Annotated in this window: 413 protein-coding genes, 1 tRNA gene, 1 other RNA gene, 2 pseudogenes and 1 riboswitch (2 of these 418 only partly in view); of the genes and pseudogenes, 209 read left to right on the forward strand and 208 right to left on the reverse strand. The window is 63.3% G+C overall.

Annotated features, from left to right (window positions below; translation table 11 throughout):
* Positions 1 to 1160, reverse strand: the 5' portion of a protein-coding gene (locus NUH88_RS16665; protein ID WP_257767525.1) for a TonB-dependent siderophore receptor. It extends 988 nt beyond the left edge of the window; the window shows 1160 of its 2148 coding nt (coding positions 1–1160); the start codon lies at positions 1158 to 1160; its stop codon lies beyond the left edge, outside the window.
* 153 nt (positions 1161 to 1313) lie between these two features.
* Between NUH88_RS16665 and NUH88_RS16670 the strand changes: the two genes are divergently transcribed.
* The 5 genes and pseudogenes from NUH88_RS16670 to NUH88_RS16695 all read left to right on the forward strand — a co-directional run bounded on the left by NUH88_RS16670 (position 1314) and on the right by NUH88_RS16695 (position 11056).
* The gene (locus NUH88_RS16670; RefSeq protein WP_257767526.1) at positions 1314 to 2306 is read left to right on the forward strand and encodes a helix-turn-helix domain-containing protein; all 993 of its coding nucleotides are present in this window, start codon (positions 1314 to 1316) and stop codon (positions 2304 to 2306) included.
* Between the two features lie 142 nt (positions 2307 to 2448).
* Positions 2449 to 5253, forward strand: a pseudogene (locus NUH88_RS22355) (cation-translocating P-type ATPase).
* A gap of 98 nt (positions 5254 to 5351) precedes the next feature.
* Positions 5352 to 8027, forward strand: a complete 2676-nt coding sequence (locus tag NUH88_RS16685) for a tetratricopeptide repeat protein (protein ID WP_257767529.1) — start codon at positions 5352 to 5354, stop codon at positions 8025 to 8027.
* Between the two features lie 204 nt (positions 8028 to 8231).
* A complete protein-coding gene (locus NUH88_RS16690) occupies positions 8232 to 10376 on the forward strand; it encodes a methyl-accepting chemotaxis protein (RefSeq protein WP_257767530.1) in 2145 nt (714 codons plus the stop codon).
* A 65-nt stretch (positions 10377 to 10441) separates the two neighbouring features.
* Entirely contained in the window at positions 10442 to 11056 is a 615-nt protein-coding gene (locus tag NUH88_RS16695) for a LysE family translocator (RefSeq protein WP_257767531.1), read from the forward strand.
* On the opposite strand, the gene NUH88_RS16700 is transcribed toward NUH88_RS16695, so the two are convergent.
* The 3 genes from NUH88_RS16700 to NUH88_RS16710 form a co-directional block, all read right to left on the reverse strand.
* Positions 11053 to 12330 carry an MFS transporter gene (locus NUH88_RS16700; protein ID WP_257767532.1) on the reverse strand — a complete coding sequence of 426 codons (1278 nt, stop codon included), beginning with the start codon at positions 12328 to 12330 and terminating at the stop codon, positions 11053 to 11055. The two genes, NUH88_RS16695 and NUH88_RS16700, sit on opposite strands and share 4 nt — an antisense overlap.
* A 67-nt stretch (positions 12331 to 12397) precedes the next feature.
* Positions 12398 to 13618, reverse strand: coding sequence for an aminopeptidase P family protein (locus tag NUH88_RS16705; protein ID WP_257767533.1), 1221 nt, complete (start codon positions 13616 to 13618; stop codon positions 12398 to 12400).
* A gap of 180 nt (positions 13619 to 13798) precedes the next feature.
* A complete protein-coding gene (locus NUH88_RS16710) occupies positions 13799 to 14791 on the reverse strand; it encodes a glycosyltransferase family 92 protein (protein ID WP_257767534.1) in 993 nt (330 codons plus the stop codon).
* 283 nt (positions 14792 to 15074) lie between these two features.
* Between NUH88_RS16710 and NUH88_RS16715 the strand changes: the two genes are divergently transcribed.
* The 14 genes from NUH88_RS16715 (at position 15075) to NUH88_RS16780 (ending at position 30378) form a co-directional block, all read left to right on the forward strand.
* Positions 15075 to 15896: a GntR family transcriptional regulator gene (locus NUH88_RS16715; RefSeq protein WP_257767535.1), complete on the forward strand. Its 822-nt coding sequence runs from the start codon at positions 15075 to 15077 to the stop codon at positions 15894 to 15896.
* A gap of 25 nt (positions 15897 to 15921) precedes the next feature.
* A complete protein-coding gene (locus NUH88_RS16720) occupies positions 15922 to 17163 on the forward strand; it encodes an ABC transporter substrate-binding protein (RefSeq protein WP_257767536.1) in 1242 nt (413 codons plus the stop codon).
* Between the two features lie 77 nt (positions 17164 to 17240).
* On the forward strand, positions 17241 to 18140 hold the full coding sequence (locus NUH88_RS16725) for a branched-chain amino acid ABC transporter permease (protein WP_257767537.1): 900 nt from the start codon (positions 17241 to 17243) through the stop codon (positions 18138 to 18140).
* Positions 18137 to 19165, forward strand: a complete 1029-nt coding sequence (locus NUH88_RS16730) for a branched-chain amino acid ABC transporter permease (RefSeq protein WP_257767538.1) — start codon at positions 18137 to 18139, stop codon at positions 19163 to 19165. Before NUH88_RS16725 ends, NUH88_RS16730 begins: the two co-directional genes overlap by 4 nt.
* On the forward strand, positions 19158 to 19904 hold the full coding sequence (locus NUH88_RS16735; RefSeq protein WP_257767539.1) for an ABC transporter ATP-binding protein: 747 nt from the start codon (positions 19158 to 19160) through the stop codon (positions 19902 to 19904). Before NUH88_RS16730 ends, NUH88_RS16735 begins: the two co-directional genes overlap by 8 nt.
* Positions 19897 to 20598, forward strand: a complete 702-nt coding sequence (locus NUH88_RS16740) for an ABC transporter ATP-binding protein (RefSeq protein ID WP_257767540.1) — start codon at positions 19897 to 19899, stop codon at positions 20596 to 20598. The genes NUH88_RS16735 and NUH88_RS16740 overlap by 8 nt, the downstream gene beginning before the upstream one ends.
* Before the next feature lie 3 nt (positions 20599 to 20601).
* Positions 20602 to 21891, forward strand: a complete 1290-nt coding sequence (locus NUH88_RS16745) for a 3-isopropylmalate dehydratase large subunit (RefSeq protein WP_257767541.1) — start codon at positions 20602 to 20604, stop codon at positions 21889 to 21891.
* Complete coding sequence (locus NUH88_RS16750; RefSeq protein WP_257767542.1) at positions 21888 to 22373, forward strand: LeuD/DmdB family oxidoreductase small subunit; 486 nt, start codon at positions 21888 to 21890, stop codon at positions 22371 to 22373. The genes NUH88_RS16745 and NUH88_RS16750 overlap by 4 nt, the downstream gene beginning before the upstream one ends.
* The gene (locus NUH88_RS16755; RefSeq protein WP_257767543.1) at positions 22370 to 23248 is read left to right on the forward strand and encodes an isocitrate lyase/PEP mutase family protein; all 879 of its coding nucleotides are present in this window, start codon (positions 22370 to 22372) and stop codon (positions 23246 to 23248) included. The genes NUH88_RS16750 and NUH88_RS16755 overlap by 4 nt, the downstream gene beginning before the upstream one ends.
* Positions 23248 to 24981, forward strand: coding sequence for a hydantoinase B/oxoprolinase family protein (locus NUH88_RS16760; RefSeq protein ID WP_257767544.1), 1734 nt, complete (start codon positions 23248 to 23250; stop codon positions 24979 to 24981). Before NUH88_RS16755 ends, NUH88_RS16760 begins: the two co-directional genes overlap by 1 nt.
* Positions 24978 to 27047 carry a hydantoinase/oxoprolinase family protein gene (locus NUH88_RS16765; protein WP_257767545.1) on the forward strand — a complete coding sequence of 690 codons (2070 nt, stop codon included), beginning with the start codon at positions 24978 to 24980 and terminating at the stop codon, positions 27045 to 27047. Before NUH88_RS16760 ends, NUH88_RS16765 begins: the two co-directional genes overlap by 4 nt.
* Positions 27047 to 27655 (forward strand): cysteine hydrolase family protein, encoded by a 609-nt coding sequence (locus NUH88_RS16770; RefSeq protein ID WP_257767546.1) that lies wholly within the window; start codon positions 27047 to 27049, stop codon positions 27653 to 27655. The genes NUH88_RS16765 and NUH88_RS16770 overlap by 1 nt, the downstream gene beginning before the upstream one ends.
* Complete coding sequence (locus tag NUH88_RS16775) at positions 27652 to 29034, forward strand: FAD-dependent oxidoreductase (RefSeq protein WP_257767547.1); 1383 nt, start codon at positions 27652 to 27654, stop codon at positions 29032 to 29034. Before NUH88_RS16770 ends, NUH88_RS16775 begins: the two co-directional genes overlap by 4 nt.
* A 162-nt stretch (positions 29035 to 29196) precedes the next feature.
* Positions 29197 to 30378 carry an MFS transporter gene (locus tag NUH88_RS16780; RefSeq protein ID WP_257767548.1) on the forward strand — a complete coding sequence of 394 codons (1182 nt, stop codon included), beginning with the start codon at positions 29197 to 29199 and terminating at the stop codon, positions 30376 to 30378.
* A gap of 18 nt (positions 30379 to 30396) precedes the next feature.
* On the opposite strand, the gene fabF (NUH88_RS16785) is transcribed toward NUH88_RS16780, so the two are convergent.
* Complete coding sequence (gene fabF, locus NUH88_RS16785; RefSeq protein ID WP_257767549.1) at positions 30397 to 31671, reverse strand: beta-ketoacyl-ACP synthase II; 1275 nt, start codon at positions 31669 to 31671, stop codon at positions 30397 to 30399.
* A 42-nt stretch (positions 31672 to 31713) separates the two neighbouring features.
* Complete coding sequence (locus NUH88_RS16790; protein WP_257767550.1) at positions 31714 to 32157, reverse strand: MarR family winged helix-turn-helix transcriptional regulator; 444 nt, start codon at positions 32155 to 32157, stop codon at positions 31714 to 31716.
* A gap of 148 nt (positions 32158 to 32305) precedes the next feature.
* Here NUH88_RS16790 and NUH88_RS16795 point away from each other — a divergent pair, with 148 nt between their 5' ends.
* The 4 genes from NUH88_RS16795 (at position 32306) to NUH88_RS16810 (ending at position 37487) form a co-directional block, all read left to right on the forward strand.
* Positions 32306 to 33466, forward strand: a complete 1161-nt coding sequence (locus NUH88_RS16795; RefSeq protein WP_257767551.1) for an ATP phosphoribosyltransferase regulatory subunit — start codon at positions 32306 to 32308, stop codon at positions 33464 to 33466.
* A gap of 49 nt (positions 33467 to 33515) precedes the next feature.
* Positions 33516 to 34808: an adenylosuccinate synthase gene (locus NUH88_RS16800; RefSeq protein WP_257767552.1), complete on the forward strand. Its 1293-nt coding sequence runs from the start codon at positions 33516 to 33518 to the stop codon at positions 34806 to 34808.
* A gap of 117 nt (positions 34809 to 34925) precedes the next feature.
* Positions 34926 to 36926, forward strand: a complete 2001-nt coding sequence (locus NUH88_RS16805) for a hypothetical protein (protein ID WP_257767553.1) — start codon at positions 34926 to 34928, stop codon at positions 36924 to 36926.
* Between the two features lie 60 nt (positions 36927 to 36986).
* A complete protein-coding gene (locus tag NUH88_RS16810) occupies positions 36987 to 37487 on the forward strand; it encodes a hypothetical protein (protein ID WP_257767554.1) in 501 nt (166 codons plus the stop codon).
* Positions 37488 to 37497: 10 nt separating this feature from the next.
* Here NUH88_RS16810 and rpoH read toward each other — a convergent pair whose 3' ends face one another.
* Positions 37498 to 38385 carry an RNA polymerase sigma factor RpoH gene (gene rpoH, locus NUH88_RS16815; RefSeq protein ID WP_257767555.1) on the reverse strand — a complete coding sequence of 296 codons (888 nt, stop codon included), beginning with the start codon at positions 38383 to 38385 and terminating at the stop codon, positions 37498 to 37500.
* A gap of 166 nt (positions 38386 to 38551) precedes the next feature.
* Positions 38552 to 39544 (reverse strand): RluA family pseudouridine synthase, encoded by a 993-nt coding sequence (locus tag NUH88_RS16820; RefSeq protein WP_257767556.1) that lies wholly within the window; start codon positions 39542 to 39544, stop codon positions 38552 to 38554.
* Between NUH88_RS16820 and NUH88_RS16825 the strand changes: the two genes are divergently transcribed.
* Genes NUH88_RS16825 through NUH88_RS16845 form a run of 5 tightly spaced genes read left to right on the forward strand, consistent with a single transcriptional unit; the run spans position 39543 to position 43374 of the window.
* Positions 39543 to 39953: a hypothetical protein gene (locus tag NUH88_RS16825; RefSeq protein WP_257767557.1), complete on the forward strand. Its 411-nt coding sequence runs from the start codon at positions 39543 to 39545 to the stop codon at positions 39951 to 39953. The two genes, NUH88_RS16820 and NUH88_RS16825, sit on opposite strands and share 2 nt — an antisense overlap.
* Positions 39954 to 39972: 19 nt before the next feature.
* Positions 39973 to 40167: a hypothetical protein gene (locus tag NUH88_RS16830; RefSeq protein ID WP_257767558.1), complete on the forward strand. Its 195-nt coding sequence runs from the start codon at positions 39973 to 39975 to the stop codon at positions 40165 to 40167.
* A complete protein-coding gene (locus NUH88_RS16835; protein WP_257767559.1) occupies positions 40164 to 41246 on the forward strand; it encodes a threonine aldolase family protein in 1083 nt (360 codons plus the stop codon). The genes NUH88_RS16830 and NUH88_RS16835 overlap by 4 nt, the downstream gene beginning before the upstream one ends.
* Positions 41243 to 42484 (forward strand): CaiB/BaiF CoA transferase family protein, encoded by a 1242-nt coding sequence (locus tag NUH88_RS16840; protein ID WP_257767560.1) that lies wholly within the window; start codon positions 41243 to 41245, stop codon positions 42482 to 42484. The genes NUH88_RS16835 and NUH88_RS16840 overlap by 4 nt, the downstream gene beginning before the upstream one ends.
* Positions 42485 to 42486: 2 nt before the next feature.
* The gene (locus NUH88_RS16845) at positions 42487 to 43374 is read left to right on the forward strand and encodes an HpcH/HpaI aldolase/citrate lyase family protein (RefSeq protein WP_257767561.1); all 888 of its coding nucleotides are present in this window, start codon (positions 42487 to 42489) and stop codon (positions 43372 to 43374) included.
* A gap of 7 nt (positions 43375 to 43381) precedes the next feature.
* On the opposite strand, the gene NUH88_RS16850 is transcribed toward NUH88_RS16845, so the two are convergent.
* The 4 genes from NUH88_RS16850 to NUH88_RS16865 form a co-directional block, all read right to left on the reverse strand.
* On the reverse strand, positions 43382 to 44194 hold the full coding sequence (locus NUH88_RS16850) for a class I SAM-dependent methyltransferase (RefSeq protein ID WP_257767562.1): 813 nt from the start codon (positions 44192 to 44194) through the stop codon (positions 43382 to 43384).
* Positions 44195 to 44243: 49 nt separating this feature from the next.
* Positions 44244 to 44606, reverse strand: a complete 363-nt coding sequence (locus NUH88_RS16855) for a YggT family protein (protein WP_257767563.1) — start codon at positions 44604 to 44606, stop codon at positions 44244 to 44246.
* Between the two features lie 133 nt (positions 44607 to 44739).
* A complete protein-coding gene (locus tag NUH88_RS16860) occupies positions 44740 to 46554 on the reverse strand; it encodes a sodium:solute symporter family protein (protein WP_257767564.1) in 1815 nt (604 codons plus the stop codon).
* A 12-nt stretch (positions 46555 to 46566) separates the two neighbouring features.
* Complete coding sequence (locus tag NUH88_RS16865; RefSeq protein ID WP_257767565.1) at positions 46567 to 46842, reverse strand: DUF4212 domain-containing protein; 276 nt, start codon at positions 46840 to 46842, stop codon at positions 46567 to 46569.
* Between the two features lie 208 nt (positions 46843 to 47050).
* On the opposite strand from NUH88_RS16865, the gene NUH88_RS16870 reads away from it, so the two are divergent.
* The 4 genes from NUH88_RS16870 (at position 47051) to ettA (ending at position 52256) form a co-directional block, all read left to right on the forward strand.
* On the forward strand, positions 47051 to 47662 hold the full coding sequence (locus tag NUH88_RS16870; protein WP_257767566.1) for a hypothetical protein: 612 nt from the start codon (positions 47051 to 47053) through the stop codon (positions 47660 to 47662).
* Between the two features lie 5 nt (positions 47663 to 47667).
* Positions 47668 to 49050: a 3'-5' exonuclease gene (locus NUH88_RS16875; protein WP_257767567.1), complete on the forward strand. Its 1383-nt coding sequence runs from the start codon at positions 47668 to 47670 to the stop codon at positions 49048 to 49050.
* A gap of 10 nt (positions 49051 to 49060) precedes the next feature.
* Complete coding sequence (locus NUH88_RS16880) at positions 49061 to 50506, forward strand: DUF294 nucleotidyltransferase-like domain-containing protein (RefSeq protein WP_257767568.1); 1446 nt, start codon at positions 49061 to 49063, stop codon at positions 50504 to 50506.
* A 67-nt stretch (positions 50507 to 50573) separates the two neighbouring features.
* Positions 50574 to 52256 (forward strand): energy-dependent translational throttle protein EttA, encoded by a 1683-nt coding sequence (ettA, locus tag NUH88_RS16885; protein ID WP_257767569.1) that lies wholly within the window; start codon positions 50574 to 50576, stop codon positions 52254 to 52256.
* Between the two features lie 75 nt (positions 52257 to 52331).
* Here the strand turns inward: ettA and NUH88_RS16890 are convergent, their stop codons facing one another.
* The 4 genes from NUH88_RS16890 to NUH88_RS16905 form a co-directional block, all read right to left on the reverse strand.
* Entirely contained in the window at positions 52332 to 52955 is a 624-nt protein-coding gene (locus tag NUH88_RS16890) for an MlaC/ttg2D family ABC transporter substrate-binding protein (protein ID WP_257767570.1), read from the reverse strand.
* A gap of 15 nt (positions 52956 to 52970) precedes the next feature.
* The gene (locus tag NUH88_RS16895) at positions 52971 to 53792 is read right to left on the reverse strand and encodes an MlaA family lipoprotein (protein WP_257767571.1); all 822 of its coding nucleotides are present in this window, start codon (positions 53790 to 53792) and stop codon (positions 52971 to 52973) included.
* Between the two features lie 226 nt (positions 53793 to 54018).
* Positions 54019 to 55770: a tetratricopeptide repeat protein gene (locus NUH88_RS16900; protein ID WP_257767572.1), complete on the reverse strand. Its 1752-nt coding sequence runs from the start codon at positions 55768 to 55770 to the stop codon at positions 54019 to 54021.
* A 100-nt stretch (positions 55771 to 55870) separates the two neighbouring features.
* Complete coding sequence (locus tag NUH88_RS16905; RefSeq protein ID WP_257767573.1) at positions 55871 to 56827, reverse strand: hypothetical protein; 957 nt, start codon at positions 56825 to 56827, stop codon at positions 55871 to 55873.
* 59 nt (positions 56828 to 56886) lie between these two features.
* Between NUH88_RS16905 and NUH88_RS16910 the strand changes: the two genes are divergently transcribed.
* The 4 genes from NUH88_RS16910 (at position 56887) to NUH88_RS16925 (ending at position 62712) form a co-directional block, all read left to right on the forward strand.
* Positions 56887 to 57378: a thioesterase family protein gene (locus NUH88_RS16910; RefSeq protein WP_257767574.1), complete on the forward strand. Its 492-nt coding sequence runs from the start codon at positions 56887 to 56889 to the stop codon at positions 57376 to 57378.
* A 23-nt stretch (positions 57379 to 57401) separates the two neighbouring features.
* Positions 57402 to 59177, forward strand: coding sequence for a chloride channel protein (locus NUH88_RS16915; protein WP_257767575.1), 1776 nt, complete (start codon positions 57402 to 57404; stop codon positions 59175 to 59177).
* A 338-nt stretch (positions 59178 to 59515) separates the two neighbouring features.
* Positions 59516 to 61825 (forward strand): ATP-dependent helicase, encoded by a 2310-nt coding sequence (locus NUH88_RS16920; protein WP_257767576.1) that lies wholly within the window; start codon positions 59516 to 59518, stop codon positions 61823 to 61825.
* On the forward strand, positions 61822 to 62712 hold the full coding sequence (locus NUH88_RS16925; protein ID WP_257767577.1) for a 50S ribosomal protein L11 methyltransferase: 891 nt from the start codon (positions 61822 to 61824) through the stop codon (positions 62710 to 62712). The genes NUH88_RS16920 and NUH88_RS16925 overlap by 4 nt, the downstream gene beginning before the upstream one ends.
* Before the next feature lie 111 nt (positions 62713 to 62823).
* Here the strand turns inward: NUH88_RS16925 and NUH88_RS16930 are convergent, their stop codons facing one another.
* The gene (locus NUH88_RS16930; RefSeq protein ID WP_257767578.1) at positions 62824 to 63267 is read right to left on the reverse strand and encodes a DUF1127 domain-containing protein; all 444 of its coding nucleotides are present in this window, start codon (positions 63265 to 63267) and stop codon (positions 62824 to 62826) included.
* Positions 63268 to 63515: 248 nt separating this feature from the next.
* Between NUH88_RS16930 and NUH88_RS16935 the strand changes: the two genes are divergently transcribed.
* The 3 genes from NUH88_RS16935 (at position 63516) to NUH88_RS16945 (ending at position 68060) form a co-directional block, all read left to right on the forward strand.
* Positions 63516 to 65333, forward strand: a complete 1818-nt coding sequence (locus NUH88_RS16935; protein WP_257767579.1) for an aminopeptidase P family protein — start codon at positions 63516 to 63518, stop codon at positions 65331 to 65333.
* 20 nt (positions 65334 to 65353) lie between these two features.
* On the forward strand, positions 65354 to 66142 hold the full coding sequence (locus NUH88_RS16940) for an enoyl-CoA hydratase/isomerase family protein (protein ID WP_257767580.1): 789 nt from the start codon (positions 65354 to 65356) through the stop codon (positions 66140 to 66142).
* A gap of 1054 nt (positions 66143 to 67196) precedes the next feature.
* Complete coding sequence (locus NUH88_RS16945; RefSeq protein WP_257767581.1) at positions 67197 to 68060, forward strand: hypothetical protein; 864 nt, start codon at positions 67197 to 67199, stop codon at positions 68058 to 68060.
* A gap of 30 nt (positions 68061 to 68090) precedes the next feature.
* Here NUH88_RS16945 and ligA read toward each other — a convergent pair whose 3' ends face one another.
* The 21 genes from ligA to rnpB form a co-directional block, all read right to left on the reverse strand.
* On the reverse strand, positions 68091 to 70178 hold the full coding sequence (gene ligA, locus NUH88_RS16950; protein ID WP_257767582.1) for an NAD-dependent DNA ligase LigA: 2088 nt from the start codon (positions 70176 to 70178) through the stop codon (positions 68091 to 68093).
* 11 nt (positions 70179 to 70189) lie between these two features.
* Entirely contained in the window at positions 70190 to 71854 is a 1665-nt protein-coding gene (recN, locus tag NUH88_RS16955; RefSeq protein WP_257767583.1) for a DNA repair protein RecN, read from the reverse strand.
* 6 nt (positions 71855 to 71860) lie between these two features.
* Entirely contained in the window at positions 71861 to 72694 is an 834-nt protein-coding gene (locus NUH88_RS16960) for an outer membrane protein assembly factor BamD (RefSeq protein ID WP_257767584.1), read from the reverse strand.
* Positions 72695 to 72815: 121 nt separating this feature from the next.
* The gene (gene lpxC / locus NUH88_RS16965; protein WP_257767585.1) at positions 72816 to 73730 is read right to left on the reverse strand and encodes a UDP-3-O-acyl-N-acetylglucosamine deacetylase; all 915 of its coding nucleotides are present in this window, start codon (positions 73728 to 73730) and stop codon (positions 72816 to 72818) included.
* A gap of 180 nt (positions 73731 to 73910) precedes the next feature.
* Positions 73911 to 75527: a cell division protein FtsZ gene (gene ftsZ / locus NUH88_RS16970; RefSeq protein WP_257767586.1), complete on the reverse strand. Its 1617-nt coding sequence runs from the start codon at positions 75525 to 75527 to the stop codon at positions 73911 to 73913.
* A gap of 188 nt (positions 75528 to 75715) precedes the next feature.
* Positions 75716 to 77014, reverse strand: a complete 1299-nt coding sequence (gene ftsA / locus NUH88_RS16975; RefSeq protein WP_257767587.1) for a cell division protein FtsA — start codon at positions 77012 to 77014, stop codon at positions 75716 to 75718.
* Positions 77014 to 77886: a cell division protein FtsQ/DivIB gene (locus NUH88_RS16980; RefSeq protein ID WP_257767588.1), complete on the reverse strand. Its 873-nt coding sequence runs from the start codon at positions 77884 to 77886 to the stop codon at positions 77014 to 77016. Before NUH88_RS16980 ends, ftsA begins: the two co-directional genes overlap by 1 nt.
* Positions 77874 to 78791, reverse strand: a complete 918-nt coding sequence (locus NUH88_RS16985; RefSeq protein ID WP_257767589.1) for a D-alanine--D-alanine ligase — start codon at positions 78789 to 78791, stop codon at positions 77874 to 77876. The genes NUH88_RS16980 and NUH88_RS16985 overlap by 13 nt, the downstream gene beginning before the upstream one ends.
* Positions 78788 to 79726, reverse strand: coding sequence for a UDP-N-acetylmuramate dehydrogenase (gene murB / locus NUH88_RS16990; RefSeq protein WP_372743571.1), 939 nt, complete (start codon positions 79724 to 79726; stop codon positions 78788 to 78790). Before murB ends, NUH88_RS16985 begins: the two co-directional genes overlap by 4 nt.
* Before the next feature lie 2 nt (positions 79727 to 79728).
* Entirely contained in the window at positions 79729 to 81174 is a 1446-nt protein-coding gene (gene murC / locus NUH88_RS16995; RefSeq protein ID WP_257767591.1) for a UDP-N-acetylmuramate--L-alanine ligase, read from the reverse strand.
* A complete protein-coding gene (gene murG, locus NUH88_RS17000) occupies positions 81171 to 82307 on the reverse strand; it encodes an undecaprenyldiphospho-muramoylpentapeptide beta-N-acetylglucosaminyltransferase (protein ID WP_257767592.1) in 1137 nt (378 codons plus the stop codon). The genes murC and murG overlap by 4 nt, the downstream gene beginning before the upstream one ends.
* Positions 82307 to 83431: an FtsW/RodA/SpoVE family cell cycle protein gene (locus NUH88_RS17005; protein ID WP_257767593.1), complete on the reverse strand. Its 1125-nt coding sequence runs from the start codon at positions 83429 to 83431 to the stop codon at positions 82307 to 82309. The genes murG and NUH88_RS17005 overlap by 1 nt, the downstream gene beginning before the upstream one ends.
* Entirely contained in the window at positions 83428 to 84816 is a 1389-nt protein-coding gene (murD, locus tag NUH88_RS17010) for a UDP-N-acetylmuramoyl-L-alanine--D-glutamate ligase (protein ID WP_257767594.1), read from the reverse strand. The genes NUH88_RS17005 and murD overlap by 4 nt, the downstream gene beginning before the upstream one ends.
* Positions 84817 to 84818: 2 nt before the next feature.
* Positions 84819 to 85907, reverse strand: a complete 1089-nt coding sequence (gene mraY / locus NUH88_RS17015) for a phospho-N-acetylmuramoyl-pentapeptide-transferase (RefSeq protein ID WP_257767595.1) — start codon at positions 85905 to 85907, stop codon at positions 84819 to 84821.
* Positions 85908 to 85915: 8 nt separating this feature from the next.
* Positions 85916 to 87349: a UDP-N-acetylmuramoyl-tripeptide--D-alanyl-D-alanine ligase gene (locus tag NUH88_RS17020; RefSeq protein WP_257767596.1), complete on the reverse strand. Its 1434-nt coding sequence runs from the start codon at positions 87347 to 87349 to the stop codon at positions 85916 to 85918.
* Positions 87346 to 88839 carry a UDP-N-acetylmuramoyl-L-alanyl-D-glutamate--2,6-diaminopimelate ligase gene (locus tag NUH88_RS17025; protein ID WP_308220070.1) on the reverse strand — a complete coding sequence of 498 codons (1494 nt, stop codon included), beginning with the start codon at positions 88837 to 88839 and terminating at the stop codon, positions 87346 to 87348. Before NUH88_RS17025 ends, NUH88_RS17020 begins: the two co-directional genes overlap by 4 nt.
* Complete coding sequence (locus tag NUH88_RS17030) at positions 88826 to 90562, reverse strand: peptidoglycan D,D-transpeptidase FtsI family protein (protein WP_257767597.1); 1737 nt, start codon at positions 90560 to 90562, stop codon at positions 88826 to 88828. Before NUH88_RS17030 ends, NUH88_RS17025 begins: the two co-directional genes overlap by 14 nt.
* Positions 90559 to 90930 (reverse strand): cell division protein FtsL, encoded by a 372-nt coding sequence (ftsL, locus tag NUH88_RS17035; protein ID WP_257767598.1) that lies wholly within the window; start codon positions 90928 to 90930, stop codon positions 90559 to 90561. The genes NUH88_RS17030 and ftsL overlap by 4 nt, the downstream gene beginning before the upstream one ends.
* Positions 90930 to 91898 (reverse strand): 16S rRNA (cytosine(1402)-N(4))-methyltransferase RsmH, encoded by a 969-nt coding sequence (gene rsmH, locus NUH88_RS17040; protein WP_257767599.1) that lies wholly within the window; start codon positions 91896 to 91898, stop codon positions 90930 to 90932. Before rsmH ends, ftsL begins: the two co-directional genes overlap by 1 nt.
* Positions 91895 to 92356: a division/cell wall cluster transcriptional repressor MraZ gene (gene mraZ / locus NUH88_RS17045; protein WP_257767600.1), complete on the reverse strand. Its 462-nt coding sequence runs from the start codon at positions 92354 to 92356 to the stop codon at positions 91895 to 91897. The genes rsmH and mraZ overlap by 4 nt, the downstream gene beginning before the upstream one ends.
* Positions 92357 to 92746: 390 nt before the next feature.
* Positions 92747 to 93137: RNase P RNA component class A (rnpB, locus tag NUH88_RS17050), an RNA gene on the reverse strand.
* Between the two features lie 162 nt (positions 93138 to 93299).
* Here rnpB and NUH88_RS17055 point away from each other — a divergent pair.
* The 5 genes from NUH88_RS17055 (at position 93300) to NUH88_RS17075 (ending at position 95780) form a co-directional block, all read left to right on the forward strand.
* Positions 93300 to 93731 carry a ketosteroid isomerase-related protein gene (locus NUH88_RS17055; RefSeq protein WP_257767601.1) on the forward strand — a complete coding sequence of 144 codons (432 nt, stop codon included), beginning with the start codon at positions 93300 to 93302 and terminating at the stop codon, positions 93729 to 93731.
* 84 nt (positions 93732 to 93815) lie between these two features.
* Positions 93816 to 94271: a nuclear transport factor 2 family protein gene (locus NUH88_RS17060; RefSeq protein ID WP_257767602.1), complete on the forward strand. Its 456-nt coding sequence runs from the start codon at positions 93816 to 93818 to the stop codon at positions 94269 to 94271.
* The gene (locus tag NUH88_RS17065; protein ID WP_257767603.1) at positions 94255 to 94854 is read left to right on the forward strand and encodes a GNAT family N-acetyltransferase; all 600 of its coding nucleotides are present in this window, start codon (positions 94255 to 94257) and stop codon (positions 94852 to 94854) included. The genes NUH88_RS17060 and NUH88_RS17065 overlap by 17 nt, the downstream gene beginning before the upstream one ends.
* Positions 94851 to 94997: a hypothetical protein gene (locus NUH88_RS17070; protein ID WP_257767604.1), complete on the forward strand. Its 147-nt coding sequence runs from the start codon at positions 94851 to 94853 to the stop codon at positions 94995 to 94997. The genes NUH88_RS17065 and NUH88_RS17070 overlap by 4 nt, the downstream gene beginning before the upstream one ends.
* A gap of 6 nt (positions 94998 to 95003) precedes the next feature.
* The gene (locus NUH88_RS17075) at positions 95004 to 95780 is read left to right on the forward strand and encodes a carbon-nitrogen hydrolase family protein (protein WP_257767605.1); all 777 of its coding nucleotides are present in this window, start codon (positions 95004 to 95006) and stop codon (positions 95778 to 95780) included.
* On the opposite strand, the gene NUH88_RS17080 is transcribed toward NUH88_RS17075, so the two are convergent.
* The 5 genes from NUH88_RS17080 to NUH88_RS17100 all read right to left on the reverse strand — a co-directional run bounded on the left by NUH88_RS17080 (position 95777) and on the right by NUH88_RS17100 (position 99552).
* The gene (locus NUH88_RS17080; RefSeq protein WP_257767606.1) at positions 95777 to 96778 is read right to left on the reverse strand and encodes a DMT family transporter; all 1002 of its coding nucleotides are present in this window, start codon (positions 96776 to 96778) and stop codon (positions 95777 to 95779) included. The two genes, NUH88_RS17075 and NUH88_RS17080, sit on opposite strands and share 4 nt — an antisense overlap.
* 86 nt (positions 96779 to 96864) lie before the next feature.
* A complete protein-coding gene (locus tag NUH88_RS17085; RefSeq protein ID WP_257767607.1) occupies positions 96865 to 97584 on the reverse strand; it encodes an LrgB family protein in 720 nt (239 codons plus the stop codon).
* On the reverse strand, positions 97584 to 97940 hold the full coding sequence (locus NUH88_RS17090) for a CidA/LrgA family protein (protein WP_257767608.1): 357 nt from the start codon (positions 97938 to 97940) through the stop codon (positions 97584 to 97586). The genes NUH88_RS17085 and NUH88_RS17090 overlap by 1 nt, the downstream gene beginning before the upstream one ends.
* Positions 97941 to 98018: 78 nt before the next feature.
* Positions 98019 to 98390, reverse strand: coding sequence for a hypothetical protein (locus NUH88_RS17095; protein ID WP_257767609.1), 372 nt, complete (start codon positions 98388 to 98390; stop codon positions 98019 to 98021).
* Positions 98391 to 98706: 316 nt separating this feature from the next.
* The gene (locus tag NUH88_RS17100; protein ID WP_257767610.1) at positions 98707 to 99552 is read right to left on the reverse strand and encodes an SDR family oxidoreductase; all 846 of its coding nucleotides are present in this window, start codon (positions 99550 to 99552) and stop codon (positions 98707 to 98709) included.
* Positions 99553 to 99741: 189 nt separating this feature from the next.
* On the opposite strand from NUH88_RS17100, the gene NUH88_RS17105 reads away from it, so the two are divergent.
* Positions 99742 to 100050: a winged helix-turn-helix transcriptional regulator gene (locus tag NUH88_RS17105; protein WP_257772245.1), complete on the forward strand. Its 309-nt coding sequence runs from the start codon at positions 99742 to 99744 to the stop codon at positions 100048 to 100050.
* Here the strand turns inward: NUH88_RS17105 and NUH88_RS17110 are convergent.
* The 6 genes from NUH88_RS17110 to uvrC all read right to left on the reverse strand — a co-directional run bounded on the left by NUH88_RS17110 (position 100047) and on the right by uvrC (position 105253).
* Positions 100047 to 100493 (reverse strand): molybdenum cofactor biosynthesis protein MoaE, encoded by a 447-nt coding sequence (locus tag NUH88_RS17110; RefSeq protein ID WP_257767611.1) that lies wholly within the window; start codon positions 100491 to 100493, stop codon positions 100047 to 100049. The genes NUH88_RS17105 and NUH88_RS17110 overlap by 4 nt on opposite strands.
* 4 nt (positions 100494 to 100497) lie before the next feature.
* Positions 100498 to 100749 carry a molybdopterin converting factor subunit 1 gene (gene moaD, locus NUH88_RS17115; protein ID WP_257767612.1) on the reverse strand — a complete coding sequence of 84 codons (252 nt, stop codon included), beginning with the start codon at positions 100747 to 100749 and terminating at the stop codon, positions 100498 to 100500.
* Positions 100746 to 102017, reverse strand: a complete 1272-nt coding sequence (locus tag NUH88_RS17120) for a molybdopterin molybdotransferase MoeA (RefSeq protein WP_257767613.1) — start codon at positions 102015 to 102017, stop codon at positions 100746 to 100748. The genes moaD and NUH88_RS17120 overlap by 4 nt, the downstream gene beginning before the upstream one ends.
* Positions 102018 to 102020: 3 nt before the next feature.
* Complete coding sequence (gene mobB / locus NUH88_RS17125; protein ID WP_257767614.1) at positions 102021 to 102527, reverse strand: molybdopterin-guanine dinucleotide biosynthesis protein B; 507 nt, start codon at positions 102525 to 102527, stop codon at positions 102021 to 102023.
* 38 nt (positions 102528 to 102565) lie between these two features.
* Positions 102566 to 103180 (reverse strand): CDP-diacylglycerol--glycerol-3-phosphate 3-phosphatidyltransferase, encoded by a 615-nt coding sequence (gene pgsA, locus NUH88_RS17130; protein WP_257767615.1) that lies wholly within the window; start codon positions 103178 to 103180, stop codon positions 102566 to 102568.
* Positions 103181 to 103255: 75 nt separating this feature from the next.
* Entirely contained in the window at positions 103256 to 105253 is a 1998-nt protein-coding gene (gene uvrC, locus NUH88_RS17135) for an excinuclease ABC subunit UvrC (protein ID WP_257767616.1), read from the reverse strand.
* A 435-nt stretch (positions 105254 to 105688) separates the two neighbouring features.
* On the opposite strand from uvrC, the gene NUH88_RS17140 reads away from it, so the two are divergent.
* Together NUH88_RS17140 and NUH88_RS17145 are read left to right on the forward strand one after the other, a co-directional pair.
* Positions 105689 to 106471 carry an SDR family oxidoreductase gene (locus NUH88_RS17140; protein ID WP_257767617.1) on the forward strand — a complete coding sequence of 261 codons (783 nt, stop codon included), beginning with the start codon at positions 105689 to 105691 and terminating at the stop codon, positions 106469 to 106471.
* Between the two features lie 6 nt (positions 106472 to 106477).
* Positions 106478 to 106840, forward strand: coding sequence for a dihydroneopterin aldolase (locus NUH88_RS17145; protein ID WP_257767618.1), 363 nt, complete (start codon positions 106478 to 106480; stop codon positions 106838 to 106840).
* A 15-nt stretch (positions 106841 to 106855) separates the two neighbouring features.
* Here the strand turns inward: NUH88_RS17145 and NUH88_RS17150 are convergent, their stop codons facing one another.
* Together NUH88_RS17150 and uvrB are read right to left on the reverse strand one after the other, a co-directional pair.
* The gene (locus tag NUH88_RS17150; protein WP_257767619.1) at positions 106856 to 107842 is read right to left on the reverse strand and encodes a calcium/sodium antiporter; all 987 of its coding nucleotides are present in this window, start codon (positions 107840 to 107842) and stop codon (positions 106856 to 106858) included.
* Between the two features lie 240 nt (positions 107843 to 108082).
* Positions 108083 to 110269, reverse strand: a complete 2187-nt coding sequence (uvrB, locus tag NUH88_RS17155; RefSeq protein WP_257767620.1) for an excinuclease ABC subunit UvrB — start codon at positions 110267 to 110269, stop codon at positions 108083 to 108085.
* 236 nt (positions 110270 to 110505) lie between these two features.
* Between uvrB and NUH88_RS17160 the strand changes: the two genes are divergently transcribed.
* The 4 genes from NUH88_RS17160 (at position 110506) to NUH88_RS17175 (ending at position 113306) form a co-directional block, all read left to right on the forward strand.
* Positions 110506 to 112158, forward strand: a complete 1653-nt coding sequence (locus NUH88_RS17160; RefSeq protein WP_257767621.1) for an anti-phage dCTP deaminase — start codon at positions 110506 to 110508, stop codon at positions 112156 to 112158.
* Position 112159: 1 nt separating this feature from the next.
* Positions 112160 to 112666: a hypothetical protein gene (locus tag NUH88_RS17165; protein ID WP_257767622.1), complete on the forward strand. Its 507-nt coding sequence runs from the start codon at positions 112160 to 112162 to the stop codon at positions 112664 to 112666.
* Positions 112667 to 112800: 134 nt separating this feature from the next.
* Entirely contained in the window at positions 112801 to 113055 is a 255-nt protein-coding gene (locus tag NUH88_RS17170; RefSeq protein ID WP_257767623.1) for a type II toxin-antitoxin system Phd/YefM family antitoxin, read from the forward strand.
* Positions 113052 to 113306, forward strand: a complete 255-nt coding sequence (locus NUH88_RS17175; RefSeq protein WP_257767624.1) for a Txe/YoeB family addiction module toxin — start codon at positions 113052 to 113054, stop codon at positions 113304 to 113306. Before NUH88_RS17170 ends, NUH88_RS17175 begins: the two co-directional genes overlap by 4 nt.
* Positions 113307 to 113477: 171 nt before the next feature.
* On the opposite strand, the gene NUH88_RS17180 is transcribed toward NUH88_RS17175, so the two are convergent.
* Positions 113478 to 114272, reverse strand: a complete 795-nt coding sequence (locus NUH88_RS17180) for an SDR family NAD(P)-dependent oxidoreductase (RefSeq protein ID WP_257767625.1) — start codon at positions 114270 to 114272, stop codon at positions 113478 to 113480.
* A gap of 183 nt (positions 114273 to 114455) precedes the next feature.
* Here NUH88_RS17180 and fliG point away from each other — a divergent pair, with 183 nt between their 5' ends.
* On the forward strand, positions 114456 to 115478 hold the full coding sequence (gene fliG / locus NUH88_RS17185; RefSeq protein WP_257767626.1) for a flagellar motor switch protein FliG: 1023 nt from the start codon (positions 114456 to 114458) through the stop codon (positions 115476 to 115478).
* Positions 115479 to 115570: 92 nt separating this feature from the next.
* Positions 115571 to 116545 carry a 2OG-Fe(II) oxygenase family protein gene (locus NUH88_RS17190; protein WP_257767627.1) on the forward strand — a complete coding sequence of 325 codons (975 nt, stop codon included), beginning with the start codon at positions 115571 to 115573 and terminating at the stop codon, positions 116543 to 116545.
* A 3-nt stretch (positions 116546 to 116548) separates the two neighbouring features.
* On the opposite strand, the gene NUH88_RS17195 is transcribed toward NUH88_RS17190, so the two are convergent.
* From NUH88_RS17195 to NUH88_RS17205, 3 genes are all read right to left on the reverse strand, one after another.
* Positions 116549 to 117049, reverse strand: a complete 501-nt coding sequence (locus tag NUH88_RS17195) for a DUF302 domain-containing protein (protein ID WP_257767628.1) — start codon at positions 117047 to 117049, stop codon at positions 116549 to 116551.
* Positions 117050 to 117146: 97 nt separating this feature from the next.
* Positions 117147 to 117686 (reverse strand): PAS domain-containing protein, encoded by a 540-nt coding sequence (locus tag NUH88_RS17200; RefSeq protein WP_257767629.1) that lies wholly within the window; start codon positions 117684 to 117686, stop codon positions 117147 to 117149.
* 47 nt (positions 117687 to 117733) lie between these two features.
* Positions 117734 to 118654: a dihydrodipicolinate synthase family protein gene (locus NUH88_RS17205; RefSeq protein ID WP_257767630.1), complete on the reverse strand. Its 921-nt coding sequence runs from the start codon at positions 118652 to 118654 to the stop codon at positions 117734 to 117736.
* Between the two features lie 86 nt (positions 118655 to 118740).
* Here NUH88_RS17205 and NUH88_RS17210 point away from each other — a divergent pair, with 86 nt between their 5' ends.
* Positions 118741 to 119403 carry a glutathione S-transferase family protein gene (locus tag NUH88_RS17210; protein WP_257767631.1) on the forward strand — a complete coding sequence of 221 codons (663 nt, stop codon included), beginning with the start codon at positions 118741 to 118743 and terminating at the stop codon, positions 119401 to 119403.
* 7 nt (positions 119404 to 119410) lie between these two features.
* Here the strand turns inward: NUH88_RS17210 and NUH88_RS17215 are convergent, their stop codons facing one another.
* On the reverse strand, positions 119411 to 119962 hold the full coding sequence (locus NUH88_RS17215; protein ID WP_257767632.1) for a hypothetical protein: 552 nt from the start codon (positions 119960 to 119962) through the stop codon (positions 119411 to 119413).
* 255 nt (positions 119963 to 120217) lie between these two features.
* On the opposite strand from NUH88_RS17215, the gene NUH88_RS17220 reads away from it, so the two are divergent.
* The 3 genes from NUH88_RS17220 to NUH88_RS17230 all read left to right on the forward strand — a co-directional run bounded on the left by NUH88_RS17220 (position 120218) and on the right by NUH88_RS17230 (position 123198).
* On the forward strand, positions 120218 to 120940 hold the full coding sequence (locus tag NUH88_RS17220; protein ID WP_257767633.1) for a transporter substrate-binding domain-containing protein: 723 nt from the start codon (positions 120218 to 120220) through the stop codon (positions 120938 to 120940).
* Positions 120941 to 121014: 74 nt separating this feature from the next.
* Positions 121015 to 122247: an aspartate aminotransferase type Ic gene (locus tag NUH88_RS17225; protein WP_257767634.1), complete on the forward strand. Its 1233-nt coding sequence runs from the start codon at positions 121015 to 121017 to the stop codon at positions 122245 to 122247.
* A 51-nt stretch (positions 122248 to 122298) separates the two neighbouring features.
* Entirely contained in the window at positions 122299 to 123198 is a 900-nt protein-coding gene (locus NUH88_RS17230) for an HNH endonuclease (RefSeq protein ID WP_257767635.1), read from the forward strand.
* Between the two features lie 10 nt (positions 123199 to 123208).
* Here the strand turns inward: NUH88_RS17230 and NUH88_RS17235 are convergent, their stop codons facing one another.
* Positions 123209 to 124195, reverse strand: coding sequence for an NAD-dependent epimerase/dehydratase family protein (locus NUH88_RS17235; RefSeq protein WP_257767636.1), 987 nt, complete (start codon positions 124193 to 124195; stop codon positions 123209 to 123211).
* Between the two features lie 133 nt (positions 124196 to 124328).
* Here NUH88_RS17235 and NUH88_RS17240 point away from each other — a divergent pair, with 133 nt between their 5' ends.
* Positions 124329 to 125234, forward strand: coding sequence for an allantoinase PuuE (locus NUH88_RS17240; protein WP_257767637.1), 906 nt, complete (start codon positions 124329 to 124331; stop codon positions 125232 to 125234).
* 111 nt (positions 125235 to 125345) lie between these two features.
* Positions 125346 to 126422: a hypothetical protein gene (locus tag NUH88_RS17245; RefSeq protein ID WP_257767638.1), complete on the forward strand. Its 1077-nt coding sequence runs from the start codon at positions 125346 to 125348 to the stop codon at positions 126420 to 126422.
* A 31-nt stretch (positions 126423 to 126453) separates the two neighbouring features.
* Here NUH88_RS17245 and NUH88_RS17250 read toward each other — a convergent pair whose 3' ends face one another.
* A complete protein-coding gene (locus NUH88_RS17250; protein ID WP_257767639.1) occupies positions 126454 to 127047 on the reverse strand; it encodes a TetR/AcrR family transcriptional regulator in 594 nt (197 codons plus the stop codon).
* Positions 127048 to 127222: 175 nt separating this feature from the next.
* Between NUH88_RS17250 and NUH88_RS17255 the strand changes: the two genes are divergently transcribed.
* Genes NUH88_RS17255 through NUH88_RS17265 form a run of 3 tightly spaced genes read left to right on the forward strand, consistent with a single transcriptional unit; the run spans position 127223 to position 131600 of the window.
* On the forward strand, positions 127223 to 129565 hold the full coding sequence (locus NUH88_RS17255; RefSeq protein WP_257767640.1) for an efflux RND transporter permease subunit: 2343 nt from the start codon (positions 127223 to 127225) through the stop codon (positions 129563 to 129565).
* A 5-nt stretch (positions 129566 to 129570) separates the two neighbouring features.
* The gene (locus tag NUH88_RS17260) at positions 129571 to 130383 is read left to right on the forward strand and encodes an outer membrane lipoprotein-sorting protein (protein ID WP_257767641.1); all 813 of its coding nucleotides are present in this window, start codon (positions 129571 to 129573) and stop codon (positions 130381 to 130383) included.
* Positions 130380 to 131600 carry a hypothetical protein gene (locus tag NUH88_RS17265; RefSeq protein ID WP_257767642.1) on the forward strand — a complete coding sequence of 407 codons (1221 nt, stop codon included), beginning with the start codon at positions 130380 to 130382 and terminating at the stop codon, positions 131598 to 131600. The genes NUH88_RS17260 and NUH88_RS17265 overlap by 4 nt, the downstream gene beginning before the upstream one ends.
* A gap of 71 nt (positions 131601 to 131671) precedes the next feature.
* Here the strand turns inward: NUH88_RS17265 and NUH88_RS17270 are convergent, their stop codons facing one another.
* On the reverse strand, positions 131672 to 131878 hold the full coding sequence (locus NUH88_RS17270) for a hypothetical protein (protein WP_257767643.1): 207 nt from the start codon (positions 131876 to 131878) through the stop codon (positions 131672 to 131674).
* 515 nt (positions 131879 to 132393) lie between these two features.
* Between NUH88_RS17270 and NUH88_RS17275 the strand changes: the two genes are divergently transcribed.
* Positions 132394 to 133362 (forward strand): division plane positioning ATPase MipZ, encoded by a 969-nt coding sequence (locus tag NUH88_RS17275; protein ID WP_257767644.1) that lies wholly within the window; start codon positions 132394 to 132396, stop codon positions 133360 to 133362.
* A gap of 16 nt (positions 133363 to 133378) precedes the next feature.
* Positions 133379 to 133783 carry a VOC family protein gene (locus tag NUH88_RS17280; protein ID WP_257767645.1) on the forward strand — a complete coding sequence of 135 codons (405 nt, stop codon included), beginning with the start codon at positions 133379 to 133381 and terminating at the stop codon, positions 133781 to 133783.
* Positions 133784 to 133796: 13 nt separating this feature from the next.
* Here NUH88_RS17280 and NUH88_RS17285 read toward each other — a convergent pair whose 3' ends face one another.
* Positions 133797 to 134282 (reverse strand): GNAT family N-acetyltransferase, encoded by a 486-nt coding sequence (locus tag NUH88_RS17285; RefSeq protein WP_257767646.1) that lies wholly within the window; start codon positions 134280 to 134282, stop codon positions 133797 to 133799.
* 104 nt (positions 134283 to 134386) lie between these two features.
* Between NUH88_RS17285 and NUH88_RS17290 the strand changes: the two genes are divergently transcribed.
* The 5 genes from NUH88_RS17290 (at position 134387) to pgmG (ending at position 139571) form a co-directional block, all read left to right on the forward strand.
* On the forward strand, positions 134387 to 135127 hold the full coding sequence (locus NUH88_RS17290) for a VWA domain-containing protein (RefSeq protein WP_257767647.1): 741 nt from the start codon (positions 134387 to 134389) through the stop codon (positions 135125 to 135127).
* A gap of 25 nt (positions 135128 to 135152) precedes the next feature.
* Complete coding sequence (locus NUH88_RS17295) at positions 135153 to 135872, forward strand: J domain-containing protein (RefSeq protein WP_257767648.1); 720 nt, start codon at positions 135153 to 135155, stop codon at positions 135870 to 135872.
* A 106-nt stretch (positions 135873 to 135978) separates the two neighbouring features.
* Entirely contained in the window at positions 135979 to 136848 is an 870-nt protein-coding gene (gene galU, locus NUH88_RS17300) for a UTP--glucose-1-phosphate uridylyltransferase GalU (protein ID WP_257767649.1), read from the forward strand.
* A 15-nt stretch (positions 136849 to 136863) separates the two neighbouring features.
* Positions 136864 to 138192: a UDP-glucose dehydrogenase family protein gene (locus NUH88_RS17305; RefSeq protein ID WP_257767650.1), complete on the forward strand. Its 1329-nt coding sequence runs from the start codon at positions 136864 to 136866 to the stop codon at positions 138190 to 138192.
* A complete protein-coding gene (pgmG, locus tag NUH88_RS17310; protein ID WP_257767651.1) occupies positions 138189 to 139571 on the forward strand; it encodes a phosphoglucomutase/phosphomannomutase PgmG in 1383 nt (460 codons plus the stop codon). Before NUH88_RS17305 ends, pgmG begins: the two co-directional genes overlap by 4 nt.
* Positions 139572 to 139626: 55 nt before the next feature.
* Here the strand turns inward: pgmG and NUH88_RS17315 are convergent, their stop codons facing one another.
* Complete coding sequence (locus NUH88_RS17315; RefSeq protein WP_257767652.1) at positions 139627 to 140832, reverse strand: D-alanyl-D-alanine carboxypeptidase family protein; 1206 nt, start codon at positions 140830 to 140832, stop codon at positions 139627 to 139629.
* Between the two features lie 450 nt (positions 140833 to 141282).
* Between NUH88_RS17315 and NUH88_RS17320 the strand changes: the two genes are divergently transcribed.
* From NUH88_RS17320 to clpA, 3 genes are all read left to right on the forward strand, one after another.
* Positions 141283 to 141813: a phasin family protein gene (locus tag NUH88_RS17320; RefSeq protein ID WP_257767653.1), complete on the forward strand. Its 531-nt coding sequence runs from the start codon at positions 141283 to 141285 to the stop codon at positions 141811 to 141813.
* Between the two features lie 271 nt (positions 141814 to 142084).
* Positions 142085 to 142411, forward strand: coding sequence for an ATP-dependent Clp protease adapter ClpS (gene clpS, locus NUH88_RS17325; protein WP_257767654.1), 327 nt, complete (start codon positions 142085 to 142087; stop codon positions 142409 to 142411).
* Positions 142412 to 142417: 6 nt separating this feature from the next.
* The gene (gene clpA, locus NUH88_RS17330; protein ID WP_257767655.1) at positions 142418 to 144745 is read left to right on the forward strand and encodes an ATP-dependent Clp protease ATP-binding subunit ClpA; all 2328 of its coding nucleotides are present in this window, start codon (positions 142418 to 142420) and stop codon (positions 144743 to 144745) included.
* 101 nt (positions 144746 to 144846) lie between these two features.
* Here the strand turns inward: clpA and NUH88_RS17335 are convergent, their stop codons facing one another.
* The 6 genes from NUH88_RS17335 to NUH88_RS17360 form a co-directional block, all read right to left on the reverse strand.
* Positions 144847 to 145035, reverse strand: coding sequence for a hypothetical protein (locus NUH88_RS17335; protein WP_257767656.1), 189 nt, complete (start codon positions 145033 to 145035; stop codon positions 144847 to 144849).
* A gap of 139 nt (positions 145036 to 145174) precedes the next feature.
* Positions 145175 to 146347, reverse strand: coding sequence for a GNAT family N-acetyltransferase (locus NUH88_RS17340; protein ID WP_257767657.1), 1173 nt, complete (start codon positions 146345 to 146347; stop codon positions 145175 to 145177).
* A gap of 74 nt (positions 146348 to 146421) precedes the next feature.
* Positions 146422 to 146889 carry a RidA family protein gene (locus NUH88_RS17345; protein WP_257767658.1) on the reverse strand — a complete coding sequence of 156 codons (468 nt, stop codon included), beginning with the start codon at positions 146887 to 146889 and terminating at the stop codon, positions 146422 to 146424.
* A 483-nt stretch (positions 146890 to 147372) separates the two neighbouring features.
* Complete coding sequence (locus NUH88_RS17350; RefSeq protein WP_257767659.1) at positions 147373 to 149064, reverse strand: methyl-accepting chemotaxis protein; 1692 nt, start codon at positions 149062 to 149064, stop codon at positions 147373 to 147375.
* A gap of 498 nt (positions 149065 to 149562) precedes the next feature.
* Positions 149563 to 150417, reverse strand: a complete 855-nt coding sequence (locus tag NUH88_RS17355; RefSeq protein WP_257767660.1) for a hypothetical protein — start codon at positions 150415 to 150417, stop codon at positions 149563 to 149565.
* A gap of 113 nt (positions 150418 to 150530) precedes the next feature.
* Complete coding sequence (locus NUH88_RS17360; protein WP_257767661.1) at positions 150531 to 152222, reverse strand: methyl-accepting chemotaxis protein; 1692 nt, start codon at positions 152220 to 152222, stop codon at positions 150531 to 150533.
* Between the two features lie 281 nt (positions 152223 to 152503).
* On the opposite strand from NUH88_RS17360, the gene NUH88_RS17365 reads away from it, so the two are divergent.
* A complete protein-coding gene (locus NUH88_RS17365; protein WP_257767662.1) occupies positions 152504 to 152944 on the forward strand; it encodes a host attachment family protein in 441 nt (146 codons plus the stop codon).
* A gap of 84 nt (positions 152945 to 153028) precedes the next feature.
* On the opposite strand, the gene NUH88_RS17370 is transcribed toward NUH88_RS17365, so the two are convergent.
* Positions 153029 to 156718: a vitamin B12-dependent ribonucleotide reductase gene (locus NUH88_RS17370; RefSeq protein ID WP_257767663.1), complete on the reverse strand. Its 3690-nt coding sequence runs from the start codon at positions 156716 to 156718 to the stop codon at positions 153029 to 153031.
* A gap of 571 nt (positions 156719 to 157289) precedes the next feature.
* Here NUH88_RS17370 and NUH88_RS17375 point away from each other — a divergent pair.
* The 5 genes from NUH88_RS17375 (at position 157290) to NUH88_RS17395 (ending at position 160043) form a co-directional block, all read left to right on the forward strand.
* Positions 157290 to 157919: a LysE family translocator gene (locus tag NUH88_RS17375; RefSeq protein WP_257767664.1), complete on the forward strand. Its 630-nt coding sequence runs from the start codon at positions 157290 to 157292 to the stop codon at positions 157917 to 157919.
* A gap of 34 nt (positions 157920 to 157953) precedes the next feature.
* The gene (locus tag NUH88_RS17380) at positions 157954 to 158619 is read left to right on the forward strand and encodes an RraA family protein (protein ID WP_257767665.1); all 666 of its coding nucleotides are present in this window, start codon (positions 157954 to 157956) and stop codon (positions 158617 to 158619) included.
* Between the two features lie 89 nt (positions 158620 to 158708).
* A complete protein-coding gene (locus NUH88_RS17385; protein WP_257767666.1) occupies positions 158709 to 159062 on the forward strand; it encodes an NADH:ubiquinone oxidoreductase subunit NDUFA12 in 354 nt (117 codons plus the stop codon).
* A 58-nt stretch (positions 159063 to 159120) separates the two neighbouring features.
* A complete protein-coding gene (gene mlaD, locus NUH88_RS17390; protein WP_257767667.1) occupies positions 159121 to 159576 on the forward strand; it encodes an outer membrane lipid asymmetry maintenance protein MlaD in 456 nt (151 codons plus the stop codon).
* A 29-nt stretch (positions 159577 to 159605) separates the two neighbouring features.
* Entirely contained in the window at positions 159606 to 160043 is a 438-nt protein-coding gene (locus tag NUH88_RS17395) for a DUF2155 domain-containing protein (RefSeq protein WP_257767668.1), read from the forward strand.
* On the opposite strand, the gene aat is transcribed toward NUH88_RS17395, so the two are convergent.
* The 6 genes from aat to NUH88_RS17425 form a co-directional block, all read right to left on the reverse strand.
* Positions 159977 to 160630 (reverse strand): leucyl/phenylalanyl-tRNA--protein transferase, encoded by a 654-nt coding sequence (gene aat, locus NUH88_RS17400; protein ID WP_257767670.1) that lies wholly within the window; start codon positions 160628 to 160630, stop codon positions 159977 to 159979. The two genes, NUH88_RS17395 and aat, sit on opposite strands and share 67 nt — an antisense overlap.
* Before the next feature lie 53 nt (positions 160631 to 160683).
* Positions 160684 to 162024, reverse strand: coding sequence for an acetyl-CoA carboxylase biotin carboxylase subunit (gene accC / locus NUH88_RS17405; protein ID WP_257767672.1), 1341 nt, complete (start codon positions 162022 to 162024; stop codon positions 160684 to 160686).
* Positions 162025 to 162039: 15 nt separating this feature from the next.
* Positions 162040 to 162489, reverse strand: a complete 450-nt coding sequence (gene accB, locus NUH88_RS17410; protein WP_257767674.1) for an acetyl-CoA carboxylase biotin carboxyl carrier protein — start codon at positions 162487 to 162489, stop codon at positions 162040 to 162042.
* 18 nt (positions 162490 to 162507) lie between these two features.
* Positions 162508 to 162957 (reverse strand): type II 3-dehydroquinate dehydratase, encoded by a 450-nt coding sequence (gene aroQ, locus NUH88_RS17415; RefSeq protein ID WP_257767676.1) that lies wholly within the window; start codon positions 162955 to 162957, stop codon positions 162508 to 162510.
* An 80-nt stretch (positions 162958 to 163037) separates the two neighbouring features.
* Positions 163038 to 163604 (reverse strand): PAS domain-containing protein, encoded by a 567-nt coding sequence (locus tag NUH88_RS17420; RefSeq protein WP_257767686.1) that lies wholly within the window; start codon positions 163602 to 163604, stop codon positions 163038 to 163040.
* A gap of 142 nt (positions 163605 to 163746) precedes the next feature.
* The gene (locus NUH88_RS17425) at positions 163747 to 164256 is read right to left on the reverse strand and encodes a MarR family winged helix-turn-helix transcriptional regulator (protein ID WP_257767688.1); all 510 of its coding nucleotides are present in this window, start codon (positions 164254 to 164256) and stop codon (positions 163747 to 163749) included.
* 113 nt (positions 164257 to 164369) lie between these two features.
* Here NUH88_RS17425 and hppD point away from each other — a divergent pair, with 113 nt between their 5' ends.
* Positions 164370 to 165461: a 4-hydroxyphenylpyruvate dioxygenase gene (hppD, locus tag NUH88_RS17430; protein ID WP_257767690.1), complete on the forward strand. Its 1092-nt coding sequence runs from the start codon at positions 164370 to 164372 to the stop codon at positions 165459 to 165461.
* Positions 165462 to 165607: 146 nt separating this feature from the next.
* Positions 165608 to 166861 (forward strand): MFS transporter, encoded by a 1254-nt coding sequence (locus NUH88_RS17435; protein WP_257767692.1) that lies wholly within the window; start codon positions 165608 to 165610, stop codon positions 166859 to 166861.
* A 1-nt stretch (position 166862) separates the two neighbouring features.
* Here the strand turns inward: NUH88_RS17435 and NUH88_RS17440 are convergent, their stop codons facing one another.
* Complete coding sequence (locus NUH88_RS17440) at positions 166863 to 167597, reverse strand: DsbA family protein (RefSeq protein WP_257767694.1); 735 nt, start codon at positions 167595 to 167597, stop codon at positions 166863 to 166865.
* Between the two features lie 121 nt (positions 167598 to 167718).
* Positions 167719 to 169086 carry a M48 family metalloprotease gene (locus tag NUH88_RS17445; RefSeq protein ID WP_257767701.1) on the reverse strand — a complete coding sequence of 456 codons (1368 nt, stop codon included), beginning with the start codon at positions 169084 to 169086 and terminating at the stop codon, positions 167719 to 167721.
* Positions 169087 to 169185: 99 nt separating this feature from the next.
* On the opposite strand from NUH88_RS17445, the gene NUH88_RS17450 reads away from it, so the two are divergent.
* Both NUH88_RS17450 and NUH88_RS17455 read left to right on the forward strand, forming a co-directional pair.
* On the forward strand, positions 169186 to 170748 hold the full coding sequence (locus NUH88_RS17450) for a gamma-glutamyltransferase (RefSeq protein WP_257767702.1): 1563 nt from the start codon (positions 169186 to 169188) through the stop codon (positions 170746 to 170748).
* 16 nt (positions 170749 to 170764) lie between these two features.
* Entirely contained in the window at positions 170765 to 171916 is a 1152-nt protein-coding gene (locus tag NUH88_RS17455) for a pyridoxal phosphate-dependent aminotransferase (protein ID WP_257767703.1), read from the forward strand.
* A 120-nt stretch (positions 171917 to 172036) separates the two neighbouring features.
* Here the strand turns inward: NUH88_RS17455 and NUH88_RS17460 are convergent, their stop codons facing one another.
* Positions 172037 to 172975 (reverse strand): LysR family transcriptional regulator, encoded by a 939-nt coding sequence (locus NUH88_RS17460; protein WP_257767704.1) that lies wholly within the window; start codon positions 172973 to 172975, stop codon positions 172037 to 172039.
* Positions 172976 to 173135: 160 nt separating this feature from the next.
* Between NUH88_RS17460 and gbd the strand changes: the two genes are divergently transcribed.
* Positions 173136 to 174272, forward strand: coding sequence for a 4-hydroxybutyrate dehydrogenase (gbd, locus tag NUH88_RS17465; RefSeq protein ID WP_257767705.1), 1137 nt, complete (start codon positions 173136 to 173138; stop codon positions 174270 to 174272).
* 174 nt (positions 174273 to 174446) lie between these two features.
* Here gbd and NUH88_RS17470 read toward each other — a convergent pair whose 3' ends face one another.
* From NUH88_RS17470 to NUH88_RS17495, 6 genes are all read right to left on the reverse strand, one after another.
* Entirely contained in the window at positions 174447 to 177641 is a 3195-nt protein-coding gene (locus tag NUH88_RS17470; protein ID WP_257767706.1) for an efflux RND transporter permease subunit, read from the reverse strand.
* A gap of 10 nt (positions 177642 to 177651) precedes the next feature.
* Positions 177652 to 178761 (reverse strand): efflux RND transporter periplasmic adaptor subunit, encoded by a 1110-nt coding sequence (locus tag NUH88_RS17475; RefSeq protein WP_257767707.1) that lies wholly within the window; start codon positions 178759 to 178761, stop codon positions 177652 to 177654.
* Positions 178762 to 178806: 45 nt separating this feature from the next.
* A complete protein-coding gene (locus NUH88_RS17480; RefSeq protein ID WP_257767708.1) occupies positions 178807 to 179352 on the reverse strand; it encodes a PadR family transcriptional regulator in 546 nt (181 codons plus the stop codon).
* A 156-nt stretch (positions 179353 to 179508) separates the two neighbouring features.
* Positions 179509 to 180198: an SDR family NAD(P)-dependent oxidoreductase gene (locus NUH88_RS17485; RefSeq protein ID WP_257767709.1), complete on the reverse strand. Its 690-nt coding sequence runs from the start codon at positions 180196 to 180198 to the stop codon at positions 179509 to 179511.
* A gap of 51 nt (positions 180199 to 180249) precedes the next feature.
* Positions 180250 to 181887, reverse strand: coding sequence for a thiamine pyrophosphate-dependent enzyme (locus NUH88_RS17490; protein ID WP_257767710.1), 1638 nt, complete (start codon positions 181885 to 181887; stop codon positions 180250 to 180252).
* Between the two features lie 44 nt (positions 181888 to 181931).
* Complete coding sequence (locus NUH88_RS17495; RefSeq protein ID WP_257767711.1) at positions 181932 to 184232, reverse strand: xanthine dehydrogenase family protein molybdopterin-binding subunit; 2301 nt, start codon at positions 184230 to 184232, stop codon at positions 181932 to 181934.
* 133 nt (positions 184233 to 184365) lie between these two features.
* Here NUH88_RS17495 and NUH88_RS17500 point away from each other — a divergent pair, with 133 nt between their 5' ends.
* Positions 184366 to 185121 carry a hypothetical protein gene (locus NUH88_RS17500; protein ID WP_257767712.1) on the forward strand — a complete coding sequence of 252 codons (756 nt, stop codon included), beginning with the start codon at positions 184366 to 184368 and terminating at the stop codon, positions 185119 to 185121.
* Here the strand turns inward: NUH88_RS17500 and NUH88_RS17505 are convergent.
* Positions 185118 to 185492 carry an AtuA-related protein gene (locus NUH88_RS17505; protein WP_257767713.1) on the reverse strand — a complete coding sequence of 125 codons (375 nt, stop codon included), beginning with the start codon at positions 185490 to 185492 and terminating at the stop codon, positions 185118 to 185120. The genes NUH88_RS17500 and NUH88_RS17505 overlap by 4 nt on opposite strands.
* Positions 185489 to 186862: an acyclic terpene utilization AtuA family protein gene (locus NUH88_RS17510; RefSeq protein ID WP_257767715.1), complete on the reverse strand. Its 1374-nt coding sequence runs from the start codon at positions 186860 to 186862 to the stop codon at positions 185489 to 185491. Before NUH88_RS17510 ends, NUH88_RS17505 begins: the two co-directional genes overlap by 4 nt.
* Before the next feature lie 92 nt (positions 186863 to 186954).
* Between NUH88_RS17510 and NUH88_RS17515 the strand changes: the two genes are divergently transcribed.
* Complete coding sequence (locus NUH88_RS17515; RefSeq protein ID WP_257767717.1) at positions 186955 to 187587, forward strand: 3'-5' exonuclease; 633 nt, start codon at positions 186955 to 186957, stop codon at positions 187585 to 187587.
* Positions 187588 to 187695: 108 nt separating this feature from the next.
* Positions 187696 to 188148 (forward strand): Crp/Fnr family transcriptional regulator, encoded by a 453-nt coding sequence (locus tag NUH88_RS17520; protein ID WP_257767718.1) that lies wholly within the window; start codon positions 187696 to 187698, stop codon positions 188146 to 188148.
* A gap of 12 nt (positions 188149 to 188160) precedes the next feature.
* Here NUH88_RS17520 and NUH88_RS17525 read toward each other — a convergent pair whose 3' ends face one another.
* Entirely contained in the window at positions 188161 to 188475 is a 315-nt protein-coding gene (locus NUH88_RS17525) for a hypothetical protein (RefSeq protein ID WP_257767720.1), read from the reverse strand.
* 210 nt (positions 188476 to 188685) lie between these two features.
* Here NUH88_RS17525 and NUH88_RS17530 point away from each other — a divergent pair, with 210 nt between their 5' ends.
* Positions 188686 to 189978, forward strand: a complete 1293-nt coding sequence (locus NUH88_RS17530) for a hypothetical protein (RefSeq protein ID WP_257767722.1) — start codon at positions 188686 to 188688, stop codon at positions 189976 to 189978.
* Between the two features lie 3 nt (positions 189979 to 189981).
* Here NUH88_RS17530 and NUH88_RS17535 read toward each other — a convergent pair whose 3' ends face one another.
* Positions 189982 to 190887, reverse strand: coding sequence for a DMT family transporter (locus tag NUH88_RS17535; RefSeq protein ID WP_257767724.1), 906 nt, complete (start codon positions 190885 to 190887; stop codon positions 189982 to 189984).
* 152 nt (positions 190888 to 191039) lie between these two features.
* On the opposite strand from NUH88_RS17535, the gene NUH88_RS17540 reads away from it, so the two are divergent.
* The 8 genes from NUH88_RS17540 to NUH88_RS17575 all read left to right on the forward strand — a co-directional run bounded on the left by NUH88_RS17540 (position 191040) and on the right by NUH88_RS17575 (position 199223).
* Positions 191040 to 193346: a xanthine dehydrogenase family protein molybdopterin-binding subunit gene (locus NUH88_RS17540; protein ID WP_257767725.1), complete on the forward strand. Its 2307-nt coding sequence runs from the start codon at positions 191040 to 191042 to the stop codon at positions 193344 to 193346.
* An 80-nt stretch (positions 193347 to 193426) separates the two neighbouring features.
* Positions 193427 to 194053: a glutathione S-transferase family protein gene (locus NUH88_RS17545; protein WP_257767727.1), complete on the forward strand. Its 627-nt coding sequence runs from the start codon at positions 193427 to 193429 to the stop codon at positions 194051 to 194053.
* A gap of 133 nt (positions 194054 to 194186) precedes the next feature.
* On the forward strand, positions 194187 to 194822 hold the full coding sequence (locus tag NUH88_RS17550; RefSeq protein WP_257767728.1) for a peroxiredoxin: 636 nt from the start codon (positions 194187 to 194189) through the stop codon (positions 194820 to 194822).
* A gap of 76 nt (positions 194823 to 194898) precedes the next feature.
* The gene (locus tag NUH88_RS17555) at positions 194899 to 195819 is read left to right on the forward strand and encodes an NAD(P)-dependent oxidoreductase (protein ID WP_257767730.1); all 921 of its coding nucleotides are present in this window, start codon (positions 194899 to 194901) and stop codon (positions 195817 to 195819) included.
* Between the two features lie 117 nt (positions 195820 to 195936).
* Positions 195937 to 196935 (forward strand): zinc-dependent alcohol dehydrogenase, encoded by a 999-nt coding sequence (locus NUH88_RS17560; RefSeq protein WP_257767731.1) that lies wholly within the window; start codon positions 195937 to 195939, stop codon positions 196933 to 196935.
* 13 nt (positions 196936 to 196948) lie between these two features.
* On the forward strand, positions 196949 to 197347 hold the full coding sequence (locus tag NUH88_RS17565; protein WP_257767733.1) for a 6-pyruvoyl trahydropterin synthase family protein: 399 nt from the start codon (positions 196949 to 196951) through the stop codon (positions 197345 to 197347).
* Complete coding sequence (locus tag NUH88_RS17570) at positions 197344 to 198426, forward strand: glycosyltransferase family 4 protein (protein WP_257767735.1); 1083 nt, start codon at positions 197344 to 197346, stop codon at positions 198424 to 198426. The genes NUH88_RS17565 and NUH88_RS17570 overlap by 4 nt, the downstream gene beginning before the upstream one ends.
* Entirely contained in the window at positions 198423 to 199223 is an 801-nt protein-coding gene (locus tag NUH88_RS17575; protein WP_257767736.1) for a class I SAM-dependent methyltransferase, read from the forward strand. Before NUH88_RS17570 ends, NUH88_RS17575 begins: the two co-directional genes overlap by 4 nt.
* Here NUH88_RS17575 and NUH88_RS17580 read toward each other — a convergent pair.
* The 4 genes from NUH88_RS17580 to NUH88_RS17595 all read right to left on the reverse strand — a co-directional run bounded on the left by NUH88_RS17580 (position 199216) and on the right by NUH88_RS17595 (position 202931).
* Entirely contained in the window at positions 199216 to 199962 is a 747-nt protein-coding gene (locus NUH88_RS17580) for a RibD family protein (protein ID WP_257767737.1), read from the reverse strand. The two genes, NUH88_RS17575 and NUH88_RS17580, sit on opposite strands and share 8 nt — an antisense overlap.
* Positions 199959 to 200765, reverse strand: coding sequence for a creatininase family protein (locus NUH88_RS17585; protein WP_257767738.1), 807 nt, complete (start codon positions 200763 to 200765; stop codon positions 199959 to 199961). Before NUH88_RS17585 ends, NUH88_RS17580 begins: the two co-directional genes overlap by 4 nt.
* 385 nt (positions 200766 to 201150) lie before the next feature.
* Positions 201151 to 201684 carry a hypothetical protein gene (locus NUH88_RS17590; protein WP_257767740.1) on the reverse strand — a complete coding sequence of 178 codons (534 nt, stop codon included), beginning with the start codon at positions 201682 to 201684 and terminating at the stop codon, positions 201151 to 201153.
* Positions 201685 to 201809: 125 nt separating this feature from the next.
* The gene (locus NUH88_RS17595) at positions 201810 to 202931 is read right to left on the reverse strand and encodes an FAD-dependent monooxygenase (RefSeq protein ID WP_257767742.1); all 1122 of its coding nucleotides are present in this window, start codon (positions 202929 to 202931) and stop codon (positions 201810 to 201812) included.
* Between the two features lie 471 nt (positions 202932 to 203402).
* Between NUH88_RS17595 and NUH88_RS17600 the strand changes: the two genes are divergently transcribed.
* Positions 203403 to 203942, forward strand: coding sequence for a helix-turn-helix domain-containing protein (locus tag NUH88_RS17600; protein WP_257767743.1), 540 nt, complete (start codon positions 203403 to 203405; stop codon positions 203940 to 203942).
* Positions 203943 to 204072: 130 nt separating this feature from the next.
* On the opposite strand, the gene NUH88_RS17605 is transcribed toward NUH88_RS17600, so the two are convergent.
* Genes NUH88_RS17605 through puuE form a run of 3 tightly spaced genes read right to left on the reverse strand, consistent with a single transcriptional unit; the run spans position 204073 to position 206824 of the window.
* On the reverse strand, positions 204073 to 204564 hold the full coding sequence (locus tag NUH88_RS17605; RefSeq protein WP_257767744.1) for an ureidoglycolate lyase: 492 nt from the start codon (positions 204562 to 204564) through the stop codon (positions 204073 to 204075).
* Positions 204561 to 205409 carry a bifunctional allantoicase/(S)-ureidoglycine aminohydrolase gene (locus NUH88_RS17610; protein WP_257767745.1) on the reverse strand — a complete coding sequence of 283 codons (849 nt, stop codon included), beginning with the start codon at positions 205407 to 205409 and terminating at the stop codon, positions 204561 to 204563. Before NUH88_RS17610 ends, NUH88_RS17605 begins: the two co-directional genes overlap by 4 nt.
* On the reverse strand, positions 205406 to 206824 hold the full coding sequence (gene puuE / locus NUH88_RS22345) for an allantoinase PuuE (RefSeq protein ID WP_444329682.1): 1419 nt from the start codon (positions 206822 to 206824) through the stop codon (positions 205406 to 205408). Before puuE ends, NUH88_RS17610 begins: the two co-directional genes overlap by 4 nt.
* Before the next feature lie 184 nt (positions 206825 to 207008).
* Here puuE and uraH point away from each other — a divergent pair, with 184 nt between their 5' ends.
* Genes uraH through NUH88_RS17655 form a run of 7 tightly spaced genes read left to right on the forward strand, consistent with a single transcriptional unit; the run spans position 207009 to position 215548 of the window.
* Positions 207009 to 207368, forward strand: coding sequence for a hydroxyisourate hydrolase (gene uraH, locus NUH88_RS17625; protein WP_257767746.1), 360 nt, complete (start codon positions 207009 to 207011; stop codon positions 207366 to 207368).
* Positions 207369 to 207371: 3 nt separating this feature from the next.
* A complete protein-coding gene (xdhA, locus tag NUH88_RS17630) occupies positions 207372 to 208829 on the forward strand; it encodes a xanthine dehydrogenase small subunit (RefSeq protein WP_257767747.1) in 1458 nt (485 codons plus the stop codon).
* Complete coding sequence (gene xdhB, locus NUH88_RS17635; RefSeq protein ID WP_257767748.1) at positions 208829 to 211168, forward strand: xanthine dehydrogenase molybdopterin binding subunit; 2340 nt, start codon at positions 208829 to 208831, stop codon at positions 211166 to 211168. The genes xdhA and xdhB overlap by 1 nt, the downstream gene beginning before the upstream one ends.
* Positions 211165 to 212010, forward strand: coding sequence for a xanthine dehydrogenase accessory protein XdhC (xdhC, locus tag NUH88_RS17640; protein WP_257767749.1), 846 nt, complete (start codon positions 211165 to 211167; stop codon positions 212008 to 212010). The genes xdhB and xdhC overlap by 4 nt, the downstream gene beginning before the upstream one ends.
* Positions 212003 to 213562: an ABC transporter ATP-binding protein gene (locus NUH88_RS17645; protein WP_257767750.1), complete on the forward strand. Its 1560-nt coding sequence runs from the start codon at positions 212003 to 212005 to the stop codon at positions 213560 to 213562. The genes xdhC and NUH88_RS17645 overlap by 8 nt, the downstream gene beginning before the upstream one ends.
* The gene (locus tag NUH88_RS17650; protein WP_257767751.1) at positions 213552 to 214628 is read left to right on the forward strand and encodes an ABC transporter permease; all 1077 of its coding nucleotides are present in this window, start codon (positions 213552 to 213554) and stop codon (positions 214626 to 214628) included. Before NUH88_RS17645 ends, NUH88_RS17650 begins: the two co-directional genes overlap by 11 nt.
* A complete protein-coding gene (locus tag NUH88_RS17655; RefSeq protein ID WP_257767753.1) occupies positions 214625 to 215548 on the forward strand; it encodes an ABC transporter permease in 924 nt (307 codons plus the stop codon). The genes NUH88_RS17650 and NUH88_RS17655 overlap by 4 nt, the downstream gene beginning before the upstream one ends.
* On the opposite strand, the gene NUH88_RS17660 is transcribed toward NUH88_RS17655, so the two are convergent.
* Complete coding sequence (locus NUH88_RS17660; RefSeq protein WP_257767755.1) at positions 215545 to 216477, reverse strand: LysR family transcriptional regulator; 933 nt, start codon at positions 216475 to 216477, stop codon at positions 215545 to 215547. The genes NUH88_RS17655 and NUH88_RS17660 overlap by 4 nt on opposite strands.
* Before the next feature lie 112 nt (positions 216478 to 216589).
* On the opposite strand from NUH88_RS17660, the gene NUH88_RS17665 reads away from it, so the two are divergent.
* Positions 216590 to 217843, forward strand: a complete 1254-nt coding sequence (locus NUH88_RS17665; protein ID WP_308220071.1) for a urate hydroxylase PuuD — start codon at positions 216590 to 216592, stop codon at positions 217841 to 217843.
* 1 nt (position 217844) lies between these two features.
* Positions 217845 to 219158 (forward strand): guanine deaminase, encoded by a 1314-nt coding sequence (gene guaD / locus NUH88_RS17670; protein ID WP_257767757.1) that lies wholly within the window; start codon positions 217845 to 217847, stop codon positions 219156 to 219158.
* Here the strand turns inward: guaD and NUH88_RS17675 are convergent.
* From NUH88_RS17675 to NUH88_RS17685, 3 genes are all read right to left on the reverse strand, one after another.
* Positions 219121 to 221160 carry a S8/S53 family peptidase gene (locus NUH88_RS17675; RefSeq protein ID WP_257767759.1) on the reverse strand — a complete coding sequence of 680 codons (2040 nt, stop codon included), beginning with the start codon at positions 221158 to 221160 and terminating at the stop codon, positions 219121 to 219123. The genes guaD and NUH88_RS17675 overlap by 38 nt on opposite strands.
* Positions 221161 to 221267: 107 nt before the next feature.
* The gene (locus NUH88_RS17680) at positions 221268 to 222437 is read right to left on the reverse strand and encodes a phosphatase PAP2 family protein (protein WP_257767761.1); all 1170 of its coding nucleotides are present in this window, start codon (positions 222435 to 222437) and stop codon (positions 221268 to 221270) included.
* A 48-nt stretch (positions 222438 to 222485) separates the two neighbouring features.
* Positions 222486 to 224279 (reverse strand): adenylate/guanylate cyclase domain-containing protein, encoded by a 1794-nt coding sequence (locus NUH88_RS17685; RefSeq protein ID WP_257767763.1) that lies wholly within the window; start codon positions 224277 to 224279, stop codon positions 222486 to 222488.
* A gap of 304 nt (positions 224280 to 224583) precedes the next feature.
* On the opposite strand from NUH88_RS17685, the gene NUH88_RS17690 reads away from it, so the two are divergent.
* The gene (locus tag NUH88_RS17690) at positions 224584 to 225282 is read left to right on the forward strand and encodes a Crp/Fnr family transcriptional regulator (RefSeq protein ID WP_257767765.1); all 699 of its coding nucleotides are present in this window, start codon (positions 224584 to 224586) and stop codon (positions 225280 to 225282) included.
* A gap of 65 nt (positions 225283 to 225347) precedes the next feature.
* Here NUH88_RS17690 and NUH88_RS17695 read toward each other — a convergent pair whose 3' ends face one another.
* The 3 genes from NUH88_RS17695 to NUH88_RS17705 form a co-directional block, all read right to left on the reverse strand.
* A complete protein-coding gene (locus NUH88_RS17695; protein WP_257767766.1) occupies positions 225348 to 225785 on the reverse strand; it encodes a hypothetical protein in 438 nt (145 codons plus the stop codon).
* An 83-nt stretch (positions 225786 to 225868) separates the two neighbouring features.
* The gene (locus tag NUH88_RS17700) at positions 225869 to 226777 is read right to left on the reverse strand and encodes a hypothetical protein (protein WP_257767767.1); all 909 of its coding nucleotides are present in this window, start codon (positions 226775 to 226777) and stop codon (positions 225869 to 225871) included.
* Between the two features lie 260 nt (positions 226778 to 227037).
* Positions 227038 to 228696 (reverse strand): thiamine pyrophosphate-binding protein, encoded by a 1659-nt coding sequence (locus tag NUH88_RS17705; RefSeq protein ID WP_257767768.1) that lies wholly within the window; start codon positions 228694 to 228696, stop codon positions 227038 to 227040.
* Between the two features lie 185 nt (positions 228697 to 228881).
* On the opposite strand from NUH88_RS17705, the gene tcuA reads away from it, so the two are divergent.
* From tcuA to NUH88_RS17735, 6 genes are all read left to right on the forward strand, one after another.
* Positions 228882 to 230303 (forward strand): FAD-dependent tricarballylate dehydrogenase TcuA, encoded by a 1422-nt coding sequence (tcuA, locus tag NUH88_RS17710; protein ID WP_257772250.1) that lies wholly within the window; start codon positions 228882 to 228884, stop codon positions 230301 to 230303.
* Positions 230293 to 231372 (forward strand): tricarballylate utilization 4Fe-4S protein TcuB, encoded by a 1080-nt coding sequence (gene tcuB, locus NUH88_RS17715; protein ID WP_257767769.1) that lies wholly within the window; start codon positions 230293 to 230295, stop codon positions 231370 to 231372. The genes tcuA and tcuB overlap by 11 nt, the downstream gene beginning before the upstream one ends.
* 103 nt (positions 231373 to 231475) lie before the next feature.
* Positions 231476 to 231898: a hypothetical protein gene (locus NUH88_RS17720; RefSeq protein ID WP_257767771.1), complete on the forward strand. Its 423-nt coding sequence runs from the start codon at positions 231476 to 231478 to the stop codon at positions 231896 to 231898.
* 63 nt (positions 231899 to 231961) lie between these two features.
* Positions 231962 to 233911, forward strand: coding sequence for a TonB-dependent receptor plug domain-containing protein (locus tag NUH88_RS17725; RefSeq protein ID WP_257767773.1), 1950 nt, complete (start codon positions 231962 to 231964; stop codon positions 233909 to 233911).
* The gene (locus tag NUH88_RS17730) at positions 233911 to 234807 is read left to right on the forward strand and encodes a ChuX/HutX family heme-like substrate-binding protein (protein WP_257767774.1); all 897 of its coding nucleotides are present in this window, start codon (positions 233911 to 233913) and stop codon (positions 234805 to 234807) included. Before NUH88_RS17725 ends, NUH88_RS17730 begins: the two co-directional genes overlap by 1 nt.
* Before the next feature lies 1 nt (position 234808).
* A complete protein-coding gene (locus NUH88_RS17735) occupies positions 234809 to 235663 on the forward strand; it encodes a heme/hemin ABC transporter substrate-binding protein (RefSeq protein ID WP_257767775.1) in 855 nt (284 codons plus the stop codon).
* 25 nt (positions 235664 to 235688) lie between these two features.
* Here the strand turns inward: NUH88_RS17735 and NUH88_RS17740 are convergent, their stop codons facing one another.
* Positions 235689 to 237398, reverse strand: a complete 1710-nt coding sequence (locus tag NUH88_RS17740) for a thiamine pyrophosphate-requiring protein (RefSeq protein ID WP_257767777.1) — start codon at positions 237396 to 237398, stop codon at positions 235689 to 235691.
* 25 nt (positions 237399 to 237423) lie between these two features.
* The gene (locus tag NUH88_RS17745) at positions 237424 to 239676 is read right to left on the reverse strand and encodes a xanthine dehydrogenase family protein molybdopterin-binding subunit (RefSeq protein WP_257767779.1); all 2253 of its coding nucleotides are present in this window, start codon (positions 239674 to 239676) and stop codon (positions 237424 to 237426) included.
* A gap of 195 nt (positions 239677 to 239871) precedes the next feature.
* On the opposite strand from NUH88_RS17745, the gene NUH88_RS17750 reads away from it, so the two are divergent.
* A complete protein-coding gene (locus NUH88_RS17750; RefSeq protein WP_257767780.1) occupies positions 239872 to 240294 on the forward strand; it encodes a bleomycin resistance protein in 423 nt (140 codons plus the stop codon).
* A gap of 29 nt (positions 240295 to 240323) precedes the next feature.
* Here the strand turns inward: NUH88_RS17750 and NUH88_RS17755 are convergent, their stop codons facing one another.
* The 14 genes from NUH88_RS17755 to NUH88_RS17820 all read right to left on the reverse strand — a co-directional run bounded on the left by NUH88_RS17755 (position 240324) and on the right by NUH88_RS17820 (position 253199).
* A complete protein-coding gene (locus NUH88_RS17755; RefSeq protein ID WP_308220072.1) occupies positions 240324 to 241400 on the reverse strand; it encodes an FAD-binding oxidoreductase in 1077 nt (358 codons plus the stop codon).
* Positions 241401 to 241404: 4 nt separating this feature from the next.
* The gene (locus NUH88_RS17760; protein ID WP_257767781.1) at positions 241405 to 242637 is read right to left on the reverse strand and encodes an aromatic ring-hydroxylating oxygenase subunit alpha; all 1233 of its coding nucleotides are present in this window, start codon (positions 242635 to 242637) and stop codon (positions 241405 to 241407) included.
* Between the two features lie 244 nt (positions 242638 to 242881).
* Positions 242882 to 243364, reverse strand: coding sequence for a (2Fe-2S)-binding protein (locus NUH88_RS17765; RefSeq protein WP_257767783.1), 483 nt, complete (start codon positions 243362 to 243364; stop codon positions 242882 to 242884).
* A gap of 5 nt (positions 243365 to 243369) precedes the next feature.
* Positions 243370 to 244239 (reverse strand): FAD binding domain-containing protein, encoded by an 870-nt coding sequence (locus tag NUH88_RS17770; protein ID WP_257767784.1) that lies wholly within the window; start codon positions 244237 to 244239, stop codon positions 243370 to 243372.
* Between the two features lie 201 nt (positions 244240 to 244440).
* Complete coding sequence (gene pcaG / locus NUH88_RS17775) at positions 244441 to 245055, reverse strand: protocatechuate 3,4-dioxygenase subunit alpha (RefSeq protein ID WP_257767785.1); 615 nt, start codon at positions 245053 to 245055, stop codon at positions 244441 to 244443.
* A gap of 1 nt (position 245056) precedes the next feature.
* Positions 245057 to 245800, reverse strand: coding sequence for a protocatechuate 3,4-dioxygenase subunit beta (pcaH, locus tag NUH88_RS17780; RefSeq protein WP_257767786.1), 744 nt, complete (start codon positions 245798 to 245800; stop codon positions 245057 to 245059).
* Positions 245797 to 246177, reverse strand: coding sequence for a 4-carboxymuconolactone decarboxylase (gene pcaC, locus NUH88_RS17785; protein ID WP_257767787.1), 381 nt, complete (start codon positions 246175 to 246177; stop codon positions 245797 to 245799). Before pcaC ends, pcaH begins: the two co-directional genes overlap by 4 nt.
* Positions 246178 to 246213: 36 nt before the next feature.
* Positions 246214 to 246954, reverse strand: a complete 741-nt coding sequence (locus NUH88_RS17790; RefSeq protein ID WP_257767788.1) for a GntR family transcriptional regulator — start codon at positions 246952 to 246954, stop codon at positions 246214 to 246216.
* Positions 246955 to 247108: 154 nt separating this feature from the next.
* A complete protein-coding gene (locus NUH88_RS17795) occupies positions 247109 to 247522 on the reverse strand; it encodes a potassium channel family protein (RefSeq protein ID WP_257767789.1) in 414 nt (137 codons plus the stop codon).
* Positions 247523 to 247588: 66 nt separating this feature from the next.
* Positions 247589 to 248077, reverse strand: a complete 489-nt coding sequence (locus NUH88_RS17800) for a hypothetical protein (RefSeq protein WP_257767791.1) — start codon at positions 248075 to 248077, stop codon at positions 247589 to 247591.
* 9 nt (positions 248078 to 248086) lie between these two features.
* On the reverse strand, positions 248087 to 251005 hold the full coding sequence (locus NUH88_RS17805) for a CHASE2 domain-containing protein (protein WP_257767793.1): 2919 nt from the start codon (positions 251003 to 251005) through the stop codon (positions 248087 to 248089).
* Positions 251006 to 251163: 158 nt separating this feature from the next.
* Positions 251164 to 252207 carry an OmpA family protein gene (locus NUH88_RS17810; protein ID WP_257767794.1) on the reverse strand — a complete coding sequence of 348 codons (1044 nt, stop codon included), beginning with the start codon at positions 252205 to 252207 and terminating at the stop codon, positions 251164 to 251166.
* Positions 252208 to 252210: 3 nt separating this feature from the next.
* Positions 252211 to 252669 carry a FecR family protein gene (locus NUH88_RS17815; RefSeq protein WP_257767795.1) on the reverse strand — a complete coding sequence of 153 codons (459 nt, stop codon included), beginning with the start codon at positions 252667 to 252669 and terminating at the stop codon, positions 252211 to 252213.
* Positions 252670 to 252785: 116 nt separating this feature from the next.
* Positions 252786 to 253199, reverse strand: coding sequence for a nuclear transport factor 2 family protein (locus NUH88_RS17820; protein ID WP_257767796.1), 414 nt, complete (start codon positions 253197 to 253199; stop codon positions 252786 to 252788).
* Positions 253200 to 253307: 108 nt separating this feature from the next.
* On the opposite strand from NUH88_RS17820, the gene NUH88_RS17825 reads away from it, so the two are divergent.
* The 3 genes from NUH88_RS17825 (at position 253308) to NUH88_RS17835 (ending at position 256480) form a co-directional block, all read left to right on the forward strand.
* A complete protein-coding gene (locus tag NUH88_RS17825; RefSeq protein ID WP_257767797.1) occupies positions 253308 to 254534 on the forward strand; it encodes an amidohydrolase family protein in 1227 nt (408 codons plus the stop codon).
* A gap of 54 nt (positions 254535 to 254588) precedes the next feature.
* Complete coding sequence (locus NUH88_RS17830; protein WP_257767798.1) at positions 254589 to 255494, forward strand: LysR substrate-binding domain-containing protein; 906 nt, start codon at positions 254589 to 254591, stop codon at positions 255492 to 255494.
* A gap of 122 nt (positions 255495 to 255616) precedes the next feature.
* On the forward strand, positions 255617 to 256480 hold the full coding sequence (locus NUH88_RS17835; RefSeq protein WP_257767799.1) for a CmcJ/NvfI family oxidoreductase: 864 nt from the start codon (positions 255617 to 255619) through the stop codon (positions 256478 to 256480).
* A gap of 22 nt (positions 256481 to 256502) precedes the next feature.
* On the opposite strand, the gene NUH88_RS17840 is transcribed toward NUH88_RS17835, so the two are convergent.
* The 3 genes from NUH88_RS17840 to NUH88_RS17850 form a co-directional block, all read right to left on the reverse strand.
* A complete protein-coding gene (locus tag NUH88_RS17840) occupies positions 256503 to 257351 on the reverse strand; it encodes a TauD/TfdA dioxygenase family protein (RefSeq protein WP_257767800.1) in 849 nt (282 codons plus the stop codon).
* Between the two features lie 96 nt (positions 257352 to 257447).
* Positions 257448 to 258119, reverse strand: a complete 672-nt coding sequence (locus tag NUH88_RS17845; protein WP_257767801.1) for a DUF1028 domain-containing protein — start codon at positions 258117 to 258119, stop codon at positions 257448 to 257450.
* Complete coding sequence (locus tag NUH88_RS17850) at positions 258116 to 259051, reverse strand: N-carbamoyl-D-amino-acid hydrolase (protein ID WP_257767802.1); 936 nt, start codon at positions 259049 to 259051, stop codon at positions 258116 to 258118. Before NUH88_RS17850 ends, NUH88_RS17845 begins: the two co-directional genes overlap by 4 nt.
* Before the next feature lie 102 nt (positions 259052 to 259153).
* Here NUH88_RS17850 and NUH88_RS17855 point away from each other — a divergent pair, with 102 nt between their 5' ends.
* The 10 genes from NUH88_RS17855 to NUH88_RS17900 all read left to right on the forward strand — a co-directional run bounded on the left by NUH88_RS17855 (position 259154) and on the right by NUH88_RS17900 (position 270456).
* Positions 259154 to 260062 (forward strand): LysR family transcriptional regulator, encoded by a 909-nt coding sequence (locus NUH88_RS17855; RefSeq protein ID WP_257767803.1) that lies wholly within the window; start codon positions 259154 to 259156, stop codon positions 260060 to 260062.
* A 129-nt stretch (positions 260063 to 260191) separates the two neighbouring features.
* Complete coding sequence (locus NUH88_RS17860) at positions 260192 to 261265, forward strand: ABC transporter ATP-binding protein (RefSeq protein WP_257767804.1); 1074 nt, start codon at positions 260192 to 260194, stop codon at positions 261263 to 261265.
* A 52-nt stretch (positions 261266 to 261317) separates the two neighbouring features.
* Positions 261318 to 262451, forward strand: a complete 1134-nt coding sequence (locus tag NUH88_RS17865) for an extracellular solute-binding protein (RefSeq protein ID WP_257767805.1) — start codon at positions 261318 to 261320, stop codon at positions 262449 to 262451.
* A 76-nt stretch (positions 262452 to 262527) separates the two neighbouring features.
* Positions 262528 to 263370, forward strand: coding sequence for an ABC transporter permease (locus NUH88_RS17870; RefSeq protein WP_257767806.1), 843 nt, complete (start codon positions 262528 to 262530; stop codon positions 263368 to 263370).
* Positions 263370 to 264149, forward strand: coding sequence for an ABC transporter permease (locus NUH88_RS17875; protein ID WP_257767807.1), 780 nt, complete (start codon positions 263370 to 263372; stop codon positions 264147 to 264149). The genes NUH88_RS17870 and NUH88_RS17875 overlap by 1 nt, the downstream gene beginning before the upstream one ends.
* Positions 264150 to 264278: 129 nt before the next feature.
* The gene (locus tag NUH88_RS17880; protein WP_257767808.1) at positions 264279 to 265040 is read left to right on the forward strand and encodes a DUF1028 domain-containing protein; all 762 of its coding nucleotides are present in this window, start codon (positions 264279 to 264281) and stop codon (positions 265038 to 265040) included.
* A gap of 1 nt (position 265041) precedes the next feature.
* Entirely contained in the window at positions 265042 to 266337 is a 1296-nt protein-coding gene (locus tag NUH88_RS17885) for an NAD(P)/FAD-dependent oxidoreductase (protein ID WP_257767809.1), read from the forward strand.
* Positions 266338 to 266446: 109 nt separating this feature from the next.
* Positions 266447 to 267214 (forward strand): GntR family transcriptional regulator, encoded by a 768-nt coding sequence (locus NUH88_RS17890; protein WP_257767810.1) that lies wholly within the window; start codon positions 266447 to 266449, stop codon positions 267212 to 267214.
* A complete protein-coding gene (locus NUH88_RS17895; protein ID WP_257767811.1) occupies positions 267132 to 268691 on the forward strand; it encodes a class I adenylate-forming enzyme family protein in 1560 nt (519 codons plus the stop codon). The genes NUH88_RS17890 and NUH88_RS17895 overlap by 83 nt, the downstream gene beginning before the upstream one ends.
* A gap of 28 nt (positions 268692 to 268719) precedes the next feature.
* Entirely contained in the window at positions 268720 to 270456 is a 1737-nt protein-coding gene (locus tag NUH88_RS17900) for a 2-hydroxyacyl-CoA lyase (RefSeq protein WP_257767812.1), read from the forward strand.
* A 130-nt stretch (positions 270457 to 270586) separates the two neighbouring features.
* On the opposite strand, the gene NUH88_RS17905 is transcribed toward NUH88_RS17900, so the two are convergent.
* From NUH88_RS17905 to NUH88_RS17920, 4 genes are all read right to left on the reverse strand, one after another.
* On the reverse strand, positions 270587 to 271912 hold the full coding sequence (locus NUH88_RS17905) for a ferredoxin reductase family protein (RefSeq protein ID WP_257767813.1): 1326 nt from the start codon (positions 271910 to 271912) through the stop codon (positions 270587 to 270589).
* Between the two features lie 82 nt (positions 271913 to 271994).
* Positions 271995 to 272699 (reverse strand): GntR family transcriptional regulator, encoded by a 705-nt coding sequence (locus tag NUH88_RS17910; RefSeq protein WP_257767814.1) that lies wholly within the window; start codon positions 272697 to 272699, stop codon positions 271995 to 271997.
* A 4-nt stretch (positions 272700 to 272703) separates the two neighbouring features.
* Positions 272704 to 274506, reverse strand: coding sequence for a thiamine pyrophosphate-binding protein (locus NUH88_RS17915; RefSeq protein WP_257767815.1), 1803 nt, complete (start codon positions 274504 to 274506; stop codon positions 272704 to 272706).
* Between the two features lie 53 nt (positions 274507 to 274559).
* Positions 274560 to 275162 (reverse strand): glutathione S-transferase family protein, encoded by a 603-nt coding sequence (locus NUH88_RS17920; protein WP_257767816.1) that lies wholly within the window; start codon positions 275160 to 275162, stop codon positions 274560 to 274562.
* Between the two features lie 268 nt (positions 275163 to 275430).
* On the opposite strand from NUH88_RS17920, the gene NUH88_RS17925 reads away from it, so the two are divergent.
* Complete coding sequence (locus NUH88_RS17925; RefSeq protein ID WP_257767817.1) at positions 275431 to 276924, forward strand: inorganic phosphate transporter; 1494 nt, start codon at positions 275431 to 275433, stop codon at positions 276922 to 276924.
* Here the strand turns inward: NUH88_RS17925 and NUH88_RS17930 are convergent.
* Positions 276863 to 277348 (reverse strand): NUDIX hydrolase, encoded by a 486-nt coding sequence (locus NUH88_RS17930; RefSeq protein WP_257767818.1) that lies wholly within the window; start codon positions 277346 to 277348, stop codon positions 276863 to 276865. The genes NUH88_RS17925 and NUH88_RS17930 overlap by 62 nt on opposite strands.
* Before the next feature lie 206 nt (positions 277349 to 277554).
* On the opposite strand from NUH88_RS17930, the gene NUH88_RS17935 reads away from it, so the two are divergent.
* The 3 genes from NUH88_RS17935 to NUH88_RS17945 all read left to right on the forward strand — a co-directional run bounded on the left by NUH88_RS17935 (position 277555) and on the right by NUH88_RS17945 (position 281639).
* Entirely contained in the window at positions 277555 to 279552 is a 1998-nt protein-coding gene (locus NUH88_RS17935; RefSeq protein WP_257767819.1) for a DEAD/DEAH box helicase, read from the forward strand.
* A gap of 187 nt (positions 279553 to 279739) precedes the next feature.
* A complete protein-coding gene (locus NUH88_RS17940; protein ID WP_257772254.1) occupies positions 279740 to 281122 on the forward strand; it encodes an aminotransferase family protein in 1383 nt (460 codons plus the stop codon).
* Between the two features lie 22 nt (positions 281123 to 281144).
* Positions 281145 to 281639: a cupin domain-containing protein gene (locus NUH88_RS17945; RefSeq protein ID WP_257767820.1), complete on the forward strand. Its 495-nt coding sequence runs from the start codon at positions 281145 to 281147 to the stop codon at positions 281637 to 281639.
* A 16-nt stretch (positions 281640 to 281655) separates the two neighbouring features.
* On the opposite strand, the gene NUH88_RS17950 is transcribed toward NUH88_RS17945, so the two are convergent.
* A complete protein-coding gene (locus NUH88_RS17950; protein WP_257767821.1) occupies positions 281656 to 282153 on the reverse strand; it encodes a RidA family protein in 498 nt (165 codons plus the stop codon).
* 111 nt (positions 282154 to 282264) lie between these two features.
* Between NUH88_RS17950 and NUH88_RS17955 the strand changes: the two genes are divergently transcribed.
* Positions 282265 to 283095, forward strand: a complete 831-nt coding sequence (locus tag NUH88_RS17955) for an amidohydrolase family protein (protein WP_257767822.1) — start codon at positions 282265 to 282267, stop codon at positions 283093 to 283095.
* Positions 283096 to 283107: 12 nt separating this feature from the next.
* Here NUH88_RS17955 and amt read toward each other — a convergent pair whose 3' ends face one another.
* Positions 283108 to 285171, reverse strand: coding sequence for an ammonium transporter (gene amt, locus NUH88_RS17960; protein WP_257767823.1), 2064 nt, complete (start codon positions 285169 to 285171; stop codon positions 283108 to 283110).
* Positions 285172 to 285509: 338 nt separating this feature from the next.
* On the opposite strand from amt, the gene NUH88_RS17965 reads away from it, so the two are divergent.
* Positions 285510 to 286220, forward strand: coding sequence for a class I SAM-dependent methyltransferase (locus NUH88_RS17965; RefSeq protein ID WP_257767825.1), 711 nt, complete (start codon positions 285510 to 285512; stop codon positions 286218 to 286220).
* A 22-nt stretch (positions 286221 to 286242) separates the two neighbouring features.
* On the opposite strand, the gene NUH88_RS17970 is transcribed toward NUH88_RS17965, so the two are convergent.
* Entirely contained in the window at positions 286243 to 287001 is a 759-nt protein-coding gene (locus NUH88_RS17970; protein WP_257767827.1) for an IclR family transcriptional regulator, read from the reverse strand.
* Between the two features lie 354 nt (positions 287002 to 287355).
* On the opposite strand from NUH88_RS17970, the gene NUH88_RS17975 reads away from it, so the two are divergent.
* Complete coding sequence (locus NUH88_RS17975; protein ID WP_257767829.1) at positions 287356 to 289437, forward strand: TonB-dependent receptor; 2082 nt, start codon at positions 287356 to 287358, stop codon at positions 289435 to 289437.
* A 74-nt stretch (positions 289438 to 289511) separates the two neighbouring features.
* Here the strand turns inward: NUH88_RS17975 and NUH88_RS17980 are convergent, their stop codons facing one another.
* Genes NUH88_RS17980 through NUH88_RS17995 form a run of 4 tightly spaced genes read right to left on the reverse strand, consistent with a single transcriptional unit; the run spans position 289512 to position 293342 of the window.
* Positions 289512 to 290471, reverse strand: a complete 960-nt coding sequence (locus tag NUH88_RS17980; RefSeq protein WP_257767831.1) for an ABC transporter substrate-binding protein — start codon at positions 290469 to 290471, stop codon at positions 289512 to 289514.
* Between the two features lie 11 nt (positions 290472 to 290482).
* Positions 290483 to 291547, reverse strand: a complete 1065-nt coding sequence (locus NUH88_RS17985) for a FecCD family ABC transporter permease (RefSeq protein ID WP_257767832.1) — start codon at positions 291545 to 291547, stop codon at positions 290483 to 290485.
* Positions 291544 to 292557 carry a FecCD family ABC transporter permease gene (locus NUH88_RS17990; RefSeq protein WP_257767834.1) on the reverse strand — a complete coding sequence of 338 codons (1014 nt, stop codon included), beginning with the start codon at positions 292555 to 292557 and terminating at the stop codon, positions 291544 to 291546. The genes NUH88_RS17985 and NUH88_RS17990 overlap by 4 nt, the downstream gene beginning before the upstream one ends.
* On the reverse strand, positions 292554 to 293342 hold the full coding sequence (locus tag NUH88_RS17995; RefSeq protein ID WP_257767836.1) for an ABC transporter ATP-binding protein: 789 nt from the start codon (positions 293340 to 293342) through the stop codon (positions 292554 to 292556). The genes NUH88_RS17990 and NUH88_RS17995 overlap by 4 nt, the downstream gene beginning before the upstream one ends.
* A gap of 194 nt (positions 293343 to 293536) precedes the next feature.
* Between NUH88_RS17995 and NUH88_RS18000 the strand changes: the two genes are divergently transcribed.
* Positions 293537 to 294841, forward strand: a complete 1305-nt coding sequence (locus tag NUH88_RS18000; RefSeq protein ID WP_257767838.1) for an NtaA/DmoA family FMN-dependent monooxygenase — start codon at positions 293537 to 293539, stop codon at positions 294839 to 294841.
* A 21-nt stretch (positions 294842 to 294862) separates the two neighbouring features.
* Here the strand turns inward: NUH88_RS18000 and fhuB are convergent, their stop codons facing one another.
* The 13 genes from fhuB to NUH88_RS18065 form a co-directional block, all read right to left on the reverse strand.
* Positions 294863 to 296848, reverse strand: coding sequence for a Fe(3+)-hydroxamate ABC transporter permease FhuB (fhuB, locus tag NUH88_RS18005; RefSeq protein WP_257767840.1), 1986 nt, complete (start codon positions 296846 to 296848; stop codon positions 294863 to 294865).
* Complete coding sequence (locus NUH88_RS18010) at positions 296841 to 297737, reverse strand: ABC transporter substrate-binding protein (RefSeq protein ID WP_257767842.1); 897 nt, start codon at positions 297735 to 297737, stop codon at positions 296841 to 296843. Before NUH88_RS18010 ends, fhuB begins: the two co-directional genes overlap by 8 nt.
* Positions 297727 to 298509 (reverse strand): ABC transporter ATP-binding protein, encoded by a 783-nt coding sequence (locus tag NUH88_RS18015; protein ID WP_257767843.1) that lies wholly within the window; start codon positions 298507 to 298509, stop codon positions 297727 to 297729. The genes NUH88_RS18010 and NUH88_RS18015 overlap by 11 nt, the downstream gene beginning before the upstream one ends.
* Positions 298506 to 299417 carry an alpha/beta hydrolase gene (locus tag NUH88_RS18020; protein ID WP_257767844.1) on the reverse strand — a complete coding sequence of 304 codons (912 nt, stop codon included), beginning with the start codon at positions 299415 to 299417 and terminating at the stop codon, positions 298506 to 298508. The genes NUH88_RS18015 and NUH88_RS18020 overlap by 4 nt, the downstream gene beginning before the upstream one ends.
* Before the next feature lie 10 nt (positions 299418 to 299427).
* Positions 299428 to 301902, reverse strand: a complete 2475-nt coding sequence (locus NUH88_RS18025; protein ID WP_257767846.1) for a TonB-dependent siderophore receptor — start codon at positions 301900 to 301902, stop codon at positions 299428 to 299430.
* A 133-nt stretch (positions 301903 to 302035) separates the two neighbouring features.
* Positions 302036 to 303067 carry a FecR family protein gene (locus NUH88_RS18030; RefSeq protein ID WP_257767848.1) on the reverse strand — a complete coding sequence of 344 codons (1032 nt, stop codon included), beginning with the start codon at positions 303065 to 303067 and terminating at the stop codon, positions 302036 to 302038.
* A 15-nt stretch (positions 303068 to 303082) separates the two neighbouring features.
* A complete protein-coding gene (locus tag NUH88_RS18035; protein WP_257767850.1) occupies positions 303083 to 303646 on the reverse strand; it encodes a sigma-70 family RNA polymerase sigma factor in 564 nt (187 codons plus the stop codon).
* A gap of 260 nt (positions 303647 to 303906) precedes the next feature.
* Positions 303907 to 305127 (reverse strand): NADH:ubiquinone reductase (Na(+)-transporting) subunit F, encoded by a 1221-nt coding sequence (gene nqrF, locus NUH88_RS18040; protein WP_257767852.1) that lies wholly within the window; start codon positions 305125 to 305127, stop codon positions 303907 to 303909.
* 14 nt (positions 305128 to 305141) lie between these two features.
* Entirely contained in the window at positions 305142 to 305750 is a 609-nt protein-coding gene (gene nqrE / locus NUH88_RS18045; protein ID WP_257767853.1) for an NADH:ubiquinone reductase (Na(+)-transporting) subunit E, read from the reverse strand.
* A complete protein-coding gene (locus NUH88_RS18050; RefSeq protein ID WP_257767855.1) occupies positions 305750 to 306403 on the reverse strand; it encodes an NADH:ubiquinone reductase (Na(+)-transporting) subunit D in 654 nt (217 codons plus the stop codon). The genes nqrE and NUH88_RS18050 overlap by 1 nt, the downstream gene beginning before the upstream one ends.
* Complete coding sequence (locus NUH88_RS18055) at positions 306403 to 307212, reverse strand: Na(+)-translocating NADH-quinone reductase subunit C (RefSeq protein WP_257767856.1); 810 nt, start codon at positions 307210 to 307212, stop codon at positions 306403 to 306405. Before NUH88_RS18055 ends, NUH88_RS18050 begins: the two co-directional genes overlap by 1 nt.
* Positions 307205 to 308404 carry an NADH:ubiquinone reductase (Na(+)-transporting) subunit B gene (locus NUH88_RS18060; protein WP_257767857.1) on the reverse strand — a complete coding sequence of 400 codons (1200 nt, stop codon included), beginning with the start codon at positions 308402 to 308404 and terminating at the stop codon, positions 307205 to 307207. The genes NUH88_RS18055 and NUH88_RS18060 overlap by 8 nt, the downstream gene beginning before the upstream one ends.
* Positions 308405 to 308408: 4 nt before the next feature.
* The gene (locus tag NUH88_RS18065; RefSeq protein ID WP_257767859.1) at positions 308409 to 309752 is read right to left on the reverse strand and encodes a Na(+)-translocating NADH-quinone reductase subunit A; all 1344 of its coding nucleotides are present in this window, start codon (positions 309750 to 309752) and stop codon (positions 308409 to 308411) included.
* A 181-nt stretch (positions 309753 to 309933) separates the two neighbouring features.
* Here NUH88_RS18065 and NUH88_RS18070 point away from each other — a divergent pair, with 181 nt between their 5' ends.
* Both NUH88_RS18070 and nqrM read left to right on the forward strand, forming a co-directional pair.
* Positions 309934 to 310959, forward strand: coding sequence for an FAD:protein FMN transferase (locus NUH88_RS18070; RefSeq protein ID WP_257767861.1), 1026 nt, complete (start codon positions 309934 to 309936; stop codon positions 310957 to 310959).
* Positions 310960 to 310971: 12 nt separating this feature from the next.
* On the forward strand, positions 310972 to 311217 hold the full coding sequence (gene nqrM, locus NUH88_RS18075) for a (Na+)-NQR maturation NqrM (protein ID WP_257767863.1): 246 nt from the start codon (positions 310972 to 310974) through the stop codon (positions 311215 to 311217).
* Between the two features lie 42 nt (positions 311218 to 311259).
* Here nqrM and NUH88_RS18080 read toward each other — a convergent pair whose 3' ends face one another.
* On the reverse strand, positions 311260 to 311442 hold the full coding sequence (locus NUH88_RS18080) for a hypothetical protein (RefSeq protein WP_257767864.1): 183 nt from the start codon (positions 311440 to 311442) through the stop codon (positions 311260 to 311262).
* Between the two features lie 85 nt (positions 311443 to 311527).
* On the opposite strand from NUH88_RS18080, the gene NUH88_RS18085 reads away from it, so the two are divergent.
* The 3 genes and pseudogenes from NUH88_RS18085 to NUH88_RS18100 all read left to right on the forward strand — a co-directional run bounded on the left by NUH88_RS18085 (position 311528) and on the right by NUH88_RS18100 (position 314139).
* Positions 311528 to 312049, forward strand: a complete 522-nt coding sequence (locus tag NUH88_RS18085) for a CBS domain-containing protein (protein WP_257767865.1) — start codon at positions 311528 to 311530, stop codon at positions 312047 to 312049.
* 101 nt (positions 312050 to 312150) lie between these two features.
* Positions 312151 to 313026: pseudogene (locus NUH88_RS22325) on the forward strand (NAD(P)-dependent oxidoreductase); the annotation flags it as partial.
* A 51-nt stretch (positions 313027 to 313077) separates the two neighbouring features.
* Positions 313078 to 314139 carry a 4-hydroxythreonine-4-phosphate dehydrogenase PdxA gene (locus NUH88_RS18100; RefSeq protein WP_257767866.1) on the forward strand — a complete coding sequence of 354 codons (1062 nt, stop codon included), beginning with the start codon at positions 313078 to 313080 and terminating at the stop codon, positions 314137 to 314139.
* Positions 314140 to 314278: 139 nt separating this feature from the next.
* Here the strand turns inward: NUH88_RS18100 and NUH88_RS18105 are convergent, their stop codons facing one another.
* From NUH88_RS18105 to NUH88_RS18130, 6 genes are all read right to left on the reverse strand, one after another.
* Positions 314279 to 315109, reverse strand: coding sequence for a ferredoxin--NADP reductase (locus NUH88_RS18105; protein ID WP_257767867.1), 831 nt, complete (start codon positions 315107 to 315109; stop codon positions 314279 to 314281).
* A gap of 79 nt (positions 315110 to 315188) precedes the next feature.
* Positions 315189 to 315770, reverse strand: coding sequence for an amino acid synthesis family protein (locus NUH88_RS18110; protein ID WP_257767868.1), 582 nt, complete (start codon positions 315768 to 315770; stop codon positions 315189 to 315191).
* Positions 315763 to 316608, reverse strand: coding sequence for a UPF0280 family protein (locus NUH88_RS18115; protein ID WP_257767869.1), 846 nt, complete (start codon positions 316606 to 316608; stop codon positions 315763 to 315765). The genes NUH88_RS18110 and NUH88_RS18115 overlap by 8 nt, the downstream gene beginning before the upstream one ends.
* Positions 316605 to 318038, reverse strand: coding sequence for a 6-hydroxynicotinate reductase (locus tag NUH88_RS18120; protein WP_257767870.1), 1434 nt, complete (start codon positions 318036 to 318038; stop codon positions 316605 to 316607). Before NUH88_RS18120 ends, NUH88_RS18115 begins: the two co-directional genes overlap by 4 nt.
* Positions 318035 to 320770: a molybdopterin-dependent oxidoreductase gene (locus tag NUH88_RS18125; protein ID WP_257767871.1), complete on the reverse strand. Its 2736-nt coding sequence runs from the start codon at positions 320768 to 320770 to the stop codon at positions 318035 to 318037. Before NUH88_RS18125 ends, NUH88_RS18120 begins: the two co-directional genes overlap by 4 nt.
* Positions 320767 to 321651 carry an FAD binding domain-containing protein gene (locus tag NUH88_RS18130; protein ID WP_257767872.1) on the reverse strand — a complete coding sequence of 295 codons (885 nt, stop codon included), beginning with the start codon at positions 321649 to 321651 and terminating at the stop codon, positions 320767 to 320769. Before NUH88_RS18130 ends, NUH88_RS18125 begins: the two co-directional genes overlap by 4 nt.
* A gap of 44 nt (positions 321652 to 321695) precedes the next feature.
* Here NUH88_RS18130 and NUH88_RS18135 point away from each other — a divergent pair, with 44 nt between their 5' ends.
* Positions 321696 to 322127 carry a MarR family winged helix-turn-helix transcriptional regulator gene (locus NUH88_RS18135; RefSeq protein WP_257767874.1) on the forward strand — a complete coding sequence of 144 codons (432 nt, stop codon included), beginning with the start codon at positions 321696 to 321698 and terminating at the stop codon, positions 322125 to 322127.
* A 14-nt stretch (positions 322128 to 322141) separates the two neighbouring features.
* Here the strand turns inward: NUH88_RS18135 and NUH88_RS18140 are convergent, their stop codons facing one another.
* The 6 genes from NUH88_RS18140 to NUH88_RS18165 form a co-directional block, all read right to left on the reverse strand.
* Positions 322142 to 322837, reverse strand: a complete 696-nt coding sequence (locus NUH88_RS18140) for an ABC transporter ATP-binding protein (RefSeq protein WP_257767875.1) — start codon at positions 322835 to 322837, stop codon at positions 322142 to 322144.
* Positions 322831 to 323529 (reverse strand): ABC transporter ATP-binding protein, encoded by a 699-nt coding sequence (locus tag NUH88_RS18145; protein ID WP_257767876.1) that lies wholly within the window; start codon positions 323527 to 323529, stop codon positions 322831 to 322833. The genes NUH88_RS18140 and NUH88_RS18145 overlap by 7 nt, the downstream gene beginning before the upstream one ends.
* Positions 323526 to 324470, reverse strand: coding sequence for a branched-chain amino acid ABC transporter permease (locus tag NUH88_RS18150; protein WP_257767877.1), 945 nt, complete (start codon positions 324468 to 324470; stop codon positions 323526 to 323528). The genes NUH88_RS18145 and NUH88_RS18150 overlap by 4 nt, the downstream gene beginning before the upstream one ends.
* Complete coding sequence (locus NUH88_RS18155; protein ID WP_257767879.1) at positions 324467 to 325396, reverse strand: branched-chain amino acid ABC transporter permease; 930 nt, start codon at positions 325394 to 325396, stop codon at positions 324467 to 324469. The genes NUH88_RS18150 and NUH88_RS18155 overlap by 4 nt, the downstream gene beginning before the upstream one ends.
* 58 nt (positions 325397 to 325454) lie before the next feature.
* Positions 325455 to 326732 carry an ABC transporter substrate-binding protein gene (locus NUH88_RS18160; protein ID WP_257767881.1) on the reverse strand — a complete coding sequence of 426 codons (1278 nt, stop codon included), beginning with the start codon at positions 326730 to 326732 and terminating at the stop codon, positions 325455 to 325457.
* Between the two features lie 132 nt (positions 326733 to 326864).
* Positions 326865 to 328256 (reverse strand): hypothetical protein, encoded by a 1392-nt coding sequence (locus tag NUH88_RS18165; protein ID WP_257767883.1) that lies wholly within the window; start codon positions 328254 to 328256, stop codon positions 326865 to 326867.
* A gap of 27 nt (positions 328257 to 328283) precedes the next feature.
* On the opposite strand from NUH88_RS18165, the gene NUH88_RS18170 reads away from it, so the two are divergent.
* From NUH88_RS18170 to NUH88_RS18180, 3 genes are all read left to right on the forward strand, one after another.
* On the forward strand, positions 328284 to 329057 hold the full coding sequence (locus NUH88_RS18170) for a copper chaperone PCu(A)C (protein ID WP_257767885.1): 774 nt from the start codon (positions 328284 to 328286) through the stop codon (positions 329055 to 329057).
* 81 nt (positions 329058 to 329138) lie between these two features.
* Entirely contained in the window at positions 329139 to 331178 is a 2040-nt protein-coding gene (locus NUH88_RS18175) for a hydantoinase/oxoprolinase family protein (RefSeq protein ID WP_257767887.1), read from the forward strand.
* Between the two features lie 2 nt (positions 331179 to 331180).
* Positions 331181 to 332827 carry a hydantoinase B/oxoprolinase family protein gene (locus NUH88_RS18180; protein ID WP_257767888.1) on the forward strand — a complete coding sequence of 549 codons (1647 nt, stop codon included), beginning with the start codon at positions 331181 to 331183 and terminating at the stop codon, positions 332825 to 332827.
* A gap of 317 nt (positions 332828 to 333144) precedes the next feature.
* Here NUH88_RS18180 and NUH88_RS18185 read toward each other — a convergent pair whose 3' ends face one another.
* The gene (locus tag NUH88_RS18185; protein WP_257767890.1) at positions 333145 to 335184 is read right to left on the reverse strand and encodes a methyl-accepting chemotaxis protein; all 2040 of its coding nucleotides are present in this window, start codon (positions 335182 to 335184) and stop codon (positions 333145 to 333147) included.
* A gap of 236 nt (positions 335185 to 335420) precedes the next feature.
* Here NUH88_RS18185 and NUH88_RS18190 point away from each other — a divergent pair, with 236 nt between their 5' ends.
* Both NUH88_RS18190 and NUH88_RS18195 read left to right on the forward strand, forming a co-directional pair.
* Positions 335421 to 335606, forward strand: a complete 186-nt coding sequence (locus NUH88_RS18190; protein ID WP_257767892.1) for a hypothetical protein — start codon at positions 335421 to 335423, stop codon at positions 335604 to 335606.
* A gap of 6 nt (positions 335607 to 335612) precedes the next feature.
* The gene (locus NUH88_RS18195) at positions 335613 to 335789 is read left to right on the forward strand and encodes a cupin domain-containing protein (RefSeq protein WP_257772258.1); all 177 of its coding nucleotides are present in this window, start codon (positions 335613 to 335615) and stop codon (positions 335787 to 335789) included.
* A 205-nt stretch (positions 335790 to 335994) separates the two neighbouring features.
* Here NUH88_RS18195 and NUH88_RS18200 read toward each other — a convergent pair.
* Positions 335995 to 336068: transfer RNA gene (locus NUH88_RS18200), tRNA-Gln, on the reverse strand.
* Positions 336069 to 336268: 200 nt separating this feature from the next.
* Between NUH88_RS18200 and NUH88_RS18205 the strand changes: the two genes are divergently transcribed.
* The 15 genes from NUH88_RS18205 (at position 336269) to NUH88_RS18275 (ending at position 351510) form a co-directional block, all read left to right on the forward strand.
* Positions 336269 to 337141 (forward strand): MBL fold metallo-hydrolase, encoded by an 873-nt coding sequence (locus NUH88_RS18205; RefSeq protein WP_257767894.1) that lies wholly within the window; start codon positions 336269 to 336271, stop codon positions 337139 to 337141.
* 146 nt (positions 337142 to 337287) lie between these two features.
* Entirely contained in the window at positions 337288 to 338265 is a 978-nt protein-coding gene (locus NUH88_RS18210; protein WP_257767896.1) for an NAD-dependent epimerase/dehydratase family protein, read from the forward strand.
* A gap of 206 nt (positions 338266 to 338471) precedes the next feature.
* A complete protein-coding gene (locus NUH88_RS18215) occupies positions 338472 to 339545 on the forward strand; it encodes a Ppx/GppA phosphatase family protein (RefSeq protein ID WP_257767897.1) in 1074 nt (357 codons plus the stop codon).
* Between the two features lie 48 nt (positions 339546 to 339593).
* Positions 339594 to 340361, forward strand: coding sequence for an RlmE family RNA methyltransferase (locus NUH88_RS18220; RefSeq protein ID WP_257767898.1), 768 nt, complete (start codon positions 339594 to 339596; stop codon positions 340359 to 340361).
* A complete protein-coding gene (locus NUH88_RS18225) occupies positions 340342 to 340755 on the forward strand; it encodes a GNAT family N-acetyltransferase (protein WP_257767899.1) in 414 nt (137 codons plus the stop codon). The genes NUH88_RS18220 and NUH88_RS18225 overlap by 20 nt, the downstream gene beginning before the upstream one ends.
* A gap of 79 nt (positions 340756 to 340834) precedes the next feature.
* The gene (locus NUH88_RS18230) at positions 340835 to 341401 is read left to right on the forward strand and encodes an NADPH-dependent FMN reductase (protein ID WP_257767900.1); all 567 of its coding nucleotides are present in this window, start codon (positions 340835 to 340837) and stop codon (positions 341399 to 341401) included.
* A gap of 122 nt (positions 341402 to 341523) precedes the next feature.
* Complete coding sequence (guaB, locus tag NUH88_RS18235) at positions 341524 to 342984, forward strand: IMP dehydrogenase (RefSeq protein WP_257767901.1); 1461 nt, start codon at positions 341524 to 341526, stop codon at positions 342982 to 342984.
* Positions 342985 to 343031: 47 nt separating this feature from the next.
* On the forward strand, positions 343032 to 344369 hold the full coding sequence (locus tag NUH88_RS18240) for an RsmB/NOP family class I SAM-dependent RNA methyltransferase (protein ID WP_257767902.1): 1338 nt from the start codon (positions 343032 to 343034) through the stop codon (positions 344367 to 344369).
* A 92-nt stretch (positions 344370 to 344461) separates the two neighbouring features.
* Positions 344462 to 345040: a GNAT family N-acetyltransferase gene (locus NUH88_RS18245; RefSeq protein ID WP_257767903.1), complete on the forward strand. Its 579-nt coding sequence runs from the start codon at positions 344462 to 344464 to the stop codon at positions 345038 to 345040.
* A 90-nt stretch (positions 345041 to 345130) separates the two neighbouring features.
* Positions 345131 to 346681 (forward strand): glutamine-hydrolyzing GMP synthase, encoded by a 1551-nt coding sequence (guaA, locus tag NUH88_RS18250; protein WP_257767904.1) that lies wholly within the window; start codon positions 345131 to 345133, stop codon positions 346679 to 346681.
* Positions 346682 to 346944: 263 nt separating this feature from the next.
* The gene (locus NUH88_RS18255) at positions 346945 to 347289 is read left to right on the forward strand and encodes a hypothetical protein (protein WP_257767905.1); all 345 of its coding nucleotides are present in this window, start codon (positions 346945 to 346947) and stop codon (positions 347287 to 347289) included.
* Positions 347290 to 347451: 162 nt separating this feature from the next.
* Positions 347452 to 348288: an FkbM family methyltransferase gene (locus tag NUH88_RS18260; protein WP_257767906.1), complete on the forward strand. Its 837-nt coding sequence runs from the start codon at positions 347452 to 347454 to the stop codon at positions 348286 to 348288.
* Between the two features lie 93 nt (positions 348289 to 348381).
* Positions 348382 to 349584, forward strand: coding sequence for a glycosyltransferase family 9 protein (locus NUH88_RS18265; RefSeq protein ID WP_257767907.1), 1203 nt, complete (start codon positions 348382 to 348384; stop codon positions 349582 to 349584).
* Positions 349585 to 349621: 37 nt separating this feature from the next.
* A riboswitch (SAM-I-IV-variant riboswitch) is annotated at positions 349622 to 349728 on the forward strand.
* A gap of 48 nt (positions 349729 to 349776) precedes the next feature.
* Positions 349777 to 350718 (forward strand): homoserine O-succinyltransferase, encoded by a 942-nt coding sequence (locus NUH88_RS18270; protein ID WP_257767909.1) that lies wholly within the window; start codon positions 349777 to 349779, stop codon positions 350716 to 350718.
* 6 nt (positions 350719 to 350724) lie between these two features.
* Positions 350725 to 351510, forward strand: a complete 786-nt coding sequence (locus NUH88_RS18275; protein ID WP_257767910.1) for an SDR family NAD(P)-dependent oxidoreductase — start codon at positions 350725 to 350727, stop codon at positions 351508 to 351510.
* On the opposite strand, the gene NUH88_RS18280 is transcribed toward NUH88_RS18275, so the two are convergent.
* The gene (locus NUH88_RS18280) at positions 351507 to 352307 is read right to left on the reverse strand and encodes an IclR family transcriptional regulator (protein ID WP_257767912.1); all 801 of its coding nucleotides are present in this window, start codon (positions 352305 to 352307) and stop codon (positions 351507 to 351509) included. The genes NUH88_RS18275 and NUH88_RS18280 overlap by 4 nt on opposite strands.
* A gap of 141 nt (positions 352308 to 352448) precedes the next feature.
* Between NUH88_RS18280 and NUH88_RS18285 the strand changes: the two genes are divergently transcribed.
* The 5 genes from NUH88_RS18285 to NUH88_RS18305 all read left to right on the forward strand — a co-directional run bounded on the left by NUH88_RS18285 (position 352449) and on the right by NUH88_RS18305 (position 358783).
* Positions 352449 to 352781 carry a 2Fe-2S iron-sulfur cluster-binding protein gene (locus NUH88_RS18285; protein WP_257767914.1) on the forward strand — a complete coding sequence of 111 codons (333 nt, stop codon included), beginning with the start codon at positions 352449 to 352451 and terminating at the stop codon, positions 352779 to 352781.
* A gap of 40 nt (positions 352782 to 352821) precedes the next feature.
* Complete coding sequence (locus tag NUH88_RS18290) at positions 352822 to 354144, forward strand: Rieske 2Fe-2S domain-containing protein (RefSeq protein ID WP_257767916.1); 1323 nt, start codon at positions 352822 to 352824, stop codon at positions 354142 to 354144.
* Positions 354141 to 355553, forward strand: coding sequence for a glutamine synthetase family protein (locus tag NUH88_RS18295; protein ID WP_257767917.1), 1413 nt, complete (start codon positions 354141 to 354143; stop codon positions 355551 to 355553). Before NUH88_RS18290 ends, NUH88_RS18295 begins: the two co-directional genes overlap by 4 nt.
* Before the next feature lie 171 nt (positions 355554 to 355724).
* The gene (locus NUH88_RS18300; RefSeq protein WP_257767919.1) at positions 355725 to 356573 is read left to right on the forward strand and encodes a helix-turn-helix domain-containing protein; all 849 of its coding nucleotides are present in this window, start codon (positions 355725 to 355727) and stop codon (positions 356571 to 356573) included.
* 68 nt (positions 356574 to 356641) lie between these two features.
* Positions 356642 to 358783, forward strand: coding sequence for a TonB-dependent siderophore receptor (locus tag NUH88_RS18305; RefSeq protein WP_257767921.1), 2142 nt, complete (start codon positions 356642 to 356644; stop codon positions 358781 to 358783).
* 81 nt (positions 358784 to 358864) lie between these two features.
* Here NUH88_RS18305 and NUH88_RS18310 read toward each other — a convergent pair whose 3' ends face one another.
* The 3 genes from NUH88_RS18310 to NUH88_RS18320 form a co-directional block, all read right to left on the reverse strand.
* Positions 358865 to 359971, reverse strand: coding sequence for a serine hydrolase (locus NUH88_RS18310; RefSeq protein WP_257767922.1), 1107 nt, complete (start codon positions 359969 to 359971; stop codon positions 358865 to 358867).
* A gap of 79 nt (positions 359972 to 360050) precedes the next feature.
* Positions 360051 to 360242, reverse strand: coding sequence for a hypothetical protein (locus NUH88_RS18315; protein ID WP_257767923.1), 192 nt, complete (start codon positions 360240 to 360242; stop codon positions 360051 to 360053).
* An 89-nt stretch (positions 360243 to 360331) separates the two neighbouring features.
* Positions 360332 to 360541 (reverse strand): DUF3126 family protein, encoded by a 210-nt coding sequence (locus tag NUH88_RS18320; protein WP_257767924.1) that lies wholly within the window; start codon positions 360539 to 360541, stop codon positions 360332 to 360334.
* A 115-nt stretch (positions 360542 to 360656) separates the two neighbouring features.
* Between NUH88_RS18320 and NUH88_RS18325 the strand changes: the two genes are divergently transcribed.
* The 7 genes from NUH88_RS18325 (at position 360657) to NUH88_RS18355 (ending at position 368024) form a co-directional block, all read left to right on the forward strand.
* Positions 360657 to 361568, forward strand: coding sequence for a nucleoside hydrolase (locus tag NUH88_RS18325; protein ID WP_257767925.1), 912 nt, complete (start codon positions 360657 to 360659; stop codon positions 361566 to 361568).
* Between the two features lie 6 nt (positions 361569 to 361574).
* On the forward strand, positions 361575 to 362249 hold the full coding sequence (locus NUH88_RS18330) for a helix-turn-helix domain-containing protein (RefSeq protein WP_257767926.1): 675 nt from the start codon (positions 361575 to 361577) through the stop codon (positions 362247 to 362249).
* Between the two features lie 100 nt (positions 362250 to 362349).
* Entirely contained in the window at positions 362350 to 363246 is an 897-nt protein-coding gene (locus NUH88_RS18335; RefSeq protein ID WP_257767927.1) for a class II glutamine amidotransferase, read from the forward strand.
* 3 nt (positions 363247 to 363249) lie between these two features.
* Positions 363250 to 363936, forward strand: coding sequence for a GXGXG domain-containing protein (locus tag NUH88_RS18340; protein ID WP_257767929.1), 687 nt, complete (start codon positions 363250 to 363252; stop codon positions 363934 to 363936).
* 10 nt (positions 363937 to 363946) lie between these two features.
* Entirely contained in the window at positions 363947 to 365275 is a 1329-nt protein-coding gene (locus tag NUH88_RS18345) for an FMN-binding glutamate synthase family protein (protein ID WP_257767931.1), read from the forward strand.
* Positions 365276 to 365344: 69 nt separating this feature from the next.
* Positions 365345 to 366652 (forward strand): type III glutamate--ammonia ligase, encoded by a 1308-nt coding sequence (gene glnT / locus NUH88_RS18350; RefSeq protein WP_257767932.1) that lies wholly within the window; start codon positions 365345 to 365347, stop codon positions 366650 to 366652.
* Positions 366653 to 366701: 49 nt separating this feature from the next.
* Positions 366702 to 368024, forward strand: a complete 1323-nt coding sequence (locus tag NUH88_RS18355) for an amidase (RefSeq protein ID WP_257767934.1) — start codon at positions 366702 to 366704, stop codon at positions 368022 to 368024.
* A gap of 9 nt (positions 368025 to 368033) precedes the next feature.
* Here the strand turns inward: NUH88_RS18355 and NUH88_RS18360 are convergent, their stop codons facing one another.
* From NUH88_RS18360 to NUH88_RS18400, 9 genes are all read right to left on the reverse strand, one after another.
* Entirely contained in the window at positions 368034 to 368939 is a 906-nt protein-coding gene (locus NUH88_RS18360; RefSeq protein ID WP_257767936.1) for a DMT family transporter, read from the reverse strand.
* Positions 368940 to 369716, reverse strand: coding sequence for an SDR family oxidoreductase (locus NUH88_RS18365; protein ID WP_257767938.1), 777 nt, complete (start codon positions 369714 to 369716; stop codon positions 368940 to 368942).
* Between the two features lie 133 nt (positions 369717 to 369849).
* Positions 369850 to 370449: a hypothetical protein gene (locus NUH88_RS18370; protein ID WP_257767939.1), complete on the reverse strand. Its 600-nt coding sequence runs from the start codon at positions 370447 to 370449 to the stop codon at positions 369850 to 369852.
* A gap of 40 nt (positions 370450 to 370489) precedes the next feature.
* Positions 370490 to 370858 (reverse strand): hypothetical protein, encoded by a 369-nt coding sequence (locus NUH88_RS18375; RefSeq protein ID WP_257767940.1) that lies wholly within the window; start codon positions 370856 to 370858, stop codon positions 370490 to 370492.
* Positions 370859 to 371114: 256 nt separating this feature from the next.
* Positions 371115 to 371396, reverse strand: a complete 282-nt coding sequence (locus NUH88_RS18380) for a hypothetical protein (protein ID WP_257767941.1) — start codon at positions 371394 to 371396, stop codon at positions 371115 to 371117.
* Positions 371397 to 371494: 98 nt separating this feature from the next.
* Positions 371495 to 372880: a CoA transferase gene (locus NUH88_RS18385; protein WP_257767942.1), complete on the reverse strand. Its 1386-nt coding sequence runs from the start codon at positions 372878 to 372880 to the stop codon at positions 371495 to 371497.
* Between the two features lie 57 nt (positions 372881 to 372937).
* Positions 372938 to 373873, reverse strand: coding sequence for a hypothetical protein (locus NUH88_RS18390; protein WP_257767943.1), 936 nt, complete (start codon positions 373871 to 373873; stop codon positions 372938 to 372940).
* Positions 373874 to 373885: 12 nt separating this feature from the next.
* The gene (locus NUH88_RS18395) at positions 373886 to 376390 is read right to left on the reverse strand and encodes a right-handed parallel beta-helix repeat-containing protein (protein WP_257767945.1); all 2505 of its coding nucleotides are present in this window, start codon (positions 376388 to 376390) and stop codon (positions 373886 to 373888) included.
* Positions 376391 to 376658: 268 nt separating this feature from the next.
* Positions 376659 to 376997, reverse strand: coding sequence for a DUF2794 domain-containing protein (locus NUH88_RS18400; RefSeq protein WP_257767947.1), 339 nt, complete (start codon positions 376995 to 376997; stop codon positions 376659 to 376661).
* Between the two features lie 224 nt (positions 376998 to 377221).
* Here NUH88_RS18400 and NUH88_RS18405 point away from each other — a divergent pair, with 224 nt between their 5' ends.
* The 3 genes from NUH88_RS18405 (at position 377222) to der (ending at position 380718) form a co-directional block, all read left to right on the forward strand.
* The gene (locus NUH88_RS18405; protein WP_257767949.1) at positions 377222 to 377866 is read left to right on the forward strand and encodes a tetratricopeptide repeat protein; all 645 of its coding nucleotides are present in this window, start codon (positions 377222 to 377224) and stop codon (positions 377864 to 377866) included.
* Positions 377867 to 377879: 13 nt separating this feature from the next.
* Entirely contained in the window at positions 377880 to 379223 is a 1344-nt protein-coding gene (locus tag NUH88_RS18410) for an outer membrane protein assembly factor BamB family protein (protein WP_257767951.1), read from the forward strand.
* Between the two features lie 79 nt (positions 379224 to 379302).
* Positions 379303 to 380718 (forward strand): ribosome biogenesis GTPase Der, encoded by a 1416-nt coding sequence (gene der, locus NUH88_RS18415; protein WP_257767952.1) that lies wholly within the window; start codon positions 379303 to 379305, stop codon positions 380716 to 380718.
* A 10-nt stretch (positions 380719 to 380728) separates the two neighbouring features.
* Here the strand turns inward: der and NUH88_RS18420 are convergent, their stop codons facing one another.
* Positions 380729 to 381769, reverse strand: coding sequence for a zinc-dependent alcohol dehydrogenase family protein (locus tag NUH88_RS18420; protein ID WP_257767953.1), 1041 nt, complete (start codon positions 381767 to 381769; stop codon positions 380729 to 380731).
* A gap of 145 nt (positions 381770 to 381914) precedes the next feature.
* Here NUH88_RS18420 and NUH88_RS18425 point away from each other — a divergent pair, with 145 nt between their 5' ends.
* The 4 genes from NUH88_RS18425 to NUH88_RS18440 all read left to right on the forward strand — a co-directional run bounded on the left by NUH88_RS18425 (position 381915) and on the right by NUH88_RS18440 (position 385819).
* A complete protein-coding gene (locus NUH88_RS18425; protein WP_257767958.1) occupies positions 381915 to 383354 on the forward strand; it encodes an amidase in 1440 nt (479 codons plus the stop codon).
* Positions 383355 to 383539: 185 nt separating this feature from the next.
* The gene (locus NUH88_RS18430; RefSeq protein ID WP_257767960.1) at positions 383540 to 384067 is read left to right on the forward strand and encodes a PAS domain-containing protein; all 528 of its coding nucleotides are present in this window, start codon (positions 383540 to 383542) and stop codon (positions 384065 to 384067) included.
* Positions 384068 to 384173: 106 nt separating this feature from the next.
* A complete protein-coding gene (locus tag NUH88_RS18435) occupies positions 384174 to 384491 on the forward strand; it encodes a hypothetical protein (protein WP_257767962.1) in 318 nt (105 codons plus the stop codon).
* An 80-nt stretch (positions 384492 to 384571) separates the two neighbouring features.
* Positions 384572 to 385819 carry an MFS transporter gene (locus NUH88_RS18440; RefSeq protein WP_257767963.1) on the forward strand — a complete coding sequence of 416 codons (1248 nt, stop codon included), beginning with the start codon at positions 384572 to 384574 and terminating at the stop codon, positions 385817 to 385819.
* On the opposite strand, the gene NUH88_RS18445 is transcribed toward NUH88_RS18440, so the two are convergent.
* The 16 genes from NUH88_RS18445 to rpsF all read right to left on the reverse strand — a co-directional run bounded on the left by NUH88_RS18445 (position 385816) and on the right by rpsF (position 402866).
* Positions 385816 to 386994: a BaiN/RdsA family NAD(P)/FAD-dependent oxidoreductase gene (locus tag NUH88_RS18445; RefSeq protein ID WP_257767965.1), complete on the reverse strand. Its 1179-nt coding sequence runs from the start codon at positions 386992 to 386994 to the stop codon at positions 385816 to 385818. The two genes, NUH88_RS18440 and NUH88_RS18445, sit on opposite strands and share 4 nt — an antisense overlap.
* A 17-nt stretch (positions 386995 to 387011) precedes the next feature.
* Positions 387012 to 389504 (reverse strand): mechanosensitive ion channel family protein, encoded by a 2493-nt coding sequence (locus tag NUH88_RS18450; RefSeq protein ID WP_257767967.1) that lies wholly within the window; start codon positions 389502 to 389504, stop codon positions 387012 to 387014.
* Positions 389505 to 389530: 26 nt separating this feature from the next.
* Positions 389531 to 390520: a zinc transporter ZntB gene (locus tag NUH88_RS18455; RefSeq protein ID WP_257767969.1), complete on the reverse strand. Its 990-nt coding sequence runs from the start codon at positions 390518 to 390520 to the stop codon at positions 389531 to 389533.
* Between the two features lie 73 nt (positions 390521 to 390593).
* On the reverse strand, positions 390594 to 391544 hold the full coding sequence (locus tag NUH88_RS18460) for a glycerophosphodiester phosphodiesterase (RefSeq protein WP_257767971.1): 951 nt from the start codon (positions 391542 to 391544) through the stop codon (positions 390594 to 390596).
* The gene (locus NUH88_RS18465) at positions 391537 to 392241 is read right to left on the reverse strand and encodes an SDR family NAD(P)-dependent oxidoreductase (RefSeq protein WP_257767973.1); all 705 of its coding nucleotides are present in this window, start codon (positions 392239 to 392241) and stop codon (positions 391537 to 391539) included. The genes NUH88_RS18460 and NUH88_RS18465 overlap by 8 nt, the downstream gene beginning before the upstream one ends.
* Before the next feature lie 26 nt (positions 392242 to 392267).
* Positions 392268 to 393761 (reverse strand): amidophosphoribosyltransferase, encoded by a 1494-nt coding sequence (gene purF / locus NUH88_RS18470; RefSeq protein ID WP_257767975.1) that lies wholly within the window; start codon positions 393759 to 393761, stop codon positions 392268 to 392270.
* 49 nt (positions 393762 to 393810) lie between these two features.
* On the reverse strand, positions 393811 to 394479 hold the full coding sequence (locus NUH88_RS18475) for a CvpA family protein (protein ID WP_257767977.1): 669 nt from the start codon (positions 394477 to 394479) through the stop codon (positions 393811 to 393813).
* A 3-nt stretch (positions 394480 to 394482) separates the two neighbouring features.
* A complete protein-coding gene (radA, locus tag NUH88_RS18480; RefSeq protein ID WP_257767979.1) occupies positions 394483 to 395886 on the reverse strand; it encodes a DNA repair protein RadA in 1404 nt (467 codons plus the stop codon).
* Between the two features lie 13 nt (positions 395887 to 395899).
* Complete coding sequence (locus tag NUH88_RS18485) at positions 395900 to 396688, reverse strand: ABC transporter ATP-binding protein (RefSeq protein ID WP_257767981.1); 789 nt, start codon at positions 396686 to 396688, stop codon at positions 395900 to 395902.
* A gap of 16 nt (positions 396689 to 396704) precedes the next feature.
* On the reverse strand, positions 396705 to 397478 hold the full coding sequence (locus NUH88_RS18490) for an MlaE family ABC transporter permease (protein WP_257767983.1): 774 nt from the start codon (positions 397476 to 397478) through the stop codon (positions 396705 to 396707).
* Between the two features lie 47 nt (positions 397479 to 397525).
* Entirely contained in the window at positions 397526 to 398680 is a 1155-nt protein-coding gene (alr, locus tag NUH88_RS18495; protein WP_257767985.1) for an alanine racemase, read from the reverse strand.
* Positions 398680 to 400191 carry a replicative DNA helicase gene (locus NUH88_RS18500; RefSeq protein WP_257767987.1) on the reverse strand — a complete coding sequence of 504 codons (1512 nt, stop codon included), beginning with the start codon at positions 400189 to 400191 and terminating at the stop codon, positions 398680 to 398682. The genes alr and NUH88_RS18500 overlap by 1 nt, the downstream gene beginning before the upstream one ends.
* A gap of 210 nt (positions 400192 to 400401) precedes the next feature.
* The gene (rplI, locus tag NUH88_RS18505; protein ID WP_257767989.1) at positions 400402 to 401022 is read right to left on the reverse strand and encodes a 50S ribosomal protein L9; all 621 of its coding nucleotides are present in this window, start codon (positions 401020 to 401022) and stop codon (positions 400402 to 400404) included.
* Positions 401023 to 401089: 67 nt separating this feature from the next.
* Entirely contained in the window at positions 401090 to 402079 is a 990-nt protein-coding gene (locus tag NUH88_RS18510; protein WP_257767991.1) for a DUF2232 domain-containing protein, read from the reverse strand.
* A gap of 43 nt (positions 402080 to 402122) precedes the next feature.
* Positions 402123 to 402377 carry a 30S ribosomal protein S18 gene (gene rpsR, locus NUH88_RS18515; protein ID WP_257767993.1) on the reverse strand — a complete coding sequence of 85 codons (255 nt, stop codon included), beginning with the start codon at positions 402375 to 402377 and terminating at the stop codon, positions 402123 to 402125.
* Between the two features lie 3 nt (positions 402378 to 402380).
* On the reverse strand, positions 402381 to 402866 hold the full coding sequence (rpsF, locus tag NUH88_RS18520; protein WP_257767995.1) for a 30S ribosomal protein S6: 486 nt from the start codon (positions 402864 to 402866) through the stop codon (positions 402381 to 402383).
* A gap of 299 nt (positions 402867 to 403165) precedes the next feature.
* Here rpsF and fabD point away from each other — a divergent pair, with 299 nt between their 5' ends.
* The 6 genes from fabD (at position 403166) to NUH88_RS18550 (ending at position 409198) form a co-directional block, all read left to right on the forward strand.
* Entirely contained in the window at positions 403166 to 404116 is a 951-nt protein-coding gene (gene fabD, locus NUH88_RS18525) for an ACP S-malonyltransferase (RefSeq protein ID WP_257767996.1), read from the forward strand.
* Positions 404117 to 404154: 38 nt separating this feature from the next.
* The gene (fabG, locus tag NUH88_RS18530) at positions 404155 to 404895 is read left to right on the forward strand and encodes a 3-oxoacyl-[acyl-carrier-protein] reductase (protein WP_257767997.1); all 741 of its coding nucleotides are present in this window, start codon (positions 404155 to 404157) and stop codon (positions 404893 to 404895) included.
* Between the two features lie 243 nt (positions 404896 to 405138).
* Complete coding sequence (locus NUH88_RS18535; RefSeq protein WP_028465581.1) at positions 405139 to 405375, forward strand: acyl carrier protein; 237 nt, start codon at positions 405139 to 405141, stop codon at positions 405373 to 405375.
* Positions 405376 to 405446: 71 nt separating this feature from the next.
* Positions 405447 to 406712 carry a beta-ketoacyl-ACP synthase II gene (gene fabF / locus NUH88_RS18540; protein WP_257768000.1) on the forward strand — a complete coding sequence of 422 codons (1266 nt, stop codon included), beginning with the start codon at positions 405447 to 405449 and terminating at the stop codon, positions 406710 to 406712.
* Between the two features lie 6 nt (positions 406713 to 406718).
* On the forward strand, positions 406719 to 407687 hold the full coding sequence (gene mltG / locus NUH88_RS18545) for an endolytic transglycosylase MltG (protein ID WP_257768002.1): 969 nt from the start codon (positions 406719 to 406721) through the stop codon (positions 407685 to 407687).
* 68 nt (positions 407688 to 407755) lie between these two features.
* Complete coding sequence (locus NUH88_RS18550; RefSeq protein WP_257768004.1) at positions 407756 to 409198, forward strand: TrkH family potassium uptake protein; 1443 nt, start codon at positions 407756 to 407758, stop codon at positions 409196 to 409198.
* Between the two features lie 6 nt (positions 409199 to 409204).
* On the opposite strand, the gene NUH88_RS18555 is transcribed toward NUH88_RS18550, so the two are convergent.
* A complete protein-coding gene (locus NUH88_RS18555) occupies positions 409205 to 409981 on the reverse strand; it encodes an SDR family NAD(P)-dependent oxidoreductase (protein WP_257768006.1) in 777 nt (258 codons plus the stop codon).
* Positions 409982 to 410062: 81 nt separating this feature from the next.
* On the opposite strand from NUH88_RS18555, the gene NUH88_RS18560 reads away from it, so the two are divergent.
* Positions 410063 to 410977 carry a YicC/YloC family endoribonuclease gene (locus NUH88_RS18560; RefSeq protein WP_257768008.1) on the forward strand — a complete coding sequence of 305 codons (915 nt, stop codon included), beginning with the start codon at positions 410063 to 410065 and terminating at the stop codon, positions 410975 to 410977.
* A complete protein-coding gene (gmk, locus tag NUH88_RS18565) occupies positions 410974 to 411633 on the forward strand; it encodes a guanylate kinase (protein WP_257768010.1) in 660 nt (219 codons plus the stop codon). Before NUH88_RS18560 ends, gmk begins: the two co-directional genes overlap by 4 nt.
* Before the next feature lie 4 nt (positions 411634 to 411637).
* On the opposite strand, the gene NUH88_RS18570 is transcribed toward gmk, so the two are convergent.
* Positions 411638 to 415111 carry a glycosyltransferase gene (locus tag NUH88_RS18570; RefSeq protein WP_257768012.1) on the reverse strand — a complete coding sequence of 1158 codons (3474 nt, stop codon included), beginning with the start codon at positions 415109 to 415111 and terminating at the stop codon, positions 411638 to 411640.
* Positions 415112 to 415212: 101 nt separating this feature from the next.
* Entirely contained in the window at positions 415213 to 416034 is an 822-nt protein-coding gene (locus tag NUH88_RS18575; RefSeq protein WP_257768014.1) for a sulfotransferase, read from the reverse strand.
* Between the two features lie 161 nt (positions 416035 to 416195).
* On the opposite strand from NUH88_RS18575, the gene NUH88_RS18580 reads away from it, so the two are divergent.
* The 5 genes from NUH88_RS18580 to pseB all read left to right on the forward strand — a co-directional run bounded on the left by NUH88_RS18580 (position 416196) and on the right by pseB (position 422655).
* Complete coding sequence (locus tag NUH88_RS18580; RefSeq protein WP_257768016.1) at positions 416196 to 416486, forward strand: hypothetical protein; 291 nt, start codon at positions 416196 to 416198, stop codon at positions 416484 to 416486.
* Positions 416487 to 416646: 160 nt separating this feature from the next.
* Entirely contained in the window at positions 416647 to 418953 is a 2307-nt protein-coding gene (locus tag NUH88_RS18585) for a type I secretion system permease/ATPase (protein ID WP_257768018.1), read from the forward strand.
* Between the two features lie 45 nt (positions 418954 to 418998).
* Complete coding sequence (locus NUH88_RS18590) at positions 418999 to 420336, forward strand: HlyD family type I secretion periplasmic adaptor subunit (protein ID WP_257768020.1); 1338 nt, start codon at positions 418999 to 419001, stop codon at positions 420334 to 420336.
* 4 nt (positions 420337 to 420340) lie between these two features.
* Positions 420341 to 421552, forward strand: coding sequence for a UDP-4-amino-4,6-dideoxy-N-acetyl-beta-L-altrosamine transaminase (pseC, locus tag NUH88_RS18595; protein ID WP_257768022.1), 1212 nt, complete (start codon positions 420341 to 420343; stop codon positions 421550 to 421552).
* Positions 421553 to 421626: 74 nt separating this feature from the next.
* A complete protein-coding gene (pseB, locus tag NUH88_RS18600) occupies positions 421627 to 422655 on the forward strand; it encodes a UDP-N-acetylglucosamine 4,6-dehydratase (inverting) (RefSeq protein ID WP_257768024.1) in 1029 nt (342 codons plus the stop codon).
* Between the two features lie 25 nt (positions 422656 to 422680).
* Here pseB and NUH88_RS18605 read toward each other — a convergent pair whose 3' ends face one another.
* The 3 genes from NUH88_RS18605 to NUH88_RS18615 all read right to left on the reverse strand — a co-directional run bounded on the left by NUH88_RS18605 (position 422681) and on the right by NUH88_RS18615 (position 425822).
* Entirely contained in the window at positions 422681 to 424057 is a 1377-nt protein-coding gene (locus tag NUH88_RS18605) for a TRAP transporter large permease (RefSeq protein ID WP_257768026.1), read from the reverse strand.
* Between the two features lie 3 nt (positions 424058 to 424060).
* Positions 424061 to 424735, reverse strand: coding sequence for a TRAP transporter small permease (locus tag NUH88_RS18610; RefSeq protein WP_257768028.1), 675 nt, complete (start codon positions 424733 to 424735; stop codon positions 424061 to 424063).
* An 82-nt stretch (positions 424736 to 424817) separates the two neighbouring features.
* Positions 424818 to 425822, reverse strand: a complete 1005-nt coding sequence (locus NUH88_RS18615) for a DctP family TRAP transporter solute-binding subunit (RefSeq protein ID WP_257768030.1) — start codon at positions 425820 to 425822, stop codon at positions 424818 to 424820.
* A gap of 231 nt (positions 425823 to 426053) precedes the next feature.
* On the opposite strand from NUH88_RS18615, the gene NUH88_RS18620 reads away from it, so the two are divergent.
* Both NUH88_RS18620 and NUH88_RS18625 read left to right on the forward strand, forming a co-directional pair.
* Entirely contained in the window at positions 426054 to 427757 is a 1704-nt protein-coding gene (locus NUH88_RS18620) for a sensor histidine kinase (protein ID WP_257768031.1), read from the forward strand.
* Complete coding sequence (locus NUH88_RS18625) at positions 427754 to 428974, forward strand: sigma-54-dependent transcriptional regulator (protein WP_257768032.1); 1221 nt, start codon at positions 427754 to 427756, stop codon at positions 428972 to 428974. The genes NUH88_RS18620 and NUH88_RS18625 overlap by 4 nt, the downstream gene beginning before the upstream one ends.
* Before the next feature lie 79 nt (positions 428975 to 429053).
* Here NUH88_RS18625 and NUH88_RS18630 read toward each other — a convergent pair whose 3' ends face one another.
* Together NUH88_RS18630 and NUH88_RS18635 are read right to left on the reverse strand one after the other, a co-directional pair.
* Positions 429054 to 431636 carry a DUF4347 domain-containing protein gene (locus tag NUH88_RS18630; RefSeq protein ID WP_257768034.1) on the reverse strand — a complete coding sequence of 861 codons (2583 nt, stop codon included), beginning with the start codon at positions 431634 to 431636 and terminating at the stop codon, positions 429054 to 429056.
* Positions 431637 to 431915: 279 nt separating this feature from the next.
* A complete protein-coding gene (locus tag NUH88_RS18635) occupies positions 431916 to 432125 on the reverse strand; it encodes a DUF2842 domain-containing protein (protein ID WP_257768036.1) in 210 nt (69 codons plus the stop codon).
* Positions 432126 to 432345: 220 nt separating this feature from the next.
* On the opposite strand from NUH88_RS18635, the gene NUH88_RS18640 reads away from it, so the two are divergent.
* The gene (locus tag NUH88_RS18640) at positions 432346 to 433695 is read left to right on the forward strand and encodes an MFS transporter (protein ID WP_257768038.1); all 1350 of its coding nucleotides are present in this window, start codon (positions 432346 to 432348) and stop codon (positions 433693 to 433695) included.
* Here NUH88_RS18640 and NUH88_RS18645 read toward each other — a convergent pair.
* The 7 genes from NUH88_RS18645 to NUH88_RS18675 form a co-directional block, all read right to left on the reverse strand.
* Positions 433674 to 434624 carry a dimethyl sulfoxide reductase anchor subunit family protein gene (locus NUH88_RS18645; RefSeq protein WP_257768040.1) on the reverse strand — a complete coding sequence of 317 codons (951 nt, stop codon included), beginning with the start codon at positions 434622 to 434624 and terminating at the stop codon, positions 433674 to 433676. The two genes, NUH88_RS18640 and NUH88_RS18645, sit on opposite strands and share 22 nt — an antisense overlap.
* Before the next feature lie 10 nt (positions 434625 to 434634).
* Entirely contained in the window at positions 434635 to 435429 is a 795-nt protein-coding gene (locus NUH88_RS18650; RefSeq protein ID WP_257768042.1) for a 4Fe-4S dicluster domain-containing protein, read from the reverse strand.
* A complete protein-coding gene (locus tag NUH88_RS18655) occupies positions 435426 to 438305 on the reverse strand; it encodes a molybdopterin oxidoreductase family protein (RefSeq protein WP_257768044.1) in 2880 nt (959 codons plus the stop codon). Before NUH88_RS18655 ends, NUH88_RS18650 begins: the two co-directional genes overlap by 4 nt.
* A gap of 148 nt (positions 438306 to 438453) precedes the next feature.
* Complete coding sequence (locus NUH88_RS18660; protein WP_257768046.1) at positions 438454 to 438939, reverse strand: universal stress protein; 486 nt, start codon at positions 438937 to 438939, stop codon at positions 438454 to 438456.
* Positions 438940 to 438970: 31 nt separating this feature from the next.
* The gene (locus NUH88_RS18665) at positions 438971 to 439735 is read right to left on the reverse strand and encodes a TIGR02186 family protein (protein WP_257768048.1); all 765 of its coding nucleotides are present in this window, start codon (positions 439733 to 439735) and stop codon (positions 438971 to 438973) included.
* A 4-nt stretch (positions 439736 to 439739) separates the two neighbouring features.
* Positions 439740 to 440660 (reverse strand): sulfite exporter TauE/SafE family protein, encoded by a 921-nt coding sequence (locus tag NUH88_RS18670; RefSeq protein WP_257768050.1) that lies wholly within the window; start codon positions 440658 to 440660, stop codon positions 439740 to 439742.
* Between the two features lie 152 nt (positions 440661 to 440812).
* On the reverse strand, positions 440813 to 441589 hold the full coding sequence (locus NUH88_RS18675) for an ABC transporter ATP-binding protein (protein ID WP_257768052.1): 777 nt from the start codon (positions 441587 to 441589) through the stop codon (positions 440813 to 440815).
* 181 nt (positions 441590 to 441770) lie between these two features.
* On the opposite strand from NUH88_RS18675, the gene NUH88_RS18680 reads away from it, so the two are divergent.
* Both NUH88_RS18680 and NUH88_RS18685 read left to right on the forward strand, forming a co-directional pair.
* Positions 441771 to 442127, forward strand: coding sequence for a PilZ domain-containing protein (locus NUH88_RS18680; protein WP_257768054.1), 357 nt, complete (start codon positions 441771 to 441773; stop codon positions 442125 to 442127).
* Between the two features lie 39 nt (positions 442128 to 442166).
* On the forward strand, positions 442167 to 443120 hold the full coding sequence (locus NUH88_RS18685) for a glycosyltransferase family 9 protein (RefSeq protein WP_257768055.1): 954 nt from the start codon (positions 442167 to 442169) through the stop codon (positions 443118 to 443120).
* Here the strand turns inward: NUH88_RS18685 and NUH88_RS18690 are convergent.
* A complete protein-coding gene (locus NUH88_RS18690; RefSeq protein WP_257768057.1) occupies positions 443100 to 444119 on the reverse strand; it encodes a glycosyltransferase family 9 protein in 1020 nt (339 codons plus the stop codon). The genes NUH88_RS18685 and NUH88_RS18690 overlap by 21 nt on opposite strands.
* 97 nt (positions 444120 to 444216) lie before the next feature.
* Here NUH88_RS18690 and NUH88_RS18695 point away from each other — a divergent pair, with 97 nt between their 5' ends.
* Positions 444217 to 445254, forward strand: coding sequence for a glycosyltransferase (locus tag NUH88_RS18695; protein ID WP_257768058.1), 1038 nt, complete (start codon positions 444217 to 444219; stop codon positions 445252 to 445254).
* Between the two features lie 22 nt (positions 445255 to 445276).
* On the opposite strand, the gene NUH88_RS18700 is transcribed toward NUH88_RS18695, so the two are convergent.
* Positions 445277 to 446143 (reverse strand): MurR/RpiR family transcriptional regulator, encoded by an 867-nt coding sequence (locus NUH88_RS18700; RefSeq protein WP_257768059.1) that lies wholly within the window; start codon positions 446141 to 446143, stop codon positions 445277 to 445279.
* Between the two features lie 152 nt (positions 446144 to 446295).
* On the opposite strand from NUH88_RS18700, the gene NUH88_RS18705 reads away from it, so the two are divergent.
* From NUH88_RS18705 to NUH88_RS18740, 8 genes are all read left to right on the forward strand, one after another.
* Positions 446296 to 447108: an N-formylglutamate amidohydrolase gene (locus tag NUH88_RS18705; RefSeq protein ID WP_257768061.1), complete on the forward strand. Its 813-nt coding sequence runs from the start codon at positions 446296 to 446298 to the stop codon at positions 447106 to 447108.
* Between the two features lie 10 nt (positions 447109 to 447118).
* On the forward strand, positions 447119 to 447625 hold the full coding sequence (locus tag NUH88_RS18710) for a TRAP transporter small permease subunit (protein ID WP_257768063.1): 507 nt from the start codon (positions 447119 to 447121) through the stop codon (positions 447623 to 447625).
* Positions 447625 to 448950, forward strand: coding sequence for a TRAP transporter large permease (locus NUH88_RS18715; RefSeq protein ID WP_257768065.1), 1326 nt, complete (start codon positions 447625 to 447627; stop codon positions 448948 to 448950). The genes NUH88_RS18710 and NUH88_RS18715 overlap by 1 nt, the downstream gene beginning before the upstream one ends.
* A 145-nt stretch (positions 448951 to 449095) precedes the next feature.
* Entirely contained in the window at positions 449096 to 450151 is a 1056-nt protein-coding gene (locus tag NUH88_RS18720) for a TRAP transporter substrate-binding protein (RefSeq protein WP_257768066.1), read from the forward strand.
* 120 nt (positions 450152 to 450271) lie between these two features.
* Complete coding sequence (locus NUH88_RS18725) at positions 450272 to 451639, forward strand: glutamine synthetase family protein (RefSeq protein ID WP_257768068.1); 1368 nt, start codon at positions 450272 to 450274, stop codon at positions 451637 to 451639.
* Between the two features lie 7 nt (positions 451640 to 451646).
* Positions 451647 to 453032, forward strand: a complete 1386-nt coding sequence (locus NUH88_RS18730) for an aldehyde dehydrogenase family protein (protein WP_257768070.1) — start codon at positions 451647 to 451649, stop codon at positions 453030 to 453032.
* Between the two features lie 5 nt (positions 453033 to 453037).
* A complete protein-coding gene (locus NUH88_RS18735) occupies positions 453038 to 454183 on the forward strand; it encodes an iron-containing alcohol dehydrogenase (protein ID WP_257768072.1) in 1146 nt (381 codons plus the stop codon).
* A gap of 387 nt (positions 454184 to 454570) precedes the next feature.
* The gene (locus NUH88_RS18740) at positions 454571 to 455182 is read left to right on the forward strand and encodes a DUF1062 domain-containing protein (protein WP_257768074.1); all 612 of its coding nucleotides are present in this window, start codon (positions 454571 to 454573) and stop codon (positions 455180 to 455182) included.
* Here NUH88_RS18740 and speB read toward each other — a convergent pair.
* Positions 455179 to 456135 (reverse strand): agmatinase, encoded by a 957-nt coding sequence (gene speB / locus NUH88_RS18745; protein WP_257768076.1) that lies wholly within the window; start codon positions 456133 to 456135, stop codon positions 455179 to 455181. The two genes, NUH88_RS18740 and speB, sit on opposite strands and share 4 nt — an antisense overlap.
* 28 nt (positions 456136 to 456163) lie before the next feature.
* Between speB and NUH88_RS18750 the strand changes: the two genes are divergently transcribed.
* From NUH88_RS18750 to NUH88_RS18760, 3 genes are all read left to right on the forward strand, one after another.
* Positions 456164 to 457042 (forward strand): dienelactone hydrolase family protein, encoded by an 879-nt coding sequence (locus NUH88_RS18750; protein ID WP_257768078.1) that lies wholly within the window; start codon positions 456164 to 456166, stop codon positions 457040 to 457042.
* 201 nt (positions 457043 to 457243) lie between these two features.
* Complete coding sequence (locus tag NUH88_RS18755) at positions 457244 to 457492, forward strand: hypothetical protein (protein ID WP_257768079.1); 249 nt, start codon at positions 457244 to 457246, stop codon at positions 457490 to 457492.
* A gap of 36 nt (positions 457493 to 457528) precedes the next feature.
* Positions 457529 to 458188: the 5' portion of a tetratricopeptide repeat protein gene (locus tag NUH88_RS18760; RefSeq protein WP_257768080.1), read on the forward strand. The gene runs 30 nt beyond the window's last position; 660 of the gene's 690 nt are visible here — the first part of the coding sequence; its start codon is at positions 457529 to 457531; its stop codon lies off the right edge, out of view.

Consider the following 458188-nt stretch of genomic DNA (forward strand, 5'->3'; position numbering starts at 1 on the left):
GTCCCGATTGCGAACTCGCTGCGCCGTTCGAAAAAGGTGAAGGGCTGGGCGTAGTTGAGGTCGAGATAGGACGTCTTCTCGTCGAACCGCCGCGCGAAGACAAACATCGTGAAATCGCCGGTCGAGGCATCGACAGAGGTCGAAGCGAGGGCGTTCTTGATGTTGGTGTCGCGGTCGTAGATCCGGCTGTTCAGCTTCAGGACGCCGCCGTTGTCGAAAGTGTATTCGGCGTCGGCGAAGCCTTCCGCTGTGTTGATCTCGCGCTGGTTCCAGGGTGCTCCGAAGAAGGTCTCCGTACCGACATTGAGGAAGGAGCCGTCCGAGAAGGTCGGCTGTCCGCTCATCGAGACCGTGTCCTCGCTCTCGTGAATGCCGCCGAAGGAAACTGTCAGATCCTCGGTGACGTCGTACTCAACCGTGCCGTATCCGCCGCCCTTGTCCTGCTGCGCGATGTCCAGATAGCTCTGCTTGGTGAAACCGTAGCCGATCAGGCGCCCGCGGACCTGTTTCCGGTCGCCGCCGGCAACCTGAAGGTCCGCCTCGCCGCGGTAATTGTCGTAGGTGCCGAGATGCCCTGTCGCGCTGCCGCCGTTCTCTCCGTTCGGCCGCTTACGTACCAGATTGATGGTGCCGACCGGCTCGCCGGACCCCTGGAAGACGCCGGACGGACCGGACAATACCTCGACGCGGTCGAAGAACACGAGATCGGGCGCGGTGCCGTAGAGGCTAAGGAAGGAGCGCGGGGCGCCGTCGACATTGTAGGTGAAGACCTCGTGGCCCCGGGAGTAGAGCGATCCGTCGAAGCCGTTACCGGTTGCCGTCGTGACGTTCGGCAGCAGATAGCCGGCCTCTTCCAGTGTCGTCGCGTTCGCGTCGTCGAGGCGCTGGCGGGTCAACACGTTCACCGTCTGCGGGATCTCACGGATGTCCGTTGGCTGCTTGTAGCCGACGGTGGAGCGGCTGCTCGCGTAGGAGCCGGTATCCTCGGTCACGACCTCCTCGTCGCCTTCGACGACGATGCGGTCCAGCGTGACCGCCTCGCCGGAACTCTGCGCGCGCGCAGGGCCTGCCTGAGCGAGCGCGCCGACGCAGACAGTGCCGAGCAGAAACGCCCGCAGCATCTTCCGGCCGTACCGGTTCATCTCATTCGCATCGGTCATCGATGTGTCCCCATCCCCAAAAGTCACACACTCTTCAGTCTTTCGGTATCTGAAATTGACAATCATTCGCAAATGATGGATCGTTTGACCGATCGTCAAACCCGTTTGATTTCAGGTCAGAGGCTTCCCGTTTCCGGAGGGCCCGCCGTCGCCATGGCGAGCATGGATCTCAGTTTTCAGGACTTGTCGCGGCAGGTGAGAGCCGATGCGAGTTTCTACCGGATGCTCGGCAGCACCGGCGAGGAAGCGCCGGTGGTGTTGCGCGGAGAGTTCTTCATCGCGGATTTCCGGTCCGGCCTGCATATCCATGCCACGGACGCGGTGGAGCAGAGCAACACGGCGACGGAGCTTGCGCTTGAGCCGCATATGTCGGTTTCGGTGGTACTGGATGGTGCGACCTCGGCGGCGATCGACGGCGTGCCGCTCAATCTGTCCGTTCCGAAGGGAGCGGAGGCCGGCGGTCTGATCTGGTCGGTCGCCCGTCCCGCGCGGCTGAAGCGGACAATCCGCCGCGGACAGCGGATCCAGAAAATCAACATTTCCGTCAGCGCGGCCTGGATCGAGGATTTCCTCGCGCATGGCGAGGCGCCGAACAGGATGTTGAGTCAATTCTCCTCGACCCATCTTGCCATCCGAAGCTGGCGGCCGGCGTTCGATACCGTTCTCGGTGCCCGCAAACTGCTCGACTGTCTCGGGAGCGAAGGCTCGCTCAACCGGTTGTCGCTCGAAATGCTTGCCTTGAGGATTTTGCGCGACGCATTCGAAAGCATCGAACGACCGGCAAATGGTCAACCTGGGAACGATAGGGCGCTCCTCCTGCGCGACTACATCGCTGAAAATCTGAGCGGAGAGCTAAGTCTGAACTCAATAGCCGCGGCGACGGGCATGAGCGTCAGTACGATGCAGCGGGTTTTCAAAGACGCCTTCGGCGTCACCGTGGTGGATCATCTGCGCCGGGCACGGCTGGAAATTGCGCACAGGGCGCTGGTCGAGGACGGCATGCCGATACAGCAGGCGGCCTTTCTCGCCGGGTACAGTTCGGCCGCTAATTTCGCGACCGCCTACCGGAGGATATTCGGACGGGCGCCGTCCGAGGCGCGGCTTACCGACGCTTTGGAAGACAATGCGCCGTTCGTGAACGGTTGAGCCGTCTCTGCGTGATGGCGGCGCAGCCGCTTGATCAAACCTCAATTTTCCCGGTGGCATTGTCACGCAGGAGACTTTGTGGCTCCATTCCGGTGAGGGAAATTCCATCCAACGTTGACGTCACATCGACCCGGAGGGTGAGATGCTGCAAGCCGCCGAAGCTGATTCAGAAACCGGCGTAGTCTTCAATACGGGACCGCTATCTCCGGGCGAGGTGCGCGGCTTGCCGCCCGAGGCCTTCTATACTCGTGACGCCGATGCGATCGCCGACAATCTTGCCGTGACGATCGGCGTGGGGCTTTCGAGCGAGGAAGCGGCGAAGCGTCTGTCCGCTTACGGCCCGAACAAGTTGAAAGAAGCGGAGAAAGATTCTCCGCTCGTCATGTTCGCGAAGCAACTTCTCAATCCGCTGCTGATCATTCTCCTGATCGGTGCGGTGATCTCCGGCTTCACCGGTCACCTCGTCGACGCAATCGCGATCGCCGTCATCGTGGTGCTGAATGCGACGATCAGCTTCCTTCAGGAATACAAGGCCGAGAAATCGCTGGCCGCGCTGAGCGAGATGGCAGCGCCCATGGCGAATGTGCGCCGGGACGGCGACTGGAAGGAGGTGCCGGCGCGCGACCTGGTACCCGGCGATGTTCTCCGGATCAAGGCGGGCGACATCCTGGCGGCCGACGTCCGGCTGATCGAGGCCAATCGCCTGCAGATCGACGAGGCGGCCCTGACCGGCGAGTCCGAGCCGGTCAACAAGCACGATCAGGTCATTTCCGGCGACGAGCAGGCGGTCCTCGCGGAACGTTTCAACATGGGCTATTCGAGCACGTTGGTCAGCAACGGAGCAGGGGTCGGGCTCGTCACCGGCACCGGAATGGATACCGAGGTTGGCCATATCGCCGGATTAATGGCCTCGGCGGAACAGCCGAAGACGCCGTTGCAGGAACGCATCGAGAGTCTTTCCAAGATCCTGATCGGGGCCGCCCTGATCGTTGTCGCCATCGTCGTGGGCATCGGGATCGCGAACGGCATGGATGCGTTCGAGATGCTGAACACGGCGATCTCGCTTTCGGTTGCCGCGATCCCGGAAGGAATGCCGACCATCGTCACCATCGTACTTACTCTTGGTTCCCAGGCGATGGCGCGGCAGAACGCGCTAGTGCGGCAACTCAGCTCGGTCGAGACGCTGGGGACGACGTCTGTCATATGCTCCGACAAGACGGGCACTCTTACGCAGAACCAGATGCAGGTGATGCGGCTCTGGGCGGGCGGCAAGGCCTGGAGCCTTTCCGGCGACGGTTTCGATCCGAACGGTCAATTGCTGAATGCGGAAGGCGTGGCAGCCGATATGGCGGCGGAGGACGACCTCCGGATCATGCTCATGGTCTCCGCATATTGTAACGAGGCCCGGTTGAGCGAGAAGGATGGGCGCCCGTCCGTTCAGGGCAATCCGACGGAAGGAGCGCTCGTCGTCGCTGCCGCAAAGGGCGGGATCTCGCGCAAACAGCTGAAGGAAGAGCAGAAGATCGAGCATCTGCGGTCTTTCCCGTTCGATTCTACCCGCAAGATGATGAGCGTTCTGGCCCGGTTGCCCTCGGGCGAGATCGTCCTCGGGGCGAAAGGCGCGCCCGACGTGATCCTGAAACGCGCCACCGGTATCCGCCTGAGTGGCGAGGAACTGGAACTCACCGACGAGCGGCGGGCCGAGATCTAGAAGGTCGTCGAGGGCTTCGGCGGGGATGCGCTCCGCACGCTGGCAGTCGCTTATCGCAGGCTGGAGAAGGAGCCGGCCGGCGACGATCTCGAACATCTGGAGGATATCGAGAAGGACGTGATCCTGGTGGGTATCCACGGGATTATGGATCCGCCGCGCCCGGAAGTGCCGGATGCCATCGCCGAGGCTCAGAGCGCGGGCGTCCGCGTCGTTATGATCACCGGCGACCATGCCGTGACCGCAAAGGCGATCGCGGAGCAGATCGGGATCCGCCGTTCGGAGGAGCAGACGGTTCATACCGGAGCCGAGCTCGACGAGCTGACCGAGGAACAGTTAACCGAAACCGTGAGGCATGCCGCCGTCTTCGCGCGGGTGACGCCGGAGCACAAGCTCAGGATCGTCAACGCGATGCAGGTCAACGGCGAGGTTGCGGCGATGACCGGCGACGGGGTGAACGACGCGCCGGCTCTCAGGAGCGCGGATATCGGTGTGGCGATGGGGATCACCGGAACCTCGGTCGCCAAGGACAGCGCGGCGTTGGTGCTGCTCGACGATAATTTCTCGACCATCGTGACGGCGGTCCGCGAAGGCCGGCGCATCTATGACAATCTGCTGAAATTCATCCGTCAGGCTCTGACAGCGAACGTCGCCGAGGTGTCGGCGATCCTCTTCGCCTTCCTGCTGATGGGGGCCGATCCGCTGCTGACCCTGACACCTCTGATGATCCTCTGGGTCAACCTGATCTCGGACGGTGTCCCGGCGCTTACCCTCGGGATGGAACCGGCGGAAGAGGATATCATGAAGCGCAAGCCCAGGAGCCGGGCGGAAAACATCTTCACCGGCGGATTGGGGCAACGGATCATCCTGCGCGGGCTCGGGCTCGGCTTCCTGACCTATTGGGTCTTCCAGCGCGCATTGGACGGGGGGCTTGCGATCGAGTACGCACAGACAGCCGCCTTTGCGACGCTGATTTTCGCCCAGCTCTGGCACGTCTTCGATGCTCGCGCGTCGACGACGATCTTCCGAAAGAACCCGCTCGGCAACCGGGCGCTGCTCGGTGCAGTCGCCTTCTCTGCCGGTATGTCGCTTCTTGCGATCTATACGCCGCCTGGCAATTTCGTGCTCGGAACGGAACCGTTGAGCCTCAGGCACTTGCTGGAAGTCGTCACGATCGCGGCTTTGCCGACACTTGGGCTATCGGCGGTGAAGGAGGTCTTTCACTTCCGCTTCCTCTGAGCCTGCTGGGATTTTCCGGAGATCCTTTAAAACCGGATCACAGGCGGTATGATGACAACCATTGGCGTCCTTAAAACGCCTTTTGGGTCAGAGCGTTCATGTCCGATCAATCTTCCAATCTTCAGGTACTCCTGCAACGTGCGGTGAGTGCGCATGGAGCTGGCAATCTCGCCGAGGCGGAAGGTCTTTACCGCCAGATACTGGCTAAGAGCCCGGGGCAGCCGACAGCGCTCTATCTTCTCGGGGTCGTCGCTCTTCAGGTCGGTCGGCCGGACGTCGCGGCAGAGCTGATCGAGCAAGCATTGAAAGGCCGGCCCGACAACGCAGAGGCGCACTACAATCTCGGCAATGCTTATCAAGCGCTTGGGCGCGATCAGGATGCGGAACATTGTTTTCGGGAAGCGATCCGCCTGCAGCCCGATTATGCGCAGGCGCATTACAATCTCGGTACCTTGCGGAAGGCCTCCGGATCTCTGGAGGCTGCAGAGAAGAGTTTCCGTGCCGCAGTAGGACATGCGCCGGGGCTCGGCCAAGCTTGGTGCAATCTCGGTGTCGTCCTTGACGAATTGGGGCGCACCCTGGAGGCCGTAGAGGCATACCGGACCGGTTTGAAAGCCACGCCGAATTTGGCCGAAGGCCACAACAATCTAGGCAATGCTCTAACGCGGCTCGAACGAGGGGAAGAGGCCCTTGGCTGCTATCGTGAGGCGCTTTCGGTCAATCCTCTGTTTGGTGCTGCGTATCGCAATCTTGGGACCACGCTGCAGACCGCAGGTGCCGGCGCGGACGCGAAAGCGCCATTCCGCAAGGCAATTCTCTTGGAACCCGGCGACGCGGAGAATTGCTACAATTTGGGAACCGCTATGGAGGGTTCGGGGGGTGAATCCGAATGGTTCCGCAGGGCGCTGGCGATACGGCCGGGCTACACGGCTGCCCGCTACAATCTCGGAACATCCTATCTTGCCGGGCTGTCCTTCGACCAGGCGCGGCGCGCGTTTCTGGAGGTAGTCGGCCAGGCGCCCTTGCATGTGCAGGCTTGGGGAAACCTTGGCACGGTAGCGCAGAAACTCGGCGAGCTGTTTCTGGCCAGGTCGCTTTACCGCAAATCCCTGTGCCTTGAGCCGAGCCAAACGGGTTTGCTGGTCAACGCGATCACTGTCCAGAAAGACACGCTGGATCTTGATGGCGCGATGAAATTGGCGCGTGGCGGCCTCGCCATCGATCCGCTTTCTCCGATGCTCCTGGGCGCTCTAGGTCTGGTTTGGCAGGCAAGGGGTGACAGCAGGGCCGAGCCCCTTCTCCGATGCGCGATCATCGCTGCGCCCGATGAGGTTCCGCAATATTTGAACCTCGCGCTGGCGCTAAAGGAAAATCATAAGATTCAAGACGCGGAGCTCCCTTTGCGGCGGGCACGGATCATTGGCCCGGACGAAGCTCTCGTTCTCGGATATCTCGGCCTGCATCTCGCCGACGCGACGCATTTCGACGAGGCGTTCGACTTGTCGACGCGGGCGGTGGAGCGGCAGCCGGGAAACCCCGATCTTCACAAGATGCTTTTGTTTTTTCTGCATTACATTCCGGAACTGGATTCAGAGCGCTTTATGGCCGCCTATCGACGCTTCGACGAGGAGATCGGAGGTCCGTTGCGGCGTCACTGGCGACCTCATCGAAACCGGCGGGACCAGGACAAGAGAATCAAACTCGGTTACGTCGGGGCCTCATATCAGCGCCATTCAAGCACGAGCTTTTTTCTGCCTTTGCTCCGGCATCACGATCACGACCGATTTGAGATCTACAATTATGCTTTCTATTCAGTGCGCGGCGACAAATTCACCGAGCAGATGCAAGCCCTCTCGGACCATTGGGTGCCCACTTTCGGGATCGGTGACCACGATCTGGCCGAGCGCATCCGTACCGATGAGATAGATATCCTTGTCGATCTTGCCGGTCATACGAAGGGTAACAGACTGGCGGTCTTTGCGGAGAAGCCCGCTCCGGTTTCCATGCACTGGCTCGATCACGGTGTAACCACCGGTCTCAGTGCGATCGATTACTTCCTTGGTGATCCGGTCTTCACGCCCGAGGGGTCGGGTGAGTGGTTCTCCGAAAACGTCTGGAACCTGCCCCGACTGGTATTTCCCTACGAGCCGTTGGACACGGACACCGAAGTCGCCGCGGCGCCTGCTTTGGCAAACGGTTATGTCACCTTCGGCATTGTTTCCCGTTCCATACGAATCAATGAGAACGTTATTCGCTTGTGGTCGACAATCCTCAAGCAAATGCCGGACACGCGGATCGCAGTTTTCAGTCAATCCTGCCGGGACCCGGCGGTTGCTGAAGAGTTTGAGAGCCGATTTGCGGCTTTCGGAGTCGCACGTGAGAGACTGAACATCGGATTTTGCCCGAAAGCTGCCGATGCCCACGCACAGATCGACATTTTGCTGGACTGCTTCCCGCACAATGCTGGCGTCACGTTCTATGAGTGCGTCTATATGGGGTTGCCGGCCGTCACATTACGCGGGAACCCTGCGATCGGAACGCTCGGCAGCTCGATGCTGACACAGCTTGGGCATCCGGAATGGATCGCGGAAACCGAGGAAGATTATGTACGCATCGCGTGCGATCTCGCTTCCAACATAGAACGTTTGGCGCTTCAGCGCCGTAACCTGCGGCAGGAGATGGAACGCTCGCCGCTCATGGATGGTCCCGCTTTCGCACGAGATTTCGAAAATGCGTGCCGCGCGATGTGGGCCAATTGGTGCGCCTCCAGCTAGCGCTCTCAGCTGAAATATGCGGACCTAAGAGTGAACTGAAGGCAAACCTTAAATCTTTTGCGCGCGCCAAAGGCCTTGCTTGGGCTTAATTGCTCCCCGGCTAAAAGTAACCGGTGAGATAAGCTTGAATTCAATCAGGTTTTAGTTGATACGGTCCGCAATACATTCTCGACCGGCAACAGTAAGTTTCTCGGATAGGCTGACGTGAAAAATATCAATCTGTCGACCAAGATCCCGGCGCTCGTCGGAATCGCGACGGCTCTGTCGATCCTCGTGGTGGCGTCCTTCAGTTATTTCCAGTCGGCGCGGCAAATGGAAGAGCGCGCGCTCGCGCAGCTCGAGGCCATGTCAGTGGCGCGGATGGCTGCGCTGAGGACGCTTTTCGGGTCGGTCCGGGACGACCTCCTGATCGTCGCTGCGAATACCGGATCCGAGAAGGCGCTGAACGGGTTCAAGTTCGGTTTCCGGCTCTTTGCGCGTAAGGGCGATCCGACCGAAACGCTTCAGAAGCTCTATATCGAGGACAACCCGAACCCCGTCGGCAGCAAGCAGCTGCTTGACAAGGCGGAGGACGATTCCGGTTACACCAAGTACCATCTGGAGAACCATCCCTGGTTCCGCAAGCTGCAGGAAGACCGCGGCTACGCCGACGTGATGCTGATCGATTCCGACGGCAACATCGTCTACAGTGTGCTGAAGGAACAGGATTATGCGACGAACCTGATCGAGGGGCCCTGGAAAGACACGGAATTGGCCCGGACCTTTGCCCGTCTGGCTGAGGCCCCGGAGGCGGGGCAGGTCGTGATGACGGATTTCGTCGCCTACGAGCCGCGTGGCGGGAAGCCGACTGCTTTCATTGCCACACCTCTTTTCGTTCGTGGAGAGTTCGCGGGCGGCCTTTTCTTCCAAATCCCGGATCAGCTTATCGACCGTCTCATGCGGGATACGACAGGCATGGGCGATACCGGCGAAACGATCCTCGTCGGCGCCGACCGTCTGCTCCGGAGTTCGTCGCGGGTATCGGGCGAGGAAGCGGTGTTGCATGCCAAGGCAGAGACCGAAGCTGCCGAACGCGCTCTCGCCGGAGAGGAAGGCACCGTGAAAGGTGTCAACTATCTGGGCGTGTCCGTCTATTCGGTGTTCAAGCCTTTCGAGTTTTCGGGCGTTCGCTGGGCTGTGCTCGGAGAGATGAGCGAAGCCGAAATTCTCGGTCCTGTTCGGCAGATGCGGAACATCCTCGCCATTGTCGGAGTGGTGATGTTCCTGTTGCTCGCCGGTATCGGCTACACCACCGCCCGGACCGCGCTGCGACCGGTGGTGCAGATGACAGGAGTCATGCGGGAGCTTTCAGAAGGCAATCTGCAGGTCGAGATCCCGGGAGCCGGCCGAGGAGACGAGATCGGCGAGATGGCGGGGGCTGTCGAAGTCTTCCGCGAGAACATGGTCCGCAATGAGGAAATGCAGGCGGAGCAGGAGCGCTCTCGCGAGCGGCGCGAGGCGCGTGCCAAGCGGATCGAGGACATCACCCAGAATTTCGACAATGCGGTCAGCGAGGCGCTGCGCAGTGTTGCCAGCGCAACCACGGAGCTCGACTCCACCGCCCAATCGATGGCGAACATCGCGGAGAACACGCAGAGCCAGGCCGGCTCCGTCGCCGCAGCCTCGACGGAAGCGTCTGCGAACGTGGAAACGGTTGCCGCTGCAGCCGAGCAGCTTGCCTCCTCGATCCGCGAGATCGGCCAGCAGGTGAGCGAATCCACCCGGATCAGTGCGGAGGCGTCCGAGCAGGCCGAACATACCCGCGAGTCCATGGTCGGGCTCGACCAGGCCGCGCAGAAAGTCGGTGAGATAGTCGGTCTGATCAACGATATCGCCGAGCAGACCAACCTGCTTGCCCTGAATGCCACCATCGAGGCGGCGCGGGCCGGCGAGGCGGGAAAGGGATTCGCCGTGGTGGCGAGCGAGGTGAAAAACCTCGCCAACCAGACCGCCAAGGCGACGGAAGAGATCACCGCCCAAATCTCCGCCATGCAGAACGAGACGAGCAGTGCGGTCAGTGCCATCGGTACCATCACGGAGACGGTGGCGCGGGTGAGCGAGATCGCGACGGGGATCGCTTCGGCTGTGGAGGAGCAAAATTCAGCAACCTCCGAGATCAGCCGCAACGTCCAGGAGGCGGCACAAGGGACGCAGATGGTTTCCTCCAACATCACCTCGATGACGGAAGGCGCGGAGGAAACCGGCACCGCAGCCAGCCAGGTGCTGCAGACCGCACGCGAGGTGGCGCAGCAATCCAACTCGCTGAACGAGACGGTACGCCGCTTCCTGGACGAGGTTCGGAACGCCTGAGATTGCTTGCTGTCGATGCGCCTCACGGGCAAATTGCACGGCGTTATATCCGAAGGAATCCATCCATGGACTTGGCCTCGCTGCTGGTATTCGCCATCGCTCTCGCGCTCGCCGCCGGATCTCCCGGGCCGAGCCTTGCCGCGCTCGTCGCGCAAGTTCTGGCGCGCGGCTGGCGGGCTGTCCTGCCGTTCGTGATGGCGATGTGGCTCGGCGAGTTGATCTGGCTGACAATGGCGATCGTCGGACTTGTGGCCGTGGCCGAGGCGTTTCATTCCGCCTTCGTCGTCATCAAATGGCTCGGCGTCGGGTATTTGTCCTGGCTTGCCTGGAGGATGTGGACGGTACCGGCGGAAACTTCGGGCAAGACGCTGCCGGAACCGCGCAGCGGCATCAAGATGTTCCTCTCGGGAATGGCGGTCACCCTCGGAAATCCGAAGATCATGGTTTTCTACCTTGCTCTGCTGCCGACCCTGATCGATCTGGGCAACGTCTCAATCTCCGATTGGGCGGCGATCTCGATCACGTTGGTTACAGTGCTCGCGGCTATTGACCTCAGCTATGTCGTGCTGGCGGCCGGGGCCCGAAACCTGATGCGCAGCCCCCGGGCGGTGCGGATCGCAAACAGGGCGAGTGCTACGGTGATGGGCGGCGCGGCGATCGCCATCGCGCTTCGCGATTAGACGGCGGGCTTTTCGTCCGGGGCGGTTTCCCCTGTTTCGCCATCTTCCGGGCTGAGCGGGTCGACCGCCGCCGTGGTCTGGGCGAGGACCACGGCATCGTTGAAGGCGATGTGGTCTTCGACCGGCGCCGGGGCCCGCACATTCATCCGGTAGGCGCAGAAGGCGGCGGCGAGAATGTGGACGGTGGCAGTGAAGGCGAAGAGATACTGGATGCCGACCAGGTCGATGACCGCCGAGGCCAGTGTCGGTCCGGCGATCGCACCGATCGCGAAGACCAGGAGCAGACCGCTGGCGGCTTCCACATAATCGGACGGCTCGGTGATGAAGTCGTTTAGATGCGCGACGCTGAGTGCGTATATGGGAAACGCGAACAGCCCGAACATGAATCCGAAGACGAACACCCCGAAAGGAATGTAGGCGGCGAGCAGGACCATGCCGATTCCGGCGGTCGCGGAGCCGAGGCAGGCGCCGATGATGACGAGGCGCCGGTCGATGCGGTCGGAGAGCCTGCCGAGCGGGTATTGCCCGATGGCGCCGGCGATCACCACGATGCTCATGAAGATGGCAACGCTGGAGACGGCGCTGTCCCCCATTGCGTTCAGGGCGTAGACCGGCGCCAGGGACCAGAAGGCGCCGTTCGCGACGCCGACCGCGATACAGCCGACGACGCCGACCGGCGAGATACGGAACAGCCGTAAGAGCCGGAGCTGAACGACCTCCAGCGGAGCCGGCTGGTCGATGCGGGTCAGCGCCACGGGTACGGCTGCGATAGAAACCAGGATCGAGGCGAAGGCGAAGAGCGGGAAGCTCTTCGGATCCGCGGTCATCAACAGCAGCTGGCCGACCGTGATGACGGTCAGGTTGATGATCGTATAGACGGAGAAGACGAGGCCTCGGTTCTGGTTGGTCGATTTCTCGTTCAGCCAGCTTTCGACCACCATGTAGAGCACCGCGAAGCAGAAACCGGTTATCGCCCGCAAGCTCCACCAGATGATCGGCTCCAGCACCAGCGCATGGATGAGCACCACGGTCGAGGCGACCGCCACCATGCCGGTAAAGGTGCGGATATGGCCCACAACCCGCACCACACGCGGTCCATAGAGGCAGCCGGCCATAAAGCCGAGAAAATAGGCCGAACCGAGAATGCCGATCTCGACCGAGCCGAAGGCTTCCATGCCCGCACGGACAGGCAGAAGCGTGCCCTGCAGGCCGTTGCCCATGAGCAGGATTGCAATGCTGAGAAGCAGCGGAACGAGGGGGATGATCGACGTCATTGGATCCCGACTATAGGCGGCGGCGAATGCGCGCTCAACCTCGGCCGGGACCCAGACGGCAAAGTGGTCAGACGGAGACTATGTTGTGGCCGGGTCCGTAGGGGAACCCGGTGATGTTCTCCGCGCCGTCGGCACCGATCACCAGGATATCGTGCTCCCGGTAGCCGCCGGCCCCGGGCGTGCCTTCGGGAACCCAGAGCATCGGCTCCATGGAGACGACCATTCCGGGCTCCAAGACCGTATCGATGTCCTCGCGCAGCTCCAGGCCCGCTTCCCGACCGTAGTAATGCGAGAGCACGCCGAAGGAATGGCCATAGCCGAAAGAACGGTAGTCGAGCAGGCGATGCTCCTGGAAGAACCGGTTGATCTCGTCACAGATCCGGTCGCAGCGCGCGCCCGGCTTGATCAGGGAAAGCCCGAGCTCGTGCGCCGCGACATTCGCCTCCCAGAGCCGGAGCGTGTCCTTGTCCGGCTCGCCGAGGGTGAGAGTGCGCTCCAGCGCGGTGTAATAGCCGGAGATCATCGGAAAGGTGTTGAGGCTGAGCAGGTCGCCCGCTTCCAGCTTGCGCATGGTGACCGGATTGTGTGCGCCGTCGGTATTGAGCCCGGACTGGAACCAGACCCAGGTATCGCGCATCTCGCTGTCGGGAAAGGCGTCGGCGATGGCGAGCTCCATCGCGTCTCGTCCCGCGATCGCGACATCGATTTCCCGGGCGCCGACCCGGATTGCGTCGCGGATGGCGGCCCCGCCGATATCGGCGACCCGGGCGCCTTCGCGGATCAAGGCGATTTCCTCCGGCGATTTCACCATGCGCTGGCGCATCGCTGCCGGGGCGATATCGACGATCTCCTTGATGCCGCCCACTTCCGCCAGCGTGTCGCGGGCCTGCAGGGTCAGGTGATCCCCTTCGATCCCGATTTTACCCGCAGCGCCGATCAGCTCTTTGACGGCACGCCAGAAATTGTTCCGCTGCCAGTCTGTGTAGATAACGTTTTCGTCGACGCTGCGCCGCCAGGGTTGGCCGCCGTCGATATTGGCGGAAACCGTGGTGCATTTGTCCCGGGTCACCACGCAGCCGAACGGTCGCCCGAAGCTGCAATAGAGGAAGCCCGAGTAGTAGGCGATGTTGTGCATCGAGGTGAACAGCACGGCCTCGACGCCGAGGCCATCCATGAGTGTCCGCAGCCCCTTGAGCCGGCGGTCGTATTCCGCTGTGGAGAAAGGCAGTGGCGCTTTCGCGCCATTGTGGCGGGTGAAGTGGGTTGGGCGTTCGCCGATCGGCGTCATCCTGGCCTCCATATCGAAATCGGACGCAAGAAGCGCCCGGAAAATCCATCCGGGCGTACAGGATGTTGGATCGCTTTCGCGCCGAGTGAGACGCGAAAGGGATGCATGCCCGACACAGGTCGGCGGCGACGCCATCGCCATGCATACGGCTGTAAGATTAAGGCGTGAATTTCGCGCCGGTCAACGGGTAGAGGAGCGATCGGCGGCTTTCAGTTCTTCGAAATGGACCTGCGCCTCGGCATTTAGATCCCGCGATTTCTGAAACGCCTCCCGCTCCCGCCACTCCGCTTCAGTTCCGGGCGAGAACTGAACGCCGATCTTTTCGGCGATGTTGCAGGCATCCGGCAGGATGGAGGGATCGTACTCCAGATTCATGCCGGCCTCGCGCAGGAAGGCGATATGCTCGCCGTAATACTCTTTGATGTCGGCGCGCCGGCGCCCGATCTTGGTCCGGAACTCGCGCTTGGACTTGGACCAATAGTGATTGATCCTGAGGGTCGCCGTTTCCACGGTCCGGCTGAAAGCGCGGAGTGTGGTGTCGACGATGGGCCTGCCACTTGGGCTCACCGCAAGGGCGTCGTTGCGGTAGAGAAAACTGTGCGGCGAAATCATCCGCTCGACGGCGTCGAGTCGAATGATGCTCTTGATGTGAGCGTTGTAAGGATAGAAGTCGTCGGCGCAGGTGCCGGCCCGCCCGTCTTTGAGGAAACTCGGTTCGCCCGTCCTGAACCCCATCATGCCGCGAAGTTGATAGCTGGTGGTGACCAGCGGCCCCGGGGGCGTTTCGAAGCCGGAGCTTCCATAGCAGACCCAGTTGATACCCAGCCCCGGAAACCCCTCATAGCGGGGCATCATTTCGGCCAGCGATTCCGGCCGGTTTCGGACGAACGCAAACTCGTCGATATCGAAGAAACCGACCCAGAACGCTTCATTGCGGTGTGTATTGATACAATGCGTATAGGCCCAGCGCTGACGCTGTTCCGTAGCGTCGACCTTGTGCAGCGTGACCACCCCGCGATCAAGCCAGGGGCGAAGCACCTCCTCCGGAGTATCGGAACTCTGGTCGTCGTAGAGGTAAAAATGTTCGACGCCCTGCAGCTCGTAATGCGTGAGCCATTCGGCGAGGTACCGTGCCTCGTCCCGGAAAATCGCGCAAATCGCCAAGTAGTGCACGTGTCGTCCTCGCAGCAAGACCAGCGGAACAAGGGTCTATGTCCCCAATCGTCTCTTAGCAGAACCGCCGGACAGCGTCACAGGCGGTATCGGTCTTTCCGACCGCATTCCATTTCCGGCCGTCGGAACAGGCGTGGCCAACCCGTTCCGGGAGTGGGGGCTGTCATGGATGGATACGGACAGATCCGTTCCCGAGCGCGAAGAGTGCGTTTCGGCGATCAGATTCCGCTTGCCGCAAATCTTAAACGCATATCAATATATCATTTAGTGTTTAGGGGTTTTCATGGCCGACCGGGTTGTCAGTGCTGGGATTCAGGGTGTGAGCGGGGCGCTTCGCATGCCGCTCTACCACCAGATTTTCCTGATTTTGCGCCAGCAGATCACCGATGGGCTGCATGAATATGACGCCCTGATCCCGGGTGAGCAGGAGCTGGCGGAGACCTACGATGTCTCCCGCATCACCGCGAAACGGGCGCTCGACGAGTTGGCGGCGGAAGGACTCGTGGTGCGCGAGCGCGGGCGCGGAACGCGGGTGCGCTACCGGCCGAAGGCGCGGGCCTTCAAGTCCTCCATGGACGGCCTGCTCGAGAACCTGATGGCCATGGGGCTGGAGACCGAGGTCAAGCTGCTCTCCTTCGGATACGTCCCGGCGGCCGAGGAGGTTGCGGCGGCGCTCTCCTGCCCTATCGGGCAGGAAGTTCAGCGTTCGGTTCGCGTGCGCAGCGTCGAACGGCAGCCGTTTTCCTTCCTCACGACCTATGTGCCGGCCGATATCGGCCGGCGCTACGATGCATCGGATCTCGCCAACAGGCCTCTGCTTTCGCTGCTGGAACGGAGCGGAGTTCAAGTCGATGCGGCGACACAGACGATTTCCGCCACCCTCGCCGATGCCGGTGTTGCCGGCCATCTCGGGATCGAGGCGGGATCGGCCCTGATGAAGATCAACCGCATCGTGAAGGACCGGGGCGGACGCCCGGTCGAGTACATCACCGCGCTCTATCGTCCGGACCAGTACCAGTACCGCATGGTGCTCTCCCGCGTGCGCGGAGAGACCCATAACACCTGGACTCCGAGCCAGGACGCGGCAACGAACCTAAAAGACTGAGCCAACCGAACAGGGGATTAAGGCAATGACAAAGACCAAGACTTTCGATCAGTTCTCCCGCCGCCAGGTGCTGGCTGGCGTGGCTGCCGGCGGCGCATTTGCCGCGGCCGGCACGCTCGGCGTGCCGCATATCGCGCGCGCCGCCGATCCGGTGAAGGTCGGCGTGGTCCATCCGGTGACCGGCTTCCTGCAATTCTCCGGCACCCAGTGCCGCTTCGGCGCGCTTGCCGCGATCGAGGAAATTAACGCGGCGGGCGGTATCAAGGCGCTCGGCGGTGCGAAGCTTGAGGCCGTTCTGGGCGACGCCCAGTCAAAGGCGGAGATCGGCGCAGCCGAGGTCGAGAAGTTCAACGAGGCGGGCGTCTCCGCAATCGTCGGCGCCTATGCCTCCGGCATCTGCCTCGCCACCACCCAGGCGGCAGCGAAGTACGGAATCCCGCATGTCGTCGATGTCGGAGTGAACGACAAGATCGTCGGCCGCGGCCTTGAGAACACCTTCCGTTTCGGCCCGGGCTTCGGCTCCATCACCAAGGCTGGCGTCGACCATCTGATCGCGATCAACGACGCGGCGGGCAAGCCGACCAAGTCGGTGGTGATCGTGCATGAGAACACCACGCCGTTCGGCAGTTTCATGGCCGGTCTTCTGGAGAAAAACCTGACCCCGGCCGGTTTCGAGGTGAAGGAAGTGCTGCCGCATCCGACCGGCAACAAGGACTTCAACAACATCGCGCTAAAGATCAAGGAAGCGAATCCGGATCTGGTTATCCCGTCGCACTATTATGGCGATGGCGTGCTGTTCCTGCGCACCCTGCAGCGCCAGCGCGTGAAGCCGAAGGCGATTTATTCCGTTCTTGGCGGCGCCTCCTCGCAGTACCGCTTCGTCAACGAGTTTCCGGATGCGGCCGAATACGTGATGGACTGCAATCACTGGTTCGATCCGCGCAAGGAGGCCGCTCAGGCCCTGCGCAAGAAGACCGAGGCAGCAGGCAAGTCCTTCTCTTACGAAGTCTTCCTCGCCTATGAGGCGATGATGTTCGCCGCCGACGCCATGGAGCGTGCCGGTTCCGCCGACCGCGCCAAGATCATCGAGGCGATGGCGTCCAGCAACTGGTCCGGGCATTTCATGCCTTACGGTCCGACCAAGATGGTCAATGGCCAGAACGAAGGTGCGCAGGCCATGGTCATGCAGGTGCTCGGCAAGGATATCGAAGTCGTTGCGCCGAAAGAGTTCGCGACCAAGGCCCCGGTGTTCCCGCGCCCGGCCTGAGACCGGCTCTGAACCTGTGGCGGGGACGGTTGGGGCCGTCTCCGCCACTCAATGCGGCCTGAACGCGACTGACATAAATGGATTTTCTCGGTATCAGCCTGCCGTCCTATTCTTTGGAGACGGTATTCGGCTCCGCCATCAGCGGCGTCTTTCTCGGTGCGATCTACGCTCTCGTTGCGCTCGGTTTGACGCTGATCTATGGGGTTCTGCACATCATCAATTTCGCCCATGGCAGTCTCCTGATGCTGGCCATGTACGCTGTGTTCTTTCTTTGGAGCGGGTTCGGGATCGATCCCTATCTCGCGATGCTGATCGTGGTGCCGGGCGGGTTCTGTTTCGGCTATCTCCTGCAGCGCAGCGTGATCGGGCGGGCGAGCCACGGGCGGGACGAGATCATCCTGCTGGCGACCCTCGGGGTCTCCATCGTGCTGGAGAATTTCGCCCTCTTCGCCTTCTCCGCGAACGAGCGCAACGTGCAGGTGCCTTATGATTTCGACGGGATCGATCTCGGCGTCGTCTATGTCGTCTGGCCACAGCTCGCGGCACTCGCGGGCTCGCTTCTGATCACTGCCGCGCTCTGGGCCTTCATGCATTACACGGATACCGGAAAGGCGATCCGCGCCGTTGCCAAGGAGCGGCAGGGCGCGCGCCTGATGGGCATCAATGTCGAGCATATCTTCGCCGTCAGCTTCGGTATCGGCACCGCCTGCGTCGCCGCCGCGGCGAGCCTGCTGGCGCCGACCTATGCGGTCTTCCCGCAAGTCGGCTATCTCTTCGTGCTGATCGCCTTCACCGTCGTCGTGCTCGGCGGCATGGGGAGCTTCGTCGGCGCGCTGGTCGGCGGCCTCATCATCGGGGTGACGGAGCAGATCGGCCGGCTCTATCTCGGCGAGAGCCTCGGACTCATTACCATCTCGGCGATCTTCATCCTGATCCTCCTCTTCCGGCCGACCGGCCTCTTCGGGCAACGCCTATGACCGGGGCAAACGCACAACGGGCCGGCTGGGCGATCCTTATCGCCGCGCTGCTGGTCGCACCCTTCGCGATCCATTCCGGACGCTGGATGGAGTTCATCGAGCTGACGCTCTTCGCCGCGTTGCTCGGGCAGGGCTGGAACATTCTCGGCGGTTATGGCGGGCAATATTCCTTCGGCCACGCGCTGTTCTTCGGAACCGCGGCCTATCTGCAGGCGCTGCTGCAATACAAGCTCGGCTGGAGCCCGTGGGTGACGATGTGGTTTGCCATCGGCGGCGCGGTTGCGGTCGGCGCCTTCGTCGGTTTCCTCAGCTTCCGTTACGGGTTGCGCGGCTCCTACTTCGCGCTGGTGACGCTGGCCTTCGCCGAGGCGTTCCACGTGCTCTCCCGCTCGCTCATTTCCGTCACCGAGGGCGGGCGTGGTGTGCAGCTCGCGTTGAATCAGGATCCGGAGAAGGCGATCGAAACCTTCCAGTTCACCTTCGCCGGTCCGTTCCTTTCCGAGGCCGGCTACTACTACACCATCCTCTTCTGCCTGCTGATCGGTTTCGCCGTTACCGGGTGGCTTAACCATTCCCGTTTCGGCGCGCAGCTCCAGGCCGTGCGCGAGGACGAGGATGCGGCCGAGGCGCTTGGCATCAACGCCTTCCGGGTCAAGATGGGAGCGATCTGCCTCTCCGCCGCGGTGACATCGCTCGCCGGGATCTATTACGTCCAGAAGTTCCTCTTCGTCGATCCGGGCATCGCCTACGGCCCGGGCAAGTCGGTCGAGGCTCTGTTCGCCGCAATCATCGGCGGCCTCGGCACGGTGATCGGCCCGTTGCTCGGTTCCGCTTTCATCCATCTCGTTGGCGAGTTCGCCAAGGAGACCATCGGCGCCATGCTGGGCGATCGGCCGGGCGTCGACCTGATCCTCTTCGGTATCATCCTGGTGTTGATCCTCGCCTACATGCCGCGCGGTCTTGTCGGTCTGGCCGAGGTGATCTGGAAGCGTCTGTCCGCGAAGAAGGAGGACGGTCATGCTTGAGGTCACCTCCCTTACAAAACGCTTCGGCGGGCTGGTCGCGGTGAACGGCGCGAGCCTGCTTGTCGATGAGGGCGAGATCGTCTCCCTGATCGGCCCGAACGGCGCCGGCAAGACCACGCTCTTCGCCTCCATCGCCGGTTTCCTGAAGCCGAACGGCGGCTCCGTCATGCTGGACGGACAGGACATCACCGGCCGCAAACCGCACGAGATCTGCCTTCGCGGCATGGTCCGGACGTTCCAGGTGGTGAAGCCCTTTGCCGGGCTCTCCGTGCGCGAGAACATCGCCGTCGGGGCTCATACACGGATCGCCAACCGGAGCGAGGCGCTGGAACTGGCCTCCGCCGTTGCCGCGCGGGTTGGCATGGGCGGGCGGCTCGACCAGCCTGCGGGCGACCTGACCGTGGCCGGACGCAAGCGGCTCGAGCTGGCGCGGGCGTTGGCGACACAGCCGAAGCTACTGCTGCTAGACGAGGTGATGGCCGGGCTGAACGCGACCGAGATTCTCGAAATCGTCGAGATTATCCAGGGTATCCGCGATAGCGGCGTCACTATCCTGCTCATCGAGCATGTCATGCAGGCGGTGATGAAGCTCTCCGACCGGGCCTATGTGCTGAACTACGGCGAGATCATCGCCGAAGGCAGCCCGACGGAAATCGCGCACGATCCTGATGTGATCGAGGCCTATCTCGGGCACGGCGCTGCGGAACGGATGAAGGCCGCGGGAGGCGCCAATGCTTGAGGTGACGGATCTCCGCGCCGGCTACGGCCAGGCCAAGGTGCTGCACGGCGTTTCGCTCAAGGTCGGCGAGGGCGAACTGGTCGCGCTGCTCGGCAGCAACGGCGCCGGCAAGTCGACGCTTAACAACAATATCTCCGGCATCTTCAAGCCGTTCGCCGGAAGCATCCGGTTCGACGGGATCGAGATCGCCGGAGCCGGATCGGAAGAGATCGTCGACCGGGGCCTGATCCAGGTGCCCGAAGGACGTAGGGTCTTCCCGAACATGACGGTGCGGGAGAATCTCGAACTCGGCTCCTACCGCCGGGCGAAGCCGAACCGGGCGCGCAATATCGAGCATGTGGTCGAGACCTTCCCGCGCCTGAAAGAGCGCTTCGGCCAATATGCCGGGACGCTTTCCGGCGGCGAGCAGCAAATGCTGGCGATCGGGCGGGGCCTGATGGCGGAGCCGCGTCTGCTGATCCTCGACGAGCCGTCGCTCGGCCTTTCGCCGCTGCTGGTGGAGGAGATGTTCGCACTGATCCAGAAGCTGCGCTCGCAAGGGCTCGCGGTCTTCCTGGTCGAGCAGAACGTCGTGCAGTCACTGGAAATCGCCGATCGTGCCTATGTCATGGAAAACGGTCTGATCACCGTTGAAGGCGCGGCGAAGGACCTGATGAACGACGAGGAGCTGCGCCGCTCCTATCTGGGGATGTAGTCCATGGGCCAGCCAACGGGTCAGACGCTCGCGGAAAAAATCATCGCCCGCGCCGCCGGGCAGGACAGCGTCCGGGCAGGCGAGATCGTCACCTGCAAGGTCGATCTCGCCATGATCCACGACAGCGGCGGTCCGCGCCGGGTGAAGCCGGTGCTGGAGCGGCTCGGGGTCAAGGTCTGGGACAACAGCAAGGTGGTCGTCATCTCCGACCATTACGTCCCGGCCGTGGACCAGCAGAGCGCGGCGATCCTGAAGCTCACCCGGGACTGGGTGAAGGAGCAGGAGATCGAGAGCTTCTACGACCAGCAGGGCATCTGCCATGTCGTCCTGCCGGAGCGCGGGCATCTGAAGCCGGGCATGTTCGTGGTCGGCGGCGACAGTCATTCGCCGACTGGAGGTGCCTTCGGTTGCTACATGTTCGGCGTCGGCGCGACGGATATGGCGGGCGTGCTGGTGACCGGCGAGACCTGGATCCGGGTGCCTGAAACCATCCGCATCGACTGGAGGGGGAGCCTGCCGCACGGCTCCTCCGCCAAGGACATGATGCTCAAGCTCTGCGCCACGCTTGGCATGGATGGCGGCGATTACCAGGCGGTGGAATATACCGGCAGCACCATCGCCGGCCTCTCGATGACCGAGCGCATGACCATGTCCAACATGGCGGCCGAACTAGGTGCCCAGGCGGGTCTGATCGCCGCCGACGGCACGACGGCCGATTATATCCGCGCCGCAGGAGCCAATCCGTCGGAGGGCACGCCTTTCCGCGGCGACGAGGATGCGGTCTATCGCGTGACCCACGAATTCGACGCTTCGGCGCTCGGCCCGCAGGTCGCGGCGCCGGACAGCCCGGCCAATTCGGGTCCGGTGGAGGAGGCGGACGATGTCGCCGTTGATCAGTGCTATATCGGCGCCTGTACGGGCGCGAAGCTGGAAGACCTCCGCATGGCAGCCGAAGTGCTCGGTGGGCGCAAGGTCGCGAGTTCGACACGCCTGCTGATCGCACCGGCATCCACGCGCGTTACGGCTGCTGCTGCGGCCGACGGAACCCTCGCCAAGTTGACTGAGGCGGGCGCGATCCTGATGCCGTCCGGTTGCGGCGCCTGCGCGGGCTACGGTGCGGGTGTGTTGGCCGAAGGCGAGACCTGCATGGCCTCCACCGCGCGCAACTTCAAAGGCCGCATGGGCGCGCGTTCCTCCAAGGTTTATCTCGGTTCACCCTACACGGTGGCGGCGACGGCGGTGCGCGGCCGGGTCGCCGATCCGCGGCCTTTCCTCGCGGAGAACGGCGCATGAGCAAGGTTTGGAAATACGGCGACAATGTCGATACCGACCTGCTTGCCCCCGGCGCCTACATGAAAGGCCCGATCGAGGAGTTGGCGGCGCATTGTCTAGAAGCCATCGACCTCGATTTCGCCAGGCAGGTTCAGCCGGGCGACGTCATCGTCGCGGGGCGCAATTTCGGCATCGGCTCCAGCCGCGAGCAGGCGGCCGAGGTGCTGGTCCGTCTCGGCGTGAAGGCGGTGATCGCCAAGAGCTTCGGCGGGATCTTCTACCGCAACGCCTTCAATCTCGGCTTGCTGGCGCTGGTTGCCGATGCGGAGGCCGATGTCGAGGTCGGACACGAGCTGGAGCTCGATCCGGCTTCCGGCACGATCACCAACAAGACCACCGGCGCGACCATTGCCGCCGAACCTGTTCCCGAGCATCTCCGCCGCATCGTCGCGGCCGGCGGGCTCGTTCCCTATCTCGAGCAACGACTGGAGAAACACTCATGACGCCCTCAAGCGTCCTGAAACAACGACTGAAGCAGTCCGGTATTCTCGTGGCGCCCGGCGTATTCGACGCCTTCAGCGCCATGGCGGCGGCCAAGGCCGGGTTCGAGGCGCTCTACGTCTCCGGCGCCTCCATCGCCTATACGCGTCTTGGCCGCCCCGATATCGGTCTCTTCGGCCTCGAGGAAGTCGCCGATGTGGTCTCGCATATCTCCGAGCGCGTTGACCTGCCGCTTGTCGTCGACGCCGATACGGGCTTCGGCAACGCGCTCAACGTGCAGCGCACCGTCCGTCTGCTGGAGCGCTCCGGCGCCGCCGGGATCCAGATCGAGGATCAGGCGATGCCGAAGCGCTGCGGCCATCTCGACGGCAAGGCGCTGGTCTCCAAGTCGGAAATGGCCGGCAAGATCCGCGCCGCCGTCGATGCGCGGCGGGACGAGGCGACCCAGATCGTCGCCCGCACCGACGCGATTGGCGTCGAGGGCTTCGAGGCGGCGCTGGAACGTGCGGCGGCCTACAAGGAAGCAGGCGCCGACGTGCTCTTCGTCGAGGCGCCGCGCGACGAGGCGGAAATTGCCGAGGTAGTGAAGCGCTTCGGTGCCGACATTCCTCTGCTTGCCAACCAGGTGGAGGGCGGCAAGACCCCGGCGATGACGGCGGAGGAATTGCAGGAAGCCGGCTTCGACATCGTGATCTTCCCGGGCGGGCTGATGCGTGCGCTCGCCGTCACCATTACCGAGTATTTCCAGAGCCTGCATGCCAACGGTTCGACCAAGCCGTTCCAGGACAGGATGCTCGATTTCCGCCAGTTGAACGAACTGCTCGGCACGCCGGGTATCCTCGAGGCGGGCCGTAAATACGATGGGGAGAGCGTCTGATGGCCGCGCTCGATCCGGTCACGCTCGCGGTTTTGAAGGGGCGGCTTGAGCAGATCGCGGACGAGATGGACGCGACCCTGTTCCGCAGTGCCTTTAACCCGATCATCGCCGAGGCGCATGACGCGTCCCACGGCCTCTATCACGCGACCACCGGCGAGACGCTGGTGCAGGGCAAGTCCGGCCTGCCGATCTTCGTCGGTGCCATGTCCTTCGCCGTGAAGGCCGTGATCGACAAGTTCGGCGGCGAGGGGATCGAAGAGGGCGACGTCTTCATCTTCAACGATCCCTACGAGGGCGGCACCCACCTTTCCGACTTCAAGCTGGTGCAGCCCTTCTACCGCGACGGGGAGCTCTTCTGCTTCCTCGCCTCGGTCGGCCACTGGCACGATGTCGGCGGCAACGTGCCGGGGAACTACAATCCGGTCGCGACCGAATGTTTCCAGGAAGGGATGATGATCCCGCCGGTGAAGCTCTTCTCGAAGGGTGAGATGCGCACTGACGTGATCGATATCCTGAAGGCCAATTCACGGCTGCCGGGCAGCCTCTACGGCGACCTGAACGGACAGATCAACGCACTCCGTCTCGGCAACGAGCGGCTGCACGCGCTGCTCGACGAATACGGTGCCGGAACCGTCGCCGGCGCTATGACAGAGCTCCGCGACCGCGCGGGCAAGCTCATGCGCAGCCTGATCCGCGACATGCCGGACGGGCGCTATTCGGCAGATGATTTTCTCGACAATGACGGCATCGTGGACGAGCCGCTCCGGATCGCGCTGGATATCGTTATCGCGGGCGAGAAAATGGTGCTGGACTTCTCCCGTACCTCGCCGGCCTGCGACGGGCCGGTGAACATTTCCCGCTCGACCGCCATTGCCTCCTGCTATGTGGCGCTGAAGCATGTCTTCAAGGACGTGCCGGCCAATGCGGGTGTGCTTTCGCCGATCGAGTTCGTGATCCCGGACGGAAGCCTCCTCAGCGTCTCCGCGCCGAAGCCGGTGGGCGGCTACACGGAAACCATCCTGCGCATCATCGACACGGTCTTCGTCGCGCTCAGCACGGCGGCGCCGGAGCGGGTGAACGGCTGCGCCTACGGCACGATCAACGCGCTCTCGCTCGCCGGACACCGCAAGGACGGGCGACGCTGGGTGATGTTCTCCTTCTTTGGCGGCGGCCACGGCGGAAATCCGGAGGGCGATGGCCTCAACCACGGCAACGCGCCGATCTCGACCGCGACGATCCCGCCGATGGAAATCCTCGAGGCCGCCTATCCGGTGCGCTTCACCCAGTGGGCGCTCCGCCCCGACAGCGGCGGCGCCGGACGGCATCGCGGCGGGCTCGGCGCGATTTATGAGATCGAGTTGCTGGAAGAGAAGGCGGACGTCTTCCTCTTCGGCGAGCGCGGCCGCTTTGCGCCGAAGGGCGTGGTCGGCGGCGGCGCGGCGGCGCTGAATAGATTCACCTACGAGCAGGCGGATGGTGACCACACCCCGCCGATGGCCTCCAAGATGGTCGGTATCAAGCTGGCGAAGGGTCAGAAGGTGCGGCTGGAGACGCCGGGCGGCGGCGGTTACGGCGACGTGCTGGAGCGCGATCCGGCCGTGGTCGCGGAAGACGTGCGCCTCGGCTATGTGAGCGCCGGGGCCGCCAAAGAGACCTATCGCACCATCATTGCGGCCGACGGTTCTGTCGATGCCGCTGCTACCGAAATCCTGCGCGCGGAGTCTGCGCAATGAATGACATGAGCCGGAAGACCGTCGTCGGAGTCGATGTCGGCGGGACTTTCACCGATCTCTTCTTCCTCGACGAGGCGGCCGGGACCTGCGGCGTTGCCAAGGTGCCCTCGACCAAGCCGGACCAGTCTCAAGGTATCCGCGGCGGGATCGCCGAGGGCGGTGTCGAACTCGGCGCCATCGGCACCATCGTGCACGGCACCACGGTCGGCACCAACGCGCTGTTGGAGCGTAACGGCGCCCGCACGGGGGTGATCACCACAACCGGGTTCCGCGACGTGCTGGAAATGCGCCGGCGCGACCGGCCGCAGACCTGGGGCCTCTGGGGCAGCTTCGATCCCGTGGTTCCGCGCGATCTCCGCCTCGAGGTGGACGAGCGGGTGCTGGCGGACGGTTCGGTCCACACGCCGGTCGATCCGGAAGCGGTCAAGGCGGCGGCGAAGACCCTGCTGGAGCGCGGAGCCGAGTCGGTTTGCGTCTTCTTCGTCAATGCCTATGCCAACGACGCGAACGAGAAGATCGCGCTGGACGCGGTGAAGCAGGTCTGGCCGAACCCGCATGTGACGGCATCCAGCGTGATCCTGCCGGAGATCCGCGAGTTCGAGCGCGGCTCGACCGCCTCGCTCAATGCCTATCTGCAGCCGCCGGTCGGGAACTATCTCGAACGGCTGGAAGACGGGCTGCGCGGCGGCGGTTTCGGCGGCCAGGTACTGATCGTGCAGTCGAACGGCGGCGTCATGTCGGCCGAGGTGGCGCGCGCCCTGCCGGTACGCACCGCTCTCTCCGGCCCGGCGGCCGGCGTCATCGCTGGGGCCTATATCGCCGAGGCGGCGGGCGAGCCGAATATCATCACCTGCGACATGGGCGGCACCAGTTTCGACGTCTCGCTCGTGGCAGACGGCGAAAGTGCGCTCAGCGCCCAGACCTCGATCGATTTCGGCATGGTCGTCCGCACCCCGATGATCGAGATCACCACCATCGGCGCCGGCGGCGGTTCCATCGCCTCGGTCGACCGGGGCGGGTTGCTGCAGGTCGGGCCGGAAAGCGCCGGTTCCGACCCGGGGCCGGTCTGCTACGGGCTCGGCAACAAACGGCCGACCGTGACCGACGCGAACGTGGTCATGGGTCGGATCAACGCCGAGCGTCCGATCGGCGGCAAGCTTGCCCGGCTCGACGTCGAGGCGGCGAAAGAAGCGATCCGCGTCCATGTCGCCGACCCGCTCGGGATCGAAGTGATGGAGGCGGCGGAAGCCATCGTCCGTGTCGCCAACGCCAAGATGGCGGGCGCGATCCGTCTCGTCTCCATCGAGCGCGGGCACGATCCGAAGAGCTTCACCGCCATGCCGTTCGGCGGCGGGGGCGCGCTCCATACCGGCGCGCTCATCAAGGAAGTCGGCCTCGCCCGGGCGCTGGTCCCGCGCTATCCCGGCGTCACCAGCGCGCTCGGCTGCGTCATCGCGGATATGCGGCACGACCGGGTGCAGACTCTGAACACGATGCTGGAAGATCTCGATACTGCGGAGCTGAACGGCATTGTCGCGGAGATCGTCGCCGAGGCCGAAGGCCTGCTCTCCGGCGCAGACGTCGTCTTCGAAGGCGTCGAGCGGCTGGTCGAGTTCGACATGCTCTATCTCGGCCAGACCCATACAGTCTCGGTTCCGGTGAGCGGAGCGGTCGAGGGTGGTAAGGCCGTGCTCGACACTACAAAGATCCGTGCCGCCTTCGAGGAGACCTACCGGGCAACCTTTGGCAGTTTGCTGGAAGGGATCGGTATCCGCGTTATGAACCTTCGCGTCGCCGTCATCGGCAAGCGGCCGAAATTCGATCTCGCCCTGTTGGCTCCTGCCGCGGGCGGTTCGGACGCGGCTTCGCGCACCGGCGAACGGAAGATCTGGTTCGACGGCCAATGGTGGGACAGCCCGATCTATGACCGGCTCTCGCTTCCGGTCGGGGCCGAGGTTCCGGGGCCGGCTGTACTGGAGCAGGCGGATACCACGATCATCGTCGATCCGGATCTCAAAGGCACGGTCGACAGCTACGGCAATTTCGTGATCGCGAGGAAAGGCTGATGGCGGGCAGATTCGACCCGGCGACCACGGCGCTGTTGCTGGTCGACATGCAGAACGATTTCCTTCATCCCGAGGGCGCCTATGCCCGTGGCGGCGCCAAGGCGGTCGAGATCGCGGCCCTGCCGGCCAAGCTGAAGCCGGTGGCGGATGCCATGCGGGCGGCCGGCGGCTGGATCGTCTCGACCCATTTTACCCTGGTGCCGGGCAAGGGCGGCGAGCCTTTCATCTCGCCGCACCTGAAGCAGCTCCGTCCGTTCCTCCGGAAAGGCGACTTCGCCCCCGGCGGTTTCGGGCAGGACCTGATCGACGAGCTGGCACCGGCCGACATCAAGGTCGAGAAGGTGGCTTTCTCCGCCTTCTACATGAGCCGCCTCGAATGGGTGCTGAACCGCGCCGGGATCGAGCATCTCGTGGTCGGCGGGATCGTCACCAACGGCGGCGTCGCCTCGACGGTGCGGGACGCCCATGTGCGGGATTTTCACGTCACCGTTCTCTCGGACGGCTGTGCTGCCTTCTCACCGGAAGTGCACGAGACCAACATCGCTGCGCTGAAGAGCGTCGCGGGGATCGAGACCTGCGCGGAAATGATCGGAAGGCTCACCGCATGATCGGGATCGCGTCCGCCGAAGAGGTTGAATTCGAGGCCCGAGTCCAGATCGTGATCGTCGGTGCCGGGGCTTGCGGGCTGACGGCCGCGCTGGCGGCGGCTGACGCGGGGGGAGAGGTGCTGGTGCTGGAGCGGGACGAGAGTCCGTTCGGCTCCACCTCCATGTCTTCGGGCTTCATTCCCGCGCCGGCGACGCGCTGGCAGCATGCAAAGGGGATCGACGACGATCCCGGGCTGTTCCTTGAGGATATCCAGCGCAAATCCCACGACCGTTCCGACCCGACGGTGGCGGCGGAAGTGGTCGAGGCCATCGGCCCCGCCCTCGAATGGCTCGAAGATGAGCATGGCATTCCCTTCGAGCTGCTGGACGGTTTTCTCTATCCGGGGCACAGCCGGCTCCGGATGCATGCGGTGCCGGAGCACACGGGCGAGGCGCTGCTGACGCGGCTGCTTCAGGCGGTGATGGAGGCGGGCGTTCCGGTCATGACCGGCGCCCGCGTGACGACGCTTTTCGCCGACGAGGACGGCATGATCGCCGGGGTCGAGGTGACGCGGCCGGACGGCAGCCAGGAGATGATCGGCTGCGGCAGCCTGATTCTCGCCTGCAACGGCTATGGCGGCAATCCGGACATGGTGGCGGAGCATATTCCCACGATGGCTGGCGCCGAATATCACGGGCATGCGGGGAATACGGGCGACGCGGTGATCTGGGGCGAGGCGCTCGGTGCGGAGATCCGCGATCTGACGGGCTGCCAGGGGCATGGCTCACTTGCCATGCCGCACCGGATCCTGATCACCTGGGCGTTGATGATGGAAGGCGGCATCCAGGTGAACCGCACCGGCGGGCGTTTCGCCAACGAGCATCAAGGCTATAGCGAGCAGGCGGTCGACGTGCTGAAGCAGCCGGGCGGCATCGCTTTCGACATTTATGACGCACGGCTGCATACGCTCGGGCTGGAGTTTCCGGATTACCGGGACGCGGTTCATGCGGGTGCCGTCCGCCAATGTAACGATTTGGAGACTTTGGCCGAGTTTACCGGCGCTCCGCAGCAGAATCTGGAGGCCGCAATGTCGGAAACCTACGAGGACGAGGTCGACCGGTTCGGCCGCGATCTCGGCAAGACGCCGCCGCTTCAGGCGCCCTTCTTTGCCGTCCGCGTCACCGGCGCCCTGTTCCACACCCAGGGCGGATTGGCCGTCGATGGCGAAGCGCGGGTGCTGCGCGAGGACGGCTCCAGCTTTCTCAACCTATTCGCCGCAGGCGGCGCCGCCGTCGGCGTCTCCGGGCCGGAAATCTCGGGCTATCTCTCCGGCAACGGTCTGCTCACGGCCGTGGCGCTCGGCCGCATCGCGGGCGAGGCCGCCGCCACAGTCTGGTGATGCCGGCGCCCCGGCATTGACACCGGGATGCCCGGCGGTAAGGTCCGTCCTCGTGGGGTAACGTCCTCATCCCATCATGGGTAGAACGTCCGGGAACGGCCCGGTCCATCCGGGCTGGAATCGCCGCCGCTTTCCCGACCTTGCCAAAGCACAGCGCTCGACATGACCGACCGTCCCGATGTTCAGGCCGACGATTCCGGCCCTCCGCTCGAGGGAACGCCGAGAAGCCGCTGGGCGCTGCTGCGCTGGTTCGTCTCCTCCGCGACCTTGAACGTACCCCAGGCGGCGAGCCCGGTCGCGTTCTCGCTGCTCACGCTCAGCCTCACCGGCGATGCCAGCGGGGGCGCGGCGCTGATCCTGGTCATGACGCTGGCCCAGGTGCTTGGCGCGGTCCCGATCACACGCCTTGGCCGGAACGTGCCCGCGGCGCGCTATCTGCAGCTCCTGATTCTGACCCGGACGGCGGCGCTGACGCTTTTGGCGCTTCTGGCCTTCTCCGGCGTCCCCTTTATCTGGCTGTTCGTCTGCGCGGCGGTCGCGGGCTCGGTGAACGGCGCCGCATTTGGGTATCTGCGCTCGATCCTAAACAACCTGACCACGATTTCAGGATTACCCAGGGCCCTCGGAATCGCGGCGACGCTCGGCGAGGTCACCTTCGTTCTGTCTCCGGTGATCGCGTCCGGCCTCGGGAGCATCTCGCCCATCTTCGCCATCCTGGCGCTGGCGGCGCTCGGCGCCGTCCCCTGCCTGATCGTTCCGCATATCGCATCGGTCCATGGCGAGAAGGTACAGACGGCCAAGACCTCGGTACTGACACCCGCGGTTGCCCTCTGGCTGCTGTGTGCGACCGTGGGCGGCGCTGTGGTCGCCTCGATCGAGATCGGCGCCGTCGCCCTCGCGCTCAAGTTCGGTTACGAGCCCGCGCTTGCCATTATGTTCACCGTGCCGCTTTGCGTCGCTTCGGTATTGGGCGGCATCTGGGTCAGTGTTTTCAATCGCAGTCTGTCCCGCATGACTGTGGTCCTTCTCTTGTTGCTGATGGCCGTCGGCGCCACGCTGGCCGCGTCGGGCCTGTCCCTCGCGACGACAATCGCCGGGGCGGTCATCATTGGCGCTGTTATCGCGCCCCTTGGAACTTACTATTCCCTGACCCTCGATACTCTCGTCCCGCCGGATAAGCGCCCGGAGGTTTTTGCTCTGTTGCGGACAGGGAACGCGGTCGGAGTCATCTTCGCGAGCGCGGTCATGACCGCCGTTTCCATCTCGGCGGCACTGGGAGCGGTTGCGGCGGCGATGTTTGCTGTAGCGCTTCTGGTCGCGGCCGCGTCGTTGCCAAAGCGGTGACACGGCCGCGACCGGTGGCTAGGCCCTGAGTGCCTTGAGGCAGAGCGCGGCGTTCACGCCGCCGAAGCCGAAACTGTTGCAGAGCGCTGCGCCGATATTGCTCGCGCGTGCCGTCAGGGGCACGAAATCGAGATCCTCCGAGCCGGCATCCGGGGCGTTGAAATTCAATGTCGGGGGCAGCATGCCGCGCAACACGGCAAGCGCGGTGAAGACGGCCTCGACGCCGCCGGCCGCGCCGAGCAGGTGACCGACAGCGGATTTCGTCGAGGAGATCGGCGTTGCCGCGAGGGCCTTGCCGAATACACGGCGCAGGGCCGCCAGTTCCGCCCGGTCGCCGACCGGGGTGGAAGTGGCATGACCGTTGACGTAACCGATCTCCTCCGGCGCGATCCCCGCGCGTTTCAGGCAGGCGGAGATGGCGAGCGCCGCGCCGCCGCCGTCTTCCGGCCCGGCGGTGAGGTGATAGGCGTCGGCGCTGGTGCCGTATCCCGCGACTTCCAGCAGCGGAACGGCGCCGCGCGACTCCGCGTGGCTCTTGCGTTCCAGAACCACCAGCCCGGCGCCCTCTCCGAGCACGAAACCGTCCCGGTCCCGGTCGTAGGGGCGGGAGGCGGCGCCCGGATCCTCGTTCCGGGTGGATAGCGCCCGCGCGGCGGCGAAGCCGCCGATGGTCAGCCGGTCGATGCAGGCCTCGGTCCCACCGGCGAGCACCACATCCGCTTCGCCCGAACGGATCAGGCGTACCCCGTCGCCGATCGCCTGAAGTCCTGCGGCGCAGGCCGTGACCGGAGTGTCGATCGGACCTCGGAAGCCGTAGCGGATCGATATGTTTCCCGCTGCGAGGTTGCCGAGGAAGGAGGGGATGACGAAAGGGGAGAGACGGCGGTAGCCGCGCTGATCGAGCGTGGCCTTGGCCTCGGTGATGGTCGGAAAACCCCCAATTCCGGTGGCGACCGCAGTCGCCGTACGGTCTCGGCTGTCCTGGTCCTGCGGCTTCCAACCCGCCTGGCTGAGTGCTTCTTCCGCTGCCGCGAGGGCGTAGATGGTGAAGAGATCGACCTTCTTCCGCTCCTTCGTCGAGACCACGGAATCGATATCGAGGCCGGCTTCCGCATCCTCATTCTTCGACGGCACCAATCCGGCGAAACGGGTCGGCAGGTCGGAGACATCGACGCGGTCGATGGCACGGATGCCAGACCGGCCCTCAAGGAGGCGCTTCCAGACCGCCTCGACGCCCGTGCCAAGCGGTGTGACAAGTCCCATTCCGGTAATCACGATCGGATCGTCAGACATGTTCTGCTCCAGTTATGTATATGCACAACTTTGGTTAAATAATCAGTTCAGATCGCTCAGGATTTGCAGGGCTTCCTGAACCTTGTTCCATTTCTCTTCTCCCAGATCCTCTTTGATCCGGTCGTGCGCTTCGAACCAGATCGGGATGAAATCGGCGACGCATTTCGCGCCCTCCGGGGTCAGCTCGACGCGCTGGGCGCGGCCGCGTCCCTCGGCTTCCGAGGAAATGAGCCCTTTCTTGCGCAATACCTTGAGGTTCCGGGTGAGCGCGCTCCGTTCGATGGCGGTGCGTTCCGCGAGCGCACTGACAGACTCGAAGCCGCCGCCGGAGATTGAAAAGAGGAGTAAGATCTGCGGCGCGCTGAGATCGAGCGGCAGATCCAGTCTGTTGTAGCGCCGGGTGATCGACCGGGCTGCCCGGCGCGTTTTCAGCACCAGGCAGTTGGCAGACATGTATCCAGCCAGCTTCGCGTCCATGTCCGCCATTTAATGTGCATATGCACATCTGTAAAGAGCGAATAAAGCTGTGCTGTGACGGAAACGGGAGCCTGCCCGGCGCCAGCATCCGGTTGCGGCAGCGGCACAAAACCGCTAGGACAAGGCGCTTTTTTGCCTTCAGAGCCGGAGAGACCGCGTGTCGCATCCAGACAGCGAGAGCGAACTGACAAGACGCGCCCTGCTGCCCGCGGGACTGCGCGACGTGCTTCCGCTGGACGCGGCGCATGAGGCGCGGGTCATCGAGGCGCTGCTGGCGCAGTGCGCCGCGCATGGCTACGACCGGGTGAAGCCGCCGCTGGTCGAGTTCGAGGCGTCGCTTTTCGCCGGTCCCGGCGCGGCGATGAGCGACAAGACCTTCCGTCTGATGGACCCGGTCTCGCAGAAGATGATGGGCGTACGTGCGGACATGACCGTGCAGATTGCGCGCATCGCGACCACGCGCCTGAAGAGCGAACCGAGACCGCTCCGTCTCTGCTATGCGGGCGAAGTGCTCCGGGTCTCCGCCAACCAGCTCAGCCCCGAACGAGAACTTGTCCAGGTCGGTGCGGAACTGCTCGGCGGCGACAGCGTCGCGGCGGATGTCGAGCCGATTTTGCTGGCTGTTGAGGCGCTTCGTTCGATTGGAGTCCAGAACCTTTCGGTCGATCTGACCGCGCCACGGGTGATCCCGGTGCTGCTCGGGGAAGCGGAACTCGATCCTGATACGCTTGCGGCACTCCGGGCCGCGATCGACCGCAAGCATGCCTCCGAGGTCAGCAAGCTGGCGGGTCCTATGGAGCCTGTCCTCACCGATCTGATGGCGGCTGCCGGGGCCTGGCAGGACTCTCTGAAGCAGCTCCAGTCTGTCTCCCTTCCGGAGGCGGCCCGCGCGGCGATTGATCGGATCGCATCCATTGCGGAAAGCGTGTCGGCGGTCGAGCCGGAGCTTGCGATGACCATCGATCCCGTGGAAAACCGGGGCTTCGAGTACTACACCGGATATGGTTTCAGCCTGTTTTCCCGCGGTGTGCGTGGCGAACTCGGACGCGGCGGCCGTTACCGGGTCGACGGCGGAGAAGGCCTGCGTTCAGCCGGATTCACGCTCTACATGGAAACCGTGATGCGGGCGCTGCCGGAGCCGGTGCGGCCGGACCGGCTCTATCTTCCGTTCGGGACGTCCGCCGAAACGGCCCGCGCGCTTCGCGCCGAGGGCTGGATCACCATCGCGGGATTGGACAAAGAAGGCGAACCGGCGCTAGAAGCATCGCGCCTCGGCTGCAGCCATCTGCTGAAGGACGGAGCGCCGGCGGCGCTCTGAACCCGGGCCGCTCACATGCGGTCGGATCTAGAGAAAGACGAGACAGACCATGAGAAACGTCACCGTGATCGGCGCCCAGTGGGGCGACGAAGGCAAGGGCAAGATCGTCGACTGGCTCTCGGAACGCGCCGATGTGATCGTGCGCTTCCAGGGCGGGCATAATGCCGGCCATACGCTGGTGATCGGCAACCAGACCTACAAGCTGAGCCTTCTGCCGTCCGGCGTCGTGCGCGAAGGCAAGCTCTCCGTGATCGGCAACGGCGTCGTGGTCGATCCGTGGGCGCTCGCGAGCGAGATCGAGACCCTCGGCAAGGCCGGCGTGAAGATCACCACCGACTGCCTCATCATCGCCGACAACGCCTCGCTCATCCTGCCGGTGCACCGGCGGATCGACCAGGCCCGCGAGGCGGTGAAAGGCGAGGGCAAGATCGGTACGACGGGTCGCGGCATCGGCCCCGCCTACGAGGACAAGGTCGCCCGCCGCGCGGTCAAAGTCTCCGATCTCGCCGATCCGGAGTGCCTTGCGACGCGCGTCCGCGAACTGGTCGCGCATCACAATATCTTCCTGAAGGGCGCGGGCGAGGACCAGGTCGATCCGGAAGAGACCCTCGCCGAGCTTAAGGAGATCTCCAAGACGGTTCTGCCGTTCGTGAAGCCGGTCTGGCGCGAGCTGGAAGCGGCCGTCGCTGCCGACAAGCGCATTCTCTTCGAGGGCGCACAGGGCGTGATGCTGGACGTCGATCACGGCACCTATCCGTTCGTCACCTCCTCCAACACGGTTGCAGGGCAGGCGGCGGCCGGTTCGGGCCTCGGCCCGCGCGATGTCGGATACGTACTTGGCCTGGTGAAGGCCTATACGACCCGTGTCGGCTCCGGTCCATTTCCGACCGAGCTTGACGATGACAATGGCCAGCGCCTCGGCGAACGGGGACGGGAATTCGGGACCGTGACCGGTCGCAAGCGCCGTTGCGGCTGGTTCGACGCCGTGATGGTTCGGCAGGCGCTGAAGGTCTCGGGCGTCGATGGTATCGCGCTCACCAAGCTGGACGTGCTGGACGGTTTCGACGAACTGAAGATCTGCGTCGGCTATGAATTGAACGGTGAGACCATCGACTATTTCCCGTCCGGTGTCGGCCCGCAGGCTGCCGTCAAGCCGATCTACGAGACGGTCGAGGGCTGGTCCGAAAGCACTTTCGGCGCGCGGTCCTGGGCGGATCTGCCGGCCAACGCGGTGAAATACATCCGCTATGTCGAGGAACTGATCGAGACCCCGGTCGCCCTGCTCTCCACCAGTCCGGAGCGCGAGGACACCATCCTGGTCCACGATCCGTTCCGCGGCTGAGGCCTGAGAGAGAGCTACAATCACGGCGGATAACCCCCTTCCGCCGCTGCTTTTTCTTGCAATCTTTGCGAAAGCTTGGGAAACCCGTTGGGTTCCTGATTGAGGGGGCCTGCCAGCATGGCGGACTTGGTCACGCTCAATGACCGGTACGATATCGATCCCGGTCAGCCTTTGCCAGATTATGATTCGCCTTCGGCGAAGGCATACGCCTGTCGTGATACCAGCAACAATTCGGAAATGCTGGCCCTCGTGTGTGACCCCAAGATTCCGATCCGGGTCGAGGCGATCAACGCGCTGAGGGGATTCCCGAACCACAATCTGATGCGCGTGCACGAACATGGCGTGGTGAATTGGGCCATGACCGGCCGGCGCATGCCCGTGCTTGTGATGGACCGGCCACGCGGCGGCCGTGTGTTCGCCGGAGACAGCCAAAGCATCGAGGCTTTCGCGGACGAGGAGCTGTCTCGGGGCTTTCTGACGCCGCTGGTCTCGACCATGCGCGAAATGTCCCAGCGCGGAATCACGCACAGAAATATCCGGCCGGACAATCTGTTCTATTCCGACACCAACCGCCGCTCGGTGATGCTGGGAGAGTGCGTCACCTGTCCGCCGGGGCTCAATCAGCCGAACAGTTTCGAAAGCCTGGAATGCGCGATGGCGGATCGCACGGCGCGCGGCGACGGCAGTGTGCTCGACGATCTGTTTTCAGTCGGCGCCACTCTGCTCTGCTTGCTGACCGGCCGGTTGCCGGCGGAGGAGGCCGATCCGCAGCGGATGATTTTCGACCGTATCAATTTCGGCTCCTATGCCTGTCTCGTCGGCGGCACGCGGCTGCAGATGAACATGGTCGAGGTGCTGCGAGGCCTGCTGACCGACGATCCGCGAGAGCGCTGGACGATCCGCGACGTCGAGCTCTGGCTCGGCGGGCGCCGCCTGACGCCGAAGCAGGTCAAGCTGCCTCAGAAAGCAGCTCGTCCTCTGATGGTCGGCGGCGGTACATACGAGAACGTGCGATCTGTCGCGCACGCAATCGGTCGAAATTGGAGCACCGCCGGAGAACTTGTCCGGGGGCAGGACTTTGACAATTGGCTGCGGCGCTCCCTCGGCAACGAGAATGTCGTTGAGGCGGTGAACAAGGTGACCGGCGGTCCGAACGGTATCCAGAGCGCGCCGGCCGAAGAGGACGCGCGCCTGGTGACCCGGGTTGCCATCGGTCTCGATCCCGCCGCTCCGATCCGCCACAAGGGCTTTTCCGCCCATATCAGCGGTGTCGGACCCACTCTCGCACTCGATTTCAACAACGACGCGACGCGGCAGAAGGTGGCGGCCTTCATTGGCAGCCGGTCTGTCGGCCCCTGGATGTCGGTGCAGACGCGTTCGAAGCAGGATCTCCTGGAGCTCTTCAGCAAGTTCGACAAGCTTCCGACGCTCCTGAACAGTTCCGGGCCCGGCTATGGGCTTGAGCGAGTGCTTTACGAACTGAATGAAGACATTCACTGCATGAGCTCGATGATCGAGCATCTCTACGTGACCGAGCCGGCCGAAGTGATCCCGGCTCTTGAGGCTGTAGCGCAGCAGGACCGCCGCCCGCCGATTCCGATGGACCGGCATTTGGCGGCGTTCCTCGGCGCGAGATCGACGGATATCGACGACCGTCTGCTCCGGCCGCTCGGCAACTCCTCTGACACCCGCCCGGCCATCGACGCGCTCAATGTCTTGCGCCTGCTTGCCCGCATCCAGACGCTCTCGCGTAACGGGCCGATGCCGGGCCTCAGTCACTGGTTCGTCGAGCTCATGAAGCCGGCGGTCAATGCCTTCCACAATCTGAAGGCCCGGGCCGTGGTCGAGAACAGCGTTATGAAGGCCTCGGAATCGGGTCAACTCGGCGAGATCCTGAAAATATTCGACGACCAGCGCTCGCAGCAGCGGGATCAGCAGGGCTATCAGCGGGCCCAGCAGGAGTTCACTCAATGTGCGATCCAGATCGCGCAGATGAATCTTGATCTCCAGAACAAGGACAGTCTGGCGGCGGAAGTCGGGGAGCAGGCCGCCGCCGTCGTGTCCGGGGTCCTCGGCAGTGTGGGAACGACCGCTATCGTAATCCTCTATCTGGTATAAACTCGGAAATCGGAGAGGCGCTGCGGGAACTGCCCGCTGCGGAGAATATCGGGACGGGCAATGGCATCAAGTTCGGCAAATGCCGCTTCGATGAAGGTGATCCTCATAACGATCGTCGGCGGCCTGATGTTGTTCACGCTGCCGACGGTGCTTGTGCTCGGGATCGGTATGATGCCGACCTTCGCCGCGATGGCGATCGACCGGCGGCGGGAGAAATACACCACGCTCTGCGTCGGCTGTATGAACTTCGTCGGGGTTCTGCCCTTTGTCGCCCAGCTCTGGTCCGAAGGACATTCCTACGAGCGCGCCTTCGCCATCATGGCCGACCCCTTCGCCTGGCTGACCATGCTGGGGGCCGCCGGGTTGGGCTGGTGTATTTACCTGATTGCTCCCGGCATCGTCTCGATGGGGATCGCCATGCGGATCGAGCAGCGGATCGGTCGCCTGCGGAAGCGTCAGCGAGAGCTGGTCGAGGAATGGGGCCCCGGCGTGGCCGGAGCCCTCGACGAAACTGCGCACGCCGCCGAGGCCGAGCCCGCGGCGAACCCGAAAGAGGGCTAGGCCCGACCGATCAGGACGCGGTCTCGAGGCGCTGCTCGATAGCGGCGTTGCGCATTGCTTTCTGCAGCTTCTCGAACGCGCGGACCTCAATCTGCCGGACCCGTTCCCGGCTGATATCGTATTCCTGGCTGAGATCCTCAAGCGTGGTCGGGTTTTCCTTCAGTCGGCGCTCGGTCAGGATGTGACGCTCGCGCTCGTTGAGGGCTTCCATGCCGACCGACAGGAGCTTGCGCCGCTGCTCGAGTTCCTCGCTTTCGGCATATTGCTCTTCCTGGCTTTCATGCTCGTCCACGAGCCAGTCCTGCCACTCGCCCTCGCCCTCGACCCGAAGCGGTGCGTTCAGGGAGTGGTCCGGAGCGGAGAGCCGCCGGTTCATGTTGATGACGTCCTGTTCCGGCACGTCGAGTTTTTCCGCGATGGCGGTCACCCGTTCCGGCGACAGGTCGCCTTCCTCGATCGCCTGCATCTGGCCCTTCAGCTTGCGCAGGTTGAAGAACAGCTTCTTCTGTGCCGCCGTGGTACCGATCTTCACCAGCGACCAGGAATGCAGGATGTATTCCTGGATCGCGGCGCGGATCCACCACATGGCATAGGTGGCGAGGCGGAAGCCGCGCTCCGGATCGAAGCGCTTGACCGCCTGCATCATGCCGACATTGCCTTCCGAGATCAGCTCCGCCAGCGGCAGGCCGTAGCCGCGATAGCCCATCGCGATCTTGGCGACGAGGCGGAGATGGCTCGTGACCAGCTTGTGGGCGGCCTCGGAATCCTCATGCTCGCGCCAGCTTTTGGCGAGCATGTATTCCTCTTCCGGCTTCAGCATCGGAAATTTGCGAATTTCCTGCAGATAGCGGGTAAGGTTGCCTTCAGCCGTAAGCGTCGGAAGTGTCGCCTGTGCCATATTGTCCCCTTCGTCACTCTGTCCGGCGGTCTGTCCGAAACCGGCCGGGTGAGGGGAAACGCGCAGCAACGCTCAATGTTCCCCCGTCCGGTACACTATGTAGTGTTCCTCTGTGGCGATTTTAAGGCCTTGTTTACGGCCGATTGGTCGCTGAGTGAAAACAATCTTATTCCCCGGTTTGCCGCAAACCCGCGATCAGGGTTTCCATGTCAGCCGGAAGCGGGCTTTCGAAACGCAGCCGCTCCTTCGTGACCGGATGCTCGAAGCCGATCACGGCGGCATGCAGAGCCTGGCGCTTGAAACCTCTCACCGCCTCCGGGTCTCCGGCCTTGGCGCCCCGTCCGTAGAGTGGATCGCCGATGAGCGAATGGCCGATATGGCTCATATGGACCCGGATCTGGTGGGTGCGGCCGGTCTCGAGCCTGCACTCCACGAGGGCGGCGCGGGTGCCGAAACGCTCGATCATCCTGTAATGGGTGACTGCCGGTTTGCCTTTCGCGGTAACCGCCATCTTCTTGCGGTTGCGCTGGCTGCGCCCGATTGCGCCCTCGATCCGGTCGGCCGGTTTTGGCGGCACGCCGCGGGTGACCGCACGATAAAGCCGCTCGATCGTATGGGCGGCGAATTGCACGACCAGCCCGTGATGGGCTTCGTCGCTCTTGGCGACCACCATGAGGCCGCTGGTATCCTTGTCGATCCGGTGCACGATTCCGGGCCGACGGACGCCGCCGATGCCGGACAGGCTGCCGCCGCAATGGGCGAGCAAGGCGTTGACCAGCGTGCCGTCGCTGCTGCCCGGGGCCGGATGCACCACCATGCCGGCCGGCTTGTCGACGACGATCAGGTCCGAGTCCTCATAGACGACGGTGAGCGAAATCGCTTCCGGTTCCGGGTCGGCCGGCTCCGGCGGCGGCACCGCGATACAATAGGTCCGGCCCGGTTTGACCGCTTCGGAGGGGTCGGTTATCGTCGCCTCTCCGGCGCTGACGCGGCCGTCCAGGATGAGATTTTTCAACCGACTCCGGGACAGTTTCGGCACATCGGGCATCTCCGCGAGGCGCCCGGCGAGCCAGCGGTCGATGCGGTCGGTCGTCTCGTCGCTCTGCCCGGCCTCGCCGGATGCGATTTCTATCTGAAGTGTCTCTGAAGCAGGATCCATGGCCGCGAAGCTACCCGATAGCGATGAAAATCAGAAGGCGGCAGAACCCGCCTGGCTGCTGCCCGTGAAAATCGCCGTCGTTGTGATGGGGATCATGATCTTCGTCGGGCTCGGCGTGATCGCCTACACCATCGCGACCCGCCTTGCCGGGAGCGGCGACCAGGAGGTCGCCGAAGCGCCGGTCGTGGCACCTGCGCCCGCAGCCGGGACGACGCAGCCGGTCGCGACCCCGTTCGGGACTGTGCACATCACCGTTCCGCGGGGCGGCCGCCTCGGCGCGGCGCAGTTCGACGACGGTCGCATGATCCTGCAGATGAACCTTCCGAACCGGAAGATCCGCCTGCTTGTCTTCGATCTGGCGACCGGGAAGGAACTCGGTGCCTTCGAGCTTGCCCCGGCGAATAACTGATCAATCGAGGAAAGAGACGATGAGTAAATGGACTTCGGAAACCCTGCGGGTTGTGGTTCCGGACGGCGCGGAGCTCGGCCCGGCACAATTCCATGACGGCAAGATGATCCTGCAGGTCAATGACAAGGGCGAGACCGTCCGGCTGATCGTGATCGATCTTGCGACCGGCGAGCCTCTCGGCAACGTGGCGATGATCCCGGAAAGCAAGGCATGAGTGCGCAATCCAACAGCTGGAGAGTCAATTTCGCCAGCGATAATGTCGGCGGCGCGGCACCGGAGATCGTCGCGGCTCTGGCAGAGGCGGCAGACGGTTTCGCCATGCCTTACGGCAATGACGATCTGACGGAGAAATTCCGCGCCTTGGCGGCGGAGACTTTCGAGACCGAACTCGCGGCCTATCCTGTCGCGACCGGGACCGCGGCCAACTCGATTGCCCTCGCCACGCTCGCGCCGCCCTACGGGGTGATTTACTGCCACGAGGGTGCGCATATCGAGGAAGATGAGTGCGCGGCGCCGGAATTTTATATCGGTGGCGGCAAGCTCACCTTGCTCGGCGGGGCCGATGGCAAGTTCTCGGCCGGGGATCTGAAGGCCAAGCTCGGCGATCCGAGCGCGGCCGCGGCTGTGCACCATGCCCAGCCGGCCGCGGTCAGCATCAGCCAGCTGACGGAGAAGGGGACAGCCTACACGCTCGAAGAGATACGGGCGATCGCCGACGTCGCCCACGCTCACGGGTTGAGGCTGCATATGGATGGCGCCCGTTTTGCCAACGCGGTGAATGCGCTCGGTTGCTCGCCGGCGGAAGCGAGCTGGAAGTCCGGGGTCGATGTGCTCTCCTTCGGCGCCACCAAGAACGGCGCCTTTGCGGCGGAGGCGGTGATCTTCTTCGACCCGGCACTGGCGAAGGATATCGAGTTCCGTCGCAAGCGCGGCGGTCATCTCTTTTCCAAGATGCGTTTCCTCTCGGCCCAGCTCTGCGCCTATCTTGAGAACGAAAACTGGCTGCGCTATGGGGCAAACGCCAATGGCGCGGCGAAAGCGTTGGCTGACGGACTCCGAAATGTCGACGGCGTTGAGCTGCTTCATCCGGTTGACGGCAACGAGATCTTCGCCCGCATTTCCGCTTCCGTGCATCAGGCGCTGCGCGCCGCGGGTTGCCAGTACTATGCCTTCGGCGAGGCGCCGGATGGCTCGGTCGGTATCCGCCTCGTCACTGCCTTTAATACGGGCGATGCGGAGACCGGCCATTTCCTCGAGGCCGCGCGTGCCGGAGCCAAGGGAGCGGCGGCATGAGCACGGCCCAGGCGGCGTCGGGCCGCTATCCGGCGAACGACTACAGGACCGGCGCGAAGCTGCCGCTCGACGGCGTGCGGGTGCTCGACCTCTCCCGTCTCGTCGCCGGCAATATGGTCACTCACGTGCTTGCCGATTACGGTGCCGAGGTGATCAAACTGGAGCGCCCGGGCTTCGGCGACGACCTCCGCAACTGGCGCACTGAGGGCGTGGCCACCCACTGGAAGGTATTTTGTCGCAACAAGAAGAGCGTCACCCTCGATCTCCGCAAGGACGAAGGCAAGACACTGTTCCTTAAGCTGGTGGAGACCGCCGACGCGGTGGTGGAGAACTTCAAGCCGGGGACCCTCGAGGAATGGGGTCTCGGGCCGGAGGTTCTGCAGGCGCGCAATCCGAAGCTGACCCTGGTCCGGGTCTCCGGCTGGGGGCAGACGGGACCCTGGAAGCACAAGCCGGGCTTTGGCTCTCTGGTTGAGGCGATGAGCGGTTTCGCGGCTCTGAATGGCTTCGGAGACCGCCCGCCGGTGCTGCCGCCGCTGGCGTTGGCCGACATGATCGCGGGGCTCTACGGCGCCTTTGCCGTCATGGTTGCGCTGAGGAATGTCGAGGTCTCGGGTGGAAAGGGGCAGAGCATCGATCTCTCGCTCTTCGAGCCGATTCACGCCATTCTCGGGCCCGAGGCTGCGAATTACGCGCTCTCCGGCAAGGTGCCGCCGCGTACCGGGAGCCGTTCCAACCTGACATCGCCGCGCAATACCTATCGCTGCAAGGACGGGAAGTATGTCGCGCTGTCCGGCTCGATCCAGGCAATGGCCGAAAGGCTCTTCCGCACCATCGGCCGGCCGGACCTGATCGACGATCCGCGCTTCAAGACCAACTCCGACCGGGTGAAGAACAACGACATCCTCGATCCGATCGTCGCTGACTACATGGCCGAGCGCACCCAGGCCGAATGCCTGGAGATCTTCGAGAAGGCGGGGGTCACGGTCGGCCCGGTGGCCGATGTCGCCCAGCTTTCCGACGACGACTACATGGAGGGCCGTGGTGTGGTCGAGGCCTTCCCGGATCCCGATATCGGGACTCTGCCCATGCATGCGGTGATCCCGCGGCTCTCCGACACTCCGGGCGCGGTGCGCAGCCCGGCGCCGGAGCTGGGCGAGCATAATGCCGAAATCTGGTCCGGCCTCGGGATCGGTGAAGCCGAACAGGCGCGTCTCGCGCAAGAGGGAGTGATCTGACCATGGCCGGAACCCTGCCGCTCTGGCGTTCTCTGCTCTATGTCCCGGTCACCAACGAGCGCTTCGTCGAGAAGGCGGCCGCGCGCGGCGCCGACGCCATCAAGCTTGATCTCGAGGACAGCATCCCGCCGTCGGAGAAGCCTGCCGCCCGCAAGGTATTGCGCGACGCGGCTCGGGTGATCTCGAATGCGGGCACCGAGGTTCTGGTTCGTATCAACCGGCCCTGGCGTCTGACCGTCGCGGACCTCGAGGCGGCGGTCTGGCCGGAGATCTCCGGCCTCTGCCTGCCGAAGCTTGAGAGCGCCGATCATCTCGCCTTCCTCGACGAGACGGTCGAGGAACTGGAGCGCGAGCGCGGAATGGAGATCGGGAGCGTCTGCTTCATGGGCCTGATCGAGACCCCTCGCGGCCTGAATAACGTGCGGGAGATCGCCAAGGCCAGCCCACGCCTGAAGGGGCTCTCTCTCGGTCAGGAGGATTATTCCGCCGCCCTCGGCATGCCCACCCTCGGACCGGGCGATCTTGTCGAGGACATGCGCCTCGTCCAGCGCGCCGCCCGTGAGGCCGGTATCCTGCCGCTCGGCTTTGCCGGTTCGATCGCCGAGATCACCGATATGGATGTCTTCCGGGCCAGTGCGGAACGTGCCCGCGCGCTTGGCATGGAGGGCGCCTCCTGCGTCCATCCGGCCCAGGTGCCGATCCTGAACGAGGTCTTCTCTCCGACCGAGGAGGAAATCGAGACGGCGGAGGCGATGGTCGCGGCCTACGATGCCGCTATGGCGGAAGGTCTCGGCGCGGTCAGTTTCCGGGGAAAGATGATCGACGTGCCCGTGGTCGAGCGGGCACGCCGGGCACTCCTCTTGCGCGATCAGATCGCGGGACGGGGATAGAGCGCACTTATCCGCCGACCTTCTTTGCCGTCAGCAACACCCAGGGTGTCGGACCGCGGCGCCATTCCCAGACGGCGAGCAGTTGGTCGAGGCTGTTAAGCGCGCGGAGCTCAGCAAAAGCTCCGGCGTTGCGAGGTGCGGGGGCGATCATCTCGATCTCGTGCGACTTCTCGAAGCGCTCGAGAAACTCCCTGTAGAGCGGAATCTCCGGCAGATTGTGCAGTTCGACCAGCAGGTCCAACTCCGCGAGCGCCGGCGCCTTCTTGGGATCGAGCAATTCCAGTTCCGCGCCTTCGATGTCGCAGAAAATGAAACTGTCGCCGGCGGGCAGGGTGGCGAAGTCCTCATGGGCAAAAGCCTCGCCGATAGCGATCCGCTCGCTGACATCGTTCAGCGCCGCCAGTTCTGCCGTCAGCCGCCGGGCATTGGGATCCAGATCGTAGGCGAGGATGCGTGCCGCCGGCATCAGCCGGGCGAGGCCGACCGCGTAATAACCCTCTGCGCTGCCGATATTCACCACGGTGCCATAGCCGCGCGCGACGACATGCTCGATCACCGGGTGCAGCTCGGCTTCGTAGGTGCCGAGCAGTTTTGGCGCTGTGCAACCCTCCGCGATCTCGCCCGGCAGGACGGTACCGGCGAAGGGGCCGGAGCGTACGACGTCTCCCTCATGCCGGCGCAAGGTGTTGGAGACAAGCTGCGAGCGATGCATGGCGATGAGTCGGAGCGCCCGCTCCAGCCGTGCGATTTCGCTTTCCTCTTCGTTGTCGAGAAGTTCCCGGACGCGTCCGAGAACGCGGCGATGGTAGTCGCCCGCCATATGTCTGCTCCGTTCTTGCCGTACAGCTCTGACGAAGGAGGATACTTCTCTATCGCCCGACGAGCTGTCCGATCAGGTCATAGACCATGTAGGAGATCTCGCTTTCCAGGGGAAGCGAGAGCATGCCCATAGCGCCGTAACCGAGCAGCCAAGGCAGCAGGTAGAAGCGGATCATGAAGAAGAACCAGGCGACATAGAGTGGGTGCAGCCAAGGCAGCAGGAAACCCGGGGTCACCGGGGCGAAGAAGCGGAGCAGCGGGTTGGTCACCCGGACGAAGAAGCGCATGAAGAAGAAGTGCGAATCCTCCGGCAGGAAAATCGACATCGCGAAGCGGCCAAAAAGAGTCCACATCACCACGCCGAGCAGGTAGTCGATGGCGAGAACCCAGATGGGGAATGCGCTGGCGTCCATTTAGGCGTTGCTCCCGGAGTTTATCTTTTTGATTGAGCATGAAAAATCCGGGAGGAATCTTGGCCCCTCCCGGATTTCTGTTCAAGCCTGTCCGGGACGGGTTCGACGCCGTCCCGGATGATTGGTGTTTCGCTCAGTGCGAGCTCGCGAGGACCGTTTCGCCGCGCGGCGTGCGTACCGCGTCGACCATGCGCTGGGTTTCCTCGTCCGGCTCTTCCGTCATCAGGCTGACCACGATCATGCAGACCAGGCTGACCGGCATGCCGATCATCCCGAACCGCAGATGGTCGATGCCCATCCACGGCTCCCCGCCGGCAAAGTGGACGTAGTAGAGATAGGCGGTTCCGGAGAGGAACCCGCCTATCATGCCGGCGATTGCGCCCTGACGGTTTGCCCGTTTCCACCAGATGCCGAGCACCAGCGGGAAGAACAGGCCGGAGCAGGCGAAGTCGAAGGCCCAGGCCACCGCCCCGAGGATCGAGGTCAGCTTCAGGCTGGCCACGAACGCCCCTGCCGCACCGACCGCGAGAAGCAGGATCCGGGCTGCTATGAGCCGGGTCTTGGTCTCCGCATTCGGGTCGATGATCTTGTAGTACAGATCGTGGCTGAGCGCGTTGGCGATGGCGAGCAGGAGCCCGTCCGCCGTCGACATGGCTGCGGCCATACCGCCTGCCGCGACGAGACCGGAGATCACGTAGGGCAGACCGGCGATCTCAGGCGTGGCCAGCACGACGATGCCGGTCCGCATGAAGAACTCGTTGATCTGCAGGATCCCGTCCCCGTTGGAGTCGGAGACCGCCAGGAAGTTCACCGCCGTCCACTTCTGGACCCATTCGAGCGCGTTCACGTCGGCAATGGATTTGCCGATGATCCCTGTTGCCAGGTTCGGGTCGAGCAGCGAAAGCTTGGTAAAGGTCGCAAGCGCCGGCGCCGTGAAGTAGAGCAGGAAGATGAAGAGGATCGACCAGCCTACCGAAATCCGCGCAGCACGCACGGACGGCGTCGTGAAGTAGCGCATGAGGACGTGTGGTAGGGAGGCCGTGCCGCACATCATGCAGAGCACCAGGGTGGCGAACTTCCATTTCTCGATGAAAGTCTCGCCCGGCGCATTGATCGGCACCGTCAGTGCCTTCAGCCCGGCAAAGGCCTCCGTCGGTTTCAGCACACCCACCTGATGCAGGGCTTCGAGTTCCTGCACCCGCTGGACCGCATCGCCGTAGGCCAGCTGCGGGATCAGGCCGAAGCCGCTCTTGTTCGACATCCAGACGACCGGGATGATGTAGGCGATGATCAGCACGATGTACTGCGCCACCTGGGTCCAGGTCACCGCTCGCATGCCACCGAGCATGGAGCAGACGAGGATGCCGGCAAGGCCGAACCAGACTCCGACCTCGAACGGAATCTGCAACGCCCGTGCCGCAACCGTACCGGTGGCGTTGATCTGCGCCGTCACGTAAGTGAAGGACGCAACCACCAGGACGATCACCGCGCAGAGGCGCGTGAAGTTTCCGCCGTAGCGGGTGCCGATGAAGTCGGGCACCGTGTAGCAGCCGAACTTGCGGAGATATGGCGCCATCAGCGAGGCGACGAGCACGTAGCCGCCGGTCCAGCCGACCAGGAAGGCCATGTAGCCGTAACCGCCGAAATAGATGCCGCCCGCCATGGCGACGAAGGATGCGCCGGACATCCAGTCCGCCGCGGTCGCCATGCCGTTGTAAAGCGCCGGTACCTGCCGGCCGGCGACATAGTACTGGTCCGTCGCCATGGTGCGCGACAGCACGCCGATCAGGGCGTAGATGCCGATGGTGAAGCCGACGAACAGATAGCCGATTGTGTCAGCGCTGACCCCGGCTTGTTCGAGAATGGCCATCAAGATGATGAAGAGGAGGAACCCGCCCGTATAGAGGCCGTAGATCTTCCCCAGATTCTGGATGAAATCACCCTTCATGTCGGATCTCCCCTACTCGTCCTCGTTCTCTTCTTCGGCGACGCCGAATTCCTCGTCGATCCTGTTCTGGGCGCGCGCGAACCAGAAAATTATTACGACGAAGGCGAAGAGCGATCCCTGTCCGGCCATGTAGAAGCCGAGCGGGAATCCGAGAATGGAGATCGAGTTGAGTTGCGGCGCGAACCAGTGCACGCCGAAGGCGAAAATGAACCAGATTATCAGTACGAGGATGGTGAGGCTCTTGGTGCGCTGCCAATGCGCCTCATGATTGGAGTCGGCTTGCGCCATTCTACTAACCCCCCTTTCTTACCATCGCCATTTGTTGACGTTTTTTATGTATCGCGTGTACCACGCAATATTCTTAGTCTATGCCGGTTTAGTCGAATCAGCTACAGAATTGTGAAATCCTTGAAATTCAAGGAACTCTTATGAAACTTGGAAAGTTGTTATGTTTCAGCGCGTTTTGACGGATTTTTGGCGTAGGGCACGACTGTTTATGCCGTTCTCGACGCGCTGGAAGGAAGAGCCTGTCGATAGTGTCGAATCGGCCGCGGAGTTCGTGAGTACTCAGGCTGCTTTTGTCGCCCAGACAACGCTTTACGGGTATATCCGAACCCGGGCCGGCACTCGCTATACCGCCCTGTATGACGACGAGGCCTTCGCGCAATCGATTAATATCGCGAAATGGCGTCTCTACCTTGCCTGCGCGACGGATCTTGCGGGCTATGTCGCGGCTCTCTGCTGCGGCGAAACGGATCCCGAGAACGAGCCGCGACTGGCTGTCCGTCTAGTCCGGCTCGCGCTCGCGGAATATGACGAACCGGCGGAGACGGTGCCCGGCTGGGCGGAGGCGGTTGAACATGCGGAATCGCATCTGCTCTTTACCAAGCCCGATCCCATGGATTGGCTGAAGGCGTTCGAGTTCAGCGAGGACGCGCTCGTCCACTGGGCGCCGATCGCCGACGAACTGAAGATCCTGGACGAAGAGATCGTCCGCAATTCCATCCGCTTCAAATGGAAGGACGTCCGCGTGAAACTGGCGGTTTTGCTGCGTGCCGGCGCGGTTGCGGAAGCTTTCGGCGACCCTGCTCAAGCGGGCAGGGAGTAGGGGCCTTGGCGGCGGGGTCCGACAGGGACGACTCGCCGCTCCGGCGCGCCATCGTGATGCGGTACCGGACGCGCCGGACCCATGCGGTTCTGCTGACGGCGATACCGGTTGTTCTGCTGCTGGCGCTCGGTATTTTCACCGTGCGGTTCGTGCTTCTCGCAGAGGCGGCGGACTGGTCGCTGCTCGTTCTGCCTGCGGTCGGGACAGGGGCCGCAGCGCTTCTGACCTATGCGGTCTATGGGATCATTGCCGCGCATATCGCCGACCTCGACCGGATGAAGGAGGATCTCGATCTGGCCGCCACTACGGGCCGGCTGCCGGCACGCTGGCGCCAGTTCACCGGCGGTCCGGGCGAGATCGCGGGCCTTTCCCAGGCGGTGGAGCGCGCCTTCATCCGGCGCCACAGGCACCGTTCGGAAGGCGCGTGGATTGCCGGTGTGCTCGCTGGCATTCCGGCGGCGGTGATCGTCTTTACGGGAACCGGGCTCGTCGCGCTGTCGAATGCGGCCGCGCGCAGGCGGCTCGGCGAGTTCGGCACCTCGCCGGGTCACAGTATCTTCACCATCGTAGATCACGGGCTGTTGGACGCTGCGCTGCGCCGCGCCAGGGAAAGCAAGCGGCCGGTGGAATTCGCGCTCTCTGATACGGACGGCAATGCTGTCGAGGCTCAGCTCGCCGGTCTGGCTGAAGGCGGGGTGATCTCGTTCCTGGCCCCGGCGGAAGACGTGCTGCCCGAGCAGACGGCGATGGATCTCAGCCTCGGAGCCGCCGCGCCCATGCCGATGCCGTTCCTTACCGGTACGCCGCTCACCGGCCTGCCGGTCGTCAGCCTCGACCTTGAGACCACCGGACTGGAGGCCAGCCGCGACCGGATCGTCTCTATCGGCGCGGTCCGCGTGCAGGGCGGCCACGTTTTCACCGGCGCGAGCCTCGATATCCTTGTCAATCCGGGGATTCCGATCCCCGAGCGATCCTTCCAGGTGCACGGTATCAGCGATGAGCTTGTCGCTGGCGCACCGCCTCTTCCCGAGCTGTGGGAGGAGCTGAATCGTTTTTGCGCCGGATGTGTGATCGTCGGCCATCAGATCGGATTCGATCTTGCCGTGCTGGCGGCGGAAGCCAAGCGGCACGGTCTCCCGGCCTTCGATGTGCCGGCACTCGATACGATGGCACTGTTCAAGCAAATCGCGCCGGACGAACGGATCGGACTGGATAGTGCGGCCGAAGCCATGGGGCTCAGCGTTTTCGGCCGGCACACGGCGCTTGGCGATGCAATCGTCACGGCGGAGCTGTTCAACGCCATGGTGCCGGAACTCGAAAGCCGGGGGATCGCCGACTATGGAAGGGCCACCGAGATTGCGGCGCCGCGCCCCTGGGGGCGGGATTAGGAGCATCGCGATGGACGAGAGGACCAGATTCGACAGTTACCCCTACCGCAACCGGTTGAGCGATGTTGTCGCCTGGGAGCCGCTGGATATCGGCCCCGAAGCAAGTCTTGCCGAAGCGGCGGCGGCAATGTCGGCGCGCGATGTCGGCTCGATCCTCGTCCGTGGCTCCGGCGGTTGCCATGAAGGTATCCTGACAGAGCGGGATATCATGCGCCTTGTCGCGGCCGGAAAGTCCCCGGGAATTCCGGTTTCAGAAGTGATGTCGTCGCCGGTCCAGGCTCTTCCGGCCGACACGCTGATCTACAAGGCCATGGGGCGGATGGAACGCCTCGGCATCCGTCATCTCGCCGTCACCGACGCGGAAGGCCGGATTATCGGCGTGGTGTCGCTCCGGACCATTCTGAAGACCCGGAACACCGCCGCCTTCGCGCTTGGGGACGCGATCGAGTCCGCGCCGGACGCAGCGGCGATCGCTGCCGCCCGGACGCGGTTGCCGGCATTGGTGCGTGCGTTGCTGCACGATGCCACACGGGCGACAACCGTCGCCGGCGCGATCAGTGCGGCCATGCGGGACTCGACAGAGCGGGCCGGTCTCTTGGCGGAAGCCTCGATGGAGCGGGACGGGCTAGGCAAGGCCCCCGCGCCATACGCCCTCCTGGTGCTCGGTAGCGGCGGACGAGGGGAGAGTCTGCTTTCGCCGGATCAGGATAATGCGGTGATTTTCGACGGCAGCGGCGAGGAGGATGCCTGGTTCGCCGAATGGGGAAAGCGGCTCGCCGATATTCTGAACGAGGCGGGCGTGCCTTATTGCAATGGCGGTGTGATGGCATCCAATTCGCTCTGGCGCGGAACGCCTGCCGACTGGCGCGAACGGGTGGCCGGATGGGTGCGCAGCGGGCGCGGCGAGAGCATCATGAATGTGGATATCTTCTTCGATTTCGCGCCTGTGCTCGGCGATGCGGCGCTTGCGGCGGCGCTCCGGCACGACGCGGTCGAGGCGGTTTCGCGACAGACGGTGTTCCTCGGCAATCTCGTGCAGCATATCGGCGGGTTCCGGCCGCCGCTCGCCTGGGACGCCTTCGGGCTGCTGAGCGGCTTCCAGCTGAAGGACGGACGGGTCGATCTGAAGATTGGCGGGACCCTCCCGCTCGTCGCCGCCGCGCGGGTGCTGGCTCTGCGGCACGGTGTCGAGGCGGTCTCCACAATCGGGCGCCTGAATCAGCTGCGGGAGAAGGGCGTTCTCTCTCCCGGCGACGCCGCCGCCGCCTCGGAGGCTCTCGAAGCGGTGATGGATGCTATATTGCGCCAGCAACTGGCCGATCTGGAGGACGGTATAGCGCCGTCCTCGAAGATCGATCCTTCCTTGCTGGACCGCCGGACCCGCCGCGCCCTGCGGAACCATCTGGCTGTCGTGGATCTGTTGCAGCCGATGGTCCAGGGCGCTGTCAGCGGCTAGTTGCCGCCGAGCCCGCACTTGTCTAAAACTCAGGCCGCAATTCTAAATTCTCGATGGGAGCGGCCCCTTGGCAGCGTATCAGTACATCTACGTGATGAAAGGTCTGAGCAAGACCTATCCCGGCGGGCGCGAGGTCCTGAAGAATATTCACCTCTCCTTTCTGCCGGGCGCCAAGATCGGCGTCCTCGGCGGCAACGGCGCCGGTAAGTCGACCCTGCTCCGGATCATGGCCGGGGTGGACGAGGAGTACCAGGGAGAGGCCTGGGCGGCGGACGGCGTCAAGGTCGGCTATCTCGCCCAGGAACCGCAGCTCAATGCCGACAAGGACGTGCATGGCAACGTCATGGAAGGCATGGGCGAGACGAAAGAGCTGCTGGACCGCTTCAACGAGGTCAGCGCCCGTTTCGCCGAGGAGATGACCGACGACGAGATGAACGATCTCCTCGCCGAGCAGGCCGAGCTGCAGGAAAAGATCGACGCTGCCGACGCGTGGGACCTGGACCGCAAGGTCGAGATCGCCATGGACGCGTTGCGGCTGCCGCCGGGAGATGCGGATGTTACCAAGCTGTCGGGTGGCGAGCGCCGCCGCGTGGCGCTCTGCAAACTGCTGCTCTCCGCGCCGGACATGCTGTTGCTCGATGAGCCGACCAACCACCTCGACGCCGAGTCCGTCGCCTGGCTGCAGCGCTTCCTGCACGATTTCCCGGGCACGGTGGTGACCGTGACCCACGATCGCTACTTCCTCGACGAGGTGGCGGGGTGGATCCTCGAACTCGACCGCGGCCGCGGCATTCCCTACGAAGGCAACTATACCGGCTGGCTCGAGCAGAAGCAGAAGCGTCTGGAACAAGAGGGCCGTGCCGAGGATTCGCGCCAGCGCACCCTCAAGCAGGAACTGGAATGGGTCCGGCAGTCGCCGCGCGCCCGCCAGGCCAAGAGCAAGGCGCGTCTCAACGCCTATGAGGAACTGCTCGCCCAGAGCCAGGAGAAGGCCAGCGATGCCGCGCAGATCGTCATTCCGGCCGGTCCGCGTCTTGGAGGTCAGGTGATCGAGGCCGAGCATCTGAACAAGGGCTTCGGCGACCGTCTGCTGATCGACGATCTCTCCTTCAAGCTGCCTCCGGGCGGCATCGTCGGCGTGATCGGCCCGAACGGCGCCGGTAAGACGACGCTGTTCCGTATGATCACGGGGCAGGAGCAGCCGGATAGCGGCAGTTTCGTCGTCGGCGATACGGTTGTGCTCGGTTATATCGACCAGTCCCGCGACTCGCTGGATGCGAAGAAGACCGTCTGGGAGGAAATCTCCGACGGGCTCGATGAGATCGATCTCGGGCGCCGCAAGATGCAGAGCCGGGCCTATTGCGGCCAGTTCAATTTCCGCGGCGCCGATCAGCAGAAGAAGGTCGGTCAGCTCTCCGGCGGTGAGCGCAACCGCGTGCACCTCGCCAAGATGCTGAAATCCGGCGCCAACCTGCTGCTGCTTGACGAGCCGACCAACGATCTCGATGTGGACACGCTCCGCGCACTGGAAGAGGCACTGCTCGAGTTCGCCGGCTGCGCCGTGGTGATTACCCACGATCGCTGGTTCCTGGATCGTATCGCGACCCACATTCTCGCCTTCGAAGGCGACAGTCATGTCGAATGGTTCGAAGGGAACTTCCAAGCTTATGAGGAAGACAAGAAGGCCCGGCTGGGCGCCGACGCGCTAGAGCCGCACCGGATCAAGTACAAGCCGATCGCCCGTACCTGATCGGATCATCGGACCCTGAAATGCAAAACGCCGGCTCTCGAGCCGGCGTTTCCGTTTTGGCGCTGTCCTGGACCGTCACGCGCGGCGGCGCAGGTTCTCCAGGATTTCTTCCATCTTGACCAGCAGCGAGTCGATCTTCCCGCCGCTGCCGTCGATGACCGCGGAATACTCGTTACGCTGGGTGATCCCCATGCTTATGCCTTCGATCACAACGTCGACAATCTTGAAGGTTCCGTCATCCTCGATCAGGCGCCAGTCAACCAGAACGTTGCTGGAGGAATTGGCGGGATCGACGATCCTGCTGCTGACGACGGTGTAGCGTCCTGTTTCCGAGTTTCCGGTGACCTCGAATGTCTGGCCGGAATAGGCATCGAACTGGTTCGTATAAGTGAACACGATGCTTTCTTCGAAGAGCTTCAGGTAGGTTTCCCGCTGTTCGGGGCTGGCGCGGCGCCAGTGCTTTCCGAGCACGAACTGGCCGATCCAGCGCATGTCGAAATTGGCGTTGAGCAGTTTGCGGAATTCCTCACGTCTGGCTTCGCCGACGAGAGACTTGTCGGTCACCATGGCGATCGCGGTGTCGCCGAGGGATTCGACGAATTGTTCCGCCGTCTCACCTTTGCTGCCGGCGAAAGCCGGCGCCGCCACCAGAGCGAAGCAGAGCAGGAAACCGAAGAACGCGCGATGCATTAGCGTCATCGTGATAGCCTCGGATCAGTTCGCGTTCGCCGGAAGTTCGCCGGTCACGGATTGCGGGCGATCCGACGGCTCGAAATTCTGGAATTCCTCGCTGCCGTCCGCGGACTGCACGCCTTTCGGCGGTTGACCGTTGCGGATCTCGGATTCGCGACGCTGCAGATAGATGGACCGCAGACGTGCGTAATAGTCGACCGACGAGGCCTTGAGATCGTTGATGCCTTCGTAATTCCGGGCCCGGAAATCGACCGCTTCTCCGGTGCCGCGCGCGATGGTGATCGCGTTCCGCGCGCCCGGTCCGCTGACGAGGTAGGTCAACGGATCGAAGAAGATGTCGACGACCGTGCCCACGATGTCCCGTCCGTTGGACGGACCAATCAAAGGCACGACCAGATACGGACCACCGGCGACACCGTAGGAGCCGAGCGTCTGTCCGAAGTCCTCGTCCCGGTAACCCCAGCCGAGACCGTCACCCCAATCGATCAGGCCCGCTGTCACCGCATTCACGAAAAACTGGCGCGTCGCGCTGCCTGCATTCTCCGTATCGCCCTGGAGCAAACTGTTCGCCACGACGACCGGCGACCGCAACCAGAGCAGGAAATTCCGCACCATGTCCTGAATCGGATCCGGCACGGCGTTCTTGTAAACGAAAGCGGTCGGCTGAAGAACGATCGTGTCGACCGCATCGTTCATTGCGAAAACCACACGGTTCACGGGCTCGATCGGGTCGTAGACCTGCGGTCCTTCCGTCGCATCCTCCGGAGAGGACGCGCAACCCGCGAGCAAAAACAGCACGAGAAAAACGCCGGCTGCGCGATGCATCCGAGACAAAAGTGTCATCTTACCAACCCGTTACCTGTGCGCCCCGAGAACGCCCGCTCCTGATTCTTTAAGCCGGCAACCGACTGTGCAGAACCCAAACAGCCAGCCCCTCTTCGGCTGACCGTGGATATTAGCTGGTACCACAGAGGTTTATGCAAAGCCAGTACCCCTCAAATTACGCGTGATTTGTTAACAACGTGTTGTTGCAAAAATATCGCGTTTCCCTTCAGCATGGCACCGCCCGCTACTTGATCCGCCGCGCCAGGGCGAAAGCGCGGCGATTCCATTCGATCGCGCCGACGGCCTTGTAAAGCCGTCCGGCCTGAATCGCGAAGGCGGCCGCGGCGGCATTGTCGATATTTATGGAGAGCAGGCCGATCATGAGCAGCGAATCGGCCTCGCTGATATGGTCCGCCGCCTGACGGAAGAGGCCGCGGGCTTCGGCATATGCCTGTTGCGCCTGCGAGAGGCGGCCAAGTTGCGATTCGAGATCTCCGATCGCCCTGAGGGCGGCGCCTTCGAGGGCCATTTCGTTCAGGCCGCGATACATCGTGCGCGCCTGGGCAAACGTGACCCGAGCGCGGTCCGGCATTTCCATCAGGACATCGATCTGGCCCATATCCATGAGCGTCTGCGCGGCGTCTCGCGTGCCGCCGGCATTGCGGTAATGATTCTGCGCCTCCTTCATCACTTCCCGGGCGCCGCGCGTGTTGCCCTTCTGCATTTCGACCCGGCCCTTGCCTTTCAGTGCGTCTGCCAGGATCGGCAGCTTGTCTCCGCCTTTGGAAAGCTGGATGGCCCGTTCGAAGTTCTGGCGCGAATCTTCCAGCCGACCTGCCATCCGTTCCATCTCGCCGAGGCCGATAACCAGCCGGGCCTCAAGGCTGTCGTCATTGGACTCGGCCAGCATGGTGCGGGCGACCATCCCTTGAGCGCGGGCGAATTCGAACCTGATCGGCGCGCGCCTGATATCCCCGCGACCCGCCGTCAGCGCGCTATTTCCGACCCGTCGGGCCGCGTCGCGGAACCGATCCGCGGCATCCAGCGCGGAGGCCTGCGCGTTGGGACCGCGCTCCAGGCGCCGGAGCACGTCGGTCATGGCCAGCCGGGTCATGCCTTCGCCGATAAAGTCGCCGGTCCGCCGGTAAAGAGTCAGCGCCCGTTCCAACCGGTTCTGGGCCTCTGCGGTCCGTCGGGTCTGCCGGTCGATCTCCGCCCGGCAATAAAGGGCGTGTGCCTCGCCGCTGCGGTCGCCGACCTGGCTGAACAGGAAATGGGCGTGGTCGAAAGCCCCGGCGGCCTCGTCCGATTTTGTGAGCTGCATTGCGGCCTCGGCGAGACCGAGAGCCGCGTTACCTTCGCCGAAACGGACATTGTCGTCTGAGTAGAGACGCGCGGCCTCCGAAAAGGCTTCTCTGGCGCCGTCGAAGCTCTTGCGTTCGATCAGCAGATAGCCTTGCTGCAGCAAGGCATTGGCCATACCCACGCCGCTCTTCGCGTCGCTCGCGGCATTATAGGCGGATTCGTAGCGTTTGGAGGCGTCATCGTGCTGACCGCGTGCGCGGTCCAGTTTGCCGAGGCTTATCAGGCACTCGACCACGCCGTCGCTGTCCTTTGCTTCCTTGAAGAGGCCGAGCGCCTCCTGGACGTTTTCCCGTGCCTCTGAAAACAGCCCGTTCAGCCGGAACCCTTCTCCCTGGGCCCAAAGCCGGCCCGCCATGGCAGCGGGGCCTGTGCTCAGCGTGCCGCCCGAGCGCATGGCCTGCACGCCGCCGCCGCGTGCGATATCCCGCGAGACCACCCAGTCGGCGATCAGACCGCAGAGCCCGAAGACCGCGATCGTCCCGGCGACCAGATGCTGGTAATTCGGAGCCTTGCCCAAGGTAAAGAAGTAGCTGGCCATCACCGCGATCGAGGTGAGTGCGATGATCGTCAGCCGCCTTTGCCAGAGTCCTAGCCGGCCGCGGCGCTTCGCTCTTGTGATCGCGGAACGCAAACGCGTTCTCCTTTTCGCAGTCGAGAGGCGGGTATCAAATCGTCAACGCGGACCCTAATTCAGAAAGTATGCCAATCCGTTAAAGCTCGGCGGCAATGAGTCATTTTTTTTCCTGATTTGTCTGTGGTGAGAGTCTCTTTTCGGAAAGGAATCGGTAAACCGGCTTCAGCAAGACCGGCAGGATATAAATAGGGAACTGGGCGACAGCGAAGAAAAGGAAAGCTTCGGAACCAAGTGCCGACCCGGCGGCCGCCATGAAGAGTGCCATATTGCGGTTCCCCGAGCAGAGCGCAATGGCGAGGCGGTTCTCTCTGTCGGTCCAGAAGAAGATCAGGCCTCCGGTGAGCTGCAGTGCGAGGCTGGCGGCGAACGCGGCGCCGGTATAAAGCAGCACGGTGATCGGATCCTTCTCCAGCCAGGCGCGCACTCCATCCATTACCGAAACCGCGAAGACCAGCATCAGCAAGACGGCGATACCGTCGATCAGGGCCGATTTTTCCCTCAGCAACGACGGTCCGAGCTTGCGTCTGAGCACGGTTGCGACCAGGGCGCAGCCGGCGATCATCAGCCCGAGACGCAGGGTAAGCGCGCCGGCCCCGAGTTCCACGTCTAAACCCGTCAGCCAGAACAGCAATCCGGGCAGGACAAATGGGAAAGTGAAGGTGGACACGATCATCAGGAAGAGGGCGCCCGCCGCGTCCAGCCCGATGATCAAGGCGATTACCGGCACGGTGACCAGAGGCGGGCTACCGCTCCAGATCAGAAGAGGAATGGCGAGCGCTTCCGGCACCTGCATCCACGTCAGGGCGAAGTGGAACAGGCAGGGCGTCACCACCAGCAGCCAGAGGAGCGCGATCAGGTTGGTTCCCACGCGCCGGCTTGTCCGGCCGAGGGAGGAGGCGTCCGTCCGTGTCATGGCCAGGGTGAGCATGAAGATCACGGTCGGGGCGAGAAGCGGCTTCGCTACCGTGGCAAGATCGGGAAGGGCCAGTCCGATAAAGACGCCGAGCGCCATGACGAGCGCAGCGCGCCGCCCGAGATATTGCAGGATCCTCACCGGGGACCGTCCCTTCTGTGCCGTGGCGGGGAAGCAGAATTGCCGCTATGGTCGCGGCTATGGAACCGGCTGATTCGAATAAGTGTTTCGCTTCGGGCGAACTGACCGTGCCACGTGGCTGGGCGGACTATAACGGGCATATGAATGTTGGCTACTACGTCGTCGCCTTCGACAAGGCCAGCGACATGGTGCTTGAGCATCTCGGGATCGGGGAGGCTTACCGGTTCGCGGCGGAGGCCTCGGTCTTCGTGCTTGAGGCCCATGTGACCTACGACAGAGAGATCCTTCCCGGCGACAGACTCCGGTTCACGACCCAGTTCCTCGACCATGACGAAAAGCGGCTCCATCTGTTTCATCGCATGTACCATGCCGATGACGGCTTTCTTGCCGCGACCAACGAATTGATGGTCATGCACATGAATTTGAAGACGCGTCGTCCTGCGCCTTTTCCCCCGGAAGTCGGGGCACGGATCGTTGAAATAATGGATCTCCAAGCAGGACTTCCAAGGCCCGAGGCGGCCGGACGTGTCATCGGTATCCGGCGCCGGTGAGCGGAATGTCTCCAGAAAAAGGCTTGGATCGGTTTTCGAAATTGCGGGCGCGGGCCGCTGGAGCGGTCGGCAATGAACAGGTGCTCCTATCGGGACTTGCGGTCGTCGTGGGGGTGGCCGCCGCCTTCGCAGCGGTTCTCTTCCGCGAGCTGATCGGCCTGGTCCAGGCTGCCTTCTTCGGCTTCGAACACGAGCACGTGGCCTCCGGCGTTGAGGGGCTCGCCTGGTGGCATATCCTGCTCGCTCCGGCTTTCGGGGGGCTGCTGGTCGGGCTTTATCTCCGTTTCCTGATGCCGGGAGGACGGCCGCAGGGCGTGGCCGACGTGATCGAGGCGAACGCGTTACGCGCGGGGCGCGTTTCCGGGCGTGCCGGCCTGGGTGCGGCGCTTGTCAGCGCGGCATCGATCGGCACCGGCGCATCGGTAGGGCGCGAAGGCCCGGCGGTCCACCTTGGCGCGACCATCGCGAGCTATATCGGCCGGCGCTTCCGCCTGACCCGGTCGCAATCGCGGACTTTGCTCGGCTGCGGCGTGGCGGCAGCGGTCGCCGCATCCTTCAACGCGCCCGTCGCGGGCGTGTTCTTCGCGCTTGAAGTGGTTATAGGGCATTACGCGCTGACGGCATTCGCCCCGATCGTGATTGCGTCCGTCGCCGGAACCATCGTGTCGCGGACCTATTTCGGCGATATTCCGGCCTTTGTCGTGCCGCCACACGAAATTGCCTCCTTCCTCGAGTTTGGTGCCTTCGCGCTGCTCGGGGTCACCTCGGCCATGGCTGCGATCGCTTTCATGCGGCTGGTCACCGTCGCGCAGACCGTCGCCGAGCGTACCCGCCTGCCACGCTGGCTGCGGCCGACGGCCGGTGGGTTGATCGTCGGCGCGATCGCCCTGCTTTATCCGGAAATCCTCGGCGTCGGCTACGAGGCGATGGACAATGCATTGAATGAGAATTACGCGCTGACCGCCTTGATCGCACTCGCTGTCCTGAAGATCGTCGCAACTGCGATCTCGCTCGGCTTCGGGTTTGGCGGCGGGATATTCAGCCCGAGCCTCTTTATCGGAGCGATGGTCGGTGGCGCGTTCGGGATCGTGGCGTCGATTCCAAATCCGGATCTCTCATCCGGCCACGGCGCCTATACCCTGGTCGGCATGGGGGCGGTCTCGGGCGCCGTGCTCGGGGCGCCGATCTCGACAATGCTGATCATTGTCGAGCTTACGGGCGACTACAGGTTGACCATTGCCGTGATGGTCGCCGTGGTGATCGCCTCTCTTCTTACGCGCACATTTCATGGACCATCACTGTTTCACGACCAATTGGCCGCCCGCGGCATTTCGGTGCGGGGCGGGCATGATGTCGCCGTCATGAGCGGGATCAGGGTGGACAGTCTTGTCCGCGACGACGTTGTAACGGTCCGGGCCGATGCGGATGTCGATGCTGTCCGGTCGGCGTTGCTCGCCGCCGCCGGAGGCGTGGTTTTCGCCGTAGACGAAGAGCGCAGGCTTGTCGGGACCGTTACGCTCGCGACGCTCGGCAAGGACGTTTTCTCATCGCCGGAGGGGCGGAGCTTTTCGTTGGAAGACGCTATCGACCGGTCGCGGCCGGTATTGGTGCTGAACGACGAACTCGGACCCGCGATCGATCAGTTCGGTGCGGTTCGGGATGGAATACTCCCGGTTGTGCGCAGCCGTGACCTGCCGGTCCTGGCCGGTCGCCTGGAAGAAACCGAGGTCATGCGCGCCTACAACCAGGCATTGGAGCGACTGCGTGACGAGGAGCATGGGGACAGCGGCAGGCAATAATGATTGTCGACCCCGAAAAGGACGACGGGGTGCCTCCATTCACCCGTTGGGGACAAGTGATGGATTGGCACCCCGTCTACCGTTTGTCGCGACCATTTGGGACCGGCTCTTGAAAGGTGCGACAACGGATCCGTATCTCTAATAACGCAATGCTCGGACCGTCTGTGATAAAGCTATTCCAAACCGCTCTTTTGACAATGTATCCGGGGCTGCTCCGACGGAAAAACTCCAAACCTCTGGGTCCGACCGCCTTCAGCCGAATGTAAATCTGAATTTACTAAAACTTTGTTAAAGGGCGAGAGGCTTGGCAAGCTCTTTCCGAATCTGCGTTGGATTGTATGACAGATCTGTTTTTTGAAAGTGAACCCGAAAAACCCGCCAACGGCGGTGGCGACAACCAGCCGTATTTCGACGGGTTGAACGAGCGCCAGGGGGAGGCCGTCCGAACCCTGGACGGGCCACTGTTGGTGCTGGCGGGGGCGGGGACCGGAAAGACTCGAGTCCTGACGACACGCCTCGCGCATCTGATCTCGACCGGGACGGCACGCCCCTGGAATGTGCTCGCGGTGACCTTCACCAACAAGGCGGCACGTGAGATGCGTGAGCGGGTCGCGGCCGTCATCGGGCCGATGGCGGAACAGGTCTGGCTCGGGACCTTTCACGCTCTCGGGGCAAGGATTCTCAGGCGTCACGCGGAACTGGTCGACCTCAGGCCGGACTTCACCATCCTCGATACCGACGACCAGCAAAGGTTGTTAAAGCAGATTCTCCAGGCCGAGAACATTGACGACAAGAAGTGGCCGGCGCGGGCCATGATGGGAGTGATCCAGCGTTGGAAAGACCGTGGGCTGACGCCCGACAAGGTCGGACGGGGCGACGCCGGAGATCTTGCCGGCGGACGCCTGGTTGAGATCTACCGGCAGTACCAGGAGCGGCTCAAGATCCTGAACGCGGTTGATTTCGGAGATCTTCTTCTGCTGACCGTGAACCTGTTTCAGAGCCATCCGGACGTACTCACGAAGTATCACGATCAGTTTACCCACATTCTGGTTGATGAATATCAGGACACCAACGTCGTCCAATATCTCTGGCTCAGGCTGCTCGCGCAGAAGAGCCGGAACATCTGCTGCGTCGGCGACGACGACCAGTCGATCTATGGCTGGCGCGGCGCCGAGGTCGGTAACATCCTGAAATTCGAGAAGGATTTCCCCGGGGCGCAGATCATCCGGCTGGAGCAGAACTATCGCTCCACTTCGCGAATCCTCGCTGCGGCGTCCGGCCTGATCGCCCATAATGAGGGACGGCTCGGAAAGACGCTCTGGACCGATGGTGCGGACGGCGAAAAGCTGGAGATTCGCGGGCTCTGGGATGGCGAATCGGAAGCGCGTCATGTCGGCGACGAGATCGAGTCTCTGCAGCGCAAGGGCGCGAAACTCTCGGAGATCGCGGTGCTTGTGCGCGCCGGTTTCCAGACACGCGAGTTCGAAGAGCGCTTCCTGACCATCGGGCTGCCTTACCGGGTGGTCGGTGGGGCGCGCTTCTACGAGCGCATGGAGACCCGCGACGCGTTGGCATATCTGCGGGTGGTGAACCAGCGGGACGACGATCTCGCTTTCGAGCGGATCGTCAACAAGCCGAAACGCGGGATCGGCGATGCCACGATGCAATCGGTGCATTATCTCGCGCGGAACGAGGGCATATCGCTCTATCGCGCCGCCGCGCGGATCGTCGAGACGGACGAACTGAAGCCGGCCGCCAAACGAAAGCTGGCCGAGGTAGTCGAGAATTTCGAGCGCTGGCGATCCCTGGTCGAGGTTGAGGATCACAGCGACCTCGCTCGGATCATCCTCGACGAATCCGGCTATACCGAGATGTGGCAGCGGGACAAATCGCCGGAAGCACCGGGCAGGCTTGAGAACCTGAAAGAGCTTTGCGGTGCGATGGAAGAGTTCGAGAATCTCGCCGGGTTCCTCGAGCATATCAGCCTCGTGATGGAAAACGCCGAGAGCGCGGACCAGGAGCAGGTCAGCATCATGACCCTGCATGCGGCCAAGGGGCTCGAATTCAACGATGTGTTCCTGCCCGGCTGGGAGGACGGCATGTTTCCGAACCAGCGGGCGCTCGACGAGAGCGGTGCGGCGGGGCTGGAGGAGGAGCGGCGGCTCGCCTATGTCGGCCTGACACGGGCGCGCAAGGCGGTCCATATCAGCTTCGCGGCCAATCGCCGGGTCCATGGCATGTGGCAGAGCGCGGTGCCGTCCCGCTTCATCGAGGAACTGCCGGACGAGCATATCGAGCTCTCCAGCGAAACCGGTTTCCAGGGTTCGCGCTATGGCGGTTTCGGAGCGCAGTCCGGGGATGCGGATCTCTGGGGCGACGGTGGCTTTGGCTACGGTTCGGCTCAGTCCGGCCGGGGGCCGGGTTACGGCAGGCGCCGGGGCGAAAGCCGGGCCGGGCCGCCTTTGCTGGAAGGCAAAGGCTATGTCGTTGATCGCTCCTCGCCCCCCGGATTCGAAGTCGGCGAGCGGGTGTTCCATCAGAAGTTCGGGATGGGAACCGTGTCGAGCGTCGACGGGGATAAACTGCAGATCGCCTTCGACAAGGCAGGCAGCAAGAAGCTCGTCGCAAGTTTTGTGAGTAAGCCATGAAGCCGATTTGGCAGGTCTCGCTGGAGACCACGGCGGAGGCGGCGCTGCCGCTTTCGGACGTTCTGGAGCCGTTTGTCGAGGCGATTTCGGTCTTCGAGGAAGAAGACAGGGGTATCTGGATACTTAAAGGCGTCTCGACGGTGGAGCCGGACCGGGCTGAAATCGTGGCGGCGCTCTCGGTGGCCGCCGCAATCGAGGGAATGGCCCTTCCCGAAATCGAGGTCGCATTGTTGCCGGATACGGACTGGGTGCGGCTCAATCGCGAGTCCTTTCCGGCCATGCAATTCGGCCGCTTCCTGGTGCATGGATCGCACCTGCGCGGCAAGACGCCGAGGGCAGTGCTCAATATCGAGGTAGATGCGGCGCAGGCGTTCGGCTCCGGTTCGCACGGCACGACGGAAGGCTGTCTCCGCGCGATCGGCCGGCTGGCGTGTGGCATGCGTCCGGCCAAGGTGCTGGATATGGGCTGCGGGTCGGGGATTCTCAGCATGGCGGCGGCCAGGATTTGGCCCGCCGCGGGAATCATGGCGGTCGATATCGACCCGGTCTCGGTTGCAACGACACGGGAGAACGCAATCGCCAACGGCGTTGCGGCCCGGGTTCGTGCGGAGGCCGGAAACGGTTATGCCGTCCTATCCAGGGTGTCGGCAGGGCATTACGATCTGATCCTGTCGAACATCCTGGCGCGGCCGCTCTGCCGGATGGCGCCTGACCTGACACGCTACCTGAAGCCCGGCGGCAGGGCGGTATTGTCGGGATTGCTCCATCACCAGACGGCTGCGGTCGTTTCCGCGCACCGCGCCCAGGGACTGCGGCTTGTGCGCAAATGGCGCTATGGCGACTGGATGACGCTGCTGTTGGAAAAGAAAACCGGCGCGGTCTGGTGACCGCACCGGCAGAAACGTACTTCACTTAAGGGGACGCGGCGGTTCCGAACGGGAGGAATATTCGGAACCGCCGGCATTCGAGCCTGGAAAGCCTCCTTGGGGGAGGGGGAGTTAGGCGGCTTCCCGGTGCTCGTCGGTGTTGGCGGCTTCGCCAGTGAAAACCGCCGGAATTTCTGCAACGGCCGCCATCGGAGCGATGATGGTCTTCGCGGCGACCGGCTCGGTCGTGCCTTCGGCCAGCTTGCGGGCGACATGGGCGATGTCGCTGCGATAGAGGCCGATATCGGCCAGCATGCGATCGTCGAGGGCGTTCAGCTCCGCCATGGTGCGGGAGGTGCGCAGGCGGTTGATCAGGGTCTTAAACATGGTCTTCGCTCCATTCACGAGAAGGGCGCCGATGTAGCGGTTCCACTCCTGACGGATCTGCATCTCAGCGGTGAAGAGGCTGTGTCGGCGGATCACTATCTCGTCGGGGTCGGCGACCCTGGCGACAAAGGGGCCCGCTTCCTGCACCTGCAGGCCGTCAAGGCGGTGGCTCAGCTTGTAGTAGTTCATCTTCGGCATCCCAGAGGGGGTGGTTCATTCTGATGACGCAGATATAGATCCGTCCTTGACATAAGAGGAGCGATGTGTTTGCAGCGCAGTTATGCGTTTTGTGCATGGTATGTGATATTTGCCATGCATCAGATTAATTGCTCATTAACATTTCTTACCTGTCGGTCAAACTTCGCTCCCTTGTTCCGGCTCCTCCCGCTGCCTAATCTGGCTGTTATGGTCAGCGCATGACGGATGGGGAGCTTTGGATGTCCGTAACGGACGGCGCCGCGGAGAGACTGGCGGCTTTTAGGTCTGCACTTGCGGAGGCCGGTGTCGACGGCATGATCGTGCCGCGGGCAGACGAGCATCAGAGCGAGTATCTACCCGCCTCGGCGGAACGCGTCGCCTGGCTAACCAGTTTTACGGGCTCCGCCGGGACCGCTGTCGTGCTGGCGGAGAAGGCAGCCGTCTTTACGGACGGTCGCTACAGCTTGCAGATCGAGACGCAGGTCGACGGCTCGCTCTATGAGCGTTTCAACACCGCGGACAAGGCGCCGTCGGACTGGGTAGGTGAGGAGCTGGAGTCCGGAGCCACTTTCGGCGTCGATCCCTGGCTTCATACCGACCGCCAGCTTGAGCGCATACGCAAAGCGGTCGAGAAGGCTGGCGCCAAACTGAAGCTTCTCGACGAAAATCCTCTTGATGTCGTTTGGAGTGATCGTCCCGAGCCGCCGGCCGAGCCGATGGTACCGCATCCGGCCGCCTATGCCGGAATGAGCTCGGAGGAGAAACGGGGGGAAATCGCCTCCAAGCTCGCGGACGCCAAGGTGGATGCACTGCTGGTCACCTCTGCGGAATCCATCGCCTGGCTGCTTAATGTCCGCGGCGAGGATGTGCAGAACACGCCGCTTTGCCTTTGCTTCGCCATTCTCGCGTCGGACGGCTCGGCCGAGCTTTTCGTCGATCCGCGCAAGATCGGCAATTCCGTGCGGGCTCATCTCGGCAACGCGGTTACGGTCCGGGCGCGCGAAGAGCTCGGCGAGGCGCTGGATGCTCTTGCGAGCGCCGGGAAAACCGTACGGATCGATCCGGAGAGCGCGCCCGCCTGGCCGATGGAGCGGATCCGGGCCGCCGGCGGGAACCTCGATACGGAAGCGGACCCGGTCATTCTGGCCAAGGCCGTGAAGAACGAGGTCGAGCTGGAAGGTGTGCGCGCCGCGCATTTCCGCGACGGTCTCGCCTATGCCCGCTTCCTCTGCTGGTTCGCGGCGCGCGCACATCAGGGTGGGCTCGACGAGATGACTCTGGTGGAGCGCCTGCACGGTTTCCGCGCCGAGCACGAGATGTTCCGCGGCCCGAGCTTCGACACCATTTCCGGTGCGGGTCCGAACGGAGCCATCGTGCATTACCGGGTCACCGAGGAGAGCAATCGCGACTTAAATCCGGGCGAGATCTATCTGGTCGATTCCGGAGCGCAATATCTCGACGGGACGACGGACATCACCCGGACATTGTCGACCGGGGTCGTCGGCGAGGAGGAGCAGCGCTGCTTCACGCTGGTGCTGAAAGGCATGATCGGGCTGTCGGAGGCGGTTTTCCCGGAGGGGACGACCGGCGGCCAGCTCGACGCGCTGGCGCGTCATCATCTTTGGGCGGCCGGCCTCGACTACGATCATGGCACCGGCCACGGCGTCGGCGCCTATCTCGGCGTGCATGAGGGGCCGCAGCGGATATCCAAGTCCGGCGGCGGGGCGGAGCTGAAGCCGGGCATGATCATTTCCAACGAGCCCGGCTATTACCGCGCCGGTGCCTTTGGGATTCGTATCGAAAATCTTGTCGTGGTCGAGGAACGCGAGATTGCCGGTGCCGACCGGCCGATGCTCGGCTTCGAGACCTTGACGCTTGCGCCGATCGACCGGGCACTGATCGATCTCAATTTGCTGGACGACGGCGAGATCGCTTGGCTCGACGCCTACCATGGGCGGGTGCGGGACACGCTCGGGCCGGATCTCGATCCGGAAACCGCCGCCTGGCTGATCGACGCGACGGCGCCGCTCGCGGGCAGGGAAAAAGAACTGGCTTAAGGGGCAGGAGGGGAGAAACGATGGCCTACGAGACAATTCTCTACGAGGCGGTGGACGGCATCGCCCGGATCACGCTGAACCGTCCGGAAGCCGGGCACGCGGTCAACCTGGCGCTCGCGCACGAGCTTCTGGAAGCCTCGATCAATGCAAGCGAGGACCCGGACGTGCGCGCCGTGATCCTCGATGCGAGCGGGACCGTGTTCGGTTTTGGGGGGGACCTCAAGTATTTCGAATCCCAGAGCGACCGGATCGGCGCCTGCCTGAAGGAAACCACGGCCTATTTCCATGCCGCGGTCTCCCGCCTGCACCGGTTGAACTCGCCGGTCGTGGTTGCCGTCCAGGGCATGGCCGCCGGGGCCGGGTTCAGCCTCTCGCTGATCGGGGATATCGTGCTGGCGGCGAAATCCGCCCAGTTCAAGATGGCCTATACCGCGGCAGGGCTCTCGCCGGACGGCAGTTCGAGTTATTTCCTGCCCCGGGTTATCGGCATGCGCCGTGCCCAGGAGCTGATGCTGACCAACCGGACGCTCAGCGCCGAGGAAGCGCAGGACTGGGGGATCGTCACCCGGGTGGTCGAGGATGACGACTTGGCCGAGGAGGTCACCAAGCTTGCCGCGAAATTCGCTGTCGGCCCGACCCGTGCCTATGGCGGTGTGAAGAGATTGCTCGCTTCCAGCTTCCAGCAATCGGTCGAAGCGCAAATGGAGGACGAGACCCGCACAATTGCGGAACTTGCTCAGACAGAAGACGGCCGGGAGGGCCTCGACGCCTTCCTCAACAAGCGCAAACCGGACTTCAAGGGACGCTGATACCGGAATCCGGAAATGAAAAACGGGCTCCGTTTCCGGAACCCGTTTTCAAGGGAGGGGGATTGTAAGGCTTTGGTGCGGGCTCGTCAGGCAACGATGGCGAGAACCAGCGTAAAGACGCCGATCGCGGCCATGTGGGACAAACCGACATAGTGGAAACTCGTCATCGCAACCTCCTCGGTGGTTAGAGGCATCGAGCCCTTTGCTCTTTCGCCATTGCTGAAAAGACAGATAAGCGATCTACCGACGGGCGAGTAATCGAGAAATCTCAGGGTTGGTATGCGCTTGAGGCATGGCGATTGGCATGGTGTGGCCGTCTCGCGGGTAACTGTTCTGGAGTCCTTAGCTGGGCGGCTGTCTCCTGCGAGAATCGAAACGGACATCATTGCGCGAGTGCCAAGACAAGAATTGACCGCATAACGGAGGGGGCTCCCAGAGCTTAACGGGCGAACAAGATCGGGAAGTTTACCCGAACCTGTTGGGGCCTCGAGCCGAGGAAGCCCAGCCTAAGTCATCCCCGAACTGCCAGGGCCGCATACAGAAGCGCCATGGGGCCATAAAGCTCCGGCTTGTCAGAAAGAAAGCAACTCGCACTGTGACAAACAAAAAGCCCGGAGTAGATAGCGCGGTGGCAGAAGGCCAGTACCATCAAACTCTGCAGCTTAATTCTAAGTCTCTTAAACCGCTCCAGCATCGTGGTTCCTCTCAAGATGTAGAGCCAGGGCCTGGCAAGTGTTGTGGTCAGTCGACTGGGTAGTGAACAGCGTCTAGATCTGATGCCATTCTCGTTCGTTGTGAGTGCTGCGGACAGGAAACGCGTCCTAAGCTTCGGAAACGCAGAAACGCCTGCGGAAACGAGAACCGGGCATGGGAAACGCGATGCGGCTTTTAGGACGGTCGGAATGGTCAGCGGAAGTAGGGGGCAGGTGTCGGCGTCAATCGGCCCGCACGGGTCTGTCGTTCACTCCTCTGCCCAACTGTTCTGATCAGTGATTGGCTGTGCTAGGGCGAGTGACTTACTCTACGGATGAAGCGTCTAAGCTGGGGGCCGAAGATGACGAATCCAAAATGCAGGATACCCGACGTATTCCGACGTTACGATCTCGCCGAAGTCGTAGAGCTTTGTAAGCGTCTCGGTTACGGCAATGATTTTGTAGCGTGGACTGAAAAGGACCTGGATGAGACCGGTCTAGGGGCTAAGAATGTACGAAACCTCATTGCGTATAAATCTTCGAAAATTGATTTGATAGATACTGTTGCCCGCGTCTTCGGGAGCAACTTCATTGATGAGAAAGAATGGGTATCTGTAGTAAAAAGTGCGCATGAAAAATATAAAAAGAAGTATGCTTACTTAAATCAGAGCGTAGGTAATTTGATTCCCGAGATTGCGCCCTTTGAGTTGCATTCTCCAAATCCCGTAACGCACTTAAGATCCGAAGGTGATTGGATTTATGCGTTGGCGCGAAAAAATGGTGAAGTTTTTGATGGTTCAAAACAGTGGGATTTATTAGTGGGGCATTTCACTATTAGCGACTTGAAAATTCAGCATGCAAAAAATTATTGGTATAATAATAAAGAAAATAAATTACTACACAATGCATCTTGGTTTTCTATCGATTTTGCGGAAGGTCATGATTGTTTGTTCATAATGTATTCATCTAATAATTACATCAGTAGTAGAGATAACAGCCGGGTTGGGATTATCAGAGCCCGGGATACAAAGCAGAAGCCATTTATGGGAATATCTTCTTTGTCTGGTGAGTTTTGGGACCTTAACACAGCAAGTAACACAGATTGCGGGGAGTTTTATGCTGAAAAAATCCCGGAAATCAAAGATGAGGAATTCTTAGATAGAGGTATTGAGTTCGCGGCTAGGGTGCCAAAGCGTATGGATGCGTTCAAGAGAAGCGGTCTGTAAAATAGGCGCACACCTTTTGGGATGTGTAGATTAGGCCGTATCGATGAGCTCCAGCCACTCCTCTTCGGTGAGGATAGCAACTCCGAGCTCCTCGGCCTTGCGCGCCTTGGAGCCAGCGTCGGCCCCGACGATCACATAGTCTGTCTTCTTGGACACGGAGCCCGCGACTTTGGCGCCGAGCGATTCCGCTTTTGCCTTCGCCTCGTTCCGGCTGACAGAGGTGAGGGTGCCGGTGAAGACCACGGTCTTGCCCGCGACCGGGCTGTCGTCGGCGACCTGCAGCTCGAAACTCTCGATCTCCAGTTCGCTTTCGAGGTCGCGCAGGACTTCGCGGTTGTGGTCCTCGTGGAAGAAGGCGGCGAGGTCCTCGGCGACGGAGGGGCCGATCTGGTCGATATTGATCAGGTTTGCATAGGCCTCTGATTCCGGATCGCTGGCTTCCAGCATCGCCGCGGTCAGCGCTTCGAGCGTGCCGAAATTGGCAGCGAGCAATTTTGCGGTTGCCTGCCCGACCTGGCGGATGCCCAAGGCGTAGATGAAGCGGTCGAGCCCGATCCGGCGGCGCTCCTCGATGGCGGCGAGCAGGTTGGTGACGGATTTCTCGCCCCAGCCCTCGCGCTCCATCAGGGCATCCGCGTGGACTTTGAGGCGGAAAATGTCCCCCGGCTGCCGGATCAGTTCGTCCTCGTAGAAGGCCTCGACCTGCTTGGCGCCGAGGCCCTCGATGTCGAAGGCGTCGCGCGAGACGAAATGCTTCAGCCGCTCGACCGCCTGGGCGGCGCAGATCAGGCCGCCGGTGCAGCGCCGGATGGCCTCGCCCTCGGGACGAACCGCCTCGCTGCCGCAGACCGGACAATGGTCCGGGAAGATATAGGGCTCGGTGCCGTCCGGGCGGCGTTCCTCGATCACCCGCACGACCTGCGGGATGACGTCGCCGGCGCGCTGGATGACGACCGTGTCGCCGGCGCGCACGTCCTTGCGGCGGATCTCGTCCTCGTTATGCAGGGTGGCGTTGGAGACCACGACGCCGCCGACCGTGATCGGGGTCAGCCGCGCGACCGGGGTGAGGGCGCCGGTCCGGCCGACCTGGATCTCGATCTTCTCGAGGACGGTCTCTGCCTGCTCGGCCGGGAATTTGTGTGCGATGGCCCATCGCGGCGCCCGGCTGACCATGCCGAGCCTCTCCTGCCAGTCCAGCCGGTCGACCTTGTAGACGACGCCGTCGATATCGTATTCGAGGGTCGGGCGGGCATGGCCGACCTCCTCATAGGCCGCGAGCGCGGTGTCGGCGCCGTCGCAATGCTTGGTCATCGGGTTGATGACAAAACCCCAGGACGAGAGCTTATCGAGAAACCCGGACTGGGTATCCGCCGGCATCTCGGAAACCTCGCCCCAGGAATAGGCGAAGAAATGCAGGGGCCGGCTGGCGGTGATCGTGGGGTCGAGCTGGCGTAGCGAGCCCGCCGCCGCGTTGCGCGGATTGGCGAAGATCTTCTTGCCCGCTTCCTCCTGCCGCGCATTGAGGGCGGCGAAATCTGCCTTGCTCATGAAGACCTCGCCGCGCACCTCGAAGACGGCCGGCACACCGTCCGGCAGCGTGTCCGGAATATCGCCGATGGTCTGCAGGTTACGGGTGATGTCCTCGCCCTCCGTCCCGTCGCCGCGGGTCGCACCCTGCACGAACCTACCGTTCTCGTAGCGCAGCGAAGCGGAGAGCCCGTCGATCTTCGGTTCGGCGACCAGTGCGACCGGTTCATTCTCCCCGAGGCTGAGAAAGCGCCGGATTCGGCCGACGAAGTCGCGCACATCCTCTTCCGAGAAGGCGTTGGAGAGCGAGAGCATCGGTTTGCTGTGACGGACCTTGGCAAAGCCCGCCGCCGGGGCGGCGCCGACCCGGTGGGTCGGGCTGTCGGCGCGGATCAGGTCCGGGAAAAGCGCCTCGATCTCGTCGTTCCGGCGGCGCATCGCGTCGTAATCCGCGTCGCTGATCTCCGGCGCGTCGTTCTGGTGGTAGAGCTTGTCGTGCTTGGCGATCTGGGCCGCCAGCCAGCGCAGCTCGAAATCCGCCTCGGCGCGGGTAAGGGTATCGACCGGTTTGACGTCTGCCGGCGCTGCCATGGGGCTCGTCCTCAGGCTGGGTTGAGAAGGCTGTCGGCCGCGGCGCGGGCCTCGTCGGTCACGGTGGCGCCGGACAGCATGCGGGCGAGTTCCTCGCGGCGCTCGCCCTGTTCGAGCTGCGAGACCGCGGTCTTGACCAGTTCGCCGTCCGCCTGCTTGGCGACATGCCAGTGCCGGAGCCCGCGTGCCGCGACCTGCGGCGAATGGGTGACGACCAGGACCTGCGTGTCCGAACCGAGTCTTGCGAGCCGTTCGCCCACTGCCGCCGCGACCGCCCCGCCGACCCCGCTGTCCACCTCGTCGAACACGAGGGTGGAGACCGGATTGGCTTCGGACAGGACAACCTTGAGGGCCAGCAGAAAGCGGGAGAGTTCGCCGCCCGACGCGATCCGCGCCAGCGGGCCGAACGGTGCGCCGGGATTGGTGGAGACCTGGAAGCTGACCCGCTCCATCCCGGCGGCGCCCCAATCATTCTCGTCCAGCGGCTCAAGCCGGGTCTTCACCTGGGCCTTGTCGAGTTTGAGGGGAACCAGCTCGTCCGTCAGGGCCTTGTCGAGCTTCGCCGCCGCGATGCAGCGCGCCTCGGTCAGCGCCTTGCCGGCCTCGATATAGTCGGCGCGGGAGCTTTCTTCCACGTGGGCGAGATCCGCAAGTCCGCCGCCGGCATCGTCCAGAGCGGCGAGCCGGGCGGAGAGCGCCCTGTGTAGTTCCGGCAGGCGGTCCGCCTCGATATCGTGCTTGCGGGCCAGCGCGCGAAGCAGGTGGAGCCGGTCGTCGACCTCTTCCAGCCGGCCGCTGTCCGCCTCGACGTCGGACGCGATCTGGCTCAATGCATGCTGGGCTTCCTGGATTTCGGCGGCGGCGCGATCGAGACCGTCGATCACGCTGTCCAGCCGATCGCCGGCTCGGTCCCGTACCCGTTCGAGGATGCGCTGCGCGGTAGCGACGGCCTGCTCCGCTCCGTCTTCGGCTTCAAGCGCACCGGCGGCGCCGTTCATCGCCTCCAGGATCTGGGCCGCATTGGCGAGCAGGGTGCGGTCCGAGGCGAGGCGGGTTTCCTCACCCTCTTCCGGGGCGGCGGCATCCAGTTCCTCGACATTGTGGCGCAGCAGCTCCTCGTCCGCGCGCGCCCGTTCCAGCTCTTCCCGAGCCTTGCGATGGGCGGCCCGGGCTGCGCTCCAGGAGGCGTGGGTTCGTCCGACCTTCTCCAGCAGCGCGCCATGGCCGCCGAACTGGTCCAGGGTCTCCCGGTGCGTTGCCGGATCCATCAGGCCACGCTGGTCGAACTGGCCCTGGATCTCAACGAGGGTCTCACCGAGCCGCTTCAGGGTGGCGACATTCACCGGCTCGTCGTTGGCGAAGGCGCGGCTGCGGCCGTCCGCCGTCAGAATCCGGCGGAGGATTACCGGACCGTCCGCGTCGATCCCCATCTCCTCAAGAATATCCTGCGATCCATGTCCGTCCGGAACCTCGAAGCTGGCGGTGACGACGGCCTGTTTCGCGCCGTTGCGCACCAGTCCGCTATCCGCGCGCGCGCCGAGCGCCAGTCCGAGCGCGTCGAGCAGGATCGACTTGCCGGCTCCGGTCTCGCCGGTCAGCACGGCGAGGCCCGGTCCGAAGGCGAGATCGAGCCTGTCGATCAGCACCACATCGCGGATCGTAAGGCCGGTCAGCATGTTATGTCAGAAAACCCAGAGCCCGAGGCCGAGAAGTCCTTCGCCGCTGCCGGTCCCGCGATTGGCGCCGGTGGTCATCAGGGCGTAGCTGTCCTGATACCACTCGCTGCCCGGATAGTTGTGTCCGAGCACGGCCGCGGTCCGTTCCGCCTGCTCGTGCAGCCCGAGCGCCGCGTAGGCCTCCGTCAGCCGGTGCAGGGCTTCTGGCACCTGATCGGTGGTGTCGTAATTCTCCACCACGCGCTTGAAGCGGTTTATCGCCGCGAGATACTGGCCCTGGCGCAGATAGAAACGGCCGATCTCCATTTCCTTGCCGGCAAGGTGGTTCCGGGTCAGGTCGATCTTGAGCAAAGCGTCGCGGGAATATTTGCTCCCCGGGAAACGCTGCACGAGTTCCTGCAGTGTTTCCATCGCGTTCCGGGTCAGCTTCTGGTCACGGCCGACATCGACGATCTGCTCGTAGTAGCAGAGGCCCTTCAGGTAATAGGCATAATCGACATTCGCGTTGCTCGGGTTGAGCTGGATGAATCGGTCGAGCGCGCCGATGGCCTCGTCATACTTATTGCTCTGGTATTGCGAGTAGGCCGCCATCAGCTGCGCCTGAGTGGCCCAGACTGAATAGGGGTGTTGCCGTTCGACTTCGTCGAACAGAGGGGCGGCCTTCTTGTAGTCGCCCTCAAGCGCGGTATCGACAGCCTCGTTATAAAGCTCTTCGACGGGCCGCTCGACATATTCGAGCTTCGGCTCGTCCGAGCTGCAGGCCGTAAGGGCGAGAGCGCCGGCCACCAATGCGAGGCTTTTCGCCCGCAGCGGGCCCAGACCTCCAAACGCGAACTTCATCGGATTTCCCCGGACATGTGCCCTTAGAAAATACGGTCCCGGAGCGTTCGAGCCAAGAGGCTTGCCTTCGGCGGACAACGGTCCGCGGAAACGCTCCGTCCAGACTGATCGGATAGAGGAATTAAGCCGTCGCGGCAAGCAGCGGATGGTCGTGGTCGGCCGCCGCCATCTCCGGCGTCATCTCAACCAGTTCCCAGGCGCTTTCGTCTGCGAACAGGGCCCGGAGCAGCTTGTTGTTGAACAGGTGCCCGGATTTCGAGGCATCGACGCGGCCGAGAATCGGCGCTCCGGCGAGATAGAGGTCGCCAACGCAATCAAGGATCTTGTGGCGTACGAACTCATCCTGAAAGCGCAGGCCGCCCTCGTTGAGGATCTTGTCGCCGTCGACGATCACGACATTGTCAAGATTGCCGCCGCGGCCGAGACCTGCCGCGCGCAGCCGGTCGATATCCTGCATGAAACCGAAGGTCCGCGCGCCGCTGATCTTCTCGTTGAAGGTGCCGTTGACCAGCTTCACGTCGAGTTGCTTCTCGGTGATCGCCGGGCTGTCGAACTCGATCTCGAAGTTAACCGAGAAGTGATCGTCCGGAGTCAGTTCGATCCGCCGCCGGTCGTCGGCGGCCGTGACAGGCTTCAGCACGCGGATCGCCTTGCGGGGAGCGTCGAGCTTCGCCACGCCGGCGCATTCGATTAGAAGCACGAAAGGCTCGGATGAGCCGTCCATGATCGGGACTTCCGGGCCGTCGATTTCGATCAGGGCGTTGTCGATGCGGCAGCCGGCGAGCGCCGCCATCAGGTGCTCGACCGTGGAAACAGAGACGCCGTCGCCGTTCTGCAGCCGGGTGCACATGGTCGCATCATGGACCATGTCCCAGCGCGCCGGGACGAGCGGGTTCTTGTCGGAAATGTCGGTACGCTTGAAGACGATGCCGTGATCGGACCCGGCCGGGTGCAGGGTCATCACGCAGTCCACACCGCCGTGCAACCCGACGCCCGTGCATGAAATGCTCGTCTTCAAGGTCTGTTGCGAAATCACGTACGATGCTCCTGCTTGCTACCCCGGAAATGCTCGTGTTTTGCGGGCAAATTCAAAACGGAGTTGCGCTAAATAATTAAGGCCCCAGAAGATGTATCAATATCCCCTGGGGCCCTCAAATCACTCTTTGTGTCTGAATGTTACGCCGTAAATGTCTGATTTAACGGCGTAAAATCCAGGTTAGTTAGCCTGCCGGCGAAGGAAGGCCGGGATGTCCAGAAGGTCGTCGTCCTGACGGGACGGCGCGACCCTTTCCGACTGGTCGAGAACGCCGAGCCGGGCCTGTTTCGGCTCGGAGGCATTGACGTCCACAAAGCGCTGCGGGCGGTCGTCCTGAGCCGGTTCCGGAGCCTTCTTGCTGCCGATGCCGGTCATCCGGGTGAACAGGCTCGGAGCCTTGTCGGCACTGTCTTCGCGGCCTCCGGCATTGGCCATCGCGGCGGCCTGGAACGGATCCGGCTCGCTGCTGGCCTTGGTTTCCGGAACCGCCGGCGGCGGTGCGATGAAGCTGTCGCCGGCTTTCGGTTCGGCCGCCGCCTGCTCCTCCGCCTCGATCGTGCTCTTTGCCGCGTCGGCCTTTGTCTGGGCTTCCAGAGCCGCCTCGTCGAGCTCCATCTCGCCGATCACGAGGGTGTTTCCGGCAACATGGACGGTCTCGGTCGTGGCGGAGATCGCCGGAATGTCGCCTGCCGGCGCGCTCGGAGCGGGAGTGGCGGAGGCGACCGCCGCGGCCGGAGCAGGGGCCGGGTCGGCAGACGGCTTCGGCATCGGAGCGGCCTTCGCCTTGGTCGGAACCACGGTCAGCGGCGGGCGCTTGGCAGCCATGCCCTCGGCGGCGATGCCGGTGGCGACCACGGAGACCCGCATGGTGCCTTCCATCTTCTCGTCGAAGGTCGAGCCGAAGATGATATTGGCTTCCGGATCGACTTCCTCGCGGATGCGGTTGGCGGCTTCGTCGACCTCGAACAGGGTCATGTCCATGCCGCCGGTGATGTTGATCAGCACGCCGCGGGCACCTTTCATCGTGGTGTCCTCGAGCAGCGGGTTGTTGATCGCGGCCTCGGCGGCGTCGACCGCGCGTTTTTCGCCGCTGGCCTCGCCGGTGCCCATCATGGCCTTGCCCATTTCGCTCATCACCGTCCGGATGTCGGCGAAGTCGAGATTGATGAGGCCCGGCATGATCATCAGGTCGGTCACGCCGCGGACACCGGAATGCAGCACGTCGTCGGCCATGTTGAAGGCGTCGGCGAAGGTCGTCTTCTCGTTCGCCACCCGGAACAGGTTCTGGTTCGGGATGATGATCAGCGTGTCGACATACTGGGTCAGTTCCTCGATCGCCTGGTCGGCGATCCGCATCCGATGCTGGCCTTCGAAGTGGAACGGCTTGGTCACCACGCCGACGGTCAGGATGCCCTGCTCGCGGGCGGCCTGCGCGATCACGGGAGCGGCGCCGGAACCGGTGCCGCCGCCCATGCCGGCGGTGATAAAGACCATGTTGCTTTCGCCGAGATTGTCCATGATCTCGGCGATGGTTTCTTCAGCGGCGGCGCGGCCGACATCCGGCCGGGAGCCGGCGCCGAGGCCCTGAGTGACGGTGCCGCCGAGCTGGATCGTGCGGTCTGCGAGCGACTGTTTCAGGGCCTGGCTGTCGGTGTTCGTGACGATGAACTCGACGCCTTCCAGGTTCGAGCGGATCATGTTGTTCACGGCGTTGCCGCCGGCGCCGCCGACGCCGACCACGCTGATCCGGGGCTTCAGTTCGTTGTCTTCGTTGGGGACGGAGATGTTGATGGTCATGGGGGTGGCCTCCTGTTCTCGCGTTTAGAGGGTGCTCTGGGGGATGCGTGCCTCAAGCACGCGGGTCTTTGGCCTTTCGGCCGGGGTCGGTGAACTTTCTGTCACTGGGTAGGCATGGCGCGGCTGTACGGCCGCTCCTGTCGGGTTCGGGCCGGCATGCGCGGTAGGGTGGAACCGGGTCTCGATCATCAGAAGTTCTCCCTCAGCCAGGAGCCGACGCGGCCGAACAGGCCGCCTCCGGTCTCCCTGTTGGCGACGTGGCCCAGACGGGACGCGTCGAGTGCCGGATCGGCGGCATAGGCCAGCAGACCGGCGCTCGTCGCGAAGGCCGGACCGCTGGCGACATCCGCCAGCCCGTTGACCCGGATCGGCCGGCCCAGTCGGACCTGCTTGTCCAGGATCTCCTGCGCCAGATCCCGGAGACCCGGCATCTGGCTGGCGCCGCCCGTGATCACCACGCGGCGGCCGGCGACCTTGTCGAAACCGCTCGCTTCCAGGCGGCCTCGGACAAGTTCGAAGGTTTCCTCCAGGCGCGGATGGATGATCCGGATCAGGAGGGATTTCGGGACATGGTTCGGATGGGTGTCGTCCTGCTCGCCGACCAGCGGCACGTCGATCACCTCGCGCTCGTCGAGGCTCGACGGGATGGCGCTGCCGTAGAGCGTCTTAAGGCGCTCGGCCTCGTGCACCGGGGTGGCGAGGCCGCGGGCGATGTCGCTGGTGATGTGGGCGCCGCCGACCGGCACGCAGTCGGTATAGATCACGCTGCCGTCGAAAAAGACCGCCATGGTCGTGGTTCCGCCGCCCATATCGATCACGGTGACGCCGAGATCGCGCTCGTCCTCGACCAGACAGGCGAGGCCCGAGGCATAGGGCGAGACCACGAAGGCCTCGACGCCGAGATGGCAGCGCTCGATCACGCTGGCGATATTGCGCACCGCGCTGGAGGCGGCCGTGACCATGTGCATGGAGGCGCCGAGACGGTCGCCGCACATGCCGCGCGGGTCGCGAATTCCGCGGCTGCCGTCGATGGAGTAGCCGACCGGGATGGAGTGGATGAGCTGGCGGTCGGCCTCGACCTCAAGTTTCTGCCACTGGCTGAGGATCCGGCGCATGTCGGTGTCGCCGACCTCCTGGCCGCCGATGGCAACCTCGACGCCGACGGTCTGGGAATGGGGGTAACCGCCGGAGAGATTGACGAAGACCCGTTGGATCGTCTCGTCCGCCATCTTCTCCGCCGCATGGACAGCGGCGCGGATACATTCCTCGGCCTCGGCCATGTCGATCACCGTGCCGCTGCGGATCCCGCGTGCGACCTGGTGCCCGATGCCGGTCACCCGGATACCCGGAAGCTGCTGCGCGCCTTCGCCCGGCGCGACCCGCACGCCACCCTCGCCGAGCCGCGCGATCAGGCAGCAGATCTTGGTCGACCCGATATCGAGGATCGCGACGGTGCCGGTGCGCGGCTTGGCCAGACCTTTGCGCATCAGGTGTCCTTCCCGGGGTTGCGGAGACGGCTGGAGATGTCGGGCGCGACGCGGACGACGAGCTGGTTCGGCAGCCGCAGGTCGATGGCGACGACGTCGCGGTCGAGCACGTGATGGTCGCGCTGCAGCTGAGCGAGATGGGACCAGGCCTTGCCCGGCGCGCGTTCCGGCAGCTCGATGTCGACGCCGGTATCGAGGCGGACAGTCCAGCGCCGCTCGCCGATCCAGGTGACCGCGCGCACACGGCGGTTCAGGTCCGGCTCGCGGGCGAGCAGAGTGAGGAAGGAGCGCGCCCGCTCCGGGGCATCCTCGCCGATGACGATCGGCAGGTCCGCGAAGCGCCGGGGGTTCTGGCCCGGAACCTCGACGCCGAGATCGTCGATCAGGGTCAGCTCACCGCTGCGCTGCCAGAGCGCGAGCGGAGTGCGCTCCTCGAGGCGGACGAAGAGGGTATCTGGCAGGCGGCGCTCGATAGTCGCCGTGCGCACCCACGGCAGGGCATCGACGCGGGCTTTCAGCGCATCGAGATCGACTGCGAGGATCGCTGTGCCGCGGTCGGTGGCGATGGCGCCGACCAGCTGGCTGCGTTCGGTACGGTAGCGGCCCTCGACCAGGATGTCGGAAACGACGAGGCCGAACTCGTTGGAGAGCGCCACGCCGGTCTCGTCGATCGCGGCCGCGAGCTGGCCGACGGCGCCGGTGCGGGCCGCGTGCCAACCAGTGCCGGCGACGATCGCGGTCAGCGCGGCGAAGCCGGTGCCGATCAGCACCTGCCGCATGCGGCGGGCGGAAAGCCTCGGGCGCCGGGTCTGGCGCCGCTTGGCGGCAGTCTTCTTGCCTTTGCTGCTCTTGGCCGTGCTCAGTAGTCGCATCGCGCGTCCTCCACCAGCTTGGCGCAAAGCGCCGGGAAATTCATGCCGCGCAGGGCGGCCTGCTCCGGAACGAGAGACGTCGGCGTCATGCCCGGTTGCGTGTTCACCTCAAGCAGGTAAAGGCCGTCCGGCCCGACATCGCCCGCCGTATCGTCGAACCGCAGATCGGCCCGGCTGACGCCACGGCAACCGAGCGCGGAATGGGCCTTCTCGGCCATTTCCAGTGCTTTTTCGGTGACAGCCTTCGGCAGTTCGGCCGGCAGGATGTGGATCGATCCGCCGTCTGCGTACTTGGCGTCGTAGTCGTAGAAGCCGTGCTCGGAGGTGATCTCGGTGACGGCGAGAGCGGCGCCGTCGAGCACCGCCACGGTCAGCTCGCGGCCAGCGATGAACTTCTCTTCCAGCACCATGTCGCCGAACGGCCAGTCCTGCTCGGTCGGCCGGTAATTGTCGCCCGGACGCACGATATGGACGCCGAGGCTGGAGCCCTGGTCGATGGGTTTCAGGACGTAAGGGCGTTTCAGCGCCTCGCGCTCCAGCGCTTCTTCTCGGGACCGCACGACCCCGACCGGGCACTTGATGCCGGCGCGGGCGAAGAGCTCCTTGGCGCGGGGCTTGTCCATCGCGATGGCGGAGGCTTCGACGCCGGAATGGGTGTAGGGGATCTCCATGATGTTAAGGAGACCCTGGATATTGCCGTCCTCGCCGATGCGGCCGTGCAGGGCGTTGAAGCAGACATCGGGCTTCAGCTCGGCGAGGCGGAACGGGATCTGACGGTCGACATCAACCTCGGTCACCCGGTAACCGGCGTCGCGCAGGGCCTTGGCGCATTCATGCCCGCTGGAGAGGGAGACCTCGCGCTCGGCGGACCAGCCGCCCATCAGAACCGCGACATGCTTGCTCATGCGCTCTCTCCCTGCCTGTTGAGCCCGATGCGCCGGATCTCCCAGCGGAGTTCGACTCCGCTCGCGTCTTTCACCCGGCGACGGACCGTCTCGCCCAAAGTCTCGATGTCGGACGCTGTCGCGGTGCCGGTATTGATCAGGAAGTTGCAGTGTTGCTCCGAGACCATCGCACCGCCGACGCGCAGACCGCGGCAGCCGGCCGCGTCGATCAGCTGCCAGGCCTTGCCGCCGTCCGGGTTGGCGAAGGTGCTGCCGCCGGTGCGCTCGCGGATCGGCTGGCTGCTCTCGCGGGCCTGCTTGATCTCTTCCATGGCGCGGGCGATCTCTTCCTTGTCTCCGGCCGGGGCGAGGAAGGTTGCGGCGGTGAAAATCCAGTCCGCGGGGGCGTCCGTGTGACGGTAGGACATGCCGAGCGTGCCAGCGGGCACGCGGCGAAGGATTCCGTCGCCGGTCACCAGTTCGGCGGAGAACAGGACGTCTTTGAATTCGTGACCGTAGGCGCCGGCGTTCATGCGCAGCCCGCCGCCGATGCTGCCCGGGATCCCGGACATGAAGGCGAGTCCGTCCCGGCCTTCGGCAAGCGCGGCCTTGGCAAGGTTGAGGTCGAGCACGGCGGCGCCGGCGGTCACCATGTCTGCACCGAAGCTGATCTGGTTGAAACCGCGGCCGAGCCGTACGACGACGCCCGGAATGCCGCCGTCGCGGATGAGCAGGTTCGAGGTGACGCCGATCACCGTCACCGGCACGTCGGCCGGTTTGCCGCGCAGGAAGGCGGCAAGGTCCTCGGCATCTTCAGGGCGGAACACCACTTCGGCCGGACCGCCGACCCGGAACCAGGTCTGCTGCGAGAGATCCACATTCTCCTGGTACCGCCCGCGCACCTCGGGCAGGCGCTGGATCAGGGGCATGTTGTCGTTGGAGCGGAGTGCGGCCATGGTCATTGCCCCTCCTTTCCGGCAACGCGCTTGGCGCCGCCCACCAGCGGTTTGAGCTGCGTCGGCAGGGCCTGCGCCCAATTGGTGATGCTGCCGGCGCCAAGGCAGACGACCATGTCGCCCGGTTCCGCGATTCCGGCGACGATCCCGGCCAGTTCGGCGGGATCGTTCAGCGCGTAGACGTGGCGGTGGCCGCGGGCCCGGAGGCCGGAGGCGAGGCTGTCACGGTCGGCACCTTCGATTGGCTCCTCGCCGGCGGAATAGACATCCGCGACGATCACGCCGTCGGCGTCGTTGAAACAGGCACAGAAATCCTCAAACAGGTCGTGCAGGCGGGAGTAGCGGTGCGGCTGCACGACGGCATAGACCCGTCCTTCCGGGCAGGCGGAGCGCGCGGCGGAGAGCACGGCGGAGATCTCGACCGGGTGATGGCCGTAATCGTCGATCACCGTGATGCCGCCGGTCTCGCCGGTCTTGGTGAAGCGCCGCTTCACGCCGCTGAAACCGGCGAGCGCCTTGGCGATCAGCTCATCGCTCAGATCCATCTCGAGGCCGATGGCGATCGCGGCGAGCGCGTTCGAAACATTGTGCTTGCCGTACATCGGCAGCTCGAGACCTTCGAGCGTGCGCTCGCTGTCATGCAGGCGGTCGGCGATCACCACGTCGAATTTCGCGCCGGAAGGGGTGATCTCCAGGTTCACGGCGCGGATGTCGGCCTGCGGCGAGAAGCCGTAGGTGATAATGCGACGGTCGGCGACGCGCGGGATCAGCTTCTGCACCGTCGGGTGGTCGATGCACATGGTCGCGAAACCGTAGAATGGGATGTTCGCGACGAACGCCCGGAAGGCTTCCTGAAGGCGGTCGAAATCGCCATGGAAGTCGAGATGCTCGGGATCGATATTGGTGACGACGGCGATGGTCGCGGGCAGGCGATTGAAGCTGCCGTCGCTCTCGTCCGCTTCGACCACCATCCAGTCGCCGGAGCCGAGCCGGGCATTGGTGCCGTAGGCATTGATGATGCCGCCATTGATCACCGTCGGATCGAGCCCGGCGGTGTCCAGCATGGCGGCGACAAGAGAGGTCGTCGTGGTCTTGCCGTGGGTGCCGGCACAGGCGATGGACCATTTCAGCCGCATCAGCTCGCCGAGCATTTCCGCGCGATGGACGACAGGCAGCATGCGCTCGCGCGCGGCCAGCAGTTCCGGGTTGTCCGGCTTGATCGCGGTCGAGATGACGACGATGGAGGCGTCCTCGATATTCGCGGCCTCCTGGCCGACGAAGACCTTGATGCCAAGCTCCTTCAGGCGGCGCACGTTCGGATTTTCCGCGATGTCGCTGCCCTGCACGGAATAGCCGAGATTGTGCAGTACCTCGGCAATGCCGGACATACCGATCCCGCCGATGCCGGTGAAGTGCATGGTTCCGATGCTGAGCGGCATCTCTCTCATGCGGCGCATCCTTGTTGCGGGTTCGAATTGGCGACGGCGAGGGCCGGCGCGGTGGCGATCACGAGGTCGGCGAGGCGGTCGGCGGCATCCGGCGTGCCGAGGTCGCGTGCCGCGGCGGCGGCGCGGTTTAGCCGGTCCGGCGCCTTCAGGAGGCCGAGCAGGGCGCCCGCCAGTTTCGGCGAGGTGAACTCATCCGGCTCCGGCATCATCCAGGCGGCATTGCCGGCCTCGACGGCGCGGGCATTGGCGGTTTGATGGTCGTCGGCCGCGCTCGGATACGGCACCAGGATCGCCGGGCGGCCGAGGGTGGTGAGCTCGGCGATAGTGGATGCGCCGGAGCGTGCGATGACGAGATCGGCCGAGGCCATGCGGTCCGGCAGGTCGTCGAAGAAGGCGCGGATATCGGCGGCGACGCCGAGGCGCTGGTATTCGCCTTTCACCCGCTCGATATCCTCGGCCCGGCTCTGCTGCGTGATGCGGAGGCGGGCGCGGAGATCTTCCGGCAACTCGGCGATGGCGGCCGGAACGACTGTGGAGAACACGGTCGCGCCCTGGCTGCCGCCGAAGACCAGCAGGTTGAGCGGACCGTTCGTATCGACACGGCGCTCGCCGCGCAGCGCAAGGACGTTCTCGCGCACGGGATTGCCGGTGAAATGACATTTCCCGGCCTCGTGTTCCGAGAGGTTGGTCATCTCGTGGAACGAGGTCGCGATTTTCGTCGCGTGCCCGGCGAGGAACCGGTTGGCGCGGCCGAGCACGGCGTTCTGTTCGTGCAATATGACGGGGAGGCCGAGGAAAGCCGCGGCGCGCACGGTCGGAACAGAGGGATAGCCGCCGAACCCGACGGCAATGCCGGCGCCGAGGCTTTTCATATGGACGGCGGCCTGCAGCGCGCCGATGCCGAGTTCGGCGATCGCCTTCACCTTGCCGACGGCGCCGCCCCTGCTCGGGCTGGCGGCACGGATGCGGCGCACCGCGATATCCGGGTTCTCGCCCTCGTAGCGGCCGCCGCGATCGTCGGTGACGAGCGCGACGCGGATACCGCGCGCGACCAGCGCCTGGCCGAGGGAGAGGGCCGGGAAGATGTGCCCGCCGGTACCGCCGGCGGCGAGAATGACGGTCTTGCCGGCCATCAGAGCGCCTCCATCCGGCCGGCGCGGCTGCGGGTCAGCGCCAGCATGAGGCCCATGCCGAGCGCGAGCGCGAGCAGCGACGAGCCGCCATAGCTGATGAAGGGAAGCGTCATGCCTTTCGCCGGCATGAGCTGCAGGGCCGACGCCATATGGATCAGCGCCTGGAGGCCGAATTGTGCGAGCAGGCCCGCGCCCGCAAGCAGGACGAAGAGGCTCTGTTCCGCAAAGAGGCGTGCGAAGCCGCGCAGCACGACGAAACCGAAGAGCGCGATCAGCAGCAGACAGACAATGGCACCGAACTCCTCCCCGGTGACCGAGAAGACGAAGTCCGCATGGGCGTCCGGCAGATAGGCCTTCACCTGACCCTCGCCGGGACCGGTGCCGAGCAGGCCGCCATTGCGGAAGGCCTCCAGCGAGCGCTCGACCTGATAGCTGTCACCGGCCGAGGGATCGAGGAAGCGGTTGATCCGGTCGTTCACGTGCGGCAGCAGGAAATAGGCCGCGACCAGACCGCCCGCGCCAAGCAGCAGGGCGCCGCCGACAAGCATCATCGGCAGGCCGGCGAGGAAGAACTGGCCGAACCAGACCAGCGAGACCACGACGGTCTGCCCGAGATCCGGCTGCATCAGCAGCAGGGAGACGACAAGGCCGTAGAGGCCCATCGCGACCCACTGGCCGGGGAATCCTGTTTCCTTGCGCCACTCGGCGAACATCCAGGCGGAGACCACTGCGAAGCAGGGTTTCAGGAACTCGGAGGCCTGCAGCGAGAAGCCGCCGATGCTGAGCCAGCGCTTGGCTCCCTTGATTTCCGGACCGAAGAGCAGGGTCAGGACCATCAGGCCGATGCAGCCGATGAAGCCGATCACCGCGGCGCGGCGAACCTGCAGCGGACTCAGCAGCGAGCAGGCTAAGAGCATGGTGGCCGCGACCGGCAGCAGCATCAGCTGGCGGCGCACGAAATGGTAGCTGTCGAGGCCGATCCGTTCGGCGACCGCCGGGCTGGCGGCGAATATCATCAGCGCGCCGAACAGGATGATGAGCAGCAGGGCGCCGGCGGTCCAGCGGTCCACGGTCCACCACCAGCGGCCGAGAATGCTCGTATCGGTGCGGGCGATCGTGCTCATGATCGCGCCTCCCCGCTGTCGTCAATCTCGGTCAGGCGCAGGACCTGATCGCGGAAACGGTCGCCGCGCTGTTCGAAACTGTCGAATTGGTCGAATGAGGCGGCGGCCGGGGACAGCAGCAACGTGGCGCCGGGCAGATGCTCTTTCTTCGCGAGCGAATGCGCCGCGTCGACCGCCTTGTCGAGCGTGCCGCATTCGGAATGCGGGACGGCTTTGCCCAAGGTCTCGCCGAAGCTCTTCGCACTCTCGCCGATCAGGAACGCGTGGCGGATCCGAGCGAAATAGGGCTTCAACGGCGTGATCCCGCCTTCCTTGGCCCGTCCGCCGGCAATCCAATAGATCGGCTCGTAGCAGCCGAGGGCACGCTCCGAGGCGTCGGCGTTGGTCGCTTTGCTGTCGTTTACGTAGCGGATTCCGTCGCGTTCGGTCACCAGCTCCTGACGGTGCGCGAGGCCAGGGAAGCTGAACATGGCTTCCGCGATCACGGCAGCGTCGACGCCGGCGGCGCGGCAGGCGGCAAAGGCAGCGGCGGCGTTCTGGTGGTTGTGGTCACCCGGAAGGGTCTTGGCCGGCACGAGGCTGAGGACGGGATTGCCGCAGGCGACGAGCGAGGAGCCGGAATAGCGGAGATCGGCTGCGGCGTTGTCCTTGCCGGAGATCCGGATCAGCTTCGGCGCCTGCGTCTCCAATTTGTCTGCAATCGCAGCCGCGTCGGCATCGTCGATTCCGACGATGGCGGTATCCTCAGCGCCCTGCTTCGCGAAGATCCGCGTTTTCGCTTCGATATAGCCCTTGAGGCCGCCGTGGCGATCGAGGTGATCCGGAGAGATATTCAGCAGGATCGCGATCTCGGGTGCGAGCGAGGGCGTCAGCTCAAGCTGATAGGAACTGAGTTCGAGGATATAGGTGCCGTCCGCGCCGAGCGGCTCGAAGGAGAGCACCGGCGTGCCGAGATTGCCACCGACCTGCGACCGTTTGCCCGCTGTCTCGAAGATGTGTCCGATCAGCGCCGTAGTTGTCGACTTGCCGTTGGTTCCGGTGATTGCGACGATATTTGCGTCCGGGCATTCCGCGAGCAGAAGTTCGACATCGCCGATGATGGGGACGCCCGCTTCCTCGGCTGCCGCGGCCGCCGGATGCGGTTCGGGATGGGTGTGTGGGATGCCGGGGCTCAGCACGAGATAGTCGAACTCGGCCCAGTCGACGCTTTCCGGGGCAGCGACGATGGCGTCGCGCCGGCCCGCGCTCGCGCGCCGTTCCGCGCGGTCGTCCCAGGCGGTGACATGGGCGCCGCCCTCGACCAGCGCCTCGACCGTGGCGAGGCCGCTGAGGCCGAGGCCCATCACGAAGATGCGTTTTCCGGATTTGCTGTGGCAGGGGATCATGTCTACCTCAGCTTCAGGGTGGAAAGGCCGATCAGCGCCAGAATGACGGCGATGATCCAGAACCGGATGACGACGGTCGGCTCCGCCCAGCCCTTCTTCTCGAAGTGATGGTGCAGCGGCGCCATGCGGAAGACGCGCTTGCCGGTCAATTTGAAGGAGGCGACCTGAACGATGACGGAGACGGTCTCCAGCACGAAGAGCCCGCCGATGATGGCGAGCACAAGCTCGTGCTTGGTGACGATGGAGATGGTGCCGAGCGCGCCGCCGAGGGACAGCGAGCCTGTATCGCCCATGAAGACCATGGCCGGCGGGGCGTTGAACCAGAGGAAGCCGAGACCGGCGCCGAGCAGGGCGCCGCAGAACACCGCGAGTTCACCGGTGCCGGGCACGTGGTTGATCTGCAGGTAGTTGGCGAACACCGCGTTGCCGGTGAGGTAGGCGATCAGGGCGAAGCAGAGGCCGGCGATCATCACCGGCACGATCGCGAGTCCGTCAAGCCCGTCGGTCAGGTTCACAGCGTTCGAGGCGCCGACCATGACGAAGATCGCGAAAGGCGCGAAGAACCAGCCGAGGTCGATCAGCACGTCCTTGAAGAACGGTACCGCGAGGCCGTTGGCGATGCCTGCCGGCATCGCATCCTGCACCATCAGCACGGCGAGCAGGGAGATCGCGATCTGCCCGAGCAGCTTCAACTTGCCGGGCAGGCCTTTCGTGTTGCGCTTGGTCAGCTTCAGGAAATCGTCGGCAAAGCCAAGCAGGCCAAAGCCGCCGGTGACAAGCAGCACCGCCCAGATGAAGCTGTTGCCGAGATCGGCCCAGAGCAGGGTGGAGATAGAGAGCGCGATCAGGATCAGCAGGCCGCCCATGGTCGGCGTGCCTTTCTTGGTCAGCAGATGGCTCTCCGGTCCGTCCTCGCGGATCGGCTGCCCCTCGCGCTGCTTGCTGCGCAGCCAGTCGATGAGCCACGGCCCCAGCACGAAGCCGATCAGGAGCGCGGTCATGATGGCGCCGCCGGTCCGGAAAGTGAGATAGCGGAACAGGTTGAAGATCTGGAATTCGTCGGCGAGCGGAACGAGGAGATGATACAGCATGGCGCGGCCTAGCCTCCGTAGGCCGCGTTGCGCGGCGCAGTCTTCTGGTTTTCCGGGAGCGCGCGGATCGCCGCCACGATCGGGGCCATGCCCATGCCGAGAGAGCCCTTGACCAGAACCACATCGCCGTCTTCGAGCTCGGCGGCCACCATCGGCGCGACCTCTTCGGCGGTTGCGCCATGGCCTCCGACCAGCATCGGCGGCAGGTTGCGGATCATCTGGTCCATCATCGGGCCGACGGTGAAAACCAGATCCGCGGAACCGCAGACCTTGGCCAGCAGGTCGAGATGGAGGAATTCGGCGCGGTCGCCGAGTTCCAGCATATCGCCAAGCACCGCGATGCGGCGTCCGGCGCCCTTCGGTTTGGTCATCGACAGCACGTCGAGTGCGGCGGTGACGGAAGCTGGGCTCGCATTGTAGCTTTCGTCGATCAGCAACAGGCTGGCGTCGTCGAACGCGATCTCTTCCTGCTTGCCGCGGCCCGCCTTCGCGCTCACCTCGCGGATGGCCCGCGCTGCTTTCTGAAGATCGAGCCCGAGCGCATGGATGCAGGCCAGCACGCCGACCGAGTTGAAGGCCCAGTGCATGCCTATGCCGTCGATCCGGTAGACCAGCTGCCGGCCCTCGACGCGGACCACGATGTTGGAACCCTCCGGGCCGCATTCGGCACCGATCAGGCGCACGTCGGCGTCCTCGCTGCGCCCAAAACTGACGATCCGTGCGCCGGTGGCCTCCGCGCGCTCCGCGCAGAAATAGAAATGCGCATTGTCGCGATTGAGTACCGCGAGGCCTTCGTCTTCCTTCAGGCCCTCGAAAATCTCGGACTTGGCTTCCGCGATCTGCTCGACATCGCGGAAATGCCCGATATGGGTTTCCTCGACATTGGTGATGATCGTGAGATCCGGGCGCACCAGCCGGGTCAGCTCCGAGATCTCGCCGAGATGGTTCATGCCGAGTTCGAGAACGGCGTAGTCGGCCGTCTGCGGCAGGCGCGCGAGGCTCAGCGGCGCACCGATGTGATTGTTCAGGTTGCCGGCGCTCGCATGCACCTCGCCGAAGACGGAGAGGGCGGCGGCGAGGGAATCCTTCGTGCCGGTCTTGCCGACGCTGCCGGTCACCGCGAGCACCGTCGCACCGGTCCGCGCCCGCGCGGCGGCCGCAATATCGCGAAGACCGCCGAGAACGTCCTCGACCTCAAGCAGCGGGGCGTTTGCTTCCAGTCCGGCCGGAATACGGCCGACCAGAGCGGCGGCTGCACCGGCCTCCAGCGCGGCGCCGACGAAGTCATGCCCATCGACGCGCTCGCCGGGGAGCGCGACGAACAGGCAGCCGGGCGTCACCTTGCGGCTGTCTATGACAAGGTCCGCAATCTCGAAGGCCGGGCCGTGAAGGGTGCCGCGCGTCGCCCGCTTCAGCTCGTCCGATGTCCAGAGAGCGGTCATCGGTCTTCCCCCAGAAGAGCTGTAGCGATAGCGCGCGCGGCGTCTCTGTCGTCGAAGTCCCGGGTCTCGGTTCCGACGATCTGGTAGGTTTCGTGGCCCTTTCCGGCGATGATCAGCGCGTCCTGCGGGCCGAGGGCGCGGATCGCGGTCTCGATCGCCGTCGCGCGGTCGCCGATTTCGGCGGCACCGGGGCAGGTAGCCATGATTTCAGAACGAATTCTGTCCGGGTTTTCGGTGCGCGGGTTGTCATCCGTCACATAGACGTGGTCGGCGAGTTCGGCGGCGGTCCGGCCCATGATCGGGCGCTTGCCCGTGTCCCGGTCGCCGCCGCAGCCGAAAACGACATGCAATTCGCCCTCGACATGCGGGCGGATCGCCTTGAGGACGGTTTCGAGTGCCTCAGCTTTGTGAGCGTAGTCGACGAAGATCGGCGCGCCGTTCGGGTGCTGCGCGGCGAGTTCCATTCGACCCCGGACACCTTCAAGCGTCGGTAGAATAGCGATCACTTCTCGCAGATCGGCGCCGGCTGCGACAGTTATGGCGGTCGCGGCGAGGACGTTCATCGCCTGGAACGCGCCGATCAGCGGCAGGTCGACAGAATGCTCAAGGCCCTGGTGGACGATCGTAAGCCGTTGCCCCGTCTGGGTCGGTGCCCAGTCGGTGATGCGGAAGTCGGAGCCGCATTTGCGACCGAAAGTGAGAACGCGAATGCCTCGCTCGGCCGCGATTTCGGCAAGTTCCGCCGATTGCGGTGCGTCGGCGCAGAGCACGGCGGTGCCGTCCGCCTGAAGGACCCGCTCGAACAGTCCGGCCTTGGCTTTCAGGTAGTCGGCCATGGTGCGGTGGTAGTCGAGATGCTCGTGGCTGAGGTTGAGGAATGCCGCGACATTCACTTTCACGCCGTCGAGGCGGAACTGGTCGAGCCCGTGGCTGGAGGCTTCCATCGCGAGATGATCGATGCCGCCGTCGGCGAGACCGGCGAGCGCAGCGTGGAGCGCCACCGGGTCCGGCGTTGTCAGACCGGGGCCTTCGGAGCCTGTCTCGGTGGTGATGCCGAGGGTGCCGAGGCTGGCGCTCTTCTCGCCGAGCGCGGCCCAGATGCGGCGGACGAACTCGACGGTTGACGTTTTGCCGCTTGTGCCGGTCACGGCAGCGACCGTTTCCGGCTGGCGGCCATAGAATCGTGCGGCCATCACGGCAAGCCGACGGCGCGGATTATCGTCCGAGATCAGGGTGATATCTGTTTCGACGGGATCGGTGTCGTTTTCCGCCAACACGGCGACCGCGCCGCGGCGAACCGCGTCAGTAATGAACTTGCGCCCGTCGAGATTGCTGCCGGCAAGTGCCGCAAACAGATAGCCCGGCTTCACGTCCCTGCTGTCGGCGGTGAGTCCCGCGATATCGCGCTCAAGCGCGCCGGAGGCCGCCAGGGCGGCGGTCCGGGGATCGCGGCGGGTCAGGTCGCCGTTTATCAGTTCAGAAAGACGCAAGTGCTTTTTTCCCTTTGGCTTGCGGGATCTTGACCATGAGAGCGCGGCGAATTTCGGGCGCGTCCTCGTCGACCGGCGCCACATTCAGCAGCGGAGCGGCGCGTTCGACGATCCGCTTGACCGCCGGCGCGGCGACCCAGCCGCCGGTGGCGTAGCCGAAGCTGCTCTTGTTGCCTTTCGGTTCGTCCACCATCGCCAGCACCACGTAGCGCGGCTGGTTGACCGGGAAGACGCCGACGAAGGAGGAGAGCAGGGCCTTGCGGCGATAGGCGCCGCCCTGGCCCGGTTTTTCCGCCGTGCCTGTCTTGCCGCCGACGAGATAGCCTTCGGCCGCGGCATTGCGGCCGGTGCCGTTTTCCACCACCAGGCGCAGCAGGCGCCGGACGGCGTGTGAGGTCTTTTCCTTGATGATCCGCTCGCCGACCAGAAGCTCGTCGCTTTCGCGGCGAAGCAGGGTCGCGGGGCGGTGAATGCCACCATTGACCATGGCCGCGACCCCGTTCGCCAGATGCACCGGACTGACCGCGATGCCGTGGCCGAAGGAAATCGTCATGGTGTTGATCGGACGCCAGGGGTTCGGCGCCATCGGATGGCCGCGTTCCGGCAGTTCAATGGCGGATGCCTTCATGAAGCCGAGCTTTTCCATGAAGGCGCGCTGGCGTTCGCCACCCACGTCCATGGCCATCTTCACCGACCCGACATTGGACGAGTACATGAAGATCTCCGGCACCGAGAGCCAGCGGTTCTTGGCGTGATAGTCGCTTATGGTGAAGCGCGCGATCCGGATCGGCTTGCTCGCGTCGTAACCGCCCGAAAGCGAAGTGGTGCCGTAATCGAGCGCCATCGCGGTGTTAAAGATCTTGAAGGTCGAACCCATCTCGTAAACGCCGAGAGAGGCGCGATTGAAGATCGCGTTGTCGGAGATCTTGTCCCGCCGGTTCGGATCGAAATCCGGTAGCGAGACCATGGCGACGATTTCCGAGGTATCGGTGTCGAGCACGATCCCGGCCGCGCCGATGCCGTCAAATGCGTCGATCTGGGTCTGCAATTCCTCGCGCAGGATATGCTGCACGCGAAGATCGACCGAGAGGCGGAGCGGCTCGGAGCCGTCGCGCAGCAAGGTATCGTGGGACCGCTCGATACCGGAGAGGCCAACATCGTCGAACCCGGCGCGGCCGACGATATGGGCAGTGAGCCGGCCTTGCGGGTAGATGCGCTTGCTCTCGCGCTGGAAATAGAGTCCCGGCACGCCGAGCTTGTTCACGTCATACTGCTGGCGCGGGGTCAGGTTGCGCTTCAGCCAGACGAACCGCTTGTCGGAAGCGAGTTTCGACAGAAGCTCTGTTTGGTCGAGATCCGGCAGGACGGTGCGGATCTTTTCCGCGGCCGAGGCCGGATCCATGATGAATTTCGGGTCTGCATAGAGCGATGGGACGCTGAGCGTCGTCGCCAGCAGCATGCCGTTACGGTCCACGATGTCGGCGCGACCGGTCTTGTGTGTGAGGCTGCCGCTCTCCTGAGCCAGGTTCGGTTCGGCGCCGCGGTCGAACACGGAGACGTCGACCACCCTAGCAGCGATCACGCTGAAGGCGAGCGCGAAGACCGAGCCGGCGATCAGCAGCCGGGTGCGGCCCTGTTCCAGAGCCTGCTTGCCGGAGCCTTCGATCCGCACGGTCTTTTCCGGCTTCGGTATGTCGTCCATGTCGATCCGGGTATGGGTCATTGGCGTGCTCCGAGCGAGACGGGCCGGGCCATTGGCAGAACCACGCCGCCGGCATGGGCGGCCTCCGTCACCGGGGTCTCGCCATCGCCGTTCAGCGGCTGCGGCAGCATGTCGAGAGTCGCGCGCTGCAGGCGGTCCGCCGGACGCTCCTCGCTGAGTTCACGCACAAGGCGCTCAAGCCGCTCCGGTCGGTTGAGGTAGCTCCATTCGGCTTTCAGGACCTGGATGGCTTCCTGATTCGCCAGGATTTCGGTATGCAGCGCGTTGAGCCGATCCTCGCGCTCCTGCACCTCGTGCTTGACGAGGAAGAGCGTGATCCCGGCGCAGGTTGCAAGGACGAGCCAAAGGGCGGTGGAGCGACGCACCATTATGCGGCCTCCCTGTCGTCCCAGGCCGGCGCGTCGGTGCGCTCGGCGACGCGCAGACGCGCGGAACGGGCCCGCGGATTGCGCTTCTCCTCTTCCGCGCCGGGGCCGATCGGCTTGCGCGTGATCTCGACGAAGCTTGGCGCCGGACCGGTCGCACCGGTGTCCGGAACATGGCGGGACGGTCGCGCGGTCTTGCCGGCACGCGTGCGGATGAAGGTCTTCACCCGGCGGTCTTCCAGGCTGTGGAAGGAAACGACGGCAAGACGGCCGCCCGGACGGAGGACCCGCTCGGCCGCGGCGAGCCCCCGGTCGAGTTCTCCGAGCTCGTCGTTCACATGGATGCGCAGGGCCTGGAAAGTCCGGGTCGCGGGATCGATCGTGTCCTTGCCCCGGGCGCGCGGCACCACTCCCCGGACGATCTCAGCAAGCTGGGACGTCCGGACAATGGCGCCGCTGGTCCGTGCCAGGACGATGGCTTTGGCGATGCGGCGGGAATGCCGCTCTTCGCCGAGCCGGTAGATCAGGTTGGCGAGATTCTGTTCGCTCTCGTTGTTCACGACATCCGCGGCGCTCGGCCCGGATTGTTCCATGCGCATGTCGAGCGGGCCGTCCTCCCGGAAGGAAAAGCCGCGTGCCGCCTCGTCGATCTGCGGCGAGGAGACGCCGATATCGAGCGCGACGCCGTCGACGTGGGCGATGCCGGCTTCCTGCAGCAACGTGTCCATGTCGCCGAAGCGGCCTTCGATCAGGGTCAGGCGATCGCCGAAACGCTCGATCAGTGGCTTGCCGCGCGCGATGGCATCGGGGTCGCGGTCGATCGCGACGACCTTGCAGTCGGCGGTCTCCAGGATCGCGGTCGTATAGCCGCCCGCGCCGAAGGTGCCGTCGAGAAAGATCTTGCCGTCTTCGATTTTCAGGGCGTCGACGACCTCGTCGCGGAGCACGGGAATATGGACCGTGCCGCTCATTTGTCGCTCCCGCGCCCGGCCATGGGCAGGGTGATGCCGCGATCGCGGGCGCGCTTGCGCTTCTCGTCCCGGTGCGCCGCGTAGGCGTTCGGCTCCCAGAGCTGAAAGGATTTGCCAAGGCCGACGAACATGATGGTGTCGGAGATGCCCGCATAATCGAGCAGGTCCTTCGGCATCATCACCCGGCCATCGCCGTCGATGGTGAGCTGACGGGCGTCGGCGAGAATGGTCTGCAGGTCCTCGGCCTCCTCGGAGAAGGCGTCGAGCCGGTCGATGGAGTCGACCATTTCCTGGATGCGTTCGTCGCCGCAGCCGTCGATGCAGGGATGTTTGAAGGACGGGTAGAGGATCAGGCCGGAGGAAGCCTGCCGTTCGAGGACGCTGCGAAAAGATGCCGGAACGGACACACGGCCCTTCCGGTCAACCTTGTTCGCAAATGTGGACAGAAAGACTGCCACGACATCCCCCGTTTCATATCCGGCCTCCCGCGTCCGGAAAGCCGTTCAACCCAAAACCCATTCGGTCCGGTGCCGGTGAAGCCCATGGGGTGGATATGGGTCTGGCACGGTCCCTTATGGGATACTATGGGATATCATGGGACAAAGTGGAGCGCAATGGGAATAAGCTGGGAAGCCGCGGTATTCGCAGCGTTTTTCTTGTGATTTTTGAAGGTCTTGAAATTAAGTGGCAGATCTCGCGGATCGGTTGCGTCTTCGTGGGAAAAAAGCGCGACGTGGAAGACTTGATTTTTTCCGTGACGAGTATTTGTTCTTGTTTTGTTCTTGCGTGAGCCGACTTGCGATCTGTGAGAAAACTCTCACCGCGGGAAGATCGGCTATCTCGAAATCGGGATCAGGCGGTCTGTAAGCCGGGTTCTGTCCAGTGCCCGAAAGCACCTGTATGGCCATTCCTCTGGGACGATCGTTGCCGACCGCCTCGCGCGACCTACCCGGATGGCGATGCGTAAACCCATCTGCCGCCGCCTCGCGGCGCGGCCGGCCATCCCTATTTGGTCTTGCTCCCGGTGGGGTTTACCATGCCGCGTCCGTTGCCGTCCGCGCGGTGCGCTCTTACCGCACCCTTTCACCCTTGCCAGCCGGCCGAAGCGGGCAGGCGGTTTGCTTTCTGTGGCACTTTCCCTGGGGTCGCCCCCGCCGGGCGTTACCCGGCACCGTGTTTCCGTGGAGCCCGGACTTTCCTCCAGCGGTCGAAACCGCCAGCGGCCATCCGACCACCTGATCCGCGCTAGAGATAGGGGCGGGGGCTGACAAAGGTCAAGCGGCTGCGTCATAGAGGTCAAATTATGTCGCCCGGAATGGAGATGGCACGGATAGTCTGGGCGACCGTGCGATCGCCCGATGGCTGCCGGGCGGAGCGTCAACGATTTCCAGGGAACCGAATATGTCGGGAAAAACCCAGAACGCAGAGAGCGCGGAGGCGCTCGTGAAGCAATATTTCGCCGCCTTCAATGTCGGCGACGTCGACGGCATGCTTGCCTGTCTCGCGGACGATGTCGCACATGACGTGAACCAGGGCGGACGGAGGACCGGGAAGACGCAGTTCGCGGAATTCTGTGCCCACATGTCCCGCTGCTATCGGGAGAACCTGACGGACATCGCGGTGATGACCTCCTTGGACGGCGCACGGGCCTCGGCGGAGTTCACCGTCAACGGCACCTATCTTGCCGACGACGAGGGCCTGCCGCCTGCGAGCGGTCAGACCTACTGCCTGCCTGCGGGAACGTTTTTCGAGATCGCGGACGGGAAGATCGCGCGGGTGACGACCTACTACAATCTGAACGACTGGATCGGACAGGTCGGCGGCGGGCAATAGGCAACAAATCTTTGCTTTGACCTGATCGATTGTTCCAATACGGTGCCATCCAGCCAAAACGTAAGAGCTCAAGAGGCCGACGTGATGGAAGGGGACCGGGGGGGCAGGGCCGTTCTGGCGCTGATAGAGGATTTTTTTGCCGCTCTCGGTCGAAACGATATTCCCGCAATGCTTGAATGTCTTTCCGACGGGGTCATCCATGATGTGAATCAGGGGGCGCGGCGGATCGGAAAACCGCTCTTCGAAGCGCATTGCCGGCGCGTTCTGACCTGCTACCGGCAAACGCTGTCCGACCTCGTGATCATGGTTCATCCGGACGGAAGCCGCGCAGCGGCTGAATATACGGTCTCCGGTTCTTATGTCGCGACCGACGAGGGGTTTCCACCCGCAGCCGGCCAGGACTATACGCTCGCTGTCGGCGCCTTTTTCGAGATCGGCCCGGGCGGCATCACCAGGATCACGAGCCATTACAATCTGCGCGACTGGATTGCCTTGATCCTGGTCGAGGGAAAGGATCAGAAGAATGGCAGCGAGTTTTGAAAATCTGACCCCGGGCGCGCCCGGATTCGACGCTGCCGTCGGGCAAGTGGCCGAGCTCAGGATCAGGATCTTCCGCGAGTGGCCCTACCTCTATGATGGCACCGAAGACTGGGAGCGCCGCTATATCTCCAAGCTGGCGGAGGCCGAAGGGGCGGTGGTCATCGCCGCCCGCGACGGCGCCCGGATCATCGGAGTATCCACCGGGATGCCGCTGCTCTCAGAGCATGACGAATTGATTGCGCCCTTCCGGGGGTCCGCCTTTCCGCCGGAGCAGGTGTTCTACGGTGCGGAAACCGTGATGCTTCCGGAATATCGCGGCCAGGGCCTCTATCGCGGCTTCCTCGACCGCCGCCGGGAGCATGCCATCCGGCTTGGCGGTTTCCGCTGGGAGACCTTCTGCGGTGTCGTCCGGCCTGCGGACCATCCGCTCCGCGATCCGGCCATCCCGCCGCTCGACCCGGTCTGGCAGCATTTCGGTTTTCGCAAGGTCGAGGGGCTGACCACCGGCTTCTCCTGGAAGGATATCGACGAGGAGAGCGAGAGCGAGAAGCCGATGCAGTTCTGGGTCCGGGATCTCGCATGACGCGGTGCCGCCGGTTCACCGTTGCCGCCGCGCAATATGCCATCGGACGGCCGGGAAGTTTCGAGGCCTACGAGGAGCGCATCTCCGGCATTGCCGCCGCGGCGGCGGATGGCGGGGCCTCCCTGCTGCTGTTTCCCGAATAGGGCGCGATGGAACTCGCCTCGATCTTCGGCGAGGCGGTGGAGGCGGATCTGCAGGGCCAGATCTCGGCGCTCGACGATCTCGCCGGAAAGGTCGATGCGCTGCACATGGAGCTGGCGGGCAGGCATGGCCTGCACATCCTCGCCGCCTCGCTGCCGCTGCATGTGGTCGGCCGGGATCTTCCGGTGAACCGTGCGCGCCTTTTCGCCCCGAACGGCCGTAGCGGGTCTCAGGACAAGATCATCATGACCCGCTTCGAGCGCGAGGAATGGGCGGTCGGCGGCGGTGACGGACTCTCGGTCTTCGAGACCGATATCGGCTGTATCGGTGTGGCGATCTGTTACGACTGCGAGTTTCCCCTGCTGGTGCGCACCATGGTCGAAGCCGGCGCGGAGCTGATCCTGATCCCGAGCTGCACCGATACGCTGCGCGGCCACGGACGTGTCCGGGTCGGCGCAATGGCGCGGGCATTGGAGAACCAGTGCTACACGGTGGTGAGCCCGACAGTGGGAAACGCACCCTGGTCGCCGTCGGTCGATGTCAACCGGGGCGTCGCCGGGGTCTACGGGCCGCCGGATATCGGTTTTCCCGAGACCGGGATCGTCGCGGAGGGCCGGTTCGACGAGGACATGCTGCTCTTTGCCGAGATCGACCTCGATCTCGTCTCCCAGGCGCGGACCGCCGGACAGGTCCTCAATCATCTGCACTGGGTCGAGCAGCCGGGCGCCGACCTCTGGCCGATCCCGCCGGTCAGGACGGTCGATCTTCTATCCGATTTGGACTAGCGCCGGGTGGCGCCCGTGCCGCGAGGCGGGTCGCTTGCGAGCGGGCGGTTGCGCTGACGCTCCCGCAGGAAGACGAAGAGCCCCGATCCCATGATCAGGACGATGCCGATCTTGACCTCGAGCCCCGGGATCTCGCCCCATATCGCCCAGCCCCAGAAAACCGCCAGCAGCAGTCCGGTATATTCGAACGGCGCGATGATCGCGGCGTCCGCCGAGCGGTAGGCGGCGGAGAGGCAATAGGCGACGGCGGCCGAGTTGAAGCCGAGGCCGATAAAGAGCCAGAGATCCACACCCTCGGGCCAAACCCAGGCGCGCAGCAGGAAGATCAGGCTCTCGTTGTCCGTGCCCTCGGCAAAGCGCCCGTCGCCGGCAAAGATCCAGAACAGGCCCGCCACCAGCAGGAACATGGTCTGGATATAGACCGCGAGCGCGGAGGGCTTGGAGCTCATGCCGAGCTTACGGGTCATGATCTGCATGCCGGCATAGGTGATCGCGGAGACTACCGGAAGCACCAGGACCAGCCGGCTGACGCCGAGATCCTCGGGGCTCGCCCAGGGGCGCTGCATGATCACCACGCCGATGAAGCCGACAAGGACGGCGCCGAGCCGGAACGGACCGACCTTTTCCTTCAGCACCGGGATCGACATCAGGGTGATGAAAAGCGGCGCGGCGAAGAAGAGCGCGGTGGCGTCGGCCAGCGGCAGGACCGCCAGCGCCGCGAAGTAGGACATGTTGGCGATCACGACCAGCAGCCCCCGGAACGCGTGCAGCCCCGGTCGCCGCGTTTTTAGGATCTGCCAGCCGCCCTCGAACTGTACGATGACGAGACCGAAGGCGATGCCGATGGCCGAACGGGTAAAGACCATCTGGTGCAGCGGATATCCGCCCGAGAGTTGCTTGATCAGCATGTCGTTGATGGAAATCGCCAGCATCCCGACCAGGATGAGGGCGATGCCGAAGCTTGGACGGTCGATGGGGGAGGCGGCAGAGTCGGTCATGGTGCCGGGACACTACGCCCCGAAATGCCTGTTGTCTTGTCCCGATGCGCCGCCCCGTCGCGGGCGTGGCGGCGCATCGGGGACAATCAGAAGATCAGGTTCCAGAGCAGCGGCAGCAGGATCGCGGTGGCGAGCGCGTTCAGTCCCATGGCGAGGCCCGAGAAGGCGCCGGCGACCTCGCTCACCTGCATGGCCCGCGCCGTGCCGATCCCGTGCGCGGCGACGCCGATGGCGAAACCGCGGGCCGACCAGTCCTTGATGCGCAGGATGTTGAGCACGAGCGGACCGATCATCGCCCCCATGATCCCGGTCAGGATGACGAAAACCGCCGTCAGGGAGGGCAGGCCGCCGAGTTTCTCGCTGATGCCCATTGCGACCGGCGTGGTCACGGATTTGGGCGCGATGGAGATCAGCGTCGCTTCCGATACGTCGAACAGCCAGGCGATCGCGAGCGCGCTTCCGGTCGCGACGATGGAGCCGAAGATCACGCTGACGAGAATCGGGAGCAGCGATTTGCGGACCCGGGCGACCTGCCGGTAGAGCGGCAGGGCGAGCGCGACGGTCGCGGGACCAAGCAGGAAATGGACGAACTGCGCGCCCTCGAAATAGACGAGATAGGGGGTGCGGGTAACGGTGAGGATGAGCACCAGCGCGATCACCGCGATCAGCACCGGATTGACCATCGGATGCATGCCGAGCCGCTCATACAGCTTCTGACCGCCGAGATAGGCGAGCAGGGTCAGAAAGAGATGCAGCAGCGGGCTCGCGGAGAGATAGACCCAGATATCGCTGAAACCACCGTCCATCAGTCGTTTGCTCCGAGATGGGAAAGCTTCTTGAGGCCCACCATGAGCAGGGCGGTGAATATGACGGTGATCGCACTGCTGCCGATCAGCGCGGCGGTGACGCCCAGCCATTCCTTCTCGATCAGCGAAAGGTGAAGCATCACGCCGACTCCGGCCGGAACGAAGAGGAGTGAGAGATTGCGGAGCAGGGTGTCGGAGACCTGCGCGACGCTGTCGGGAACGCCGCCCCTGGTCATCAGCCCGGTGAAGAGAATGACCATGCCGACCACAGGCCCCGGCAGGGGCAGGCCGGTTGCGGCGATGAACAGCTCGCCCAGGAGGTGGCATCCGAGCAGCAGGGTTATGGCACCGATCATGGTCACTCCGGCGAATGGGACTGACCGGAGTCTAGCGCTGCAATCGGCGCGCTCACAAGGTCATGGCGCCAGGGGGCGTCAGGCGGCTGCGGCGGCCTGCACTGTGTCGGTCTCCATGAAAACGCACCGGATGCGCTCGATGCCGGCATAGAGACAGGCGGCGAAACGGTGATTGCCGTCGCAGAGACGGCCGTTGCGGAACACCAGGTTCATCCGTCTGAAATCGCCGTGCCGCACCAGCCAGGCCACACGGGCGGCATGCTCTTCGGCACTCATCGGCGTGTTCGGATCGCGATTGTCGTCGGGGGCAATCAAGCGCTCTTCGGCGAGCGCGCGGTCGATATCGGCATCGGTGATGCGGCGCTCTGCACCGGCCCAGAACGGATAGTCCTTGAGGCCGTGTTCGACGGCCACGTCAAGCAAATCGCGCTCTTCCAAGCGAATGCCCATCGCCCGGTCTCCCTGCCACATCGTCGGTTCTCGTCCGGCGACGGGCGTGAGCTGCTCCGGGTAGAGCAAAGGCCGTCTGCGGGGTAACGCAGGCGGCCCGATGGCCCGTTCAATTGCCGCGTCCCGTATCGTTGAGATGACGCGATGCAACAATTGCGTTTTTTGCATGGACCGCATGCGATTCACGCATGGTAAATGCCGAAATTTAACTTGAATTTTCAGGCCGTTACAAAATTTCAAGCGCGCTCTGAATTAGTGGCCCGTGGCCGCCCCTTTTCAACCCGAAAGCGACAGATTTGGGGCGGCCCCGGAACGGTCAAGCGAGCCTGCTTTCGATCGTCTTTGAGATCGGCGTAGTCGGTCGACCGATCAGCGCGGACAATTGACGCGTGTCGTCGAAAAGCGACCCACCTGCCGCCGTCACGTCAGTGCGCGCGAGGAGTCTCGCGAACGGCTCCGGAAGGCCAGCGTCGAGGAGTGCCTCCGCGTAGTCCGCCTCAGGCAGATCGGTGTAGGGGATGGTCCGACCGCTCTGGCGTGATAGCTCTTCTGCAAAGTCGTACATCGAGAAGGATGTATCGCCAGCCAATTCATGGATCTTGTTCTCGCGTCCGCTCTGCGTCACTACGATTGCCGCAGCTTCAGCGTAATCGATACGCGCAGCGGCGGAAATTCTGCCGTCTCGCGCGCTGCCGATTACCGTTCCATGTTCCAGACTGGCGGCGACGGCCGACTCGTAATTCTCGCAGTACCAGCCGTTTCGAAGAATTGTGAATGGGATGCCAGAGGCTTGGATCGCAGCCTCGGTTGTCTTGTGTTCCTCGGCCAGCGGGTTGTCTGTCGTGTCGGCCCGTAGAATGCTTGTATAGACAATACGCGCCACACCAGCTTCGACAGCAGCGTCAATGACGTTCTGGTGCTGCATGGAGCGCTTGCCGACCTCGCTTGAGGATATGAGAAGCAGCGTTTCCACACCCGTCAGCGCCGCGGCAAGCCCGTCTGGCTTCGAATAGTCGAATTTGCGAACCTCGACGCGAAAGTCTGCAACCTTTTGCGGACTGCGGGCGAGGGCGACGATCGTTTCTCGTGGTGCTCGCGACATTAGCTGTTCGATAACCAGATGTCCGAGTTGGCCGCTGGCGCCGGTAACGGCGATGGTCATTTCTCTTCCTTTCACTGAGAAGCGTGATGTCCATCAGATTTAGGCGCTTGCTTCTTAAACGTAAGTACGTACATAAATGTAAGTATGAAAAATAGACCTCTGAGTCCTGCGGAGACCGCGCCGCAGTCCCTTACAGATCATCTTCGGCGCGGCGATTTGATGTCTGTGGCATGTCCTTCACGCGAGGTGATGCGCCACATTACGAGCCGATGGGGCGTATTGGTGCTGATCGCACTTCTGGGCGGGACCAAGCGCTTCAGTCAGCTACGGCGTGAGATCAACGGCGTCAGCGAACGGATGTTGGCACAGACGCTTTCCCAGCTTGAGAAGGACGGTCTGGTGAAGCGTGTCGCTTATCAAGTCGTTCCGCCTCATGTCGAATACAGCCTGACGCCACTCGGTCAGGAAGCTGCTGTAAAGGTGCGGGATTTGGCGGATTGGGTTGAGTTAAACATCCAAAAGATTCTTGGCCCGCCACCCGGTTCGGCGTCGAACTAGCGCCATTTCGCGGCGGCGGCGTCGTCACTGGCGCGCGCGTTGACCCATGAGGCGCCCCCATCTTTCTCTTCGAGTTTCCAGAAGGGTGCCTTGGTCTTAAGCCAGTCGATCAGGAAATGGCAGGCCTCGAAGGCGGCTTCCCGGTGCGGCGAGGCGCAGGCGACCAGCACGATCTGCTCTCCCGGTTCCATTCGTCCGTAGCGGTGGATGATCAGGCTGGCCTCGAGCGGCCAGCGCTCGTTCGCCTCGGCCTCGATCTTCTCCAGCATCTTCTCTGTCATGCCGGGATAATGCTCGAGCGTCATGGCGCCGACATGTTCGTCGCCGGCCATGTCGCGGACGAGGCCGACGAAATTGGTGATGCCGCCGATATTGTGGTTCCCGGCGCCGAGCGCGCGGAGTTCCTCGCCCAGATCGAAATCTTCCTTCTGGACCCGGATCATCGACTCAGCCTCCGGTGACCGGCGGGAAGAAGGCGACCTCGTCGCCGGCTTTCACCGGTGCGTCGAGTTCGACGAATTCCTGATTCACCGCCGCCCGCACGACGTCCATATTGGCGAAGGCGTCCTCGAAACCGGGACCGCGCGTTTTTAGCCAGCCGATCAGCCCGGCGACATCCGTCACCTCGGCCGGAGGCGCCACGTCTTCCTCTCCGATACCGGTCTTGCCGCGCATCCAGGCGAAATAGAGAATCTTCACAGGCCAACCTCGCTGAAGGGCAGGTAATCGACAATATCGCCGGCTTTGACTCTGGTGCAGCTCTCCGGCAGCTCCACCAGGCCGTCGGCGGCGACCATAGAGCTAAGCACGCCGGCGCCCTCGCGCTCGAACTTTTCCGCTTCAAGCGCACCGTCGCCATTCCGCCGCAGCATGACGCGGACATATTCCCGCCGGTCGATCTTCTTTTTGTAATCGAAGGCGGCACGCACCGGGAAGAGTTCCGGCGCGTGCGGGCGCGCCCCGGAGAGTTGCTCGATCAGCGGACGGGCGACGCGGAGAAAGGTCACCATGACGGCGACCGGATTGCCCGGCAGGCCGACGAAGGGGGTCTTTCCGACCTGACCCAGCGCGACCGGCCGTCCCGGCTTGATTGCGAGCCGCCAGGAATGCAAGGAACCCTGGGCCTCGACCGCCGCTTTCACATGGTCCTCGCCGCCGCTGGAGACCCCGCCGGATGTCAGGATCATGTCCGCCTCGGCTGCCGCTTTCGCGAGACCGTCGCGAATACCGTCGAGCCGGTCGGGCAGGATGCCCATATCCGCGATCTCGCAACCGAGCCCGCGCAGCAATGCCGCCAGCGTATGGCGGTTGGAATCGTAGACCGTCCCCGAGGGGGCGTCCGCTCCGGGATCGCGGATCTCGTCGCCGGTCGAGAAGATCGCCACCCTGAGTGGCTTGAAGACCGGGAGTTCCGTCAGGCCGGTTGCCGCGGCAAGTCCGATATCCTGCGGCCGTAGCCGGATCCCGGCTTCGAGAATGCGGGTTCCTTCGGAGATATCCTCTCCCGCGAAGCGCCGGTTGGCGCCGCGCTTGATGCCCGGAGGGATGACCACCCGGTCGCCTTCTGCCCGACAATCCTCCTGCATCATAACCGTATCGGGAGCATCCCCATCCTCGCCCAAAGGCATCGGGGCGCCGGTAAAGATGCGGATAGCGGTTCCCCGCCGCTGCGAGCTGTCAAGCGGATGACCCGCCGCGACGGTCGCGGCGACGGGAAGCACCGTATCGGCGTCCGTCGCGAGGTCGTCGAAATAGACGGCATAGCCGTCGACGGCGGAATTGTCGTGCGGCGGTACCGAGCGGGTGGCGACGATGTCCTGCGCGAGGATGCGTCCGAGGGCCGCGCCGAGCGGGACCCGTTCCTGCTCGACGATAGGATGCAGGATCTCCCGGAAGCGGGCGAGCGCGTCGGCGACGGGAATCAGCTTGCCGCCGAAGGCGAAGCAGTCATCGGTCAGTTGCGACATGGCTCACGCGGCTTTCGAAAGACCAGTAAAGTCGAGAATATAGTCCGCGAGCGCCGCGACGTCGTTCAAATCGAGCACGGGAACGGTCGCCTCCGCGACCGGGCCGTCGGACGCCACGGCCCGGATCTGCGGGTCGTTCGGCTGCAACAGCGCCTTGCCGGTCTCCCGCCGGAAGATTTCCATCTTGTCGTGCGGATGATCCTTGAAGCCCTCTACGATCAGCAGATCGACCGCACTCATATGCGGGATCAGCTCCTCGATGGCGGGTTCCGGCGACCCGCGGTTCTCGTGCATCAGGGCCCAGCGATTGGCCGAGGTCACCAGAACCTCGGTCGCCCCGGCCGCGCGATGTTCGTAGGAATCCTTGCCGGGAACATCGACGTCGAAGGCGTGATGGGCATGTTTCATGGTGGAGACCCGCACGCCGCGGGACACCAACTCCGGGATCAGCTTGACGAGCAGGGTCGTCTTGCCGCTGCCGCTCCATCCAACGAGACCGAATATCTTCATGGGGCGAAGTCTAGTAGTCCGGACATGCCCGGCTCAAGTCACGCATCCGCGGCGGCGCCCTTGCCGGATGAGGATCTCCTGCGCGCTCGTTCTGCCTGGGCTTCCGGGGTCACATGCAGCAGGCCGGAGCGGAGGTAATCGTAGCCGGTGACCAGGGTCAGGATCGCCGCGGCCCAGAGCAGGCCCTCGCCGATCAGAACAGTCGGCAGCCACGCGGGCCCCGCGGAGCCGACAATGAGAAAGCCGAGCGACCCGATCTGGAAGGCTGTCTTCCATTTCGCAAGTTTGCTGACCGGCATCCGGACCTGGATCTCGGCGAGGAACTCGCGCAGACCCGAAACCAGGATCTCGCGCAGCAGGATGATCAGCGCCGGCAGCAGGCTGTATCCGGAGATATGGTCCAGCGCGCAGAGGATCAGCAGGCAGGCACCGACCAGAAGCTTGTCCGCGATCGGGTCGAGCAGGCGGCCGAAATCGGACTGCTGGTTCATCGAACGGGCGAGATAACCGTCCAGATAATCCGTGATACCGGCAAAGGCGTAGAGGCCGAGCGCGATCCAGCGATACATCGGCTCGTTAAGCCAGATGAGCGCGATGATGAAGGGGATCACCAGGATACGCGAGAGGGTCAGCAGATTGGGAAGGCCGGTCATATCTCTGCTTCGATCTGAAGATTGGCATTGGCGGCTCTTGCAGCCGCTCTCTTCTTGAGGGCGAAGCTACACCAATCAGCCGTCATCGTGGAAGAAATCATATATCCGTTTTGCGACGGTTTTGCTGATCCCGTCTACCGCTTCCAGATCCTGCAAGCCCGCACGGGAGACCTCGCGCGCGGAGCCGAAATGATGGAGCAGCGCCTTCTTGCGCTTGGCGCCGATCCCCGGGATCTCGTCGACCTTCGACTGGCCGATCGCTTTCGCCCGTTTGGCCCGGTGGGTCTCGATCGCGAAGCGGTGCGCCTCGTCGCGCAGCCGCTGCAGGAAATAGAGCACCGGGTCGTTGATCGGCAATGAGAAGGGCGCGCGCTTGCCGGTGAAGAAGCGCTCGCGCCCGGCGTCCCGGTCAGGTCCTTTGGCGATGGAGACGATCGCCACGTCCTCGATTCCAAGCTCGTTGAAGACCTCGCGCGCGACCGCGTCCTGACCTTGTCCGCCGTCGATCAATACCAGGTCCGGCCAGTTGCCGGACGTACGGTCGGGGTCTTCCTTCATTGCCCGGCTGAAGCGGCGGGTCAGGACCTGCCGCATCATGGCGTAATCGTCGCCCGCCTGGACAGGCGCCTCGCCGTCCGCCTCGGCGTTATCCGCTTCGGGCATCGGGGCGTCAGCCGGCACGACGTTGCGGATGTTGAACTTGCGGTAAGCGCTCTTCATCAACCCCTCTGGTCCTGCGACGATCATCGCGCCGATCGAGTTGGTGCCCTGGATATGACTGTTGTCGTAGACCTCTATCCGCTCCGGCGGCTGATCGAGATCGAGCGCCTCGGCCAGGCCGTCGAGCAGCTTGCGCTGCGAGGCACTTTCCGCGAGCCGCCGGCCGTGTGCCTCGCGGGCGTTGGCGATCGCGTGTTCCATCAGCTTGCGCTTGGCGCCGCGTTGCGGGCGCAGCACCTCCACCTTGCGGTCGGCGCGCGTACCCAGCGCTTCGGCGATCAGCTCCTGCTCCGGCATGTCGTGGCTGACCATGACCAGCTTCGGGGGCGGCTTGTTGTCGTAGAACTGGCCGATGAAGGCGGCGAGAATCTCGCCGGCCTCGAGGCTTTTGTCGTGGCTCGGGAAATAGGCCCGGTTGCCGTAATTGCTGCCGCCGCGGAAGAAGAATACCTGGATGCAGGCGGTGCCGCCCTCGCCGTGCAGGGCCATGACGTCGGCATCCTCGACGCCCTCGACGTTGATGTCCTGGTGCGCCTGGATATGGGCGAGCGCGCGGATCCGGTCGCGGAACCGCGCTGCGGTCTCGAAATCGAGCGTGTCGCTCGCCTCCTGCATCCGTTCCGCAAGTTGCTGCGAGACCTTGCGGCTGGAGCCGGTGAGAAAGGCCTTGGCCTGGTCGATCAGCTCGCCGTATTCCGCGTCGCTTACATAGCCGACGCAGGGCGCCGCGCAGCGCTTGATCTGGTACTGCAGACAGGGCCGGGTGCGGCTGGCGAAGATCGCGTCGGAGCAGTTCCGGATCAGGAAGGCGCGCTGCAGGGCTGTGATTGTCCGGTTGACCGCGCCGGCCGAGGCGAAGGGGCCGAAATAGTTGCCTTTGCGGCTGCGCGCGCCGCGGTGCTTCACAAGCTGCGGCCAGTCATGGTCGCCGGTCAGCAGGATGTAGGGAAAGGACTTGTCGTCGCGCAGCAGCACGTTGAAGCGCGGGCGCAGCTTCTTGATGAGATTGCTCTCCAGCAGCAGCGCCTCGACTTCCGTGTGAGTGCGCACGAACTCCATGCGCTGGGTCTCGCTCACCATCCGGAAGATCCGGTGCGGCAGCTTCGCCGGGAAGGTGTAGTTCGCGACCCGCTTCTTCAGGTTGCGCGCCTTGCCGACATAGAGCACGTCGCCCGCGTGATCGATCATGCGATAGACCCCGGGCGCGTTTGGCAGCAATTTGACCTGGGCCTGGATCACCTTCACGCCGTGCTCGATATCCGGTTTCGGCGCGGGGGGCTTTCCGGCGCCGCGCTTGTTGCTCTCCTGAGCGGCGTCCGATGCATCGGGGCTGGCTGGTTTGGCTGTCGACATGATGTCTTTCTAGCGGATCGGGGCGGGGCCGGGAAAGGGTTCACGGAGAACGTTTCTGGAACGTCTTAACGCGCGGGCGAATGTGCTCGACTCTATCCCCGGTCTGTGTGGAAAAGGTTGTGCATAACTCTTGTGTGCGTGGTTCGAGGGCCCGCTTTCCCTCACATTGGCCGCATTGCCCAAAAAATATGCAAGACAATTAACTGCCTGAAATTAAATAATAAATACTCTAAGGCGCTGATTTGTATCACAATTTGTGACGGAGCTATGACCCAATCGTGACTGAGAATTCCGTTAACCAAAAATGTGTAAAAATAGCCGTAAATTTTTTGGTCTTGCTTTTTCCCTGTCCTGCATAAGGTTAGGCTCAGAGAAGTCAGAATCGAGTCCCTTTTTGATGCCGGTTTTCCGATGACGAGCATACCTGCCGGAGAAATGCGCACAGCCCTCGTGACCGGCGGTGCCAGACGGGTCGGCGCGGCACTGGCGCGCGGGCTCGCCGCGGACGGCTGGCACGTCGTCATCCATTATAACGGTTCCGGCGACGAGGCGGAGGCGCTGCTGGCCGAGATCCGGTCCGCGGGCGGGTCTGTCGGCAGTGTCCGGTGCGATCTGGAGGACGCCGGCGCCGTTGCCGCCCTGATCCCGGAGCTGGCCGGCGAGGTCCCGCCGTTCGGGCTGCTGGTGAACAATGCCTCGCTCTTCGAGGGCGACCGTCTGGAGGACCTGACGGCGGACCGCATGGACCGGCATCACGCGGTCAACCTGCGCGCGCCGGTGCTGCTGTCCCAGGCCTTCGCCCGTCAGGTGCGGGCGCAGGCGAAGGACGGCATCGCACCCGGCACGGATTGCTGCATCGTCAACCTGCTCGACAACAAGGTCTTCGCGCCCAACCCCGATTATCTCTCCTACTCGCTGACCAAGTTCGGTCTGGAGGGCCTGACTCGGATGTTGGCGATGGAGCTCGCCCCGGAGATCCGGGTCGCCGGGATCGCGCCGGGCGTCGCGCTGCCGAGCGGCCCGCAGACAGAGGAGGAGTTCGAGCGGTCCCAGGCCTCCCTGATGCTGGGGCGCGGCTGCACGCCGGAGCAGATCCTTGCCGCGTTGCGTTTCATTCTCTCGGCGCCGGCCTTCACCGGACAGACCGTCACCATCGACGGCGGGCAGGTGTTGCAGGCGCTTCCGAGGGACATCGCGTTCATGGACGGGGAGGGCTGACGCGCCATGCCGATCACCAGCGCCCGCATTCTGCTGGAGAATTTCGCCGTCACCGTCGATATCGGCATCCACGATTTCGAACGCGGTCAGCCGCAGCGCGTGCTGGTGAGCGTCGAGATGGAGGTCGATGTCGATCCGACCGGGGCCGGAGACGATATCGAGCGGGTGCTGGATTACGATTTCGTCCGCACCGAGATCCTGGATCTGGTCTCGGAACAGCGCTTCAACCTGCAGGAGACCTTCTGCCACGCGATCATCCAGATCATCGCCGAGCGGTCGGCGGTGCGCTGGGTGCGGGTCACGACGCGCAAGCCGGATGTCTACGAAGACTGCGAGGCGGTCGGCTTCAGCCTGCTTTACGAGCGCTGAGACCGGACCGGCGGTTCAGCCGCCGGCGAGCGAGACCGGGGTCAGGCTGGTGAACTGGCCGACGATGAAGAGCCCGTAGCCGATAAAGAACAGCACCGCCAGGGGACGGCCGAGGGTGCGCAGGCTGAGCGCGGCGGTGATGAAGACCACGGTGACCGCGACCATCACCCAGAGATCCTGCTCCATGATCTCCTGCGGAATGCCGATCGGCTTCACCAGGGCGACGGCGCCGAGGATGCCGAGGGTGTTGAAGATGTTGCTGCCGATAATGTTGCCGAGCGCCACGTCGTTGTGGCGGCGCACAGCGGCGACGATGGTGGTCGCGAGTTCCGGCATCGAGGTGCCGAGCGCGACCATGGTGATGCCGATGACCGTCTCCGAGACCCCGAGAAGGCGGGCCACGTCGACCGCGCCGTCGACCAGCAGCTTGGCGCCGAAGGCGACGCCGACAAGGCCGATGACCGTATAGAGCGCCGCCTTGGGCATGGAGTCCGGCAGGCTGTCGAATTCCTCGACCTCCTTGGCGTGGACGCTCTCCTCGCCGCAGGCGCCGACCTTCCGGTCTTCCCGGTAGCAGTAATAGAGATAGCCGAAGAGCACGGTCAGCATCACCGCGCCGTGCCAGCGCTCGATCATGCCGGCATTGCAGAGCAGGACGAAGACCACGGTGGAAAGCAACAGCATGAAGCCGTCGCGCCGCAACGCCGGGTCGCCGGAAGCGAAGGGATAGATCACCCCGACGGTGCCGATCATCAGCAGGATGTTGGCGATGTTGCTGCCGACCACGTTGCCGATGGCGATGCCATCATGCCCGTGCAGGGCCGCCTTCATGCTGACGAACAGCTCCGGCGCCGAGGTGCCGAAGGCGATGACCGTGAGGCCGATGACGTGGGGCGAGATCTTCAGGATGCGGGAGCCGCCGACGGCGCCGCGGATCATGATTTCCGCTGCGACCAGAAGGACGACGAGGCCGCCGATGGCGAGGGCGAGCGAAAGGATCACTCAGGAGCTCCCGTTTGCATACAATCGGCGGGGAGATGACAACGTTCTGCGGTCACGGAGTACAGCCTTCCAGCGCTCTGGTTCGGAACGGCCCGGAGGCCCCAAAACGAGCCGGGGGGACCAACGGGCCTGAATGACTGTTCCTTGATATTAGAGCTATGCCCCTGCTTTCAATGACATTCATGGGCGATATGTGAGAAATGCTGCGCACCCGGTGGCGACAGGCTTGCCGCCATTGCCTTATTTCCGGCGTTTGCCGCTGGTTCGTTTCGGCGGTTTGCCCTTTGGCGGCTGCACCGGCCCCTTGATCCGCACGACCGCGCCCTTCGGCAGCGGCTTGCCTTCCAGCGTCATGCCGAGATCGGCCGCCTCCAGCCGCTTGATCTCGTCGCGCAGCCGTGCCGCCTCCTCGAATTCGAGATCGGCGGCGGCGGTCCGCATCGCGGCTTCCAGCTCGGAGATCACCTGCTTAATGTCCTTGCCGACCAGTTCGCCCTCGTCGGAGCCGGTCTCGACCGTGACATGGTCGCCGCGCTCGTAGACGCTTTCGAGAATATCGCCGATCGACTTCTTGACGCTCTCCGGCGTGATGCCGTGCGCCTTGTTGTATTCCTCCTGCCGCGCCCGCCGCCGGTTGGTCTCGTCGATCGCGTATTTGAGGCTGTCGGTCATCTTGTCGGCATAGAGCAGGACCCGCCCCTCGACGTTCCGCGCCGCGCGGCCGATGGTCTGCACCAGCGAGGTCCGGGAGCGCAGATAGCCCTCCTTGTCGGCATCCAGGATCGCGACCAGCGCGCATTCCGGGATGTCGAGCCCCTCGCGCAGCAGGTTGATGCCGATCAGGACGTCGAACACGCCGAGCCGGAGGTCGCGGATGATCTCGATCCGCTCCAGCGTGTCCACGTCCGAGTGGATGTAGCGCACCTTGATGCCGGCCTCGTGCATGTATTCGGTCAGCGCCTCGGCCATCTTCTTGGTGAGCGTGGTGATCAGCACCCGCTGGCCGAGCGCCGCGCACTCCTTGCACTCCGCGATCACGTCGTCGACCTGGGTCTCGGTCGGGCGGATGATGCATTCGGGGTCGGTCAGGCCGGTCGGGCGCACCACCTGCTCGATGAAGACGCCGCCGGTGCGATCGAGCTCCCAGGGGCCGGGGGTGGCCGAGACGAAGACCGTCTGCGGGCGCATGTCCTCCCATTCCTCGAACTTGAGCGGCCGGTTGTCCATGCAGGAGGGCAGGCGGAAGCCGAATTCCGAGAGCGTCGATTTCCGCGCAAAGTCGCCTTTGTACATGGCGCCGATCTGCGGCACCGTGACGTGGCTTTCGTCGACGATCAGCAGCGCGTTCTCCGGCAGGTACTCGAACAGAGTCGGCGGCGGCTCGCCCGGATTGCGCCCGGAGAGATAGCGCGAATAGTTCTCGATCCCGGCGCAGGAGCCGGTCGCCTCCATCATCTCCATGTCGAGCACGGTGCGCTGTTCGAGGCGCTGCGCCTCCAGCAGCTTGCCCGCCTTGTTCATCTCGTCGAGCCGGAGCTTCAGCTCCTGCTTGATCGCCTTCACCGCCTGGGTCAGCGTCGGCTTCGGCGTCACATAGTGGCTGTTGGCGAAGATCCGGATCTGCTCGAGGCTCGTCGTCTTCTGCCCGGTCAGCGGGTCGAATTCGTGGATCTGGTCGACCTCGTCGCCGAACAGCGAGAGCCGCCAGGCGCGGTCCTCGAGGTGGGCCGGGAAGATCTCGATCGAATCTCCGCGCACCCGGAAGGTGCCGCGGTGGAAGCTCGCGTCGTTGCGCCGGTACTGCAGCTCGACCAGCTGGCGCATCAGCCTGGTCTGGTCGATGGTCGCGCCGGCCTTTACGTTGACCGTCATCTTGCCGTAGGTCTCGACCGCGCCGATACCGTAGATGCAGGAGACCGAGGCGACGATGATGACGTCGTCGCGCTCCAGCAGCGCGCGCGTCGCCGAGTGCCGCATCCGGTCGATCTGCTCGTTGATCGAGGCTTCCTTCTCGACATAGGTATCGGTGCGCGGGACGTAGGCCTCCGGCTGGTAATAGTCGTAATAGGAGACGAAATACTCGACCGCGTTGTTTGGGAAGAAGCTCTTCATCTCGCCGTAGAGCTGCGCCGCCAGCGTCTTGTTCGGCGCCAGCACGAGGGCGGGGCGCCGGACCTGCTGGATCACGTGCGCCATGGTGAAGGTCTTGCCCGAGCCGGTGACCCCGAGCAGCACCTGGTCCATCTCCTCGGCCTCGATCCCGCCGACCAGATCCTTGATCGCCGCCGGCTGGTCGCCCGCCGGCGCGAAGTCGGACGAAATCTCGAACGGCCGCCCGCGATCCTGCGGCGCCGCGTCGGATTTCAGGTCGGGCTTCAGCGCGCCGACGAGCGGAGCGGCGGGGGCGTCTTCGAGTTGCGTGCTCATGAGGGGAATGTAGGCGGTGAGGGGAGGTGAGGGAAGCTCCGGAGATTTTAGCCGTCGGATTGAATGCAATTTCAGGCCCGCGTGTTAACCAGGAACTGCTGGCAATCAACCATTTTCTGATATTAAAGCGGGTGTAGACTGGGTTCGTTTCGCCAATTTCGGTTCGACCTTAAATCGATATTTACGTAAATATTACACGCTATAAAAAATGCTGATGCATTGAGGGAGTGAGAACAGTGGGCGCTAGGGCAGAGCTTAAAGCTGCGAACGAAGATAAAGAAAAATCGGCGGAGCCAATTGCACCAATTTCGAAAGAGTTGGTAGTCGGTCTAGTTGGGTATGTTGGAGCGGGTTGCTCAACTGCTGCGAGGCGACTTGGTGTGTTGCTGGAGGCGGAGGAATATGAAGTCCAGCGGATAAAGCTAAGTGATCTAATTGCGGAAATGGCACCAGCAGGTTCTGTCCCAGACGTTAAGGAGGGAATTGAGGAGGGGCGCTCCAAGTTTGATAGAGCTGAAGCACTTCAAGGTATGGGAGACAAGTTGCGCGAAAGCCATGGTGATTTCGCTGTCGCATCTCTTGCGGCAAAGAAAATTCAAGAGCTTCGCGGTAGCAGGAGGGCTGGAGAACATAAAATTGCTTTCATTCTTGATTCTATAAAGCATTCCGCCGAGGTGAATTTATTAAGGCAGGTTTATGATCGTTCATTTCGATTAATTGCTGTCCACTGTGAACGTTCTGTACGCGAAAAACGGCTGATCGGGGCTAAGACGGAAACAAAAAAATACAGCGGTGTCGAGGTCGACGGTGTTTTCTCGCTTATGGATAGAGACGAGAAGGACTCTGAGAACTCACATGGTCAGCAAGTTCGAGATGCATTTTATCTGGCTGATTTTTTTATTGATAACAATGGAGCAGCAAGCGATGGAGCTCTGCTCACAGGTGATCTAGATCGCTTTATCAAACTCGTTCTGGGGGGAGGTATTATTCGTCCGACGCAGTCGGAAAGGGGAATGTACTGTGCGCATGTTGCGGCACTGCAATCGTCGTGTTTGTCTCGACAGGTTGGCGCCGCGTTGATTGATCGGGCTGGAACGCTGGTGTCCACTGGCACAAATGAGGTGCCGTCTTTTGGCGGTGGTGTTTATGAAGAGGGAATGCGCGGAGATAATAGATGTCACGCATGGGGGTGGGTGACTCATAATGGTAAGGAGGAAATAAAATTTACTGGTTGTCATAACCAAAGAAAGAAAAAACAACTTAGAAGTCAGATTGGTGAATGGCTTTCCAATAATTTATCTGAGATAATTTCGGAGCTGTCGCATCCAAAGCCTAAAGATGGGGCTGCGGATACTGCAGCTAAAGCAAGGGAGAAAACGAAGGAGAGGGTAAAAGATTTTTTTGAATCTGATGATGATCTTTTTTTAAAGATACCGGGAATTAAGGATATTGTTGAGTATTCGCGCTCTATTCATGCTGAGATGAATGCTTTATTTAACGCTGCTCGATCTGGGGCAAAAACGACGGGAGCAACATTATATTGTACTACATACCCTTGTCACAATTGTGCAAGGCATATGGTTACCGCGGGAATATACGAAGTTCAGTACATCGAGCCGTACGTAAAAAGCCTGGCGACAGAGCTGCACTATGATTCGATCTCGTCCGAGCGGATCGAAAAGGGTAAGACGCCGGACAGAATGGTTGTAGTGCCTTTCACCGGTGTTGGTCCGCGAATGTACGAAGATTTTTTCACAAAACGTGCGGAGCTGAAGGACGAATCAGGTACCCTAGTGTCGCCGTCGGCCGATGTGCCGCAGGCTGCGGTGCGCGTCCTTAATTTGGAAGATGTTGAGAAGAAGGCCGTCGAACTTGTTTCGCGAGGCTGAAATGGCGAAAAACATCGTTAATTTTCCAATCAAGCACAGTCGGGCTATCGGCGGAGAAGAAGCTGTATCTATTGACGAAGCTGACCTCTTCGGAGTTTGGGGGCGGAAGGATAGAAGGTTTGTATTTTTTAATATAGAAGAATTAGATCAAGAGAGGCTTTCAAATCTCTTGATGAAAAACAGCGTTTCCTGTGTATTTGATTTCCGAGCGAAGCCTGTTTTTGAGAATCCAAAATTTCATCACAGAGAAGTAATCGAGTATTTTACAAAATACCACGTTTCTTATTTTGATTCGGCATTATTGACGCATGTTTCTGGGGCGGACGAGAATGATTTTTCTGTCGAAAAACTAAAAATATTCTTATCGTCTCGTATTATTTCTGGTTTGGTGGTATTCATTGTTGATGAGCGGTTAGTTAAGGGGATTAATAAAAATTCGATTAGAGGATTTATAAAGCATAATAATCCAGATTTTCTTGAGGTTTCGCCATCCTCGGTGATTGTTTAATTTTTGGCGTAGTTTTTATTATTTTTTATTTATTTTCCTTAGTGAATTAAGGGGGCTCAAATCCATTCACCTTCCTCGTCGATGCAACTCCAAACACCCATTGCAATTTGTACGCAATTACGTACATTTCTTCCATGCGCACCAAATCCTACAGCGACCTCCGGCGAAACCTCGCGGCCACGCTCGACAGCGTGACGGCGGATCATGAGCCGGTGATCATCACGCGGGACCGGGGCAAGCCGGCGGCCGTGCTGATGTCGCTTGAGGATTTCGCCTCCTACGAGGAAACCCGCTACCTGCTGCGCAGCCCGGAGAATGCGGACCGGCTGATCGAGGCGGTGAGCGCGCTCGAAGCCGGGGCCGGACGGGAAGAACAGCTCGAGGAATGAAGCTCGTCTTCCACGAGCGGGCCTGGGAGGACTACCTCCATTGGCAGAAGACGGACCGGAAGCTGCATCAGCGTCTGAATGCCCTGATCCGCGAATGCACGCGGACGCCCTTCGAGGGGACCGGCAAGCCGGAACCTTTGCGGGGGCCGCTCTCCGGCTGGTGGTCGCGGCGGCTGACGCTGGAGCACCGGCTGGTCTACCGCGTCCACGAGGACCAGCTGCAGATCGCGCAGTGCCGGTATCATTACTGAGGGTGTGTGGAGGCAAGGTGCTCCGCTTCCTCACCTTAAACCGGTCATCCCTTAACCCGTCATCCCGACTTCCGTCGGGATCACGGATGGAGATGGGGGGCGAGGTTGCATAAGGTCCCGGCTCTGCGGCCGGGATGACGGTGAGAGGGATCCCGGCGGAGAGTTTAAGGGCTACCCCACATTTGCCGTCAGCCCTCCATCCACCGGCAAACACACCCCCGTCACATACCCCGCCTCGTTCGACGCGAGATAGAGCGCCGCGTTCGCCACGTCCCAGGCGGTCCCCGCCCGCCCCGCGAGCGGCACGTCCGCCTTGCGTTCGGCGCGGATCGCCTCGCGGTCCTTGCCGGTCTCCTTGGCCCGCCGCTCGATCGCCATCGGCGTGTCGACGAGGCCCGGCAGGATGACGTTGGCGCGGATGCCGTAAGGCGCGTTCTCCATCGCGAGATGCTGGGTCAGCGTGTTCACCGCGCCCTTGGAGGTCTTGTAGGTCACGGTGCCGCGGGCGGCGAGGGAGGAGGTGGAGGAGATGTTGAGGATCACGCCGCTCCGTTGTTCCCGCATCACCGGCAGCACGTGCTTGGCGGTCAGGAACATGCCTTTCAGGTTCATCGCCATCAGCTCGTCCCACATGGCGGCGTCCATCTCCGGCGTCGGCCGGTCGCCGCGGGAGCGGCCGACATTGTTATGCAGGATGTCGATGCGCCCGAAGCGGGCCTTGCAGGTCTCCGCGATCCGGCGGCAATCCTCTTCGTTCGTGATGTCCGCTTTCAGGACCTCCGTCTCGGCGCCGCTCTCGCGGCAGAGCGCCTCGGTCTCCCGCGCCCAGTCCTCGTTGGCGTCGACCAGCAGCAGTTTCGCGCCCTCCTCGGCGAAACGGAGCGCCACCGCGCGCCCGTTGCCGATTGTCTCGCCCGGCTGCTGGCCGGCGCCGACCACGATCGCCACCTTGTCCTTCAAACGCATTCCCCGGTCCCCCTGATGATCTTCTCGTCTTTTGCGGCCAAGTCTCCGTCAGTCCGGCGCGCTTGGCAAATCCGGCGCGGCCGAGCGCGCCCTCAACCTGATATTTTTAGTAAGGCTATGATTTTTCATGGCGTTTTGTTAGGATTCCCGCCGAATCTTGAACATCCTCTGAGAGGCTGACCCATGGGCATGCGCATTCGCGAAGACTATCGCGGCATTACCGGTCCGGAGAAGGCAGGCATCCTGCTGATGTCGCTCGGCGAGGATCAGGCGGGCAAGCTCTTCTCCCTGCTGGACGACGAGGAAATCAAGGAAGTCTCGCAGGTGATGGCCGGGCTCGGCACGGTCAGCTCGAACATCGTCGAGCGGCTCTTTGTCGAGTTCGCGGAGCAGGTTTCCTCCACCGGTTCTCTCGTCGGCTCGATGGATTCGACCGAGCGCCTGCTGACCAAGGTGCTCGGCGGCGACCGCGTCAACGAGATCATGGAGGAGATCCGGGGTCCGGCCGGCCGGACCATGTGGGACAAGCTCGCCAATGTGAACGAGCAGGTCCTCGCGAACTTCCTCAAGAACGAATACCCGCAGACCGTGGCCGTGATCCTCGGCAAGATCGGCCAGGCCCATGCCGGCAAGGTGCTCTCGATCCTGCCGGAAAACTTCGCCATGGAAGTGGTGATGCGCATGCTGCGCATGGAGGCGGTGAACAAGGAGATCGAGAAGGACGTGGAGCGGGTGCTGCGCACCGAGTTCATGTCGAACCTCGCCCGCACCAACCGGCGCGACGCGCACGAGATGATGGCGGAGATCTTCAACAATCTGGACCGCGCGACGGAGAGCCGCTTCCTCTCGGCCCTCGAAGAGCGGAACAAGGACAGCGCGGAGAAGATCCGCAGCCTGATGTTCACCTTCGAGGATCTGGCGCGGATCGACCCTGCCGGCGTGCAGACGCTGCTGCGCGCGGTGGACAAGGACAAGCTGACGATCGCGCTGAAGGGCGCCTCGGAGGAGCTGAAGGACCTCTTCTTCTCCAACATGTCGGAGCGCGCGGCGAAGCTGCTGCGCGAGGACATGCAGTCGCTCGGCCCGATGCGGCTGAAGGAGGTCGAGGAGGCGCAGACCGCCATGGTCACCGCGGCGAAAGACCTTGCCGACCGCGGCGAGCTTGTCATCGGCGGCTCCGGCGGGGACGACGAACTGGTCTACTAAAGCGCCGCACCCTCTGGGCCGGGGCACCGGGATATGCGAGGATGGCCGGCAACGGTCGACCCTCGGCTTTCCCAACGAAAGGTTCCCCGCCCATGGACACTGTTGCCACCATCGATATCGGCGCCCTGTTCGGTCCCGCGGGTCCGGATCGCGATGCCGCCGACGCGGCGCTCTGGGACGGGCTCCGGAGCACCGGCAGCGTCATCATCCGGAACTATCCCGAGGCGGAGAAGGTCGACGAACGGGCGCGCGCGGGGCTCGGGGTCTTCGACCTGCCGGAGGCGCAGCGCCGGGCGCTGACCACGCGGCTCGAGGTTTCCGGAAACCCCAATCTCTATCGCGGCTACTGGCCGGTCACGCCCGGCCGCAAGCTGCAGAACGACTATTTCGATGTCGGCCCGGCCGACCCCGAACCGGGACCGGACCTGCCGGGCGCGGAGATGCTGGCAGAGCCGACGCCGTGGCCCGATCCGGAACCGGAGCCGGGCTGGTGCGCGACGGTCCGCGCCCATTACGACCATCTGAACCGGGTGGCGCAGGCGATGATCCGCTCGCTCGGGCGTTCCGCCGGCTTCGACGAGGCGGCGATCGGCGCGCGCTTCGACGGCGCCCACTCGACCCTGCGCTTTCTTTCCTACGCGAAAGGCGCGGCCAATCCCGAGACCGGGCCCGACGGGGTGAAGGTCTCCGCCGCCCGGCATCTGGACGAGTCCGGCCTCTCGCTGCTCTGGCAGGAGGCTCCGGGGCTGGAGGCCGAGGGACAGGACGGCGTCTGGCGGGCGATCCCGATGGTGGAGAACGCGATCTCCGTCCATGTCGGCTCGGTCATGACCGGGCTGACGCGCGGCGTCGTTCCGGCGACCCCGCACCGGGTCCGGGCGAGCGACGGCCCGCGCCGTTCGGTCGGTTTCTTCCTCGAACCCGCGCTCTCCGCCCCGCTGACCCCGGCGGACCATGCGGGCGAGACCTCGGTCCGCGAGAGCTATGCCTGGCAGTTGCTGAAGACCTTCTCCGCGCGCCCGCACTGGAAAGGCACGATACCGGATCCGGAAACGGGGGCGGCCTAGCGTCTACTGCTTGGGCAGGCCGCCCTTCGTCACCGCCATGTCGGTGAACTTTTTCAGCGCTCCGGCCATCTTCTGGAACACCGAGTCCCGGTCCGCGATGCCGTGGCGCTTCGCCAGCCAGGCCGGATCGGTATAGCCGAGTTTTACGCTGCCGTCGGCCTCCTGCCAGGCCAGTGCCTTCAGGGGCAGGTCGAGGCCGATCTTTTGGTTCGATTGCATCAGGGGCGTGCCGAGTTTCGGATTGCCGAAGATAATCAGGGCTGTCGGCGGCAGATCGAGGCCGACTTTTCCGGCACCCTTGGCATGGTCGATCCGGGCGAACACGGTTATGCCCGCCCGCTCCAGAACGATGCCGAGACGGTCGAGCGTCTTGGTGACGCCGAAGGCGCTGGTCTTCACGATCAGGCCGTCGCCGTGACTGTCGGCACGGGCGGTGAAAGGCTGGATGGACAGGGCGGCGAGAAGGACGGCCGCAATCAGGCCGGTCCGGAGTTGCTGGCGCACGTGACGGTCTCCCTTGCTGGGAAAGAGACCGGAACGGTAGGCGCTGCGTCCGCATCCAGACAGTCACATCCGCGTCACTGAATATTTATCGCGCCGCTCAGATATCGCGGCAGAGAATATGGAAGGTGCGCTGCAATAGTGCCGGCGGCGAATAGTTTATCTCGCCGCCGAGCGCGTAGAGACTGATCCCCAGGATGAAGGCTGGGGTATCGCCTGCGTCCGCGAGCGGCGCAACCATCCGCTCGGCGCGATAGAGCATGGTGCCGGAGAGCCTTTCGTCGCTACCGTAATGAACCAGTGGGGTGCCGAGCACCGCCCGCCAGATTTCGGTGACGACGTCATTGTCCGGACCGCCGAGAATTTCCAGCGAGCTCTTGCCCATGATCGAGCCGCCCCAAGCGTCGTGGATCTTCTCTCCCGCAAGACGGCAGCGATAGAGATCCGTTTCGGGATCGTGCTGATAGATCCAGATATAGGGGAGGAGCTGCGGTACCAGCAGCGGGTCGAAATCCCGTTTCTGCGGGACGGTATTTCCCCGGCGTGCGGCTTTCCAGGCCTCAAGGAAAGAGAGGGCCGGTTCGCTCGGCGCCGGGAGCTGGTCGACGGCCGACAGGAGTGTCGGTTCAAAGGCCTGCATGTCCGGGAAATACCTCTCCTATCGCGAACAAATTCTAACTCATCATCTCACCGCCCCCAGCGGAGCGCCAGCGGATCCGCTTCGCGCGCGAGCTCCAGAAGCTGCGCGCGCGTTTCCGGATGCAGCGGGCGGACCGGGTGGCGGACATGTTCAGAGGCGATCACGCCGCCTTCCTTCATCACCGCCTTGCTCGCCCGCCAGCCGCATTGCCGGTTCTCGAAATTGATCAGCGGCAGCAGCTCGCAGTAGATCCGCTTGGCTCCCGTGCGGTCGCCCGCGAGATGGGCGGCGATGGCCGGGCGGATCAGGTCGGGGATCATGGCTGAGGTCATGGAGCCGGTGGCGCCGGCATCGAGATCGGCGAGCAATGTGATCGCCTCCTCTCCGTCGAACGGTCCCTCGATGGCGTCGCCGCCTTCCGCCAGCAGGGCGCGGAGCTTGGCTGCCGCCTGAGGCACCTCGATCTTGAACAGCTTCACCTGTTCGATCTCCCGTGCCATCCGCACGAGGAACGGCACGGAAAGGGCGACCCCGGAAAGCGGCGCGTCCTGCACCATGATCGGGATTCCGCCGGCAGCGTCGGCGCCCGCGAAATGCTCGAACATGGCCTCTTCATCGGCCTTGAGGGCGGCGCCGTGATAGGGCGGCATCATCATCACCATCGCCGCGCCCATCGCCGCCGCTTCGCGCGCCCGTCCTTCGACGATGCCGGTAGAGAAATGGGAGATCGTGACGATGACAGGCACGCGCCCGGCCGTATGCTCGAGACAGAGCCGGGTCAGGGCCGCGCGCTCCTCGTCGCTCAGCAGGAACTGCTCGGAGAAATTGGCGAGGATGCAGATCCCGTCGACGCCCTGGTCGACCATGCAGTCGATGACCCGCTTCATGCCTTCGAAATCGACGGCGCCGGCGTCGGTGAAGGGGGTCGGTGCAACCGGCCAGATGCCGGAATAGGGTTTCGCGGTCATGTTTGTTTTCCTCCTGCGTTTCTTGCCTGAAGGATACCGGGTCCGGATATAAAGTCATGCACCGTGCGACCCGGGGGAAAGGATCAATGTCAGATCGAACGGCCTGTTACCGGCTCTACTGGACGGACCGGACCGCGGCCCTGCTGCCGCAATATGTGCTGGAGGAGGCGGGGATCGCGCACGAGATCGTGCCGGTGGACCTCACTGCGGGCGAGCAGAGGTCCGACGCCTTCCTCGCGCGCAATCCGGCCGGCAAGGTGCCGGCGCTGGAACTGCCGGAGGGCGGCTTTGTCAATGAGACGGCGGCGATCTGCCAGTTCCTGATCGAGCGGCACGGTCTCGACGAACTGGCGCCGCCGCCGGGCGACCCGTATCGCGGCGCCTTCCTGCAATGGCTTTCTTATCTTTCGAACAGCGTCCAGCCCTCCTACAAGCTCTTCTACTATCCGCACCGCTACGCTCCGGCGCCTGGGCTGGAAGACGAGATGCGGGCGAAGGCGCTGGAGTTGATCCGCGATGCCTGGCGTCCTGTCGAACGGCATCTGGCGGCAAACGGGCCCTGTCATCTGGGCGGCCGCTTCAGTCTGCTCGAGGCCTATCTGGCGATGCTTGTGATGTGGTTCCCGGAACCGGCGGCGCTGCTGGCGGAGTCTCCCGCGGTGCGGGTCTGCTTCGCGAAGGCGGCGGAGCGCCCGGCCGCGATGCGCTGTCTCGGGCTGCCGCCGGGTCTTGCCGGCGGCAGTAGCTGAGAGGATTTTACGGGCAGACCGGCGGCGGCGGCGGGGCGTTCCCATTGTCGCACTGGTTCAGATAGGTCTGGGCATCCCCCGGAGTCATCCGGCCGCTGCCGATCATGGCGATGAACGGCGCGCGGCACAGGGTGTGAGCTCCGGCCGGCATTTGCGCCACGGCGTTCAGACGATTGAGCCAGTTCTGTGTGTTCACGCCGCAGATCTGAGCGGGGGCTCCGGGCATCGTCATGGCACCGGGGAAGGCGCCGCCGATCGGCGTGTTGCCTTGGCAGGTCGGATTGCCCGGATTGACGCGCACGGTCAGGTGCAGCGGGGTGTTGCGATTGAAGGTGATATGCACATCGGTTGCACCGGTGGTGAGGCCGCAAACCCACAGATTCTGCGTCGTCGGGCTTAATGTCCGGCACAGCCTCTGGTTCATCGCGTTGCCATAGAGCGTCAATGCCTCGCAGTCGGTCACTGCCAGTGCCGGGAGCGGGCTCGCGCTCAGTAATGCCGTAGCCAGCAGGCACCGCCCGGCGAGGCGTCTCCATAAGGGTTTTGGGGAAATACTCATTTGGCCCTCCGAAAATGCTTCCAACTGACTTGAAGAGCGCTGGGCGGACCATTTTGTGAACGGAAAGCTGAGGGCGCCGAGGAGTCGCTGAGCTTCGCTCGTAACATCAGTCAATTAGCTCGAATTTTATCTATTTGTCCGAAATTCTCTCGATTCTACAAAGACTTCCCCCCGAAATCGTTGAGCCGTATAGTATGACGCAACAGGCCGTTTCGCCGGCCTCCGGAATTGCGTTGCGTGGGGAGTGAAACCGGTATGATCGAGATCGACGATTTCGGGCTGACGGAGCCTGGGAAGCTCAGGGCGGCGATCAATCTGGGCAATATATTGCTCGTGACCGGGAAGAACGACATCGGCAATCCGACCGGAGTCTCGCCCTCGATGGCTGGCGCGATCGCGCGGAGTCTCGGGTTTTCCATCAGTTATCAAACCTATCCCTCGCCGGGAGCGGCGGCGGACGCGGTGGATGCCGACGAATGGGATATCTGCCTCATCGCAGAAGACCCGAAGAGGGCCGAGACCATCGAGTTCTGCGGTGCCTATGCCGAGATTGAGGCGACCTATCTCGTCCCGGCCGGCTCGAAAATCCAGAGTATCGAGGAGGTCGACCAGCCCGGTATCAGGATCGCGGTCTCCGAGCGGTCCGCCTACGACCTTTACCTGTCCCGTGCCCTCAAGCACGCTGAACTGAAGCGGGCGCCGGGCCTCGCGGCAGCTTTCGAGCTGTTCCAGAACCAGAAGCTCGACGCGCTCGCGGGCCTGCGTCCGGCGCTGCTGGAGAATGCCGAGGCCATGCCCGGCGCGCGGGTGCTCGACGGCGCCTATACTGCGGTCCGCCAGGCGGTCGGCGTGAAGCCGGGCAACCCGGCTTTCGCGAAGGCGGTCAAACGCTTCGTTTCCGATGCCAGATCGTCGGGGATGGTGCAGGGGCTGATCAACGAGTTCGGCCAGCGCGGGCGGCTTTCCGTCGCCTCCTGAAGTGGCTCTGGCTTCCCCGGTCCGGCTTTGTTAGGTTTTGCGGCATCGCAACATCGCATTCCGGATCGGGACCCATGTCCGAGCTCGAAAGCCTCACGGCTGCCTACCAGAATCTGAAAGCCCGCAACCAGAATATCGACATGACACGAGGCAAACCCTCGGCCGCGCAGCTCGACCTCGCGGCGGGCATGTTCGATCTCGTCCATAGCGACGATTGCAAGGGCGAGGACGGTACCGATTACCGCAATTACGGTATCCTCGCGGGCATCCCCGAGGCGCGAAAGCTGTTCGCAAGACTGATGGAGACGGCGCCCGACCGGGTGATTGTCGGCGGCAACGGCAGTCTCGCGATGATGTACGACGCGCTGGCGGGGGCGGTCACCTTCGGGGTTCCGGGTGGCGACGGCCCCTGGAACGGCGCGAAGTTCCTTTGCCCGGTGCCCGGCTATGACCGGCATTTCGCGATCTGCGAGCGGCTCGGGATCGAGATGCTGCCGGTCGAGATGCTGGATGACGGGCCGGACATGGACGCGGTCGAGGCGATGGTCGCCGAGGATGCCTCGATCAAAGGCATCTGGTGCGTGCCGAAATATTCCAACCCGACCGGCGCGATCTATTCCGATCTGACGGTGGACCGGCTGGCGGCGATGAAATGCGCGGCGCCCGATTTCCGCATCATCTGGGACAATGCCTATGTGGTGCATCACCTGACCGGTGAGATCGCGACGGTAAAGAATATCCAGAAGGCGGCCGAGGCGGCGGGCAACGCGGACCGCATCCTGACCTTCGTCTCCACCTCCAAGATCAGTCTCGCCGGTGCCGGCGTCGCGGCGATGTCGGCCTCGGAGGCCAACGTGAAGGACGCGCTGGAGCGCATGTTCTTCGCCACCATCGGACCGGACAAGATCAACCAGCTCCGCCATGTCCGTTTCTTCAAGGATCAGGCCGGGATCGAGGCGCATATGAAGAAGCATGCCGAGATCATCGCGCCGAAATTCGCGGTCGTGGAGGAGGCGCTCTCGAAGGCTTTCGCGGGCACGGATCTCGCGACCTGGACCAAGCCCGAGGGCGGCTATTTCGTCAGCGTGGACCTCACCGACGGTTGTGCTGCGGAGACCGTGAAGCTCTGCGCAGAGGCCGGGGTGAAGCTGACCGCCTCGGGCGCCTGCTTCCCCTACGGCAAGGACCCCCGCGACCGCAACATCCGCCTCGCCCCGACCATGCCGACCCCGGACGAGCTGGAGCGCGCAATGGAAGTGTTCTGCACGACGGCGAAGATGGTGTGCCTGAAGAACAAGGCGGGGTGAGAAACTCGAATCAGCCTAGACTAACTTTGGGTTGCAAGATAAGAAAACCCAATGGGGCTTGGGGTCTTCATCCATAAGGCTGACTCGATCTACGATGATAGTCCGGCTAAGCACTACCAATTTCCGAGCCAGTATCTGGGTCGGGCATCGGGGTGCTTGGGCGACTGGATCATTTATTACGAGCCGACAAAAGTACCCAATACGCGTGGGTACTATGCGGTTGCCAAAGTATCTGAGATCGTTCCAGATCCATCTAAACAAGATCACTTTCTAGTTCTGATTGAGCCGGGGAGCTATCTGCCATTTCCTCGGCCAGTGTCGCTGACGGTGGAGGGTGAATACGTTGAGCATGGTTTGCTGAGCCCGGATGGAAAACTGACCGGTCGGGCTCAATCTGCAGTCCGTCCGCTGTCGGACGAAGATTTTTACCGTATTCTGGACATCGGATTGGGTGAGGAGACATCGGTTCTTCCGAGAGAAGCGAACGAGCCGCGAGCCTTCGAGTTTGATGAGCCCCAAACACCATTTACTCATGAGTTCGAGCGAGGTCGCATTTCCATCCTATCAACGCGCGCTGTTCGCGACCGTGTTTTTAGAGAGGTCGTGCTGCGTGCTTATGATGCGCGTTGTGCTATCAGCGGAATAAAATTGATTAACGGGGGTGGCCGAGCTGAGGTCGAGGCTGCTCATATCCAGCCAGTTGCGAACGACGGTCCAGATATTGTGAACAATGGTCTCGCGCTCTCCGGCACTGTGCACTGGATGTTCGACCGGGGCCTCATAAGTCTGGGAGATGATTTGGAGGTACTTGTTTCGCGGCAAGCGAACGACCAAGGAGCGGTACGAGCACTCATAAACAGCACGGGGCATGCGCTTCCAACAATCCGTCCATCGGATCGGCCTCATCCAAGTTTTCTCAGATGGCATCGTGATTATTGCTTCAAGCAGTAGGCCTTGCTTCCTATCCCATCCAGTAATCGCCGTAAGCATCCGCCCATCTTTTGAAATCTTTGAAGTTCCGCTCCGGCTTCAGGTCCGGCGACCAGCCGAGCGCTTCCTTCAGGCGCGCGCTGACGAGTAGCTGCCGGTCCGTATCTCCGTGCAGGTTCACCGTCGGCTCTTCGTTCTCTTCCGCCAGCCGCCAGGAGAAGTCCGGATAGGCACCGGCGAGCATTTCGCACCAGTCGGCCGTGCTCCAGGCGGCGGAGCAACTGATGTTGAAGACGTCGTAGGGCCGTTCCTTGGTGTTGATCAGGCGGACCAGCGCGTCGGCAATGTCGCGGCTGTAGGTCCAGTCGCGCATGTCGCGGTAGCGCAGCGTCGCCTCGCCGCCCTTGAGCGCGATCAGTGAAGCCTGCATCTGCGGGCTGAGCGTGTCGCGCAGCCCGCTGTCGACCTCCCAGGGACCGAAGACGCCGGAGAGCCGGACGCTGAAGAGATCCATCTCCCAGAGGTCCGCCAGCCTGCGGGTGATGCATTCCGAAGCGAACTTGGTCGTCGAATAGAGATTGTGCGGCCAGGCAGGCAGATCTTCCGACAGCGGTTTGTCGCCGAAGGCGGTCGAGCCGTAGGCAGCGGTGGAGCCGACATTGATCACGCGGGTGAGGCCGGCGTCCCGCGCCGCTTCCAGGGCGGCGGTGAAGGCCATCAGATTGACCTCGAGGATCGAGCGCGGCGCGTTCGCGTCCCGCTCCGGACCGGCGGTGACCGCGGCGGCGCAGAACATGCGATCGACCTGGTGCTCCTTCAGGACGGAGAGCAGCACGCCGTCTTCCAGGGCATCGCCGACCACCTCGACGCATTCGCCCGGTTGGTCCGCAAAGGCACGTTTGGCGGCGGGCGGCAGCTGCCGCCGGTCGAAGATGACGGCGGTTTCTCCGGTCCTGAGCAGGGTTTCCGCGATATTGAGGCCGACAAATCCGGCGCCGCCCAGAATCAGAACCGCCATTTCTCTCTCCCATTGGTATGAACGTGGTCAGGCGAGACTAGTACGAGATCGGAAATTGCCAAATGGCACGCAAGGCATCGCAGCGCTCTCCACACCGCGCTAATCTCTACTCGCACGAAGAGGGGAGTGGCAGATGAGGGCATATCCGCGCGATCTCGTGGGCTACGGGGCCAACCCGCCGGATCCGCGCTGGCCGAACGGCGCGCGGCTGGCGGTCAATTTCGTGATGAATATCGAGGAGGGCTCCGAATATTCGATCCCGGACGGGGACGGCTTCTCGGAGACCGGGCTCACGGAATCGCCGGGCTCGCCGAACGATCCGGGCAGCCGGGACCTCGCGGCGGAGTCAATGTTCGAATATGGCAGCCGGGTCGGTTTCTGGCGCCTGCTCCGGCTTTTCGAGGAGCGGGAGATGCCGGTCACCTTCTTCACCTGCGCGCTGGCAGTGGAGCGCAATCCGGAGATGGCGGCGGCGATTCGGGAAAGCGGCAACGATATCTGCTGCCACGGCTGGCGCTGGATCGAGCATTTCAAACTCTCCCGCGAGGAAGAGCGCGACCATATTCGCAAAGCGGTCGCATCCCTGCAGAAGACGATCGGGGAGCGTCCGCTCGGCTGGTACTGCCGGCACGGTCCCGGCGAGGCGACGCGTGAGCTGCTGGTGGAGGAGGGCGGCTTTCTCTATGACAGCGATGCCTATAACGACGAGCTGCCTTACTGGACCGAAGCCGGTGGGAAGCCTCATCTCGTGGTGCCCTATTCCCTGGTCCATAACGACTCGAAGTTTTCCCGCGGCTGGCTCAATACCGGGCGGCAGTTCTTCGAGTTCATCCAGGACGGCTTCGACATGCTTTACGAGGAAGGCGCGACCCAGCCGAAACTGATGTCCATCGGCCTGCATACGCGGCTCATCGGGCATCCGGCGCGGGCCGCCGGCCTCGCGCGCCTGCTCGACTACATCCAGCGTTTCGAGGACGTCTGGGTGACCGGGCGGCTCGACATCGCGCGGCACTGGCGCGAGACCCATCCGGCGCCCTAGCGGCCCGGGGAGTATCCGACAGCACGACCTGGCGCGTCGCCGGCCAACTTCCTCGTCACGAAATGCGGATTTGCTGCGTCAAAAAGCAAACCCGTATTTCCGGAGGTTGCGATGCCGAGCCCCACCAATCCGATTTCTGCTGTCCGTCGTCTTTGCCTGTTTCTCGCCGTGCCGACGATCCTTTGTTGGCCCGCTGCCGCGTTCGGAGATGACGTCGTGGTCACGGTGACGCGGGTGGGCGCGGCGGAACTGCCGAATGTGGTCACCGGCATGCGGCAGATTTTCCAGGCGGCGGCGACCTGTGACGGCAATCCGGCGGAGATCGACGCGGTGGCTTGGAGCACGAACGGGGGCAGTCCCGTCGCCGGGTATAACGTCTCTCTCAATTCGGGCGCCGTGCAGCAACTGGGCGATATGACGGCCAACCCTCAGTCGCTCTATTTTTCCGCTCGGGCGGACGCGGTGACGGTGACCGCGGCGGCGACCGTGACCTGCGGCCAGGTGCAGCAGGTAAATGGCAGCCTGGACGTTCAGATCTATGGGGCCATTCTTGACACACAAACCACGGAAGACCTGACAATTGGCAATGTCGTGGCAAGCAATAAGCCTGATTTTCCAGGGGGCGCCGCCATCGTGATCGAGCTTACCGGAGCCGATGACGGTCCTGGAATATACGGCGACGCGGCCATCGAGCTTGACGAGGAGATCGAGGATCTGGGCGGGACCTTCTCTATTTTTCAGGTGATCGCGTCAGACAACAGCTCGCTGACCTACGGCGACCCAGACACCAAGGCGTGTCTGGTCTACACGGACGCGCTCGACCACGAGCCCGGCGGCGTGCCCTATGAATCAGAGGCTTTGGATGATGGTCTGGCGTCCATCGAATATCAGGATTCGCCGAACAATCACTTCTTCCTCCACACATATCCGGACATCACCGAGACGGTGATCGATCTCTCATTCGTCACCACTCTGATGTATCTCCCGCCCGGCGTGACGTCGATTTACGTTCCGGTCGCCAAAGCGAGCTGGAGCTTCAGCGGCACCGGTACGCCGCAAGCGGGGAATTATGCCATCTGGAACACTGCGAATGTCGCACGGAATGCGAACGACTTCGCCGCTTCGAACGATTTCCCGACATGGGATGCTGACGGCACCGTCGCGCAAATGAACTGGCAACCCTGCTAACGACGGCGTCTCTGCGCGCCGGAGGAGTTTGCTATTCCGGCGCGTGCGCCTTCATGAAGCCGTCGACCGCGTCCTCGATCGTCGCGAAGGCCTCTTCCCGGCTCCAGTCGCAGGAGCCGGAGAACAGGGTCTGGATCATAAATGGGCCGGCGACTATGCCCTGGAACTGGGCCGCCGCGATGACCGGGTCGCTTTTCTTCATCAGGCCCTTGGTCTGCATGGCCTGGAAATAGTCCGCCAACTCGTCCCGCATCTTGCCGGGGCCTTCGTTCCAGAAGGTCTGGCCGATCAGCGGGAACTGCTCGACCTCGCCGATCACCGTGCGCATCAGGCGCATTTTTTCCACGTCGGTGACCTTTGAGAGAATGAGCTGAGCGCTCAGCACCAGAACCGTCCGGTAATCCGCCGAAAAATCGATGTCGTCCGGCGTCGGTTCTCCGAAACCCTGGCAGAGGCCGCTCATAACCGAGCAGAACAGGTCCTCCTTGCTCTCGAAGTAACTGTAGACCGTCCGCTTCGAGACATTGGCCTCGGCCGCCACCTTGTCCATCGAGGTGACTTCGTACCCCTGTTCCGTGAACAGCTTGCAGGCCGCGTCAACGATTTGCCGCTGTTTCTCGGTCAACGGCCCTTTTTCCGAAAAAATCTGCTCAGCCTGCGCCATTGCTTCTTGAAGTGGTCCAGTACACTACCTAGTTTACGGAAACTACACTGTGCAGTGTAGATGGTTTGTATCGCTTCCAATACAATAGCACGTTTCGTGCGCGTAGGAGGGGCCTATGTCGGAAGAGCGTTCCGCTATGCGAAAGTCCAATTGGGTGACGGATTACGCCCAATGGCTTATCCGGTGGCGCTGGGCGGTGATTGCCGCGTCCATTCTCATTGCGTTCGCCGCTGCGGCGGGTGGGCAGTTTCTCACTTTCTCGACGGACTACCGGGTCTTTTTCAGTAAAGAGAACCCGCAGCTCCAGGCCTTCGAAAGCCTGCAGCGCATCTATTTGAAGGAAGACAATATTTCCCTCGTCCTGCAGCCGGACGAGGGGGAAGTGTTCCAACCGGAAGTGCTTTCGGCGATCCGGACTCTGACGGAACAGGCGTGGAAGACGCCTTATGCTACGCGGGTCGACAGTCTGACCAACTTCCAGAACAGCACGGCGGAGCAGGACGACCTGATCGTCGACGATCTGGTTCCCGGCGACAGTCCGCTCGACGGTGCGGATATTAACCGGATCCGGGCAGCCGCTCTGGCTGAGCCGTTGCTCATCGACCGTATCATCTCTCCCGATGCGCGGACGACGATGGTCAACATCACCATCACGCTGCCGCAGAAAAAGTTGACCGAAACACCGGAAGCGATGGCCTATGTGGATGAGGTCGTCGGCGCGTTCCGGGCGGCGCATCCGGACATCACCCTCGCGGTGACCGGGTCGGTGGCGCTGAATAATTCTTTCTCCGTGTCGGCTCAGCAGGACATGCAGACCCTGATTCCGATCATGTACGGGGTGCTGCTGCTAGTCATGGCGATCCTGCTGCGCTCGGTTTCAGGGACGATCGCGACCTTGGCCGTAATCGCGTTCTCCGCCATGAGTGCGATGGGGCTTGCCGGCTGGGTCGGCATTCAGCTGACACCACCGTCGGTAACCGCGCCGACCATCATCCTCACACTGGCGATCGCGGACTCCGTGCACATCCTCATCAGCATGTTTCACGGCATGCGGCGCGGCCTGGAAAAGCGCACCGCGCTGGTGGAGAGCCTCCGGATCAACTTCCAGCCGGTCTTCCTCACCAGCCTCACCACGGTGATCGGCTTCGCCAGCCTGAATTTCTCGGACGCACCGCCGTTCCGCGATCTCGGCAACATCACGGCGATGGGTGTCGTCGCCGCCTGGTTCTTCTCGATCGCCTTTCTGCCGGCTCTGATGGCCGTGCTGCCGGTGCGCGTGAAGGTCCGGGCCGAAGAAGGCGGCGCGGCGATGGAGCGGCTTGCCGAATTCGTCATCGCCCGGCGCGGCCAGGTGATGTTCGGAACGCTGGCGCTCGTCGCGCTTTTTGCCGTCTTCATTCCGCGGATCGAGCTGAACGACCAGTTCGTTAAGTATTTCGACGAGAGCATCCCGTTCCGCAACGACACGGACTGGGCGATGGAGCACCTCTCGGGGATCTACCAGGCCCAATGGTCCGTACCGGCAGCCGGCAGCGGCGGCGTTTCCGATCCGGATTATCTGGAGCGGCTTCAGGCTTTCACCGAGTTCCTGCGTGCGCGGGACGAGGTGGTGCATGTCCAGACCCTGACGGACATCTTCAAGCGCCTGAACAAGAACATGCACGGCGACAATCCGGATTGGTACAGCCTGCCGGAGGAACGCGATCTCGCGGCGCAGTATTTGCTGCTCTTCGAGATGTCGCTGCCGTTCGGTCTCGATCTCAACAACCAAGTCAATGTCGACAAGTCCGCCGTCCGGGTGATCGCCACTCTGGAGAACATCACGACCAACGAGCTCCGCGCCCTCGACGAGGAGTCGTCGGCCTGGCTCTCCGAGAACTTCCCTAGCGCGGCCGAGACACGGGCTTCGGGGCCGTTCGTCATGTTCGCCTATATTGCAGAGCGCAATATCGAGGGCATGTTGACCGGAACCTTTCTCGCCTTCGTGCTGATTTCCCTCACGCTGACCATCGCACTTCGAAGCGTGAAACTCGGCGCGATCTCGCTCGCCCCGAATCTCCTGCCGGCGGCAATGGCCTTCGGCCTCTGGGGGCTCACGGTCGGCGAGGTCGGCATGGCGTCCTCGGTGGTCACGGCGACCAGTCTCGGCATTATCGTCGATGCGACCGTGCACTTCCTCTCGAAATACCGGCGGGCCAGGGTCGAGAAGGGGAACGATGCGGAAGATGCGGTCCGTTACGCCTTCTCGACTGTCGGGACGGCGCTCTGGGTGACGACCGCGATCCTGGTGGCCGGTTTCGCAGTGCTCTCGCTCTCGACTTTCAAGATCAACGGGTCGATGGGGCTGCTGACCGCAATCACCCTGGTCATGGCCATCGTCATCGACTTCCTCCTTTTGCCGGCCCTGCTTCTTCTGCTGGACGGCCGGCGCAACAAACGGGAAGCCGGGAAGGCTCCCCTTGCTCAAGCTGCGGAGTAGGAACAATGGGAAAACTGAAGCGCATTCTTGCCCTGACCGTCCTCGCCATCAGTCCGGTACTGCAATCGGCTTACGCGGAAACGCCGGAAGAAAAAGGCCTCGCTATAGCCGAGGAAACCGACCGGCGGGATCTCGGATGGGGGGACAGCGACGTCGTCATGCAGATGACCCTGCGCAATGCCGAAGGGGAGAGCAGTGTACGGGATCTTCGCCTGCGCTCCCTTGAGGTGCCGGAAAGAAAGGCCGGCGACAAGAGCATCACCGTCTTTTACAAGCCCAGGGATATCGAAGGCACCGCCTTCCTCTCCCACACCAAGATTCTCGATCCCGACGACCAGTGGCTCTACTTGCCCGCGCTAAAGCGTGTGAAGCGGATCTCCTCGAAGAACAAGTCCGGCCCATTCGTCGGCTCGGAGTTCGCCTACGAGGACCTGGTGAGCCAGGAAGTCGATCGCTATGCCTACAAATGGCTTCGTGATGAGGCCTGCGGCGAGGCGGCGCCGGATAGAGAGTGTTTCGTGGTCGAGCGCACCCCGCTTTACGAGCATTCCGGCTACACAAAACAGATCAGCTGGATCGACAAGCAGGATTACCAGCCGCGCAAGCTGGAGTTCTATGACCGCAAGGACGCGCTGCTGAAGACCCTGCTGATGCTCGACTACAAGCAGTATCGCGGACAGTATTGGCGGACGCACCGGATGGATATGGTCAATCACCAGACTGGCAAGTCGACCACGCTGACCTTCGAGGATTACAGCTTCCAGGTCGGACTTTCCGAAGACGATTTCGTGAAGAACCGGCTGAAGCGCGTGCAATGACTGCCGGGTCCTTCTCCAAATGGGCGGCGGGGCTTTGCCTCGCCGCCGCTTCTTTGCCTGCCGTGGCCGAGGAGCCCCGTTTCGACGCAACGCTTGAGGTCGGTGCGGAGCTCAGGCTGTTCCCGAACAGCCCGGCTTTTCCCGTCCAGCGCGATAGGGCGGTCAGCCCTTCGATCTATTTTGAGCCCGAGTTCACCGCCGACTGGAACGGCGGAGACGACCGGTTGACCCTGGTCCCCTTCGCCCGGCTCGACCGGGATGACGACCGGCGCACGCATGCCGATCTTCGAGAGGCCAACTGGCTGCACATCGGCGAGGGCTACGATCTCGTGGTTGGTGCCGACAAGGTGTTCTGGGGGGTGACCGAATCCCGTCACCTGGTCGACATCATCAACCAGAGCGATGCGCTTGAAGATATCGATCAGGAGGACAAGCTGGGCCAGCCCATGGTTCAGATCGCGGTGCCGCGCGACTGGGGCACCACCAGCCTCTTCGTCATGCCGTATTTCCGCGAGCGGACTTTCCCCGACCGGCGCGCGCGTCTCAGCGGCGGTGTGCGCGTCGACAGCAGCGCGAGCTACGATTCAGACGCAGAGGAATTTAATCCGGACATTGCGCTCAGATGGGCCCATGTGATCGGCGATTTCGATATCGGGCTATCCCATTTCCACGGCACCAGCCGGGAACCGCGTTTGCTGCAGAACGATCCCTCGGACGCGGTGAACCTGACGCCGCATTACGACCTGATCGACCAAACCGGCCTCGACCTGCAATACACCACCGATGCCTGGCTCTGGAAACTTGAGGCGATCGGAAGGGCCGGCCACGGCGACTATTTCGGTGCCGCCGTCGCGGGCTTCGAATACACCCTCTTCGGCATCGCCGAGACCGACATGGATCTCGGTTTTCTTGCTGAGTACCAGTATGACGGCCGGGACGAGGGTGGCGACGCGCCCGGCGTGCTTGCCAATAACGACACCTTCCTTGGTGCGCGTTTGACTCTGAACGATGTGGACGACAGCTCGCTCCTCGCAGGCGCGGTCGTCGACAACGAGGACGGTTCGACTCTGCTTTCGCTAGAGGCCGAGCGTCGGATCGGAGATGCCTGGAAGGTAGAAGCCGTGGCGCGGTTCTTCGTCAACACGGATGAGAGAAATCCGCTTCACGGATACGACCGGGACGATTTCGTCAGTCTGACGCTGATTCGCTATTTTTAAGATTTCCGAACAAAAAATTTGACCGGCAACGTGATATTGCCGGTCAAATCGACAGCCCTTTCCGTAAGGGATTAGTGAAGCGCCTCTTCCCAGTCCCGGCGCCTGACCAGTACCGGATCCATGTCCTGCTCCGACGGCAGGAAGACCCAGAGGCCGACTTCCGGCGAGTTCGGGTCGTCATGACCGATCGCTTTGCTGATCTTGCCGACGCGATTGTAAAGCAATGTATGAATGTCGCCGGTATACCGGGCGATCTGGCCGTCCGTTCCTAGATTCATCACCACCTCCCACACCAAATGGTGCCGATAGTTGACGGAAATCCGGGGCTTCCGTGAAGGCCGCCGCGTGGAAAAATGTTCGAAAAATAGAAAACCGGCGATCTGGATTTTGGCGTATGCGCTGTCAGGCGCGGGAAAGAAGCAAAAAGCGTCGAATCGTGTCATAGACCCCTATTTTTTTGCCAATTTGGGTGCGAATGCATGATTATGGTTAATTTTCATATTTATTGGTGACGGCTTGCGAGCCTCATACTCGCACTTGTCAGATGACAGATCCCACGACCGTGCCGCAGTCGAAATCGGGCCGCTGGACGTGCCTACTCCCAGGGCCGGGATCTGTTGATTGCCATGGGCTTGTAAGAGAATTCGAAACCTCGTTCGTCTCGAATGCATCCGGCCTGCGGGCAAACAATACGAGCGCTCGGTGCTTCCGGCGAAGACGGGAGCGCGACTATAGACTTGCCCGATAGCACGGCTTCGCCCTTTACGCGCTCCGGCGCCGAGGATAAGAACCGATGACGGTCTATTCGCGAGGTGAAGAAGTGAGCGACCAGTCCCAAGGGACGTCTCCAGCGGCGCCGGCGCCGCTCGGCCCGGCCGATCCGGCCACGGTGATCGTCTTTGGCAACGAGAAGGGCGGATCCGGAAAATCGACCGGCTCCATGCATGTGATCGTGGCGCTTCTCAGGCTCGGCTTCAAGGTCGGTTCGCTTGATCTCGACATGCGGCAATGGACATTGACCCGCTACCTTTCCAACCGCGCTGCCTCGATGAAGAATGAGGGCATCGACCTGCCGATGCCGATTCATGTCTTTCTCAGCCGCAGCAGCAAGCCTAACCGTTCCGAGGCGGAAGCCGAGGACCGGCAGCGTTGCGAAGCGGTGCTGAAGAAACTTCGCGCCGAATGCGATTTCGTTGTGGTCGACTGCCCGGGAACGGACACTTACGTCGGCCGTGTCGCCCACGGGCACGCCGACAAGCTGGTGACGCCGATCAATGACAGTTTCATCGATCTCGACATGCTCGCGAACGTGGACGGCAAGACCGGAGAGATCATCAAGCCCAGCGTTTATGCCGAGATGGTCTGGGAAGCGCGCAAGCAGCGCGCGGTGCGTGACGGGGGCAGCCTCGACTGGATTGTGATGCGCAACCGGCTTTCCAGCTTGGCCGCGCGCAACAAGCAGGAAATGGAGCGGGTCGTGGGTGTGCTCGCCAAGCGGATCGGTTTCCGCGTCGCGCCCGGTTTCAGCGAACGCGTGATTTTCCGCGAACTCTTCCTGCGCGGGCTCACCATGCTGGACGTGTTCGAGATCGGTGACAGCGGCAAGCCCCAGCTCTCCCATGTCGCCGCCCGGCAGGAGGTGCGCGGTCTGTTAAATGCGTTGCAGCTTCCGAACCGGACACCCACCCCGCATGACCGGTCTGCCGAATACGAGGCGATCGAGTCGCCGCCCCTAATGGGCGAAGATGCTTCCGAAGACTGATCCGAGAGTGGATTTCATGAGTGAGACCGTCGGACTGAACCATCTCGGGCTTTCGGTCCGGGATCTGGATGAGACAACGCGCTTCTTTGTTGAGGTGCTTGGCTGGGAGGAGCTGGCGCGGGACGAGAGTTATCCGCGTAATGCGGTGACGGACGGGAACCTGCGGCTCACCCTCTGGCAGGTCGATCACAGCAATGAGGTGGTGGATTTCGACCGCCGTGCCAATATCGGCCTGCATCACCTCGCCATGGAAATGCCGAGCGAGGAGGCCCTCGATACTATCGCCGGGCGGGTGAGGGGGTGGCCGGGCGTCGTCGTCGAATTCATGCCGGAGCCTCTTGGCGGAGGACCGCGCAAGCATATGATGTTCCGCGAACCCGGCGGCATCCGGCTTGAGCTGATCTGGCCCGGGAGCGCCTGAGCCGGACCCGGCGTCAGCGCCAGCTCGATGCGGCGGCGAGGTCTGTCAGTCGCTCGCTGCTGAGTTCGAAATCGGCGGCCTGATACTGTCGGCTGCCGATATGGTGGTAGAAATTGATTGCGGTCTTGTTGGCCGGCAGGCACTGCCAGACCAGCCAGGCCCCTTCGCGGGCGATGGTCTCCGCTGCCACCGCTGCGATCAGCGCACGACCCGCACCGCTTCCGCGCGCCCTGTTCTCGACGAAAAGGTCCAGCATATGAATGCCGGGCGTACCGAGGCCGACATTGAAACTGTCGATAAAGAGCGTGTAGCCGATCAGGTCGGATCCCGACTCGGCAACAATTCCGTCGAACCTCTTGGAGAGGCCGAAACCGTACTTCAGCACGTCGTCCGGACCGAAGGGCGGTGGTGGCATCCCTTCGTGTGCCGAGAGTTCGGCCGCCATCTCGGCAACGCGTTCGGCATCGCTCTCTTGAAGTGCCCGGATTGCGAAGTCCATGCCCATCTCCCTGCGACAGACGGAAATTCGAACGGCCGCAGGCTGGAATCCGGCGGCGGCAATGCAACATAATGCTAAAGCGAAGAGGATGTGAAACGGCCAGCATGAGCACGCGCAATAAGGACAAAGGCACTCTGGAGCGACAGGAGCGGCAGGGCGGAGCGGTTTCGAGCCAGTCCGATATCGACGCCTTCTTGCGCCAGGTTCGCGCGCGGCCAGCTCAAGCGCCGTCGGAGAAGCCGGGCAGACTGGTCTTCGCGATGGATGCGACCGCGAGCCGCGAGCCGAGCTGGGACCGGGCCTGCCAGATCCAGGGCGAGATGTTTTCGGAAACCTCGGCGCTGGGCGGACTGTCCGTACAACTCGCCTACTACCGCGGGTTCGGAGAATTTAAGGCTAGCCCGTGGCTGACCGAGACGGCGAAATTGCTCCGGGAAATGACCGGGGTGTTCTGTCTTGGCGGGCAGACTCAGATCGGCCGCCTTTTGAAGCATGTCATCGCCGAGACGAAGAAGGAGCGCGTACAGGCCGTTGTCTTCGTCGGGGATGCCTTCGAGGAGGATATTGACGCCGTGTGTTATCAAGCGGGCGAGCTCGGTGTTCTGGGCGTGCCGGTTTTCGTCTTTCACGAAGGCGGCGACCCTCTGGCGCGGCGGGCGTTCGAGCAGATAGCGCGTTTGACCAAGGGCGCGTGCTGTCCGTTCGACGGCAGCAGCGCGCAGCAATTGCGCGATCTGCTCGGTGCGGTAGCGGTTTATGCAGCCGGCGGCCGAAAGGCCCTGCAGAATTTTTCCGAACGGCGCGGCGGCGCCGCCTTACAGTTGACCCACCGTTTCGGGCGCTGATGCCGGAGCACGGGAGGAGAACCACGTGCAATTCCTGATCTTGGGTGCCAGCGTTGCCGTCGGACTCGGACTGATCGGCTACTGGTTCCTCAACGCCGACCCTGCGAAGATCCGCTCGACCGCGAAATGGGTTGCGATCGTGCTCGGTGCGCTCGCGCTGGTCGCGCTCATCATTTTCCGGCGCTTCGACTGGTTGATGTACGCGGGGCTTGTCGGCGTGCCCTTTCTGTTGCGGGCGAGCGCTTTGTTCGGCCGCTTCCGCAATGCGGTCAAGGCGGCGCGTGGCCCTTCGTCTGGGCAGAGCAGCTCAGTGCGCACCGCGACTCTCGCCATGACCCTCGACCACGACAGTGGCGGGATCGACGGGGAGATCCTGCGCGGCCGCTTCACCGGAGCGAGCCTTTCCCGGCTTTCGCTTCACGAACTGCTGGAACTGCTCGAGGATTGCAGCCGCAACGATCCGCAATCGGTCGCGGTGCTGGAGAGTTATCTCGATTCTGCCCACGGGTCGGACTGGCGATCGGAAGCGGGGGAAGGCGCGCGGCAGCGACCGGGCGATGACGATTCCGGCGCCATGAGCCGGACCCGGGCACTGGAGATACTCGGGCTCGAGGAAGGAGCGGACGAGACCGCGATTCGTGAGGCGCACCGGCGGCTTATGATGGTCAATCACCCGGACCGCGGCGGTTCGGACTACCTTGCGGCGCAGATCAACGAGGCGAAAGACGTTCTGCTCGGGCATTGAGCCAAGCGAACCTTGCGGATTTTGCCGGATATGTGCCAATAACCATGCGCTCCGCCAAAACAGATATGCGGAGCGGCGTATCCAGATAACGATTTGAGGATCAGATATGCCAGTGCCGGTTCGGAAGGCGATCTTCCCGGTTGGAGGGCTTGGCACGCGCTTTCTTCCGGCGACCAAGTCGATGCCGAAGGAAATGCTCCCGGTTGTCGACAAGCCGCTCATTCAGTACGCCGTTGAAGAGGCCCGCGCGGCGGGGATCGAAGAGTTCATCTTCGTGACCGGACGCGGAAAGTCCGCGATCGAGGACCACTTCGATCATGCCTTTGAGCTTCAATCGATGTTGACCGATCGGGACAAGAAGGACGCGCTCAAGGTCGTCGAGGCGACGATCCCGTCGCCCGGCCAGTTTTCCTATACCCGTCAGCAGGAGCCGCTCGGACTCGGTCACGCGGTCTGGTGTGCGCGGAACTTCGTCGGCATGGAGCCGGTCGCCGTGCTGCTCGCGGACGACCTGATTCTGAACGGTGCCGGCTGCCTGAAGCAGATGGTCGACGCTTATAACGAGGTCGGCGGCAACATGGTCGCGATCATGGAGGTCTCGAAGGAAGAGACCCAGTCCTACGGCGTCATTGCCCCGGGCGAAACCAAGGGGCGGATGATCGAGGTGCGCGGCCTTGTCGAGAAGCCGAAGCCCGAGGACGCGCCGTCGAACTATGCCGTCGTCGGCCGCTACATCCTGCAGCCGAAAGTGTTCGAGGACCTGGCGCGGTTCGACAAGGGCGCGGGCGGCGAGATCCAGCTCACCGACGCTTTGGCTCGCCAGCTCGGCCTGCAGCCCTTCAATGGTTATCTCTTCGAAGGCACCCGCTACGACTGCGGGAACAAGGTCGGCTTTCTCGAAGCCAATATCGCCTTTGCCCTCGACCGACCGGACATGGCCGATGCCGTCCGGGCTTTTCTGAAGAATTACGCCTGATAACGGAGCGAATTCATGCGTATTGCGATGATCGGTACCGGCTATGTCGGCCTGGTGTCCGGAGCCTGCTTTTCGGAGTTCGGCATTGACGTCGTCTGCGTCGATAAGGACGAGGTCAAGATCTCCCGCCTCGATCGCGGAGAGATTCCGATCTTCGAGCCGGGGCTCGACGATCTGGTGGCGAACAATGTGCGGGCCGGACGGCTGACTTTCACGACCGACCTGAAATCGGCGGTCAAGGACGCCGATGCCGTCTTCATCGCCGTCGGAACCCCGACCCGCCGGGGCGACGGCCATGCGGATCTGTCCTACGTTTACGGCGCGGCAAAGGAAATCGCCGAGGCGATGGACGGCTATACCGTCGTCGTCACCAAGTCGACGGTGCCGGTCGGTACCGGACGTGAGGTTGCGAAGATCATCCGCGAGACCCGGCCGGACGCGGATTTCGACGTCTGTTCCAATCCGGAGTTCCTGCGCGAGGGCGCAGCGATCAGTGACTTCATGCGCCCGGACCGGGTGGTGATCGGCACCGAGAGCGAGCGGGCCCAGGAAGTGATGCGGGCGATCTACCGGCCGCTTTACCTGATCGAGACCCCGATCGTCTTCACCACGCTGCAGACCAGCGAGCTGATCAAATACGCGGCGAACACCTTCCTCGCGACCAAGATCACCTTCATCAACGAGGTCGCCGATCTCTGCGAGCAGGTCGGCGCGGACGTGCACGACGTTGCCCGCGGTATCGGCCTCGACGGCCGGATCGGGCGCAAGTTCCTGCATCCGGGGCCGGGCTACGGCGGCTCCTGTTTCCCGAAGGACACGCTGGCCCTGGTGAAAACCGCGCAGGACTACAAGGCGCCGCTGCGCATCATCGAGACGGTCGTCGATATAAACGACAAGCGCAAGAAGCAGATGGCCGAGAAGATTATCTCGGCCTGCGGCGGCTCCGTGTCCGGCAAGACAGTCGCCGTGCTTGGCCTGACTTTCAAGCCGAATACCGACGACATGCGCGACAGTCCGAGCCTGGACATCGTACCGGCCCTGCAGGCTGCGGGCGCCAAGGTGAAAGCCTACGATCCGGAAGGCATGCGGGAAGCGCGCGAGATGCTTCCGGATGTCGAGATGTGCGAGAGCGCCTATGACACGATGGACGGCGCCGACGCCGTTTCCATCGTCACCGAGTGGAACGAGTTCCGGGCGCTCGATCTCGAACGGGCCAAGAAGCTGATGAAGCAGCCGGTGATGGTGGATCTGCGCAACGTCTACAATCCAGAAGACATGCGGAAAGCCGGCTTCGAATATGTTTGCGTCGGACGCGGTACAACAGAAGCGGAGGCTCCGAAATGAGCGCGCATCAGTTTCCGCCGACCATTCTGCGTGAGTACGATGTCCGCGGGGTCATTGGCGAGACCCTGACCGCGGATGACGCGCGCGCCCTCGGGCGCGCGTTTGGAACCCGAGTGGTCCGCAACGGTGGCACGAGGGTCTCGGTCGGCCGGGACGGGCGGGTGAGTTCGCCGGAGATGGAAGCGGCGGTGATCGAGGGGCTGATGGCATGCGGCCTCAAGGTCTTCCGGCTCGGCGGCTGCGCGACGCCGATGCTCTATTACTCGGTCTATGCGCTCGAGACCGACGGCGGGATCATGATCACCGGATCGCACAATCCGCCGAACTATAATGGCTTTAAGATGATGCTGGGCACGGGGCCGTTCTTCGGCGCCGATATCCAGGATCTCGGCCGCATCGCGGCGGAAGGCGACTACGAGAGCGGCGAGGGTTCGGCCGAGGAGGCCGACATTCTCGACGGGTATGTCGACCGGCTTCTGCGGGACGTCAATATGGGGCGTCAGCTCCGTATCGTCTGGGATTGCGGCAACGGCGCCGCCGGACCGTCGGTCAACCAGGTCTGCATGCGCCTTCCGTCCAATCACAAGGTGCTGTTCCCGGAAGTCGACGGCACCTTCCCGAACCACCATCCCGATCCGACCGTGCCGGAGAACCTCGAAGACCTCGTCGCCGAGGTGGCCGAGCGCAAGGCGGATCTCGGCATTGCCTTCGATGGCGACGGCGACCGGATCGGCGTCATCGATGACAAGGGCCGGGTGCTCTGGGGCGACCAGCTGCTGACGGTGCTGGCCGAGGACGTGCTGAAGGACCAGCCGGGCGCCACGATCATCGCCGACGTGAAGGCGAGTCAGGTGCTGTTCGACAAGGTGGCCGAGTTCGGCGGCAAGCCGCTGATGTGGCGTACCGGCCATTCCCTGATCAAGACCAAGATGGCGGAGACCGGCGCGCCGCTCGCCGGCGAGATGAGCGGGCACATCTTCTTCAAGGACCGCTATTACGGCTTCGACGACGCGCTCTATGCCGCTATCCGGCTGATCGAGGGGCTGAGCCATCGCGATGAGCCGCTCTCGGCGATCCGGGACGCGCTGCCGCAGGTCATGAACACGCCGGAAATGCGCTTCCAGTGCGACGATACCCGCAAGTTCGCGGTGGTCGATGAGGTCAAGGCCTGGCTGGACGGCAAGGACGGCATCGAGGTCTCCGATGCCGACGGTGTCCGGGTCAACACGCCGGACGGCTGGTGGCTGCTCCGCGCCTCCAATACGCAGGATGTGCTTGTGGCACGTTGCGAGTCCGAGACGGAAGACGGTCTGGAACGGCTGAAGGTACAGCTCCGCGAGGCGCTGACCGCAGTGGGTGAGACTTCACCGGATATCTGAGAAACCTGATCTGAACTTTGGGGGGCGCCGTCCGGAATGCCGGGCGGCGCTTTTCTTATCCGCCTGCCGGAATGGTGGCGACTTCCTCGCCGGTATCTCCGGGGACCGGGACGCAGGGCACGTGTTTGCGCGCGAGCAGGGCGCAGGCGTTGCGGGCGCCCGCTTCGCTGAGGCCGATGATGCGGGAGCGGAAGACGGTGCCGTGGTCTCGGGTGATCTGCTCGACGGAGTCGGTGGAGGCCGCAAGCGCTGCCTTCAGATGCGTGCGGGCGGTCCTGATCATCTGTTCGGCGGGGCCACGGCTGGAATAGGCGCCGACCTGGATGCCCCAGTCGCCCTCAGTCAGATCGCCGCCACCGGCGGAGCCCTGCAGCACGTCATCGGTAATCGCGCTCTGCGCTGCGGCGAGCTGAACCGTGGGGGCCGTTCCCGGGACCGGCCGGGCGACCGGGATCGGGGCGGGGGCCCGGTTGCGCGCGATCCGGATGGCTTTCCTGAAACCGCGGTTGAGCAGCGAAACCATGTGCTTGTCGCGTGACTTCGCGGTGCGGCCGCCGAACACGACGGCGATGACGTGGTGGCCGTCCTTTTGCACGGAGGAGACCAGGTTGAAGCCCGAGGCGCGGGTATAGCCGGTCTTGATCCCGTCGGTGCCGGAATAGCGGCCGAGAAGATTGTTGTGGTTCTTGTAGGTCCGCCCGTTGAAGGTGAATTTCTTGGTCTTGAAGTAGTGGTAATACTGCGGGAAGTCGCGCTGGATCCGCAGGCCGAGCTTCGCCATGTCGCGGGCGGTGCTTTTCTGACGGCGATTCGGCAGGCCGGAGGCGTTGCGGAAGGTGGTCCGCGTCATGCCAAGATTATGCGCTTTCTTGGTCATCGCGATCGCGAAATGGACCTCGCTCTTCGCGAGATGCTCCGCCACCACGGTAGCCGCGTCGTTCGCGGATCGGGTGACCAGAGCGAGGATCGCGTCCCGCACCGACAAGGTCTGGCCCACGCGCAGGTCGATATTCGTCTCCGGCTGGCCGGCGGCGCGCTTGGAGACCTTCATCCGGGTGCTCAGCGTGACCTTACCCCTCTCCAGCGCGTCGAAAAGCATGTAGAGGGTCATTATCTTGGTGAGGGAGGCGGGATAGTTCCTGGTATCCGCGTTCTTCGCGTAGAGCACATCCAGCGTTTCGGCATCCATGACGAAGGAGGCGTAGCGCGCCTCGGCTGTCGCCGTGGCGGCTAGCCAGACCGAGAAGGAGAGGGCGAGCATGCATAATGCCCTGCAGACACGCACTGTTACGCTTCGCGTCATCTCTCCCCCAGATCCCTCGCAACGCCCTGAAGCGGTGCGGTTAGCCCTACCGAAAGTCTCCAGAATCTTAAGTATGAGCTTAGCTTTTGTCCATAAGTAATTGAATTGAAATTAAACCCATGGAGCTGAAGCTGTCCCCTTCCGTTTCGTAACAAAATATTCTTGCCGTCGAAGCCGTTAGAGGGAAAGGCCTTTTCCGATATGCGGCAGATTTTTGTGCGGTGCACAAAATATTATCTTGACCTACCGGCGCCATTCCCTATGTTAGAGGCATGTTGCGGTGCAACATAAGAGCGCGGACGACCCCTACGAGTTTGTGTCCGAGGGACAGATCGGCGGGCCCGTCACGGCAATCGCCGAGAACAGTCGGCCCCTACAAAGAGTCAACAATGTGCAAGGAGAGTGAACATGGTTGCGAAGAAAACCACCTCTGCCGCTGCCGCCGACAAGATTGAAGAGACGGTCGCGGCTGGCAAGGAGACTGTCGAGGCCGCTGTGAAGGCGACTCAGGACGTGGCCCAGAAAAGCTACGATCAGGCGGTTGTGCTGATGAAGGAAAATGCCGAGAAGGCCCAGAAGGCTATCTATGGCGGCTACGACGAATACGCCACCCTCGGCAAGGCGAATTACGACGCCTACGTCACGGCGATGAATGTCTGGTCGAAGGGCTTCGAAGCCATCGGCAAAGAGCTTTACGCTTTCAGCCAGGACAGCGTCGAGACCTCTGTCGAAGCCGGCAAGAGCGCGATGGCCTGCAAGACCGTCAGCGACCTGCTGGAACTGCAGAACGACGTTTCCAAGAAGAACTATGACAAGACCATCGAAGAGCTCACCAAGATCTCCGAGATGTCCGTCAAGACGGCCAACGAAGCAATGAAGCCGATCCAGGACAGCCTGACCGGCACCTTCGAGAAGCTGACCAAGCCGATCGCCGCCTGACCGGCTGCGACAATCGGTACCGAATGCAGGAGCCCGGCCGTTTCGGCCGGGCTCTTCGTATTTGTGCGATACGGCAAGAATGCAATTCCGATGTGGATTTCAGCTTGCAACACCTTGTGCTCGACACGAAATGTCTGTCACCCTACCCGCAAGCGTCGACGGCCGCGCGAGCTATCCTGCGTAGGCTTTCCAGCGGCCCGAAGCGGCCTATTTAGCCTGTGCAGCATCCGGGCGCCGGTAAGGCGGATGCGGGACATCTACGGTTCTGAGAATGAGTGACGACGACAAGAAAATCGGTGACGGCACCAATACCGGCGTAGTGGTCAAGGCACGGCCGAAAACCAAGAAGCCGGCGATGTATAAGGTCATCATGCTGAATGACGATTACACGCCAATGGAGTTTGTCGTTCACGTTCTGGAAAGATTCTTCTCCAAGAATAGGGAGGAGGCGACGACCATCATGCTGCATGTCCACCAGCGAGGTGTTGGGGTCTGCGGCATCTATACCTACGAGGTCGCCGAAACGAAGGTAACGCAGGTGATGGACTTTGCCCGTCAGCACCAGCACCCGTTGCAATGCACTCTGGAAAAGGCTTGATCAGACATGCTGTCGAAAAACCTCGAAGAAAGCCTGCACCGCGCACTCGACTTGGCGAACGAGCGCCAGCACGAATACGCGACGCTGGAGCATCTGCTTTACGCGTTGACGTCGGATCAGGACGCCATCGCGGTCATGCGGGCCTGCGACGTCGATGTCGAGCGGCTGCGCAACGATCTCGCGGGCTATATCGACAATGACCTGATGAACCTGATCCGGACGGAGGAGGAGGAGGCGAAACCCACCGCCGGTTTCCAGCGCGTCGTGCAGCGCGCCGTCATCCACGTACAATCATCCGGACGCGCCGAAGTGACCGGCGCCAACGTTCTGGTCGCGCTGTTTTCCGAGCGCGAGAGCCACGCCGTCTATTTCCTGCAGGAACAGGAAATGTCCCGCTTCGACGCGGTCAATTACATCTCCCACGGTATCGCCAAGGTGCACGGCCAGTCCGAAACCCGACGGGTGGAAGGCGCGGACGAGGAAGCCAAGCAGGAGACCGTCAACAAGAGCGGCAACGAGGCGCTCGACGCCTATTGCGTCGACCTGAACAAGAAGGCGATGGCGGGCAAGATCGACCCGCTGATCGGCCGCGAGTTCGAGGTCGAGCGCACGATCCAGATCCTCTGCCGCCGGACCAAGAACAACCCGCTCTATGTCGGCGATCCCGGCGTTGGCAAAACCGCGATCGCGGAAGGTCTCGCGCGCCGTATCGTCGACGGTAACGTGCCGGAAGTTCTGGAGAACGCACAGATCTTCGCCCTCGACATGGGGGCGCTGCTGGCCGGCACCCGCTATCGCGGCGATTTCGAGGAGCGCTTGAAGGCCGTCGTCTCCGAGCTTGAGCGCAATCCCGATGCGGTTCTCTTTATTGACGAGATTCATACCGTGATCGGCGCCGGCGCCACCTCGGGCGGCGCGATGGATGCCTCGAACCTGCTGAAGCCGGCGCTGCAATCCGGTGCGCTGCGCTGCATCGGTTCGACCACCTACAAGGAATTCCGGACCCATTTCGAGAAGGACCGGGCGCTGGTACGCCGGTTCCAAAAGATCGACGTGAAGGAACCGTCGATCGAGGACAGCATCAAGATCCTGAAGGGCCTGAAGCCCTATTACGAGGAGCATCACAAGGTCCGCTTCACCGCCGATGCGCTGAAGACGGCGGTGGAACTCTCGGCGAAATATATCGGCGACCGCAAACTTCCGGACAAAGCCATCGACGTGATCGACGAGGTCGGCGCGGCGCAGATGCTTGTGGCGCCGTCGAAGCGCCGCAAGACCATCGGCGTGAAGGAGGTCGAGGAGATCGTCGCCAAGATCGCCCGGATCCCACCGAAGAGCGTTTCCACCGACGACAAGACCGTCCTGAAAAACCTGGAACGGGATCTGAAGACCGTGGTGTTCGGGCAGGACGACGCCATCGCATCGCTGGCGACGGCGATCAAGCTCTCCCGGGCCGGCCTGCGCGAGCCGGAGAAGCCGATCGGCAACTATCTGTTCTCCGGCCCGACCGGCGTCGGCAAGACCGAAGTCGCACGTCAACTTGCGAATGCGCTTGGCATCGAGCTGACCCGCTTCGACATGTCGGAATATATGGAGCGCCACAGCGTCTCCCGCCTGATCGGTGCGCCTCCGGGCTATGTCGGTTTCGACCAGGGCGGTCTTCTGACCGACGCGGTTGACCAGCATCCCCATTGCGTGCTGCTGCTGGACGAGATCGAGAAGGCCCATCCGGACCTCTTCAATGTCCTGCTGCAGGTCATGGATCACGGCAAGCTGACGGACCATAACGGCAAGACCGTCGATTTCCGCAACGTCATCCTGATCATGACCACCAACGCCGGAGCGTCGGACCTCGCCAAGGAGGCGATCGGTTTCGGACGGACCCAGCGCGAGGGGGACGATACCGAGGCGATCAACAAGATGTTCACCCCGGAATTCCGCAACCGCCTGGATGCGATCATTCCGTTCGGCAACCTGACGCCGGAGATCATCGCCCGCGTGGTGGACAAGTTCATCATGCAGCTCGAGGTGCAACTCTCCGACCGCGGCGTCACGATCGAGCTCAGCGATGCGGCGCGGAACTGGCTCGGCGAGAAGGGCTACGACCGCCTCTATGGCGCACGTCCGCTTGCCCGCATGATCCAGGAGCATGTGAAGAAGCCGCTCGCGGAGGAATTGCTGTTCGGCAAGCTGACGAAGGGCGGTCTCGTGAGCGTCGACCTGAAGGACGGCAAACTGGTCTTCGCCTATCCGGACGAGGACGGGGGCAAGGGCTCCGGCGGTCCCGACGGCGGTTCGAAAAAGCGCGAGAAGAAAAAGCCGGAACTGGTCTGACCCGCGCGTCGGCTGGATCCGGACGAGACAAAACAGGCAAAAGAAAAGGCCCGTGCATCGCACGGGCCTTTTTCTTGTCAGGTAGCTGCTTGCTGCGGCGCTTAAGCGGCCTGCAGGAAGGAAGCGCTATCGTCGAGGACGGATTTCAGGGCGTCCGGATCGACGCGCCAAGCGCCGTTCACGTTGGCCGCGATGCTTTCGTGGCGATCGACGAGAACGCGCATTTCGGAATTGGTGAAGCCGTTCATTTCGGCAGCTTCGAGAAGAGTGAGGCAGAAACGGTCGCCCATGGTTTGTACTCCCTAGTCATTTGATGAATGTCGCGGATGGCGCCTTGGGGCGGCCAATCTGCGTGTTTGCTGAAAAATATATTGACCTATTCTCGGTTGCTGCGGTGCAAAATTACCGAAGATCAGCCATGCGCTATGTTCAGGTCTCGTGACGGAACGGTGACTGATTTTCGAGCGCTTCCTTCTCATGCTCCATCTGCATCCGCTCCCGCCGGAGGAAATCGGCGACCGCATCGCGGAAGGACGGGGAGGGGATCAGGTGAGCGCTGTAAGTGAAGCGGGGAAGGTAGCCGCGCTGGATCTTGTGCTGCCCCTGGGCCCCGGCCTCGACCCATTTCAGGCCGCGCGCGATGGCGAAATCGATTGCCTGATAATAACAGAGTTCGAAATGCAGGAACTTGAAGTCGGCGATGCAGCCCCAGTTGCGGCCGAAGAGCGTGTCGTCGCCGATCAGATTGAGAGCGCCGGCGACGGGCGATCCGTCCAGTTCCGCGATCACCAGAAGGACCCGGTCCGCCATACGCTCGCCGAGTAGGTCGAAAAACTCGCGGGTCAGATAGGCCGAGCCCCATTTCCGGTCGCTGGTATCCATGTAGAAGCGGAAGAAGGCGTCCCAGTGCCGAGGCTCGATCTGGTCGCCGGTAAGCTGCCGGATGGTGAGGCCGGATTCCGCTGCCGCCTTGCGCTCCTTGCGGATCGCCTTGCGTTTGCGGGAGGAGAGCGCCCCCAGAAACGCGTCGAAATCGGCGTAGCCGTCGTTTTCCCAATGATACTGTAGCCCGACCCGCTGCAGGAAACCGGCCTCTCCGAGCGCTTGCCACTGAGCCTCGGGGAGAAAGTTCACATGGGTCGAGGAGACGTTGAAACGCCGGGTGATCTCGATCAGGCCGCCGATCAGGATATCGCGGACCGCGTCCTGCTCTGCGTCGGGATGGATCAGCAGGCGCGGACCCGTCACCGGGGTGAAGGGAACGGCGGAAAGCAGTTTCGGATAGTATTCGCCGCCCGCGCGCTCGTAGGCGTCGGCCCAGCCCCAGTCGAACACATACTCGCCCTGGGAATGGCCTTTCAGATAAAGCGGAACAATGCCGGCGATCCGGTCGGTCTCGTCCGCGAAAACAAGATGCTGCGGCAGCCACCCGGTTTCGGCGCGTACCGAGCCGCTGTCTTCCAGTGCGGAGAGAAAGGCGTGGCTGAGAAACGGATTCTCGGGGCCCGCGCAGGCGTCCCAGTCCTCCGGCGCGATCTCGTGGATCGAGCGAAGGGCGGAAATCGCGGCCTGCGCCTCTGTCCTCTCTTCTCCGTCCGGCAATTCCGGTCACCTCGCTGCGGCTGATCCTTGAAAGATTGTGCGCCGCAGCGAGCCGTCAAGCAAACGCGTCGCCGTCAGGCGAGTTCGATGACCGCCTCGACCTCGACCGCGACACCGAGGGGCAGGGAGCCCGCGCCGACGGCGAAGCGGGAATGCTTGCCCTTGTCGCCGAACACTTCGACCATCAGGTCGGAGGCGCCGTTCACCACCATCGGATGCTGCGTGAAATCGTCGGTCGCGTTCACGAAGCCGCCGACCTTCACGACACGCGCAACCTTGTCGAGATCGCCGCCGCAGGCCGCTTTCGCCTGGGCGATGATGTTGAGGGCGCAGATCCGCGCGATCTTCTGCGCCTCTTCCGCGGTCATGTCCTTACCGACCTTGCCGACGCCTTTCAACTCGCCGTTCCAGAACGGCACCTGGCCCGAGATGTAGAGCGTCTTGCCCGAAATCACATACGGCACGTAGTTGGCGGCGGGCGCGGCCGCGTTGGGCAGTTCGATGCCGAGTTCGGTAAGGCGTGCGTCGATAGCACCGGCCATAAGGCGACTCCTCTGAATTCTGGAACGATCTTTTAGGAAAAGTCCGTCTGGACCGGCGCGAAGCATAGACAGTCGCGTCGAAGGTCGCTAACTTTTTTCGAAAAAGAGGGGTGCGTCAGTAGATGACGCACCCAGTCTCGGACGATAGAGGCTTCGTCCTTAGGAGCTTCACAGGGTAATCGGGGAGCGGGGATGGGAGAGAACCGCTCCCCCAGTCTTCCATCGCTTGGCGGGCGATGGAACTCTGGACCCACAGGATTGAAGCTCTGCCCCTACGGGTCCGCTAACTGGGGTGGAACCGTGCATATCAGGTTCCGTAACTCTATATATAGTAGTTGAGAGGGGCTGGAACCGCAATAAATATTTTTGCGGCTAATTTCGTAAAGTATTTGAAACACACGTAAATTAGTTAATCTCTATTAATGATTTTCTTTGCGGGACTGCCGGGACCGCAAGCAAGGCGGCCCCGGTGACCTACTATATTTAGGCCTCGTTCAACCGTTTCACGAAGCCGTCGACTTCCGCGCGCAGCTCCGTCACCTGATTGCCCAGGCTGACGGTTACTTCCGAAAGATGGTTGGCCGACTGATTGGCCTGTTCGCCGGCCGCGCTGACACGCCCGATATTGTCCGTGACGGTGTCGGTGGCGCGGGCGACCTGTTCGACATTGCCGGAGATCTCACGCGTTGCGGAGGCCTGCTCCTCGACCGCCGCGGCAATGGCGGACGCGGTTTCGTCGATATTCTCGATCGTCCCGACGATCTTTCCGATGACCTCCGCGGCTTCTTTCGTGGCCTGTTGAATGGCGGAGATCTGCCCGGCGATCTCCTGGGTCGCATTGCCGGTCTGGTTGGCGAGCGACTTCACCTCGCTCGCCACCACGGCAAAGCCCTTCCCGGCCTCGCCTGCGCGCGCCGCCTCGATGGTGGCGTTGAGCGCCAGCAGGTTGGTCTGCTCTGCGATATCGTTGATCAGATTGAGGACCTCGCCGATCCGCTCCGCCGAGATTTGCAATCCTGCAACCTTGTCGTTCGCATCCTTGGCCTCTGTTGCGGCGGCTCGGGAAATCGAGGCGGACTGGTCGGCCTGGCGGCCGATTTCGGCAATTGAGTTCGTCAGTTCTTCCGTTGCCGCAGCCACGCTCTGGAGACTTTGGGAGGCATTGCCCGCAGCGTCGTTCGCTTCCCGCGCGCTATCCGCGGTTTCCGCGGCCGAGCCCTGCATATCGGAGGCGGAGTTCCGCACCGTTCCGGCCGAATTCTGCACTTCGCCGGCAACCCTGCCGACGGTGCTTTCGAGATTATGCGTGATTTCCTGAAGCATCTTCCGGCGGGCTTCCTCGGCGCGCTGCTCGTCTTCGGCCTTGCTGCGCTCAAGCTCCGCGACGCGTTCGGCATTTTCCTTGAAAACCTGGACGGCTTTGGCCATCGCGCCCACTTCGTCACCCCGTCCGATACCCGGGATCTCGACCGCGAGATCGTTCTCTGCGAGCGAGCCCATCGAATTGCGGAGTGCTTCCATCGGCTTGGTGATGCTGCGGCTGATAAAGATGCCTGCTGCCAGCATTACGCCGATCACCAGAAAAGCGATCATGCCGGCGTGAATGATGAAATCCGTCATTTCGTCGTCGATGCTGTCGATATAGACCCCGGTGCCAACGAACATGTTCCAGGGCTGGATCGCTTTGACATATGAAAGCTTCGCGACCGGCTGTTCTGAGCCCGGCTTCGGCCACATATAGGGAACCGTGCCGCCGTCCGGATTCGCTTTGGCAACGTCGATCATCGCCGCGAAAAGCTTGAAGCCGTTCGGATCCTCGAGCTCGATCAAGTTCTTTCCATCCAGCGCCGGCTTCACCGCGTGAGCGAAAACCACACCGTCGAGATCGACAGCGAACATGTACTCGTTGGCCCGGTATCTGAGACCGACGACGGTTTCCTTCCAGAGCGCCATGGCCTCGTCGCGTGTCATTTCTCCGGCGGAGACCTTTTGCTCGAAATGCAGCGCCTGGGCGGCGCTGCTCTCGACGATCGACCGCAATTCCCGCTCGTGCGTTTGCAGAATGCGGCCCCGTTCATTGGCGATCTCCTCGCCGATGAAGGCGGCGAACGCAATGACGGCGACGGCGATGATGAGCCCGATTTTTCGGGCAATGGATAGACGATCAAGTCCCATGGTTTGGTCCCCCAACGTGAGATTGCAAAAGCCGAACTTCTCCCTTTAAACCTTATTTAAGGTGCATTTATTTTATGAACCAATGATTAACTTCGCGCGCCAATAAATATGCAGAACAAAGGTGACGAAGACTTCGTGGTGTGTGATCGGTCAACCAATTTTGTATACAAAAATGGTTTTCGTTTTGGCGATCGTTGAATGTGTTGGGATTTTTGGCTAATTAGACAGATGGAATTATTGAGTGATGGGGAAGAAAAGAAAATGACATGTGCGAATACATAATATTATTAGGTGACTGCGACCGAATTCAGCGAATGGGAAAATAAGTTTTATATTCCTATTGTCGCATTTGGCGGGTTGCCCGGCCGAAGGGGCTGGCCGCAGAGGAAATTCATGATTGAATTTTGTGTGGTCTTCCGGTGACCGGGCGCCTGTTCGGGGGCGCCACCGCGACGATGGCCGAAAGCTGTCAGTTATGCGTCGGCAAGATCCGGGCCCTCAGGCCATCAGAAGAGTCTGCAGTTCATAAAATCCATCGACGGAGGCGCGGTAATGATCTTCGTCCGCGAAGCGGGACTCCGCGATGTCGCTCTCTATGACATCCTGCGACGTTCCGGAGATGCAAAGCCGCTGGTGAGCGCTGCGCGCGGCGCGACCCCGGAGAAACCCCACCAGAGCCTCGCCGGGTTCGGGGGCTTGCCGCACGAAATCGAGAGATGGCGCGAAAGAGCGCTTACGGGTCAGTTCGATCATCTGATCCGACTGCGCCGCAAGCCATACACTACGCTTGCGATTGACGCAGATGATCGGGAAGAGGGAGGCCAGTCCGGGGATGGCCGTGTTGGCGTAGGTCTCGCACTCCCAATAGCGCTGCGCCGTTCTGGCGAAATGAAAGAAATCCTCCACGGCCTTCATGCCGGATTTCTCAAGCGGCAGGATCTCGGTCTGTGGCTTCAGCGGGTCTACCGTATCGTTTGCCACATCGATATAGAGCGGTCCGATCTGGATGGCGTTCTGGAAGTAGCTTTCGCGCAGGACCCCCCAAATCTTGCGGCCTATTCCGCCATTGCCGATGAATTCGCGCAGCGCGAGGCTGACAGGGCAGCTCGGCGCATTGATCTGTTCAACCAGCCGGTCATAGACCCTGTCCCGGATCTCGCGGCAGCGGCCGAGCGGGTAGGGCTTGCCGTCATAATCCGGAAGCTTCGTTGCAAGTTCCGCGTCGATTTCGGTCCGCAGATGCTGCAGATAGCTTTCCAGTGCGGGTTGCCCGGGAAGGTGGCGGTCGGCGAGGACGCGCTGGTCGTTGCCGGGGGGAATCGGCTGGAGCGGGAGCAGGTCTGCCGGAAACATGATGCGGGTACCGAGGTGACGATCGGTAGCTGTTCTAAATCCGTTCGCCCCTGTCCCGCAAGGCGGACGGCATGACAGCAGAAAGCCGCCGTCCGGCGCGGACCGCTCAGGCGTTAGGCATCCCGAAGACGCCGCACGAAGGTGTCGACCTCGTCACGCAGCGTGGCGATCTGGCTATTGAGCGTGCCGGTGACGCCGGACAATTCGTTTGCGGCCCGATCGGAGCGCTCGCCGGCGGTGTTCACGCGGCCGATATTGCTCGTGACCGTTTCCGTCGCGTGCGAGACCTGCTCGACATTCCCGGAAATCTCGCGCGTCGCGGAAGACTGTTCCTCGACGGCGGCGGCGATCGCAGATGTGGTCTCGTCGATGTTCTGAATCGTGCCGACGATCTTTCCGATGACATCGGCGGCTTCCTTCGTCGCCTGCTGAATGGCCGAGATCTGCCCGGCGATCTCCTGGGTCGCGCTGCCGGTCTGGTTCGCGAGCGATTTGACCTCGCTGGCGACGACGGCGAACCCCTTGCCGGCTTCTCCAGCCCGGGCGGCCTCGATCGTCGCGTTGAGCGCCAGCAGATTGGTTTGTTCCGCGATGTCGTTGATCAGGCTGACGACTTCGCCGATCCGCTCGGCCGAGCTCTGCAGGCTGATCACCTTGGCGTTGGCGTCTTCCGCTTCCGTGGCGGCGGCCCGCGAGATGGACGCGGACTGGTCCGCCTGACGCCCGATCTCGGCGATGGAGTTGGTCAGTTCTTCCGTCGCCGCAGCCACGCTTTGGAGACTTTCCGAGGCGTTCTGGGCCGCGCCGTTCGCCTCGCGGGCGCTGTCGGCTGTTTCGGAGGCGGCCTGAAGCATTTCGTTGGTCGAGTTATTCGCCGCCGTCGCGGAGCTCTGAACCTCGCCGGTTACCCGGCCGATGGAGCTTTCCAGTTCCTGAACGATCTCCTGGAGCAGTCCCTTGCGTTCGGATTCCGCCCGGCGGGCATCCTCGACCCGGCTTTCCTCAAGTGTCGCGACCCTCTCCGCATTCTCCTTGAAGACCTGAACGGCCTGGGCCATGGCGCCGACCTCGTCGCGCCGTCCGGTTCCCGGAACCGTCACGCCGAGATTGTTCGCCGCGAGCTGGGACATCGCATTGCGCAGCGCTTCCATCGGTCCGGTGATGCCGCGCGAGATCGCGAGGCCGACCAGAACCATCAGCACCAGGATTCCGGCGGTCAGGCCACCTGCTTGAAGTGCATGATCGTAGAGGGCGGCATCGATGTCGTCGATATAGATGCCGGTGCCGACGAAAATCTGCCAGGGCTCGATCAGCGCGACGTAGGACAGTTTCGGCACCGGAACCTCGGACCCGGGCTTCGGCCACATATATTCTAAGCGCCCGCCGGTGGGATCCTTTTTCAGCACTTCGATCATCTCGCCGATGATCTTCACGCCGTTTGGATCCGTCACCCCCATCATGTCCTGGCCCTTGAGGGACGGTTTTGCGCCATGCACGATATTGATACCGTTCATCGTGTAGGCGAAGAGATACTCGTTCCCGCGGAACCGGGTGGCGAGGGCGTTCTTCTCCCAGGCGGCGATCGCCTCCTCGCGGGTCATTTCGCCGGCAGCTGCGCGCGCTTCCAGGGCGAGCGCCTCGGACATTGCGACCTCGATCACTGATTTGATCTCGCGGGTGCGCTCGTCATAGAGGTCGCCGCGTTTGATCCAGAGCGAGGCCCCGATCTGGATGGTCATGGCGATGGCCGCCAACAGAATGATCAGGCCGATCTTCTGGGCGAAGGAAAGGCGGTCGAGTCCCATCGGCGCGCTCCTGCAAAGACAAGAAATTTATCTCGTTATGCAGTTATAGGGTTAAAGAACGCCTAACGATTTCGCCAAATTATTTAAGTGAATAGGGAAGACTAGGGCTGCGAAGTTATTTCAGGCATTCTTTGTGAGTGCAGCTGCAAGGGTGCCGTCCTGGATCCCGGTTGCGACAAAATGTCATGTGCGCACTGCCTGTTCGGTGTTGCCGCAACGGTTGTACCGACGCATCTCATTCCCAAAGTCTCAAGCGGATCCTCCAGCATTGAGGTGATGAAATGAAAGTACCGCACAAGGCTTGGGTGCTCGTGGCAGACGGAGAGCGGTTCGTCGTATTCGAAAGTCACGGGGACAAGGAGCTCATCGACTTGCGCGTCGTCGACGCGGAGTCGATCAGTAACCCGCCGGATCATGTCCAGGGGACGGATCGCCCGGGCCGTCTCAGCGATAACGGCGCCAATCAGAAGAGCGCGGTGGGGGAAACGGACTGGCATGCGATCGAGAAGGTTCATTTCGCCGAACATGCCGCGGACATGCGCAAGACCTGGGCATTGGAAAAGCGCTTCGACGATCTTGTGATCGTCGCCGACCCCCGCACGCTGGGCACGCTAAGGGCCCACTATCACGCGTCCGTCAGCGACAAGCTCTTGGCCGAGATCGATAAGGATCTGACGCACCAACCGGTGACCGAGATTGAACGGGCACTTGTCAGACACTGAGCCGTGTGCCCGCTGCCATGAACAGAAAACGACCGCCGTGGAGACCCGCGGCGGCCGTCTGTTTTTCCATGTCCCTGAAGGCGATCAGCTGCAGCCGGAGGTGCTGCCGCAAGTGTCGCATTTCAGGCAGGTGCCGTTCCGCACCAGGGTGAAATTGCCGCACTCGCCGCAGCTCTCGCCCTCGTAACCCTTGATGCGGGCCTCGCGGATCCGGTTCAGCTTGTCGTCGACCGCATCCATGACGGTTTCGGAGACGGTCACGGAAGCCGACTTCTCGATCGTCGTGGTGACGGTCGCCGCGTGGGATGCAGGGGCCGAAGCCATCACCGGTGCGGCATTGTCCGTTCCGGTCGCCTTGATCGTCTGCGATTGGCCGCCTTGCAGCACTACCAGATTCTTGCGGACATAGCCGCGGCTGGTGATGGTGCCGACCTTTTCCATGAGCTGGGCCTTGGCCGCATCGACCGCGCTCTCGTCGTCGCCTTCGCCCATGCTGTCCGGCAGCAGGTCGTCGGTCTCGACATGGCTGAGGTCGTGGCGGTCGAGATAGGAGATCGCCAGCTCGCGGAAGATATAGTCGAGGATCGAGGTCGCCATCTTGATCGCGTCGTTGCCGGAGACCATGCCCTGCGGCTCGAAGCGGGTGAAGGTGAAGGCGTCGACATATTCCTCCAGTGGCACGCCGTACTGCAGGCCGATGGAGACGGCGATGGCGAAATTGTTCATCAGCGAGCGGAAGGCGGCGCCTTCCTTGTGCATGTCGATGAAGATCTCGCCGAGCTTGCCTTCCTCGTATTCGCCGGTCCGGAGATACACCTTGTGGCCGCCGACATTGGCTTTCTGGGTGTAGCCCTTGCGGCGGTGCGGAAGTTTACGCCGTTCGGCGGCCCGCTCGATGATGCGCTCGACGATCCGCTCGGCGACGACCGGGGCCTGCACGGCCTTCGGCGCTTCGAGCAGTTCCTCAAGCTCGTCCTCGTCCTCCTCGTCCACCAGGGCGGAGGAGAGCGGCTGGCTCAGCTTGGAGCCGTCGCGGTAGAGCGCGTTGGCTTTCAGGCCCAGCTTCCAGGAGAGGATATAGGCGTCCGAGCAATCCTGGACCGTCGCCGCGTTCGGCATGTTGATGGTCTTGGAGATCGCGCCGGTGATGAAGGGCTGGGAGGCCGCCATCATCCGGATATGGCTCTCGGTCGAGAGGAAGCGCTTGCCGATCCGGCCGCACGGATTGGCGCAGTCGAACACCGGAAGGTGCTCGTCTTTCAGGTCCGGCGCGCCTTCCAGCGTCATCGCACCGCAGACGAAGGTATTGGCGTCTTCCACCTGCTTCTTGCTGAAGCCGAGAGCCAGCAGCATGTCGAAGGAGAGGTCGTTCAGCTGCTCGTCGGTGAAGCCGAGCGTGTCGCGGCAGAAATCCTCGCCGAGGGTCCATTTATTGAAGGCGAACTTGATGTCGAAGGCGCTGGCGACGGCTTCCTGAACCGCTTTCACCTGCGCATCGCCGAAGCCTTTCGCCTTCAGGCTTTCCGGGTTGATGCCCGGGGCGCCTTCCAGCGTGCCGTGACCGACGGCATAGCGGATGATCTCCTCGATCTGCTCCTCGCCGTAGCCGAGATTGGCCAGGGCCTCCGGCACGATGCGGTTGATGATCTTGAAGTAGCCGCCTCCGGCGAGCTTCTTGAACTTCACCAGGGCGAAGTCGGGCTCGATGCCGGTGGTGTCGCAATCCATGACCAGGCCGATGGTGCCGGTCGGGGCGATCACCGTGGTCTGAGCGTTGCGGTAGCCGTGCTTCTCGCCGAGTTCGAGCGCCGCGTCCCAAGCCGCGATGGCGGCGGCGTTGAGAGCGGTGTTCGGGCTCTTGGAAGCGTCCAGCGGAACCGGATTGATCGCCAGATCCTCGTAGCCGCTTTCCTCGCCATAGGCGGCGCGGCGATGATTGCGGATCACCCGCAGCATGTTTTCGGCGTTTGGAGCATGTTCCGGGAAAGCGCCGAGTTGGCCCGCCATCTCCGCCGAGGTCTTGTAGGCGATGCCGGTCATGACCGCGCTGATCGCGCCGCAGAGTTCGCGGCCTTCGTCGCTGTCGTAGGAGAAACCGCTCGCCATGAGCAGGCCGCCGATATTGGCGAAGCCGAGGCCGAGGGTGCGGAAGTCGTAGGACAGCTTGGCGATCTCTTTCGACGGGAACTGCGCCATCAGCACGGAGATCTCCAGCGTGATGGTCCAGATCCGGGTCGCATGCTCGAAGGACTCGATGTCGAAGCTGCCGTCCTCGTGACGGAACTGCATCAGGTTCATCGAGGCGAGGTTGCAGGCCGTGTCGTCGAGGAACATGTATTCCGAACACGGGTTGGACGCGTTGATCCGTCCCGAGGCCGGGCAGGTGTGCCACTCGTTGATCGTGCTGTCGTACTGGATGCCGGGATCGGCGCAGGACCAGGCGGCGTTGGAAACCTTGTCCCAGAGCTCGGCAGCGTTGATCGACTTGGCCACCTTGCCGTCGGTGCGGCGGATGAGATCCCAGTTCTTGCCTTCCGCGACCGCTTCGAGGAAATCGTTGGTCACGCGGATCGAGTTGTTCGAATTCTGCCCGGCGACCGTGAGATAGGCCTCGCTGTCCCAGTCGGTGTCGTAGGTCGGGAAGTCGATGGAGGTGTAGCCCTGCTCGGCGAACTGGATCACCCGCTGGATGTAGTTCTCCGGGATCATCACCTTGCGTGCCGCCTTGATGGCTTTTTTCAGCGCCGGATTCTGCTTCGGATCGAAGCGGGCGCCGTTGACCAGATCTCCGGCCTCGCGGCAGGCGGCCATGACTTCGTTCATGTGCTTCTGCGCGAGCTTGGAGCCGGCGACGAGAGAGGCGACCTTCTGCTCTTCGCGGACCTTCCAGTCGATATAATTCTCGATGTCCGGATGGTCGATGTCGACGGTGACCATCTTCGCCGCCCGGCGGGTGGTGCCGCCCGACTTGATGGCGCCGGCAGCCCGGTCGCCGATCTTCAGGAAGCTCATCAGGCCGGAGGACTTGCCGCCGCCGGAGAGGGGCTCGCCCTCGCCGCGCAGACGGGAGAAGTTGGAGCCGGTTCCGGAGCCGTATTTGAAGAGGCGCGCCTCGCGGACCCAGAGATCCATAATGCCGCCTTCATTCACCAGGTCGTCGCTGACGCCCTGGATGAAGCAGGCATGGGGCTGAGGGTGCTCGTAGGCCGATTTGGAGCGAACCAGTTTGCCGGTCTTGTAATCGACATAGTGGTGCCCCTGGGCCGGGCCGTCGATGCCGTAGGCCCAGTGCAGACCGGTGTTGAACCATTGCGGGGAGTTCGGGGCCGCCATTTGCCGGCAAAGCATATGGCACATTTCTTCGTAATAGGTCTTGGCATCGCCTTCGCTGTCGAAGTAGCCGCCTTTCCAGCCCCAGTAGGTCCAGGTGCCGGCGAGCCGGTTGAAGACCTGCTTGGCGCTGGACTCGCCGACCGTGCGCTCGCCTTCCGGCAGCTTCGCGATCGCCTTTTCGTCGGGCACCATGCGCCAGAGCCAGGAGGGAACGTCATTCTCTTCGAACGGCTTCAGCTTCGCGGGGATGCCGGCCTTGCGGAAATACTTCTGCGCCAGGATATCGCATGCCACCTGCGACCAGTCCGCGGGCACTTCGATGTCGCTGTTCTGGAACACCACGGAGCCGTCGGGATTGCGGATCTCGCTGCTGGTTTTCCTGAATTCAATACCCGCGTAGGGACCCGTTTTCGCGTCCGTAAACCGGCGTTCGATTCTCATGCTTGGAACCCCCCGTTCCGTCCAATCAGTGGCGTTGATCGCTGGCGCCACAAGATCTTGTGGCCAAGGGTTGAGACGATACCGGATTTGGGCTTCGTGAAGCAATGAGAAATGAACCGGAATGTGAGAAAAAATGATCGCGGGTTGGAACGGCGCAGATTTCCGCGAATTTCAGGATTTCACCTGCCGGTAGTAAGTAAAATCAAAATAAAATGAGAATAATTCCGCCAATTGATTTTGGCAGAATGCAGTTGTGAGAAATCATTCCGATCTTGTGGGGTGGATCGGCGGAACGAAGTCTCGTCATTGCTTCAGAGCTTCGCGTTTCTATTTGAAGGCCCGTGCCAAGCCGTCAGAAGAATAATGCCGTTATCGGGCCCGGGGATCAACACATTTTGTGCGTAGAATTGTCATAAAATCTACATCTAGTGTCTCGACGTGGGTTTCCGCACGTCTCCGCAGGATCCTGCGGTATTCGGTCGGGAAGGCTTGCCTGCCGTTCCGCATCTGTGGCTCACTTGCTCTGGCCGGCCCGCTCGGGTGCCGGCATTTTTTCGAAAGAGGGGATTTCATGGATCCGGCGCTCTGGTTGGCCTTCGCGGCTGCGACCTCCGTCATGCTGGCCATTCCGGGGCCGACGGTCATGCTGGTTGCGAGCTACGCCATGTCGCGGGGGCGCGAGAGCGGCTGGCTGACCGTTCCAGGCGTTGCGCTCGGCGACCTGACGGCGATGATCGTGTCGCTTGCCGGAGCCGGTGCGGTGCTCGCCGCGTCGGCCGAACTCTTCACAATCCTTAAGTTCGCCGGTGCCGCCTATCTGGTCTGGCTCGGTATCCAGCTCTGGCGCAGCAAGCCGGAGCTGGCGCTCGCCCCGGCAGGAGGAGGGCGCAGGCAGAAGACACGGATGTTTGCCAACGCGTATGTGGTGACCGCGCTCAATCCCAAGGGCATCGTCTTCTTCGTCGCCTTCGTGCCGCAGTTCATCGATCCGTCCCGTCCGCTCTTTCTGCAATTCGTGATTCTGGTGACGACCTTCGTCATCCTCGGCGCAATAAACGCTGCCTTCTGGGCAATTATGGCCGGTACCATGCGCAGCCGCTTTTCCAGCCCGTTCGCACTCAGGCTGGTCAATCGCCTCGGCGGCAGCGCAATGATCGGTGCCGGGTTGCTGACGGCATTGACCCGGCGGGCGGCGGGCTGATCCGCTAATCAAAAAACCTAAAGGGAGACCCACCATGGCGGTTCTTCGCTACAAGGCAGACTACACGCCCCTCGACGCGGCGACGCTCGATCGCTGGAAAGCGGTACCGCCGGCGGTCGCCGGAGACTGCATGAACCGGACGAACTGCATGGCCGGGCGGGTCTCGCCGCTGCATCCGGACATGCGGATCGTCGGCCACGCGCGAACGATTTCCGTGATGGCGGGAGACAATCTCTGTGTCCACGCGGCGATTCCGCTGATGCAGCCGGGCGAGATCATCGTGATCGATGCCGCGGGCAATCCGGATGTCGCGATCATCGGCGAGATCCTCGTAACCGCCGCCAAGCACAAGGGCGTCGCCGGATTCGTCATCGACGGAGCGGCGAGGGACGTCGCGGAGCTGCGGATCGGCGACATGCCGGTATTCGCCTCGGCCTCGGTACCCACTGGACCTCACAAAGGCTTCGGTGGCTCGATCGACGGGCCAATTTCCTGCGGTGGCGTGCCGGTGCGGACCGGAGATCTGGTTCTGGGCGATGCCGACGGGGTGACAATCGTCCCGTTGCATCAGGCGGCTGCGATCCTTGAGGCGGGCGAGGCACATGTCCGCAAGGAGGTCGACATGCTGGCCCAGCTGGCCGCCGGAAAGACCACTGCGGAAATGCTGGGGATCGAGATTCCTGATGTGAATGCGGAATGAGCGGGGCGGCGCGACCGACTGGACGTCGCGCCGCAGCAATGACATATTCCGCCATCGTCTTGACGCATGTGACGGGTAGGGCTTGGTCGATGAATATCGGCACCGCGATATACACATGGCTGAACGGCCGCGAGGTCGGTGAGGACCGGTTCGGAAACCGCTATTACGAGCACAAGTCCGAGCCCGCTCCCGGATACCGCCGCAAACGCTGGGTGGTCTACAAGGGCATCGTCGAGGCCTCCAAGGTCCCGGCGGAATGGCACGCTTGGCTGCACTACACCGCCGAGGCGCCGTTGGATACGGAGCAGTCTTTCGAATGGCAGAAAGAGCATCTCCCGAACCTGACCGGGACCCGCTACGCATATCGTCCGCCGGGACATGTTCTCGAAGGCGGAAAGCGGGACCGGGCCACCGGGGATTACGAAGCCTGGACGCCGAACTGATACCATCCGGCGGCCGCTTCTGGACGAGCGGACGTTTTTCCCAACCTACCGAGGGAATATGAAGCGCAATACGATCGAAACGGTGATGGGCGCTGTTGTGCTGGCGGTTGCCGGCATGTTCATGGCGTTCGCCTATATTTCGGCGGACCTGAACACCAGCGGCGGATATACGGTCACGGCGAGTTTCAACAAGGTGGCCGGCCTTGCCGTCGGCGGCGACGTGCGCATGAGCGGGATCAAGATCGGCTCGATCGTCAGCCAGGAACTCGACACCGATACTTTCCTCGCAAAGGTGACGATGAATATCCGTGACGATGTCGCGCTTCCGCTGGACAGCGCGGCGGCGATTTCCAGCGAGAGTCTCCTCGGCGGGAACTATCTCGAGATCATTCCCGGCGGGGACCCGGACATGATCGAGGATGGAGGCCGGATCGACTTCACGCAGGACCCGGTCGATATCGTGCAGCTGATCGGCAAGTTCATCTTCTCGGCCGGAGAGGCCGCGAGCAAATAAGTGGCGGTAGCCCCGCCGGGACCGGCTGAATGAGATTTTCCAGGATCGTCATGGCCCTCGGCTTCGGCGCCGGAATGGTGCTGACGTCTCCGGCTGTCGCCCAGACAAGCGCGGAGCCGCGCGAGCCCGCGTGGCTGGAGTTTCCCATCGCCGTGTTGCAGGGGCTGGACAAAATCACGGCTCGGATTTCGACCTTCGAGATCCCGGTCGATCAGACCGGCCGGTTCGGCACCTTCCTGATCACCCCGAGGGCTTGCCGCCAGCGGCCGCCGACCGAGACGCCGGAGAGCGCGGCCTTCATGGAGATCGACGAACAGAAGCCGGACGAAGAGCAGGTCAGGCTCTTTACCGGCTGGATGTTCGCTTCCAGTCCTGCGCTGAACGCGGTGGAGCACCCGGTCTACGACGTCTGGCTGCTGGATTGTAAGAGTGCTTCGACGAAGGGCCAGTCGTCGGTTCCCGAATAGAATTCGGCCGGGGTCTTGAGGGCCTCGGCGAGCATCTCGCGGTAGCGCTCTCGCGGCACTTCGATCGCCCCGAACTGTTGCAGGTGTTCGGTGATGAACTGGCTGTCCAGCAAGGTGAAGCCCGATGCCTTCAGGCGGGCGACGAGATGGACGAGCGCCACCTTGCTCGCATTGGGCTCCCGGCTGAACATGCTCTCTCCGAAGAAAGCCGCGCCGAGCGCGACCCCGTAAAGACCGCCGACGAGCCGGTCGTCGCGCCAGCATTCGACGCTGTGCCCGTAGCCCATTTCGTGCAGAGAAAGATAAAGCCGGAAGATCTCGTCGTTGATCCAGGTATCCGGACGCTCCAGCCGCCGTTCGGCGCAGCCTTCGAGCACGGCCTTGAAATCTGTATCGGAGCGGATCTCGAAGCGCCGGCGCCGGACTTCCTTGCGCAGACTGCGGGAAACATGGAACGCATCGAGCGGGAGAATCCCGCGTTTCTCTGGGTCGACGAAAAAGGTGCGGTTGTCGTCACGGCTTTCCGCCATCGGGAAAACGCCGATGGCGTAGGCCTGTAGCAGCAATTCCGGCCGCAATTGCGACATCTGGCCAGCGCCTCCTCACCGTCCTTGCGGACGCTCGACCAACCAGGACATCCCTAGTCGGCGAGGAATACCTTCTCCAGCCAGTGTATGTCGTATTCGCCGTTGATGAAATCGGGCGCTTTCGAGAGATCGAGATGCAGCGGCACCGTGGTCTCCACATTGGCGATCACGATTTCCTCCAAAGCCCTGCGCAGCCGCAGCAAACATTCGTTCCGGTTGCTGCCGTGCACGATCAGCTTGGCGACCAGGCTGTCGTAATAGGGCGGGATCTGATAGCCGGCATAGAGCGCCGAATCGACGCGCACGCCGAGACCGCCGGGCGCGTGATAGTCCGTGACCTTGCCAGGGGACGGCAGGAACGTGCGCGCATTCTCGGCATTGATCCGGCACTCGATCGAATGGCCGTTCAGCGCGATGTCCTCCTGCTTGAAGGAGAGCGGTGCACCGGAGGCGATCTGGATCTGTTCGCGGACGAGGTCGATGCCGGTGATCATCTCGGTGATCGGATGCTCAACCTGCAGGCGGGTGTTCATCTCGATGAAGAAGAACTCGCCGTTCTCGTAAAGAAATTCGAGCGTGCCGAGGCTGCGGTAATTCATTTTGGCGCAGGCACTGGCCGCGATCTCGCCGATCTTCGCCCTAGCGACAGCATTGAGCGCCGGCGAGGGCGCCTCCTCCAGCACCTTCTGGTGGCGCCGTTGAAGCGAGCAGTCGCGTTCTCCGAGATGCACGACATGGCCTTTGCCATCGCCGACGATCTGCACCTCGATGTGGCGCGGCTTCGCGAGATAGCGCTCCATATAGACTTCGTCATTGCCGAAGGCCGCACCGGCCTCGCGCCGGGCCATGGTATAGGCCTCGGCGACCTCGTCGGGATTGTGTGCGATCTTCATGCCGCGCCCGCCGCCGCCGGCTGTGGCCTTGATCAGCACTGGATAACCGATCTCCTCCGCATTCGCCCGCGCGGCCTCGACCGATTCGACCGGGCCGTCCGAGCCGGGTACGCAGGGAATGCCGAGCGCTTTCACCGTGCGCTTGGCGATGATCTTGTCGCCCATGTCGCGGATATGCTGCGGTGAAGGACCGATGAAGACGAAGCCGTGCGCTTCGACGATTTCGGCGAAATCGGCGTTCTCGGAAAGGAAGCCGACACCAGGGTGGATGGCGTCCGCGCCGGTCACGGTCGCGGCCGAGAGAATGGCCGGAATATTAAGGTAGCTGTCCTTTGAGGCGGGCGGGCCGATACAGACGCTCTCGTCCGCAAGGCGTACATGCATCGCATCCGCGTCGGCGGTCGAATGGACGGCGACGGTACGGATTCCCATCTCGCGGCAGGCGCGATGAATGCGCAGGGCCACGTCGCCGCGGTTGGCGATGAGGACTTTTTCGAACATTCCGGTTCCGGCCTCTTACTCGATGACGATCAGAGGCTCGCCGAATTCCACCGGCTGCGCATTCTGGATGAGGATTTCCTTCACCGTTCCGGCGCGCGGCGCGGGAATTGGGTTCATCACTTTCATGGCCTCGACAATCATCAGCGTCTGGCCCTCGCTCACTTTTGAGCCGACGGAGACGAAAGGCGCGGAATCGGGATCCGGGCCGAGATATGCGGTCCCGACCATCGGGGATTTGACGGCGTTGGCATTATCGACCGCGGCGGGTGCCACGCTGTCGGCGGAAGCGGCGGTAGCCGGGGCCGGCGCTGGCGCTGGCGCCATAGCCGCGACCTGCGGCGCGGCGGCCGGGCGGGCGACGCGGATGCGCCAGTCGTCGGTCGCGTATTCCAGCTCTCCGAGGCCGGTTTCATCCAGCAGCTTCGCGAGCTTCTTCACCAGTTTGCTATCAATGTCGTGCGACAACGGGGTCTCCGGGTTCGTTCAATTTCGGTCGAGAAGCCGCGCCATGGCGTCGAGCGCGAGGGTATAGCCCTGGCTGCCGAGACCGACAATGATCCCTTCGGCGACGGCGGAAATGTAGGAATGATGCCGGAATTCTTCGCGGCGATGGATGTTCGATAGATGAACCTCGATCACCGGCAGCTCGGCCACGCGCAAGGCGTCGTGGATCGCGACAGAGGTGTGCGTGTAGGCGCCTGCATTGATGATGATCCCGGCCGCGTTGTCGCGGGCCTGCTGGATGATCGTCACCATCTCGCCTTCGAAATTCGATTGCCGGAAATCCACCGACAGATCGAGCGCCGCGGCATGTTCGGCACACATCGCCTCGATATCGTCGAGCGTCTCAGCCCCGTAAACCTCCGGCTCGCGGGTGCCGAGCATGTTCAGATTTGGACCGTTCAGTATAAGGATTTCCGGGCGTTCGGACACGTTGCTCGCCTGCTTTTCAGTTTCGAGCGTTATATCACGCGGACTCCATGACGCAATCGGAACCGAAAACGCTGTCGGCGTTAATATTCGAACTCGATCGAGTACATGGTCAGAGCGGGGCTGCAAACCTTGAGGCGCTTGCCGTCAAGAGAGTAGGAGGCCTCATGGGAACGGGCCGATTGCCGATCCGTTCCGAGCATGGAGCCGGTGATTTTCGTGCAGCCAAGAATCGTATCCGGGCATCCGGATTCGCTCGCGAAGGGAAGGAACAGGCGTTGAACCAGGACATGACGGCGATCATGCAGTGTTTGCGGAGCGATCGTATGGAGCAAGCTTCCTGCGGCGAGACACCGGTCAAGGCGTGAGCGCAGTAATTGTGCCGTTGGTTCTGGGAGTACTTCTTTGAGGAGGTGTCCGCGCAAGCCCTTGCCGTAGAGCGTGTTTACGGCCTCGCCGACGAGGCGGTACCGGTAGCATTCCGCATCCCGCGCTTTCTCGCAGAGCCAGACGAATGGCAACGCCGATCCGAGTTCGAGCGGTTCGATCGCCTTTCGCGACGGAATGCCGCCGTCTTTGCGCCATGCAAACCAGCGCTCGACGAGCATGCTCAATGTCGCGTCAGTAACATCTTCCAGAATCTGGTTCATGTTCCTAACAATATCCGCTGCCGACCGGTCTTTCGTTGCGGCAGGAAGACTTTACCTTCATCTCCGATACCATGACGCAATGGTTGTGACAACAAATCCACTGCGGGTGAAGCGCGAAATTGAACCTATTGTGTGTCAATGCTCACAAAACAGGCTTTGAAGTCATATCAACAGCGCGTTTTGTCAATTTTTCCAACAATTTTATTAAATCGTCCCTTTCATTTTCGGAAAGGGCGGACTGAAGAAATGCTTCGCGTTCAAGTGCCATCGGCACGATATGGTTGTAAATATTCAGCCCGCTCGGAGAAAGGGAGAGTGTCGTACGGCGGCGGTCTGCCGGGTCCGTACGGCGTTCGATATGACCGGCATCGGACAGCTTTGCCGCCGCCCGGCTCACCTGAACCTTGTCCATGGCCGCCCGTCCGCGAATGTCATTCGCTGTCATCGGCCCGCCGCTACCGAGGATTGCCACGATACGCCATTCGGGAATGCTGATATCGAATTCAGCCGTGTAGAGCCGCTGGATACTCCGCGAGACCAGAGACGACAGCAGTGCGAGCCGATAGGGCAGGAACTCCTCGAGCGCGAAGTTCTGAGGGGCATTTTTCGCATGACCCGGGGGAACCCCGTCTTTGCTTCCTTGACTCTTCACGGTCTTCTCGCAATTAGTTTCATGTGTAACTAAATGATATCGACGCCCAGACGTTCAGCGCTTGCCAGACCCATGTCAAGACGAGCGGAGGGGGCCAATCTGGAGGAATGAGAATGGCTTCGAAGACGCTTCCCCCAATACCCGGCGGATCGGCCGAGAACCCGATGGCAACGGACGGCTTCGAGTTCGTCGAATATACCGCCCCGGACCCCGTGCTGCTGACGGAGTTGTTCCGCTCCCTCGGTTTCGCCGCTGTTGCGCGGCATCGTTCGAAGGATGTGACGCTGTTCCGCCAGGGCGGGGTCAATTTCATCGTGAATGCGGAGCCCGACAGTTTCGCCCAGTCCTTTGCCAAGGTGCATGGGCCATCCTGCTGCGCCATCGCTTTCCGCGTGAAGGACGCCGCGGCCGCTTACGAGCGGGCCGTGAAGCTCGGCGCCAAGCCGTTCGAAGGCAAGGTGGGGCCGATGGAACTGAACATCCCGGCCATCCACGGGATCGGCGACAGCCTGATCTATCTGGTCGATCGCTATGGAGCGCAATCGATCTACGATGTCGATTTCGTGCCGATCCCCGGCGTCGATCAGGAGCCTGCCGGGGCCGGCTTCTCGCTGGTCGATCATCTGACCCACAATGTGCATCGCGGACGCATGGAAACCTGGGCCGGGTTCTACGAGAAGCTCTTTAATTTCAGAGAGATCCGTTACTTCGACATTGAAGGCAAGCTGACCGGACTAAGGTCGAAGGCGATGACCAGTCCCTGCGGCAAGATCCGCATCCCGATCAACGAGTCTGCAGACGACAAATCGCAGATCGAAGAGTATCTCCATGCCTACAAGGGAGAAGGGATCCAGCATATCGCGTTGGCGACCGATGACATTTTCGCCAGCGTCGAAAGTCTGAAGGCGGCCGGAACCCGGTTCATGGATCCGCCACCGGCGACTTATTATGAGATGCTGGAGGACAGGCTGCCGGGCCATGGGGAGGATGTCGCACGTCTCAAGGAACATGGGATACTGGTCGACGGCGCACCGACCGACGATGGCGGACTGCTCCTGCAGATCTTTACGGGGACAGTGATCGGTCCGATTTTCTTCGAGCTTATCCAGCGCAAGGGCGACGAAGGCTTCGGGGAAGGCAATTTCAAGGCGCTCTTCGAGTCGATCGAACAGGATCAGGTCAAACGCGGCGTTCTCGGTTCCTGATAAACTCACCGCTTGACCGGAGCGGGGTTTCCGATATGGGTGTCTAAATAGCGTATGCAGCGAAAGAGATGCGCGCGACATCTTTCCGAGGATTCCATGCCCGTCATTTTTGATCTTAGCGTGCCGGCCGTGGCGGCTGTCGTCTGATGGCGGATGCCGCGACGGCCGGTACGCGCCGGGCCGCAACTCGGGTTTTCATAATTCTCTGCAGCTTTCTGACGCTGGTCCAGATTAACCGGGTTGGCGGCGGCGTGATCGCAAACGGCCTGATCGATCAGCGCGGAATATCGCCGGCTGCACTCGGCGGCATCATCGGCGCCATGTCGCTTGCGGCGGCGGCCGTGCAGATACCGATGGGTGTGCTCTTCGACCGTTATGGCGCGCGTATCACCACCTCAGTGCTGAGCCTGATCGCGGTTGGCGGGATCATCGTCTTTGCCGTTGCGGAGACGGCAACGGCTCTTACTGGCGGGCGCATACTGATCGGGATCGGCCATGCCGGAGCCGTTACGACGGTTTATCTGATTGTCCTCGGCTGGACACCGCCTGACCGGGTGGCCACGATTTCGGCACGGATGATCGCCATTTCGGGGGCGCTCAGCGGTACGTTGGCCACGGCGCCGCTCGCTATCATGCTGCAGTCCGTCGGCTTTACTCAAAGCTTCCTCACGCTTGCGGCCGCGATCCTGATCATGACGGCGCTCATCTATTTCTGCGTGCGCGACCACCCGCCCGGCATTGAACGGCCGGAGCGGCCTCCCGAGAAGCTTACGACGGCCTTCACGGCGATTCTGACCATGATGCGGAATCCGGACATCCGGGGCACCCTGATCATGGCGAGTTGTTTCGCTGCGCCATTCGCGACGATCGGCGGGCTTTGGGCGGGGCCTTACCTGCGAGAGGTCCACGGGCTTAGTCAAACTCATGCCGGATACGTGCTGCTGGCGATGGTGCTGGTGCACAATGCCGGCACCCTGGGGTTCGGGCCGCTCGATCGGATGTTCAATTCCCGAAAGAAAGTGGTGCTCGCCAGTTGCGCGGCGATGATCGTGACCTTGGGCGTTCTTGCGATTCTGCCCAACCCGCCCCTCTGGCTCGCGCTCGTTTTTCTGCTGCTTTTCTGCGTGACCGCGCCGTTCTTCGTCGTGCTGGCCGCGCATTGCCGGGGCTTCGTACCGGATCATCATGCGGGGAGGGCAATTACCGGCATGAGTCTTGTCGGTGTCGGGACGATCTTTCTGATCCAGTGGGTCACCGGCTTTATTGTCGATTTTGCAGCCGAAGAAGCGGAGACTGCCTACAGATTGGTCTTTGCGACCGTCGCGGGACTGGTTCTGATTGCGGCGCTGTTCTACGCCCGGGTCCGGGATATTCCACCCTTGCCGCCGGGCGGAAGCTGACTCAGCCTTTGCGGGCCGCCTCGATCTGCTCCACCAAGGTATCTAGGCTCACCGCTCCCGGCAGTATCTCGTCGCCAATGATGAAGGCGGGGGTTCCATTTATGCCAATGGAACGGGCGAGCAATGTTGCCTCGCGGATGGTTTTCTCCGTCTCCGGCGCGTTCATATCCGCCTTGAGCTTGTCGAGATCGAGGCCGACCTCGCGCGCTGTCTGAAACACGGCCGCATCGCTCAACTTGCCGCGATACCCCATCAGCGCGACGTGGAACTCACGATAGGCCCCTTGGTTGCGGGCGGCGACGGACGCCCGGGCCGCCGTGACGGAGGCGGGGCCGAGGATCGGGAACTCCTTCATCACCCAACGGACGTTCGGATCCTGCTTCAGGAGTTGGATGACGGGCGCGACCATGCGTTTGCAATAGCCGCACTGGTAATCGAAAAACTCAACCACCGTCACGTCTCCGTCCGGATTGCCCAGGACCGGATCGTTCGGATTGGCGGTGATTTCCGCTTGCAGTTGGGACAGGGCGAGACGTTGACGCTGCTTTTCTTCCGCTTCCTGACGTTGCTGGAAGGCGTTCAGCGACTCCAGGATTACTTCGGGGTTTTTCAGAATGTAATCGCGAATGGCGGCGTCCAGCGCCTCCTTTTGCGTATCGGAGAATGGCTCGGCGGCGATCGCCGGGCTCGCGCCGAGCGCAAATGCGATACCGGCGGCGGCAGTCAGTTGGCTCAAGGGCCTCAAAGCGGAGCGGTGCAGGAGGGGCATGTGCCGTGCCTTTCCGGTTCGGATGTCGGGCGCGGACTTTGGGCCGGAAGCGGCCGGTACGCAACCCACGTTCGCGTTATGCGCGGTGTCAGCGCGTCTTCCTGTCCCTGTCGCGCGGCGTGGAAAGCTGCTCGATATCCGTCGCGCGCAGCCAGGCTTCCGTGTTCGGCTGGAGCTTCTGCTTCGCCCGGTTGGCTTGCAGCGCGGCATCCCGCTCCCGTCCCGACCGGTAGGCTTCCTCCGCCAGAGCAAGCGCCGACATTCCGTGATCGCCGTTTTTCCCGTAGGCGATCGCGAGCTGGCGCCAGGCGAATGTCGAACGCGGCAGTTCCTGAACCACGCGCTCTAGGTTTTCCTGCGCCTCCACGTTGCCCTGCGGAGTGCCAAGCGCCAACAGAACGCGCGAGAATTCCAGCTGTATCCGCGGTGCCTCCGGGAGCAACTCGTGGGCTTTGCGGTACGCCTTTTCGGCTTCGGCCGGGCGCCCCCCCTCGAACAGGATCTGCCCCTTCAGTTCGTGGAAGTAGGGATCGTCGGGATGATCCTTCAGCAAATCGTCCACAAGAACGATCGCCTTCTTAAGGTCCGGCAGGCGATAGTTGGCGATTGCCCGCGCATAGCGCGCCTCGAGCGACATGTCCGATTCATCGTAATCCCGGAAGGTGCGTGCCGGACTGCGAATGAAGCCTTTCAGTTTCGCCACCATCCTGCGGTGCTTGATCTGCAGCTCTTCCGGCAGTTTGTCGTCCGAATAGGGGGACTGGGCGACATGGGCCTCGACGAAATTGATCCGGTCCTGGGTCAGCGGGTGGGTGCTGGCATAGGGCGACCGGCTGCGGCCGCTGAGCAGCTCCTGGCCGCTGAGGGTGGAAAGGAACTCAAGCATGCCGCGCGACGACTCGCGGTTGGCGTCAAGATAGCGGATGGCTGCCTGGTCCGCTGCGGATTCCTGTGTGCGGCTGTAGGAGAGAAGCGAGTCCTGAACCGCCGCCTGGCTGCCCTGGATGATCGCACCCGCGGCGTCGCCCCGGCCGGTCGCGAGCGCCGCTCCGGCACCGAGAATGAGCCCGAGCAGCGCGTTCTGGCTGGCGTTGCGCAATGCTTCGCCGGTCCGGGCCAGATGCCCGCCGGCGATGTGACCTGTTTCGTGGGCGATCACGCCCAGAAGCTGTTCCGGGGTCTCCGTCGCCATCAGCAGGCCGGTATGGAAGAAGATGTTCTGCCCGCCCGCAACGAACGCGTTCAGCGTGTCGTCATTGATGAAATAGAGATCTATCGCCGACGGGGAGAGGCCCGCCGTCTGGAAAACGGGAGTGGAGAGTTCCCGGATGTAAAACTCAATCTCCGTGTCGGTGACGTAGGAGCGGGCATCGGCAGACCGGTGCGCTCCGGCGAAAAACACGAGGGCAGTCACCAGCGCAATTAGATGCTTGCCAACGAGGGCTTTGCACTTCATGGATTTCGGTCCGAGCCTGTTGGTGCAGTGCGCATGAAGGTCTAATGTGCGCGCCCTATGGAAGGCATTCAATAGCCAGCGGCAAATTGAGGGGAAGTTATGTTTCGAAAAACCGTGCCTTTGGCATTGGCGATGTGTGCCGGTTTGCTCACGGGGTGCGCGAGTGACGAGGTCGTCGAAGTCACGGAAGGCTTTTTCGGAGCGGTTGCCGTCGATGAACCCCGTGCGGCGGTCGTCGCGCAGGACGTCCTCGTACAAGGCGGAAACGCTGCGGACGCAGCGGTTTCGGCGTTCTTTACGCTTGCAGTGACCTTGCCGTCTTCGGCCGGTCTCGGTGCGAACGGATCGTGTGTCGTGTTCGATCCCGCGGGCAATCGGTTCGAGCAGCTGTCCTTCCAGTCGAGGCCTCTCTCTAATGGCGACGACGGGATCGCCGTGCCGCTGGGGCCGCGCGCGATGTTTGCGCTGCATGCCCGCTACGGCAGTTTGCCGTTCGGCCAGCTAATCCGCGATGCCGAGCAACTCGCCCGTTTCGGCGATATCGTCTCGCGCCGCCTCGCCGAGGATCTTGCCCGCGACGGCGCGGTGCTGCGCGAGGCCGGACCGGACAGGTCCGAATTGCTGGCACCGTCAGGCGACCTGCTTGCCGCGGGATCGCCGCTTCAGCAACTTGACCTCGCGGCGACTCTCAGCCGGCTTCGCGGCGCGGGTGTGGGCGATCTCTATTCCGGACAGTTGGCGCAAAGGTTCATCGAGTCCGCGAAGACGCTGGGCTACACGGTGGACCCGGCCCGTCTGAGAGCGGAGGTTCCGTCATGGTCGGACGCGACGGGTGTCGAGTTCGACAGTCATATATGGGCGCTGGCCGCGAGTCGGCCTAAGGACCAGGCGCTGCTCGCCAAGACCCTCGCCATCGCGTTTCACGAGGCCGACTGGGCGACGTCGCCGCGGGAAACGGATCCGCTGATGGTGGCTGAGATGTCGGTGCGGGCGGCCAATGCCGTCGCCGCCGGGAATATGGACGCGAGCGAGGACGAGGCGGAAAGGCTGTTCGGCGATTTCCGGCCGGGCGCAGAGCGCAGCCGCGCCACGCCGGGCGCTATCGCGCTGTTCGGCGGCACCGCGCATTCGGGCGCGACGAGTTTCACCGTTTCGGATAAACGCGGGCTTTCGGTCGGCTGTGCGCTCACCATGAACCACGCGTTCGGAACCGGAAAGGTACTGCCGGAAATGGGTGTGCTGGCCGCGCCGTCTCGTGTCGGCACGGAGGCACCGCTCGCCGCTGCCGTCATCGCCGGAAACAGGAATGCCTGGCAGGTCCACATGACTGCAATGGCGGCAGGCGGCCGGTCGGTGGTCTCGGCGCTCGCCCCGGCAATCGCCCGCAACTATGTGGGCGGGCAGCAATTGGCGGGCGCGGTTGCGGCTGTGCGTTCCCATTACGATCCCTCGGCCGACATGCTCTATGTCGAGCAGGGGACAGAGCAGGCTGCGGCCAATGCGGCCGCGGCCGCCGGCTACCGTGTCCGGTTGGCCGACCTTCCGGTTGGCGCCGTCCGTCTGTTTCGCTGCAAAAACGGCTTGCCGCGCAGCGAGCTCGATTGCGGTGCCGCGGACGATCCGCGCGGCCGGGGCCTGATGCTGTATGAAGCCGTCAAGTGACGGGAAGGGCCGGCCGATGAGTTTCAAGGTGTCCCGTCGCGGCGATGTGCCGCCTTTCATCGTCATGGACGTAATGCAGGCGGCGGAGGCGCGTGAGAAAGCGGGCGGGGATGTGCTGCACCTTGAGGTCGGACAGCCTTCCACCCCGGCCCCCCGCCGCGTGCTGGAGGCGGCGAAGCGGGCGCTCGACGAGGATCGCATCGGCTATACGCTCGCCTCCGGGATCGACCCGCTGAGGGAGCGGATCGCCCGGCATTACAAGGATTGGTACGGCGTCTCCCTGGACCCGGCGCAGGTGATGGTGACCACCGGGTCGTCCGGCGCTTTCCAGATCGCCTTCCTGGCTGCGTTCGAAGCGGGAGACAGGGTCGCGATGGCCTCTCCCGGTTATCCTGCTTACCGGAACATTCTCTCGGCACTCGGCGTCGAGCCGGTGCTTCTGGAAACCGGCCCGGAACACCGATACCAGCCGACCCCCGCTCTGCTCGATGCGGCCGATGGCGAACTGGACGGGCTCATCGTTGCAAGTCCCTCCAACCCTTCGGGCACCATGCTCGGGGAGGCGGAGATGGCAGCTTTGACGCGTTATTGCCGGGAAAAGGGGATCCGTTTGGTCTCTGATGAGATCTATCACGGGATCGATTTCGGCATTCGCTCTGTATCGGCGCTGGAGAGCGACGACAATGCGATCGTCATCAACAGCTTCTCGAAATATTTCTCGATGACCGGCTGGCGCCTCGGCTGGATGGTGGTGCCGCGCGATCTCGCCGGCTCGATGGAGCGCTTGGCGCAGAATTTCTTCATCTCGCCACCCACGCTCTCCCAATTCGCCGGTCTCGCCGCCTTTGACTGCGGCGATGAGCTGCAGGCGAACGTGGCGCGTTATGCGCGAAACCGCGAGGTGCTGCTGAACGACCTGCCGGCTGCCGGTCTCGACGATCTCGCGCCGGCGGATGGCGCTTTCTACATTTATGCCGATGTCAGCCGCTACACGAACGACAGTGCGGCTTTTTCCACCCGGATGCTGAACGAGATCGGCGTCGCGGCCACGCCCGGGATCGATTTCGACCCGGCGCGCGGCCACGGCACGCTGCGTTTTTCCTTCGCCGGCGCCACCGGGGACATGGTCGAGGCGGCGGCGCGGCTGAAAGGCTGGCTGAAGGGCTGACGCCCGTCGCGCTAGAAACTCGCGCCTGCGGCCTGAGGTTTTCCGGCACCGGCTAAGGTGGTTGGGTAGGTTTGTCAGTCCAGGTCAGGAGGCTTCGACACGGCTCGGCGACGGGAAGAGTCAGATGGATCCGCCGCGAGGAGAAGGGGCGCCGGCCACCAGTTCGGCGACAAATCGCATCGATTGCTCAGACTGATCCTGCGAGCGGCGTGTGATGACTTCGTATGGCTCACTCTTGGACAGGAGATGAATGGGAAGAATGCAAGCCATTCCGAAGTTAGCGAAAAACTCGGCGACGTCTCCCGACAGCAAGGCCACCGTATTGCTGTTTCCTTGGATCAGGGCCATCGTCGTCAAAGCCGAGCGGGTTTCGATGATCGTGGACGGGAAAGGTAGTCCGGCGTGCCGGAATTCTTGTTCGAGAGAGCGCCTCATCGGCATCGAGGCCGTGTAGACGATCCACCGAGAGTGAGCAAGATCCGCCAGCGTGACTCGTTTCTTCCCGGCCGATGGGTGGTCGGGGTTGGCGATGGCTTTCAGGACCTCGTCATGGAAGGCGGTGATGTTGTAGAGGTGCGGCGCCGTGCTGACCGAATGCCGACCGATCACAAGGTCGAGCGCTCCGCGGTCCAGCTGCCGCAACAACTCTGCGCTGGTGTCTTCCAGAATCTCGATAGATGCTTCCGGAAAAAGCCGCAAATGCCGCTGAACGATTTCGGTGACAAATGGAACCGCTCCCATAATCGTCCCAATCCGGAGCTTAGTGCCGCTCCCGGCAGATAGGCCGGCCATTTCCCGTTCCAGCTTCTCTAGTTGGGCCAGTATGGTCTTGGCATTTCGAATGGCGCAGTCGCCTGCTACCGTCGGTCGCAGTCCGCGATTGGACCGATAGAAGAGCTTGTTGCCAATCAGTTGCTCGGCTTCCTGCAGGGCTTTCGTCGCGCGTGGCTGGCTTGTTCCGATCGTCTCGGCCGCTCGTTTAAGCGATCCGTTATCATCTATTGCAGAGATCAGCAGGAGTTGGCGTAAGGATAGTCTCGCGAGTGGAGAAGGAGGCATTTTCTCACGATAATTTCTATTTCGTTATATCGATATCCAAGGATCGTGGATTTACAGTCTGTCTTCAATGGTTTTATTGGAATTAAGATCGGGCGGTGCTTGAGGGCAAATCGGCATAGGTACCGCGCTAAGTTTCTTTTTTGATATATCAGGAAAAGCAATGGCGCTGATCAACTATGTCACCCGCGTTCAGTTCGGTTTCGGTGAACTCGCTACGCTCAAGTCGGAGCTGATGCTGGCTGGTATAACGCGACCGCTCATTGTTACGGACAAAGGTGTCCGGAAGCTTGGCTTACTCGAAAAGATCGAGGCCACAATGGGTACGGTCCCGGCCGGCATTTTCGATGATACTCCAGGTAATCCAAATGAGGCGGCGGTCAGAACGGCAGCCAAACAGTTCCGAGAGGTGGAAGCCGACGGGATTGTCGCGGTCGGCGGTGGCTCGGCGCTAGATCTCGCGAAGGCCGTTGCCATACTCGCCGCGCATGGTGGCGAGTTGAAGACCTATGCCATGATCGAGGGCGGGGTCGAGAAGATCAGCGGAAAAACTTGGCCTACAATTGCGATCCCGACCACTGCCGGAACCGGAAGTGAAGTTGGACGCGCAGCGATCATTATCCTCGACGATGGCCGCAAGGTCGGTCTTCTTTCTCCATATCTCATCCCAAAGTCGGCCATTGTTGATCCGGAACTGACATTGAGCCTGCCGGCCTTTCTGACCGCGGCAACCGGAATGGACGCGATCTCGCATTGTATCGAGACTTATCTTGCACCTTCCGTCAATCCGCCTGCCGACGGCATCGCACTAGAGGGATTGCGGCGCGGATGGGCCAATATACGTCTTGCCACTAAGTCCCCCGACGATCGCTCTGCACGCGCTGAGATGGCGATCGCTGCAACAATGGGGGCTATGGCCTTCCAGAAGGGACTGGGGTGCGTTCATAGCCTCAGTCATGCGCTTGGCGGGATATGCCCGAACCTGCATCACGGTACGCTCAATGCTGTATTCATGCCGGCGGTGATCGATTTCAATCGTAAAGCTCCGATTTCGACCGGCGGGAAAAAGTACGATTACCTTGCGCGGGCAATGGCGCTTGATTCGGGGGACGAAGTTGCCGTGGCAATCAGAGAAATGACGAATGCAATCGGTCTTCCCACGCGCCTATCCGAACTCGGAGTCCCCAAAGAGCTGTTCGATAGGATCGTGACGGCCGCGCTCGCCGATCACAGCCACCAGACCAACCCGATCGATGCCAGCGCCGCAGATTACCTCAGCATGCTCGAGGCATCCTACTGATCCGACTGGATTTCACTCTCCATTTCGAGCGACTGTTTGCTGTAGGCTCGGTCGCACGGCTGCCAGATTGAGACAGCGACGGCACCAGCGCCTAATGCGCACTCTTCACAAGTGACCGCAACGGTCGTCAAGGTCGAAGGCGGTAGGTTTGCATCTTAGTTCTCGGCAGTTGATCTACTCGACCGCGTTGGCGATGCCGTCACCGGAATAGGGATGATCCGGTTCCATCCCCGCTTTGCGCGCGCGGCGGGCGGCTCTCCAGGACTGGAAGTTCGCCCGGACCTGTAGCGCCGAGGGCGTGACGATCAGCGTCAGAACGGTCGCGAAGCCCATTCCAAAGACGATCGCGGAGGAGAGGCCGACCCACCATTGCGTCGAAGGCGCGCCGACCGAGATCTCCCGCGTGAAGAGATCGATATTGGTCTGGAACACCATCGGCAGGAGGCCGAGCATGGTGGTGATCGTGGTCAGCATCACCGGACGGAGGCGCTGGGCGCCGGTCCGGAGGATCGCTTCGGTGGCGTCCGCGGTCGTGGTCTTCAGCGCGTCGAAGGTATCGATCAGCACGATATTGTTATTCACCACGATGCCGGCGAGCGCGATCACGCCGATCCCACTCATCACGATGCCGAAAGGTTGGCCGGTGACCATCAGGCCGATCATCACGCCGATGGTGGACATGATGACCGCGCTCAGGATCAGGAAGGCGCTGTAGAAGCTGTTGAACTGGGTCACCAGAACGATTGCCATGATAAAGAGCGCGACGCCGAAGGCCTTTCCGAGGAAGGCCTGGGCGGCTTTCTGCTCCTCGTCCTCACCCTTGAATTTGTAGGTGACCCCGTCCGGCAGTTCCACCGTGCCGAGCCACTCGGTCAGCTCCTGCACCTTGTCGTCGGCAAGCACGCCGGGCAGTACGTCCGCCTTCACCGCCATCACCTGGCGGGCGTCCGAGCGCTTGATCGTACCGACCTTGTCCTGTGCGCCCCACGAGACGAAGTTGCGCAGCGGGACGAGCCCCATATCGGTCTTCATCCGGATCGCAAGGAACTGGTCGAGGCGGCGGAACGGTCGCGGATAGCGCACGACGATATCGATTTCCTCGTCGCTGTCGTTCGGCCGGTAATCGCTGATCTTCAGGCCGCGGGTGACGAGCTGCACATAGCTGCCGATCAGCGCGACGTCGGCACCGAATTTCGCAGCCTGCGCACGGTCGACGGCAATCTGCCATTCGATGCCGGGAATGTGCCTGTCATCCTCGATATTCAGCAGACCCTCCATGCGGTCGAACTGTTCACGAACCATGGCAGCCGCTTCGGTCAACCGGTCGGGATAGTGCGAGCGAAGCTGCACCTGGACAGGCTTTCCGGTCGGCGGACCGCCCTGTTCCTTGGCCGGTTCCACGATGACTCCGGGATAGGCGCGCGCGCGTTCGCTGATATCGGCAAGAATGTCGTCGGCTGGCTGGCGGTTGCCCCAATCGTCGAACTCGACCTGAATGGTTCCGATCACGTCCTCGGCGACGTCCTGTCCCCCGCCGCTGCCGCCTTCCTTGTCCCCGACATAGGTGTAGACGGACTTGAAGCCGCCGACCTCAAGCACTTCCTTCTCGATCTGGAAGACGAGGCGGGCTTTCTCGGCTGTCGACATGTTGCCGCGCGCATGGACATGGATCATGGCGTTGTCCGGCTCGACATCGGGGAAGAACTCCACCCCGTTGCCATGGGTCGCGTAGTACCATTGGACACCGACGAGCAGCAGGGCCGCTCCCGCGAGCACCTTGCCGGGATGGCGCAGCGCCGCCCGGAGCACGCGCAGATACCCGCCGGTAAAACCTTTCACCTTGCCGAGATCGCCGTCCTCCATCGCTGCGAGCGCTTCCCTGCTTTCATCGCTCTGAGCGCCGGCCTTGCCGATGATGGCTCCGAGCGCGGGGACGAAGATCAAGGCCATCAGCAGCGATGCGGAGAGGGTTGCGATCAGGGTGATCGGCAGGAACTTCATGAATTCGCCGACAACGCCGGGCCAGAACAGCAGCGGCAGGAAGGCCGCGAGCGTGGTGGCGGTGGAGGCGATGATCGGCCATGCCATGCGCTTCGCCGCCGCCGCATAGGCGGAACGGCGGTCGAGGCCTTCCGACATCTTTCGGTCGGCGAATTCCGTGACGACGATGGCGCCGTCGACCAGCATGCCGACCGCGAGGATCAGGCTGAACAGGACGACGATGTTAACGGTGAGCCCGAGCGAGGAGAGAGTCAGGATGCCGAGCAGGAAGGAGCCCGGAATAGCGACGCCGACAAGACCCGCGGAGCGATAGCCGAGGGCGCCGACGATCACGATCATGACCAGCAGGATGGCGCTCAGCACGTTGTTGCGCAGATCGGTCAGCATGGTCCGGATCTGCCCGGACTTGTCCTGGCTGAAGGTCACGGTCACGCCCTCGGGCCAGGCCTTCTGCGTTTCCGCGACGATTTTCCTGACATTCTCGACCGTTTCGATGACGTTCTCGCCGATCCGCTTGGTCACCTCGATGCCGATGGCGGGTTTGCCGTCGAGCCGGGCATGGCTCTCCCGGTCCTTGAAGCCGCGCTCGACATGGGCGATGTCGCGCACCCGGACGACGGCGTCGCCATTGGTCTTGATCGGCTGGTCCAGGATATCGCCCAGGCTCTCGTAGAGGCCCGGAACCTTGATCGGGAACCGGCCATTGCCGGTATCGAGCGTACCCGCGGCGACGAGCTGGTTCGAACGGGCGACGATCTCAAGGACGGCGGCCGCGTCGATATTGTAGCTGTCGAGGCGCAGGGGATCGATGACGATCTCCACCAGCTCTTCGCGCTCGCCGCGCAGTTTCGCCTCGAGGACGGTGCTGATGCCCTCGATCTCGTCACGCAGGTTACGGGCGAGATGCAGCATGGTCCGTTCGGGCAACTCGCCCGAGAGGGTCACGACGAGGATCGGGAAGAGGCTGACATTGACCTCGTGCACGGTCGGCTCGTCCGCGTCTTCCGGCAATTCCGGCTTGGCGATGTCGACTTTTTCCCGGACGTCCGTCAGGGCCTGGTCGGCATCGAAACCCGCCGTGAATTCGAGGGTCACATTGGCGCCGCCCTCGTAGGCGGTCGCGCGCATTTCCTTTACGCCTTCAATGCTGCGCAACTCTGTTTCCATCGGCTTGAGCAGCAGCCGCTCCGCATCTTCCGGTGAGATCCCGTCGTGATGCAGCGAGACGTAGATGATCGGGATGTTGACGTCCGGGTCGGCTTCTTTCGGGATGGTCACATAGGCGACCGATCCCGAGATCAGAATCAGCAGCAGCACCATCAGGGTGGTGCGGCTGCGGTGCAGGGCGGCGTCGATCAGAGCATGCATGGCGGGCGCCTCAGCTGGCCTTGGCTTCGGGGGTGCCGACGATGGCTTCCGGGACCGCGCGGACCTTTTCGCCGTCGGAAACGAATTCCTGACCGACGGAGATCAGTTTCACCCGGTCGGGAAGGCCGGTCACGTAGGCCCAGTCGGCATCGCTGTCGACGACGGTGACGGTGCGGAACCGGACAATGCCGCCCTCACCGACGATCATCACGCCCAGCTGGCCGTCGTCGTTCAGGGTGAAGATCCCAGCCGAGAGCTTGTGTGCGAGGATTTCCGGGAGCGGCAGGACCATGCCCGCCGTGATGCCCTGTTCGATCTGCATCCCGGGGTTGGGAACCTCGAGTTCGACCTTGAAGGTCCGGGTCTGCGGATCGGCCGCGGCGGTGATGTAGCGGATCGTGCCGGTAAGCTGGGTACCGTCGAGCAATCGCGCGGCGCCGGGCCGCCCGACCGCGAGCTTGACACGTTCCTGCTCGGAGACCTGCGCCACCACGAGGATGGGGTCGAGATCGTAGAGCGTCGCGACCGGATCGCCACTCTGCACGACATCGCCGAGCTCCACCTGGATATCGTCGAGAATGGCGTCGAACGGGGCCTTGATCGCGAGCCGGCGGATCTCCTCCTCGATCTCGGCGAGATCGGCCTTGGCCTCCTGCAAGTCGGCATAGGTCGCGGCCCGCTGGGTCTTCGCCTGGAAGCCTTTGTTCGCGAGCTTGTCAGCAGCCGTAAACTCGGTTTCCCGCTGTTCAATCCTGGCCTTCGCCATCTGCCGCTTGGCTTCGCGATCCTCCGGGTCAAACCGGATGATCGTCTCGCCGCCGGTGACCGGGGCGCCTTCGGTCGCGCCGATCTTCACGACCTTGCCGAGGATCTGGGCCTTCAGCTCGATGTGCCGCGAGGCGGCGGTGCGGCCGGCGACGACGACGGCGGAGCGATACGGCTCGGACACGCTCTCGCGGATCCGGACGGAGGTCAGTTCCGGAGCCTTTGCTTCGGATCCGGCCGTGGCCGTTGCCTCGCTGTCCGTTCGGGCGCCGTTGGCAAATTGTCCGGAGACGATCCAGCCGGTGGCACCGATGGCGATGATCGCGGCGAGCAGGAGGGAGCGGTTCAGTCTCATGAGGCCTCGGCAAGCGGTAGAGAGAGGGTCGTGGGGAGGAGAGGGTTACTCGGCCGCATGGCGCGTCTCCGAGCGAAGCTTTTCAAGCAGCGGGCCGCGGTTCTGCCGCATATAGTCGGCGGCTGCACTGTAAATCGCGCAACCGAGCCCGCGGACGAAATCCATGCCCGGCTGACCGGCACAAGTCTCTTCCTTGGCCGTCAGATTGGCGATCTGCGCCTCATATTCCGCGATACGCTTGTCTATGAGGCGGCTGATCCGCTCCGGATGCTGCAGGCACGCGAAGAAAATCTGGAACAGAAGATCGGAGCGGTACTGATCGTCGCCCGGCGCCGTCTCGCAGGCGCGCAGCAACGCGGCAGAGCCCGCGGAGGTCAGGCTGTAGATTTTCTTGTCCGGGCGGCCGTCCTGAGCTTCCGCCGTCACCGTGACGAGGCCTTCTTCCGCCGCTTTGGTCAGGGCGGGATAGATCGCGCCGAGCGATGCCTTCTGGAAGTGCGCGAACGGACCCTCCGCAAACTGCTTGCGAATCTCGTAGCCGGTAGCGTCCCGCTGGCTGAGCACCGCGAGACAGAGCGTTTTGACATCCATGTATGAGCGCTCCGGTATATCGGGCCGATATACGTTCAATATGCCGGACCGATATATGGTACTGGACGGTGTAGTTTAAAGGACAAAATGCGATGTCGTATCCGAATAGGCGTTAAATGCGCTCTGGCGTGGCCGTTCGGTGACAGCCGCGGAGCCTCAGAACGCCTCTTTCCAGGGACGCAATTCGATTTCCCAAGCCCAACTGGAGCGTGGTTGCCGGTGGAATTGCAGGTAGGTCTCGGCAATCGCCTCCGGATCGAGCAGTTTGTTCTCGCCCGGTGCTTCGCGCGTGTCGCTCTCTGTCCGGATCCCGCCGTCGATGACGAAATGGCCGACATGGATGTTCTGCGGGTGCAGCTCGCGCGCCATGGACTGGGCGAGGCCGCGGAGGCCGAACTTGCCCATCGCGAAAGGCGCCGACTGCGGATAGCCCTTCACTCCGGCGGACGCGCCGGTGAAGAGAATCGTGCCGTGACCGGCCGCAAGCATCCGCTTTGCCGCCTGCTGGGCGACCAGGAAGGCGCCGTGACAAGTGACGGTGGTCGCGGCGAGCACCTCGTCCGGATCGAGGTCGACGAGCGGACCGCGTGCGCGTTTCGACGGGTTGAAGACGACGAGGTCCGGCGTGCCCATCGTGCCGTCGAGCCACGAGAAGAGGGCGGCGACGCTGTCTTTGTCGGCTACGTCGCAGGCTTTTGTCTGCGCGCCGGTTTCCGCCGCCAGAGCGCCGAGCTTGTCGGTATTCCGCGCGGCCAGGGCGATCTTCATTCCTTCTTTCGCGCAGAGCCGGGCCAGCGAGGCGCTGAGGCCGGCACCCGCGCCGACGATGAGGGCTGTTTCGGCCATGACTGTTTCCTTCTCAAATTGACGTCACCGGCGGAAGCAGCGGAGCCGCCTCTAGGGCCGGGAGGGTCCGGGTCGAATCACGGGCCACGGTTCCGGCATCTCTCCGACGGGCACCTCGATCAGGGTCGGCCGCGCGGCTGCGAAACCTTCCTCGATCCGGGCTCTCAGCTCGGCCGGCGTGGTTGCACGCAACCCTAGCGCACCGCAACTCTCGGCGAGCTTCACGAAATCGGGATTGGTGAACTGGCTCGCGATCACGCGGTTGTCGTAAAGCTCCTTCTGCATCCGCATGACGTTGCCATAGGCCCCGTCGGCGAACACCACGGCGACCACATTGATCCCGTGATGCACGGCGGTGGCGAGTTCCGGCATCGTATACATGAAGCCTCCGTCGCCATTGATCGAAAGCACAGGTTTGTCCGGATGCGCGACCTGCACGCCCAGCGCGGTGGCATAGCCGTAGCCCAGCGTTCCCTGGTAGCCGGGCGAGACCTGCATCCGCGGTCCGTAGGTCTCGAAACCGATGCGGCAGGCATAGGCGACCTGTGTAAACTCGTCGACGAGGAAGCCGTCCTCCGGCAGGGCCGCACGCAGGGCGGCGACCCACTCCATCTGCGGTCCGAGCTTCGCTTTGAACCGGGCAAGGAAGTCGGCTTTCAGAGCCTCCATCTCCTCGGTGCGCGAGGGGCGTTTCCGATTGTAGTGCGGGATCTTGGCGATTAGCCCGCGAGTCGCCTCCGCGGCGTCCGCGACGATGCCGATTTCCGGTTTTGCAACCCGGGTGAGTTCGGTCGGATCGATATCGACATGGATGACTTTGAGGCGGTCGTCGGTGCCCCAGGTCATACGCTCGTGCTGCAGCCGGCAGCCGATGGAGATCACCACATCCGCGTCCGCCCAGAGGCGGTTGCCGGCCGGGTGATGCAGCGAGAGCGGGTGCCGGTCGTCGAGCACGCCCTTTCCGTTCATGTAGGAGACGACCGGCGCCTGCAGCATCTCAGCAAGTTCACGGATTTCCTCCGATGCCTCGTAGGCGCCGCCGCCGACAAAAATCATCGGGTCGGCGGCATTTCCCAGGAGCTCCGCCGCCGCGGCGATCTGATCCGGATCGAGTTCCGGAGTTGCGGGCCGAGATGTCGCCGCGATCGGGCCGACCGGAGCCGCCTTGTGGAGCTGGTCGAGGGCCATCTCGATGCCGACCGGGCGCGGCCGGCCGCCGCGCAGTTCCCTGAAGGCCTGATCCATGATCGACGGCACCTCGGACGGATGGTCGATCCTGCGCGACCATTTGGTCAGCCGCTCCATCTGTCCGAGCTGGTCCGGGATCTCGTGCAGCATGCCGAGCCCGCGCCCGATCGTGTCGCTTGGGATTTGTCCGGTCAGTGCAAGGACCGAGGTATTGCATCCGTAGGCCGTGGAGAGCGCGGCGAAGGTATTGAGCAGGCCGGGGCCAGGGACAACGGCGTATGTGCCGATCCTGCCGCTCGACTGGGCATAGCCGAACGCCATGTAGGCGGTGCCCTGTTCATGCCGCGCATTGATGACGCGTAAACTGTTGCGCGCGTCGTAGAAGGCATTGAACAGCCCGTCGAGCTGGATGCCCGGAAGCCCGAAGACCGTATCGATCCCGTTCTCCGTGAGGGCGCGCACCAGCGCCGTCCCACCTGTCATCTTGGTGGAGCTCGCCATGTTTTCCTCCCTGGTTCTTGGCCGGTCTTGGCGCCGGCTCTGCTTCAGTCGTTGGCGTGGATGGCGCTCCAGATTTTCTCCGGAGTCATCGGTATGTCGATATGTTTGACCCCGTAGGGTGAAAGCGCGTCGATCACCGCGTTCATGATCGGTCCCGGACCACCGATGGACGGCACCTCGCCGACGCCCTTCACCCCGAGCAGGCTGTTCGGGGACGGCGTCGCGGCCCACTCATGGTCGATGAACGGCACGTCGTCGGCACGCGGGAAGGCGTAGTCCATCAGGGAGCCGGTCAGCAGCTGGCCCGAATCCTCGTCGAACACGCTGCCTTCCATCAGTACCTCGCCGATTGCCTGGGCAATGCCGCCGGTGACCTGCCCGAAGGCGAGCGGCTCGTTCACGATGCGGCCGAGATCGTCGAGCCCAACGAAGCGGTCGACGGCGACGCGGCCGGTTTCGGGATCGACCTCGACCTCGACGACATATGCGCCGTTCGGGAACGTCGTGTGCTTGCCCTCGAAATCCATCTCGCCGACGCATCCGCCGCGCAGACCCGGCTCCAGCGTTTCTGGCGGAATATCGCCCATACGGGCCATCAGCTCGGGAAACGAGATCGACTTGTCGGTGCCGGCGACCTTGAAGCTTCCGGCCTCGTACTCGATGTCCTGGACTGCCGTCTCCATCATGTGGCCGGCGAGCTTCTTGCCGTTCTCCACCATCTCGATGGCGGCCCGGTGCACCGTGTTGGCAGCGATCGGCATCAGACACGAGCCGCCGGTGCCGCCGCCGACCTGAAGGTTGGCGCTGTCGCCCTGTTCCACGATCACCTGGCCCGGATCGATGCCGAGCGCTTCGGCCGCGACCTGGGCGAGAGTGGTCTGGTGACCCTGGCCGGAATCCTGGGTGCCCGTGCGCACGCGCACCCGCCCGTCCTCTGTCAGCTCGACCTTGCTGCGCTCCGCGGTGGAGCCGCCGGTCGCATGGACGTGGATGCCGAAACCGACGCCGCGGCGCTTGCCCGCCGCCTCGCTTGCTGCGCGCCGCGCCGAGAATGCATCGATATCCGCTTTGGCAAGCGCTTTCCTGAAGATCTCCGGGTAGTCGCCGCCGTCATAATCCTCGCCCATCGGGGTGTGGAAAGGCAGATCGGCGGGCTGCATCAGGTTCTTCGCCCGGATCTCCTGCCTGTCGAAGCCGAGCTTGTCGCAGGCGAAATCGATGATCCGCTCCAGCGTGCCCGCGCTCTCCGGCTTACCGGCGCCGCGATAGGCGTCTGTCGGCGTGGCGTTGGTGAAGACCGCTTTCACCCGGTATTCCGCCGCCTCGATCTTGTAACAGGAGGTAAAGACGCGGACCGCGCCCTTGGTCACGATGGACGGGTTTACCGCGTTTAGAAAGGCGCCCATGTCGGCCAGCGTGTCGATCCGGAAGGCCGTGATGCGCCCGTCCTTGGTCAGCGCAAGCGTGGCCCGGTCGAGCCGGCCTCGGCCCGGCGCGTCGGCGACGAAGCTCTCGGTGCGCTCGGCGACCCATTTGACCGGCCGCCCGATCAGGCGTGCGGCGAGCAGGCAGAGGATCTGTTCCGGGTAGGGCCAGATCTTCACCGCAAAACTGCCGCCGACATCGTTGGTGACGACCCGCATCTCGGTCTCTTCGACACCCAGCGCCTCAGCCATCGCGGCCCGCAGCATGACCACGCCCTGGCTCGGCGTGTGCAGCACGTATTTCCCGGTCGCAGAGTCATACTCGGCAAGGCAGCCGCGCGGCTCGACCGGCGCGATCACGGCGCGCGGGTGCTGCACTGTAAGCTCGACCACATGATCGGCCGCGGCGATCGCCGCGTCGACTTCGCTTCCGTTGCCGATGCGCCAGTCCAGGCTGACATTGTTCGGCGCGGCGTCCCAGAGCTGCGGCGCATCCGGCGCGACCGCGCGGTCGAGATCGGTGACCGGTTCCAGGTCCTCGTAGTCTATATCGACCAGCTCGGCGGCCTCGAGTGCGGCGGCCTTGCTGTCGGCGACGATCATCGCCACCGGCTGGCCGGCATACTTCACCTGGCCCTGTGCAAGCGCCGGACGGTCCGGTTCTATCATGGGCGTGCCGTCATGGCTAACCATGGGGGTGCGGGAACGCATCGGTCCCACGCCTTCGCGAAGCAGATCCTCGCCTGTCAGCACGGTCAGAACCCCTGGCACCCCCTTGGCGTCATCGGTCGTGACGGATAACAGACGAGCGTGCGCGAAGGCGGAGCGCACCACGACCGCGTGGCCGACATTCTCAGGCTGCAGGTCGTCAACATAGAGTCCGTGGCCGGTCAGCAACCGGTCATCCTCGCGTCTCAACATGTATCCTGATCTCGATGGAATAGTGGCTGGACTGCTTCCTTTGTCGCACGCAAATATAGGGGTGATCCAGTCCTTCCTGAGATTGGAGTGGTTCGGTTGGGGTGTCAGACGCGTGGCGGATATGGGTTGAAGGATGAGCGGTTCAGGCGCCGGTTCCACGGTTCTCGATTCCCTGCGGGCCGATTTCGACAAGGCCATGGCGCAGCCGACGACGTTGCAGAGGTACCGTGCCCTGCAATCCGTGGTCGCGGGCTGCGAAAAGCTGCATAAGAAAGTCACGCGGAACTTGAAGGAGAACCAGAAGGACGAGACCTATCTCGAGGCGGAGAAGCGCTACATCACCAAGCATGAGACCAAGCTGGACGCGCTCGCGCAGGGATTGTTCCGGTGTTACGAAAGCCCGGGCAAGGCCCGCGAGACGCTGGATCGTCTTTGCGGAGACTACGATACCAACTACGCCCTTGAAGTGGTCCGGCTCGGTATCCGGCGGCTTGCCAAGCCGGTCGGTCTCGACATCCTTGGAATCAAGAGCGAAGGCCGCCGGGTGGCCGAGGAATACTTCGAGAGCACCTTGCTGCCGTCTCTGGAGAAACTGATTCCCGACCACGGGGACTATATCAAATTGAAGCGCCTCGACGTCGACGAGCGCTACGAAAAGGTGCTGCACGAAATCGAGATGGGCCGCCAGGCCGTGGCAGCCGTCGAGGCCGGATTGAAAAAGTACCGGAAAGAACTCGAAACGGCGGCGAAGGCGCTCACCGAGGAGGAAGTCGGCGAGCTGTCCACCGAGGAACTCGCGGAACGGCTGATGATCCTGCCGCCGAAAATGCGTGAAGCAATTCTCGATGCAAAGCGCGAGGCAATGAAGAAGCCGCGCGACTCACTCTAGCCGCGGCGGCCGTCCGTAAACTCCGCGACCCGTTCTAGCGGCACCTCCACCGGTATGGCGAGCAGCATGAAAGACAGTGTCTTGCCGTGCAGGTCGAGATTGAGCGTGCTGTTCACGCCGCCCTCGAGCGCATCGTCGATCACGAAATTCAGCGCCGGCAGGTTCGGTAGTTCGTAGCGTTTTACGGCGCTTGCGCCCTTGTGGGCGAACAGCTCCAGGACCTTCGCTTCCGTGACCTGCTCCAGCAGGAGCGGGTAGGCTTCCGCGCAATAGGGGATGACACTGATGTTCGAGCGATTGCCTTTGTCGCCGCTGCGCCCGTGCGCAATGTCGTGCAGCTTCAGGCGGACGGTGTCGAGCACGATGGTCATACCTCTGCTCCGCAATAGCTGACGGACGGGGTGAGTCTGTTCCGGTCGACCAGGATCGATGCGGTATGGATTTGCGCCGTGATGTTGCGACGGAAACCGCCGCCGCCCGCGGGGCCGGAGCAATAGAGGCTGAGCACTTCGTCGGCGAGGTCCTCGGCGACTTCGCGGCTATGGCAGGAAACCGCCGCCCTGACCCGGAAATCGCCGTCGGGCGCAGGAGTGACCCGGTCCGGATAGGCCCCGCCGCCCCCGTCGAAGGTGCTGGAGAGACCGATGATGTCGAAGCGGTATTCGGCATTGCTGCCACTTTCCATGCATCGCTCGCGTATCACGTCGCGGGCGAGCTCCGCCCGGGCGAGGGCGTTTGGGCCGGCATAGCTGATCTCCGCCTCGCCAAGCCATCCGCCATCGAAGCTGACGGTGGTCTTCAGCGTATCGGGGCGCGGTTTGCCTTTCGCTCCGGAAACGGCGACCACATTCTCCGCTTCTGCGGACACCGAGACGGCGGTGATGTCGAGGACGACGTCCGCGGTGAGATATGCGGAGGGATCGTGCATCTCGTAGAGGATCTGCTCCTTGACGCTGGCAGGGCTGACCGCGCCGCCGGTTTTGTCCGCTTTGGTGACCTTGATGGCACCGTCGCTTGTGATCGACGCGACCGGAAACCCGACATGGGCAAGATCCGGCACGTCCTTGAACCCGGGGTCGGCGAAATAGGCGCCAGTGACCTGGGCGCCGCATTCAAGGAGGTGCCCTGCCAGCGTTCCCGCCGCGAGCGCGTCCCAATCGTCCTCCGCCCATCCGAACTCGTGGATCAGCGGGCCGAGCACCAGGGCGGGGTCCGTGGTCCGGCCGACAACGACGATATCGGCGCCGCCGGCAAGGGCCTCGGCGATCGGGCGAGCGCCGATATAGGTGTTGGCCGCAAAGATACCGTCGCCGATCGGGAGCCCCTCGATGGTCCTGTGAGCGCGGATTTCAGCCTCGTCCATGACTGTCAGCAAATCGTCGCCGGAAACTACCGCGACTCTCGGCGTCCTGCATCCCAGTTCGCTTGCGATCTCGAGAATTTTCTGCGCTCCGCCCACCGGGTTCGCGGCGCCGAAATTCGAGACGATGCGTATTCCATGTTCCAGGCAGCGTTCCAAGACCGGTCGAACATAGGCTTCCAGAAACGGCGAATAGCCTTTGGCCGGGTCCTTCCGTTTCTGCTTCTGCGCCAGGGCAAGGGTTCGCTCGGCGAGCGTTTCGAAAATCAGGTACTTCGGACCGTTCCGGGTCGCGAGCGTGTCGACGATGGGGCCGCCGGCATCCTTGCGGTCTCCGGCAAATCCGGCACCGCAGCCGATATGGACGAGATTCGAAGTCATCAGTCTTTCGCTTGGCAGGATCGGGACCGAACTTTAGCGTCTGCCGAGGCTCTTGTTCCAGCGTCTATGAAATTTTCCCGGAGGACCGGCCAGTGAGCGGACGCCCCGACAGTGTCCGCGGCAACGATGCCGCAGCGCCGTTTGCCGGTTTTCCGGATACCGGAACAGTCGTGATCTTCGATCTGGAAATCACCGCGTGGGAGGGATCGCTTGCCCGCAACTGGACCGGTCCGGGGGAATTCAAGGAAGTGGTTCAGATCGGCGCGGTCAGGGTCGATGCAGCAATGCCGATGGAAGAACGGGACAGCTTCGAAGTCCTGATCAGACCGGAAAAGAACCCGGTGCTCTCGGACTACTTTGTTCATCTGACCGGGATCACCAACGCCGATATCGATCGGGTCGGTATGACATTCGCCGACGCCCTTCATGGGTTCGCCGAGTTTTCGTCCGGTGCCGGGATGATCGTCAGCAACGGCGGCGACTGCTCCAGCCTGGAGCTGAACGCGGAGTGGTGCGGTCTCGACTGGCCGTTTCCCGCCGGGCTTTTCCGCGACATCAAGTCCAGGTTCGCCGAACTGCTGTCGGTCGCGCGGTCGGATGCGGTCAGTTCCGATCTTCCGCGTCTTCTGGGTCTTCAGGAAATGCCGGACGCACATACCGGCCTCGGAGATTCTCGCGCGATTGCCGCTGCCATGCGCCATCTTCGTGCGACGGGGCGTTTTTGAACCCGCTCTGCCGTGCTGAAAGGTTGCGCCGACCGGGCGCGGCATACAATGTAGCGCTGTTGGATTGGGGATACGGCGAAAGCGGAAATGAGTGCGGATATAACTGATATGAACGGCGGCCGGGTTGGCGCGGACGATATCGCTCTGATATCGATCTTTCAGGATCTTGGAGCGGAGGAGCGCGCCGCAATCGCTTCCGTATGCAGGAAACTGCACTTCAGAGCGGGCGAGCCGATCATTTCGACCGGCGGCGCCGATCACGACGTCTATTTCATGCTCGACGGCGAGGCCGAGGTCGTGAACCACACGATTATCGGCAACGCGCTGCATCTCGACGCGCTTTCGGCGGGCGCCTATTTCGGCGAGTTGTCAGCGCTCGACGGCGGCCCGCGTTCGGCCGAGGTGCAAACGCTGAGCGACTGCGTCGTTGCGGCAATGCCGCCCAGCGAGTTTCGCCAGGTTCTGGTGGACTATCCGTCCGTTCTGGTGCTGGTGCTGCACAATCTGGCGCAGATGATCCGCGCCGCGAACCTCACGGTGCTCCAGCACGCAACGATCTGAACCAGCGAAGGATCAGTCGTCCTCGGCCGGGTGATCTTCCTCGCGCCGTCCGTCCGCGGAGCGGGTGAGGCGGCCCATCAGCTGTTCGAGCGCAGCATGCAGGTTCCGTACCCCTGAACGGGACATGATCATGCGGGATACAACCGCATGCTCGACCTGGGAGCCGTCGATATTGAAGCGGGTGTTCACGAGATTGATCCGGACGACACCGTCGCGAACCATTGCGCCGATCACGCCGTCGACGAAGATGTCCTGGCATTCCGGCGCGATGACGATGTTCGGCTGCTGACCCGCCTGGCCGCCGCTGGTGTTGGAAGTGTCGCTCATAGAGAACCGCCCGACATAAATTAGTGCCAAATTTGATCAAATATCGATAACACGTTGGCTGCGTTGGAGGAAGAAGCTTCGCTCCACTTCTCCTGTTTCGCGCCAGCGTTGCAAACGGGGGAGTCTCGGCGCAGTCTTAGCGGGACCCGCCCCCCAATTCCTCCGTTCAGGAGAGACAAGATTCTGCCGCATATTTTCAAGGACTGGCGTGTGCTGCTTCTCGCAGCCGTCTGGGCCGGATCCGTCGCCGGCCTGTTTGTTTCGGTGCCGATGCTCGACCATGTGACCGGTGTCGGGCTCCTGATCTTCGTGCTCCTGACGCTTTCGAAATCCCGGCGGGAGACAAAGATGCTGATGCTCGGCGGCGCGGCGATTACCGCCGCCCTGCTGGCCACCGTTGCGGGTCCCGAGGACGCCTTGCGGGGGCTTGAGCGGAGCCTGATATTCGCCGGCCTGCTTCCGACCTTGCAGATGACAAAAGCGGTGGCACTGCGCATGCCGTCGGTACATGAGAGCCAGAACCGCCTCGCGGCACTTCCCGGGAAGGCCGCCGATGTCGGGATCGCGATCGGGACCACCGTCTTCGGCTCCGTCCTCAATACCGGTGCTTTCGCTCTTGTCTCTGCCGTCATCAAGCCGGATGCGACCGAAGAACGCCGTCTGGCGGGCGCCCGCGCGGCGATGCGGGGGATGAATATCTCGGTGCTCTGGTCGCCCTTTTTCGTCGGCTTTGCCGTCGCGGGAACCTATCTGCCGACGGTGCCGCTCTGGCAAATCGTGCCGTTCGGTTTTTTCTGCGTCTGCCTGTCCATCGCCATTGCGCTCGCGATGTTCGCGCGGCCCTTCAGCTTCGGTGCGGTGCGAGACTCTTTGGCCTGCCTTGGTCCGATCGCGCCGCGGCTCGGCCTGGCCGCCGGTACGGTGATTCTCGTCGGCGCCCTGACACCGCTCTCGACCTTGGGGGCGATCATCGTCGTGATGCCGGTCCTTTGCGCCATCCAGTTCCAGCGCCACCCGGAGCAGATCATGCCGGTCTTCGAGGAGACGGCCGGTGCCATGAGCCGGATGGGCGACGACCTTGCGCTGATTGTCGTCGCGATGGTGGTCGGCACCGCCGCCGGGGAGGCCGATGCGCTGATCACCCATGTCGCGCCGCTGCTTGAGGGCGGTCTGCCGGTGCCACTGCTGCTGGCGGCGATGATCGGCATCCAGCTGCTGCCGGCGATTGTCGGGATCCATCCGATCATCACCGGCACGATTTTCATCGCCGCCCTGACCAGCCTGCCGCACGGCGTGCTGCCGCTCGCGCTCTACGAGGCGATGCTGGCCGGCTGGGGACTCGGCTCGATGATTTCCATCGCCTCGCTCTCGGTGGTGACGTCGGGCTCCATGTTCGGGGTCCGCCCGCTCAAGGTCGCCTTCGGGCCCAACCTGATCTACGTGATGGTGGTCTGGGCCGTCCTGGTGCCGCTGCTGAGCGCGGTACATTACGCCTTGAGTTGACGGTCAGCGGGCCCGGCGGGTCATCACCAGGAAGACGGCGGAGACCACGGCGGCGAGCGCCGCATAGTCGACCGGGCCTGGCACGGTGCCGAAGATCAGCGCGTCGAACACCACGCCCATGACCGGGACCATCAGCGTGCCGACGGTCGAGACCACGACCGGCAGCATGGTGACGACGTTGAAGTAGGCCCAGTAACAGAAGATGCCGGTGATCGTCATGTTGTAGACGAGGCCGAGCGTCGGCCAGAGCGTGACGCTGTCCGGCATGTGCTGGTAGTCCCAGACTGCCGCGATCACCGCGATGGGAACCGCTCCGATGAGTTGCTGCCAGCCGGTGAGCACGGTGACGGGCATGGTGAAGCGGAAATATTTCACCGCGGCGGTTCCGGAACCCCAGGCGACGGCGGCCAGCACCACCAGTCCCGGGCCGAGCGGGCCGCCCATGAGTGCCCGATCGTCGCCGAAGAACAGCAGGCCCATGCCGACGAGGCCGAGCGCGAGTGCGAGCATCGAGCGGCCGCTCAGACGCTCTTTCACCAGCCAGGCGCCGGTCAGCGAGGCCCAGAGAGGCATGGTATAGGCGAGGATCGCGGCGCGGCCCGATTCCATCAGGTCGACGCCGTAGAGCACGGCGATGTTCCAAACCGACATGTTGAGGATGGAGACGATCACCAGACCTTTCCACTCGGCGCGCGGTACGAGCAGCGAGCGGCCGCCCGCGCGGGCCATGGCGAAAAGACCGAGCGCGGCGGAAAGACCTGCCACCGCGCGGAAAACGAAAGGCGGATATTCGGCGAGAGACAGCTTCATCACCGGCCAGTTCAGGCCCCATAGCAGGGCGAGCATGGCCAGCAGAAAGACCGCGAAAGCGGGAATGCCCGAGGTTTCGGACGGGTTCGGTTTGACCACGGGCGTTGAGCCCTTATCTCTGTGACGTGAGTGTGAAGAGAGGTCTAGCTACTCTAATTGGTGCTTGAGCGCCAGACTTCTCCCCTCCTAACATCCCGCCCGAGAGATTGACGGCGCGGCAATCAGGCCGCGATCCGATATGGAGGCTTTTGATGGTTAAATTCGGTATCGGTCAGGCGATCAAACGTGTCGAGGACCAGCGCCTTCTGACCGGCCAGGGGAACTATACGGACGACGTGGCGCCGGACGGCGCGCTGCGCGCCTTCATTCTCCGCTCGCCCTACGCTCATGCGAAAATCAAGTCGGTGGAAACCGCCGATGCCGAGGCGGTACCGGGCGTGGTCGCGGTTCTGACCAACAAACATGTGCAGGAAGACGGCCTTGGCGACCTGCCTTCCCTCGCACCGGCGCCGAACAAGGACGGCAGCCCGCGGGCGGATACGCCTCGGCCGATCCTCGAAGGAGACAAAGTGCGCCATGTCGGCACGCCGGTCGCGCTGGTGATCGCGGAGACGCTTGAGGCGGCCCGCGATGCGGCGGAACTGGTCGAGATCGACTACGAGCCGCTCGGCGCGGCGACGGATGCCGAGGAGGCGACCAAGCCGGGCGCGGCCCAGCTTTACGATCATATCCCGAACAATATCTGCTTCGACTGGCACAAGGGCGATCTCGAGATCAACAACGCGGCCTTCACTCGCGCGGCGAAGGTGGTCGAGACCCGGGTCGTCAACAACCGCATCATCGTCAACTCGATGGAACCGCGCGGGGCCATCGGTCTCTACGACGCGGAGACGGACCGGACGACGCTTTACAGCTCGACCCAGGGCCCGTCCTTCATTCATCCGCATCTCGCCGAGACGGTGCTGAAGATCGACAAGTCCAAGCTGCGCTGCCTTACCACCGATGTCGGCGGCGGCTTCGGGATGAAGATCTTCCTCTATCCGGAGCAGTGCCTGATCGCCTGGGCCTCGCGGCGCCTGAAGCGGACGGTGAAATACACGCCGGAGCGTTCGGAAGCCTTCATGGCCGACACGCAGGGGCGGGACAATATCAGCTACGTCACCTCGGCGCTCGACGAGAACGGCAAGATCATCGCGATGAAGGTGGAGACCTTCGCCAACCTCGGCGGTTATCTCTCCAACTTCGCGGCCTTCATCCCGACCGAGGCCGGCACGCACATGCTCTCCGGCGTCTACGACATCCCGAGCATCTATGTGAACGTGAAGGGCGTCGTGACCAACACCACGCCGACCGACGCCTATCGCGGCGCCGGGCGTCCGGAGGCGGCCTACCTGATCGAGCGGGTGATGGACAATTGCGCGGCCGAGACCGGGCTGACCCGCGACGAGATCCGCCGGCGCAACTACATCGCGCCGGAGCAGATGCCCTACAGCACCACGCTCGGCAACGTCTATGACACCGGCGAGTTCCAGACCGTTATGGAAAAATGCATGGAGCGTGCGGACTGGAGCGGTTTCCCGACCCGCAAGGCGGAGTCTGAGAAGCGCGGCAAGCTGCGCGGCATCGGTCTCGGCTATTACATCGAGAAATGCGGCGGCGGCAATCCGGAGACCGCCGACATCCGCTTCACCGAGGACGACAAGATCGAGATCTATATCGGCAACCAGTCGAACGGGCAGGGGCACGAGACCGCCTATGCCCAGGTGCTGGGCGACGTGCTCGGCATCGACGGCGAGCGAATCAAAATCGTCCAGGGCGACACAGACCGGACGCCTCCGGGTCTGACCGGCGGCTCCCGCGCGCTTCCCGTCGGCGGCGTCGCGGTGCTGCTCGGCGGCCGTGAGATCGTCGAGAAAGGCAAGAAGGTCGCCGGCCGGGTGATGGAAGCGGCAATCGAGGATATCGAGTTCGCCGACGGCACCTTCACCGTCGCCGGGACCGATAAGACCATGTCGCTCTTCGACGTGAACCGCGCGGCGGAGGGGGAGGAAGAGGCACTCGACACGGTGCATCAGCGCACCCCGGAAGCGGCGACTTTCCCGAACGGCTGCCATGTCTGCGAACTGGAGATTGACCCGGATACCGGAATCGTCGAGATCCAGAAATACACCGTGGTCGACGATTTCGGCTCGGTCATCAATCCGAACATGCTGGCCGGTCAGGTGCATGGCGGCGTCGGCCAGGGCCTCGGCCAGGCGCTCTACGAGCGGACAGTCTATGACGAGGAGAGCGGCCAGCTCGTGACCGGCTCCTATATGGACTACCACCTGCCGCGCGCGGACCAGGTGCCGTGGATCGACTTCACCACCCACAATGTCTGGTGCAAGACCAACCCGCTCGGCATCAAGGGATCCGGTGAGGCGGGGGCCATCGGTGCCCCGCCGGCGGCGATCAGCGCCGTCTGCGACGCGCTCGGCGTGGTCAATATCGATATGCCGGCGACGCCGGAGAAAATCTGGGCCGTTGCCAACGAGGGCCGGCTCGCGGCGGCCGAATAAGACCAATTCTGAAAAGACGGTTGCGGAAACGCAGCCGTCTTTTTTGTATGCAGGTTCTAGAATTCAGAGGGGGAAATGCCATGACGGCACCGATCGAATGCTACACGTGGAAGACGTCGAACGGCCGCAAGATCACGATCATGCTGGAAGAGTGCGGGATTCCGTACAACCTGCATCCGATCAATATCGGCGAGGATGACCAGTTCACGCCGGAATATATCGCCATCAATCCGAACTCGAAGATCCCGGCGATCGTCGATCCGGACGGCCCGGACGGGAAGCCCTACACGGTCATCGAGTCGGGCGCGATCCTGATGTATCTCGCCGAGAAGACCGGCAAGTTCATGCCGTCCGAGATGGGCAAGCGCTACGAGGTTATCCAGTGGCTGATGTTCCAGATGGGCGGCATCGGCCCGATCTTCGGCCAGGTGCATCACTTCAAGCGCGCCGCCAAGGAGAAGGTGCCCTACGGCATCGAGCGCTACGGCAAGGAATGCCTGCGGCTCTACGGCGTGCTGAACAGCCGTCTCGAGGGGCGGGACTATCTCGCCAATGACGAGGTCTCCATCGCCGACTTCGCGACCCTGCCCTGGGTGTTCCGCCACGACTGGCAGGAAGTGGATCTCGCCCAGTTTCCGAACGTGAAGCGCTGGTACGACGGCATGATGGCGCGTCCGGCCCTGCAGCGGGGTATGGAGCTGCCCTGACGTCTCCCGTTCGCCTTGTGTGAAACGGCACTAAAACGGTCCGGTCCGGCGGTTTCATCCACCGCCGGACCCTCCTATAGTGCCGCCGGCTTTGAGAGGGCCATTTCTACATAAGAGAGCGAAGGAGACAGCCATGACCATCCGGCTTGGCGACACTGCACCCGATTTCACCCAGGACTCCACCGAAGGCAAGATCAACTTCTACGATTATGCCGGCGACAATTGGGTGATCCTGTTTTCGCATCCGAAGGACTTCACCCCGGTCTGCACCACCGAGCTCGGCTACATGGCCGGTCTGAAGCCGGAATTCGACAAGCGCGGCGTCAAGGTGCTGGGGCTCTCCGTCGACGGCCTCGGCGACCACGAGAAATGGGCCGACGACATCAAGCAGACTCAGGGCAACACCCTGAACTTCCCGCTGATCGCCGATCATGACCGGACCGTTGCCGATCTCTACGACATGATCCACCCGAACGCGAACGACACGCTGACGGTGCGCTCGGTCTTCATCATCGACGGCAACAGGAAGGTTCGCCTGATTCTGACCTATCCGGCGAGCACCGGCCGGAACTTCGACGAGATTCTGCGGGTGGTCGATTCCCTCCAGCTGACCGACAGCCACAAGGTGGCGACGCCGGTGAACTGGAAGGACGGCGACGACTGCATCATTGTCCCGGCGCTGTCCAACGACGAGGCGCGCAAGCTGTTCCCGGGCGGATGGGACGAACAGCGGCCGTACCTGCGCGTCGTGCCGCAGCCGGGTGCGTAATGATCCGGTAATTCGACGATTATGCGAGAGGCCGGCATTCTGTCGGCCTTTCTTTTTTGAGAGTGGGAGTGAGAACATGGGCGTTGCGGGGGATATTTCTGTCGGTTTCATTGGCCTTGGCGGCATGGGGCGCGGCCTTGTGAAGAACATGGCCATGAAAGGTGTTCCTGTAACCGCATACGATATCGATCCTGACGCGGTTTCCGCCGTCGTCGCCAACGGTGCGAAAGGTGCCGCTTCTCCGGGAGAGTTCGCCGGCGATGTCGATGTGCTGGCGGTCTGCATCACGACGGCGGAAGCGGTCCAGGAACTGGCGCTCGGCCCTGACGGTCTGCTGTCCCGGATGCGCACGGGATCGGTCTTCCTCGACCACACGACCGTCTCCCCCTCCCATGTCGATCGGATGCGGGCGGCCTGCGACGCCGCCGGTATCGCCTATTGCGAGGCGCCGATGACCCGAACGCCGGTTCATGCCGAGCGCGGCGAGGTGAATATTCTGTTCGGCGGCAGCGAGGAATTGCTGGAGCGGCTGCGCCCGCTGTTCCGGACCTATGCCGAAAATATCTTCCATGTCGGCCCGGCGGGCCATGCGATCCGTCTCAAGCTGATCCACAATTACATCGCCTTCGCCAACGTCGCCTCCTGGTGCGAGGGGTTCGCTCTGGCCGCCAGAGAAGGGCTCGATATGGACAAGGTGATCGGCATCATCTCCGCAGCGGGCGGCAAGTCGGGGATGATGGATCTCTATGGCGAAGCGACGCTAAAGCGCGATTTCACGCCCCTGATGTCGCTCGCCAACGCCCAGAAGGACGTCCGCTATTACGCCGAGTGGCTGGAGCAGGCGGGCCTGCCGGGCTTCATGGCCGAATCCGTGCATCAGACCTATGCGCTGGCGTCCATCATGGGGTTCGAAAAGGAAAGCTGTACCGCAGTGATCAAGGCCTATGAGAAACTCACCGGCGTCGAAGCGCGGCTTTCTGGGGAAGCCGGGGACTAGAGCATCCTATGTGAAACACGGACCCATGCTTCACGATAGTTTTTGCTGCGTGTGAGCGGCCATTCATACTAGGGCTCCGGCCGACTCTATTGAGGCCGAGAGAGGCCGACTGGGACAATGACTTCAGAGCACGAGCAAGACGCCCCGATTGCGAGGGCATTCTGGTCGCGGGGGGACGGCAGCGGCGAAATCCGTAAAGAGCATGTCGATCCGCCGGCGCAAGGCCACCTGCTGGTCGACGCACTCTATTCCGCGGTCAGCAAGGGAACGGAAAGCCTCGTCTTCCGCGGCGGCGTACCGCGCTCCGAATGGGGCCGGATGGCCTGCCCGTTTCAGGAGGGACGGTTTCCCGGACCGGTGAAGTACGGCTATGCCTCCGTCGGGCGTGTTGCTGACGGCGCGGCGCTCGCGCCCGGGACGCCGGTCTTCGTGCTCTACCCGCACCAAACACGCTATCTCATTCCGGCCGAAGCGGCCCTTCCGCTGCCCGAAACGGTGACGCCGGAGCGGGCGGTTCTGGCCGCCAACATGGAAACCGCGCTCAATGCCGTCTGGGACGCCGAGGCGGCTCGCGCGGGCGAGATCGCCGTCATCGGCGGCGGTGTTGTCGGGCTGCTCACCGGGTATCTGGCACGCCGCTTCTGGGAGGCCGAAGTCTGGATCTTCGACCCGGTGCCGAGCCGGTCGGAGGTCTGCGACAGGCTCGGTCTCCGCTATGCGGGCGACAGCGTGCATCCAGAGCGTTTCAGTCTACTCTTCCATGCCAGCGCGACGGAGGACGGCTTGCGGCGCGCGCTCGATCTCGCCGCTTTCGAGGCGACCATTATCGAACTCAGCTGGTACGGCGACCGCGAGGTCTCGCTGCCCCTCGGCGGCGCCTTCCATTCCCAGCGTCTGACCATCCAGGCCTCGCAGGTCGGCGCCGTCGCCCCGTCGCGGCGTCCAGGTTCCCGACACCGGGAACGACTTGCCGAAGCCATCGGTCTGCTCGACGATCCCGCGCTCGATGTTCTGATAACCGGCGAGAGCCCGTTCGAGGACCTGCCGCAGGTTCTGACATCGCTTGCTGCCGGCGCGCACGAGACTCTCTGCCACCGCATCCGCTATTCTGACTGATCGGAGCCTTTTCATGTACGCACTGACCGTCCGCGACCATGTGATGATCGCGCATAGCTTCAATTCCGAGACCTTCGGGCCGGCGCAGCGCCTGCACGGCGCGACCTATGTGGTCGATGTCGAGTTCCGTCGCGCGGAATTGGATGCGGATAATCTGGTGGTCGATATCGGCGCCGCCTCGGAGGAGCTGAAGGCAGTGCTGGCGCCGCTCGCCTACCGCAATCTCGACGATCTGCCTGACTTCGCGGGCGAGAACACGACCACCGAGTTTCTGGCGAAGCACATCTTCGACGCGATGGCGCTTGCGATCCGTGAGGGAAATCTCGGCGAAGCCGCACGCGCGCTTTCCGGCATGAAGGTGACTTTGCACGAGTCCCACATTGCCTGGGCCTCCTACGAGGGCACGCTGTGAGGCAGGCCCGTCTGCAGCAGCCGGATGCACCGGTTCATTTCATCCTTCCGGGGCCGATCGGCACCCTGACCGGCGGCTTCATCTACGACCGCGAGATGGCGGACGGGCTGCGCGAGGCGGGCCGGCTTGGCGCGGTACACGAGCTCGCCGGGGATTTTCCACGGGCCGCGCCCTATGACGTCGCCGCCGGGGCGGCCATCCTCTCGGGACTGCCGGACCGCGCGCTCTGCGTCATCGACGGGCTGGCGCTGAGCGCGCTCGGCCAGGCCGTCGCGCAGCATGCGCCGCGCCTCGACGTGGTGGCGATGATCCACCATCCGCTTGCCGACGAGACCGGCCTCAGCACCCGCGAGCAGGAGGCTTTCTTCCAGGCGGAGAAAGCCGTGCTGGGAGAGGTCGCGCGGATTGTCGTCTCCAGCGCGCAGACGGCGCGGCGGCTCCGGGAATTCGGTGTCAATCCATCCGCGGTGCATGTTGTCGAGCCGGGGATATCTGGCTGGGCGCGGAACGGCAACTGGTCCGGCGGGACGGAACGTCCGCTGCGGGTGCTTTCGGTCGGGACCCTGACGCTGCGCAAGGGACACGACATCGCGCTCACGGCACTGGCGGAGTGCCGGAATCTAGATTGGACATTGGATCTCGTCGGCGCGGCGCGGGACGCAGCACATACAAGCGCCCTGAAACGACTTGCCGCCGAGCTTGGTCTGGAAGAGCGGGTGACGTTCCACGGCGAACGTGACGAGGCGGCTTTGGCAGAGCTGCATCAATCCGCCGGGCTCTTCTTGTCCGCGTCCCATCACGAAGGGTTCGGGATGGCACTCGCGGATGCGGTCGCATTCGGATTGCCGGTGGTCACGACGGAGGAAGCGGCCGTCTCGGACGCTGTCCGGGAAGCGGCGGAGCTGGTTCCGGCCGGAGAAAAAGAGGCGCTTGCGCACGTGCTGCGGGCGCATCTGGAGAGCGACAAGAGCCGGTTTGACTTGGCTGCACGTTCCCGCCGCGCCGCGCCGCGCCTGTCCGACTGGACCCGCGCCCGGGCCGCGTTCCAGCGCGCGGTCGACGGGGTGACGCTGCAATGAGCGGCGGCTTCTCCGCCGAGTGGCTGGCGGCCCGCGCGGTCTGGGACCGGGCGGCCCGCAGTCCGGAGGTGGAGGGCGCGCTCGTCCGCTGGGCCGAAACGCGGCCGGCGACGCTCCGGATACTCGATCTCGGGGCGGGCAGCGGGAACAACCAGCGCCATCTGGCGCCGCTGCTCGAAATGCCTTGCGAGTGGCTGTTGGCGGACAGCGATACGGCGCTGCTCGAGCGCGCGGTGGCCGAGGCCTCCCTGAAAGCGGATGACAGGATTACGGTCCGCGACATCGACCTTGCTACTGGAGATCTGAGCGTGCTGCTCGGTGGTGCGGATCTCGTTACCGCTTCCGCGTTGTTCGATCTCGTTTCGCGGGACTGGCTTGATCGCTTCCTCGATGCGCTTGCAGAGCGCCGGGCGGCGTTTCTCTCGGTGCTGACCTATGACGGGCGGATCGACATCGAGGGCGACCACGAGGAGGCGGAGAATCTGGAAGCCCTGGTGAACGATCACCAGCATGGCGACAAGGGATTTGGGCCGGCGCTCGGTCCGGAAGCGCATCCGGCGCTCGTCGAGGGATTGGAGCAGCGCGGTTACCGTGTCGAGCAGGGGGAAAGCGACTGGTCGCTCACGGCGGGAGATCCTGGTGCGCGCGAGCTGGTCGAGGGCTGGGTCGCGGCTGCCGGCGAGATCGCGCCGCTCGACCGCGAGGAGATCGCGGCCTGGGGCGCGGCGTTGCTGGCGCGTCCCGGGATCGGAATCTATGTCGGTCACCGCGACCTGTTCGCGGTCCCGCCTAGCTGAGCCGGCAATCGAACAGAGTGTCCGCGCCGAGCGCGTAGGTCCGGGTCTCGAAACGAAGCGCGGCGTCGAGCTTCTCGATTTCGGGTAGCACCAGGCCCGGACGGCCGGAGCCGATGATCATCGGGGCCACCGCGACCTGCAGCCGGTTCACCAGGCCAGCGGCGAGAAATCCGGAGATTGTCCGGCCGCCGCCCTCGATCAGGATCGTGCGCAGCCCGCGCTCACGCAGAGCCTCAAGCAGCAGGTCAGGGACCACCTGTCCGTCCGCGCCGGAAGCGGTGAGCATTCCGCAATGGGACGGAAGCGCGCCGGGCATATCTTCCGTCACGATCAGGGTCTCCGCATCCGCCTCTTTGAAAAGGGAATGGCTCATCGGTACCCGGCGGTTCGGATCGATGACCACCCGGACCGGGTTCGGGCCCGGCACGCGGCGGGTGGTGAGGCGCGGATTGTCGAGCTCGGCGGTTGCGGCGCCGACGATCACCGCGTCCGCGATGGCACGCAGCCTGTGCAGATGGTCGAGGCTCTCCGGGCCGTTCACGTAATGTGAATGGCCGCTCGCCGTCGCGATGCGCCCGTCGAGGCTCTGCCCGACCTGGGCGATGACGGTGGGTTTCTCCGTGCAGGTGCGGGCGAGGTCGCGATAGAGCTCCCAGGGGGCCTCTCTGTTTTCGTCTTCGCCTACCGGCGGTACGTCTTTCCCGAGCCCTTTGAGGACATCGGCCCAGTCCCGGCTCATTGCGGGGCGCCAAACGGTGCGCCGTCGCTCAGCGGCCAATCGGCGACATCGCCGATGAGTTCCGCGAGCTGGTGTCCGTAAGCCGTCAGGATCGCCGCGCCGTCTTCCGCTGTTGCGAGGCTCGCGGCTCCGGTGGCGCCCGAAGGGTTCAGGTCCTCGGCGTTCCAGGCGAGGCCGCCGGCTCCGGAAAGACCGAGGCGCTTGTTCCCTGCCGCAAGATCTTCTGCCCTGTTCGGAAAATCGGATATCAGCTCACGGCGGACCAACTCCGGGGCGATGGCCAGCATCAGAGCGGTTTCGATCTGCCCGCCATGGAGCCCGAATGACCGTTCCCGCTCTGAGATAAGGTTTTCGGGGAGTTCGAAGCGGAAGGTATTCGCGCGCACGGCGAGCAGACCGGCCTCGCTCCGCAGGCACTGGGTGACGATGTCGACGACCTGCGGCTGCCCGCCATGGCTGTTCAGCAGGATCAGCTTTCGTAGTCCGGCGGCTGCGACGGAGTGGCCGATCTCCGTCCAGGAGGCGATCAGGGTTTCGGCGCGATGGCTGAGAGTCCCGGCGAAGCTCATATGTTCCGGACTGAGGCCCACGGCCTGGGATGGCAGGACGAGGACCGTGACGTCGTCGGCCAGAAGAACCGCCGCCGCGTCGAGAACGGCTTCGGTGATCAAAATATCGGTTGAAAGCGGAAGGTGCGGGCCGTGTTGCTCGACGGCCCCGACCGGCAGTACGGCAATGGTCCGCGCCGGGTCGAGCGTCGAGAACTCCTCTGTTGTCTGATGGCCCCAGATTCGAACCGGCATCCTGTTGAAATTCCGCTTATTTTTCCAGCGACCGGAGCACACAACGGCGGCACAGCTCTGTCAAGCAGCCGCCTCGTTGCTCGCGCGATCTTGTTTGACATTTTTCTGAAACAAAAACGCAACAATCAGGACAAATAAAATTCAACGAAGTATGGAGGAGTCAATGAATATCGAAGAAGATTTACTTAGAAAAAATGATTATATTCTTGAGCATAATTCATGCGTGGTGAATAGGGCGTTGGCCTGAGTAAGTTGTTATTGGCATGTCTTGGCACGGCAGGCGTTGGAACAATGTTGAGCTCACCTTTTCTTGCGGGAGCGTATCTCGGCGTGCGTCGCCGTTGACGGATTATTCCGTCTTCGGAGGCGTCGCGTCCCTGATCCGCTAGTTCGCGCTGCAAGGCGGCGGTCGGAGCAGTGCGTCTTGCGCGCCGTGTATCCTGATCAGGATTCGGCGCGGCAAGCTCCGCTGCTGACGTCCGCGGAACCGCTCGTCCCGGCTGCGCCCGATTGGCTTGATGTCGAGCGGATCTCCCCTGTCCGGATCCTCCGTCAGGATGCCGGGCCCCAGATCGTCGAATCCGATCAGATGCATCTCCCAGCCGTCTCGGCGCCAGGTCATCCGGCCGGTCGCGGGCGTGGCCTCCGTCGGGATACAGATCTCCTCCGGCGGGCCAAGGGTCCTGGACAAGGTTTGCTGCACGTCGCCCGCACTCTTGCGCGTGGCGGCGGCGTGACGACGTTCCAGCAGGATCTGCCGGAGGGCGCTTTTCCGGTCGAATTGCAGGATGGCCCTGAAACTGGAAGAAAAGGCCTCGAAACGTTGCAGGACCAGCCGACCGCTGAGCGGCCCGAAATCGAGACCCGGCTCCATCAGGTGGGCCTGCGGCAGTTCATGTCGTGCTTCGGTGAGGTGCATACCGAACCGGATATCCGGTAGTTCCAGCGGGAGTGGCGTCTCCCCTTTCGATGCAACCCCATGTGCGGGAAAGGCACTTAGAGCCGCGAAAAGCAGGGCGAACACATACGCCCGCCGCGGAAACCTCATCTGAGGCCGGCGCGCATCAGGCCGCGTTTGGCGCCTTGAATGCGACCAAGTGCCATCAGTCCGGCCTGTCGGAGAAACTTTTGCGCCGGAGCGGGGCGGGTCGCGACCCCTGCGAGGGCGCCGATCGCCGAAAGCCTGCCTGCGACATCCGGCTGCCGTTGCGGTGCGTAGCGGGCGAGCACGCCGGGCGCGCCGACGTCGTCACCCTTGTCCCGCGCATCGCTGAGAAGCCGCGTCAGGGTCATGATGTCGCGTACCGACATGTTCCAGCCCTGTGCGGCGATCGGCGGCGCGATATGCGCGCTCTCGCCGATCGCGACGACACGGTTCTGTGCCGGGCGCGGGGCGAAGCCGAGGGAAAGCGGGAAGACCGCCTTGGCGCCGCTAAATCTGATCGCACCGAACGCCGGCTGCCGTCGCGATAGCTTGCGCGCAATGACGTCGTCCTCGTGCGCAGCGAGGGCGGCAATGTCTTCCGGTGCAGCAATGGTGATGAGCGACGCGTCGTACTCCGCGACCGGGATCAGGGTCAGCGTGCCGGTATCGTCATACCGCTCGATGCAGAGGCGATGATGCGGCTGTTCCAGGTTTACGGGAACGCAGAGCGCACTCCGCCCGAGGGAACGTTTGCGCAATGTGATCCCGGCCGCCTCCCGCGCAATCGACTGAAATCCGTCGGCCGCGATCACCAGCCGTACCTCGAGGGAGGTTCCGTCCGCACATTCGACATGTACCCGGTCGTCGCCCGGAACGACCCGGGTCGCGGCGGCGGAATGCGTATTAACCTCCGGCATCACGGCTAGAAGATCTTTGATGAACAAATTTTGCGCGAGAAACTCCTCGCGGGCATCCGCTGCGGTGAAGAGTTCGCTCACAAGTCCGAAGGGGCCTGTCGTCTCGATCCTCAGATCAAGCAGCGGCGTCGCCTTTTGCCGGACATCGACCCCCAGGGAGTCGAGGGATTCCACGCTTGAAGGCATAAGGGCCGTGGTGCGCGGGTCGTCCGTGCGATCCGCCGGTGGGCCGACCATGAGCGCGTCGAATCCGGACGCGGACAGGGCGTGGGTCGCGAGCTGCGCGGTGGGCCCATTGCCGATAACTGCGATATCAGGCTGCATGATTGATCCTTTCATTCGGATAGTAGTGTTCGGGATCGACAATGCAATTGGTATGTTCTCTCTCGATGGTCAATTTCAGATCGTAAAGGTTGATAACCAGAATTGATCGGATGGAGCTTCTCCGGTTTTGGAAATGGCCCAGATGTTAAGAGAGTCGGGTGAAGTCACAACCAATGGTATGTGTTCCATGACTTGCCAAAAAATTCACCTATAACGTCCACGTGGAAATTGATCGTTCCGGCACAGCATGGTATGGTTAAAAACCTAGACGCCAGTTGTGCTAAAACTACAAGAAACATCCGTGAATATTGGTGGCATAGCGGTAGAATCGGCGGCGCGTTCTTCCTGCGTAGCAAAATGCTTTTAGGTTATGAGAGTCAACTTGGGGTGATTTTTTTCATTCGTTGGGTTGATGATCATGCAATCGGCAATTTTCTGTTTAGGGAACTCTAGAGGGATCGGGGGGTGATCATGAAGAACGCCGCCAGTCATCTTATGGATGAGGCACTGGACGCCGGCGAACAGGCGTCCGAAAAAGACATGGGGGAGCGGGGCAAGAGCACGGCCAATAATCCGGTCGATGTTTTTGTTGGGGCCCGACTTCGCCGTCGTCGCAAAGAGATGGGAATGACCCAGCGGATCGTCGCGCAGAAGATCGGTGTGACCTCCCAGCAATATATGAAATACGAGCGTGGCGACAATCGCATCAGCGCGTCCCGTCTGTTCGACGTGGCATCGGTGCTGAATACGCCGGTGTCGTATTTCTTCGATGAAATGGACGAGCAGACAATCTCCCAGTCGCCGGCCCGGCTGATGGGCGGCGACGACATCGCGCCGCCGATTGCCGGTGCGCACGACGTCGAGATGGATTCTCCGCTCGCCCGACGTCAGGCGAACGAGCTGGTGCGTCTCTGGGGCGACCTGCCGGAACATGCGCGGGCGCGCATCGTCGATCTGGTCAGGACGATGTCCGAGCTGGCCGATCCGGCCCAGGAAAGAGAACATCACTGATCGAAGCTCGCCCGCACTCGGCGGGCGGAACCTTCCGAACTGCAGTATTCGAACCGCCCGAGCTGGATATCGGCTCGGGCGGTTCTTGCATTCGGGGGAAGTCCGCGCCGGAGAGGGCGTGCGCCCGGATCTATTCCGCGGTGATCGTATACGGGGCCGCTAGGTGGTGCTCTTCCAGGTTATTTCCCGGACCGATCCTGTCGACGATCAGAAAGTCCGCTGGTCCTTCGAGCGGTGCGAGCACGCCGTGCCAGCAGTTGCGCTTGTACTGGATGCCTTGCGTACCGTTTGTAAGAAAAGCCTCAGGCCGTCCCGGCACGCCGTTCTCGTCCGCGGCGACGATGACGAGGAAGCGGGTGCCGTTCATCGGCACGAAAGCCTGGCTGCCGTCCGGATGACGCTCCATCATCTTCAATGTGAGAGGCAGGGAAATCGCATCGCTGCGGCCGATGCTGAGGGCGACCTCGCCTTCCGGATCCGTTTCCGGCCGCGCCCGGTCGTGATAACGGCCGCAGAGCCCCGCATTGATCATGTAGTCCGGTGCACCAGAAGCCTCCAGCACCTCGCCGTAAGGGGCGAACGCCCCCACAGTCAGGGGCTTGGCGGCGATCGTCCCGCTCATCGCCCGAAAGCTCCGACGCCGGTCAGCCGCGGATGGCGGTGCATGTCCTTGTAGAGCAGGTAGCGGAACGGCCCCGGCCCGGCGGCATAGCAGGACTGAGGGCAGAAGGCGCGCAGCCACATATAGTCGCCCGCCTCGACCTCGACCCAGTCCCGGTTCAGCTTGTAGACGCCCTTGCCCTCGAGCACGTAGAGCCCGTGCTCCATGACATGGGTCTCCTCGAAGGGAATGGTCCCGCCGGGCAGGAAGGTTACGACGGTGATATGCATGTCGTGCCTGAGATCAGACGGCTCGACGAAGCGCGTGGTCGCCCAGCGGCCCTCGGTGTCCGGCATCGCGGCGGGCGCGATGTCCTGATCGCGGGCGAAGACTGGGTCGGGCGCCTCGATCCCCTCGACCTTCTCGTACATCTTGCGGATCCAGTGGAACTGCGCGGGCTCGGCGCCGTCGTTCTTCAGAGTCCACCCGCTCGACGGCGGTAGATAGGCGAAACCGCCCGGCTCCAGCACCTTCTCCATGCCGCCGACCGTCACGGTGACGGCGCCGGAGACGACGAAGAGCGCGCCCTCGGCGCCCGCTTCCGGTTCCGGCTTCGTCGAGCCACCGCCGGGGGAGACCTCCATCACGTAGTGGGAGAAGGTCTCGGCGAAACCGGACAGCGGCCTAGCGATGATCCAGCCGCGGGTCTTCTCCCAAAAGGGAAAGAGGCTGGCGACGATGTCGGTCATCACGCCTTTCGGGATCACCGCATAGGCCTCCGTGAAGACGGCGCGGCCGGTCATCAGTTCGGTCTGCCCCGGCAGCCCGCCCGGGATCGCGTGGTAGGAACGGTTGTCGCTGCTCATGGCAGGAGGTCCTTCAGTCGGAGTTCGGTGATGCGCTCGACCTGGCGGCAGGCCTCGGCCATTTCTGTTTCGCGGTCATGCCCGATCCGCTTTTTGAAAGCTTCGAGGATGCTGGCCTTCGTGTTGTCGCGCACGGCGATGATGAAAGGGAAGCCGTGCTTCTCGACATAGCGCCGGTTCAGGTCCTCGAAGGTGGTGCGCTCGTCGTCGGTCAGTGCGTCGAGCCCGGCGCTCGCCTGCTCGGCGGTGGACTCGGCAGTCAGCCGTTTCGCCTGCGCCAGCTTGCCCGCGAGGTCCGGATGCGCGTTCAGCACGGCCAGCCGCTGCTCCGGGCTAGCGGAACGGAAGATCCGGGTGAGGGCGGAATGCAGCCCGGTCGCCGTGTCATGCGCGGGGCCGCGTTCGAGATCGAAGGCCGCCTCGGCGATCCAGGGTGAATTCTCGTAGATGCCGCCGAAGCGGGTGACGAAGGTCGCCTTGTCCATCTGGCTCGGCCGCTCGAACCGCCGTTGCGGGTGGGTCTTTGCCCAGTGCTCGGCGATCTCGATCCGGCGCGCGAACCAGACCTTGTCCTTGCTCTTCGCGTAATCGAGGAAGCGTTTCAGTCCGGCGGCCCGGCCCGGGCGTCCGGCGAGGCGGCAGTGCAAGCCGACCGACATCATCGCCGGGCGCCCTTCCTTGCCCTCCTCGTAGAGCGCGTCGAAGCTGTCCTTAAGGTACTGGAAGAAATGGTCTCCCGTATTGAAACCCTGCGGTGTCGCGAAACGCATGTCGTTGGCGTCTAGCGTGTAGGGGATGATCAGCTGGTCGTGTTCGCCCGCTTCCATCCAGTAGGGCAGGTCGTCGGCATAGCTGTCGGAGATGTAGTCGAAGTCCCCGCGGGCTGCGACCAGCGCGACCGTATTCATCGAGCAGCGTCCGGTATACCAGCCGCGCGGCGCTTCGCCGGTGACTTCGGTATGGAGCCGGATCGCTTCGACGATCTGTGCCAGCTCCTCGGCCTCCGTCATGTCCTTGTGCTCGATCCATTTGAGGCCGTGCGAGGCGATCTCCCAGCCGGCTTCCTGGATCGCCTTTACCTGCGAGGGGCTGCGGGCGAGCGCGGTGGCGACGCCGTAGACGGTCAGCGGAACCCCGGCCTCGGTGAACATCCGGTGCAGGCGCCAGAAACCGGCGCGGGCGCCGTATTCGTAGATCGATTCCATGTTCCAGTGGCGCTGGCCCGGCCAGGCGGCCGCGCCAACGATTTCGGAAAGGAAGGCCTCGGAGGCCTCGTCCCCGTGCAGCAGGTTGTTCTCCCCGCCTTCCTCGTAGTTCAGAACGAACTGGACCGCGACCCGGGCACCGCCCGGCCAGTCCGCATCGGGCGCGTTCGGGCCGTAGCCTTCGAGGTCGCGCGGATAGTCCCCCATCATCCCACCTCATCGTCGGTACCGGCGCCATTGTTCCGGAGAACGCGCGCACGGACATTCAACAAAATTTTGAAAGACTCTTATGACATGGCGCCTTTCATATACAATTCCTTGAGAATCTAATTCGGTCAAAGAGCAGCCGGGAAAACCGGCGCGCATATGCCGAGCGAACAGGGGCAGAGAGATTATGGCGTCGGGACGTCTGACAACGCATGTGCTGGATCAGGCCGCCGGGACACCCGCGGCGGGGCTGAAGATCGCGCTCTACCGCCTCGACGGCGAGGAGCGGGAGCTGGTGTCATCGACCGTCACCAACGACGATGGCCGTACCGACGCGCCGATGGCGAGCGGCGACAGTTTTATCGCCGGCAGTTACGAACTAGTTTTCGAGGCTGGCGACTATCTGCGCAGGGCAGGACACGTCTCCGGCGATATTCTCTTCCTCGACCGCATTCCGCTCCGCTTCGGCATTGCCGATGCATCGCAGCATTTCCACGTGCCGCTTTTGCTCTCGCCCTATGGCTATGCGACCTACCGGGGAAGTTGAACCATGTCGGCGCGCGGTGAGATCCGGTTCCTGCTGAACGACCGCGAGGTCCGGCTCTCTTCCGTCGGCGCGGGCGACACGCTGCTCGACCATCTCCGCCTCGACCAGCGCCTGCGCGGCACCAAGGAAGGCTGCGCCGAGGGCGATTGCGGAGCCTGCACCGTGCTGGTCGGGCGGCGCACACCGGATGGGCTGAAATACGAGACGGTGAATGCTTGCATCCGCCCGCTGGCCTCGGCCGATCTCTGCCATGTCGTGACGGTGGAATATCTCCGCGACCCCGAGGGCGGTTTGCACGCCGTGCAGCAGGCCATGGTGGAGCATCACGGCAGCCAGTGCGGCTTCTGCACACCTGGCATCGTCATGTCGCTCTATGCGCTTTGGATGGAGGGCGGCTGCGGCTCGGTTGAGGCGGTGGAGACGGCGCTACAGGGCAATCTCTGCCGCTGCACCGGCTATGCGCCGATCATCCGTGCCGCACTGGACGCGGCCGGACGAGGCTCTATGGCAGACGATCCACTGATGGCGGAACGCGATGCGGTCATGGCGAAGCTGGGGGAACTGGGCGACGGCGCGCGAGTTGTGGTCTCGCGCGGCGGCAGTACCGCGATCCTGCCTGCGGACGGGGACGATCTCGCGCGCGTGCTGCTGGAGGTGGGCAACGCGACAATCGTCGCCGGCTCGACCGATGTCGGGCTCTGGGTCACCAAGCACATGAAAGATATCTCGCCGGCGGTCTTCGTCGGCCATCTCGATGACCTGAAGCGGATCGGCGTGACCGAGGACGCGCTCTTCCTCGGAGCAGGCGTGACCTACAGCGAAAGCGCCTCGGTGATCGCGGAGCACTTCCCGCATCTCGCCGATTTTTGGGACCGGATCGGCGGCTGGCAGGTGCGCAATATGGGGACCATCGGCGGCAATATAGCCAACGGCTCACCCATCGGCGACACGCCGCCGGTCCTGATCGCGCTCGGCGCCGAAGTGATGCTGCGGCGGGGCAGCAAGCGCCGGACGATCCCGCTGGAAGCATTCTTCATCGATTACGGCAAGCAGGACCGGGCGCCGGACGAGTTCGTCGAGAGCGTGCGTATCCCTCTTCCGGCGCCGGAGACGCTGAACGCGGCCTACAAGATCTCCAAGCGGCGGGACGAGGATATCTCGGCCGTCTGCGGCGCCTTCCAGCTGACGCAAGACGGGGGCACGGTCGCCGCCGCGCGGCTCGCTTTTGGCGGCATGGCGGCAACGCCGAGGAGGGCGGCGAAGGCGGAGGCGGCGCTCATCGGCCAGCCCTGGAGTGAGGCGAGCGTCCGGGCCGCCATGGCGGCGATGGCCGAGGACTTCACACCGCTCTCAGACTGGCGGGCGTCGGCAGAGTACCGCTCGAAGGTCGCTGCCAATCTGTTGCTGCGCTTCTTCCTTGAAACATCCGGCGGGGAAGCCCCCGCGAGGCTGAGCGCGTGATGGACGGCGACCGGAATAGCGCGGTCCGCGGCGGCGTGCAAAGCGCCGAGCGCCATGACTCTGCTCATAAGCACGTACGCGGCACGGCAGACTATATCGACGACATGGCGGAGCCTGCGGGCACGCTTCACGCCTATCTCGGGCTTTCGGAAACGGCCCATGCCGAGATCGTCTCGATGGACCTTTCCGCCGTCCGCGCGGCGCCGGGTGTCGCGCTGGTCCTCACTGCCGACGACATTCCGGGTGAGAACGATGTCAGTCCGGTCCATGCCTATGACGATCCGGTCTTCGCCGAAGACAAGGTCATGTTCCGGGGGCAGCCGATGTTCGCGGTGATCGCGGAGACGCGGGACGCGGCCCGCAGGGCGGCGGCGCTGGCCAAGATCGAGTATCGCGCGCTCCCGGCCCTGGTCACCATCGACGAAGCGCTGGAGGCGGGCGGCGATCTCGTGACCCCGCCGCTGAAGCTCGAACGCGGAGACGTTGAAAGCGCGTTGAAATCGGCACCGCGCCGGCTCAGGGGCGAGATGGAGATCGGTGGGCAGGATCATTTCTATCTCGAGGGCCATATCGCGCTCGCCATCCCGGGCGAGGACGAGACCGTCACGATCCATTCCTCGACCCAGCATCCGAGCGAGGGCCAGGTTCTGGTCTCGCAGGTCCTCGGCGTCCCGGCGAACGCGGTTTCGGTCGTGGTCCGGCGCATGGGTGGCGGTTTCGGCGGAAAGGAGAGCCAGCCGGCATTGTTCGCCGCCGTCGCGTCGCTCGCCGCCAAGAAGCTGAACCGCGCGGTGAAGCTCCGCCCGGACCGTGACGACGACATGATCGCGACCGGTAAGAGACACGATTTTAAAGTCTCCTACGATGTCGGCTATGACGAGGAGGGACGGATCCTCGCCGTCGACGGCACTTTCGCCGCGCGCTGCGGCTTTTCGGCGGATCTCTCCGGGCCGGTGACGGACCGCGCGCTCTTCCATGCCGACAATGCCTACTACTATCCGGCCGTGCGCCTCCGTTCGCAGCCGCTTCGCACCAACACGGTCTCCAACACCGCCTTCCGCGGCTTCGGCGGTCCGCAGGGCGTGGTCGGAGCGGAGCGGATCGTCGAGGAGATTGCTTACGCCCTCGGCAAGGACCCACTGGAGATCCGCAAGGCGAATTTCTACGGCAGCGAGCCGGACCGGGATGTCACGCCCTATCACCAGCAGGTCACCGACAGCATCCTCGACCGGCTGGTTTCAGAGCTGGAGGAGAGTTCGGACTATCGGGCGCGGCGGAAAGCGATCCTCTACTTCAATGCGAAGGGCGGCATCCTCCGCAAGGGCATCGCGCTGACGCCGGTGAAGTTCGGCATCTCCTTCACCGCGACCTGGTACAATCAGGCGGGCGCGCTGGTGCATGTCTACAAGGACGGCTCGATCCACCTGAACCACGGCGGCACCGAGATGGGGCAGGGGCTCTTCACCAAGGTGGCGCAGGTCGTGGCCGACTGTTTCCAGGTCGATCTCGACCGCATCCGGGTGAGCGCGACGACGACAGAGAAGGTGCCGAACACCTCGGCGACGGCGGCCTCCTCGGGCTCGGACCTGAACGGCATGGCCGCCCAGGACGCGGCGGAACAGATTAAGCAGAGGCTCCGGTCTTTCGCGGCGGAGAAATGGGGCGTGCCGGAAGAGGCGGTCCGCTTCGAGGCCGGGCAGGTCCTTGTCGGCAGCGAGGCTCTGAGCTTCGAGACCTTCATCGCCGCCGCCTACATGGCGCGGGTGCATCTTTCGGCCGCAGGCTTCTACAAGACGCCGGAGATCCATTGGGACCGGGAAGCAGGCAAAGGACGCCCCTTCTACTATTTCGCCTATGGGGCGGCTGTCTCCGAAGTCTCCATCGACACGCTGACCGGCGAATATCGCATCGAGCGCGCCGACATCCTGCACGATGTCGGCAAGTCGCTCAATCCGGCGATCGACAAGGGGCAGGTCGAGGGCGGTTTCATCCAGGGTGTCGGCTGGTTGACCACGGAGGAGCTGTGGTGGGACGGGGAGGGACGTCTGCGCACGCACGCGCCCTCGACCTACAAGATCCCGCTCGCTTCCGACGTGCCGCGGATCTTCAACGTCGCGCTCGCCGAATGGTCGGAGAACAGGGAACGGACCATCCGCCGCTCCAAGGCGGTGGGCGAGCCGCCGCTGATGCTCGGCATTTCCGTGCTCGAAGCGCTCTCCATGGCGGTGGCGAGCGTCGCGGATTACCGGGAGTGCCCGCGCCTCGACACGCCCGCGACGCCGGAACGCATCCTGCTCGCAGTCGAACGGTTTAGGGCGGCTGAGGGAGCGGCGGCATGAGTGGCTCCTTCTTCGAGACCGTCGGGTCGGCAATCCGGCTGGAGCTGGTCTCCGCCCGAGGCTCCACGCCGCGCGAGGCCGGGACGGTGATGTATGTCTCCTCCGACCGCTCGGAAGGCACCATTGGCGGCGGACGGCTGGAATACATCGCCATCGAGGCGGCGCGCGACATGTTGATTGCGGGCTCCGTGGAACGGCGCCTCGAATTGCCGCTCGGCCCGGAGATCGGGCAGTGCTGCGGCGGCCACGTGGCGATCAGCATGCTTCTGCTCGATGCCGGGGCGCTCGCACTCGAAGAGACGCGTCATGCCGAAGCCCGGAAACAGCTCCCGGCGGTCTATATTTTCGGCGCCGGTCATGTCGGCCGCGCCCTTGCGGCGGCCTGCGCGCTGTTGCCGGTGCACACTGTCCTGGTCGATGAGCGTGAGGCGGAATTAGAGGGTTGTTCGGCGCCGGTGCGCCGCTGCCTGACACCTTTGCCGGAGGCCGAGGTGCGCAGCGCGCCGCCCGGTAGCGCCTTTGTCGTCCTGACCCACGATCACGCGCTCGATTTCATTATCGCCGCTGAGGCGCTTATGCGCGGCGATGCGGCCTATGTCGGCATGATCGGCTCGAAGACCAAGCGGGCATCCTTCGAGCGCTGGTGTGCGAAAAGTAGCGCCCCGGTGGGCGATACCACACCGCTGGTCTGCCCGATCGGGGCGGCGGGCAGCGGCGACAAGCGCCCGGAAGTGATTGCCGCCTACGTCGCGGCGGAGGTGATCGCACGATTGACGGCGGCGCGGGAGCCGGGGGATGCTGCGGTGCAAAAAATAACCAGCGGGGGCGGGTTGCATGAGTGAGGGGGCGACGAGCCGCCTGGAACTGACGGGGATCACCAAGTCGTTTCCGGGAGTGCTCGCCAATGACGATGTGAGCTTCTCGGTGGCGCCGGGCACGATCCACGCGCTGCTGGGGGAGAATGGGGCCGGCAAGTCGACGCTGGTGAAGATGATCTACGGCATCATGCATCCCGATGCCGGCGAGATCCGCTTCGACGGCAAGCCGGTGCAGGTCGCCAACCCGAAGGCGGCCCGCGCCATGGGCGTCGGCATGGTGTTCCAGCATTTCTCGCTCTTCGAGGCGATGACGGTTCTGGAGAACATCGCCCTCGGGCTCGACGAGGCGGTCTCCTACGCCGATCTTGAGAGCCGCATCCGCGCCGTGCTCGACGAGTACAATCTGCATCTCGATCCGCACCGCGCCGTCGCGACCCTCAGCGTCGGCGAGCGCCAGCGTATCGAGATCGTCCGCGCCCTGCTGCTGAACCCGCGACTGCTGATCATGGACGAGCCGACCTCGGTGTTGACGCCGCAGGAGGTCGCGCAACTGTTCGACACGCTCCGCGCGCTCGCCAAGGGCGGCTGCTCGATCCTCTATATCAGTCACAAGCTGCACGAGATCGTGGAGCTCTGCGACAAGGCGACGATCCTGCGCGGGGGCAAGGTGGTCGCGGAATGCGATCCGCGCCAGGAATCCTCCCGCTCCATGGCGGAGATGATGATCGGCGGCTCGCTGAAGGAGATCGAGAAGGCGGAGGGCCGCAGCTTCGGGGCCGAACGCTTCGTCGTTTCCGATCTGTCGCTACCGGCCGACGACGAGTTCGGCACCACACTGAAGAACGTCACCTTTTCCGTCCGCGCGGGCGAGATCTTCGGCGTCGCCGGCGTCGCCGGAAACGGCCAGAACGAGCTGCTGCTGGCGTTGAGCGGCGAGCGGCCGGTGCCATTCGGTGACGCGGTAAGGATCGACGACGTGCCGGTCGGCACGCTGGGGGCGGAAGAGCGCCGGCGGCACGGCCTCTGCGCGGTGCCGGAAGAGCGCAACGGGCACGGTGCGGTGCCGGGCTTCTCGCTCACCGACAATGCCATCCTGACCGCCCGCAACCGCAAGAACATGGTCAATTGGGGCGTGATCAACGGCCGTCTGGCGGAACGTTACACCGACGAGGTGATCCACACTTTCGCCGTCAAGACCACCGGCGCGGCATCGCCCGCAGGGTCGCTCTCCGGCGGCAACCTGCAGAAATTCATCATGGGCCGGGAGATCATGCAGGCGCCGGAAGTGCTGGTGGTCTCGCAGCCGACCTGGGGCGTCGATGCCGGTGCGGCAGCGGCGATCCACCAGGAGATCGTCGATCTCGCAGCGCGCGGCTCGGCGGTTGTGCTGATCAGCCAGGACCTGGACGAATTGCTCGCTATTTCCGACACGCTCGCTGTGATGAACGAGGGCGGTCTTTCCCGCAGCCTGAAGGTCGGCGAGGCCTCTGTCGACGAGATCGGCCTGCTGATGGGCGGCGTGCATGGCGACCCGGACGCGACGAAGGAATATGCGGGAGCCTCCCATGCTGCTTGAGCTGGAGAAGCGCAAGCAGCCCAGCCGCGCGATGCTCTACCTGACGCCGGTCATCTCGGTGCTGCTGACCATGATCGCCGGCGCGACGATTTTCTCCGTGCTCGGCTACGACGGGCCCGGCGCGGTCTGGGCGATCTTCTTCGTCCCGGTGCTGGATATCGGCGCCTGGCAGGATCTCGGCATCAAGGCGGCCCCGCTGATCCTGATCGCGACCGGTCTTTCCATTGGGTTCCGCGCCAATGTCTGGAATATCGGCGCCGAGGGCCAGTATGTGATGGGCGGGCTCGCCGGGACCGGTATCGCGCTCGCCACCTGGGAGATGGAGGGCTGGTGGATCCTGCCGGCCATGTGCCTCGCCGGCGCGATCGGCGGCGCTCTCTATGCCGCGATTCCGGCTTTCCTCAAGACGAAGCTCAATGTCAGCGAGATCCTGAGCAGTCTGATGCTGACCTATGTCTCGATCCAGCTCCTCTATTTCCTGATGCGCGGTCCCTGGAAGGACCCGGAGGGATTCAATTTCCCGCAGAGCCGGATGTTCAGCGACAGCCAGCTCCTGCCCGAGATCGGCGATACCTTCGTCCATCTCGGCGTGCCGCTCGCCTTCATCGTCGCGGTGATCGCCTGGTATGTGCTTTCGAAGACCGTGTTCGGCTTCGAGATCCGTGTCGTCGGCGCGGCGCCGAACGCGGCGCGCTATGGCGGTTTCAACCGGAAGCGCACGATCTGGCTCGCCCTGCTCGCGGGCGGCGGCTTCGCCGGGTTTGCTGGCATCCTGGAGGCGGCAGGTCCTTACGGGCAGATGGTCCCGCAATTCCCGACCGGATACGGCTTCACCGCCATCATCGTCGCCTTTCTCGGACGGTTGCACCCGGCGGGCATCGTGCTCGGCGCGCTCATTCTTGCCATCTCCTATGTCGGCGGCGAGATCGCGCAATCCTCCATCGGCCTGCCGAACGCGGCGAGCGGGCTGTTCCAGGCGATGATGCTGTTCTTTCTGCTGGCAACCGACATTCTGGTGACCTATCGCCTCCGCTTCAGCGGTGCGCGCAGCGGAGGCGCGGCATGACCGAAGCGATCCTCATCTCCATCCTTGTCACCGTCGTCGGGGCGGCAACGCCGATCCTGCTGGCGGGCCTCGGCGAACTCGTTGTGGAGAAGTCCGGCGTGCTCAATCTCGGGGTCGAGGGCATGATGCTGGTCGGTGCCGTCACCGGCTTCGCCGTCACCACCATGACCGGCGTCACCTTCGTGGGCATCGTCGCGGCCGCGCTCGCGGCGGCGGGCGCCTCGATGATCTTCGGCTATCTCACGCTGACCCTGACCGCCAACCAGGTTGCGACCGGCCTCGCGCTCACCATTTTCGGCATCGGCCTTTCCTCGCTGATGGGCGCCGGTTTCGTCGGCCAGACGGTGGAGCGGATCGGCCCGCTCTTCCCGCCGGCGCTGGCCGAGCACGAACACCTCCGTGTGCTCTTCGGCTACGATCCGGTGGTCTATTTCTCTTTCGCCATGACCCTCGCGGTCGCCTGGTTCCTCCGCCGCACCCGCGCCGGCTTGATCCTGCGCGCGGTCGGGGAGAACGATGTCTCCGCCCATTCCATCGGCTATTCGGTGATCTCGGTACGTTACATGGCGGTCGCCTTCGGCGGCGCCATGGCCGGGATCGGCGGCTGCTACTATTCGCTGGTCCTGACCCCGATGTGGGCGGAAAAGCTGACCGCCGGGCGCGGCTGGATCGCGCTGGCGCTGGTCGTCTTCTCCGCCTGGCGCCCGATGCGGCTGCTCGCCGGGGCCTATCTCTTCGGCGTGGTGATGACGCTGGAGCTGCACGCCAAGGCAGCCGGCTTCGAATACGTCCCGCCGGAATTCCTCGCCGCGATGCCCTACCTCGCGACCATCGTCGTGCTGGCGCTGATCTCGATGCGGAAGTCGGTGGGCTCGCAGGCGCCGGCGTGTCTGGGGCAGCCGTTCAAGCCGTCGACCTAGACCGCTGTAGACACTCCCTTCATCATCCCCTCGACCCGCGCCTTGCATTTCCTGATCATGAAATCGACGAACAGCCGGATCTTCGGGTCGAGCAGGCGGCGGTGGGGATAGAGGCAGGCGAGGGCCACCGGCGGGGGCGGGGTGTCTTCCAATACTGGGACAAGAGCGCCGCTGCGGATATGGCCCGCGACCTCGAAAAAGGGCTTGTTGACGATGCCGCGGCCGGCAAGCGCCCATTCGGTCAGCACGTCGCCCTCGTCGGCATCGTAAGGACCGCGGACGTTGAAGCGGGCCGGGCCGGTCTTTGTCTGCAGTGTCCAGAAATATTCCTGCGTGCCGGGAAAGCGGAGCAGCAGGCAGCGGTGGCCGCCCTCGACCAGGTCCTCCGGCTTCTCGGGCGTGCCGAAATGGTCGAGATAAACCGGCGCGGCGCAGAGCACACGCGGGCAGTCCATGATCTTGCGGGCTTTCAGGCTCGAATCCTCCGGTGTGCCGAGCACGATGGCGACATCGACCCGTTCGTCGAAGATGTCGACCTTGCGGTCGGAGAGCCGGAGCTGGATCGCGAGGTCGGGATAGAGGTCGTTGAATTCCGGCACCAGCGGCGCCACCACGCGGCGGGCGAGGCCGAGGGGGGAGAGCACCTTGATCGAACCGCGCGGGGTCTGCGAGTACTCCGCGACCGCCGCTTCCGCCTTGTCCAGCGCCTCGATGATTTCTTTCGCATGATCGTAAAAGAGGCGCCCGACCTCGGTCGGGGCGATCTTCCGCGTGGTCCGGTTGAAGAGCCGGATACCGAGCCGGTTTTCAAGCTCCCGTATACGATTGCTCGCCACCGCCGGGGTCAGCCGGAGATCCCTGCCGCCCGCGGTAATGCTGCCGAGTTCGACGGTGCGCACGAAGACCCGGATGCTGTCGAGATAGGGCATGCCCGCCTCTGATTTTCAAAAATTCCTATAAAGTAAAGCGGAGATATCGCGCTTTTGGAAGCGCCGCGGATTTGCCAGAGTGTCGCCATGGGATGCTGCTGGGGGTGCGCGAATGCTTGAGCTGTTGCCGAATTCGGCCGTGATCTGGGACTGGGCGTCTTTCGCCGCGCGCTGGCTGCATGTCATCACCGCCATCGCCTGGATCGGCTCGTCCTTCTACTTCATCGCCCTTGATCTCGGCCTAAGGAAGGCGGCGGACCTGCCGGAGGGCGCCCATGGCGAGGAATGGCAGGTGCATGGCGGCGGCTTCTATCACATCCGGAAATATCTCGTGGCCCCCGCCGCCCTGCCGGAACACCTGACCTGGTTCAAGTGGGAGAGCTACTGGACCTGGGTATCGGGCTTCGCACTGCTCTGCATCGTCTATTACGGCCATGCCGATCTCTACCTGATCGACCAAAGCGTCTGGGCCGCCGAAAGCTGGCAGGCCATCGCCGTGTCGCTCGGCTCGCTCGCGCTTGGCTGGACGGTCTATACGCTCGCCTGCCGCTCGCCGCTGGCGAAGAGCCCGACGCTGCTGATGGTGCTGCTCTACGCGGCGCTTGTGGCGCTCGCCTGGGGCTTCACGCAGATCTTCACCGGGCGTGCCGCCTTTCTGCATCTCGGCGCCATCACCGCGACCATCATGTCCGCCAACGTCTTTATGGTGATCATCCCGAATCAGAAGGTCGTCGTTGCCGATCTGAAGGCGGGCCGTACTCCGGACGCGAAATACGGCGCCATCGCCAAGCTGCGCTCGACGCACAACAACTACCTGACCCTGCCGGTCCTCTTCCTGATGCTCTCGAACCATTACCCGCTCGCCTTTGCGACCGAGTACAACTGGATTATCGCGAGCCTGGTCTTCCTGATGGGCGTCACGATCCGGCATTTCTTCAACAGTATGCATGCCCGCAAGGGACAGCCCTGGTGGACCTGGGGGCTGACCGCCGCGCTCTTCCTCGCCATCGTCTGGCTCTCGACCGCGGGTCCCAAGTCCGTGCCGGAAGATGCAGCGGAGGCGGTGATGGGACCGGCCGCGATGCAATTCGCCTCATCGGATCATTTCGAAGAGGTCACCTACGCGGTGATGGGGCGCTGCTCCATGTGTCACGCCGAGGAGCCGGCCTGGGACGGGATCGTCGCGGCGCCGAAGGGCGTGCTGCTGGAGACCGAGGCGCAGATCGCCTCCCATGCCCGCGAGATCTATCTCCAGGCCGGGTTGAGCCACGCGATGCCGCCGGCCAACGTTTCCTACATGGAGCCGGTGGAACGCCAGCTTATCGTCACCTGGTACGAGGACGGCCGCCGCGGCGCCGTGCAGTGACATGACCGAGACCATCCTTCGCGGGCGGGTGTTGAGCTTCCGCTCCGAGCCGGCGCATTACGACGACATGGACAGCTTCCTCTATATCGAGGACGGCGCGGTGCACATCGCGGGCGGGAAGATCGTGTCCGTCGGCGCGTTCGATCCGAAGGCGGGTGAGGGGGCGACCGTCGTAGACCACCGCCCGCACCTGATCGTGCCGGGCTTCATCGACACCCACGCGCATTTCCCGCAGATGCAGGTGATCGCGTCCTGGGGCGCGACCCTGCTCGACTGGCTGGAGAAATACACCTTTCCGGAGGAAACGCGGTTCTCCGACCCGGAGCATGCGGCGACAATTGCGGGCCATTTCCTCGACACGCTGGCGGCGCACGGCACTACAACGGCGGCGGTCTACTGCACCGTCCATCCGCAGTCGGCAGAGGCCTTCTTCACCGAGGCGGAGCGCCGGAACATGGCGATGATCGCCGGCAAGGTGATGATGGACCGGAACGCGCCGAAGGGCCTGCTCGACACGCCTGAGAGCTCCTACGACGACAGCAAGGCGCTCATCGGCAAATGGCACGGGCGGGGACGGGCGCTCTATGCCATCACCCCGCGCTTCGCCATTACCTCGACGCCGGAGCAGCTCGAGATGGCCGAGGCGCTGGTGCGCGAGCATCCGGATTGCTACCTGCAGACCCATCTCTCCGAGAACAAGGCGGAAATCGAATTGACGCGCCAGCTATACCCCGGCGCGCGGGACTATTTCGACGTCTACGAGAGCTATGGCCTGCTCGGCGCGAAGAGCCTTTTCGGCCATGCGATTCATCTCACAAAGCGCGAGCAGAAGCGGATGGCGGAGACGGACTCGGTCGCCGTCTTCTGCCCGACCTCGAACCTCTTCCTCGGCAGCGGTCTCTATGACGAGGCGGGACTTCGGGCCGATGGAGTGCGCCGCGCGATCGCGACCGATGTCGGCGGCGGCACCAACTACTCGATGCTGCGGACACTGGACGAAGGCTACAAGGTGCTGGCGCTCAGGGGCCAGCGCATGGACCCGCTGCACAGCTTCTACTGGGCGACCCTCGGAAATGCTCATGCGCTCTCGTTGGAGGACCGGATCGGGACGCTGGCACCCGGGAGCAATGCGGATATCGCCGTGCTGGACAGCCGGGCCACTCCGGTCATGGCGCTTCGGATGGAACGGGTGAAAAGCCTGCAGGAGGAGCTTTTCCTCCTGCAGACCCTTGGCGATGACCGGGCGGTGGCCGAAACCTATGTGGACGGCCGGCCGGTCAAGAATTGTGCGTCGTCTGCGGATAGATCTGGCTGATCCGCAGGCCGTCGCGCGGCGTCGTCAGATCCGTGCGACCATGCCCGATCCGTTCGGGCGTCTCCGACGGCCAGTCGGGGTTTTTCTTTTCTGCCTTTTTGGCCGCTTTTTTGACATAGGCCTTGCTGTCCGGAAGCGGCAAGCCCGGCTTCCAATCGGCGACGTAATCCGCAACCAAACGCGCGACCTGTGGAGAGGACACGCTGGTTCCGTTCAGGCTCACGACAGATCCGTTTGCGGTCCCCGCACTCAGAACGCCGGGGCAGGCGACCGAGATGTCGGCCGTTTGCATCGCCCAGGGCGCGAACTCGGCGGGCTTGGACTGGCCCGGTCTTGGCAGAAGAGGTCCGCTTGACGAATAGGGCGTCGGCTTCATGGTCTGCCAGACATTGGCGGCGGCAACGACGGGCGTTTTGCCCCCGGCGATCGCGTTGATCGTCGAGGCGCGTTTCACCACGCTGTCCGCGTCGTCCGTCTCCTTAAGGCTTCCGATCGGCGTCATCGGCTCTTTCGGGTAGAGATTGCGCTCCACATAGACCCGGTATTCCTTGTCCCAGAGATAGGACTGCCGGCCTTCGCGCTCGTAGCCGATCGGCGGGGTGTCCCACTGCACCCAGCCGTCGACGGTCTGGGCTTGCGGGGATTTGTTGGTCAGTGTGACGGTCCAGTCGCCGGACGGCGAAAGTGCTCCCGGGGCATTGTGATAGAAGGTCGGTAGCAAAGCGATGAGCATGCGGCCGTTCCGTGGCGCGCCAAGTGGTTGGTCGATAAGCTCCTGACGGTCGTAATAGGCCGCCGCGACGACGTCTCCGCCATCTGTGCTCCACTCCATCGTCCACTTGTCTTTTGTGTTCGTCAGCACGGGGCTGAGCGGCCCCATACCGTTCGGTGGGGTGAGGGTCAGGGCGATTTCAGGACCTCCGCAGCCGGCAGCCGACGCGTCCGGCATCCAGAGTTCGAGATAGCTGAAGGTCTTGTCGTCCGGGATGATGCGCCATTGCACGCTTTGTTCGGCCTTCTTCTGCCCGTGCGACTTGAGCTCGAAATGGGCATGGCTCTGAATCAGCAGGCTGTTGCCGGCCGGAAGCACCATGTCGGTCGGCGCCTTGACGGTGCTGCGCCGATTTTCGATCAGCTTGTCCAGGACGGCCTCGATCACAGAGGTTCCGTTATGTGGGCCGGCGCGCATGCCGGAACTGAAGTTGATCACGACCGGAAGCGGCTTCTGGGGATCGTTCGCGAGATCCGCGGCGCGCTGGAGAATGTAGGACACGGCCTCCAGCACATATTTCTCAAGACCGACCCCCGAAGTGTCCGCGACTGTTGCGCTCGGCAACTGCACGCAGATGATCGGCCGGTCGGTCCGGTTCTCCGACGGATCGTAGCCGCCCGCGAGATCCATGGTGCTGGTCCCGTGGGCGATCCGCTGGGCGACGGCGTTGTGCTGCTTCGGCCGCCTGAAGTCGATCTGCCCGATCGCCTGATAGAACGCGGTCTCGTCGAGCTGGCCGTTCCGTGTATGGGCTTTCAGGAAGTCATCGATGCCGGGAAGATCGGAACCTTTTCCGGCGGCCCTGAAGCCATGTTTCGAGAGTTCCCGGCCGTAGAGCGGCAAGGCGCTCGAGGGATGCGATCCTGCGAAATAGGTCGACGCGATGACTGCGCGGTCCTGCAGCCAGGTATAGGCGATCCGAGAGGTGCCGTCGGCCGACCGGAAGCGGTCATGACCGATTGCGAGGCCCTCGTCGATGACTCCTATCACGACCGGGTTGTTACCGAGTCTGAGCGGCGGCTGTTTCTTGACCTTCAGAAGCGGCGCTGGCTCCACCGCGTCCGACGGCAGCTTCTGGGCCATCACCCTCTCGTCGAAAATAGTGTTTCCGGCCGAGTCCAAGATCTTCAGGTCGTATGGCTGGTATTCGGTCGCGAATTTCTTCGCCGGACCGTTCAGCCAGTCGAAATATCCGTCCGGTCCGGACGTCTTTCTCTCTTTCCATTTCATCGGGGCGCTCCTTCGTCTGCGCGCCGGCGTCCGCCGGCGGCCATCCCTCTGGCTCGATAAGCGTCACCGCCGCCGTGCGAGTTTGTGCACGGTGGCGGCGGCCGGACTCACTTCCACTCGTCCAGCGCTTTTTTCCAGAGCCAGCTGAGGGTCGCGGATGACTCGCCGAGTTTTGTCTGCGTGCCGCTCTGTTTCCCCGAATAGGGAGTCGGTATGAGCTCCCCGGCATTCGCTTTGTCGCCCCTGACGACGTTCCAGATGGAGAAGTCCTGATCTCCCGGATACTTCTCGCCGTCGAACTGCCAATTGCTGATCTTTTTCTCGTCCGTGCAGCGGGCGACCAGGTACTGGCCGAGCTGGATACCGAGAATGGCGCCGGCCGCGCTGTCCGCCGGGAAGTGTACGCCGGCGACGGTGCGGTTGATGGCGATCCGTTCCGCCTGCCGCATCAGCTGTTCGTATAGGCCGATATCCTTGTAGGTCGCGCTGCCGGATTCCTTCATCAGGCGCCAGAGGACATAGGCGAAGATCGAACCTTCGGTCGCATGGCCGCTCGGCAGGGTACCGTGATCCGGCGTTGGGATGATCGGCTGGATCTGCGGCGAGAATTCGATCGGCCGCTTGCAGGCGAGGCCGTTCTTGACCTGCATGACCATTTCGTAGGCCAGGCGCAGGGCGACGAAAATCAGTTCAATGGTCCAGGGCGTACGCGCCTGATCTAGGAACGCGATCGAGCTGTAGAACATCATCGGCACGCCGAGTTGGGCGACGATCTCGGGCGCCCGGTCGACCCGAAGCTCCTCATAGCCGTGGATGAATTCGAGCTGCTCCTTAAAGGTCTTGATATCGGGACGGCTCAGCTTGATCAGCGGGTGATAGTCCGCTTTCGGCGGCTTGCCTGCCTGGGACTTGGTTTCCAGGTGATAGATATTGACCGCCGGTGCTTTGCCGCTGGTGTCCAGCTCGGCGCCGAGGCGCGAGAAGACCTCGAAATGGTAGAGCGTGGCACGGACCACCGGTGACCAGAGTTCGAGATTTTTGAGATCGCCCGCCTTCAGCGGTTTCGGCGGCGGCGGCGGCGCCCAGGTTCCGGCGATGCCGTCCTGATTGCTGATCAGCGGTCCCGGCACGACGAGCTGGGCGCCGCCGAGACCGGATAGACCGCTCAATCCGCTGAGGCCGCTCAGCCCACTGAGGCCACTCAGTCCGCTAAGACCGCTCAATCCACTGAGTCCGCTCAAACCACTGAGGCCGCTCAGTCCACTCAATCCGCTCATTGTCATCTCCGTACTCCCCCTTCGGTGATGTGCGTATGGATAGGATGTTCAGGATTCCGGTATGCCGACCTTTCGCATGATGTCGGCGAACTCCTCGCCGAGGCTGTAGGACGCGGCCGGCGTCCGGTCGAGCCAGCCGGAGACCGTGAGGCCCGGCTCGCTGTTCTGCAGCAGCAAAGCGGTCTGCTTCGCCTGCTCGAATTTCTCAAGCCGCCATTCCGCGGCGAGTTTCACGCGGAGGGTCGAGGTATGCTGCTTGTTGGCACGCAGCGACCGGTCCGCCAGTTCCAGGGACTGCTCGTTCTTGCCGTCGGCGAGGCAGGCCGTCGCGGCAAGGGAATCGTAGTAGTAGCGCTGCGGGTCCAGCGGCGAGAGGGCGAGCGCCCGGCTCGTGCTCTCCACGGCGACATCGCCCTGATCGACGAAGGCGTGAAGGGCTCCCTTCAGCAACCATGCGAGCGAGGAATTCGGATTGGCGCGCACCGCCATCTCGTAGCGGTCTTCCGCGACATCGAAGCGCTTCAGGAAATGCGTGGTCACCAGACCTTCGACAGTCAGCGCGAGGGACGAGTCGGGATCGGTGTCCAGCGCACGTCTCGTGTGGTCGAGCGCGACGTCGCCGTCCCGCGTGAGGTCCGGAGACCATCCCTGCTGCGCGCGAAGGACGAGCCAATGCGCGATATGGGCATGCGGCACCGGGTGGCGCGGCGTACGGTTTACGATCTCCGCGAGGAGATCGCGGGCCAGGGTGAAATCGTCGACCGTATTGCGGTGCATCAGGGTGATGGCCGCAATCAGCAGGGTGTGCGTTTCCAGCGTCGGCAATGCCGCGACACGGGCTCGGCGCACTTCCTGCGAGGCGATCGACATGCCGATCGTCTCGATGAAGCGGTCGACGATCTCCGCCCGCAGTTCTGCCGGGCCAATCAGAGAGATGTTGAGCGGCTCCGCCCGGATCACGTTGCCGGATCCGCCGTCGGCCAGTTCCGTCTGAAGGTGAACCGTGTCTCCATCCAGCATGTAGCTTCCGGAAAGCACATAGTTCGCGCCGAGCTGGCCGCAGATCTCCTTGATGCTCGCCGTCCGGTTGCGGAACGCGCTGGTCGACAGGCGGGATATGACATTGGTGAACATGGAGCGCGAGAGCGGCTCGATGATCGTGTCCGCCAGAACCTCGCCGATGATCTGCCGTTCCGGTTCCCGATAGGGACAGGAAAAAGGAATGACGGCGATGGTCGGCTGCAGATGCGCCAAATTCATCGCACTCGGCAGCATCCTTTCGAGGTTCGGCGGGCTGAGGCGGAAGGACCTGACCGGGTCGTCGAGGTTCTTCAGATAGCACGGCCCCATATCTTCGATATCGCAATCGATATCCAGCGCCAGCCGATCCCGCACGGCGGCGGAAACGACGATCTCGCCGGGCCGGGCGAGTCCGCCGAGCCGGGCCGCAACATTGACCTTGTGGCCGTAGACGTCCCGGGCGCCGGAGATGACTTCCCCGACCTCGATGCCGATTCTGAGGCGGATCTTCTGTTCGTCCGGTTGGCTGGTTTCCAGTGTTTGGAACATGCTTTGGATGCCGAGCGCGGCTGCTACCGCCGACCTCGCATCCTCGAATTCCACGAGGAATCCGTCGCCCAGGCTCTTCACCATGCGTCCGGAGGTCCGCGGAAGAATCTGGTTCTCGACGGTATCGACCAGCCGGATCCACCGTTCGATGACGCTCTGTTCGTCCTTCGCTATCAGCCGGACTGAGTCCGCCATATCGGCGACCAGCACCGAGCGGCTGACGAAGCCGATGCTGTCGAGAGCGCTTAGCGCCGCGATGCTGGGCGGTGTCATGTCGGACCGAAAAGACGTCGTTGTTTTCTTAAAACGGCTAAAATTAACGTTACCGTACAGCAATGCTGCTGGGTATCGAGCGATTTCGCGTGGAAAATTACTTAAGTCAGAATACTGTAATAGCGTTGGTCTGGGGTGTAGAACAAAAAGTACAATCCGGATCCGGTTGTCATTGTCAGCCGCACCGGCAGATTGCCCGGTCGCGCGGCATGTGTCCGCCGGTCCGTTCGGCGTGGCGATGGCCCGGTCTTGTCCGACGCGGGACGCGGCCGAACCCGGAATGTATCGGCTTGGGATAAACGGAATGGTAGCGAGTGACGGCGATACGATTCGGCGTTTTCCGATTTTCGGCGACCTGCCGGCTTCGCGGGCGCAGGAACTGGCGGATCGTTGCAACTGGCAGAGATATGCCAAAGGGCGGCAGATCCTCGGCCAGCAGGACGGGACCTCGGATCTTTTCCTCGTCGTTACCGGCAGTGTGCATATCGTTGGATATTCCGGCGCGGGCAAGGCTGTGTCGTATGGCGACATTTCGGCCGGCGAGGTCTTCGGAGAGTTTTCCGCAATCGACCGCCAGCCGAGATCCGCGAGCGTTACCGCGCTCAGTGACTGTTTGGTCGGCCGGATGACATCGTCCGATTTTAGGGACGTTCTGGCGACAGAGCCGCGTGTCGCCCTCAATCTGCTGGAAACCGTCGTTGCCAAGACCCGCCTCTTGAGCGAGCGGGTATTCGATTTCAGCACCCTTACGGTCGAATCGCGCCTGCATGTGGAATTGCTGCGGCTTGCCGGGCTCTCCGACAATGCGGACGCTTCGGCTGTGCTTAATCCCGCGCCAACGCACCAGGAAATAGCCGACCGGATCAGCACCCGGCGGGAGACTGTCACGCGGGAACTCAACCGGCTGGCGGAAGACGGCGTTCTTTCGCTCGGCAGGCGACTCATCGAAGTGCGGGATGCAGCGCGGTTAAGGGACATGGTCGACCGGGCCCGGTTGTTCTAGCTCTCCTGGCACTGCGTTTTCTGCGCAGCTACGTGGCTGTGGTTTTTTCTTCCGCCGTTCCGTAGTCATAGGCCGAACTGGCCCGCCGACCCTGATTGCCGCATGACCGGCCCTTGCGAGGACGGGCTATGCGTATTGGCTTCCCGGCGTCTTCGGGAGGCTTCGCGAGAATCCTTGCTCCACCCGAACACGTCGTGAAAAAGAGTGATCATTCCGGCACTGGCGCCAGCGACCATGAGACTGGTCAGGGCCATTCCGGCGAGCGTCGCCCCGGCGCCGGGGGCCTCGAACATGGTTTTCAGCAGGTCCACCTCGTAGTGGAATACGATCGCTACCGAGGTGAGCAGCGCGATCCAGGGTTTGACCGCGCGAAGGCGGCCTTTCCCTGTAACGAAGTCCCGAATCGGCCGGGCATCGAACAGGAAAGTCAAAGCGCGCTCGATCATGACCGAAACCACGATCAGAAAGACGATTTGCTCCAGCACCAGCGACAGTTTTTCCATATGGTCGTTTCCGATCACTTCCCTTTTGGGAGGCCGTTCCGGATCGGGCCTCCCGGCTTTTTTTAGTGGTGACTATTGGTCTGTCAGGCGCACTCGGCGAGATAGTTGTCCAGGATTTGAAGCTGTCTCGGTTTGCTCAGATCGTCGCAATTCTCGATCTTCCAGAACTGGAAACAGCGGTTCTGCTCATGAACCTCGGCGATATGGATCGTATAAATATTGATCCGGTCTCCACTTCTGATCGGGTTGCGATGCAGCCAAAGCCTTGTTGCCCGGGTGTCCGGTGCGTTCGCGCCCTGGATGTAGCTCAGGCGCGGAGAGGGGGGCGCGTATTCGAGACCGGCCGGCTCGCGATGGATGTTGGAGGCCGACAGCAGCATCACTTCCTGGCGGGACAGCATGCGGAAGTGCCTGAAGCAGAAACTATCCTCGCTGATGCAGGAGAGAATCTTCTCGGCCGGCCCGGAACGGATCGCCCGCATCAACCGGTTGATCGGCTCAGAGTTGGTGAACGGGGACGACCGCAGCGAGAACATCCGTGGAAGGCAGGCGTTGCAATCCTGCTCGAAGTCTGTGACCCATTCGGGGGGAAGCGAGGAGGCTATCTTGCGAGCCAGTTTGAGAGACGGTGTCCAACCGGGCTCCATCACCCGGTGCACTTGGCTCGGCGACGTCCCGGTTACCAGTGCGAGCTTGTAAGGCGACAGGCCGTTCTCGGTGATCCAGCGCCGCGCCATCTCGGTAATTTTGAAGATCTCGAAATCAATCGTGTCCAGGGATTGCGAGATTGGTGCCTGGCCAAGGATGTCCTCGGCGGCTAGCACGCCTTCTCTCAATTCGAAGTCTTCGGCAAATCCCGTTGTCGCCTGGCGGACATCCGACAGGAGATGGTCCAGGGCCGTACCGGATTCCCGATCGGGAAACTCAAGGCCCGCAAGTAGACAGGAACCCGATTGCTCTAGGGGTGGTACCGGGTGAACATTACGCCTCATCGTCATAGCTCGTCCCTCTTCTGGTCAGATTGCAGACCCTTCTTTCTGGCCCGGCGGTTGTCCTTTCGGATCCGCCGATTATCCGGGGGTCTGTGCTGAACAATGGAAAGGCTATGGATTCTTCGTGCGTCTTTCGGTTGAGTGGTTCACTCGGCTTATGTGCGATTTATCACATTCGGCGCCGTTGCCGCGGAAATCCGCGGCTTCCGGCGGTCGAAACGGGGTTAACGCAATGGTTGATGTGGTGCCGTGTCGAGACGTTACCGGGGATGAGCGCGCTGCATAACCGGCGAGAGGACCTGATCCGAGATATGGAAGTCCCAGACAGCAGGCCCGCTGCCGGCCGCGAATGTTTCCACCAGACGCGGCAGTTCGGAGAGATCGGTCACTGTTTCCCCTGCGATCCCGAAGCCGTGCGCGATGGCCGCAAAGTCCGGGCGCCCGAAAACAGCGCCGGAATCGTCGAGACCTTCCGAACGCAGCTTGTGGATCTCGGAGCCATAGGCGCCGTCGTTCATCACGCAGATCAGCACCTTCATGCCGTGCCGCTTCATGGTCTCCAGTTCCTGGATATGCATGAGGAGGCTGCCGTCCCCGTCGAACATCACGACCGGATTCTCCGGGCGCGCGGCCGCCACGCCCATTGCGAATGAGGTTCCGTTGCCGATCGCTCCGAATTCTCGAATGGTGTGGAAGTTCTCCATCGGGCGATCCGGCATCTGCGCGAAATAGTAGGAGCAGTGTCCGGAGGAGTTTACGGCCTCCCAGGTCTTCGGTAGCGCGTCGTCCAGCGCCTTCGCGACGTCGCGCGGATCCATGAGACCCTGCTCGACATTGAAGTCGGATCCGTCCGCAGGGGTATCCCGGATCTTTGCGGCCAGCTCCGGACTGCGCCAGTTCGCGGCCTTTGCGTCGCGGGGGCCGAGGGCGTCGACAAGGGCGCGGACGCTCATGCCCGCGTCGCCGCGAAGGTGGCGGTGAGCGGTGATCCGGCCTTGCGTCAGGGTGGTCTGGTTGGTGTCGATGCGGATCACTTCGGCATTCGGATAGAGCGTACCGCCGTATGAATTATGGTTCGCGAGGCTGGCGCCGACCGCGACAACCAGATCCGCCTCCTGGAAGCATTCTCGTGTCACGTCGCTGGAAAAGCCGCCGGCGATGCTGAGATTGAAAGGATCGTCGTGGAACAGGCCGCGGGCCGGCAGGGTGGTGGCGAGCAGGCCGCCGCAACGCTCGGCGAGCGCCTTGCAGGCCTCGACTGCGCCTTCCGAGCGCGTCGCGCCGAGGCCGGCCATCACAACAACCTTGCGGGCTTTGGCAATCACCGCTGCCATGTCGGTGACGTCATCCGGATGCGGGGGCATGGGCCGCATTTTCGGCAGCACGTCCCGTGACGGTTTAGGCAAGGTGCCGTCCGACGCCCAGTCGCGGTTCTGGAGATCGAACGGGACGCCGAGCACGACGGGCCGCATCTCCTCCTGCGCCTGGACGAAAGCGTCGCGGACTTGTCGAAGCATGCGATCCGGATGATGCAGGGCATGGTACGCGGCCCCGGCGGCCTTCACGAAAGGCGCCTGTTCGAGTTCCTGATTGTACCAGTGGTTCTTCAGTGGGGACTCGCCAGCGAAGACGACGAGCGGGATATGCGCGCGCACGGCCGCGGGCAGGGCGGTCATAATCTGGGTGAGGCCGGGGCCGCAGGTGACCGTCGCGACGCCGACCGTGTTCTTCGCCCTGGCATAGGACATGGCCGCGGCGACGGCGCAATGCTCGTGACGGACATAGACGAAACCGCAGCCGAGTTCGGCCAGAGCGGTTGCCCAGTTCATGTTCGCGTCGCCGAGCAGGGCGAAGCAGGTCTCTACCTGCTCCTGGCGAAAGGCTTCGGCGAGAATCTCATAGGTTTTCTTGGCGGACACGGCGCGTGCGCTCCCTTTGGCTCCCGGATTGCGGACCATGGTGCGCCAGGCAGCCGGCCGGAGCAAAACCCGGATGTTTTCGTGGTTTGACGCTACGGTATTCAATTGTATACAATGTCGTCAAGAAGGCTGCGAATGGCGGCGCTTTCGGTGCGCCAAGCGGTCCGGTTTGAGGAGAGAATACCCTGTCCGCGTTAACTGAAACGGTTTGGGATGTCGTCGTTGTCGGCGGCGGGAATGCGGCCCTCTGCGCCGCGATCGAGGCGGCGGAGGCCGGGCGCCGCGTCATCATTCTGGAGGGCGCGCCGAAGACCTACCGGGGTGGCAATTCGCGCCACACACGGAACTTCCGCTGCATGCATCGCGGGCCGCTGTCGGTCCTGACGGACAGTTACGAGGAAGACGAGTATCTTGACGATCTGCTCCGGGTGACAAAAGGCAATACGGACGAAAATCTCGCGCGGCTCGCGATTCGGACCTCGGAACAGTGCTTGCCCTGGATGGAGGCGCACGGCGTCCGCTTCCAGCCGTCGCTCTCGGGCACGCTATCGCTCGGCCGCACCAACGCCTTTTTCCTGGGCGGCGGCAAGGCGCTGGTGAACGCCTATTACAACACCGCCGCGGACCTCGGTATTGAGGTCGTCTACGAGGCGCAGGTCGCGCATGTCGAGATCGAGGACGGACGGTTCAACGCGGTCGAGGTCGAGATTGCCGGTGGTGCGAAGCAACGCATTGAGGGCCGCACAGTGGTGCTCGCCTCCGGCGGCTTCCAGGGCGATATCGACTGGTTGGCCCGGGCGTGGGGTCCGGCCGCACGGAACTTCCTGATCCGCGGCACGCCCTACAATCGCGGTGTGGTGCTGAAGGACATGCTGGATCAGGGGGCGGACAGCGTCGGCGATCCGACCCAGTGCCACGCCGTCGCGATCGACGGGCGGGCGCCAAAGTTCGACGGCGGCATCGTCACCCGGCTCGACTGCGTGCCGTTCTCCGTCGTCGTGAACAAGAACGGCGAGCGGTTCTACGACGAGGGCGAGGACGTCTGGCCGAAGCGCTATGCGATCTGGGGCCGTCTCGTCGCCGCGCAGCCGGACCAGGTGGCCTATTCGATCATCGACAGCAAGAGCGCCAATCTCTTCATGCCGTCGGTCTTCCCGGCGGTCGAGGCGGACACGCTGGAAGGGCTGGCGGAGAAGATGGGACTGCCCGCGGAGAAGCTGCGCCAGACGGTCGGCGCCTTCAACGCCGCCTGCCGGGAGGGGAACTTCCATCCGACCGAACTCGACGGCCTTGCGACCGAAGGCGTCGAGCCGCAGAAGACGAACTGGGCCCGTCCGATCACCGATCCGCCCTTCTACGGCTATTCACTCCGTCCCGGCGTCACCTTCACCTATCTCGGCCTCAAGGTGGACGAGACGGCAAGGGTGACCATGGATGGGCGCAAACTGGAAAATGTCTGGGCGGCGGGAGAAATCATGGCCGGCAGCATCCTCGGCGAAGGCTATCTCGCCGGTTTCGGCATGACCATCGGAACCGTGTTCGGCCGCATCGCCGGCCAGCAGGCCGCGCAGGGTGCGGTCCGGGGGGAGAACTCCCATGCCGCTTGACCAGGCCCGGACGGAACTGTCCACGACTGAAGAGGCGCGCCGCCAGATCGAGATCTGCAACGCCTGCCGCTATTGCGAGGGCTATTGCTCGGTCTTCCCGGCGATCACCCTGCAGCGCAGCTTCAGCGACGGGGACATCACCCAGCTCGCCAATCTTTGCCACAATTGCCGCGGCTGCTATTACGCCTGTCAATATACCGATCCGCACGAGTTCCAGATCAACCTGCCCAAGGCACTGGCCGAAGCGCGGACGGAGAGCTGGGAGCGGTTCTCCTGGCCGGGTGTCTTCTCGGGCCTGTTCCAGAAGAGCGGCGTCGCACTCGCGGCGGCACTGATCGTCGGCTTCGCCGCTCTTTTCTGGGCGGGGCAGGCGCTCCGGCCGGAAAGCGGGGAAGGCTTCTACGCCTTCCTTTCGCACTCGGTCATGATCGGCATTTTCACCCCGGCTTTCCTGCTGCCGCTGCTCGCCATCGCGCTCGGGCTCCGGGCGTATTGGCGCGAGGTGGGCGGGGCGCCGGTGCGGCTGGCGTATCTCGTCCGCGCGTTCCGCGAGGCGGCGCGTCTCAAGGACCTTTCCGGCGGTGTCGCGGGCGGCTGCAATTTCGAGAAGGAAGACCGCTACACCAATGTCCGCCGCTGGCACCACCAGGCAGTCATGTACGGCTTCCTGCTCTGCTTCGCCTCAACCGGATCGGCCACGATCCTGCACTATGTCTTCGACATGCCGGCGCCGTACGGCCTCTTCTCCCTGCCGAAGCTGCTCGGCATTCCGGGAGGGGTCCTGCTGACCCTCGGTGGGCTCGGCATGGCGGTGCTGAAGACGCGCGGCGAAAAGAACCTCGGGGCGTCCGCGCTCTGGGGCGGCGAGATGGCCTTCGTGTTGCTGTTGTCCTTCACCGGCGCCAGCGGTCTCGCGCTCTACGCCGCGACCGGGACGGCGCTGGTCGGATGGGTGCTGCCGGTTCATCTGGGGGCTGTGCTCGCCTTCTTCCTAACCGCGCCCTACACGAAGATGGTGCACGGATTCTTCCGGCTGGCGGCGCTGGTCCGGAACGCGCAACAGACCTGACTCTAGACACAGCGCGGGGTGGCGCGCGCGTTTTCCGTTCTTTGTTTTCTCCTGTTTCCTATTGTGGTATCCGGCAAATTGGGGAATGGGGGAAAGTCGGGTTTTGGGCGCGCCAAGATCTTCTGAGTTCAGACAACTCGCCACGGCACTTATTGCTGTCGCGTTTCTGCTGCGGTCAATTGTGCCCGCCGGGTTCATGCCTGATCTGCGATCAAGCGATGGCGGCTTGTCATTCGTTATCTGCGCGCCTGGCGCGTCTTCCGCACTCGGCGGAAGCGGCGTTCAATACAGCGCGGACCAACTCGCTGCGCTCGCCTTTCTTGCGGACGAGATTGGTCAGAACGAGACCGAAATCGACAAACCCTGCGACTTCGGTTTGCTTTCGCTGGCAATGGCGCTCGGAAACGTTCCGCAGCTTCCGAGCGATGGCTTCGACATTTCACCCGCCATACTGTCCGGTGATGGCGATGTGCACATCGCTGCACCCTATTCTCAGGCTCGTCCCAGGTCTCCTCCGGTCTCTTGAACTGAACCAATTCGAATCCGTCTCCGGACGGGTCCATCCTGACTAATTTCTAAAGAGAAAATCATGTTCAAGAGAAGCTCAATTCTGGGCGCGCTGGCCTTTGGCGCGTCTTTGACTATCGCATTTGGGCCATCACCCATTCATGCACAGAACGCAGATGGTAAGGACCAGTCTCGGGCGTCGGCAACGCTTGGCGAGATCGTTGTTACCGCAAATCGTCGCGAGCAAGATATCTCGGACGTTCAGGCCAGTGTCGAGGTGATCTCTCAGGAAGACCTCCAGCGCTACTCTGGAGCAACGGTCATCGAAGCGTTGCGCGATGCCGTCGGGGTCGACGCACGGTCCAGCGGAGCAAACTCGGACGTCACAATCCGTGGCCAAATCCCGAATGCAGGAACGTCTGTCCTCATTTTGGTCGATGGCCTTCCGAGAACTGCCAAATATGGTGTCGACAATCTCAATCTAATCGGCGTGGAAACCGTAGAGCGGATCGAGGTGATCCGAGGGCCTATGTCTGCACTCTACGGGGCGAATGCGGCCGGTGGCGTGATCAATATCATTACAAAAAATCCCGAGGGTACGGGCGGCGACGTCAGGGTGACCGCGGGCTCCTCGCTCTCTGAAGATGGTGACGGGCGGGAAACGTTGAATTCCGGCGCCACCGCATTTCATGAAACTGGAGATTTCTCACATCGGGTCTCCGTCGACATGCGCCATGCGCGGCCATTTACTTTCGACGACGAGATCGATGATGCCTTGAACGGTATCAAACATTATGGCCTAGCCTATCGCGGCCGCTGGCAAGCGACAGAAACAGACGAGTTGACCCTGAACCTGGAGGGTTTCAAGCAGGATGACCGGAGCACCGGGATCAGCGGCGGTTCCACATATACGCGACGCGAGGAAGAGACCCGGTTCTTTAGTGCTCTTTCTTATGCCGGCGAAGTCGGGCCAGGTTATCTAACCGCTGAAACGTCCTACGGGCATACTGACGGTTCGGCAAATCGCGCGGTGACGGTCGAGAGTACCGACTATGAGGAAATGATCGCCCAGGGGAGGTATTTCCTGGCACTCGACGACAGTTTTGGGGGAACGCATTCGCTCCTCGCAGGATCCGGGTTTACGCGTGAGGAGATCGAGATCGATATCTACTCGCGGACGGGGGAAAGAGACAGCACGCATGTTTTCCTCCAAGACGAGTGGATTCCCGCCGATTGGGTCTCCGTTGTCGCCGGGCTCCGGGTGGACCACTTCAGCGACTTTGGAACGCATGCTGTTCCGCGTGTGACGGTAGGTTCTCGTGGCAGCGGATTGATCTGGCGTCTCGGATACGGCCAAGCTTACCGGGCGCCGAGCGTAATTGAACAATACTCCGAGTTTACGCGTGGACGATTTCTCATCCGCGGCAGCGAGGATGTAGAAGCTGAGGAATCCACGTCTTACGAAGCAGCTTTGGGCTGGCGTGCCGGCCGCGGCAAGATCGAAGCAATCTACCATTACAGTGACATCGCTAATCTGATCGAAGCGGTGTCAACCTCCGAGACGACCGCCGGCGGACTGTCGATCATCGAGTACCAGAATATCGCCGAAGCAACGATCCAAGGTATTGAGATCGCGGGAGATTACCTCGTTTTCGATTCTCTCTCCCTTTCCGGTTCCTACGCGTATCTCGATGCAGAGGATGGTGACGGGAACCGTCTTGAGGACCGCGCTCGTCACACCTTCAAGGCGAGCGCAACGTACCGGGAGGGACCCTGGTCAGCGACCGTCCGGGGGCGGACCATGCTGCAGTATTATGCACCCGATCCCAACGTGCGTGGTTCTTCGCCTTTCAACTCCGACTACGCGACGCTCGACCTGAATTTTGGGTATCAGGTTAGCGACCGTTGGCGCGTGTCCTTTGGTGTCGACAACGTCTTCGACGAGCAGGTGCCGGTCAATTACGCCTCGAATGGGGCAATCGAAGACCCGGCCGGTAGATATGTTTACCTGACTACGAATTTCTCGTTCTGATGTCGGAGCATCAGCGCGATACCTCCGTGCCCGGTTCTGTCGATCCGGGCACGGTTCTGGAAGAATGGCGTGCTTTGCTAGCAACCGGCGAGCATTTGCATGCTCCCGACATTGCCAGACGGCTTGGGGTAAGCGAGGCGGCGTTGTTGGCCGCCCGTGCCGGCACCGGGGCGGTGAGGCTATCAGTTGATCCGATCCGCGTACTTGCGCCTCTTGCCGATTGCGGCCGCGTTTTATGCGCCTTCGCGAACGAGTGCGGCGTCCATATGCCGCTTGGCGATGTATCGGTCACCGCTGGTATCGACGGTGTTTTGCGAATATCCGGATCGCACATGTCGGCTGAAATCGACGATGGGGCTGTCGCGGAGATTTTTCTCTTCGAGGACCACGACCCCAACCATGGCAACACGCGGTCTCTCCAGTTTTTTTCGTCCACAGGCGCGCCTGTCTTCAAGACATTCGTCTTTCACAAGAGCCGTTTCGACGCTCTCCGGCGCCATTGTCATGAACTTGCGAACGAAGACCAAAGCCGCGTGCCAAGGCCGCTAGCAGCAACACCCGGTTTCGATCCGCTTGCGGTTTCGCTGAACAACGATGCCAACGCACAGCACATCCCCGGGAGCGCTTATCAGGAGACCATCTCGAGCTTCCTTGGTGACGGCGGCGCGTTCGAAATCGAAGCCGTCTGCCGGCACGCACGTGTCACCTGGCATGGGACGATCAGCGGAGCCCGGTTCGACCGAGGAATGCTGCATCTGCACGAGACCGACTTGCGGTCACATCTGAGGTTGGCTCCGCTAGCCATCGCGCATCGAACTGCGAAAGGCGGTTTGTCCCTTGGGATTTCCGCTTCGGGCAGCTCAGAGCGGCGTCTTCGCATTGGAGTGGAGAATTGACATGAAAACTCGTTTTCTTTGCATGGCGATCTTTGCGATCGCAATCCAGTTTCTCGGCGGCCCGGCTGGAGCATCCGATCAGAGGATAATCGTCATCGGCTCTTCTCTCGCCGAGATCGTGGTCGCTCTCGGAGAGGCGGACAGTGTCGTATTGCGTGGAGGCGGGACGGACCACATTCCCGAGATTTCAGATGCCGCCCGTTTGCCCGGATACAGTCAACCTTCAGCGGAAGGCATGCTGGCGCTGGCTCCGACATTGGCCATCATGTCCGCTCGCCGCACAAAGCCAATCGTCAAACAGCAGCTTGAGGCGGCGGGAGTTACGGTCCGGCTCTTTGAGCAACTCGTCGCTTTGGATGATATCCCGGCAAGAGTGAGGGATATCGCGGCTTTGATTCGCCGTGATGCAGATGCCGAGCGGGTTATCGGGACATTCAAGAGCGAGTTGAGGGATGCCGAAACTCTGGTCGCGGGAACGACAACGAAGCCACGTGGCCTCTTTCTGTTGTCTGGCGGCGGGCGGCCTACGGTTGTCGCCGGAGGTGACACGCATATCGCGGCGCTGATCAGATTCGCCGGTGGAACGAACATCACCGACGACTTCAACTCTTTCAAGCCCATGAGCCAGGAATCCATGATCAGCGCTGATCCTGAATTCATCCTTGTCAACAAGGAGGGGCTTGCCGCAGTCGGAGGCATCAAACCCGCGCTTGATGCACCTGGAGTAAGATTTACAACAGCGGCGCGTAGGGGCGATGTGTTCAGCTTGCCAAGTGGTTACCTGACCGATCTCGGGCTATCGACACCAAGAGCCATCGGGATTTTGGCTGTGAAGATTCATCCAGAATTGCGGTGAGGCCGCGTCAAATAAGCGGAACCGTTCAGCCTTTCGCCACCTGGATATCTAGCAGCACCTGACGGCGTTCCTCCGTCGCGACGCGGATCGCGCGCTCCAGCGCGGCGGGAAGCTCGTCCCCGTGCTCGACCCGCTCCGCATGGGCGTTGCTGGCCTTCGCGGTCTGCACGAAATCCGGGCTTGGCGTTAGCGCTGTCAGCGGAACTTCGTTGCTTTTCGAGGCGTGGCCGTCCGGATAAAGCCCGACCACAGACTGCCTGACCGCGCCCCATTCGTGGTTGTTCATCACCAGCGTGATCACCGGAAGCTTCAGCCCTTCGGCGATCATGTGGCAGACCGTCGGGTTGGAGAACATGTAGGAACCGTCGCCCATGGTCGCGACAACGACTCGGTCCGGCTCGGCGAGCTGGGCGCCGAGCGCGGCACCGAAACCCCAGCCGAGGCCGCCGGAGTGGGGCTCCTGGAAGAAGCTGTTGCGCTCCCGCCGCTTCAGAAAGCCTAGCATCGCGCCGAGTTCGGCATAGACGGTGGATTTCCGGTCGCCCAGTGCCTCGCCGAGGCAGTGGCTGACCCATTGCTTGCTCATCGGGCCGCCCTTGCCTGCACCGGCGATCTCGACCTGCTTCGCGCGTGTCGCGTCCGAGATCTTGGCGATCCGCTCGCGGCGCGAGGAGAGCGCGCGCTCGTCGCGGTCCTGCTCCGAGAGCGCGGCGGCGAGGGCGGGGATGGTGTCGGCGGATTCCCCGGCAAGGGTGATGTCGGAGCGGAAACCGCGCACGGGGAACCGGGAGAACACGGGATCCGGGCCGATATTGATGATCGTCGCATCGGCCCGCGGCTTGTGCGCGTCGGGTTGCCAGGGCGCGAGGCTGTCGAGGATAACGATGACGTCCGCTTCCTCGATCCAGGGCGAAGGGCTCGCGCCGATATGGCAGGGATGGTCGGTGGCGATGGCGAGTTCCACGGCCCAGTAGGAGCAGACCGGGATCGCCCAGTCCTCGACCAGCTTCCGGAACAGATTGAAGCTCGCCTCGTCGCCGGCACCGCGCTGTGCGACGATCAGCGGCGCCTTCGCGCCTGCCAGTGCGGCAGCGGCACGTTTCAGGCTTTCCGGGTCCGGCACCACGCGGCCGGGGGCGATGGAGCCTGCGGGGCCGAGTGTCGAAGGATCGATCTCCTCGCAAAGCGTTTCCCGCGGCAGGGAGAGATAGGAAGGCCCCTTCGGGGTCGAGTTGGTGATCGCGTAGGCCCGGTCGAGATGCTCGCCGATCTGCTCGGGGAATTTCAGCTCGAACTCCCATTTGCAGCATTCGCGCACCAGCGCCGCCTGATCGCGCATCTCCTGTCCCCAGCCGATCGGAACGGTGCGGGCGCCGAAGCGGGTATGTTCGGTCACCGGTGTGCGGCCCGACATCATCAGCATCGGCACATGGGCGCAGGCGGCGTTGATCGCACCGGTGACGCCGTTGGAGAGCCCGACATTGGTGTGCAGCATGACCGCCGGGCACTTGCCGGAGATCTGGTAGTAACCGTGCGCCATGCTCATCGCCGCGTGCTCGTGCGGCACGGTGATGGCTTCGGGCAGGGGCAGGCCCTTCGCCTTGGCGGCGACCAGCCCCTCGATGATCGGCGGAAAGTCGGTGCCCGAATTACAGAATACGTAATCGACGCCGAGATCCTTCAGACGCGAAAAGATCACCCCTCCCGAGGTGATCTTGTCGTTGTTTCCGGACATTTGTATCGGTCCCTTGGGGCGAGGATTATTCGGCGGCCTCTTTCATGCCGTCGAGCTTTTCCAGGACCCGCGGCGGCGACATCGGCAGGCTGTAGAAGCGGATGCCGAGCGCGTTGTAGACCGCGTTGCGGATGGCGGCGAGCGGTGGGACCAGCGGCACCTCGCCGACGCCCCGCACGCCCTGCGGATGCAGGGGGTTCGGGACCTCGATGATGACATTGTCCAGCATCGGTACGTCGGAGCAGACCGGCATGCGGTAATCCAGGAAGCCCGGATTATCGACCTTGCCATCCTTGTTGTAGATGTACTCCTCGTTCAGCGCCCAGCCGATGCCCTGCACGGCGCCGCCTTGCATCTGGCCCTCGACATAGGCCGGGTGCACGGCCTTGCCGACATCCTGGAACGAGGTGTAGCGGATCACGCGCACGATCCCGAGCTCGACATCGACCTCGACATCGCAAACATGGGTCGCGAAACCGCCCTCGGCGCCGGTGGTGTTGAGCTGCACGCCGGCACCGATCGGACCGCCGGTCATGTTCGCCTTGGCGGCCAGCTCCTCCAGCGTCAGCGGCTCGAACTTGCCGGCATTGTCGCCCGCGGGGCGCGCGGCGCCTCCGGACCAGGTCACGGCGTCCGCCGGGATGCCCCAGATCTTGGCGGCCAGGCCCTTCAGGGTCTCGATGACCTTTTCGGTCGACTGTGTGACGACCATGGCGGAGGCGTAGAGAACGCGGCTGCCGCCGGTAAGGTTGCTGTAACCGATGGTCGCCGTGTCGCCGATCAGAACGGAGACCCGTCGATAGTCGATGCCGAGCAGTTCCGCCGTGATGTTGGCGATGGAGGCGCGCGAGCCGCCGATATCCGGATGTCCCGTGGTCACCACGACATTTCCGTCCTCGGTGATGTTCACCTGGGCCGAGGACTCGCCGCCGGCATTGAACCAGTAGCCGCTGGCAACGCCGCGGCCCTGGAACTTGCCGAGAGGCGCCTTGTAATGCTCGTGCGCCAGAGCGGCCTTGACCGTCTCGGCATAGCCCATGACCGGATAGACCGGGCCGTGGGCGGCCTTGGTGCCCTGCTTGGCGGCGTTCTTCAGCCGCAGTTCCAGCGGATCGATGCCGAGCTGCTCGGCAAGCTCGTCCAGCGTGCTCTCGACCGCGTAGGCACCGATCGGCGAGCCAGGGGCGCGATAGGCCGCGACCTTGGAGCGGTTGGAGACCACGTCATAACCGAAGGTATGGACGTTCGGAATGTCGTAGGGCGCGAAGCAGCAGCCGCAGGCGCCGCGGATCGGCGAGCCCGGGAAGGCGCCGGCCTGCAGGTAGTGGGTCGCCTGTCCGGCGACGATGGTGCCGTCCTTCTTGGCACCGATCTTCACCGTGCTCTTGGCGCCGGAGGTCGGACCGGTCGCCCGCATGACCTCTTCGCGGTTCATCACCATCTTCACCGGCCGGCCGGACTTCTTCGACAGCATCGCCGCCACCGGCTCCAGATAGATAATGGTCTTGCCGCCGAAACCGCCGCCGATCTCCGCCGGGATGGCGCGGATATCGCTTTGCGGGATGCCGGTGAGGAACGCGGTCATCGCGCGGACCATGAACTGGCCCTGGCTGGAGCTCCAGATCGTCGTCTTGCCGTCGGCCGCGACGCTGACGAGACAGGCGTGCGGCTCGATATAGCCCTGGTGCACCGGGCGGGTGTCGTAGCTGCGCTCGACAATGACGTCCGCATCGTCGAAGCCGGAATCGATATCGCCGAGTTTGTGCTCAAGCGTGCCGGCGATATTGGAGGGCTTGCCCTCGAATTCGATGAAGTCATGCAGGATCGGGGCGTCCGGTGCGATCGCGTCCTCGATCTCGATGGCCCAGGGCAGGACCTCGTAATCTATCTCGATCAGCTCGCAGGCCTCGGCGGCGATATCGGCCGACATGGCGGCGACGGCGGCGACCGGATGGCCGTGGAACAGGGCCTTTTCACGCGCCATGATATTGCGGCACATCCAGCGCATGTCCTGAATGCCGAGCGGCACCGGGGTGTGGACGGAAAAGTCGACGATGTCCTTGGAGGTGACGACCGCCTTCACACCGGGCAGGGCCTCGGCCTTCGAGGTATCGATGCTGCGAATCACGGCATGCGGATGCGGACTGCGGAGCACCTTGCCCCAGATCATCCCGGGCATGCTGCCGTCAGCGGCGTACTGGGCGCGGCCGACCACCTTGTCGACGCCGTCCGGACGGATCGTGCTGGTGCCGATCCATTTGTTCGAGATCTCGTTCATGCTGCCTCTCCCTGCGGTCCGTGGCGCGATCTGGCCCGGTGTATGCACGCGCCTGATGGCGCATTGTTCTTCGCTTGAGGAAAGCGTACACGTTCAACGCGCTTCCGGACAAGATCGGCTGCGCGAAGGGAATGTCCCTATTTGTGCAACACCCGGACATTTCTGGCCGGTCCGGGCAGTCTCAGGATGGCCGCAATGACCTGTGCTTTGGTCCCGGAGTTCGCCGTGTCGGATTGGCGGGCTTCGAAACGCTTCTATTGCGAATTGCTCGGTTTCGAGTGCCGGTATGAGCGGCCTGAAGAAGGGTTCTGCTATCTCGCCCTGGGAGATGCGGAGCTGATGATCGACCAGATCGGTGCGGGCAGGACCTTCGATGACGGTCACGCTCCGACGGCCTATCCCTTCGGCAAGGGCCTGAACGTCCAGATCCGTGTATCGTCGACCGAGCCACTCTTGAACGCCCTCGCTGCGCAGGACTACGCGCTGTTTTTGCCGCTTGAGGAAAAGTGGTACCGGGTAGGCGCCAGTGAGAAAGGCAACCGGCAATTCGTTGTCGCCGATCCGGACGGATATTTGCTCCGCTTCTACGAGGACCTCGGGTCTCGTCCGGCAGGCTGACTGGTTCCATGGCGGAAACGCCGGGGAAGCTAGATCTCGATCTCGACCTGCCCGATCGGGTTCGAGCAGCAGGCGAGGATGTAGCCGGCCTCGATATCGTCGTCGGAGATGCCGCCGTTATGGACCATATGGACCTCGCCAGAGCGCTTCTTCACCTTGCAGGTGCCGCAGACGCCGAAGGTGCAGCCCGACGGGATGTTGAGGCCGGAGGCTTTCGCCGCGGCGAGGATCGTATCGGTCTCGGCGAAGGTGCCGCTGACGCCGGAGAGCGCGAAATGCACCTCCGCCTTCGCGCCTTCCTCCGGCACCGTGTCGTCGTAGTCCGGAATTTCCTCTTCCTTGGCCGCCGGCGCCTGGAAGCTTTCCTGATGGTAGCGGTCCATGTCGTAGCCGAAGCCGGCGAGCGCCTCGCGCACAGCCTGCATGAAGGGCTCGGGTCCGCAGCAGAAGACCTCGCGCTCCAGATAGTCGGGGCACATCAGGCCGAGCATGAGCTGATTGAACATGCCCTGATAGCCGGTCCAGGGCCGGTAGCGGTCCGGCTCTTCGACGGCAAATTTCAGATCGATGCCCGGAACCCGGCTCGCCATATGCTCAAGCCGCTCGCGAAAGATGATCTCGGACGGTTTGCGCGCGCAATTGATCAGCACGACGTCAGGTTCCGTGCCGAGATCGAACATGTAGGTCGCCATGGACATCATCGGCGTGATGCCGGAGCCGGCCGAAATGAAGAGGTATTTCTCCGCCGGGTGCTGCGCCATGGAAAACAGGCCGGACGGGCCGATCGCCTTGAGCCGCATGCCCGGCTGGAGGTTGTCGATCATCCAGCGGGTGCCGACGCTTTCGCTTTGCGCCTTCGCCGTGATGGTCAGCGAGCGCGGCCGGGAGGGAGAGGAAGAGATCGTGTAGGTCCGGTGAACCGGACCGCCCGGGACCGGAATCTCAAGCGTCAGGAATTGCCCGGGATCGAAATCGAACAGGGCGCCGGACGGTGCCTGGAAAGTGAAGGTCGCCGTATTCGGGACTTCGGGGAGGACGGATACGCATTCGAGCGGCTCGCTGTCGTCCCAGATACCGGCGCGCAGCAGGGAGGCGGGTTTGGACACGGGCCTACTCCGCCGCGATCAGCGACGGACGCAGGCGCTTGCCCATCGTCGCGCAGTACCAGTCGATGAAGGAGATCACGCCGTCTTCCTGGCCCGGCGAATAGGGGCCGGGCTCATAGGCCGGCGAATTGATGCCCTGCTGGTTGTCCTCGACCACGACGCGGTCCTCGTCGTTGGTCGCTTCCCAGACCTCGGTCAGGCGCTTCAGGTCGTAATCGACGCCTTCGACAGCGTCCTTGTTGACGAGCCAGGTGGTCGTCACCTCGGTCTCGGTCGGGCTGATCGGCGTGACCCGGAAGGTAATGGAATGGTCGGCGAGGAAATGGTTCCACGTGGTCGGGTAATGGAATTTCACCAGCGTGCCGGCGGAGGTGTCCTTCACCCGGCCGAGAAAGCGGCTGACGGCGGGCTTGCCGTCCATCGTGTAGCTCTCCGCGCCTTCCTGTAGCGGAATCCGCGCGAGCCGGTACTGCATGTTCTCGGACATGCGAAAGGTCGATGGGTAGCCCGCGGCTTCAAGCCGGTCGAAATGGGCCTGCAGCTTCGGCGAGGGCTTGTCGCCGCTGACGCCGGAGAGAGAAGGATCGTCGGAATAGGTCCGGCAGAGGCTCGGATGGTTGCCGCTGCAGTGGTAGCATTCGCGGTTGTTTTCCCAGACCAGTTTCCAGTTGCCGTTCTCGATGATGCTGCTCTGATGCGCGACCTTCGCGTTTTCCAGATCGTGCACCTTGAGATAGGGGCGCGCGAGATCGGCGAAGGCATCGAAATCTGGCGCGTCGTCGGCGAGATAGATATAGACGAGACCGGCGAGCTCGCGGCAATGCACCGGCTTCAGGCCGTGCCTGGACGCATCGAAATCCGGCCCCATGTCGCGGGCCCAGAGCAGCTTGCCGTCGAGCTCGTAGGTCCATTGATGATAGGGGCAGACCAGTTTCGGGGCGTTGCCCTTGGCCGCCTTGCAGATGATCGAACCGCGGTGCCGGCAGGTATTGTGGAAGGCGCGGATCACATTGTCCGCCCCGCGCACGATGATCACCCGGTAGTCGCCCACCTTGTGGGTGACATAGCTGCCCGCTTTCGGCAGCTCGCAGGCCGGGATCGCGAAGAGCCACTCCCGATACCAGATCTGTTCGAGATCCAGCCGGAAGATATCCGGATCGCGGTAGAAGGGCTGGGCCAGGCTGTAGCCCGGCTGGCGCTGGGTCAGAAGGGCCAGCATGTAGTTGCGCGCGCTCATATCTCATCCTCGCGGTGGGGACGGCGTGCCGTCCGCCGCCCGCCTTTTGTTCAGCGCCGGCGCGGTTCCCGGGGCCCTGATCATGAGGCCCCATACGCGTCCGGACCGTTCAATCAGAGCACGGTAGGATGAGGTGCGGAAATCATGGGAGCGACATTGCTGCGTCGCAAAACGACATCGTCGATCACGATGTAAGAAGCCGCCGGAAGCCGAGCGTTCCGGCGGCTTTTAGGCGGAAGTGCGGTTATTCCGCGGCGCCGCGCATTTCGGCGGCGGTTTCGAGAACCGCCCGGACGATCTTGTCGTAGCCGGTGCAGCGGCAGAGATTGCCGGCGAGCCAGTAACGGACCTCGGTTTCTGACGGGTTCGGGTTTTTCTTCAGCAACGCGTCCGCCGCGACCAGCACGCCCGGCGTGCAGATGCCGCATTGCAGGGCCGCCATCTCGAGGAACTTCTGCTGCAGCGGGTGCAGCTTGTCGCCGTCCGCCATGCCCTCGATGGTCTCAATCTCGTGCCCTTCGGCCTCGGCCGCGAGCATAAGGCAGGAACAGACGAGGCGGTCATCGAGCGTGATGCTGCAGGCGCCGCAATCTCCGGACCCGCAGCCCTCCTTGGAGCCGGTGAGGCCGAGATTGTCGCGTAGCACGTCGAGCATGGTGTGATGCGGCTCGCAGAGGAATTCCGTCGGCTCGCCGTTGATCGTGGTGGTCACATGGATCTTCGCCATGATCTTCAGCCTCCCTTGGCGCGGTCGGCGGCAATCGCCGCGGTGCGTTTGAGCAGCACGCCGGCCACCTTCGTCCGGTAGGCGACGGTACCGCGCTTGTCGTCGATCGGATTGCAGGCCGCGCTGCATGCGGCGGCCGCCTTGTCGAGAGCCGCATCGTCGAGCGTGCTGCCGATCAGGGCCTTGGCGGCATCCTCGACCAGCAGGACTGTGGGGGCGACCGCGCCGAGGCTGACCCGGGCCGCGGTGCAGGTGTCGCCGTCCATCGTCAGGCTGACCCCGCAGCCGACCACGGCGATGTCCATCTCCGTTCGCGGGATCATCCGCAGATAGGCGTCGCTCGATCCTTTCGGGCGGGCCGGGAAGGTGAAGCTCACCAGGATTTCGCCGGGTTCAAGATTGGTCTTGCCGGGACCCGCGGGAACGTTCTCCACCGGGAGCTCACGCGATCCTTTCGGTCCCTTGATGTTGGCGATGGCGCCGGCTGCGACGAGCGCCGGGACGCTGTCCGCGGCGGGCGAGCCGTTGCAGAGATTGCCGCCGGCCGACGCGCGGCCCTGGACCTGGGTCGAACCGATCAGGTTCAGCCCCTCCAGAACGCCGGGCCAGACCTTGCCGAATTTCGGATGCTCCTCAAGCACGGCTCCGGAGACGGCGGCGCCGACCCTGAACCCGCCGTCCGGCAGTTCCTCGATCGCGCTCATTTCGCCGATCTTCTTGATGTCGACGATCAGGCCCGGCTTGACCATTCCGGAGCGCATCTGCACCAGAAGGTCCGTCCCGCCGGCGAGGATGCGGGCCGCACCGTCCGCCGCGGCATAAGCGCTGATTGCCTCGTCGAGCGTCGACGGCGCAACATATTGGATCTCTGTCATAAAGATTTTCCCAGCGTCGTTCCCCATTGCACAAGACCGATCCGCCGCCGCGTTTCCAGGGGGGCGTTTCAACTCGAACTTGCGAATAGGTTAAGGCTACACGGCGGGAGGGACCCGGAACAACCCCAACTGTTGCTATGGGACCGATGCGGCCCGGGCAAGAGTTTGTCCGGGCCGCAAAATCTGTGGTTCAAGGTTTAGTCAGATGTCGAAGAAGACCGTCTCGTTCTCACCCTGAAGGTAGATGTCGAAACGATAGGCGCCGTCGCCGGTCTTCTCCGCGATCAGGGTCGGCACCCGGTTCTGGTGCTCGATCCGGGTCAGGATCGGATCCTTGGCGTTCGCTTCCGCCTCGTCCGGGAAGTACATCCGGGTCTGGAGGCCGATATTGATGCCGCGCGCAACGATCCAGAGAGTAATGTGCGGTGCCATCATCCGGCCGTCCGGGAACGGCACTGCGCCTGGCTTGACAGTCTCGAAGACCCATTCGCCGGTCTGATAGTCCCCTGCCTTGCGGCCGAAGCCGGTGAAATTCGGATCGGCAGTGCCGCGGGTCTCCTCGGGGCTCGGATAGAGACCGTCCGCATCCGCCTGCCAGATCTCGATCAGGGCGTCCTTCAGCGGTGTGCCGGTGCCGTCATAGACGGTGCCGGAGACCTTGATCCGCTCGCCCTTGGTTTTCTCGTTCACCATGGAGGTGCCGAGATCTTCCTCGTAGACGCCGCCGATGCCACAGAAATTCGGCACGCAGCCGATATGGACGTAGGGGCCCGCGGTCTGGCTCGGGCTTTCTTTCAGACGATAGAGCGACTGCATGTCAGTTTCCCTCCAGGCGGTTCTCGAACAGGGTCGACCGGCGGCCCCGGAGCACGATGTCGAACTTGTAGGCGCGCGCATCCATCGGCACGGTGCTCTCCATGTCGAGCGCCGCGATCAGACTCTCGATCCCCTCGCGATGCGGAACGACATCCACGATCGGACATTTCCAGATCAGCGGATCGCCTTCGAAATACATCTGCGTGATCAGGCGCTGGGCGAAGCCCTGGCCGAAGATCGAGAAATGGATATGGGCCGGGCGCCAGTCGTTGCCGCGGTTCGGCCAGGGATAGGGACCGGGCAGGATCGAGCGGAACTCGTAGCTGCCGTCCTCGGCCGTGATGCAGCGGCCGCAGCCGCCGAAATTCGGGTCCAGCGGCGCAATGTAGCTTTCTTTCTTGTGCCGGTAACGGCCGCCGGCATTGGCCTGCCAGAATTCAACCAGCGCATTGGGAACGCCGCGGCCCGCTTCGTCCAGGACCCGGCCGTAGACGATAATCCTGGGGCCGATCGCGCTCTCTCCCGGTTTGGCGAAGTTGAGCGTCAGATCGTTATCCAGCGGGCCCAGCATGTTATGGCCGAACACCGGACCCGTCACTTCGCTCAGGGTCTGCGGCATGGTCAGCAAGGCGCGGCTGGGTGAGCGCGCGACGGAGGTTTTGTATTGCGGGGTCAGCGCTTCCGGCTGCCAGCCGCGATCGCGGGCAAAGAAGCCGGCCGCCGGCCTCTGGTTGGTCAGGCTCATATCTCCACTCCCATTTCGGAATAGGTCTTCTTGATGATCTTGAGGGCATGGTTCGCCGCCGGCACGCCGGCATAGACCGCGACATGCATCATGGCTTCGCGGATATCTTCGGGCGTGGCGCCCGTATTCGCGCTCGCGCGCACATGCATCGCGACCTCGTCCCACTGGCCGAGGGCGGCGAGCAGGGCGAGGGTGATCATGGAGCGCTCGCGTCTGGTCAGCTTGTCGCTCGCCCAGACCGTGCCCCAGGCACCTTCGGTGATGAAGCTCTGGAACGGCTCGTCAAACGCCGTCTTCGCCGCCTCGGCCCTGTCGACATGAGCGTCTCCCAGGACGGAGCGGCGGATTTTCATGCCGTTGTCGTAGCGTTCACTCATTCCGGTTTTCTCTCCCAAGGGTCTTTCTTGTTCGGGTCAGCCCGTCACCAGGGTGAGGGCGGGATAGCGGGCCTTGATGCGGTCGTCGTTCATCGCGACTTCGAGATTGCGCCGGGCGAGCCGGGCGTGCTCGCGTGCGAGCGCCTCGGCGCGGGTTCCCTCGCGCAGCTCGATCGCCTCCAGCAGCGCCTTGTGCTGCGCTTGGGCAAACTGGAGGGAGGCGTGGAATTCGGGCAACTCACGCTGCACCATGAGCAGGGCGTTCGGGCTGGCGAAGGGCAGGCTGACCAGCCGGTCAATCTCACGGCCGATCACCGAGCTGCCGGATGCCTCCTTGATCAGGTCATGAAAAGCGGCGTTGCAGTCGAGATAGCGCTCATGGTCGAGGGCGTAATTGGATGCCTGAAGAAGCTCGTCGATCTCCGCCAGTACTTTTTTGAGTGCCTGGGACAGCGACGGGGCGATGCCGCGCTCGGCGGCGAGACGGGCAGCGGTGCCTTCCAGGACGCCTCTCAATTCGATGGCGTCGAGGATGTCAGCCGGGGCAAATGTCCGGACCGCGAAGCCGCCGGACGGGATCGCGTCGACGACGCCTTCCTGTTCGAGGCGGGCAAGTGCGGCGCGAACCGGTGTGCGCGAGAGCTGCAGACGCTCCGCGATGGCGGGTTCGGAAAGCCGGGAGCCGGGCGCGTACACGCCTGAGAACAGCAACTCGCGGATACCGTCGAGCGCCCGCTGCGACTGTGTCGGCGCCCGTTCCTCGATCGCGTTTGTCATCCCTCCCCGCTCCAATCTCACGTTGGATGTTCCGGGGATAATAGTTTGACTTAGTCAGTATGTATACAGGTTGCCGTATTTTGGCCGAAAAAGCGCTGATTTTGGAGTGTTATGTATACAAACTGTGTTCAGATGTATGAGGGTAGGCTTCGGTTCATTCCCAGCGGCGCTGAATTTTATAGACCGTATAGGCGGCGGACCACGCCATCATCAGCAGGCCGGTCAGGGCCTCGAACGCACAGATCGTCCGCAGCGCGCCGGTCGGGCGGATATCGCCATATCCCAAAGTCGTGTAGGTCACGGTGGAGAAATACAGGTAGTCCGAGATGGAGCCATTGAAGGCGCCTTCGAGCGTGCCGAGTTCGTGAAACTCGCTCAGGAGATAGAGGCCGAGCGCGAACAGCCAGATCTCCAGCACATGGGCCAGAAAGATCAGGAACACCCCGGCGACGACGCCGAGCCGGGGCGGTATCCGGATGTGTATCCTTCCGAGATTGGCGAGGACCTCGTAATGGATCGCAATCGTCAGCGCGGTGATCGTGCTCGATATGATGGTCGGCAGCAGCATTGGGCTACAACTTGACGTGTCCGGATCGGCCTGACACCGGTAGCAGCGGCCGAACCGAACGCGCGCTTAGTTCAGATACCGCCAACCCTTGCCGGGAATATTGCAGACCGTGTGTTTCAGCCAGTACCGCTCGACCTCGTTCCCGCGTGGCACATTCACCACTTCCACGCGGCGGCATTCGTTGCCTTTATAGGTCAGGCTTTCTCCGAGTTTGATTGAACCAAAGCTCTTGCTTGCTGCGTTCGACCATTCCGCAACATCGCCTTCCTTGCCACTTTCCAGCAGTTTCCGGCCAGCTTCCTTCTGCATGGCGAGATCCTCGGTGGTCAGGACGTCGTCCTCGAAAAAGCTGTTTCCAACCAAAGCGTTGCCGCTCCCGGAATATGCGAGCAGGGAAACTGCCAAGACCATCGAGAAAGCCGAAATCCGTGTCGCGTTCATCTTCCACCCCTCTGCAGCGAGCATTTTTTTCAGTTTCAAAGTGGCACCCGCCTCTAAATCAGGCAACCGCATTTCCGCTGCGGTAATAGCGTTCCTCCGGCAGGCCGGCGCCATCTTCGCTGACTATGCCTCCAGAATACCCACTTCCCCGGCTCCGATTGTGCGGGATGCCGGGAAGGTCACGGACACCTTGGTCCCGGCTCCGGGTACGCTCTCTATATGGAGCTCTGCACCATGTGCCTCGACATGGGATTTGACGATGGCGAGGCCAAGCCCGACGCCTTCGTGAGAGCTCGTCATTGCGCCGGGGCGCTGCCAGAACGGCTGCGTGATGTGAGCGATCAGTTCTTCGGGAATTCCTATTCCCTGGTCACGGACCGTAAGCGATATCCGGTTCTCCTCATCGAGATACGCGCCGATTGAGATCGTCGAGGCCTCCGCGGAAAACTTGATCGCGTTGCTGACAAGATTCTGTACGATTTGGTACAGCATCTGCGGGTTGGCCAGGATCGGCGGCAATGCTGCGGCCAGATGAGTCTCGACCGTAATGCGGCGTCCGCGCAACGCCGGCTTCAGGTCGGAGAGCGCATTTTCGATGGCGGCGGCGATGCTCGCCGGGGCCTCCTCGAATTCCGACGACAGTTTCTCCAGACGGGCGAATTCCAGGATCTGCTCGATCATCTCGAGGAGCCGGGAGCCGCTCTCGGAAATGTCGTGAGCGTAGCCTTCGTAGCGCTCGTTCCCGAGAGGTCCGAAGGGCTGATTGCGCAGCATCTCCGAGAACCCGATGATGGCGTTCAGCGGCGTCCGCAACTCGTGGCTCATATTCGCGAGGAACTCCGACTTGGCGATGCTGGCGCTTTCCGCCTGCTCCTTTGCGGCGCCGAGTTCGATCTCGCGCTGTTTCAGTTCGGTGATATCGGCATAGATTGAAACCATGCCGCCATCTCCGGTATGCCGCTCTTCGACCCGGTACCAATGGCCGTCCATGGTCGCGAGCTCGTAAGGCGCGCTGTCGGTGCCGAAGGCCTCAAGGCGCTCGGCCTTCCACAGGGATTCGTTCTGACCGTTGTCCCGGTCGCGAATAAGACTGAGCTTCTCCAGGAGGACGCTATAGGGGGCATTCGCCTGCGCATGTTCGCCGCCGCTGCCGAGCATCTTGCGGAAGTGGCGGTTGCAGAGAACGAGTTTCCTCTCCGCGGAAAAGAGAGCGAAACCGTCCGAAATCGCATCAATGGCGTCGGTGAGGCGCTGAGCGGCGCGGGCGGCAGACGCTTCGGCCGATTTGCGCGCGCTGACATCGCGCAGGACGAGCACAAAGATCCGGTCCGACCCCGCGGCCGAGCTCGCCAGGGTGATTTCTGTCGGACGGGGCGGAAGCCCGTCTCCGCTCTCTATGGCAATATCGATGATCCGTCCCCGCTCGGCAGTGTGGCGGAGGACATCCTCAGGCGCCGTGGCCAGGTCGTCCGCCCAGTCGCCCGAAAGGTGCGGCGCGATCTCACGGCCGACCAGCTGCTCGACCGGAATGCGAAAATGGTATCCCGCGGCCCGGTTCGCGGTCCGGATCCGCCCGTCATCGCCCACAGTGACGATGGCATCGAAGCTGGCATCGACGACCTCACGGATATAGGCGTCGTGCCTCTTCAGCGCTGATTCGTTCCTGCGGCGGAGAAAGATCTCGGTCCGGATATCGGAAAGGGCGAGAGTGCCGGTAATGGACAGAATGACGAGTCCGGGAAATGTCGGGTCGAGCAACAGTCCGGCGGAGCGCTGTCCTATCAGCGCGACTATGGCGAAGGCCGCCATGAGGCCGATTGCGCAAGCGGATTTCCAGACCAGCGTCGCGGAAGGCAGCTGCCAGATCAGCAGGCCGCCCAAGAGCAGGGCGGCAAGCGCCTCGGCGATGGCGAAGGCGCTGTCTCTGACGGGGGTGCGGCCGGTGATGATGCTGTCCAGCGCAAGCGCCTGGAGCTGCAGTGCGGTGAGATTATCGCCCTGGGCTGTCCGGATTAGTTCGCCGACGCCCGCGGCGGAGCTTCCGATCATGACGATGCGGCCGTCAATCCGGTCGCTGTTTGCCATGTCGAGCAGAATGTCGTGAGCGGGGATCGTCTGCAGGCGGTCCGGCCGCTCGATGTCGATCCAGATCCTTCCCGCGCCGTCCGTCGGAACGAAAAGCGGGCCGAGGGAGACGCCGGAAAGACCGAGGCTGGGCCGCACTTCGAGAAGCATGCCAGTCTGCCCGAGAGCGACCCGGGCAGATTCCAGCGCGAGACCCGGTTCCAGCCGGTCCGCGGCGTGGAGGACAGCGGGAACCCGCCGGGCAATCCCATCCGGCTCGGGGAGAAGATTGACCATGCCTTCACCAAGGCTCGCCTCACTGATCTCGGGAATATTGCCGATGACACCGCGGATATCGGGAATCTTCGAGAGGTCCGGCGGCCCGCGGACCGCGATGCGGCCGGCCCTTGAACCTGAGCGGCCGCCTGCATTGTCTCCCGGTGTGGCGGCAATGGCCGTTACGGTCGGGATATCCTGGATTGCCTGTGCCAGTGCATTGTCCGAGCTGCCGAGTTCCGAGAGACGGTTTCGGAAATCCTCGGTGAGGCCGGGCAAGTTTGCGGCGAGATGGTCCGGCGACATCCGGTCCGGTTCGGCAAAGAGAATGTCGAACACGACCATTGTCGCACCGGCTTCTTTCAATCTCGCGACGAGATCGACGAAATGGCGGCGCGGCCACGGCCACTGTCCTATCGCGCCGAGGCTCTCATCGGTCACATCGACGGCAACGACAGGCGACGGCTCGGTGGCCGGAGGGCGCATACGGATTTGTTGGTCGAATGCCCAAAGCCGAAGGATTTCTATCGGCGCCGCGTCGAGGCCCCGGAGAGCAAAAAGCACAACGAGCAGCGCGAACGCGGCGATGCGGCTTTGCCGGAGAAAGCGCGCGGGCTTCGCGTGTTCCGGGCCGTCCAGCCAGGGAACGGCGTTCCCCGCCGGCGGCGCCTGAGCGCTCCTGTTTGTTGCTTTGCCTTCCATTAAGCCCCGGCCGCCCGGTGGTGCGTCTCCGAACGCCACTGCGGCAGTCCCTCAATGAATGATCCCGACAGCTGGCCCTGTCGGTGTCTCCCGCGGAGACGGTAGCGCCAAGCGGCGCATATATGAACCGGATTAGATTTTCGAAATATTCAGGCGTTCTATCTGATGACGATCTCCACCCGCCTGTTGCGGGGCTCCGAGACACCGTCCGCCGTCGGCACGATCGGCGCACGCTCGCCATAGGATTCAACGGCCACAACGCGCGCCGGGACACCGAGCCCGAGAACGGAGCTGTTGACGATCCGAGCGCGGTCGAGGGCCAGCCGGTCGTTATATGCGGTTGTGCCGGCTCGGTCCGTATGTCCGGAAATCTCGACCTGGGGAAGTTTCCGCCGGGTGATGGTTTCCGACACCGTAGCAAGAAGATCGCGCGACTCGGATGTCAGATTGTCGGTTCCCTGCTCGAAATAGAGGACAAAAGTCACTGGCGGGGCGGGGCTCGCGGCGAGCGCGGCACCGAACACGGCTTCAACATCGGCTTGGACGAAGGTTCCGGCGCTTCTCGGCGTCGCTCCAGCGGCCGCGACAAGCGCGCTCGCGCGCTCTGTATCGAGCAGGACGGAACCGCCGGCATTGTCCACGCTGACCGCCCCAAGCTTCCCGTCCGCATCTGGAAGAAGCACGACAAGCGCACCCTTCACAGCCGCTTCGATCTCCGACACTGCCGCGACGAAAATAGCGCGGCAATACGCGATGTCTGCCGGCTGATGGCCTTCCTCGAGTTCCTGGATCCAACAATCGAAGCCGGCTTGGCCCCGCGCGCTTTCCGGACCGGCGATGGAGCGTGCTCCGGCGCTGAACAGGGATGCGAGCTGCGTGCGTGCATCAGAGAGCTCCGTTTGTTCGGCCGGGTCGAGATACCGCGCGCTCAATTGTTCCGGCTCGAAGATCTCGCCCTTTGCGGCTCGGATCGCGCGGTCGTAGAACCGGGCCGTGTCCGGCCAGTCATACTCGGCTCTCTCCATATCGCCGAGCTCGACATATTGCCGGCTGAGTTCCTGCAGGAAGAGCGAGTCCGGCGGCGGCAGGTCTTTCAGCTCTTCCGTATCGTAAGGGCCGAGAGCACATGCGCCGACACTGCAAGCCAGGAGCAAGGCGAAGGCGCGGCCGCGCAAGGTCTGTCTATCGTTTCGTTTCGTCATGGCCTAGTTCCCCGCGCCTGCCGGAACGCGGACGGCGAAGCGCGTGCCCCGGACCGCGATGACCGAAAGAGGTGTCTCGATGCGAGTCTTTTCGGGCGCGATCTTACCGATCCTGCCGGACTGATAGATCAGGGTGCCTTCCAGAATCTTTCCGAAGAAGCTGAAGGCATCGTTCCGCGGGGAGAATTCGAAGGCCGAGAGCTCGAACTGCGAGTTTGGCCCAAGCGAGATCAAGGTGCCGTCTTTCAGGGTAACGCCGAGGGACCCGCCGGTGCCGGTCACCAGGGTGTCTGCCCTCTCTACATCCATCCCCTCGGCGGCGGCCAGGACCTGCGCGCCGCGCATAATGGAAGCGTCACCGGTGGCGACCTTGATCGTTCCGATCGACGAAGATGAACTTTGCGCGGATGCGGCGGTGACGAGCATCAACAGAACCGCAAACCCTGAGAAAATTCTCCGCATCCGGTCCCCCCCAATCCGCGAATACAGAGCCCGACCATCGGTCGAACAACCTGGGAATTTGAAGAGGAAGGGTTTATCTCGTCAAGCGTCGGGGGAATAACCGGCGGCGCTTCGGGTCAGATTTCCGGCTCGCCTGCCTGACGTTTCAATATCCGTTCCGCGCTGTCGTTCAGGACATCGATGCGGGTGATCTTGCCGTCCCTGATCTCGAACCGGTCAATATAGCGGTTGCCATCGAAAGGCGTTCCGTCCGGCCATTCACCGTAGAGCGTGCCGGTGCCGTAGGCGACGATGTGACCGTCGGCGGGCGCGACGTCCAGGGTGGCGAACTTCTTCTTCACCCATTTGTAGCGGCGTGAATTGTAGGCAGCCATCTCGCGTGGGTGGGACATCCGGGTCTTTCCGGTGAAATAAATCACGGCATCCGGCGCGAGAAAGGCGGCGGCGCCATCCGGATCTGGGATCATCGATGTCTCGAGGAATTTCTCGACCATGTCCCGGACTGTTTGGAGTTCATCGTCAGTCGCCATTTTTCGCTCCGCAGTTTTCTCGCTTTCGCACCTGCAATAAAGATAGAGTTCACCAAAAGCCCGGTTTCGCCAAGTTCCGGGACGTCCCGATTTCCGGAGGGTTCTTCGGTGGACTTCACTTTCCGCAATTTACGTCTTCCGGACGCTCCGGATCGTATTGTCGATCTCGGCGTGATGGAGGGCCGTATCGCCGCAATCGGGGGAGAACTGCCGGATGGAGACCGCACGCTGGATCTCGGCGGGCGCCTTGTCCTTCCGGGGTTTGTCGAGACGCATATCCATCTCGACAAGGCCTGCGTCCTTCACCGCTGTTCGGCGGATCGGGGCGACGTCGCCGAGGCGATCTCCGAGGTCGCCCGCATCAAACCGGATTTCACCGAGGAGGACGTGGCCGGGCGCGCCGGTCAGGCGCTCCGGAAATGCGTCGTCAACGGGACCACGCGCATGCGGACCCATGTCGAGGTCGATCCAGTAATCGGTCTCCGCGGTTTCGAGGGCGTGAAGCGCGCGATCGCGGACTGGCGCTGGGCCGTCGATGTGGAGATCTGCGTCTTTCCCCAGGAAGGTCTCCTCAACAACCCGGGCACGGACGCGCTGATGGTGGCCGCGCTGAAGGACGGCGCCGGTTCTGTCGGGGCGGCGCCCTATACCGACACGGACCCGCACGGCCAGATCGACCGTGTGTTCGAGATGGCGCGGGACTTCGATGTCGATATCGACATGCATCTCGATTTCTCGACCGACATATCGTCGGTGGATGCCGATTACGTGATGCGCAAGACCGACGAATATGGCTGGGGCGGGCGCGTCGCGATCGGCCATGTCAGCAAGTTTTCCGCCGTGCCTCCCGCCCAATTCGACGATTACGCCAAGCGGCTCGCGAATTCCGGCGTTGCGGTGACCGTGCTGCCCGCGACGGACCTCTTCCTGATGGGGCGCGAGCACGATCATTCCGTGCCGCGCGGCGTCTCGCCGGTGCATCGGATGCTGGAGCAGGGGGTGACCTGCTCGCTCTCGACCAACAATATCCTCAATCCATTCACACCGTTCGGCGACGGCTCGCTGATCCGGATGGCCAATCTCTATGCCAATATCGCGCAAGTGGGGCGTCCGGAGACCATGGCAGCGTGTCTGGAAATGGTCTCGACCTGTTCGGCCCGTCTCATGAATCTCATGGATTACGGCCTTGCCGTCGGGAAGGTCGCGGATCTCGTCGTGGTCGACAATTCCGATCCGGCCTTGGCGGTCGCCGAGATTTCGCAGCCGTTGAAGGTCTTCAAAGCCGGCCGGCAGACGGTGGAGCGTCCCTTGCCGGAGTTGCGCGTTCCCCGCTGACCGGGGTGCCGAGAAGGTCTCGGCTTCGTGGCTGACTTGAGTTAAACTTCAGGAATGTCCGCGAAAGAAACCCGTCTTCCGCCGTTCCGCTCATTGCTCGCCTTTAGGGCTGCCGCTTCCCATGACCGTCTGGCCGATGCTGCGGAGACCCTGGGTGTCACCGAGTCTGCAGTCAGCCATCAGCTGCGCCAGCTTGAGACCCTGTTGAAAACGCAACTTTTCGATAGGACCAGCCGCCGTCTCGTACTGACGGAAACCGGCGCGCGCTACCTCGCCCGTATCGATCCGGCGATCCGCGAGCTGGAGGCCGCGACCGAGGCCATCCTGCCGAAAGAGGGGCGTAGGGTGGTCCGCCTGACGCTGCCGACGTCGATGGCCGGAACCTGGCTGCTGCCGCGGCTTGGGGCCTTCGAGGCAGCAAACCCGGATCTCGATCTGCAACTGGTACCGACGACACGGGTTGTTGATCTGCTGCGGGACCAGATCGACCTCTCTATCAGATACGGTCGCGGCAACTGGCAGGACGTTGAAAAGACGTTTCTTTTTGACGATCACGCGACGCCGGTCGCGGCGCCGGGGCTGGTGCCTGAGGGGACTGTGGATATCGAGGCGGTACTGAAAGCGAACCGATTGATCGTGGTGCGCAGCGTGCCGGACGAATGGCAAGAGTGGGCGCGTGCACGCGGGATGGAACCGCCCGATCTCAGAGATGCCCTTGAGCTGGACGTAACCGAACAGGGGCTGCAGGTGGCTGAGGCGGGACATGGGATCGCCATGGGGCGCGCGCCCTATATAGAAGAGCGGCTCGCACGTGGCCTTCTCGTCACTCCGTTTGGCGCCGCCGGGCCGAGCGGAGCCGCCTATTACCTTTGCCACCCGGTCGGGTATCCGCTCTCGGCGCCGGCACGCCGGGTCCGCCGCTGGCTGCTGGCCGAGGCCGGCATCGAAGATGGGGGATGAGATAAATTGTTGAGAAAAATTCAAGTTAAGTTGAATTCTTCTCTTTTGAGTTCCGGCGCCTGAAAAGCCATCTCTCGGACATCGCAGCGACACACAGGCTGCACTCGACGAGGAGACGAGAGATGGCGAGTTCGGTTCAGGAGAGGCTTTACGGCCATAACAGTGCAGCCGCCGCGGACGTGGTGGCGCCGATGACCTTCATCGTGCCGCAGGACGAGAAGCCGGTGATCTACAGCGCGGCCTATACCGGCAAAATACCGGAGTTCGGGTTCGCGACCGAAGAGAAGCATGTGCTGGTGGCGGACATGCGGTCCACCGCGGGTAGCTTCAGTCTCGACAGCGAAGGCTTCGCGCTTCGCGCCGCGCCGACCGGTGTCCAGGATCTCTATGACGACGGCGAGGTGGAAAGTGTCTATTTCGCGGAGATCCGTTCCCTGCTGAAGACTGAATTCGGCGCCAGCGAAGTGGCGATCTTCGATGCCACGCGCCGTTCGGACGGGGGAGAAGGCGCGCGGAATAAGGACGGCAACAGGGGCGCCGCCACCCGGATCCATGTCGACTATACAGCCAGGAGCGGGCCGCAGCGCGCACGCGACGTGTTCGGCGCCGAGGAATTCGAGCGCCTGCTCGCCTCCGGCAAGCGGATCGTGCAGGTCAATGTCTGGCGACCGGTCAAGGGCCCGGTGCAGCGCTCGCCGCTCGCGCTTGCTGACGCGGCGAGCATCCGCCCGGAACACCTCGTCGCTACCGATCAGGTGTTCCCCGACCGGGTTGGCGAGATCTATCACCTTGCCCATGACGCTGAGCAGCGCTGGTACTACGTGCCGGAAATGACCCGGGACGAAGTGCTGCTGATCAAAGGCTGGGACAGCCTTGAGGACGGCCGTGCGCAATACACGCCGCACAGCGCCTTCCAGCTTCCGACGCAGACCGGCGATACGCCCGCGCGCGAAAGCATCGAGGTCCGCACCTATGTCGTGATCTGATCCAAAGACCCGGAGCGCTCCGCTATTGCGGCGGGGCGCCCTCGAAGGTCGTCCGGTAGAGCAGGCGCCGGTGGCCGTCGTAGTCATTGGTCGCGTAATGCAGCGTCGTCCGGTTGTCCCAGACAACGACGTCGCCCGCCTGCCAGCGGTGCCGGCAGGAGAAGTCGGGCCGTGTGCAATGCCGGTAGATTGCCTGCAGCAGAGGTTCGCTTTCCGCTTCGGTCATGCCGTCGAAACGCGTCGTGTAGATCGGATTGAGAAAGAGCGCCCTTACGCCAGTAATCGGCTCTGTGATGACGGCCGGGTGGAAGGTCTCCCGGTCCGCTTCGGGATCGCCTCGTGTCATGCGGATCGAGGCTCCGGAGCGGGTGTTCTCTGGCGGTGCGAACTTCACGCCGTACGGTTTGCCGACATGCACCGCCCGGCGCCCGTCGACAATCTTCTTCAGATCCGCTGGAAGCGAGGCATAGGCCGCCGTCTGGCTTGCCCAGACCGTATCGCCGCCGACCTCGGGAACTTCGACGGCGTTGAGGACAGAGCCGGCGGGTGGGTTGGCCAGGAAGCTGAAATCCGAATGCCATTCCCCGCCGAAGACGCCACCGGACCGCTCGTCGGCTTCCTTCAGTACGGCGATGGTCTCGGGATCGTCTGCCACCGGATGGACATAGGGCAGGCGCATCGGTGGGCCGAAGACCAGATTCAACGCTTTCTGGCCCGCGCGGTCGAGATGCTGGCCGCGCAACACGAGAACCTGATGCTCCGCCAGGGAACGGCGCAGGATGTCCGCGTCGCTGGCCGAGATGTCGGCGCCGAGCTTCAGGCCATCGACTTCCGCGCCAATGTAGCCGGTCAGTTTCCTGATTTGAGGCATGTGACTCCGTCGGGCTGGATGCGCCATGCGCGATCGGCACACTATGGCGCCGGCCAGCCGCTCGGACAAACGCTGCGGATCAATTCCGCCGGACGTTTACTTCTTGCCTTCTACTTCGGCGGAAGAGGGGGCGCTGTCCGGATCGATGGCCCTGATCCGGTAGGCGGAGGCCTTCGGCGCCCAGTCTTCCCAGAGCTTTGCCAGATCGGTAAGCGGGTCGGTCGAATAGTCGACCCGGAGGTCGGCGTCCATCAGCCCTTCGCTGCCCAGTACCTTGAGGGCTGCGGATTGCAGTGGCTCCTTTTCGCTTCCAGCCGCCTCGCCGGCTTTCATGCCTGCCTGCAGGCGCTCTTCGAGCGAGCCGGATGTCTTTTCGAATGCCCGGACCATTTCCGGCAGCACTTTGGCAGTGCCGAGGAAATTGCCGAGGGCGAGGCTGTTCGCACCGCTCTCGCCGCCGCAATGGGCGAGGCAGGAGGCGCCGGTATGGTGCAGCGGTATGCCTTCGAAGGGCAGCACGCCGAGCTGGCGCCAGTGCGGGGCGGTCGCGGCATCGCGCATGGCGTCGAGCGTCTGCCCGGCGTCATGGGTGCGGCGCCAGGCCGCGATACCGAAGCTGTGCAAGCGCGGATCGGTCCGCGCTTGGGAGAAGACGACACAGCCTTCGGTCACCGCCCCGACCCTGGCACCGACACAGACGGACGAGGTCGCGACGGCAAAGCCGATGCGTCCGGTCTCGAGGCAACGTCCCGCGAGCGAAAACGTCATGACGCCACCTCGATGCCTGTCTGTGCGGTAATGGGGCCGTAATGTTCGATCCGGCGATGCCGGGCGAAATCGAAGACCGAGCACCGGATATAGGCGCCGAGCTCGAGATCGCAATTATGTGTGATCACTTCGTCCTCCTCGGAGACGGCACGCACGGCGACCTCTCCGGTCGGCGCGACGATGGCGGACCCGCCGATCATGGCGAAACCGTCTTCCGGTCCGCATTTCGCCGCCGCCATCACCCAGGCCGCGTTCTGGTAGGCGGCCGACTCGATGCTGAGCCGGTGATGGAACTCGCGCAGATGGGCCGGTTCCGGATGATGGATGTTCCGGGTGGGTGTATTGTATCCGAGCATGAAGACTTCGGCGCCTTTCAGCGCCATGACGCGAAAGGTCTCGGGCCAGCGCCGGTCGTTGCAGATGCACATGCCGAAGCGGCCGGACGGGGTCTCGAAAGTCGGGAAGCCGAGATCGCCGACTTCGAAGTAGCGCTTCTCCAGATGCTCGAACTCCCGGTCGCCGATCGGATCCTTGGTGCCGGGCAGGTGGATCTTGCGGTACTTGCCGAGCACGCTGCCGTCCGGGCCGACGAGAACACTTGTGTTGAAGCGCCGCATCGTGCCGCCCATTTCGATTTTCTCGGCATAACCGAGATAGAAGCCGACGCCGAGATCCTTCGCCGCCTCGAAGAGCGGCGCCATGGCCGGTGACGGCAGGCCTTCCTCGAAGAAGACGTCATATTCCGCGGGAGTATCGTAAATGTAGCGCGGGAAGAAGGTGGTGAGGGCGAGTTCCGGGAAGGTGACCCAGCGGGCGCCGCGGCCGTGAGCCTCTCGAAGCATCTCGATCAGTCGCGCGACGACCTGCGCCTTCGTGTCGTTGAGGTGAACCGGGCCCATCTGGGCGACGGCGAACACTTCCTTCCGGCTCATGCGGGGCCTCCCACTCATCGTTGCCCCTATAGAGCTAGACAGCAGGGATATCACCGTGAAATAAAATAAGGCGGCAATTAAATAAGGTAAGGTTATTAAAAAGTGATCAATGCCCGCCAGCTTGAAGTGCTCTGTACGGTCATCGAGGTCGGTACCACCGCCCGGGCCGCTGAGCTGCTGAACGTAAGCCAGCCGGCGGTCAGCAACATGATCCGCCATACCGAGGATTTGATCGGTTTCCCGCTCTTCGTGCGGGAGCGCGGGCGTCTGATCCCGACGCGGGAAGCCCAGCACATAGCGCAGGAAGCGCAATATCTCTTCATGCAGCAAAAGCGTGTGGACGATATCATCAGCGAGCTTCGCGGCGGCACCATTGGCCGTCTAAACCTGATTGCCACGCCGTCGCTGGGGCACGGCATTCTGCCGCGGGTGATCGCGGAGTTCGTGAAGAACAAACCGAAGCTCAAGCTCTCCGTCGAGTTCGGCAGTATCGACGAGATCAACGAGCACCTCGTGAGCGGTCGTGCCGATCTGGCCTTTTCCATCACCCAGCCGCGGCACTCGGTACTGACAGTCCGCCCGGTGGCGGAGGGGCGGATGATGTGCGTCTGCCCCAAGGATCACGAACTCGCCTATTCGGAGCGGGTGAACGTGACGGATCTCAATCACGTCAAGCACATCTCTTATGCGGCCGGGACGCCGCTCGGGCAGCTGATCGACCCGGTTTTCTCCAAGCAGGGTCTCGAGCGACGCTATTTCTGCGAGGTTCGCCATACCGCGACAGCGCTGGAAATGGCGCTGAACGGGCTGGGTGTCACATTGGTGGACAGTTTCGCGCTGGTCGGGCGGGATCTGACCACGTTGGCTATCCGCCCGACCAGCCCGACGCTGCGGCTGAATCTCTTCAGTATCACCTGCAATCTTTTCCCTACCTCGAACGTTGCGCTGCAGTTCCAGAGTTTCTTCGGCGAATACCTGAAGCAGCATGATCCGGCGCATACCGAGGTCTGACAAATAATTTGAAATTATACATGCGATGCGATTTTTAATTTCTAGGTTTTAGAAGAGGCGTGATCTGCTGGCGGACCAGTGAGGCCGGATCGGCTCCGGCTGCAGATTTTGACGGGACGCCTTTACTCGATGAGCCAACCCATCCTCTCGATCCGCAACTCGGTCAAGCGCTATGGCCCCGTTCACGCGTTGGATCACGTCGATCTCGACGTTGCCGAGGGTGAGTTTCTAACTCTTCTTGGTCCATCGGGTTCCGGAAAGACGACACTTCTGACCGCGATTGCCGGATTTACCGATCTGACCGAGGGATCGGTGTCTCTGCGCGGCCGCGACATTACGAAGGAGCCGCCGGAGCATCGTGATTTCGGTATGGTGTTCCAGGGCTATGCGCTCTTCCCGACCATGACCGTGCGGCAGAATGTCGGCTTTCCCCTGAAGGTCCGCAAACGGCCGGCCTCCGAGATCAAACAGCGGGTCGAGGAATGTCTCGATCTGGTGCAGATGGGTGCCTACGCCGACCGCATGCCGAGCCAGCTTTCCGGCGGTCAGCAGCAGCGCGTTGCGCTCGCCCGCGCGCTTTCCTTCAAGCCGCAGGTGCTGTTGCTGGACGAGCCGCTCTCGGCGCTCGACAAGAAGCTCCGCGCCGATCTGCAATGGGAATTGAAGGCGCTGCACGACCAGCTCGGCGTCACCTTCATCTACGTGACGCACGATCAGGACGAGGCACTTTCCATGTCCGACCGGATCGTGATCCTGAAGGACGGCAAGATCCAGCAATCCGGTATCCCGGGCACGCTCTACAACAAGCCGCGCACCCGGTTCGTCGCCGACTTCCTCGGCAAGTCGAACTTCCTCGATGTCTCGATCAAGGGCCGGTCGGGCGATCATCTCGAATGCGTCGCCGGCGACGCCTCCTTCCCGGTGGACGCGTCGAGCCACGGCGAGGTCGCGGGCGACAGAGCGGAGGTCGCACTGCGTCCCGAACGCATCCGTCTTGGCGCCGCCGGCTCCGAATTCCTGACCGGTACCGTCAAGCAGGTCAGCTATCTCGGCGAACGCTGCCAGGTGCTGCTTATCCACAAGGTCCTGGGCCAGATCCTGGTCTCCTGCCCGACCTGGAAAGCCGGTATCGATCCCGCGCCCGGCCTTGAGGTCGGCTTCGGCTGGGACCCGGATGCCTGTGTCATTCTCGAGGCCGAGTGAGCGTGCCTCGCAAGAGCAAGAAGACTGAACATTCAGCAACAAGGAGCATGCAATGACCGAAACAACCGATTTCGAAGCCAAGGCGGACATCGCGGATATCGCGGTCGAACGCTACAAGCAGGGTCTTCTGACCCGCCGCGGCTTCATCGCCGCCATGGGCGCCCTCGGCATCCTGCCGGCGCTCGGCACCAAGGCGATGGCGAACACCAAGGAAATCATCGTCGTGAACTGGGGTGGCCAGGCCAAGGACATCCTCCAGGAAGTCATGTGCGACACTTACACCAAGGAGACCGGCATCAAGGTGACCGTCGACGGCTCCGGCCCGTCAGCGGGCAAGATCCGGGCGATGGTCGAGAGCGGCGCGGTGGTCTGGGACCTCTGCGACAGCGGTGCCGGCTCCTCCCTGATCCTGGAGAAGGCGGGCGTCACCCAGCCGATCGACTACTCCATCGTCGACAAGTCCAAAGTGCTCGACGGCGCGGTCTACAACAACGGCGTCGGCAACTACGTCTATTCCTACGTGCTCGCCTCCAATCCGAAACTGCTCGGCGGCAACAGCCCGAAGAGCTGGGAAGATGTCTGGAACGTCAAGGATTTCCCGGGCATGCGCACGTTCCGCAAGTCGGTTCGCGGCATGCTGGAAAGCGCGACTATGTCCATGGGCGTGGCGCCGAAGGACGTCTACGAGGCGCTCGGCACCGATGACGGCATCAAGGCCGCGATCGACCGTTTCCGCCAGCTCCGCGAGAACATCATCGTCTGGGGCTCCGGCAGCGAGAGCCAGAACCTGTTCCTGCAGGAAGAAGTCGCGATCGGCAACATCTGGTCGACCCGCGCGCATCTGCTGAAGGACCAGATGGAAGAGGGTGCCTTCACCGTCACCTTCAACGGCGGTGTCGTGGCCCCGGGCATCTGGGTGGTGCCGAAGGACAACCCGGTCGGCACGGAAGAGGTGATGAAGTTCATCGCCCACGCGCAGACGCCGGAACTGCAGGTGAAATGGCTCGAAGCGATCGGCTGTGGCCCGGCCAACCCGGCCGCCGCTCCGCTCGTGCCGGCGGAAATGCAAAAATGGAACCCGTCCAGCCCGGAAAATCTGGCGACGCAGATCATGTACAACGACACCTGGTACGCGAAGAACCAGATCGCCGCTGAAGAGCTCTACGTGGACGCGCTGATCAACTGATTGGGCGTCAAGTGCGGGACGGCAGACCCCCTCGCTGCCGTCCCGCCCCACCATTTTCTCCGCGACCGGAAACGATATGCCCCGTCTGACCGACAAGGCCCGCTACTGGATGCTGGTGCTGCCCGCGCTGGCTATCATGATCGTCTTCTACATTCTTCCAGTGCTCGGCATCTGGGAGATTTCCGTCACCGAGCCCGATCTCGGCTTCGGCAATTACGTGAAGATGACGGAATCGAACGCGGTCAAGACCAGCTTTATCCTGACTTTCCGTGTTGCGGCGATCACGACGGTCGGCTGCCTTCTGCTTGGCTATATCGTCGCCTATACGATTTCCAATTTCGCCAGCCGCGTGACCCCGCTGATGGTCGCGCTCGTGCTGCTGCCATTCTGGGTCTCGGTGCTGATCCGCTCCTTCAGCTGGATCGTGCTGCTCGGCCGCTCCGGTCTCGTGAATGACACGTTGCGCGATCTTGAGCTGATCACCCGCCCGCTCCGCCTGATGCATAACGAGTTCGGCGTGCTGGTGTCGATGATCCATGTGATGCTGCCCTTCGCCGTACTGCCGATGCTCGCCAACATGCGCGGCATCTCGCCGTCCTATACGGACGCGGCGCGCGGGCTCGGCGCCAGCGAGTGGACCGCCTTCCGCTCGGTCTATTTCCCGCAGACCCTGCCCGGTGTCTTCTCCGGCGCGCTGCTGGTCTTCGTTCTCTCGCTCGGTTTCTTCGTCACCCCGGCGCTGCTCGGCGGCGGCCGTGTGCTGATGATCTCGGAATACATCACCTACCAGATCCAGGAATTCCTCGCCTGGGGCCTCGGCTCCGCGCTTTCGGTCGCCCTGCTGGTCGCGACCGCGCTGGTCCTTTTGGTGGCGGCGCGTTTCATGAACCTCAAATCCGCGCTGCTGGACCGTCACTGATGAAGATCTCCGCCTTCCGCATCTTCTTCAATACCGGGGCCTGGCTCGTCCTCGCCTTCCTGGTGCTGCCGCTGCTCGTGGTCGTTCCGGTCTCGCTGACCGACACCAGCTATATCGGGATGCCGAAAGAGCACCTCTCGCTGCAGCATTACGAATCCTATTTCACCTCTCCGGAATGGCTGCACGCGACCTGGACCAGTATCTGGGTCGGGCTTGCCGTCGCCGCCGCCGCGACCGTGCTCGGCACCGCCTTTTCGATCGGCTGCTGGTTCATTTCCAGCCGCGCCGCGACCATCGCGCGCTGGGTGCTGATCACGCCGATCCTCGTGCCGCCGGTTGTGCAGTCGCTCGGCTTCTACCGCTTCTGGGTGAAGTTGGACCTGATCGATACCTATTTCGGGGTCATCCTGGCGCATACCCTGCTGGCGCTGCCCTATGTCTCGATCTCCGTCTTCGCTGCGCTCGCGAATCTCGATCCGCGCATTCCGCAGGCCGCCCGCAGCCTCGGCGCGTCGGTCTGGCAGACGGTGGTCGAGGTCATCGTGCCGGCGGTCCGTCCCGGCATGCTGACGGGCGCGGTCTTCGCCTTCATCGTCAGCTTTGACGAGATTGTCGGCGTGCTGTTCCTCACCGTGCGGCGCGTCAACACACTGCCGAAGGTTATCTGGGAAGGTATCCAGGAAAATATCGACCCGACGATCGCCTCAGTCTCGACCTTCCTGGTCATAATTTCGCTCGTCGCGACCGCAATCGTCGCACTGCGCCGAAAAACCGCATGACGGGCATCGATCCGTGTTAGGTCGGCCGCAATCAATGCTTCCCGGGCTGGATCCGCAGCGCATCAAGAGTGCGCCGGGGCATGCTCTCGTCGCCGGCGGGACCGGTCCGGAAGGAAACTGGGGGGATACATGACGTTTTCGATCATTGGCCGTTGCGAGCGCACCGGTGCCTACGGAGCGGCGATCACCACTTCCGACCTTGCCGTCGGGTCCCGCTGCGTAAGGCTTGCCCATGGGCGAGGCGCCATGCTCTCCCAGCACCGCACCGACAGCCGGCTCGGGGATCTCGGGATCTCCCTGCTTGCCGAGGGCGAGTCCGCGGACCGGGTGGTATCGAAGGTCTGTGCCTCGACCGACGATATCGAGTGGCGGCAGATCGGCGCGCTCGACAGCGAGGGGCGGGCGGCTGTTTATCACGGCCGGCGGATGTATTCGATCTATGCTCATACGGTTGGGCGTAATTGTCTCGCGCTCGGCAACATTCTGGCCAATCCCGAGGTTCCGCAGCGGATGGCGGAGGCTTTCAACAGGGAACCGGACCTGCCGCTTGCCGAAAAGCTGACGCGGGCTCTTGAGGCCGGGCGGGATGCCGGCGGCGAGATCCTTGGGCCGCTCCGCTCCGCCGCGCTCAAGGTTTCCGGCGATTACAAGATCGACACCTACGATCTGCGGATCGACATCTCCGAGGCGGACGCGGTCGTCGACTTGCGTGCGCTATACGAGGCTTACAAGGACCGCGAGGAGACCATCCGCAATGTCGCGCTCCGGCCAGACACGATGCCGATCATGCGCAACCTATTCGAGGCGAGCATCGCGCGTATTGAGGAACTCGGGCTTGAGGACCGCTTCCCGACGGCGCGCAACCGGGAAAGCTGGACCCTGAGGGACTGACATGGCGGTACGCGACGCGATCTACTGGAACGAGGCCGGCGCGCCGGATCCTGTTGTCCCCGTCGCGGACCTTCCGCGTCAGGTCGATGTCGCGGTCGTAGGAGCCGGCTTCACCGGGCTCGCGACCGCGATCCACCTGGCCCGCGGCGGGCGCTCCGTTGCCCTCTTCGAGGCGGGCAAGATCGGCCACGGATGCTCGTCTCGCAATGGCGGCATGGTTGGGCCGAGCTTCCACAAACTCGGCATGACCGGGCTTATCGCGAAGTACGGTGAGAAAAAAGCCTACGCGATCATGCAGGAGGGGATGAATGCGCTCGATCATTTCGAGGCTTTCGTTGCCGAAGAGAAGCTTGATTGCGACTTGCACATGCGCGGCCGGTTCCGGGGCGCGCGCACCGAGGCCGATTACGATGCGACGGCACGGGAATGCGAGCGGCTGAATAAGGCGGTCGGCCTGCCGTTCGAGATGGTCTCCCGGGCCGGTCAGCGCGCCGAGATCGGCAGCGATTTCTACCGAGGCGGCGTGGTTTATCTGCGCGACGGCGGCATCCAGCCACGCAAGCTCGTGGTGTCTCTGGCGGCGAAGGCGGCGGAGGCGGGCGTGCTGATGTTCCCGGAATGCCCGGTGACGGGTATCCGGCGCGACGGGGAGGCGAGCGAACTGCGGTGCGGTGATACGGTCGTCCGTGCAGGCGAGGTTGTCGTCGCGACCAACGCCTATGCCGACAGGCGGACCGAGGCCATGCACAGTCGCGTCGTGCAGATCGAGACCGGCGCGGTCGCGACCGAGGAGATCCCGGCGGACCTGATGGCGGAGCTCTCCCCGAAAGGCCGGATGTTCGGCGAGTCCGGCAGGATATTCATGTGGTTTCGCCCCACCTCCGACGGCAAGCGCTTCATTTTCGGAGGCCGAATGGGCAGCCCGGGATGCGCTGCGGAGGAGCGCGCCGCAGCGACCAAGACGGCAATCGCACGCGTGTTCCCGCAGCTTGCAGATATCGGCATCAGCCATGCCTGGTCAGGTGATGTCGCCTATACGCCGGATCATGCCCCCCATCTCGGATTCGAGGACGGCGTGTGGCTCGCAGGCGGCTATTGCGGCTCGGGCGTGACGCGTAGTGTCTATTTCGGCGCGAAGCTCGCCCGGCGCATTCTCGGGCAACCGGATGGCGAGACGGCGTTTGACGATCTCGCTTTCAATAAGGTGCCGTTCAAGCCTTTCTCCCGTTTCGCGGCGGAGATGATGACCCGCTGGTGGGCCTGGCAGGACGCGCGGGATCTGTGCAACCGGGTCTGATCCGGGCGGCCTGATCTGATTTCCCACGTTGTGCGTTGGCGATTGACTCCTCGGTTTTGTCGCCATATTGAACTCTGAATTCAGAGTTCAATATGGCTGGCATGGAACGATGCTCGAAATCGCTCCCAATCTGACGGACCAGATCTACGACGCGCTCGTTGAGGAAATCTGTGCCGGCCGTTTGGCAGCAGGCACTCATCTCGTGCAGGAAAAGCTCGCGGCCCGCTTCGGGGTCTCGCGGCAGCCGATCCAGCAGGTGATGTCGCGGCTGAAGGCGGACGGCATGGTCGAAGAGCTGGGCAGGCGCGGCCTTTTCGTCGCGCCGCTCGACCCCGAGCGGATGCGGCAGCACTACGGTATCCGTGCCGCGCTCGACGGCTGGGCGGCGAAACAGGCCGCCGCCCGGACGTTCGCCGATCCGGCGCTCGCAGCATCGCTGAGGGCAAAAGGCGCAATGCAGCAGGAGGCGGCCGAGCAGGCAGCGGCGGCCGGTAATTCGGTTGCGCTGATGCGCCAGGACGATGCCTTCCATTTCATGCTCTATGCGGCCGCCGGCAACCCGATGCTGGCGAGCACGGCCGAGCCGCACTGGCGCTTCCTGCGCCGTGCGATGGTCGACGTGCTGCGGCAGGCCGAGCGGCCGGAAACGATCTGGAGCCAGCACGGCGCCATTCTGGAGGCGGTGCTTGCCGGAGACGGAGCTGCCGCCGAAAGGCTGGCCGTCGATCACGTTCAGAACGCCTGCGAATTGCTGGCAAGCGCCCTCGAGAAGGCGCGGACGGAGGGAACGCCCCATGACACCAATGCCGAATATCGGCCAGATGCTCTCGGCTCAGGCACGCCTGCAGCCGGGACGGATCGGCGGTCGCGATCTTGAAAGGGAGATGAGCTTCGCGCTCTGGAACGAGCGCGCGTGCCGTCTTGCCAATGCCCTGCTGGGGCTCGGTCTTTCGAAAGGAGACCGTTTGGGCGTGCTCGCATGGAACCGGGTCGAGTGGCTGGAGATCTATGCCGCCGCGGCCAAGGCCGGCCTTGTTGCTGTGCCGGTGAATTTCCGGCTGGTGGCGTCTGAAATCCGCTTCATTCTGCAGGATTGTTCCGTTTCGGCGGTGATTGCCGAACAGGAACTGCATGACTCAATCGACGAAATTCGAGGCGACCTCGAACTGGCGGACGGGCGCTTTATCCATTTCGGCGGCTGCGCGACGCCTGCCGGATGGCGCGGCTACGAGGACCTGATCGCCGCCGGGGCTTCGACGGAGCCGGAGATTGATGTCGCGCCCGCCGATCCCTGGTGCCTGATGTACACCTCCGGCACCACGGGGAACCCGAAAGGGGCGATCCGCGGGCATGAGGGGATCGGCAATCTCGCTCTGATGACGGCGGTCGAGCTCGGGCTCGGGCGTAACGACGAAGCGATGCTGGTGATGCCGATGTGCCATGCCAACTCGCTTTATTTCTTTTCCTCGTTCCTGCATTGCGGCGCGGCAACCAGTGTCTTCTCTCGCAGGAGCTTCGATGCCGAACGCTGTCTTAGGGCTTTGTCCGAGACCGGCGCGAGCTTCACCTCTCTCGTCCCGACCCACTACGAGATGTTGCTCGACCTTCAGCACAAAGCCGGCGATCTCCGGCGGATGGAAAAGCTGATGATCTCCTCCGCACCGGCGCGGGTCGAGACCAAGCGGCGGGTGATGGAAATGTTCCCGAACTCGGGCCTCTTCGAACTCTATGGTTCGACCGAGGCGGGCTGGGTGACGATGCTGCATCCGGACGAGCAGTTCGATCATCTGGGCTCGGTCGGACGCGAGGTCGTCGGCTCCCTGCCGATCCGCCTGCTCGATGACGAGGGTAACGAGGTGCCGGACGGAATGCCGGGTGAGCTTTTCAGCTGCGGGCCCTATGTCTTCGACGGCTACTGGAACCGGCCGGACAAGACGGCGGAAGCCTTTCGCGGCGACTATCTCTCGGTCGGCGACGTGGCGCTGCGCGAGCCGGACGGCTTCATCCGCCTGATCGACCGCAAGAAGAACATGATCATCTCCGGCGGCGAGAACATCTATCCGACAGAGGTCGAGGCGATTCTGGTGCAGCATCCGGACGTGCGGGACGTCGCCGTGGTCGGCCGGCCGGACGAGCGCTGGGGCGAACGGGTCGAGGCCGCGGTTGTGCTGCGCGATGGCGCTTCGGTGACCTCCGAAACCCTTGTCGAATGGTCGCGCGGGAAACTCGCGGGCTACAAGCGTCCGCGCACCGTCACCTTCATCGGCGCGGAGGAAATGCCGCGCACCGCCACCGGAAAGATCCAGCACGGCGTGCTGCGCGAACTGCTCGCCGTCCGCGCCTCGAACAACTGACCCGAACGGGCTTCAAGGGAGAATTCGAATGACCGACGTCCAAGACCTGAATGCCGACACGCTCAGCGTCGCCGCCTGGATCGCGCGCCTGTTGAAGGAACGCGGGATCGACCGTTTCTTCGGCCTGCAGGGCGGGCATATCCAGCCGATCTGGGACCATGCGACGCGGAACGGCCTCAAGGTCTACGATGTGCGCCACGAGGCGGCGGCTGTGCATATGGCCCATGCCCATGCGGAGCTGACCGGCACGCTTGGCGTCGCCATGGTGACGGCGGGGCCGGGGGTCACCAACACGGTGACGGCGATGGCGAATGCCTCGCTCGCCCGCATGCCGGTGCTGCTGATCGGCGGCTGTACCTCCCGTCCGCAGGCCAACATGGGCCCGCTGCAGGACATTCCGCATACCGACATCCTGCGTCCCGTGACTCGCTATTCCCGCACCGCCCGGGTGGCGGACCAGGTGATCCGTGAGCTGGACGAGGCGATCTCCTCTGCGATGGGAGACAGGGGCGAGCCGGGGCCGGTCTATATCGAGATCCCGACCGACGTGCTCCGCGCCCATGTGCCGGAGAACCTGATCCCGGCCGACTGGATGGAGCCGAAACCGCCGCGCCGCCCGGCCCCTGTCGCGGATCGGGTCGAGGAGGCCGTGGAGGCGATCCGTGCCGCCCGCCGTCCGCTGGTGATCAGCGGTCGCGGTGCGCGCTGGGCCGGCGACGAGCTGGTCCGCTTCCTCGATGCCGCCGACGCGCTCTATCTCGACACCCAGGAGAGCAGGGGCCTCGTTCCGTCTGATCATCCCTCCGTCGTCGGCGCGGTACGCGCCGCGGCGATGGCGCAGGCCGATCTCGTCATCACCCTCGGGCGCAAGCTCGACTACCAGGTCGCCTTCGGCTCGCCCGCGATCTTTCCCGACGCGACCTTCCTGCGCATCGCCGACAATGCGGGCGAACTCTATGACAACCGCCGCGGTCAGCCGGAGATCCTCGCGGACGTGGGCCTCGCGCTCGATGCGCTGACGGACGCGCTCGGCAACGATGCGGGTGCGCGGGATGCGGCTTGGCTCGAAGGTCTCCGATCGAAGCACCGGGAACGGATCGTGAAGAGCGCGTCCGGGACCGGTCCGACCAAAGGCAAGGACGGCAAGATCCATCCGATGGCGATCTTCGACGCGATCCGCAAGGTCGCCGATCCCAAGTATCTCGCCGTGGCCGATGGCGGCGATCTGCTGAGCTTCGCCCGGGTCGGGCTCTCGGCGACGACCTACATGGATGCAGGTGCTTTCGGTTGCCTCGGCGTCGGCGTGCCTTACGCGGTCGCCGCCGCGCTGGCGGAGCCGGGCCGCCAAGTGATCTCGGTGAATGGCGACGGCGCCTTCGGGCTCAACGCGATGGAGGTCGACAGCGCGGTCCGGCACGGGGCAAAGGCCGTCTTCATCGTCTCCAACAATGCGGCCTGGAACATTGAGCGCTTTGACCAGGAAGCGAACTATGGCGGGCGCGTCGTCGGTACTACGCTGCAGCATGCGGATTATGCCGCTATGGCGCGGGCCTTCGGCGCCCATGGCGAGCGCGTCGAGGATCCGGCGGACCTGCCGGCCGCGCTTGAGCGCGCGCTGAAGAACGCACCGGCCGTGGTCGATGTTGTGACCTCGCAGGACGCGGTCTCGTCGGATGCGCAGAAAGGGCTCGGCTTCGTCCCGGACTACCAGGCGCTCACAGCCTGGGACGACGCCGAACGCCGCCGCCGCGGCGAAGCCATCTGAACCGGGACAGGTCGGGAAAGATTCGTCCGTTGCTCATCGCGATGCGAAGGCGATCGCGGTGAGCAGCGCTGCCGCGTTGATAGACCACCAGATGGCGAGCAGTTTTGTTTTGTGTGTCATCGGCGGGTCCTCAATCGTAGACGAAGCGCTCGGAGAGGATCGACCCGGAAGGCACGCCCCGCTCAACCAGTGCCGTTTCCGCGCTGTCGATCATCCCGGGCGGGCCGCAGAGCAGATAGGTCCACCGGTTCGCATCGTCGAACCGGTCGAAGGTGGCCGCGGTGGTTTCGGTATTCACGCCGCCGACAAAGCCCTGCCAGCCGGCCGGGGGCTCGGACAGCACGTGCCGGACAGTGACATTCGGCTCGGCTTCCAGTTGTTCAAGTTCCTCCCGATAGGCGATCTGGGTTTCTGTCCGGTTGCCGTAGAGCAAGGCGACCGGACGCCTGTCGCCGGTTGCCCTCATCTCGCGCAGGATGCTGAGCAACGGCGCAACGCCGACGCCGCCGGCGATCAGCCCGATGCCCGGAGCGTCCGGGCCCGGAATGGCGAGGCTGCCATGCGGTCCGTCAATCCAGGCGCGTGCGCCAGGCTGTATCGTCCCGAGCGAGCGGGTGAAATCGCCAACTTCCTTGATCAAGAACTCGACCCTGTCCCCGCTCGCGGGCGCGGAGCTGATTGAGAACGGGTTCTCACGCAGCGAGAACGGTGACGGGCCAATGTTGAGCCAGACGAACTGTCCGGCCTCGAACGAGAGCGGCTTCCCGTCCGCGGGTGCGATTGCCAGCTCCCAGGTGCGTTCTGCGATGCGCCGAACCGACCGGACCTTGTAGGGAGAGCGCAGCCGAAGCAGCGGCGAAACCAGATAGACATAGAGCAGAGAGGCGGCAGACAGTCCGAGAAGAATCAGCCAGAAGGTCGAGAGTGCTTCATGACTGCTATAGCGGCCGGCCTCAAGGGCGTGATGGGTGCTGAACCCGGCAAGCAGCACCGACCCCATCCCGTGGCCGAGGCGCCAGGTCTCGTAGCTGTAGGGCAGGGCATCGCGTCCGATCGCCGTCACCACGATGACGATGAGCAGGATCCAGGCGAGCAGTCCTGTTATCAGGGACTCCATCTCTAGTCCTAGAAATCCCTGCGCCGTCACGTCCCAGGGCGGCGGGTAGGCCATGATCGGGGTCGTGTAGAGAAACGGATGCAGGAGCACGAGCACGACGACGGAGCGCGCGAACAGCTGGTGGAACCGCATCGTCACGTCCATACCGATCCGGTTTGAGATCGCTCGGAAGCGCCCGGAGAGGACGAACTCGACCAGCATTGCGGCGAATGCGACCAAGGCCAGCCCCGTCGAGAGCTCGTCGAGGAAGGGGCGGGCCGGCATCCCAGATGTCCAGGCAAATGCGAGCGGCGCCAGCACCACGACAAGGTAGGCGAGCAGCAGAAACAGTGCCGGCATTTGGATCGCCCCCTTGAACCGGTCGAGACCGCGAACGGTAAGTTTATATAGATCCGGTGTTACTTGGAAATGTCGCCCGTTTTCAGCTTCCGGCGAGGAGTTTTTCCCATTTCCGGCGGGGGGCGGCTTCGGGAATCGACCAGAAATCCGCGCCTTTCTCCGTAATGTGATGGTGCAGCAGGGAGAGTGCTTCGCCGATGAAGGCGCCGGAGACAAGGCGCAGCAGTTCCGCATGTTCAGCACGGGATTTCGCGACATGGCCGGGCGATAGCCCGAGCCGGTTGCGGATCGCGGCGAGGCGCGCGGCAAAAGGACGGCGCGCGGCCTCGAGATAGGGATTGTCCGCGAGCTCGAACAGCGTGTCGTGGAAGGCGCCGTCAGCTGCGGAATAGGCCTGCTTGTCGCCGTTCTCGGCCGCCTGGTGCAGGGCGTGGACGATCTCCGTCCAACGCGTGACCAATTCCTCCGGGTTCCGCTCGAACGCAAAGCGGAGTGCCGCACCTTCGAGGATGGAGCGGGTTTCGCTGATCAGAGCGAACTGGGCGCGGTCCATGGTGAAGACATAGGTTCCGGACTGTGGCTCGGTGCGGAGCAGTTCCTCCAGTTCGAGCCGCGCGAAAGCCTCGCGGACCGGGGTCCGCGAGACGTCGTAACGTTTGGCGATCTTGGCTTCCGAAAGCGCCTCGCCGAATTCGAAGCCGCCCTCCACGATTTCCTGACGCAGCCGGTTGGTGACCAGCGTCGCGAGCGGAAGTGGAGGGCGTTCGGCCAAGCGTTCGAAAGACATGGGTTCAGGCTCCGTGTATCTCGTGACGGCCGCCGAACATCGGGTTGGAGCGGCCGAGGCCCGGCAGTTCCCAGATCCCGGCGCCCCCCGGGTTTGCCTCGGCACCGATGTTGGCGTCAATGACGTAAGGCCGGTTGGCCGCGATCCCCTGCTGGATCGCAGCGCCGAGATCCTCCGGCCGGTCGATCGAGACGCCCTCGACGCCGCAGCTCCGGGCCATGGCCGCGAAGTCCGGATTGTAGGGCATGCCGGTCTCCGGATGCTTGAAGTCCGTCGCCAGTTCGCGACCGTCGAGAAAGCCGCGCTGCAGGCCCCGGATGGAAGCGTAGGCGTAGTTGTTCCAGACCACCCAGACGACCGGGATGTTGTACTCGACGGCGGTCCCCAGCACCGTGTTGTGCATGAAGAAGGCGCCGTCGCCGACCACCGCGACGCAGGGCCGGTCCGGGGCCGCGAGTTTCGCGCCGAGCACACCGGCAACGCCGAAGCCCATCGGCCCGAAGCCCATGCAGCCGATCAGGCTGTCCGGCCGCTTCGGCTTGCAGTACTGGATCAGCCAGTTGTGGTGGATGCCGATGTCGGAGACCATGATCGCGTCTTCCGGCATCGCGAGGTCGATCTCGCGGGCGGCGCGCTGTGGGTTGATCGGGGAGGCGGGGTCCTTGAAGCCGGGCGCGGTGAACTCGTCCCACTCCTTGCGCCAGCCGTCAATATTGGCGAGCCATTCCTTGCGCGCCGCGTTCGCGCCGCTCTCGTAGCTTTCGAGCGTGTGCAGGAGTTGGCCCATGAAGGTTGTGGTGTCCGCCATCAGGCCGAGCTCGACCGGGTAGTTGCGGCCGATCTCCTCCGGGTCGATATCGACATGGATCAGCTTGGTCGGCGGGATGTTGAAGGAATAGCCGGGGATCCAGCTCGACGAGGTACGGTCGTCGAAACGCACGCCCATGGCGAGGATCACGTCCGCCTGGCGGGTCGCCTTGTTGGCCTGGTATATGCCGTTGCGGGCGACGAGACCGAGCGCGAGGCGGTGCTCCGCCGGGATCGCGCCGAGACCGGAGGCCGAGGCGGCGACCGGGATCTGGTACTTCTCGGCGAGTTCGAGCAGACGCTTCGAGGCTTCGCCGAAGCGGCAGCCGGAGCCGACGAAGATCACCGGGCGCTTCGCCTCCATCAGCAGTTTCGCCGCCTTTTCGACGCCTTCCGGACCGGCGCCGGGCTTGCAGGAGATGTTCTCGACCCAGCCGCGCGGGTCTGGCGTCTCGGCGCCGGTGTCTTCCTTGAAGATGTCGAACGGCACGTCGAGCACGACCGGACCGGGGCGGCCGGTCACCATGGTCTTCCACGCTTCGCGGATGGTCAGCGGCATCTGCTCGCCCCGGGTCGGCTGGTAGACCCGCTTGCAATAGGCGCGGACGGTGGAGGGGAAGTCCGCCTGATGGTGGCGGTAGAGTTCCTGGAAGGCGCCGCGGTTGAACTGGTTGGTCGGCACGTTCCCGGTCACGGCGAGGAAAGGCACGCTGTCGAGGAAGGCGTTGCCGAGCGCGATCGGCATGTTGGCCGAGCCCGGACCGCAGGAGGTGAAGGTCGCGGTCGGCTGGCCGGAGACGCGATAATAGACGTCCGCCATGAAGCCGGAGACCGACTCATGGTGCACGGAGATCGTCTTGATGTCGCCCTGCCGCTCATAGAGCGCGTCGATGAAGCCGATATTGCCGTGCCCGCAGAGCCCGAAGGCGTAGGGGACTTTGTTCTTAACGAGGTAGTCGACGATCATCTGACCGCCGTCGAGGGTGTTCTTCTCAGCCATGGGGCGTGCCTCCTTGATTTACCGCGCGCTTGTGTCCGCGCGCCGTTGTCGGGTTATGCAAAGGGTTCGGTTTCGGCGAGCGCCGGCAATTTCGCAGCCTCGGCGTACCAGTCGGAGAGACGTGGGCGGCTGTTGCGCCAGCCGTCGTCCGGGAAACGGAAGTCGAGAAAACCAAGGGCGGAGGCGAGGGTCAGCCGGTCGAGTGTCATCGGCCCGTGGAGCGCGTCGGAGGCTTCGAACCAGTCCAGCACCCGGCCGATGGTGGCGACTTGCCGCGCCATCCAGTCCATGCGGTCCGGCTCTTCGGCCTTCAGGCTCTCGACGCGCCGGACGACGCCGCAATCCATCACACCGTGTGCGAGGTCGTGACGGAACAGTATCCGGCGGCGTTCGGGACCGGGTGAGACAGGGAGCACTGTCTGCCCTTCGACCAGAGAGCACAGATATTCGCAGATCGAGAGACTGTCGACGATGGCTTCACCGTCATCCGCGACGAGGGTCGGGACCTTGGAGAGCGGGTTGTGCCGCAGCAGCTCCGCCGGGCGTTCATGCGGATTGGCGATGACGATCTCGATTCCGTCTGTCAGTCCCAGCGTTACGCCAACCGCCCGGACTTTCCGCGCATAGGGAGAAGCGCCGACCATAAAGAGTTTCATTCGAAAGCCATCCGAGGGCCTGATATGTTCGATTGGTATGTCAGTATGTCAGTATACAATCCACTTGGAAACAGTTTCCGTTGTCATTCCGACAGTGTTAGGAAACCGGCAGCAGATTGCCGCTCGGGAACGAAGACGGGATCTGCCGTCCGCGAGAACCGAGAGGTTTCGGGCGAACATGCATCGGCGGGTCGCCGGATGGGGCAAGCCCGGACGCCTTTGCCGAAGAGTAAAAACCGTCATCAAAGACGCATGGGTCATCGCAAAAGTGTCCTCCACACCTCGTAAGACCGAGAACCGCTACGTCAACGACCTGCGCCGGTTCAGTTTCGTCCAATCGCAAACAGGCCTTCTCAAGAGCGTCACGGTGCCGCTCGGTCTCTCCGTCGTCTTTCTGGCGGTAGTCGGGATTTATGTCGGGAGCACGCAGGAATCCCTCGGCGAGGATTGGCTAATCGTCGCCATCGCGGCGGTCGTCGGTGGTTACATGGCTCTGAACATCGGCGCCAACGATGTTGCGAACAATATGGGCCCTGCCGTCGGCGGGCGGGTATTGACCGTCGCCGGGGCGATCCTGATCGCGGCCGTTTGCGAGAGCGCCGGCGCTTTGCTGGCGGGCGGCGACGTGGTGAAGACCGTCTCCAAAGGCATTATCTCTCCCGGTGGAAGCGTCACGGTCGGAGAGTTTCGGGATCTGATGCTGGCCGCATTGTTCGCGGCGGCGCTCTGGATCAATCTCGCGACTATCCTGAACGCTCCGGTTTCCACCACCCATTCCATCGTCGGCGGCGTGCTCGGCGCCGGGATCGCGGCGGCCGGTTTCGGACTGGTGAACTGGACGACGATGGGGGCGATTGCCGCAAGTTGGGTGATCTCTCCGGTCTTCGGGGCGCTCTGCGCGGCAGCGATCCTGTTCGTCATCAAGAAAAAGATTCTGTTCGTCGAGGACAGGCTGTCGGCGGCCAAGACCTGGGTCCCTGTCATGATCGGGCTGATGGCCTGTGCCTTCGCGGCCTATATGGCGATGAAGGGGCTGAAGAAGATCTGGCATCCGTCGCTGGTGGAGATCGTCCTTTACGCCGTCGCGGCTTTCCTGATCGCGTATTTCTTGTCCAGACCATATATCGCCCGGCGCGTTCTCTCTCTGACGAACAGCCGCAAGGACGTCTATCGGCTGTTCGATGTTCCGTTGATCGCAGGTGCCGCGCTCCTGTCCTTCGCGCACGGGGCGAACGATGTCGCGAACGCGGTGGGGCCGCTGGCGGCCATCGTCTCGACCGCGGGCGAGGGTGCCGGGATCGAGAGCAAGGTGACGATTCCGCTCTGGGTCATGGCGATCGGCGCCTTCGGGATCGCCTTCGGCCTCGGACTGTTCGGGCCCAAGCTCATCGCGGTCGTCGGAGAGAAGATCACCCGCCTGAACTCACCGCGTTCCTATTGCGTTGCGCTCTCCGCCGCGATCACGGTTTTGATTGCGACGACGCTCGGCCTGCCTGTCAGCTCGACGCATATCGCGGTCGGCGCGGTCTTCGGCGTCGGGTTCCTCCGGGAGTTTCTCGAGAACCCGAACAAACGGAAAGTCCGTCCAGGCCACAAGCTGAACGAGACCGCGGAAGATGCCTTTAACAGCAAGGACTACCGCTCTGTCCGGCGGCTCGTGCGCCGGAATTTCGTTTTGTCGATCGCGGCGGCCTGGATCGTCACTGTGCCGGCATCAGCTCTTCTTGCTGCTGGCGTTTATGCTCTTTTGCGGTCTCTCTGATCCATTGGCTCAGTGCCTTGAACTGCTCCAGTACGGGAAGATAGTCCTCGCGGTAGGCGACGCGCGGGGCATCTTCAAGTAGGGCCCAATGGCGCTGGCGAAGTGCCTTTTCCGGCCATTCGTCCAGTTGCTCGGTGACGAGAAATGGGTAGTAGGTTACTGGAATCTCTACCTTGCCGGCATCGGTCTGCTTGGTGATGACCTGTGTCATGGGAAAGTCCTTCAGAACCTCGCCCTTCACGCCGGCTTCCTCGAGGCCTTCGCGGAAACAGGTCTCTGTCTGGGTCTCGGCTTTCTTCCGCTTACCTTTCGGCAAGATCCAGCGGCCGCGCGTCTGCGAGGTGACGAACAGGACGGCGATCAGATCGTCTCTGATATCGAACGGGATGATCCCAACGCGGTGCATGTCTGTTTCCTTGGCCATGTGATCGTTCCAAACTAAACGGATCGGGAGTAAGTGGCCAGTTTCGAGGCTGGGGGGCGGTTGCTCGGAAAGCTGTACATTCCGGTCCCGCATCACTATGTTGCGCGCCACTGATTTTGACCTCGCGCTGAAAGCGCGGCACCGCTGATCCTGTCCGGCGAGGAAATTGCTGCCGGCCGATCGCGGATTTTTCCGAAAGAAAAGACATGACGGAAATCGAAGGCGTTGTTCCGGCGCTCGGTAAGGCATTGGCGAAGCGCGGTTACGAGGCGCTGACCCCGGTGCAGCAGGCGGTGCTCGGCGCCGAGATGGAAGGCGCGGATGCCCTGGTCTCGGCGCAGACCGGGTCGGGGAAGACCGTGGCGTTCGGTCTCGCCATGGCGCCGACCCTGCTGGATGAGGACGGTCGTTTCGGGCGGCTCGAAGCGCCGGTGGCGCTCGCCGTGGCGCCGACCCGCGAACTTGCCATGCAGGTACAGCGCGAGCTGGAATGGCTTTACGAATTCACCGGCGCCTCCGTGACCTCCTGCGTCGGCGGTATGGATCCGCGGCGCGAGCGCTGGGCCTTGGAGCGCGGCGCGCATATCGTCGTCGGCACGCCGGGGCGCCTGCGGGACCATATCGAGCGCGGCGCGCTCGATCTCTCGCAGATGAAGGTCGTCGTGCTCGACGAGGCGGACGAGATGCTGCATCTCGGTTTCCGAGAGGATCTGGAATTCATCCTCGGTGCCGCGCCGGAAGAGCGCCGGACGCTGATGTTCTCGGCTACCGTTGCGAAACCCATTGTCACGCTTGCTCAGCGCTACCAGCGCGATGCCGTTCGTATCACCACTGCGGGGGAAAAGCGCCAGCACGGCGATATCGAGTATCGCGCGCTGCTCTGCGCCCCGAGCGACAGGGAAAACGCGATCATCAACGTGTTGCGTCATACCGATGCGCCGTCGGCGATCGTCTTCTGCAGCACCCGTGCGACCGTCGCCCACCTGACCAGCCGCTTCACCAATCGGGGGATCCCGGTGGTGGCGCTCTCCGGCGAGCTGAACCAGAGCGCGCGCACCTACGCGCTGCAAGCACTTAGGGACGGGCGGGCGAAGGTTTGCGTGGCGACCGATGTCGCCGCCCGCGGCATCGATCTGCCGAACTTGGAACTGGTGATCCACGCGGATCTGCCGAAGAATCAGGAATCCCTGCTGCACCGGAGCGGGCGGACAGGACGGGCGGGGCGCAAGGGCGTCTCCACCCTGATCGTGCCCTATTCGATGCGCCGCAAGACCGAGCGTCTGCTGGGCTTCGCCAATGTCACGGCGACCTGGGGCAAGCCGCCGTCCGCGGACGAGATCCTCGCGCTGGACCGCAAGCGCATCCTGGAAGATCCGGACCTCGGCGGCGAGACGACCGAGGAAGAGCGCGCCTTCGCGACCGAGCTGCTTGCGAAACACGATGCGGAGGCGGTCGCGATCGCGTTCCTGCGTAAGCAGATGGCCGGACTTGCTGCCCCGGAGGACCTGATCGACGGACCGTCGGACGACAAGCGTCGGGAAAGTCCCCGCAAGACACGGCAGGATTTCGAGAACGGGGTCTGGCTCCGCCTCTCGGTCGGCCGCAGCCATCGTGCCGAGGCGCGATGGATTCTGCCTATGCTGATCCGCACCGGCAACATCACCAAGGCGGATGTCGGCAGGATCAAGATTCAGGAGAACGAGACCTACGTCGAGATGCTTCCGGCGGCGGCCGAGTCGTTCCTCGAAGCAGTTGGACCGAGCCGGAAGGTCGAGAAGTCAATCACGGTCGACCGGTTTGCCGGTGGTCCGGAGATGCTCGAAGACATCGTGGAGCAGCGTGCCCCCAGGAAACCCAGAGCGGATAGGCGTTCCAGACAGGATCAGGAAACCGGCGACCGTGCGCCGGTCCGGAAATGGGACAAGGGGAGGAAGCAGGATCAGTCCGAGCGGGGGCGGGCAACGGCGCGTCCCGACGCGGTCGCGACGGAGGTGCCCGATCTCGACGGCAAGCCGCGGAAGTTCGACAAGAACAAAAAGTCGAAAGGAAGCGGCGGCAAACCGGGTGGGAAATTCGCCAAGGGCAATGCCGGTAATCCGAAGCATGGGGACGGCAATCGCGGCGAAGGAAAGCGCGGGGCGGGCAAGCCGAAGAAGACTCACCGAAAAGGACAGTCGAAACCCAAGGCGTCCTGGGTCGACTGACCGCGGGAGTGCGCCGCCGCGCGGAACCTACCGATCGATACAATGTCATGGTGGCGCTCGCGCTCTATCTGTGCTTTGAGTCGGGTCTTGCCTTCCACCGGGCCGCCGTTCGCCATTGGCACGGACCGGCCCCAAGTGGCTCTTGCTTCGCGATTATCAGGTTTGGGAGACACGCGCCGTGAGCACCATGCAATTCGAAAACGATCTTTCCGACGTCGTCGCCTCCGATAAGGCGCATGTCTGGCATCACCTGATGCAACACAAGATGTTCGAGACGGCCGATCCGAAGATCATTGTCGAAGGCAAGGGCATCCGTGTCTGGGACATCAACGGCAAAGAGCATCTTGACGCTGTTTCCGGCGGCGTCTGGACGGTGAATGTTGGCTACGGCCGGGACACCATCGCCGACGCCGTGCGCGAGCAGCTGGTGAAGATGAACTATTTCGCCGGCGCCCTCGGCTCGGTTCCGGCGGCTCGCTTCTCCGAGCGCCTGATCTCCAAGATGCCGGGTATGACCCGCGTCTATTACTCCAACTCCGGTTCGGAGGCGAACGAGAAGGCTTTCAAGATGGTGCGCCAGATCTCCGCGCGGCACCATGGCGGCAAGAAGTCCAAGATCCTCTATCGCGAGCGGGATTATCACGGCACCACCATCACCACCCTCTCGGCGGCCGGCCAGCCGCAGCGCCAGGCGCATTACGGCCCGTTCACGCCGGGCTTCGTCGAGGTGCCGCACTGCCTCGAATACCGTAACCAGTACGGTGTGACGGAGAATTACGGCGAGCGTGCCGCGGACGCGATCGAGGAAGTGATCCTGCGCGAGGGACCGGACACTATCGGCGGCCTCTGCCTTGAGACCATCACCGCCGGCGGCGGTGTCATCACTCCGCCGGAAGGCTACTGGGAGCGGGTTCAGGAGATCTGCAAGAAGTACGAGATCCTGCTGATCCTCGACGAGGTGGTGTGCGGTGTCGGCCGGACCGGCGAGTGGTTCGGTTACCAGAATTACGGCATCAAGCCGGATATCGTCACCATGGCTAAGGGCGTTGCCTCCGGCTACGCGGCGATTTCCTGCACCGTGACCACGGAAGAGGTCTTCAACCTCTTCAAGGACGATGCCTCCGATCCGTTGAGCTATTTCCGCGACATCTCGACCTTCGGCGGCTGCACCTCCGGCCCGGCGGCGGCGCTGGAGAACATGCGCATCATCGAGGACGAGAAGCTGCTGGAGAACACCAAGGCCATGGGCGCGCGGCTCGAGCAGAACCTGCTCGCGCTGATGGACAAGCATCCGGTGATTGGCGATGTGCGCGGCAAAGGCCTTTTCTGGGGCGCCGAGCTGGTCACCGACCGCGAGACCAAGGAGCCGGTGGACGAGATCAAGGCCCAGGCCGTGGTCGGCCACTGCAACGCCGAAGGTGTGATCATCGGCGTCACCAACCGCTCCCTGCCGGGCTTCAACAACACGCTCTGCCTCTCGCCGGCGCTGATCGCGTCGAAGTCGGATATCGACCAGATCACCGATGCGATCGACAACGCGCTGACAGCCGTCTTCGGATCCGGCAGCTGAGATCGGGACGGGAGGAACAGGCGTGAGCGATCACGAGCACGATCATTCGCAGGACGGCGAGATAGACTGGAAGACCCAGGGGGTGCAGGTCATCCCCGGAGACAGTCTGGATGCCAACACGGCCCAGACGCCGGGGATGAATCGGGCGGCCGCGATCACCACCGCGCGGGCCGGCGCCCAGAAGCTCTGGGCCGGGACGGTGAAGATCCATCCGAACGCGAAAACCGGCGCCCATCATCACGGCGCGCTGGAGAGCGTGATCTATGTCGTCAGCGGCCGCGCCCGCATGCGCTGGGGCAACAATCTTGAGTTCGTGGCCGAAGCGGGGCCGGGCGATTTCATCTTCGTTCCGCCCTATGTGCCGCATCAGGAGATCAATGCCTCGACGGACGAGCCGCTCGATTGCGTGCTCGTGCGCAGCGACAATGAGAATGTCGTGGTCAATCTGGAGATCGATCCGGTGGAGAAGCCGGAAGCGGTCAAGTGGGTCGACCCCATCCACCGCGGCGAGACGTAAAGAGGGGCGGTCGCCCTCACGCGATCTCGACGATCGCGTCCACCTCGACGGAGGCGTTTCCGGGCAGGCCGGAGACGCCGACCGCGGTGCGGGCATGCCGCCCTGCGTCCCCATAGAGTGCGATCAGCAGCTCCGATGCTCCGTTGATCACCTCTGGCGAGCTGTCGAAGCCAGGCAGGCAATTCACGAAGCCGCCGAGCCGCATGACGGTTTGCACCCTGTCCAGATCTCCGCCGCATGCATCCTGCAGGTGATAGAGAAGATTGAGGGCGCAGACCTCCGCCGCTTTCCGGCCCTCTTCGACCGTGACATGCGGACCGGCGCTGGGCGGTGTCTGACCTGGCGCGATCACCGGGCCGGTATGGGTGATATCGGTTCCCCAGTCGCAGGTCTGTCCCGCGAGAAAGACCAAATCACCGTCACGCCGCCAGGGCAGGAAGTTCCCCCGCGCGCCGCGATAGGGCGGCAGAGAGAGCCCCATCTCCGCAAGCTTGGCCAAAACTTTAGAACTCATCCCGGCACCTCCAATCAAACATTCCCATCTTGCCAGCTTACCGTGCCGCGGTGCGCGCGCTAGGGTGAGAAGAAGACGAGCCGCGTTCAAACGGCCGCATTGGGAGGAAGCATGGAGATCGTCGACGCCCAGATTCACATCTGGAGCACCGGGCTGCCGAGCAACATGGCGCATTGGCAGATCACCTCATTCACGGCTGCGGAGGCGATCGCGCTGATGGACGAGGCGGAGGTCGATGCCGCCGTCATACATCCGCCCTCCTGGGATCCGAATTCGACAGAACTCGCGATAGAGGCCGTCCGGTCCTATCCCGGGCGCTTCGCCATTATCGGCGCCGTCGATCTCGGCCGGCCGGAGGAGAGCCTGGCGGAAATGGCGGTCTGGCGTAGCCGGCCCGGCATGCTCGGTCTGCGGTGCATGTTCCTGGAAGGTGAGGACAAGCGGCGCCTGCATGAGAACGAGCTGGGCTGGTTCTGGCAGGCGGCCGAGCGGCATGGCATTCCGGTGACCGTTCTGGCGACCGACTCGCTCGGGCTGCTCGGGGAGATCGCCGCGCGCCATCCGGAGCTCCGCCTTAGCATTGATCACCTTGGCGGCAGGGGCGGCAACACGACGCTCAAGGATGACGCCGCGATGGTCCACATGCCGGAGCTCCTGAGGCTCGCGCGGTTGCCGAACGTCGCGGTCAAGGTGACGGGCGCGCCTGGTTACTCAGCCGAGACTTATCCCTATCCAAAGATGCAAGCCTATGTCCGGCAGGTTTTCGATGCCTTCGGTCCGGACCGGATGTTCTGGGGGACGGACATCTCGAAGATGCCGTGCTCCTGGACCGAATGCGTGACGATGTTCACCGAGGAGATGCCGTGGCTCCGCGGCGAAGACCTCGTGCGGGTCATGGGCGGGGCGGTGCGGGACTGGTGGGGCTGGCCGGTGCGCCGCTGACTGCGGCAATGGTCAGTCGGCAGCCTCGATGGTCGACGCCGGCGTACCGTTCGGCAACACGATTTTGACTTCGGTGCCTTTACCGACCTCGCTCTCTATATCCAGCGTGCCGCCATGCAGATGGACAAGCATCTTGACGATGGAAAGGCCTAGACCGGCACCACCTTCCGCGAGATAGGGGCTTGAGGCCGTGGTGGTGAACGGTTCGGTCAGGCGCGGCAGCCATTCCGGCGCGATCCCCTCGCCGGTATCACGCACGGAGAGCCGATGTTGATCCTCCGTTGCATTGATCTCGACGGTGATGGTGCCGCCGTCCGGCGTATGCCGGATGGCGTTGGAGATCAGGTTGAGAATGATCTGGCGCATCGCCCTGGCATCGGCCTCCAGGTTCGGGGCCTTGTCGTCTCCGAGCACGACGAGCTTCAGCTTCTTCTCCCGCGCCGACTGGCTTGCAACGCGGGCGCTCTCGCGCGCGATGGTCTTCAGATCGATTATCGACTTGTCGAGCGAGTAGTCGCCGGACTCGATCGTGGAGATATTCAGGACGCCGTTCACGAGATCGAGCAGGTGATGGCTGCTGTTGTAGATCTCGTTGGCATAATCCTCGTACTTCTCGGACCCCAGTTCGCCGAAATATTTTCGCGTCATCATCTCGGAAAAGCCGATGATGGCGTTCAGCGGCGTCCTGAGCTCGTGGCTCATCGAGGCGAGGAACTTGGATTTGGCGGCATTGGCCTGTTCCGCCTCCGCTTTCGCTTCCGAAAGCCGTTTCAGGACCAGATTGTACTGCCGAGCGATATCGCCGACCTCCGAGTCCGGTTCGACGAAGATCGGGCTCTCGAATTCTCCGGTCTTGCGGTGCTGCTCCATCGAGCGCAGGAGTTCGAACTGGTCTGTCGACTCGCCGTGCTCGGAGACGTTGAGACCCATCCGCTCCCAGTCTTCCGGCACCCGCATTGGCAGAAAGTGGTTCAAGATGCGGAGCAGGACATAGCCGAAGGCGAAAGCCCAGACCATCGCGACCAGGATACCGAGGGCCTGGACGCCGAGCTGTTCCAAACGGGTCAGGCCCGTTCCGATCAGTTCCAGATCTCCGAAGAGCGCGACGCTGAGCGTGCCCCAGGCGCCGGCAACCGTGTGCACCGGAAAGGCACTGACCGCGTCGTCGATCCCCATCCGCGCAATCAGCCGCGCGCTGAGCAGGCAGAGAATGCTGCCGATCAGGCTCAGAATGACTGCGCTGATCAGGGTTACGCAATGAGCGGTCGGCGTGATCGCGACAAGTCCGGCAAGGCAGCCGCAGATGAGGTCGGTCACGTTGACGCGCCGATCCGTGAAATAGCCGAACAGAACGGCGCCGAAGCCGCCCATGGAACCCGCGACCATCGTATTGAGCACGACGAGGGGAACCCGCTCGTCCGCCGTCAGCAGGCTGCCGCCGTTGAAGCCGATCCAGCCGAACCAGATCAGGAACATGCCAAGCGTGGCGAGCGGCAGGCTGTGGCTTCTGAACGGACTCCGGTCGGCACGCGTGCGGCCGATCCGCGGTCCGATGATGATCACTGCGGCAAGTCCGACCCACCCGGCGAGAGAATGGACAACCGTTCCCCCGGCGAAGTCGACGAATCCGATCGATTGCAGCCAGCCAATGCCGTCGGCCACCGCGCCGCCCCAGGCCCAATGACCGAAGAGCGGATAGATCAGCACGGAGACGAGGGCGGAGACGGCGAGATAGGCATTGAAGGACATGCGCTCCGCGACGGCGCCCGAGATGATGGTCGCCGCGGTGCCGCAGAACATGAGCTGGTACATGAAGAAGGCGACGAGTTCTGCATCGATTTCGTTGAAGAGCATGAAGCTCCAGCCGAACAACCCGCTCTGGCTCTGACCGAACATGAGGCCGAAACCGAACAGGAAATAGAAGACGGTACAGACGATAAAGTCCGCAACGTTCTTGGTAGCGACATTGATGCTGTTCTTGGACCGGGCGAGCCCGCTCTCCAGGCAGGCAAAGCCGGGCTGCATAACAAAAACGAGACCCGCGCAGAACAGGACCCAGAGAACGTCAAGATTCATGCAGTTGCCTAGCCCGGAAACCTCAAGGACAGGAAGGAACCTTCCCTGCGGAAGGGGAGTAGCACATTAACCATACTGGATGAATGAAACCAATTCGCCAGTAATGTTTAAAGGGGAAATTAGCAGTTAGATGAATCTGGCGGGCCGCAAGGCCCATCCGCGGCGGCGGCCACCAGTCAAATGGCGTGAGTATCGTCGCTCGAAGGATCAATCCGCGCAGGATGTTTGTTTTCGAATTGAACGACATGCCAGAGGTTTTATATTCCGACCGCTTAAACAGGCATCTTGGCGGGAGTTGAGACATTTCACGGCGTTTTATTGTCCAAACCGCGTTCCGTTTGCTGAACGCGGTTCTGGCCCTGCCAGACCGGTTTATCGGGTTGCCCTATCCGGGGGAGGGGCCGAGCCGCGAGGTCTTTGAGGGGCGGCTTGCCGAGGCGCAGCACATTCTCGATGCCTTGCGTCAGGTCGTGCTCGAAACCGGTGAGCCCATTGAGGGCGACCTTCTGCACCGCCATCACAGCGACTTCGAGCCCGCCAGGACGATCTACCCCAAGGCATTGGGGCTTCATGCATTGGCCGCTGATCGCCGCAATGTTCTCGAAATCGGCTTCAATGCGGGGATATCGACCCTGATCATGTTGCTGGCGAACAAGGAGCTGAAAGTAACTGCGGTCGATATCTGCGATCACGGGTATACCCGGAAGTGCTTCGCGGTCCTCGAGGAGCATTTCCCCGGCAGGGTTCGTCTGGTTCCGGGCGATTCGCTGGAAATCATGACCAATCTGGGTGCGGCAGGTGTGACCGGACCGTTCGATCTCCTCCATGTGGACGGTTATCATATGGGCATCCGGCCGACGATCGATGCGGCTGTAAGCCTCTCCATGGCTGATCAGAGTTGCCTGTTCGTCCTCGACGACACACACGACTGGAAGCTCCGCCAGCTTTTTGAGTTTCTGAAACTCCAGCGCCTCATCACGCCGCTGTCCGATCGCCGGTTCGACCAGAGGTTCCACCGCATCGGCTGGGTCAACCGCGTACGTCTCTAGGGATTGAGTGCGATAATCTAGATCACGCCCGAAAGGCGAGGCCGCCGGTCTCGCGCGCGACTGCCTTGGCCGCCTCGAATAAAGCGTCCCTGTCTTCCGGACTGCCAATTTGACCGAGATTGGTGACGGTGGTCATGACGCATGCAATCTCCTGCTGCGCGTCGAATACCGGAACCGCCTGACCGGTGATATCCGGCAGGAGATGGCTTGTGAATTCTGCCCGGAAGGTTGTGCGGATGTTTTGCAGTGCGTCTTCCGTTGGTCGTTTGCCGCGAAAGGCACGGGGCTGCAGGCGTCTTGCCTCTTCGATCTGGCTGACCGGTAGAAAAGCCTGGAAAACAAGCCCGCAAGCGGAATTGTCGACCGGCAGAATGTCTCCGAGACCGACAGAGCTGATCGAGAAATAGGCGCTACGGTACCAGCGCACCAATGTCGGTCCGCGTTCGGTCCAGATGGCGACGCCGGTGCTGGCGGCGACCCGCGCCGCGAGGTCTTTCATATGCTGGGCCGCGATCTCGACGGCGTCCGTGCGCTTGAGTGCGGCGATCCCGACGCTCAGCGCTGTCGGCCCGAGGTCGTAGAATCCGCTCGCCGGGTCCTGGGTCGCGAGGCCTTCCTTGACCAGGCTTTGCAGATAGCGATGCGCGGTTGAGCGCCCGGAGTCGGTCCTGCGGGCGAGTTCTGCCAGGGCGAGAGGTTCTTCGGCGTTCGCAAGAACCCTGAGAAAGCGCACGGCGATCGATACGGACTGGATGGTGCCCGGGCGTTTCCCCTCGGACATGGGAGCGTTTTTTTCGGTCGATTTTGACATGGCGCCGAAGACATTTGTCTCCCGGGGATGAGGAAACGAGAAAAGGATCGGACGTGCACGCGACCTCGTCGCCACCTTCGTTCCCTGCTTCCGCTGCGTTCCTCCCCGAACAGACGCTGCGGGCGGGCAAACCTAACCAATGGATGTTCCGCGATCAAGATCATGCACAGGACGGAAAGCTTTCCCGGAAAGTTCTACGCGCGTGGAAGCGGCGAGAATCATTCCTCCTGACTCCAGCATGAATTTATTCCGAAATATGTGATGCATTCTGTATTGCGGTATGCAATATGCGAATGACTATCATTATCGCGGGATCCTGGGGAAATGAAAACACGTTCAATGGTGCGGCTGCTCTGCAGCCTCAGCCTGATACCCTTTGTCTGTGCGTCGCCGGCCGGCGCGCAGCAGGCGACAGAGAAACCGGAGCAGGCGGTAACATTGCCGCCGATTGTCGTCACGGGCGAGAATGTCGAGCGGAGCCTCGAAGACACCGCCAGCTCGGTGGTGGTGTTTTCCGAAGAGGAGCTTTCCGACAGGAGCCAGGCGGCGACTGTGGCGGACGTGCTCAAGAGCGTTCCGAACCTGATCTATACCGATACGGTCGGCGCGCCGATCATTCGCGGCCAGGACACGCAGGGGCCCAACTTCGGTTCGACCGCGTTCTTCGGCGGCACGATTCCGCGGGCAACCATCAATCTCGACGGGCATTACCTGAATTATTACGAGTACGTCTTCGGGGCGACCTCGATCTGGGATACCGAAGCGATCGAGGTGTTCCGCGGCCCCCAAACAACATCTCAGGGCGCCAACGCGATCGCCGGCGCGATCATCGTCAAAACCAAGGATCCGAGCTTCGCGCCGGAAGGCGCCTATCAGGCAGAGTATGGAAGCTATAACCGCAAACGCGCTTCCGTGGCGGTCTCCGGACCCCTGGTGGAGGACCAGCTCGCGGCGCGCCTCGCGGTCGATTACTTCGGGCGCGACACCTTTATCGACTATACGAACCCGAGCTTTTCCAAGGGTAAGACGGATCAGGACCTGGAATCCTTTAATCTCCGCAGCAAGGTGTTGCTGCTACCGGAGGATCTTCCGGGCCTGTCCGCGAAGCTGACCTACGCGCGGATCTATAACAACCGCCCGACCTACGAAACCGCCAGCGAACCCTACGACGATCTCAACAACGCGACGACGTCGATGCCGAGCTGGGAGCAGAACACGAACACAGGCATTCTCGACGTGGATTACGATTTCGAGAACGGCTTCAAGGTCTTCAACCAGTCGCAATATTCGGACATGCATGTGGATCGCGTGACCGAACCGGTCACGAACGGGAGCGCCGAAGTCGACCAGCAGAACATGTCGAATGAGACCAAGCTGACCTGGGGCGGTGCAAAGGACATGTTCAGCGGCGTTGCCGGGCTTTATCTCGCCCGCACCACGTCGGACGATATTCTCTTCATTCGCGGCACCTCGGAATTTGACGACGAGAAGCAGCATCTCGGACTCTATTCCGACATGACCTACCGCCTGACCGACCGCTGGACCTTGACCGGCGGGCTGCGTTTCCAGCGGGATTCCATCGAGCGGAGCGGCAGCTCGAGCTTTGCAACCGGCACGCTCGATTACGATGAGAGCTTCGATGCCTTCCTGCCGCGGGCCTCGCTCGCCTATGCCGTCACACCGACGTCGACGGTCGGCGCCATGGTCAGCCGCGGTTACAATCCGGGCGGGGTCAATCTCAGCTTCGCGACCGGCGAGTACATCACCTTCGAGGAAGAGACCGTCTGGAACTACGAGCTGTTCGGCCGGACCCGGCTCCTCGACGGTCGTCTCGGTATCTCGGGCAACCTGTTTTACAGCGACTACAAGGATTCGCAGCGTCTGCTGCCGGATTACCTGAACGGTCTCCAGTACGGCAGTGTTGTCGTGAACGCTGAGAGCGCCGAGTCCTATGGCCTCGAGCTGGCGGTCGATTACCTCGTCCGGGACGACCTTCGCCTGCGTGCGGGTGCGGGACTGCTGCAGTCGGAGATCGGATCATTCTCCAGCGTCGACGGCACCGACTACACCGGCAACGAGTTCGGGCGGGCGCCGGGATACATGTTCAATTTCGGCGCGGACTGGGACATCACGTCCGAGATCCGGCTGAGCGGCGATGTGCGGCACACCGACGGCTATTATTCGACGGATGAGAACGACCCGAGCTATGAGGTCGACAATTACACCGTCGCCGATATGCGGCTCTCTTACGCGCCGAGGGAGTTTCTCCAGTTCTACGCCTTCGCGAACAACATCTTCGACGAGCGGGCGGAGAGCTATCTCTATGACGACCGGTCCGTCGGCGGCATTGTGGCCAACATGATCGAGCCGCGGGTTGTCGGCATTGGGGTCAAAGGCACGTTCTGACGCGTCGCCGTACCTGCTGAAAACGAGAAGGCTGCGTGCTCACGGCACGCAGCCTTTTCCATGGCCGGAATCAGCTATTTCTTGGCCCAGCTCTCGATCGCGTCGAGCATGTGCATGGCGCTCGCGACGGTCGGCGTCGTTACAAGCGCCGAGTCGACAAAGAGGATGCGGCCTTCCCGGGCGGGCTTCAGGAAGTGCTGCCAGCCCGGCACGATCCGGTCGAGCGACTGGCGGATGGCGGCCTCGTCCCGGGCATTCTTGCCGAAGCTGTTCATCACCACGAGAAGGTCGGGGTCGAGGCGGCCGAAAACCTCTGCGCTGAGAGGGACCAGAAGCGTGGCGCCGAAGCCCGAGACGGTGCTGTCACGGTCCGGCGAAAGGCGCGAATAGCCGAGATCCTCCAGCGCCTGTACCATCCCGGCCATTTCTCCGACCGCGTTGATCTGGTCGGAGAGGAAGATCACCAGATAATCCTGCTCGCGCGGGTCTTTCGGCAGTGCGGCGCGAACCGCCTCCAGCCGCGCCAGATATGCGGCCTTGCGGTCCTCGAACGCGGCCTCGAGCCCCAGTAGTCCGGCAAGCGACTCCTCCGCGTTGAATCCACGTACCCGGCCCGTGCTGCTGTTCTGCAGATAGACAGGGGCGATTGCCGAGAGCAGTTCGGCTTTCTCCAGATCGTGCTCGGTGCCGATGATCAGATCCGGCTCCAGGCTCCGCATCTTCTCGAGGTCCATATTGCCGAGCGCGCCGATCCCTCGCGGCAGCGGGTCGGGAGCCCGGTCGCCCAGGACCAGCCGGTAGAAATCGGCGGCCATCTGGGTGCCGCCATCGTCGTTTCGGCCGTAGCTGCCGACAGGGGGCAGGCCCAGCTCGGCGAGCGGCACGCCGATCAGCGGTTCGTGCAGCACGATGATCCGTTCCGGCGAGGCCGGCATGGTGACGGTACGCCCCGCATCGTCCGTAACGCTGCGTTCCGCGGCGAACGACGTTGGGGCGGTGAGCACACATATGAGCAGGATGAACAATCGGGTCATGAAAAGTACTCTCAGGTGCGTTGCTGGGTGAGGACGGCACGCAGCCGCATGGATATGACGAAGAGCGGCACGCCCAGCAGGGTCAGGGCGAGGCCGATCGGAATGGCGAGATCGCCGGCGAAGCGCCGTGTGAGGGCGTCGGCGCCGATTACCAGAACGCCGCCGGTCAGACCTGAAAGCACAAGCCGCGCCCGTCCGGAAGACGGGCAGAGCGCGTTCGCCAAGTGCGGTGCCATCACGCCGAGAAAGGCGAGCGGCCCGACGGCGGTGACCGCCGCCGAGGTCAGCAGGACGGAGGTGAAGAGGATGACCGGCTTCGTCCGCCGCACAGGCTCGCCGAGAGACATCGCCGTTTCCTCGCCGAGATCGTAGCAGCGGAGCGCTCGGCCGAGCAGCAGGATCGCGGGCAGGCTCAGCGCGAACCAGGGCGCGAGTGCGCCGATGACGTCCCAGCTCGCCTGGAAGAGCGATCCCGCAAGCCAGTCCGATACGGCAAAGGACGTCTCAGGCGGCAGGTAGAGGATCATGATGGACGTGACGGAGGAGAGGACGGTCTCGACCGCAATTCCCATCAGCACGATCGCGAGCCCGTCGGATTGCCCGCCACCGGTGAGCCAGAGCAGCAGCGCGGCGACGCCGAGCCCACCGAGGATCGCGGCGACCGGTACGAGGCCGATGGGCGCTGCCGGGGCGAAAACCATCAGCAGCAGGATCGTCACCATGGAGCCTTGACTCAGCCCGAGCAGACCGGGATCTGCCAGGGGATTCTGCGACATCGATTGCAGCATCGCGCCGGTAAGCGCGACGCACCATCCGGCCATGAAGCCGAGCACGAGCCGCGGCAGCCGTACGTCGAGCAGGGCGAAGAGCTGGCCCTCGTCGAGCTTGGCGCCGGTGAGGAGAGCGATGAAATCCTGCAGTCCGGTCCGGGTCGCGCCGACACTGATCGCGAGGGCGGAGAAACCCAGCGCGGCGGCACACAGAAGGCCGGTTGCCCAGAGGGTGTCGAGCCGGATCTCCAGCCCCGACTGCAAGCGCAGCACCTTTCTGCCGTCGGTCGCGATCGACCTCTTCATGCCGGTCTCCGCGTCCGGGCCGTCAGGTAGCGGCGCTTGACGATCAGGATGAAGACCGCACCGCCGAGCAGATCCATCACGATACCGGTATGGAGCAGGTAGGGAGAAAAGGCGGTCCGGGCGACAAGATCCGCGAGCAGACAGACGGTGGCGCCCGTTAAAGCCGCGGCCGGGAGTATCAGCCTGAACGAGCCGCCGAGAAACGGCCGGATCATGTGCGGAACTATCAGCCCGATGAAGGCGACGGGACCGCAGATGGCGACGGAGGAGGAGGCCGCGAAGGCAACGGCGATCAGCGCCGCACCGGAGACGAGGGGAACGTTCACCCCAGCGGAAGCGGCTTTCTCGGTGCCGACGGTGATCAGGGTCAGGGGGCGGGCAAGGGTGAAGAGCAGGAGTAGCGCCAGCGCCCCGATCCACCAGAACATTGCAAGCCGGTCGGCATAGAAATGGTTGATGTTACCGGTCACCCAGGCAAGGAAGTCGGTCCGCCGCGAGGGATCGGAGAGCAGCAGGGCATTGGCGATCCCGAACTGCAGCATCGAGACCAGCGCGCCGGAGAGGATCAGCGTCAATCCGCGCGGGTCGCGCGCGCGGGCAACCAGACGGGTGACGGCGATACAGGCGAGAAAACCGAGAACGCCGCCGGCGAGCGCGGACATCCCCTGGGCGCGGGTTCCGAGATCGAAGAGATAGACCCCGATCAACACGGCGACGGTGGCGCCCGCACTGATCCCGAGCGTCGCCGGGGCCGCCAGCGGATTGCGCGTCAATCCCTGCAGGACTGCGCCGGCGCAGGCCATGGTCGCACCGACCTGCACCGCGATCAGTGCCCTCGGAACCCGCTGATAAAGCACGACGAAGTGCTCGTATTGCTCGGGGTCGAAGCTGAACAAGGCCGCGAAAACCTCGTCCGGGCCGATCGTTCCGGATCCGGCGGACAAGTTGAGCGCGAGGCCGAACAGAAGGGCACTGATCGAGCCGGCCCAGAAGAAATTCCGGCGGTTCATTCTGCGGCCGAAACCGCGCCGGAGCCGTAAGGCAGGCAGACCAGCCGTCCCTCATGGGCGAAGATATCCGCCTTGAAATCGAAGACCCGCTCGACATTGGCGCGTGTGACGGTATCGCCGACCGGTCCTGCAGCTTCGACGCGGCCGTCGCGCAGCATCACCACATCGTCCGCGAAGGCGGCGGTCAGGTTCAGGTCGTGCAGCACGGCGACGACGGTCTTGCCGTGCCGGAGCGTCAGCTCCCGGACCAGCTCCAGCACCGCATACTGATATTTCATGTCGAGATGGTTCACCGGCTCGTCCATCAGGATCAGATCGGCGTCCTGCGCCAGTACCATGGCAATCCAGGCCCTCTGCCGCTGACCGCCTGAAAGTTCGCTGACCGGCTTGTGGGCGAGGTCGGCGAGGCCCACGATCCCGAGCGCGTCGCGGAACAGTTCCCGGTCGCGCGCCGAGGGGCCTCCGAGGATCGAGTAGCGTGCATAGCCGGCGAGTTCGACCAGCTCGCCGAGTGCCAGATAGTCCGGGCAGAAGCTGTCCTGGGGCAGATATGCGACCCGCCGGGCCAGCGCCCGCCGGCCGAGCGCGCCGATGGGGCTGCCGTCCAAGGTGATCGTGCCGGTCGATTGCGGCATGAATCCCATCACGGTTTTCAGGAAAGTGGATTTGCCGCATCCGTTAGGCCCGACCAGGGCGGTGAGGCGGCCGGCCGCGAAACTGGCCGTCAGACCGTTCAGAACCGGTGCGTCTCCGTAGGACGCCGTGACCTCACACGCGTCAAGCAAAGCATGGCTCCGTCCTGCAGCCGCGCGGCGCGGGTACGCTGTTCCGACCGTTCATTTCTGCTCCGGTTTTGCATCTGCGAAGGGCTTGGAAAGAAGTCATAAAGAAGTGTAATACCGTCAGCAATGCGTTATCCGTTCCGCATTCTGGAACGGTGCTCTGGTCAAAAACCGATTGTTCAAAGGGGTTCGCCACCATGGGTGTCCGGGAAAAGCTTCATATCGGGATGTCGCTCGCTCCGACCTGGCTCGGCGGCGATGCCTGGCGGCGTCCGGACAGCGAGATAGAGCAAGTCTATTCCAGCGGCTTCGCTCTGGATATCGCTAAAAGGTCAGAGGCGGCGAAACTCGACTTCGTTTTCCGGCCGGACTCGCTTTTCCTGAATGTGGGCGCGCTTGAAAGCGGTCCCGGCTTCGGCAGCCTCGATCCCACCATCCTGCTTGCCGCCATTGCACGCGAAACCTCGCATATCGGTCTGCTGACCACTGTTTCGACGACGTTCTTTCCGCCTTACGTGGTGGCGCGGCAGCTCCAGTCGCTCAATTGGATCAGCGGAGGGCGGGCCGGCTGGAACATCGTCACCGCGCTCGACGGGAACGAGAATTTCGGCCTCTCGGAGATGCCGTCCGCCAAGGAGCGTTACGAGCGTGCGGCGGAGTTCACCGAGATCGTCCGGCGGCTCTGGGACAGTTATCCCGCCGAAGCCCTGGAGCTGGACCGCGCCAGTGGCCGCTACACCAACGCTTCCATGGTTCGGCCGATCGACCATGAGGGCCGGCATCTGAAGGTCAAGGGGCCGCTCAATCTGCCGGCCTACGGAGAAGACCGCATACCGCTCGTGCAGGCGGGCGCGTCGCCGGAAGGGCGCGATTTCGCCGCGTCCGTCGCCGACGCGATCTTCGCCTCGACTCCGGACAGGGAAGCGGCGGCCGAGTTGCGGCAAGACCTGCGCCGCCGCGCGGAGGGGCATGGGCGTCGGGCGGAGGATATCCGGTTGATGCCCGGGCTCAGCCTTTATCTGGCGGAGAGCCGGGAAGAGGCGGTGGAACTTTTCAACGCGACCCATGCAAGGATGGATGTCGCACGCAAATTCGCCTCCATTCTGGAAATGACCGGTCTCGATTTGCGCGACTGGCCGCAGCAACAGAGGATCACAACGTCGGATCTACCACCGGTGCCGGAGAAACTGCGGAGCCGGACACATGCGGAGCTGTTGCGCCGGCTCATCCGGCGCGACGAGCCGACGGTGGCCGACCTGCTGACCCGGCCGGAAGTGATCGGCTCGGCGCACTGGCAGATTGTCGGCACTGTCGACGATGCCGTCGCCGAGATCATGGATTGGCAGAGCGCGGGCGCGATCGATGGGTTCATCGCTGTCCCGGGTGGTTCGGTCGCCTCGATGCGGCTCGTGCTCGACGAGGTCGTGCCGAGACTTGCCGAAGCGGGCCGGTTCCGCACCGATTATTCCGGCAGGACGTTCCTCGGCCATCTGCAGGCGTAAGGTGAGACCGGAACCCGGCGCTTAGCGGCGGGGCCGCAGCATCAGGACGAGCGCCAGGACAGGGCCGCCGATCAGGGCGCTCAGGAGACCGGCGGGGAGTTGCCACGGGAAGTGGATCGTCCGGCCGAGGAAGTCGGCGGCTACCAGCAGGGCTGCTCCGGTGAGCATTGCGCCGGCCATGTGCGGCAGGCAGCGCTGGATGCCCGCCTGGCGGACGATCTGCGGCGCGATCAGGCCGACGAAGCTGAGGGCGCCGACGGTGAGCGAGGCGACCGCCGTCACGACGCCGGCGAGCAGCAGGGCGGCGAACTGGATGCGGCGCACCTGGGCCCCGGTCGCCATTGCCAGCGCGGGCCCGGCCGAAAGCTGCTCGATCTGGCGGGCGAGCAGCGGCAGCAGTGGCAAGGTCAGCACAAAGGCACCGAACATGATCGCCGCACTCGTCCCGTCCGCGTGATAGGTCGATCCCGCCATCCATGTCAGCAGATGCATCGCGCGCGGGTCGCCCGTTGCCGTCGCGACCGAGAGCAGGGCGAGCAGGAAGGTCGCAAGCGCGACGCCGGCGAGCAGGGTGCGGTTGCCGGAAAGACCGGCTTTGCGCACCGCGAGCAGCAGGATTCCGAGGGCGCCCACCGCTCCGGCGGTCGCTGCTCCGGTTAGGGCGATATGGCCCGGCGCGCTCAGGCATATCAGTGCGACGAGCAGGCCGAACCCGGCGCCCGCATTGACGCCGAGCACTTCCGGACTGGCCATCGGGTTGCGCAACAGCCGCTGCAGGATGACGCCCGCAAGCGCGAGCAAAGCGCCGGCGATCCCGGAGGCGAGCGTCCGAGGCAGGCGCCAGACCAGAAGCGGCTGCAACTCCTCCCCGAAATCCAGCACCCATCGGCCATGGCCGTCGCGGCCGGCGAAGACTGCGATCAGGGACAGGGCGGCCAGGAGCAGCGCTACCGGGACAAAGACCCGGATAGCCGGTCGCCGGGCGAGGTCCAGCGCGGCCTGCCCGGCGGCCGCGACCGGAACCGCCGGAAGCTGGCGGATCAGGAGGAAGAGTATCGGGGCGCCGAGCACCGCCGTGACAGCTCCGGCGGGCAGGAAGAGGCCGGTGGCGGCGGTCAGGAGCTGCAGGGACTGATCGGTCAAGGTCAAGAGGCACGCGCCGACCAGTGGGGCGAGCAGCATCCTGGTTCGCAATTTTCGCGCGCCGAGGGCACGGGCGATGGCGGGGGCCGCGAGGCCGAGGAACCCGACGATTCCGACCGCACTGACGGTGAAAGCTGTCAGGGCGATCGCGAGGCCAAGGGCGCCGGCGCGAACGGCGACGATCCGAAGGCCGAGGCCGCGTGCCGCCTCGTCGAGCTGCAGCACCGTCATCGGGCGCACCAGAAGCGCGGCGAGGATTGCGCAGCAGCCGACGCGGGGGAGCAGTTCGAGGAACGGCCGCCAGTCCTGCTGGCTGAGCGAGCCGCTGCCCCAGATGAAGAGTGCGGAGAGACGGAAATCGTTCAGCAGGATCAGGGTCGAGGAGAGGGCGCTCAGGTAGAAGCCGACAATCAGGCCTCCGAGGATGACCGCGAGCGGCCGGAAGCCGAACCGCGCGGCGAGGAAGAAGACGATGCCGGAGGCAAACGCCGCACCGCCGAGCGCGACCGCATCGCGGCCCCAGCCGAGCAGGGCTGGCTGATAGAGTATCGCCAGCGCGATCGCGAGACCGGCCCCGGCCTCGATCCCGAGCGTCGAGGGTGAGGCGAGGGGATTGCGCAGCACCTGCTGGAAGAGGGCTCCGGCGAGCCCAAGGGCGCCGCCGCAGAGCGGCGCCATGGCGAGCCGCGGCAGCAGGCTGAAGCGCATCAGGACGGCGTCGATATCCTGCGCGTCTAGCGCTCCAAAGAGCCGATCCGTCCCAAGGCCAGCGATATCCGGCCCGAGATTGGCTACCACGGCGAGGAGTGTTGCAGCGAGCAGGAGCAGACCCCAGCCGCGCCGCCGGAGGGTTTCGCTAACCATCGGAGAGATCGAGCTCCGTTAGCAGGCGCGTCATCCGGCGCGCGCCCGGCAGGGTGCCGAAGGCGAGCACGTTCGGAAAGCGCCGGACCCGTCCCGCGCGCACGAACGGCAGGTTCTGCCAGAGCGGGCTGCCGGCGAGCCGGGCCTCCACGTCCGGCGGAACCGGCTCGAAGATCAGCACCCAGGCATCGCCGATATCGGCCAGGCGCTCGACGCCCGCGGTCGCGAAACCCCAGCCATTGGTCCCGTGCGTCCAGCCATTCTCAATCTCCAGCCGGTCGAGCACATCCTGGATGATGCAGTTAGGGCCATAGATGCGGACATGCCGCCGATCGACGAAATGCAGGAAGACCAGTTTACGGGAGCGCAGCGCCGCGAGTTTCGGATGCGCTTCGACGAAAGCCTTTTCGGTCTCGGCGACCAGCGCTTCGGCCTCTGTTTCCAGACCGGCGAGCGAGCCGAGACGCCGTGTGGCGTCCAGAATGTTCGGCCAGGGCGAGCCGCCCACAGCGTGGATCGGAAAAGACTCGACCGGTGCGATCCGTTCGAACTGATGCCGGACTCGCTCGAGATAGGGTGTCGAGACGATCAGATCCGGTTCCAGGCGTTGCAGCAATTCGAGGTTCGTCTCCTGCGAGGTGCCGAGATTGGCGACCTCCGGGGGAAGCGGCGGCTCAACGGTCCATGTCTCCCAGTTCGGCCGCTGGGAGACGCCGACGAGGTTGGCGCCGATCGAGACCAGGGTCTGGGCGAGGCCGTGATCCGGGGTGAAAAAACGCGGGCCATCGGATGGAGCCGCAGCCCGAGAGGTCCACGGTGCAAGTGCCGCGCCGAAAGCGAGGGTGCCGAAGGCCCGGCGCGTGATCTGAATTGATGGCTCAGAGGACATAGCTCACCGGCCGTCCAGTCTCCGGGTGCGGGAAGACGTCGAGGCGGACGCCGAAGAGCCTGTGCAGCTGCCCTGGCTGGACCAACTCCTCCGGAGGACCGAACGCCGCAAGATGTCCGCCGGAAAGCATCAGGATGCGGTCGCAATAGCGCGCCGCGATGTTGATGTCGTGGAGGATAACGATGACCGACCGTCCGTCCGCGCGGCTAAGGCCGGTGACGAGATCCATGATCTCGTATTGCTGTGCGATATCGAGAGCCGAGATCGGCTCGTCAAGCAGCATGCAGCGGGCATCCTGTGCAACCAGCATGGCAAGGAAGGCGCGCTGGCGCTCCCCGCCCGAGAGACTGTCGACGAGACGATCGGCAAATCGGAGCGTGCCGGTAGAGGCCATGGCGTTGGCGCAATGCTCCCTGTCCGCGGCATTGGTCCGCCCGAACGGTCCGTGCCAGGGATAGCGGCCGAGTGCCACAAGCTCGCGCACCGTCAGCCCATCGGTGTCCGGGTTGTGCTGTGGCAGGTGCGAGAGCAGGCGGGCAAGCTCGCGCGGCGCGTATTCCTCCAGCGGTCGGCCTTCGAAACGGACCTTGCCCGAGGCGGGAGCGATCTGGCGGGCGAGGATCTTCATCAGGGTCGACTTACCGGAGCCGTTATGGCCGAGCAGGCCGACAACCTGACCGGCGGGAATATCGAGGGTCAGCGGGTGCAGAGCCGGCTCGCCCGCATAGCTGCAGCAGACCTCCGAAAGCGAGAAGACGTGCGGTGTCGTCATTTCAGGAGATCCTGCGGAGACAGTCGAAAGGCGTTCTGCACCGCCCGGTTCACGGCGACCGGCAGGACCGACATGTGGTTCTCGCCGGGATGCTGCTCGAAGGAGGCGGCTTCGGCGCGGCCGGTCAGGCGGAGGATGTCGCGGGAAAGCTCTTCCGCGAGGTGGATAGTGCGAATCTTACGGCGATGGGCGAGCCGCTCGGTCTCGTCGCTCCGTCCCCTCTCGAATGGCGCCGGGGCTCCGCCTTCGAATTCGCCTGCAGAGAGCAGTACGCGGCCGGAAAGATTCTCCCAGCCGGTAGGGGGCATCCGGTCAAGATAGGTTCGGATCACTTCGTCTTCCCAGTAGATCGCCGGGCTCGCCGCGATCCAGTTGCGGAAGGCCGCCGGACGTGTCGCAAGCGCATAGAGCGTGAAGAGCCCGCCGAAGGAATGGCCGAAAAGGCTCTCGGCGCCGCCATTCACCGGCAGGCGCGCATGCAGCCAGGGCCGGAGCGTGTCGAGAAGGAAAGAGAGGAAGAATTCGGCCCCGCCTGTACGGACGACGGGACCGCCGTCATGGAAGGGCGGATATTCCGCGCCGGGGGGCGGGCTCAGATCCCAGGAACGGCGGAACGGGTCGTATGCCGCGTCGGTCGGATAGCCGATCGCGACGATCACCCCGGGGCCGATCCCGGTTCCTCTCGGATAACTCGCCTGCGCGCGCAGGGCATCGACGGCGGTCCCGATCACTGCATTCCCGTCGGTCATATAGAGCGCGGGCCAGCCGTCTTCCGGTGCCTCGCCTTCCGGAACATGAACGAAGACCCGGTACGAGCTGTCCGGGTTCGGAGCGTCGTCGGGCCGGAAGTCGAAATAGCGTGTGCCCGGCAGCGGAGCCGGGCACACGTCGTTGAATGAGTATCGCAAGAGCGGTGGCCTACCAGCGGTAATTGATGCTGCCGATCACCACGCGCCCGCGTCCGCGGTAGCAATAGCCGAACTCGCAGGTCTCCTGATCCTCGTCCGTCAGGTTGGTCGCGTTGACGGCCAGCGTGGCACCGGGCAGGAACGCGTCGAGCGCGTAGCTGATGCGGGCGTCGAACAGGAGCTGGGAATCGTTCTTGTTCGTGTTCGCGCTGTCGTCGAAGGTCTCGCCGATGAAACGCGCGCCGGCGCCGATCTGCAGCCCTTCCAGCTGGTTGTCGGCAAAGGCGTAGTTGGTCCAGACCGAGCCCGAATGCTCCGGCACGGCGGTCGGGGTCTTGCCTTCGTTCCCGTCGTTGTTCTTGGTGATCTCGGCGTCGATATAGGAATAGCCGGCAGTCATCTGCAGCCCTTCCAGCAGCGTCATGTTGGCTTCGAGTTCAAGCCCGATATGGCGCTGCTCTCCGGTCTGGATCTGGTTGCCCGGATTGCCCGGATCGCTGGTCAGCTTGTTCTTCTCGGTGAGGTGATAGACCGTCGCCGTGTAGATGCTGTTGCGTCCCGGAGGCTGGTACTTCAAGCCGATCTCGAACTGTTCGCCCTCGGTCGGCTCGTATGTTTCGCCGCTCGCGTTCGAGCTGAATTGCGGCAGGAACGAAGTTGCGTAGCTCGCATAGGGCGCGAAGCCGGAGTCGAACAGGTAGAGCACACCCGCATTGCCGCTCGTCGCGCTGTTGTCCGCAGACGTCGTCGTCGAGGTCAGGTTGTTCGTCGTGTCGAGATCGGCCTTGTCGTGACGCAGGCCGAAATTAAGCCGCCAGTTCTCCCAGGATACCTGGTCCTGCGCATAGATGCCGATTTGCGTTCCCTCACGGTTCTGGTTGGTGATGAAGGAGGAGGGCCGCGCGATGCTCTGTGAATAGTCCGGGTTCAGCAGGTCGAGCGACGGGGCCGTCCCGGAGAGATACTTGATGTGACCGTCGACCCGGAAATAGTCGATGCCGGCGATAGCCAAGTGCGAGACGGGGCCGGTCCGGAAGCGGGCCTGCCCGCGCGTGTCGACGACGATGCTGTCCTGATCCTCGTAGAGACCGATCGCGCTCCGGGAGAGGGTCCGCCCATCGGCCGCGAGGGTGCCGGCCGACGTGTACTGATTTTCCGTACTGACGCTGCCGAAGCGGAGGTTCTGGTGCACGGAGAAGATGTCGTTGAACTCGTAGCTCGCCTCGTATCCGGCGGCGGCCTGCTTTTGGCGCATCCGGTCGAAATCCTCGTCGCCGGCCCAGATATGGCTGAGCTCACCGGAGGCGTACTGATACGGGCGCGGCGAGGCGGCGGTTTCGAAGTCCTGATACTGGGTGAGCACTGTGACAGACAGCTTTTCGGTCGGGGTCCAGGTCACGGACGGCGCGAAATACCGGTTGTCGTCGTTGACGCCGACGAGATTGGACTCGCTTTCCCGGATCAGGCCGACAGCCCGGTAGAGGAGCGTGTCGTCCTCGAGAACGGAGCCGCCGATATCGAACTGGCCCTGCCGGTGCTCGTCCGTGCCGAGCTGCAGCTCGACCTCGTTCTCGGCGGCAAGCGACGGACGCTTGCTGACCCGGTTCACGAAACCGCCGGGGCTGGCCTGGCCATAAAGGACGGAGCCCGGCCCCTTGACCACATCGATCCGTTCAAGCCCGTAGGGTTCGGTCTTGAAGTAGGAGAGCCAGCCGGTGTTGGACTGACGCAGACCGTCGCGGAAGTCGGTGTTCGTGGTCAGGGCGAAACCGCGGACCTGGATCTGGTCGAAGCGCGGATCGTTGCCGTAGCCGTTGACGTGAACGCCGGGCGTATAGCGCAGCGCGTCCTCGACATTCTGCACCTTGCGGTCGCTGATCTGGTCCGCGGTGACAACGGAGACCGCGCGCGGCGTCTCGATGACGGGCGTATCGGTCTTGGTGCCGCTGGCGCTGTTTGTCGCGAAATAGCCCTCGACCGGTCCGGTGGCGGTCTGCCCTTCCGCTTCGACCCTGAGCTTTCTCAGCGAAACCGGACCCTGACCGCTCTGGTCGAGTGTGCTGATGGTGACATTCGACTCACCGGAGAACTCCTGCTGAACCGGAAGGCCCGCAAGCAGCCGGTCAAGCGCAGCGCGGGCTGTCAGACGTCCCGAAACGGCATTGGAGATGAGTCCGTTCGATGTCGCGGGGTTGAACGAGACCTGCAACTCCGCCTGCTCACCGAATGCGATCAACGCCTCGGCAAGCGGCTGGGACGGGATATTGAAATCGTGTTCGACGGAGGCCTGGGCTAATTCGACAATCGCGGAAACGGCAGCGGTTCTGGCCCGGCCCGAAGTGTCTTTGGCCATCGCCGGGCCGGTGGCGGCGATCATTCCCAAAGCCAGAGCGCTCGTCGTTGTGAGCAGTCGCACACGGCTCCGGCAGGCGATCCGCGTCGCAGCTTTTTTACCGGTGCGCTCGCGCGTCGTTCGGACAGTCATATTTCGAATTCCCCAATTTTCCCCACGCCTTGAGGCGCCACTTTTCATGCGAATGAGAACAATTCGCAAAGAACAAGACGGGGGAGCCCAGGAAATTTTAAGGGGGCAGGAAATATTTTTTTATGTACCGCCCTCAGCCCGGTCCGAGCACCGCGAGCACCGCGGGAATCTCATAGACGCCGGCATCGTGTGGCAATACGGCGGCGCGCAGGGCCTCGACAGGGTTGCCGAGGTCGAACACACCAGAGACGCGCTTGCCGGCAAGGCCGCCGGGCGCAATGAAGATCGCGCCGGAATAGTAGGGCCGGATCCGTTCGACGACACTGTCGATCCGTTCATTGTCCGCGATCAGCAATCCTCGGCGCCAGGCGGCGATGTGGGAAGCGGGCACACGCATGGTGACGGTCTCGTCCGTGACGGATGCGGACTTCAGACGGTCGCCGCGCTTCAGCTGGATGAGTTCCGACGTGCCGGAGGAGACCGAGACGGTGCCGCCCTCGACTTCGACCATGACGGTGCGGTCGGAGAGGCGGGTGCCGAATTCAGTACCTGTGACGGTGACGATCGTGTCGCCGGCCCGAACCCGGAATGGACGCTCGGGGTCCGGGTGGACCTCGAAAAACGCTTCGCCGTCGAGGATCGTCACGGCCCGTTCCGAGGCGGTGAGGTTCGTTTTGAGCGCGCTCCCCGCATTGAGGGTCACGTGGCTGCCGTCTGCGAGATCGTACCGTGCGATTTCGGCCGTTCCGCTGGTGAGGTCGGCGTCGAGGAACATTAGCTCGGTCCGGGGGCCGACCAGCAAGACGAGCAGGGCGATAGAGGCGGCGATCGCGGCGGCCAGGACCGGGCGGCGTACAGCGCGCCTGGCCCGTGGCTTCAGGACGGAAACATTCGAGACGTTCTCTGTCGCCTCCGGAGCGGCCCAGGTCTCTTCGAAGCGCGGAGAGAGTTCGCCGCCGAGGCGCCAGACGCGCTCCGCCCTCGCAAAGGCGCGGCCATGATCTTCCGCCTCGGTCAGCCAGAGCGTGAAGTCGGCATGCAGGGAGCGGTCCTCCGGCGCGGCGCGCAGCCTGAGCAGCCAGTCCGTTGCCTCTTCCAGCAGGCCGTTATCGCTTTGCGGCGCTTCGCTCTCCGAGCGGTCCGGCACGGGGTTCTCCTCTTGCATACCCTCTCCAGATAATCAGACGCGTGAGCCGCGTTTTTTTTCAGTGCCGCCGGTCTTTTCCGGGACCGGCGTCCCGTCATTTTCGAGCTGTTCCAGGCGCTCGGCGCACTTCACGAGTGCCTGGCGGATCAGTTGATGGGCCCTTGTCACCGAGACCTCCAGGTGGTCCGCGACTTCCTGCAGAGTCTTGCCGCCCAGCCGGTGCATCTCGAAGGCGATCCGGGTGCGCTCCGGCAGGCCGTCGATCACGTCCTGGATGGCGGCGAGCTCCTGGCGCCAGATCGCATCCGTTTCCGGCGACGCATTCTCCGACGCGTAGCGCTCGAGAATGTCCCCGTCGACTTGGGTCATCAGGTTGCGCGCGGGGCGGCGGCGCCAGTCGAGCGCCAGATTACGGACGATCCGGTAGAGATAGCCGACCGGTTCCGTAACCGGAGACGCAGTGGCCTCCGCGGTGCCGGTATGGGCCCAGAAATTGAGGTAGGCTTCCTGCACGACGTCTTCCGCCGTGGTCCTGTTGCCGACGATCCGCAGCGCGTAGCCGATCAGTTCGCCCCGATGTGTCAGGACCAACTCCATGGATTTGGGATCCGACGGCATGAGCGGCGAGCGTACTCCATTGAGGGAGTCTGCCGGCCGGGACGCGGCGGCAGCAAGATGCTCAAGCTCTACATGAGAATGATTATCATTTCTAGAGCACTGTTCGAAACCGGCGGGACGGCTGCAAGCTGGTGACCTGAAAACGCAAAACCCCCGGACCGAGCCGGGGATTTTGTCATATGCGCATGCGGAAGATCCGGCGCGCGATGTGATGTGGGGAGATACTCTCCCGGCCGTCGTCAGCCGCCGAAATCGTCCAACATGATGTCCTCGCGGTCGACGCCGAGCTCAAGGAGCATGTTGATGACCGACTGGTTCATGATCGGCGGGCCGCACATGTAGTACTCGCAATCCTCGGGCGCCGGGTGGTCCTTGAGGTATTCCTCGTAGAGCACGTTGTGAATGAAGCCGGTATAGCCGGTCCATTCGTCTTCCGGCAGCGCGTCGGAGAGGGCGACATGCCAGGTGAAGTTCGGATTTTCCTTCGCCAGCTCGTCGAAATCCTCGACGAAGAACATCTCCCGTTTGGAGCGGGCGCCGTACCAGAAGCTGATCTTACGGTCGGTCTTGATCCGTTTCAGCTGGTCGAAGATGTGGCTCCGCATCGGTGCCATGCCAGCGCCGCCGCCGATGAAGACCATTTCCTTGTCGGTGTCGCGGGCGAAGAACTCGCCGAAGGGGCCGGAGATGGTGACCTTGTCGCCCGGTTTCAGGTCGAAGATGTAGGAGGACATCTTGCCCGGCGGAATCCCGTTGCTGCCCGGCGGCGGCGAGGCCACGCGCACGTTCAGCATGATCATTCCCTTTTCCTCGGGATAGTTCGCCATGGAATAGGCGCGCTCGAGCGGCTCCTCGACCACGGACTGGTACTGCCAGAGATTAAACTTGTCCCAGTCTTCCCGATATTCCTCGGCGACGTCGAAATCCTTGTAGTCCACCTTGTGGGCGGGCGCCCCGATCTGGATATAGCCGCCGGCGCGGAAATTGACGTCCTCGCCCTCCGGCAGTTTCAGGACCAGCGCCTTGATGAAGGTCGCGACATTGTCGTTGGACGCGACTTCGCATTCCCACTGCTTGACGCCGAAGACCTCTTCCGGGACCTCGATGTCCATGTCCTGCTTGACCGCGACCTGACAGGAGAGCCGGTCGCCGCACTGGGCCTCGCGCTTGGTGATGTGGCTTTCCTCGGTCGGCAGGATGGAGCCGCCGCCGGAATGGATCTTCACCCGGCACTGGGCGCAAGTGCCGCCGCCGCCGCAGGCCGAGGGAACGAAAAGCTTCTGCTCGGCCAGCGTTTGCAGCAACTTGCCGCCGGCCGGTACCGAGATCGTTTTTTCGCCATTGATGGTGATGTTCACGTTGCCGGTCGAAACGAGCTTCGAACGTGCGGCAAGGATGATCGTCACCAGCGCGACGACGATCATCGTGAAGAGAGTTACACCCAGCAAGAAAGTCGACATGCCAATCGATCCGGTCAGAGTTTAACGCCGCTGAACGACATGAAGGCCATGGCCATGAGGCCGGCGGTGATGAAGGTGATCCCGAGGCCCTGAAGGCCGTCCGGAATGTCGGAGTATTTCAGTTTCTCGCGCACCCCGGCCATCGCCGTGATCGCCAGCGCCCAGCCGAAGCCGGAAGAGATGCCGTAGGTGGTCGCCTCGGCGAAATTGTAGTCCCGCTCGACCATGAAGAGGGAGCCGCCGAGGATGGCGCAGTTCACGGTAATCAGCGGCAGGAAGACGCCGAGCGCGTTGTAGAGCGGCGGGAAGTACTTATCGAGCACCATCTCCAGGATCTGCACCAGCGCCGCGATGACGCCGATATAGGAGATCAGGCCGAGAAAGGTGAGATCGACATCGCCGAAACCGGCCCATTCCAGCGCGCCGGGCGCGAGCAGATAGGTCAGGATCAGGTTGTTCGCCGGCACCGTGATCGCCTGCACGATCATGACGGAAATGCCGAGCCCGATCGCCGTCGCGATCTTCTTCGAGACCGCGATGAAGGTACACATGCCAAGGAAGAAAGAGAGCGCGAGGTTCTCGACGAAGACCGCTTTTACGGCAAGGGAGATCAACTGTTCCATCAATGCGCCTCGACGGTCTGGATCTTGTATTCGCGTTCTTCGACCTGCTGCGGTTTCCAGCTCCGCACCGCCCAGATCAGCAAGCCGATCACGAAGAAAGCGGAGGGCGGAAGCAGGAGCAGGCCGTTCGGGACGTACCAGCCGCCATTGTTGACGGTCTCGAAGATGGTGATGCCGAACAGAGAACCCGAGCCGAACAGCTCGCGGATCACGCCGACCAGCATCAGGATCAGCCCGTAGCCCATGCCGTTACCGATGCCGTCGATAAACGAGGCCACCGGCGGGTTCTTCATGGCGAAGGCTTCGGCGCGTCCCATGACGATGCAGTTGGTGATGATCAGGCCGACAAAGACCGAAAGGGTCTTGGAAATCTCGTAGGCATAGGCCTTCAGGATCTGGTCGACGATGATGACCAGCGAGGCGATGACGGTCATCTGCACGATGATGCGGATCGAACCGGGAATCTGGTTCCTCAGAATCGAAATGAACATCGACGAAAATCCGGTCACCAGGGTCACCGCCAGCGCCATCACGACGGCGACCTTCAGAGAGGAGGTGACGGCCAGCGCCGAGCAGATCCCCAGCACCTGCAGGGTGATCGGGTTGTTGTCGACCAACGGGTCGATCAGCAAATCTCTCCGCTTCTGAGCCATCAGATTGTCCCTGCTTTGAGTTTTTCGAGGAAGGGGCCGTATCCGGCATCGCTCAGCCAGAAGCGCACCAGATTGTCGACCCCGCGGGAGGTCAGCGTGGCGCCCGAGAGTGCGTCGACATGGAACTCCTGGCCCGCGGCGGGCACCGACTTGGCGACGGTGATCTGCAGCTTCCCGCTTTCGTCGGCGACCTTCTTGTCGCGCCATTGCGCCTTCCAGCGCGGATTGTCGACCTCGGCCCCGAGGCCCGGCGTCTCGGCATGCTGGTAGAACTGCAGACCGTAAATGTCGTTGCCGTTCTGCTCCAGGGCGATGAAGCCGTAAAGCGTGGACCAGAGCCCGTAGCCGTGGATCGGCAGGATCACCTTGTCCAGCGCACCCTTCTCGTCGCGCAGCAGGTAGACGGTGACGAAGCGCGACTTGCGTCCGATCGACGCGGGATCGTCGGCCAGCGCGACGGAGAGTTCCGGATCGTCAGCGGCGGCGAGGGCATCGAAGGTCAGCGGATCGAAACGGTCGGTAAAGGCGCCGTTCTCCAGTTCCAGCACGTGAGGCTTGAACACCGCGAAGGCCTCGGCGACATCGATGCCCGGCTCGTACATGCCGGCCACTTCGAGGATGTTGACCTGTTTGTCCTTGAGCTTGTTGACCTCCTGCACGGGCCGCAGATAGACCGCGACGGAGGAGACCGCCATCGAGGCGACAAGGCAGAGCGCCACGGCGACGAAGACCGTTTTCGGCACGGAGTCGGGCGGAAGGTCCAGGAAGCGGCGGATCATGCCTTTGTTCCCGTTTTGCGGATCAGACATGGCGGCGCGCCCTCCGGCGGATATTCGCCTGTACGACGAAGTAGTCGATCAGCGGGGCAAACACGTTGCCGAACAGAATTGCGAGCATCATGCCTTCGGGAAAGGCCGGGTTGATGACACGGATCATCACGACCATGAAGCCGATCAGCGCACCGTAGATGTAGCGGCCCAGATTGGTGTGCGATGCCGAGACCGGCTCGGTCACCATGAAAGCCAGACCGAAGGCGTAGCCGCCCACGACCAGATGCCAGTACCACGGCATGGCGAACATCGGGTTTGTCGACGAGCCGATCAGGTTGAGAAGCAGCGAAAACCCGATCATGCCGCCGAGGCAGCCGACGACCAGCCGCCAGTTCGCGATTTTCGTCAGCAGCAGGAAGCCGAGGCCGATGAAGCAGGCAAGGGCGGAAGTCTCGCCGATGGAGCCCTGGACGAAACCGAGGAAGCCGTCCATCCAGGTCATACCCTGCGCGGCGAGCTCGCGGTAGCCGTCGGAGGCGGCGACGGAGAGTGCCGTCGCGCCGGAGAACCCGTCGACCGGGGTCCAGATCGTGTCGCCGGACATCTGCGCCGGATAGGCGAAATAGAGGAACGCGCGGCCGGTCAGCGCCGGGTTCAGGAAGTTCTTGCCCGTACCGCCAAAGACTTCCTTTCCGATCACGACGCCGAAGGAGATCCCGAGCGCGACCTGCCACAGCGGGACGTCCGGTGGCAGGATCAGCGCATAGAGCATCGAGGTGACGAGAAAGCCCTCATTGACCTCGTGTCCGCGCACCGTCGAGAAGATGACTTCCCAGATGCCGCCGACCACCAGGGTCGTGATGTAGATGGGCAGGAAGTAGAGCAGGCCGTGCAGGATGTTCGCGATCGGTTGCGAGGCGTCGAAGCCGATGCCGAGGAACTCGATGATCGCTGCCCGCCAACCCGACGGCCCGAACGTTGCGATCGCCGAATTCACCTGGAAGCCGACATTGTACAAACCGACGAGGATGCAGGGGATCGTCGCGATCACCACGTAGGTCATGATGCGCTTCATGTCGATGTATGAGCGCGCATGCGGAGCGACGGTCGTTACCGTCTTCGGCGTGTAAAGGAAGCTCTCCACCATCTCATAGACGGGGAACAGCTTCTCCCATTTGCCGCCTTTGACGAAATGCGGCTCGATCCGGTCGAAATAACTGCGGAGACCCAAGAATCTAGCCCTCTTTCTCGATCTTCGTCAGGCAGTCGCGGAGCGCGATGCCATACTCGTATTTGGCCGGGCACGCGAAGCCGACGAGACCGAGGTCTTCTTCGTCGAGTTCGAGTGCGCCAAGCGATTGCGCTGCTTCGGTATCCATGACCAGCAGGGCGCGCAAGAGCTGAGTGGGCAGGACATCCTGCGGCATCAGTTGCTCGAAGGTGCCGAGCGGCACCATCGCCCGCCGGCCGCCATTGAGGTTTGACGTCAGAGCATAGAATTTTTTCGCCAGCGCCGAGCCGAGAACCGGCTGGAAGGCGTACTTGCCGGGCATCGGCCGGATCCAGCCAAGCGGGATCTGCTTGTGGTCTTCCTCGATGACGGTGACCTGCCGCGCGTAGCGGCCGAGATAGGCGTCAGGTCCCTCGCCGGCGCGGCCGCTGAGGATCGAGCCGGAGATCATCCGGTTCGGCACCGTCTCGTCGATCTCGCCTTTGGTCAGGTCCGTCATGGATGCGCCAGCGACGGTGCGGATCAGACGCGGCTTGACGCAAAGCGGACCGGACAGGGCGATGACCCGCTCCGGATCGAGCTTTCCGGTCAGCAGCAGCCGCCCGATGGCGATCACGTCTTGATACCAGATGGTCCAGACGGATTTTTCGGCGGTCGGCGGGTTCAGGAAATGCAGGTGGGTGCCCGGCAGTCCGGCGGGATGCGGACCCGAGAAACTGGCCGCTTCGACGCCCGCCAGCTCCGCGCCGGGAATCTCCTGGCCCGCTTCCTGACAGAGATAGGTTCGCCCGTCGGTCAGCTTCGAGATGGCTTCAAGACCCGAACGGAAGGCCTCGGAGGCTTCCCGGATGATCAGGCCCGCATCGGGCGCGAGCGGCTCGGAATCCATCGCGGTTACGAAAATCGCGGCGGGCCTGCTGTCGGATGTCGGGACCTTGGAATAGGGGCGGGTACGGAACGAGGTCCAGAGGCCGGCGGCGCAGAGCCGCTCGACCAAGCCCTCGACGGTGGTGGCGTCGCCCACATTGGAGAAGTCGATGGCCTCTGCGGCGGTTGGGTCGACGTCGATCTCGACGCTCACGAGAACGCGCCGCGGACCCCGGTTCACTGCCTTGACGCGGCCGGCGACCGGCGACGTCACGCAGACGTCCGGCGTGTCTTTGTGCGCGAGCAGCCTGGTGCCCGGCGCAACGACATCTCCCTCGCTGACGGCCAGCCGGGGTTTGAGCCCGATATAGTCCGCGCCGAGGCAGGCCACTGTACGGATTGCGGGGCCATCGTGGATCGTCTGCTCGGGTGCGCCCGAGACGGGAAGATCAAGGCCTTTGCGGAGTGAAAAATGTTGCACGTGCGTCATTCGCCGAGTCGTTAAGCCTGAAGCCAGAGCATGCTGTCGTATTCCATTAACCTGCCTGAGCTTTCCAATCAAACATGCGTCTAGTATCTAACGCGCCGGAATTTCAATAGAAAGGTGCCAAATGCATCTTGTTGCAAATACCGGACGGGTTCTTAAGGAAGGATGAAATCCGATGATGCGCCTCGTGACGGTCCTGGCTGTTTTGTGCGTCGCCGCATGCGATGTGGATCAGGCAGTTCTTGAGATCCGCGGCGAGACGATGGGCACGACATACACCATCGTCGCGGTGGACAAAACAGGAGCGTTGAAGGCGGAAGAGGTTCGGTCTGCGGTCGAGAAGACCCTGGCCGACGTGAACGCCACGATGTCCAACTGGGACCCCAATTCGGAAATCTCCCGTTTCAACGCGCAGCAGGGCACCGATCCGGTCGCCATTTCGGACGAGCTCGCACTGGTGATGGGCGTGGCGAACGAGGTGCACGTCCAAAGCCTCGGGCGGTTTGACGTAACGCTCGGCCCTCTCATCGAACTCTGGGGTTTCGGCACACGGAACTCGGAAAGCCCGGTCCCCTCCGACGGGGAGATTGCCGCTGCGCGTCAGATTGTCGGACAAAGCAAGGTGTTGTCATTGACGACGGACCCGCCGTCTTTGCGGAAGACCGTCCCGGAAGCCACTGTCTTTCTGGCCGCGATCGCTAAAGGTTATGGCGTGGACCGGGTTGCGGCGACATTGCGCGAGCAGGGCCTGGGCGACTACATGGTGGAGATCGGCGGCGAGGTCGTTGCGTCCGGAAAAAATCCGAAGGGCGAAATCTGGAGCATCGGTATCGAGAGACCGGACGCGGCGAAGCGGACGGTCGAATCGATTGTAAGGCTGCCGGATATGGGCATGGCGACTTCCGGAGATTACCGGAATTATTTTGAAGAAAATGGCGTTCGCTACTCTCATATTATCGATTCCGAGAGTGGACGCCCGATAACCCATTTGACGGCATCGGTGACGGTAATCGCCGAGAATGCGATGTTGGCGGACGGGTGGGCGACCGCGCTTCTGGCTCTTGGAAAGGAGCGGGGATTGCAGATCGCGAACGAAATCGGCCTGGCGGCCTTCTTCATCGTGCGCGATGTTGCTGATGCCGAGCGGAGCTTCGTAACGGTCGCCAGCGAGCGCTTCGTGGAACTGCAGGGCGGAAACTAGGAAGAAGACGCAGTGACGACATTCTTACTGACATTTGCTGTTCTGCTCGCGGTCGTCCTCGCAATGGCGCTCGGCGTGATCCTGATGGGCAAGACGATCAAAGGCAGCTGCGGCGGCCTCAATGCGATTGCCGACGCGGACAAGTGCCTTGTCTGCAACAAGGATATCGACCCGAACAGCCCGCTCCGCGAACGGCTGCTCTGCCCTCGGGCCCGCAAGATGCTGCGGGACGCAGAGGGGAAAGACCTCGCCGCCTGACGGCCGCCGGTCTCGGCCCGGACGTCTCCGGCAAAAAATAGATCAGCCGCCCTTCAGGGGAAGGAACCCGAGCGAGAGCAGCGCGCCGGCGGCGATGCTTCCGTAAAGCCATGCCTGCCAGGCGGGCCCTTCGGTCTTCCAGACACGCCGGTAGCGGTAGCCCGAAATCACCGCGACGACGAACAGCACTGTCGCGGTGATCGGTGTCAGGTAAAAATCGGCCAATTGCAGCGCAGTTCCCTCGGCGGGTTATTCTCGCTAGAATTTCACCGCACAATCGTTGTTTCAAAAAAGACGAGGAGCGGGAGGAATGCCGATTTCATATCAGGCACCGATGCGTGGCGACAAGCAACGCGACACTAATGTCAGTCAATCCGCCAAGTCCAATCTGGCGACAGAGATGGGAACGGTTCGGAAGCTTATCGACCGTAAGGGCGGGAGCGTATTCTCGATCCGGCCCGACGACACGCTTAGAACAGCGGTCGAGGTTCTGCGGGACAAGCGGATCGGCGCACTCGTGGTGACCGATACGGACGGGATGCTGAAGGGGATCCTTTCCGAACGAGACATCGTCCGCAAACTCGCCGAGACGCCTGGGCAGACATTGCCCAAGCAGGTGAGTGAGGTGATGACCCACGATGTCGAGGTCTGCTCGCCGGATGAAGCACTGGTCTCCGTGCTCCGCCGTATGACCGACGGCAGGTTCCGCCATATGCCGGTCGTTGCCGACGACAAGCTGCTCGGCATGATCACGATCGGCGACGTCGTGAATTTCCGCCTGAACGAGCTCGAGCACGAGGCTTTGCAGCTGAAGCAGATGATCGTCGGGTAGGGACCGCCCCAAGAACCATTTTTCTTGGGGGTCCGGGTTGTTCTCGGTAGCCGCGGCACCCGTAGCAAGGCCGTGCCCGGACGGCTTGCCTTGTTGGAAATACCGCTATGACTGTCACCGTCGGTTTTATCGGTCTCGGCCTGATGGGGCTCGGCTTTGTCGAACGGCTCGCCGCGAACGGTTACGCCGTAATCGGCACCGATCCGAGACCTGAAGCACGGTCCGCGGCCGAAGGACTCGGTGCCCGGACCGTGGGGTCGTCCGCCGAAGTCGCGACCGAGGCTGATCACCTATTGATCTGCGTAACCACACCCGCCGCGGTCGAAGATGTCGTGCGTGGCGAGGACGGAATTCTGGCGGCGTCCGGCCGCTCGGAGATGGTCGTGGTCGATCACTCGACGACCGACATCCCGCTCACCCGCTCCCTTGCGGAGTCTCTTGCCGATGCCGGCATCGGCTTCGTCGATGCGCCTGTCTCCGGCGGTCCGCAGGCGGCGCGGGCGGGAACGCTCGCGATCATGGCGGGCGGCAGCGAGGGAGATTTCGGCAAGGTTGCGCCGATTCTCTCCGGACTCGGCAAGGCCACTCTGATGGGCGGTGTGGGGGCGGGACAGGCGACGAAGCTCGTCAACCAGTCCCTCGTTCTGACCAATTACTGCGTGATTGCAGAGTCCTTCCGCCTCGCCGAGGCCTTTGGTGTCGATGCCGCCAGGATTCCGGAGGCGCTGGAGACGGGACACGCCGGCTCCAACCTTCTGAAGACGCTTATGCCGCGCCTCGCCGCCGAGGATTTCACCCCGACCGGTTACGCCCGGCAGATCCTGAAGGATCTTGAGATGCTTCATGCCGCAACCGAGGATCTGCCGCTCGCCATGCCGATGGCCGGGCAGGCGCTCACCCTGTTCCGCCTGCTGGTCGCGGAGGGGCATGGCGAGGAGGACGGCTGTTCGGTCGTCAAGCTCTACCCGAAGGCCTGAATTCTGAGCGCCGTCCGGTCGGTTGGCGGACGGCGGGAACTGGAGCAAACCATGGCGCACCGCCCCCTGATCGCATTGGCGCTTGGCGACCCGGCCGGGATCGGCAACGAGGTCGCCGTCAGGGCCCTGAGCGATGCGGAAACCTTCGAGGCGGCGGATTGGCTGATCGTCGGTGACCGTCGTCTCTGGGCCCTTGGCGAGGAACAGGCCGGTGCCGCGTGCGCCATCGCGGATTTCGATCCCGGCCGGTTCGAGCGCGTCGCATTCCTCGATCTTGCGCATGCGGAACTCGGGGCGGTTACGGTCGGCCAGTCGAGTGTGGCCTGTGGCACTGTGGCGCTGCAGAATTTCCGGACCGCCCTGCGGCTCGCCGCGGACGGAATGGCCGACGCCGTCTGTTTCACGCCTTTCAACAAGCAGTCGATGCGTCTCGGCGATCCGGACTATGTCGACGAGATCGGTTTCATTCAGCGCTCCATCGAGACGGAGGTCGCCGGATCCGAGTTCAACGTCCTGGACGAAGTCTGGAATGCGCGCGTGACCTCGCATGTGCCGCTGGCGAAGGTGGCGGAGCTGATCACGCCCGAGCGGATCGAGCGCTCGATCCGGCTGACGCACGAGACGATGCAGGCGGCCGGTTTCCCGAACCCGAGGATCGGGGTCGCCGCGCTCAATCCCCATGCCGGAGACGGCGGAAATTTCGGAACGGAAGACAAAGAGATTATCGCTCCGGCGGTGAGGGCCGCCGCGCAGAAACAGTATCGCGTCTCCGGACCGATCCCCTCGGACACCGTCTATGTCCGTGCCCTGAAGGGGGAGTTCGACGCCGTCCTGACGATGTATCACGACCAGGGCCAGATCGCGATCAAGCTCATCGGTTTCGACCGCGGCGTGACGCTGATTGGAGGCTACCCGTTCTGGATCGCGACCCCGGCCCACGGCACCGCCTACGATATTGCGGGCAAAGGCATCGCCGATCCCGGCGCTACGATCGCGGCCTTCAGGCTGGCGGCGCGTCTGTCCGGGCAATCGAGACGAGGCGTCGCCGTCGATCCGGCAACCCGTTTACGAGCTGTGCGTGACATTGTTTTCGATGCGGAGGCAGTCGTCTGATTTCTGCTCCGCGTGACAGTGGTTTACCGGTCTTGGTGCGGAGAAAGGCAGACGGTTCTGCGCGCTAATCGTTTTAGCTGAAGACGAACCTGACCTGACCGTCGGAGACTGTTCGATCTCAAACGGCTCCTGCAGGAGCTCAATCGACGAAAGCGCGCTCGACGACGAATTCTCCGGGGTTCGAATTCGCACCTTCCGAAAGACCGGCTTTCTCAAGGATCAGCTTGGTGTCTTTCAGAAAATCCATTGAGCCACAGATCATCCCCCGGTCCATCGCGGGATCGAGGGGCGGAAGGCCGAGGTCGGAGAAAAGTTTGCCGCTCAGGATCAGGTCGGTGATCCGCCCCATGCTTGCCGTTTCTTCCCGTGTCGTCGTGGCGTAATGGACGAGCTTTGCTGTGGCGTCCTCGCCGATCAGCGGATCGGACTTCGTCGCCTCCACGACTTCGTAGCCATAGGTCAGCTCGTCCGCTTCGCGGCAGGTATGACACAGGATCACCTGCTCGAACTTCTCGTAAGTTTCAGGGTCTCTGATGACGCTGACAAAGGGGGCGATGCCCGTTCCCGTCGAGAACAGCCAAAGCCGCTTGCCGGGGATGAGAGCATCGTTCACGAGCGTGCCGACGGACTTTTTTCGCAGGAGCACGGTGTCGCCGGGTTGAATCTTCTGCAGATGCTCCGTCAGCGGCCCATCCGGAACCTTGATGGAATAGAATTCCAGTTCCTCGTCCCAGGATGGCGAGGCGATGGAATAGGCGCGGAAGACCGGCTTCTCCGCGTTCGGGAGTCCGATCATCACGAATTCACCGGACCGGAAGCGGAAGGCTGCGGGCCGGGAGATCCGGAAAGAGAAGAGGCGGTCCGTATAGTGTTTTACGGAGAGCACTTTCTCGGCATAGACGCCGTCGGGGATCGGAAAGCCCTGATGACCTGTTTCTCTAGTGCTCCTGACCTGCCCCGCATCCGACATGACGATTCTCCATGGAAATCATGCCGGTATCTTGCCGTGAGCAAAATCGTTTGTATACAAGCAATATTGATTTCTCAGTCTACCTGAGACCGTCTTCGCCTTTCACGTCCCACGCCTCCAGTCCACCCATGCGGCTATGGATGCGGCCGCCGCAGGACATGGCGAGCGCCAGGATCATCTCATCCGCGCGCGGTCCATCCGGCAGGCGCACTTCGAAGCCGTCGAAATGACTACGTACATAGGCCGCATTGATGTGTCCGAGCGGGATATCCAGTGTCGATCCGACACCGCCGCGCTTCATGTTGGACGGTACGATCGCATTCGACTCGCCGAGAAGCTGGCGCATCGCATAACCGCCAGGCACATGCCAGAGCGCGCCGTGCTCGAGTTCCCCGTTCTCGCCGACGAGCATCGCCTTGCCGTAGCCGTCGATCTTCTCCTTGCCGCCGAGCGCGGCGATCAGACGCTCGCTCATCTCGAGGCCAAGCGGCTTCAGATCCTCCATTGCCGGCTGAAGATCGGCCTCGTAGCGGCCGGCGAATGGATTGCGGACGCAGGCAAGGATGGCGCCGAGACGGCGCGGCGTTTCCGGCACGGGACCGCCGTCATGGCGGATTTCCTCGAGAACCAGATGCATCTTGCGGACGGGAAAGTCAGGCATGGGCGAAGATTCCTTGAAGTGCGGTTTCGTTGTCGCCGGCGACGATCCTGACATCGCCCGCGAGCATCAGCGAGGCTTGGACGATCTTGCCCTCTGTCAGGAAACGCCGGGCGAGAGCTTCGCCGTGCCGTAGCGCTTCGGCGATCTCCGCGCGGGACAGGTCCCCGACGGAGACGGTGACTTTTCGGTCCCCGAGGTCGCTGTCCGGCGCGAGATCGCGTGCGGACGCCCGTTCGATGGCGGGGTGGTCGGGCAGATCGACTGCATTGGCGATCAGGGTCGCAGCGGCGTCCGCTTCAGCGGCGGAGCGCGCCGCGACTGTCACCGCGTCCGCAATTCCGAGCGAGTGACTGCGGCCGCGCCAGCCCGAGGTGGCGATCCCGCGCACCGGATCGGCGGCGGAGATATGGATCGCGCCGCCGGGCGCGGCGGCGACGGTGCGCTCGTCTCCCATGAGGTGAAAGGCGATGTCGCCGCCATTATTCACGTAAGCTTTCGGAACATCGTCTCCGGCGATCATCTCGGAGAGAACTTCATCCGCGACAGCGCCTGCGACTGCCGCCATTGGCGTGACGAAAATACCTTCATATCCGGACACGGCTGCGCCCATGCGGCGTGCGACCGGATCCGCGAATACCTGCGACTTCGACAGAGGAGAGCGCAGCGCCGGCAATTCCGCGACCAGCCCCGTCAGGACGGTCCGGAACCGCGCGGCCGCCCGCTCGTAGCAGGCGTTCCTGAGTGGCCCACAGGTCTGGACGATCAGATCGATGGGGCCGTGATGGAGATGGAGCCGCTGGCCGTCCGGCAACATGGAGGCTTGCGGCGCGGCACTCATCCCTTGACCCCGAGAATGCGGTTGTCCGCGCCGTATTCGCCACCTTCGGAGAGGACGTTTTCCAGTGTGCGGACGGCATGGTCGTGACCGCCGAGCAGGCGGTATTCCTCGCGGCTGACGGTGAATTCCAGCGGCGCGACAAGGGCCGGGGTGGGCACGGAGCCGAAAGAGCCGTCCGGTGTCTGCAGGACGTCGGCCATGATGGTGATGCCGCCGCCCGGCCAGACATAGACCGGTGCGCCGCCGACCGTGACGCGGGTCTTTCCCTCCTGCACGGAGCGGGTCAGGTTGACTGGGTTGCGGGTGACGCCCGAACGGAGCGAACCACCCGCGCCGCCCATGAAGAGAACGGTGCAAAGCGCGGGCTCGCAATTCTCGGCGATCAGCTCGACCGATTTCCGCAATGCCTCCGACATCTCTCTCGGGACCGGCTTCAGATCCTCGTCGAGCACGTAATAGCCGGAATGCTCTCCCGTGGTGGAGACCATGAGTAGAGAGAGTCCTGGTTTCGCGCCCTTCTTTTCCTTCCAGGGGCCGAGGATGCTGAGCGGGTCCTCGATGTCGGTGCCGCCCCAGCCGAGCCCCGGCTCGGCGACGCGGAAATAGCGGCCCGGCGTCGAGCGGTGGCCGAGGATGTTGATTCCCGTGTCCGGCCAGTCGATGACCTTGCCGGCCTGATGTTCCGAGACCACGCCGGTGATGTGATCGTCCACGACCACCACATCGTCCACAAGGCCCTGCCATTGCGAGGCGAACATGCCGATGGCGGCGGAGCCGCAGCCGACGCGCATCCGCACTTCCGGAACGCCGTCGACGACGGGCGGCTTCCCGGCCTGTACGATCACAGTCGAGCCGCCGTCCACGGTCAGCTCGACCGGCTCTTTGTTACAAAGGCTCATGAGCGCGGCGCAGGTTTTGCGGCCTTCGGCCTTGCTGCCGCCGGTCAGGTGATCGACGCCGCCGAGCGAGAACATCTGCGAGCCGTATTCCGAGGTCATGACATGACCGACCGGCTCGCCCTCCGCCCGGACGACGGCCGCCTCATGGCCGAGATGACGATCCGTGTCGATCTTCACCTTGACGCCGCAATAGGAAAAAATCGCTTCGGTCACGACGGTCACGAAATCCGCACCGTCGATCTCCCGGCTGACGATAAAGGGGGCCGGCTTGAAATCGGGATAGGTCGTGCCCGCGCCAACGGCGGTGACCACCACGTCCTCTCCCGAAACCTTGTGCCCGTCCCAGTCGGCGGCCAGGAACGGCTTGATCTCATCGCCCTTGGCGAGCCGCTTGTCGAGGATGGTCAACGGATCGCAGCGGATGATCTTGCCGTTCTCGTTGGCATAACGGTCGCAGGCTCCGGCCTTGCCCTCGGCGATGTAACACATGACCGGGCAGGCATCGCAGCGGATCTTCTCGGGGCGGCTCATTGCGCGGCCTTAATCGCGGCAAGCACGCGGTGCGGCAGGGCGGGGACCTTCGTCACCCGCGCGCCGGAAGCGTGCCGGATTGCGTTCAGGATCGCCGGTGCGGTCGGGATCAGCACGTGTTCGCCGAGTCCCTTGGCGCCCATCGGTCCTACCGGATCCGGCTTTTCGATAAAGATGGACTCCACTTCCGGCATGTCGCCGATTGTGGGGATCAGATAATCGTGCAAATTCTCGGTCCGTCCCGGCAGGAACTCTTCCATCAGGGCAAGACCGAGACCCTGTGCGATGCCGCCCTCTACCTGGCCCTCGGCAAGCAGCGGATTGATGACCCGTCCGAGATCATGCGCGGCGATGATGCGGATCACACGAGTCTTTCCGAGCAGCATGTCGACCTCGACCTCCGCTATCTGCGCCCCGTAGCCGTAGACCGCATAGGGGATGCCCTGGCCGTTCTCGTCCAAGGCACTGGTCGGCGGATCGTAGGTTTCCTCCGCCATCAGGACATAGCCGAACGGGTTCGCCGGGAGCGCGGCGAGATCGATCTCGCGGCGTTCGTCGCCGTGCGAGACGGTGATTTTCCCGGCACTGAGCACGATCTCCGCCGTTCCCGGCAGGTTTGTAAGGCGCAGGATGGTTTCGCGGAGGGCCATGCCCGCACGCTCCGCCGCCTTGCCGGTGATAAAGGTCTGGCGGGAGGCTGAGGTCTTGCCGCAATCCGGTGTCAGCGCCGTGTCGGGACCGATCAGCTCGAACGTGCCGACCGGAACGCCAAGCGCATCCGCCGCGATCTGCGTGATCACGGTATTGGAGCCCTGACCGATATCGGTCGCGCCTTGATGCAGTTTGAGCGCACCGTCTGCCGTGATGCCGATCCGGATCGTCGACGGGTTTGGCAGTGCGGTGTTTCCGCATCCATACCAGCAGGAGGCGACGCCGATGCCGCGTTTCAGCACCGGCGAGGTCTCGTTGTGAGCGGCGGCCTCGGCGAGCGCCCGATCCCAATGAGGTTTGAGGGCATCGAGGCACTCCTCGATCCCGACCGCTTGCAATGTCTGACCGAACGTTGCCGCGTTGCCGTCGCGAAGCGCATTCAGGCGCCGGAATTCCAAGCGATCGATACCGCATTTCGCAGCGAGATCGTCATAGAGGACTTCCTGGCAGATCGCGGCCTGCGGCACGCCAAAGCCCCGGAAGGCGCCGGCAGTCGGCCCGTTGGTGTGGATAGCGCGGGTGGTTGCGCGATAGTTTGGCGTCAAGTACGGGCCGGAGGCATGGACGGGGACGCGGGTCGCCACGGTCGGGCCCCAGCTTGCGTAAGCGCCGGTATTGAAATCGCCATGCAGCATCATGGAGACGATGCGGCCGCTCTCGTCCGCGCCGATCGTGGCTTCCAGCGTGCCGGGATGGCGTTTCGTGCTGGCGCGCATGGATTCGGAACGGCTGAAGACCATCCGGCAGGGTTTCCCGGTTTTCAGCACTGCAAGCCCGAGCAGCGGTTGGACCGTCAGGTCGAGCTTCGAGCCGAAGCCGCCGCCGGCGGCCGACGGGATAATCCGGACTTGCTCGAGCGGCAGGCCGAGAACTTTCGCGGTGTCGTCCCTGTCCATAATCGGCGCTTGCGTACAGGCCTGGATAACCAGCGTATCGCCGTCGAGCCAGGCTGAACCGGCTTCCGGCTCGATATAGGCATGCTCGACATAGGAAGTTTCGAACCGGCCCGACGCGACATGCGCTGCGGACTCCATTGCCTGATCCGGATTGCCGGTCGCGACACGGCCGCGGATCAGCGTGTTGTCCGCACGGGTTTCGTGCAGCTGCGGCGCGCCAGCGATGCCGCCTTCGGCCTCGGTCAGGGTGTGGGCAAGGGGCGTCCAGGTGATCGGGAAGTCCGAGAGATCCATCGCCTCGACCAGATCCGGATCGCCGACCACCAGGGCCACCGGCTCGCCTCGATAACGCGCCGTTACCTCGGCGATGGCAGGCTGGTCGGCAAGCGGCGGGATCACACCGAACCTGTTCACACCCTGGATGTCCGCTGCGGTGATGACGGCTTCGACGCCGGGACGCGCCTCCTGCCAGGCCGCGACGTCGCCGAGCTCGAAGCCGGCATGATGATGCGGCGACCGGACGGCACGCACCACGAGCGCTCCCTCAGGCGCATAGTCGGCACCGAAGATTTCCGTTCCGTCGACCTTTCGGAGGCCGTCCAGACGCGGGACAGGGTGGCCGACCGCTTTGCCGACATCCGGCGGGCCCACGCGTTCGGGCGCTGTTCCGACGGCCATGATGGCGGAAATGATTTTCCGGTAGCCGGTGCACCTGCAAAGCACTCCGGCGAGCGTGTCCTCGATCTCGGCGAGGGTCGGAGCCGGATTGGTCTGCAGCAGCTCGACCGCGGCCATCAGCACGCCCGGCGTGCAGATCCCGCATTGCGCTGCGCCGTGCGCCAGGAAGGCTTTCTGAAGCTGGCCAATTAGAGCCGGATCGGCCGTCTCGACGGTCTCGATTTCGCGGCCGGATGCCTGGGCGACAGGCGTCAGGCAGGCGCAATGCTGGCGGCCGTCAATCAGTACGGTACAGGCACCGCAATCGCCTGCATCGCAGCCGATCTTCACGCTCTTCAGTCCGAGATCGTCCCGCAGAACTTCGGACAAGCGACGCCCGGGGGTGGACCGGATGGAATGGTGTTCGTCGGCTACGATCAACGTCATGCGGTGCGAATAGTTGTTCATTGCGTCATGCCTCCCGGACCGGCTTCAATCGCACGCAGCGTGCGGCGGAGCAGTTCGGCAGCGCTCGTAATTCGAAAACCGGCGTCCGCGCGAATATCGTCAATCGGACTCAGGGCTCCGGCGACCAGTTGGTCCGTGATCGCATCCGGATTCAGCGGTTGGCCGATCAGTGCCTGTTCCGCCGCATCGATCCGCCGGGCTACAGGCCCGCAGGCCCCGACAGCCAGAGCCGCTTCGGTCACGACGCCATCTTCGATAACCACACGGGCCGCGGTCATCGCGATGGAGATCACGAGATAGGTGCGGGCACCCAGCTTTAGGAAATGGCTCTGACCTGCGAGAGCCGGGGAGGGAATTCTCACCGACGTCAGAATTTCATCCGCCCGCCGCTGCGTCTTGCGCGGGCCCAACAGGTATTCGGTGAGCGGGAGGTGGCGGACCCCGCTTGCCGCGCTCAGCTCGACCTGCGCGTTAAGCACCAGCAGGGGCGGAATGCCGTCCGCCGCGGGAGAGGCATTGCAGATATTTCCGGCGAGAGTTCCACGGTTCTGGATCTGCCGCGACCCGACCTCGCGCGCGGCCAACTGCAAGGCGTGCAGCGCAGGAGGAAGATCCGCCTCAGCGATCTCGGACCAGGTGGTCGTACCTCCGATTGTAAGGCCGTTCTCATCCAGCCGAATTCCGGAAAGCCCCTCAATGCCAGTGATATCCAGCACGTCGTAAGGAAGGGCCTTGCTTTCTGTCGAAGGAAAAAGGTCCGTGCAGCCTGCAGCCACGGTCAGCGGTTTTGACGCAAGCGCGTCCAGTGCAGCCGCCAACATATCAGGTCGAAGATAAGTCGTTGTAGCTGCCATCACCGACACACAAACTTGTTTGTACACAAGTGGATGTTGCGGCAACACCCTCAACCTGTCAATAGAAGCGGATGGGAAAAAGCAGCAACACGGCAGACGCCTACAGGCTTGCCAGTCAGGTCGGTTTCAACCTTCGCCGGGCCAACCAGCGTCATGTGTCGATCTTCAGCCGCTATGTCGATGGCCTGACGCCGACACAGTTCGCCACCCTCGCCCGGCTCTATGAACTCGGCCCGCTGTCCCAGAACAAACTCGGTCGCCAGACGGCGATGGACTCCGCGACGATCAAGGGTGTCGTCGAACGTCTCCTGGCCAAGGATCTGCTTACCCTTAGACCGGACCAGAACGACCAGCGCCTTCGCATTGTCGAGCTGACGGAACAGGGGAAAGCCGCTTTCGAGACGGCGCATCACCAAGCTCTTCAGGCGCGCGAGGAAACCCTGGATCCGCTGACCGCCGAGGAAGCGGATATGCTGGAAGCGCTGTTGGAAAAACTCGTCTGAACCGGCAGGCCGTTCTAGACCCCGACATATTTATGCAGGAGGGCCGGATCCGCCCTCAGGTCGGCGACCGGGACAATCTCGCGCCTGCGTCCATTCTCCAGAAACGCGACCCGGTCCGCCAGCGACAAAACCGCTTCGATCCGCTGCTCGACCAGGATGACCGCCACGCCTTGCCGCCGCATCTCGACGATCGTCTCACGGATGATGTCGATCATAGAGGGCTGCAGGCCTTCGGTTGGCTCGTCCAGCATGAGGACCGACGGCTCCAGGCAGAGCGCACGCGCCGTCGCCAGCATCTGCTGCTCCCCGCCGGAGAGCGTGTCCGCCCGCTGATGGAGGCGTTCGCGCAGACGTGGGAACATGTCCAGCACATGCTCGCGGGTAGCCGGTCCCTTATCCCGGGCCATAAGGCCGATCTCAATGTTTTCCTCGACCGTGAGTTCGGAAAAGAGGCGGCGTCCCTGAGGAATATATCCAATGCCCCGCTTGGGCGCTTCTTGTGGCGGCAGTGCGCTAATGTTTTCGCCATTGAGCAGCACCTTGCCGCCGGACGGTTTCACCAGCCCCATGATCGCCTTCAGGGTGGTGGTCTTTCCGGCGCCGTTCCGTCCGAGCAGACACAACACCTCGCCGGGGACCGCCTCGAAACTGACTTCGTGAAGCGCCTGGACAGGACCGTACCCCGCGCTGACTTGCTCAAGCTTCAGCATGAAACAGTTCCCAGATAGGCGTCCTGGACGCGCGGATCGGTTTGGATCTGTTCCGGAGCTCCCGAGGCCAGCACCCGGCCTGTTTCGAGCACTGTAATGGCATCGGCGAGGGACATTACGACATCCATATTGTGTTCAATTAGCAGGATCGTCGTATCCGCCTTGAGCCGATCGATCAGTTTCTTGAACCCCTCGATCTCGCTCTCCGCAAGACCCTGTGTCGGTTCGTCGAGAATGAGCAGGCGCGGGTTCTGCGCAACGCCCATTGCGATTTCGAGCAACCGCTGATGGCCGTATGAGAGGGTGCCGGCGATCTGGTCGACACGATCCGTCAGACCGACTCTCTCCAGCACCGCCTGTACCTCCTCCTCGTTGCGCGAGCCGAGAGCCAGCGCCACGTTGTCGAAGAGCGTGAGGCGGGCATAGATAGCGGTGATCTGGAAGGTGTAGGCCATGCCGCATCGGATTCGCTTGTGCGCCGGCAGCGGGGTCACGTTCTTTCCGTCGAACCAGACCTCTCCCTCACTGGCTCTGATCCGGCCAGATACCATCCCGACGAATGTACTCTTTCCGGCACCGTTCGGGCCAATCAAGGCATGGACCTGCCCTTCGGGAAGGGAGAAATCCACTCCGTCGACTGCCGTCAATCCGCCGAAACGGCGGCTCAGCTTCTTTGTCTCAAGTAACATCATGGCAGCCAAGGCACCCAGCGCCGGCGAATCTCGCCGACGATTCCCGTCCGGGCAAAAAGAGTCAGGAGCACCAGCACCAGCCCCGCGATGATCATATAGGCGTTGGTCAGACCGCTCGAATAATCAATCAGGTAGAACATGAAGGCCGCGCCCACCAGTGGGCCGATCGTTGTGCCGGCACCGCCGAGCAGGACCCAGAGCAGCGGAAAGATTGAATAGTGAACCGCGGCGAAGGTCGCGCCCACATAGCCGAAGAGCAACGCATATCCAGCGCCGGCAGCGCCTGAGATAGCGCCAGAGATAACCACGGCCGCGAACTTGTGCTTGAACACGTCGTATCCGAGCATCCTCGTGCGTTCCTCATTCTCACGCACGGCGACGAGGACATGGCCAAAGGATACCTGCAAAATCCGGGCGGTGATGAGCAGGGCCGTCGCGAAAAGGAGCAGAGCCGCGAGATAGCGGGTCACCGGATCGGTCAGGTCGAGACCGGCGATCTGCCGCATGTCCTGAGGCAGCACGAAGCCTTCGTCTCCTCTGGTCCATGTTCCGAAATGAAGGATCGTCAGGAACGCCGCTTGAGCGAACATCAGCGTGACGATCATGAAGGCCACACCGATGGTTCTGAGCGCCAGTACGGCAACCACGGCTGCAAGGACCGCCGCCGCGAGGACGCCAAGTACGAAGGCCGGAAGTGCAGGCACTCCGCCATACTGCATGGCGAGCCCGAGCCCGTACATGCCGGCGGCGAAGAACATTGCATGGCCAAGGCTGAGCAGTCCGGTGTAGCCGAACAACACATTGTAACCGACGGCATAGGTCGCCAGCACCATGATCCGCGCCAGATTTCCCTGATGGTAGGCCGGGAGCAGGAAGCAGAGGCAGAAAAGCACACCGATCAGCCCCAGATGAAGCGCGGTCTCGCGTCTGACGCTAGTCATAGCGCTTTCTTTCCGTAGAGGCCCTGCGGACGGAAAACGAGGATCAGCGCGACCAGCATGGTGGCGATAATCTTGGCGAGCGTCGGGCTGAAAAATACTGAGATGATACCATCGGACATGCCGATGACGATTGCGGCTACGACAGTGCCTCGGATCGAGCCCAGTCCGCCGATGATCACTACGATGAAGCTCAGCAGAAGCGGATCGCCTCCCATCAGGTAGTGCGCCTGCTGGATCGGCACGATCAAGACCGCTGCAAGCGCGGCGAGGCCCGCTCCGAGGCCGAAGACGAGGGAATAGACCCGCTGGACCGAAATGCCAAAGGCCAGCGCCGTTTCACGGTCAAGCTGGGTCGCGCGCAGCACCAACCCGAGACGTGTGCGGGAGAATAACAGCCAGAAACAGATGAGGATGAAGAGCGCGGCTCCGATGACGAAGAGCTTGTAGCTCGTCGTGCCGAAGCCCCAGGGATAATAGAGCTGCAGACCGGCCTCGCCGAACTCGAACCAGGGCAGGGCGATGCGGCTGTTGAAAGGCGGTTCGACCGGGCGCGCTTCCGGGCCGTAGGTCATCAGCACGACCTGCTGAAGGATGTAGAGAATCCCGATGGTCGCGACGATGGTCGCTTCCGGGTCGTATTTCACGTGCTTCAGGACCAGATGGTCCGCTGCCACGGCAATCGTGGCAGCGAAAAGGGGCGCGAGCAGCAGGGCGGCCAGGAAGGCGATGGCCGGGTGCCCGCCTGGTATCACCGAGGCGATGAACCAGGTCGAAACGGCGCCCAGCATGAAGAATTCTCCATGTGCGACATTAACGACCCGCATCACGCCGAATACCAGCGAGAGGCCGAGTGCGGTCAGCGCGAGCACGGCGGCGCCGACGGCGCCCTCTAGCGAGGCGAGCAGAAGGTGAGGGCCAAAATCCATTTTCTCTGAAACAGCAAACCGGAGCCCAATCATGGGCTCCGGTGCTCCTAAGGAGTGATCAGAAGGACATCTTCGTGTAGTCGACTTCGTCCGGATACAGCGTGTCCTCGATGGAGGTGGTATGTACCTTCACCAGTTTTCCGCTCTCGACCTTGGATATATACTGAACGCCGAAGACTTGGTGAGTCTTGCCGTTGAACAGTTTCGGCCCCTGCGGATGGGCATCGCTTTCCGGGATGTCGGTGATTGCTTCGACAGCTTCAATGAGCTTCTGGCGATCGGACGGCCCCTGATAGTTGCTGGCTTCCATGCCCGCTTTGATGATGTGGAGCGTTTCCCAGCAACCGAACATGTGCGCATAAGTGGAGACATCTTTCGGATCGGAGACGGAAGCCCCGTTGTCATCGACGCCGACAGCTGCGCGGTAGTTCTTGTCGAAGCTGGTTTGGTCAGGCTGCGCATATCGCGGATTGCCTTCCCAGAAATAGGTGCCTTCGAGGAAATCCAGACCCGGCGAGGAAAGATCGACAGCTTCAAGACTATCAATGAAGCCGAAGATTTCCGGTCGCGACGGACCGAAGAACTCGCCCATTTCTTTCACGAAGGTCAGAACGCCCGGGCCCACCATCACATGGTAGATCACCTCGGTCTCCCGCGGGATGCGCGGGAAATATTTGGTGAAAGAGGTTTCGCTCGGCGGGATCGCAATATGCTCGAGGACCTTGCCTCCCTGGGCTTCGATCGCCTTGGTAAAGAAATCGCGGTGATCATGACCGAAGGCGAAATCGGGGAAGATCATGGTGACCTTCTTGCCGAGATTTGCGCCAACAAACGGCGCCATCGCCTGAACCTGGCTCTTCACGTCGGTGATGCCTGGTTGCAGCGTGTAGCGGTTCAGTTTGCCGCTGGCCACGTGATGGCCCTCGGAAACCACGAAATACGGGATCTTTAACTCGCCCGCAGCCGGAGCCGAGCCGTAGACCACGTGGCTGAAGAGGGTTCCGAACGCCACATCGCAGCCGTGCTGGGTGGCGAACTTTTCGACCACTTCGGCGCCGCGCTTGGGATCGGTTCCGTCATCCTCGGCGACAATTTCGACCGGGCGGCCGTTGATGCCCCCAGCATCGTTGATGGCCTTGGCCGCGGCAGCGGTCGTCCGTCCGTACCAGCGGCCGTAAGCGGCTCCGATACCCGTCGAATGCTGCTGGAAACCGATCTTTATCGGTGCGGAGGATTGAGCTTGCGCAAATCGGCTCGACAAAGGTGCGGCCGCCAAAAGGCCGCTGGCCGCCGCCCCTTTGAGGAGAGTTCGGCGGCTTGGTGTCTTGTTAAACATCGGCAGTCTCCCTGTTGGCGAGGCGCTGATCTTTGACGGTCTGCTTAACCTCGCGAGAAAAAAGTTTGTTTGTATACATGCAACATGTCCAGCGGTTTCTTCGGGACGGGTGCGGGCGACAGGCCGCCGCCATCACGCTCCCTTCGGAGCCGCGAGCAACCATAGGCCCAAAAATGTGTACAAAATCATGAAAATAGAGAGCGGGAGTGTGACCAGAACGGCACGACGGTTATCCGGGAAAAGATCGAGGGCCATCCGGTGCGCAAGCAGGACGGACCAGACATGTCCAAGCACGACGGCGCCCGCCTGCGAGAGCCAGATGATCTCTACGGTATCGATCCTGTTGAAGAAGCCCGTGGTGACGTGAAACGGCGCCAGCCCGAGATAATCTGCGCCGCGCGCGAATGGGTCGTTCAGAGCGGCGAGGGTGTGTTGTCCGTTCACCAGGAAGGATGTCAGGTAATGGACGACGTGATAGGCAAAAGCGATGGGCAGCAGGCTGGGCGCCAGCCGCTTGAACGTCTCCACGAAACCGGTTTTGGCCCGCGCCGCGACCAGTCCCAGCCAGATCGTTAGGGCGAACGTCGCGGGGAGAATGACAACGGCGCAGACGAGACCGGTGAGCGTCGGCCAGACCACGGCGGACCGGCCCGGAAACTCAAGCGGATTGACCCCGATCTGCCCGAGCCACCAGAAGGTTTCGTTGATGCCGTCGAAGCTGCCGACAGCAAGCAAGGTCAGAGCGAAAATTCCCGCAGCAGGAACGGGGTCGCGACCGACCAAACGCCAGCCGGGGGCGCCGATACCCGACTTCTCGCCGAGGCGCGCCGGTGCGAGCCCTGCGTAGGTTCTTGAAAGGACCGACCCGAGTTCGACCTGTCGAAGCCAATCGGGGCCGCACAGCACCAGACCGATCATCATCGCCAGCCAGTAAAGCCCAACCAGTTTGGCAAGGCGGCCGGGATCGTCCGGTGCGATATCCGCGAGCAGGAAAGCGGCGAACCCCACCAGCAGCAGAACTGCCGGCCAGACGCCGATCCGGGGCGAAAGCCGAACCATCGGCCGCATGGGGCAGAACAGGCGGTAAAGGCCGGTCCAGGGATTGAGCCAGTGGAAGAGATTGCCGAACAGCCCCGTCATGGCGATGAAACCGACCCATCCTACAGTCCAGAACATCAGGGACATAAGGTTGGAGAGGGGATCTCGCGGCCCTTCGAGGCCGATAAAGATCGTCGCCAGCATGACCAGGAACATGGCGAGGCTGGTCGCGGTGCGAAGACCTTCGGGAGGCTGTACCGTGAAACCTCGTGCCAGAAACAACGCCCGCATGGGGCCGGTCGGAACGGCAAACAGCAGAACCACGGTCAGCGCGACCACGGCCACGCCGGACGCGGTATAGATACCCGTCGGCAGGAGCAGAACGAAGCCCTGTTCGGAGACATGCGCCGATGCCTGCACCGGCCAAAGCAGAGCCAGGCAAAGCACCGCCAGCTTGACCGCAAAAACCGATTTCCGCACTGTCATAGGGTGTTTCCATAAGAGAGTGGCGTCATGAGGACCATCCTGACTTTTCTGGTTTTGGCGGCGATGGCCGTCGGTTTGTGGTGGGGCTCCATGCGAGGCGAGAATGCCTCCCATCTTCTGATCAGTGATGCGGTTGCGAAACCCTTAAACGAACATGACGCCGCAATTCTTCTGAAGATCAAGAATTTGGGCGGGCCCGACCGGCTCCTCGGTGCGTCCAGCGGAGCCGGCGCGGTGTCGCTCTACAGCCCGGTCGAAACCGCCGGCCTGCCGATCCCGACCGGGTCGGCCGCGCTCGCGCTCGATGGCGCGAATATCCGCATGAGCGGCATCGGTGCTTCCCTGACCGACGGCAGCCTGATTCCTGTCGAACTGACCTTCGAGAAGGCCGGCACGATCACGGTAAAGGCGCGCCTGTCCGATCCGGCAAAGGAGGGGCAGGCGGGCGAAGTGGGGCTTTTCGGTCTGGGCGAGATTTGCTCCGTGGGGAAGGGAGAGCCCGCCCCGAAGATTTCCCTTTCGGTCGTGCCAGACGGCGATGGCTGGGCCGTGCATGTGAATGCCCGGGATTTCGAGTTCTCGAAGGATCTCGCCGGGATGCAGCATGTCCCGGGAATGGGGCATGGCCATATTTATGTCGGCGGCGTGAAGCTCGGGCGGGTTTATCAGCCGGATGTCCGTATCGGGGCCCTGCCGAAGGGGACTCACGAGGTCCGTGTCACCCTCAATACCAACGATCACCGAGCCTATGTCGTCGGCGAAGAGCCGGTTACGGCTTCCATCGCGATTAAGGTTGACTAAGAGTCGCCCGCCACGGTTTTATTTGTATACAAACAAACTGCAATCTGCGGCTTGCAGCGACAAACAGTGGCGGGCGGGGTCTTGACCAAAGGCGGAATCATCGGCGTCGATGTCGGCGGTACTTTCACGGATCTTGTCATGCTGGATCCGGATATGGGTGGTATCCGGCTGGCCAAGACGGCTACCACCCTTGAAAATCAGGCTTATGGCGTCCTGAACGCCATCGCGGAAGCTGGCGCGGACCCGCGTGCGGTCGATCTGATCGTGCATGGGACGACGACCACCACCAATGCGGTGCTTGAGCGCAAACTGGCGAAAACCGGGCTGATCACGACCGCCGGTTTCCGGGATATCCTGGAACTTGGACGGCGCACCCGTCCCCAGGCTTACGGCATGAAGGGCGTCTTCCGCCCGATTATCCCGCGCGATCTCCGGCTCGAGGTCCCCGAGCGGATGGACGCCTCCGGCGCGGTCGTGACGCCGCTTGACGAGGATGCGGTGCGGGCCGCGGTAGAGCGCCTGCTGGAGCTTGGCTGCGAGGCTCTGGTCATCCATTTCCTCCATGCCTATGCCAACCCGGACCACGAGCGCCGGACGGCGGAAATCGCGGCCGAGTTCTGGCCCAACGGATACATCACCATGGGGCACGATCTCCTGTCGGAAACCCGCGAGTTCGAGCGCGGCGTGACGGCGGCGGTGAATGCCTCGGTCCAGCCGATTCTTGAGGTCTATATCGCCCGGCTCCGGAACGAACTCGCCGACAAGGGCTATGCCGGCGACGTGCTGGTGATGAACGGCAATGGCGGCATGGTTTCCTCCCGCATGGTCTCCAGTGCAGCCGCCAAGACCGTGATGTCAGGCCCGGCCTCGGGCGTGATGGCGGCGGCCTATACCGGCCGACGCGCGGGCGAGGAGAACCTTCTGACCTACGACATGGGCGGCACCTCCACGGACGTTGCCCTGATCCGGGGCGGAAATCCGCCGGTTTCAAACGAGATCGAGATCGAATATGCGATGCCGATCCATGTCCCGATGGTCGATGTCCGGACGGTCGGGGCGGGCGGCGGTTCGATCGCTTTCGTCAATGCGGCGGGTCTGCTCGAAGTTGGCCCCGAAAGCGCCGGCGCGAAGCCGGGGCCGATCTGCTACGGGCGCGGCGGCACAAGGCCGACGATCTCCGACGCCAACCTCCTGCTCGGCCGGCTCGATCCGGGCCGGCTGAATTCGGTCGAGGGCGGTATCACCCGCGAGACGGTCGAGGATATCTTCCTGCGCGAGCTCGGCGAACCGCTCGGGGTAGATGCGATCGCCGCCGCCGAAGCTGTTATCCGCATGGCAAATGCCAAGATGGCGGGCGCCATCCGCATGGTGTCGCTCTCCCTTGGGGCCGATCCGCGCGATTTCGCGCTTTTCGCTTTCGGCGGCGCGGGCCCGCTGCACGCGGCCGCGCTGGCGCGGGAGCTTGGCGTGCCCCGGGTTCTTATCCCGGCCCGTCCGGGTATCACGAACGCTCTCGGCTGCGTTGTCGCGGATCTCCGCCACGACTTTGTCCAGACCGTCAACACGCCGGTAGATCTCATCGACATCGACCACCTTCATGACATCTTCGAGCAGCAAGTGAGGGCGGGGACCGACGCGCTTGCGCGCGAGCGCATTTCCATTCGCGAAATTCAGAAGGAGTTCAGCGTGGAGATGCAGTTCAAGGGGCAGAGCCACGTTGTGCGCGTGCCGCTTGAAAACGGAACCCCGAGCCGCGAGGAATTGAGGAGCCGCTTCGAGAAGGAATACTGGACGCGCTTCAAGGTCGAGCTGGCGGATATCACCGCCGTTGTCGTAAATCTCAACTGCTCGGTCATCGGCAAGCGGGATCCAGTGGATCTTTCAGGGCTGATCGACCCTGCTGGCCGTGCGGCGGAAGCCGTTCCCGTCGGGACGCGTACAGTGACCTTCGACGGAACGGCATACAAGACTCCGATCTACCGGCGGGAAACGCTCCCGGCTGACGTCCGTCTCCAGGGGCCGGCGCTGATCGAACAACTGGATTGCACCACGCTCGTGCCGCCCGGAGACCGGGTCGAAGGTGCGACGGACGGCAATCTTATTATCCATATCGGAGCGTAATCATGAGCATCGACCCCATTACGCTCTCTGTAATCCAGGCCGGTTTGCAGCAAGTCTGCGACGAGATGGATCTCAGTTTCTCGCGCGCCGCCTTCTCGCCGGTGATCGCCGAGGCGAACGACCGCTCCGACGGGATCTATGCCGCTGACGACGGCTCCCTGATCGCCCAGGGCGCCGGCGGCCTGCCGGTCTTTGTCGGGACCATGCAGTATTCCACGCGGACGCTGATCGAGATGATCGCGGCGGGCACCGCTCCGGCACCGAAGCCGGACGACGTCTATATCGTCAACGATCCCTATCTCGGCGGAACCCATCTCATGGATGTCCGCTTCGCCCGTCCGTTTTACCGGAACGGCGAGATCTTCTGCTGGCTCTCGAATACCGGACACTGGCCGGATACCGGGGGTGCTGTTCCGGGCGGTTTTTCCGCCTCTGCGACGGCGGTGGAGCAGGAAGGGCTGCGCCTGCCGCCGGTCAGGCTCTTCAAGGAGGGCGTCCTCGACCGGGAAATCTATTCCATCATCTGCTCGAATATCCGCGTCGCGGATCAGCGGATCGGCGATGTGAAGGCGCAGGCGGCCGCGCTTGCGGTCGGCGAGGAGCGGCTGAACGCGCTGCTGGACCGCTATGGCGACGATGTGGTCCGCGAGGCGATTGCCGATTTGCGCGTCCGGGCCGAGACGCAGATGCGCACTCTGATCGACGAGATCCCGGACGGCACCTACAGCTCGACCGCCTGGGTCGACAGCGACGGGGTCGTGAACGAGCCGCTGGCAATCAAGCTGCAAGTCGAGAAGACGCCGGGTCACCTGCGTTTCGACTTCTCGGAGTCAAGTCCGCCTTGTCTCGGCCCGATGAACTCGGTCCTGGCGACCACGCTTTCCTCGGTCTATCTGGCCATGCGCCACATCTTCCCGGAAGTGCCGATCAGCGCGGGCGCCTTCGTGCCGCTCGAGGTCATCCGGCCGGAGGGGACCTTCCTCGACGCCCGTTATCCGCGCCCGGTTTCCGGTTGCGCCGCCGAAGTCAGCCAGCGCATTGCCGAGGCTGTCTTCGCGGCGCTGGTCGAGGCCCTGCCGCGCCGGGTGACTGCGGCACCGGCCGGCACCAGCGGAAATTTCGCGCTTGGCGGCCACGACCCGGAGCAGGGCAGGGACTTCGTGATGTACCAGCTCTCCGGCGGAGGCTATGGCGGCAATGCCGACCATGACGGTCTCTCCAACGGCTGCTCGACGATCGGTATCTCGAAGGCGCCGCCGATCGAGATCATGGAACAAAATTTCCCCGTACTCTATCACCGCTATGCTCTGCGCGAAGGCTCGGGCGGCGCCGGCCGACATCGCGGCGGCCTCGGTCTCGACTATGAGATCGAGCTGCGGCGCGGCGACGCGCGGGCGAGTTTCGTGATGGATCACGGCCGCTTCGGACCCCAAGGCGCGCTTGGCGGTGCGGACGGCGCGCCGAACGTTGTCGAGGTCTGGCGCGATGGCGCGAGATACATCCCCAAGCATCTCTCGAAAGAGCAGGACATTCCGCTCAAGGCGGGCGACAGGGTCCGCGTCAAGACCCCGGGCGGCGGCGGTTATGGTCCGGTTGCGGATCGCGACCCCAAGCTGATCGACGAAGACCGGCGGCTCGGACGGGAGTAATCGCCGGGTTGGGGTGGGCTACGTCGCTTGTTCGACCATGGTCACCCAGGATGAGCCGCCTGGTCCGGCCCGAAACCCAGAGCTGCGACCGGGCCTGATGAGGTAGGTGGCGGCGTCGCGGCGTCCATGCGCTACACCCTTGTATCACGGTGTGCGTCAGGCCGGACGGGCAGAGCGCAAATCTTTTCAGATCAATCTCGTATCGCTCGTTTTCGTAGAGGTGGCTGCGCATGCGGTGTTTGGCGAATGATGCTCGCGTGCCATCTCTGTCCGACCCGGGAGGGGGCAGCGTACGCTTTAGGTGACTCTGGAGAGGTTCAGATCTTTTTGAATTTCTCCAGGAAAGCGTCGATTGCTTCGGTTACCTTCTCTTCGGCCTCATCGACATTTCGCATCTGTTCCATCACGTCTCTGGCAGCCGCCGCCGCGTCTGCCGACGCTGATTCAACGCCTCCGATATTTTGGTCGACGGCCGATACGCGCTGAGCGGTATCGGACATGCTTCCGGTAATCCCCGACGTTACGGCCCCTTGTTCTTCGGCGGCGGTCGACATTGCCGTTGCCTGGTCACGGACAAGCGCGATTGCCTCTGTGATCCCGCGAATGGCGGAAACATTGTCCTGCACGGCCTTGGTGACGCTGTCGACTTCTATCCCGATTTCCTCGGTGGAACTGGTCGTCTGGGCCGCGAGCTTTCTGACCTCTTCGGCGACAACGGCAAATCCGCGTCCGGCTTCCCCGGCCCGTGCTGCTTCGATGGAGGCGTTCAGGGCGAGCAGGTTCGTCTTGTTGGCGATTTCTCTAATAAGCGTCACCACACCGGTGATGCGTTTGGCGGCGGTTTCCAGGTGCTGAAGCGAAGACGTCGCCACATCGGCCCTTTCGGACGTATCGTCCGTGAGGCTGGAGGTCTTGGTGACGCCTTTGACGATCTCCTGAATCGAGGACGCCATCTGATCCATCGCGGCAGCGACATCGGAGACGTTCTGAGCGGCGGCAACCGAGTTTTCTTTGACGACAGAGCCCTGTCGGCTTGTTTCTTCCGCCGCCACGACCATCGATTCCGCTGCGCGCTTGGACCGTCCCGACGCTCCATGCAGGCCATTCATCGCGCCGACGACGATCTCTCGAAAATCCCTGCCGAGTGCCTGAACCGGGCGTAGCAGGAGAACGCCCAGTCCGTAGCCGCAGACCAGGATAATCAGGCCGAACCCGCCAAGAGTGACAAGGGCGCTCTGGATCGAGGCATTGGCATCCGCCATCGCTTCTTCTTCAGAGACGGAGAGGATGATTTTCCAGTCGAGTCCGGGAAGGCTGACCTGCTCGAACCCGGCGATGACAGGAACGCCGATGTGATCTTTCGCGGCGAGCAGACCGTCCGTGCTGCCGAGGGCCTGCGTTACGACGTCGCTGGACACAGTGGAACCGATGGCGAGATCCCCGGCGTTTTCCGGGACTGACCGCAATTGACCGGTTGACCCGATGAGGATGGTTTCGGCCGTGTCGAAGCCGGCAACCTCCTTGTTCACGATCGCGTTTATGCGGTCGACAGGCATCTGGAAGGCAATGATGCCGATCAATTTGCCCTTGTCCTTAAGAGGCGCCAGCAGGAAAGAGGCATCCTGATTGTATGAGGGCTCGTAGGGCTCGAAATCGACAAAGACAAGGTCGTCCGACTGATCTTGAATAATCTTTTGAACAGCCTGTCCAAACGCCGAGGAGCTGTAAGGACCGTCGACGAAGGATGTACCGTAATCGAGCTCTTTGAAGACGGAGTAGACGATACGGCCTTTCTTGGGCTCGAACAGAAAGATGTCGTAGAATTCGAACTCTTCCAGATATGCTTTGAAATACGGGTGATAGGCCGCATGGAGACTTGAGTATCGACTCGTATCGCCAGCGGTCATGAGGAGATGTTTCTCCCCGATTTTCTCGGGATTTCCTGAAATATAAAGGTGTTGTAGCTTCTCCGAAACCGGGTCGATCTTCATCCACCGGTCCAGATCGGCCGGCGTTGCCCCGGTCGTGTTTTCCTGTTGATAGAGATAACGCTGCTTCAGTTTCCCGGGTCGCACGGTCACGTCCTGGGATGAATCGAGTTCGTCAACAGCGGCCGTGAAAGCCTGCGTCGCATCCGTGACCACCGGGTTGATCGCGAGCGTGCGGGCAATGCTGAGAAGAGTTCCGAAGTAGGTTTCGACCATCTCTTTCTTGAGGCCGACAACCGAGACGATTTCCGCGCGAGCCGCATCTTCAGCCATGGTGTACATGCGGGAGATATCGAACACGGAGCTTACGGTCATGGGCAGGATGCCTGCCGCCAGCAACGCACCCATGATCTTGTGTTTGAACTTCATCGCCGATGAACCGCGTCAAAAATTTCCAAGCGTATCGACGTAGCAGATTTCGAGGTGGCGTTCACACGATATGTCGGCGCCCCTGAATTCCGTAAACCCGTCCGCGGTGGATGTGGAAGTCGGGCTCGATTTCGGCACGCAAAGTCGCCCCGGAAAAGCTTTCGGTGGCTTTTGCGAGGGCAGTTGGGCGATGCTCCGTTAGTGACTGTTTTTGTTCCCAATCAACTGATTATCCAATGACCAATCTAGTGCCCCTCACACTCTCTCCGACTTTCGCGCCGAACGAAAGCAACCCGCTGCCCGAGCGCCGCGTGGAGGGCAATCCCGTCTTCCGGACCTGGGAGCTCGACTCCGCGCTCGCCGAATCCGGCAAATGGGGCTCGGTCCGTACCGGGATCTGGGAGGCGACGCCGGGGACTTAACGCGCGATCAAGGGCGAAAATTTCGAGTTTTGCTATATTCTTTCCGGACGCCTGCGCCTGACCGAAGACGGCGGCGAGATCCGGGAATACGCCGCCGGAGACAGCTTCATCATGAAGCCCGGTTTCTGCGGCAACTGGCAGACTCTGGAGACGGTTCGAAAGATCTGGGTCGTCGCGAGCTGAGCCGGCTGGCGTCTTGGTGGTGTGGCTGCCCGTAAGCAGCCACGGCGAATTCTTCTGCGTCATTGGCTGGAACTGCCGCCACCGCATCGTCGGCCCACTAAGCGATGTGGCGGAAAAACGGCAACAGGATGCGCAGGTATCTGGGCTTGATGCGAGTTGAAGGGATTGTCTCGTACTTGCCGCTTGAATAGTCGATTTCGGAGAATGGCTGGGGGACCTGGATTCGAACCAGGACTGACGGAGTCAGAGTCCGCTGTTCTACCGTTAAACTATCCCCCAACGGGACCGGCGCGCGGTGCGCGCTCGCGGCAGGGGCCGGAAACTAGCTATCTTGCCGGGCGATGGCAAGAGCGAATTTTCGACTTTACGCTCGGTGTTTCCGCAGACCGGGATTCCCGGCCGTGGATGCTCGACCTCCCTGGATCCCGAGCTTAGATTCGTAGCGGGAACAAGAAAGATGCAATAGCGGAGGACTGGGCATGGAAGCGATGTCGGGACAAGTGCCGGCGCTCTATCGCCGGCGGATCGGGGAGGTCTTGGTCACGGCAATCTGTGACGGTTTTGTCGAGGCGCCTTTCGCGGCCCTGACAGGAATTGAGGAGGCGGAGGCCGAAGCGATCCTCAAGGCCGAGTTCCGCCCGACGCCGCCGCGCATTTCGGTCAATTGCTTCCTGCTGCAATCCGGTGACCGGACCGCGCTCGTCGATACCGGCGCCGGCGACACGATGGGGCCGAAGCTCGGCAAGCTGGCTTCGTTGCTCGCGAGCCTGGACCTCGCGCCGGGCGACGTGGACACCGTCCTTCTGACCCACATGCATCCGGACCATTCGAACGGGCTGACTTCGCCCGGCGGCGAAAGGCTGTTTCCGGCGGCCGAGATCGTGGTCGAGGAAAAGGATGTCGACCACTGGTTCGACGACGGTGCCCGGTCACGGGTCGATGAAAGCAAGCAGACCCGCTATTTCGACGAGGCGCGGCGCCAGATCGCGCCTTATCAGGACCGCCGCAAGTCGCCCGGCAAGGACAGCTTCCCCGGGGTCAGCGCGGTGCCGCTCCACGGGCACACGCCGGGTCATACAGGCTATCTCGTCGAGTCGGACGGGGAGGCCTTGCTGATCTGGGGCGATATCTTTCATGTTCCCGATATTCAGGTCCGCCATCCCGGTGTCGCGATGGCGATGGACTCCGACCAGCAGGCCGCGATCGCCGCGCGCCGCCGGGCGCTCGACATGGCGGCTGCCGACCGGCTCTTGGTCGCGGGTATGCACCATCATTTCCCAGGTTTCGCTCACATCGTGGGGGCCGGGGATGGCTATCGGCTGATCCCGGAATCCTGGGCTTTTGAGGCCTGATTTCTTGAATCTCCCGCGTCTGAATGCGGGTTTATTCATACTTTATAAACTTTAGGCGAATATAACCCTTTGACTCGATTTTAGCGAAAATGCCGTATATCTCCTGAGTGCTTCTCGGAGATGGCGGAAGTCAAGGGTTAACGGTCATGAAGCAGGTCCTCGTGCTGGGCGCCGGCGGGTTTATCGGAAGTCACCTGGTGACGCGCCTGAAGAGCGAAGGGTGCTGGGTTCGCGGCGTGGATCTGAAGTATCCGCGCTATAGCCCTTCCGCGGCCGATGAGTTTGTAATCGCGGATCTGCGCGAGCCGGCCAATGTGCGTGACGCGTTGGACCGTCCGTTCGACGAGGTCTACCAGCTTGCCGCCGATATGGGCGGTGCGGGTTTCGTATTTACCGGCGCACATGACGCCGAGATCATGCACAACTCGGCGATGATCAATCTGAATGTCGCCGATGCGGCCGCCAAGAGGGGGATTCGCCGGATCTTCTATTCCTCGTCGGCCTGCATTTATCCGCGTGAGAACCAGACCGATCCGCAAGATCCGAATTGCAGGGAAGACAGCGCCTATCCGGCAAATCCCGACAGCGAATACGGCTGGGAAAAACTGTTCAGCGAGCGGATGTTTCTCTCCTTCGCGCGGAATTTCGGGCTGGAGATGCGGATCGCCCGGTTCCACAACATATTCGGCCCGGAAGGATCCTGGAACGACGGCCGCGAGAAGGCGCCTGCCGCGATCTGCCGGAAGGTCGCCGAGGCGCGCGACGGTGGCGAAATCGAGATCTGGGGCGACGGGGAGCAGACACGCTCTTTCCTCTATATCGACGAGTGTCTCGACGGTGTGTTGCGCCTGACACGCTCGGACTTCGCCGGACCGGTGAATATCGGTTCGGACGAGATGGTCAGCATCAACCGGCTGGTGGACATGACCAGCGAGATCGCAGGCAAGACGCTGCGCCGCAAACACGTCCCGGGACCGGTCGGGGTGCGAGGACGCAATTCGGACAATGCGCTTATCGGCCGTGAGCTCGGCTGGGCACCGGCGGCACCGCTGCGCGATGGGCTTGTCTCGACCTACCGCTGGATCGCCGGGCGGGTCGACAGCGGCGAAGCGGACGCGGCCTGAGCGTCTGTGCCTCCTGTCCGTTCTGGATCCGGCGCATTCAAGAGAAAATGAAATCGTGCGGCGTCTCCGGCAGTAGGCAAGCCAAGTCAATGTGACTACACTCATCGTTGAAACAGCCGACGGTAAATCCGAAGGCGCAAAATTTTGGGTGAATCACCATGTCCGCCGGCCGATCGACGTCGATACGCCGGGGAGGTCGTTCGACGGTGAACGATCAGGGGCGGGGAGAGTTTACGCGGGCACTTTCGCGGAGCTCGGCCCCGAAACCGTCGAACGGCGCTGTCCGCCGTTCCAACGGGGCAGGCCAGGAGCCTGTTCTGGCGGCCCTCGATTTAGGCACCAACAATTGCCGACTGCTGATTGCGGTCCCGTCCGGTTCGGGATTTCGGGTCATTGACGCATTTTCCCGCATCGTGCGCCTCGGGCAGGGCCTGCAGAAACACCGGAAGCTCTCCGAGGACGCGATGGAGCGAACGCTCCAGGCCTTGAAGATCTGCGCCCGCAAGATGGCAAAACGGAAAGTGACGCTGTCCCGTGTCGTGGCGACGGAGGCGTGCCGCCAGGCCCGCAATTGCGACGACTTCCTTGAGAGGGTTGCGGCCGAAACCGAACTCGACATCGAAATCATCTCGACGCGCGAGGAAGCCGAGCTGGCGCTTGCCGGCTGTGTACCGCTATTCGATCCGGAAATTCCAAACGCGCTGGTTTTCGATATCGGGGGTGGGAGCACCGAACTCGTCTGGCATCGGCGTGAAGAAAGGGAAACCCGGCGCAACGGAAGGGGCGCTCTGGATGCGATTTCTCTGCCGTTCGGCGTCGTGACGCTTGCGGAGCGCCATGGCGGCGACCGGTTCGATCGGGCCACCTATCGGCGGATGGTGGACGAATCCCGGTCTGCCCTCGACGCCTTCGAGGCCCGTTTCGACATCGGCGCGGCGATCCGGGACGGTGCCGTGCAGATGGTCGGAACCTCCGGGACCGTGACCACGCTTGCCGGCATCCGCATGAGGCTGCGGCGCTACGACCGGGATCGGGTGGACGGCACCTATCTCGATTTTGGGGAGATGGAGGAGATCGCCGAGCGGCTCGCGTCCGTCGGGTTCGACGAACGCGCGGCGATGCCCTGTATAGGACAGGAACGCGCGGACCTCGTGGTTGCCGGGTGTGCCATCCTTCAAGGGATCTGCGAGCGGTGGCCCGTGGGCCGGCTCCGGGTGGCCGACCGGGGGCTTCGCGAAGGAATTTTGTTCGATTTGCTTGAGCGCGCGGCGGGCCATTAGCTCCCGGCCGCTTGACGCCGCCGCCGCTTCCGGCGCACTAAGGCGGCCATGACGAACAAACGCGGCGGACGGCGCGGCGGGCGCGGCTCTGGGTCCCGGATGACCAGCGTCGAGCTCAAGAATGCGCGCCGGCATAAACCTTCCTCGCAGCGCTGGCTCCGGCGTCAGCTCAACGACCCCTATGTGGCCGAGGCGCAAAAGCTCGGCTACCGCTCCCGCGCAGCCTTCAAGCTGCTGCAGCTCGACGAGAAATTCCGCTTTCTGAAACCGGGCCAGAAGGTTGTCGATCTCGGCGCCGCGCCAGGTGGCTGGACGCAGATCGCGGTCCCCGCTGTCGGCGCCGACAAGGGGAAGGGAACGGTCGTCGGCATTGATCTGCTTGAGATGGAGCCGGTCCCCGGCGCGGATCTCTTCCAGGGCGATTTCATGACCGACGAGGGGCTGGCCGCGCTGCGTGCCCGGATGGACGGTCCGGTCGATGTGGTGCTGAGCGACATGGCTGCTTCGACGACCGGCCACGCGCCCACCGATCACCTGCGGACCGCCGCGCTCTGCGAGGCTGCGTTCGAATTCGCCGTCGAAGTGCTGGCCGAGGGCGGAACTTTCGTCGCCAAGGTCTTCAAGGGCGGGAGCGAGCAGGAGATGCTCCGGCGCATGAAGCTCGCCTTTAGCGCGGTGCGTCACGCGAAACCCGCGGCGAGCCGTCCGGAATCGCCGGAAGCCTATGTCGTTTGTACGGGGTTTCGGGGATTGCCCGAGAGCGAGCGAAATCAAGACGCAGTGGCGGAGGACGAGGATGACGGATCTGACGGTTAACGTCGTCGACGGCGAAACCGACGGTCTCTACGAGCTCGATCAACGGCTGGTGGCCTTCAACCGCGAGCGGTCCGACTGGGGCAGCCGTTATTTCACTGTCGAGATCCGCGATGCGGATAACGGCTTGCGTGGCGGTGCGGGCGCGCGGGTCAATCTGGGCGTGGTCGAAGTCTCGACACTCTGGCTGGATGGCGAATTGCGAGGTGGAGGAACGGGCCGGCATATCGTCGATGCCGTCATCGCCGAGGGCCGCCGGCTGGGCGCCAGCCGGATCCTTCTGGACACATACGATTTTCAAGCGCGTGATTTCTACGAAGCGCTCGGGTTTACCGTTTTCGGGACGCTCGATTACCCGAGCGGGAACAGCCGCTTTTACCTTTCCCGCGACATCTGACTTGCCACGCGCCGTTCGCGCTGCATCTTCTAGATTCCCATCCGAGACCGATTCTCCGATCCGCTAAGGAACAGTATTCATGAGCAAGGCCAAGATCCTGGTTTTCGCCGGTAGCGCGCGCGAAGCTTCCCTCAATAAGAAACTCGCATCGGCCGGAGCGGCGGCCGTCCGCCGGGCGGGCGGCGACGCGGCGCTGATCGACCTCAACGATTATCCGGCCCCGATCTATCATGGTGACGATGAGGCCGAGCATGGCCTGCCGGAGAACATCCTCATCCTGAAGAGGATGATCGCCGAGCATGACGGGCTGATGATTGCGACGCCGGAATATAACGGCTTCGTGCCGCCGCTCCTGGTCAATACCTTCAGCTGGGTGTCGCGGAAGTCGGATAAAGGCGGTCCTGAGGATGTGCTGAAATCCAAGCATGTCGCAATTATGGCGGCCTCGCCGGGCCGACTTGGCGGCGTGCGCGTGATCCCGCGGCTGCGCGATTGCCTTTGCGAGCTTGGCTGTGTGCCGGTCCAGGGGTTCGTCACCGTACCGGCGGCGGGCAGTGCCTTCAGCGCCGATGGCGACCTTGCCGACGATACGGCGCAGAAGGGACTCGATTCCCTTGCAGCGCGTCTGGTGGCTGCCGCCGGGTAGGTCACTGCGGTGACGCCGCATGGCAGCGTTGCACAATCGTCACGATACGGCCGCCACTTCTCGCTTGGCAGTCCCGGGGGGCGGTGTTATAGGGCCGTGCCACCGCAGCAAACGGAGGCACCATGGATATCCGCGAAGCCCTGACCTTCGACGACGTCCTTCTCGAACCGGCTCACTCGTCGGTTCTCCCGGCCCAGGTCGACACGTCCACACAGCTTACCCGCTCGATCCGTCTCGGGATCCCCGTCGTCTCCGCGGCGATGGATACGGTGACGGAAAGTCAGCTCGCTATCGCCATGGCACAGCTCGGCGGTCTCGGCGTGATCCACAAGAACATGGACGCTGCGCGGCAGGCGGACGAAGTCCGGGCGGTGAAGAAGTTCGAGGCCGGGATGGTGGTGAACCCGGTCACGATCGCGCCGGAGCAGAGCCTCGCGGACGCGATGGCACTGATGACGCGCTTCAAGATCAGCGGCATTCCCGTGGTCAAGGCGAAGACCGGTAGACTGGTCGGCATCCTGACGCACCGCGACGTGCGCTTCGCAACGGATCTCAGCCAGCCGGTCAAGGACCTGATGACCAAGAAGGTGATCACGGTGCGCGAAGACGTCACGCCGGAGGAAGCGCGGAGCCTGCTGCACAAGCACCGGATCGAGAAGCTGCTGGTGGTGGACGGCGATCACAAATGCATCGGCCTGATCACCGTGAAGGACATGGACAAGGCGCAGAGCCATCCGAACGCCTGCAAGGACGAGAAGGGGCGTCTGCGGGTCGCCGCTGCGACGGGAACCGGCAATGACGGCATCATCCGTGCCGAGGCCCTGGTCGATGCCGAGGTCGACATCATTGTTGTCGACACGGCCCACGGTCATTCCCAGGGCGTGCTGCGTTCTGTCGACGAAATTCGTAAGCTCAGCAACCGGACGCAGATCATCGCCGGCAACGTCGCCACCCGGGACGGCGCGCAGGCACTGATCGACGCGGGCGCTGATGCGGTCAAGGTCGGCATCGGACCCGGCTCGATTTGCACCACCCGTATGGTCGCCGGCGTCGGCGTGCCGCAGCTCACCGCCATCACCGGCGCGCTGGAAGCCTGTCACAAAGCCGGTGTCCCGGTGATCTCCGACGGGGGCATCAAGTATTCCGGCGATCTCGCCAAGGCGATCGCGGCCGGCGCGGATTGCGCGATGATCGGCTCGCTCTTCGCCGGTACCGACGAGAGCCCGGGCGAGGTTTATCTCTACCAGGGTCGTTCCTATAAGGCCTATCGCGGCATGGGTTCGCTCGGCGCGATGGCACGGGGGTCGGCGGACCGTTATTTCCAGGAAGAGGTTTCCGATAATCTGAAGCTCGTCCCGGAAGGGATCGAGGGCCAGGTACCGTACAAGGGACCGGTCTCCGCCGTCGTCCACCAGCTTATCGGCGGTCTGAAGGCAGCGATGGGCTATACCGGCAACGGAACGGTCAAGGACATGCAGGCGAACTGCAAGTTCCTGAAGATCAGCAATGCGGGCCTGCGCGAGAGCCATGTCCACGATGTGACGATCACCCGCGAAGCGCCGAATTACCGGCCGAGCATGTAACGCCCCGGGCGCCGTCGGCGCCCGGCGCTCTTTGAAAGAACAGTCCCATGACCCCTGCGGCCCGTCTGCTTGCCGCAATCGAGATCCTTGAGGAGGCCGACGCCGATCCGCGTCCGGTCGACCGCGTTCTCGAAGGCTATTTCCGTCAGCGCCGCTATGCCGGCTCCAAAGACCGGCACGCGATCCGCGAGCGCGTCTTCGGAATACTGCGCCGGCTGGCCCGGATCGACTGGCACCTGTCCCGCAGCAATGTCGTGGAACGGCCGACGGCGCGGCTGCGGGTGCTTGCGGACTTGCTGCTGACGGACGAACTGACGGCGAAGGCGGCGGGCGAACTCTTCTCCGGAGAGCGTCACGCGCCGGCAGCGTTCGGCGAGACCGAGACCCGTGTGCTCTCGGCTCTCAAGGGCGCGACGCTCGACGGTTCGCCAGATATGCCGGCGTCCGTCCGGGTCGAGACCCCGGACTGGGTCTATGACCGTCTTGAGCCGGTTCTTGGCGACGACCGGGATGCCGCCCTTCTGGCGATGGGCGCGGAAGCGCCGTTCGATCTCCGGATCAACCCATTGCACAAGGCGGACCGGGAAGCGGTACGCGAGGGGCTCGAGAAACAGGGCCTCGTGACGGAACCGACTCCGTTCTCGCCGTTCGGACTACGCTCGAAAGAGCGCAAGCCGATTGACGCTCTGAAGCTGTTCAAGGACGGGCTGATCGAGGTCCAGGACGAAGGGGCGCAGATCGCCGCCCTGCTGCTCGGCGCCGCGCCCGGCATGCAGGTCGCGGATTACTGCGCGGGCGCCGGCGGCAAGACGCTGGTGCTCGGCGGCCTTATGGAAAACAAGGGGCGCGTGCTCGCCCTCGACACCTCCAAAGGCCGGCTGGAGCGCTGCGGCGTCCGCACGCGGCGCGCGGGCCTGCACAATGTCGAGCGTCACGAGTTGGCGGAAGGCAGCGACCGCCGCGTGAAGCGGCTTGCGGGCAAGTTCGATCGGGTCATGGTCGACGCCCCCTGTTCCGGTACCGGTACCTGGCGCCGGAACCCGGATGCGCGCTGGCGCTATACCGAAGAGGATCTGGCGGAGCTGACGGCGTTGCAGGCGGTGATCCTGCAGCGCGGCGCGCGTCTGGTGAAGACGGGCGGGCGTCTTGCCTATGTCACCTGCTCTTTGCTGCCGGAGGAGAACGAGGGCGTGGTCGACGCCTTCCTCGCCGAGCGCGGCGACGAGTTCCGCAGCCTCGATATCGCCGAAGTCTGGAACGAGACCGTCATTCCGCTCGGTGGCGGGGCGTGCCCGGGCGAGGGATCGCGCCTCCGGCTCTATCCGCATCGCCACAATACCGACGGATTCTTCGTGCAAATACTGGAACGTATTCCCGCCGAGTGAATACGTCGCGGCTTTGTCCGGCCTTTGGGCTTTTTATCGACGTCATCTCTCACTTATCATTCGAGTGGGAGCATTGCGCTGAAGGGAAAGCCATGCCGGACCCGCGTGACATCAAGATCCGCCCAGCCGAGGCGAAAGACGCGGCCGCCATCGCCAAGGTGCAGGTCGAGACCTGGCAGGACGCCTATGTCGGCATTCTGCCGGACCGGATTCTGCTGGAGATGCGCGCTGTCCGTTCGGCGGCGCAGTGGTCCAATGCCATCGCGAAGAATCAGGTTCCGGGCTTTTTCCAGATTGCAGAATGGGAAGGACACATCGTCGGCTTCTGCCAAGGCGGGAAGCGCCGGCAGGATATCAAGGCCGCCGGAGACGAGGTTGGCGAGATCGCCGAGATCTATGTGCTCTATGTCGATCCGAGTTTCCAGGGGCTCGGCGTCGGGACGGCCATGATGGGCCGGGTGGTCGAGAGCCTCGCGGAAGCGGGATTCGGTGCTCTCGTTCTGACCGTGCTCAGCGCGAATCGCTCCGGTGTGGCGTTCTATGACAAGCATGGCGGCTCGGCGGATCTGCCGGTGGAATGTACCGTGATGGGGGCGCAGACCGAGGAAACGGTCTATCGCTGGCCGGATATCAGGGTCTTGCTGGATCGGCTCGCGGGTGCCGAGGGGTAGGGATCTGCCATGCGCCCGTGCGGCCTTGCCGCACTGCAGCGCTTCGGGTAGTTTCCTGCGCTTCTTTCCCGCCGAGCCACATGGTGCCCGATGACCGATCGTATCCTCATTCTCGATTTCGGCAGTCAGGTGACCCAGCTGATCGCGCGCCGCGTGCGCGAAGCCGGGGTCTATTGCGAAATCATGCCCTTCAACACACCGGTCGATAAGATCGAGGCCTTCGGCGCGAAGGCCTTTATTCTCTCCGGCGGACCCGCTTCGGTGATCGGCGAAGCGACGCCGAGGGCGCCGGAATTTGTCTTTGAGAGCGGTTTGCCGGTGCTCGGTATTTGCTACGGCCAGCAGACCCTTTGTCACCAGCTCGGCGGCCGGGTCGAGACCTCGGACCATCGCGAGTTCGGCCGGGCCTACGTGAACGTCACCGACAATTGCATCCTCTTCGACGGGGTCTGGGAGGTTGGCGCCAGCGAGCAGGTCTGGATGAGCCACGGCGACCGTGTGATCGAGTTGCCGGACGGCTTCCGCGTCGTTGCTTCCAGCGAGGGCGCGCCTTTCGCTGTCATTGCCGACGACGAGCGGCGCTATTATGCAACCATGTTCCACCCGGAGGTGGTGCATACGCCGCATGGCGCCGCGCTGCTCTCCAACTTCGTGCACAAGGTCGCGGGCTGCGCCGGCGACTGGACCATGGGCGCGTTCAAGGAACAGGCGATCCGGCAGATCCGCGATCAGGTCGGCGACGGCAAGGTGATCTGCGGCCTCTCCGGCGGCGTCGACAGCTCCGTCGCGGCGGTGCTGATCCACGAGGCGATCGGCGAGCAGCTGACCTGCGTCTTCGTCGATCACGGTCTGTTGCGTCAGGGCGAGGCGGAGGAGGTCGTGCGCCTGTTCGGCGACCACTACAACATCCCGCTGATCCACAAGGACGCGAGCGATCTCTTCCTCGGCGAACTGGCGGGCCAGACCGACCCCGAGGCGAAGCGCAAGACCATCGGCAAGCTTTTCATCGACGTTTTCCAGGAAGAGGCGAACAAGATCGAGGGCGCCCAGTTCCTGGCGCAGGGCACGCTCTATCCGGACGTGATCGAGAGCGTCTCCTTCACCGGCGGTCCGAGCGTGACGATCAAGAGCCACCACAATGTCGGCGGCCTGCCGGAGCGCATGAACCTGAAGCTGGTCGAGCCGCTGCGCGAGCTTTTCAAGGACGAGGTGCGTGAGCTCGGCCGTGAGCTCGGTCTGCCGGAAAGCCTCGTCGGCCGCCACCCGTTCCCCGGTCCGGGCCTCGCGATCCGCATTCCGGGCAGCGACATTACCCGCGAGAAGCTCGACATCCTGCGCAAGGCGGACGCGGTCTATCTGGAAGAGATCCGCAATGCCGGGCTCTACGACGCGATTTGGCAGGCCTTCGCGGTGCTGCTGCCGGTCCGCACGGTCGGCGTGATGGGCGATTACCGGACCTACGACTATGCCTGCGCGCTCCGCGCCGTCACCTCGACCGACGGCATGACCGCGGACTACTACCATTTCGACCACGAGTTCCTGAGCCGGGTCTCGACCCGGATCATCAACGAGGTGCGCGGCATCAACCGGGTAACTTACGACATCACCTCGAAGCCTCCGGGAACCATCGAGTGGGAGTGAGGCTGAGAGGGAGCGGCTTGCGCCGCTTCGCTACGGCTGCCGGTCTGCAGGACGCAAGGCATCCTGCTCTTCCATACTGGCAACACGTTTTCCCGATGGGCATTCCTCGCCCGTCGCTGTCTCGCCGGGTTTTGTGGTAAAAGGGTATGTTGCCAATCTAGCCAAGCGGGACCATGACGACGCAAGTCATTCCGGGGAAAATTACCCGCCAATACTGCGACGCTGCCAATCTCGTGATCGTCACGCTTACCGGGACCATCACGTTGACGGATATCCTGCAGGAGATCCGGAATCCCCCTGACATGAACCGCTGGAATCGGTCGCTTTGGAATTACCTCGATGCGGATCTGTCGGCGCTGCAATATTCGGACGCTGTCGAGATTGCGTCGGTCATCGAGCGTATCCCGGCAATCGGAAAGGTTTCCTACAAATCGGCTTTTGTTGCCAAGCCGGGCCCTGATCAATCGGTCCTCCGCCTGTATGACGCGATTATGAGAGAGAAAGGCATCTCCGGCCGAAACTTCCGCATATTCGATGACATCGCGGCTGCACGCGAATGGCTGCAGGAGCCGGAAAACAGGCCGGACGGCGGCGAACCTTCGATCTGAAACGGATGGCTGGAGCGGGGCGGTTTCGCGGAGACGGCGCACCGGCGCATTTTCCAACCGGCACCAGAGGGGCGATCCGGCGGCACGTTCTCTCGAATCCTGAGCGCGACTGTGCTAGGCGTCCAGGGACTTGCATGTTCCAGAAACAGGAAATTACGCAGCGTGGGTAAACTGAAGGAGCTTCTCTCAATCGAAGGCGGCGCGGAACGGTTATTCGACGAAATGCTCCGTGATGCCGGGACTGGCGAGAAGATGCTGCGGCTCGCGCTGCGTGCTTGGGGATATGACAATCTCGCCGATGATCGCATGAGCGGTGAGGCGAGTTTCCGGGACATGCTCCTGAACCGGATTGGTGTCGAGGTCGCCGTCGATATCGGCTGCAATGTCGGTGGGTACAGCCGCGCTTTGCTTGAAGGCGATTCTGCATTGAGGGTTTATGCGTTCGATCCCTCTCCGGCGCTTACCCCGACTTTGCGGGCGCTCGCGGAGGAGTTCTCCGGGCGTCTGGAAATCATTGCTAAGGGCGTCGGCGCGGAGACAGGCCGCAAGAGCTTCTTTTTTTCTGAAAGCTCCAGTTTTCTCGGCTCCTTCGCCAAGGAGATCGAGGAGATCCACTATGTGGAAAACGACCGGGTCGCCGATGTCGAAATCGTCACTCTGGACCAGTATTTTTCCGGCGAGAATGCTCCGGACCGGATCGATTTCATCAAGATCGATACGGAAGGCTATGAGGAGCAGGTCCTGAAGGGAGCGGAAAAAACGATCGAGGCTTATCGGCCCAAGGCCATTCAGATCGAGTTCAATTGGCACCACATGTTCGTTGGGTCGACCATGCACAGCATCGCAGCGCGGCTTCCCGATTACCGGCTTTACCAGTTGCTGCCAGACTGGATTATCGAACGCAATCCCGCCCATCCTTTCAGCAATATGTTCATCTACTCCAATTTCGTCTTTCTGCACCCAGAAGCGCTCAAGCAGATAAGCCAGCCCGGCGGATGAGCGGTGCGATTGCGACGGTATTTCGACGTGACGTCGGCGCTTGTCCCATCGGTCTGCGTTCCTTAGCGTAGCGGAACAGCTTTCCGGGGCGTCATGAGCCAATACAGTACCACACGCCTGGTCCGTTTCGAGACCCGGCAGCCGTTCAGTCTTGCGCTGCCGAATTACGATCCGGCGCTGACCCATTCGAATGACGGCAGTCTGGTCTATTTCACCGCGAACAGGTTGCTCGAGCGGCAGCTCGGATCCGCCGGCGAGGCGGTGCGCATCGTCACTGCAAAGGGGCGGATCCCGGTGTTGGCGCCGTGGGACTGGCCGCGCGCGGCGGAGGCCGGGCGGGTGCTGTTCCTGCTGCCGTCGACCGCGCTCGGCGATTGCGTCGAGGCGGCCCTCTTTCTACGCGCATTCAGGCAGGCCCATCCTGCAATCGAGGTTACGGTCGCAAATACCGGCGATGCGACGGACATCTTCGGGCGCGAGGAAGGGCTGCGTGTCCTTCCGCTGCTGAACTCGGAGCGCGAGCTGGAACGCCAGGATGCTGTGATCGATATCGGGCAGGTTTCCGGCTGGGGCAATACCGCGACCGATCCGGTCTATCTCGAGGATGCATTGCTGCAGGCCTTCGGTCTCGAGCCGGCAGTCGCTTCTCTAAACCGGGACAGGGAGGCGACACGGATCGGCATCCTTCCTCTCACGTCCTCCCCGCTCAGGACCTTACCGCCGGATCTCTGCATCGCGCTCGCCGAGGCGTTCGGCCCGGAGCGCGTGGTGACCGTCGCGCTTAACAGCTATCAGAAAGTGAGTGCGGCTTATGAAAGAACTTGCCGCGCCCGTCTTGGAACGGCTGTCCAAATCATTCCCGGCTTTCCAACGGTCGGGGATCTGATGGATTTCCTCGCTTCCTGCGACTTTGTGGTGACCGGGGATAGTGGTCCGGCACATGTGACCAAGCTGCTCGGCACCTCCGGTCTCGCCGTCTTTACGACTGTCTCCGGCGAACGCCGGCTCGGGCGGCATAAGAACCTCGATAGCTATCAGGTTGCGTATCGTGGAGCCCATTGCAGCACGCCTTGCGGACTCGCCAAGGTGCGCGAGACGCGCGAGGGCCGGATCGGATGCATGGGCTCGCTCGGCTGTTCTCTCAAGGATCTGAAGAACGTGCCGTCCGGGCCGAACGCGGATGCTGTCGAGGAGCTGATCTTCAACGATCCGGTCCCCTGTATTGCCCAGCTTTCCCGGGAGACGGAGGCGGTGGTGGCACGGGCTCTGGAACTATCCCGTCACGCCGGGGCGTAGAGAGAATTGCCAACCGGCTCCGGATCAAGTAGACAGTCCGGGACATCAAGAGTTGAGCGGACGCTCAACGCCAACCTGCTTCCCGAGCAAGGTGGCGCTCCTGTTGCGGAGGATGTGGCCTAACCGGCAACCAAACGGGTCCAGCCAGAAAGTCCGCTCTGCTTGATGCCGGTAACAGCAGAGGATTTGACTATGCCGATCAGGATCCCAAATGACCTTCCAGCCTTCGCCGCACTCGAGGCCGAGGGCGTCATGGTCATGCGCGAGGCGGATGCGGTCCGCCAGGACATCCGTCCGCTCCAGATCGGGCTGCTCAACCTGATGCCCAACAAGATCCGCACCGAGACCCAGATCGCGCGGCTGCTCGGCGCCAGTCCGTTGCAGGTCGAGCTGACGCTGATCAAGATGACAGACCATGTGCCGAAGAACGTGCCTCAGGAGCACATGATCTCCTTCTACGAACCGTGGAGCGACCTGCGCGAGCGGAAGTTCGACGGTCTCGTCGTCACCGGCGCGCCGGTCGAGCGGCTTCCCTTCGAGGAGGTTTCCTACTGGTCGGAGCTCTGCCAGATCTTCGACTGGACGCAGACGCATGTGCATTCCAGCTTCATGATCTGCTGGGGCGCGCAGGCGGCCCTGCACCATTTCCACGATGTGCCGAAGCACGAACTGCCGAAGAAGGCGTTCGGCGTCTACCGGCACCGGAACCTGGCGCCGGCCTCCGGCTATCTGCGGGGGTTCTCGGACGATTTCTCGATACCGGTCTCGCGCTGGACGGAAACGAGGGTCGCGGACGTCCCGCCCTCGGCCGGGATCCGGGTTCTGATGGACTCCCCGGAGATGGGGCCGTGCCTGATGGAGGACCGGGCCAAACGCTCCCTCTATATGTTCAATCACATCGAATACGACTCGGATTCCCTCGGCGAGGAATATCAGCGCGACGTGGGGCGCGGCATGGAACCCGAGCTGCCGCACAGCTACTTCACGGACGACGATCCGACCCATCCGCCGCTGAACAGGTGGCGTAGTCATGCCCATCTGCTCTTCGCCAACTGGATCAACGAGATCTACCAGACGACACCGTTCGACGTTTGCGATATCGGCACGCCGGTCGATAACCGGCAAGCGGGGTAGGGTTTGATGTCCGAAGCGAAGGTGGCCCTGATCACTGGTGCGGCACGGGGCATTGGCCTTGCCGCGGCGCGGAAATTTCTCGAGGAAGGCTGGCGCGTGGCCATGCTCGACCGGGATACGGAGACCTTGCGGAGTGCCGTAGAGGGGTTGGGACAGCGCAACACCGTGCTCCCCGTCTTCGCGGATGTCTCCCAGCCGGATCAGGTGCAGCGGGCGGTCGACGAGACCGAGAACGCCTTCGGCCGGCTCGACGCGCTGGTGAACAATGCCGGCGTCGCGACCTTCAAGCCGGTGCTCGAAACGACCTTCGAGGAATGGTCGGAAATCATGGCGACCAACCTCAGCGGGCCGTTCCTCTGCACCAATGCCGCGGTCCCGGCGATGCTGAAGAGCGGGGGCGGCGCGGTGGTGAACATCGCCTCGATCTCGGGCTTGCGCGCTAGTCTGCTGCGCGTCGCCTACGGCACCAGCAAGGCGGCGGTGCTGCACCTGACCAAGCAGCAGGCGGCCGAACTCGGCAATCTCGGCGTCCGCGTGAATGCCGTGGCTCCGGGGCCGGTGGATACCGCTATGGCGAAGAAGGTGCACACACCGGACATTCGCGCCGACTATCACGACGCCATCCCGCTGAACCGCTACGGACTTGAGGAGGAGCTGGCCGAGGCGATCTTCTTCCTCTGCAGCGACAGGGCGAGCTACATCAACGGCCAGTATCTGGCTGTCGACGGCGGCTTCGACGCGACGGGGATCGGGTTACCGAGTTTCAGGGCGGAGTATCGGTCGCGCCTCTAGACGAAACTCTCCAGCGTTTCCGCACAGTCTCGTAGCGTCGCTGCCTTTTGGTCGCAGATCCCGGTCTCCTCGAACCGCGCGGTTGGGCCCACGATGCCGAGGGCGGCTTTGGCGACCGCACCGGCGCCGAGCACCGGAACCGCGATGGAAGTCACACCCGGCTCGTATTCCCCGGTAACGAGGGCGTATCCGCGCTCCCTGATCGCGGCGAGTTCGGCCCGGATCGCCTCGGGGTCGGTGATTGTCTTCTGTGTGAAGGGGGGCTGCGCGTGCGCGAGGATCTCCTCGGCGGCATCCTCTTCGCAGAAGGCCAGTAGCGCGCGCCCGATCGCGGTCGCGCTCAGGGGCAGGCGGGAGCCGATGCCGAAGCCGGAGGTGATGAGCGCCGGGTCGCCGGGGGAATAGGCGACATAGATCGCCTCCGTACCGTCCCGGACGGCGAGCGAGATCGCGTCGCCGAGACGTTTCGAGAAGGCCGCCATGACAGGCTGCACGGTGCGTCCGAACTGCCGCTCCTTCAGGTACCCGCTGGCGAGCCGGAGGACCTTCGGGCTCGGCGCATAGGCCCGCTGGCCCGTTTCCGTCAGATAGCCGAGCCGCACAAGCGTCAGGACCAGCCGACGTGTGACCGAGCGGTTGATCCCGGTGCTCCGGGCGAGATCCGGAATGGTGAGCGGGGCGGCGGCATTCTCGAACGCTTCCAGCACTTCCATGCCTTTCGCGAAAGTCAGCGAGATGTCCTTGTCGGCGATCTCCATGGGGGCCGGCTCGGCTTTCTCTGGCGTTCGCAGGGGCATGATGCTCCGATGGGCTTGACCGCGCGCCGCGCGTGCGGTCTAGTTTTACGATTGATCAATAATAGACCGACTGTTCGATAATCGGTCAAAAAGAAATGTGGATCCGGCGTCCTGCTGGGCATCCGCAAGGAGAGAAAAGCCGTGGGTGAGAAGATCTCCGTCACCTTTGTGAAGCCGGGCGGCACGCGGGAAACCGTCGAGGCCGAGACCGGTGAGTCCGTCATGCAGGCCGCCGTCTTCAACGATGTCGAGGGCGTCGAGGCCGAATGCGGCGGGAGCTGCGTCTGCGCCACCTGCCATGTTTATCTCGACGAGGCGGCGATGAAACTCGCGCCGGCGGCGGAGGAGGACGAACTGGCGATGCTTGAGGATGCGGCGGCGGAACAGCGCGAGAGCAGCCGGCTCTCCTGCCAGATAAAACTCACCCCCGAAATGGACGGTATCACCGTCACCATTCCGGAAACCCAATACTGACGACCTGCGTTGCGCGTCTTCGACGAGGGAGACTTCAGCCATGATGAGCCAGGACAAGAACGACGAGATCACGCTGGTCGGTGCCGACAAGCCGGCGGGGCAGGTGCTGCGCCGCTACTGGATGCCGGCCGCGCTCGCCGTGGAACTGGAGGAGGGGCCGCGTCCGGTGGTGCCCGTCCGCCTGATGGGCGAGGATCTGGTGCTGTTTCGGCGCGAGGATGACACTCTCGGCCTGATGAGCCGGTTCTGCCCGCATCGTGGCGTCGACCTCTGCTACGGGCGCCTCGAGGATGGCGGTATTCGCTGTCCGTTCCACGGCTGGCACTTCGGCGAGACCGGGCAATGCACCGAGCAGCCGGCAGAGCCCGACGGCTCGAAGATGCATGAGCGGATCAGGATCTCCAGCTATCCCGTGGTGGAGAAGAACGGCGTCATCTGGACCTATATGGGCCCGGGAGAGCCGCCGGCCTTCCCGGCGCTCGACTGTTTCCGCGCACCGGATAGCCATGTCTTCGCCTTCAAGGGCCTCTGGGAATGCAACTGGCTGCAGGCGCTGGAGATCGGCATCGACCCGGCGCACGCCTCCTTCCTGCACCGCTTCCTGCAGGACGAGGACCCGGCGGAAGGTTACGGCAAGCAGTTCCGCGACAAGGCGGCGCAAAGCGACATGCCGATGACCAAGGTGCTGCGTGAATTCGCCAATCCGGAACTGAAGGTGGAGGAGACCGACTACGGGCTCCGCATCATCGCGCTGCGCGATCTTGGTAACGGCCAGCGCCACGTCCGGGTGACGAACCAGGTCTTTCCCTGCGCCATCACCATCCCGATGTCGAACGAGATGACCATCACCCAGTGGCATGTGCCGATCGACGATACCCATTGTTACTGGTACTCGCTTTTCACCAGTTTCGGCGCGCCGGTCGACAAGAAGAAGATGTGGGAGCAGCGGATCAACGAGCACCGGTTGCCGGACTTTGCGCCGATCCGCAACAAGACGAACCAGTACGGCTACGACCCGGAGGAGCAGAAGACGCTGACCTATACGGGCATGGGGCTCGACATCAACGTGCACGACCAGTGGGCGGTCGAGTCCATGGGGGCGATCCAGGATCGGCGGCACGAACATCTGGCCTCTTCCGATGCCGCTATCGTGCGCTATCGGCGCCTGTTGCGCTCCGCGATCAGGAGCGTGAAATCGGGCGAGGGGGATCTGCCGCTCGTGCTCGACGAGGCCGCCGCCGAAGAGGTCCAGGGGCCGATCTCGATCGACGCCATCGGGCCGACGGAGGAATGGGAGACGGTCTGGACCGACCGCGATGCTGGCCGCCGGGCTTCCTGCAGCTGGGACGCGGCCCTCTCGTGACCGTGTCAGGAGAAAAGCAGGCTGTCATCGACGCGGTCCTGAAGAGGGTCGCGGAAGAGGGACTGGAGGTCGTGCGGGTTTCCTTTGCCGACCAGCACGGCATCCTGCGCGGCAAGACGATCATGGCGGACGCGCTGGAGAGCGCCTTCCGCTCCGGCATCGCCATGACCTCGACCCTGCTGTTGAAGGATACATCGCACCGCACGGTCTTCCCGGTCTGGCAGGAGGATGCGGGCTTCGGTGCCGGGCGCCTGACCGGTGCCGGCGATGTGCTGATGCACCCCGACCCCGCGACATTCAGGGTCCTGCCATGGTCACCGCACTCGGGCTGGATGCAGGCCGATCTGACCGACACAGATGGCAAGCCGCTTGAGGTCTGCTCCCGGGGCATTCTCCGCCGCGCGGTGGAGAAGCTGAACGCTCAGGGCTACGATCTCGTCACCGGGCTTGAGGTCGAGTTCCATGTGCTGCGCGTGACCGATCCGAAGCTCGGCCATGAGGATACCGGCCAGCCGGAGACGCCCCCGAAAACGGAACTGCTCGCGCATGGTTATCAGTACCTGACTGAGGACCGCTACGACCGCCTGGAGGACGTCTTTGATCTCGTTCGCCGTAATGCGGTCGTGCTCGGCCTGCCGGTGCGCTCCTTCGAGACCGAGTTCGGGCCGAGCCAGTGCGAAGTCACCTTCCATCCGGCCTCCGCGATGGAGCATGCCGACAACATGGTGCTGTTCCGCTCCATGGTAAAACAGGTCTGCCGCCGCGAGGGCCTGCACGCGACCTTCATGTGCCGGCCGAAATTCAAGGATGCGATGGCGAGCGGCTGGCACCTGCACCAGTCGCTGGTCGATCTCGAGAGCGGCGACAATCTGATGGTGCCGGAGAAGGGCGAGGCGCTCTCCAAACTCGGCCGGAGCTGGGTCGCCGGGCTGCTCGACCATGCCGCCGAGAGCTGCCTGCTCTCGACCCCGACGGTGAACGGCTACAAGCGCTACCGTCCCTTCACCCTCGCGCCCGACCGGGTGCAGTGGGGGCGGGACAATAAGGGGGCGATGATCCGAGCACTCGCCCGGCCGGGCGATGGCGCCAGCCGGATCGAGAACCGTATCGGCGAGCCGGCGGCCAACCCCTATCTCTACATCGCTTCCCAGGTCCTTGCCGGTCTCGACGGGATCGAGCGCGGTCTCGAGGCGCCGGCGCCGGTCGAGCGGCCCTATGAGAGCGATGCGGCTCGATTGCCGGCCAGTCTCGACCGGGCGCTCCAGCTGTTCCGGGAAAGCGCATTCTTCCGTGATGCGCTCGGCGACGCCTATGTCGATTACTACGCCCGCATCAAGCAGGCTGAATGGGACCGCTATGCACAGGCGGTCTCCGAGTGGGAAGAGCGGGAGTATTTCTCGCTCTTCTGAATTGCGTGGCAAACTGCGCGAGTTTTCGCTGGCCTATCCGGCTATACAACCCTGCCTTTATTGACATGCCGTGCAGCTTGAGTACTCTTTGCGCGAAATAATTGCGAATAATTCTTATTATCATGCGCGCGGGGGTGGGGCATGCATTACCGGCCACGGATGACGGCCTCCGTGAAGCAGATCGTCCCGCTTCAGGATGTCAGTTTCCTGCAGTATGAGCGGATGGTCGTCGATCACTGGCAGGTCGAGGCGAAAATCGGGGCGTGCGGCGAGTATTTCTCTCCCGACCCGCGCTTCGTCGTTTTCTTCGACGGGGCGGCGATCATGCTCGATCGGGGAGAGGGCAAGGATCGCATATCCTGCAGCGCCTGCTTCGTGCCGGCAGGGATGTTGCTCTGCGGGTCGCTCGCGACGGCGGGATATCTGGAACATATCGATATCCATGTCGAAGAGGGGCAGCTTCGCCGCATCGTCGGACCGTCCATCGAACTCGGCGCACCGCGTTTTCTTTCCGGCAGTGTTGAGTTGCAGAATCTCGCGTCGCTTCTGGCAGACGAGTGCCGGATGAAAAGCAGACCGGCCGGATACGGAGAGGCGCTCGCCGCAGGTGTGATCCACGAAATCTTCCATCTCGGCGACAAGGTCCGCTCGCTGGATGCGGCACCTGCGTGGCTCGACGAGGTCATGGCGCATGTCGCAGAGTCTCTCGACCGGCGCCTGACCATGGAGGAACTGGCTGGAGTTGCCGGCATGTCGCGCTCGCAATTCTACCGGTGCTTCCGCGAGGCGGCCGGGCAGCCGCCGCATCAATGGGTCATGTGCGCCCGGATCCAGCATGCTCAGCGTCTGTTGAGTGAGGGCGCGCTGCTCTCCCAGGTCGCCCACGATACCGGCTTTGCCGACCAGGCCCATTTCAGCCGCTGCTTCCGCCGCGCCACGGGGTTGCCGCCCGGACAATGGGTCAAGCGACACAATTCTTCAAAGCGTGAGGCAAACGTTCAAGACAAGGTTCCCGCCTGACTCTAGGACTTCGGGCCTGCGCACGTCCGTGCGACACGTCTTTCTGTCTAGTTCAGGGAACAGGCCCAATGATCCGAGCCGCTTCAGTACGGGGAACTACCCGGCTCCTCCTTCTTTCCAGTGTGCTTTCGCTCTCGCTAAGTTTCGTTGCCGCTGCGCAGGACAGCGGCACGGCGACCGAACTCGAACCGCTGGTCGTGCTCGGCAACCAGGAAGACGCGACCGGCGCGGTCGGCGACAGCAACAATCCGCCGACCGTTACCGGATCAAAGGTTCCGGTCTATGCGAACGAGGTCCCGCAGTCGCTCTCCATCCTGAGTGCGGACGATCTGAAGCGCTTCAACGCCGACCGGGTCAGCGAGACGCTGCGCTACACGCCGGGCGTGACGACCGACGTGTTCGGCGACGACAACGATTACGACTGGCTCCGGATCCGCGGCTTCCAGGCCGACCAAACCGGCATCTTTCTCGACAATGCGCAGAACCTCTCCTTCGCCTTCGGCTCGTTCTATACCGATCCCTACGCGCTGGAGCGGATCGAGGTGCTGCGCGGCCCGTCCTCCGCGCTCTACGGCGGCTCCAACCCGGGCGGCATCCTGAATTACGTCTCCAAGCGCCCGGGTGAGCGCATCCGCGAAGTGCAGCTTGGTGTCGAGGACTCGCCGGCCGGAACCGTCGCGTTCGATTACGGCGACCCGCTCGGGAATGGTCAGGCCTACCGGCTTGTCAGCCGTTTCAAGGGCGGCGACGCCTATGACGAGTTCAATTCCGGTGCCCGCGGGACCTTCGCGCCGTCCTACAAGCTCGCGACCGACGGCGGCACCGAGATCACGCTGCTCGCCAACGCGCATGTTGCCGAGGAGCAGCATAACGGCAGCACGTTCCTGCCCTATGCCGGCACGGTGACCGGTACTGACGAATTCGGCTATATCGGCAATGACGAGAACTTCTCCGATCCGGACTGGGACAAGTATTCCCGCAAGCAATTCACCGCGACCGGTATCGTCGAGCATACCTTCAACAACGACTTCACCCTGACCGGTATCGGCCGCGCGGGCATCGCCGACCTGCATGAGCGCTATTGGTATCCGTTCGGCTATGGCGGGTACTCGACCACGCCGACTGACGATGTCGGCACGCTCAGCCTGGTCGCCTTCGAGCACGAGACGGAAACGCGGACGGCGCAGACCGACATCCGTTATTACGGCGTGGTCGATACCGATGTGGTCAGCCACGATCTGCTGTTCGGCCTCGATGCCCGCTACTACTGGCTGGACGAGACACAGGCCTCGGGTTTCGGTTCCACCCAGGTCGTGAATTCTTTCGATCCGGGCACGCCGACACTTGGCGATCCCTATCAGGACGCCACCACCACGCAGTCGCAGATCGGGTTCTACTTCCAGGATCAGCTGCGCTTCGGCGACGGCTGGATCGTCACCGGCAACATCCGGCACGATTTCGCCGACACGGAACAGGACGGATCGGGCGCCTTCTCCCGCAACGACAGCGAGACTTCCTATCGGGCGGCTCTCGCCTACGAGTTCACCGGGGGGATCACGCCTTATGTCACCTACTCGACCTTCTTCAATCCGCTGATCACGTCTCCCGCCAACGGCGTGACCAAGCCTGAGAGCGGCGACCAGATCGAGGCCGGTGTCAAATGGGCGCCGCAGGGCGGCAATTTCTATCTGACCGCCGCCGCCTTCCAGATCGACCGGGAGAATGTCGTGACCGGCGCCTTCCCGAACTACAATCAGCTCGGCGAGGCACGCTCCCGCGGCTTCGAATTCGAGGGCGCCTATAACTTCAGCAACGGCTTCTCCGTAGCCGGTGCGGCGACATTGCTCGATGTCGAGGTGACCGAGGATTCCGACGCTTCCCTGATCGGCAAGACCCCGACCCTGGTGCCGGAAACCGAGCTGGCCATTCGCGCCCAGTACGATTTCGACGATCTGGTCGAAGGTCTCAAGCTCGGTGCCGGCGTGCGTCGCCGGGGCGAAAGCTTCGCCAACGACGCCAATACCCTGAAGGTGCCGTCCTCGACCGTCGTCGATCTCTACGGCACATACGAGATCAACCCGGGTTGGGCGCTGAACCTCGCGGCGACCAATATCGCCGACAAGCGCTATGTCACCGCCTGTCAGACGGAATATGTCTGCTCCTACGGCTCCGGCCGCGAGATCAAGCTGACGCTGACCGCGAACTGGTAAGACACTTCGGAGAAAGCGCGGGTGCCGGGCCGTGAAAGCGGTTGGGCCCCGCGCTTTCTCTTTGCGCGATGCCTGGCTCTGTCAATCGGCGGCGAGGGCTGCGAGAAGGCCTGCATAGGGCGTCAGCAGGAGGTTGTCGTCCAGAGCTGCGTTGTGGTTCCAGGTCGCGACCACACAGCGGGTAACGCCGTCTCGCCCGACGACCCGGCTGGAAAGATTGAGGACGCCGGTCTCCGAACCGCCCTTATAGGCGAAGCTCTGCCAGTCTCCGGGCGTGATCGGTCCGGGATTGATGCCGACGCTCGGCAGCTCCGCGACCGCCTCCAGGAGCGTACAGAGCTCTTCCGCCGAGAAGAACCATTCGACGGCCTTGAAAGTTGGATCTGTGCTCAGCATTTGCGCCGGAGGCAATGGCCTGGTCGCGATCCGCTCCAGGATTTCCCGGCGTCCGGCCTCGTCTGTCATTTCCCATTTCGTCCTGAGAGCCGCGGTCTCCGCTGTTTTCAGGGTGAAGGCCTCGCGTGTGGTCAGGAACGGCTTGCTGTGCGGGGCATAGGCTTCGACCGTCTCCCGGCCGAGCAGACGGATCAGGGCGTCAGTGGCGGTATTGTCGCTGATCGAGATCATCAGGTGGGCGAGCGAGCCCAGCGTGAGGGGCGTTCCGTCCGGCCAGTCCTGCAGCATGCCGCTTGGCAGAGACTTCCATTCCGGGTGGAGTTCCGCCACCTCTGTCCAGTGTCGTGCGCCTTTCGCGACCGCGTCGGCGAGCGCCTTGAGGATCGCCAGTTTCGCGGCGGACCCCACGGCGAGGGGACGCTCTGCATTATGCGCATGGAGCGTCTCTCCGTCTTTCAGGACGAGGAGGGCGACATCGCCCGGCAAAGCCTTGATCGCCGCGACATGTGCGTCGATCGGCCCGTCCGGCACCGGCGCGCCGAACCAGAGGCCGGAGATCCGTCCCGCGCCGTCGAGGAAGATTTTCGCCGGCACCGTCGACCGCTCGAAACGGAGGCGGAAGCCGTCCCCCTCGGGGGCGACCGTTTCGAGCGCGCCGAATTGCTGCCGTAAGCCGGTGACGATCCAGGCGATCTCGCTTGCGGGAACCTGCGCGAGGAACGCGGGTGCGAATTGCGCGGCTTCCGGGGGAGCAGGGCCGAACAGCCCGGTTAGAGCGTCTTCCGGCGTCATGCCTGATGCATCAACCTCGGTAATCGGAGTGAGAAGGCCGAACGATATCAATCCGGCGAGGCAGAGGCCACGCCACATGTCAGCCCGTCTTCATGACGAATTCGAGCCCGTGAAGATTGCCGACATAAATGCCGGGTTTCTTCATATGGAAGGAAATCACCGCCGGTCCGACCATGATGTCGGCCCGGTCCCGCCCAAGGCGCACCACCTTGCCCTGCTCGGTCTTGTCGGTGTCGGTGCAGGTCACCGAAACAATGTCATCGAGACGCATCTGGCGCCCTCCGTTCCGTTGCCGGAACAGGATGACACATCCGCGATGTCGGTTTTGTGGAGTTGTCGCGCGGGCGAGGGACGGCCCCCTCAGTCGAGGTCCATTTCCAGGATAGTCATATGAAAATCATAGGAAACGTCGCCTTCCTCATCGTCCTTGAAGATGACGCCGATGAATTCCCCGTCGAGCGAGACTTCGGCCGAATCGTCTTTGTTCGGACGGCCGGCGATGGTGATGCCGTGATTGCCGAAGGTGCGGCGCAGGTAGCGCTGAACTTTCTCGATTTCGCTTTTATCCACGGGTAACCCCCTTGTTCGTTTGAGCGGACGGGAATAGCCGAACCGGCGTCCCGGTTCAAGGCGTTCGGGCGAAAGCACTTGCCGCACTTTTCGCCGCGCGCCTATCTTCGCCCGCATGACCCAGCGAGAGACTATCATCATTGACTGCGATCCGGGAATTGACGACGCGGTGGCGCTCCTGCTCGCATTCGCCAGCCCCGACGAGATCGACCTGAAGGCCGTCACGACGGTTGCCGGCAATGTCCCGCTGCACCGGACGGAAGCCAATGCGCGGCGCATCCGCGATCTCGCGGGGCGGCACGAGGTGCCGATCCATGCCGGCTGTCCTCGTCCTCTGCTGAACCCGCTGGTGACCGCGGCCGACATACACGGCAAGACCGGTCTGGACGGCAGCGAGCTGCCGGATCCCGCGTCGCAGCTTGCTGCCGGACACGGGGCGGACGTCCTCCGCACCGAGATTTCGGCAGCGCCAGGCGGCATCAAGCTGCTGCCGGTCGGCCCGCTGACCAATGTCGCCCATGCCATCGTCGCGCGACCGGAACTGGCGAACGAGGTTTCCTCCATCGTGCTGATGGGGGGCAGTACCGGGCCGGGGAACATCACGCCCCATGCCGAGTTCAATTTCCATGTCGACCCGCATGCCGCCCGCGTCGTCTTCGAGAGCGGTGCGCCCATCGTCATGCACGGGCTCAACGTCACTCACCAGGTGCGGGCGAAGGCGGACTGGATCGCGGCATTGCGCGCGCTCGGAACGAAAGTCGGCGATACCGCCGCGGGCATGCTGACCTTCTACGACTCGGACAACGATCCGGCGCTGCACGATGTACTGACGGTCGGGTATCTGCTCTGGCCGGAGTTGTTTTCCGGCGAGGAACGCCGGGTCGAGATCGTAACAGAGGGCGTGGAGGCGGGGCGCAGTATCGTGCATCCGGCGGGCGACGGCGCGCCGAACGCGACGGTGATCATAGAGGTCGACGCGCCCGAATTCCTCTCCCGGCTGCTCGACCGCCTGGCGCGGTATTCCTGAGGCGGCATGGCGTCGGAAAACGGAAAGCCCGGAAAGGCCAAGGAACGCAAGCTGGCGCTCGCGCAGGACCCGCATGCGGTCAAGGAGCCGTCGGAAAACAATCTGGAACTCGCCATCGGCCGCGAGGTCAGGGAATTTCGCAAGGCGCTCGGCATCACGGTGGCGGATCTCGCGAGCGCGACCGGCCTCTCCGTCGGCATGCTCTCCAAGATCGAGAACGGCGCGATCTCGCCGTCACTGACGACGCTGCAATCCGTCGCCCGCGCGCTCGGCGTGCCGATCACCGACCTCTTCAAGCGTTTCGAGGAGCCGCGCAACGCGGTCTTCGTGAAGGCGGGCGAGGGGGTGCAGGTGGAACGCCGCGGGACCCGCGCCGGGCATCAGTACAATCTGCTCGGCTACCTTGAAGGCAATACCAGCGGCGTGCTGGTCGAGCCATACCTGATCACTCTGACCGAGGATTCCGACGTCTTCCCCACCTTCCAGCATCCGGGCACCGAGCTGATCTACATGCTGGAGGGCGAGCTGCTCTACCGGCATGGGGACGCGACCTACCGGATGCTGCCCGGAGACAGCCTGTTCTTCGATGCCGATGCGCCGCACGGCCCGGAAGAACTGATTTCCCGGCCGATCCGCTATCTCTCGATCATCTCCTATCCCCAGCGCGCCCAATCCGAGTGAATGGATTTTTCTTCTGAAGAATATTTTATTCTTCCGAATTGTGCTCTGCAAAACCGCCTGCTAGGCTCCGCCGGAGATTTCTAGACGGAGGTTGCCGGAAATGTGCGGCATCGTTGGACTGTTCCTGAAGGACAAGGCGCTGGAGCCGAAACTCGGCGCACTGCTCTCGGAGATGCTGATCACCATGACGGATCGCGGACCGGACAGCGCCGGCATCGCGATCTACGGGCCGTCCGCGAAAGGTTCGGGCAAGATCACCGTCCAGTCCGCCGATCCTGAGAGCGACTTCAAGGGGCTTGGCGCGGCGCTGTCGAAGAAGGTCGGGACGGACGTCTCCGTCGATGTGCGGGCGACCCATGCCGTGATCTCGCTCGCGGCGGCGAAGCTCGACGCGGCGCGCGATGCGCTGCAGGAACTCCGGCCGGGCGTTACCGTCATGGGGCGCGGCGAAAGCGTGGAGATTTACAAGGAGGTCGGCCTGCCGAAGGACGTGGCGGAGCGCTTCGGCATCGGCAAAATGGGCGGCACCCACGGGATCGGCCATACAAGGATGGCGACGGAGTCCGCCGTCACGACCTTCGGCGCGCATCCGTTCTCGACCGGGCCGGACCAGTGCCTTGTCCATAACGGCTCGCTCTCCAACCACAACAATCTGCGCCGGGAGCTGGTGAAGGCCGGGCTCCGCTTCGAGACCGAGAACGATACCGAGGTCGCGGCAGCCTATCTCAGCCACAAGCTGGCGGAAGGGCAGAATCTCGGCGCGGCGCTGGAAAGCGGCCTCAGCGATCTCGATGGTTTCTATACCTTCGTCGTCGGCACCAAATCGGGCTTCGGCGTGCTGCGCGATCCGATCGCCTGCAAGCCGGCGGTGATGGCCGAGACCGACGAATATGTCGCCTTCGGCTCCGAATACCGCGCGCTGGTCGGCCTGCCGGGGATCGAGAGTGCCCGCGTCTGGGAGCCGGAGCCGGCGACCGTCTATTTCTGGGAGCATTGAGGAATGCCGAGCTTCGACCTTTCGAAGGTGCCGCTGCGCGACCTGAACCAGGCGCTGCACGATGTGTCCGCCGGTGCGAACGAGACCGATTTCGAGGTGCTGAACCCGCGCGGGGCGCATGCGGTCGCGGTCGGGATCGACAAGCCGGTCCGCGTCGATGTGAAAGGCAATTGCGGCTACTACTGCGCTGGAATGAATGCCGAAGCGACGGTCACGGTGCATGGCAGCGTCGGGCCGGGCGTCGCGGAGAACATGATGTCCGGCACCGTCGTGGTGAAGGGCGATGCGAGCCAGTATGCTGGCGCGACCGGTCATGGCGGCCTGCTGGTGATCGAGGGCAATGCCTCGTCGCGCTGCGGCATCTCCATGAAAGGCATCGATATCGTCGTGAAGGGCAATATCGGCCACATGTCCGCCTTCATGGCGCAGGCCGGTAACCTCGTGGTGCTTGGCGATGCCGGGGATGCGCTTGGAGATTCCTGCTACGAAGCCAGATTCTTCGTCCGCGGCAAGGTAGAGAGCCTCGGAGCCGACTGCGTTAAGAAGAAGATGAAGCCGAAGCATCTGGAGCTTCTGGCGGATCTCCTGAAACGCGCCGGGATCACCGATGTGAAGCCGGAGGAGTTCACCCGCTACGGCTCTGCGCGCCAGCTCTACAATTTCAACATCGACAATGTCGACGCCTACTGAGGACGGACAGATGACCTATACCAATCCCCCGACCGTCCCGCGCCAGTCCGCCACCTTCGACGATTACACGCTCTCCGAGATCCGCCGCGCGGCGGCGACCGGGATCTACGACATCCGCGGCGGCGGGGCGAAGCGCAAGGTGCCGCATTTCGACGACCTGCTGTTCCTCGGAGCCTCGATCTCGCGCTATCCGCTTGAAGGCTACCGCGAGGCCTGCGGCACCAATGTCGTGCTCGGCACCCGCTTCGCGAAAAAGCCGATCGAGCTGAAGATCCCGATCACCATCGCCGGTATGAGCTTCGGTTCGCTCTCGGGCCCCGCCAAGGAAGCGCTCGGCCGCGGCGCGACCCTCGCCGGAACTTCGACCACGACCGGCGATGGCGGGATGACCGAGGAGGAGCGCGGGCATTCCGAGATCCTCGTCTACCAGTACCTGCCGTCGCGCTACGGCATGAATCCGCGCGACCTGCGCCGTGCCGACGCGATCGAGGTCGTGGTCGGGCAGGGCGCCAAGCCGGGCGGCGGCGGCATGCTGCTCGGGCAGAAGATTTCCGAGCGGGTCGCCGAGATGCGCACCCTGCCGGAAGGCATCGACCAGCGCTCCGCCTGCCGTCATCCTGACTGGACCGGGCCGGACGATCTCGAGATCAAGATCCAGGAGCTGCGCGAGATCACCGACTGGGAGAAGCCGATCTATGTGAAGGTTGGCGGCGCGCGTCCCTATTACGACACCGCGCTCGCGGTGAAGTCCGGCGCCGACGTGGTGGTGCTCGACGGCATGCAGGGCGGCACGGCGGCGACCCAGGAGGTCTTCATCGAGCATGTCGGCCTGCCGACGCTGGCCTGCATCCGGCCTGCCGTCGCGGCATTGCAAGAGCTCGGCATGCACCGCAAGGTCCAGCTCGTGGTCTCCGGCGGTGTGCGTAGCGGAGCGGACGTGGCCAAGGCGCTGGCGCTTGGCGCGGATGCCGTCTCGATCGGCACCGCGGCGCTGGTCGCGATAGGCGACAACGATCCGAAATGGGAAGCGGAGTACCGGAAACTCGGGACCACGGCCGGCGCTTATGACGACTGGCACGAGGGCCGCGATCCGGCGGGCATCTCGACCCAGGACCCGGAGCTGATGAAGCGGGTCGATCCGGTCGCTGCCGGGCGCCGGCTTGCGAACTACCTGAAGGTGATGACACTTGAGGCGCAGACCATCGCGCGCGCCTGCGGCAAGAACCATGTGCACAACCTCGAGCCGGAGGATCTCTGCGCGCTGACCATCGAGGCCTCGGCCATGGCCGGCGTGCCGCTCGCCGGCACCGACTGGATACCCGGCAAGGCCGGGCTCTGAATGTACCGAACGACGCGGTGCCGAACACCGCGCGTATCGACAGGGAGAATTGGGGACTTAGGAGGTTTCATGACGAAGGATCTCGCAGCTTTTGCGAAAGAGAAGGGGGTCAAGTACTTCATGATCTCCTTCACCGACCTGTTCGGCGCACAGCGCGCCAAGCTGGTCCCTGCGGCTGCCATCGCCGACATGCAGGAGGAGGGGGCGGGCTTCGCCGGTTTTGCCGCATGGCTCGACATGACGCCGGCGCATCCGGACCTGTTCGCGATCCCGGACCCGTCCTCCGTGATCCAGCTTCCCTGGAAGAAGGACGTCGCCTGGGTCGCCGCGGATTGCTTCATGGAAGAGAAGTCCGTCGAACAGGCGCCGCGCAACACGCTGATCCGCATGATCGATGCCGCCGGAAAGAAGGGGCTGCGCGTCAAGACCGGCGTCGAGGCGGAGTACTTCCTGATTTTGCCGGACGGCTCCGAGATCTCCGACCCGCGCGATATTGCCGAGAAGCCCTGCTACGATCAGCAGGCGGTGATGCGCCGCTATGACGTCATCTCCGAGATCTGCGACTACATGCTGGAACTCGGCTGGGGGCCTTACCAGAACGACCATGAGGACGCGAACGGCCAGTTCGAGATGAACTGGGAGTTCGACGACGCGCTGAAGACGGCGGACAAGCATTCCTTCTTCAAGTTCATGGTCAAGTCGGTGGCGGAGAAGCACGGGTTGCGCGCCACCTTCATGCCGAAGCCGTTCAAGCACCTGACCGGCAACGGCTGCCACTGTCACGTCTCGGTCTGGGACAAGAAGGGCAAGGAGAACGCTTTCGCCGACAAAAAGGACGAGCTCGGCCTCTCGAAGGACGGCATGCATTTCCTCGGCGGTATCATGGCGCATGCGACGGCGCTCGCGGCCATCACCAATCCGACGGTGAATTCCTACAAGCGGATCAACGCCGCCGGAACGGCCTCCGGTGCAACCTGGGCGCCGAACTCGGTCACTTGGTCGGGCAACAACCGGACCCATATGGTGCGCGTGCCGGGGCCGGGACGCTTCGAGCTGAGGCTGCCGGACGGGGCGGCGAATCCCTACCTGCTGCAGGCCGTCGTGATCGCCGCCGGTCTCGACGGGCTCAAGAGCAAAGCCGATCCGGGCAAGCGTTACGACCACGACATGTATGCCGAGCCGGGGCTGGCCGCGGACGCGCCGAAGCTGCCGCTCAATCTGCTCGACGCCTTGCGTACCTTCGACGCGGACAGTGCCTTGAAGACCGCGCTCGGCGAGGAGTTCTCGGCCGCTTACGTGAAGCTGAAAACCGGCGAGTGGACCGCCTACACCTCGCACCTGACTGAGTGGGAGCGGGAGAATACGCTCGACATCTAGCGGCCATGATGCCCCGATAGGGGCGGAATGACCGGATGGGGAGCTTCACGTGGCAAAACTGAACGAGTTGACGGCGTCCGCGGCGGCGCGTGTCCTTGCGGCCGGAGAGGCCTCGGCCGAGGAGCTTATGCTGTCCTGTCTCGATCGCGTGGCGGAGCGGGACGAGACGGTCCGGGCCTGGGCCTTCCTCGACCCGGAGCTTGCCTTGGCCAATGCGCGGGCCGCCGACGCGTCCCGCGCGGCGGGCTACACGCTCGGTCCGCTGCATGGCGTGCCGGTCGGCATCAAGGACGTGATCGAGACCGCGGACATGCCGACCGAGAACGGCTCCGATCTGTTCCGCGGTCAGCGCACCGGGCGGGACGCTGACTGCGTCGCCCGGCTGCGCAATGCTGGCGCTGTGATCATGGGTAAGACCGTAACCACCGAGCTCGCGAACCAGACGCCGAGCAAGACCCGCAATCCGCACAATCCAGAGCATTCGCCGGGAGGCTCCTCGGCCGGCTCCGGCGCGGCGGTCGGGGATTTTCAGGTGCCCTTGGCCCTCGGCACCCAGACTGGCGGGTCGGTGATCAGGCCGGGCTCCTTCAACGGCATTCACGCCATGAAACCCTCCCTTGGCCTGATCCCGCGCGAGGGCGTGCTGATGCAGTCGCACACGCTGGATACCGTCGGCGTCTACGGCCGTTCGGTTGAGGATCTGGCGCTGATCGCGGACAGCATGGCTGCGTTCGATGCCACGGACGCCTTCAGCTTTGGAGGCCGCCGTTCGAGCCTCGGCGCGGATATGGCCCTCGAAACCCCGGCGCCGCGTTTTGCCTTTCTCGAAACCCCGGCTTGGCCACAGGCGGATGACGGCGCACAGAAGGCCATTGAGGGCGTCGTCGACGGTCTCGGCGCGGGCTGCGTCCGGGAGAGCCTGCCGTCGCCCTTTGACCGCATCCTCGACTTTCATGCTGCTGTCATGGCCGCCGAGATGGTGCCTTATTATGGGGGGATGATCGACGCCAGCCCCGAGAAGGCGAGCGAGATGATCAAGGCGCGCCTCGCCGAGGCCCGCAAGGTCGCGGCCGGCGACTATGTCGAAGCGGTGCTGGCGCGCGGGCCGATCAACGACTCCCTTTCGTTGCTGCTCGATCGCTATGACGCGGTGCTCTGCCTGCCGGCGACCGGTCCGGCGCCGCACGGCTTCGCAACCACGGGATCGGCGATCTTCAACGGTCTCTGGACCTATCTCGGCGTGCCTTGCGTGACTCTGCCGAGGCTCAGCGTCGAGGGGTTGCCACTCGGTGTTCAACTCGTCGGCAAGCCGGGAGAAGACGGCAAGCTCCTGCGCGTGGCCCGTTGGCTCGACCGGGAACTGGGCGGCTGAGGAAGGGCCTCAGTCCGCCGTTTGGCCTTTGGCTTCCGCCCGGGCCCGTCTTTGCCGGAACGCCTCTCTCTGGGCGATGTAGAGCGTGCTTGCCACGATCAGTCCGGCGCCGACGAGGGTCCGTTCGTCGGGCACCTCCGCGAAGACGAGATAGCCGGCGAAGGCGATGGTGATCAGCCGGATATACTGGAACACCGAGATCGCGCTCGCCTCGCCAACGGCGTAGGCCTTGATATCGAAATAGACCCGCGCGGTGGCGCCGACGCTGAGCACGAAGAGGATGATCCAGAGGTCCGTGTCCGGCCAGGTCCAGTGGGTAATCGCGGGCGGAAAGCTGCTGAGCGTGCTCATCACCATGAAATAGACCATCAGCGTGCCGGGCGGATCGTCCTTGGAGAGAGTCTTGCCCTGGATCAGCATGACGGCGAAGAGCGCGGCGCTGACGAGGGCGGAGAGCATGGCGAACTGGAAACCGTCGATGCTCGGATTGACCACCACGACGATCCCGGCGAAGCCGACGAGCGTCGCGCCCCAGCGATGGATGCCGACCTTCTCGCCGAGCATGGGGCCGGCCAGCGCGGTCATGAAGAGCGGGGTGGAGAAGAACAGCACCGAGGCGGTGGTGATCGGCAGCGCGCCGAGGGCGTAGAAACCCGCATTCATCGAGACCGCGCCGATCGCGCCGCGGAACAGATGCATCTTCCAGCGCCGGCTGAACAGCACGCGCTTGCCGTAGCCGATCAGGAACGGGACCGTCATTGCGAACGAGAAGATGCAGCGCACGAAGACGATCTGTGTCGAGGCGAGGCCGTCGGAGGCCATTTTCACTCCGACGGTCATCACCGTCGCCGCGAGGCAGGAGGCGAGGATCCAGAGCGCTCCCTGGAGATTGCCTGAGAGCGCTCCGGCTTTCACTTAGACCAGCCCTTCGAGACCGGCATCGACGCTGAGCGCCTGTCCGGTGATATGGGCGCCGGCCTTGGAGCAAAGGAAGAGGATCATCGAGGCGATGTCGTCGGCGGTGACGAATTCCTTCAGCGAGGCGATGGAGGCGAGCTCGCTCCGCATCGCGTTCTCCGAGATCCCCTTGGCTTCGGCCTTGGCCTTGATCACCCGGTCGATCCGGGCGCCCTCGACCGCGCCCGGCTGGATCGCGTTGCAGCGGATCCGGTCCGGGCCGAGCTCGATGGCGATGGTCCGGGTGAAACCGACGATGCCCCATTTCGCGGCCGAGTAGGGGCTGCGCATCGGGAAGCCGAACTTTCCGGCGGCCGAGGAGAGATTGATGATCGCGCCGCCGCCCGCATCCCGGAGGTAGGGCACGGCCATCTGTGTCATCAGGAAAGTGGAGGTGAGGTTGATGTCGATGCAGCTCTGCCAGTCCTCGAAACTGACACCCTCGACCGGGCCGGTCGGACCGGCCGTCCCGGCATTGTTCACGAGGATATCGAGCCCGCCGAGATAGTCCACGGCGGCGCCGAACATCGCCTTGAGGGCCTCCTTGTCGGAGACGTCGGTGAGCGTGCCGCCGAGGTTCGCGACCTTGTCGCGCGCATCCTCGAGCTGGTCCTGGTCGATATCGCAGATGAACACCTTGGCACCGGCCTGGCTGAACAGTTCAGCCGTCCGGCGGCCGATGCCCCCGGCGCCGGCGGTGATCAATGCCCGCTTGCCCGTCAGATCGAGCTGCATGGTTACCCCCCAATTTTCAGATTTTAGTTTGTCTGGAAGGGGAACTATAGCGGGCTTGCTGCAGTGCGGCAGCAGCGGAATCGGCGCGGGATTCGTTCTTTGGCAGCGGGAAAGACGGTCGCGTGCGGCGGGTTTAGCGCCTCGGCGGAGCCTGCTTCTTCTCCAGCACGCGCTTGATCCGGGCTTCCAGTTCCCGGTCCTCGTCGTCGGTATGCTTCTGCATCGCCTTGTCGAGGGCCTTCTCGTGCCCCTCGTGCCCATAGACGAGGCCGGCGATGACGAAGGCTAGGCAGAGGCCGAGGGCGGACATGGTGGCGCCGAAGCCCCAGAGCGGGCCGTATTCGCGGCCGATGACGACGATGCCCCACCAGAAGGCGGCGAAGGAAGCGACGGAGGCGAGCAGCAGGAAGCCGATGCGCAGGCAGAGCCCGCCGATGCGGTTGGCCGACATCAGTTCTCGGAAAGCGGCGCTGGTCTCGGCGTCGCGGATGGCGCGGGTGATGTCCTTGCGGGCGAGCTTGGTCCAGTCGCCGACATACATGCCGGTCTTGCCCTCGCCACGGCCCGGATTGAGGATGACCTCCTTCAGGTCCTCGACGATCTCGTTCGCCCGCTCCTCGGCGGGGCGGCGTTTCAGGCTGGGGAACGGTGAGCTGCTCGCGCGCTTCTTGTCCTCGTCGTCCGAGGCATCGCGTCTGAGATCGAACACCGCCGGCGTGCGGTCATCGGCCATCAGGCTTTGCGCTCCCCTGAAACTGTTCATCTTTTCGGCCTCAGGCGCATCCCTGCGCCACCATTTCATGCAAGTAGCGGTTCAGCGTGACGGTTGCAACCGGCTCGACGGGATCGAACAGCAGGGTGAGGGCCGCCGTTTCCTCGTCGTAGCGGCGCACCGAGGTCTTTGCATTGAAGAGCGCGCCGGGTCCCGCGGTCGGGACCAGCACACGCAGTTCCGCCCGGTCGTCCGGCTTCAGGTTGCCGTAATAGCCGACGATCTTGATGCCGAGCGTGTTCCAGTCGTCGATCGTGTAGGGGGTCGATCCGACGACCGCGGTCATCGGGGCGGTGGCACGCGGGGCCCGGCGGCGCTCGTGTGCCTGCGTCTGGTCGTTGGCGGTCGTCTGGTCGTTGGACTGCGGCATGGGCGGCCTCGTTCTGTCTTCCGGTTTTCTTGGCGGCGGCACCCCGTTCTGGCGCACCTCCGCAGGCGATGTTTTCCGTTAAGCAACCGCCGTGCCAGTTCGCGCGAGTACCGGGAAACCTTTCTTTACGCTTCTTAAAGATTTGAGCATGTGCCCCCGAAATCCGCTTCGACGGCGCTTTTCGCTGCCCGGCAAGGGGCTGCGGCAAGATCTGCCGGACCCATTCTGCCGCCCGGCGGGTCCGCTCTCTTAACGCTCAGCTATGCCGGGCCACGACTTGGTCACGGGTCGGCCAGGCCGGGCGGGTGGCGACGTCCTTCGAGGCGCAGGAGCTGCAGCGCATCCGGCTGCCGACCTCGGGAACCGGGAAGTCGGGCCCGAGCTGCGCAATCAGCATCGCCGTCGCCGCCTCGGCATTGTGGCCGCAGCGGTTGCACCAGCAGAAGACGCCGATCCCAGCGCGGGAAAGATCCGAGAGGGTCGCCGGGCGGCTGCGCTGCTCGTCCTGACGCAATGCCTTGTCCTTGAAACGTCCCATCCATCCCGTTCCTTCCGCCGGCCGAATGAGAACATAACAAGAACATTTTAGGTGGACAAGCATCCTTCGCCATAACGGATTACGTCATTTCAGGAGACTCAGGCCGTGCGCCAGACGGGTTCCGATGTGCCGACCGGTCCAGCCGGAATGCTCCAGAAAACAGGGGTTGTCGAGAGTTCGACAGGGCTCGCGAGCCGCCGCGCCGGTCCCCAGTGGGTGTTTTCAACCTGGGGTGCCAGATCGGCCTCGGTCTCGGGCGCGAATTCCGGCGTGCCATCGGCCTGGAACTGACCTTCCAGCAGGTTCGCCGTGCGGGCGAGAGAGGTACGGAAGGTCGCGCCCGCACCGCTCCGCACGCGCTCGGCAAGGCCGCTGAGGACGGCGGCGGCGACAATGAAGCCGGTCGCGTAATCGAGCGCCTGGACCGGCAATGGCGTCGGCTTGTCCTTGCCGTAGTGGCGCATGCCGGTCTCGGCAATACCGCTGCTCATCTGAACGATGCTGTCGAAACCGCGCCGGGTCGCCCAGGGTCCGGTCCAACCATAGGCGCAGAGGGAGACATCTACGAGACCCGGATTGAGCGCACGGCGTCGCGGCGCATCGAGGCCGAACGCGGCGAGCGCGTCCGAGCGATAGCCGTGCACCATAACATCGGCATCGGCGATCAGCTCCTTCAGCCGCTCCAGCTCGTTCTCCGTGCGCAGATCGAGCACTGCGGAGCGCTTGCCGAGCAGCATCTCCTCTTCCAGCGCCTCGTCCCAGAGCTCCTGCGGCGGATCGACCCGCAGCACGTCGGCGCCGTAGCCGGCAAGGAAGCGGGTCGCGGTGGGACCGGCCAGTACGCGGGTCAGGTCCAGCACCTTGATGCCGGTCAGCGGCCGTGCGGGCACGACCTCCCAGGTGGCGGCGTCGGGACCGGCAAAGGCCTCGTGATGCAGCAGCGGCTCGGCGGCCACCGCCCTGCCCTGGGGATGTGTGGCCCAGTCGGCGGCGGAGCGCATTTCCCCGGCGCAGCCGCCGGCGGAGACGATTGCATCCTCAAGCGGCGTTCCGTCCCACTCCCGGACCGCGGCGGCGACCTTCGTGCGATCGGCGGTCTCGTCGTTCGGCACGCCGAGGACGGAGAGTGCGGCCTTGCGGTGATGCGGCGCGTTGGTGTGGAGCCGGATCCAGCCGTCGCCGGTCGCGTAGTCGCCGGCGACCGCGTCCCAGACCGGTGGCAGCTCCCAGCCGTCCGGCCGGAGTGAACTCTTGAACCAGAAAGAGGCGAGGCGGCGGTCCACCGCGACTTCCGGCGGTGTGCCGTGACGGGCCGCGATCAGATCGGCAAGCGCCTCGCCGGCGGCGCCGACCGATGCCGCCGCGAGATCCGAGACGGCATAGGCCGAAGGCAGGGCGCCGGATTCGGCGAAAAGCGGCTCCGGACGCTCGGGCAGGCGCGCGGCCTTCCGAATTTCGGAAAGGAAGTACGAGAGTGGCGACATGGATGAGACCAAATTCTGGGAGACCTCACCATAGGCCGCCACGATTTCCCGTCGATATCAAGCCGTAAGATCCCCGCACAGATCCCATTCGTCGGTACCTACCTTTTTCAAGGTGGCGGCGGCAAATGTTCCTGAGAGCTGGGTATGGCTATTCAGGGAGTTAACTGTCACACCGCCGCTGGCCGACACGGTGACGGTTCCGGTGCCGGACTGAAATAGCGAAATCTCGGCGCCGACCGGAATCGCTTCGGTGCTGTTGCCGGGAACGGTCACCGTCACTGGTGAGGCATTTGAGAAGCGTATGTAGCTGCCGTTGTCCGAGACCGAGAGGGTTCGGCCCGTGGAGCTGTCCGAAATGATCGGACGGCCTTTCTTTGTAATACCGGTGCCTTCTGCAACGAAGTCGCCCGTGTTGCTCAAGGAGGCCGCTTGACTATTGTTCGTGCCGAAGAGGATTGAGGAGTCGGAGAAATTCCAAACCCTCAGATCCGATGTTCCGACGACGGCGAAATAACCGCCAGCGTCGGAACCGATACCGGAATTCGCGTTGGTGACCTGAAGGGCGCAGGAATACCCGCCATATGCAGTCAACTCGTGGTAGCCGGTCGACGTTCCCAGCACCAAACCTTCCGGACCTGTCCGCATCTTCTCCGCATTGTCGACGGTGAAGATGATCGATGAATTCGCGTGCGCGTTGTTTGTATCCGCGTTGAGATAAATGTGACCCTGGTCGTTCTGCAGCGCCATGGTTCCGCCGCTTGTTTCGAAGCCGACTTTTCCATGACGTGTGCCGTTGGCCGCGAAGTCCACAACGGAGTGGATCGACCCGCCCACGGTTCCATTGGCATCGTTCACAATCGCCCGGGCTTCTGTCTGGTTCGAGATTTCGAACTCAGATGCCGTAAGATTCGAAACCGAAATGTCCGTGTCCAGTTTAGAAGAGTCGATGGCGCCGTCTTCAATTCCGTCTTTAGTAACTCTCGTAAGATCCATGTTCGCCCCCAATTATCCTATGACCTCGATTGAAAACCAGCACCGCCGATAGTCGAAGTTTCCGCTCGATAGTCCGAATTCGCACTCGAATACATCGTTGTCGGCAACCGGAATTACGGCGGTCTGAACCTCCGCCGATGCGATGACGTTCATGGGAATGTTCGATTGGTAATAACGGGCCTCGCCCGGATAGTTGCCCGCACCGTTCTTTTTGATGTTCAGGATCATCACGCCTGTACTTCCGTTTCCGTTTCCCCTGCTGCTTCCCTGACAACTGACGCGCACCAACTGGATGCCTTTCCCTGCCGGAATGGTTATCTGTGAGCCGGATGTATGAAAGCCGTCGGTATCGTATGTTTCAGAAGACCAAGAAACAATTCCGGCTCCGAAATCTGAATTGTTGTGCAGTAAACAGCCTTTGAATCCATTATTTATTTTTACGTCCGTTGAAGATATGTTCGCTATTTCTGTTAATACATTGTTAAATATTGTTCCCTGTATGGAGATATTATTGGCTTCCTCGAGATAAAGGCCATGGTTTGAGGATTCAATTACATTCCCTGTGATTGCCATCGAAGTTGGCGATGCAAAGGGAGATACTGTTTCTTTCTTTATCCAAATTGCAGTTGTCGAGCTGTTTACGATGTTATTCGCAATGGTTGCCCGATCACCTTCGATGACGATCGCGTTGTAGTCGTAGGTCTGCCCCAATTTGACAAAGGTATTGCCGGTTATGATGTTATCGCGGGAGTTGGCTGCGGGGCCGCCCGACGGGGTGCTCCGCTGCGAGTAGACACCAGCTGCATTCTGGACACCGTTCGGGTTTTGGTAGAACAGACAATTAGAGGTGAATGTCTGGACAGTGCCCTGGAAGAACACGCCGTACTCATAGAAATTCACGTGGGTCTCATAAACGGAAAAGTGAGGCGACGCATTATTCTCGTTGATGTTCGCGTGAACACCCCTCCCCACGGCGACGAAGTCGCAGTTTCCGATACGTATGCCTTCGGCACGATCGTTCGGACTGGAGGAACTGCTTGAGGAAATCAGGACCACGGTGTGCCAATAGAATCCGCGGACGCGTTCGACGATGATTTCGACAGGAAGTCGGGTCGACCCCCCGATGTGAATGCCATGTTGGGACACTGTGCGCTGAGCCTGGGAATTGCCCGCGTTGTTCCCCCTCAACGTGATGCTATCGACCTTCGCTCCATGGCCGTCGATCAGATGAATCCCGGTATGCCAGCCGTCGGTCGCTTCGGTCGTCGGCATGATCATTAGGTCGGAAACCGAGATAATTCCTGCATCGCGATCATCGATGCCGGACTGGCTGAAGTCGATCTCCAATGCGGTCTGGTTCGCGACCGGCTGGGCGCTGGCCAGCGTCATGGATTGGACCGTAGTGAAGTAAGTCTCGTCGTTCTGTGAGATCTGGATCCCTGACGAGGCGGCATTGTCCCAGAATATCTCCGTGACAGCGATGCCGGCTCCAACGACATTGATCGGACGGTTTGAAATTGTCAGTCGGCCAGAGGAGCGATAACGTCCTGCGGGGAAGAAGAGCATGCCGCCCGAGGCCGGTATCGCCGCGATGGCACTCATGATGGCCGAATAATCGTCGGTCGTACCGTCACCCGTGGCGCCGTAGGCCTTGACGTTGAATATGCTGACGGAACCGCTTGCGATATCAAGGACGCGGCCGTTGGCATCGACTGTCACGGTCGGGTTGGAATAGCTTCCGGCCGTTACTCCGGTCTCGGTCAGTTGTTCGTCGCCGACCGCGTTCGAGGCAATCTTGGCTATCGTGACTGCATCGTCGGCCAGCTTGGGTGTGGTGACCGATCCATCGGCGACGACGCCGATTACCGGAACTTGGTCCTGAAGATAATGCACTTCCAGAACGCTGTTTTGAACCGGTGCGCTCGGTAGAAGCAGAATGTTGGCCGAAATATCATAACCCGAGGTCAGCAGAACAACGCCGTTGAGAAAAATGAGGAAATCGTTTTTCGATGCAGGTGTCACCAGCAGGTCGAAATCCGTCGTGACTCCATCACCGATGTAGGATCGGATTCCGATCGGAGTCGTGATCCCCAGAACCGATCCCCGGATTTCGATGGCCTGGCCATTGGCCGGCGCGGTGAAGAAGACTAAGTCGCTGCCTGCGACATAGTAGCTTTCGGAGGTCTGAACGACCCCGGATATCATGCATAGGACATTGTTCTTGGTCTGGGGAGGCGGGCCGCTGATTGCAAATGTCGTGGTCGTACCGTCGCCGGTATATGTGTCGACAGAGATCGGTGTTGCCAAAGAGACCGCTGGGAGCCGGACCTCGATTTCGCTTCCCGATGCCGGCGCCTGAGAGAACGTCAGGGTTTGGCCGGAAATTGTGTAGGCGCTGACAAGCTGAACATTCGCCTCGATTTGTACAATGACATTGTTTGGCGATCCAGGATCTGCACTCAGCGTGAATTGTGTCTGGGTGCCATCACCGACGAATGAATCAATAGTAAGTGACATTTCTCACTGTCCATAAAGTGGTTGATCGAAATAGCTACAGAAGTCCTATGGTTAATGCGATTTTATGGCAAGAAGGCGGCGTGATTTTCGCGCTTTTGGATAGTTTTTTTATCGAAAATTATTTCGCTTGGAGGATCATTTTGAAGCGTGATTTCCGGGCGATTTGCTGGTCGGGTTTGCCGCAAACCGGCGCGCTTGTTCGGGAAAACCCGTCAAGTTCAGAAGGCAAGTCGCAGGAGCCCCGAGCTCCGAAAAGATCCGAGCTGCTCTAGCCGGTAACGAGGCGGGGCAGTTTTTCGAAACGGGAGATAACGTCGACTAAAGAGGAGGAGGATGCGAGTTTTTTATAGCCGGAGGTCAGCTCGAAGGTCGGATGACGTTGACCCTTGCGTTGCTTCTTGGAGACAGAGAAGAGCGGCAGTTCATGACTGTGCCGGAAGATCGAGAATGCCGCGCCGTCATCGGAATGATCGATCGCGTAGTCGCGCCACTCGCCGGAGATCACACGGCTCGAATAGAGAGAGAGAAGCTGACCAAGTTCGTTTTTGGTGAAGAAGGGACCGCGCCGCGGCGACCGGCTTTTTTTGAGCCGAATCAAGTCCGCCATGGGCCGTTCACCTACGGATTTGTTGCCAGTTCATGAAACCTAGTTTTCCCGAAAAAAACACCGGCGTAAAGTCCGCGTTCACCAATCCACCGGAGGTCCCGGACGTGACTGCGAGAGCGGTTTGATTTCGGGGGGCGCGCCATGTAGGTTGCGCTCTTCCGCTGGGGCGGATGGGTTATGGCCGAACCGGGACGCCGGGCCGGCGCTTCGCAACGGAGACAGGCGTGGCAGACATTTTTCGCGAGATTGACGAGGAACTCCAGCAGGAGAAGGCCGCCCGGCTTTGGAAACGGTACGGCCCCTATGTCCTCGCGGTGGCGGTTTTGATCGTTCTCGGGGTCGGCGGATACCGGTTCTGGCTTTCTTACGACGCGAAGCAGAAAGCGGCCCAGTCGGCGCGTTATGAAACAGCCGCGCGGGCGCTGGCTGAAGATCCGGCGGCGGCCGCTGCCGAGTTCGGCGCCCTGGCGCAGGACGGTAACAAGGGCTACGCCGCGCTCGCCTCGCTGCAGCAGGCGGCGGCCCTGGTCGAGGCCGGCGATCTCGAGGCCGCGATCATCACCTACAAGAAGCTCGCCGACGATACGGCCGTGCCTGCCGTCTTCCGCGATCTCGCCCGTCTTCTTGCCGTCACGCACCGGATCGACAGCGGCGATCCCACCGAACTCTCTCGCGAGATTTCAGCTCTTGCGAACACAAGCGGGCCGTGGCGCCCGCTGGCCCGCGAGGCCGAGGCGCTGATCGCGCTGAAAGCGGGCGACAAGTCAAAGGCACGGGAAATCCTTGAGACCCTGACGGCCGATGCGGAGACACCGGCGCAGCTACGCGCCCGGGCGACCGAGCTGCTCAGCGCCATCGCCAGCGAGTGATCGGGAGCGTTCCATGACCGGTCTGCATTTCCGGCGGTTTTCGCAGTGCGCGCTCCTCGCCGGCATGTTGTTGCTCCAGGGGTGCAGCGACGGCCTGTTTTTCGGTGAAGAGCAGGACGGCCCGCCCCTGCCGGGCGAACGGCTGCCGGTGCTGGCACTTGAACAGAGCCTTGTCGCGGACCCGAATCTCGCCGAGCAGCGGATCGTGCTTCCGCGCCCGGTCGAGAATGCGGACTGGCCGCAACCCGGCGGCAATGCCGTCCATGCCATGCAGCATCTCGCCGCCGGCGATGTGCTCAGCCGGGTCTGGACGACCGATATCGGCAGCGGCTCCGACAGCGACAACCAGTTGATCGCGAGCCCGATCGTCGTCGACGGCATGATCTACGCAATGGATTCCGAAGGCGAGATTTCCGCCCTCAAGACCGAAAACGGCGAGCGGGTCTGGAGCGCCGAGACCCGGCCGGACGACGAGGACGACACGATCTATCCGGGGGCGATCGCTGCCGGAGACGGCAAGCTGATCGCCGCGACCGGCTATAGCGAGGTTATCGCCTTCGATCTGAAGACGGGGGAAGAAGTCTGGCGCAGCCGGCTCCCGGGACCGACCCGAGGTGCGCCGACCGTGGCGGACGGGCGTGTGTTCCTGACCATTCTCGGCAACCAGTCCTTCGCGCTCGATCTGACCGACGGTACGCGGATCTGGTCCCATACCGGGATCGCGGAGGAATCCGCGTTGCTCGGGATCGCCAGTGCCGCGGTCAGCGGCAGTTCGGCGATTATCCCCTATTCCTCGGGCGAGCTGTTCGTGCTCCGGGTGGAGAACGGGCGTCTGCTCTGGAACGACAACCTGAGCTCGGTTCGCGGGATCAATGCGGTGTCCCGGCTTTCCGACATCCGCGGCAATCCGGTTGTCGACGACGGGCTCGTGATCGCGGTCAGCCAATCCGGCCGGCTCATCGCGACGGATCTGCAATCCGGCCGGCGGGTCTGGGAAGCGCGGATCGGCGGCAACCAGACGCCGTGGGCGGCGGGCGACTATGTCTTCGTCGTTTCCAGCCTCGGCGAGGTGCTGGCGCTGACCAAGCGCCGGGGACGGATCCACTGGATCCAGCAGCTTCCCGTCTTCGAAAATCCGGAAGACAAGGAAGGCGTCATCACCTATTCCGGCCCGGTGCTGGTCAGTGACCGTCTTCTGGTCGGGTCCTCGACCGGCGAGGTCTATGCGATCTCGCCCTATTCCGGGAAGATCCTCGGCAAGATCGATGTCGGCTCCGCGGTCTTTATCGCACCGATCGTGGCCGGCAGAACGGTTTACTTCCTGACCGACGACGGAGATCTGGAAGCGTTCCGCTAGGAGCGGGCGCGGCCGCTGCATGGCCGCTATGCCGCAAGTTTGCTTGATTTGATGGGCGCGCCGGGACTACGGAACAGCCATGAGTTTCACTGTTGCCATCATTGGTCGCCCGAATGTGGGCAAATCGACCCTCTTCAACCGACTCGTCGGCAAGCGTATTGCCATCGTCGATGACCAGCCGGGCGTCACGCGCGACCGCCGCGAGGGCGAGGGCCGGGTCGGCGATCTGAGTTTCCGCCTGTTCGACACGGCCGGTCTCGAGGATGCCGAGAACGAGAGCCTAGAAGGCCGTATGCGCCTGCAGACCGAGGCCGCCGTTTCGGAAGCGGATGCTGTGCTGTTCGTGATCGATGCCCGCGCCGGCGTCACGCCGCTCGACGACCATTTTGCCCGCTGGCTCCGGCGCGAGAAGCAGAAGGTGATCCTCGTTGCCAACAAGTGCGAGGGCAAGGCGGGTGCGCCCGGCCTCTATGAGGCCTTCGGCCTCGGCCTTGGCGATCCGGTGCCGCTCTCGGCGGAGCATGGCGAGGGGCTGGGCGAACTCTATGACGCTCTGAACGAATTCGCGCCGGAAGAGGCGCATGACGATTACGCCGCGCTCGACGCCGCCGCCGAGGAGAGCGACGACATCATCGACGAGTCGCCAGACGGCGCGGAGACCTGGCGCGACGCCAAGGCGCCGGACACGATCCGGCTTGCCATCGTCGGCCGCCCGAATGTCGGCAAATCCACCTTCGTGAACGCCCTGCTCGGCGAGGACCGGATGCTGACCGGTCCCGAAGCCGGCATCACCCGGGATGCGATCGAGAGCGATTGGGTATTCGAGGGCCAGCCCTTCAAACTGTTCGATACGGCGGGCCTCAGGCGCCGCTCGAAAGTCACCCAGCGGCTCGAATACCTCTCTGGTGAGGATACCCGCCGCGCCATCCAGTTCGCCCATGTCGTGGTGCTGATGCTGGATGCGACCACGATGCTGGAGAAGCAGGACCTGACCATCGCCCGCATGGTGGTCGAGGAGGGGCGCGCGCTCGTCATCGCCGCAAACAAGTGGGACATCGTCGAGAACCGGGAGAAGGCGCTCGGCCATCTCCGCGACCGGCTGCAGACCTCTCTGCCGCAGGTCAAAGGCATTCCCTACATCACCATCTCTGCCGAGCGCGGGCGCAATCTCGACAAGCTGCTGAAGGCGGTGGTCGATACCTACGACACCTGGAACCGCCGGGTTTCCACTTCGCGGCTGAACCGCTGGCTGCAGGACATGACGGCGATGCATCCGCCGCCGCTCGCAAAGGGACGCCGGATCAAGCTGCGCTACATGACGCAGATCAAGACGCGGCCGCCGACCTTCGCCGCTTTCGTCAGCCAGCCGACGGAATTGCCGGACGCCTATACCCGGTATCTCGTGAACGGGCTGCGCGAGACTTTCAAGCTGACCGCGGTGCCGATTCGCTTTTACCTGCGCGGCAGCAAGAATCCCTATGTGAAGGACGAATAGGCGCTCCGGGTCAGAACCGGGTGACGACCGTCGCGCCGACCGCCTGGAAACTGTCCATTTGCATCAGGGCTTCGATGGAATCCTCCAGGCTGATCTCCTTGCCAACCAGAAGATCGGGCGCCAGCTTGCCGGAAAGCACCATGGCCAGCATCGCGTCGTAGCGGTGCGCCTGCATGCCATGACTGCCGAGGATCTCAAGCTCGTCAGCGATCACCTTCGCCATCGGCACTGCCGGCGTCGCATGCTCCGCCAGCATCAACCCGACCTGAACGTGTTTGCCCCGCTTGCGCAGGTTCCTGATCGAGTTGAAGCAGGTCGTCGGATGGCCGAGCGCGTCGAGCGAGACATGCGCGCCGCCTTTCGTCAGTTCGATGACCGCTTCCGGAACGTCTGCGACCGTTGCCGCATTGATCGTGTGCACGGCGCCGAGCTTCTTCGCCAGCGCGAGTTTCTCCTCGGAAATGTCGATGGCGACCACGTTCGCCCCGATCGCCTCCGCGATCATGATGGCGGAAAGCCCTACGCCGCCGCAGCCATGCACCGCGACCCACTGACCGGCAGACGTCTTTCCCTGGTCGACGACGGCGCGGAACGAGGTGGCGAACCGGCAGCCGAAACTCGCCGCCGTCGCGAAGCTGACCTGCTCGGGAAGGGCAACGAGGTTCAGGTCCGCCTTGTGGATCGAGACCAGTTCGGCAAAGGAGCCCCAATGGGTGAAGCCGGGCTGGAATTGGTTTGCGCAGACCTGCTGGTGGCCGGCATGGCATTCGGGACAGGTTCCGCAGCCGCCGACGAAGGGCACCGTCACCCGGTCGCCGACCTTCCACCGTGTGACGTCCTTGCCGACCTCGGCGACCACACCCGCGAGCTCGTGCCCAGGCACATGCGGCAGCTCGATATCGCCGTCATGCCCGACCCATCCGTGCCAGTCGCTCCGGCAGACGCCGGTCGCCTCGACCTTGAGCACGACGCCGTGATGCTCCGGGACCGGGTCTGGAACCGTGACCAGTTTCGGCGGTTCGCAAAAGGCTTCGTAAAGGACGGCTTTCATAGGGGGCTCCAGGGATGGGGTAGATTGGAGGGCCGGCATCTATAGCCCGCGTTCCGGCCAATTCACCAGTCCCCTTGGCAAGCGGCCTTTCAGGGGACATCATTAACCTCCTTCCCGAGACCGCCTTTCCGATTGAGGATCCGCAATGACCAGCGAAAACCGCACCACCACTCCGCTTTGGCAATGGAGCGCCGTCGAGCTATCCGGCGCCATCCGCGACGGCCGCGTCAGCGCCGCCGATGCCGTTGCTTCCGCCGTCGGGCGAATCAAGGCGGAGAACGGACATATCAACGCGATCGTGGTCGATCAGACCGATGCCGCGCTGGAGCAGGCCGCTTCCTATGACGCGATCCTCAAAAAAGACGGCCCGATCGGGCCTCTGCACGGCGTGCCGGTCGCGATCAAGATCAATGTCGATCAGGAAGGCACCGCGAACAGCAACGGTGTGACCGCCTTCAAGGATCTGATCGCCCCGGGCGATGCGCCGGTCGTCAGCAATCTGAAGAAGGCGGGCGCGATCATCGTCGGGCGCAGCAACACGCCGGAATTCTCCTTCCGCGCCACTACGGTGAACGAGCTGCACGGTCGGACCTTCAACCCCTGGGACGACAACCATTCGCCGGGCGGCTCCTCTGGCGGCGCCTCCGCGGCGGTGGCAGCAGGCTTCTGCCCGATCGCGCACGGCAACGATATCGGCGGCTCGCTCCGTTTCCCGGCTTACCAGACCGGTGCGGTGACGGTGAAGCCGGGGCAGGGCCGGGTGCCGGCCTACAATCCGTCCGGCAAGGAGGAGCGTTCGCTCCTGGCGCAGCTCATGTCCGTGCAAGGGATCATCGCCCGCGAAGTGCGCGACGTCAGGCTCGCCACCCGTGTCCTGATGCAGCCGGATCCGCACGACCCGCTACAGGTTCCGGTCCCGTTCGACGGCCCGCCTGTGGATCAGCCGATCAAGGTCGCGTTTTGCCGCGAGACCAACGGCTACAACATTCATCCGGCGATCGTGTCGGCGCTGGAGGGCGCTGCAGCGGAGCTGGAGAAGGCCGGTTATGTCGTCGAGGAGGCGGCACCACGGATGATCCGCGAGGCTGCGGCGGAAGCCCTGCCGGCGCTCTATGCCGATTGCGAGATCTTCCTCGGCGAGGCGATCAAGAAATACGGCAGCGCCGATATCCAGAAGGTCTTCGGCTATTATTTCGAGAACTACCCGCCGACCGATGCGGAAGGGCTGTTGCGCGCCATGTCGCGCCGGACCCGCTATCTCCGGGCCTGGAATCTCTTCCTCGAAGAATATCCTCTGGTCCTGACGCCTTTCATGATGCGGCCGGGTTTCACCTGGAACGAAGACGCGGACAGCTCTGCCGGAACCCGCGATATCTTCGACTCCTCGGTCTATAGCTGGATGATCAATTTCCTCGGTCTTCCGGCGGCGATCGCGCCGGCGGGGTACCATGAGGACCTTCCGCTTTCGGTTCAGATCATCGGGCGCCGCTTCCGCGAGGACCTCGCGCTCGACGCGGCCGAGGTGCTGGAGCGGGCGAACGGCATACAGATCCATGAGCTCTGGCGCCGCAAAGGGCTTCGCTGACGGCCGATCTGCGGGAAAGTAATTATACAATGTCTCTGACTGATAATCCGAGAGGAAGTGAGGCCAGCTTGAGTTCTTCGAGTTAAGTGGTCATAATTAAATATTAAAACAGGACTCAGGTAAGAATGTTTCATTAATATTTATGTGATAGAAACCGATGTTCGATTTTGACTGGATCTTGCGCGATGCAGCGGAAGCAAGCGACTGGAATCGACGATCTGGACTGGGTCCTGGGCTACTGGCGCTCGTTGCGCCGGGATAGAATCATGCCGTCGCGGAGGGACTTTGACCCGACGGATATCCCCCCCAAAATACTGCCGCATCTCCTCTTGGTCGAAGTTCAGGACGGCAATCGGTTTCTCTACCGAATACATGGAACAGCCCATGTCGAAGCGGCTGGCTGGGATATGACCGGCTCGTATCTCCATGAGTTGCCCGAGCGTGGCGGCTATCGAGATTACATCGTGGGTATCTATGAGCGGCTGTTGGACGAAAAGGCGCCTCTTTTTACTGAGAGCACAATTCATTGGAAAGAGTATGTCTCGCGCTCCACGCAACGGTTGATGATGCCATTCTCGAACGATGGGAGCACAGTTCACCACGTGCTTTCAGTGCAAATGTTCGAATTTGTTTCGAGCGACGATAGATTAAAGCTCAACCTCTCTGATTTCGAAGGATTCGGCGAAACCCAGCGATACGTTGTCCATGGATGATCGGAACTTTGCGGGTGCTCGGCCGGGTTCCTTATCCGATCATACGATCGCAGATGAGCGGGCTGTGCACTTGTCCTCGTCGTGATTTCGGCGACATAGTCACCCCATGAGCCGACGCCGCATCACCCGTCACCAGCTCTCGGTTGACGATATCGCCACCCTTTACGACACGCTGCTGGAGAGCCAGAAGAAGCGGTATTACCGCCGCTGGAAGGTCGAGACGCCTGTCCTGGATGCGCGTCGCAAGCGCGATGTCGTGCAGGACGATGTCCGCCTCAAGCGGCTTGAGGACCGGGCGGAGGGGATCGAGTTCGCGCTGCGCTTCGACGATTTGACCTATCGCCAGCGCAAGGAGATGGAGCAGATGGCCCGTAACCTCCGTCTCGCGGCGCAGGGCATGAAGAAGATCCTCGCCAAGAGCTGACGTGAGCCGCCTCTTGTGCGGGTTCGAAAACTCGCCGTAATCTTTGTGGGTTGTTTCCCGCACTCATCCGAGCCGGCCCAGTGTCCCAGACATCTGAAACCATCGAAGCGGCCGCACCGCCGCATCCCTACCGCTGGGCCATGCTGTTCGGTGTCTGGCTGATCTATTTCGCCTTCGGTCTGACGATCAGCGCGCTCGCCCCCATGGTCGGACCGATCACCCGCGATCTCGGTCTCAGCCACGGCGCGATGGGCTCCGTGCTCGGGGCCTGGCCGTTTGTCTATATCGGCGCAGCGGTACCCTGCGGCATCCTGCTCGACCGGTTCGGCGCGCGGAAAGCGCTGCTTCTGGCGGCAACGGTCATGGCGGTCTCGGGCCTCGCCCGCGCCGTCGCCATCGATCATCTGACCCTTTTCCTTGCTGTCGGCATTTTCGGCTTCGGCGGTCCGCTGATCTCCATTGGGGCGCCGAAGATTATCGCCGAGTGGTTCGAAGGCAAGGAACGCGGCTTCGCCATGGGGATCTACATCACCGGCCCGGCCATGGGCGGCATCCTCTCGCTCAGCCTGACCAACGCGGTGGTGCTGCCGTTCCATGGCGGCGACTGGCGCATGGTTGTGACGGATTACGCCCTGATTACGGGCGCGGCCGGTCTGATCTGGCTGCTGATCGCCCAGCATGCCGAGGCCCGCGCCCGCGAGGCGGCGGAGAAGGCGGCGCCGCGCCGCTCCCAGATCGAAATCTTCAGGGATCTGATGGCCAACCCGGTGGTACGGATCATCCTCGCGATGAGCGTCGGGATATTCTTCTTCAATCACGGTACCAACAATTGGCTGCCGGAAATCCTGAAATCGACCGGCATGAGCGCCGTCGAGGCCGGCTACTGGGCGGCGCTGCCGACCGTGGTCGGGGTGTTCGGCTCGCTCACCATTCCGCGCCTCGCGACCCCGGAGCGCCGCGCCGCGATCCTCGGCGGCCTGTTCGTACTGGCGGGAGCCTGCACCCTGCTGCTGCAACTCGGTGCGGGACCGGGCCTGTTCGTCGCCCTGGTCTGCCAGGGCCTCGCGCGCGGTTCGATGATGACCATCGCGCTGCTGTTCCTCGTCGAGGCGCGCGGCGTCGGCTCCAAGAACGCGGGATCGGCGGGCGGGCTGTTCTTTTCCGCCGCCGAGATCGGCGGGGTCTCGGGCCCGGTCGCGATCGGGGTGATCCACGACGTGACGGGCGGCTTCACGGTCAGCCTCTGGGTCTTGACGGGGATCTGCGCGCTGCTGCTGAGCGGGCTCGTCTTCGGCATTCGCCGGGCCGCCGTTCCCGCGACGTCCTAGACGGCCTGTCCGGCGCTCCAGCCGCTGGACCAGGCCCACTGGAAATTGTAGCCGCCGAGCCAGCCGGTGACGTCCACCGCCTCGCCGATGAAATAAAGGCCGGGGATCGCTTTCGCTTCCATCGTCTTCTGGTCGAGCGAGGCGGTGTCGATGCCGCCGAGGGTGACTTCGGCGGTACGGTAGCCTTCCGATCCGGAGGGTTTTACCCGCCAGCGATTGACCCGTTCCCCGAGTGCCCGAAGCGCCTTGTCGCCGGTATCGCCGAGCGGCCGGACGGTCCCGGCTTCCTCCGCGATCGCGACGGCCAGGCGTTTCGGCAGCACGCTGGCGAGGGCGGTCTGCACGGCCTGCTTCGGATTGTCCGCCTTCGCCTTCAGCACGACTTCCGAGGCATCGGTGCCGGGGGCGAGATCTATCCTGATCTCTTCGCCTTCGCGCCAGTAGGACGAGATTTGCAGGATCGAGGGGCCGCTGAGGCCGCGGTGGGTGAAGAGCAGGCCTTCGGCGAAACGGGTCTTGCCGCACGCGACCTCGGCCTCGACGGAGATGCCCGAGAGCGGTTTCAGGCGCTCCAGCGTGTCCGGATCGAAGGTGAGGGGGACGAGGCCGGGACGCGTCGGCATCACCTTGATGCCGAACTGTTCCGCGACACCGTAGGCGAAGCCGGTCGCGCCCATCTTCGGGATCGACTTGCCGCCGGTCGCGATCACCAGCGAGGCCGCCTCGACGCTGCCGGAGGACAGTTCGACGCGATAACCGCTCCCGAGCCGTGCGATGCTCGCAACCGACGTTGAAAGTTCGAGCCGCACCTCCGCTTGCCGCAGTTCCGTCGTCAGCATCTCGACGATCTGCTTCGAGGAGTCGTCGCAGAACAGCTGCCCGAGTGTTTTCTCGTGGTAGGCGATGCCGTGCCGTTCGACGAGGGAGATGAAGTCCCGCTGCGTGTAGCGCCGAAGCGCGGAAATGCAGAAGCGCGGATTGGCGGAGAGAAAGTTCTCCGGCGCGGTGCGCAGGTTGGTGAAGTTGCAGCGCCCGCCACCCGAGATCCTGATTTTCTCACCGGGGGCCTTCGCGTGATCGACAAGCAGCACCGAGCGTCCGCGCCGGCCGGCCTCGGCGGCGCACATCATGCCCGCCGCTCCCGCGCCGACAATCAGGCAATCGACCTTGCGCATCTCTGGTCTGCCGTGTCCTAGGAGCGTGTCTTCTTGTCGGGGTCTTTCCCATCTTCGATCATTTCGACAGGATCATCGTGGGCGAGTTCCTCTTCCGTCTCCCGGGCTTCCTCTGCGGCCTTGGCCTGCTCTTCCTCACGGCGGCGGCGCTCGGCATCCTGGGCATCTTTCTCGGCGTTTCGGGCGGCTTCCGCGTCGGCCATCTCCGGGTTCGCGGTCTGGAAATAATCTTCCGCCTCGGCACCGGTCTCCGCCCCGTCCTTGCCCTGCTTGCGTGCCCGGGCCTGGGATACCTTGACATAGGCGGGCGGCGCGGAGCCGTCCTTGTCCTCGCCGAAATAGAGCGTCTGATGCGGGAACGGAATCTCGATCCCTTCCGCGTCGAAGCGCCGTTTGACACGGCGCAGGAACTCGCGGCGGACGGACCATTGGGTGCCGGCCCTGGTTTTCACCCGGGTGCGGATATTCACGCTCGAATCTGCCAGGTCCTGGACTCCGAAGACCTCGAACGGTCCAGTGATCGATTCCTTGACCTTCTCGTCCTCGACCATCTCGTTGCCGATCTCGCTCAGCAGCTTCATCACGGCATCCGCATCCTCGCGATAAGCGATGCCGACATCGACCAGAGCGTAGGCGAACTCCTTGGTCATGTTGGTGATGACGTCCACGCTGCCGAAGGGGATCGTGTGCAGATCGCCCGCGACGTCGCGCAGGCGCAGGGTGCGTATGCTGAGCGCCTCGACGGTTCCCGTCTTGCCGCCGACATCGACATAGTCGCCGACATTCAGCGTGTCCTCGATCAGCAGGAAGATGCCGGAGATCACGTCCTTGACGAGCGATTGTGAGCCGAAGCCGATGGCGAGACCGACGACGCCGGCGCCGGCGAGTAGCGGCGTAATGTCGACTCCGATCTCCGACAGGATTACGAAGATCGCCAGAACGCCGATGACGATCACCACAGCCCGCCGGAGCAGCGGAAGCAGCGTTCGTTCCCGGCCGCTTAAGGTGCCTGTCTCTTCCAGGACTTTCAGCCGCCTCTCGACGAACAGGCTGACCACCTCGGAAATGATGACGGCGCCACCGCCGACGAGAACGATCGTGGCAAGGGCGCGGATCAGGATCTGGCCATTCTCGGACGCAAGAAACGTCGAGAGCTGCAGGCCCCAGACTTCGAGCAGCGCACCGAGAGCCGCGATGGAGATGAAAACCCTGGCGCCGCCGAGAACATGCGGCACGTAACGGTTGGCGCGCTTTTCCAGTGAGGGAAATCGGTCGGTCAGCTCGTGCGAGACCGAGAACAGGTGGCGGCCCGCTGTATCGACCGCAAGCCAGCCGAGGCGCCAGACGATCATGATCCCGATCATGAAGGCCGCAATCTCGCCGAGGCGCAGGAAGCCTGCATCGCCCATCGACATCAAGATGACGAGTCCGGCGGTCACATAGGCAATCGCGATCAGGTGCCAGACCGCGGCAAGCAGGGACCAGAAAGGATTCCGCGAGGAGCCGTCCCGTCGCTGCGCGATGGTTTGGCCGAACGAACTCCGGTTCTGCAGGACGAATGCGATCGTAAGCGCCCACAGCACGCCATAGACGACCTTCTCGAGGAAGAGATAGGTCGCGTAGGGCAGGCCGAGGATATAGGCACTGTCCAGCCCCAGCACACCGTAGATCCCGGTGGCGATCACCCTGTTGGCCCAGACGCTGAGATAGGCGCCCGTCGCAGGCGGAACTTGCAGCGAGCGGCTGAGCGGGCCGGTTGGCTTCAGGAGCGTGTGGACGATGGCGAGGCTGACGAGATGAAAGGTGACGGCAAAGACGAAGGCGCGCCCCGCGAGCTGGACATTTGTTGCGTCGATGGTCGTCAGGATGCCTTGCGTGACGGCGAAGAACACGACGGCCCGAAGCGCCCTCAGGAGCAGGACCGGAATGAAAACCGCGAGGCTGTGCAGCAGCGAGCCTTCGGCGGCCCAGGTCTCTAGGCGGTCGACCGGGCGCCGGATAAGGCGGCTGACGATATGGACCGCGACGAGGCCGCCGATGACGATGGCGGCAATGATACCGATCCATTCCGCGAGGACGAAGAGATCACCCGGATCCGCCATCAGGTCGTTGAACAGGGGAACCAGGCTCTTCACGTCGGTGAGCGCGATCGCGGTCTCCGAGAGCCGGGTGACGGCCTCTTGGAGGAAGTCGCTGATTCCGGTTACGATATCGGACATCGCGGTGGCGATCCCGGCTTCCGCTTCCTCGACTTCGGATTCCTTGTCGGCAACCGCAAGCAGAGTTTCCAGCTTGGAGATCAGGGCGTTCCGCTCGTTCTCGTCCTTGAGAGTGGAGAGCAGGGTTTCGATCTGTGCGGGCTTGATATCGGCAGGTTTGGCGGATTGGGTGGTTTGCTCCGCCAGTTGTGCGGAGGCTTGCGCCTGTGCCGGCGATCCCGGGACAAAAGCGGCGTAAGAGAGTAAGGCGAGCGCCAGCGCTGCGGCGATGATTTTGGATTTTCCGAACATGCTTTCCCTGCGCCGGGTTTTCCCGGTTACCTGAACCATTTCAGCGACTTGAGGGCCCAGATTTCCAGGGCGACGATGACGATCATGAGGCCGGATACCGCCCAGAAAGCCCAGGCCGTGTCCGATCCGGGCATTCCCGCGACATTGATCCCGAGCAGGCCGGTGAGCAATCCGAGCGGCAGGCAGATCGCGGAGATGATCGATAGCAGATAAAGCCGCCGGTTCAGCTCCTCACTGTTGCGGTTCTGGATCGTGTCCTGAATGACCATCGCGCGCTCGCGGATTTCATCGAGGCTTTCGACGTAACGGATCACCCGGTCGGCGGCCTCCCTTAGGCCGCTGACGGTGCGTCGCGTGAACCAGGCGGGCGGATCGTTGGTGAGCTGATGCAGCGCATCGCGCTGGGGCAGAATATAGCGGCGCAGGATGATGGTGCGCAGGCGGAGCTGCTGCAGTTCATTTGTCGGCTGGCGCAGACTGCCCGCGGTCTGTTCCTCGTCGACCAGATCGATCCGCTCTTCGAGGTCGTCTATCACCGGCTCCATGCGCCGGAACAGCCGGTCGGCGAGTTTCGCCAGCAGTTCGTCCGAGTCCGCCGGGGCATCGCCCTCCCGCAGCGCCGCGAGCGTGTCCTGGACGGCGAGCAGCCGGCGCAGCCGGACGGAGATCATCAGGCCGCGCTCGACCCAGATCCGAAGACTGACCATGTCCTCCGGGTTCGCGCCCGGATTGAGATTGACGCCGCGCAGGACGATCAGGAGCCCGTTGTCGAAGCGCTGGACCCGCGGTCGGGTCTCTTCGGCCACAAGCGCGTCGGCGGCGACATCCGGGATGCCTGCCTGACTCCGTATCCAGTCGCGCGCACGCTCTTCCTTCTGGTCGAGATGTAGCCAGCAAAGGCGAAAACCGCCGGGTCGGCCGGTGGCGAGGCTGTCCCAGTCGAGCTCGCTCGGCGCACCCTCGTCGGGCAGCCCGATGCCGGCGATCAGACCGTCTTCGCCATCCACCGTATTCATGCTGTTTCAACCCCGCTCAGGAATGTCCCGTGAACAGTATAGATTAGCGGCAAAATCGGGCAAAGCCGGGGCGTTATCGCCGAAGCGCGGCGGCCCGGTCCGGATAATCGGTGATGATGCCGTCGACGCCGAAATCGGCCATCCGCTTCATGTCCTCGGGCTTGTTGACCGTCCAGACGACGACTTCGAGACCCTCGGCATGGGCCGCGGCGACGGCTTCCCTTGTGACGTTCCGATAGTAGGGCGACCAGATGGCGCAACCTGCCGCCTTGACGGTCTTCTGCACCGAGCCGCCATGATCGTCGATATCGAGCCCGCCGAGCCAGGGCGAGGCGCCGTCTCGGCCGGCCTCGAGATTGTCGAGCCAGCGGGCCTCGGCGGTGAGGCAGACGGTCGGAACCGCCGGATCGATCCGTTTGGCGGCGATCAGGGTCGACCAGTCGAAGCTCTGCAGCGCGATCCGGTGCGCCATGCCCGCGTCTTTCGCGGTGTCGATCACGGTCCGGGCGAAACCTTCAGGATCGGGAGTGTCGCCCGGATGCAGCGGGGAGCGCTTGGTCTCGATATTGAAACGTACATCGAAGTCGCCGCGGTCGGACACCAGCCGGAAAAGCTCCGCCAATTGCGGAATCCGCGTGCCGTCGACCGGATTCTGATCCGGAAATCGTTTGGCATAGCGGCTGCCTGGACGGATGCGGCCGACATCGTAGTTGGCGATCTCATCGGCGGTGAGGCCGTGCAGCACGACCTTTTCGGAAATCCAGGCGCCGTTGCTGCGTGCGAGATCCGGAGAGAGTGCGCGGTCGTGATGGATGAACGCGACACCGTCGGCGCTGACCACCGTATCCAGCTCCAGCACATCGACGCCGAGCTCAAGGGCCCTGGAGAAGGCCGGCAGGGTGTTCTCCGGCAGCAGGCCGCGGGCGCCGCGGTGGCCCTGGATCTCGACCGCCTCCGCGTGCGGGCTTGTGGTACAGGCGAATATGGCCAGCGCAAGAACGGCTGCACGCCGCATCTCACGCATCGACGAGATCTCCGTTGCGCCGGCAGTCCGGCGCCGCGAGTTCCAGGAAGAGCGGAACGAGGTCTTCAGGCGGTTTTACGGTGGCCTGGTCCTCGCCCGGATAGGCGGTCGCGCGCATCTTCGTGCGGGTGGGACCGGGATTGAGGAGGTTGGCTCGGATTGTCCCGCGGGCGTTTTCCGCCGCGTAGCTGCGCACCATCGCCTCGAGCGCGGCCTTGCTGACCGCATAGGCGCCCCAGAAAGGCCGCTCGCCATGCGCTGCGCCGGAGGTGACGAAGATCGCCCGTCCGGCATCGGATTGGCGAAGCAAAGGATCCAGGCTGCGCACCAGGCGCTGGTTGGCGGTCAGGTTGACGGCGATAACGTCTTCCCAGAGCTTCGGGTCGTAGTGGTGCATCGGCGTCAGGTTACCGAGCATGCCGCCGTTGGCGACCAGGATGTCGATCTTGCCGTAGCGCTCGTACAGCGCGGCGCCCAGCCGGTCGATGGCGTCGAAATCCTTCAGATCCATCGGCACCAGACTGGCGCTGCCGCCGGCGGCCCGGATCTCGTCGTCCAGCTCCTCCAGGGCGCCGACCGTCCGCGCGATCAGAACCACATGCGCGCCTTCGCGGGCAAAAGCCTTCGCGACGGCCGCGCCGATGCCACGGGAAGCGCCGGTAATGACCGCGATGCGGCCCTCAAGAATGCCGGTCATGGAACTCTCAGTTCGCTAAAGTCTGATCAGGAGGCTTCGGCCAGAAGCGACAGCTGGCGGACATTCGAGCCGTCATTCTGGTCGATCAGCGAGATCGGATAGTCGCCCGTGAAGCAGGCGTCGCAATATTGTGGCTTGTCGTTGTCCCGTGCCGCCTCGCCGACGGCTTTATAGAGTCCGTCGTGGGAAATGAAGGCGAGACTGTCGACGCCGATCAGCTCCGCCATCTCTTCGACCGACATGCGGGCGGCGAGCAGCTTCTCGCGTTGTGGCGTGTCGACGCCGTAGAAGCAGGAATGCGTCGTCGGCGGGCTGGCGATCCGCATATGGACCTCCTTGGCGCCGGCCTGCCGGACCATCTCGACGATCTTTGTCGAGGTCGTGCCGCGGACGATGGAATCGTCGACCAGCACCACGCGCTTGCCTTTAAGCTGCGCGGTGTTCGCGTTGTGCTTCAGCTTCACCCCGAGATGGCGGACATGGTCCGTCGGCTCGATGAAGGTGCGTCCGACATAGTGATTGCGGATGATGCCGAGATCGAAGGGTACACCGGCTGCCGCGGCATAGCCGATCGCCGCCGGGACGCCGCTGTCCGGCACCGGCACGACCACATCGGCTTCGACATGGCTTTCCTTCGCCAGAACGGCGCCGATTTCCTTGCGCGCGTTGTAGACGCTCTTGCCTTCCATCACGCTGTCGGGACGGGCGAAGTAGATATATTCGAAAATGCAGAAGCGGCTCGGCTTCGCGGCGAACGGTTTGAGTGACTGGACGCCGTCGCTGGTGATCATCACGACTTCGCCCGGCTCGATATCGCGCACGAAATCCGCGCCGATGATGTCGAGCGCGCAGCTCTCCGAGGTCAGGATATGTGCATCGCCGACCTTGCCGAGGACCAGCGGCCGGACGCCGTGAGGATCGCGAATCCCGATCAGGGCATCGCGCGTCAGGCAGACGAGCGAATAGGCGCCGACGATCTTCTGCATCGCGTCGATCACCCGGTCGAGCACCGTCTGCTGCGGGCTGCGGGCAACCAGATGGATGATGGTCTCGGTATCGGAGGTCGACTGGAAGAGGCAGCCCTGCCTGACAAGGCTGTCACGCAGGTCGATCGCGTTGGTCAGGTTGCCGTTGTGGCACAGCGCCATGCCGCCGAACTCGAAATCGGCAAAGAGCGGCTGCACGTTCCGGAGATTGGTCGCCCCCGTCGTCGCGTAGCGGTTATGGCCGATTGCAGCGTGGCCCTTGAGCTGTCCGACGATCTTCGCCGAATCGTCGCCGAAATTCTCGCCGACATGGCCGAGCGCGCGGTGGGCGTGGAACTGCGCGCCGTCCCAGGAGACGATGCCGCAGGATTCCTGTCCGCGATGTTGCAGGGCATGAAGGCCCAGAGCCGTGAGCGGGGCGGCTTCCGGGGCACCGAAGATGCCGAAGACACCGCATTCTTCATGCAGATGGTCGTCGTCGTGCTGGCTGTCGTGCTGCGGGGAATGGTCCAACGGTTCGTCCTTTTCCGTCACAATGACACCCTCCCGTCAGTCGATGTTCTTGGCGAAAATTCTGACCACGCTATTGCGTGTTCTCGATGATCCGCTCCAGATCCCGACGCTGATCGGCAGTATAGCCGTCGCCGCTCTGCGGCGCATCGGATTTCGCCGGCGGGCTCATCAGGCGTTCGTAGAGCAGTTTCTGGGTTTGCTCGCGGGCTTTCGTCTCGGCCGTTCCGGCGGCGTCGCGAATCCGCGGGCGCAGATGCGGCGGCACCAGGCCGACCAGCGTTTCCGCCCCCTGTTCGACGAGGGGCAATGTCCGCGCTTCGGTTACCCATTTCGGATAGCCATCATCCTCGATCAGCCAGTTCAGTCCGAGATAGAGCAGGCAGACCAGAACCGCGCCCCGGGCGATCCCGAAAAGGAAACCGAGGGAACGGTCGATCGCACTCAGGCTGCTGCCCTGTAACGCGGCGGCAACATAGTGGGTGACCAGCGACATTACAATCACGGAGACGACGAAAACGGCGATTCCGGCGGCAAGGTCCGCCATGTCGCCCCAGCCCAGAAGCTCGCGGATATACGGGGTTACGACGGGATAAAGATAGAGCGCGGCGAAGAAGGCCGCGACCCAGGAGCCGATCGACAGCACCTCGCGGAAAAAACCTCTCGCGAAGGCGAGGATCCCCGAAATCAGGACAACGGCTATGATCGCGAGATCCGTGACGTTCACGGGCAGATTGTCCATGGCTCACGCGCCTCCGGCTTTGCGGCCGACCGATGTCTCATCCTGAAACATCGCCACCAGATCATGTAGATGCTTGATCGTGGCAAGAGAGAGGCCGTCATTGCGCGCCCCCTTGTCTCCCTTGCCCCGCCGCTGTTCCGGCAGGATCGCGCGGCCGAAACCGAGCTTTGCCGCTTCTTTCAGCCGTGCTTCGGCATGGGCGACGGCGCGGATCTCGGCCGAAAGGCCGATCTCGCCGAAGACGACGGAATCCGAGGGGACTGGCTTGCCGGTCAGCGAGGAGAGCAGGGCGGCGGCGACCGCGAGGTCTGCAGCGGGTTCACCGACTTTGAGGCCGCCGGCGACATTGAGGAACACGTCGCTGCCCGCCAGCACAACGCCGCAGCGTGCTTCCAGAACCGCCGTCACCATCGCGAGTCGGCCAGCATCCCAGCCGATCACTGCGCGGCGAGGGGTGCCATAGGGAGAGGGTGCGACCAGCGCCTGGATCTCGACCAGAAGCGGTCTGGTACCTTCCATGCCGGCGAAAACGCAGGCGCCCGAAACGCTCTCCTGACGGTCGCCAAGGAAGAGGGCGGACGGATTGGTGACCTCGGCGAGACCGCCCTCGGTCATCTCGAAGACGCCGATCTCGTCGGTCGGCCCGAAGCGGTTCTTCACCCCGCGCAGGATGCGGAACTGGTGGCCGCGCTCGCCCTCGAAATAGAGCACCGTGTCGACCATGTGTTCCAGCACGCGGGGCCCGGCGATGGTCCCTTCCTTGGTCACGTGGCCGACAAGCAGCAGGACGATGCCGCGGCGCTTGGCGACCCGAATCAGCTCTTGCGCCGAGGCGCGGACCTGGGAGACGGTGCCCGGCGCGCTGTCTATGGCGTCGACATACATGGTTTGGATCGAGTCGATCACCAGCACGTCCGGGGCGTCCTCGCCATCCAGCGTGGTGACGATATCGCGCACGCTGGTGGCGGCTGCGAGCTGTACCGGCGCCTTGGCAACGCCGAGGCGCTGGGCGCGCATGCGGACCTGGTCCAGCGCCTCTTCGCCGGAAACGTAGGCGCAGCGGCAGAGTTCGGAGAGTTTTGCCGTCACCTGGAGCAGCAGCGTCGATTTGCCGATCCCGGGGTCGCCGCCGATCAGCACGACGGATCCCGGCACGAGACCGCCGCCGGCGACCCGGTCGAATTCGGCGATCTTGGTCACCCGGCGCGGACTCTTCTCCGCACTGCCGGCGAGATCATGGAACTCGATCCGCCGTCCCTTGCCGCCGCCAAGGCCCTTGGGGGCACTCTTCTCGACCACTTCCTCGACAAGCGTGTTCCACGCGCCGCAGGCATCGCACTTGCCGGCCCATTTTGGTTGCACGCCGCCGCATTCCTGGCAAACGTAGCGCGACTGGTTTTTCGCCATCGTTCCGGCGCTCCTAGGCCCGGCGGGTCACCAGTTCGATCGGGCCCTCCTCGAGCCCGTTGATGAACTGGTGCACATAGGGATTGCCGGAATTGTCGATCTCGGATGTCGGGCCCTGCCAGATGATCTTGCCATCGTAGAGCATCGCGATCCGATCGCCGACGCGGCGCGCGCTGTCCATATCGTGCGTGATGGTGAGTGCCGTGATTTTCAGCTCCTTCACGCATTTGACGATCAGTTCGTCGATGATGTCGCCCATGATCGGATCGAGGCCGGTGGTCGGTTCGTCGAAGAAGACCACATCGGGATGGGTCGCGATGGTACGTGCCAGCGAGGCTCGCTTGCGCATGCCGACGGAGATCTCCGCCGGGTACATCGCGCCCACGCTCGGCTCCAGGCCGACCTGCGCCATGAAATCGAGTGCCATCTTGTTCGCTTTCGCGCGTGGGACGCCCTGCGCCTCCACCAGGCCGAAGGCGACGTTCTCCAGAACCGAAAGGGAGTCGAACAGGGCGCCGGCCTGAAAAAGCAGTCCGAAACGGTTCATCATTCCGTGCTGCTCGGCCGGTGTCATCTTCAGCACGTCGGCGCCGTCGATCTCGACCGTGCCGCCATCGGCGTCCATCAGTCCGGTAATGCATTTGATCAGCACCGACTTGCCGGTACCGGACCCACCGATCACCACGACCGACTCCGCTTCCGCGATATCGAGGTCGAGCCCGCGCAGCACGTGCTTGGCGCCAAAGGACTTGGTCAGGCCCTGGATCCGGATCTTGGGAATTGCCGCCGTCGGTTCGGCCATCGCGCGTTCCTGCCGCCTAGCGGGCGAAGAAGAGTTCGGTGATGAGATAGTTCGAGATCAGGATCAGGATCGAGGCGGAAACCACGGCGTTGGTGGTGGCGCGCCCGACGCCCTGGGCGCCCCGGCCCGAATAGTAACCGTGATAGCAGCCCATGACCGCGATCAGGAAGCCGAAGGCCGCTGCCTTTACGAGGCCCGAGACCACGTCCTGCGTCTCCAGGAACTCGAACGTGCTCTTCAGATAGCTTCCGGCATTGAAGCCAAGCTTGTGCACGCCGACCAGATAGCCGCCGAAGACGCCGATGATGTCTCCGATCAGCACGAGAAACGGCAGGCTGATCATCCCTGCGAGGACGCGCGGCACGACGAGATACTTGAACGGGTTGGTCGAGAGGGTCGTCAGCGCGTCGACCTGCTCGGTCACGCGCATGGTGCCGATCTCGGCCGCCATAGAGGCGCCGATCCTGCCCGCGACCATGAGCCCTGCGAGCACCGGGCCGAGTTCGCGTGTCATGGACAGAACGACGACGGTTGCGACGGCGCTCTCGGCGTTGAAACGGGCGAAGCCGGTGTAGCTTTGCAGCGCCAGCACCATACCGGAGAAGAGTGTGGTAAGCCCGACGACCGGCAGCGAATAATAACCGATATCCACCAGCTGGCGGAGCAGAAGGCGCCAGAAGAGAGGCGGACGCACACAATGTCCGAGCGTCGTGCCCGTGAAGATCGCGAGCCGCCCCGTGGCGGTGAGAAATGCGAGGAAGGTCCGTCCGACGGCAGCGAGGAAATTCATGCGTTGGCGTTTCCCTGTCGGGATCCGGGCTTCAGGATACGCATGGCTCAGCTGTCTCCGCTCCCGACATCGATGTAGCGTCGGGTATAGCGATGACCGAGACCTGTCAATATTTCATAGCCAATGGTACCCGCCGCATCGGCGGCGTCGTTGACCGTATATTGCGGGCCAAGCAGATCCACATAGCCGCCCGGATAGACTTCGGTCCGGTCGACCTTGCTGACATCGACGGCGAGCATGTCCATCGAGACCCGGCCGACCACCGGCAGGCGCTGGTTGCCGATATAGGCGCCGCCGCTATTGGAGAGCGAACGCAGATATCCGTCCGCGTAGCCGGCCGCGACCGTGGCGATGCGAGAATCCCCCTCGGCCTTGAAGGTGCCGCCATAGCCCACCGGATCGCCGGCGCGGACCGCGCGGACCTGCAGGATGCGGGCACGGAGCCGGACGACGGGCTCCATCGGGCTCGGCTTGCCGTCCTCGACGCGTCCGCCATAGAGCGCGAATCCCGGGCGGGCGAGGTCGAAGTGATAGTCGGGACCGAGAAAAATGCCGGCCGAATTTGCGAGGCTCATCTTCATCGGCCGCTGCAGGCGACGGCATTGCTCACGGAAAAGGGCGAGCTGGGCCGGGTTTTCCGATCTTTCGGGTTCGTCCGCGCTGGCGAGATGGGACAGGGCATAGAGCCAGTCCGGTCCCGCGAGAACGTCCGGCTCGCCCGCGACCCAGTCCATGTCGGCGGGAGAGAGCCCGAGTCGGTTCATGCCGGTATCGATATGCAGCATGGCCGGCATCGCCCGATCCGCCTCGACGCACATCTGCCGGATCCGCGCGGCTTGCTCCAGGTCGTTGATCACCGGGATCAGGTTGAACTCGGGAAAGACCTCCTCGGTGCCAGGCAGCAATCCGTTCAGCACCGCGATGCGGGCGCGTGGCAGAGTCTTCCCGGGTGGCAGAGTCTTCCGGAGCGCGATGCCCTCGTCCACGGTGGCGACGAAGAAGGTACGGCAGCCGGCTTCGAACAAGGCTGGCGCCGTCTTGTCGGCTCCGGTGCCGTAGGCGTCCGCCTTGACGGCCGCGCCGCATTCCGCGCCGCCGAGACGCTGTTTCAGGGCGAGGTAGTTCCGCTTGATCGCATCAAGATCGATCACGAGTTCCGACGCGGCGCCCGCGCCGTCGGTCGCCGGTGAAGGGTCGGGCATCAGAAACTGTCCGGGATATGATCGTCTGCGATGAAGTTCGAGAAGCGGGTGGTGGCACCTTCGAAGTGAAGCGTGACGGTGCCGGTCGGCCCGTGGCGCTGTTTACCGATGATCACTTCGGCCTTGCCGTAGGATTTTTCGCAACGCTCTTTCCACTGGTCGTGCCGGTCGTGGAATTTTTCGTCTGATTCGTCGATGCGCTGCGAGGGTTCGCCTTTCTCCAGATAGTACTGCTCGCGGAACACGAACATGACGACGTCCGCATCCTGCTCGATCGAGCCGGATTCACGAAGGTCGGCGAGCACCGGGCGCTTGTCTTCGCGCTGCTCGACCGCGCGGGAGAGCTGGGAAAGGGCGATCACCGGGACATCCAGCTCCTTGGCGATCGCTTTCAGGCCCTGGGTGATCATGGAGATTTCCTGCACCCGGTTGTCGGCCCGCTGGCCGGCGGAGGGACGCATGAGCTGGAGATAGTCGACAACGATCAGCGAGAGGCCTTGCTGGCGCTTCAGGCGCCGGGCGCGGGCCCGCATGGTCGCGATGGTGATGGCCGGCGTATCGTCGACGTAAAAGGGTGCTCGCTCAAGGTCCTGGCTGGCCGCGACCAGCTTCTGGAAATCCTCGGTGGTCAGTTCGCCGCGGCGGATATGTTCGGAGGAGATCTCTGTCTGCTCTGCGAGAATACGGGTGGCGAGCTGCTCAGCCGACATTTCCAGCGAGAAGAAGGCGACGACCTGGCGCTCGAGTTCAGGGTCCTTGAGCGCCGCGGTTGCGACATGGAAGGCAATGTTGGTCGCGAGCGCGGTCTTTCCCATGGCGGGACGTCCCGCGAGGATCAGCAGGTCGGACGGGTGGAGGCCGCCCAGCTTCGCGTCGAGATCGGTGAGGCCGGTCGAAATTCCGGCGAGGCCCCCGTCGCGCTTGAAGGCTTCCTCGGCCATCCGCACGGCGGTCGTCAGGGCCTCTCCGAAATCCTGAAAGGCGCCCTGGCTGGAGCCCCGCTCGGCGAGGCCGAAAAGCTTCGATTCCGCCGACTCGATCTGCTCGCTGGCCGGCAGGTCGAGATCGTGCTTGAAGGCCTCGTTGACGATCTCTCCGCCGAGGTCGATCAGCTCGCGCCGGAGAAAGGAATCGTAGATCGCCTGACCGTAATCGTCGGCATTGATCACGGTCACGACAGAGGCCGCCAGCCGGACCAGATATTGCGCACCGCCCGCTTCCTGCAACGACTCGTCCTGATCGAAGAGCGGCTTCAGGGTGACCGGGTTGGCGATCTGGCCCTTTTCGATCAGCCTTCCGCAGGCGGAGAAGATGCGGCCATGCACCGGATCGGCGAAATGCTCCGGCGCGAGATATTCGCTGACCCGCTCGAAAGCACGGTTGTTGACCAGAATGGCGCCGAGCAGACCCTGTTCCGCCTCAAGATTGTGCGGCGGCTCGCGATACTCGCTGGGCTTCGGCTCAGCGGGAGAAAGCGACGTGATCGTGGAAAGCGGCTCTGAGTTCGACATTGTCTACACATACCAAGAAGGGCTGTGGACGTCTCCCGCAATCTTATCCCCAAGCCGTGACATATCAAAGGCTTATGCCTGTGAATAACGCTGAAAAACGGGGATAGATGGGATTCCGCGCCCGAAATCCAACGGCTCTCGCTTGTGAAAAAGAAAACGGCCGCCCGTGAGGCGGCCGTTTTCCGGTAAGGCTGTCTGCAGCCGAAAACCTTAAGCTTCCGCGGCCTTCTCTTCTTCGGCGGCCTCTTCGGCAACCTGCTCGGCAACCGCTTCCTCGAGGAGTTCGGAGGCGGTTTCGGCCGTGATCTCGACCTCTTCCTCGTCTTCCTCTTCGGCTTCCTCGGTGCCGACCGCACGGCCGAGGAGTTTCTGCTGCTCGGCTTCGTCGGCGCTGCGGGCGATGTTGACGGTGATGTTCACCGCGACTTCCGGGTGCAGCACGACACGGATTTCCTCAAGGCCGAGAACCTTCAGGGCGCGGTCGAGAATGACCTGACGCTTGCTGATGGTGACGCCCTCGGCAGTGACCGCTTCGGCAATGTCGCGGGAGGTGACGGAGCCGTACAGCTGACCGCTGTCGCCGGCCGCTCGGATCACCGGAACCACCATGCCTTCAAGCTTGGTCGCGACCTTTTCGGCCTCGCCCTTGCGCTCGAGGTTTTCCGCTTCGAGCTGGGCGCGCTGGCCCTCGAAGTGGGTCAGGTTGTCCTTGCTGGCGCGCAGGGCCTTGCCCTGGGGCAGCAGGAAGTTGCGGGCGAAGCCCGGCTTCACGTTAACGACGTCGCCCATCTGGCCGAGACGTTCGATACGCTCCAGAAGAATGACTTCCATTTCTCTTACTCCTTTGTGGCCGGGGCCTCTGCCGCGAAGCTGCGGCGCGGGCCGGTTCCGACCGGGATCACGTTGAGTTCGAATTCCGTGCGATCCGTCCCTTCAGATCCGCCCAGTGATCCACCAGTCCCGCCAGGATAAGCAGTATCCAAACGAGCTGGAGGAAGGATGCCAGGTATGGAACGAAGGACAAGATCATCAGCGTGTAGGTCGCGTGCAGAAGCCAGCGCTTGCCATTCGGTGCACCGGCCAGGGCATGGACGAGCCCGAGACCGGAGAGCAGGAACGGCAGACACAGGATCGGCACCGCATTCCAGCCGAGATAGCCGAGGGCTCCATCCGCAAGCATCGCCGCCAGAGCGGCAATCGCGAGCGGGAAGGGCGCCCAAACCGGCAATCGTATGTCCTGCATTTTGGGTGACGGTCTCAGATTGGCGTCGAAGCGTGCGAGCACACCCTGAGCCAACAGGCCGTTGACGAGGATCAGCATGGACCACTGCAGTCCGGCCATGCCGGGCAAAACGGCTACGGTGAGGTTTATGAGGGCATCCATCTGCTCCTGGGGCAGGGCGAAGACCCCCTCGCTTGCAGTCCCGAGCGCATTGAACTTTCCTTCGACCTCGATCCGGACCAAGGTTTCCAGTCCGGGTCCCTGCAGACCCGCGACCAGAACGGCGGTCAGCAATCCCACAGCGGGAAGCGCCGTCAGCCACATGACCAGCATGCCGGCCGGATACCATTCCAGTTCCGTATTCTCCGGATCGTCGTTCAGCGGCCGCGCCAGCAACGCCTTTCGCGTCAGCAGCACCGCCGGCAGACCGGAAATGATCACGAAGAACAATGCAGCCAGGGAGTTGGAGGCGATCAGCACGATTGCCCCCGCACCCGCAACGGCGGTCAATCCCGCCATCCACCCTCGCGCAAGCGAGACGGTGAAGAGCGGAAGCGGTGACAGGAAGGCGAGCAGAATCGCTCCGAACGATCCGAGGACCGTGGAGAGATACATGAGCGCGCTCGCGAGTGCCGCCGCTCCAATTGGAAACCACCTTGACCACATCTTGCCTCGTCAGACCCGCCCCCGGCGGGTCTCGGCTGTTCCCTTAGCTGAGCACGTACGGCAGCAGGGCCATGAAGCGGGCGCGCTTGATGGCTTTCGCCAGTTCACGCTGCTTCTTGGCCGAGACGGCCGTGATGCGGCTCGGAACGATCTTGCCGCGTTCGGACAGGAAGCGCTGCAGCAGCTTAATGTCCTTGTAGTCGATCTTCGGCGCGTTCGGGCCGGAGAACGGGCAGGACTTGCGGCGGCGCATGAACGGCTTGCGAACGGCGGCGCGGGAAATCGTAAGAGTGCTCATGGATCAGTCTCCCTGGGCTTCGCTTTGCGCGGACTGCTCGCGGTCGCCGCGCTCCGGGCGGTCACCGCGATCGCCGCGGTCACCACGGTCTCCGCGATCGGGACGGTCGCCACGGTCGAACCGACCACCCGGACGGCCGCCACGGCCTCCGCGGTCGCTGCGTTCGGACTTGGCGAGAAGAATCGCGGACTGGCCTTCCGGCAGCTCTTCGAGGCGAAGGCTCATGTAACGCAGCACGTCTTCGTTGAGACGCATCTGGCGTTCCATCTCCAGAATGGCATCCGACGGTGCTTCGATGTGCAGCAGCACATAGTGGCCCTTGCGGTTCTTCTTGATCTTGTAAGCGAGAGAGCGAAGGCCCCAGGATTCGGTGTTCTTGATCTCACCACCCATGTTGGTGATGATCTCAGAGAAATCGCTGGTGAGCTGCTCGGCTTGGGCGGACGAAATGTCCTGGCGTGCAATGAACACGCACTCATAGAGAGGCATCGTATCTCCTTACGGATAATCAGAACGCCCCTCGTCGGGACGCTGCTAAGCCGGCCAGGCCGGCAAGGAGTTATGTAAAATCCCGCCCCGGCACGGAGTGCCTTAGCGCGGGACCGGCGGAATATACACAAAAGCACGGGGCGTGCAACCTAAGAGACGGTTCCGCTTGACAGCGCTTTTCCGGGTCGTTCTCTTTGGCGCCGCCAAAAAGAGGGTGTCCTTCAGGCGCTGCTTCGCGGCCGGTAATCCGTCCGGTACCGATGCTCCCGGTTGTACCCTGGAACACAAGGATTTCAGAGATGACGACGGTTCGCGCATTTACGTTCCCGGGACAGGGGTCCCAGGCGGTCGGCATGGGTAAGGCTCTCGCCGACGCCTATGGCGCCGCGCGTGAGGTTTTTCAGCAGGTTGACGATGCGTTGGGCGAGTCCCTGTCCCGGCTGATGTTCGAAGGGCCGGAAGAGGAACTCGTCCTTACCCGCAACGCGCAGCCGGCCTTGATGGCGGTCAGTCTCGCGGTGGTTCGCGTGGTCGAAGCCGAAAGCGGCAAGGCGATCAGCGACATGGCGAGCTATGTCGCCGGCCATTCGCTCGGCGAGTATTCCGCGCTCGCCTCGGCCCGTGCGCTCGACGTGGCCGATGCGGCGAAATTGCTGCGGCTCCGCGGCGAGGCCATGCAGTCGGCAGTTCCGGTGGGCGAGGGTGCCATGGCGGCGCTGCTCGGTGTTTCGCTGGAGACGGCACACGAGATCGCGGCCGAAGGTGCGGCGGAGGGGGGTGTTTGCGACATCGCCAATGACAACGCGGACGGCCAGGTCGTCATCAGCGGCTCAAAGGCAGCTGTCGAGAAGGCCGTCGCCGCTGCCGCGGACAAGGGCGCGCGCAAGAGCGTCTTGCTGCCGGTGAGCGCTCCGTTCCATTGCGGTCTGATGGCGCCGGCGGCCGATGCGATGGCCGAAGCGCTGGCGACGACGCAGCTGCGTCAGCCGGTGGTGCCGCTGGTCGCGAACGTGTTGGCGGACAAGATCGACGATCCGGCGGAGATCCGTACCCGGCTCGTCGAACAGGTCACCGGCATGGTCCGCTGGCGCGAGTCGGTGCTTTGGCTCGCCGGCCAGGGCGTCACCGATATCGTCGAGCTTGGCTCCGGCAAGGTCCTGACCGGCCTCGCCAAGCGTATCGATCGTTCGCTTGCCGGCCGTGCGGTCGGAACGCCGGAAGAAATCGCATCGTTTCTTGAGACTCTTTAAGTCTGTTCGGCCCGCTATCGGGTGAGGGAGAGGACATCATGTTTCGTCTGGATGGAAAGTCCGCGCTGGTTACCGGCGCAAGCGGCGGGATCGGCAGCGCGATCGCCAAGGCCCTGCATGCACAGGGTGCGGAAGTCGTGCTCTCGGGGACCCGGGAAGAGGCGCTGCAGGCCCTGGCCGGTGAACTCGGCGGGCGCGCCCATGTCGTGACCGCCAATCTTGGCGATGCCGAGTCCGTCGCGGCTCTGGCCAAGACCGCCGAAGAGGTCGCGTCCGACGGCATCGATATCCTGATCAACAATGCCGGCGTCACGCGCGACGGCCTGATGCTGCGCATGAAGGACGAGGACTGGGAGAGCGTGCTGAACGTGAACCTGACCTCCGGCTTCCGTCTCTCCCGCGCCCTGCTGCGCGGGATGATGAAACGGCGCTGGGGCCGCATCGTTGGCATTTCCTCGATCGTCGGCGCGACCGGTAATCCGGGTCAGGCGAACTACGCCGCCTCGAAGGCAGGAATGGTCGGCTTTACAAAGTCGCTCGCCCAGGAAGTCGCCAACCGCGGAATCACGGCGAATGTCGTGGCGCCGGGATTCATCAAAACCGCGATGACCGACGCGCTCGACGAGGCGCAGCACGAAAAGCTGCTGACGGCGGTTCCGGCCGGCCGGCTTGGCACGCCGGAAGACATTGCGGCGTCGGTGATCTACCTCGCCTCGGAAGAAGCGTCCTACGTGACCGGAGCGACGATTCACGTCAATGGCGGGATGGCGATGCTCTAGGCCCGTGAGCGCAGGGCGCGCGAGTCGCGCCCGCTTTCACGGGAATCCCGCGATGCGGCGTCGGAATTTCTGATGCTAGGCAACTAAAAAAAAGTGTGGTATCCCGCCGCCCCGCATAGGCAGTACTGCCGAACTGTTTTCTACTCCATGACGGAATGCGTGTTTCTTGGAGTATATTGAGGCCGGTGAACGCAGACGTTCTGCCGGTGAAACCGTAGAGCTTAAGATTCGAGGAAAACAAAAATGAGTGACGTCGCCGCTAGCGTGAAGAAGATCGTGGTTGAGCATCTCGGCGTTGATGAAGCCAAGGTGGTTGATTCCGCGAGCTTCATCGACGACCTCGGGGCCGACAGCCTCGACACGGTTGAACTTGTCATGGCGTTTGAAGAAGAGTTCGGCGTCGAGATCCCGGACGATGCGGCCGAGAAGATCCTGACGGTCAAGGACGCGATCAGCTTCATCGAAGAATCGTCCAAGTAACCGAAGAACGATTGCCCTCGGGCGGTATGCGCCGCCCGGGGATCCATGACACTTCTGGAAAAGACTAGGTCATGAGACGCGTTGTTGTTACCGGACTCGGTCTGGTTACGCCCCTCGGGGACGGGGTCGAGCACAATTGGTCCCGTCTGATCAAAGGCGATTCGGGCATCAGAAACATCGACCAGTTCGATGTCTCGGATTTGCCTGCGAAGATCGCGGGCATCGTTCCCGAAGGCGAGGGCGGGGATGGGACGTTCAACGCGGACGCCTATCTTGAGCCGAAAGAACAGCGCAAGGTCGACCGGTTCATTCTCCTCGGCATGGCCGCTGCCGATCAGGCGGTGAAGGATTCCGGATGGATGCCGGAAGACGAGGAAGACCAAGACCGGACCGGGGTACTGATCGGCTCCGGCATTGGCGGTCTGACCAGTATCGCCAGCACCGAGGAACTGTTGCTCGAGCGCGGCCCGCGTCGGATCAGCCCGTTCTTCATCCCGGCCGCCCTGATCAACCTGATCTCCGGTCAGGTCTCCATCCGTTACAAGTTTCGCGGTCCGAACCACGCGGTGGTGACGGCCTGTGCCACCGGCGCGCACGCGATCGGCGATGCGGCCCGGCTCATCATGCTGGACGACGCCGACGTCATGGTGGCCGGCGGCGCGGAAGCGGCCGTGTGCCGTCTGGGCGTGGCAGGCTTCGCTGCCGCCCGCGCACTCTCGACGGGATATAACGATACGCCCGAACAGGCATCCCGCCCCTGGGACGAGGGCCGTGACGGCTTCGTCATGGGCGAGGGCGGAGGCTGCGTCGTTCTCGAGGAATACGAACACGCCAAGAAGCGCGGCGCGACGATCTATGCCGAAATCACCGGCTACGGTCTTTCCGGCGATGCGCATCACATCACCGCTCCGGCGGATGACGGCAATGGCGGTTTCCGGGCGATGAAGGCGGCTCTGAAGCGCGCCGGCCTGTCTCCGGACCAGATCGACTACATCAATGCCCATGGCACCTCGACGCCGCTCGGCGACATGATCGAGCTCGGCGCGGTGAAGCGGATGATGGGCGAGGATCTTGGCGGCGCTTCCATGTCCTCGACCAAATCCGCCATCGGTCACCTGCTTGGTGCGGCCGGTGCGGTCGAGGCGATCTACTCGATCCTGGCAATCCAGCGCGGCATCCTGCCGCCGACGCTGAACCTCAACGAGCCGTCGGAGAAGGTCGGCCCGGCCGATCTCGTTCCGCTCAAGGCGAAGGAGCGCAAGGTGAAGCATGCGCTTTCCAACTCCTTCGGCTTCGGCGGCACCAACGCCTCCCTGATCTTCTCCGCGCCGGAGTAGTCTCCCGTGGGGCGTGCCCTGCTCCGGTTGATCTGGGGGGCCGTCGTCCTGACGATCATTGCGGCGCTCGTCGTCGCATGGGGGTATGCCCGATTCACCGGCCCAGGCCCGCTCGCGGTGGCACGCAATGTCGTGATTCCGGCGGGGACCGGCCTCGAAGGGATCGCCGCCGTACTGCGCGGGGCCGGCGTCATCAGTGACGGCTATGTCTTCGTCATCGGCGCCCGCGCCTTCGACAGAGCGCGCTCCCTCAAGGCCGGCGAGTACCATGTTCCGGCCAAGGCCAGTCCGCGGGACGTCATGGAGATCCTGGCGTCCGGCAAGACGGTGGTACGCCGGTTGACGATCCCCGAAGGACTGACCGTGGCCGAGGTGATCGACCGTCTGGAGCTCGCCGAAGGACTGGTCGGCGAAGTGGAGCGGCCTGAAGAAGGCATGCTTCTTCCCGAGACCTATCATTTTTCCTACGGCGACCGGCGCGACGAGCTGATCGAGAGGATGCGGTCTTCCATGCAGGACGTGCTCGCGCGGCAATGGGAGGCGCGCGCTCCGGACCTGCCGCTCGCCTCACCGGAGGAGGCGCTGGTGCTGGCGTCCATCGTGGAGCGCGAAACCGGCATCGCGCGTGAGCGGGGACTGGTTGCCGGCGTCTTCGTCAACAGGCTCCGCCGCGGGATGCGCCTGCAGTCGGATCCGACAGTGGCCTACGGGATCGCGCCCGACGGGCTCGACCGTCCTTTGACCCGCGCGGACCTCAAGGCCGAGACGCCTTACAACACCTATGTCATCAAGGGGCTGCCGCCGACTCCGATCGCCAACCCGGGGATCGATGCGATCCGGGCGGTGATGAATCCGATCGAAACGGATTATCTCTATTTCGTCGCCGACGGTACCGGCGGACACGCCTTTGCCCGTACATTGCAGGAACACAACCGCAATGTCCGGAAATGGCGCAAGATCAGGGACGCGGACTGAGCCGCTTCCACACGGCGCACCGTTCTTTCGACTGAAAATGCGGCTGCCCGCCGGGCAAGGGACCCTGAATGCAGATCAAGTTCGTCTTCCACATCGTCGGCATCGTGGTCCTCGGATCGGCGCTTGCGGCTCTGCTGCCGATGCTGGTCGATCTGATGGCTGGCAATCCCGATTGGAAGGTCTTCGCGTCCTCCGCTGCTTTCATGGGCTTCGTTTCGATTTCCATGATCCTAGCGACCTGGAGCGAACGCTCGACCAGCATGTCCCTGCGCACGGCCTTCCTGTTGACCGGGATGAGCTGGATGGTACTGCCGCTCTTCACCGCGCTGCCTTTTCTCGGTCTCGGCCACGGCTATGCGGACGCCGTGTTCGAAGCTACCTCGGGACTGACGACGACCGGCTCGACGGTTTTTTCCGGGCTCGACGCGCTGCCGCCCGGAATGCTGCTCTGGCGCTCGTTGCTGCAGTGGATCGGCGGGATCGGCATTCTGGCGATGGCGGTGGTGCTGCTTCCCTTTATGCGGATCGGGGGCTCGCAGCTCTTTCGGAGCGAGAGTTCAGATACTTCGGAGAAGGTCGAGGCGCGCTGGTCCGTGCTGATGGTGGATATCCTGCTGATCTATCTCTGCCTGACCGCGCTTTGCACGATGGTCTTCTGGGGCCTCGGCATGAGCGGGTTCGATGCGGTCTGTCACGCCATGGCGACGATCTCTACCGGCGGCTTCTCAACACACGACGCCTCCTTCGGCTATTTCGAGGGAGCGGCAATGCAATGGGCGGGGACGCTCTTCATGCTTTCCGGCGCGGTGCCATTCTTCCTCTATATCAAGGCGGCGCGGGGAAACCGCCTGGCGATGTTCCGCGACAGCCAGGTGATCGGCCTGGTCGGTTTCCTCTGCATCGTGAGCCTGCTGGCGGGGATCTGGCTGCACCAGCGCAGCGAGGCGAACCTGTTCGAAGCGATCACGCTGACTTTCTTCAACGTGACATCGATCGTGACCACGACCGGGTTCGCCAGTACCGATTATACCCGGTGGGGTGCGGGCGCGATCGGTCTCTTCCTGGTTCTGACCTTTGTCGGCGGCTGCTCCGGTTCGACCTCCGGCGGCATCAAAATCTACCGCTTCCAGGTCCTCCTGCTGGTGATCAAGGCGCATGTCAAACGGCTGACCAGCCCGCACCGGATCGTTCCGACAACGTTCAACGGCCGTCCGCTGCCGGAGGATGCGGCCTTTGCTGTACTGGCATTCCTCGCGCTGTTTGTCGCCACGATCGCGGTCAGCACGGTGATGCTGACATTCCTCGGCCTCGATCTCGTGACGTCCTATTCCGCGAGTGTCACGGCAATCACCAATGTCGGCCCGGGTCTGGGGCCCGTGATCGGTCCGTCCGGCACGTTCGAGAGCCTGCCCGAGAGCGCGAAATTCCTGCTGTCCTTCGTGATGATCCTCGGCCGGCTTGAGATCTTCACGGTTCTCGTCGCCTTCGACCGGGATTTCTGGAAAGCCTGAGCCGCGTCATTTCCCAGAGCCGCCTTTTGTCGGCAGGCGCCCCATCAGCCCGTCGATCCAGGACGGCGGCAGCATCTGTAGCAGCAGAACGGTGGCGTAGACTGGCCAGGGAAAAGCGATGCGCGCCTTGTTGCGGGCGAGCCCCCTCCGGATGAGCTCCGCCGCCCGCTCCACCTCCATCAGGAACGGCATCGGAAAATCGTTTACCGCCGTCATTGGTGAACGGACATAACCCGGGCAGATCACGTTGACCGCGATGCCTTCCCGTGCCGCCATTGGACGCAAGCCTTCGCCGAAGACCCGCACTGCCGCCTTCGAACCGCAATATGCCGGCGCGCCGGGAAAGCCGCGAAACCCGGCGAGCGAGCTCATCACGGCAATCTGCCCGTTTCCGCGTTTCCGCATATGCTCCAGGGCCGGAAGAGCCGTGTTCATCACGCCGTCCACGTTGACGGCATAGAGACGCCGTACCTGCTCCGCGGGCTCGGGGCCGCCGTCGCCGGTACCGAGCGAGATCCCGGCATTGGCGATCACCAGGTCGAGGGGCGCCTCGACGTCGGCCTCCGCGATCCAGATATCCATGGCGGCTCGGTCGGTGACGTCGATCCGGCGCCTCCGGACAATGGCGCCTTTCGTTTCCGCGGCCGCCGCGGTCTCTTCCAGCCGGGCCTCGTCTCGCCCGCCCAGATGGAGCGTGATGCCGGGGGCGGCATATGCAATGGCAAGCGCCGCGCCGATACCGCTGGAAGCGCCGGTGATCAGGATCGATTCTGGCGCCCGCATTCGCGCCTCCGCGTCTTGTTGCCGTAACCGGGCACGGATATAGTGCGCCCGCGTTTCATATAGCAAAGATCTGGTGGTGCGGTGGCGATCAACAGCATGACGGGTTATGCCCGTGTCGAGGGAACCCATGAAGCTGGCGACGGCGCCGGAGACTGGCAATGGAGCTGGGAGGTCAAGTCGGTCAACGGCAAGGGCCTCGATATCCGCTTCCGTATGCCCGGCGGCTTCGATGCGCTGGAAATTCCGGCCCGCAAGCTGATCGGCTCCAAGCTCGGCCGGGGCTCGCTTTCCGTGACCCTTGCGGTTGCACGCCGGAGCGCGGTCAAGGCGCTCACCGTAAACCGGGAGCTGATCGAACAGATCCTCGAACTGCAAACCACGCTGGAAGCGGAAGGCAAGATCTATCCGTCGCCGCCGCGGCTGGACAGCCTGCTTTCCGTGCGTGGCATTCTCGAGACCGAGGACGATCCGGTCCAGGACACGGAACAGAAGGAAGCGCTGCTGGCGGCCCTGCTCGCCGGTCTGGGCGACGCGCTCGACGCGCTTGCCGGAATGCGCGCGGATGAGGGCGGGCGTCTGGCCGAGATGCTCTCGACCCATCTCGGTACGCTGGCCGGTCTGTCGGCCTCCGCGAAAGACACCGCCGACCTGCAGCCGGAGCAGCAGCGCGAGCGCATGAAGCAGCAGATCGCGGAGTTGCTGGAACAGTCGCCGCCGGTCTCCGAGGAGCGGCTCGGCCAGGAGCTGGCGCTGCTCGCCACCAAGGCGGATATCCGCGAGGAGGTGGACCGTCTGGATGCCCATGTCGCCGCATGTCGCGATCTGGTCGCGTCGGGCGGAGTTATCGGGCGTAAGCTCGACTTCATCTGCCAGGAGCTGAACCGGGAAAGCAACACGATCTGTTCCAAGGCGGCGTCTCTGGCGCTCACCAATATCGGCCTCGAACTGAAATCCACCGTCGAGCAATTCCGAGAGCAGGTTCAGAACGTCGAATGAGCGAGACCTTCGAAAGCGAGGCGGCGTTGCAGCGCCGTGGCCTGATGCTGGTGCTGTCCTCGCCGTCCGGTGCGGGCAAATCTTCGATATGCCGCGAACTGCTGAAGCTTGAGGACGAACTGGCCATGTCGGTCTCGGCGACCACCCGCCCGCGGCGACCCGGCGAGGTGGACGGGACCGACTACTATTTCATCGATCAGACCGAGTTCCAGCTCCGGATCAATCGGGGCGAGTTCCTCGAATATGCCAAGGTCCTCGGCAACAATTACTATTACGGCACGCCGCGCACCCGGGTCGAAGAGGTGCTGAGTGGCGGCGGGGACGTGCTGTTCGACATCGACTGGCAAGGCACGCAGCAGATCGCCGATGCGGCGCGGGACGATCTCGTCAGTGTCTTTATCCTGCCGCCCTCGATCCGTGAACTCGAACGGCGCCTGCTGAGCCGCGCGCAGGACAGCGCCGAGGTGGTCGCGCAGCGGATGTCCAAGGCGTCGGAAGAGATCAGCCACTACCGCGAGTACGACTACATCATCGTCAATCACGATCTCGAGGAGAGCGTGGCGAAGGTGCGCGCGATCCTGACGGCGGAACGCTTGAAGCGTGATCGCCAGCTAGGCCTGACAGATTTCGTCAAGCAACTCCGCGAGGGGCGCTAGAAGCCTACTCGGCTTCGATATAGTCGTTCCACGGCCGGGACGCGCGCGGCGGGTCGGCGATGACCGGCTGCTCGAAATCGAGCGTCAGGTTCGGATTGTAGAACGGATCGTTCTCGCAATCGGTCGCCCAGCGTTCCCGCATGCAGGTGGCTTCCGCGTTGAAGCGCTCGCGCTTCTCCGGCGCGTCGTCGTCGCCGCGGCTGATCGACTCATAGTGATAAAGCTCGGCATAGGGCGTCCAGACCACCCAGTAGCCCGCATGCCGGACCTTCAGGCAGAAATCGACATCGTTGAAGGCGACCGCGAGATTCTTCTCGTCCAGCCCACCGACCTCGTCGAAAACCTTCTTCGGTGCGAGCAGGCAGGCGGCGGTCACGGCGGAGAAATCCTGCACCAGCATCGCCCGGCCGAAATAGCCCCGTTTCTCGCGCGGCAGGCGCTTGTCGAAATGCCCGGCGACGCCGCCGAGCCCGACGATCACGCCGCCATGCTGCAGGGTGTCGTTCGAGTAGTAGAGCTTGGCTCCGACGATGCCGACGCCGGGCTGGATGACCTGGCGGACCATCTCGCTCAGCCAGTCGTCGTTGATCGGTTCGATGTCGTTGTTCACGAGGCCGATGATCTCGCCGGTCGCAAGCCGGGCGGCATCGTTGTTCAGGCGCGAGTAGTTGAACGGGCCGTCGTCGCGGTGCACGCGAATGCGCGGGTCGGATTTCAGGCTGTCCAGGTAGGCGAGGGTCTCTTCCTCGTCGCTGCCATTGTCGACGATGATGAGTTCCCAGTTCGGGTAGTCGTTCTTCTCGATGATCCCGTCGACGGCGCATTTCAGGATATCGGCCCGGTTTCGCGTCGGGATGATCAGGCTCACCTTCGGCAGCTCTTCCGGCAGCTCGTAGATCACCCGGAGGCTGTGCACGTCGCGGCCCGGCACCACCTCGCCCTTGGTCCCGGTGCGCTGGAGATGCTCGGTGACCGCCTTGATCGCCGCTCCGGCGGTGTAGTCCTTCTCGTCCTCCGCGCGCGCGGCGGAGCCTTCCATCGCACGCCAGTGATAGAGCACGTGCGGGATATGCCGGATCTTCTCCGGCGGCGATGTCTCGGTGATGCGGAGCGCCAGGTCGTAATCCTGGCTGCCCTCGAAGCCGAGACGGAAACCGCCGACCTCTTTCACCCGGCTGTGCCGGTAGACGCCGAGATGGTTGATGAAGTTCTGGCCGAGGAACATGTGCGGTGACCAGTCCGGCTTGAAATAGGGCGAGTAGTGCTCGCCGCTCTCGTCGACCTTGTCCTCGTCCGAATAGATCACGTCCGCGTCCGGATGCAGGGAGAGTTCCGCCGCGACCATGTAGAGCGCATGCTCCGTCAGTTCGTCGTCATGGTCGAGCAAGGCGATGAACTCGCCTCCCGCAAGCTCCAGAGCGCTGTTCGAGGCTGCAGAGATGTGGCCGTTCTTTTCCCGGAATGTCACCTTGATGCGGTCGTCCCCGTCCGCATATTTCGCGAGCAGGTCCTTGGTCGCCTGATTTGTCGACGCATCGTCCGCGATGCAGAGTTCCCAGTTCGGATAGAGCTGTGCCTTCACCGACTCGATCGCCCGCTCGAGGAATTCCGGCGGCGTGTTGTAGGTCGGCATCACGACGGAGATCAGCGGCTTCTCTTGCATCTCCGCGATATGCCGTTTCACCGCGGCGACATCGTCCTCGCTGAGGCGCGTATAGGTCTCGAACCAGTGGGCGTAGCTGCTCAGTGGATTGGCCGCCGTCGTGGCGATGCTGCGCTTGATCGCGGAAGTGTCGCGCAGACGGGCCGCTTCCCAGAGCTTCTCGATCAGGTGCCGGCGGGCATGGCGGTCGAGCAGGGCGAGCTTCAGGCGGTGCCCGACGACGGAGAGCGCGACCCAGGTCCGGCTGATCTCGCGGATGGTGATGTTCTTGACCCGGAACTCGCCGACGAAATGGATCGGGTCCATGCGCAGGGCGACGACGCGGTTCGGCAAGCGTACGACAGTGCGGCCGACGCCGCCGCGGGTTGGCGACAGGCGGAACCGGTTGGCGTCCTTGTAGCCCTTGCCGACATCGGCGAAGAGGAACGGCGCGGCGATCCGCGTCGCCTCGATCTCGTAGGTGACCTCGACCCAGCCCTCAGGCAGGAAGCGGTGCGGCGAACTCAGCAGGAGTTGCGGATTGGGCCGGGTCGAACGAAAGCGGTCGTCCCCGAGCGGTTCGGCATCGATCGCGTCCTGGATGTGCATCTGGTGTTTCATTAGCCGCGCTGTGCCGAGCGCGCGCAGGAACAGGCGATGCGCGAAGCGGAAGGGTTTGGTCAGGCGCCAGGACCAGGTGTCGGCGATGAAGCGGACCTCGCGGTGCAGGCGCGCATTTTCGATCCTGAGATCGTGCATCTCCTTTGTATGCACCGCGATCAGGTGATTCCGCTCCTGGGTCAATCCTTCGATGATGCCTTCGCGGTGCGCCAGCCGGTTGTCGCGCTCCTCGACCCGGCTCTGCTGCTCTGCCGCCCAGATTTCCTTGTGGTTCAGGCGCGTGTGCAGGTCGTGGATCTCGTCCCGCAGCTCCAGCTCGCGCTTCGTCGCCTCCCCGATCACCTCGTCGAAATGGAAGGAGGCGAGTTCGATCTCGCGGGCCACCATGTCGAAGACGGCATGCGCCGCATCGGATTCGCCATGCTCCTCGATGGAGCGGCAGGCGTCGTAGACCCGTCCGGCCCAAAGGGCGAGCTTCTCTTCGGCGAAGAGTTCGGCGCCGTGGAAGGCGAAGTGGCGCAGGCCCGGGCGGATGAAGCTCTCGATTTCCTTGCGGGCTTCCGCGTCGGAGGTGTCGAACGGGAGGCCGAGGGTGCGGGCGGCTTTCGAGATCGTGCCGTCCCAGTCCGCCATGAAGGCGTCATAGCTGATGAAGGAGCGTTTGGTGCCACGGGTCGCCTTCTCGCCTTCCAGCACATGGCGCAGCCAGAGCAGCAGGCCGCGTCCGTTGGAAAGCCCGTCTCGCTGATGCAGCGAGCGGACGACCTCGAGGGGATGGCGCTGCATGACGATGAAAACAGGGTCGGCCCCAAGTTCCTCCAGGGCCGGCTGCCAGAGGGGCAGGAGGCGGCAGATGCGCGGATCCTTCACGCCCCAGAGTGCCGAATTGCCGAAATCCTTGCGCAGGAAATCGACGATCTCGGTCTTTGCCTCTGACGCTTCCCCGGAAGCTTCCCAGCCGGGGGGCAGGGCGCGCGGGTCGTCCCAGTACATGCCGAGATTGACCAGGAGGTCGTCGTCGACCCGGACGGCCTCCTGATGCTCCCAGAACCCGGTCTCGTTGTTACCGGCGGCGGCCGGGACCAGATTGCCGCTCAGTTCGACCCCGAGAATGTTGCAGACACGGGTCAGTGCGGACGTGCCGCTGCGGTGCATGCCGAGAATGACGAGAGCGGTGTTTGCCGCTTTTTTCTTGGACGGGGTCTTGGGTGCCATGAACCAGGGACTCGCTGCAAAAATCTTCGTCGGCGTTCCGCCTGAACGGACGCTTGGATATCATAAAGCACGCGGTTGGGCGATATTGCCGAACCGACGGTTTATTGCTGCTCGTAGCCGAAGCGGTGGAGGGTGGCAGCGGCGATTTCCGTCAGGCGCCGTTTCTCTTCCTCCGGGAGGCCGCGCCAGCGCCCGACCGAATCCGGCATGCGGATCACGGCTTCGGCTGCCGTACCGACCCGCCCCGCGAGGATTGGATCGAAACCGGCCTCGGTAAGGACCGCGACAAGGGTCGTCTTCGGCGACTCGCAGAGATCCTCGAACCGGATCCGCATATAGCGCTTGCCGAGTTCGCGCTCGCCCCAGTCCGCGACCTGGGCGTTGGCCGCGGCCCAAAGCCGGATCGCATTTTCCGGGCTCTCGCCCGAATAGCTTTCCCCGAACAGGGCATCGTAATGTTTGTTCGGCTGATTCTGGTTGTCGCTCAGAGCCATGTCGCGGCCGTCCCGCACGAGGTGCAGGAAGCGCAAGCCAGGGCATTCCGCTGAGACGAAGGGGAGGACATACATGCTGCGGGGATTCTTCCATCCCCAGTGCGTCTGATTCTTCGACAATTCTTTCGTGTAATGCCGCAGGGCGTCCCGAAATGCGTCGGTCGCGCTGCTGCGAACCCCGTCGCTAAGGGTTTCTACCGCGTAATCCAGAGATCTCGTCTCGCGCAGCACCGGATTGATGCTGGCGTCGAGAAACGGTTCGAAATCCATTGCGTCGCCGGCATGGTTCAGGCGCGTGCCGACAAAGAAACCAGCCTCCTTCAATGCGCCGTGCAAGGCACGGGTTCCCGATCCGCCGGTCGCGCCGATCAGCAGCGGGCTGGAGGTGTCGACGCGGGGCAGCAATTTACCGATGATCCTGTTAAGCAAGCCGACTCCGGCACTATTGCGAGCATGAAATTCGGGAAAGCGCTTTGATATTCCAAGGCCAAGCGGTCCGCCAAGCTGTAATTTACGCCTTCACCTGCCGAAACCGATCCGATATAAGGCGTTAAAGCCAAACCGCATATAACGCTGTGGAATTTCGATCGATGGGCAAGTATCTCGACGACCTTTGGAATGATCTTGAACAGACTTGGGATCTCGCCATGCAGGTGAACGATCTCTCCGAGCAAGAGCGCTCCGACGTGTCGGCGGCCTGGGAAACGTATTTCAAGCCTGCGGAGCTGGTCGACGTCGCGCGTACCGAAGGCGAGGGCCAGACCCCGCCGACGAAGGTCTTCTGCACGAACATCTACGGCCTGCAGTACAATCCGGAAACCAAGTACTGGGTTCCGTTCCGCCATGGCGACATCGACCTCGCGAAATTCACCGAGGACTGAGCAGGCGGCCGTCCCGCCTTTTCGACGGAAAATCAATAGCCAAGACCAGCGACTTCATGTTTCGCATCGGCGAATCATGTATGGTATTGATTGTCTTTGAGGCAATTGCCGCGCGCCGGTTCGTCCGGTGGCGTTTCGATGATCGTACCGAGGTGACTTCATGGCAGGGGCGGATCAGCCCGTAACCGTCAACCGGTTGATGCGAGCCTGCTACACCGCGCTTTTCTCCGCCGGGGTGTTCAGCTTCGCCGTCAACCTGCTGATGCTGACGCTGCCGGTCTTCATGTTCCAGGTCTTCGACCGCGTGCTGGCCAGCCGCAGCGAGGTGACGCTCTTCCTGCTGCTCGGCATCGCCGGATTCGCCCTCACGATCCAGGCAACGCTCGACACCATCCGGGCCTATGCCTTCGTGCGGATCAGCGGCTGGATCGACCGGCGGATCGGCCCGATCCTGCTTTCCTCGATCATCACCGACGCGCTTGACCGGGGCAGCCAGCCGAACAGCAATCCGCTGCGCTCACTCAGCACCTTGCGCATGTTCCTGACCGGTCCGGGCATGCTGACCATGCTGGACCTGCCGTGGGTCCCGGTCTTTCTGACCCTAATTCTCTGGATCAATCCGGCGATGGGGCTCGCCGCCGCGATCGGCGCCATCGTCATGTTCGTGCTCGGCGTCATCAACGACCGCATGACCCGCCCGGCCCTGAACGCCGCCCAGGAGTTCTCTTCCAAAGCCTATTCGGCCGCAGAATCCGCCGTCCGGAACGCGGCCGTGGTCGAGAGCATGGGCATGCGCCGGAACATCATGGCGCGCTGGCATCGCGAGAACGAGAAGGTGCTCAGTCTGCAGGGGCGGGCGAGCGACCGGGCGGCGATCCTGAGTTCGGTGTCGAAATCCGCACGCATGTTACTGCAGATGGTGATCATGACGGTCGCGGTGCTGCAGATCATCAATCCGGAAGTCGACATGACGCCGGGCATGATGATCGCCTGCTCGCTGATCCTCGGCCGCGCGCTGCAGCCGGTCGAGATGGCGATCAGCCAGGCACGTCACCTCGTGGAGGCGCTCAGCGCCTACAAGACCATTGAGGCGGCTCTGGTGAATGCCCAATCCGGCATGCGCCGGATGGAGCTGCCGGCTCCGAAAGGGCATCTTGTTCTGGAGAATGTCGGCTACCAGCCGCGTGGGGCACCCCGGCCGATCCTGCAGCGCATCAGCCTCGAGGTGAAACCGGGCGAGGCTCTGGGCGTCGTCGGCCCGTCCGCCGCCGGCAAATCGACGCTCGCGCGTCTGCTGGTCGGAGTCGAGCGGCCCCATGTCGGGCATGTTCGTCTCGACGGCGCGGATATCTACAATTGGAGCACCGAGAGCCTCGGCAAGCATATCGGCTACATGCCTCAGGATATCGAGCTGTTCGGCGGCACGGTTGCCGAGAATATCGCGCGGCTGGACTCAAATCCCGATCCGGAACAGGTGATCGCGGCGGCGAAACTTGCCGGGCTGCACGATCTCATCCTGCAATTGCCGAACGGGTATGACACCGATATCGGTAACTCCGGTGCATTGCTGTCCGGCGGCCAGCGCCAGCGGGTCGCACTCGCACGCGCGCTTTACGGGGACCCCTCCATCGTCGTTCTGGACGAGCCGAACTCCAATCTAGACTCCAAGGGAGACGAGGCGCTGGTGAAGGCGCTGAACGAGCTCAAGGAACGTGGAGCCACGATCATCATGATCACCCACCGGGTGCAGGCGCTTGCCAACATGGACAAGCTGCTGGTGCTGCAGGAAGGCATGATCAACAAGTACGGCTCGCGCGACGAGGTGTTGGCCGGCGCCGGAATGGGGCCGACTGCGACTCCGCCGCCCCAGAGCGCTCCGCGGAAGCCGGAGGACGCCCGTCCGGATACGCCGGCAGAGACAGGCAGGCGGGAAGTTGAGCGCCGCCGCATGGCCGATTACCGGAGCGGGGCGGATGAAACTCCGATGCCCGGTCCGGTCGGCCCGGGGCCGGCACGCCGGGGCGTGCCGGGTCAGACTCTTCCTCCGCCGCCGAACATGCCGTCGGCGCGGCGTGCCAGATCCAGCGAGGGGGTGCCGCCGACTCTGCAGCCGGGCACCGGACACGGCGTGCGCCCGGAACTGGGGAAGGGATCCGCCCAGGCTATGGAGATCCTCGCCGGAAAACCCAGGGTGCCGTCCGTCGAAGACAGGTCGGGTCCGATGGTCCGGCCTCCGAAGCTGGTCGAGCCGGTCCGGCTTCAAGCTCCGCCCGGTATTCCGGTCCGTCCGGCGCCGCAGCCTGCCAATAGCTCGTCGCCGGAAACACCGACCCCATCTCCATCGCGTCCGGCGAACAAGTCCGTGCAGTCGGTTTCGCCGCCGCAACCGGCCAATGTTCGTCCTGCGGCAGCACTCAATATCGAGGATATCCAAGCGATCTCGGGGCGCCCGCGTGCCAAGCAATAGCACTTGCGCTCCTCGGCGAATGCCTGCCGGCCACAGGGAATGACGATGTCGAATGCGGCAAACGATCTGAACGATGCCTTCGCGCTTTCGGAAGCAGAGAATCCGAAAGCCTGGCGCCCGGTCGTTCTGACCGGATTCATCGTCATGATGCTGTTTTTCGGCGTGTTCGGAGTCTGGGCGTCGCTGGCACCGCTTGGCAGCGGCGCGATCGCGCAAGGACAGCTCCAGGTGTCGTCCAATCAGAAGACGGTGCAGCATCTCGAAGGCGGGATCATTGAAGCCATCAACGTGAAGGATGGGGATATCGTCCGCGAAGGGGACGTTCTCGTCCGGCTCGACGATACGCGCGCGCTCGTCGAGTTCGAGTTGTTGCGCAAACAGTTCCTGACCCATCTCGGGACCAAGGCGCGTCTTGAGGCGGAGCGGGACGATCTTGCTGAGATCAACATTCCGAAGGATTTGCTTTCCGCCGCGGCGGACGAGGATGTTCAGGAAGTCATTGCCGGCCAGCAGCGTCTTTTTACCAACAGGATCAGTGCGCGGGACAGCCAGTTCGGACTGTTGCGTCGCCGTATCCAGAAAACCCGCGAGGAGATCACTGCGCTCGGAGCGCAACAGCGTGCGGACGCGCGGCAATACGAACTGATCCAGGAAGAGATTGAGGATGTCCGGGGGCTCTATGAGAAGGGGCTGGCCCGCAAGCCGCAACTCCTCGCTCTGGAGCGTACCGCGGTCCAGCTCGAAGGCAGCATCGGCAATCGGAAGGCGCTGATCGCGCGTGCTGAGCAGACCATCGCCGAGACCGAGTTCCAGTTGCTGAATACCCAGGAGCGCTTCAAGACCGAAGTCGAAACCAGCTTGCGCGAAGTGCAGGATCAGCTGATCGATGTCAGGGACCGGCTGAAGGCCGCGCGCGACGCGCTGGACCGGACCCGCATCCGTTCCCCCCAGGACGGCCAGGTCTATGGTCTGCGCTTCTTCACGGTCGGAGGTGTGATAGGCCCCGGCGAGCCGATTATGGGGATCGTTCCGCTCGGCGATACGCTGGTGGTCAAGGCGCGGATCGATCCGGCAGATATAGACGTCGTCGAGGTCGGTGCTATCGCGAGTGTGCGGCTGACTTCCTTCAGCCAGCGGACCACACAGCCGATCGACGGCAAACTGCTCTCGATCTCGGCGGACATCGTCGAACCGGAGCGCGGCGCGCCCTTTTACGAAGCCCGGGTGGAGCTCGATCGGGAGAGCCTTGCCAAGCAGCCGGAACTGGAGCTCGTGCAGGGCATGCCGGCGACTGTCATTATCTCGACAGGGGATCAGACTCTGCTCGAATACCTGCTCGCACCGCTGGTGCGCAGCTTCGAGCTCGGATTGAGGGAAAATTGACGCCATGAATGACACGGCCTCGCCGAAGACTTTCCTTCCCTATGGGCGCCAGCAGATCGATGCCGAGGACGAGCAGGCCGTGCTGGACGTCCTGCGAGGTGACTGGCTGACGACGGGGCCAGCCGTAGACGCTTACGAGGAAGCATTCGCGGACAGGGTCGGCGCGCAGCACGCGGTGGCCTGCTCCAGCGGAACGGCGGGTCTGCATATGGCTGCGATTGCCATCGGGCTCGATTTCGGCGATGTGGTTGTCGTCCCGAGCGTGACGTTCCTCGCCACCGCAAACGCGGTCCGGTACGTGAACGCCGATGTGCTCTTTGCCGATGTGGACCCCGAAACAGGGCTGGTCGGCGCGGAGCAGATTGCGCGCGCGATCGCCGGGCTGAGTGAAGGAACGGTGAAAGCGATTTTCCCAGTGCACCTGACCGGCCACACAGTCGATATCGCGTCGCTGCGGTCGGCTTTCCCGCATCTCGCCATGGTCGAAGACGCGTGCCACGCTCTCGGCGGCGAGTACGATGCGGGGAAGGGCATGGTGCCGGTCGGGTCCTGCCCGCTTGGCGGTATCACCATGTTCTCGACCCATCCCGTGAAGACCATTGCAACCGGCGAGGGCGGTGTACTAACGACGAACAGTCAGGTTCTCGCTAACCGTCTCCGCTGGGCCCGCAATCATGGCATGGTGCGCGAACCGGAGCGGTTCCAGAACCGTGTGATGGGATTCGAGAACGGGGAGGCCGCACCTTGGTATTACGAGATGCACCTGCCCGGATACAATTACCGGCTCTCCGATGTGAATGCCGCGCTCGGCCTCAGCCAACTGCGCAAGCTCGACCGTTTCGTCGCACGGCGTCGTGCTTTGCGCCAACGCTATGCGGAACGGATCGACGCACTCGGCCCGCATGTCGCCATGCAAAAGGTCGCGCAGGGCTGTAACCCGGCCTGGCATCTTGCTGTCGCGCTGATCGACTTTGCGGCGCTTGGCACGACGCGTACGGCAGTTATGAACGCCTTGCGCGATCGGGGAATTGGTACCCAAGTGCATTATATTCCAGTCCACCGCCAGCCATATTACGCCAAGCGTTACGGTCCCCTGAATTTGCCGGGCGCCGACGCTTATTACGCCCGTTGTCTCAGCCTGCCGCTGTTTCCGGCCATGGAAGAGAGCGATGTGGATAGAGTGGTCGACGAGCTGGCGGACGTGCTGAAGTTGTGAAGTCTGTTTCACCGTCCCGGAATAAGGGGCAAAATAAAGCGATTCGAATATCTTAGGGGGAGGCCCCGGTCCGCATGAATTATACGGCGTTCAATTTCGACAAGAACCGGATAGATCTCGACGACAAGACGGTCCTGGTAACCGGCGGGACGGGGTCCTTCGGCAAGGAGTTCATTCGCGCGGCTCTGGCGAACAACGAGATGCGGCGCTGCATCGTCTTTTCACGGGACGAGCAGAAGCACTATGACATGAGCCAGGAGTTCCCTCCCAAACCGGGCGAACCGATCCGCTATTTCATCGGCGACGTGCGGGATGTGGATCGACTCGAGCTGGCGATGCGCGGTGTGGATTACGTCGTGCACGCGGCCGCTATGAAGCACGTCCCGGCGGCCGAATACAATCCGTTCGAATGCGTGCAGACCAATATCCACGGCGCCGAGAACATCGTGAAAGCCGCGTTGCGGACCGGGGTGAAGAAGGTCCTCGCGCTCTCGACCGACAAGGCGGCAAATCCGATCAATCTCTATGGCGCGACCAAGCTTGCCTCGGACAAGATCTTCGTTGCCGCGAACAATATCGCAGGCCAGGACGGCTGCCGGTTCGCAGTCGTGCGCTACGGGAACGTGATCGGCTCGCGCGGCAGCGTGATTCCGTTTTTCCGCAAACTGATCAGCGAAGGCGCGAGCGATCTTCCGATCACCGACGAGCGCATGACCCGGTTCTGGATCACGCTACGCCAGGGCGTGAATTTCGTACTGTCCAGTATGGAAATGATGAAGGGGCGCGAGATCTTTGTCCCGAAAATCCCGAGTATGAAGATCGTCGACGTGGCGAAGACCATGGCGCCGGAGTTGCCGATGCGGAATGTCGGCATCCGTCCGGGCGAGAAGCTGCACGAGGTGATGATCTCGGAAGACGATTCACGCACTACGGTGGAACTGGAAGACCGCTACGTCATTCTGCCGGCGAACAGCGATAGGGTGATGACGGAGTATCTCGAAGCCGGGGCGAAGCCGGTTGTGACCGATTTCCGCTATGCGAGCGACACCAACACGGCCTGGCTGAGCGGCGAGGATCTGACCGCGATGATGGAGACCCTCTGACCGCTCAGCTGTTTGCTCCGCGATGCTATTTCGTGACCAGTTCCGGACCCATCACCGCGTTCGGCAGCACGGTCGAGATCCACGGCACGTAGGTGATCACGATCAGGAAGGCGAAGAGTACCGCCAGGAACGGCAGCGCCGCTTTCACCACCGACATCATCGGCATGCCCGCGACGCCCGAGGTCACGAACAGGTTAAGGCCGACAGGGGGCGTGATCATGCCGATCTCCATGTTCACCACCATGATGATGCCGAGATGGATCGGGTCGATCCCGAGTTCGATGGCGATCGGGAAGACCAGCGGTGCGACGATCACAAGCAGGCCCGACGGTTCCATGAACTGGCCGCCGATCAGCAGGATCACGTTGACCGCGACCAGAAACATCACCGGGCCGAAGCCGTAGGCGAGCATCGCCTCGGTAATTTGCTGCGGGATCTGCTCATCGGTCAGGACGTGTTTCAGGATCAGCGCGTTCGCGATCACGAAAAGCAATGTCACCGTCAGCTTGCCCGCCTCGAACAGGGTCTTGCGGGTATCCGGGTGGTAGAACGCGGTTAGCAACGCGCTCGGACGGCGGTAGAGCGGCGTGTTGGCATCCTCTCCTTCGGTCGCGAGCGGGCCCATGTCACGATAGACGAAGGTCGCGATGATCCAGGCATAGACCGCCGCCACCGCGGCGGCCTCCGTCGGCGTGAAGATGCCGCCATAGATCCCGCCCATGATGATCACGATCAGCAGCAGGCCCCATGAGGCGTCCTTCGCACTCTCGTAGATCTCGCGCCAGCCGGCCCATTCTCCCTTCGGCAGGTTCTTCCACTTGGCCATGACATAGATCGCGACCATCAGCGAGAGGCCCGCCAGCAGGCCCGGCAGGACGCCGGCAAGGAACATGCGGCCGACCGAGACCTCGACCGCGGCGGCATAGACCACCATGACGATGGATGGCGGGATGAGGATGCCGAGCGTGCCGGCATTGCAGATCACGCCGGCAGCGAACTCCTTGGTGTAGCCGACCTGGCGCATGCCCGCGATCACGATGGTGCCGATGGCGACCACGGTGGCCGGCGAAGAGCCGGATAGCGCCGCGAACATCATGCAGGCGAAGACGCCGGCGATGGCGAGGCCGCCGGGGAAATGCCCGACGCAGGCAATCGAGAATCGGATGATCCTCCGCGCCACCCCGCCGGTCGACATGAAGGAGGAGGCGAGGATGAAGAACGGGATTGCGAGCAGCGTGAAATGACCCTCGAAAGCGCTGAACAGGGTCTGGGCGATGGAGGCCAGCGAGGAGTCGGAGAAGGCCAGCAGGAAGAGGATCGACGACAGGCCGAGCGCCACCGCGATCGGAACGCCGATCAGCAGCAGGACGATGATGGCAAGGAATAGGAGGGCGACGTCCATCGCTCAGCAATCCTTCAGTTTTTCGGCGGCCTCGTCGACCGCGTCCTCGGCCTCGTGACTGGCGATCAGGCCGTCCATGCGGCCGCGCCAGATGGCGATGCCGGCCATGACGAAACGGATCAGCAGCAGTCCGGTCGCGAGGGGGAGAATGAAATAGGGAACGAGGCGCGGGATTTTCTCGTAGCGCTCGCCGTAATTGAACACGTCCTGCAGCCAGTCGAGAGGCCGGATGCCGAAGATCTCGGGCATCGGCGTGTCCTCGGTCTCGTACCAGCCCTTTTCGCGGAACTTCTCTTCGAAGCCGAGCGGGAACCAGCGTCCTTCGGTGGCCGGAAGGTTCGCGAAATTGGCCCAGTAGTCCCAGGAGCCCTTGAAGAGCAGGAAGGCGTAGAGAATACAGACGGCGGTCGCGACCAGGGCGACGATCCGGCGCGGCCCCGGGGCGAAGCCGTTGGTCAGCACGTCGACGCCGAGATGGGAGCGGGTCTTCACGGCATAGGCGGCACCGAGCAGGACGAGCCAGCCGAACAGGAAGACCGTGACCTCAAGCGCCCAGAGAATGCCGCTGTCGAAGACGTAGCGGGCGATCACGTTGGCGAAAGTGATGACCGTCATCATGCCGAGGATCGACGCGGTCGCCATTTCCTCGACCCGGTCCGAAAGAGGTTTGTTCATCATCGGGACAGCTCCAAAAAATGCGCGGTGCGGGGGTCCGCACCGCGCGACAAGGCTATTTGGCCTTGTTTAGGGAACCGGTGTCTTAGTTGGTCAGGCTGTTCGCGGCCTGCGCGGCGGCGATGTTGTCGGCGCCGACGTCCTTTTCGAACTTGGCCCAGACAGGCTTCATGACTTCAACCCAGGCGGCGCGCTGCTCCGGCGTCAGGGAGCGGACGGTGCCGCCGGCCTTGATCACGGACTGCTTGGCCGCTTCGTTGACGGCGGTGGATTCCTGGTTCCGGGTCGCGGTCACCTCGGCGACGATCTGCAGGAACTGCTCACGCACGTCCGGCTTCAGGCTGTCGAGCCAGTCGACGGAAGTGACCAGCAGATAGTCGATGATGCCGTGATTGGTTTCGGTGATGCCGTCCTGCACCTCGAAGAACTTCTTGCCGAAGATGTTGGACCAGGTGTTTTCCTGACCGTCGACGACGCCCTGCTGGAGTGCGCCATAGACTTCGGAGAAGGCCATCTTCTGCGGGGTGCCGCCGATCGCTTCCATCTGGGCGACCAGCACGTCGGAGGACTGCACGCGGAACTTCAGGCCCTTGGCGTCGGTCGGCTGCAGCAGCGGCTTACTGGCGGACATCTGCTTCATGCCGTTGTGCCAGTAGGCGAGGCCCTGCAGACCGCGGCGCTGCATGCTGTCGAGCATCTTCTGGCCGGCTTCGGAAGCCTGGTAGGCCTCGACCGCCTTGATGTCGTTGAACATGAACGGCAGGTCGAAGATCCGGAACTGCTTGGTGAACTTCTCGAACTTCGAGAGCGACGGGGCGGCGAGCTGAACGTCGCCCTGAAGCATCGCTTCAAGGACCTTGTTGTCGTTGTAGAGCGTGGAGTTCGGGAAGACCTCCATGCAGGCCTTGCCGTTCATCTCCTTGTTCACCCGCTCGGCGAGCAGGGACGCGGCGATCCCTTTCGGGTGCTTGTCGGTGTTGGTGACGTGGCTGAATTTGATGACCACTTCGCCGTCATCGCAGGCCGCGTGGGCGACGGCGGGCGCAATAAGGGCTGCGGCCGCCAGAGCGGCGGCGACGAACTTTTTCATAATGTCCTCCCAAGAGACATGCGGTTGAATCCGCGATGTCCCTAGCAGAGGAATTCGCCGGAAACTCGGCAATCGCGAACTCGATAAATAATTTTATCTTTTAATATCAGTTTATTAGTTTCCGCGTTAAGTCTCTGTAACAGTCTTTGTCCGGATTTTCGGACAAATTTGCTTGTGGTTTCCGGGCGAGCGCCTCTAGTTACAGGCTTCCGATTCCGATCTTCAGGTGAAATGTCCCGCGTTAAGGCAAAGGTGGCGTCCATCGCCGCGGTTTATGCACTGGCTGCGCTCATCTCCGGATGGTGGGTGTATCGCTTCGCCTATGTCGATCACCTGGCGCAATTGGAGGAGACAGGGCGGATCCGCGTTCAGCAGGCGAGCGACCGTCTGATGGGACAGCTCTCCGGATATGTCTATCTGGTGAATTTGCTCGCCGATCATCCGGCTGTCGTTGCCGGGGTCGTTCGCGATGTCAGGGCTAGCGAACTTGACGACCTGCTGGAGCAATCGGTCTTGACCTACGGTGCCGACGATATCGTCGTCGCCGATGCGAAGGGAGGCATTGTCGCTGCCTCGGCTCCGGACCGGGAGCTTTTGCCCGTGGCGGACACGTTGCTGCGCGCCGCATTGAACGGACGCCTCGGGGTTGCGACCGCGCTCGACGGCTCCCGCCGTCTGTTTCGCCTGAGTCGGGGTGTGATTGACCGGAACGCGCCGGCGGTTGGGGCGGTTCTCGTTACGCTGGATGCTGCGGCGCTCGAGTTCGAATGGGGAGTCGATCCGGAGGCGATCTGCTTTTTCGATCGGACCCGAACGGTTCTCGCGGCCACGCGCCAATCGCTTCTCATGCGTCAGGATGGCGGCCCGGAGCTCGCCAACCCGGCTGTTCGGCCTTTCCCGCGTCACTCTATCCGCCGTGAGGGAGAGCACGAGATCTGGTCATTTCCGGATGCCGCGGAATTGCCGACCGAGGCTCTGGTCGTCTCGCGGACCTTACCGCAGATCGAGATGGTGGCGCGCGGTTTCCTCGATACGGCGCCCGCTCGAACGGCGGCCATGCTGCGCGGATTGCTGGCCACGGCCATGTTCGGCGTGATTGGTCTCGCGGGGCTCATCGCCGCGCTCTGGCGCCGCCGGATGGCGGATCGCCTCGCCATCGAGTCTGCGGCCAATGCACGGCTGGAGGAACGGGTGGAGCAGCGCACGGCCGAACTCCGCGTCGCGCAGGATCAACTTGTCCAGGCGTCAAAGTTGTCGGCGCTGGGGGAAATGTCCGCGGGGATCAGCCACGAGTTGAACCAGCCGCTCGCGACGATCCGGAACTTCGCGGAGAACGGCCTGAAATTCCTTGAGCGCGGACGAACCGACGAGGTGAGAGACAATCTCGGGCGAATTTCCGGGCAGGTACAACGCATCGATCAGATCATCCGCAATCTCCGCAGTTTCGCGCGGAAGGAGGACGAGAATGTCGAGCCGGTGGATCTCGTCCGGACTGTCGAGCATGCGCTGTCCCTGTCGCGGCCAAATCTTGAGAAAGAGGGGATTCGGCTTTCGTGGGACGCTCCCTCCTATCCCGTCCTTGCCCTTGGCGGCGAGATCAGGCTGCAGCAGGTGATCGTCAATATCCTCTCTAACGCACAGGACGCGCTCGCAGGGGCGCCGGACAAGCGTATTCGGGTCACGCTCGACGAAAGTCGCGGGGACGCCGTGCTCAGCATCGCCGACAGCGGCCCGGGCATCCCGGAGCCGGCAAGGGTCTTCGAGCCGTTTTACACCACCAAGGAACTCGGAGCCTCAAAGGGCCTGGGGCTTGGGCTTTCGATCTCCTACGGCATCATCGGCAGCTTTGGCGGGGAACTGAGCTGCACCAACCAGGCAGGCGGCGGTGCGGTGTTCACAATCCGTCTTCCGCTGGCAGATGGAAGCAGCGCATGAGCGGACAGGTTCTGTTGATCGAGGACGACGACGCTCTCCGGGCCTCGCTGGCGCAGACCTTGGAGCTGGCGGATATCGCGGTGATCCCGACCATGGGATATGTGCAGGCGAAACGCAGTATCCGGGCTAATTTTCCGGGAATCATCCTTTCCGACATCCGGATGCCGCATCAGGACGGATTCGACGTTCTGTCCTCTGCAAGAAGCGCTGACCCGGATCTGCCCGTCATTCTGCTGACAGGACATAGCGACGTGCCCACGGCCATGCGGGCGATGAAGGAGGGCGCCTACGAGTACCTTGAAAAGCCTGTCGGAACCGAACGGCTGGTGGATGTGGTGTCCCGTGCGATCGCACACCGGGATCTGGTCCTGAAGTCTCGGCGCATCGAGCGCGCGCTGGAGCGTAGCGACGCGGCGGCGCGAAGCTTTCCGGGGTCGGGGCCGGTCTCGAGCGCGCTTCGAACCGCGCTCCGGCGGGTCGCCGCGAGCGACTGCCATGTGCATCTTTATGGCCCGAAGGGAACAGGGCGGAAAGAGGCGGGATTCGCGATCAATGCGCTCTCGACGGATGCCCGGAGTTTTCACGCGCTCAATCTGATTACAGCCGAAACGGACGCGATCGGCCGCACCGCGAAACTGAGGGACGGAGCGTGGGACTTTTCCCTGAAGAATGTTGAGTTGGCGACGCAGCGGCAGGTCGACGATCTGCACGGGCTGCTGGAAGCCAATTCGGAGATTCGCCTGATCTCGTCGGCGACCGTTCCCCTCGCGGAACTCGAGCACCTCGGGCTCGGGGAAGATGGCAGCACGATCGTCGAGATCAGGTTCCCGACGTTGGACGAACGTCGTGAGGACCTGCCGGAGATTTTCGAGAATCTGGTCCGCCTTTCGGTGCGGAGCCTGGATACCGACATGCCGGAAATTTCCACCGCCACGCTTTCGGATCTCATGACGAGATCCTGGCCGGGAAACCTGCCGGCCCTGAGGGATTTCGCAATGACCTATGCCCTGGGAACGCGGGCACAGAGCGATGCAGGTGCGCAGCCGACTCTCGTCGAGCAGATCGACGCGTTCGAAAAGATGGTGCTCTCCGAGACCTTGAAGAGAACCGGCGGCAAGGCGGCCGAAGCGGCGCGAGCTCTCGGCGTGCCGCGGAACACATTTTACGACCGGTTGGCGCGTTTCGGGATCTCGCCGAAAGACTTTCGGCCCGGCTGAGTTGACCCGGAAACGCAATCACCCCGGCGGCTGGCCGGGGTGAAAGCTGAATGAGACCGATATGGAGATCGCGTCTTGATCAGGCGAGATCCCACCCTGCGGTGGCCGCCAGGCCGAGACTGGATTTGGAGACTCCGATCAGCGTGATGGTCCCGCCGTCCGACGTGGTGATCACCGTGTTGCCGCCGCTGTCGGCCGCGCTGTAGGTGAGGCCGCTCTCAAATGCCAGTGTGTCCTCGCCGGCGGTGAAGTCACTGACTTGGTCGTTACCTCCCTCGAATTCGAAATAGAAGGTATCGGCACCGCTGCCGCCGACAAGCGTGTCGTCGCCCTTGTTGCCGGCGATGAAATCGTTCCCCTCGCTGCCCGAAACGATATCGTTGCCTTGACCGCCATAGAGCTGGTCGTCGCCGAGATTGCCTGCGAGGGTGTCGTCACCCTGGTTCCCGTAGACGATGTCGTTGTCCTGGCCGCCGAAGACCGCGTCCTCGTTCTCGCCGCCGAACAATGTATCGCCGCCGCGATTGCCGTAGAGCACGTCGTCGTCGTTGTTTCCGAGCACGGTATCGCCGTCCTGGCCGCCATAGAGCGTATCCATGCCGCCGCCGCCGAAGACGCTGTCCGCGCCCTGGTTGCCGTAAAGGATGTCCTCGCCGTAGCCGGAGCCGATCGTGTCGGCACCGCCGCCGCCGGCCAGCGTATCGTCCTCGGCCCCGAGCGAGATGAACTGGCTGCCGCTGTCACCGACCACGTAGTTCTGGCCCGCTCCGCCATTGATGGTGGCATTACCGACGATGGCGGCGAACTCGATATTGTCCAGTTGCAGGGTAGAGCCTGTGGGCAGGCCTGAGACGTCAATCACAAAAGCTTCGCCGCCACTGGAGGTTTGCCCGGTGAGCTGAACGGTTTGTGCGGTGGTCTCGGTGCTTGAGAAGGTGATCGATCGGATATCCATCGACATGCCGGAATTGCCGGCGAGGAACGTCTGACCGTGACCGTCGAGGAAGCTCTGGTTGGAAGTGTCGGGCTCGGTCGCCTGGATCTCCCCGGTGAGGGTGGTCCCGGCGGAGCTTGACGTGAGCGCGCTGGAGGTACCGGAATTTGTGAGCGAGATACCGGTCGGAAGTGTCACGGTGACGACATTGCCATTGCCGGTACCTTCCACGAGGGAGCCCGTCGCCGTGCTGCCGCTATTGTTCACGAGCGTACGGCCGGTCGCCGTACCGGCGGTGTCCGCCGCGGTCTGGTTGGTGACGGTAAGGCCGCTGCCACTGGATCCGCCGCTGGACCCACTGCTGCTGGCCGCGCTGAAAGTGAGGCTGGTACTTCCGCCGCTGAAAGCGGCATTGATCGTCAGCGAGGCGGAACTGCTGACATTCAGCGTGCCGGAGCCGAGATCGATGGTGCTGCCGAGCGATGTTCCGTTGAGGCTGCTGAGGTCGGTACCGGTGATGGCGATGACGTCGCCGATCTCGATGTCGCTGATCGTGTCGCCATTGTGGTTAGCGACGGAACCTGAGAAAGTGTCGTTTCCGGAACCGCCGATCAGCGTGTCAGCGTTCGCGCCGCCACGAAGGAAGTCGTTGCCGTCTTCGCCGTAAAGCACGTCGCTGTCGCTGAAGCCGGAGAGCGTGTCGTTGCCCGCGCCGCCATAGAGCGTGTCGTTGTTGGCACCGCCGGAAATGGTGTCGGTATCGGCGCCGCCATAGATGACATCATTGCCTTTACCGCCCCACAGCCAGTCGTTTCCGGCTTCACCGAAGACAAGGTCGTTGCCTGAGGAGCCGATAACCGTGTCATTTCCATTGCCGCCATAGAGCGTGTCGTTGCCGTCGGCGCCGGACAATGCGTCATTGCCGTCTCCGCCGAAGATCAGATCGTTGCCGGTTGCACCGTAGTTGAAGTCGTTACCGGCGCCGCCATAGACCGTATCGTCACCGCCGTTCGCGTAGAGCGTGTCGTTACCGTCGTCGCCGTAGAGCAGGTCGTTGCCGTCGAGCGCGCTGATGGTGTCGTTGCCGCCGAGGCCGCTGACCGTGTCGTCGCCCGTCGTCAGACCGTCCGCACCGTCGAGCAGATCGGCGCCCGCCGTACCGTTGACGTTGGCAAGATGGTGCGGATAGGCCTCGATGGAGGCGAGCGCGAAGGGAAGGAGGGTCCGCGCAAGACCGTCGAGATCCCAGCTGTTCCCGCCCATCGGCGAGCGGCCGAGATAGCCGCGGCTGGCATGGACCGGAACGTCGATCGACGCTTCAAGGCGCGAGACGAGATCCAAGCCCGCTTCCCCGGCGCCGGTGTGGCAGCCGTGGAGGGCGAGGAAGGAAAGCGGCACGGACCGCAATGATGAGGCGACATGATCGGCGGTTTCGCCGTTGACCCGAAGATCGTCGATCGTGATTTCGCCCGGTGCGCCGTGACCGACGAGATGGAGGGAGGCCAAGCGGCCGGTCTGCAACCGGATCGTGGTCAGGGCGGAGCGGATGCGCTCCAGCGTCGCGTCAGGACCGTCGCGCAGCACGTGGACATTTGCCGGCAGCCCACGAAGCAGAATTCCGGAATCTGCCACGTCGGATGCCATCGCGAGAAGCGCGGGGGCCGCTTCTCCGGCCTGCGCGCGTGTGGAATAGAGGCGTTCGGCGAACTGGGATGCGTTGTGACCCATTTCAATTTCCTCGTCGGTTGTTCGTGCGCGCGCAAAACGGGCGCGACGACCTCAATCGATCGGAACCGGCGAACCGGTTCGATACGGATGCGTTCAGAAAGACCCCTTACCTTCTGGCTGCGAGGTCAGATTGATTGGCAAATTATAGGGAAATCGTGAACGAATCGTTATCTCTAACTGATTGAAAAGAAGCGACTTTTTGTTAATTTATATTAGCTTTTAATCGTCATTTGGTTGAGTTTTCAAAATCAAGAGAAAATTCGTAATTAAATTACGGACTTACCGTGCCGGAGGCTCTTTATCTTTCTTAGTCCAGCCGATGAGCCAGATGGCCGGGAAGATCCAGATGAAGCCTGTGATTGGGTAAAACAATATCTCTGCAAGCCAGTGTTGCGGCAGGAGAAGATTGGCAAACGTTACTGTCCCCGCGATATATGCGAGCAGGCCGAGAATCATGATTACGCCGCCGAGCGCGGTGCGCCATCGCATGGCATTCTCCTAGGCTAGTGACAGGTTGCGGATAGGAGGGAGTGGGCTCCCTTGTCAATGATTACGGGCTGGTTTTGGTTTCACTGGCTTCAATTTCCTGCGCGCACCGGCAGATCGTTCTGAAAGCGGCGTCCGTGTCGCCGCGAAGCGAGACTTTGCCAACCATAGCGGATTAAGGCGTGCCGTTCTTGCGCTCACAACTGCACGGGCTATTCGCCTCATGACCATGCTCGGCCATCCGATCGTCGCCTTGATGATCTCCGTCGCGCTTCTCTGGACCGCGAATGGGCTGTTTCACAGTTTGCTCGGTTTGCGGATGAGCCAGGAGGGGTTCGATACCACCGTTGCCGGTCTGGTGGCATCGGCCTACTTCGTCGGCCAGTTGCTCGGCGCGGCGATCTGCGGCCGGATCATCGAGAGCGTGGGCCATGTCCGCTCCTTTGCGGCCTTCGCATCCGTTATTTCCGCCTGCGCGGTCGCGCACGCGATCTTCGTCGACCCGTTCTTCTGGGGAGGTTTGAGGTTTGCGACGGGGATTTGTATTGCCGGCGCCCTGATGGTCGCGGAGAGCTGGCTGAACGGTGCGGTGACGAATTCCAACCGTGGCGGAATGCTCTCGATCTACATCGTGGTGATGTATTTCGGGATGGCCGCCGGGCAGCAGATCCTGAACGTCTCTCCGCCGACGAGCTTCATTCTCTACAGCATCGCCTCGATCCTGTTTTCGCTGGCGCTCGTGCCGCTGTCCCTGGCCTCCAGGGCGACGGCCGGCGAGTTGACCCCGTCGCGGCTCAGCATACGGGAGCTCTTCCGGATTTCCCCGCTCGGGCTGATCTGCGCCTTCGCCAGCGGCGCGCTCGGTGCCGCGATCATGGGGTTGGGGCCGATCTTCGGAAACCAGGCCGGCATGTCGATTTCCGATATCGCGACGATGATGTCGGTGATGATGTTCGGCGGGCTGTTGCTGCAATATCCCGTCGGAAAGCTTTCCGACTATTTCGACCGGCGGACGGTCATCACGGTGGCGCTCTTCGCGGTCGCGGCTGTCTCTTTCGCCATCGCGGTCTCTTTCGAGGGCGGATGGTGGATGTTCCTCGGTCTGATGGTGGTCTATGGCGGCCTCAATTTCGCGCTTTATCCGCTCGCAATCAGCCATGTGAACGACCATGTCGAGGCCAGCGATCTGGTGCCGGCCTCGGCGGGCATTCTGATCGCCGCGAGCCTCGGATCCTCCATCGGCCCGATCGTCGGCGCGTTCTTCATGGAGCAGGCGGGGCCGGGAGGCTTGTTCCATTTCAGCGCCTTCATCGGCGGCGCGGTCGGCGTCTTCGCTCTTTACCGAATGGTCCGCCGCGCGGCGCCGACGATGGAGGAGCAGGGTCCTTACGTCGCCTATGCCCGGACCTCGGCACTGGCTGCGGAGCTCGATCCGCGTGGCGAGTTCATCGAGGAGGTCGAGCCCAACGTCATGGACGAAAACCTGCCGAAGGACTTCTCCTACGAAGAGGTCATCGAGTCCGCGGTCGAGGGCGAGGCCGAGGAGTGGGTTCAGGCGAACTCTTCGCCGTAATAGAGCGTCGAGACATGTTTCGCCTCGGCGAAGAAGAGCCAGCGCTCGGTGACGACGCCGATGCTGCCCGAGATGGCGGCAAGTAGTGCAAGGCCGCCGGCGATATGGCCGCTTCCGGGCATGGCAAGCAGGGCGGCGAGAATGACGACCGGCATCAGAAAGCCGAAGAGTGCGGCCAGGCGGCGCAGCTTGGCGGCATGTTTGCGGCCGATCCGGTAGCCCATCTCCCGCATGACGTAGGTTTCCGATGTTGTCGGTCCTTCCAGCAGCCGGACGCGCCCCTGCGCGCCAAGACCGGTGGCGGTGCCAGACGTTGCCGTCGGCGCTGCACCGTCGCAGGAGGACCAGTACCGCCACTTGATAGCCGCCGTGGCCAGCAGCAAAGCGGTCACCGGAAACGCCAGGTCGCGTAATTCCGAACCCGAGAATGCGAGCAGCGGCAGGAACCAGAGACCGCCGGTTGCCAGCGCCATCGCGATGTAGCCGGGTACGGTATAGCGGCTGTGCCAGTTCGGAATGGTCTTCAGGCTGCGATAGATCATCGCCGTGCAATAGACGGTGACCAGCGCCAGCGCGGCGGCAATCAGACCGGCGATCGACCAGAGGCCGTCATTCTCGCCCAGCAGAAGCCATCCCCCCGCGAAAGCCAGCGCAGGAATATAGGTCAACACAGCCAGGACACCCTCGCGCGACAGCCACGAGCTGCGCCATTGGCTGAGCGCCCGCCACGCGCGTTCCGGATGGCCGAGATGGAAGGTCGAGCTTAATAGCCCGGCGGTGACGAGGCCGAGGGAAAGCGGCAGACCGACCCAGCCGATCACGGGATCGGCGTCTCCGATGAGCGCGGCATGGAGGGCGAGCCAGACCAGAAGCCCGTAGCCGGCTCCGGAGGCGGTGGTGAAGAAGATGACGGAAAGTGCCGGATGCATGGCGCGGACCTCAGCGGGACAGCATTTGATCGAGCCAGCCGAGCACGCCTTTGGCGTTCTCGGTGGCCTCGGCCGCGGGAACCTTGACCGCCAGGTCTGCAAGGCGTTCGGGCGCGCCGATATCGGCGGCTTCGGTGCGGCGGGGACGGGGCGGCAGATAGCGGTTGACCGGCTTGTAGCCCATTTCGGGCATCAGCTCGTAGCCGCCGCGTTCCGCCACGAGTTTCGAAACGTCCGAGCCCGGATCGCCGAGATCGCCGTAATGGCGCGCACCGGCCGGGCAGGTGGAGACGCAGGCGGGGACCCGGTCCCGCTCTTCCAGGTTCTCGTTGTAGATCTTGTCGACGCAGAGCGTGCATTTCTTCATCACGCCCTCGGTCTTGTCATACTCGCGCGCGCCGTAGGGGCAGGCCCAGGAGCAGAGCTTGCAGCCGATGCAGAGATCGGCATTGACCAGCACGATGCCGTCCTCCGCGCGCTTGTAGGAGGCGCCGGTCGGGCAGACGGTGACGCAGTCCGGCGTCTCGCAATGCAGGCAGGAGCGCGGGAAGTGGACGGTCCGCGCGTCCTCGCCTTCACCCGCCTCGAAAGTGTGGATGCGATTGAACCAGACACCCCAGGCGCCCTCGTCGCCGTCTTCCTCTTCATCCGCGCTGTAGGCGTTCCAGTCGGTCAGCGGCGCGGAATGGCCGCCGGTGTTCCATTCCTTGCAGTTCACCGCGCAGGCATGGCAGCCGACGCAGATATCGAGATCGATGACGAGGCCGAGCTTCTTGGACGTCGCCGTGGCCGGAAGGGATGTCATTGGCCGCGCCTCCCGCGATATTGCAGCGGTCCGTTCGGGCGCGCGACGCTGGACGGGTTGCCGAGTTCGGGGAATTGCGGCTCCGAAACCGCGCCGGGCCTGTCCGGCTCCGCCTTTTCGAGGCGAATGCGCAGATCGTACCAGGCCGCCTGTCCGGTCACCGGATCGGCATTGGCGTAGCGGTAGCCGTCGCCGCGCGCTGGCAGCAGTTCGGAGATCACATGGTTCAGCAGGAAACCCTTGGTCGCTTCCGGGGCATCCTTGCCGAGGTTCCAGGCGCCGCGCCGCTTCCCGATGGCGTTCCAGGTCCAGACCGTGTCCGGGTTGACGCCCTCCATCAACTTCACCGGCACCTTGATCTTGCCGTGATGGGAGGTGACGCGCACCCAGTCGCCGTCGCCGATGCCGAGCTGCTCGGCGCGTTCCCGGCTGATGAAGAGCGGATTCTTTCCGTGCAACTGGCGCAGCCAGGCGTTCTGCGAGCCCCAGGAATGGTACATCGCGGCGGGGCGCTGGGTGATCGCGTGCATTGGGAAGCTGGAGGTGTCGACCTCGCTCTCCTCGAAGGGCTGATACCAGACAGGAAGAGGATCGAAATAACGCTTCAGGCGGTCCCGGTCCTTCTCCGGCGGCTGCAGGTCGCCATGACCCTCCCCGGCGAGGCGGAAACGCTGCAACGGCTCGACATAGAGCTGCATGACGATCTGGTTCGGCGCACCGATGAAGCCGAGCTTCGTCGCGGTCTCCAGATAGGTCTTGTTGGAATGCTTGTAGTAGCGTTCCTCCGGTGCGAATTCGTGGCGCCAGAAGCATTCGTTTTCGATGTAGCGCTTGAGCTGGTCAGGGTTCGGCGCGCCCTTGCCGCCTTCGGTCCCGTCCGCGCCGCGCCAGCCGGCAAGCGGGCCAACGCCGGGCGCGCGCTCATGGTTGGCGATGTAGTCCGGATAGCCGCCGGGATACTTCGCCGAGCCGTCCTCTTTCGTCAGGCCCGGCAGGCCGAGACGGACGCCGAGCTCGATCAGCACTTCCTGGAACGGGCGCACGTCCCGGTCCGGCTGCACGACGGGCTGACGGATTGAGTCCGCCGCGCCGTCCGCGTCGCAGATCGGCCGGTCGAGCAGGGAAATGCAGTCCCAGCGCTCGAGATAGGTCGTGTCCGGCAAGACGAGGTCGGCATAAGCCACCATCTCGGAGGCGTAGGCGTCGGAATAGATGATCCGGGGGATCCTGTACTCGCCGGTCGCCGGGTCCTTGTCGGTCAGCTTCTCCATCGTGCCCTTGGAATTCATCGTCGAATTCCAGGACATGTTCGCCATGTACATGAAGAGGGTGTCGATCGGGTAGGGATCCTGCGCCCAGGCATTGTGGATCACCATGTGCATCATGCCATGCACGGCCATCGGCGCTTCCCAGGAGAAGGCCTTGTCGATCCGTGCCGGGCTGCCGTCCTCGTGCACCAGCAGGTCTTCCGGCCCCATCGGGAAGCCGAGCGGCGGACCCGCCATCGGGGTGTTTGGCTTGACCGCGTCCGGCCGGCCGACGGGCTTCAGCGGCGGCGGGCAGGGGCGCGGGAAGGGCGGCTTGTAGCGGAAGCCGCCCGGGCAATCGATGCTTCCCAGAAGCATCTGCAGCACATGCAGCGCGCGGCAGGTATGAAAGCCGTTGGAATGGGCGGAGATGCCGCGCATCGCGTGCATCGCCACGGGCCGGCCGATCATCTTCTCGTGCCGCCGTCCGGCCCAGTCGGTCCAGGGAACGTCGAGCGTGATTTCCTGCTCGAAAGCGGCGTGCGCGAGTTCCGCTGCAAGACGTCTGATGGTCTCCGCCTTGAGGCCGCATTCCTTCGCCACCGCATCCGGCGCGTAGGCCGGGTCGATATAGCGCTCCGCCAGCAGCTTGAAGGACGGGACCGCTTTACGACCGTCCGGCAGCGTGTGTTCGCCCGCGAGGTCGGGCGCGATTTCCGCTTCGAGCGCGGAAATGATAGAGCCGCTCTTCTTGTCGAAGGCGAGCGGCTTGCCATCCGCATCCCGCGCGAACAGCCCATGCTCCGGGCTGCCCGGATCCTGGATCACCAGCCAGGGCGCGTTGGTGTAGCGCACGAGATAATCGAGATCGACCTTGCCGGCGCGCAGCAGCTCGTGGATCAGTGAGAGGATGAAAAGTCCGTCGGTGCCCGGGCGGATGCCGACCCATTCGTCGGCGATGGCGGAGTAGCCGGTTTTCACCGGGTTCACCGAGACGAACTTGGCGCCGCGGGTCTTCAGGTGGCCGAGGCCGATCTTGATCGGGTTGGAATCGTGATCCTCGGCGACGCCGAACATCATGAAATACTTGGTGTGCTCCCAGTCCGGCTCGCCGAATTCCCAGAACGAGCCGCCGATGGAATAGAGCCCTGCGGCCGCCATGTTGACGGAACAGAAGCCGCCGTGTGCCGCGTGGTTCGGCGTGCCGAACTGGCTCGCCCACCAGCCGGTCAGAGATTGCGACTGGTCGCGCCCGGTGAAGAAGGCGAGCTTGCGGGGATCGCTCTTGCGGATGTCGCCGAGCCAGCCGGCGGCAGTCGAAAGAGCTTCTTCCCACTCGATCTCGCGGAACTCGCCGCTGCCGCGCTCTCCGACCCGCATCAGCGGCTTGGTCAGCCGGGCGGGCGAATAGTGCTGCATGATCCCGGCGGAACCCTTGGCGCAGAGCACGCCTTTGTTCACCGGATGGTTCTTGTTGCCTTCGATATAGCGGACAGTGCCGTCGCGCAGATGGACTTTGATGCCGCAACGGCAGGCGCACATGTAGCAGGTCGTGAATTTGGTCTCGTCGGAAACCTTGGGCGATGTCTCGACAGTCTCAACAACCGTTTCGAACGGGTTGATGCTCATACTCTCTCCGGAGCGGGAAGGCGCGAACGGCCAATCGGATTCTTATCGTTGTCCGGAAGCTTAGCAGGACCGGTCCGGCGAAGTCAGGATCGAAACAAAGTTTTTTCTTCGATCCGGAATATGTGGACGATTTGTCTGTTGCGGCCTGTCAGGTCACCGCGTCGATTTGCTCGTCCGAGAGATTTCCGGGGACGATCGTGATCGGAACACGCATCCGCGCCGCGCCCTTGCCCGCCATGTAGGAAACGAGCGGTCCGGGGCTCTCGCCCTGGGTGTTCGCGCCGAGCACGAGGACCGAAATGCTCGGTTCCTCGTCGATGAGGGTCAGAAGTTCGTCCCGCGGCACGCCCTCGCGCACATAGATGATCGGGATCTGGCCGGAGATCTCGACGACCTTTTCCGACAGTTCGCCGAGCAGCGCTTCCGCGTCCTCGCGGGCTTCCTCGCGCATGATTTCGCCGACGCCCATCCAGTGCTGGAATTCCTGCGGTTCGATGGCGCGGAACAGAGCCACGTGACCGCCGCTGTGGCGGGCGCGCCGGCAGGCGAAGCGGAGGGCGACCTGCATCTCCTCGCTGTCGTCGACAACGACGAGGAAGACCCGGGGCCTCGATCCGTCCGTCAATTGGCTCATGCGTGTCCTGTCCGATCTGCCTCGACTAGGGTCAAACCTTACGGAAAACCGCGGCGGCAAGCCAGCCCGCGACGACGGCGATAATGATCGCCGCGATACCGTAGGTCGCGGAACGATTGTGCGCAAAGGCGTAGACCTCCGCACCGACGCCGACTTTCTCCACCACCAGGGGGGTCGTCTGTGCGTGCACCACGCGCCCGTCCCGGATCAAATACACAACCGCAGTATAGACGCCGGTCGCCAAGGTTGCCGGGAAATGCACCTGCGTTCGGAACAGCTTCGAGGCGATCACGGTGACATCGCCAGGGCTCTCGGCATAGAGGCCCTGGGCCCTCTTCCGGCGGATCAGGGCCTCGCGGAACTCGGCTTCTTCGTCGCGGGAGAGCTCGCGCCGGTCGCTCTGGGCCCGGAGGCGAAGGTGATCGGCACCAATCTCCTGCCGTGCCAGCACCTCCGGCGCGGCGATCTCCTCCAGAGGCCTGTTTGCGGCAACGGCATAGAAATTCGGAACGCCGCCGAAGGTCACACTGCGGGTATTCATCCAGATGCCGGCAACCCGGTTCTTACGCCGGACCGTGACCTGTTCCTTCGGGCCGGTAACGGTGACGACGATGTCGCCTGTGTCGTCGACCGAGCCGAACAGCAGAAGATCCGCGCCGGTGAAGCCGGTGGTGATGTCCACGCGGTGACTCGATAGATCCGCGATCAGATCCTGGGCGCGCGCCGTGCCCGAGCAGAGCAGCAGGAGAGCGGAGAGGGCGAATGCGGCCAGTCGAGCTTGTTCTGCGCGATACATCCGGTCAGCCCCCGCTCGCAACCACGATGGAGTAGAGATCGTCCGGTGTTACCACCAGATCGAAGGCGAGCTTGAGGCAGACGCCGACGACGAGCAGAGCAAGCAGTCCGCGCAACTGCTCGCCCTTCAGCTTGACGGCGAACTGGCTGCCGAACTGGGCGCCGACCACTGCGCCGACCAGCAGCAGGATCGCGAGTACGACATCGACCGTCTGGGTCGAGACCGCTTGCAGGAAGGTAACGTTCGCGGTGACGAAAATGATCTGCAGCAGCGAGGTGCCGACGACCATCGAGGTCCGCATCCCGAGCATGTAGATCATCGCCGGTACCATGATGAAGCCGCCGCCGACGCCCATGATCGCGGAGAGAATGCCGACCAGACAGCCGATGCCGAGCGGCAGCAGGGCGCTGATATAGAGCTTGGACTTGCGGAAGCGCATCTTCAGCGGCAGGCCGTGCATCCAGTTGTGCTCGTGCAACTTCCGCCGGCGGCCACCGGTCTTGCGGACCTGCAGGATCGTGCGCACGCTTTCCAGCAGCATTAGGCCGCCGATGATGCCGAGAAAGATCACGTAACAGAGTTTGATGACGAGATCGATCTGCCCGAGGGACTCGAGAAACTTGAAGAGGAGCACACCGAGGCTGGAGCCGACGATGCCGCCGGCGAGCAGGACGAATCCCATCGCGAAATCGAGATTGCCGCGCCGCCAGTGCGCGATCACGCCGGAGATCGAGCTGGCGACGATCTGGTTCGCGCCGGTGCTGACCGCAACGGGCGCGGGCACGCCGAGAAAAATCAGCAGCGGGGTCATCAGGAAACCGCCGCCGACGCCGAACAGTCCGGAGAGAAAACCGACAGCGCCGCCCATCCCCAGGATGAGGAAGACATTTACCGACATCTCTGCGATGGGCAGGTAGATGTACATAGGGCCCGCGGGGACTGTCAGGAATGAACCAGAAACCGGTCAGATCGCAGGTGCGCTCGACCGAACGATTCCATCCTTGATAACAGAAAAAGATATGGCAGGGCCACGACTTGTTTGGAGGCGTTCCAACAAATTAGCGCCTTCCGCGATCATTACAGTGCCGGACGAGCCTGGTCGGCGAGCGCTCCGAGGATCTCGGCCTTGTGGGAGACGAAGTCGGGGGCCGTGCGGATCCGCTCTGCGCGCGCGGCCGGAAGGCGAACACGGATATCCTTGAGCAAGCGGCCGGGGCGTCCACTCATCACCAATACCCGATCTGCCAGAAAAACCGCTTCCTCTATATCGTGCGTGACCAGGAGCGCCGTGATCCCGCGGTCCGCAAGCAATCCGGCGAGCCAGGATTGCATCTGCCCCCTTGTCTGCTGGTCTAGCGCACCGAACGGCTCGTCGAGCAACAGCAGCTCCGGTCCGCCGGCAAGGGTCCGGGCGAGGGCCGCGCGCTGCTGCATGCCGCCCGAGAGGGCATTCGGATAGAAACTCTCGAACCCATCGAGGCCGACGGCCGAAAGCAGGTCGTCGGTCAGCTCGCGGGCATCGGAGCCGGGGAGACCACGGAACCGGCTGCCGAACGACACATTCTTGCGGACGGTGAGCCACGGGAAGAGAGCAGGTTGCTGGAAGACCATTCCGCGGCGCGGGCTGGGTCCCTCGACCCTGTCTCCTTCAAACCGGACTGTTCCGGCTTCCGGTTCAATCAGTCCGGCGGCCAGCCTCAGCAGTGTCGATTTTCCACATCCCGACGGTCCGACGACGGCGACGAACTCGCGTGCGTCGACACCGAAGCCGATCGGACCGACCGCATGCACCCGGCTGGGCATTTTGGCCGCAGCGAAACTGTGCCGTATGTTGTCGAATTCGAGTTTCGCCAAAGCTTGCTCACATGCGGAAATCGTCGAAATGACGAAGTCTGAGTTTCGAAAACCAAACATTAACCCACGTATGAAACTATTGCTCTAATGAGCGAAATCGCACAGACCGCATTTCAAAAATGCGGTTTTGTCCGTACCATTGGTTCAACATTCGGCGTCCCTGCCGGAGGAGCAAGAAGCGATGTTTAGCTCGATACTCCGCGCTGTCGGTCTGTCCCCAAAGGAAGACCGCCGTGAATTTGAACGATATGCCGTCACGACGCCGCTTGAAGTCACGGTGGACGGGGTTGCCCATAAATGCATCGTCGAGAACGTGTCCGTCGGCGGCCTCCGGCTGGAACCTCCTGTGGATGCGGCGCCCGGGTCGGAATTGACGATCCTGCACCCGGCCTCCGGGCTTCACCTGAAAGGCAAGCTCATCGGGAACGACGAGAACGGTGCTCGGGTCAGCTTCGATTCGGCGGAGGCCGGCGCGGTCATTTCCGTCTGGGTCCGGATGATGCACGAGCAGGAAAGCACCCCCGCGCACGCCGTCTGACAGGCTTGCGATCCCGGCTGGGCCGGGTATAAGCGCGGCATGCGCATCCTCTTCATATCCCACACGAGACTGGGCGACGCGGTTCTTTCGACCGGATTGCTCGGCGCGCTCATGGACCGGTACCCGGAGGCGCGCTTCACGATTGCCTGCGGCCCGGTGGCGGCGCCGGTCTTTGAGTCCTTTCCCGCACTCGAGCGTCTGGTGGTGATGCGGAAAGGTCCCTGTCTCCGGCATTGGCGAACCTTGCTGGGCGCCTGTTTCACGACATTCTGGGATCTGATCGTCGATCTGAGGGGATCGGCCTCGGGGTGGGTGCTGCCGACCCGGCGCCGGCGTATTTTCTCCGGCGGGTCGGCTGGCGGGCACAGGGTCGAGCAGCTTGCCGGCCTGTTCGAATTCGATCCGGTTCCTGCGCCCCGCGCCTGGTTTTCCGAGGCTGACAAGGCCCGTGCGGACCTGCTCTCGGGCGACGATCCGCGCCCGATCCTTGCCGTCGGGCCGACGGCGAACTGGAGGGCCAAGACCTGGCCGCTCGAACGGTTCGAGGCAACGGTGCGGGAACTGTCCGGCGCGGGCGGCGTGCTGGACGGTGCGCGTCTCGCTGTTCTCGCGGCGCCGCAAGAGCGGGAGGCCGCGCTACCCCTGCTTGCAGCCGTTCCGGAGGGTGACCGCATCGATCTGGCGGGAACGGAACCGCTCGGCGTGCTGACGGCGATGCTCGCACGGTCCGCTCTCTATATCGGCAATGACAGCGGCCTGATGCATCTGGCCGCCGCCACCGGGGCTCCGACACTCGGACTATTCGGACCGAGCCGGGACGAACAGTATCGGCCATGGGGCCGGCGGACCGCCTTCGTCCGGACAGACCGGGACTACGACACGCTTCGCCGGGATCCGGGATTCTGCAAGGATCCGGACGATAGCCTGATGTGGGATCTGCCTGTCGACCGCGTGGTCGGCGCGGCGGCGGGCTTACTCGCCGGAAAGGCCTGACCGGACGGCGGAGACGACGGTCTCCACAGGGATGTCGGCCATTCTGTCGGTTCCGTAGCGCACCTCTCCCGGTGGCAGGATCGGATCGATTCTGGGATCTTCCGCAAGCGGCATGGAGCCACCGAAGAGACCGACCGACTCTGTGCCGGTGGCGGCAGCGATATTGAGCAGACCGGTATCGTTCCCGACGGCAACGTCCGACGCGGCCGCAAAGGCCGCCGCCTCCATGAGCGGCCGGTCGACGACGGTCCGGATCCAGCCGGGCGAGGAGAAACGCGAGCGGATGCGGGCCGCCATGTCGGCTTCCGCTTTGCCGCCGAGCAGGATCAGAGTGCCGCCGGTTTCCCGATGCAGCCGCTCCGCGAGGGCGCCGAAATTCTCGACGCCCCATTGCTTGAAACTCTCGCTCGCTCCGAGGATGAGCGAAACCCATGGCCGCGGCAGGGCGCTGATCTCGGCATGTGCCGCTTCGGCAAACCTGGCCGGGATCTCAAGCCCCGGCGCGCTTTCTATCTTTGGGACGGAGTGATTGATCAGCAGCCGGTTGGCTTTCTCGATCGCGCTCAGCCCTTTGGCCTCGCGCGGTAAGGCGTGCTGGGTGGTGAGAAACGCGTCCTGCCAGCCAATCCCGTATCCGATCCGCTCCGCGATCCCCCCGCGCCACGCTGCGAGGCCGTAACGTGGCGAGCTGTGAAGGATCCAGACCGTGTCGAACTCATAAGGGCGTAGCGCATTGCCGAGATGCCACCCGCCGAGCGCGCCCCGATGACGTTTCTCGTCGAGCCAAAGCACCTCGCGGACAAAGTCGGATTCCTCGAACAACGCGTCCGCTTGCGAGCGCCGTTTCGTCAGCAGGATGATGCTTTTTTCTTTCGTCTGGGCCGCGATGCTTTTCAGATGAGGCAGGTGCCAGATGACGTCGCCGATGCCGGGAAGCGGCTGGATGACGAGGGTTCCGCCAATCGGGTGGGCGTCGGTTCCGGCAGTTTTCGCTTCCACTTTTTCGGCTCCCGCCCGATGTCCCGCGCTGTGCTTGCGGACAGTCCCGGGCTACACCACAATGCGCCGCGTTGTCACAAGCTTTTCCGATCTTTAGATGATCCGTCTTTACCAGACCATGGCAGGGGCGCGCCACGGCGGCGCCGAAGTGTTTTTCGAGCGTCTGGTCTCCGCGATGGCAAAGCCAGTCTGGAGTGGCGCAGTCAGACAACGTGTCGCGATCCGCCGGGACGCGCGGCGCGCAGGGGTTCTCCGGGCGGCGGGCGTCGATTTCGCCCAGCTCGGCTTCGGCGGGGCACTGGACATCCTGACGCCGTGGCGGCTCGGAAGGGATATCAGGGCGTTTCGCCCGGACGTCGTGCTGGCCTGGATGAACCGTGCCGCCACGAAGACGCCGCCGGGCGATTATCTCCGGGTCGGGCGGATCGGCGGCTATTACGACGCAAAGTATTATCGAGGTTTCGATCACCTGATCTGCAATGCGCCGGGCTTGGTCGATCACATGACCGGTCAGGGCTGGCCTGCGGAGCGGATCCACTATCTGCCGAATTTCGTACATGCCGAGGCGGGTGTCCCGCTCGTCCGCGCCGATTACGCGACGCCGGAGGGAGTGCCTTTGCTACTGGCGCTTGGCCGGCTGCACCGTAACAAGGCCTATGACGTGTTGCTCCGGGCTTTGGCGAAGGTGCCCGCCGCGCATCTCTGGATCGCGGGTGCCGGGCCGGAAGAGGCGGCGCTCAAGGGACTGGCCGACGAGCTCGGCGTTGCCACGCGGGTCCGCTTCCTCGGTTGGCGGGACGACACGGCGAACCTGCTCGCAACCGGCGACATCTTGGTCTGCCCGAGCCGCATCGAGGGACTCGGAAATGTGGTGATCGAGGGGTGGGCGCACGGCCTGCCGGTGGTCGCGGCGAAGAGCGAGGGGCCGTTGCACCTCGTTCGCCACAAGGAGACCGGCCTTCTGGCGGAGATCGAGGATGCCGACGGATTTGCCGCCCATCTGAACGCCGTCATCTCCGATGCCGGTCTCGCGAAGGCGCTCGTCGCTGCCGGGCGGGCTGAATACGAGACCCGCTTCAGTGAAGAGATCGTGGTGCGGCACTACCTCGAACTGCTCGGAAGCCTGCGGAAGTAATACCCTGGGTCGCGCCGCCTGCTCAGGTGAACTTGCGGAAGAGTTTCGTCTGGTCGAAGAGCTGCTCCAGCACCTTCATGCGATCGCGTGTCTCCTCCCAGCGTTCCGTCTGCACCGCCGCGATCAGCGCTTCGATGATGAAGAGAATGACGGCGGAACTGTCCCAGGCTGAAGGGACCTCGATCCGGGCGCGGAAGCTATGGCTCGCATGCTTGGCGGCGGGCGAGCCCCATTGGTCGGTGAAGAGCACCAGCTCCGCGCCGCGCTCCTGCGCCATTTCGGCGAGGCGCTGGGTGTCGTGCTCGTAGCGGCGGATATCGAAGGCGACCAATACGTCGCCTTGCTTCATGTTCAGCACATAGTGCGGCCATGTGTTCGAGTTCGGTGTCAGCAAAGTCACGCCGTCGCGGATCACCTGCATGTGGGTGAAGAAGTAGTCCGCCATGGAGCGGCTGATCCGGCCGCCGGCCACATAGATATTGCGTTCTGGATCGGTCAAAAGGCCGACCACGGCATTGAAATCCTCAAGATCGAGCTGCTGCAGCGTCTGCCTGAGATTGTCCGTCACCGCGTCGGCAAAGCGGTTCAGGATATGGGTGTCGGGCGCGTTCGCGGCCCAGCTGTCATGCTTGGTGATCGGATTGGAGAGGGTGGCTTCCAGCTCCGCGCGCAGGGCGGCCTGCATTTCGGGGAAGCCGCCATATCCGAGCTTGCGGGCCATGCGGGCCGCGGTCGGCGTCGAGACCTCCGCAGTCTCCGCGAGCGCTGTGATCGTGCCGAGTCCGGAGACCGGATAGTTCTCAAGAATCACGTTTGTGAGCTGGCGTTCGGCGCGGGTCAGTTCCTCGAACCGCTGCCGTATCCGCTCCGCCACCGTTCCTGTCGGCATTTCCGCCAATATTTCCTCCCCGGCGCCGGTGCGACGCCCCGTTCTGAAAATAATGCGACAATCTCAGATTTATAGAAGAGGAATTTTCAGAAATGCCCTTGACTGCCTGATCAAAGTTGAAAAGATGAGGACAATCACAGGGGAGAAGGTGAGTGGCATCATCGGCGCAGCCGATCGCGGAAGGGGCCGCGTGGGGCAATCCGGTCAGCGTAACGAACGAGAGCGGCAAGGGGGCCGCGGTCGTCGTCTGCGAGCACGCCTCCAATCAGATTCCGCCGCATCTGGACGGACTCGGTCTCGACGAGGCGGCGCGCCAGAGCCATGTCGCCTGGGATCCGGGCGCGCTTCCGGTAGCTTCGATCATGGCCGCGACGTTGGACGCTCCGCTGGTCTCCTCCACGGTTTCCCGTCTGGTGTATGACTGCAATCGCCCGCCGGAAGCGGAAAGCGCGATGCCGTCGGTGAGCGAGATCTACCAGATTCCGGGAAATGCCGGTTTGAGCGCAGCGGACCGCGCCGAGCGCGTCGACATGGTCTATACGCCGTTCCGGGAGACCCTGAAGGGCGTGATCGGCCGGCGGCTGGCATCGGGCAAGCCGACCGCGATCGTCACGGTCCACTCATTCACCCCGACCTATAAAGGTGTCGAGCGTCCGTTCGATATCGGGATCCTGCATGATACCGACAGCCGCCTCGCCGATGCGATGCTGGCGCAGGCAGACGCGTTCGAGGGCCTGAACGTCCGGCGCAACGAGCCTTACGGCCCGGTCGACGGGGTGACCCATACGCTTAAGCTGCATGCTCTGCCGCACGGGTTGCTCAATGTCATGATCGAAATTCGCAACGACATCATCCGCGAGGCGGCGCAGCAGCGTGCGATGGCGGATATCTTGTCTGGCGCGGTCGCGCGTGCACTGGAGCTTTGCGCGGCTGCGGGCGACAGCAGCAATCCGGACAAGGTTTAGGGAGCCGAAGATGCCGAAAGCGATACGGCTCTATGTCGCCTATGTGGAGAAGATGAACCGGTTTATCGGCCGGTTCGCGATGTATCTGATCTTCGCCATGCTGGGCGTTCTGCTCTATTCATCTTTTTCCAAGGCGGTGTTCCTGCCGTCGCTATGGACGCTCGAGACGGCCCAGTTTCTGATGGTCGCCTATTACCTCCTCGGCGGCGGCTACTCCATGCAGCTCGGCGATCATGTCCGCATGGATCTGCTTTACACGACCTGGAAGCCGCGCACCCGCTCGCTGGTCGACTCGATCACGGTGCTGTTCCTGATCTTCTATCTCTGCCTGCTGCTCTATGGCGGCTATTCCTCGACCGCCTATGCGATCGAATACGGTGAGAAGAGCTACTCCGCCTGGGCGCCCTACATGTGGCCGGTCAAGGTCGTCATGACCTTCGGCGTCCTGCTGATGCTGCTACAGGCGCTCGCGACGCTGTTCAAGGATATCGCCGCCGTGCGCGGGGAGGAGATCTGATGAGTTACGAACTTATCGCCCTCCTCATGTTCTCCTCGATGATGCTGCTGCTCCTGACGGGGCAGCGGGTTTTCGGGGCGATCGGTTTCGTCGCTTCCGCGGCCGCCCTGCTCATGTGGGGCGACGGCGGCTCGGAAATGGCCTTCAGCGCGGCCATGAAGCTGATGAAATGGTACCCGCTGCTGACCCTGCCGCTCTTCGTCTATATGGGCTACATGCTGTCGGAATCGAAGATCGCCGACGACCTCTATCGCATGTTCCATGTCTGGATGGGGCCATTGAACGGCGGGCTCGCGATCGGCACCATCCTGCTGATGGTTGCGGTCTCCGCCATGAACGGTCTCTCGGTCGCCGGCATGGCGATCGGCGCCAGCATCGCGCTGCCGGAGCTGCTCAGGCGCGGTTACGACAAGATCATGGTGACCGGCGTGATTCAGGCCGGCAGTTCGCTCGGCATCCTGGTCCCACCAAGCGTCGTGCTCGTGCTCTACGGCATGATTGCGCGCCAGCCGGTCAGTCAGCTCTGGCTCGCGGGCGCGGTGCCGGGTTTGATGATGGCGGGCATGTTCATCGCCTATATCGTCATCCGCTGCTGGATGCAGCCCTCCCTCGGCCCGTCGCTCAGCAAGGAAGAACGCGCCGAGATCACGTGGGAAGAGAAGATCAGCCTGCTGAAGGCGGGTATCCTGCCGCTTTTCATTTTCTTCTCGATGACCGGGCTCTTCCTGATGGGCGTGACCTCGCTTGTCGAGAGTTCCGCCGTCGGTGCGGCCGCAGCGACCGTCGCGGCTCTGGTGAAGCGCCGGCTGACCTCCGCTGTGATGGAAGAGGTGCTGCGCAAGACACTCGGCATCTCCTGCATGTTCATGTGGATCATCCTCGCCGCGCTCTGTTTCGGTGCCGTGTTCGACGGTCTCGGCGCGGTGCGGGCGATCGAGGATTTCTTCGTCGGCCGGCTCGGTCTCGGTCCGTGGGAGATCCTGATCCTGATGCAGCTCTCCTTCATCCTGATGGGCATGTTCCTGGACGATACGGCCATGCTGGTCATCGTCGCGCCGCTCTATGTGCCGCTGGTGAAGATGCTGGGCTTCGATCTGGTCTGGTACGGCGTGCTCTACACGATCACCTGCCAGATCGCCTATATGACGCCGCCTTTCGGCTACAATCTCTTCCTGATGCGCGCCATGGCGCCGCCGGAGGTCACGCTGTCGGACATTTACCGGTCCATCGGCCCCTTCGTGCTGGTCATGACACTGGCGCTCATTCTGGTCATGATCTTCCCCGAAATCGCGATGTGGCTGCCCAACACGTTCTACGGAAGGTAGGGCCGGACGCGATGGGACCGGACAAGCAAGAAACGGGGAAGGGGAGGCGCGACGCGCCGACACAGAGCGGGTGGAACGGCCTGGGAACCGTTCCATTGAGGGTTAACCGGGCCGGAGGGCCCTTCACCTAAGGGAGACAGGTGACATGACGAACAGACGTGATTTTCTGAAGACGGCCGCCGCGGCGACAACCGCGGGCGTTGCCGGAGCCGCGACGCTTGCCGCGCCGGCGGTCAAGGCGCAGAGCAAGATCAAGTGGCGCCTGCAGACTTATGCCGGCCCGGCGCTCGCCGAGCACGTGATCAAGCCGTCCATCGACGCCTTCAACAAGGTCGCCAACGGCGAGATGGAGATCGAGCTCTACTTCGCCGACCAGCTGGTCCCTACCGGCGAACTGTTCCGTGCCATGCAGCGCGGCACCATCGACGCGGTGCAGAGCGACGACGATTCCATCGCCGCGCCGGTCGATATCTCGGTCTTCGGCGGGTACTTCCCGTTCGCCACCCGCTACAGCCTCGACGTGCCGGTGCTGTTCAACCAGTACGGCCTGAAGGAAATCTGGGAAGAGGCCTATGGCGAGGTCGAGGGTGTGACCTGGCTCAGCGCCGGCGCCTGGGATCCGTGCCACTTCGCGACCGTCGATCCGATCAACAAGCTCGACGACCTAAAGGGCAAGCGGGTCTTCACCTTCCCGACCGCAGGCAAGTTCCTGTCCCGCTTCGGGGTCGTTCCTGTGACCCTGCCATGGGAAGATATCGAGGTCGCGGTGCAGACCGGCGAGCTCGACGGCATTGCCTGGTCGGGCATCACCGAGGATTACACGGTGGGCTGGGCCGACGTGACCAACTACTTCCTGACCAACAACATCTCCGGCGCTTGGTGCGGTTCCTATTTCGCCAATTCCGAACGCTGGGAAGAACTGCCGGAGCACCTGAAAGAGCTCTTCAAGCTCTGCATGGACAGCTCGCACTATTACCGCCAGCACTGGTACTGGGGCGGCGAGGCGAAACTGCGCGTCGACGGCACCAAGATGCAGCTGACCACCATCGCCGACGAGGAGTGGGCGAAGGTCGAGGCCGAGGCCGAGAAGTTCTGGGACGAAATCGCCGCCCAGACGCCGCGGACCAAGAAGGTCATCGACATTTTCAAGAAGTATGCGGCGGATATGAAGAAGGCGGGCAAGCCGTACCGCTATAGCTAAGACCTGATCCCCCTCTTTCTGAGAGGGGCATCGGTCCGGCCGTTCCGCCAGCGATGGATGGAACGGCCGGACACCGTTCCGGGCTTCGTGCCCTACCCGTTTTGCAGATGGAAGAGCGTCATGGCAGGCAAACTGACCCTTGAAGAGCTGCGCGCCGCAACCGCGGCCGGCGAGATCGATACCGTGCTGGCCGTCCAGGTCGACATGCAGGGCCGACTGATGGGGAAACGGTTCCACGCCGAGTTCTTTTGCGAGAGCGCGTTCGAGGAGACCCATTCCTGCAACTACTTGCAGGCGACCGACATGGAGATGCACACGGTCGAGGGCTACAAGTCGACCAGCTGGGCCGCCGGCTACGGCGACTACACGATGAAGCCGGATCTCTCCACGCTGCGCCGCATACCCTGGCTGGAAGGCACGGCGCTGGTCTTCTGCGACGTGCTCGACCATCACACCCATGCCGAGGTTCCGCACTCCCCGCGCGCCGTCCTGAAGAAACAGGTGAAGCGGCTCGAGGCGATGGGGATGAAGGCCTTCATGGCCTCCGAGCTCGAGTTCTTTCTCTTCAAGCAGAGCTTCGAGGAGGCCCATGCGCAGGGCTACCGGAACCTCGAGGTCATCAGCCCCTATAACGAGGATTACCACATCTTCCAGACGACCAAGGAAGAGGGGGTGATGCGGGCGATCCGCAACGGCCTGCACGGCGCGGATGTGCCGGTGGAGAACTCGAAAGGCGAGGCCGACGCGGGGCAGGAAGAGATCAATGTCCGCTATGCCGAGGCGCTGACCATGGCCGACCGGCATGCGCTGATCAAGAACGGCTGCAAGGAGATCGCCTGGGCCAAGGGCCACGCGATCAGTTTCCTTGCGAAATGGCATTACGACTATGCGGGCAACTCCTCGCACGTGCACCAGTCGCTCTGGTCGCTCGACGACAAGCCGCTCTTCGCCGATCCGGACGCGAAACACGGCATGTCGGAGCTGATGCGAAGCTATCTTGCGGGCCTGCTGGCCCATGCCGAGGAGATCACCTATTTCCTCGCGCCCTGCATCAATTCCTACAAGCGCTTCGTCGCCGGCACCTTCGCACCGACCAAGGCGGTCTGGTCGATGGATAACCGTACGGCGGGCTTCCGCGTCGTCGGCGAGGGCACCAAGGCGGTGCGTGTCGAATGCCGGATCGGCGGCTCCGACCTCAATCCCTATCTCGCCATGGCGGCGCTGCTCGCGGCCGGGATTGACGGCATCGAGAAGAAGATGGCGCTCGAGGAAGAGTTCAAGGGCGACGCCTATGGCGGCACCGGCGTGCGCGAGATACCGGGCACCCTGCGTGACGCGGCTGTGGCGCTCGACGGCTCCAGCATGCTCCGCGCCGCCTTCGGCGACGATGTGATCGACCATTACGTCCATGCGGCCCGCTGGGAGCAGGCCGAGTACGACCGTCGGGTGACCGACTGGGAAGTGAATCGCGGGTTTGAGAGGGCCTGACACACAGATGAGCGACAAGATGCTTCAATGTATTTCGCCGATCGACGGCAGCGTTTTCGCCGAGCGTCCGGTTATGGAGCCGGCGGCGGCGCGCGAGTTGCTGCTGACTGCCCGGGCGGCGCAGAAGGATTGGGCGGCGCGTCCGCTCGCCGAACGCATTGACCTTGTGCGAGCCGGTGTTGCCCGTCTTGGCGAGATGCAGGCCGAGATGGTGCCGGAACTGGCGAAGATGATGGGCCGGCCGGTGCGCTATGGCGGCGAGTTCGGCGGAACCAACGAGCGTGCCTCCTACATGGCCGATATCGCGGAGAGCGCGCTGGCGCCCATCGTGGTCGAGGACTCGGACACGTTCGAGCGCCGCATCCTGCGCGAGCCGCACGGCCTCGTCTTCGTGATCGCGCCCTGGAACTATCCCTACATGACGGCGATCAACACCGTCGCGCCGGCACTGATCGCCGGCAACGCGGTGGCGCTGAAACACGCGACCCAGACGCTGCTGGTCGGCGAGCGCATGGTCCGTGCCTTCGAGGAGGCGGGGTTGCCGAAGGGCCTCTTCGTCAATCTTTTCCTCGACCATGGCGGCACCGAGGCGCTGATCGCCAGCCGAGAGTTCGACTTCATCAACTTCACGGGGTCCGTCGGCGGCGGCCGCGCGATCGAGAAGGCGGCCGCGGGCACCTTCACCGGGCTCGGCCTCGAGCTCGGCGGCAAGGATCCGGGTTATGTGATGGAGGATGCGGACTTGGCTGCGGCGGCGGACACGCTGATCGACGGTGCCATGTTCAATTCCGGCCAGTGCTGTTGCGGCATCGAGCGCATCTACGTGCACGAGAGCCTCTACGACGCCTTCGTCGAGAAGGCGGTGGCGATCGTCTCCGGCTACAAGCTCGGCAATCCGCTGGAAGAGGCGACCACGCTTGGCCCGATGGCGCACAAGCGTTTCGCAGCCGTTGTCCGGGAGCAGACGTCGGACGCCATCGCCAAAGGTGCAAAGCCGCTGATCGATCCGGGGCTGTTCCCGGAAGACGATGGCGGCGCCTACCTGATGCCGCAGATCCTGGTCGACGTGACCCACGAGATGACGGTGATGCGGGAGGAAAGCTTCGGCCCGGTCGTCGGTATCATGAAGGTCACGGATGACGAGGAAGCCATCCGGATGATGAACGACAGCGATTACGGCCTGACCGCTTCGCTCTGGACGAAAGACGCCGAACGGGCTGCCGCCATCGGCGCGCGCATCGAGACCGGGACCGTGTTCATGAACCGCGCCGACTATCTCGATCCCGGCCTCTGCTGGACCGGCTGCAAGGATACCGGCCGCGGCGGCGCCCTTTCCGTAATCGGGTTCCAGAACCTGACCCGCCCCAAATCCTACCATCTGAAGAAAGCCTGACGGCCATGACCATTAAAGCCAACTGGAGTTACCCGACCGCGATCCGCTTCGGCGCCGGACGCATTGCCGAGATCGGTGAGGCCTGTGCCGCCGCCGGTATCAAGCGCCCGCTGCTCGTCACCGACAAGGGGCTCGCGAACCTGCCGATCACCTCGAGGACGCTGGACCTGATGGAGGCGGCGGGGCTCGGCCGCGCGATGTTCTCGGAAGTCGATCCGAACCCGAACGAGAAGAACCTCGAGGCGGGGATCAAGGCGTTCAAGGCGGGCAACCACGACGGGGTCATCGCCTTCGGCGGCGGCTCTGGCCTTGATCTCGGCAAGATGGTTGCGTTCATGGCCGACCAGACGCGGCCGGTCTGGGACTTCGCCGATATCGGCGACTGGTGGATGCGTGCCGATGCGGATGCGATCTATCCGAACGTCGCCATCCCGACCACGGCAGGCACCGGCTCCGAGGTCGGCCGCGCCAGCGTGCTGACCAATTCCGAAACCCATGTGAAGAAGATCATCTTCCACCCGAAGGTGCTGCCGAGCGTGGTGATCTGCGATCCGGAACTCACCGTCGGCATGCCGGCGGCGATCACGGCGGGCACGGGCATGGATGCTTTCGCGCACTGCCTGGAGGCCTTCTGCAGCCCGCATTACCACCCGATGAGCCAGGGCATCGCGCTCGAAGGCCTCAGGCTGGTGAAGGAATACCTGCCGCGCGCCTATAAAGACGGCGGCGATATCGAGGCCCGCGCCAACATGATGAGCGCCGCCGCGATGGGCGCCACCGCGTTCCAGAAGGGTCTCGGCGCGATCCACGCGCTCTCGCACCCGCTCGGCGCCGTCTACAATACCCATCACGGCACCACCAACGCGGTCGTCATGCCGCCGGTGCTGCGCTTCAACCGCCCGGCGGTCGAGGACAGGCTCGCCCAGGCGGCGGCTTATCTCGGCATCTCCGACGGTTTCGACGGCTTCTACGATTATGTCATGAAGCTGCGGGAAGAACTCTCGATTCCGGACAAGATGTCGGCCCTCGGCGTCGGCTCCGACCGGATCGACGAACTGGCGGCGATGGCGATCGAGGATCCGAGCTGTGGCGGCAACCCGGTGGAGCTCACGGTCGAGAACCTGACCGAGCTGTTCAAACAGTCGATCTGACGGCTGAACAAAACATCGTGCGAATGAAAGCGGGCCAATGGCCCGCTTTTTTTGTCTTAGGACGGGCGCGTCGGTTCTTGCCCGACAGGAACTGTATGGATATGTAGAACCCGTCGAAATTGCACCGGGTAGAGCCAGTTTGCCTAGTTAACCGCCGGTCTCACCAGAGCCATGAAACTTAGCGCGTCCCCAAATTGTGGGGGCGCTCCTTCATGTATGGAAGTTTCGCGTGGTGGCGGTCGAGACCGGTTTGGCACGGCTGAACCGCGCCGGATTGTCCGGACGCCGCTACGCTCTTCTCAGAAGGCCTGTTTCGCTATCCGCGCTTGATCGGATCCTGCCGATACCGCCATCCGGCGAACTTCCCGATGGGAAGTGCGAACCGGCATGTCCGATATTCTCCGGGCCAGATGGACCGTCATTCCGGCGGCGGCCCCAGAACCTCAACTCCATTGCAGGCGTTGCGGTACCGTCACCAACTTCGCCAGCGGTGGCAAGATCCGGGTCAACAGTAACGGCAAGAAACTGGATGCCTGGCTGATCTACAAATGCGTGGCCTGCGAGAGCACCTGGAACCGCCCGATACTTGAGCGGCATCCCGTTGGCATCCTTGAGCCGGCATATCTTGACGCCCTGCAGAGAAACGAGCGTGCGCTCGTCGATCGCATCGCGATCGATGTCGCCGATCTGCGGAGGCGGGCCTCGCGTGTCGAGGAGTTCGGCCGAGTACGCGTCGCCAAACTGGCGCTCGCCCCAACCCCTGTAGAGCCTCGGGCATTAGAGATCGAACTCTGCGTGCCCGCTCCGGTTAGCCACCGTCTCGACAGGCTGCTCTGCCGGGAAATCGGGATTTCCCGCACCCGGATCCAGTCGCTCTTCGAAGATGGGTCGCTCCGGGTTGAACCGGGCGGCACAAGGGTTCTCCGTCGGCCGGTCCGGGACAGGACGAGGATCGGCCTCTCGGGCGTCGCAATCGATCCTGTGCGCGTCTTACGCTAGGTCCGGTGGTGCAATATCCGCCCAATGAAGTTCAGCAGCAGCTGCGCCGCAAGCGTCGTCGTGCAGCCGGCATGGTCGTAATCCGGCGCGACCTCGACGAGATCGACGCCGACCACGCTGCCCCGCTTCGTCAGACCGTCCAGCAGTTCCAGTCCTTCGTAGTAGGTGAAACCGCCATGGCTCGGCGTGCCGGTGCCGGGAGCGATAGACGGGTCGAAGCCGTCGATGTCGATGGTGACGTAGTAGCGCTTGCCGGCCGGGATGCGGTCCAGCACCGCCTCGACGCCGAGCTTGCGGAACTGGCGGACGGAGAGGATGTCCGAGCCCATGGAACGCGCCGCCTCGTAGCCTTCCCGCGCGGTGGAGGAGACGTTTCGGATGCCGATCTGGGTCAGGCCGGTGACGTAGTCCTTCTCGGCCGCGCGGCGCATCGGATTGCCGTGACCCGAGCGGACACCGTGCCGTTCGTCGACGAAATCGAGATGGGCGTCGATCTGCACCAGATGCACCGGCTCGTCCTCGGAGAAGGCGTTGATGCAGGGAATGTTCACCGAGTGATCGCCGCCGAGCACCACCGGGATCGCGCCGGCCTTCAGGATCTTGCGCACGCCGAACTCGATATTGGCGTGGCTCTGCGCTGTGTCGGTATGGACGATGTCGGCGTCGCCGAGATCGACGATCCGCGTCGTCTCCGCCGGCAGGTAGGTGATGTCGTCCTCATGGTCGTAGGCGCCGCCATGGCCGAAGGAGAAGAGGGTCGAGGCCTCCCGGATGCTGCGCGGCCCGAAACGGGCGCCGGCACGGAACTGGGTGCCGAAATCGAACGGGGCGCCGAGCACTGCGACATCCGCCTCGATCTTGTCCCAGTCGGGCTGGTAGGGATATTTGCCGAAGGTGGCGATACCGACGAAGGGCAGGTTGAGGCGGCCTGTTTCGTATCCGTGCGATGACATGGGTATGGTCCAGGAGGGTTACAGGCGGATGAACGTGAGAGCATTGCAGGCCATTCTGCTGGCTGGCGCAATCCTGTTCCTGGCGGCAACCGGTGTCCGGGCGGAAAAGGTCATCGTGCCCGGCGCCGGCGCAACCGATCTTCACGCCCATTTCGAGCTGCCGGAGGGACCCGGTCCGCATCCGGCGCTGGTTTTCCTGCATGGCTGCGGCGGTCTCGGCCGCGACGGTGGTGTCTCCTCGACCTATCGAGCCTGGGCGCGGCATATGACGGCCCACGGCTACGCCGTGCTGATGATCGACAGTCCGGGCTCACGCGGCATGGGAAGGACCTGCGGACGCGTGCCGGGGCGCAAGATCATGCTCCGGGAACGCCCGGGCGACGCCTATGCCGGGCTTCGGTTTCTCCAGGCGCGCGAGGACATAACGCGCGACCGGATCGGACTGATCGGCTGGTCGCAGGGCGGCGGCGTCGCCTTGCTGACGCTCTCACGCCAAAGCATCGGCCGCCCGACCCCACCGCCGGCGCACGATTTCAAGGCGGCGGTCGCCTTTTATCCCGGGGCCTGCAGCGACCGTCTCCAGTCCAAGCCTTTCACCAAGGTCGAGCCCGGCAGCTGGTCGACCGTGGCTCCGCTGTTGATCCTGCAGGGCGGGGCGGATAACTGGACCCTTCCGGCGCCGTGCAAGACCTTCGTCGAACTGGCGCGGCGGCGCGGGGAGCCGGTGGAGATCGTCATCTATGACGGCGCAACCCATTCCTTCGATGCTCCGAACATGGCACTTCGCCGCCGGAAAGGAGCTCTCACCGCAAGCGGACAGTTGCCGCTGCAGGGGACCGATCCGGATGCGCGTGAGGACGCGATGCGCCGGGTGCCCGCATTTTTCGACGCGTATCTCAAAGAGTAACGAAGACGGTGGCAAGCCGGTTCGGGCGCTGTCGGGGACGTCGCAACGGGTCACTCGGCACGGTCTGACCGCCGGGCCGAGGCGCCGGATTATTTGTCCGTGCGAAGATGCGACACAACTTCGCCTTTTCCGCTTTTCAATTGCCAACAACGTGTAAAAACGTCAAATTCCGAACGACTTGAGCTGTAATTGGAGCCTTTCGTGGCGGTCCGGTCGCTAATTCTTCTGGCTTGTTTTGTCGTTGCGGCCTGCGCTGAATTGCCGTCGCAGCTCGGGCAGAACGCGCAGGCGGAACCGCCGCGACCGGTTGAGCCACGCTATTGCTACAAGACCCTCGGCAAGGTCAATTGCTACAGCCAGCCTCTTGACGGCAAGGAAGCGAACCGCCTTGTCGGCTATGAGGGGCCGGCACCCCGGCCGAATGCCGGCACCGGTCCGCTCTCGCCCTGACAGGCATTTCAATCCCTTGATTTAACGGAAAATTCCTTGAAACGGGCACTCCCGCTACTCCTTGCATTCTGTACTTTCCTGACCGTCAGTCCCGCTTTGGCACAAGCCGCCGACAGCAAGCGGCAGACCTATGGCGAGGCCATGGACTGGTATCGCGAGCAGGCGGAAGCGGGCGACGCAAAGGCGCAGTTCTATTACGGTCTGGCACTGGAGCGCGGTGCTCAGGGAACGCAGGGCGAGGCAGATAAGGCCCGGGCGGTGGAACTCTACAAGAAGGCCGCCGAAGGCGGCTTTGCGCTTGCCCAGTATCGGCTCGGCGTCCTCTACCAGATCGGTCAGGGCGTCGGGAAAGACCTCCGCGAGGCCCGCAAATGGTTCGGCGCCGCTTCCGAGGCCGGGCTCCGGGAAGCCGAGTTCAATTACGCGATCATGCTCGAAACCGGAACCGGCGGCTCGCGCGATCCCGAGGAGGCGGCGCGCCTCTATGAGATCGCTGCGAGCAAAGGCGTTCGGCAGGCCTTTCTCCCGCTCGGGATCCTCTTTGCGCGGGGGGAAGGCGTCGATCGGGATCTGGTCGAGGCGCTCAAATGGTTGACCCTGGCGGACCGGGTTGGCGCCGAAGGCGTGCAACAGGCGCTGACGGCGGTTCGTGGCGCGACGAGCGAGGCTGAGCAGGCGGAAGCGATCCGACGCGCC

Source organism: Nisaea acidiphila, assembly GCF_024662015.1.
GTDB classification, from domain to species: Bacteria; Pseudomonadota; Alphaproteobacteria; order Thalassobaculales; family Thalassobaculaceae; genus Nisaea; species Nisaea acidiphila.

Bases quoted from the DNA above. Each gene is read 5' to 3' on its own strand.
- NUH88_RS17660 (WP_257767755.1), bottom strand. From the start codon at position 216,477: ATGCCCTATCTCGACAGCATCCGGGTCTTCGTGCGCACCGTCGAACTC.
- NUH88_RS17200 (WP_257767629.1), bottom strand. From the start codon at position 117,686: ATGCAGGCCTTTGAACCGACACTCCTGTCGGCCGTCGACCAGCTCCCG.
- der (WP_257767952.1), top strand. From the start codon at position 379,303: ATGAGTTTCACTGTTGCCATCATTGGTCGCCCGAATGTGGGCAAATCG.
- NUH88_RS17450 (WP_257767702.1), top strand. From the start codon at position 169,186: ATGTTTCGAAAAACCGTGCCTTTGGCATTGGCGATGTGTGCCGGTTTG.
- NUH88_RS17520 (WP_257767718.1), top strand. From the start codon at position 187,696: ATGAACGGCGGCCGGGTTGGCGCGGACGATATCGCTCTGATATCGATC.
- NUH88_RS17120 (WP_257767613.1), bottom strand. From the start codon at position 102,017: ATGTCGCAACTGACCGATGACTGCTTCGCCTTCGGCGGCAAGCTGATT.
- NUH88_RS17030 (WP_257767597.1), bottom strand. From the start codon at position 90,562: ATGACCCATACCCGGATCGACATGGACGACATACCGAAGCCGGAAAAG.
- NUH88_RS18590 (WP_257768020.1), top strand. From the start codon at position 418,999: ATGTCGAATGCGGCAAACGATCTGAACGATGCCTTCGCGCTTTCGGAA.
- NUH88_RS16850 (WP_257767562.1), bottom strand. From the start codon at position 44,194: ATGGCGGGCGACTACCATCGCCGCGTTCTCGGACGCGTCCGGGAACTT.
- NUH88_RS18265 (WP_257767907.1), top strand. From the start codon at position 348,382: ATGAGCCAATACAGTACCACACGCCTGGTCCGTTTCGAGACCCGGCAG.
- NUH88_RS17480 (WP_257767708.1), bottom strand. From the start codon at position 179,352: ATGGATGTCAAAACGCTCTGTCTCGCGGTGCTCAGCCAGCGGGACGCT.
- accC (WP_257767672.1), bottom strand. From the start codon at position 162,024: ATGTTCGAAAAAGTCCTCATCGCCAACCGCGGCGACGTGGCCCTGCGC.
- NUH88_RS16715 (WP_257767535.1), top strand. From the start codon at position 15,075: ATGGCCGACCGGGTTGTCAGTGCTGGGATTCAGGGTGTGAGCGGGGCG.
- NUH88_RS16800 (WP_257767552.1), top strand. From the start codon at position 33,516: ATGAGAAACGTCACCGTGATCGGCGCCCAGTGGGGCGACGAAGGCAAG.
- pcaC (WP_257767787.1), bottom strand. From the start codon at position 246,177: ATGAGTGAACGCTACGACAACGGCATGAAAATCCGCCGCTCCGTCCTG.
- murB (WP_372743571.1), bottom strand. From the start codon at position 79,726: ATGGCCGCACTCCGCTCCAACGACAACATGCCCCTGATCCAGCGCCTG.
- rpsR (WP_257767993.1), bottom strand. From the start codon at position 402,377: ATGAGCACTCTTACGATTTCCCGCGCCGCCGTTCGCAAGCCGTTCATG.
- NUH88_RS17700 (WP_257767767.1), bottom strand. From the start codon at position 226,777: ATGAGGCGTAATGTTCACCCGGTACCACCCCTAGAGCAATCGGGTTCC.
- NUH88_RS17600 (WP_257767743.1), top strand. From the start codon at position 203,403: ATGAAGAACGCCGCCAGTCATCTTATGGATGAGGCACTGGACGCCGGC.
- NUH88_RS18585 (WP_257768018.1), top strand. From the start codon at position 416,647: ATGGCAGGGGCGGATCAGCCCGTAACCGTCAACCGGTTGATGCGAGCC.
- NUH88_RS18000 (WP_257767838.1), top strand. From the start codon at position 293,537: ATGGGTGTCCGGGAAAAGCTTCATATCGGGATGTCGCTCGCTCCGACC.
- alr (WP_257767985.1), bottom strand. From the start codon at position 398,680: ATGCCCGACCCTTCACCGGCGACCGACGGCGCGGGCGCCGCGTCGGAA.
- NUH88_RS18180 (WP_257767888.1), top strand. From the start codon at position 331,181: ATGAGCATCGACCCCATTACGCTCTCTGTAATCCAGGCCGGTTTGCAG.
- NUH88_RS18550 (WP_257768004.1), top strand. From the start codon at position 407,756: ATGCAGATCAAGTTCGTCTTCCACATCGTCGGCATCGTGGTCCTCGGA.
- NUH88_RS18425 (WP_257767958.1), top strand. From the start codon at position 381,915: ATGACCAGCGAAAACCGCACCACCACTCCGCTTTGGCAATGGAGCGCC.
- NUH88_RS17930 (WP_257767818.1), bottom strand. From the start codon at position 277,348: ATGGCCAAGGAAACAGACATGCACCGCGTTGGGATCATCCCGTTCGAT.
- NUH88_RS17500 (WP_257767712.1), top strand. From the start codon at position 184,366: ATGAGCGGTTCAGGCGCCGGTTCCACGGTTCTCGATTCCCTGCGGGCC.
- NUH88_RS16910 (WP_257767574.1), top strand. From the start codon at position 56,887: ATGGAACCGGCTGATTCGAATAAGTGTTTCGCTTCGGGCGAACTGACC.
- uvrC (WP_257767616.1), bottom strand. From the start codon at position 105,253: ATGTCGACAGCCAAACCAGCCAGCCCCGATGCATCGGACGCCGCTCAG.
- NUH88_RS17290 (WP_257767647.1), top strand. From the start codon at position 134,387: ATGAGCACGCGCAATAAGGACAAAGGCACTCTGGAGCGACAGGAGCGG.
- ligA (WP_257767582.1), bottom strand. From the start codon at position 70,178: ATGGCAGCGCCGGCAGACGTCAAACCGGTCGATACCCTTACCCGCGCC.
- NUH88_RS18635 (WP_257768036.1), bottom strand. From the start codon at position 432,125: ATGCGATGGCGCACCGCGCTCGGCGGCGTAATCATGATTCTCGGCCTG.
- NUH88_RS17420 (WP_257767686.1), bottom strand. From the start codon at position 163,604: ATGAACCAGATTCTGGAAGATGTTACTGACGCGACATTGAGCATGCTC.
- NUH88_RS17485 (WP_257767709.1), bottom strand. From the start codon at position 180,198: ATGGCCGAAACAGCCCTCATCGTCGGCGCGGGTGCCGGCCTCAGCGCC.
- NUH88_RS17165 (WP_257767622.1), top strand. From the start codon at position 112,160: ATGGCGAAAAACATCGTTAATTTTCCAATCAAGCACAGTCGGGCTATC.
- rplI (WP_257767989.1), bottom strand. From the start codon at position 401,022: ATGGAAGTCATTCTTCTGGAGCGTATCGAACGTCTCGGCCAGATGGGC.
- NUH88_RS18750 (WP_257768078.1), top strand. From the start codon at position 456,164: ATGAACGTGAGAGCATTGCAGGCCATTCTGCTGGCTGGCGCAATCCTG.
- NUH88_RS17805 (WP_257767793.1), bottom strand. From the start codon at position 251,005: ATGGAAGGCAAAGCAACAAACAGGAGCGCTCAGGCGCCGCCGGCGGGG.
- NUH88_RS18610 (WP_257768028.1), bottom strand. From the start codon at position 424,735: ATGATGAACAAACCTCTTTCGGACCGGGTCGAGGAAATGGCGACCGCG.
- NUH88_RS18120 (WP_257767870.1), bottom strand. From the start codon at position 318,038: ATGAGCCGCCCCGAGAAGATCCGCTGCGATGCCTGCCCGGTCATGTGT.
- NUH88_RS17510 (WP_257767715.1), bottom strand. From the start codon at position 186,862: ATGACTTCGAATCTCGTCCATATCGGCTGCGGTGCCGGATTTGCCGGA.
- NUH88_RS17380 (WP_257767665.1), top strand. From the start codon at position 157,954: ATGGCGGTTCTTCGCTACAAGGCAGACTACACGCCCCTCGACGCGGCG.
- xdhC (WP_257767749.1), top strand. From the start codon at position 211,165: ATGAGTGGCTCCTTCTTCGAGACCGTCGGGTCGGCAATCCGGCTGGAG.
- speB (WP_257768076.1), bottom strand. From the start codon at position 456,135: ATGTCATCGCACGGATACGAAACAGGCCGCCTCAACCTGCCCTTCGTC.
- NUH88_RS17255 (WP_257767640.1), top strand. From the start codon at position 127,223: ATGCGAAAGTCCAATTGGGTGACGGATTACGCCCAATGGCTTATCCGG.
- NUH88_RS17685 (WP_257767763.1), bottom strand. From the start codon at position 224,279: ATGACACCGCCCAGCATCGCGGCGCTAAGCGCTCTCGACAGCATCGGC.
- NUH88_RS16920 (WP_257767576.1), top strand. From the start codon at position 59,516: ATGACAGATCTGTTTTTTGAAAGTGAACCCGAAAAACCCGCCAACGGC.
- NUH88_RS17610 (WP_257767745.1), bottom strand. From the start codon at position 205,409: ATGAGCAGCGACAACCGTTCCTACCACGCGATCCCGGGCGGGCTGCCG.
- NUH88_RS18325 (WP_257767925.1), top strand. From the start codon at position 360,657: ATGACCCAGCGAGAGACTATCATCATTGACTGCGATCCGGGAATTGAC.
- NUH88_RS17360 (WP_257767661.1), bottom strand. From the start codon at position 152,222: ATGGGACTCGACCGCCTTTCCTTCGCCCAGAAGATCGGCCTGATCATT.
- NUH88_RS18580 (WP_257768016.1), top strand. From the start codon at position 416,196: ATGGGCAAGTATCTCGACGACCTTTGGAATGATCTTGAACAGACTTGG.
- NUH88_RS17080 (WP_257767606.1), bottom strand. From the start codon at position 96,778: ATGACCGACTCTGCCGCCTCCCCCATCGACCGTCCAAGCTTCGGCATC.
- rpoH (WP_257767555.1), bottom strand. From the start codon at position 38,385: ATGGCACAGGCGACACTTCCGACGCTTACGGCTGAAGGCAACCTTACC.
- NUH88_RS18620 (WP_257768031.1), top strand. From the start codon at position 426,054: ATGTCCCGCGTTAAGGCAAAGGTGGCGTCCATCGCCGCGGTTTATGCA.
- NUH88_RS16960 (WP_257767584.1), bottom strand. From the start codon at position 72,694: ATGAAGTTCGCGTTTGGAGGTCTGGGCCCGCTGCGGGCGAAAAGCCTC.
- NUH88_RS16865 (WP_257767565.1), bottom strand. From the start codon at position 46,842: ATGGCGCAAGCCGACTCCAATCATGAGGCGCATTGGCAGCGCACCAAG.
- NUH88_RS18370 (WP_257767939.1), bottom strand. From the start codon at position 370,449: ATGGCCGATGACCGCACGCCGGCGGTGTTCGATCTCAGACGCGATGCC.
- NUH88_RS16870 (WP_257767566.1), top strand. From the start codon at position 47,051: ATGCCGTTCTCGACGCGCTGGAAGGAAGAGCCTGTCGATAGTGTCGAA.
- NUH88_RS16855 (WP_257767563.1), bottom strand. From the start codon at position 44,606: ATGGACGCCAGCGCATTCCCCATCTGGGTTCTCGCCATCGACTACCTG.
- NUH88_RS17815 (WP_257767795.1), bottom strand. From the start codon at position 252,669: ATGCGGAGAATTTTCTCAGGGTTTGCGGTTCTGTTGATGCTCGTCACC.
- NUH88_RS17790 (WP_257767788.1), bottom strand. From the start codon at position 246,954: ATGACAAACGCGATCGAGGAACGGGCGCCGACACAGTCGCAGCGGGCG.
- guaD (WP_257767757.1), top strand. From the start codon at position 217,845: ATGACCGAGACCATCCTTCGCGGGCGGGTGTTGAGCTTCCGCTCCGAG.
- NUH88_RS18340 (WP_257767929.1), top strand. From the start codon at position 363,250: ATGCCGAGCTTCGACCTTTCGAAGGTGCCGCTGCGCGACCTGAACCAG.
- NUH88_RS17085 (WP_257767607.1), bottom strand. From the start codon at position 97,584: ATGGACGGTGGTTTCAGCGATATCTGGGTCTATCTCTCCGCGAGCCCG.
- NUH88_RS17210 (WP_257767631.1), top strand. From the start codon at position 118,741: ATGTCAGATCGAACGGCCTGTTACCGGCTCTACTGGACGGACCGGACC.
- NUH88_RS17075 (WP_257767605.1), top strand. From the start codon at position 95,004: ATGGAACTCGCCTCGATCTTCGGCGAGGCGGTGGAGGCGGATCTGCAG.
- NUH88_RS18720 (WP_257768066.1), top strand. From the start codon at position 449,096: ATGACGAACAGACGTGATTTTCTGAAGACGGCCGCCGCGGCGACAACC.
- NUH88_RS18275 (WP_257767910.1), top strand. From the start codon at position 350,725: ATGTCCGAAGCGAAGGTGGCCCTGATCACTGGTGCGGCACGGGGCATT.
- aat (WP_257767670.1), bottom strand. From the start codon at position 160,630: ATGTCGCAATTGCGGCCGGAATTGCTGCTACAGGCCTACGCCATCGGC.
- NUH88_RS18010 (WP_257767842.1), bottom strand. From the start codon at position 297,737: ATGTCCTCTGAGCCATCAATTCAGATCACGCGCCGGGCCTTCGGCACC.
- NUH88_RS16670 (WP_257767526.1), top strand. From the start codon at position 1,314: ATGGCGAGCATGGATCTCAGTTTTCAGGACTTGTCGCGGCAGGTGAGA.
- NUH88_RS17455 (WP_257767703.1), top strand. From the start codon at position 170,765: ATGAGTTTCAAGGTGTCCCGTCGCGGCGATGTGCCGCCTTTCATCGTC.
- NUH88_RS18385 (WP_257767942.1), bottom strand. From the start codon at position 372,880: ATGTCGCCACTCTCGTACTTCCTTTCCGAAATTCGGAAGGCCGCGCGC.
- NUH88_RS18640 (WP_257768038.1), top strand. From the start codon at position 432,346: ATGACCATGCTCGGCCATCCGATCGTCGCCTTGATGATCTCCGTCGCG.
- NUH88_RS16895 (WP_257767571.1), bottom strand. From the start codon at position 53,792: ATGACACTTTTGTCTCGGATGCATCGCGCAGCCGGCGTTTTTCTCGTG.
- NUH88_RS17205 (WP_257767630.1), bottom strand. From the start codon at position 118,654: ATGACCGCGAAACCCTATTCCGGCATCTGGCCGGTTGCACCGACCCCC.
- NUH88_RS18150 (WP_257767877.1), bottom strand. From the start codon at position 324,470: ATGACTAGCGTCAGACGCGAGACCGCGCTTCATCTGGGGCTGATCGGT.
- galU (WP_257767649.1), top strand. From the start codon at position 135,979: ATGCCAGTGCCGGTTCGGAAGGCGATCTTCCCGGTTGGAGGGCTTGGC.
- xdhB (WP_257767748.1), top strand. From the start codon at position 208,829: ATGGACGGCGACCGGAATAGCGCGGTCCGCGGCGGCGTGCAAAGCGCC.
- NUH88_RS17145 (WP_257767618.1), top strand. From the start codon at position 106,478: ATGCCGATCACCAGCGCCCGCATTCTGCTGGAGAATTTCGCCGTCACC.
- NUH88_RS17305 (WP_257767650.1), top strand. From the start codon at position 136,864: ATGCGTATTGCGATGATCGGTACCGGCTATGTCGGCCTGGTGTCCGGA.
- NUH88_RS17065 (WP_257767603.1), top strand. From the start codon at position 94,255: ATGGCAGCGAGTTTTGAAAATCTGACCCCGGGCGCGCCCGGATTCGAC.
- pgmG (WP_257767651.1), top strand. From the start codon at position 138,189: ATGAGCGCGCATCAGTTTCCGCCGACCATTCTGCGTGAGTACGATGTC.
- pgsA (WP_257767615.1), bottom strand. From the start codon at position 103,180: ATGACCGGCCTTCCCAATCTGCTGACCCTCTCGCGTATCCTGGTGATC.
- NUH88_RS18665 (WP_257768048.1), bottom strand. From the start codon at position 439,735: ATGTATCGCGCAGAACAAGCTCGACTGGCCGCATTCGCCCTCTCCGCT.
- NUH88_RS18670 (WP_257768050.1), bottom strand. From the start codon at position 440,660: ATGTACATCTACCTGCCCATCGCAGAGATGTCGGTAAATGTCTTCCTC.
- NUH88_RS17765 (WP_257767783.1), bottom strand. From the start codon at position 243,364: ATGGCGAAGATCCATGTGACCACCACGATCAACGGCGAGCCGACGGAA.
- glnT (WP_257767932.1), top strand. From the start codon at position 365,345: ATGACGAAGGATCTCGCAGCTTTTGCGAAAGAGAAGGGGGTCAAGTAC.
- NUH88_RS17225 (WP_257767634.1), top strand. From the start codon at position 121,015: ATGTCCGAGCTCGAAAGCCTCACGGCTGCCTACCAGAATCTGAAAGCC.
- NUH88_RS16765 (WP_257767545.1), top strand. From the start codon at position 24,978: ATGAATGACATGAGCCGGAAGACCGTCGTCGGAGTCGATGTCGGCGGG.
- gbd (WP_257767705.1), top strand. From the start codon at position 173,136: ATGGCGCTGATCAACTATGTCACCCGCGTTCAGTTCGGTTTCGGTGAA.
- NUH88_RS18055 (WP_257767856.1), bottom strand. From the start codon at position 307,212: ATGTCTGATCCGCAAAACGGGAACAAAGGCATGATCCGCCGCTTCCTG.
- NUH88_RS18420 (WP_257767953.1), bottom strand. From the start codon at position 381,769: ATGAAAGCCGTCCTTTACGAAGCCTTTTGCGAACCGCCGAAACTGGTC.
- NUH88_RS17910 (WP_257767814.1), bottom strand. From the start codon at position 272,699: ATGTCTTTCGAACGCTTGGCCGAACGCCCTCCACTTCCGCTCGCGACG.
- NUH88_RS18735 (WP_257768072.1), top strand. From the start codon at position 453,038: ATGACCATTAAAGCCAACTGGAGTTACCCGACCGCGATCCGCTTCGGC.
- pseC (WP_257768022.1), top strand. From the start codon at position 420,341: ATGAATGACACGGCCTCGCCGAAGACTTTCCTTCCCTATGGGCGCCAG.
- NUH88_RS17835 (WP_257767799.1), top strand. From the start codon at position 255,617: ATGGCGAGTTCGGTTCAGGAGAGGCTTTACGGCCATAACAGTGCAGCC.
- NUH88_RS17650 (WP_257767751.1), top strand. From the start codon at position 213,552: ATGCTGCTTGAGCTGGAGAAGCGCAAGCAGCCCAGCCGCGCGATGCTC.
- mobB (WP_257767614.1), bottom strand. From the start codon at position 102,527: ATGAAGATATTCGGTCTCGTTGGATGGAGCGGCAGCGGCAAGACGACC.
- NUH88_RS18310 (WP_257767922.1), bottom strand. From the start codon at position 359,971: ATGACGCCGGAAGACGCTCTAACCGGGCTGTTCGGCCCTGCTCCCCCG.
- NUH88_RS17270 (WP_257767643.1), bottom strand. From the start codon at position 131,878: ATGAATCTAGGAACGGACGGCCAGATCGCCCGGTATACCGGCGACATT.
- fabF (WP_257768000.1), top strand. From the start codon at position 405,447: ATGAGACGCGTTGTTGTTACCGGACTCGGTCTGGTTACGCCCCTCGGG.
- NUH88_RS18730 (WP_257768070.1), top strand. From the start codon at position 451,647: ATGAGCGACAAGATGCTTCAATGTATTTCGCCGATCGACGGCAGCGTT.
- murC (WP_257767591.1), bottom strand. From the start codon at position 81,174: ATGAGAGAGATGCCGCTCAGCATCGGAACCATGCACTTCACCGGCATC.
- NUH88_RS17800 (WP_257767791.1), bottom strand. From the start codon at position 248,077: ATGGCGCCGGCCTGCCGGAGGAACGCTATTACCGCAGCGGAAATGCGG.
- NUH88_RS17095 (WP_257767609.1), bottom strand. From the start codon at position 98,390: ATGGGCATTCGCTTGGAAGAGCGCGATTTGCTTGACGTGGCCGTCGAA.
- NUH88_RS17905 (WP_257767813.1), bottom strand. From the start codon at position 271,912: ATGCCGGCACTGTTTCTGCTGCTCGCCTACCTTGTCGTGGTGCTGGCG.
- xdhA (WP_257767747.1), top strand. From the start codon at position 207,372: ATGTCGGCGCGCGGTGAGATCCGGTTCCTGCTGAACGACCGCGAGGTC.
- NUH88_RS16760 (WP_257767544.1), top strand. From the start codon at position 23,248: ATGGCCGCGCTCGATCCGGTCACGCTCGCGGTTTTGAAGGGGCGGCTT.
- uraH (WP_257767746.1), top strand. From the start codon at position 207,009: ATGGCGTCGGGACGTCTGACAACGCATGTGCTGGATCAGGCCGCCGGG.
- gmk (WP_257768010.1), top strand. From the start codon at position 410,974: ATGAGCGAGACCTTCGAAAGCGAGGCGGCGTTGCAGCGCCGTGGCCTG.
- NUH88_RS17395 (WP_257767668.1), top strand. From the start codon at position 159,606: ATGAGATTTTCCAGGATCGTCATGGCCCTCGGCTTCGGCGCCGGAATG.
- NUH88_RS18145 (WP_257767876.1), bottom strand. From the start codon at position 323,529: ATGATGTTACTTGAGACAAAGAAGCTGAGCCGCCGTTTCGGCGGATTG.
- NUH88_RS16835 (WP_257767559.1), top strand. From the start codon at position 40,164: ATGAGTGCGCAATCCAACAGCTGGAGAGTCAATTTCGCCAGCGATAAT.
- NUH88_RS17280 (WP_257767645.1), top strand. From the start codon at position 133,379: ATGAGTGAGACCGTCGGACTGAACCATCTCGGGCTTTCGGTCCGGGAT.
- NUH88_RS17740 (WP_257767777.1), bottom strand. From the start codon at position 237,398: ATGTCCGGAAACAACGACAAGATCACCTCGGGAGGGGTGATCTTTTCG.
- mraY (WP_257767595.1), bottom strand. From the start codon at position 85,907: ATGCTGTATCATCTCCTCGTTCCGCTCGCCGACGAATTCCAGATCTTC.
- NUH88_RS17955 (WP_257767822.1), top strand. From the start codon at position 282,265: ATGGAGATCGTCGACGCCCAGATTCACATCTGGAGCACCGGGCTGCCG.
- NUH88_RS18465 (WP_257767973.1), bottom strand. From the start codon at position 392,241: ATGACCGGCATTCTTGAGGGCCGCATCGCGGTCATTACCGGCGCTTCC.
- fabD (WP_257767996.1), top strand. From the start codon at position 403,166: ATGACGACGGTTCGCGCATTTACGTTCCCGGGACAGGGGTCCCAGGCG.
- NUH88_RS18695 (WP_257768058.1), top strand. From the start codon at position 444,217: ATGATCCGTCTTTACCAGACCATGGCAGGGGCGCGCCACGGCGGCGCC.
- NUH88_RS18555 (WP_257768006.1), bottom strand. From the start codon at position 409,981: ATGCGGGCGCCAGAATCGATCCTGATCACCGGCGCTTCCAGCGGTATC.
- NUH88_RS17750 (WP_257767780.1), top strand. From the start codon at position 239,872: ATGACCTGTGCTTTGGTCCCGGAGTTCGCCGTGTCGGATTGGCGGGCT.
- NUH88_RS17940 (WP_257772254.1), top strand. From the start codon at position 279,740: ATGCAATTCGAAAACGATCTTTCCGACGTCGTCGCCTCCGATAAGGCG.
- NUH88_RS17505 (WP_257767713.1), bottom strand. From the start codon at position 185,492: ATGACCATCGTGCTCGACACCGTCCGCCTGAAGCTGCACGACATTGCG.
- NUH88_RS17460 (WP_257767704.1), bottom strand. From the start codon at position 172,975: ATGCCTCCTTCTCCACTCGCGAGACTATCCTTACGCCAACTCCTGCTG.
- nqrF (WP_257767852.1), bottom strand. From the start codon at position 305,127: ATGTCGACTTTCTTGCTGGGTGTAACTCTCTTCACGATGATCGTCGTC.
- NUH88_RS18225 (WP_257767899.1), top strand. From the start codon at position 340,342: ATGACGGATCTGACGGTTAACGTCGTCGACGGCGAAACCGACGGTCTC.
- NUH88_RS18375 (WP_257767940.1), bottom strand. From the start codon at position 370,858: ATGCCGCAGTCCAACGACCAGACGACCGCCAACGACCAGACGCAGGCA.
- NUH88_RS18650 (WP_257768042.1), bottom strand. From the start codon at position 435,429: ATGACATCCCTTCCGGCCACGGCGACGTCCAAGAAGCTCGGCCTCGTC.
- NUH88_RS17245 (WP_257767638.1), top strand. From the start codon at position 125,346: ATGCCGAGCCCCACCAATCCGATTTCTGCTGTCCGTCGTCTTTGCCTG.
- NUH88_RS18190 (WP_257767892.1), top strand. From the start codon at position 335,421: ATGACCAATCTAGTGCCCCTCACACTCTCTCCGACTTTCGCGCCGAAC.
- hppD (WP_257767690.1), top strand. From the start codon at position 164,370: ATGGCTTCGAAGACGCTTCCCCCAATACCCGGCGGATCGGCCGAGAAC.
- NUH88_RS16730 (WP_257767538.1), top strand. From the start codon at position 18,137: ATGACCGGGGCAAACGCACAACGGGCCGGCTGGGCGATCCTTATCGCC.
- NUH88_RS18110 (WP_257767868.1), bottom strand. From the start codon at position 315,770: ATGCCTGACTTTCCCGTCCGCAAGATGCATCTGGTTCTCGAGGAAATC.
- NUH88_RS17830 (WP_257767798.1), top strand. From the start codon at position 254,589: ATGTCCGCGAAAGAAACCCGTCTTCCGCCGTTCCGCTCATTGCTCGCC.
- NUH88_RS18435 (WP_257767962.1), top strand. From the start codon at position 384,174: ATGAGCCGACGCCGCATCACCCGTCACCAGCTCTCGGTTGACGATATC.
- NUH88_RS17760 (WP_257767781.1), bottom strand. From the start codon at position 242,637: ATGAGCGCGCGCAACTACATGCTGGCCCTTCTGACCCAGCGCCAGCCG.
- NUH88_RS18535 (WP_028465581.1), top strand. From the start codon at position 405,139: ATGAGTGACGTCGCCGCTAGCGTGAAGAAGATCGTGGTTGAGCATCTC.
- NUH88_RS18410 (WP_257767951.1), top strand. From the start codon at position 377,880: ATGACCGGTCTGCATTTCCGGCGGTTTTCGCAGTGCGCGCTCCTCGCC.
- NUH88_RS18335 (WP_257767927.1), top strand. From the start codon at position 362,350: ATGTGCGGCATCGTTGGACTGTTCCTGAAGGACAAGGCGCTGGAGCCG.
- NUH88_RS18305 (WP_257767921.1), top strand. From the start codon at position 356,642: ATGATCCGAGCCGCTTCAGTACGGGGAACTACCCGGCTCCTCCTTCTT.
- NUH88_RS18205 (WP_257767894.1), top strand. From the start codon at position 336,269: ATGGAAGCGATGTCGGGACAAGTGCCGGCGCTCTATCGCCGGCGGATC.
- NUH88_RS17005 (WP_257767593.1), bottom strand. From the start codon at position 83,431: ATGAGCACGATCGCCCGCACCGATACGAGCATTCTCGGCCGCTGGTGG.
- NUH88_RS17665 (WP_308220071.1), top strand. From the start codon at position 216,590: ATGCTTGAGCTGTTGCCGAATTCGGCCGTGATCTGGGACTGGGCGTCT.
- guaA (WP_257767904.1), top strand. From the start codon at position 345,131: ATGACCGATCGTATCCTCATTCTCGATTTCGGCAGTCAGGTGACCCAG.
- NUH88_RS18430 (WP_257767960.1), top strand. From the start codon at position 383,540: ATGCAGCGGAAGCAAGCGACTGGAATCGACGATCTGGACTGGGTCCTG.
- NUH88_RS18050 (WP_257767855.1), bottom strand. From the start codon at position 306,403: ATGGCTCAGAAGCGGAGAGATTTGCTGATCGACCCGTTGGTCGACAAC.
- NUH88_RS17950 (WP_257767821.1), bottom strand. From the start codon at position 282,153: ATGAGTTCTAAAGTTTTGGCCAAGCTTGCGGAGATGGGGCTCTCTCTG.
- NUH88_RS17345 (WP_257767658.1), bottom strand. From the start codon at position 146,889: ATGGCCGGTGCTATCGACGCACGCCTTACCGAACTCGGCATCGAACTG.
- NUH88_RS18630 (WP_257768034.1), bottom strand. From the start codon at position 431,636: ATGGGTCACAACGCATCCCAGTTCGCCGAACGCCTCTATTCCACACGC.
- NUH88_RS18660 (WP_257768046.1), bottom strand. From the start codon at position 438,939: ATGAGCCAATTGACGGACGGATCGAGGCCCCGGGTCTTCCTCGTCGTT.
- NUH88_RS18400 (WP_257767947.1), bottom strand. From the start codon at position 376,997: ATGGCGGACTTGATTCGGCTCAAAAAAAGCCGGTCGCCGCGGCGCGGT.
- NUH88_RS17915 (WP_257767815.1), bottom strand. From the start codon at position 274,506: ATGGCTGAGAAGAACACCCTCGACGGCGGTCAGATGATCGTCGACTAC.
- NUH88_RS18645 (WP_257768040.1), bottom strand. From the start codon at position 434,624: ATGCATCCGGCACTTTCCGTCATCTTCTTCACCACCGCCTCCGGAGCC.
- NUH88_RS18125 (WP_257767871.1), bottom strand. From the start codon at position 320,770: ATGAACAACTATTCGCACCGCATGACGTTGATCGTAGCCGACGAACAC.
- NUH88_RS18740 (WP_257768074.1), top strand. From the start codon at position 454,571: ATGTCCGATATTCTCCGGGCCAGATGGACCGTCATTCCGGCGGCGGCC.
- NUH88_RS17090 (WP_257767608.1), bottom strand. From the start codon at position 97,940: ATGATCGGTGCCATAACCCTGCTGCTCGGATGCCACCTCCTGGGCGAG.
- NUH88_RS17850 (WP_257767802.1), bottom strand. From the start codon at position 259,051: ATGAGCCGGAAGGAAGTGTTCGCCGTCGCCCAGATGGGCCCGGTTCAC.
- NUH88_RS17475 (WP_257767707.1), bottom strand. From the start codon at position 178,761: ATGAGACTGAACCGCTCCCTCCTGCTCGCCGCGATCATCGCCATCGGT.
- NUH88_RS17975 (WP_257767829.1), top strand. From the start codon at position 287,356: ATGAAAACACGTTCAATGGTGCGGCTGCTCTGCAGCCTCAGCCTGATA.
- NUH88_RS17190 (WP_257767627.1), top strand. From the start codon at position 115,571: ATGGACACTGTTGCCACCATCGATATCGGCGCCCTGTTCGGTCCCGCG.
- NUH88_RS16825 (WP_257767557.1), top strand. From the start codon at position 39,543: ATGGCCGCGAAGCTACCCGATAGCGATGAAAATCAGAAGGCGGCAGAA.
- fliG (WP_257767626.1), top strand. From the start codon at position 114,456: ATGGGCATGCGCATTCGCGAAGACTATCGCGGCATTACCGGTCCGGAG.
- NUH88_RS18025 (WP_257767846.1), bottom strand. From the start codon at position 301,902: ATGACTGTCCGAACGACGCGCGAGCGCACCGGTAAAAAAGCTGCGACG.
- NUH88_RS17985 (WP_257767832.1), bottom strand. From the start codon at position 291,547: ATGAAGAGGTCGATCGCGACCGACGGCAGAAAGGTGCTGCGCTTGCAG.
- NUH88_RS17265 (WP_257767642.1), top strand. From the start codon at position 130,380: ATGACTGCCGGGTCCTTCTCCAAATGGGCGGCGGGGCTTTGCCTCGCC.
- NUH88_RS17070 (WP_257767604.1), top strand. From the start codon at position 94,851: ATGACGCGGTGCCGCCGGTTCACCGTTGCCGCCGCGCAATATGCCATC.
- NUH88_RS18680 (WP_257768054.1), top strand. From the start codon at position 441,771: ATGTTTAGCTCGATACTCCGCGCTGTCGGTCTGTCCCCAAAGGAAGAC.
- NUH88_RS16735 (WP_257767539.1), top strand. From the start codon at position 19,158: ATGCTTGAGGTCACCTCCCTTACAAAACGCTTCGGCGGGCTGGTCGCG.
- NUH88_RS17770 (WP_257767784.1), bottom strand. From the start codon at position 244,239: ATGACAGAGATCCAATATGTTGCGCCGTCGACGCTCGACGAGGCAATC.
- NUH88_RS17605 (WP_257767744.1), bottom strand. From the start codon at position 204,564: ATGAGCGGGACGATCGCCGCCAAGCCCCTGACTGTGGGGGCGTTCGCC.
- fabF (WP_257767549.1), bottom strand. From the start codon at position 31,671: ATGTCTGACGATCCGATCGTGATTACCGGAATGGGACTTGTCACACCG.
- NUH88_RS18240 (WP_257767902.1), top strand. From the start codon at position 343,032: ATGACCCCTGCGGCCCGTCTGCTTGCCGCAATCGAGATCCTTGAGGAG.
- NUH88_RS18135 (WP_257767874.1), top strand. From the start codon at position 321,696: ATGGGAAAAAGCAGCAACACGGCAGACGCCTACAGGCTTGCCAGTCAG.
- rsmH (WP_257767599.1), bottom strand. From the start codon at position 91,898: ATGAGCGGCACGGTCCATATTCCCGTGCTCCGCGACGAGGTCGTCGAC.
- NUH88_RS18220 (WP_257767898.1), top strand. From the start codon at position 339,594: ATGACGAACAAACGCGGCGGACGGCGCGGCGGGCGCGGCTCTGGGTCC.
- NUH88_RS17735 (WP_257767775.1), top strand. From the start codon at position 234,809: ATGAAAACTCGTTTTCTTTGCATGGCGATCTTTGCGATCGCAATCCAG.
- NUH88_RS18485 (WP_257767981.1), bottom strand. From the start codon at position 396,688: ATGGCCGAACCGACGGCGGCAATTCCCAAGATCCGGATCCAGGGCCTG.
- NUH88_RS17315 (WP_257767652.1), bottom strand. From the start codon at position 140,832: ATGCTCGCCCTCTCCTTCTCGGTCTGGCTAGCCGCCACGGCGACAGCC.
- NUH88_RS16780 (WP_257767548.1), top strand. From the start codon at position 29,197: ATGACCGACCGTCCCGATGTTCAGGCCGACGATTCCGGCCCTCCGCTC.
- NUH88_RS16845 (WP_257767561.1), top strand. From the start codon at position 42,487: ATGGCCGGAACCCTGCCGCTCTGGCGTTCTCTGCTCTATGTCCCGGTC.
- NUH88_RS18115 (WP_257767869.1), bottom strand. From the start codon at position 316,608: ATGAGTGCCGCGCCGCAAGCCTCCATGTTGCCGGACGGCCAGCGGCTC.
- NUH88_RS17595 (WP_257767742.1), bottom strand. From the start codon at position 202,931: ATGCAGCCTGATATCGCAGTTATCGGCAATGGGCCCACCGCGCAGCTC.
- NUH88_RS17550 (WP_257767728.1), top strand. From the start codon at position 194,187: ATGACCATCCGGCTTGGCGACACTGCACCCGATTTCACCCAGGACTCC.
- guaB (WP_257767901.1), top strand. From the start codon at position 341,524: ATGGATATCCGCGAAGCCCTGACCTTCGACGACGTCCTTCTCGAACCG.
- NUH88_RS17180 (WP_257767625.1), bottom strand. From the start codon at position 114,272: ATGCGTTTGAAGGACAAGGTGGCGATCGTGGTCGGCGCCGGCCAGCAG.
- NUH88_RS17055 (WP_257767601.1), top strand. From the start codon at position 93,300: ATGTCGGGAAAAACCCAGAACGCAGAGAGCGCGGAGGCGCTCGTGAAG.
- recN (WP_257767583.1), bottom strand. From the start codon at position 71,854: ATGCTGACCGGCCTTACGATCCGCGATGTGGTGCTGATCGACAGGCTC.
- NUH88_RS17695 (WP_257767766.1), bottom strand. From the start codon at position 225,785: ATGGAAAAACTGTCGCTGGTGCTGGAGCAAATCGTCTTTCTGATCGTG.
- NUH88_RS18245 (WP_257767903.1), top strand. From the start codon at position 344,462: ATGCCGGACCCGCGTGACATCAAGATCCGCCCAGCCGAGGCGAAAGAC.
- NUH88_RS18035 (WP_257767850.1), bottom strand. From the start codon at position 303,646: ATGGAGTTGGTCCTGACACATCGGGGCGAACTGATCGGCTACGCGCTG.
- fabG (WP_257767997.1), top strand. From the start codon at position 404,155: ATGTTTCGTCTGGATGGAAAGTCCGCGCTGGTTACCGGCGCAAGCGGC.
- NUH88_RS17645 (WP_257767750.1), top strand. From the start codon at position 212,003: ATGAGTGAGGGGGCGACGAGCCGCCTGGAACTGACGGGGATCACCAAG.
- NUH88_RS16860 (WP_257767564.1), bottom strand. From the start codon at position 46,554: ATGAAGGGTGATTTCATCCAGAATCTGGGGAAGATCTACGGCCTCTAT.
- NUH88_RS18500 (WP_257767987.1), bottom strand. From the start codon at position 400,191: ATGTCGAACTCAGAGCCGCTTTCCACGATCACGTCGCTTTCTCCCGCT.
- NUH88_RS17365 (WP_257767662.1), top strand. From the start codon at position 152,504: ATGAAAGTACCGCACAAGGCTTGGGTGCTCGTGGCAGACGGAGAGCGG.
- puuE (WP_444329682.1), bottom strand. From the start codon at position 206,824: ATGATGGGGGACTATCCGCGCGACCTCGAAGGCTACGGCCCGAACGCG.
- NUH88_RS17890 (WP_257767810.1), top strand. From the start codon at position 266,447: ATGCTCGAAATCGCTCCCAATCTGACGGACCAGATCTACGACGCGCTC.
- radA (WP_257767979.1), bottom strand. From the start codon at position 395,886: ATGGCGAAAAACCAGTCGCGCTACGTTTGCCAGGAATGCGGCGGCGTG.
- NUH88_RS17260 (WP_257767641.1), top strand. From the start codon at position 129,571: ATGGGAAAACTGAAGCGCATTCTTGCCCTGACCGTCCTCGCCATCAGT.
- NUH88_RS17585 (WP_257767738.1), bottom strand. From the start codon at position 200,765: ATGCCGGTTCGAATCTGGGGCCATCAGACAACAGAGGAGTTCTCGACG.
- NUH88_RS17100 (WP_257767610.1), bottom strand. From the start codon at position 99,552: ATGACCATCGCCGTTACCGGCGCCAGCGGCCAACTCGGACATCTGGTT.
- NUH88_RS16805 (WP_257767553.1), top strand. From the start codon at position 34,926: ATGGCGGACTTGGTCACGCTCAATGACCGGTACGATATCGATCCCGGT.
- NUH88_RS17555 (WP_257767730.1), top strand. From the start codon at position 194,899: ATGGGCGTTGCGGGGGATATTTCTGTCGGTTTCATTGGCCTTGGCGGC.
- NUH88_RS17970 (WP_257767827.1), bottom strand. From the start codon at position 287,001: ATGTCCGAGGGGAAACGCCCGGGCACCATCCAGTCCGTATCGATCGCC.
- NUH88_RS18100 (WP_257767866.1), top strand. From the start codon at position 313,078: ATGGCGCACCGCCCCCTGATCGCATTGGCGCTTGGCGACCCGGCCGGG.
- NUH88_RS17675 (WP_257767759.1), bottom strand. From the start codon at position 221,160: ATGAAATGGAAAGAGAGAAAGACGTCCGGACCGGACGGATATTTCGAC.
- NUH88_RS17490 (WP_257767710.1), bottom strand. From the start codon at position 181,887: ATGGCGAGCTCCACCAAGATGACAGGTGGGACGGCGCTGGTGCGCGCC.
- NUH88_RS17435 (WP_257767692.1), top strand. From the start codon at position 165,608: ATGGCGGATGCCGCGACGGCCGGTACGCGCCGGGCCGCAACTCGGGTT.
- NUH88_RS18015 (WP_257767843.1), bottom strand. From the start codon at position 298,509: ATGACGACACCGCACGTCTTCTCGCTTTCGGAGGTCTGCTGCAGCTAT.
- NUH88_RS18210 (WP_257767896.1), top strand. From the start codon at position 337,288: ATGAAGCAGGTCCTCGTGCTGGGCGCCGGCGGGTTTATCGGAAGTCAC.
- rpsF (WP_257767995.1), bottom strand. From the start codon at position 402,866: ATGCCTCTCTATGAGTGCGTGTTCATTGCACGCCAGGACATTTCGTCC.
- NUH88_RS17730 (WP_257767774.1), top strand. From the start codon at position 233,911: ATGTCGGAGCATCAGCGCGATACCTCCGTGCCCGGTTCTGTCGATCCG.
- NUH88_RS18270 (WP_257767909.1), top strand. From the start codon at position 349,777: ATGCCGATCAGGATCCCAAATGACCTTCCAGCCTTCGCCGCACTCGAG.
- NUH88_RS17350 (WP_257767659.1), bottom strand. From the start codon at position 149,064: ATGGGACTTGATCGTCTATCCATTGCCCGAAAAATCGGGCTCATCATC.
- NUH88_RS17140 (WP_257767617.1), top strand. From the start codon at position 105,689: ATGCGCACAGCCCTCGTGACCGGCGGTGCCAGACGGGTCGGCGCGGCA.
- NUH88_RS17545 (WP_257767727.1), top strand. From the start codon at position 193,427: ATGACGGCACCGATCGAATGCTACACGTGGAAGACGTCGAACGGCCGC.
- NUH88_RS16925 (WP_257767577.1), top strand. From the start codon at position 61,822: ATGAAGCCGATTTGGCAGGTCTCGCTGGAGACCACGGCGGAGGCGGCG.
- NUH88_RS17560 (WP_257767731.1), top strand. From the start codon at position 195,937: ATGACTTCAGAGCACGAGCAAGACGCCCCGATTGCGAGGGCATTCTGG.
- NUH88_RS18380 (WP_257767941.1), bottom strand. From the start codon at position 371,396: ATGGGACGTTTCAAGGACAAGGCATTGCGTCAGGACGAGCAGCGCAGC.
- NUH88_RS16720 (WP_257767536.1), top strand. From the start codon at position 15,922: ATGACAAAGACCAAGACTTTCGATCAGTTCTCCCGCCGCCAGGTGCTG.
- NUH88_RS17370 (WP_257767663.1), bottom strand. From the start codon at position 156,718: ATGAGAATCGAACGCCGGTTTACGGACGCGAAAACGGGTCCCTACGCG.
- NUH88_RS17175 (WP_257767624.1), top strand. From the start codon at position 113,052: ATGAAGCTCGTCTTCCACGAGCGGGCCTGGGAGGACTACCTCCATTGG.
- NUH88_RS16820 (WP_257767556.1), bottom strand. From the start codon at position 39,544: ATGGATCCTGCTTCAGAGACACTTCAGATAGAAATCGCATCCGGCGAG.
- NUH88_RS16810 (WP_257767554.1), top strand. From the start codon at position 36,987: ATGGCATCAAGTTCGGCAAATGCCGCTTCGATGAAGGTGATCCTCATA.
- NUH88_RS17495 (WP_257767711.1), bottom strand. From the start codon at position 184,232: ATGTTGAGACGCGAGGATGACCGGTTGCTGACCGGCCACGGACTCTAT.
- clpS (WP_257767654.1), top strand. From the start codon at position 142,085: ATGAGTGACGACGACAAGAAAATCGGTGACGGCACCAATACCGGCGTA.
- NUH88_RS18155 (WP_257767879.1), bottom strand. From the start codon at position 325,396: ATGGATTTTGGCCCTCACCTTCTGCTCGCCTCGCTAGAGGGCGCCGTC.
- NUH88_RS18710 (WP_257768063.1), top strand. From the start codon at position 447,119: ATGCCGAAAGCGATACGGCTCTATGTCGCCTATGTGGAGAAGATGAAC.
- NUH88_RS17810 (WP_257767794.1), bottom strand. From the start codon at position 252,207: ATGACGAAACGAAACGATAGACAGACCTTGCGCGGCCGCGCCTTCGCC.
- NUH88_RS17655 (WP_257767753.1), top strand. From the start codon at position 214,625: ATGACCGAAGCGATCCTCATCTCCATCCTTGTCACCGTCGTCGGGGCG.
- NUH88_RS18615 (WP_257768030.1), bottom strand. From the start codon at position 425,822: ATGAAAAAGTTCGTCGCCGCCGCTCTGGCGGCCGCAGCCCTTATTGCG.
- NUH88_RS16755 (WP_257767543.1), top strand. From the start codon at position 22,370: ATGACGCCCTCAAGCGTCCTGAAACAACGACTGAAGCAGTCCGGTATT.
- NUH88_RS18450 (WP_257767967.1), bottom strand. From the start codon at position 389,504: ATGTTCGGAAAATCCAAAATCATCGCCGCAGCGCTGGCGCTCGCCTTA.
- NUH88_RS17385 (WP_257767666.1), top strand. From the start codon at position 158,709: ATGAATATCGGCACCGCGATATACACATGGCTGAACGGCCGCGAGGTC.
- NUH88_RS18315 (WP_257767923.1), bottom strand. From the start codon at position 360,242: ATGCGTCTCGATGACATTGTTTCGGTGACCTGCACCGACACCGACAAG.
- NUH88_RS18185 (WP_257767890.1), bottom strand. From the start codon at position 335,184: ATGAAGTTCAAACACAAGATCATGGGTGCGTTGCTGGCGGCAGGCATC.
- NUH88_RS17840 (WP_257767800.1), bottom strand. From the start codon at position 257,351: ATGCCTCAAATCAGGAAACTGACCGGCTACATTGGCGCGGAAGTCGAT.
- ftsL (WP_257767598.1), bottom strand. From the start codon at position 90,930: ATGGTGCGTCGCTCCACCGCCCTTTGGCTCGTCCTTGCAACCTGCGCC.
- NUH88_RS17820 (WP_257767796.1), bottom strand. From the start codon at position 253,199: ATGGCGACTGACGATGAACTCCAAACAGTCCGGGACATGGTCGAGAAA.
- NUH88_RS17895 (WP_257767811.1), top strand. From the start codon at position 267,132: ATGACACCAATGCCGAATATCGGCCAGATGCTCTCGGCTCAGGCACGC.
- NUH88_RS16935 (WP_257767579.1), top strand. From the start codon at position 63,516: ATGTCCGTAACGGACGGCGCCGCGGAGAGACTGGCGGCTTTTAGGTCT.
- NUH88_RS17375 (WP_257767664.1), top strand. From the start codon at position 157,290: ATGGATCCGGCGCTCTGGTTGGCCTTCGCGGCTGCGACCTCCGTCATG.
- NUH88_RS18170 (WP_257767885.1), top strand. From the start codon at position 328,284: ATGAGGACCATCCTGACTTTTCTGGTTTTGGCGGCGATGGCCGTCGGT.
- NUH88_RS18685 (WP_257768055.1), top strand. From the start codon at position 442,167: ATGCGCATCCTCTTCATATCCCACACGAGACTGGGCGACGCGGTTCTT.
- NUH88_RS16840 (WP_257767560.1), top strand. From the start codon at position 41,243: ATGAGCACGGCCCAGGCGGCGTCGGGCCGCTATCCGGCGAACGACTAC.
- NUH88_RS17060 (WP_257767602.1), top strand. From the start codon at position 93,816: ATGGAAGGGGACCGGGGGGGCAGGGCCGTTCTGGCGCTGATAGAGGAT.
- NUH88_RS16830 (WP_257767558.1), top strand. From the start codon at position 39,973: ATGAGTAAATGGACTTCGGAAACCCTGCGGGTTGTGGTTCCGGACGGC.
- NUH88_RS17690 (WP_257767765.1), top strand. From the start codon at position 224,584: ATGGTAGCGAGTGACGGCGATACGATTCGGCGTTTTCCGATTTTCGGC.
- NUH88_RS18490 (WP_257767983.1), bottom strand. From the start codon at position 397,478: ATGAATTTCCTCGCTGCCGTCGGACGGACCTTCCTCGCATTTCTCACC.
- NUH88_RS17885 (WP_257767809.1), top strand. From the start codon at position 265,042: ATGGCGGTACGCGACGCGATCTACTGGAACGAGGCCGGCGCGCCGGAT.
- NUH88_RS18160 (WP_257767881.1), bottom strand. From the start codon at position 326,732: ATGTTTAACAAGACACCAAGCCGCCGAACTCTCCTCAAAGGGGCGGCG.
- NUH88_RS17335 (WP_257767656.1), bottom strand. From the start codon at position 145,035: ATGGGCGACCGTTTCTGCCTCACTCTTCTCGAAGCTGCCGAAATGAAC.
- NUH88_RS17990 (WP_257767834.1), bottom strand. From the start codon at position 292,557: ATGAACCGCCGGAATTTCTTCTGGGCCGGCTCGATCAGTGCCCTTCTG.
- NUH88_RS18290 (WP_257767916.1), top strand. From the start codon at position 352,822: ATGATGAGCCAGGACAAGAACGACGAGATCACGCTGGTCGGTGCCGAC.
- NUH88_RS18105 (WP_257767867.1), bottom strand. From the start codon at position 315,109: ATGTCGGATGCGGGGCAGGTCAGGAGCACTAGAGAAACAGGTCATCAG.
- NUH88_RS16790 (WP_257767550.1), bottom strand. From the start codon at position 32,157: ATGGCGGACATGGACGCGAAGCTGGCTGGATACATGTCTGCCAACTGC.
- NUH88_RS17795 (WP_257767789.1), bottom strand. From the start codon at position 247,522: ATGCTGCTGCCGACCATCATATCGAGCACGATCACCGCGCTGACGATT.
- NUH88_RS18700 (WP_257768059.1), bottom strand. From the start codon at position 446,143: ATGCCGACAGGAACGGTGGCGGAGCGGATACGGCAGCGGTTCGAGGAA.
- NUH88_RS17240 (WP_257767637.1), top strand. From the start codon at position 124,329: ATGAGGGCATATCCGCGCGATCTCGTGGGCTACGGGGCCAACCCGCCG.
- NUH88_RS17525 (WP_257767720.1), bottom strand. From the start codon at position 188,475: ATGAGCGACACTTCCAACACCAGCGGCGGCCAGGCGGGTCAGCAGCCG.
- NUH88_RS18085 (WP_257767865.1), top strand. From the start codon at position 311,528: ATGCCGATTTCATATCAGGCACCGATGCGTGGCGACAAGCAACGCGAC.
- NUH88_RS17285 (WP_257767646.1), bottom strand. From the start codon at position 134,282: ATGGACTTCGCAATCCGGGCACTTCAAGAGAGCGATGCCGAACGCGTT.
- NUH88_RS17105 (WP_257772245.1), top strand. From the start codon at position 99,742: ATGCGCCACATTACGAGCCGATGGGGCGTATTGGTGCTGATCGCACTT.
- NUH88_RS18365 (WP_257767938.1), bottom strand. From the start codon at position 369,716: ATGCAGCTCGATCTGACGGGCAAGCGGGCATTGATCACCGCCGGCGCC.
- murG (WP_257767592.1), bottom strand. From the start codon at position 82,307: ATGGCCGGCAAGACCGTCATTCTCGCCGCCGGCGGTACCGGCGGGCAC.
- NUH88_RS18725 (WP_257768068.1), top strand. From the start codon at position 450,272: ATGGCAGGCAAACTGACCCTTGAAGAGCTGCGCGCCGCAACCGCGGCC.
- NUH88_RS17870 (WP_257767806.1), top strand. From the start codon at position 262,528: ATGCCCCGTCTGACCGACAAGGCCCGCTACTGGATGCTGGTGCTGCCC.
- NUH88_RS17170 (WP_257767623.1), top strand. From the start codon at position 112,801: ATGCGCACCAAATCCTACAGCGACCTCCGGCGAAACCTCGCGGCCACG.
- NUH88_RS16750 (WP_257767542.1), top strand. From the start codon at position 21,888: ATGAGCAAGGTTTGGAAATACGGCGACAATGTCGATACCGACCTGCTT.
- NUH88_RS17565 (WP_257767733.1), top strand. From the start codon at position 196,949: ATGTACGCACTGACCGTCCGCGACCATGTGATGATCGCGCATAGCTTC.
- NUH88_RS17355 (WP_257767660.1), bottom strand. From the start codon at position 150,417: ATGTTTCCGGCAGACCTGCTCCCGCTCCAGCCGATTCCCCCCGGCAAC.
- NUH88_RS16695 (WP_257767531.1), top strand. From the start codon at position 10,442: ATGGACTTGGCCTCGCTGCTGGTATTCGCCATCGCTCTCGCGCTCGCC.
- NUH88_RS17575 (WP_257767736.1), top strand. From the start codon at position 198,423: ATGAGCGGCGGCTTCTCCGCCGAGTGGCTGGCGGCCCGCGCGGTCTGG.
- NUH88_RS18570 (WP_257768012.1), bottom strand. From the start codon at position 415,111: ATGGCACCCAAGACCCCGTCCAAGAAAAAAGCGGCAAACACCGCTCTC.
- NUH88_RS16740 (WP_257767540.1), top strand. From the start codon at position 19,897: ATGCTTGAGGTGACGGATCTCCGCGCCGGCTACGGCCAGGCCAAGGTG.
- NUH88_RS18395 (WP_257767945.1), bottom strand. From the start codon at position 376,390: ATGTCACTTACTATTGATTCATTCGTCGGTGATGGCACCCAGACACAA.
- NUH88_RS17865 (WP_257767805.1), top strand. From the start codon at position 261,318: ATGACCGAAACAACCGATTTCGAAGCCAAGGCGGACATCGCGGATATC.
- NUH88_RS17920 (WP_257767816.1), bottom strand. From the start codon at position 275,162: ATGAAACTCTTTATGGTCGGCGCTTCTCCCTATGCGCGGAAAGTCCGG.
- nqrE (WP_257767853.1), bottom strand. From the start codon at position 305,750: ATGGAACAGTTGATCTCCCTTGCCGTAAAAGCGGTCTTCGTCGAGAAC.
- NUH88_RS16930 (WP_257767578.1), bottom strand. From the start codon at position 63,267: ATGAACTACTACAAGCTGAGCCACCGCCTTGACGGCCTGCAGGTGCAG.
- NUH88_RS18165 (WP_257767883.1), bottom strand. From the start codon at position 328,256: ATGACAGTGCGGAAATCGGTTTTTGCGGTCAAGCTGGCGGTGCTTTGC.
- NUH88_RS16725 (WP_257767537.1), top strand. From the start codon at position 17,241: ATGGATTTTCTCGGTATCAGCCTGCCGTCCTATTCTTTGGAGACGGTA.
- NUH88_RS17110 (WP_257767611.1), bottom strand. From the start codon at position 100,493: ATGATCCGGGTCCAGAAGGAAGATTTCGATCTGGGCGAGGAACTCCGC.
- NUH88_RS18330 (WP_257767926.1), top strand. From the start codon at position 361,575: ATGGCGTCGGAAAACGGAAAGCCCGGAAAGGCCAAGGAACGCAAGCTG.
- NUH88_RS18345 (WP_257767931.1), top strand. From the start codon at position 363,947: ATGACCTATACCAATCCCCCGACCGTCCCGCGCCAGTCCGCCACCTTC.
- tcuB (WP_257767769.1), top strand. From the start codon at position 230,293: ATGCCGCTTGACCAGGCCCGGACGGAACTGTCCACGACTGAAGAGGCG.
- NUH88_RS18655 (WP_257768044.1), bottom strand. From the start codon at position 438,305: ATGAGCATCAACCCGTTCGAAACGGTTGTTGAGACTGTCGAGACATCG.
- NUH88_RS17540 (WP_257767725.1), top strand. From the start codon at position 191,040: ATGGTTAAATTCGGTATCGGTCAGGCGATCAAACGTGTCGAGGACCAG.
- NUH88_RS18070 (WP_257767861.1), top strand. From the start codon at position 309,934: ATGATGCGCCTCGTGACGGTCCTGGCTGTTTTGTGCGTCGCCGCATGC.
- NUH88_RS16685 (WP_257767529.1), top strand. From the start codon at position 5,352: ATGTCCGATCAATCTTCCAATCTTCAGGTACTCCTGCAACGTGCGGTG.
- NUH88_RS17215 (WP_257767632.1), bottom strand. From the start codon at position 119,962: ATGAGTATTTCCCCAAAACCCTTATGGAGACGCCTCGCCGGGCGGTGC.
- NUH88_RS16775 (WP_257767547.1), top strand. From the start codon at position 27,652: ATGATCGGGATCGCGTCCGCCGAAGAGGTTGAATTCGAGGCCCGAGTC.
- NUH88_RS17445 (WP_257767701.1), bottom strand. From the start codon at position 169,086: ATGAAGTGCAAAGCCCTCGTTGGCAAGCATCTAATTGCGCTGGTGACT.
- NUH88_RS18140 (WP_257767875.1), bottom strand. From the start codon at position 322,837: ATGCTGAAGCTTGAGCAAGTCAGCGCGGGGTACGGTCCTGTCCAGGCG.
- NUH88_RS18455 (WP_257767969.1), bottom strand. From the start codon at position 390,520: ATGAATACGGTGGATGGCGAAGACGGTCTGATCGCCGGCATCGGGCTG.
- NUH88_RS18625 (WP_257768032.1), top strand. From the start codon at position 427,754: ATGAGCGGACAGGTTCTGTTGATCGAGGACGACGACGCTCTCCGGGCC.
- NUH88_RS16985 (WP_257767589.1), bottom strand. From the start codon at position 78,791: ATGAGCAAGCATGTCGCGGTTCTGATGGGCGGCTGGTCCGCCGAGCGC.
- pseB (WP_257768024.1), top strand. From the start codon at position 421,627: ATGAATTATACGGCGTTCAATTTCGACAAGAACCGGATAGATCTCGAC.
- NUH88_RS17745 (WP_257767779.1), bottom strand. From the start codon at position 239,676: ATGAACGAGATCTCGAACAAATGGATCGGCACCAGCACGATCCGTCCG.
- clpA (WP_257767655.1), top strand. From the start codon at position 142,418: ATGCTGTCGAAAAACCTCGAAGAAAGCCTGCACCGCGCACTCGACTTG.
- pcaG (WP_257767785.1), bottom strand. From the start codon at position 245,055: ATGCAGTCGCTCTATCGTCTGAAAGAAAGCCCGAGCCAGACCGCGGGC.
- NUH88_RS17320 (WP_257767653.1), top strand. From the start codon at position 141,283: ATGGTTGCGAAGAAAACCACCTCTGCCGCTGCCGCCGACAAGATTGAA.
- mlaD (WP_257767667.1), top strand. From the start codon at position 159,121: ATGAAGCGCAATACGATCGAAACGGTGATGGGCGCTGTTGTGCTGGCG.
- ftsZ (WP_257767586.1), bottom strand. From the start codon at position 75,527: ATGACCATCAACATCTCCGTCCCCAACGAAGACAACGAACTGAAGCCC.
- NUH88_RS18230 (WP_257767900.1), top strand. From the start codon at position 340,835: ATGAGCAAGGCCAAGATCCTGGTTTTCGCCGGTAGCGCGCGCGAAGCT.
- NUH88_RS16980 (WP_257767588.1), bottom strand. From the start codon at position 77,886: ATGCGACTACTGAGCACGGCCAAGAGCAGCAAAGGCAAGAAGACTGCC.
- NUH88_RS16880 (WP_257767568.1), top strand. From the start codon at position 49,061: ATGGACGAGAGGACCAGATTCGACAGTTACCCCTACCGCAACCGGTTG.
- NUH88_RS17680 (WP_257767761.1), bottom strand. From the start codon at position 222,437: ATGAGCGGATTGAGTGGACTGAGCGGCCTCAGTGGTTTGAGCGGACTC.
- ftsA (WP_257767587.1), bottom strand. From the start codon at position 77,014: ATGCGCAAAGGTCTGGCCAAGCCGCGCACCGGCACCGTCGCGATCCTC.
- murD (WP_257767594.1), bottom strand. From the start codon at position 84,816: ATGATCCCCTGCCACAGCAAATCCGGAAAACGCATCTTCGTGATGGGC.
- fhuB (WP_257767840.1), bottom strand. From the start codon at position 296,848: ATGGTTAGCGAAACCCTCCGGCGGCGCGGCTGGGGTCTGCTCCTGCTC.
- NUH88_RS17725 (WP_257767773.1), top strand. From the start codon at position 231,962: ATGTTCAAGAGAAGCTCAATTCTGGGCGCGCTGGCCTTTGGCGCGTCT.
- NUH88_RS17900 (WP_257767812.1), top strand. From the start codon at position 268,720: ATGACCGACGTCCAAGACCTGAATGCCGACACGCTCAGCGTCGCCGCC.
- NUH88_RS16890 (WP_257767570.1), bottom strand. From the start codon at position 52,955: ATGACGCTAATGCATCGCGCGTTCTTCGGTTTCCTGCTCTGCTTCGCT.
- NUH88_RS17230 (WP_257767635.1), top strand. From the start codon at position 122,299: ATGGGGCTTGGGGTCTTCATCCATAAGGCTGACTCGATCTACGATGAT.
- NUH88_RS17590 (WP_257767740.1), bottom strand. From the start codon at position 201,684: ATGCACCTCACCGAAGCACGACATGAACTGCCGCAGGCCCACCTGATG.
- NUH88_RS18280 (WP_257767912.1), bottom strand. From the start codon at position 352,307: ATGCCCCTGCGAACGCCAGAGAAAGCCGAGCCGGCCCCCATGGAGATC.
- NUH88_RS17275 (WP_257767644.1), top strand. From the start codon at position 132,394: ATGACGGTCTATTCGCGAGGTGAAGAAGTGAGCGACCAGTCCCAAGGG.
- NUH88_RS16945 (WP_257767581.1), top strand. From the start codon at position 67,197: ATGACGAATCCAAAATGCAGGATACCCGACGTATTCCGACGTTACGAT.
- NUH88_RS17845 (WP_257767801.1), bottom strand. From the start codon at position 258,119: ATGACGTTTTCGCTCGCGGGACGTTGCCTCGAGACCGGACGCATCGGC.
- NUH88_RS18030 (WP_257767848.1), bottom strand. From the start codon at position 303,067: ATGCAAGAGGAGAACCCCGTGCCGGACCGCTCGGAGAGCGAAGCGCCG.
- NUH88_RS16705 (WP_257767533.1), bottom strand. From the start codon at position 13,618: ATGACGCCGATCGGCGAACGCCCAACCCACTTCACCCGCCACAATGGC.
- NUH88_RS18715 (WP_257768065.1), top strand. From the start codon at position 447,625: ATGAGTTACGAACTTATCGCCCTCCTCATGTTCTCCTCGATGATGCTG.
- NUH88_RS17875 (WP_257767807.1), top strand. From the start codon at position 263,370: ATGAAGATCTCCGCCTTCCGCATCTTCTTCAATACCGGGGCCTGGCTC.
- NUH88_RS17220 (WP_257767633.1), top strand. From the start codon at position 120,218: ATGATCGAGATCGACGATTTCGGGCTGACGGAGCCTGGGAAGCTCAGG.
- NUH88_RS17470 (WP_257767706.1), bottom strand. From the start codon at position 177,641: ATGCATGCTCTGATCGACGCCGCCCTGCACCGCAGCCGCACCACCCTG.
- uvrB (WP_257767620.1), bottom strand. From the start codon at position 110,269: ATGAGCACGCAACTCGAAGACGCCCCCGCCGCTCCGCTCGTCGGCGCG.
- pcaH (WP_257767786.1), bottom strand. From the start codon at position 245,800: ATGAGCCTGACCAACCAGAGGCCGGCGGCCGGCTTCTTTGCCCGCGAT.
- NUH88_RS18510 (WP_257767991.1), bottom strand. From the start codon at position 402,079: ATGTGGTCAAGGTGGTTTCCAATTGGAGCGGCGGCACTCGCGAGCGCG.
- NUH88_RS17235 (WP_257767636.1), bottom strand. From the start codon at position 124,195: ATGGCGGTTCTGATTCTGGGCGGCGCCGGATTTGTCGGCCTCAATATC.
- NUH88_RS16700 (WP_257767532.1), bottom strand. From the start codon at position 12,330: ATGACGTCGATCATCCCCCTCGTTCCGCTGCTTCTCAGCATTGCAATC.
- NUH88_RS17580 (WP_257767737.1), bottom strand. From the start codon at position 199,962: ATGAGCCGGGACTGGGCCGATGTCCTCAAAGGGCTCGGGAAAGACGTA.
- NUH88_RS18445 (WP_257767965.1), bottom strand. From the start codon at position 386,994: ATGCGCAAGGTCGATTGCCTGATTGTCGGCGCGGGAGCGGCGGGCATG.
- NUH88_RS17980 (WP_257767831.1), bottom strand. From the start codon at position 290,471: ATGACCCGATTGTTCATCCTGCTCATATGTGTGCTCACCGCCCCAACG.
- NUH88_RS18605 (WP_257768026.1), bottom strand. From the start codon at position 424,057: ATGGACGTCGCCCTCCTATTCCTTGCCATCATCGTCCTGCTGCTGATC.
- NUH88_RS17880 (WP_257767808.1), top strand. From the start codon at position 264,279: ATGACGTTTTCGATCATTGGCCGTTGCGAGCGCACCGGTGCCTACGGA.
- NUH88_RS18475 (WP_257767977.1), bottom strand. From the start codon at position 394,479: ATGGACAATCTGCCCGTGAACGTCACGGATCTCGCGATCATAGCCGTT.
- NUH88_RS18460 (WP_257767971.1), bottom strand. From the start codon at position 391,544: ATGCGTGAGATGCGGCGTGCAGCCGTTCTTGCGCTGGCCATATTCGCC.
- NUH88_RS18390 (WP_257767943.1), bottom strand. From the start codon at position 373,873: ATGGATCTTACGAGAGTTACTAAAGACGGAATTGAAGACGGCGCCATC.
- NUH88_RS16940 (WP_257767580.1), top strand. From the start codon at position 65,354: ATGGCCTACGAGACAATTCTCTACGAGGCGGTGGACGGCATCGCCCGG.
- NUH88_RS17860 (WP_257767804.1), top strand. From the start codon at position 260,192: ATGAGCCAACCCATCCTCTCGATCCGCAACTCGGTCAAGCGCTATGGC.
- NUH88_RS17020 (WP_257767596.1), bottom strand. From the start codon at position 87,349: ATGACCGCTCTCTGGACATCGGACGAGCTGAAGCGGGCGACGCGCGGC.
- amt (WP_257767823.1), bottom strand. From the start codon at position 285,171: ATGAATCTTGACGTTCTCTGGGTCCTGTTCTGCGCGGGTCTCGTTTTT.
- NUH88_RS17935 (WP_257767819.1), top strand. From the start codon at position 277,555: ATGACGGAAATCGAAGGCGTTGTTCCGGCGCTCGGTAAGGCATTGGCG.
- NUH88_RS16770 (WP_257767546.1), top strand. From the start codon at position 27,047: ATGGCGGGCAGATTCGACCCGGCGACCACGGCGCTGTTGCTGGTCGAC.
- NUH88_RS16745 (WP_257767541.1), top strand. From the start codon at position 20,602: ATGGGCCAGCCAACGGGTCAGACGCTCGCGGAAAAAATCATCGCCCGC.